General features: G+C 63.4%; 445 protein-coding genes, 5 tRNA genes, 1 other RNA gene and 1 pseudogene (2 of these 452 cut by a window edge). 220 read left to right on the top strand and 232 right to left on the bottom strand.

Annotated features, from left to right (window positions below; translation table 11 throughout):
• The 12 genes from K5607_RS17430 to K5607_RS17380 form a co-directional block, all read right to left on the bottom strand.
• Positions 1–347, bottom strand: the beginning of a protein-coding gene (locus K5607_RS17430; protein ID WP_221047766.1) for a phage integrase. 649 nt of this gene lie to the left of the window's left edge; the window shows 347 of its 996 coding nt (coding positions 1–347); it begins with the start codon at positions 345–347; its stop codon lies beyond the left edge, outside the window.
• A gap of 5 nt (positions 348–352) precedes the next feature.
• Positions 353–1,069 (bottom strand): hypothetical protein, encoded by a 717-nt coding sequence (locus K5607_RS17425; protein ID WP_054772547.1) that lies wholly within the window; start codon positions 1,067–1,069, stop codon positions 353–355.
• The gene (locus K5607_RS17420) at positions 1,066–2,445 is read right to left on the bottom strand and encodes a hypothetical protein (protein WP_221047765.1); all 1,380 of its coding nucleotides are present in this window, start codon (positions 2,443–2,445) and stop codon (positions 1,066–1,068) included. The genes K5607_RS17425 and K5607_RS17420 overlap by 4 nt, the downstream gene beginning before the upstream one ends.
• A gap of 166 nt (positions 2,446–2,611) precedes the next feature.
• On the bottom strand, positions 2,612–3,844 hold the full coding sequence (locus K5607_RS17415; RefSeq protein ID WP_054772543.1) for a zonular occludens toxin domain-containing protein: 1,233 nt from the start codon (positions 3,842–3,844) through the stop codon (positions 2,612–2,614).
• Positions 3,845–3,848: 4 nt separating this feature from the next.
• On the bottom strand, positions 3,849–4,205 hold the full coding sequence (locus tag K5607_RS17410; RefSeq protein WP_221047764.1) for a DUF2523 family protein: 357 nt from the start codon (positions 4,203–4,205) through the stop codon (positions 3,849–3,851).
• 3 nt (positions 4,206–4,208) lie between these two features.
• Positions 4,209–5,606, bottom strand: coding sequence for a hypothetical protein (locus K5607_RS17405; protein WP_176569407.1), 1,398 nt, complete (start codon positions 5,604–5,606; stop codon positions 4,209–4,211).
• A gap of 34 nt (positions 5,607–5,640) precedes the next feature.
• Positions 5,641–5,772, bottom strand: a complete 132-nt coding sequence (locus K5607_RS18230; RefSeq protein ID WP_255210527.1) for a hypothetical protein — start codon at positions 5,770–5,772, stop codon at positions 5,641–5,643.
• A gap of 445 nt (positions 5,773–6,217) precedes the next feature.
• Entirely contained in the window at positions 6,218–6,943 is a 726-nt protein-coding gene (locus K5607_RS17400) for a hypothetical protein (protein WP_221047763.1), read from the bottom strand.
• Positions 6,944–7,366: 423 nt separating this feature from the next.
• Positions 7,367–7,576 carry a hypothetical protein gene (locus tag K5607_RS17395; RefSeq protein ID WP_221047762.1) on the bottom strand — a complete coding sequence of 70 codons (210 nt, stop codon included), beginning with the start codon at positions 7,574–7,576 and terminating at the stop codon, positions 7,367–7,369.
• Between the two features lie 12 nt (positions 7,577–7,588).
• Positions 7,589–7,825: a hypothetical protein gene (locus K5607_RS17390; protein ID WP_054772537.1), complete on the bottom strand. Its 237-nt coding sequence runs from the start codon at positions 7,823–7,825 to the stop codon at positions 7,589–7,591.
• Positions 7,822–8,034, bottom strand: a complete 213-nt coding sequence (locus tag K5607_RS17385; RefSeq protein WP_054772536.1) for a hypothetical protein — start codon at positions 8,032–8,034, stop codon at positions 7,822–7,824. Before K5607_RS17385 ends, K5607_RS17390 begins: the two co-directional genes overlap by 4 nt.
• Before the next feature lie 10 nt (positions 8,035–8,044).
• Positions 8,045–8,269, bottom strand: coding sequence for a hypothetical protein (locus K5607_RS17380; RefSeq protein WP_156302232.1), 225 nt, complete (start codon positions 8,267–8,269; stop codon positions 8,045–8,047).
• A 446-nt stretch (positions 8,270–8,715) separates the two neighbouring features.
• Here K5607_RS17380 and K5607_RS17370 point away from each other — a divergent pair, with 446 nt between their 5' ends.
• The 3 genes from K5607_RS17370 (at position 8,716) to K5607_RS17360 (ending at position 12,196) form a co-directional block, all read left to right on the top strand.
• Positions 8,716–9,228 (top strand): hypothetical protein, encoded by a 513-nt coding sequence (locus K5607_RS17370; protein WP_156302231.1) that lies wholly within the window; start codon positions 8,716–8,718, stop codon positions 9,226–9,228.
• A 465-nt stretch (positions 9,229–9,693) separates the two neighbouring features.
• Positions 9,694–10,077, top strand: a complete 384-nt coding sequence (locus tag K5607_RS17365) for a hypothetical protein (RefSeq protein ID WP_054772534.1) — start codon at positions 9,694–9,696, stop codon at positions 10,075–10,077.
• 412 nt (positions 10,078–10,489) lie between these two features.
• A complete protein-coding gene (locus tag K5607_RS17360; protein WP_054772533.1) occupies positions 10,490–12,196 on the top strand; it encodes an ATP-binding protein in 1,707 nt (568 codons plus the stop codon).
• A gap of 41 nt (positions 12,197–12,237) precedes the next feature.
• Here the strand turns inward: K5607_RS17360 and K5607_RS17355 are convergent, their stop codons facing one another.
• The gene (locus tag K5607_RS17355; RefSeq protein ID WP_054772532.1) at positions 12,238–12,453 is read right to left on the bottom strand and encodes a hypothetical protein; all 216 of its coding nucleotides are present in this window, start codon (positions 12,451–12,453) and stop codon (positions 12,238–12,240) included.
• The gene (locus K5607_RS17350; protein WP_221047761.1) at positions 12,450–14,861 is read right to left on the bottom strand and encodes a Lon protease family protein; all 2,412 of its coding nucleotides are present in this window, start codon (positions 14,859–14,861) and stop codon (positions 12,450–12,452) included. The genes K5607_RS17355 and K5607_RS17350 overlap by 4 nt, the downstream gene beginning before the upstream one ends.
• A 191-nt stretch (positions 14,862–15,052) precedes the next feature.
• On the opposite strand from K5607_RS17350, the gene gap reads away from it, so the two are divergent.
• The 3 genes from gap to K5607_RS17335 all read left to right on the top strand — a co-directional run bounded on the left by gap (position 15,053) and on the right by K5607_RS17335 (position 18,670).
• Positions 15,053–16,066, top strand: coding sequence for a type I glyceraldehyde-3-phosphate dehydrogenase (gene gap, locus K5607_RS17345; RefSeq protein WP_221047760.1), 1,014 nt, complete (start codon positions 15,053–15,055; stop codon positions 16,064–16,066).
• Between the two features lie 22 nt (positions 16,067–16,088).
• On the top strand, positions 16,089–17,552 hold the full coding sequence (gene pyk / locus K5607_RS17340) for a pyruvate kinase (RefSeq protein WP_221047759.1): 1,464 nt from the start codon (positions 16,089–16,091) through the stop codon (positions 17,550–17,552).
• 116 nt (positions 17,553–17,668) lie between these two features.
• The gene (locus K5607_RS17335) at positions 17,669–18,670 is read left to right on the top strand and encodes a class 1 fructose-bisphosphatase (RefSeq protein ID WP_221047758.1); all 1,002 of its coding nucleotides are present in this window, start codon (positions 17,669–17,671) and stop codon (positions 18,668–18,670) included.
• 32 nt (positions 18,671–18,702) lie between these two features.
• Here the strand turns inward: K5607_RS17335 and K5607_RS17330 are convergent, their stop codons facing one another.
• The 5 genes from K5607_RS17330 to K5607_RS17310 form a co-directional block, all read right to left on the bottom strand.
• On the bottom strand, positions 18,703–19,554 hold the full coding sequence (locus K5607_RS17330) for a 23S rRNA (adenine(2030)-N(6))-methyltransferase RlmJ (RefSeq protein WP_221047757.1): 852 nt from the start codon (positions 19,552–19,554) through the stop codon (positions 18,703–18,705).
• Positions 19,555–19,712: 158 nt separating this feature from the next.
• A complete protein-coding gene (locus K5607_RS17325) occupies positions 19,713–19,973 on the bottom strand; it encodes a hypothetical protein (RefSeq protein WP_221047756.1) in 261 nt (86 codons plus the stop codon).
• Between the two features lie 197 nt (positions 19,974–20,170).
• A complete protein-coding gene (locus K5607_RS17320) occupies positions 20,171–20,389 on the bottom strand; it encodes an FmdB family zinc ribbon protein (RefSeq protein ID WP_221047755.1) in 219 nt (72 codons plus the stop codon).
• Between the two features lie 31 nt (positions 20,390–20,420).
• Positions 20,421–21,359 (bottom strand): DNA/RNA non-specific endonuclease, encoded by a 939-nt coding sequence (locus K5607_RS17315; RefSeq protein ID WP_246598915.1) that lies wholly within the window; start codon positions 21,357–21,359, stop codon positions 20,421–20,423.
• A 90-nt stretch (positions 21,360–21,449) separates the two neighbouring features.
• Positions 21,450–22,070 (bottom strand): hypothetical protein, encoded by a 621-nt coding sequence (locus K5607_RS17310; protein WP_054772643.1) that lies wholly within the window; start codon positions 22,068–22,070, stop codon positions 21,450–21,452.
• A gap of 242 nt (positions 22,071–22,312) precedes the next feature.
• Between K5607_RS17310 and K5607_RS17305 the strand changes: the two genes are divergently transcribed.
• Positions 22,313–22,930, top strand: a complete 618-nt coding sequence (locus K5607_RS17305; protein WP_221047754.1) for an HNH endonuclease — start codon at positions 22,313–22,315, stop codon at positions 22,928–22,930.
• On the opposite strand, the gene K5607_RS17300 is transcribed toward K5607_RS17305, so the two are convergent.
• Positions 22,918–23,439 (bottom strand): disulfide bond formation protein B, encoded by a 522-nt coding sequence (locus K5607_RS17300; RefSeq protein ID WP_054772644.1) that lies wholly within the window; start codon positions 23,437–23,439, stop codon positions 22,918–22,920. The two genes, K5607_RS17305 and K5607_RS17300, sit on opposite strands and share 13 nt — an antisense overlap.
• Before the next feature lie 166 nt (positions 23,440–23,605).
• Here K5607_RS17300 and K5607_RS17295 point away from each other — a divergent pair, with 166 nt between their 5' ends.
• From K5607_RS17295 to K5607_RS17285, 3 genes are all read left to right on the top strand, one after another.
• The gene (locus K5607_RS17295) at positions 23,606–24,910 is read left to right on the top strand and encodes an NAD(P)/FAD-dependent oxidoreductase (protein ID WP_221047753.1); all 1,305 of its coding nucleotides are present in this window, start codon (positions 23,606–23,608) and stop codon (positions 24,908–24,910) included.
• A gap of 17 nt (positions 24,911–24,927) precedes the next feature.
• On the top strand, positions 24,928–25,737 hold the full coding sequence (locus K5607_RS17290) for a PP2C family protein-serine/threonine phosphatase (protein ID WP_221047752.1): 810 nt from the start codon (positions 24,928–24,930) through the stop codon (positions 25,735–25,737).
• 247 nt (positions 25,738–25,984) lie between these two features.
• A complete protein-coding gene (locus tag K5607_RS17285) occupies positions 25,985–28,705 on the top strand; it encodes a UPF0182 family protein (protein ID WP_221047751.1) in 2,721 nt (906 codons plus the stop codon).
• Positions 28,706–28,708: 3 nt separating this feature from the next.
• On the opposite strand, the gene K5607_RS17280 is transcribed toward K5607_RS17285, so the two are convergent.
• Both K5607_RS17280 and K5607_RS17275 read right to left on the bottom strand, forming a co-directional pair.
• A complete protein-coding gene (locus tag K5607_RS17280) occupies positions 28,709–31,411 on the bottom strand; it encodes a cation-translocating P-type ATPase (protein ID WP_221047750.1) in 2,703 nt (900 codons plus the stop codon).
• A 318-nt stretch (positions 31,412–31,729) separates the two neighbouring features.
• A complete protein-coding gene (locus K5607_RS17275) occupies positions 31,730–31,912 on the bottom strand; it encodes a hypothetical protein (RefSeq protein ID WP_221047749.1) in 183 nt (60 codons plus the stop codon).
• Between the two features lie 357 nt (positions 31,913–32,269).
• Between K5607_RS17275 and hemW the strand changes: the two genes are divergently transcribed.
• Positions 32,270–33,421, top strand: a complete 1,152-nt coding sequence (gene hemW / locus K5607_RS17270) for a radical SAM family heme chaperone HemW (protein WP_246598914.1) — start codon at positions 32,270–32,272, stop codon at positions 33,419–33,421.
• 272 nt (positions 33,422–33,693) lie between these two features.
• Entirely contained in the window at positions 33,694–34,341 is a 648-nt protein-coding gene (pyrE, locus tag K5607_RS17265; protein ID WP_054772636.1) for an orotate phosphoribosyltransferase, read from the top strand.
• Positions 34,342–34,445: 104 nt separating this feature from the next.
• Here the strand turns inward: pyrE and K5607_RS18225 are convergent, their stop codons facing one another.
• From K5607_RS18225 to K5607_RS17245, 4 genes are all read right to left on the bottom strand, one after another.
• The gene (locus K5607_RS18225; RefSeq protein WP_156302252.1) at positions 34,446–34,856 is read right to left on the bottom strand and encodes a pilin; all 411 of its coding nucleotides are present in this window, start codon (positions 34,854–34,856) and stop codon (positions 34,446–34,448) included.
• 220 nt (positions 34,857–35,076) lie between these two features.
• Positions 35,077–35,481, bottom strand: a complete 405-nt coding sequence (locus K5607_RS17255; protein WP_054772646.1) for a hypothetical protein — start codon at positions 35,479–35,481, stop codon at positions 35,077–35,079.
• 17 nt (positions 35,482–35,498) lie between these two features.
• The gene (locus tag K5607_RS17250; RefSeq protein WP_221047748.1) at positions 35,499–36,572 is read right to left on the bottom strand and encodes a metallophosphoesterase family protein; all 1,074 of its coding nucleotides are present in this window, start codon (positions 36,570–36,572) and stop codon (positions 35,499–35,501) included.
• Between the two features lie 12 nt (positions 36,573–36,584).
• On the bottom strand, positions 36,585–37,694 hold the full coding sequence (locus K5607_RS17245) for a cytochrome-c peroxidase (RefSeq protein ID WP_054772637.1): 1,110 nt from the start codon (positions 37,692–37,694) through the stop codon (positions 36,585–36,587).
• Positions 37,695–37,856: 162 nt separating this feature from the next.
• On the opposite strand from K5607_RS17245, the gene K5607_RS17240 reads away from it, so the two are divergent.
• Positions 37,857–38,429, top strand: a complete 573-nt coding sequence (locus K5607_RS17240; RefSeq protein ID WP_054772638.1) for an RNA polymerase sigma factor — start codon at positions 37,857–37,859, stop codon at positions 38,427–38,429.
• Positions 38,430–38,459: 30 nt separating this feature from the next.
• Positions 38,460–39,437 (top strand): CHAD domain-containing protein, encoded by a 978-nt coding sequence (locus K5607_RS17235; protein ID WP_156302253.1) that lies wholly within the window; start codon positions 38,460–38,462, stop codon positions 39,435–39,437.
• Here the strand turns inward: K5607_RS17235 and K5607_RS17230 are convergent.
• Positions 39,434–39,712: a hypothetical protein gene (locus K5607_RS17230; RefSeq protein WP_156302254.1), complete on the bottom strand. Its 279-nt coding sequence runs from the start codon at positions 39,710–39,712 to the stop codon at positions 39,434–39,436. The genes K5607_RS17235 and K5607_RS17230 overlap by 4 nt on opposite strands.
• Before the next feature lie 149 nt (positions 39,713–39,861).
• Positions 39,862–40,152 carry a hypothetical protein gene (locus K5607_RS17225; protein WP_054772641.1) on the bottom strand — a complete coding sequence of 97 codons (291 nt, stop codon included), beginning with the start codon at positions 40,150–40,152 and terminating at the stop codon, positions 39,862–39,864.
• Positions 40,153–40,547: 395 nt separating this feature from the next.
• Here K5607_RS17225 and K5607_RS17220 point away from each other — a divergent pair, with 395 nt between their 5' ends.
• From K5607_RS17220 to K5607_RS17210, 3 genes are all read left to right on the top strand, one after another.
• Positions 40,548–41,792 carry a dicarboxylate/amino acid:cation symporter gene (locus K5607_RS17220; RefSeq protein ID WP_054772647.1) on the top strand — a complete coding sequence of 415 codons (1,245 nt, stop codon included), beginning with the start codon at positions 40,548–40,550 and terminating at the stop codon, positions 41,790–41,792.
• 4 nt (positions 41,793–41,796) lie between these two features.
• Positions 41,797–42,441, top strand: coding sequence for a class II aldolase/adducin family protein (locus tag K5607_RS17215; RefSeq protein WP_221047747.1), 645 nt, complete (start codon positions 41,797–41,799; stop codon positions 42,439–42,441).
• Between the two features lie 168 nt (positions 42,442–42,609).
• Positions 42,610–43,998, top strand: coding sequence for a high affinity choline transporter 1 (locus K5607_RS17210; RefSeq protein WP_221047746.1), 1,389 nt, complete (start codon positions 42,610–42,612; stop codon positions 43,996–43,998).
• 75 nt (positions 43,999–44,073) lie between these two features.
• Here the strand turns inward: K5607_RS17210 and K5607_RS17205 are convergent, their stop codons facing one another.
• Complete coding sequence (locus tag K5607_RS17205) at positions 44,074–44,322, bottom strand: hypothetical protein (RefSeq protein WP_054773792.1); 249 nt, start codon at positions 44,320–44,322, stop codon at positions 44,074–44,076.
• Between the two features lie 32 nt (positions 44,323–44,354).
• Positions 44,355–44,522, bottom strand: a complete 168-nt coding sequence (locus K5607_RS17200) for a hypothetical protein (RefSeq protein ID WP_221047745.1) — start codon at positions 44,520–44,522, stop codon at positions 44,355–44,357.
• Here K5607_RS17200 and moaC point away from each other — a divergent pair.
• On the top strand, positions 44,505–44,993 hold the full coding sequence (moaC, locus tag K5607_RS17195; protein WP_054773791.1) for a cyclic pyranopterin monophosphate synthase MoaC: 489 nt from the start codon (positions 44,505–44,507) through the stop codon (positions 44,991–44,993). The genes K5607_RS17200 and moaC overlap by 18 nt on opposite strands.
• A gap of 216 nt (positions 44,994–45,209) precedes the next feature.
• Here moaC and K5607_RS17190 read toward each other — a convergent pair whose 3' ends face one another.
• The 7 genes from K5607_RS17190 to K5607_RS17160 form a co-directional block, all read right to left on the bottom strand.
• Positions 45,210–45,467 carry a DUF2442 domain-containing protein gene (locus K5607_RS17190; protein ID WP_082411562.1) on the bottom strand — a complete coding sequence of 86 codons (258 nt, stop codon included), beginning with the start codon at positions 45,465–45,467 and terminating at the stop codon, positions 45,210–45,212.
• Positions 45,464–45,721, bottom strand: coding sequence for a DUF4160 domain-containing protein (locus tag K5607_RS17185; RefSeq protein WP_054773789.1), 258 nt, complete (start codon positions 45,719–45,721; stop codon positions 45,464–45,466). The genes K5607_RS17190 and K5607_RS17185 overlap by 4 nt, the downstream gene beginning before the upstream one ends.
• 313 nt (positions 45,722–46,034) lie before the next feature.
• A complete protein-coding gene (locus K5607_RS17180) occupies positions 46,035–46,304 on the bottom strand; it encodes a hypothetical protein (protein WP_217994998.1) in 270 nt (89 codons plus the stop codon).
• Between the two features lie 76 nt (positions 46,305–46,380).
• Positions 46,381–47,286: a hypothetical protein gene (locus K5607_RS17175; RefSeq protein WP_156302548.1), complete on the bottom strand. Its 906-nt coding sequence runs from the start codon at positions 47,284–47,286 to the stop codon at positions 46,381–46,383.
• 149 nt (positions 47,287–47,435) lie between these two features.
• A complete protein-coding gene (locus K5607_RS17170) occupies positions 47,436–47,954 on the bottom strand; it encodes a GNAT family N-acetyltransferase (RefSeq protein WP_054773787.1) in 519 nt (172 codons plus the stop codon).
• The gene (locus tag K5607_RS17165; protein ID WP_054773786.1) at positions 47,944–48,240 is read right to left on the bottom strand and encodes a type II toxin-antitoxin system TacA family antitoxin; all 297 of its coding nucleotides are present in this window, start codon (positions 48,238–48,240) and stop codon (positions 47,944–47,946) included. Before K5607_RS17165 ends, K5607_RS17170 begins: the two co-directional genes overlap by 11 nt.
• Positions 48,241–48,404: 164 nt before the next feature.
• On the bottom strand, positions 48,405–50,072 hold the full coding sequence (locus K5607_RS17160) for an MFS transporter (RefSeq protein ID WP_221047744.1): 1,668 nt from the start codon (positions 50,070–50,072) through the stop codon (positions 48,405–48,407).
• A 131-nt stretch (positions 50,073–50,203) separates the two neighbouring features.
• Between K5607_RS17160 and K5607_RS17155 the strand changes: the two genes are divergently transcribed.
• A complete protein-coding gene (locus tag K5607_RS17155) occupies positions 50,204–51,112 on the top strand; it encodes a D-hexose-6-phosphate mutarotase (protein WP_221047743.1) in 909 nt (302 codons plus the stop codon).
• 11 nt (positions 51,113–51,123) lie between these two features.
• Here the strand turns inward: K5607_RS17155 and K5607_RS17150 are convergent, their stop codons facing one another.
• Entirely contained in the window at positions 51,124–53,328 is a 2,205-nt protein-coding gene (locus K5607_RS17150; protein ID WP_221047742.1) for a hybrid sensor histidine kinase/response regulator, read from the bottom strand.
• Positions 53,329–53,679: 351 nt separating this feature from the next.
• On the opposite strand from K5607_RS17150, the gene K5607_RS17145 reads away from it, so the two are divergent.
• The 3 genes from K5607_RS17145 (at position 53,680) to K5607_RS17135 (ending at position 58,702) form a co-directional block, all read left to right on the top strand.
• On the top strand, positions 53,680–54,561 hold the full coding sequence (locus K5607_RS17145; protein WP_054773911.1) for a DMT family transporter: 882 nt from the start codon (positions 53,680–53,682) through the stop codon (positions 54,559–54,561).
• Positions 54,562–54,679: 118 nt separating this feature from the next.
• A complete protein-coding gene (locus K5607_RS17140) occupies positions 54,680–57,232 on the top strand; it encodes a TonB-dependent receptor (RefSeq protein ID WP_246598913.1) in 2,553 nt (850 codons plus the stop codon).
• Positions 57,233–57,367: 135 nt separating this feature from the next.
• The gene (locus K5607_RS17135) at positions 57,368–58,702 is read left to right on the top strand and encodes an urease accessory protein UreH domain-containing protein (protein WP_221047741.1); all 1,335 of its coding nucleotides are present in this window, start codon (positions 57,368–57,370) and stop codon (positions 58,700–58,702) included.
• Positions 58,703–58,725: 23 nt separating this feature from the next.
• Here K5607_RS17135 and K5607_RS17130 read toward each other — a convergent pair whose 3' ends face one another.
• The 3 genes from K5607_RS17130 to K5607_RS17120 all read right to left on the bottom strand — a co-directional run bounded on the left by K5607_RS17130 (position 58,726) and on the right by K5607_RS17120 (position 60,807).
• Complete coding sequence (locus tag K5607_RS17130) at positions 58,726–59,793, bottom strand: HD domain-containing phosphohydrolase (RefSeq protein ID WP_221047740.1); 1,068 nt, start codon at positions 59,791–59,793, stop codon at positions 58,726–58,728.
• Positions 59,794–59,902: 109 nt separating this feature from the next.
• The gene (greB, locus tag K5607_RS17125) at positions 59,903–60,412 is read right to left on the bottom strand and encodes a transcription elongation factor GreB (protein WP_054774136.1); all 510 of its coding nucleotides are present in this window, start codon (positions 60,410–60,412) and stop codon (positions 59,903–59,905) included.
• Entirely contained in the window at positions 60,409–60,807 is a 399-nt protein-coding gene (locus K5607_RS17120; protein ID WP_054774135.1) for a group II truncated hemoglobin, read from the bottom strand. The genes greB and K5607_RS17120 overlap by 4 nt, the downstream gene beginning before the upstream one ends.
• A 114-nt stretch (positions 60,808–60,921) precedes the next feature.
• On the opposite strand from K5607_RS17120, the gene gmk reads away from it, so the two are divergent.
• Together gmk and K5607_RS17110 are read left to right on the top strand one after the other, a co-directional pair.
• The gene (gmk, locus tag K5607_RS17115) at positions 60,922–61,536 is read left to right on the top strand and encodes a guanylate kinase (RefSeq protein ID WP_054774134.1); all 615 of its coding nucleotides are present in this window, start codon (positions 60,922–60,924) and stop codon (positions 61,534–61,536) included.
• Between the two features lie 69 nt (positions 61,537–61,605).
• Positions 61,606–62,562, top strand: a complete 957-nt coding sequence (locus tag K5607_RS17110; RefSeq protein WP_054774133.1) for a GGDEF domain-containing protein — start codon at positions 61,606–61,608, stop codon at positions 62,560–62,562.
• Between the two features lie 16 nt (positions 62,563–62,578).
• Here K5607_RS17110 and K5607_RS17105 read toward each other — a convergent pair whose 3' ends face one another.
• The 13 genes from K5607_RS17105 to leuS all read right to left on the bottom strand — a co-directional run bounded on the left by K5607_RS17105 (position 62,579) and on the right by leuS (position 76,900).
• Positions 62,579–64,825: an ATP-binding protein gene (locus K5607_RS17105; protein WP_221047739.1), complete on the bottom strand. Its 2,247-nt coding sequence runs from the start codon at positions 64,823–64,825 to the stop codon at positions 62,579–62,581.
• Positions 64,826–64,840: 15 nt separating this feature from the next.
• Positions 64,841–66,055, bottom strand: a complete 1,215-nt coding sequence (locus K5607_RS17100) for an ABC transporter substrate-binding protein (RefSeq protein ID WP_221047738.1) — start codon at positions 66,053–66,055, stop codon at positions 64,841–64,843.
• The gene (locus K5607_RS17095) at positions 66,043–66,834 is read right to left on the bottom strand and encodes an outer membrane protein OmpK (RefSeq protein ID WP_221047737.1); all 792 of its coding nucleotides are present in this window, start codon (positions 66,832–66,834) and stop codon (positions 66,043–66,045) included. The genes K5607_RS17100 and K5607_RS17095 overlap by 13 nt, the downstream gene beginning before the upstream one ends.
• Positions 66,835–67,077: 243 nt before the next feature.
• Entirely contained in the window at positions 67,078–67,914 is an 837-nt protein-coding gene (locus K5607_RS17090; RefSeq protein ID WP_221047736.1) for a thermonuclease family protein, read from the bottom strand.
• Positions 67,895–68,305 (bottom strand): ribosome silencing factor, encoded by a 411-nt coding sequence (gene rsfS, locus K5607_RS17085; protein WP_425515778.1) that lies wholly within the window; start codon positions 68,303–68,305, stop codon positions 67,895–67,897. Before rsfS ends, K5607_RS17090 begins: the two co-directional genes overlap by 20 nt.
• Positions 68,306–68,327: 22 nt before the next feature.
• Entirely contained in the window at positions 68,328–68,954 is a 627-nt protein-coding gene (gene nadD / locus K5607_RS17080; protein ID WP_221047735.1) for a nicotinate-nucleotide adenylyltransferase, read from the bottom strand.
• A gap of 109 nt (positions 68,955–69,063) precedes the next feature.
• Complete coding sequence (locus tag K5607_RS17075) at positions 69,064–70,395, bottom strand: glutamate-5-semialdehyde dehydrogenase (protein WP_281427717.1); 1,332 nt, start codon at positions 70,393–70,395, stop codon at positions 69,064–69,066.
• Positions 70,396–70,441: 46 nt separating this feature from the next.
• Complete coding sequence (locus tag K5607_RS17070) at positions 70,442–70,810, bottom strand: hypothetical protein (RefSeq protein WP_221047733.1); 369 nt, start codon at positions 70,808–70,810, stop codon at positions 70,442–70,444.
• 237 nt (positions 70,811–71,047) lie between these two features.
• Positions 71,048–71,680: a hypothetical protein gene (locus tag K5607_RS17065; protein WP_221047732.1), complete on the bottom strand. Its 633-nt coding sequence runs from the start codon at positions 71,678–71,680 to the stop codon at positions 71,048–71,050.
• A 108-nt stretch (positions 71,681–71,788) separates the two neighbouring features.
• Positions 71,789–72,184: a hypothetical protein gene (locus K5607_RS17060; RefSeq protein WP_054774658.1), complete on the bottom strand. Its 396-nt coding sequence runs from the start codon at positions 72,182–72,184 to the stop codon at positions 71,789–71,791.
• A 390-nt stretch (positions 72,185–72,574) separates the two neighbouring features.
• Positions 72,575–73,591: a DNA polymerase III subunit delta gene (holA, locus tag K5607_RS17055; RefSeq protein ID WP_221047731.1), complete on the bottom strand. Its 1,017-nt coding sequence runs from the start codon at positions 73,589–73,591 to the stop codon at positions 72,575–72,577.
• A gap of 6 nt (positions 73,592–73,597) precedes the next feature.
• Positions 73,598–74,197, bottom strand: a complete 600-nt coding sequence (locus tag K5607_RS17050; protein ID WP_221047730.1) for an LPS-assembly lipoprotein LptE — start codon at positions 74,195–74,197, stop codon at positions 73,598–73,600.
• A gap of 6 nt (positions 74,198–74,203) precedes the next feature.
• Positions 74,204–76,900: a leucine--tRNA ligase gene (gene leuS, locus K5607_RS17045; RefSeq protein WP_221047729.1), complete on the bottom strand. Its 2,697-nt coding sequence runs from the start codon at positions 76,898–76,900 to the stop codon at positions 74,204–74,206.
• Between the two features lie 278 nt (positions 76,901–77,178).
• On the opposite strand from leuS, the gene hemP reads away from it, so the two are divergent.
• From hemP to K5607_RS17010, 7 genes are all read left to right on the top strand, one after another.
• On the top strand, positions 77,179–77,367 hold the full coding sequence (gene hemP, locus K5607_RS17040) for a hemin uptake protein HemP (protein ID WP_054775107.1): 189 nt from the start codon (positions 77,179–77,181) through the stop codon (positions 77,365–77,367).
• A 114-nt stretch (positions 77,368–77,481) separates the two neighbouring features.
• Positions 77,482–78,261 (top strand): energy transducer TonB, encoded by a 780-nt coding sequence (locus K5607_RS18220; RefSeq protein ID WP_221047728.1) that lies wholly within the window; start codon positions 77,482–77,484, stop codon positions 78,259–78,261.
• A 4-nt stretch (positions 78,262–78,265) separates the two neighbouring features.
• Positions 78,266–79,003, top strand: coding sequence for a MotA/TolQ/ExbB proton channel family protein (locus K5607_RS17030; RefSeq protein ID WP_221047727.1), 738 nt, complete (start codon positions 78,266–78,268; stop codon positions 79,001–79,003).
• Positions 79,003–79,440 carry an ExbD/TolR family protein gene (locus tag K5607_RS17025; protein ID WP_221047726.1) on the top strand — a complete coding sequence of 146 codons (438 nt, stop codon included), beginning with the start codon at positions 79,003–79,005 and terminating at the stop codon, positions 79,438–79,440. Before K5607_RS17030 ends, K5607_RS17025 begins: the two co-directional genes overlap by 1 nt.
• A 160-nt stretch (positions 79,441–79,600) precedes the next feature.
• Entirely contained in the window at positions 79,601–81,769 is a 2,169-nt protein-coding gene (locus tag K5607_RS17020; protein WP_221047725.1) for a TonB-dependent receptor, read from the top strand.
• A gap of 41 nt (positions 81,770–81,810) precedes the next feature.
• Positions 81,811–82,494 carry a PepSY-associated TM helix domain-containing protein gene (locus K5607_RS17015; RefSeq protein WP_221047724.1) on the top strand — a complete coding sequence of 228 codons (684 nt, stop codon included), beginning with the start codon at positions 81,811–81,813 and terminating at the stop codon, positions 82,492–82,494.
• 90 nt (positions 82,495–82,584) lie between these two features.
• Positions 82,585–83,361: a ParA family protein gene (locus K5607_RS17010; protein ID WP_221047723.1), complete on the top strand. Its 777-nt coding sequence runs from the start codon at positions 82,585–82,587 to the stop codon at positions 83,359–83,361.
• Between the two features lie 70 nt (positions 83,362–83,431).
• Here K5607_RS17010 and mmoC read toward each other — a convergent pair whose 3' ends face one another.
• Both mmoC and hcp read right to left on the bottom strand, forming a co-directional pair.
• Positions 83,432–84,463, bottom strand: a complete 1,032-nt coding sequence (mmoC, locus tag K5607_RS17005) for an aromatic/alkene monooxygenase hydroxylase FAD-binding subunit MmoC (RefSeq protein WP_054774095.1) — start codon at positions 84,461–84,463, stop codon at positions 83,432–83,434.
• A 181-nt stretch (positions 84,464–84,644) separates the two neighbouring features.
• Positions 84,645–86,312, bottom strand: a complete 1,668-nt coding sequence (hcp, locus tag K5607_RS17000; RefSeq protein WP_221047722.1) for a hydroxylamine reductase — start codon at positions 86,310–86,312, stop codon at positions 84,645–84,647.
• 131 nt (positions 86,313–86,443) lie between these two features.
• On the opposite strand from hcp, the gene K5607_RS16995 reads away from it, so the two are divergent.
• The gene (locus K5607_RS16995) at positions 86,444–87,139 is read left to right on the top strand and encodes a Crp/Fnr family transcriptional regulator (protein WP_221047721.1); all 696 of its coding nucleotides are present in this window, start codon (positions 86,444–86,446) and stop codon (positions 87,137–87,139) included.
• A 16-nt stretch (positions 87,140–87,155) separates the two neighbouring features.
• Here the strand turns inward: K5607_RS16995 and K5607_RS16990 are convergent, their stop codons facing one another.
• Positions 87,156–87,758, bottom strand: a complete 603-nt coding sequence (locus K5607_RS16990; RefSeq protein ID WP_221047720.1) for a TetR/AcrR family transcriptional regulator — start codon at positions 87,756–87,758, stop codon at positions 87,156–87,158.
• Between the two features lie 102 nt (positions 87,759–87,860).
• Between K5607_RS16990 and K5607_RS16985 the strand changes: the two genes are divergently transcribed.
• Positions 87,861–88,328, top strand: a complete 468-nt coding sequence (locus K5607_RS16985) for a nuclear transport factor 2 family protein (protein ID WP_054774871.1) — start codon at positions 87,861–87,863, stop codon at positions 88,326–88,328.
• A 17-nt stretch (positions 88,329–88,345) separates the two neighbouring features.
• Here the strand turns inward: K5607_RS16985 and K5607_RS16980 are convergent, their stop codons facing one another.
• Positions 88,346–89,056, bottom strand: coding sequence for a DUF7986 domain-containing protein (locus tag K5607_RS16980; RefSeq protein WP_054774870.1), 711 nt, complete (start codon positions 89,054–89,056; stop codon positions 88,346–88,348).
• Between the two features lie 234 nt (positions 89,057–89,290).
• Between K5607_RS16980 and fba the strand changes: the two genes are divergently transcribed.
• The gene (fba, locus tag K5607_RS16975; RefSeq protein WP_221047719.1) at positions 89,291–90,301 is read left to right on the top strand and encodes a class II fructose-bisphosphate aldolase; all 1,011 of its coding nucleotides are present in this window, start codon (positions 89,291–89,293) and stop codon (positions 90,299–90,301) included.
• A gap of 171 nt (positions 90,302–90,472) precedes the next feature.
• On the opposite strand, the gene K5607_RS16970 is transcribed toward fba, so the two are convergent.
• Positions 90,473–91,900: an efflux transporter outer membrane subunit gene (locus tag K5607_RS16970; protein ID WP_221047718.1), complete on the bottom strand. Its 1,428-nt coding sequence runs from the start codon at positions 91,898–91,900 to the stop codon at positions 90,473–90,475.
• Positions 91,890–92,498 carry a TetR/AcrR family transcriptional regulator gene (locus tag K5607_RS16965; RefSeq protein WP_054774906.1) on the bottom strand — a complete coding sequence of 203 codons (609 nt, stop codon included), beginning with the start codon at positions 92,496–92,498 and terminating at the stop codon, positions 91,890–91,892. Before K5607_RS16965 ends, K5607_RS16970 begins: the two co-directional genes overlap by 11 nt.
• Positions 92,499–92,628: 130 nt before the next feature.
• Between K5607_RS16965 and K5607_RS16960 the strand changes: the two genes are divergently transcribed.
• Both K5607_RS16960 and K5607_RS16955 read left to right on the top strand, forming a co-directional pair.
• Positions 92,629–93,609 (top strand): HlyD family secretion protein, encoded by a 981-nt coding sequence (locus tag K5607_RS16960; RefSeq protein ID WP_281427716.1) that lies wholly within the window; start codon positions 92,629–92,631, stop codon positions 93,607–93,609.
• Between the two features lie 6 nt (positions 93,610–93,615).
• Entirely contained in the window at positions 93,616–95,205 is a 1,590-nt protein-coding gene (locus K5607_RS16955; protein ID WP_221047716.1) for a DHA2 family efflux MFS transporter permease subunit, read from the top strand.
• 4 nt (positions 95,206–95,209) lie between these two features.
• Here the strand turns inward: K5607_RS16955 and K5607_RS16950 are convergent, their stop codons facing one another.
• Positions 95,210–95,746, bottom strand: coding sequence for an NUDIX domain-containing protein (locus K5607_RS16950; protein WP_221047715.1), 537 nt, complete (start codon positions 95,744–95,746; stop codon positions 95,210–95,212).
• 169 nt (positions 95,747–95,915) lie between these two features.
• Here K5607_RS16950 and K5607_RS16945 point away from each other — a divergent pair, with 169 nt between their 5' ends.
• From K5607_RS16945 to K5607_RS16885, 13 genes are all read left to right on the top strand, one after another.
• Positions 95,916–96,605 (top strand): rhomboid family intramembrane serine protease, encoded by a 690-nt coding sequence (locus K5607_RS16945; RefSeq protein WP_221047714.1) that lies wholly within the window; start codon positions 95,916–95,918, stop codon positions 96,603–96,605.
• A 2-nt stretch (positions 96,606–96,607) separates the two neighbouring features.
• Positions 96,608–98,104, top strand: a complete 1,497-nt coding sequence (locus K5607_RS16940) for an FAD-linked oxidase C-terminal domain-containing protein (RefSeq protein ID WP_221047713.1) — start codon at positions 96,608–96,610, stop codon at positions 98,102–98,104.
• A 130-nt stretch (positions 98,105–98,234) separates the two neighbouring features.
• Complete coding sequence (glcE, locus tag K5607_RS16935; RefSeq protein WP_221047712.1) at positions 98,235–99,290, top strand: glycolate oxidase subunit GlcE; 1,056 nt, start codon at positions 98,235–98,237, stop codon at positions 99,288–99,290.
• A gap of 72 nt (positions 99,291–99,362) precedes the next feature.
• On the top strand, positions 99,363–99,629 hold the full coding sequence (locus K5607_RS16930; protein WP_054774974.1) for an AbrB/MazE/SpoVT family DNA-binding domain-containing protein: 267 nt from the start codon (positions 99,363–99,365) through the stop codon (positions 99,627–99,629).
• Entirely contained in the window at positions 99,626–100,006 is a 381-nt protein-coding gene (locus tag K5607_RS16925; RefSeq protein WP_221047711.1) for a type II toxin-antitoxin system VapC family toxin, read from the top strand. The genes K5607_RS16930 and K5607_RS16925 overlap by 4 nt, the downstream gene beginning before the upstream one ends.
• Positions 100,007–100,014: 8 nt before the next feature.
• On the top strand, positions 100,015–101,232 hold the full coding sequence (glcF, locus tag K5607_RS16920) for a glycolate oxidase subunit GlcF (protein ID WP_221047710.1): 1,218 nt from the start codon (positions 100,015–100,017) through the stop codon (positions 101,230–101,232).
• A 96-nt stretch (positions 101,233–101,328) separates the two neighbouring features.
• Positions 101,329–102,696: a tRNA (N6-isopentenyl adenosine(37)-C2)-methylthiotransferase MiaB gene (gene miaB, locus K5607_RS16915; RefSeq protein WP_221047709.1), complete on the top strand. Its 1,368-nt coding sequence runs from the start codon at positions 101,329–101,331 to the stop codon at positions 102,694–102,696.
• An 84-nt stretch (positions 102,697–102,780) separates the two neighbouring features.
• Entirely contained in the window at positions 102,781–103,821 is a 1,041-nt protein-coding gene (locus K5607_RS16910) for a PhoH family protein (RefSeq protein ID WP_221047708.1), read from the top strand.
• Entirely contained in the window at positions 103,818–104,264 is a 447-nt protein-coding gene (ybeY, locus tag K5607_RS16905) for an rRNA maturation RNase YbeY (protein ID WP_221047707.1), read from the top strand. The genes K5607_RS16910 and ybeY overlap by 4 nt, the downstream gene beginning before the upstream one ends.
• A gap of 12 nt (positions 104,265–104,276) precedes the next feature.
• Positions 104,277–105,140 carry a CorC family transporter gene (locus tag K5607_RS16900; protein WP_054774072.1) on the top strand — a complete coding sequence of 288 codons (864 nt, stop codon included), beginning with the start codon at positions 104,277–104,279 and terminating at the stop codon, positions 105,138–105,140.
• An 86-nt stretch (positions 105,141–105,226) separates the two neighbouring features.
• A complete protein-coding gene (gene lnt / locus K5607_RS16895; RefSeq protein ID WP_246598912.1) occupies positions 105,227–106,762 on the top strand; it encodes an apolipoprotein N-acyltransferase in 1,536 nt (511 codons plus the stop codon).
• 108 nt (positions 106,763–106,870) lie between these two features.
• The gene (ubiD, locus tag K5607_RS16890) at positions 106,871–108,337 is read left to right on the top strand and encodes a 4-hydroxy-3-polyprenylbenzoate decarboxylase (RefSeq protein ID WP_221047706.1); all 1,467 of its coding nucleotides are present in this window, start codon (positions 106,871–106,873) and stop codon (positions 108,335–108,337) included.
• Positions 108,337–109,407 (top strand): YkgJ family cysteine cluster protein, encoded by a 1,071-nt coding sequence (locus K5607_RS16885; RefSeq protein WP_246598911.1) that lies wholly within the window; start codon positions 108,337–108,339, stop codon positions 109,405–109,407. Before ubiD ends, K5607_RS16885 begins: the two co-directional genes overlap by 1 nt.
• A 96-nt stretch (positions 109,408–109,503) precedes the next feature.
• Here K5607_RS16885 and murI read toward each other — a convergent pair whose 3' ends face one another.
• The 5 genes from murI to yrfG all read right to left on the bottom strand — a co-directional run bounded on the left by murI (position 109,504) and on the right by yrfG (position 114,372).
• On the bottom strand, positions 109,504–110,277 hold the full coding sequence (gene murI / locus K5607_RS16880; RefSeq protein WP_246598910.1) for a glutamate racemase: 774 nt from the start codon (positions 110,275–110,277) through the stop codon (positions 109,504–109,506).
• Between the two features lie 719 nt (positions 110,278–110,996).
• On the bottom strand, positions 110,997–111,419 hold the full coding sequence (locus K5607_RS16875; RefSeq protein WP_221047704.1) for a hypothetical protein: 423 nt from the start codon (positions 111,417–111,419) through the stop codon (positions 110,997–110,999).
• A 371-nt stretch (positions 111,420–111,790) separates the two neighbouring features.
• The gene (gene rho / locus K5607_RS16870) at positions 111,791–113,047 is read right to left on the bottom strand and encodes a transcription termination factor Rho (RefSeq protein WP_054773614.1); all 1,257 of its coding nucleotides are present in this window, start codon (positions 113,045–113,047) and stop codon (positions 111,791–111,793) included.
• A 181-nt stretch (positions 113,048–113,228) separates the two neighbouring features.
• On the bottom strand, positions 113,229–113,555 hold the full coding sequence (trxA, locus tag K5607_RS16865) for a thioredoxin TrxA (RefSeq protein ID WP_054773613.1): 327 nt from the start codon (positions 113,553–113,555) through the stop codon (positions 113,229–113,231).
• Between the two features lie 160 nt (positions 113,556–113,715).
• Entirely contained in the window at positions 113,716–114,372 is a 657-nt protein-coding gene (gene yrfG / locus K5607_RS16860; protein WP_054773612.1) for a GMP/IMP nucleotidase, read from the bottom strand.
• A gap of 74 nt (positions 114,373–114,446) precedes the next feature.
• On the opposite strand from yrfG, the gene cysQ reads away from it, so the two are divergent.
• Complete coding sequence (cysQ, locus tag K5607_RS16855) at positions 114,447–115,259, top strand: 3'(2'),5'-bisphosphate nucleotidase CysQ (protein ID WP_054773611.1); 813 nt, start codon at positions 114,447–114,449, stop codon at positions 115,257–115,259.
• Between the two features lie 4 nt (positions 115,260–115,263).
• On the opposite strand, the gene K5607_RS16850 is transcribed toward cysQ, so the two are convergent.
• A complete protein-coding gene (locus K5607_RS16850; protein WP_221047703.1) occupies positions 115,264–115,488 on the bottom strand; it encodes a YbdD/YjiX family protein in 225 nt (74 codons plus the stop codon).
• A gap of 101 nt (positions 115,489–115,589) precedes the next feature.
• Between K5607_RS16850 and K5607_RS16845 the strand changes: the two genes are divergently transcribed.
• The 8 genes from K5607_RS16845 to recG all read left to right on the top strand — a co-directional run bounded on the left by K5607_RS16845 (position 115,590) and on the right by recG (position 126,144).
• A tRNA-Met gene (locus K5607_RS16845) sits at positions 115,590–115,666 on the top strand.
• Positions 115,667–115,828: 162 nt separating this feature from the next.
• On the top strand, positions 115,829–117,025 hold the full coding sequence (locus K5607_RS16840) for a class I SAM-dependent rRNA methyltransferase (protein WP_054773610.1): 1,197 nt from the start codon (positions 115,829–115,831) through the stop codon (positions 117,023–117,025).
• Positions 117,026–117,142: 117 nt separating this feature from the next.
• On the top strand, positions 117,143–119,491 hold the full coding sequence (locus K5607_RS16835; protein ID WP_221047702.1) for an ATP-binding cassette domain-containing protein: 2,349 nt from the start codon (positions 117,143–117,145) through the stop codon (positions 119,489–119,491).
• 57 nt (positions 119,492–119,548) lie between these two features.
• Positions 119,549–121,126: a serine/threonine protein kinase gene (locus K5607_RS16830; RefSeq protein WP_221047701.1), complete on the top strand. Its 1,578-nt coding sequence runs from the start codon at positions 119,549–119,551 to the stop codon at positions 121,124–121,126.
• 180 nt (positions 121,127–121,306) lie between these two features.
• A complete protein-coding gene (locus K5607_RS16825; RefSeq protein ID WP_246598909.1) occupies positions 121,307–122,443 on the top strand; it encodes a vWA domain-containing protein in 1,137 nt (378 codons plus the stop codon).
• 33 nt (positions 122,444–122,476) lie between these two features.
• Entirely contained in the window at positions 122,477–123,100 is a 624-nt protein-coding gene (locus K5607_RS16820) for a hypothetical protein (RefSeq protein WP_221047699.1), read from the top strand.
• A gap of 59 nt (positions 123,101–123,159) precedes the next feature.
• The gene (locus K5607_RS16815) at positions 123,160–123,858 is read left to right on the top strand and encodes a M48 family metallopeptidase (RefSeq protein ID WP_221047698.1); all 699 of its coding nucleotides are present in this window, start codon (positions 123,160–123,162) and stop codon (positions 123,856–123,858) included.
• A 111-nt stretch (positions 123,859–123,969) separates the two neighbouring features.
• Positions 123,970–126,144 (top strand): ATP-dependent DNA helicase RecG, encoded by a 2,175-nt coding sequence (recG, locus tag K5607_RS16810; protein WP_221047697.1) that lies wholly within the window; start codon positions 123,970–123,972, stop codon positions 126,142–126,144.
• Positions 126,145–126,148: 4 nt separating this feature from the next.
• Here the strand turns inward: recG and K5607_RS16805 are convergent, their stop codons facing one another.
• Positions 126,149–126,535: a response regulator gene (locus K5607_RS16805; RefSeq protein ID WP_054774826.1), complete on the bottom strand. Its 387-nt coding sequence runs from the start codon at positions 126,533–126,535 to the stop codon at positions 126,149–126,151.
• 270 nt (positions 126,536–126,805) lie between these two features.
• Between K5607_RS16805 and rlmH the strand changes: the two genes are divergently transcribed.
• From rlmH to pmbA, 7 genes are all read left to right on the top strand, one after another.
• Positions 126,806–127,273 (top strand): 23S rRNA (pseudouridine(1915)-N(3))-methyltransferase RlmH, encoded by a 468-nt coding sequence (gene rlmH, locus K5607_RS16800; protein WP_221047696.1) that lies wholly within the window; start codon positions 126,806–126,808, stop codon positions 127,271–127,273.
• Between the two features lie 4 nt (positions 127,274–127,277).
• Complete coding sequence (locus tag K5607_RS16795) at positions 127,278–127,931, top strand: Maf family protein (RefSeq protein ID WP_221047695.1); 654 nt, start codon at positions 127,278–127,280, stop codon at positions 127,929–127,931.
• The gene (gene rng, locus K5607_RS16790) at positions 127,928–129,382 is read left to right on the top strand and encodes a ribonuclease G (protein ID WP_054774672.1); all 1,455 of its coding nucleotides are present in this window, start codon (positions 127,928–127,930) and stop codon (positions 129,380–129,382) included. Before K5607_RS16795 ends, rng begins: the two co-directional genes overlap by 4 nt.
• Before the next feature lie 12 nt (positions 129,383–129,394).
• Positions 129,395–133,246 (top strand): YhdP family protein, encoded by a 3,852-nt coding sequence (locus K5607_RS16785; protein WP_221047694.1) that lies wholly within the window; start codon positions 129,395–129,397, stop codon positions 133,244–133,246.
• Positions 133,243–134,097 carry a carbon-nitrogen hydrolase family protein gene (locus K5607_RS16780; RefSeq protein WP_246598908.1) on the top strand — a complete coding sequence of 285 codons (855 nt, stop codon included), beginning with the start codon at positions 133,243–133,245 and terminating at the stop codon, positions 134,095–134,097. The genes K5607_RS16785 and K5607_RS16780 overlap by 4 nt, the downstream gene beginning before the upstream one ends.
• Positions 134,098–134,105: 8 nt before the next feature.
• A complete protein-coding gene (gene tldD / locus K5607_RS16775; RefSeq protein WP_221047693.1) occupies positions 134,106–135,551 on the top strand; it encodes a metalloprotease TldD in 1,446 nt (481 codons plus the stop codon).
• A gap of 77 nt (positions 135,552–135,628) precedes the next feature.
• On the top strand, positions 135,629–136,972 hold the full coding sequence (gene pmbA, locus K5607_RS16770; protein WP_221047692.1) for a metalloprotease PmbA: 1,344 nt from the start codon (positions 135,629–135,631) through the stop codon (positions 136,970–136,972).
• A 164-nt stretch (positions 136,973–137,136) separates the two neighbouring features.
• Here pmbA and K5607_RS18215 read toward each other — a convergent pair whose 3' ends face one another.
• Positions 137,137–137,259: a hypothetical protein gene (locus K5607_RS18215; protein WP_281427714.1), complete on the bottom strand. Its 123-nt coding sequence runs from the start codon at positions 137,257–137,259 to the stop codon at positions 137,137–137,139.
• Between the two features lie 249 nt (positions 137,260–137,508).
• Here K5607_RS18215 and K5607_RS16765 point away from each other — a divergent pair, with 249 nt between their 5' ends.
• Positions 137,509–137,937, top strand: a complete 429-nt coding sequence (locus K5607_RS16765; RefSeq protein ID WP_054773004.1) for a hypothetical protein — start codon at positions 137,509–137,511, stop codon at positions 137,935–137,937.
• 62 nt (positions 137,938–137,999) lie between these two features.
• On the opposite strand, the gene K5607_RS16760 is transcribed toward K5607_RS16765, so the two are convergent.
• The 4 genes from K5607_RS16760 to K5607_RS16750 all read right to left on the bottom strand — a co-directional run bounded on the left by K5607_RS16760 (position 138,000) and on the right by K5607_RS16750 (position 140,870).
• Positions 138,000–138,212: a hypothetical protein gene (locus K5607_RS16760; RefSeq protein WP_221047691.1), complete on the bottom strand. Its 213-nt coding sequence runs from the start codon at positions 138,210–138,212 to the stop codon at positions 138,000–138,002.
• A gap of 184 nt (positions 138,213–138,396) precedes the next feature.
• A complete protein-coding gene (locus K5607_RS18210) occupies positions 138,397–138,525 on the bottom strand; it encodes a hypothetical protein (RefSeq protein ID WP_255210620.1) in 129 nt (42 codons plus the stop codon).
• 263 nt (positions 138,526–138,788) lie between these two features.
• Complete coding sequence (locus K5607_RS16755; RefSeq protein ID WP_221047690.1) at positions 138,789–140,042, bottom strand: AmpG family muropeptide MFS transporter; 1,254 nt, start codon at positions 140,040–140,042, stop codon at positions 138,789–138,791.
• A 57-nt stretch (positions 140,043–140,099) separates the two neighbouring features.
• On the bottom strand, positions 140,100–140,870 hold the full coding sequence (locus tag K5607_RS16750) for an exodeoxyribonuclease III (protein WP_221047689.1): 771 nt from the start codon (positions 140,868–140,870) through the stop codon (positions 140,100–140,102).
• 105 nt (positions 140,871–140,975) lie between these two features.
• Between K5607_RS16750 and rpmE the strand changes: the two genes are divergently transcribed.
• A complete protein-coding gene (gene rpmE / locus K5607_RS16745; protein WP_054773005.1) occupies positions 140,976–141,179 on the top strand; it encodes a 50S ribosomal protein L31 in 204 nt (67 codons plus the stop codon).
• Between the two features lie 161 nt (positions 141,180–141,340).
• Here rpmE and K5607_RS16740 read toward each other — a convergent pair whose 3' ends face one another.
• The gene (locus tag K5607_RS16740; RefSeq protein WP_082411387.1) at positions 141,341–141,937 is read right to left on the bottom strand and encodes a hypothetical protein; all 597 of its coding nucleotides are present in this window, start codon (positions 141,935–141,937) and stop codon (positions 141,341–141,343) included.
• A 17-nt stretch (positions 141,938–141,954) separates the two neighbouring features.
• The gene (locus tag K5607_RS16735; protein WP_221047688.1) at positions 141,955–144,300 is read right to left on the bottom strand and encodes a penicillin-binding protein 1A; all 2,346 of its coding nucleotides are present in this window, start codon (positions 144,298–144,300) and stop codon (positions 141,955–141,957) included.
• A 444-nt stretch (positions 144,301–144,744) separates the two neighbouring features.
• On the opposite strand from K5607_RS16735, the gene K5607_RS16730 reads away from it, so the two are divergent.
• From K5607_RS16730 to dhaK, 10 genes are all read left to right on the top strand, one after another.
• Positions 144,745–145,806: a pilus assembly protein PilM gene (locus K5607_RS16730; RefSeq protein WP_221047687.1), complete on the top strand. Its 1,062-nt coding sequence runs from the start codon at positions 144,745–144,747 to the stop codon at positions 145,804–145,806.
• Positions 145,806–146,372, top strand: coding sequence for a PilN domain-containing protein (locus K5607_RS16725; RefSeq protein WP_054773008.1), 567 nt, complete (start codon positions 145,806–145,808; stop codon positions 146,370–146,372). The genes K5607_RS16730 and K5607_RS16725 overlap by 1 nt, the downstream gene beginning before the upstream one ends.
• A 5-nt stretch (positions 146,373–146,377) precedes the next feature.
• The gene (locus tag K5607_RS16720) at positions 146,378–147,103 is read left to right on the top strand and encodes a type IV pilus inner membrane component PilO (RefSeq protein WP_221047686.1); all 726 of its coding nucleotides are present in this window, start codon (positions 146,378–146,380) and stop codon (positions 147,101–147,103) included.
• 77 nt (positions 147,104–147,180) lie between these two features.
• Positions 147,181–147,630, top strand: a complete 450-nt coding sequence (locus K5607_RS16715; RefSeq protein ID WP_246598907.1) for a pilus assembly protein PilP — start codon at positions 147,181–147,183, stop codon at positions 147,628–147,630.
• A gap of 60 nt (positions 147,631–147,690) precedes the next feature.
• Positions 147,691–149,868 (top strand): type IV pilus secretin PilQ, encoded by a 2,178-nt coding sequence (locus tag K5607_RS16710; protein WP_221047684.1) that lies wholly within the window; start codon positions 147,691–147,693, stop codon positions 149,866–149,868.
• An 80-nt stretch (positions 149,869–149,948) separates the two neighbouring features.
• The gene (gene aroK / locus K5607_RS16705) at positions 149,949–150,515 is read left to right on the top strand and encodes a shikimate kinase AroK (RefSeq protein WP_054773014.1); all 567 of its coding nucleotides are present in this window, start codon (positions 149,949–149,951) and stop codon (positions 150,513–150,515) included.
• Positions 150,487–151,569: a 3-dehydroquinate synthase gene (aroB, locus tag K5607_RS16700; protein ID WP_221047683.1), complete on the top strand. Its 1,083-nt coding sequence runs from the start codon at positions 150,487–150,489 to the stop codon at positions 151,567–151,569. Before aroK ends, aroB begins: the two co-directional genes overlap by 29 nt.
• On the top strand, positions 151,550–153,385 hold the full coding sequence (locus tag K5607_RS16695) for an SPOR domain-containing protein (protein ID WP_221047682.1): 1,836 nt from the start codon (positions 151,550–151,552) through the stop codon (positions 153,383–153,385). Before aroB ends, K5607_RS16695 begins: the two co-directional genes overlap by 20 nt.
• Positions 153,386–153,455: 70 nt before the next feature.
• Positions 153,456–154,526, top strand: a complete 1,071-nt coding sequence (gene hemE, locus K5607_RS16690) for a uroporphyrinogen decarboxylase (RefSeq protein ID WP_221047681.1) — start codon at positions 153,456–153,458, stop codon at positions 154,524–154,526.
• Between the two features lie 37 nt (positions 154,527–154,563).
• Positions 154,564–155,553 carry a dihydroxyacetone kinase subunit DhaK gene (dhaK, locus tag K5607_RS16685; RefSeq protein WP_221047680.1) on the top strand — a complete coding sequence of 330 codons (990 nt, stop codon included), beginning with the start codon at positions 154,564–154,566 and terminating at the stop codon, positions 155,551–155,553.
• Here dhaK and dhaL read toward each other — a convergent pair.
• The 7 genes from dhaL to K5607_RS16655 form a co-directional block, all read right to left on the bottom strand.
• Positions 155,550–156,182: a dihydroxyacetone kinase subunit DhaL gene (gene dhaL, locus K5607_RS16680; RefSeq protein ID WP_221047679.1), complete on the bottom strand. Its 633-nt coding sequence runs from the start codon at positions 156,180–156,182 to the stop codon at positions 155,550–155,552. The two genes, dhaK and dhaL, sit on opposite strands and share 4 nt — an antisense overlap.
• A 160-nt stretch (positions 156,183–156,342) precedes the next feature.
• Positions 156,343–156,996 carry a c-type cytochrome gene (locus K5607_RS16675; protein WP_221047678.1) on the bottom strand — a complete coding sequence of 218 codons (654 nt, stop codon included), beginning with the start codon at positions 156,994–156,996 and terminating at the stop codon, positions 156,343–156,345.
• Between the two features lie 2 nt (positions 156,997–156,998).
• Positions 156,999–158,615 (bottom strand): cbb3-type cytochrome c oxidase subunit I, encoded by a 1,617-nt coding sequence (locus K5607_RS16670; protein WP_221047677.1) that lies wholly within the window; start codon positions 158,613–158,615, stop codon positions 156,999–157,001.
• A 3-nt stretch (positions 158,616–158,618) separates the two neighbouring features.
• On the bottom strand, positions 158,619–159,137 hold the full coding sequence (locus K5607_RS16665) for a cupredoxin domain-containing protein (RefSeq protein ID WP_054774949.1): 519 nt from the start codon (positions 159,135–159,137) through the stop codon (positions 158,619–158,621).
• Positions 159,138–159,145: 8 nt separating this feature from the next.
• Positions 159,146–159,280: a hypothetical protein gene (locus K5607_RS18205; RefSeq protein ID WP_255211178.1), complete on the bottom strand. Its 135-nt coding sequence runs from the start codon at positions 159,278–159,280 to the stop codon at positions 159,146–159,148.
• A gap of 73 nt (positions 159,281–159,353) precedes the next feature.
• Positions 159,354–160,343, bottom strand: coding sequence for a 2Fe-2S iron-sulfur cluster-binding protein (locus K5607_RS16660; protein ID WP_221047676.1), 990 nt, complete (start codon positions 160,341–160,343; stop codon positions 159,354–159,356).
• A 15-nt stretch (positions 160,344–160,358) separates the two neighbouring features.
• Positions 160,359–160,727 (bottom strand): group I truncated hemoglobin, encoded by a 369-nt coding sequence (locus tag K5607_RS16655; protein ID WP_054774011.1) that lies wholly within the window; start codon positions 160,725–160,727, stop codon positions 160,359–160,361.
• Positions 160,728–160,883: 156 nt separating this feature from the next.
• Here K5607_RS16655 and K5607_RS16650 point away from each other — a divergent pair, with 156 nt between their 5' ends.
• Together K5607_RS16650 and K5607_RS16645 are read left to right on the top strand one after the other, a co-directional pair.
• A complete protein-coding gene (locus K5607_RS16650; RefSeq protein ID WP_054774010.1) occupies positions 160,884–161,351 on the top strand; it encodes an Rrf2 family transcriptional regulator in 468 nt (155 codons plus the stop codon).
• Positions 161,348–161,878, top strand: coding sequence for an HPP family protein (locus K5607_RS16645; protein WP_217995023.1), 531 nt, complete (start codon positions 161,348–161,350; stop codon positions 161,876–161,878). The genes K5607_RS16650 and K5607_RS16645 overlap by 4 nt, the downstream gene beginning before the upstream one ends.
• Before the next feature lie 27 nt (positions 161,879–161,905).
• Here the strand turns inward: K5607_RS16645 and K5607_RS16640 are convergent, their stop codons facing one another.
• The 4 genes from K5607_RS16640 to K5607_RS16625 all read right to left on the bottom strand — a co-directional run bounded on the left by K5607_RS16640 (position 161,906) and on the right by K5607_RS16625 (position 163,249).
• Positions 161,906–162,364 carry an EVE domain-containing protein gene (locus tag K5607_RS16640; protein ID WP_054774009.1) on the bottom strand — a complete coding sequence of 153 codons (459 nt, stop codon included), beginning with the start codon at positions 162,362–162,364 and terminating at the stop codon, positions 161,906–161,908.
• 30 nt (positions 162,365–162,394) lie between these two features.
• A non-coding RNA gene (gene ssrS / locus K5607_RS16635) (6S RNA) lies at positions 162,395–162,579 on the bottom strand.
• A gap of 125 nt (positions 162,580–162,704) precedes the next feature.
• Positions 162,705–163,025, bottom strand: coding sequence for a cell division protein ZapA (locus tag K5607_RS16630; RefSeq protein WP_054774008.1), 321 nt, complete (start codon positions 163,023–163,025; stop codon positions 162,705–162,707).
• On the bottom strand, positions 163,022–163,249 hold the full coding sequence (locus K5607_RS16625; protein ID WP_054774007.1) for a TIGR02449 family protein: 228 nt from the start codon (positions 163,247–163,249) through the stop codon (positions 163,022–163,024). The genes K5607_RS16630 and K5607_RS16625 overlap by 4 nt, the downstream gene beginning before the upstream one ends.
• A gap of 96 nt (positions 163,250–163,345) precedes the next feature.
• Between K5607_RS16625 and K5607_RS16620 the strand changes: the two genes are divergently transcribed.
• Genes K5607_RS16620 through ubiH form a run of 3 tightly spaced genes read left to right on the top strand, consistent with a single transcriptional unit; the run spans position 163,346 to position 166,428 of the window.
• Positions 163,346–163,885 (top strand): UPF0149 family protein, encoded by a 540-nt coding sequence (locus K5607_RS16620; protein WP_054774006.1) that lies wholly within the window; start codon positions 163,346–163,348, stop codon positions 163,883–163,885.
• Positions 163,886–163,903: 18 nt separating this feature from the next.
• Positions 163,904–165,214, top strand: coding sequence for a Xaa-Pro aminopeptidase (gene pepP, locus K5607_RS16615; RefSeq protein ID WP_425515777.1), 1,311 nt, complete (start codon positions 163,904–163,906; stop codon positions 165,212–165,214).
• A complete protein-coding gene (gene ubiH / locus K5607_RS16610) occupies positions 165,211–166,428 on the top strand; it encodes a 2-octaprenyl-6-methoxyphenyl hydroxylase (RefSeq protein WP_221047675.1) in 1,218 nt (405 codons plus the stop codon). The genes pepP and ubiH overlap by 4 nt, the downstream gene beginning before the upstream one ends.
• A 9-nt stretch (positions 166,429–166,437) precedes the next feature.
• Here ubiH and K5607_RS16605 read toward each other — a convergent pair whose 3' ends face one another.
• Genes K5607_RS16605 through K5607_RS16585 form a run of 5 tightly spaced genes read right to left on the bottom strand, consistent with a single transcriptional unit; the run spans position 166,438 to position 171,261 of the window.
• Complete coding sequence (locus K5607_RS16605; RefSeq protein WP_246598906.1) at positions 166,438–167,907, bottom strand: DNA recombination protein RmuC; 1,470 nt, start codon at positions 167,905–167,907, stop codon at positions 166,438–166,440.
• Between the two features lie 3 nt (positions 167,908–167,910).
• Positions 167,911–169,191 (bottom strand): glutamate-1-semialdehyde 2,1-aminomutase, encoded by a 1,281-nt coding sequence (hemL, locus tag K5607_RS16600; RefSeq protein WP_221047674.1) that lies wholly within the window; start codon positions 169,189–169,191, stop codon positions 167,911–167,913.
• A 40-nt stretch (positions 169,192–169,231) separates the two neighbouring features.
• A complete protein-coding gene (locus tag K5607_RS16595; protein ID WP_221047673.1) occupies positions 169,232–169,981 on the bottom strand; it encodes an HvfC family RiPP maturation protein in 750 nt (249 codons plus the stop codon).
• A gap of 39 nt (positions 169,982–170,020) precedes the next feature.
• Positions 170,021–170,860, bottom strand: coding sequence for an HvfB family MNIO-type RiPP peptide maturase (locus K5607_RS16590; protein ID WP_221047672.1), 840 nt, complete (start codon positions 170,858–170,860; stop codon positions 170,021–170,023).
• A gap of 44 nt (positions 170,861–170,904) precedes the next feature.
• Positions 170,905–171,261, bottom strand: a complete 357-nt coding sequence (locus tag K5607_RS16585; RefSeq protein WP_221047671.1) for a hypothetical protein — start codon at positions 171,259–171,261, stop codon at positions 170,905–170,907.
• Between the two features lie 155 nt (positions 171,262–171,416).
• Between K5607_RS16585 and K5607_RS16580 the strand changes: the two genes are divergently transcribed.
• From K5607_RS16580 to K5607_RS16570, 3 genes are all read left to right on the top strand, one after another.
• Positions 171,417–173,843, top strand: a complete 2,427-nt coding sequence (locus tag K5607_RS16580; protein ID WP_221047670.1) for a Lon protease family protein — start codon at positions 171,417–171,419, stop codon at positions 173,841–173,843.
• Positions 173,836–174,618 (top strand): hypothetical protein, encoded by a 783-nt coding sequence (locus K5607_RS16575; protein WP_221047669.1) that lies wholly within the window; start codon positions 173,836–173,838, stop codon positions 174,616–174,618. The genes K5607_RS16580 and K5607_RS16575 overlap by 8 nt, the downstream gene beginning before the upstream one ends.
• Positions 174,619–174,747: 129 nt before the next feature.
• Positions 174,748–175,257 (top strand): DUF2628 domain-containing protein, encoded by a 510-nt coding sequence (locus tag K5607_RS16570; protein ID WP_221047668.1) that lies wholly within the window; start codon positions 174,748–174,750, stop codon positions 175,255–175,257.
• A 21-nt stretch (positions 175,258–175,278) separates the two neighbouring features.
• Here K5607_RS16570 and K5607_RS16565 read toward each other — a convergent pair whose 3' ends face one another.
• The 7 genes from K5607_RS16565 to K5607_RS16535 form a co-directional block, all read right to left on the bottom strand.
• The gene (locus tag K5607_RS16565) at positions 175,279–176,025 is read right to left on the bottom strand and encodes a zinc ribbon domain-containing protein (RefSeq protein WP_221047667.1); all 747 of its coding nucleotides are present in this window, start codon (positions 176,023–176,025) and stop codon (positions 175,279–175,281) included.
• A gap of 41 nt (positions 176,026–176,066) precedes the next feature.
• Positions 176,067–176,927: a response regulator gene (locus K5607_RS16560; protein ID WP_054774855.1), complete on the bottom strand. Its 861-nt coding sequence runs from the start codon at positions 176,925–176,927 to the stop codon at positions 176,067–176,069.
• A gap of 142 nt (positions 176,928–177,069) precedes the next feature.
• On the bottom strand, positions 177,070–178,521 hold the full coding sequence (locus K5607_RS16555) for an efflux transporter outer membrane subunit (protein ID WP_246598905.1): 1,452 nt from the start codon (positions 178,519–178,521) through the stop codon (positions 177,070–177,072).
• 53 nt (positions 178,522–178,574) lie between these two features.
• Positions 178,575–179,486 (bottom strand): efflux RND transporter periplasmic adaptor subunit, encoded by a 912-nt coding sequence (locus K5607_RS16550; RefSeq protein ID WP_221047665.1) that lies wholly within the window; start codon positions 179,484–179,486, stop codon positions 178,575–178,577.
• Positions 179,476–180,213 (bottom strand): ABC transporter ATP-binding protein, encoded by a 738-nt coding sequence (locus K5607_RS16545; RefSeq protein ID WP_221047664.1) that lies wholly within the window; start codon positions 180,211–180,213, stop codon positions 179,476–179,478. The genes K5607_RS16550 and K5607_RS16545 overlap by 11 nt, the downstream gene beginning before the upstream one ends.
• Before the next feature lie 5 nt (positions 180,214–180,218).
• On the bottom strand, positions 180,219–181,379 hold the full coding sequence (locus K5607_RS16540; RefSeq protein ID WP_221047663.1) for an ABC transporter permease: 1,161 nt from the start codon (positions 181,377–181,379) through the stop codon (positions 180,219–180,221).
• A gap of 9 nt (positions 181,380–181,388) precedes the next feature.
• Positions 181,389–182,009, bottom strand: a complete 621-nt coding sequence (locus K5607_RS16535; RefSeq protein WP_246598904.1) for a CerR family C-terminal domain-containing protein — start codon at positions 182,007–182,009, stop codon at positions 181,389–181,391.
• Between the two features lie 142 nt (positions 182,010–182,151).
• On the opposite strand from K5607_RS16535, the gene K5607_RS16530 reads away from it, so the two are divergent.
• Positions 182,152–183,264, top strand: coding sequence for a glycosyltransferase family 4 protein (locus tag K5607_RS16530; protein WP_221047661.1), 1,113 nt, complete (start codon positions 182,152–182,154; stop codon positions 183,262–183,264).
• On the opposite strand, the gene K5607_RS16525 is transcribed toward K5607_RS16530, so the two are convergent.
• Positions 183,246–184,364, bottom strand: a complete 1,119-nt coding sequence (locus tag K5607_RS16525) for a glycosyltransferase (RefSeq protein ID WP_221047660.1) — start codon at positions 184,362–184,364, stop codon at positions 183,246–183,248. The genes K5607_RS16530 and K5607_RS16525 overlap by 19 nt on opposite strands.
• Positions 184,365–184,463: 99 nt before the next feature.
• Here K5607_RS16525 and K5607_RS16520 point away from each other — a divergent pair, with 99 nt between their 5' ends.
• The 11 genes and pseudogenes from K5607_RS16520 (at position 184,464) to K5607_RS18130 (ending at position 199,290) form a co-directional block, all read left to right on the top strand.
• Positions 184,464–185,231 (top strand): hypothetical protein, encoded by a 768-nt coding sequence (locus K5607_RS16520; protein WP_221047659.1) that lies wholly within the window; start codon positions 184,464–184,466, stop codon positions 185,229–185,231.
• Positions 185,232–185,406: 175 nt separating this feature from the next.
• Entirely contained in the window at positions 185,407–185,682 is a 276-nt protein-coding gene (locus K5607_RS16515; protein ID WP_221047658.1) for a hypothetical protein, read from the top strand.
• Positions 185,683–185,781: 99 nt separating this feature from the next.
• On the top strand, positions 185,782–187,626 hold the full coding sequence (locus K5607_RS16510) for a thiamine pyrophosphate-binding protein (RefSeq protein WP_221047657.1): 1,845 nt from the start codon (positions 185,782–185,784) through the stop codon (positions 187,624–187,626).
• Between the two features lie 94 nt (positions 187,627–187,720).
• The gene (locus K5607_RS16505) at positions 187,721–188,533 is read left to right on the top strand and encodes a citryl-CoA lyase (RefSeq protein WP_221047656.1); all 813 of its coding nucleotides are present in this window, start codon (positions 187,721–187,723) and stop codon (positions 188,531–188,533) included.
• A gap of 57 nt (positions 188,534–188,590) precedes the next feature.
• Positions 188,591–189,400: a citrate/2-methylcitrate synthase gene (locus K5607_RS16500; protein ID WP_054773586.1), complete on the top strand. Its 810-nt coding sequence runs from the start codon at positions 188,591–188,593 to the stop codon at positions 189,398–189,400.
• Between the two features lie 64 nt (positions 189,401–189,464).
• Positions 189,465–191,621, top strand: a complete 2,157-nt coding sequence (locus K5607_RS16495; protein ID WP_054773587.1) for a TonB-dependent receptor plug domain-containing protein — start codon at positions 189,465–189,467, stop codon at positions 191,619–191,621.
• A gap of 380 nt (positions 191,622–192,001) precedes the next feature.
• Positions 192,002–192,721, top strand: a complete 720-nt coding sequence (locus K5607_RS16490) for a methyltransferase (RefSeq protein ID WP_246598903.1) — start codon at positions 192,002–192,004, stop codon at positions 192,719–192,721.
• A gap of 118 nt (positions 192,722–192,839) precedes the next feature.
• Complete coding sequence (locus K5607_RS16485; RefSeq protein WP_054773589.1) at positions 192,840–193,652, top strand: SDR family NAD(P)-dependent oxidoreductase; 813 nt, start codon at positions 192,840–192,842, stop codon at positions 193,650–193,652.
• A 262-nt stretch (positions 193,653–193,914) separates the two neighbouring features.
• Entirely contained in the window at positions 193,915–194,811 is an 897-nt protein-coding gene (locus K5607_RS16480) for an ABC transporter substrate binding protein (RefSeq protein WP_246598902.1), read from the top strand.
• Between the two features lie 5 nt (positions 194,812–194,816).
• Positions 194,817–198,845, top strand: a pseudogene (locus K5607_RS16475) (response regulator); the annotation flags it as partial.
• A 55-nt stretch (positions 198,846–198,900) separates the two neighbouring features.
• Positions 198,901–199,290, top strand: coding sequence for an EAL domain-containing protein (locus K5607_RS18130; RefSeq protein WP_054774446.1), 390 nt, complete (start codon positions 198,901–198,903; stop codon positions 199,288–199,290).
• Here the strand turns inward: K5607_RS18130 and K5607_RS16470 are convergent.
• The 7 genes from K5607_RS16470 to K5607_RS16445 form a co-directional block, all read right to left on the bottom strand.
• The gene (locus K5607_RS16470; RefSeq protein ID WP_221047654.1) at positions 199,268–200,350 is read right to left on the bottom strand and encodes a hypothetical protein; all 1,083 of its coding nucleotides are present in this window, start codon (positions 200,348–200,350) and stop codon (positions 199,268–199,270) included. The genes K5607_RS18130 and K5607_RS16470 overlap by 23 nt on opposite strands.
• Positions 200,351–200,354: 4 nt before the next feature.
• Positions 200,355–201,197, bottom strand: a complete 843-nt coding sequence (locus tag K5607_RS16465) for a hypothetical protein (protein WP_221047653.1) — start codon at positions 201,195–201,197, stop codon at positions 200,355–200,357.
• Complete coding sequence (locus K5607_RS16460; RefSeq protein ID WP_221047652.1) at positions 201,181–201,522, bottom strand: hypothetical protein; 342 nt, start codon at positions 201,520–201,522, stop codon at positions 201,181–201,183. The genes K5607_RS16465 and K5607_RS16460 overlap by 17 nt, the downstream gene beginning before the upstream one ends.
• Before the next feature lie 55 nt (positions 201,523–201,577).
• Positions 201,578–204,202 carry a magnesium-translocating P-type ATPase gene (gene mgtA, locus K5607_RS16455; protein ID WP_246598901.1) on the bottom strand — a complete coding sequence of 875 codons (2,625 nt, stop codon included), beginning with the start codon at positions 204,200–204,202 and terminating at the stop codon, positions 201,578–201,580.
• Positions 204,203–204,289: 87 nt separating this feature from the next.
• Positions 204,290–205,498 (bottom strand): MFS transporter, encoded by a 1,209-nt coding sequence (locus K5607_RS16450; RefSeq protein WP_221047650.1) that lies wholly within the window; start codon positions 205,496–205,498, stop codon positions 204,290–204,292.
• A 430-nt stretch (positions 205,499–205,928) separates the two neighbouring features.
• A complete protein-coding gene (locus K5607_RS18290; RefSeq protein WP_082411553.1) occupies positions 205,929–206,189 on the bottom strand; it encodes a ParE family toxin-like protein in 261 nt (86 codons plus the stop codon).
• On the bottom strand, positions 206,186–206,389 hold the full coding sequence (locus tag K5607_RS16445) for a hypothetical protein (RefSeq protein ID WP_054773755.1): 204 nt from the start codon (positions 206,387–206,389) through the stop codon (positions 206,186–206,188). Before K5607_RS16445 ends, K5607_RS18290 begins: the two co-directional genes overlap by 4 nt.
• 636 nt (positions 206,390–207,025) lie before the next feature.
• Between K5607_RS16445 and K5607_RS16440 the strand changes: the two genes are divergently transcribed.
• On the top strand, positions 207,026–207,751 hold the full coding sequence (locus K5607_RS16440; RefSeq protein WP_054773756.1) for a hypothetical protein: 726 nt from the start codon (positions 207,026–207,028) through the stop codon (positions 207,749–207,751).
• 4 nt (positions 207,752–207,755) lie between these two features.
• Positions 207,756–208,277, top strand: coding sequence for a hypothetical protein (locus K5607_RS16435; RefSeq protein WP_054773757.1), 522 nt, complete (start codon positions 207,756–207,758; stop codon positions 208,275–208,277).
• A 492-nt stretch (positions 208,278–208,769) separates the two neighbouring features.
• Here the strand turns inward: K5607_RS16435 and nth are convergent, their stop codons facing one another.
• The 10 genes from nth to K5607_RS16385 form a co-directional block, all read right to left on the bottom strand.
• The gene (gene nth / locus K5607_RS16430) at positions 208,770–209,411 is read right to left on the bottom strand and encodes an endonuclease III (protein WP_054773758.1); all 642 of its coding nucleotides are present in this window, start codon (positions 209,409–209,411) and stop codon (positions 208,770–208,772) included.
• Between the two features lie 6 nt (positions 209,412–209,417).
• Positions 209,418–210,104 (bottom strand): electron transport complex subunit E, encoded by a 687-nt coding sequence (locus tag K5607_RS16425; protein ID WP_221047649.1) that lies wholly within the window; start codon positions 210,102–210,104, stop codon positions 209,418–209,420.
• Entirely contained in the window at positions 210,101–210,763 is a 663-nt protein-coding gene (gene rsxG, locus K5607_RS16420; protein WP_082411554.1) for an electron transport complex subunit RsxG, read from the bottom strand. The genes K5607_RS16425 and rsxG overlap by 4 nt, the downstream gene beginning before the upstream one ends.
• A complete protein-coding gene (gene rsxD / locus K5607_RS16415) occupies positions 210,760–211,791 on the bottom strand; it encodes an electron transport complex subunit RsxD (protein ID WP_221047648.1) in 1,032 nt (343 codons plus the stop codon). Before rsxD ends, rsxG begins: the two co-directional genes overlap by 4 nt.
• A gap of 2 nt (positions 211,792–211,793) precedes the next feature.
• Entirely contained in the window at positions 211,794–213,296 is a 1,503-nt protein-coding gene (rsxC, locus tag K5607_RS16410; protein WP_221047647.1) for an electron transport complex subunit RsxC, read from the bottom strand.
• Positions 213,296–213,841 carry an electron transport complex subunit RsxB gene (rsxB, locus tag K5607_RS16405; protein ID WP_221047646.1) on the bottom strand — a complete coding sequence of 182 codons (546 nt, stop codon included), beginning with the start codon at positions 213,839–213,841 and terminating at the stop codon, positions 213,296–213,298. The genes rsxC and rsxB overlap by 1 nt, the downstream gene beginning before the upstream one ends.
• 3 nt (positions 213,842–213,844) lie before the next feature.
• Complete coding sequence (rsxA, locus tag K5607_RS16400; protein WP_221047645.1) at positions 213,845–214,426, bottom strand: electron transport complex subunit RsxA; 582 nt, start codon at positions 214,424–214,426, stop codon at positions 213,845–213,847.
• 107 nt (positions 214,427–214,533) lie between these two features.
• The gene (metG, locus tag K5607_RS16395; RefSeq protein ID WP_054774069.1) at positions 214,534–216,657 is read right to left on the bottom strand and encodes a methionine--tRNA ligase; all 2,124 of its coding nucleotides are present in this window, start codon (positions 216,655–216,657) and stop codon (positions 214,534–214,536) included.
• Between the two features lie 91 nt (positions 216,658–216,748).
• Entirely contained in the window at positions 216,749–217,351 is a 603-nt protein-coding gene (gene smrA / locus K5607_RS16390) for a DNA endonuclease SmrA (RefSeq protein ID WP_246598900.1), read from the bottom strand.
• 62 nt (positions 217,352–217,413) lie between these two features.
• A complete protein-coding gene (locus K5607_RS16385; RefSeq protein ID WP_246599034.1) occupies positions 217,414–217,872 on the bottom strand; it encodes a YbhB/YbcL family Raf kinase inhibitor-like protein in 459 nt (152 codons plus the stop codon).
• A gap of 206 nt (positions 217,873–218,078) precedes the next feature.
• Between K5607_RS16385 and K5607_RS16380 the strand changes: the two genes are divergently transcribed.
• The gene (locus K5607_RS16380; RefSeq protein WP_221047644.1) at positions 218,079–218,924 is read left to right on the top strand and encodes a radical SAM protein; all 846 of its coding nucleotides are present in this window, start codon (positions 218,079–218,081) and stop codon (positions 218,922–218,924) included.
• A 33-nt stretch (positions 218,925–218,957) separates the two neighbouring features.
• Here K5607_RS16380 and K5607_RS16375 read toward each other — a convergent pair whose 3' ends face one another.
• The 3 genes from K5607_RS16375 to K5607_RS16365 are packed head-to-tail and all read right to left on the bottom strand — an operon-like array spanning position 218,958 to position 220,856.
• Entirely contained in the window at positions 218,958–219,566 is a 609-nt protein-coding gene (locus K5607_RS16375) for an NADPH-dependent FMN reductase (protein WP_054774781.1), read from the bottom strand.
• Positions 219,567–219,587: 21 nt separating this feature from the next.
• Positions 219,588–220,454 (bottom strand): pirin family protein, encoded by an 867-nt coding sequence (locus tag K5607_RS16370; protein ID WP_221047643.1) that lies wholly within the window; start codon positions 220,452–220,454, stop codon positions 219,588–219,590.
• A gap of 42 nt (positions 220,455–220,496) precedes the next feature.
• Positions 220,497–220,856 carry a DoxX family protein gene (locus K5607_RS16365; RefSeq protein WP_221047642.1) on the bottom strand — a complete coding sequence of 120 codons (360 nt, stop codon included), beginning with the start codon at positions 220,854–220,856 and terminating at the stop codon, positions 220,497–220,499.
• 124 nt (positions 220,857–220,980) lie between these two features.
• On the opposite strand from K5607_RS16365, the gene K5607_RS16360 reads away from it, so the two are divergent.
• The 4 genes from K5607_RS16360 (at position 220,981) to K5607_RS16345 (ending at position 223,734) form a co-directional block, all read left to right on the top strand.
• A complete protein-coding gene (locus K5607_RS16360; RefSeq protein WP_221047641.1) occupies positions 220,981–221,868 on the top strand; it encodes a LysR family transcriptional regulator in 888 nt (295 codons plus the stop codon).
• A 76-nt stretch (positions 221,869–221,944) separates the two neighbouring features.
• The gene (gene sfsA / locus K5607_RS16355) at positions 221,945–222,652 is read left to right on the top strand and encodes a DNA/RNA nuclease SfsA (RefSeq protein WP_054774277.1); all 708 of its coding nucleotides are present in this window, start codon (positions 221,945–221,947) and stop codon (positions 222,650–222,652) included.
• Positions 222,653–222,747: 95 nt separating this feature from the next.
• Positions 222,748–222,966 (top strand): hypothetical protein, encoded by a 219-nt coding sequence (locus K5607_RS16350; protein ID WP_054774278.1) that lies wholly within the window; start codon positions 222,748–222,750, stop codon positions 222,964–222,966.
• Positions 222,967–222,993: 27 nt separating this feature from the next.
• Positions 222,994–223,734 carry a pteridine reductase gene (locus K5607_RS16345; protein WP_082411670.1) on the top strand — a complete coding sequence of 247 codons (741 nt, stop codon included), beginning with the start codon at positions 222,994–222,996 and terminating at the stop codon, positions 223,732–223,734.
• Here K5607_RS16345 and folK read toward each other — a convergent pair.
• Together folK and folB are read right to left on the bottom strand one after the other, a co-directional pair.
• A complete protein-coding gene (gene folK / locus K5607_RS16340) occupies positions 223,727–224,227 on the bottom strand; it encodes a 2-amino-4-hydroxy-6-hydroxymethyldihydropteridine diphosphokinase (RefSeq protein WP_054774280.1) in 501 nt (166 codons plus the stop codon). The genes K5607_RS16345 and folK overlap by 8 nt on opposite strands.
• The gene (gene folB, locus K5607_RS16335) at positions 224,220–224,585 is read right to left on the bottom strand and encodes a dihydroneopterin aldolase (RefSeq protein ID WP_221047640.1); all 366 of its coding nucleotides are present in this window, start codon (positions 224,583–224,585) and stop codon (positions 224,220–224,222) included. Before folB ends, folK begins: the two co-directional genes overlap by 8 nt.
• 87 nt (positions 224,586–224,672) lie before the next feature.
• Between folB and plsY the strand changes: the two genes are divergently transcribed.
• Complete coding sequence (gene plsY, locus K5607_RS16330) at positions 224,673–225,272, top strand: glycerol-3-phosphate 1-O-acyltransferase PlsY (protein WP_373280458.1); 600 nt, start codon at positions 224,673–224,675, stop codon at positions 225,270–225,272.
• On the opposite strand, the gene tsaD is transcribed toward plsY, so the two are convergent.
• Positions 225,269–226,282: a tRNA (adenosine(37)-N6)-threonylcarbamoyltransferase complex transferase subunit TsaD gene (tsaD, locus tag K5607_RS16325; RefSeq protein WP_221047639.1), complete on the bottom strand. Its 1,014-nt coding sequence runs from the start codon at positions 226,280–226,282 to the stop codon at positions 225,269–225,271. The two genes, plsY and tsaD, sit on opposite strands and share 4 nt — an antisense overlap.
• Before the next feature lie 105 nt (positions 226,283–226,387).
• Between tsaD and rpsU the strand changes: the two genes are divergently transcribed.
• The 5 genes from rpsU to K5607_RS16300 all read left to right on the top strand — a co-directional run bounded on the left by rpsU (position 226,388) and on the right by K5607_RS16300 (position 230,845).
• The gene (gene rpsU, locus K5607_RS16320; protein ID WP_054773227.1) at positions 226,388–226,618 is read left to right on the top strand and encodes a 30S ribosomal protein S21; all 231 of its coding nucleotides are present in this window, start codon (positions 226,388–226,390) and stop codon (positions 226,616–226,618) included.
• Between the two features lie 12 nt (positions 226,619–226,630).
• Positions 226,631–227,092, top strand: coding sequence for a GatB/YqeY domain-containing protein (locus K5607_RS16315; protein ID WP_281427712.1), 462 nt, complete (start codon positions 226,631–226,633; stop codon positions 227,090–227,092).
• A 48-nt stretch (positions 227,093–227,140) separates the two neighbouring features.
• Positions 227,141–228,865, top strand: coding sequence for a DNA primase (gene dnaG, locus K5607_RS16310; protein ID WP_221047638.1), 1,725 nt, complete (start codon positions 227,141–227,143; stop codon positions 228,863–228,865).
• A gap of 88 nt (positions 228,866–228,953) precedes the next feature.
• A complete protein-coding gene (gene rpoD, locus K5607_RS16305) occupies positions 228,954–230,759 on the top strand; it encodes an RNA polymerase sigma factor RpoD (RefSeq protein WP_221047637.1) in 1,806 nt (601 codons plus the stop codon).
• A 9-nt stretch (positions 230,760–230,768) separates the two neighbouring features.
• Positions 230,769–230,845, top strand: a tRNA-Ile gene (locus K5607_RS16300).
• Between the two features lie 308 nt (positions 230,846–231,153).
• Here K5607_RS16300 and K5607_RS16295 read toward each other — a convergent pair.
• A complete protein-coding gene (locus tag K5607_RS16295) occupies positions 231,154–231,324 on the bottom strand; it encodes a hypothetical protein (protein WP_221048978.1) in 171 nt (56 codons plus the stop codon).
• Positions 231,325–231,458: 134 nt separating this feature from the next.
• Between K5607_RS16295 and K5607_RS18285 the strand changes: the two genes are divergently transcribed.
• From K5607_RS18285 to K5607_RS16275, 4 genes are all read left to right on the top strand, one after another.
• The gene (locus K5607_RS18285; RefSeq protein WP_217994903.1) at positions 231,459–231,602 is read left to right on the top strand and encodes a helix-turn-helix domain-containing protein; all 144 of its coding nucleotides are present in this window, start codon (positions 231,459–231,461) and stop codon (positions 231,600–231,602) included.
• A 168-nt stretch (positions 231,603–231,770) separates the two neighbouring features.
• Positions 231,771–232,076, top strand: coding sequence for a hypothetical protein (locus K5607_RS16285; protein WP_221047636.1), 306 nt, complete (start codon positions 231,771–231,773; stop codon positions 232,074–232,076).
• 142 nt (positions 232,077–232,218) lie between these two features.
• Positions 232,219–232,599, top strand: a complete 381-nt coding sequence (locus K5607_RS16280) for a hypothetical protein (RefSeq protein WP_156302356.1) — start codon at positions 232,219–232,221, stop codon at positions 232,597–232,599.
• Between the two features lie 585 nt (positions 232,600–233,184).
• The gene (locus tag K5607_RS16275; RefSeq protein WP_156302357.1) at positions 233,185–236,064 is read left to right on the top strand and encodes an esterase/lipase family protein; all 2,880 of its coding nucleotides are present in this window, start codon (positions 233,185–233,187) and stop codon (positions 236,062–236,064) included.
• Between the two features lie 267 nt (positions 236,065–236,331).
• Here the strand turns inward: K5607_RS16275 and brnA are convergent, their stop codons facing one another.
• The gene (gene brnA / locus K5607_RS16270; RefSeq protein WP_054773229.1) at positions 236,332–236,565 is read right to left on the bottom strand and encodes a type II toxin-antitoxin system BrnA family antitoxin; all 234 of its coding nucleotides are present in this window, start codon (positions 236,563–236,565) and stop codon (positions 236,332–236,334) included.
• Positions 236,546–236,815, bottom strand: a complete 270-nt coding sequence (locus K5607_RS16265; RefSeq protein WP_054773230.1) for a BrnT family toxin — start codon at positions 236,813–236,815, stop codon at positions 236,546–236,548. Before K5607_RS16265 ends, brnA begins: the two co-directional genes overlap by 20 nt.
• 466 nt (positions 236,816–237,281) lie before the next feature.
• Here K5607_RS16265 and K5607_RS16260 point away from each other — a divergent pair, with 466 nt between their 5' ends.
• Positions 237,282–237,605: a DUF5710 domain-containing protein gene (locus K5607_RS16260; RefSeq protein WP_221047635.1), complete on the top strand. Its 324-nt coding sequence runs from the start codon at positions 237,282–237,284 to the stop codon at positions 237,603–237,605.
• 203 nt (positions 237,606–237,808) lie between these two features.
• Positions 237,809–238,435, top strand: a complete 627-nt coding sequence (gene cheD, locus K5607_RS16255; RefSeq protein ID WP_082411644.1) for a chemoreceptor glutamine deamidase CheD — start codon at positions 237,809–237,811, stop codon at positions 238,433–238,435.
• 13 nt (positions 238,436–238,448) lie between these two features.
• On the opposite strand, the gene K5607_RS16250 is transcribed toward cheD, so the two are convergent.
• Positions 238,449–238,928, bottom strand: a complete 480-nt coding sequence (locus tag K5607_RS16250; protein WP_221047634.1) for a hypothetical protein — start codon at positions 238,926–238,928, stop codon at positions 238,449–238,451.
• A 6-nt stretch (positions 238,929–238,934) separates the two neighbouring features.
• Complete coding sequence (xth, locus tag K5607_RS16245; protein WP_221047633.1) at positions 238,935–239,702, bottom strand: exodeoxyribonuclease III; 768 nt, start codon at positions 239,700–239,702, stop codon at positions 238,935–238,937.
• A gap of 81 nt (positions 239,703–239,783) precedes the next feature.
• On the opposite strand from xth, the gene K5607_RS16240 reads away from it, so the two are divergent.
• Complete coding sequence (locus K5607_RS16240) at positions 239,784–240,422, top strand: DUF2238 domain-containing protein (protein WP_054774162.1); 639 nt, start codon at positions 239,784–239,786, stop codon at positions 240,420–240,422.
• Positions 240,419–241,111 carry a ribonuclease T2 family protein gene (locus tag K5607_RS16235; protein WP_054774163.1) on the top strand — a complete coding sequence of 231 codons (693 nt, stop codon included), beginning with the start codon at positions 240,419–240,421 and terminating at the stop codon, positions 241,109–241,111. The genes K5607_RS16240 and K5607_RS16235 overlap by 4 nt, the downstream gene beginning before the upstream one ends.
• Before the next feature lie 41 nt (positions 241,112–241,152).
• Here the strand turns inward: K5607_RS16235 and K5607_RS16230 are convergent, their stop codons facing one another.
• Both K5607_RS16230 and recQ read right to left on the bottom strand, forming a co-directional pair.
• A complete protein-coding gene (locus K5607_RS16230; protein ID WP_246598899.1) occupies positions 241,153–242,913 on the bottom strand; it encodes a cytochrome c peroxidase in 1,761 nt (586 codons plus the stop codon).
• A gap of 69 nt (positions 242,914–242,982) precedes the next feature.
• Positions 242,983–244,818 carry a DNA helicase RecQ gene (recQ, locus tag K5607_RS16225; protein WP_221047631.1) on the bottom strand — a complete coding sequence of 612 codons (1,836 nt, stop codon included), beginning with the start codon at positions 244,816–244,818 and terminating at the stop codon, positions 242,983–242,985.
• A 163-nt stretch (positions 244,819–244,981) separates the two neighbouring features.
• Between recQ and K5607_RS16220 the strand changes: the two genes are divergently transcribed.
• The 3 genes from K5607_RS16220 (at position 244,982) to K5607_RS16210 (ending at position 252,895) form a co-directional block, all read left to right on the top strand.
• The gene (locus K5607_RS16220; protein ID WP_221047630.1) at positions 244,982–247,285 is read left to right on the top strand and encodes a bifunctional diguanylate cyclase/phosphodiesterase; all 2,304 of its coding nucleotides are present in this window, start codon (positions 244,982–244,984) and stop codon (positions 247,283–247,285) included.
• 100 nt (positions 247,286–247,385) lie between these two features.
• A complete protein-coding gene (msbA, locus tag K5607_RS16215) occupies positions 247,386–249,158 on the top strand; it encodes a lipid A export permease/ATP-binding protein MsbA (protein WP_221047629.1) in 1,773 nt (590 codons plus the stop codon).
• A 233-nt stretch (positions 249,159–249,391) separates the two neighbouring features.
• Entirely contained in the window at positions 249,392–252,895 is a 3,504-nt protein-coding gene (locus tag K5607_RS16210) for a PAS domain S-box protein (protein WP_221047628.1), read from the top strand.
• Positions 252,896–252,906: 11 nt separating this feature from the next.
• Here K5607_RS16210 and K5607_RS16205 read toward each other — a convergent pair whose 3' ends face one another.
• The 6 genes from K5607_RS16205 to K5607_RS16180 form a co-directional block, all read right to left on the bottom strand.
• The gene (locus K5607_RS16205; RefSeq protein WP_221047627.1) at positions 252,907–253,740 is read right to left on the bottom strand and encodes a hypothetical protein; all 834 of its coding nucleotides are present in this window, start codon (positions 253,738–253,740) and stop codon (positions 252,907–252,909) included.
• 167 nt (positions 253,741–253,907) lie between these two features.
• Entirely contained in the window at positions 253,908–258,236 is a 4,329-nt protein-coding gene (locus K5607_RS16200; RefSeq protein WP_221047626.1) for a G8 domain-containing protein, read from the bottom strand.
• A gap of 49 nt (positions 258,237–258,285) precedes the next feature.
• Positions 258,286–258,792 (bottom strand): hypothetical protein, encoded by a 507-nt coding sequence (locus K5607_RS16195; protein ID WP_156302360.1) that lies wholly within the window; start codon positions 258,790–258,792, stop codon positions 258,286–258,288.
• A 210-nt stretch (positions 258,793–259,002) separates the two neighbouring features.
• Positions 259,003–259,377: a hypothetical protein gene (locus K5607_RS16190; protein ID WP_162232333.1), complete on the bottom strand. Its 375-nt coding sequence runs from the start codon at positions 259,375–259,377 to the stop codon at positions 259,003–259,005.
• Positions 259,378–259,851: 474 nt separating this feature from the next.
• On the bottom strand, positions 259,852–260,364 hold the full coding sequence (locus K5607_RS16185) for a hypothetical protein (protein ID WP_156302359.1): 513 nt from the start codon (positions 260,362–260,364) through the stop codon (positions 259,852–259,854).
• Positions 260,354–261,283, bottom strand: coding sequence for a hypothetical protein (locus K5607_RS16180; protein WP_156302358.1), 930 nt, complete (start codon positions 261,281–261,283; stop codon positions 260,354–260,356). Before K5607_RS16180 ends, K5607_RS16185 begins: the two co-directional genes overlap by 11 nt.
• Positions 261,284–261,619: 336 nt before the next feature.
• Here K5607_RS16180 and K5607_RS16175 point away from each other — a divergent pair, with 336 nt between their 5' ends.
• The 3 genes from K5607_RS16175 to K5607_RS16165 all read left to right on the top strand — a co-directional run bounded on the left by K5607_RS16175 (position 261,620) and on the right by K5607_RS16165 (position 264,242).
• Positions 261,620–263,518 (top strand): DCC1-like thiol-disulfide oxidoreductase family protein, encoded by a 1,899-nt coding sequence (locus tag K5607_RS16175; RefSeq protein ID WP_054773233.1) that lies wholly within the window; start codon positions 261,620–261,622, stop codon positions 263,516–263,518.
• A gap of 201 nt (positions 263,519–263,719) precedes the next feature.
• Complete coding sequence (locus K5607_RS16170) at positions 263,720–263,890, top strand: hypothetical protein (RefSeq protein ID WP_173586032.1); 171 nt, start codon at positions 263,720–263,722, stop codon at positions 263,888–263,890.
• 61 nt (positions 263,891–263,951) lie between these two features.
• The gene (locus K5607_RS16165; protein WP_054773232.1) at positions 263,952–264,242 is read left to right on the top strand and encodes a sll1863 family stress response protein; all 291 of its coding nucleotides are present in this window, start codon (positions 263,952–263,954) and stop codon (positions 264,240–264,242) included.
• On the opposite strand, the gene cmoB is transcribed toward K5607_RS16165, so the two are convergent.
• Both cmoB and cmoA read right to left on the bottom strand, forming a co-directional pair.
• Positions 264,243–265,220 carry a tRNA 5-methoxyuridine(34)/uridine 5-oxyacetic acid(34) synthase CmoB gene (gene cmoB / locus K5607_RS16160; protein ID WP_221047625.1) on the bottom strand — a complete coding sequence of 326 codons (978 nt, stop codon included), beginning with the start codon at positions 265,218–265,220 and terminating at the stop codon, positions 264,243–264,245.
• Positions 265,217–265,951 carry a carboxy-S-adenosyl-L-methionine synthase CmoA gene (cmoA, locus tag K5607_RS16155; protein ID WP_054774166.1) on the bottom strand — a complete coding sequence of 245 codons (735 nt, stop codon included), beginning with the start codon at positions 265,949–265,951 and terminating at the stop codon, positions 265,217–265,219. The genes cmoB and cmoA overlap by 4 nt, the downstream gene beginning before the upstream one ends.
• Positions 265,952–266,092: 141 nt before the next feature.
• Between cmoA and hemF the strand changes: the two genes are divergently transcribed.
• Positions 266,093–267,007: an oxygen-dependent coproporphyrinogen oxidase gene (gene hemF / locus K5607_RS16150; protein WP_221047624.1), complete on the top strand. Its 915-nt coding sequence runs from the start codon at positions 266,093–266,095 to the stop codon at positions 267,005–267,007.
• Between the two features lie 62 nt (positions 267,008–267,069).
• Here hemF and K5607_RS16145 read toward each other — a convergent pair whose 3' ends face one another.
• On the bottom strand, positions 267,070–267,729 hold the full coding sequence (locus K5607_RS16145; RefSeq protein WP_246598898.1) for an MlaC/ttg2D family ABC transporter substrate-binding protein: 660 nt from the start codon (positions 267,727–267,729) through the stop codon (positions 267,070–267,072).
• A gap of 150 nt (positions 267,730–267,879) precedes the next feature.
• On the opposite strand from K5607_RS16145, the gene hemB reads away from it, so the two are divergent.
• The 3 genes from hemB to aroE are packed head-to-tail and all read left to right on the top strand — an operon-like array spanning position 267,880 to position 270,342.
• Complete coding sequence (gene hemB, locus K5607_RS16140; protein ID WP_221047623.1) at positions 267,880–268,875, top strand: porphobilinogen synthase; 996 nt, start codon at positions 267,880–267,882, stop codon at positions 268,873–268,875.
• Positions 268,876–268,934: 59 nt separating this feature from the next.
• Positions 268,935–269,486, top strand: coding sequence for a hypothetical protein (locus K5607_RS16135; RefSeq protein ID WP_054774165.1), 552 nt, complete (start codon positions 268,935–268,937; stop codon positions 269,484–269,486).
• A 22-nt stretch (positions 269,487–269,508) separates the two neighbouring features.
• Entirely contained in the window at positions 269,509–270,342 is an 834-nt protein-coding gene (aroE, locus tag K5607_RS16130) for a shikimate dehydrogenase (protein ID WP_221047622.1), read from the top strand.
• On the opposite strand, the gene K5607_RS16125 is transcribed toward aroE, so the two are convergent.
• Positions 270,339–270,884 carry a gamma carbonic anhydrase family protein gene (locus K5607_RS16125; protein ID WP_221047621.1) on the bottom strand — a complete coding sequence of 182 codons (546 nt, stop codon included), beginning with the start codon at positions 270,882–270,884 and terminating at the stop codon, positions 270,339–270,341. The two genes, aroE and K5607_RS16125, sit on opposite strands and share 4 nt — an antisense overlap.
• Positions 270,885–271,453: 569 nt before the next feature.
• On the opposite strand from K5607_RS16125, the gene K5607_RS16120 reads away from it, so the two are divergent.
• Positions 271,454–271,717 carry a hypothetical protein gene (locus K5607_RS16120; RefSeq protein ID WP_054774433.1) on the top strand — a complete coding sequence of 88 codons (264 nt, stop codon included), beginning with the start codon at positions 271,454–271,456 and terminating at the stop codon, positions 271,715–271,717.
• Positions 271,718–271,735: 18 nt separating this feature from the next.
• Here the strand turns inward: K5607_RS16120 and K5607_RS16115 are convergent, their stop codons facing one another.
• Together K5607_RS16115 and uvrD are read right to left on the bottom strand one after the other, a co-directional pair.
• Positions 271,736–273,037 (bottom strand): diguanylate cyclase, encoded by a 1,302-nt coding sequence (locus K5607_RS16115; RefSeq protein WP_221047620.1) that lies wholly within the window; start codon positions 273,035–273,037, stop codon positions 271,736–271,738.
• Between the two features lie 82 nt (positions 273,038–273,119).
• On the bottom strand, positions 273,120–275,282 hold the full coding sequence (gene uvrD, locus K5607_RS16110; RefSeq protein WP_221047619.1) for a DNA helicase II: 2,163 nt from the start codon (positions 275,280–275,282) through the stop codon (positions 273,120–273,122).
• 84 nt (positions 275,283–275,366) lie between these two features.
• Here uvrD and K5607_RS16105 point away from each other — a divergent pair, with 84 nt between their 5' ends.
• Positions 275,367–275,615 (top strand): YgaP family membrane protein, encoded by a 249-nt coding sequence (locus K5607_RS16105; RefSeq protein ID WP_054773845.1) that lies wholly within the window; start codon positions 275,367–275,369, stop codon positions 275,613–275,615.
• Positions 275,616–275,696: 81 nt separating this feature from the next.
• On the opposite strand, the gene K5607_RS16100 is transcribed toward K5607_RS16105, so the two are convergent.
• Positions 275,697–276,137, bottom strand: coding sequence for an FxsA family protein (locus K5607_RS16100; RefSeq protein ID WP_221047618.1), 441 nt, complete (start codon positions 276,135–276,137; stop codon positions 275,697–275,699).
• A gap of 55 nt (positions 276,138–276,192) precedes the next feature.
• Between K5607_RS16100 and cutA the strand changes: the two genes are divergently transcribed.
• The 15 genes from cutA to K5607_RS16025 all read left to right on the top strand — a co-directional run bounded on the left by cutA (position 276,193) and on the right by K5607_RS16025 (position 289,311).
• A complete protein-coding gene (cutA, locus tag K5607_RS16095) occupies positions 276,193–276,522 on the top strand; it encodes a divalent-cation tolerance protein CutA (RefSeq protein ID WP_054773843.1) in 330 nt (109 codons plus the stop codon).
• Positions 276,501–278,354, top strand: a complete 1,854-nt coding sequence (locus K5607_RS16090) for a protein-disulfide reductase DsbD (RefSeq protein ID WP_246598897.1) — start codon at positions 276,501–276,503, stop codon at positions 278,352–278,354. The genes cutA and K5607_RS16090 overlap by 22 nt, the downstream gene beginning before the upstream one ends.
• A gap of 3 nt (positions 278,355–278,357) precedes the next feature.
• Positions 278,358–278,936: a TlpA family protein disulfide reductase gene (locus K5607_RS16085; RefSeq protein ID WP_054773839.1), complete on the top strand. Its 579-nt coding sequence runs from the start codon at positions 278,358–278,360 to the stop codon at positions 278,934–278,936.
• 176 nt (positions 278,937–279,112) lie between these two features.
• Positions 279,113–279,571, top strand: a complete 459-nt coding sequence (aroQ, locus tag K5607_RS16080; protein ID WP_054773838.1) for a type II 3-dehydroquinate dehydratase — start codon at positions 279,113–279,115, stop codon at positions 279,569–279,571.
• The gene (accB, locus tag K5607_RS16075) at positions 279,561–280,007 is read left to right on the top strand and encodes an acetyl-CoA carboxylase biotin carboxyl carrier protein (RefSeq protein WP_221047616.1); all 447 of its coding nucleotides are present in this window, start codon (positions 279,561–279,563) and stop codon (positions 280,005–280,007) included. The genes aroQ and accB overlap by 11 nt, the downstream gene beginning before the upstream one ends.
• A gap of 36 nt (positions 280,008–280,043) precedes the next feature.
• Complete coding sequence (accC, locus tag K5607_RS16070) at positions 280,044–281,390, top strand: acetyl-CoA carboxylase biotin carboxylase subunit (RefSeq protein ID WP_221047615.1); 1,347 nt, start codon at positions 280,044–280,046, stop codon at positions 281,388–281,390.
• A gap of 3 nt (positions 281,391–281,393) precedes the next feature.
• The gene (gene prmA / locus K5607_RS16065) at positions 281,394–282,287 is read left to right on the top strand and encodes a 50S ribosomal protein L11 methyltransferase (protein WP_221047614.1); all 894 of its coding nucleotides are present in this window, start codon (positions 281,394–281,396) and stop codon (positions 282,285–282,287) included.
• 6 nt (positions 282,288–282,293) lie between these two features.
• Complete coding sequence (locus K5607_RS16060; RefSeq protein WP_221048965.1) at positions 282,294–283,049, top strand: zinc-ribbon and DUF3426 domain-containing protein; 756 nt, start codon at positions 282,294–282,296, stop codon at positions 283,047–283,049.
• A 138-nt stretch (positions 283,050–283,187) separates the two neighbouring features.
• Complete coding sequence (locus tag K5607_RS16055; protein WP_054774509.1) at positions 283,188–283,805, top strand: c-type cytochrome; 618 nt, start codon at positions 283,188–283,190, stop codon at positions 283,803–283,805.
• Between the two features lie 142 nt (positions 283,806–283,947).
• Entirely contained in the window at positions 283,948–285,588 is a 1,641-nt protein-coding gene (gene pgi / locus K5607_RS16050) for a glucose-6-phosphate isomerase (protein WP_054774510.1), read from the top strand.
• Entirely contained in the window at positions 285,585–286,295 is a 711-nt protein-coding gene (pgl, locus tag K5607_RS16045) for a 6-phosphogluconolactonase (protein WP_221047613.1), read from the top strand. The genes pgi and pgl overlap by 4 nt, the downstream gene beginning before the upstream one ends.
• A 74-nt stretch (positions 286,296–286,369) precedes the next feature.
• Positions 286,370–286,993, top strand: coding sequence for a TetR/AcrR family transcriptional regulator (locus tag K5607_RS16040; protein ID WP_221047612.1), 624 nt, complete (start codon positions 286,370–286,372; stop codon positions 286,991–286,993).
• 17 nt (positions 286,994–287,010) lie between these two features.
• A complete protein-coding gene (locus tag K5607_RS16035) occupies positions 287,011–287,289 on the top strand; it encodes a DUF4242 domain-containing protein (RefSeq protein ID WP_221047611.1) in 279 nt (92 codons plus the stop codon).
• Between the two features lie 36 nt (positions 287,290–287,325).
• Entirely contained in the window at positions 287,326–288,651 is a 1,326-nt protein-coding gene (mtoX, locus tag K5607_RS16030) for a methanethiol oxidase (protein WP_221047610.1), read from the top strand.
• Positions 288,652–288,801: 150 nt separating this feature from the next.
• Positions 288,802–289,311, top strand: a complete 510-nt coding sequence (locus K5607_RS16025; RefSeq protein ID WP_221047609.1) for a chemotaxis protein CheX — start codon at positions 288,802–288,804, stop codon at positions 289,309–289,311.
• Here K5607_RS16025 and bioD read toward each other — a convergent pair.
• From bioD to ppc, 12 genes are all read right to left on the bottom strand, one after another.
• Positions 289,306–289,980, bottom strand: coding sequence for a dethiobiotin synthase (gene bioD, locus K5607_RS16020; protein ID WP_221047608.1), 675 nt, complete (start codon positions 289,978–289,980; stop codon positions 289,306–289,308). The genes K5607_RS16025 and bioD overlap by 6 nt on opposite strands.
• On the bottom strand, positions 289,977–290,735 hold the full coding sequence (locus K5607_RS16015; protein ID WP_221047607.1) for an HAD-IA family hydrolase: 759 nt from the start codon (positions 290,733–290,735) through the stop codon (positions 289,977–289,979). The genes bioD and K5607_RS16015 overlap by 4 nt, the downstream gene beginning before the upstream one ends.
• Positions 290,732–291,871, bottom strand: coding sequence for a 5-(carboxyamino)imidazole ribonucleotide synthase (locus K5607_RS16010; protein ID WP_221047606.1), 1,140 nt, complete (start codon positions 291,869–291,871; stop codon positions 290,732–290,734). The genes K5607_RS16015 and K5607_RS16010 overlap by 4 nt, the downstream gene beginning before the upstream one ends.
• Positions 291,868–292,368, bottom strand: coding sequence for a 5-(carboxyamino)imidazole ribonucleotide mutase (gene purE / locus K5607_RS16005; protein WP_221047605.1), 501 nt, complete (start codon positions 292,366–292,368; stop codon positions 291,868–291,870). The genes K5607_RS16010 and purE overlap by 4 nt, the downstream gene beginning before the upstream one ends.
• 207 nt (positions 292,369–292,575) lie before the next feature.
• Entirely contained in the window at positions 292,576–293,547 is a 972-nt protein-coding gene (locus K5607_RS16000; RefSeq protein WP_221047604.1) for an L-threonylcarbamoyladenylate synthase, read from the bottom strand.
• 173 nt (positions 293,548–293,720) lie between these two features.
• Complete coding sequence (locus K5607_RS15995) at positions 293,721–295,199, bottom strand: patatin-like phospholipase family protein (protein WP_054774677.1); 1,479 nt, start codon at positions 295,197–295,199, stop codon at positions 293,721–293,723.
• A gap of 12 nt (positions 295,200–295,211) precedes the next feature.
• Entirely contained in the window at positions 295,212–295,451 is a 240-nt protein-coding gene (locus K5607_RS15990) for a hypothetical protein (protein WP_221047603.1), read from the bottom strand.
• A 250-nt stretch (positions 295,452–295,701) separates the two neighbouring features.
• Positions 295,702–296,592, bottom strand: a complete 891-nt coding sequence (locus tag K5607_RS15985; protein WP_221047602.1) for a TIGR01459 family HAD-type hydrolase — start codon at positions 296,590–296,592, stop codon at positions 295,702–295,704.
• 150 nt (positions 296,593–296,742) lie between these two features.
• Positions 296,743–298,290 (bottom strand): TolC family protein, encoded by a 1,548-nt coding sequence (locus K5607_RS15980; protein ID WP_246598896.1) that lies wholly within the window; start codon positions 298,288–298,290, stop codon positions 296,743–296,745.
• The gene (locus tag K5607_RS15975) at positions 298,287–299,630 is read right to left on the bottom strand and encodes an HlyD family secretion protein (protein WP_221047601.1); all 1,344 of its coding nucleotides are present in this window, start codon (positions 299,628–299,630) and stop codon (positions 298,287–298,289) included. The genes K5607_RS15980 and K5607_RS15975 overlap by 4 nt, the downstream gene beginning before the upstream one ends.
• Positions 299,623–301,302: an ATP-binding cassette domain-containing protein gene (locus tag K5607_RS15970; RefSeq protein ID WP_221047600.1), complete on the bottom strand. Its 1,680-nt coding sequence runs from the start codon at positions 301,300–301,302 to the stop codon at positions 299,623–299,625. Before K5607_RS15970 ends, K5607_RS15975 begins: the two co-directional genes overlap by 8 nt.
• Positions 301,303–301,333: 31 nt before the next feature.
• Positions 301,334–304,156, bottom strand: coding sequence for a phosphoenolpyruvate carboxylase (gene ppc / locus K5607_RS15965; RefSeq protein WP_221047599.1), 2,823 nt, complete (start codon positions 304,154–304,156; stop codon positions 301,334–301,336).
• A gap of 175 nt (positions 304,157–304,331) precedes the next feature.
• On the opposite strand from ppc, the gene nhaR reads away from it, so the two are divergent.
• Positions 304,332–305,246 carry a transcriptional activator NhaR gene (gene nhaR / locus K5607_RS15960; protein ID WP_054774121.1) on the top strand — a complete coding sequence of 305 codons (915 nt, stop codon included), beginning with the start codon at positions 304,332–304,334 and terminating at the stop codon, positions 305,244–305,246.
• A gap of 38 nt (positions 305,247–305,284) precedes the next feature.
• Here the strand turns inward: nhaR and K5607_RS15955 are convergent, their stop codons facing one another.
• The 16 genes from K5607_RS15955 to K5607_RS15880 form a co-directional block, all read right to left on the bottom strand.
• Positions 305,285–305,752 (bottom strand): FKBP-type peptidyl-prolyl cis-trans isomerase, encoded by a 468-nt coding sequence (locus tag K5607_RS15955; protein WP_054774120.1) that lies wholly within the window; start codon positions 305,750–305,752, stop codon positions 305,285–305,287.
• Positions 305,753–305,894: 142 nt separating this feature from the next.
• Positions 305,895–305,971, bottom strand: a tRNA-Pro gene (locus K5607_RS15950).
• Between the two features lie 32 nt (positions 305,972–306,003).
• Positions 306,004–306,363, bottom strand: a complete 360-nt coding sequence (locus tag K5607_RS15945) for a MerR family transcriptional regulator (protein ID WP_221047598.1) — start codon at positions 306,361–306,363, stop codon at positions 306,004–306,006.
• Positions 306,347–306,643 (bottom strand): integration host factor subunit alpha, encoded by a 297-nt coding sequence (locus K5607_RS15940; protein ID WP_054774119.1) that lies wholly within the window; start codon positions 306,641–306,643, stop codon positions 306,347–306,349. Before K5607_RS15940 ends, K5607_RS15945 begins: the two co-directional genes overlap by 17 nt.
• Positions 306,644–306,648: 5 nt before the next feature.
• A complete protein-coding gene (gene pheT, locus K5607_RS15935) occupies positions 306,649–309,030 on the bottom strand; it encodes a phenylalanine--tRNA ligase subunit beta (RefSeq protein ID WP_221047597.1) in 2,382 nt (793 codons plus the stop codon).
• Positions 309,031–309,058: 28 nt separating this feature from the next.
• Entirely contained in the window at positions 309,059–310,075 is a 1,017-nt protein-coding gene (gene pheS / locus K5607_RS15930; RefSeq protein WP_221047596.1) for a phenylalanine--tRNA ligase subunit alpha, read from the bottom strand.
• Positions 310,076–310,169: 94 nt separating this feature from the next.
• Positions 310,170–310,517 carry a 50S ribosomal protein L20 gene (gene rplT, locus K5607_RS15925; RefSeq protein WP_221047595.1) on the bottom strand — a complete coding sequence of 116 codons (348 nt, stop codon included), beginning with the start codon at positions 310,515–310,517 and terminating at the stop codon, positions 310,170–310,172.
• A 23-nt stretch (positions 310,518–310,540) separates the two neighbouring features.
• Positions 310,541–310,738 (bottom strand): 50S ribosomal protein L35, encoded by a 198-nt coding sequence (gene rpmI, locus K5607_RS15920; protein WP_054773460.1) that lies wholly within the window; start codon positions 310,736–310,738, stop codon positions 310,541–310,543.
• 18 nt (positions 310,739–310,756) lie between these two features.
• Entirely contained in the window at positions 310,757–311,284 is a 528-nt protein-coding gene (gene infC / locus K5607_RS15915; protein ID WP_082411486.1) for a translation initiation factor IF-3, read from the bottom strand.
• Positions 311,285–311,331: 47 nt separating this feature from the next.
• Positions 311,332–313,239: a threonine--tRNA ligase gene (thrS, locus tag K5607_RS15910; protein WP_221047594.1), complete on the bottom strand. Its 1,908-nt coding sequence runs from the start codon at positions 313,237–313,239 to the stop codon at positions 311,332–311,334.
• Between the two features lie 91 nt (positions 313,240–313,330).
• A tRNA-Val gene (locus K5607_RS15905) sits at positions 313,331–313,407 on the bottom strand.
• A 122-nt stretch (positions 313,408–313,529) separates the two neighbouring features.
• Positions 313,530–313,976 (bottom strand): BLUF domain-containing protein, encoded by a 447-nt coding sequence (locus tag K5607_RS15900; protein WP_221047593.1) that lies wholly within the window; start codon positions 313,974–313,976, stop codon positions 313,530–313,532.
• A 727-nt stretch (positions 313,977–314,703) separates the two neighbouring features.
• Entirely contained in the window at positions 314,704–315,243 is a 540-nt protein-coding gene (locus tag K5607_RS15895) for a hypothetical protein (protein WP_221047592.1), read from the bottom strand.
• 494 nt (positions 315,244–315,737) lie between these two features.
• Positions 315,738–317,465: a carbamoyltransferase family protein gene (locus tag K5607_RS15890; RefSeq protein ID WP_221047591.1), complete on the bottom strand. Its 1,728-nt coding sequence runs from the start codon at positions 317,463–317,465 to the stop codon at positions 315,738–315,740.
• 172 nt (positions 317,466–317,637) lie between these two features.
• Positions 317,638–318,315, bottom strand: a complete 678-nt coding sequence (locus tag K5607_RS15885) for an SDR family NAD(P)-dependent oxidoreductase (protein ID WP_221047590.1) — start codon at positions 318,313–318,315, stop codon at positions 317,638–317,640.
• Positions 318,316–318,353: 38 nt separating this feature from the next.
• Positions 318,354–318,935 (bottom strand): beta-class carbonic anhydrase, encoded by a 582-nt coding sequence (locus tag K5607_RS15880; RefSeq protein ID WP_054775006.1) that lies wholly within the window; start codon positions 318,933–318,935, stop codon positions 318,354–318,356.
• A 275-nt stretch (positions 318,936–319,210) separates the two neighbouring features.
• On the opposite strand from K5607_RS15880, the gene K5607_RS15875 reads away from it, so the two are divergent.
• Entirely contained in the window at positions 319,211–320,764 is a 1,554-nt protein-coding gene (locus K5607_RS15875) for a sigma 54-interacting transcriptional regulator (protein ID WP_221047589.1), read from the top strand.
• 98 nt (positions 320,765–320,862) lie between these two features.
• Here K5607_RS15875 and K5607_RS15870 read toward each other — a convergent pair whose 3' ends face one another.
• Entirely contained in the window at positions 320,863–324,087 is a 3,225-nt protein-coding gene (locus K5607_RS15870; protein WP_221047588.1) for a CHASE domain-containing protein, read from the bottom strand.
• Positions 324,088–324,274: 187 nt separating this feature from the next.
• Here K5607_RS15870 and K5607_RS15865 point away from each other — a divergent pair, with 187 nt between their 5' ends.
• Positions 324,275–325,711, top strand: a complete 1,437-nt coding sequence (locus K5607_RS15865) for an ArnT family glycosyltransferase (RefSeq protein ID WP_221047587.1) — start codon at positions 324,275–324,277, stop codon at positions 325,709–325,711.
• Between the two features lie 92 nt (positions 325,712–325,803).
• Positions 325,804–327,141 (top strand): hypothetical protein, encoded by a 1,338-nt coding sequence (locus K5607_RS15860; protein WP_221047586.1) that lies wholly within the window; start codon positions 325,804–325,806, stop codon positions 327,139–327,141.
• A gap of 176 nt (positions 327,142–327,317) precedes the next feature.
• On the opposite strand, the gene K5607_RS15855 is transcribed toward K5607_RS15860, so the two are convergent.
• The 9 genes from K5607_RS15855 to K5607_RS15815 all read right to left on the bottom strand — a co-directional run bounded on the left by K5607_RS15855 (position 327,318) and on the right by K5607_RS15815 (position 336,301).
• Positions 327,318–329,360, bottom strand: a complete 2,043-nt coding sequence (locus K5607_RS15855; RefSeq protein WP_221047585.1) for an ArnT family glycosyltransferase — start codon at positions 329,358–329,360, stop codon at positions 327,318–327,320.
• Positions 329,361–329,364: 4 nt separating this feature from the next.
• Positions 329,365–330,093 (bottom strand): TVP38/TMEM64 family protein, encoded by a 729-nt coding sequence (locus K5607_RS15850; protein ID WP_221047584.1) that lies wholly within the window; start codon positions 330,091–330,093, stop codon positions 329,365–329,367.
• Between the two features lie 77 nt (positions 330,094–330,170).
• Positions 330,171–330,989 (bottom strand): lipopolysaccharide core heptose(I) kinase RfaP, encoded by an 819-nt coding sequence (gene rfaP / locus K5607_RS15845; protein WP_221047583.1) that lies wholly within the window; start codon positions 330,987–330,989, stop codon positions 330,171–330,173.
• A 215-nt stretch (positions 330,990–331,204) separates the two neighbouring features.
• Positions 331,205–332,005, bottom strand: coding sequence for a quinoprotein dehydrogenase-associated SoxYZ-like carrier (locus K5607_RS15840; protein ID WP_054773907.1), 801 nt, complete (start codon positions 332,003–332,005; stop codon positions 331,205–331,207).
• Between the two features lie 56 nt (positions 332,006–332,061).
• Positions 332,062–333,006: a quinoprotein relay system zinc metallohydrolase 2 gene (locus tag K5607_RS15835; protein ID WP_221047582.1), complete on the bottom strand. Its 945-nt coding sequence runs from the start codon at positions 333,004–333,006 to the stop codon at positions 332,062–332,064.
• Positions 333,007–333,127: 121 nt separating this feature from the next.
• Entirely contained in the window at positions 333,128–333,889 is a 762-nt protein-coding gene (locus K5607_RS15830) for a response regulator (RefSeq protein ID WP_054773908.1), read from the bottom strand.
• Between the two features lie 180 nt (positions 333,890–334,069).
• Entirely contained in the window at positions 334,070–334,144 is a 75-nt protein-coding gene (pqqA, locus tag K5607_RS15825) for a pyrroloquinoline quinone precursor peptide PqqA (RefSeq protein ID WP_082411590.1), read from the bottom strand.
• A 160-nt stretch (positions 334,145–334,304) separates the two neighbouring features.
• The gene (locus K5607_RS15820; protein ID WP_054773909.1) at positions 334,305–334,979 is read right to left on the bottom strand and encodes a response regulator; all 675 of its coding nucleotides are present in this window, start codon (positions 334,977–334,979) and stop codon (positions 334,305–334,307) included.
• Positions 334,976–336,301: an ATP-binding protein gene (locus K5607_RS15815; protein ID WP_246598895.1), complete on the bottom strand. Its 1,326-nt coding sequence runs from the start codon at positions 336,299–336,301 to the stop codon at positions 334,976–334,978. The genes K5607_RS15820 and K5607_RS15815 overlap by 4 nt, the downstream gene beginning before the upstream one ends.
• A gap of 253 nt (positions 336,302–336,554) precedes the next feature.
• Here K5607_RS15815 and K5607_RS15810 point away from each other — a divergent pair, with 253 nt between their 5' ends.
• From K5607_RS15810 to K5607_RS15765, 10 genes are all read left to right on the top strand, one after another.
• Positions 336,555–338,360: a methanol/ethanol family PQQ-dependent dehydrogenase gene (locus tag K5607_RS15810; RefSeq protein ID WP_221047581.1), complete on the top strand. Its 1,806-nt coding sequence runs from the start codon at positions 336,555–336,557 to the stop codon at positions 338,358–338,360.
• 234 nt (positions 338,361–338,594) lie between these two features.
• Entirely contained in the window at positions 338,595–339,452 is an 858-nt protein-coding gene (gene moxJ, locus K5607_RS15805) for a methanol oxidation system protein MoxJ (RefSeq protein ID WP_054773954.1), read from the top strand.
• Positions 339,449–339,922 (top strand): cytochrome c(L), periplasmic, encoded by a 474-nt coding sequence (gene moxG, locus K5607_RS15800; RefSeq protein ID WP_221047580.1) that lies wholly within the window; start codon positions 339,449–339,451, stop codon positions 339,920–339,922. The genes moxJ and moxG overlap by 4 nt, the downstream gene beginning before the upstream one ends.
• Before the next feature lie 36 nt (positions 339,923–339,958).
• Positions 339,959–340,249, top strand: coding sequence for a methanol dehydrogenase [cytochrome c] subunit (locus tag K5607_RS15795; protein ID WP_054773955.1), 291 nt, complete (start codon positions 339,959–339,961; stop codon positions 340,247–340,249).
• Positions 340,250–340,543: 294 nt separating this feature from the next.
• Positions 340,544–341,563 (top strand): AAA family ATPase, encoded by a 1,020-nt coding sequence (locus K5607_RS15790; protein ID WP_221047579.1) that lies wholly within the window; start codon positions 340,544–340,546, stop codon positions 341,561–341,563.
• A 2-nt stretch (positions 341,564–341,565) separates the two neighbouring features.
• A complete protein-coding gene (locus K5607_RS15785) occupies positions 341,566–342,405 on the top strand; it encodes a DUF58 domain-containing protein (protein ID WP_246598894.1) in 840 nt (279 codons plus the stop codon).
• A 212-nt stretch (positions 342,406–342,617) separates the two neighbouring features.
• Complete coding sequence (locus K5607_RS15780; protein WP_221047578.1) at positions 342,618–343,481, top strand: nonribosomal peptide synthetase MxaA; 864 nt, start codon at positions 342,618–342,620, stop codon at positions 343,479–343,481.
• Positions 343,478–344,458 (top strand): vWA domain-containing protein, encoded by a 981-nt coding sequence (locus tag K5607_RS15775; RefSeq protein ID WP_221047577.1) that lies wholly within the window; start codon positions 343,478–343,480, stop codon positions 344,456–344,458. Before K5607_RS15780 ends, K5607_RS15775 begins: the two co-directional genes overlap by 4 nt.
• 10 nt (positions 344,459–344,468) lie before the next feature.
• Entirely contained in the window at positions 344,469–345,032 is a 564-nt protein-coding gene (locus K5607_RS15770) for a tetratricopeptide repeat protein (RefSeq protein ID WP_246598893.1), read from the top strand.
• 280 nt (positions 345,033–345,312) lie between these two features.
• On the top strand, positions 345,313–346,263 hold the full coding sequence (locus K5607_RS15765) for a vWA domain-containing protein (protein ID WP_246598892.1): 951 nt from the start codon (positions 345,313–345,315) through the stop codon (positions 346,261–346,263).
• 6 nt (positions 346,264–346,269) lie between these two features.
• Here the strand turns inward: K5607_RS15765 and K5607_RS15760 are convergent, their stop codons facing one another.
• Positions 346,270–346,638, bottom strand: coding sequence for a type II toxin-antitoxin system VapC family toxin (locus K5607_RS15760; protein ID WP_054774319.1), 369 nt, complete (start codon positions 346,636–346,638; stop codon positions 346,270–346,272).
• Positions 346,635–346,832, bottom strand: coding sequence for a type II toxin-antitoxin system VapB family antitoxin (locus tag K5607_RS15755; protein ID WP_054774320.1), 198 nt, complete (start codon positions 346,830–346,832; stop codon positions 346,635–346,637). The genes K5607_RS15760 and K5607_RS15755 overlap by 4 nt, the downstream gene beginning before the upstream one ends.
• Positions 346,833–347,081: 249 nt before the next feature.
• Here K5607_RS15755 and K5607_RS15750 point away from each other — a divergent pair, with 249 nt between their 5' ends.
• From K5607_RS15750 to K5607_RS15735, 4 genes are all read left to right on the top strand, one after another.
• Entirely contained in the window at positions 347,082–347,621 is a 540-nt protein-coding gene (locus K5607_RS15750; RefSeq protein WP_054774322.1) for an SRPBCC family protein, read from the top strand.
• A gap of 16 nt (positions 347,622–347,637) precedes the next feature.
• On the top strand, positions 347,638–347,997 hold the full coding sequence (locus tag K5607_RS15745; protein ID WP_217995070.1) for a hypothetical protein: 360 nt from the start codon (positions 347,638–347,640) through the stop codon (positions 347,995–347,997).
• 97 nt (positions 347,998–348,094) lie between these two features.
• Positions 348,095–349,147 (top strand): AAA family ATPase, encoded by a 1,053-nt coding sequence (locus K5607_RS15740; RefSeq protein WP_221047575.1) that lies wholly within the window; start codon positions 348,095–348,097, stop codon positions 349,145–349,147.
• Positions 349,144–349,986 (top strand): DUF58 domain-containing protein, encoded by an 843-nt coding sequence (locus K5607_RS15735; RefSeq protein WP_221047574.1) that lies wholly within the window; start codon positions 349,144–349,146, stop codon positions 349,984–349,986. Before K5607_RS15740 ends, K5607_RS15735 begins: the two co-directional genes overlap by 4 nt.
• A gap of 63 nt (positions 349,987–350,049) precedes the next feature.
• Here the strand turns inward: K5607_RS15735 and K5607_RS15730 are convergent, their stop codons facing one another.
• Positions 350,050–350,898 (bottom strand): aldo/keto reductase family protein, encoded by an 849-nt coding sequence (locus tag K5607_RS15730; RefSeq protein ID WP_054774289.1) that lies wholly within the window; start codon positions 350,896–350,898, stop codon positions 350,050–350,052.
• Between the two features lie 73 nt (positions 350,899–350,971).
• Positions 350,972–353,152, bottom strand: coding sequence for a hypothetical protein (locus K5607_RS15725; protein WP_221047573.1), 2,181 nt, complete (start codon positions 353,150–353,152; stop codon positions 350,972–350,974).
• A 118-nt stretch (positions 353,153–353,270) separates the two neighbouring features.
• Here K5607_RS15725 and K5607_RS15720 point away from each other — a divergent pair, with 118 nt between their 5' ends.
• The 10 genes from K5607_RS15720 to K5607_RS15675 all read left to right on the top strand — a co-directional run bounded on the left by K5607_RS15720 (position 353,271) and on the right by K5607_RS15675 (position 364,771).
• A complete protein-coding gene (locus tag K5607_RS15720; RefSeq protein ID WP_221047572.1) occupies positions 353,271–354,371 on the top strand; it encodes a hypothetical protein in 1,101 nt (366 codons plus the stop codon).
• Positions 354,368–355,387 carry a vWA domain-containing protein gene (locus K5607_RS15715; RefSeq protein WP_054774875.1) on the top strand — a complete coding sequence of 340 codons (1,020 nt, stop codon included), beginning with the start codon at positions 354,368–354,370 and terminating at the stop codon, positions 355,385–355,387. Before K5607_RS15720 ends, K5607_RS15715 begins: the two co-directional genes overlap by 4 nt.
• A complete protein-coding gene (locus K5607_RS15710; RefSeq protein ID WP_221047571.1) occupies positions 355,375–355,956 on the top strand; it encodes a tetratricopeptide repeat protein in 582 nt (193 codons plus the stop codon). Before K5607_RS15715 ends, K5607_RS15710 begins: the two co-directional genes overlap by 13 nt.
• Positions 355,953–356,849 (top strand): VWA domain-containing protein, encoded by an 897-nt coding sequence (locus tag K5607_RS15705; protein WP_054773466.1) that lies wholly within the window; start codon positions 355,953–355,955, stop codon positions 356,847–356,849. The genes K5607_RS15710 and K5607_RS15705 overlap by 4 nt, the downstream gene beginning before the upstream one ends.
• 462 nt (positions 356,850–357,311) lie before the next feature.
• On the top strand, positions 357,312–359,165 hold the full coding sequence (locus tag K5607_RS15700) for a methanol/ethanol family PQQ-dependent dehydrogenase (protein ID WP_221047570.1): 1,854 nt from the start codon (positions 357,312–357,314) through the stop codon (positions 359,163–359,165).
• A 254-nt stretch (positions 359,166–359,419) separates the two neighbouring features.
• Entirely contained in the window at positions 359,420–360,220 is an 801-nt protein-coding gene (locus K5607_RS15695) for a quinoprotein dehydrogenase-associated putative ABC transporter substrate-binding protein (protein WP_246598891.1), read from the top strand.
• 11 nt (positions 360,221–360,231) lie between these two features.
• Positions 360,232–360,549 (top strand): EthD family reductase, encoded by a 318-nt coding sequence (locus tag K5607_RS15690; RefSeq protein ID WP_054773464.1) that lies wholly within the window; start codon positions 360,232–360,234, stop codon positions 360,547–360,549.
• A gap of 102 nt (positions 360,550–360,651) precedes the next feature.
• Positions 360,652–361,965 (top strand): 30S ribosomal protein S12 methylthiotransferase RimO, encoded by a 1,314-nt coding sequence (gene rimO / locus K5607_RS15685; RefSeq protein ID WP_221047569.1) that lies wholly within the window; start codon positions 360,652–360,654, stop codon positions 361,963–361,965.
• A 92-nt stretch (positions 361,966–362,057) separates the two neighbouring features.
• Positions 362,058–362,567 (top strand): hypothetical protein, encoded by a 510-nt coding sequence (locus tag K5607_RS15680; protein WP_221047568.1) that lies wholly within the window; start codon positions 362,058–362,060, stop codon positions 362,565–362,567.
• A 146-nt stretch (positions 362,568–362,713) separates the two neighbouring features.
• A complete protein-coding gene (locus K5607_RS15675) occupies positions 362,714–364,771 on the top strand; it encodes a carbon starvation CstA family protein (protein ID WP_054773462.1) in 2,058 nt (685 codons plus the stop codon).
• Between the two features lie 55 nt (positions 364,772–364,826).
• Here the strand turns inward: K5607_RS15675 and K5607_RS15670 are convergent, their stop codons facing one another.
• On the bottom strand, positions 364,827–365,147 hold the full coding sequence (locus K5607_RS15670; RefSeq protein WP_221047567.1) for a YMGG-like glycine zipper-containing protein: 321 nt from the start codon (positions 365,145–365,147) through the stop codon (positions 364,827–364,829).
• 227 nt (positions 365,148–365,374) lie between these two features.
• Positions 365,375–365,590: a DUF2905 domain-containing protein gene (locus K5607_RS15665; protein ID WP_054774310.1), complete on the bottom strand. Its 216-nt coding sequence runs from the start codon at positions 365,588–365,590 to the stop codon at positions 365,375–365,377.
• Between the two features lie 116 nt (positions 365,591–365,706).
• On the opposite strand from K5607_RS15665, the gene rpiA reads away from it, so the two are divergent.
• Together rpiA and K5607_RS15655 are read left to right on the top strand one after the other, a co-directional pair.
• Positions 365,707–366,393 carry a ribose-5-phosphate isomerase RpiA gene (rpiA, locus tag K5607_RS15660; protein ID WP_054774311.1) on the top strand — a complete coding sequence of 229 codons (687 nt, stop codon included), beginning with the start codon at positions 365,707–365,709 and terminating at the stop codon, positions 366,391–366,393.
• A 36-nt stretch (positions 366,394–366,429) separates the two neighbouring features.
• Positions 366,430–366,900, top strand: a complete 471-nt coding sequence (locus tag K5607_RS15655; RefSeq protein ID WP_221047566.1) for a peroxiredoxin — start codon at positions 366,430–366,432, stop codon at positions 366,898–366,900.
• Positions 366,901–366,942: 42 nt separating this feature from the next.
• On the opposite strand, the gene K5607_RS15650 is transcribed toward K5607_RS15655, so the two are convergent.
• The 4 genes from K5607_RS15650 to K5607_RS15635 are packed head-to-tail and all read right to left on the bottom strand — an operon-like array spanning position 366,943 to position 370,071.
• Complete coding sequence (locus K5607_RS15650; protein WP_054774312.1) at positions 366,943–367,869, bottom strand: DMT family transporter; 927 nt, start codon at positions 367,867–367,869, stop codon at positions 366,943–366,945.
• Positions 367,870–367,922: 53 nt separating this feature from the next.
• Complete coding sequence (locus K5607_RS15645) at positions 367,923–368,279, bottom strand: exosortase system-associated protein, TIGR04073 family (RefSeq protein WP_221047565.1); 357 nt, start codon at positions 368,277–368,279, stop codon at positions 367,923–367,925.
• Positions 368,280–368,305: 26 nt separating this feature from the next.
• Complete coding sequence (gene ampD / locus K5607_RS15640) at positions 368,306–368,887, bottom strand: 1,6-anhydro-N-acetylmuramyl-L-alanine amidase AmpD (protein ID WP_054774314.1); 582 nt, start codon at positions 368,885–368,887, stop codon at positions 368,306–368,308.
• Positions 368,875–370,071, bottom strand: a complete 1,197-nt coding sequence (locus K5607_RS15635; protein WP_221047564.1) for a cytochrome P450 — start codon at positions 370,069–370,071, stop codon at positions 368,875–368,877. Before K5607_RS15635 ends, ampD begins: the two co-directional genes overlap by 13 nt.
• A gap of 190 nt (positions 370,072–370,261) precedes the next feature.
• Between K5607_RS15635 and K5607_RS15630 the strand changes: the two genes are divergently transcribed.
• The gene (locus K5607_RS15630; RefSeq protein WP_221047563.1) at positions 370,262–371,173 is read left to right on the top strand and encodes a M23 family metallopeptidase; all 912 of its coding nucleotides are present in this window, start codon (positions 370,262–370,264) and stop codon (positions 371,171–371,173) included.
• 100 nt (positions 371,174–371,273) lie between these two features.
• Here the strand turns inward: K5607_RS15630 and rne are convergent, their stop codons facing one another.
• Positions 371,274–373,937 carry a ribonuclease E gene (rne, locus tag K5607_RS15625; protein WP_221047562.1) on the bottom strand — a complete coding sequence of 888 codons (2,664 nt, stop codon included), beginning with the start codon at positions 373,935–373,937 and terminating at the stop codon, positions 371,274–371,276.
• 633 nt (positions 373,938–374,570) lie between these two features.
• Here rne and rluC point away from each other — a divergent pair.
• The 7 genes from rluC to K5607_RS15590 all read left to right on the top strand — a co-directional run bounded on the left by rluC (position 374,571) and on the right by K5607_RS15590 (position 379,224).
• Positions 374,571–375,524: a 23S rRNA pseudouridine(955/2504/2580) synthase RluC gene (rluC, locus tag K5607_RS15620; RefSeq protein WP_221047561.1), complete on the top strand. Its 954-nt coding sequence runs from the start codon at positions 374,571–374,573 to the stop codon at positions 375,522–375,524.
• Positions 375,521–376,171 (top strand): HAD-IA family hydrolase, encoded by a 651-nt coding sequence (locus K5607_RS15615; protein ID WP_054773508.1) that lies wholly within the window; start codon positions 375,521–375,523, stop codon positions 376,169–376,171. Before rluC ends, K5607_RS15615 begins: the two co-directional genes overlap by 4 nt.
• A 20-nt stretch (positions 376,172–376,191) precedes the next feature.
• Positions 376,192–377,169 carry a signal peptide peptidase SppA gene (gene sppA / locus K5607_RS15610; RefSeq protein WP_221047560.1) on the top strand — a complete coding sequence of 326 codons (978 nt, stop codon included), beginning with the start codon at positions 376,192–376,194 and terminating at the stop codon, positions 377,167–377,169.
• A gap of 32 nt (positions 377,170–377,201) precedes the next feature.
• Positions 377,202–377,624, top strand: coding sequence for a surface-adhesin E family protein (locus K5607_RS15605; RefSeq protein ID WP_054773510.1), 423 nt, complete (start codon positions 377,202–377,204; stop codon positions 377,622–377,624).
• A gap of 51 nt (positions 377,625–377,675) precedes the next feature.
• Positions 377,676–378,011, top strand: coding sequence for a hypothetical protein (locus K5607_RS15600; RefSeq protein WP_054773511.1), 336 nt, complete (start codon positions 377,676–377,678; stop codon positions 378,009–378,011).
• Between the two features lie 84 nt (positions 378,012–378,095).
• On the top strand, positions 378,096–378,362 hold the full coding sequence (locus tag K5607_RS15595; RefSeq protein ID WP_054773512.1) for a DUF4404 family protein: 267 nt from the start codon (positions 378,096–378,098) through the stop codon (positions 378,360–378,362).
• A gap of 19 nt (positions 378,363–378,381) precedes the next feature.
• Positions 378,382–379,224: an SDR family oxidoreductase gene (locus tag K5607_RS15590; RefSeq protein WP_221047559.1), complete on the top strand. Its 843-nt coding sequence runs from the start codon at positions 378,382–378,384 to the stop codon at positions 379,222–379,224.
• Positions 379,225–379,271: 47 nt separating this feature from the next.
• Here the strand turns inward: K5607_RS15590 and K5607_RS15585 are convergent, their stop codons facing one another.
• Positions 379,272–380,249 carry a M48 family metallopeptidase gene (locus K5607_RS15585; RefSeq protein WP_082411500.1) on the bottom strand — a complete coding sequence of 326 codons (978 nt, stop codon included), beginning with the start codon at positions 380,247–380,249 and terminating at the stop codon, positions 379,272–379,274.
• Positions 380,250–380,481: 232 nt separating this feature from the next.
• Here K5607_RS15585 and K5607_RS15580 point away from each other — a divergent pair, with 232 nt between their 5' ends.
• Positions 380,482–381,087, top strand: coding sequence for a peroxiredoxin (locus K5607_RS15580; RefSeq protein WP_221047558.1), 606 nt, complete (start codon positions 380,482–380,484; stop codon positions 381,085–381,087).
• A 70-nt stretch (positions 381,088–381,157) separates the two neighbouring features.
• On the opposite strand, the gene K5607_RS15575 is transcribed toward K5607_RS15580, so the two are convergent.
• Entirely contained in the window at positions 381,158–381,457 is a 300-nt protein-coding gene (locus K5607_RS15575; RefSeq protein ID WP_221047557.1) for a hypothetical protein, read from the bottom strand.
• 163 nt (positions 381,458–381,620) lie between these two features.
• On the opposite strand from K5607_RS15575, the gene K5607_RS15570 reads away from it, so the two are divergent.
• The 3 genes from K5607_RS15570 (at position 381,621) to K5607_RS15560 (ending at position 384,176) form a co-directional block, all read left to right on the top strand.
• Positions 381,621–381,696: transfer RNA gene (locus K5607_RS15570), tRNA-Gly, on the top strand.
• A 238-nt stretch (positions 381,697–381,934) separates the two neighbouring features.
• Positions 381,935–383,188, top strand: a complete 1,254-nt coding sequence (locus K5607_RS15565) for a methyl-accepting chemotaxis protein (protein ID WP_156302414.1) — start codon at positions 381,935–381,937, stop codon at positions 383,186–383,188.
• 19 nt (positions 383,189–383,207) lie between these two features.
• Entirely contained in the window at positions 383,208–384,176 is a 969-nt protein-coding gene (locus K5607_RS15560) for a nitrate- and nitrite sensing domain-containing protein (RefSeq protein ID WP_221047556.1), read from the top strand.
• A 30-nt stretch (positions 384,177–384,206) separates the two neighbouring features.
• Here K5607_RS15560 and K5607_RS15555 read toward each other — a convergent pair whose 3' ends face one another.
• From K5607_RS15555 to K5607_RS15535, 5 genes are all read right to left on the bottom strand, one after another.
• Positions 384,207–384,590, bottom strand: coding sequence for a RidA family protein (locus K5607_RS15555; protein WP_221047555.1), 384 nt, complete (start codon positions 384,588–384,590; stop codon positions 384,207–384,209).
• Between the two features lie 11 nt (positions 384,591–384,601).
• Complete coding sequence (locus K5607_RS15550) at positions 384,602–386,782, bottom strand: RelA/SpoT family protein (protein WP_221047554.1); 2,181 nt, start codon at positions 386,780–386,782, stop codon at positions 384,602–384,604.
• 38 nt (positions 386,783–386,820) lie between these two features.
• Positions 386,821–387,081, bottom strand: a complete 261-nt coding sequence (gene rpoZ / locus K5607_RS15545) for a DNA-directed RNA polymerase subunit omega (RefSeq protein WP_082411693.1) — start codon at positions 387,079–387,081, stop codon at positions 386,821–386,823.
• Between the two features lie 123 nt (positions 387,082–387,204).
• Complete coding sequence (locus K5607_RS15540; protein WP_221047553.1) at positions 387,205–388,383, bottom strand: phosphoglycerate kinase; 1,179 nt, start codon at positions 388,381–388,383, stop codon at positions 387,205–387,207.
• A gap of 135 nt (positions 388,384–388,518) precedes the next feature.
• On the bottom strand, positions 388,519–389,061 hold the full coding sequence (locus K5607_RS15535; protein ID WP_246598890.1) for a thioredoxin family protein: 543 nt from the start codon (positions 389,059–389,061) through the stop codon (positions 388,519–388,521).
• A gap of 155 nt (positions 389,062–389,216) precedes the next feature.
• Between K5607_RS15535 and K5607_RS15530 the strand changes: the two genes are divergently transcribed.
• From K5607_RS15530 to K5607_RS15520, 3 genes are read left to right on the top strand one after another with little or no spacing between them, the layout of a single operon-like run.
• A complete protein-coding gene (locus K5607_RS15530) occupies positions 389,217–391,010 on the top strand; it encodes a VWA domain-containing protein (RefSeq protein WP_221047552.1) in 1,794 nt (597 codons plus the stop codon).
• A gap of 38 nt (positions 391,011–391,048) precedes the next feature.
• Positions 391,049–391,762 (top strand): hypothetical protein, encoded by a 714-nt coding sequence (locus tag K5607_RS15525; protein ID WP_054774256.1) that lies wholly within the window; start codon positions 391,049–391,051, stop codon positions 391,760–391,762.
• Position 391,763: 1 nt separating this feature from the next.
• Positions 391,764–392,663, top strand: a complete 900-nt coding sequence (locus K5607_RS15520) for a hypothetical protein (protein ID WP_221047551.1) — start codon at positions 391,764–391,766, stop codon at positions 392,661–392,663.
• Here K5607_RS15520 and ubiB read toward each other — a convergent pair.
• The 10 genes from ubiB to K5607_RS15470 all read right to left on the bottom strand — a co-directional run bounded on the left by ubiB (position 392,658) and on the right by K5607_RS15470 (position 401,808).
• Positions 392,658–394,283 (bottom strand): ubiquinone biosynthesis regulatory protein kinase UbiB, encoded by a 1,626-nt coding sequence (gene ubiB, locus K5607_RS15515; protein WP_221047550.1) that lies wholly within the window; start codon positions 394,281–394,283, stop codon positions 392,658–392,660. The two genes, K5607_RS15520 and ubiB, sit on opposite strands and share 6 nt — an antisense overlap.
• Before the next feature lie 8 nt (positions 394,284–394,291).
• Positions 394,292–394,954 carry a ubiquinone biosynthesis accessory factor UbiJ gene (locus K5607_RS15510; RefSeq protein ID WP_221047549.1) on the bottom strand — a complete coding sequence of 221 codons (663 nt, stop codon included), beginning with the start codon at positions 394,952–394,954 and terminating at the stop codon, positions 394,292–394,294.
• Complete coding sequence (ubiE, locus tag K5607_RS15505; RefSeq protein WP_221047548.1) at positions 394,917–395,666, bottom strand: bifunctional demethylmenaquinone methyltransferase/2-methoxy-6-polyprenyl-1,4-benzoquinol methylase UbiE; 750 nt, start codon at positions 395,664–395,666, stop codon at positions 394,917–394,919. Before ubiE ends, K5607_RS15510 begins: the two co-directional genes overlap by 38 nt.
• Positions 395,663–396,046 carry a gamma-butyrobetaine hydroxylase family protein gene (locus K5607_RS15500; protein WP_054774425.1) on the bottom strand — a complete coding sequence of 128 codons (384 nt, stop codon included), beginning with the start codon at positions 396,044–396,046 and terminating at the stop codon, positions 395,663–395,665. The genes ubiE and K5607_RS15500 overlap by 4 nt, the downstream gene beginning before the upstream one ends.
• Complete coding sequence (gene hslU / locus K5607_RS15495; RefSeq protein WP_054774424.1) at positions 396,043–397,368, bottom strand: ATP-dependent protease ATPase subunit HslU; 1,326 nt, start codon at positions 397,366–397,368, stop codon at positions 396,043–396,045. Before hslU ends, K5607_RS15500 begins: the two co-directional genes overlap by 4 nt.
• Positions 397,365–397,919 carry an ATP-dependent protease subunit HslV gene (gene hslV / locus K5607_RS15490; protein ID WP_221047547.1) on the bottom strand — a complete coding sequence of 185 codons (555 nt, stop codon included), beginning with the start codon at positions 397,917–397,919 and terminating at the stop codon, positions 397,365–397,367. Before hslV ends, hslU begins: the two co-directional genes overlap by 4 nt.
• Positions 397,920–398,021: 102 nt before the next feature.
• A complete protein-coding gene (locus K5607_RS15485) occupies positions 398,022–399,587 on the bottom strand; it encodes a GGDEF domain-containing protein (RefSeq protein ID WP_221047546.1) in 1,566 nt (521 codons plus the stop codon).
• Positions 399,588–399,623: 36 nt separating this feature from the next.
• Complete coding sequence (locus tag K5607_RS15480) at positions 399,624–400,439, bottom strand: endonuclease/exonuclease/phosphatase family protein (protein ID WP_054773926.1); 816 nt, start codon at positions 400,437–400,439, stop codon at positions 399,624–399,626.
• A gap of 7 nt (positions 400,440–400,446) precedes the next feature.
• Positions 400,447–401,076 (bottom strand): thiol:disulfide interchange protein DsbA/DsbL, encoded by a 630-nt coding sequence (locus K5607_RS15475; RefSeq protein ID WP_082411594.1) that lies wholly within the window; start codon positions 401,074–401,076, stop codon positions 400,447–400,449.
• Between the two features lie 132 nt (positions 401,077–401,208).
• Entirely contained in the window at positions 401,209–401,808 is a 600-nt protein-coding gene (locus K5607_RS15470; RefSeq protein WP_246598889.1) for a c-type cytochrome, read from the bottom strand.
• A gap of 166 nt (positions 401,809–401,974) precedes the next feature.
• Here K5607_RS15470 and yihA point away from each other — a divergent pair, with 166 nt between their 5' ends.
• Positions 401,975–402,583, top strand: a complete 609-nt coding sequence (yihA, locus tag K5607_RS15465; RefSeq protein WP_054773927.1) for a ribosome biogenesis GTP-binding protein YihA/YsxC — start codon at positions 401,975–401,977, stop codon at positions 402,581–402,583.
• On the opposite strand, the gene K5607_RS15460 is transcribed toward yihA, so the two are convergent.
• Positions 402,576–403,046, bottom strand: a complete 471-nt coding sequence (locus K5607_RS15460) for a C40 family peptidase (RefSeq protein ID WP_054773928.1) — start codon at positions 403,044–403,046, stop codon at positions 402,576–402,578. The genes yihA and K5607_RS15460 overlap by 8 nt on opposite strands.
• A gap of 174 nt (positions 403,047–403,220) precedes the next feature.
• Here K5607_RS15460 and K5607_RS15455 point away from each other — a divergent pair, with 174 nt between their 5' ends.
• Together K5607_RS15455 and ubiA are read left to right on the top strand one after the other, a co-directional pair.
• Positions 403,221–403,793, top strand: coding sequence for a chorismate--pyruvate lyase family protein (locus K5607_RS15455; RefSeq protein ID WP_246598888.1), 573 nt, complete (start codon positions 403,221–403,223; stop codon positions 403,791–403,793).
• On the top strand, positions 403,793–404,665 hold the full coding sequence (gene ubiA / locus K5607_RS15450) for a 4-hydroxybenzoate octaprenyltransferase (RefSeq protein WP_054775024.1): 873 nt from the start codon (positions 403,793–403,795) through the stop codon (positions 404,663–404,665). Before K5607_RS15455 ends, ubiA begins: the two co-directional genes overlap by 1 nt.
• A 6-nt stretch (positions 404,666–404,671) precedes the next feature.
• Here the strand turns inward: ubiA and K5607_RS15445 are convergent, their stop codons facing one another.
• Together K5607_RS15445 and K5607_RS15440 are read right to left on the bottom strand one after the other, a co-directional pair.
• Positions 404,672–405,157, bottom strand: a complete 486-nt coding sequence (locus K5607_RS15445; RefSeq protein ID WP_221047545.1) for a hypothetical protein — start codon at positions 405,155–405,157, stop codon at positions 404,672–404,674.
• Between the two features lie 370 nt (positions 405,158–405,527).
• Entirely contained in the window at positions 405,528–406,256 is a 729-nt protein-coding gene (locus K5607_RS15440; protein ID WP_221047544.1) for a ComF family protein, read from the bottom strand.
• Between the two features lie 12 nt (positions 406,257–406,268).
• Between K5607_RS15440 and bioB the strand changes: the two genes are divergently transcribed.
• The 8 genes from bioB (at position 406,269) to K5607_RS15400 (ending at position 414,753) form a co-directional block, all read left to right on the top strand.
• Complete coding sequence (gene bioB, locus K5607_RS15435) at positions 406,269–407,288, top strand: biotin synthase BioB (RefSeq protein WP_221047543.1); 1,020 nt, start codon at positions 406,269–406,271, stop codon at positions 407,286–407,288.
• Positions 407,289–407,290: 2 nt separating this feature from the next.
• Positions 407,291–408,448, top strand: a complete 1,158-nt coding sequence (bioF, locus tag K5607_RS15430) for an 8-amino-7-oxononanoate synthase (protein WP_221047542.1) — start codon at positions 407,291–407,293, stop codon at positions 408,446–408,448.
• The gene (gene bioH, locus K5607_RS15425; RefSeq protein ID WP_221047541.1) at positions 408,445–409,221 is read left to right on the top strand and encodes a pimeloyl-ACP methyl ester esterase BioH; all 777 of its coding nucleotides are present in this window, start codon (positions 408,445–408,447) and stop codon (positions 409,219–409,221) included. Before bioF ends, bioH begins: the two co-directional genes overlap by 4 nt.
• Positions 409,208–410,005 carry a malonyl-ACP O-methyltransferase BioC gene (bioC, locus tag K5607_RS15420; RefSeq protein ID WP_221047540.1) on the top strand — a complete coding sequence of 266 codons (798 nt, stop codon included), beginning with the start codon at positions 409,208–409,210 and terminating at the stop codon, positions 410,003–410,005. Before bioH ends, bioC begins: the two co-directional genes overlap by 14 nt.
• Positions 410,006–410,413: 408 nt before the next feature.
• Positions 410,414–411,538 (top strand): cytochrome c oxidase subunit II, encoded by a 1,125-nt coding sequence (coxB, locus tag K5607_RS15415; protein ID WP_054773601.1) that lies wholly within the window; start codon positions 410,414–410,416, stop codon positions 411,536–411,538.
• 22 nt (positions 411,539–411,560) lie between these two features.
• Complete coding sequence (ctaD, locus tag K5607_RS15410) at positions 411,561–413,144, top strand: cytochrome c oxidase subunit I (protein ID WP_221047539.1); 1,584 nt, start codon at positions 411,561–411,563, stop codon at positions 413,142–413,144.
• A 51-nt stretch (positions 413,145–413,195) separates the two neighbouring features.
• Positions 413,196–413,837 (top strand): cytochrome c oxidase assembly protein, encoded by a 642-nt coding sequence (locus tag K5607_RS15405; RefSeq protein WP_343222929.1) that lies wholly within the window; start codon positions 413,196–413,198, stop codon positions 413,835–413,837.
• A 31-nt stretch (positions 413,838–413,868) separates the two neighbouring features.
• Entirely contained in the window at positions 413,869–414,753 is an 885-nt protein-coding gene (locus K5607_RS15400) for a cytochrome c oxidase subunit 3 (protein ID WP_054773603.1), read from the top strand.
• Positions 414,754–414,863: 110 nt separating this feature from the next.
• Here the strand turns inward: K5607_RS15400 and K5607_RS15395 are convergent, their stop codons facing one another.
• Positions 414,864–415,103 carry a twin transmembrane helix small protein gene (locus K5607_RS15395; RefSeq protein ID WP_221047538.1) on the bottom strand — a complete coding sequence of 80 codons (240 nt, stop codon included), beginning with the start codon at positions 415,101–415,103 and terminating at the stop codon, positions 414,864–414,866.
• 86 nt (positions 415,104–415,189) lie between these two features.
• Here K5607_RS15395 and K5607_RS15390 point away from each other — a divergent pair, with 86 nt between their 5' ends.
• From K5607_RS15390 to K5607_RS15355, 8 genes are all read left to right on the top strand, one after another.
• On the top strand, positions 415,190–415,897 hold the full coding sequence (locus tag K5607_RS15390; RefSeq protein WP_221047537.1) for an SURF1 family protein: 708 nt from the start codon (positions 415,190–415,192) through the stop codon (positions 415,895–415,897).
• A gap of 18 nt (positions 415,898–415,915) precedes the next feature.
• Entirely contained in the window at positions 415,916–416,545 is a 630-nt protein-coding gene (locus tag K5607_RS15385) for a hypothetical protein (protein WP_221047536.1), read from the top strand.
• Positions 416,546–416,589: 44 nt separating this feature from the next.
• On the top strand, positions 416,590–418,518 hold the full coding sequence (gene ftsY, locus K5607_RS15380; RefSeq protein WP_221047535.1) for a signal recognition particle-docking protein FtsY: 1,929 nt from the start codon (positions 416,590–416,592) through the stop codon (positions 418,516–418,518).
• A gap of 33 nt (positions 418,519–418,551) precedes the next feature.
• A complete protein-coding gene (ftsE, locus tag K5607_RS15375; protein WP_054773446.1) occupies positions 418,552–419,217 on the top strand; it encodes a cell division ATP-binding protein FtsE in 666 nt (221 codons plus the stop codon).
• Positions 419,214–420,245, top strand: a complete 1,032-nt coding sequence (ftsX, locus tag K5607_RS15370; protein ID WP_246598887.1) for a permease-like cell division protein FtsX — start codon at positions 419,214–419,216, stop codon at positions 420,243–420,245. Before ftsE ends, ftsX begins: the two co-directional genes overlap by 4 nt.
• Before the next feature lie 87 nt (positions 420,246–420,332).
• Complete coding sequence (gene rpoH, locus K5607_RS15365; RefSeq protein WP_221047534.1) at positions 420,333–421,187, top strand: RNA polymerase sigma factor RpoH; 855 nt, start codon at positions 420,333–420,335, stop codon at positions 421,185–421,187.
• 107 nt (positions 421,188–421,294) lie between these two features.
• Positions 421,295–421,774: an FRG domain-containing protein gene (locus K5607_RS15360; RefSeq protein ID WP_221047533.1), complete on the top strand. Its 480-nt coding sequence runs from the start codon at positions 421,295–421,297 to the stop codon at positions 421,772–421,774.
• Positions 421,775–421,893: 119 nt separating this feature from the next.
• Positions 421,894–422,085 carry a hypothetical protein gene (locus K5607_RS15355; RefSeq protein ID WP_156302402.1) on the top strand — a complete coding sequence of 64 codons (192 nt, stop codon included), beginning with the start codon at positions 421,894–421,896 and terminating at the stop codon, positions 422,083–422,085.
• A 491-nt stretch (positions 422,086–422,576) separates the two neighbouring features.
• On the opposite strand, the gene dusB is transcribed toward K5607_RS15355, so the two are convergent.
• The 5 genes from dusB to K5607_RS15330 all read right to left on the bottom strand — a co-directional run bounded on the left by dusB (position 422,577) and on the right by K5607_RS15330 (position 428,870).
• Entirely contained in the window at positions 422,577–423,539 is a 963-nt protein-coding gene (gene dusB, locus K5607_RS15350) for a tRNA dihydrouridine synthase DusB (RefSeq protein WP_221047532.1), read from the bottom strand.
• 137 nt (positions 423,540–423,676) lie between these two features.
• Positions 423,677–425,983: a type I DNA topoisomerase gene (topA, locus tag K5607_RS15345; RefSeq protein WP_221047531.1), complete on the bottom strand. Its 2,307-nt coding sequence runs from the start codon at positions 425,981–425,983 to the stop codon at positions 423,677–423,679.
• Positions 425,984–426,152: 169 nt separating this feature from the next.
• Complete coding sequence (locus tag K5607_RS15340) at positions 426,153–426,617, bottom strand: Smg family protein (RefSeq protein WP_054773444.1); 465 nt, start codon at positions 426,615–426,617, stop codon at positions 426,153–426,155.
• 54 nt (positions 426,618–426,671) lie between these two features.
• Positions 426,672–427,688 carry a DNA-processing protein DprA gene (dprA, locus tag K5607_RS15335; RefSeq protein WP_343222927.1) on the bottom strand — a complete coding sequence of 339 codons (1,017 nt, stop codon included), beginning with the start codon at positions 427,686–427,688 and terminating at the stop codon, positions 426,672–426,674.
• An 87-nt stretch (positions 427,689–427,775) separates the two neighbouring features.
• The gene (locus K5607_RS15330) at positions 427,776–428,870 is read right to left on the bottom strand and encodes a LysM peptidoglycan-binding domain-containing protein (RefSeq protein WP_221047530.1); all 1,095 of its coding nucleotides are present in this window, start codon (positions 428,868–428,870) and stop codon (positions 427,776–427,778) included.
• A gap of 146 nt (positions 428,871–429,016) precedes the next feature.
• Between K5607_RS15330 and def the strand changes: the two genes are divergently transcribed.
• The 9 genes from def (at position 429,017) to K5607_RS15285 (ending at position 438,422) form a co-directional block, all read left to right on the top strand.
• Entirely contained in the window at positions 429,017–429,556 is a 540-nt protein-coding gene (def, locus tag K5607_RS15325) for a peptide deformylase (protein ID WP_221047529.1), read from the top strand.
• A gap of 31 nt (positions 429,557–429,587) precedes the next feature.
• Positions 429,588–430,511, top strand: a complete 924-nt coding sequence (fmt, locus tag K5607_RS15320; protein ID WP_221047528.1) for a methionyl-tRNA formyltransferase — start codon at positions 429,588–429,590, stop codon at positions 430,509–430,511.
• Positions 430,504–431,808 carry a 16S rRNA (cytosine(967)-C(5))-methyltransferase RsmB gene (gene rsmB / locus K5607_RS15315; RefSeq protein WP_221047527.1) on the top strand — a complete coding sequence of 435 codons (1,305 nt, stop codon included), beginning with the start codon at positions 430,504–430,506 and terminating at the stop codon, positions 431,806–431,808. Before fmt ends, rsmB begins: the two co-directional genes overlap by 8 nt.
• Complete coding sequence (locus tag K5607_RS15310) at positions 431,801–432,352, top strand: DUF4390 domain-containing protein (protein WP_221047526.1); 552 nt, start codon at positions 431,801–431,803, stop codon at positions 432,350–432,352. Before rsmB ends, K5607_RS15310 begins: the two co-directional genes overlap by 8 nt.
• Complete coding sequence (locus K5607_RS15305) at positions 432,334–434,568, top strand: sensor histidine kinase (protein ID WP_221047525.1); 2,235 nt, start codon at positions 432,334–432,336, stop codon at positions 434,566–434,568. The genes K5607_RS15310 and K5607_RS15305 overlap by 19 nt, the downstream gene beginning before the upstream one ends.
• The gene (locus K5607_RS15300) at positions 434,565–435,932 is read left to right on the top strand and encodes a sigma-54-dependent transcriptional regulator (protein ID WP_054773872.1); all 1,368 of its coding nucleotides are present in this window, start codon (positions 434,565–434,567) and stop codon (positions 435,930–435,932) included. The genes K5607_RS15305 and K5607_RS15300 overlap by 4 nt, the downstream gene beginning before the upstream one ends.
• Before the next feature lie 34 nt (positions 435,933–435,966).
• Positions 435,967–437,334 (top strand): Trk system potassium transporter TrkA, encoded by a 1,368-nt coding sequence (trkA, locus tag K5607_RS15295; protein WP_221047524.1) that lies wholly within the window; start codon positions 435,967–435,969, stop codon positions 437,332–437,334.
• A 74-nt stretch (positions 437,335–437,408) separates the two neighbouring features.
• Complete coding sequence (locus tag K5607_RS15290) at positions 437,409–437,909, top strand: class I SAM-dependent methyltransferase (protein ID WP_246598886.1); 501 nt, start codon at positions 437,409–437,411, stop codon at positions 437,907–437,909.
• Positions 437,910–438,017: 108 nt separating this feature from the next.
• Positions 438,018–438,422 carry a rhodanese-like domain-containing protein gene (locus K5607_RS15285; RefSeq protein ID WP_054775055.1) on the top strand — a complete coding sequence of 135 codons (405 nt, stop codon included), beginning with the start codon at positions 438,018–438,020 and terminating at the stop codon, positions 438,420–438,422.
• Between the two features lie 16 nt (positions 438,423–438,438).
• Here K5607_RS15285 and K5607_RS15280 read toward each other — a convergent pair whose 3' ends face one another.
• On the bottom strand, positions 438,439–438,903 hold the full coding sequence (locus K5607_RS15280; protein WP_221047523.1) for a hypothetical protein: 465 nt from the start codon (positions 438,901–438,903) through the stop codon (positions 438,439–438,441).
• 221 nt (positions 438,904–439,124) lie between these two features.
• On the opposite strand from K5607_RS15280, the gene K5607_RS15275 reads away from it, so the two are divergent.
• Both K5607_RS15275 and typA read left to right on the top strand, forming a co-directional pair.
• Entirely contained in the window at positions 439,125–440,126 is a 1,002-nt protein-coding gene (locus tag K5607_RS15275) for an AraC-like ligand-binding domain-containing protein (RefSeq protein ID WP_246598885.1), read from the top strand.
• Between the two features lie 132 nt (positions 440,127–440,258).
• On the top strand, positions 440,259–442,076 hold the full coding sequence (gene typA, locus K5607_RS15270; RefSeq protein ID WP_054774217.1) for a translational GTPase TypA: 1,818 nt from the start codon (positions 440,259–440,261) through the stop codon (positions 442,074–442,076).
• Positions 442,077–442,135: 59 nt separating this feature from the next.
• On the opposite strand, the gene K5607_RS15265 is transcribed toward typA, so the two are convergent.
• The 14 genes from K5607_RS15265 to K5607_RS15200 form a co-directional block, all read right to left on the bottom strand.
• Complete coding sequence (locus K5607_RS15265) at positions 442,136–442,510, bottom strand: hypothetical protein (protein WP_054774218.1); 375 nt, start codon at positions 442,508–442,510, stop codon at positions 442,136–442,138.
• A 27-nt stretch (positions 442,511–442,537) separates the two neighbouring features.
• Positions 442,538–443,917, bottom strand: coding sequence for a DegQ family serine endoprotease (locus tag K5607_RS15260; RefSeq protein WP_221047522.1), 1,380 nt, complete (start codon positions 443,915–443,917; stop codon positions 442,538–442,540).
• Positions 443,918–444,224: 307 nt separating this feature from the next.
• Positions 444,225–444,362, bottom strand: coding sequence for a 50S ribosomal protein L33 (rpmG, locus tag K5607_RS15255; protein WP_054775030.1), 138 nt, complete (start codon positions 444,360–444,362; stop codon positions 444,225–444,227).
• Between the two features lie 40 nt (positions 444,363–444,402).
• Positions 444,403–444,639 carry a 50S ribosomal protein L28 gene (gene rpmB / locus K5607_RS15250; protein ID WP_054775031.1) on the bottom strand — a complete coding sequence of 79 codons (237 nt, stop codon included), beginning with the start codon at positions 444,637–444,639 and terminating at the stop codon, positions 444,403–444,405.
• 106 nt (positions 444,640–444,745) lie between these two features.
• Positions 444,746–445,564 (bottom strand): F0F1 ATP synthase subunit gamma, encoded by an 819-nt coding sequence (locus tag K5607_RS15245; protein WP_221047521.1) that lies wholly within the window; start codon positions 445,562–445,564, stop codon positions 444,746–444,748.
• Positions 445,561–447,045, bottom strand: coding sequence for a F0F1 ATP synthase subunit alpha (locus tag K5607_RS15240; protein WP_221047520.1), 1,485 nt, complete (start codon positions 447,043–447,045; stop codon positions 445,561–445,563). The genes K5607_RS15245 and K5607_RS15240 overlap by 4 nt, the downstream gene beginning before the upstream one ends.
• Positions 447,035–447,784, bottom strand: coding sequence for a F0F1 ATP synthase subunit delta (locus K5607_RS15235; RefSeq protein ID WP_221047519.1), 750 nt, complete (start codon positions 447,782–447,784; stop codon positions 447,035–447,037). Before K5607_RS15235 ends, K5607_RS15240 begins: the two co-directional genes overlap by 11 nt.
• Before the next feature lie 11 nt (positions 447,785–447,795).
• Positions 447,796–448,062: an ATP synthase F0 subunit C gene (gene atpE / locus K5607_RS15230; RefSeq protein ID WP_221047518.1), complete on the bottom strand. Its 267-nt coding sequence runs from the start codon at positions 448,060–448,062 to the stop codon at positions 447,796–447,798.
• A gap of 3 nt (positions 448,063–448,065) precedes the next feature.
• Entirely contained in the window at positions 448,066–448,752 is a 687-nt protein-coding gene (locus K5607_RS15225) for a F0F1 ATP synthase subunit A (protein WP_054774484.1), read from the bottom strand.
• Positions 448,753–448,756: 4 nt separating this feature from the next.
• Positions 448,757–449,026, bottom strand: coding sequence for an AtpZ/AtpI family protein (locus K5607_RS15220; RefSeq protein ID WP_054774485.1), 270 nt, complete (start codon positions 449,024–449,026; stop codon positions 448,757–448,759).
• The gene (locus tag K5607_RS15215; RefSeq protein ID WP_054774486.1) at positions 449,023–449,430 is read right to left on the bottom strand and encodes a F0F1 ATP synthase subunit delta/epsilon; all 408 of its coding nucleotides are present in this window, start codon (positions 449,428–449,430) and stop codon (positions 449,023–449,025) included. Before K5607_RS15215 ends, K5607_RS15220 begins: the two co-directional genes overlap by 4 nt.
• Positions 449,431–449,549: 119 nt before the next feature.
• Entirely contained in the window at positions 449,550–450,941 is a 1,392-nt protein-coding gene (gene atpD, locus K5607_RS15210) for a F0F1 ATP synthase subunit beta (RefSeq protein ID WP_054774487.1), read from the bottom strand.
• Between the two features lie 149 nt (positions 450,942–451,090).
• Positions 451,091–451,789 carry a 4'-phosphopantetheinyl transferase family protein gene (locus K5607_RS18200; RefSeq protein ID WP_221047517.1) on the bottom strand — a complete coding sequence of 233 codons (699 nt, stop codon included), beginning with the start codon at positions 451,787–451,789 and terminating at the stop codon, positions 451,091–451,093.
• Positions 451,786–452,018 carry the end of an HDOD domain-containing protein gene (locus K5607_RS15200; protein WP_054775023.1) on the bottom strand. It continues 652 nt past the right edge of the window, so 233 of the gene's 885 nt are visible here — the last part of the coding sequence; its start codon lies beyond the right edge, outside the window; the stop codon is at positions 451,786–451,788. Before K5607_RS15200 ends, K5607_RS18200 begins: the two co-directional genes overlap by 4 nt.

Here is a 452,018-nt window from a genome sequence, read left to right as displayed (position 1 = left end):
CCAGACAGCCGTCTTTCGCGATATTCGGCAAATCGCTGCGAGCCAAAGGTCGAAGCAAGGGGATTCCCCATTGCTTCGGCCATGGCACAAAGCCGGCTGTAGGTGTCCTTGTGGGATTTAAGATTGATCCCGTGGTAGCGATACCAAAGGTCTATCAGTTCTCGAAGCCGACGAGCATCTTTCTTATCCGGCTGCCAATCAGCGGCTTGTTGCACCTGAGCCTTCACCCAAGTTTCCCACTGCTGGGCGTCGCGCCGCGTGGTGACCGTTTTCCGAAAGCGCTTGCCACCCCGGCCAGCCGGTTGAATATCAACCTGCCAACCTCCGCCCGTCTTTTTGATTGCCACCGAAATTAAACCAACTGCGACCGGTGCGCCGGCACCGCCAGGTAAGCCAAGTCGCATCGATGAACCAGGTTAATTGGCCAAGCCAGTTTCCCAGGAACCGCCAGGTCGACCAGCTCACGCCGGCGCGCCAGCTCAGCCAGCTGCTCACGTCCCGCCAGCTCAACCAGCTCACCGCGGCGAGCCAACTCCGCCAGGTCAATCAACGCCTGCGCGAAATAAAGCGGTGTTGTACGACGAGCACGGCTAGAGAGGCGGCACAAATCACGGCCGCCAGGAGAGGAGGAAAAATTAAGGGCAGGAGGAGGGACAGAGCCGACATAGTACAACCACGTACTCTTGGCCGCCGGGTGGCCGTAATGGCCTTGATAAACTTGGCAGGACCAGCCGGGCCGGAAAGGGTCCTTGATCCAGCCTTTACCCTGCTCCGGGGGCAATAGGCCGAATTTAGGCCAAGCAAACGAACCCTCAGGATGCTCGAGGACACCGCCGACGCGTTCCACCGCAGCGAGAGCGGCAGCAAAACAACCGTCATCATCGCCAAGACGACGGCCCTTCTTCATCGCATAAAGCTTGCCCCACGACTCACACGGAGGATGGGCAACGACAGGCGAGTCACCGTCATAGCAACGAGCGTCGCGGGACTTATCCCAAATGTCGACAGGAAACGACGAGTAAACGCCGTCGCGGTCAGCAAACAAGATAGCGATTGCAGGCGTATTCATGCCGCCGCCTTTCCAATAAGCCGCCGCAAACAGAGAGCTTTTTCAACGGTTTCCCGCAGGGCGGGCTCCCCTCCTTTGCCGTTATCGCGGTAGAGCTTTACCAGGTCGTCATAGAAGTCCAGGCGCTTGAGTTGGAGCATGACTTGCCGGGTGTTGTAGCCCCTTCTGGCGCAGACGCTGACGATGTTACCGATGATTTGACCGTAGTTCTTGGCGGCGGGAGCTACGCTGTCTTTCTTGTATTGGCGCGTGAGACGGCGCGCGCTGGGGCCGAAGCTGACGTTCATGCGATCATAGAGGTATTGCCACAAGGGATCTATGTAGGTGCCGTTGGGCGTTTCGTCCAGGCGATTTCTTAGCAGGGCGTAGCGCCACAGGTCGCCCAGGTGGGGCAGCAGATCGGTGAATTTCTTGAGGTCTTGGCCGGCGCTTTCGGCGAATTGGGCAATGACGGAGTGGTGAAAGCGGTATTCGATGCGCCAAACCGGTTTGTCTTTGTCGTATCGACCGAGGCTGTAGGCTTCCCATTCTTTGTCGAAGAAGTCTTTTTTGTCGCTGGCGAGGACTTCTTTGCTTTTGTCGTAGATGGCGGTTTGTAGGCTACTGTGCTTGCCGTAGGTGTAGGATTCGGCGGCTTTTTTGCCGTAGCTGACGGCGACGGTGGAGAGGCCGTCGAATTCTAGGTGGGTGATCCCGTCGTAGTCGCGGACGGCCCGGGCTTTGGTGCGGAAACGCTCTTTGAAGGTGGGGCCGGGTTCCCAGCCTTGCACGTCGGCGGCTAGGTGGATGGCTACGCCGGAGTGTTCCCAATCGCCGCTTTCGAAGAACCAGTTGGCGCAAAGGTCGGCATGCCATTGGACGTTATCGGTGCCGCTTTCGGCGATTCTCTTGGGGCTGACTTCTATCTTGAGGTGGGGGCCGCGTTCTTCGCACATGGTTTCTTCGCTGCGGTAATAGGAACCGAACAGGATGACCATGCCTAGGTCGTTATTCTGGAGTTTGTAACGGTAGCCGGAGGCCATGCCCATTTTGGTGACGTGCCATTGGACCGACAGAGGGCTTTGCTTGTGGCCGCCGAAGACGCGTTCACCGGTTTCCAATAGCTGCCGGATGATTTGTAGACGTTGCGGGTTAACGGTGCCGGAATAGAGCTGTCGGACGGTGTCGATCGAGCAACCGACGACTTCAACGCGGGTCAAGTCGTGCATTTCGGCACCGATGAAGATTTTCCCGTTCGGGTCTCCCTTATCGCCTTTGCTCAGGCTGTCGTAGGAGTGGGTTTCACAAAAGCGGACGCCGTTTTCTATCCGTCGTTCTTTAGGTCTACGACCGGTTTTCTTCGTCGGCACCGGTTCCAAATTTTTTAACTTTTCCACTATTCCTCCTTCAATGTGTCGCTTTGTGCCGATACGGGCTCTTCCGGGGTTACACCTATAGACGTGTTACAGGAACGTCTGCCGCGAAAACATTACGCGCCGCCTAGCGCTGTCGCGCGTTCGTCCTACGTCCTCACTTGCTCCACGCTGCGGCGGCACTGACAAATTAATTACCTGCTACAGGAATGATGGACGCCGCAAACCGAGGCGGAGGCGCGGCCTTGATTTGCGGCTTGTCGCAAACAATGAAGTCGCTGTAGACCTTCTTGTAGGTCAGGCGGACGGCGCAGGGGGCGATTTTTTCGACGCGGTAGCCGGAACGGCCTAAGTCGGCGTCGGAGAGGTCGAACAGTGCGCGGCCGTCTTGGGTGGCTTGGAAGTAGTAGACGTTTTGAAGGCGGCCGTCGCGCATGCCGACGACGTTGCCGACGATATGAAGATTCACCTTGGCATAAGGGTGTTCGGCTACATCAGGTGACGGGCCAGCTTGCCCAGGCTGACGGCTATTCCCAGCCAGAGAAGTAGACGCAGCAGCAGGCGGGACAGTACCCACCGGGCGATTTTGACCAGGATTTGCGCCGGGCGTTTTAGCGGGCGCACCAGGGATAGCAGGAGGCGTCCCTCCCAGGAAAGAAGGCCGTGCACGAGATGATAGAAAGACACCAAAAGCGGCAATAATTCCCACAAAAAGAAGAACTTTAGGGTTTTTCCAAAGCGGCGTGCCGGCGATAGTGTCGGCGAAGGTGCCTGTAGTGGTGGATTCATAAAGCTTCCAGGTGACGGGGGAGATTTTTCGCTGACGAAGGTTCATGAAGTCGCTGGCGGAACGGCCTGAATCTTCGGCCAGGTGGAAGGCTTCCAGGTAACGGCCTTTGATGCCGATGAGCGCTTGGTTTTTGTGCTTGTAGGCCGCTTCGGCGCATTGCCGGATGATCTTGTGCACCTTGTCGATATGGGGCGTGGTGAGCACTAAGTCCCAGCCGAAATGACGGTGCATTTCGAAGGCGGTGAGGATGGAGCTGGGGCGATCATCAGCGCCGCCGTTTAAGTAGCTGTCGGCGTAGTCCAGGGCCTCCAGGTCTTTTTCCCGAAGGTGTGTCGGCCAGATGGTGTTGCATTCGTCGATAAGCAGGAATGCGCCTTTGGGGACCCAGTGCCAGAACGTGGACAGCTTTCTGCGGTTCTCCAAGGCGTCCTGGCATTCGGTGGTTTGCAGGTAGATCAGCTCGAAGGTATCGGGAACACCATCCAGGGCTTCGGCTACCCGTTCACGGGAGGAGAGCCCCCGGACGTTGGTGATGACCACCCTACCCGCTTTGGCCGCGGGTATGAAGTCGTCCATGACGGCACCGGAGGTTTTGTAGCTACCGGGCGGGCCGTGGTGGATTTTGATGGACATGGCGTTACCTCATGCCGGGGATGAAGCGAAGGACAAAGCGAGTGGCCAGGGCCGTCATAATGATGTTGATGCACTCCGGAATACCGAAAAAGCCGGCAACTGATGCAACATCGCCCGGCAGGGAATTCCAGGCGCTGGAGACGAACCCTTTTACATCCAAATCGGCAAGGATCGTGCGGCCAACATCCCAGGCGAACGGGATAACCACCAACAGGAACTTGATGGAGGCGAGCACAAAATATTCCACCAGCTGGGCGAAGGCCCAAGTGGCAAAATCGTAAATTTTTTGGCCGAACCATCCGTCGATTACGCCGAAAATGGCGACACACGAAGTCAACAGCACACCCAAAACGGCTTCCATAAGCTACCCCAGGATAATCAAGGCGGCGGCCACGGATGCCACCAGGAGTAAGGCATAACGAATCAAAACGAGCTTGTCTTCATAGTCAGACAAGCAGAGCCGGACATCACCGTAAGACGTGCTGGCGGAAAAGCACGGAAGGCTGCCGCCGCCGCCCAAAGACGTTGACCCGATCATGGCTTGGGATTCGCTTTTGATATTGGAGATCAACAAGGAAAGTTCACTTTTAGCCGCGGCTACTTGGGCTTCGACGCCTTCAATACCGGGAGGGCTGCCATACGTGCCGGGACTAAAACCGGTGCCGCCCGTGCCGCCGTCTTGCGGGTCGGAACCTGAACCAGTGCCAGTACCGTCCCCCGTGCCCGTTCCTGTGCCTGTACCATCGCCGGTTCCCGTGCCTGTACCCGTTCCGCTGCCATCGCCCGTTCCGGTGCCTGTGCCGGTTCCGCTGCCGTCGCCCGTTCCGGTGCCCGTACCAGTCCCGCTACCGTCACCAGTGGTCGCACCAGGAGGTAAAGGCTGACCGTTGCATGTGCCGTCAGCGCCGACAGTGCCGTTACAGCCGCAAACCTCAACGCCGTTAGAGGCGGTGGTGCAATCCCAACCGGTGCCGGTGCCAGGATCGGGGTTTTGCGTTACATCGACGCAGCCGTTGTTTACGGGGTCATAAACCTGCGTGGACGTGCACGTGACCTTCGGGACGCAGTAATGGTTGATTAAAACCAAGTCGCCTAAACATTCCGGGTCTTTGCAGGTTCCGTCAACATCGTGGAATTGGTCGCCTTCACAATTAGGCGGCCATTCGCATACGCCAGTTGTTACGTTACGAATTTGCCCGGATATTTCGCACGTGTCGGGTACGCACTCGCCGGTTAATGTGTTGCGGCTTTCCCAGGTATTGGGACATGCGTCATATACGCATCCGCCGGTTGTATAGTCGAGGTGTTGATTAGCGCCACAGGTGCGATCATGACAAACGCCGTCGGAGCCGCGATCCTGATAAATCGCACACGCGGGGGCATTAATACAGGACGTGCCGGAAACTGTGCCGCCACCGGGACATAACTTTTCGGTATACGGCCCATACCCCGTATAAGCGCCATGGGTGGCGTTGTTAGAGTCCTTACAGAAAATCTGAAAATTGGACGAACTCTTGGTGCCAATCGAACCTAGAGTCCATGAGTAATGTGCGCATAAATCAGTACCGGCTCCCTCGTAGGTGTCATATTTAGATGACGTGTAGCCCTGATAATACGTGTGCACAACAGCGGGATAACTATCCGCGAACGCTGGGGAGATAATCCCCAGCGTTAGGAAGATGAATGCCAGGCCGGCATAAAACCGGCCTGGGCTTTTCATATCGCGGTAACTCGTATTCCGGCAATGAATGCTAAACACCATGCTGTTCCTATGAGTACCGAGACAAGGGTTCCCATCAGGCCTTTTTCATCAGGCCGATGACGATGGAAACGGCCACCGAGACGGCTACGGCGGCAATGATCAAGCCGGCTACGGTGTTGGCATCGCCGGTTGCGCCAGTGATGGCCGTGGTTGCTGCGTCTACCATGTGAATTACCTCTCTAAAAAGCCCCTGAAAAAGCAAGATCGGCGGCCAGGGGAAAAACCGCCAATTCGTTTAAATTAGCGTCCTCTTCGAACGATATTAATAATCAGGCCCGTACCGGCCCCGGTGACGAATAACAACATTCCCCAGCCGAATGATTCGCGGACAATATTCCAATCCAGTTGAGCGTTGGCTGCCGCCGACCAGTCGGATGAGTCCAGCAAAACGACGTGACCTACGCCGGTTCCGGTGGGATTTTGGAACGGGGCGACATCACACTGATCCACGGGCGCCGAACTAGGAATAGCCAAATTGGTCACATATGGCCCACACGCGCCCACCGAATCACACAACGTAATACGAGCGTTAACGATCTCCCAGCAAGTGGCCGCCTGCCCGGTTAGGGGCAGGAGGGTTAGGATTGCGAGAATTAGGGCGCGGTGCATGGTTAGGCGGGTTTAGCCGGGGCTTCAGGATTTGCCGGTCGAGGGGCTTGAGGCTGTTGCGGTTGGACGCCGAAAAGCTGATGCAGGCGCGTTTGGTCGAGGTAGTTTTCGCCTTCTACGCCATCGACTTTCAAACGTGCCTTGAAGCCGGAGCCGCTTCGCAGGCTGGTGAGCAGCTTGTATTCGCCGGGCAGGCCTTTGGCTTGAAAGGCGGCAAACAAGTCCCATGCGATGGGGATTCGGATGATTTCAAAGCCGAGCTGGTTGGGGTTGCGGCCGCTAGTTTTTTGGCTGATGACGATGTTGCTGTAGCGCCGCCCGTCTTCGGCTTCGAAGCGGCTGGCGGCGATGACCAGTGCGTAGGCGGCACCTTGCAACGGTTGGTCGGGGACTTTGCCGGGGGCTTTGGCGCTAGCCGATATTCCGAAAAGTTCGTTGAGTGTCTCGGCGGTCAGTTTGCCGTCGCCACGTACGCTGACCGCAATTTCGTTGTCGGCTTCCTGGCCTGCTCTTTCGGCTTCCGTGAGCACGTCAAATACGGCTGGAACGCGTTTGTCGCGAAGCTGATCGTACATTTCATAAGGCATTTTGACCTTGCGTATGCCAAGGCCTAGGGCGTCAGGATTTTCGTGGTCGCCGGGTTCGAGCAGGTAGAGGTAGCCGCCGGTTTGGCGTTCGACTTTGTAGCGGTTGGCTCCCAGTACCAAGGCTGTGGTGATTTGTTGCATGTCTTTGTTCCTTTTCATCAGGGGTTTAAACGCCGCCCTTATGGGAGGCCGCTAACCGGGGCGGTACGGTGAGCGGAAATAGCGAAAAAGCTTTTAGTGGGGTGCTTGGGCCGGGGTGGTCGGCGGCGGGGCGGCGACCACTTCCCGGCTGTGCGTTTCTTGAAGACGGTTCGGGACGCGCTTCGCCGCGCGGTGGGCGTTTGGGGACACACGGGGCGGACTGACAAGCCGGGAAGATGGCGTGCGGGCGTGGTTGTTTGGCCTGGAGTCGGGCCGAGCGGGTTGCAGTCGCCAAGGGGAGTCTTTCCGGTGTAGTTTCGGTGCCGGACACGGGGCACCGGGCTTCGCGCGGGGTGGAGGAAGGACGGACGCGCGGGCGTTTTTCGGACGCCGGAAAGACTGCCGTTGGGGACTGGTGCGGATTCACGCGGGGGCCTGCGCTTGTTCGTTGGGCGAGTAGCCGAGCAGAAGAACAAAGTCGGCTTCGCATTCGGGACAAGCGGTATGCGTGGCCGCGCCGGTGAACCATTTGTTGCAGTAGGCGCACTGGCTGCGGCGGGCGTGGGGTTTGGATTGGGGGCCGGTTACGGGGCGGCTTGCCTGTTTTTTGGTGGGGCGCTTGCGAGTAGCCATATCCAACACCTCCTAGGCGGCCAGTTGGTCGTGAATACCGCGATCTTTGCCGGCTTCCATACCGGCGAACCAAGCGTCCATTTCAACGGAGCCTTCGACGTAAGGGCACTTTTGCAGGGTGCCGGCGATCTTGCCGGCCTGTACCCAGTCGTAGCCGGCCTGATGGCCTTGGCGGTAAGGAAGGCTTCGTTGGCACCAGCCCGACGGCCAGTCGTTGATCCAATCGTGGGAGAAGGCCGGCTTTTTCATTTGTAGGTCTCCGCTTCCAGGCATTGCTTGTGAAGTAGCACCAGGTTTACGAGACGGTGCTTGCCAATGAGGACGGTGGGGAGGTAGTTGCGTTCGGTCCAGCCGTCGATGACGCCGATGGACAGGCCGGTGAGTTCGGCGAAGCGTTCGCGGCTCATAATAGGTACCAGGGGCGGAACGGACTGGGATGCTTGCTGTAGTTCGTCCATGGCGCGCCCCTTACGCGACCTGTCTATCAACGGCGGCGCGTTCTTCTTCCATGAAGGCGGCAAGTTCGCCCAAAGTGACGTCCGCTACCGGCTTACCGAGTAGGGCTATCCGTTCGGCAATGCGATAGGAAAACCAAGATGACGTTTCGTGAACGTAGAGAGCGGCGGTTGTTTGCACCAGCTCCCTATGAAGATGGTCGAGATCGAGCGCTTGACCGGTGGCTTGCTTGTCCATAATCTCCCCCTGTTGCGGCACTTTGCGGCGCAATGCCGCCAGTCGAGTACATAGTACTCTTTACCTAGCAGGAAGTCAAGTACTAAGTACTTTTTACACGATGTTAGATCGAATCAAGCAATTAGTAGAAGCGTCAGGGCTGTCGAAGACTGACCTCGAGGAACAAACAGGAATAAGCGCCTACAAGTGGGGAAATCTCTTCACCGGAAAGCAACGCGTAAACGAAGACCATATACAAGCCATAAGGAAGCTTTGGCCTCAGTACACATACTGGATAGTTACAGGAGAAACCCTGCCAGAGTCTGGACAAATCAGCCCGCAAATTGAGGAAAGCAGAAAGAAACTAGGGACGGGTGGCTGATAGCCGCAAAGGTAGTCAGCCGATGGAAGGGAGGGAGTTCCCTAGCGGTCAATGAACGAGCGCAAGAACATAAGGACGGAAAGGAATGCGACCAATAGCCCACCGCGATCATTACAACGAAAGCGGAAACAACTCCTTTTTCAAAGGCGTTTTAAAAATCACCTTAGCCATCGTCCTGGCAGCCATCATCCTATTCATACTGAATATCGGCTTCGCCTTGGGTATGCTCAAAGCCATCGCCGAAACATTCAGCACAAAAACAGCAACCGCACCGCCAATAACATCAGTACCGCCAATAACCAGATTGGCTACCCGCCAGCCTGCCCAAACTTCGCCACCAAGCAACCAAACCGCTGCGACACGGCAGTTAGAACGAGCAGCCGATGAAATAGTAGACAAGACCGCCAAAACCGTTGGCGGCGCAATCGGCAAAACCGCCAACGCCTTCAGCAAAGAAGTCTTAAGGAATACCGTTTTCGGAAGGGCTCAAGCCAATTTAGAACCGCTAGAACCACTTCATCAACCAGTAAAGAAATGCATTAAGCCCAACAACGTAATCGATCAAGAAGTAATCGATTGTATGAAACGGAAAAACTAAAAAGCTTTACCAGAGTAGCAATAACAGCCGCTTGGACCACCAATGCGCCAGCCATCCCCTAAAAAGTGTCAACAAACCGTCAACCGCACTGTAGCCCAACACCGCTTCATAGTGCCGGTCGCGTCTCTAAGGCCTTCTCTTTCCGCACTTTGCGGCACATTGCAGCACGTTGCAACGGTCTCTGACTCCGTCAACCTAGGTTCGAATCCTAGTCCCCCAGCCAATAAAAACAAAGGGTTACGCTTCGGCGTAGCCCTTTTGTTTTTCCAGTTGCCGGTCGATGCGGGCAGCGGGATCGATCTTCCCGGCCTTTTTCGTGGGCGCGACGCATGACGATGGCGGCGCCGCTGGTTAAGCTATGCCGGAGCGGCCGGTCACTGTGAAGCGTTCGGCCGGCGGTGGGAGGAAAGCGCTATCGAGCGAAGCGGGCGCATTCGCATAGGGAATATCAGCCCAGGAAGCGCCATGATCCTGGATGAATGCGACTACACTGGTATAAAAAAAGAGCATCGGTGCATGGACAATCCCAAAAGCCAAGCCGACGCGGGAGAGGAAGCCTACTACTTGGCGACCATTATCCTTGGTTTGTTATGTAAGGAAGACGGAACCCGCGCCCGTCGTTGGATTGATATCTTGGAGCCGGCATGGCGCGCCGCGTCGGAAAAGCCGCTGGCTTGTAACGCGGCCAATCAGGCGCTTGAGCGACTGATGGCGCTTTTGGCGGCCGCCGAAATGGCGTCTCAACCGGTTTCGCCTCCGCCCTCGCCCGGCGACGGGCCGCATCATCATCACCATCCGGAATGGCTGCGCGCGGTGATCGACGGGGGACGTAGAGAAAAGGACCGGTGAGCGGGGCGCGTCATTCGCTGCCGACCAGGACTGGACGGTTCTGAGGGGCTGCGGGAAAACCTAGGGCGGGACGCTGGCTGCCGCAAAAGCCTTCAGCCGATGAAGCGGTGGCGCTGGTAAGCGCAACTCGCTTGAATTGGTCGGACGGTCGCAACGCGCGTGTCATCAAGTCACTCGTCGAATGCCGGTCGGCGTAAATGTCGGTGTTCCTAGCGCCAACTAGCGCTCATTAGGGAAACTTCTTCCCAAAACGCACCATCAAACCAGGTAGACACAGCGCTTCGGGCGGGAGCGAGTCCCCGTGGCTTGCGCCGCGAAACGGCACGCCTTAACCTTAACTTAAGTTGAAGTCGGGAAATTAACAATGAGCGAAGGGATCGTTTCCCTGAATGACGCTCGCAGCAGGCGCCTCTTGTATTTGCTTGGGATCCTGCTGGCGGGCGCCGGCGTGGCGATCTTTATTGCCAACTACCTGTTTTCAGGCGGCGCCGTGCGCCCCGGTTCGATTTTGGCGCTGTTGACGGGGGCAACGACGCTGCTGCTGGTCCGGGCCGGCCGGGTGCGTTTGGCTTCCCTCATCCTCGGCGTAGGGTTGGTGGTTGCCGCTTGGGCGGGCGCCTACGCGACGATGGGGCTCTACAGTGTCAGTTTCGTGGCCGTTCCTCTCGCCACGATGTCGTCCGGCTGGTTGCTGGGACGCAAGCAAGCATTCGGCGTTGCCGCTCTAGGAATCGCCGCGATCGTTTCGATCTATGCCATCCATCAGATGGGGTATTCCTTTGCGGGCGTGCACCCCCTGGAGACAATTCTGGTCGTATTGGTCGCGGCCACCTTGCTGTCTCTGCTGATCGGTTCGGAAACCGCCGTGACTTTCCAGCATCAGTTGCGGGAAATTCAGGACGCCCACGCGGAATTGGGACGCCATCGGGATCAGCTCGAGGCCTTGGTGCTCGCGAGAACCCAGGAGCTGTCCACGGCAAAAGTCCAAGCCGAGAAAGCGAACCTCTACAAGAGCGAGTTCTTGACCTCCATGAGCCACGAGTTGCGTACCCCGCTGAACGCGATTATCGGCTTTACCGAATTGCTGGAACTGGAAGACGGCATGACCGAAAGCCAGCGTCAGGACTTGCGCGAGGTTTCCAAGGCGGGATATCACTTGCTGAGGCTGGTCAACGACATATTGGATTTGAGCAAAATCGAAACCGGCCGGATCGATTTATCCATCGAGCCGGTTGAGCTGGAGCCGTTGGTCGCCGAATGCCGTAGCTTGGTTCAACCGTTGGCCGATGCCCGCCGCATCCAACTGCATATGCAAGTGGACGATCCGTTGGCGGTTCTGGCCGACTCGACTCGTTTGCGCCAAGTGTTGATCAACCTCCTGAGCAATGCCGTCAAATACAACAACGAATCCGGGTTCGTCAGCCTTCGCGCCCGCCGCCTCGATGCCGACGGCGCTGTCCGAATCGCGGTTCGCGACAACGGCATGGGCATTCCTGCCGCCGTGCAACCCCAGATTTTCGAGCCGTTCCAGCGCGGCGCCGCGGAGGGTACGAAAATCGAAGGTACGGGCATCGGCTTGGCCATAACCCGACGGCTGATCCAGCAGATGCATGGCGACATCGGATTCGAGAGCAGCGAAGGAAGCGGCTCGGAATTCTGGATCACCTTGCCGTGGGCCGAAAGCGCCTGTGCGGAGCCAATGGAGGACGGCGCCGAAGTTCCCGAGAGGCCCGCGTCATCGGAAACCGAGCGTGTGGTGCTGTGCGTTGATGACAATCCGACCAACCTGAAACTGATCACGCAAATTTTGCGTAAACGCGAGCGGCTCAAAGTTTTCATGGCGGACACCGCCGAAGCGGGCATAACGCTGGCGAAGGCCCATCGGCCGGACCTGATTTTGCTCGACATCAACATGCCGCGCATGGACGGATACCAAATGCTCGAGCAACTACGCCGGGAGCCGGCCTTGAGTTCGACGCCGGTGGCGGCGGTGACGGCCAGCGCCATGAGAGCGGATATCGAACGGGGCAAGGCGGCCGGTTTCGCCGACTACATCACCAAGCCCCTCGATATGGACGATTTTTTGGGCAAGGTCGACGCTTTGTTGCAGGAGCGCTAGCGGCGCGCGAGCACCGCCCCACTCTTTTTCCGCGGTGCTGCCTATGGCGCCGGGGACTTGCGGCGCAGTTTGCCGGCGGCCAAATAAAGCAACTGGATGGCGGCCGAGCCCAGCAGGAAACCGCCGATGAAGAACTCGGACTCGTGGTGGCCCATGGACTGGGCCAGCCATTTGCCCGCGAGAAAGCCCGTTAGCGCCGACACGGCGATGCGTAGCCGTTTCAGAAACTCGCCCCAACGCGCTTGCTCCACGGTCACTCCGGCGCTCCGTGGCGCGCGCCACCGCGCTTTTTAACCGCCACGCGGGCGATGGTCTCCAGTCGGGCCACCGCCATGCCGTTGACGGTATTTTCAGGGAACAGGCCATGCTGATCGCGCGCGCCGGCGGGCAGGCCGGTGAGCAGTTCCAGGGCTTCGTCCACGCGGGCCACGGCGTAAATGACGAAACGGCCCTGCTCCACGGCCGTGATGACTTCTTCCTTCAGCATCAGGTTGCGCTGGTTGGCTTTGGGGATGATGACGCCTTGGTTGCTGTTCAGACCCCGCGCCTGGCACAGGTGGAAGAAGCCCTCGATTTTTTCGTTGATGCCGCCGACGGCCTGCACTTCGCCCTGCTGGTTGATGGAGCCGGTGACGGCGTAGGTTTGTTTCAGCGGTTGGCGGGTGATGGCGGAAATCAGCGCGCACAGCTCGGCCAGCGCGGCGCTGTCGCCGTCGATATAGCCGTAGGATTGCTCCAGGGCGATGTTGGCGGAGATGGCCAGGGGGAAACGCTGGGCATAGCGGCTGCCCAGGTAGCCGGCCAGGATCATCACCCCTTTGGAGTGGATGGCTTGGCCCAGTTCCGCTTCCCGTTCGATGTCCACCACGCCGCGCGACCCGGGGTAGACGGTGGCGGTGATGCGCGCCGGCATGCCGAAGCTGGTGTCGCCGATGGCCAGCACCGTCAGGCCGTTAATCTGGCCGATGGCCTGCCCTTCAGTGGCGACCAGGATGGTGCTGTCCAGCATGTCGTCGAGCACCTGCCGGCTGATGCGGCCGGTGCGCTGTTCTTTGGCGTGCAGGGCCAGCCGCAAGTGGATGTCGGTGATGGCCGGGTCGTTCCTTTGGCCGCGCAGCAAATCGGCTTCGCTGACCAGCTGGAAAACTTCGCTCAGACGCGCCGACAACTGCTGTTGATGCTCGGCCAAGCGCGAGCTGTATTCCGCCAGCATGGCCATGGCCGCCGCGCTGAGCGGCTGGCCGCCGTCGGCATCGTTGCGGGTTTTCACCAGCCGGGCGAAGTCGCGCAGGGTGTCGTCGTTGCGCGCAATGGCGTCGTCGAAGTCGGCCAGCACGCGGAACAGCTCGCCGAACTCCTCGTCCAGTTCTTGCAGCAAGTAATAGACTTCGCGCGAGCCGACCAGGACCAGTTTGACGTCGAGGGGGATGATTTGCGGGTCCAAGGTCATCAGCCCGCTGGCTTGTTCGCCCGGCGCGGGGGTCTCGATCTTGACGGTGCGGGTTTGCAGGGCGCGTTTCAGCGCCGGCCAGACGTTGGCTTCCGCCAACAGCTTTTCCGCTTCCAGCACCAGGTAGCCGCCGTTGGCGCGGTGCAGCGCGCCGCCGGAAATCAACCGGTAGTGGGTGACCAGCGCGCCCTGGTCGTTGACGTACTCCACCCGGCCGAACAGGTTGCCGTAACACGGATAAGATTCGTATACGGCGGGCGCCCCGTCCTGAGGATCGTGGGCCACCAGCAGCTTGGGCACGTACTGATTGATGAGCAGCTGGCGCTTGGCGTAATCCTCGCGCGGCTCCTGATCCCCGGTCAGTTGCTCGTTGATGACGCGGGACAGGTCGGCGCGCAGGGCGGCCAGATAACCCAGCACTTCCGCTTCGTCGGCATATTTCTCTTCCAAATCGTGCAAGAGCGGCTCTACGGTCAACCGTACGGTGTCTTGATTCAGCTGGCGCAACCGCTCCGTGGTTTCCCGTTTCCATTGGGGCAATTCCGCCAGCGTGTCGGCTAAAAAGTCCTCTAAGGACTGGACGTGGCGGTGGAACGCCGCGCGCTCCCCCTCCGGCAGTTGCGCGAAGCCGGATTCATCCAGGGGTTTGCCGTCTTGCAGCGGGGTGAACGAAACGTTTTCCCCGTCGCGGAAAACGGCGATGTCGTATTCCTGGGCCTTACGCTCCACCGCCGTCAAGGATTGGCTGTAACGCTGGCTGAATTCCCGGTCGATGGCGGTTTTGCGCTGCTGATACGTGGGGTTTTCGAAGGCGGTGGGAAACAAGGCCAGCAGGCTGTCGGCCAAGTTCTCGATGTCCCGTTGCAGCGCCCGTCCCTGGCCCGGCCCCAGCCGCAAGGCCAGCGGTTCGCGCGGTTCGGCGAAGTTGTTGAGGTAGAGCCAGTCGCCCGGCGGCGGCATCTCCTTGCCGACCGCTTCCAAATAGTCCTGCACCAGGGAAAGGCGCCCCGTTCCGGTTTCGCCCATCACGAACACGTTGTAGCCGGGACGTCCCATGGCGACGCCGAAGTGGAGCGCGTCCTGGGCGCGGCGATGGCCGAGAAAGCCGGCAAACGGTTCCAATTCGTCCGTCGTGGTGAAGCCCAGCGAATCCGGCGCAACCGCGGATTTGAGATTAGGCGCGGCGAGTTTCAGGTATTCGGTATCGAGGGGCATGGGGATCGGAAAAGTGTTCGGGGCGACGGCGCTAGGGCAACGGTGGACGAGGGCTAGCTCTATTTGTTATAGTTGGGGACTTCACCTAAATTTCGGTCCGCGCCGGGAGCCTGGATGGTTCGGTGCGTGGCGGGGCACCGTGCTCGGGACGGGGCTGGTCTTAAGTTTGGTTCTTAATTCGGAGAATGTCCATGACCATCAAAGTTGCTATCAACGGCTACGGCCGTATCGGACGTAATATCCTGCGCGCGCTGTACGAAGCGAAGCGCACCAACGACATCACCGTCGTTGCCATCAACGACCTGGGCAACGCCAACACCAACGCCCACCTGACCAAGTACGACACGGTGCACGGCCGCTTCGCCGGCGAAGTGTCGGTGGACGGCGACTACATGGTGGTCAACGGCGACCGCATCCGCGTGTTGGCCGAGCGCGACCCGGCCAAGCTGCCCTGGGGCGAGCTGGGTGTGGACGTGGTGATGGAATGCACCGGCTTCTTCACCTCCAAGGCCAAGGCTTCCGCCCACCTGGCCGGCGGCGCCAAGAAAGTCATCATTTCCGCGCCGGGCGGCAAAGACGTGGACGCCACCATCGTGTACGGCGTTAACCACAAGTCGCTGAAGGCCAGCGACACCGTCATCTCCAACGCCTCCTGCACCACCAACTGCTTGGCGCCGCTGGTCAAGCCGCTGCACGACAAGATCGGCCTGGTACACGGCCTGATGACCACCGTGCACGCCTTCACCAACGACCAGGTGCTGACCGACGTTTACCACGAAGATCTGCGCCGCGCCCGTTCCGCCGTCATGTCCATGATCCCCACCAAGACCGGCGCTGCCGCCGCTGTGGGCCTGGTGCTGCCGGAACTGAACGGCAAGCTGGACGGTTTCGCCGTGCGCGTGCCGACCATCAACGTTTCCCTGGTGGACCTGACCTTCGTCGCCGCTCGCGAAACCAGCGTGGACGAAATCAACGCCATCATGAAGGAAGCTTCCCAGGGCGAGCTGAAAGGCATCCTGAACTACAACGACCAGCCGCTGGTTTCCATGGACTTCAACCATGATCCGGCTTCCAGCACCTACGAAGCCACCCTGACCAAGGTCATGAGCGGCAACCTGGTGAAGGTGCTGTCCTGGTACGACAACGAGTGGGGCTTCTCCAACCGCATGTTGGACACCGCCGTTGCCCTGATGAACGCAAAGTAAGCAAACAGAGAAGCGGGCAAGCATGAGCATTCGCAGAACCAAAATCGTTGCAACTCTGGGGCCGGCCACCAACAACCCGGAATCCCTGGAGCGGATCATCAAGGCCGGTGTGGACGTGGTTCGGCTGAACTTCTCCCACGGCGACGCCGAGGATCACCGCAAGCGGGCTGAAATGGTGCGCGAGATCGCCGCCAAGAATGGCCGCCACGTGGGCATTCTGGTGGACTTGCAGGGGCCGAAGATCCGCATTGCCCGCTTCCGCAACAACAAAGTCGTACTGCAAAGGGGCGCACCCTTCACCTTGGACATCAACCTGCCTTCGGAAGACGGCGACGAAACCCAGGTGGGCATCAGCTATCCGCAGTTGGCTCGCGACGTAAAGCCGGGCGACGTGCTGATGCTGGACGACGGCCGCGTCGAACTGGGCGTGGACCGGGTGGATAACGGCAAGGTGCATTGCCACGTTCGCGTCGGCGGCGACCTGTCCAATAACAAGGGCATCAATCTGCAAGGCGGCGGCCTGTCCGCCGCCGCGTTGACGGAAAAGGACAAGGCGGACATCAAGACGGCGGTGCAAATCGACGCCGACTACGTCGCCGTGTCTTTCCCCCGCTCTGCGGCCGACATCGAGGAAGCTCGCCAATTGCTGCGCGATGCCGGGGCCGCCGATGGCGCCATCGGTATCGTCGCCAAGATCGAGCGGGCCGAAGCCATCGAGATGCCGGTGATCGAGGAAATCATCAAGGCCTCCGACGTCATCATGGTGGCGCGCGGCGACTTGGGTGTGGAAATCGGCGACGCTCGCCTGCCGGGCGTGCAAAAGGATTTGATCAGCCGCGCGCGCGCCTTGCACCGCGTGGTGATCACCGCCACCCAGATGATGGAATCCATGATCCAAAGCCCGCTGCCCACCCGCGCCGAAGTGTGCGACGTGGCCAACGCCGTATTCGACGGCACGGACGCGGTGATGTTGTCGGCGGAAACCGCCAGCGGCCAGTATCCGGACAAGGCGGTGGAAGCCATGCATCGCGTTTGCTTGGAGGCGGAGGCGCATTTCCGTGTGCGCGGTCCGGCTCAGTGGCGTTCGGAAACGGACTTCCAGCACATCGACGAAGCCATCGCCATGGCCACCATGTACGCGGCCAATCACCTCAAGGTGAAGGCCATCGCGTCCTTGACGGTCAGCGGTTCCACGCCGTTGCACATGTCGCGTCCCAGTTCCGGCATCCCGATTTTCGCCCTGACGCCGCATGAAAAGACCTGCACGCGCGTGAGCCTGTTCCGCGGTGTGACGCCTTTGACCTTCCCCATGGAAACCACCGATCACTTCGCCTTGAACCGCGCCGTGATCGACGAGTTCCTGCGCCTCGGCTTGGTCACCAGCGACGACGACCTGGTGATCCTCACCAAGGGCGATCTGGAAGGGGTGCGCGGCGGCACCAACGCCATGAAAATCGTGCGCGTCGGCGACGTGCGCAGCCGCTAAACGACCGCCCCGCCCGGCGGTCGGCATGGACGCCGCCGCGAAAGCCCATGGTTCCCGCCATGGGCTTTCGCGTTTAAGGCCCGATGAAATTCATACGAATTGCAGGAGTCGAACCCATGACCTCCCTCACCCAGTTCCTCATTGAAGAACAGCGCCGGTTTCCCCAAGCCTCCGGCGACTTCACCCTGTTGCTCAACGACGTCGCCGTGGCTTGCAAGGCGATTTCCCGCGCCGTGCGTCGGGGCGGCTTGAGCGGCGTGCTCGGCTCCCAGGGCACGGAAAACGTGCAGGGGGAAGTGCAGGTGCAATTGGATGTCATCACCAACGAGATTTTCGTCAACGCCCTCAACTGGACCGGCCGCTACGCCGCCATGGTGTCCGAGGAAAACGACGAACTCATTCACATTACCGACGGCAATCCCAAGGGCGAATACCTGATCTGCTTCGACCCCCTGGACGGCTCCTCCAATATCAACGTCAACCTGTCGGTGGGAACCATCTTTTCCATCCTGCACTGCCCGCAAGGCGTAGAACACCCGACGGAACAAGACTTTTTACAGCCCGGCACCAGCCAAGTGGCGGCCGGCTTCTGCATCTACGGCCCGGCCACCGTGTTGATGCTGACCACCGGCAACGGCGTCAACGCCTTCACGCTGGATGAGGAAATCGGCGAATTCATCCTCACCCGCCCCAACGTGCGCATTCCGGAAGACACGGCGGAATTCGCCGTCAACATGTCCAACCGCCGCTTCTGGGAGCCCCCCATGCGCCGTTACGTGGACGAATGCGTGCAGGGCAAGGCCGGCGGCCGCGAGAAGGATTTCAATATGCGCTGGCTGGCCTCCATGGTGGCCGAGGTGTACCGCGTTTTAACCCGCGGCGGCCTGTTCGCCTATCCCATGGACGAAAAAATCCGCGACAAAGGCGGTCGCCTGCGCCTGATGTACGAAGCCAATCCCATGGCTTTCATCGTCGAACAGGCCGGCGGCGCCGCGTCCACCGGCTACGAACGCATCATGGAGATCCAGCCAGGCAGCATCCATCAGCGCGTGCCGGTGATTTTGGGGTCCAAGAACGAGGTGGAGCGGCTGGCGGCGTATCACCGCGACGCCAACTAGGGCGTTGTCGGCGAAGCGACGGGGCGCGGGTATCAGCCGCCCGTCTCTTCGGCCAGCCATTCCAGTCTCCAAGCCCCTTGGCCGGATTCCGCGAGAACTTCCCTGAGCTGCGGCAGCAGGCCCTTCAAGTCCTCGTCCAGCTGCCAAGGCGGGTTGATGACGATCATGCCCGTGCCGTACATGCCCAGGTTGCTGGTTTCCGGGCCGACGCAGAGTTCTGCGAGCAAGATTTTCGCGATGCCGCTGTTGCGGAAGCGCCGGTAGAAGGCTTCGGCGACATTTCGGTCGAGTATGGGGAACCACACCGCATACGTGCCTGTGGGCCAGCGCCGGTAGGCTTCAAACAGCGCTTTCAACAACCGTTCCCGTTCGTCCTTCAGCTCGAACGCGGGATCGATCAGCACCAGGCCGCGCCGTTCCCTGGGCGGCAGCAAAGCTTTCAGGGCTTGGTAGCCGTCCTGCTGCAAAACCGTCACTTGCCCATCGCCGTCGAATTCCCGCCGTAGCCATTCGATGTCGGTGCTGTGCAATTCGCACAACGCCATGCGATCGTGCTCGCGCAATAAATGCCGTACCAGTCGGGGCGAGCCTGGGTAGTAGCGTAAATTGCCCTGGCTGTTGAGCGCGGCGACCGTATCCAGGTAAGGCCTGAGCAACGGTGAGTTCCCTGGGCGTTCCCACAGCTTGGCGATGCCTTGCAGGTGCTCGCAATTTTTCTGCGCGGCACCGTTTTGCAAGTCATAGCGTCCGCAGCCGGCATGCGTGTCCAAATAGAAAAAGGGTTTGTCCTTGCGTTTGAGCGCTTGCACCAGCAGGCCGAGGATGGCGTGTTTAAGGACGTCGGCGAAGTTGCCGGCGTGAAAAATGTGTCGGTAGCTCAGCATGTATACCAGCCTATTGTTGGATGTGGCGTGGATGAAGCGGGTTGCGCTGTTGACATGCAAATGCGAACCGTTATCATTTGAGGCAAGAGAAAGCGCAACAAGCGATGTCGAGGAGCGGCCAAATGAAAACGTGCTTCATGCCGGGGAGGCGCCCGGTTTCAATGGCGGGCGATGCCCGCCCCCTGAGAGTGCAAATTTCCGAGGAGCGGATATTTCGGTTGTTGCAGACGGATGTTTTGCACGTTGAAGATTTGCAATGCTTGGATCGGCACTCCCGGGGACTGCTTAAACAATTGTTGTTGCGTTGTTGTTTGACCGTCGAGGGTCATGGCAATGCCTAAGCCGATGGTTGCATTGAGTTCGAACGACAGACTGTGGTTGGATGAAGCGAGGGAATCCGAAGTACCGCTGGCGACCATAGAGGATGCCTTGCGGTTCTTGTTGATTCGCTATACCCGTGCGCCGTCGCGTTGGCTGGCCGAGGCGATCAGGGAATCCCTGGAGGCACTTTTGGCGCATCCGGAATTCCGGCCTCCCTGGCCGGAGCGCTGCGCCTACCGCCAATTGCTGATGCACTGGCGGTCGCGCTGCCTATGCCTGACGAGTTAGCGGCGCATTACTGCGGGCGATGGCAGCCGCAGCCGGAACCGCAGCCGCCGCTGAACTCCGGCGCGGCTTTGCCGCCGCTACCGCCGCCGCCTAGCACCGCGGGGGCGGTCACTTTCTTGCGCACCGCGCCGCCGCATTGCGGGCAAGGCGGAGCCGCGTCGCTGATTTTGTGCATGGCGCTGAAGTCGTGGTTGCAGGCATCGCACCGGTAATCGTAGGTAGGCATGGCGAATCTCGCTTGATTGAGGGTTAGCGAACTAATGGGGGCGTTTGCTGCCGGATTCAAGGCGTTTGTGGCCGCTATAGCGGCTGGGTTGCTGGGATATGGGTTCGAGTTCCCAGGCGTTGATGTCCGAAACGGCTTCGATTTGCCGCGCGACGTCTTCCGGCAGTTGCGGGAAAAAATCCAAGCCGGTCAGCTCTTCTACTTTGTCCACGCTGGTCACGTAACGTTCCAAAGGCTCGTCGCCCCGCACTTGCTGCGGGATGACGAAGGCCAATAGCAACGGCGCCTGGTTGGTTTGCGGCGCGGCATAGATTTTGTAAAAAGCGTCGGGAATCTCCACCCGCCGCGCCGAGGCGAGGCGCTCGATCCGGTCGTCGAAGATGGGCCCGGACAAGACCCACACCATGCCCTGTTGGTGGGCGAAACGGTCCAGCTCGGCTTCTTCCAGGCGCTCCCACAAACGGCGGTTAAGGTCGGGTTTCTGCGGCGACACGTTGGTCATGAGGAAGGTCTCCAGCTGGGCATTGCGGCCGTAAAGCACGGCGATGGCGTGGTTGGGCGCCATGTGGCCGCGATCGTAGCCGCTGTCGCGGTAGTCGCTGTGACTGACGAAGCTCAGGTTGCGCCAATCGGTGCGGAAACTGCCGGGGCGCCGCAAATTGCGGTGGGTGGCGGGGGGCGGCGTGAGCCGGTAACTCACCCATAGCGGATTGCCGCGCAGCTCAGAATATCCCACCAAAAAGTTACGATTGCGCAGGGTGTGGTTCCAGGTCAGCGGTTGCAGCCAGTTTTGGATTTTGGGCTCGCCCAAATAAACCAAGCTTGGGCGAGCCAGCAGCACTTCATAGCCGTACCAGCCGCCCGCAACGACGGCCAACAGCAACAGCAGGGATGGTCGGCGGCGCAAAACAGCCGACAGTGCCGATAGCAACTGCAAAGCGATTGCGGCGGTGATTCGTGATCCAGCCAACGGGGTGCCTATTCGAGAACGTTTAAGCCCATTGAAACGAAGACGGCCCGAGATGGGATACACCTCGGGCCGTGCGGTGTCGAATGGAACTTAATGGGACATGTTGTCCATTTTTCCGGTTTCGCCTTCGCCGCCGCCCATTTTGCTCATGTCGTGGCCGCCGTGACCGCCTTGGCCGATGCCGCCGCCACTGTTGCCCGGACCGCCGGTGGAGCCGCCCGCGCCGGCGCTGACGCCGCGGCTTTGCCGTTGACCGATGGCGCCGATGGACGCCTGTTGGATATTGGCCGGCGTCAACCCGCCCAACTGCATGGCATTGTCCACCACCAGGGTGGAAACGGAGGTGATGTCCATTTTCTCAGCCAGGGATGAGGTCACTACCGCCTTAACGGGAGCGCTGCCGTCAGTCGGCTTGGCGGTCAGTACGATGGGGTACGCTGCCGTGGCCGGTATGGAAATCGTGTACTTGTTGCCGCCGCTCAGTTGGCTGCTGGCAACGGTGGCGCCCTTGGCATCCACAGCCTCGACCATGCCGCTATCGATGGGGCCATTGGCGTCGAGAACGATACCGGTCAGTTTGGCCGATTTCGCCGGGGCTGCCGCGGTTGACGTACCGCCCGCGTTATTGTCGCAACCGACCAGCGCCGCCGCCAGCGCCAGCGCGCACCAGCTCGTGCGTACCAAGGAAAAGCCGCTTTCTCGTTGTTGCATGTTTGTTTTCATGTGACGCTAACCTAAGTTATTGATCCTACCCGCATGCGGTGGGCGTCCCGGGATGCCCGCCCAATTTTATAGCATAGAAACTGGCCGGATGCAGCCGCCGCCGGGGGTGCGTAAAAGCCGTTGTTATTTCCCCGGATTATTTAATAGACTGTGGTAATTCGAACAGATTGTATGTAGGGCTGAGTTGGCGTAATACGGAATTAAAATAATCACCACCGCCGGGAGTACTTATGGAGCTTCGTCAAGTGCAGGTGCTGCGCACCGACGCATCGGGAATGCCGCTGGAATGGATCGGTTATCAAGAAACGGCCAAGCTTTATTATCTAGGCATGGTCGCCTACGCATGCGGTACGCCGCTGCTGACTCTGCGCGGCGGGGTCAACGCCCGCAGCGGCCATCGCAGCGTCGTTGAGCTCAACTCCATCATCGCCACCTACGGCCGCGGCCACCAAGGCAGTTCGCCAAACCAAAATTATGTGCCGCCGCTGAACAATATCGCCCTGTTTCGGCGCGACAATCATTTCTGCATGTATTGCGGGCAACGCTTCAGTCATGGGGATTTATCCCGCGACCATATCACGCCCTTGAGCCAGGGCGGTGCCGACGCCTGGAACAATGTCATTACCGCCTGCAAGCGCTGCAACAACCACAAGGCCGGCCGCACGCCGGAACAGTCCGGCATGCAGTTATTGGCTGTGCCGTTTACGCCGACTTATGCGGAATATATCTATTTACAGGGACGCCGGGTGCTGACCGATCAAATGGAGTTCCTGCGCGCCCATTTTCCGCGCCAAAGCCCATTGCATCAGCGCTTGGGGATTACCGGGCCGGTAATTCAAATGCGATAAATCACATTGCGGTTGGACAGCCGCTTAACGTTCCAACATTGGGCCAGGCTAACAAGGGCGAGCGTTACGAAGCAAACGAAGGTCCATGCCGGCATGCTGAATCCCAACAAGGTCCAGTCGACCTTGGCGCAGTCGCCGGTGCCGCTCAGCATAAATTTCAGCGTTTGCGTGATGGGAAAGTTTTGGAACATGTATTCCAGCCCGGGGCCGCACTCAGGCACTTCTTCGGGCGGCAGGTGTTGCAGCCAGACGTGGCGGCCGGCGATGGCCGCTCCCGTCGCCGCCGCCAGAAAACCGGTTATGCCGTAAATCCGTATGCCCATGGTGCCCGGATCCTGCAGCGTGGCGGCCAGGAACACCGCGCCGGCCACCACCACCGCAATGCGCTGGCTAATGCATAACGGGCAAGGCTCCAACCCCTGCGCGTGCTGGAAGTACAAGGCCGCGCCGATCAGGCCCGCGCAAAACAGAAAGCTGAAAAAGAACCACAATCTTGCGCTGAATTTCATGGGGTAACCGCGTAGTTTCCAAATCGGGGCCAAAGATAGCAAAGTTTGTGCGCCGACAAAAATATTCCGGCGGCGATACGGGCGGCGCGGCGGTTGACGCTTGTCGAGCGGCCGGCGCAGAATCTCACTTCGCGGCCCTAACCACCGGTCGAACGGGAGAGATCAAATGAGTTCTAAGCAACATAACCCCATCCCCAAGATCGTCGTGGTGGGCGGCGGCGCCGGTGGGCTGGAGCTGGTCACCCGGTTGGGCAATAGCTTGGGGCGGCGCGGCGAGGCGGAAATCACCCTGGTGGATTGCAGCAAAACCCACGTATGGAAGCCGCTGCTGCACGAAGTGGCGGCGGGCACGCTGGATTCCCACGAGGACGAGCTGGAGTATCTGGCCCAGGCCAACACCAACCATTTCCGTTTCATCCTCGGCCGCATGCAGGGCCTGGATGGTCAAGCCAAAACCATTCGTTTGGCGCCCATTCTGGACAGTGTCGGCGCCGTGCTGGTGCCGGTGCGCGACGTCCGTTACGACATCCTGGTGATGGCGGTGGGCAGCGTGTGCAACGACTACGGCATCAAGGGCGTGGCCGAGCACTGCATGTTCCTGGACACGACCGAGCAAGCCGAACGCTTCCAGGAGCGCCTTATGGAGGAATACGTGCGCGCCCACGTGACCAAGGGCAAGCTGGAGGTAGTGATTATCGGCGGCGGCGCCACCGGCATCGAACTGGCGGCCCAGCTCCATGAAGTGTCGCATTTGCTCAATACTTACGGCTTGGATCGCGTCAAGCCCGCCGATGTCAAGTTAAGCATCGTGGAGGCCTCGCCCCGCTTGCTGCCGGAGCTGCCGGCCCGGCTGTCCGACGCGACTTTGCGTGAACTGCATAAATTGGGCGTAGACGTATTGCTCAAGCAGCGGGTGGTGGAAGTGAGCCCCGCCGGTGTCAAAACCGATTCGGGGCAGGTCATTCCCGGCCGGATCAAGGTCTGGGCGGCCGGCATCAAGGCGCCGGACTTCATGAAAACCCTGGGATTGGAAACCAACCGGGCCAATCAATTGGTGGTGCGGCCCACGCTGCAAAGCAGCGGCGACGACGGGATTTTCGCCATCGGCGATTGCGCCGCCTGCCCCTGGCCGGAACGCAACGGGCAGGTGCCCCCCCGCGCCCAATCCGCCCACCAGATGGCCGATCTGGTCCACGACAACATCCTGCGGCAACTGAAAGGCCGAGGGCTGAAGGAATACCGCTACCGGGACTACGGCTCTCTGGTGTCCCTGGGCAAGTTCAGCACGGTGGGCAATTTGATGGGCGGCCTCGGCGGCAGCTTGATGATCGAAGGTTTTGTCGCCCGCATGGTTTATCTGTCGCTCTATAAAATGCATCAACTGGCCTTGTTCGGCGTGTTCCGCGTGGGCATGCTGACACTGTCCCACTTTTTCCGCCGCAGCGTTCACCCCAAAATCAAGCTGCATTGACCCCGGAGCGACCCGGCATGGCCGTATCCCACAACCCGCAACTCGACTTTCCGACGGCGGATCCCGACGTCCAGCGCATCAGCCTCAGCGCCGGCATGGCGGCGGAAGTGGCCAGCCTGTGCGATATGGGCTGCGTCCGGCAAAACAACGAGGACCGCGTGGGCGTGTTCAGTTTGCCCAGCGGTGGCGCCTTATTGGTGGTGGCCGACGGCATGGGCGGGCACGCCGCCGGCGAGGTTGCCGCCCAAATGGCGCTGGATGCCATGAACGAGGCTTGCGTGGTCGACTTGGCCGAGCCTTTGCCGACGGCTTTGCGGCTTGCCTTGGCGACGGCCAATCGTCGCATTCTCGATCAGGGGGAGGCCAATCCCGCCCAGCGCGGCATGGGCACCACCGCCACGGCGCTGGCTTTGGCCGGCGAACAGGCTTGGTTTGTCCATGTCGGCGATAGCCGGCTGTATCGCTTGCGCAACGGCCAATTGCAGCAGCTGTCCGAAGACCATAGCCTGGTGGCGGAAATGGTGCGCGGCGGCATGTTGTCGGAGGCCGACGCGGTGGATCACCCCTGTCGCAACGTTATCGTTCGCGCCCTGGGCAGCGACCAAGAGCTTCGTCCGCAGATTTCGGTCGAGCCTTTGTCTGTCCAAATGGAGGACGTGTTCCTGCTGAGCTCCGACGGCCTGCACGATCAGCTGAGCCCCGTCGAGTTGGCGAATTTGCTGGAAGCCCCTCCGTCCATCGCCTGCCTGGCATTGGTCAACTTGGCGCGCGAGCGAGGCGGGCCGGATAATATTTCCGCCGTGGTGTGTCGCGTGGTCGAAGGCTGACCGGGGTCTTGGCGCAAGGCCGCGGTGGGTTGCCGGTTCTTCCTGCGAGGGCCGTTCGCCGCGCCTTGATAACGCGCTTCGCCATGGACAAAGTCCGCGCTCCCGCCGCCCGTTCGCACCGGCCGCCCGGCTTGTAGGATAGTGGCCGACGTATTATCTTAGCTCCTGCCTATTGCCTGCCTTGGCCTGCCGCCGCCGGCGCGGCTCCCGCCTACCACCCGACCGGATTGGACACAACGAGGACATTATGCCCAACTGGAAAAACCTGCTGATCTTCCTGTGCGTTGCCCTTGCCGTTTTGGCCGCGACCGGGTTGATCGCCGGAATCCTGCTCACCCATTTCCTGGTGGACTGGTGGTGGTTCAAGGCGTTGAATTTCGAACCGTATTTCTGGCTGCGGTTCCTCTATCGCTACATTCTGTCCGGCGGCGTTACGCTGTTTTTCTTCCTGATCTTTTTCCTCAATTTCTGGGCGGCATCCCGCTACCTGGGGGTGGACGAAACGGAGTTCGCCCTGCTGGCCCAGTCGCCTGAAGGCAAGGGCTATCTGCGCTTGATGCACCGCTTCCAAAGCGGTTCCATGCAGGTGTATCTGCCTTTGTCCCTGGTGTTGGCGGCGATCATCGCCATGCCGTTTTACCAGCACTGGGAAGATGCGTTGCTGTTTTTCTTCGGCCCCGCCGCCGGGGTGGACGATCCCTTGTTCGGCCACGACGTCGGTTTCCATTTGTTCTCGTATCCCATCTTCAAGCTGATCCAGAACGCTTTGCTGTGGACGTTCATCCTGCTGTCGGGCGCCATGGCCGTGTTGTACTGGGTCGAGCACTACACCATTCCCACCCAGCGCAAGGAGTGGCCGCCCGAGGCGCGCGCCCATCTCACCGGCTTGGTGGTGGTGACCCTGCTGATCCAGTGCTGGGGCTTCATCTTGGAGCGCTACGGCTTGTTGTTCACCAACAAGCACGAACCGGTGTTTTATGGGCCGGGCTTTGTGGAGATGAATTATCAGCTGCCCTTGATTTGGCTCAGCGTGCTGACCTTTCTGGGCGCCTCCCTCAGCGTGGTGTACTTCTTCAACCGGGGGCGCGGCCTGAAAACCGCCGGATTGCTAGGCATCGGTTTCTTGGTGGTGCTGGGTATGCGCCAGCTGGATTTGATCCCGGTGCTGTTGGACAAGTACCTGGTCAAGCCCAATCCGGTGAAAACCGAAGGGCGCTACATGCAGGCCAACATCGACGCCACTCTCGACGCGTTCGGCCTGCGTAACGTGAAATATGTGGATTTCGACCTGGCCTCCGATCTGGAAGCGGAAATCGACCGCATCGGCCCGGCCTTGCAACAGCATTTGTCCAATATCCCGGTGTGGGATGAAGAATTGCTGGAGGACGTGTTCCAGCAATTCCAAGGCATCCGTCCCTACTACAACTTCTCGCCGGTGGATGTGGGCCGTTACCCCATCAATAACCGTTTGCAACAGGTGGACCTGGCGGCGCGCGAAGTGAACATGGATAAGCTGCCCGACGCCGCCAAGAATTGGGAAAACCGCCACTTGCGCTATACCCACGGCTTCGGCGCCGTGGTGATCCCGGCCGCGCAGCGGGGCGAAGAGCCCATGCAGTGGTATTTGAGGGACTTGGAGCAGCAGTCGCCGGTGGGCATGACCATCAAGCGCCCCGACGTCTATTACGGCCAGGAAAATCTCGACTACGCCATCGCGCCCAACAAGCTCAACGCGGTGGATATTTCCGCGTCGGAGCCGGAGTTGAAATCGGACTATCGCGCCAAGGGCGGCGTGCCTTTGTCGTCCTTGTTCCGCAAATTGATTTATGCGGTGTATTACCGCGATGAGAAGTTGTTTTTCTCCTTCAACATCGACGAAAACAGCAAGATTCTCTACCGCCGCAATATCGTGGATCGCATCAAGACGCTGGCGCCGTTCCTGGAGTTGGACAGCGATCCCTATCTAGCCGTGACGCCGAACCGCATGTATTGGATACAGGACGCCTACACGCTGTCGCCCCATTATCCGGCGGCCAAGGCCGTGAGGTTTCCGTTCAAGGTGGGCGCCAGCGCGACGGACATCAAGGAATTCAACTACATCCGCAACTCGGTGAAAGTGGTGGTGGACGCTTATAACGGCACCACCAAGTTTTACATCAGCGATCCGACCGATCCGGTCATTCAAGCCTACCGCAAGGCTTATCCGGGCCTGTTCAAGGATGTCAGCGAGATGCTGCCGCTGTTGCGCGAACAGTTGCGCTATCCGCGCGATTTGTTCGCCTTGCAGATGCAGCTCTATGCCCGTTATCACCAGACCAATCCGGATCAGTTCTATCAGCAGTCGGAGACCTGGGCGTTTGCGCAAAACATCGGCGTCCATCCGCCTCAGCCCATGCGTCCGTATTACCTGACCATCGATGCGCCGGACTGCCCTGAGTTGCAAAAATTCGTGTTGATCAGCCCCATGACGCCGGTCGGCCGCGACAACCTTAGCGTATTGGCCGTGGCGGGGCCCATGGAAAACGAAACTTGCAGCGGGCTGGACTACGCAGGCAAGTTGGTGATCTACAAGTTCCCGCAGAAACAAATCGATGGTCCGGCGCAAATCAGCGCTTTGATCGACCAGGATCCGGTGATTCGCGAGCAGTTCACCTTGTGGGATCAGCGCGGCGCCAGGATCAACCGCGGCCGCACCATCGTGCTGCCCATCGGCCACGCGGTGGTTTACGTGCAGCCGGTATATATCACCGCGTCCAGCACCACCAAGATACCGCAGCTGGCCCGGGTGATCGTTTCCATGGGCACAGAAGTCGTCATGGATCGTAGCCTGGATGCCGCCCTTAAGAAGCTGATGGCGCAGCTGAAAGCGCACGATGGCCGGCCGCAGCCCGCCGCCTTGCCTGTTCCGATCGAAGCCGAGCCGGCGCAGGCTCCGGCGGAGTCGAAAAGCGAACTGCGCTCTTACTGAGCCTTATCGGGACGCGCCCGCCCGCCGGTTGGCGGCGGCGCTTCCCGTCAGGCGCTTCCGCAATTCTTCCAGCGCCACCATGCCCAGCGCGAACGGCGCGGCGAACAGCCAAACCTCCGCGCCGATGGGCGCCGTGCCGAACACGCGGTTGCCCCATGGCGTGTAGCCGATGGCGAGGATCAAGCCGATTTCCAGGGCGATACCCCAGAGGATCAACCGGTTGTCGAGTAGCGGCGCGGCGAATAGGCTGCGGCCGGGCGACTTGCAGATAAACACGTTGGCGATTTGTGCGACGATGATGGCGCCGAGGCAGGCCGTGGTGGCCTGCAAATAGAGCGGCGCGTTGTCCGCCAGGAAGTCGCCGTAACGCCAGCCGCCGCCGTGCAGCACGTAGAAAAACGCTGCCATGGCCGCAACCGCTTCCATTGTCCCCAAATACAGATAGGCGCGCATCAGGATGCGCCAATTGAGCAGCGTGTCCGAGCGTGGCCGGGGCGGGCTGGTCATGGTGGCGGGGTCCGGTTTTTCCGCGCCCAGTCCAAGGGCGGGAATCATGTCGGTGCCCAAGTCCACCGCGAGAATCTGGATGATCGTCAGCGGCAGCGGAATTTTAAGCAGCGCAAAAGCCAGGTAAGGCACCAGCTCCGGGATATTGGAGGTAAGGATGTAGGTGAGAAAGCGGCGGATGTTGTCGAACACCGAGCGCCCTTCCTCGATGGCGGCGACGATGCTGGCGAAGTTGTCGTCCAGCAAGATCATATCGGCCGCTTCCTTGGCTACGTCGGTGCCGGCCACTCCCATGGCGATGCCGATGTCGGCCAATTTCAGGGCCGGCGCGTCGTTGACGCCGTCTCCGGTAACCGCCACCACCTCTTTCTTGCTCTTGAGCGCTTCGACGATGCGCATTTTCTGGTCCGCCGCCACTCGGGCGAAGACGATCTCGGGAGAGTCCAGGGCCAGTTGTAACTGGGTTTTGCTGAGTTTGCGCAAGCGGTCGCCGGTGACGACCACCGGGTGTTCGCCTGTGATCAAGCCGATTTCCCGGCCGATGGCCACCGCCGTGTGGGGATGATCGCCGGTTACCATAATGACCTTGATGCCGGCCGTGCGACATTTTTGCAAGGCGGCCGGCACTTCCGGGCGGGGCGGGTCGAGCAATCCCGCCAAGCCGGCCAGCACCAGCTTTTCTTCCAGATGTTGGCCGCTGTGTTCGCCACCCAATTCCCGCCAGGCAAAGGCCAGTACCCGCAGGCCTTGCGCCGCCAAGGTTTCTTGGGCTTGTTGGAAGCGTTGCCGCTGGTCGTCGTGAAGCGGCTCCAGGCGGCCATCCAGGCTAACCTGGTCGCACAGCGGCAGCACCGTCTCCAGCGCGCCCTTGCAGTACAGCACGGCGCCCTGCGGGGTATGGTGGACGGTGGACAGGCGTTTGCGGTCGGTGTCGAAAGGAATTTCGTTGATCTTCGGATACGCGATGGCCGTTCCCAGGCAGGCTTTGGCCATACCCACCAAGGCGACTTCCATGGGATCGCCCAACCAATGGGTGCGGCCGTTGTCGATGGCTTGCTTCAGGTTATGGCACAGGAGGGCGTCTTCGAAAAAACGGTGATGTTCGCGCGCCAAATCCGGTCGCCGGTGCACGTCGGCCAAGCTGAGGTGTTCGCCGTTCAAATATAGTGCGCGGGCTTCCATGCGGTTTTGCGTGAGGGTGCCGGTTTTGTCGGTGCAGATCACCGTGGCGGCGCCCAGCGTTTCCACCGAAGGCAGGTGGCGTATCAGCGCGTTGCGCTTGGCCATGCGTTGGGTGGCCATGGCCAGGGAGAGGGTCACCGTGGGCAGTAAGCCCTCCGGTACGTTGGCGACGATGATGCCGATGGCGAAAAGGAAGTTGTCCCAGAACGACAGGCCCATGGCTTGGCCGATAACGAAAAACAGCACGCCTAGCCCCAAGGCCAGTCCTGCCACGATGCGGCTGAGGCGAACGATCTCTTTTTGCAGCGGCGACAAAATGTCGCCCGCGGTTTGGGTGAGGTGGGCGATCTTGCCGAATTCGCTGTGCATCCCCGTGGCGAATACCACCGCCGTGCCCTCGCCGGAAACGACGCTGGTGCCGGCTAGCAACACGTTGCGGCTGTGGACGGTTTCGTCTTCGCCGGAAGGCAGGGCATCCCGCGCCTGGGGCAGGGATTCGCCGGTGACGGTGGCGTTGTTGACGCGCAGCGAATAGGCTTCGATCAGCCGGCAGTCGGCCGGCACGTTGTCGCCTTCCTGCAAGGCGATAATGTCCCCGGGCACCAGGTCGGCTGCGGGTATGAGGGCGATCTTGTTTTCGCGTAGCGCCTTGACATACTGCGGCAGCAGTTTCTGCAGGGCTGTCACGGCTTGTTCGGCGCGATATTGCTGCCAGAAGGAAAACAGGCCGTTGACTGCGATGACGCCAAGGATGGCGTATCCCAGGGTAGACATGCCCTGCCCCGGTTGCCGAGATTCGGCAAAAAACGCCAAGCCCGCCGCCAGCCATAAAATCAAGGCGAAAAAGTGGCTGAACTCTTCAATAAAGACCAGCCAAAGCGGCTTGCCGGCGAGTGCTTCCACGCTATTGGGGCCGTATTCGGCCAAACGGCGCAGGGCCTCGGTTTGGTCAAGTCCTGATCGGGAGCTATGGAGGCTGGCGACGGCTTCTTCGGTGCCGACTTGGTGGATTTTCACGGAAGACGCCCTCAGTTTCCATCAACTGTCGGGCAACTATAGCGCATGGCTCGGAAAGCCAAATATCGTGAGATTTTTACGAGGCGGCGATTGGGCTTGCCAGCAAGCCGCGGTGGGGGGAATAAAAATGCCTTGCCGTGCGATAGCGCCTTTTGTTGGTGCCGGATGTACTTATAGTCGTTGTTCTATCTCGACATCCAGGCAGCTACCGCATAGCAAGGCGGAGTAATCAGTTCTCCTCTTATCCCTAAGCTTGATTATTAATTCCTTGGGCCTTGCAAACCGTTCCCACCGGTGAAATCACCGGTGAAGAACTGCTTACTTGTTGGCCATCGTGTGCGCCTTGGCAACTTGCTTATCGACTTCGGCTTTGGATTCAGCGTAGCCGCTGGAGAAGCCGGCGCTTTCCATTTCACGGCTCTTCAGCATCACTACCAGCACGATGGCCAGAGCGATTACGCCGCCGATAATCAACCAAAAGTTGTCTTTTTCTTGTTCCATGTTCTTAACCTCTAGAGATAAGTATCAGTTAACAAAAGTGCGTCAAAGAGCGACGCCTACCAACCCACGCAAAGCCACGAGAGCCTGCGCGACGCCGGGACGGCAAAGTGTGCTCCCGCGTTGTTTTTTTAAACAGTCTGTTTCCTTGTGTCAAGCCTTTTGTCTCTGGACAAGTATTAGTGCTTCATGATTAAGCGTCGCATAAGGTATCGGATACCGTCATGCGGCTAAAGGCATTCCAGGGGCTTTCGCGGTAAACTGGTAAGCCGTTTCGCCCAGGAATCGCCGTTTCGTAATGGAAACATTTTTTCGTTTCGTGCAACGCCGGGCGCTTCTTGCCCGTCGGTCGTGATCGCCGTGGATGACGAGCGCTTGGCGCCTCCCTTAGGGCTATACGTGCATATCCCCTGGTGTGTTCGTAAATGCCCGTATTGCGATTTCAACTCCCACCACGCTACGGACACGTTGCCGGAACGGCGCTACGTTGCCGCGCTTTTGGCCGATTTGGAGTCGGAGCTGGCCGTTTGCGGCCCCAGGCCGGTGCAGACGGTGTTTATCGGCGGAGGAACCCCCAGCCTGTTCGGCGCCGAAGCCATCGCCGATCTGTTGGAAGGCATCGGCCGGCGTATTCCGTTGGCCCAAGATGCCGAAATTACCCTGGAGGCCAATCCCGGCACTGCGGAGGCGGGTAAGTTCGCCGGTTTTCGAGCGGCCGGCGTCAATCGCCTGTCCATCGGCATACAAAGCTTCCAAGATCGTCAGTTGGCGGCGCTGGGCCGGATTCACGACCGCCAGGAGGCCTTGGCCGCCGTTGAAATGGCCAAGACGGCCGGTTTTGTCAATTTCAACCTGGATTTGATGTTCGGCTTGCCCGGCCAGGGCATTGAGGAGGCCGCTGCCGACGTCCGCACCGCCATTGCCCTGGAACCGGCGCAAATTTCCTATTACCAGTTGACCTTGGAGCCGGGAACGCCTTTTGCGAAACACCCGCCGGCGTTGCCCGAGGACGGGTTGTTGTGGAATATCCAACAAACCGGGCAGGCGATGTTGTCGGAAGCCGGCTACCGTCAATACGAAGTGTCCGCTTATGCCAGGGCCGGTTTTCCGTGTCGCCATAATCTCAATTACTGGGAATTCGGCGATTATCTGGGTATCGGCGCCGGCGCCCATGGCAAACTGACTCAAGCGGACGGAACAATCCAGCGGCGCTGGAAGCAACGCCATCCCGCCGTTTACTTGGAAAAAGCCGGCTCCGCGCAAGGCGTGGCCGGCGTAGAAACCGTGGCGGCGGCGCAAAAGCCCTTGGAGTTTTTGATGAATGCTTTGCGTTTGCGTGAGGGATTTGCCGAAGGACTGTTCAGTGAGCGTACCGGCCAGCCCTTGGCGGTTTTGCAGCCCGAGTTGGATCGGTGCTGCGCCGATGGATTATTGCTGTATGAGCACGGCAGGATTCGCTGCAGCGAGCACGGCTGGCAATTTCTCGACTCCGTGCTGGGCAGATTTCTTTAATCGTGCAAATAACGCCTGCGTGGTTATGCACATTGGCGTTCATTTCGCGAGCCGGAGCTCGATTAATGCATCGCAGGATAATGTAACCGATTGTTGTTGCTGGGTTATTTGTGCGCCGCTCGATTTGCGGGGACGCATTCGGTTAACCGGTAATCGCCATGGGCTCGGGGCCCTATCCCGTCGTTGTCCACCAAGTTATCCACAGTTCGTGTGGAAAATCCTCATTGCCGACTTTATCATCCCCTCTTATTTTTCCAGCCAGCGGCACCTCTATGCAGCCATTCCAAAGAGACTTTATCCGGTACGCCATCGATTGCGGCGTTTTGCGCTTCGGCCAGTTCACGCTGAAATCCGGCCGCCTCAGTCCGTATTTCTTCAATAGCGGTTTGTTCGACAGCGGCGCGCGGCTGGGGCGGTTAGGCCGTTTCTATGCCGAGGCCCTGCTCCATTCCGGTCTGGAGTACGATCTGCTGTACGGTCCGGCCTACAAGGGCATACCCCTGGTTTGCGCTACCGCCATCGCATTGGCCGACATGACCGGTAAGGAAGTGCCTTTCGTCTTCAATCGCAAGGAGGCGAAGGATCACGGCGAAGGCGGCAACTTAGTCGGCGCGCCGCTCCAAGGCAAAGCCATCATCGTTGACGACGTGATTACGGCGGGAACTTCGGTAAGGGAGTCTGTGGAAATTATTCGCCACGCTGGCGCTACGCCGGCTGGGGTGTTGATTGCGCTGGATAGGCAGGAGAAGGGCCGCGAAGAAACGTCCGCTATCGCCGAGGTGGAAAAGTCCTACGGGATGCCTGTGAGCTCCATCGTCTCGCTGGAGGGTATTCTGGACTATCTACGTGAACACCCGGGCTACGAAGCGGAGTTGGAAGCAGTGGAAGAGTACCGGCGAAAGTATGCGATAAAACCGTAAATTTATTACGTAGGGAAGGTCTGCAACGGAAAAAAGGGTGGCGCAATTGCGACCACCCTTTTCCTTTATCGAGATCGGGAAGCGCTAGACGGCTTCCGGCCTCATTAGCACGAAGCCGGTTTGATGCCGGCCGGCAAGCTGCTTGCGCAAGACCAAGGATTGGCCGCTGCGGGGGTATACGTCAATGCCGAGGTGGCGCCGATAATTTTTGCGCTGGCCGGGGCGGCATAGGTGAAAGTCGCGACACATGCGGTGGTGTCGCCCGTGATAACGATCGCGCCGTATTTACCGGTTACTACTGCACCAGTCGGGGCGGCACAGGTGCCGTTTGCATCGACGTTTTCAGACAGAGGCGTTTTCAGGCCGTCCAGCAGAGAAAAACCTTCCGATGCTTGCGCCTTTGCAGTGTAATCGCTGTAAGCCGGGATCGCGATGGCTGCCAAGATACCGATAATGGCCACAACGATCATCAGTTCGATCAAGGTGAAGCCCTGTTGTGCTTTTTGCATGTTCATAGTGTTTGTGTCCTGTAGTTGAAAAGTGCAACTGACTGCGCAGTGTTATAAGCGAACATCGTGCCAATGACGAAAAAGACCGTTTTCTCGTGTTTCTGACGCTTTACGGCATGTCTTCCGTTTGATCGGGTGGTAGAAAACTGACGTAAAACGTCACTTTCGGTCTGGACAGGGGCAATCGATGTCGCAATGCGCTGACAGATGCACGCCGTAGGCCTCGTCAATGTTTCCCTGGTTCCAGCTTCACCCCCCGCCGTTCGTAAGCGACGTAGGCCAGGATGGCGGTCATGCGCGGGTCGTCGGCGGTCAGGGGCTGGCCTTCCACGGGGTTGCGGATGCACCAGTTGACCATTTCCCACAGGTTGGCCACCTTGCCCAGTTGCTTTTGGAACTTGGGGTAGGTTTCCGGGTGGGTGTTGGCGGCGTTGGGGTGGCACTGGGCGCACACCACGCCGTTGCTGCCCAGCTCCGGGCTGGTCCACAGGCGGCGGCCTTCCTTGACCGCGGTCTGGAATTCCTGTTCCCAGCGTTTGAGGTCCGTGTCGGCGAACTCGTCGGCCTGGGCGGGGACGGCCAACACCAGGCTCAGCAGGGCGGCGGCGGAAAATACTTGGCGGTTACGCATGGCGATGGTCCTTTGGCTCAATAGTGGGTCTGCGGTGGAATGCGCGCGCTGTCGGGCTGGTAGGCGCTGTCTTCCGGCTGCTTGGTTTTGTCGTTGTAGGCCACTTCGCGGCTGCGGTTTTCGTACAGCGTGTAGCGTAGGTCCACGTTGCCGTTGGCCATGTTGATGAACTGCCAGCCGGTGGCGTCCCGTTCGAAGAAGGGGTCGGCCCGGTTCATGGGCACGGTCAGCTTGGGCAGGTACTGCTCGGCCTGGGCGTAGCTGGCGGGATAGGGCCAGGGCCAGGCGGTGGCCATCACCGAGTGGAAGCTGATGTTGCCGATCTGGTTGTACTGGATCTGGTGCACGTGGCCATAGAGCACGTTGACCTTGGCGAACGGTTTCAGCAATTCCTGCACGGGCTCGGCGTCCTCGGTCCAGAAGTTCCAGCCTTTGTAGATCTTCTGCAGCGGCGAGTGGGAGAACACCACCAGCGGCGTGTTCTTGTCCACTTTCTCCAAATCCTGGCGCAGCCACTCGCGCTGCTTGTCGCCCACCATGAAAGGCGAGCCGTTGGGATTGTCCAGGCCGGCCATTTCCGCCATGCGCTGCTCGGCGGTGGGCCAGCGGTTGAAGGTCCAGTCATCAAAGGTGAGGATGCTGTTCAGCACTACGAAGTGCACGCCCTTGTGGTCGAAGCTGTAGTAGTGCGGGCCGAACAACTGGCTCCAGTACTCGCCCAAGTCCAGGTAGTAGTCGTGCTCGCCCATGACGTGGTGCACCTTGCCGCTGAGGGCGGAGAGCATTTCCGCGCCGTGGTCCAGTTCCGGCTTGCTGCCGAGCTGGGCCAGGTCGCCGCCGAACATGATGAAGTCCGGCTTAGGGTGCAGTAGATTGGTTTCCGCCACGGCGCGGATCAGGCCGCGGTCCCAGTTGCGCACGAACTTGGCCCCGCGGATGTGCTGGATGTGGGAGTCGGAAATGTAGGCGAAAGTGAAGTTCTGGCTTTCGTCGGCGAAGGCCAGTTCCACCAGGCTGATGGGCAGGGCCTGGGCTGCCGCAAGGGCGGTGGCGCCTTTGAGGAAAGCGCGCCGGCTGAGGTTGGTGGTCATGACGGCTGCTCCTTATTTGGCTTTGGCGGCGGTTTGGGCGAATTCCGGACTGGTCAGCGCCTGCATGAAGGCCACCAGATCGTCCATCTGCTGACTGGTGAGATTGAGCGGGCGGATACCGCCGCTGAGGAAGTCGTTCACCCTGTCGCCGGCCTTAGCGATGCCGCCGTTGTTGTAGTGGGTCATCACGTCCTTCAGCGTCTTCAGGCTGCCGTCGTGCATATAGGGCGCGGTCAGGGCGATGTTGCGCAGGGTCGGCGTCTTGAAGCCGCCCAGGTCGTCGAACTGGTCGGTGACGGCAAAGCGGCCCAGTTCCGAGGTTTTCTTGTCGGTGAGCACCGCCACGTCCACGTCTACTCCCTTGGCCTTGGCTTCCAGGAAAGCGCCGGCCAGCTTCGGCACATCGGCCTGCACGGCGGTGATGCCGACGCCGATATTGTGGAAGCGGTTGTCGGTGAACAGGGCCTGGGTTTGTTCTATCACGTGGCAGGACACGCAGCGCCCCTGCCCGACGAACACCTGGAAGCCGCGCACCTGGGCCGGCGTCAGCGCCCTCTCATCATGGCCGTAGTACCAGCGGTCGAAAGGCGAATTGCCGGCGACGACGGTGCGCTCGAAGCTGGCGATGGCCTGGGTGACTTCCTTCATGGTGATGGCTTCGCCGGATTTGCCGAACACGGACTGGAAGGCCGCCGCGTAGTCCGGGTCGTTGCGGACGATTTTCAAGATCGGCCCGTGGTCGGGCAGCGCCATTTCCACCGGGTTGAGGAAAGGATACAGTGCCTGGTCTTCCAGGCTGGGGGAGCGGCCGTCCCAGAACTGGGTTTTCATGTAGGCCGCGTTGATGACCGTGGGCGCGTTGCGGGTGCCGGTGAGTTTGTTGACGCCTTCCGACACGCGCCGCGGGCTGTCGGTGAAGGCTTTGGCATCGTCGTGGCAGTTGGAACAGGCCACGGCGCCTGTTGAACTGAAGCGCTTGTCGTGGAACAGCTTGTCGCCCAGCTTGATCTTCTCCGCGCTCTGCGGATTGTCCGCCGGGATGGGCACCGGCGGCAGCCCCAACGGCTCGGCGTAAACGGCGCCGGCCAGCAGCGCCAAACCCAGCAATGCCAATGCTTTCATATTGCCTCCTTACGCAGTTCTGCAACCGTATACACTGACGTAAACACGGAAAGCCGCCATTTATTCCCGGGCCGGGCAAAAATTTTGTGGGTCGGCGCCCGCCGTCGGTGGAAACAATCGGGGATATACTGAAACCGCTCAGACTGACACCGGGATAGGCTCATGGGCAGCATCACCCCCATCGCACAACAAGCGACGCTGGACCATTCGGACCTGTTGTACCGCTATGCCAGGGCGTTGTCGCGCCATCCCCAGGACGCCGAAGATTTGGTGCAGGAAACCTACTCCCGCGCCTTGCGCGCCGGGATTCCCGACAGGCCGGCGGAGCAGCTGAAGGCTTGGCTGTTGGCGATCTTGCGCAATGCCTGGCTGAATACTTTGCGCCAACGGCGCCGAGGCCCGGAATGGGTGGGGCTGGACAACGATCAAGCGGCCCTCCATCCCACGCCGGAACACGATCCGCAAATGGCGCTGATCGCATCGCTGGAGCGGGATGCGCTGCGGCGGGCGGTGCAAACCCTGCCGCTGACGCAGCGGGAGGTCGTCATGCTGCGCGATTTCGAAGGCTTGAGTTACCGAGAGATCGCCGCAATCCTCGGCTGCCCGGCCGGAACCGTCATGTCGCGCTTGGCCCGCGCCCGCAACCAGCTCAAGGCGCAATTGGAACCGCGGGACGGCCGTCCGGCGCAGCATGAAGTCGGGCACCGGCCCGCCGCGTGTCTCAGCGCTTCCTGACTCAGCTTTTCCCTACGGCCAGAGGTGCGCATGGCGAATTTCCACAGCGGAGGTCAAAAATATCCGGCGCTTTGGCCGGAAGAGCGGGCCGACGGCGCCGCCAAACGCATCCTTCGCCATTTGCTGGAAACGCTGGAGTACAACCAGGCGGAATTGCTAAGCGGCAGGGACGGCGAAAGCCTGCACGACTTTCGCGTGGCGGTGCGCCGCACCCGTTGCGCCTTGGGCCAAATCAAGCAGGTGTTTCCCGCGCCCCGCATTCGCCGTTTTGCCGCCGGCTTCGCCGAACTGGGCCGCATGAGCAGCGCGGCCAGGGATTGGGAGGTGTATTTGCAAGGGCTGGATGCCCAGGCGCAGACCGTGCCCGAACCTTTGCGCGCCGCATTGGAGCCGTTGCGGGCCGAATTGAGCCGCCGCCATCGCCGGGAACTGCGGCATTTGCTGCGGCATTTGCGTTCGGCGGACCACCGCCGCTTCCTGGCCGAATGGCGCGCTTTTTTGGACGCCCCCCTGCCGCGTCGCTCCAGCCTGCTCCATGCGACCCAGCCGGTGCTGGTCGTGGCCGGAGGCCGGATCGAAAAAGTCTATCGGCGGGTATTGAAGGAAGGGGAGGCCATCGAGCCGGATTCGCCGCCGCAAGCCCTGCACGAGCTGCGCAAAACCTGCAAAAAACTGCGTTATCTGCTGGAGTTCTTTCAGGCGCTTTATCCGCCCCGCCGGCTCCAACGGCTGGTGGGCATACTCAAGGCGCTGCAGGAGGAGCTGGGAGCCTACCAGGACAGCCAGGTGCAGGTCGCCGCCCTGCTGGAGCTGGCCGCGACGCATAAGTTGCGGCGCGCCCAGCCCATGACGCTCATGGCCATGGGCGCTTTGCTGCGAGATGTGGATCAGCGCGCCGGCCAAGCCCGCGCCGGCTTTGACCGCCGTTTTGCGCTACTGGCCTCCGCCAAAACCCGCCGGCGCTTCGCCGGCTTGCTGCAAGTGGATAACGCCGCGGAAACCGATTAAGCCGCCAGCACCGGCAGGGCGGTTATCGTTACGCCATGGTCCAGGCAGTAGGCTTTCGCGTTTTCCGTGACGATGAGGTTGCGGCTTTTGATTTCCACTTCGGCATCCTGGTCCACGATGTGAATCGTGTCGGCCGTCAGAGGCGGTTTCTCGCATGCGCCGCATTCGTGGCAGCGCGCGGCGCCGATAATGAGGTGCTTGGTTTGTTGCGCGTGCTTGTCGTGGATTTGCGTGCAGTATCCCTGCGAGTCGAGCGCCAGGGTATCGGAAAACACGACGATTCTTTTTGGCAGCGCGATGGATTGGCGTGCCGGATACTGGAGTTTCTGGGCGGAGATGGCTGTTCCTGTAATACGGTATATAAACATTAATATTTCGGGGTCGTGGTTTTTTTTGGGCGCCGTTCGTCGGCGTTGCTGGTTGATTAGGCGTGGTATTTGGCCGGGCTGTTTTTCGATGGGAATTGTCCGCCGACCGCGGTTTTATATTCATCGAATCCCTTGCCGTGAAACAGCTCGTCCAGGGTGAATCGATTGATGGTCGCCAGTTTCTGTTCGGGGCTGCAATCCCGGCAAGGATGCCGCACCGCTGCGCCTTGGGTCGCGGCGCTTTTGTGCGACAGGCAGTATTTGAGCGTGACCGCCATTTGGGCCGATTCGCAGACGAAAAATCCGGTGTCGAAGCTTGCGGTGATGTGGTTATTATTTGTCGACATACTGGCCGTCCTGGTTGGTAGTAATAGGGGTGGCGCTTTGCGCGATTTATTTCAATGGCGCTGCTTAAAACCGATCGCGCTCGGAAAGTCGAGCAAACATCCTATGCCATGGGCAGGCAAACTCAATGCGGCATTTTGCCGCAGTCATTGTTTATGGGATATGCCGCAGGCGATTGCGCGATATGCCGCAATCGACGTGTTTATATATAGCGAGTGATTATCCGGCCGTGCCTAAATATCGGCTTGTCGTTTCCCGACACGGCTGCGTCGTTGGCCATCGTTCTATCGCGACGGGGCGTCGGGCCAATCGCGGCGCGCCGTTTCCAGGGTCGGGCATGCGCTTAGCCAAGCCGGCAGCCTTGGCGGGGGCGGCATGATACCGCACAATGGCCGCCATGAAACCTAGTCTCAACGTACAAATTCTCGTCGCCGCCGTTTCCGGCGTCCTCCTGGGCTGCTGGTTGGGCGGCCTGCCCGCCGACGGCGCGCTGCGCGCGGGAGGGTTGCTGGCTTGCGATATCGTCGGCGGGGTGTTCGTCGATCTGCTGAAAATGGTGCTGGTTCCGCTGGTGTTCCTCTCCATTGCCGCCGGCGTCGCCAACCTCAGCGCCCACGAGCATATGCACCGCATTTGGCGCGTCACCTTGGCGTTTTTCCTGTTCACTACCGCTTTGTCGGTGGCGGAAGGGCTGCTGGTGAGCAATTGGTTCCGACCCGGCGCCGGGTTGGACGTCTCCCTGTTCCGCGACGCCATGGGGCATTACCAAGGCCAGCAATTGTCCTTGGGCGAGTTCGGCGACAAATTCATCCATTCGCTTTTCATGAATCCGGTCAAAGCCATGGCTCAGGGGGACGTGTTGGCCACGGTGATCTTCGCCCTGTTCGTCGGCGTCGCGTTGGTGGCGTCCGGGGAGCGCGCCGCCGGATTGCTGCGCTTGATGAACGAAGCCTGGGGCTTGGTGATGCTCATCGTCGGCTGGATCATGCGGCTGGCGCCCTTCGGCATCGCCGCCCTGCTGGCGAAACTGGCCGCCAGCCAGGACGCGGCCTTGCTGGTCAGCCTGGGAAAATTCGTGGCGGTGGTGCTGGGCAGCGTGCTGTTCCACGGCTTCGTCGTGCTGCCGGGGATTTTGTATGTGCTCACCGGCGTGACGCCGGCGGCTTTTTTGCGCGGCGGGCGGGAAGCGCTGATCACCGCTTTCGCCACCAGCTCCAGCTCCGCCACCCTGCCCGTGACCCTGGGCTGTACCCAGCACCAATTCAAGGTGGATCCCGGCATCGCCGGCTTCGTTGTGCCCCTGGGCGCCACCGTCAATATGGACGGCACCGCCCTGTATGAGGCCGCCGCCGCCCTGTTCGTCGCCAACCTGGTGGGCGTGGAGCTGAACCTGGCCCAGCAGCTGGTGGTGTTTTTCACCGCCATGCTGGCCGCCATCGGCGCGCCCGGCATCCCCAGCGCCGGCATGGTGACCATGGTGATGGTGCTGCAAGCGGTGGGCCTGCCGGCGGAAGCCATCGCCATCCTGTTGCCCATCGACCGCTTCCTCGACGCTTTCCGCACTATGGTCAACGTGGAGGGCGACATGATCGGCTCCCTGGTGGTGCAGCGCGTTGTGCGGTCTGCGTCCGCTAAAACCTGACGATATGACCGAACAAGAAGGCGTCATCAAATACCGCCTGGATTACCGCGCCGCGCCGGCCGCGGCGGTTCCCGGCTTCGCCGAGCTCAATGCGTGGCGCAGCGTGTTGTTCCGGCTGGGACTCATCGGCCAGGATCCGGCCCGCTACGGCGGCCTGGGCTACGGCAATCTCAGCCTGTTGCTGGACGGCGGCGGTTTTTGCGTTACCGGCACGCAAACCGGCCATTTGCCCCATCTGGCGAAGGAGCAATACGTGCGGGTGCTGCGGGCCGATCCGGCGGGCAATTATTTGCAGGCCGAAGGCCCCGTCCCGCCTTCCTCGGAAGCCCTTACCCACGCCGCCGTCTATGGCGCGTCGCCGACCGCCCGCTGCGTCGCCCACGGCCATAGCCCGGAAATCTGGCGATTGGCGGAGCGGCTGGGCTTGCCCACGGTGGCGGCGGGCATTGCTTATGGCACGCCGGCCATGGCGGAAGCGGTGAGTGCCTTGGTGGCGGCGGATCCTGCGCAAGGCGTCATCGCCATGCTGGGCCACGAGGACGGCCTGCTGGCCTACGGCGCCACGCCGGAGCTGGCCTGCTGGCCGCTGGCGTGCTGCTTGGCGCGGGCGTTGGCTTTCGATTCCCCTCCCCCCACGGGAGAGGGCTAGGGTGAGGGAGTCAACTATGGACTTCCGTCAATGTAAGAAGTCGGCCGCAGCGTCGCACAAGAGGCCGGCCAGCGAAACGGTGTTTGTATTTCCCCTAGCCCCAACCCTCTCCCTGGGGGAGAGGGAGCAGGAGTGCCGCGATTTTCATGGCAAGCGGATAACACAACCATGAGCCCGGTCCTGCTCGGCATCGTCGTCTACGTCGCCGCCCAACTGGCGGTGGGTATCGTTGTCACCCGCCGTATCCGCAACGAATCGGACTACCTGTTGGCCGGCCGCAGCATCGGCTTCGGCTTGGGCACGTTCACCGTCTTCGCCACCTGGTTCGGCGCGGAAACCTGCATCGGCGCCGCCGGGGCCATCTACGAAAACGGCCTGTCCGGCGGCAGCGCCGATCCTTTCGGCTACGCCGTGTGCCTGTTCCTCATGGCCTTGTTGTTCGCCGTGCCGTTGTGGCGGCGCGGTCTCACCACCTTGGCGGACCTGTTCCACAGCCGCTATTCGCCCGGCGTGGAGCGCGCCGTGGTGTTGATGCTGGCCCCCACCTCGGTGATGTGGGGCGGCGCGCAAATCCGCGCCCTGGGCCAAGTGCTGGCGGCGTCTTCCGCGCTGGAAGTGGACATCGCCATCACCGTCGCGGCGGCGGTGGTGATCGCCTACACGGTCTACGGCGGCATGCTGGCCGACGTGATGACCGACTTGATGCAGGGCATCGCCCTCATCATCGGCCTGGGACTGCTGTTTTACGCGGTGGCGCAGGCGGGCGGCGGCTTGCAGGCGTCGCTGGCGTCCATCGAACCGCAACGCCTGCGGCTGTTCGGCGGGCCGGACATGCCCTGGCTGGACGTGGCGGAAAACTGGGCCATCCCCATCTGCGGCTCGGTGTTCGCCCAGGAACTGGTGGCGCGCATCCTCGCCAGCCGTTCGCCGGAGACGGCCCGCGCGGCGTGCCTGGCCGGCGGCTGCCTGTATCTGGCGGTGGGACTGATCCCGGTGTTCATCGGCTTGGTCGGCATCCGCCTCATGCCGGGCTTGGACGAGGCGGAACAACTGTTGCCGCAGCTGGCGCTGAAGCACCTCCCCGCCTTTTCCTACGTATTGTTCGCCGGCGCCATCATCTCGGCGATTTTATCCACCGTGGATGGCGCCCTGCTGGCCGCCGCCGCCTTGGTGTCCCACAACCTCATCGTGCCGCTCCGGCCGACGATGGACGACGCCGGCAAGGTGCGCACCGCCCGCGCCATGGTGTTCGTTTTCGGCTTGGTGGCCTACGGTTTGGCGCTCGGCAGCGACGGCGTCCACACCCTGGTGGAGGAAGCCTCCGCTTTCGGCAGCGCCGGCGTGTTCACGGTGGCTTTGTTCGCCCTCTATACCCGGCGCGTCGGCGATCGCTACAGCGCCTACGCGGCGCTCGCGGCCGGCATGGGCGCCTGGCTGGTCGGGCATTTTTGGCTGGATTTGTCCCACCCCTATTTGATTTCGCTGGGAGCGGCACTGGGGGGGTATTTGCTGACGGCGGCGGCGGAGGCCCGGCTCTGGCCGGCCGAGTCGCGCTGAGGCGGTGGACGAAGGCGCCGGGCAAACAAAAACGCCGGCGCGAGGCCGGCGTTTCTTCGAGCGTCCGCAGCGATCTTACGGATAGAGAACTTTCGGCGTGAAGTAGGCGCCGGGATACTTCGGGTCGGCTTCGCTGGCCTGGGCGCTGTCGCTGGAAGAGGAGGAAGCGGACGAGGAAGAGGCCGCCGAAGGATCCGCTTTCTGCAGAATGGTCGGCTGGAAATCGTAAGCGGGATGCTTGGGATCGTCGCCGGCGAAGGCCGGAGCGGCCAGGATCACCGGTGCCAAAACGGCGCTGAGCGTGATGGTGAGCAATTTCGACATGTCATTGTCTCCTTCTTGAATGGGTAGCTGACTTACGAACCGCGGCAATGCGAAAGCGCATTATCCGCTACTTGAATTTGCCAGCGCGATAGAAAAATGGATTTTTTTTCATCCGCCGAGACGGGTGAGCCGGCACGGCAGCGCTCTATAATGCCGTTTTCCACCAGCAGCACCGCAACGCCATGACCCAACTGACCCATTTTAACGCAGCCGGCGCCGCGCACATGGTGGATGTGGGAGCGAAAAACGCCACCGAGCGCCTCGCCGTGGCCGAAGGCAGCATCGACATGCTGCCGGCCACCCTGGATTTGATCCTGCAAGGCAGCCACAAAAAAGGCGACGTGCTGGGCATCGCCCGCATCGCCGGCATCATGGCCAGCAAGCGCACCGCCGACCTCATTCCCCTCTGTCACCCCATTCCCCTCACCCACGTGGACATCGAACTGACCGCCGAGCCGGCGCAAAACCGCGTCGTCTGCCGCACCACCGCCAAAACCGTGGGCCAGACCGGCGTGGAAATGGAAGCCCTCACCGCCACCCAAGTGGCCCTGCTGACCATCTACGACATGTGCAAAGCCGTGGACCGCGCCATGGTCATCCGCGACGTGCGGCTGCTGGAGAAGGCGGGGGGTAAGTCGGGGCATTGGCGGAGGGATGAGAGCAATCCGTAATCTGACCGCCAATGCCATTGAGTTAAGCCGTCATGCCGGCAGGGTTGCCGGCATCCAGAAGCAGGGATGTAGGCAGCGCCTGCCTTCCGTGGCGCCTGGGTTTCAGTTACGCCGCTGTCCCAGTCAGCTTCACTGCTGCGGCTGTCGGCAATCCCTGCCGGAACGACGAAGTTTTCCCCTAACTTAACGGCACTGTTCCGACACCGGCTTTACTTGCTATGCGCTTTTCTTCCATTGCGGCGGCGAGTGCGTGACGCCCAGCAAGCCGTCGATGGAAATGTCCTCGTCGATCAGCGGCCAATGGATGCCGTATCCCGAAGCCGATACCGTGTAATTTTGGGCTTCCTCTTCGCTGGCATTGTCTAGCGCGGGCGATATGTCGCTCAGGCTTTTGGAGACGAATCGGCCGTCCACCACCATGGACAGCCTCCCTTCCTCGATCTTAACGTTTTCGACTTTGTGGTAAATGCTCACGGTTGTCGCCTCCGTTGGAATTCCTGCCATTGTTCGACAATATACTCGAAATGCTCGAATATGATCTTGCGAATCTGCCGCTTGTCACGCGGTGACATCTTGAAAGCAAACGCTTCCTGAATGTCGAAGCTTTCCACGTCTATCCAGAACTTGCATTCCATGTCGCCATTGATGCAATGGATGTGTATGGGCTCGTTGCCTTCATTCGCGTAGAAAAACAATCTCCATCCAAGAAGAACAAGAACGGTTGGCATTGAATTAGCCCTCATTTAGCCCGCGGAAGACGTGGTGAGTGGTAGCGACCGATCAACCGCGAGCGGTGCGGTTCGCCGACTCACCGCACCCTACGGCCATTGCCATCTATCCTCATCTGAAAGTGATAATGAGGATAATCGATTGATGAGCCATCGTGCCCATCTAAATCATTCTTGGAACAATCAAATGTCCACTCAATATTCTTCCATTTGACTGTGTAAGAGATAATTTTACGATCTGGTATCTCATCTTTTAGATCATTGATGTTTGATAGTAGGCGCTCTTGGTTTGCACACCATCTGACGAATGAGGCTATATTCCCATAGCCATATTTGGCATATATTTTTGGAAAATCTTCTTTTTGAATTTACATTGGCGCAGAAGCCAGTGCAGGCATGGATTGTTCGTGCTTATGGTTTTAAAAGGCTTGTTGCAAAGATAGCAGATGCGATTTTCATATCCCTCTTTAAATGCTTTTGCCTGCCTCTGTTGTTCTTCGTCATTTAGCCTATTCAGCTCCTTGATTTCGTCAGGAGATATGCTTTCGAATATTCTTCTGTATTTTCCCGTATCGGGCTTCACACATGCTCCTTATGAAATCTAACGTGGAAGTGAGCGCCCTGCGCGGCTTTTCGCGCAGGTCCGCTCGACTGCCAGGTTAGCCCTTTCGGTTGATAGACGACTTCCGCTTCTTGAGAAGCTCTTGGATAGCTTTGTCATGCTGAACCACCTGGGCGATGAACTTTACCTTCACCTGTTCCTTGAGAATCTCATTCTTTTGCTTGAGGAAGCCAAGCTCGCCTTTGAACTCGAGAGTCGGCGCTTCGAATGCGCGGCCTTCCGCAAAGACAAAGGGAATGTTGCTTTCTTTGTACTCAGATTCCGGCTTTCGTTTAGATAGCTCGGGAAGCTCGTTAACGGCTTTAGCAATATCCGCGGTCGCTTCCAGTCCAATGGCGGTTCGGAACTGATAGTTTAGATACTGTTCAAGCCCTCTAATTACAGGCTTCTTGAACCAGCCAGCTTCGTAGTAGACGCGGTTTTCATTCTGAATCAGTCTCTCCAGGTCTGCGTCAAGTGCAGTATTCACGGCCTTGAAGAAGTCGCTTTTCGGATTGTCGATTTGCAGTAGTTCACGAACTCGACGTTGAACTTGCTCGGCAGTCTTGTACTGCAAATTGAATTCCGCGTAGAGCCCTACAATCCACTCGTCCAAATTCTTTGCGACCTGTACTTGCCCTGAATTACCGAAGCGTTCGAGTTCCCTGATGTACTTTCGATAAGACTCGATTGCTTCCTGCAACTTCGTATAGCCAGCTTCAAGCTCGTAGGTCGTAAGGGCGTAATCCTTATTAAGCAGCGACTGGAGTTCCGAGTATGCGGAATTGATTTTCTCTAGTTCGGCAGCTCCCTTGTCGTAAAGCTGCTTATGCAACTCACCAATGTATTGCTTCTGTCGATTCTTTTCGTCGACGTATTCCTTCCCCAGGAAGCCTGTAGCAGTCAAAACCGCCGAGACAAGAGCGGTAACGATGTTGCTGCGGAGTTCTTTGCTAATCGGCATGGTTGAAAGGGCTAACAGTTGATTAAACAGAATATGGTATATCGGTGCTATACGAATTCCGTTTAGCACGCCGCACGGGCCACGGCCATTGACGATTATGCGGCACACCCCGCGGAAAGCAACCAGGGAAAACTTTCTCGGATGACGCCTTACTCTCCGCTCCCAAACAACCGCCTAATCGCCGCCATGGGCAGCCAGAGGGGCAACGGCTGGTCGGGCAGGCTGTCGAATTCGTAGCGGGTATAGAAGGCGCGAGCGGTGGGGTGTTTGGCGTCCACCAGCACGGCGAGGACGCCGGCCTGGTCGGCGATGGTCAGGCAGCGGTGTAGGGCATCCATCAGCAGGTCTTCGCCGAGTCCTTGGCCTTGGGCGCGGCGGTCTACGGCGAGCCGCGCCAGTCTTGCTATCGGCAGGGGGAAGCTTGGGAGGCGTTTGGCGGCGGCGGGCGGCAGGTGGGTTTTATCGAGGGCGCCTACGGTGAGGGCGTAGTAGCCGGCCACTACGTCCGGCGCGTCATCCAGCACGGCGACGAAAGTCCTTGCCAGGCCGTGGTCCTGGTTTTGCCTGGCGTATTTGACCAGGTAGTCGTTGAGTTCCGGCTCGCCGCAGTCGAAATCGGCGCGGATGTGGTTCCGCGCCAGGGGCTCAATGCGCCAATCAGCCGGCATCGGCGCCGGCCCGCCGGTTTTTATAGCGCCGGGCGGCGGCTTCCAGTTGCGGGCGGGGCTGTTCCGCCTGGTCCAGGGCGGCGAGAAACGCCTCCCAGTCCTTGACGCTCAGCGTCAGCAGCTCCTGTTCCGCCACCACTTGCCGGGCTTTGTCCGCCGCGGCGGACAGCAAGAAGCCCGACAGGGACATGCCGGAATAGGACGCGGCCCGCGCCAGCAGGGTTTTGACCTCGCCGGACAGGCGCAAGTCGATGCGTTCGTCACGCTGGGAAAGATTGGCGTTCATGGCGGTTGCCTCCTGGGAGGACTATAGCATGTACGGTGCGTGTACGGGTTGCCGGGGTTTGTCGACGCCAGCGGAGGCTGCGAGTTGGTTTGAAGTTCCCTCACCCTAACCCTCTCCCGCAGGAAGAGGGGACCGGAAGGCCGTAGCTGTTTGATCCCCACGTTTCACTGCTCCCCCTCCGCCAACCAAGTCCGCCGGGCGACGAAAATCGCCGCCAGCGGCAGCGCCAACCCAATCACCGTGGTGGCGATGAACAGGTTGCCCAGTTGGCTGTAATCGGCGGGCATGCTGACGGCGCCGGTGGCGGCGTCGCGCACTTCGCGGGTGACGGTGAAGAGGTGGTTGAGGTATTTGCTGCCCAGTTGCGACAGGGATAGGGCCAGGTTGACGAAAGCGGCCATGACGGCGAAATAGGTGGCCTTGAGCTTGGCCGGGGCGGAGTTGGCGATCCAGGCCAGCATGGGGATCATGGATATCTGGCCCAGGGGCGATTCCAGCGCGGTGTCGATGAGGGCGATGAAACGGGCGTCCACCACGCCGCCGGTGTGGGCGGCGGTCCATTCATGGAAACCGTAGTACATGGCGAGATTGGGCAGGAACAGCACGGTGCCGACGATGGTGAGGAAGGCGACGATGTAGGTGATGGGCCGTTCCGCCATGAAGCGGCGGAAGACGAACATGCCGAATAGGGTTAGGGCGCTGGTGAGCAGGGACAGCTTGGACAAAAAACTCTGGTCGAATCCCAGCACGTCGATCATCCACCAGGTGGAGCCAGCGCCGGCCGAGGGCGTGGCGCGGAAGGCGAAAATCACCGCGGCGATGCCGAACAGGGCGTGGCGGGAGCGGGGCGATAAATCCGCCGTGAGCCGCGCCATGAGGAACAGCACGATGACCAGCGAACCGGCGAAGACGATTTCTTCGCTCAAGGGCAGCTTGGACAGGCCCATGGCGACGGAGAACACGCAGAAGCCCAAACCGCCGCCCAATATCCACCAGTTCACTTCCGTGATTTCCTCCGCCGGGCGCGCCAGGCGCCGTTCGATTTCGTCGAACTCCAGGCCTTGGGCGGCCAGCCTCCGCGCCTCGCGGTAGCGCAGGAAAGCGGCCAGCAGCACACCCAGCACGGAGACGACGGGAATGACCAGGGCTAGGTGATAGATGTTCAGGTAGACGGCCGCTTTTTGCGCGGCATCGAGGCTTTCCACGCCGCTGAACAAATAGACGTTGGCCGCCGCCACCAGCAGCGAGCCGCCGATGATGGCGACCCGCCCGAGGGTCTGCATGGTGGTGTGGGCCAGGCGCAGTTGTTCCTCCGACACCGGCTTGCCCTGTTCGTCGTAGCGCGCCACCGCCTCCACCGTCATGGCGTCGGCCACGGTGTCCTGCAGCACGTAGCCGATGGGCGACAGCAGCGCCGCCAGCACGTACCAGGTTTCCGCCGGCAGCACCTCGCGCATTGCCGCCGGGCTGCTCAACAGGCCGGACATGATGAGCAGGCTGGCGGCGATGAGGGCCGCGCCGAGATAAATCAGCCCGGCCTTGTGCCGCCAGATCAGGTCCACCAAGTGGCCCAGGGGCATTTTCAGCGTCCACGGAAGCATGGTCCAGAAGCCCAGCGCGGCGAGGAATTCCGCCGACAGGCCCAGGTATTCCTTGACGAAAAACGCGCCGACGATGCCGGTCAGTCCCGACACCCCCGCCGCCAAGTACACCATCAGCGGCGGCAGGTAGCTGAGCCGCATCTGCCGGCCCAGGTCGAGGATGTTGCGGTCCAGCCAGTAGCGGCAGTGTTCGGCGAAAGTGGGTTGCTGGTTGGGAGCTTGGGGCGACATGGGGTATCCGTGGTGGCCGAAAAATCGAAGGGATTATAGGGCCGGCCGCTGGCCGCCGGGCGCGGCGGTTGGTGGCGCGCCCGGCGGCGATGGTGCAGTATGGCGTGCGTTCAACACAGGAGCCCACACGCATGACCGATATTGCCGCCCTCAATGCCCGCCACGGCGGTGACGGGGCGATCGCTTTCACGCAGGACGCCGGCGGGCTGGTGCTGGCGGAAGTGGCCAACGCTCAGGCTCGCGCCACCCTCGCCTTGCAGGGCGCGCAGTTGACGACCTGGTCGCCGGCGGGCGAGCCGCCGGTGCTGTGGCTGTCGCCCGGCGCGATACTGCGGCCCGGCAAGGCCATACGCGGCGGCGTGCCGCTGTGCTGGCCCTGGTTCGGCGCCCATCCCAGCGAGGCGGCGTTCCCCGCCCACGGTTTCGCCCGGACCGCGTTGTGGGAGGTAGCGGAGACCGGCCGGCGGGCGGACGGGGCGACCTGCATCGCGTTGCGGCTGCCCGCCGTGGCGGAGGCGCGGGCCTGGTGGCCCCATGCTTTCGAGCTGGAATTGCGCGTGACGGTGGGAACGGCGCTGGAGTTGGAGTTGGTGACGCGCAACACCGGCGGCGCAGCCTTCACCGTCGGCACGGCCCTGCACGCCTATTTCGCCGTGAGCGACGTGCGGCGGGTCGCGCTCCACGGCTTGGAAGGCCTGCCCTACTTGGACAAGCTGGACGGCGGCCGGCGCAAGCGCCAATCCGGTCCGCTCACCGTCGCCGCGGAGCTGGACCGCATCTACCTGGACAGCGCCGCCGATTGCGTCATCGACGATCCCGGCCTGGCGCGCCGCATCCGCATCGAAAAGCGCGGCAGCCGCTCCACCGTGGTGTGGAATCCTTGGCGCGACAAGGCGGCCGCTTTGGGGGACATGGGCGGGGACGAAACCTATTTGGGCATGCTCTGCGTGGAAAGCGCCAACGCCGCCGACGACGTGGCGACGGTGGCGCCGGGGGGCGAACACCGCTTGTGGGTGCGCTATGGCGTCGAGCGGGACTGAGCCGCGGCGCGTCAGCCCAGCAGGTAGTCGTCCAGCACCCGTTGCAGTTTGCCGGCTTCCAGCGGCTTGGCGATGTAGTCGTTCATGCCGGCCGCCAGCGCCGCCTGGCGGTCGGTTTCGTATGCGTTGGCGGTGACGGCGATGATGGGCAGCGCTTCGGCGCCGTGGCGCAGGCGGATTCGGCGGGTCGCTTCCAGGCCGTCCATGCGCGGCATTTGAATGTCCATCAGCACGATGTCGTAGGCGGACGGCGCCGCGTTTTCCAACAGCTCCACCGCTTCTTGGCCGTCTTCGGCCGCGTCCACGGCCATGCCCCATTTTTTCAGCAGCGCTTCCGCCACCATGCGGTTGACCGCATTGTCCTCCACCAGCAGCCCCCGCTTGCCGTTGTAACGCGCCTGCGGCGGCGGCGCTGCTGGCGCCGATTCCCGGCGCTCGCCGGCTTGGTCGGCGGGGATCGCCAGCGGCAGGCTGACCAGGAAGGTGCTGCCCTGGTTCAGCTGGCTTTCCACGCGGATTTGGCCGCCCATTTCCTCCACCAGCCGCTTGCTGATGGTCAGCCCCAGGCCGGTGCCGCCGTACTTGCGGGTGGTGGAGCTTTCCGCTTGCACGAACGCGTCGAACAGCTTGTCCAGCTGCTTTTCCGACATGCCGATGCCGGAGTCCCGCACGGTGAGGCCCACGGTGGCCCGGTTCGGCTCCTGCGCCAGCAGGGACACGCGCAACTCCACCCGGCCGGCGGCGGTGAACTTGACGGCGTTGCTGAGCAGGTTGGCCAATATCTGGGCGATGCGGCGTCCGTCGCCCAGCAGCGAGGCGGGAACGGCGGGGTCCAGGTCGTAGTGGAATTCCAGGCCTTTGTTTCGCGCTTGGCTCGCCGCCATGGCGATGGGGGTTTGCAGGTAATCGCTCAGCGTAAAAGGCTCGGACTCCAGCTCCAGCTTGCCGGCTTCGATTTTCGACAGGTCGAGAATGTCGTTGAGGATGCTGAGCAGGTGTCCGCCGGAGCTGCGGATTTGTTCCAAATACCCGCGCATGGCGTCGCTGGGATTTTCCATCAGCGCCACTTCCACCATGCCCAGCACGCCGTTCATGGGCGTCCGGATTTCATGGCTCATGTTGGCGAGGAACTCCGACTTGGCCCGCGTGGCCGTTTGCGCTTCCCGCAGGGCGTGTTCCAGCTGGGCCTGGGTCGCCTTGCGTTCGGTGATGTCGTCGTACGCGCCCACCATACCGATGATGCGGCCGTCGGCTCGGCTAAGGGGCACTTTCGAGGTGGATACGGTGCGCGGCGTGCCGTCGGACCGGATCACGCATTCCTCGAAATTCATCCGCGGTTGGCCGGCGGCGATCACGGCGAGATCGTCGGCGCGGTAGCGCTCGGCTTCCTGGGCCCAGCACAGCTCGTAGTCCGTTTTGCCGATCAGCGCCGCCGTGTCTTTGTACCCGGCATCGATGGCGAAACGCCGGTTGCAGCCCAGGTAGCGAAAATGGCGGTCTTTCCAGAACACGCGCGACGGGATGGCGTCCAGCACGCTTTGCAGCAGGTTGGTGGATTGGCGCAGTTCGCTGGTGATATCGGCCAAGACCATCATCACCACCCCCAGGCCCCACACCAAATGGCCGAGGATGCCGATCAATATCGGCAGCGCCACCGCCTGGCTGGCGGACTGGGGCGTGTCGGCATGCACCGCTCCGCCGCTGAACAGCAGCGACAAGACCATGGCCGCCCCCAGCAGGGAGATGCAGATTCCCACCACTACGTTCACCGTCGAATGCCGCTCGGGTCCCGGCCATAACAAGGTCAAGCCCCCGCCTACGCCGAAAAAGCCCATGGTGCTGCGGACCAGGACGATGCGCGTGCCGAGATCGGGCACGACCAGGGCGTAATAGGAAAAGCTGGCGAGGAACAGGAAAAACGTCGCCAGGATGATGGCGCGGAACGGCCGCACCCGGCGGTAGCGGCAAGCGGCGACCCAGGTGAGGGCCGAGGCGATGGCGAACAGTTCGTTGGAAATAACGATGGAAAAGATGTCCGGCAGCACGCCGCGCCAGGGGAACAAGGTATAGCCCACAGCGATCAAGCCCTGGGACACTCCCCACAAGAACAGCGGCTTGTCGTGCAGCACGAAGCGCCAAGCCAGCAGCATGGCCAGGGATAGCCCGGCGCAGGTGGTGAATGCGACAACGGTGAGTGTGGCGACGTCGAGAACCATGGGCGAGTGTCGTTAGGGCGGCGGCGGCCGTTCCTGCGGTTGGCTGGACTGTTGGCGCGAATCCATAGCTGCGCCATGCAGTATACGGGAAACCGCCACGGTTGCCGCCGCTCGGGGGGCGTTCTTGACGCTCCCGATTTCAGGGCGCAGAATTCGAGCCATGAACGTCACCGCATTCGTCAACGCTTTCCGAGTCCCGCACCTGTGGCATAAGCCGGTGCGACTGGGGGCTTTTGCCTGCGGTGATCCATGAGCGTCGTCTGAGATCGGGCGTTTTTTGGAAAAGGCCGCGGGTTCCCAAGAATCCGCGGCCTTTTTCGTTTTTGTCGGCAAGGAGAAAGGAGAATCGACATGGGCGTGCCATTGGCGTACATCGGCGTGATCTTGCTGTGGGCCACCACGCCGCTGGCCATCAAGTGGAGCGGCGAAGGGCCGGGGTTTTTGTTCGGCGTGACCGGCCGCATGAGCATCGGCGCGGCTTGCTTGTGGCTGGCGCTGGCCCTGCTGCGCAGGCGTCTGCCGTGGCACCGCAAGGCGCGGCTGACCTACATGGCCGTCGCCGTGCAAATTTACGGCTCCATGTTGGCGGTGTACTGGGCTTCCCAGTTCATCCCCTCCGGCTGGATTTCCGTGGTGTTCGGTCTCACGCCGCTGCTGACGGCGCTGATGGCGGCGGCTTGGCTCGGCGAGCGCAGCTTGACCTGGGGCAAGCTGCTGTCCTACGGCATGGGCATCGGCGGCCTGGCGGTGATGTTCGGCACGGCGCTGCAATTCAGCGGCGACGCCGCGTTGGGCATTGCCGGCGTGCTGTTGTCCTCGTTCCTGCAATCGGCCGGCTCGGTGCTGGTCAAGCGGGTGGACGCCCAGCTATCGGCCTGGTTCCAAGTGGCCGGCGGCTTGGCGCTGGCGTTGCCCGCCTACCTTGCCACTTGGGCGATTTTCGACGGCCAATGGCCGGAGTCGCTGCCCCTGAGCAGCGTCGCCGCCATCGTTTACCTGGGGGCGATCGCCACCACGGTGGGGTTCGCCGCGTATTACTACGTGTTGAAAAAACTGCCCGCCACCCGCGTGGCCTTGGTCACGCTGGTGACGCCGGTTCTATCGCTGATGCTGGGACACTGGATCAACCACGAAGCGATCACCCCTCGCGTGGTGGCGGGCACCGCGCTGATTTTGGGCGCCCTGCTGATGCACGGCTTCGCCGGGCGGCGCAGGATCGGCGCCGCGGGTTGAGCGCCCGGCGCGGCTGTTCAGCCGCGCCGTCTTCAGGAAGTTTTCCTATGGCGACGCTGGGGGGCGCTGGCTAAGATGCGAGCCGGTTTGTACCCACGCTGATATGACACGCAACGCAATGAAACTACAAAAACCATTTTTGGCGATTGCCATAACGCTCTCGCTACGGCCGGCAATGGCGGCGGAGCCGAAAAACGATAATGCGATCTCCAACGAATTGGAAACCGTCGAAGTGGTGGAAACCACGCCGCTGGACGGCTTGAATCAAAGCAAGGACAAAATTCCCGCGCCGGTGCAAACCGCGTCAGAACAAGATATCGCCAAAACCAACGCGGTGAATGTCACTGACTTCATGAACCGTTCGATGGGCAGCGTTTATATCAACGACACCCAGGGCAACGGCTTCCAGCCCGACGTCAATTACCGCGGCTTCACCGCCTCCCCCTTGCTGGGCACGCCGCAGGGCTTGTCGGTTTATATGGACGGCGTGCGCCTCAACCAGCCTTTCGGCGATGTGGTCAGCTGGGATCTGATTCCGAAGTCGGCGATCAAGTCCATGTCCATGATGCCGGGATCGAATCCGTTGTTCGGCAGAAATACGCTGGGCGGCGCGTTGTCGATCGAAACCAAGGACGGCAAAAGCAATCCCGGCACGTCGGTGCAGGGGCTGGGCGGCGCGTATGGCCGCCACGCTTTTGAGTTCGAACATGGCGGATTCAACGATAAAGGCCTGAATTGGTTCATCACCGGCAACTATTTCGGCGAGCAGGGCTGGCGGCAAAATTCGCCCAGCACCGTCCGGCAGATATTCGGCAAGGCGGGCTGGGAAGGCGAGCGCAGCGAAATTAAATTCACCACGGCGTTCAACGACAACGGTTTGTACGGCAACGGTTTGCAAGACGTTAGGCTCCTCGAACAGGATTACACGAGCATCTACACCAAGCCGGACATCACCGACAACCGCTCGCTATTCCTGAACCTGGAAGGCAAGCACCAGTTGAACGACAACATCGTGTTGACCGGCAATACCTACTACCGGAATATCAAGACCGGCACATACAACGGCGACGTGAATCAGGGCTCGTTGGACCAGGCGGTCTACAGCCTGACCGCCGCCGAGAAAGCCCTGTTGAGCCGGAACGGGTACGGCTATCCGGCGTACGACATGAACGGCACGAACACCCCCTTCCCCTACCTGAAGTGCGTTGCGCAGGCATTGTCCGGCGCCAACGGCGAGCCCGGCGAGAAATGCAACGGCTTGATAAACCGCACCACAACCCAGCAGCAAAACTGGGGCGCGTCGGGGCAGGCGATCATCAACGACACTTTATTCGGCAAGGAAAACCAGTTTTTATTCGGCGGCAGCTACGACCAAAGCGTGATGAATTTCAAGCAGTCGACGCAGCTGGGCTATTTGAACGCCGATCACAGCATTACGGGATTGCCCAACTACGCGGACGGGGTTACGGGGGGAAATGTCAACGGCGTTCCTTTCGACAATCGGGTCTCCCTGGGCGGCGATACGGTGACCTGGAGTTTCTTCACGTCCGACACCTTGAGTTTGACCAAAGACCTGCATATTACCGCTTCGGGGCGTTACAACTACACCTCGCTCAGCAACAAGGACCAGATCACCGCCGAAGGTGGCGAGTCCTTAACCGGCAAGCACCATTTCGACCGGTTTAATCCCGCCGTGGGCTTGACGTATAACCCGATCAAGGAAATCGGATTCTATGCCGGTTACAACGAGGGCACTCGCGCGCCGACCAGTATCGAACTGGGTTGCGCCAACCCCGACGTGCCTTGCAAACTGCCCAATTCGATGGCCGGCGATCCGCCGTTGAAGCAGGTGATCACGGAAAACTGGGAGGCGGGTTTCCGCGGCCAGTTGCCGGAAAAAATCGATTGGAGCGTGGGATATTTCCATATCGAGAACAAAAACGACCTCATGTTCGTGGCCGATGAGCAGGCGGGCTTCGGTTATTTCAAGAACTTCGGGAAAACCCAGCGCCAAGGCGTCGAAGTCAGCCTGGACCGCAAAGTGGACGACTGGAGCGTCGGCGCCAACTACACCTATTTGGACGCCACCTATCAGTCCAATGAAACGGTGAACGGCAGCGGCAACAGCACCAACGTCAACAGCGTGGCGAATGCCGCCACCCGCACCAACGGCACCGGCGGCGGTTACGAGGGAACCATCGACATCAAGCCCGGCAACAAAATACCGTTGACGCCTTCCCATATGTTTAAGACCTATGTGGATTACCAGTTCGCCAAGGATTGGGGCACCAACGTCAACATTATGGGGTTTTCGCAGTCTTTCGCGAGAGGCAACGAAAACAACGCGCACAAGGCCGACGGGCAGAACTATTTCGGCTCGGGCATCGTGCCGGGGTATGTGGTGGTCAACTACGGGCTGCGTTTCACGCCCAGCGCCGTCAAGGGTCTGACCGTCTTCGGCCAAGTCAACAATATCCTCGACGAGCATTACTACACCGGCGGGCAATTGGGCGCCGCCGCTTTCGACGCCAACGGCAATTTTTCCGCCCCACGCAGCGGCGGCAGCTATAGCGGGGGCGCCGATGGCACGCAATACAGCGTCAAGCAAACCACGTTTTACGCGCCCGGCGCTCCCCGGACTTGGTGGCTGGGCATGCGTTACAGCTTCTGACCGAGCGGTTTGCGACAGGGAGGAATGCGCGCGGCGCGGAAGGCTTAGGCCGTCCGCGCCGCAACGCTTTTGTGGCAAGCGCGAAGGGGGCGGGCTAAGCTTGATTAGTCGTCGCTAATCCAGGGGCGCTGAGCCATGACCACCCGCCTTTCCTTGAAGGTCGCCGGCATGCAGTGCGCCGGTTGCGAGAGCGTCATCGAGGACGCCGTGCGCGCCGTGCCCGGCGTTAGGGCGGTCAAGGCCGACTATGTGGCCGGCTTGGTGTCGGTGGCGCACGACGGCGCTGCCGACTCCGCCGTTCGCGCCGCCATCGCCGGGGCGGGATACGCCTGCGTGGCGCGGCCGGCGAAGCGCGGCGCCGTGCGGTCGGTCTTGCGGGCCGTGCTGGGGGTGTCCGGCTTGCTGGGCATCGCCGCCGGCGCCCTGTGGTTCGCCGACGAAATGCGCTTGGCATCGCTCCACGGCGACTTGAGCCTGGGGTTGCTGCTGGCCGCCGGTTTTCTGAGCGGGTTTCACTGCATCGGCATGTGCGGCGGCTTCGTGCTCGGTTACACCGCGCAAAATGCGCTGAATCGCCGCCGCGGGATTTGGTTGTCCCACCTGAGCTACGGCGTCGGAAAAACCCTCTCCTACACGTTGTTGGGCGCCGCCTTCGGCGCGCTGGGATCGGTGGTGGCTTTCACGCCGGAGCTGCGCGGCATCGCCGCCGTGGCCGCCGGGGCGTTTCTCCTGCTGTTCGGGCTGAACGTGTTGCGGCTGCTTCCCCGCCTTCGCTTGCCCGCGTTCGGCCTGAGCCGGCTGCGGCGCGGCCTGGCCGCGCGGCTGGCGCATCAGTCCAGCCCTTTTTCCATCGGTTTCCTCAACGGCTTCATGATCGCTTGCGGCCCGTTGCAGGCCATGTACGTCATGGCGGCCGGCACCGGCAGCGCTGTGGAGGGAGCCAAGCGGCTGTTCGCCTTCGGCTTGGGGACGTTGCCCTTGCTGATCGGTTTCGGCGTGTTCGCCAGCCTGGTGTCTTCCAGCTTGGCGCGGCGCCTGGTGAAGGTCTCCGGCGTTTTGGTGGCGGTGCTCGGCGTCATCATGCTCAACCGGGGCCTGACCTTGATGGGATCGAGCTACGACGCCGCGGCGCTCAAGGCGCGGGTTTTGGTGATGCTCAAGCCGGCGATGGAAACCCTGGAGGACAGCGCGGTGGAAGCCGGCCACCAGACCATCCACATGGAGGTGACCAAGCAGGGCTACCGGCCGGATACCTTCGTGTTGCGCCAAGGCGTGCCGGTGCGCTGGGTGATCGACGCCAAGGAGCTGACGCCCTGCAACCAGGGCATCGTCGTGCCGCTGCTGAAGCTGGAGTTCACCTTGGCTCCGGGGCGCCAGGTCGTCGAGTTCACGCCCGGCGAGGCGGGGGTGATTCCCTGGAGTTGCTGGATGGGCATGATTCCGGGCACTTTCATCGTGCAGGAGCGTTAACCGTCCGCTCCGCCGCCGGCCCGTCAGTCGCGCAGCTGTTCCATCACCGCCATAATGTCGCCGCGGCGGGCGATGAAAGTTTCCACCACCGCCGGGTCGAAGTGGCTGCCGGCGTTTTCCCGCAAAAAGCCGATGGCTTGTTCCGCCGACCAGGGCTGTTTGTAGGGGCGGGTCGTGGTTAACGCGTCGAACACGTCGGCCACGGCGACGATGCGTCCCTCGACGGGAATGGACTCGCCCTTCAAGCCGCGCGGATAGCCGCTGCCGTCCCATTTTTCATGGTGGTTGGCGGCGATGGAGGCGGCCATTTGGATCAGCAGGGAATCGTGGTCGCCCAGCAGTTCCGCGCCTTTTTGCGTGTGCAGGTCCATGGTGCGCCGCTCTTCCTCGTCGAGCCCGCCGTTCTTGTGCAGGATGCTGTCGGGAATGCCGATTTTGCCGATGTCGTGCAGCGGCGCGGCTTTTTCGATCATGAAGCACAAATCCGGCGGCAGCCCGATGCCTTCGGCCAGCAGGCGGCTGTAGCGCCCGACCCGCGCCACGTGCTGGCCGGTTTCGTTGTCGCGCATTTCGCCCGCCAGCGCCATGCGGTGCACCAGCGTTTCGACCGCCTGGTTGAGTTCCGCGGTGCGGCGCTCCACCTCGGTTTCGAGGTGCTGCGCCAGCGACGCCTGCAGGCGGAAGGCGCGCCGCACGCGCAGCAGGTTTTTCACCCGCAGCACCACTTCCACTTGGTCGAACGGCTTGTTGATGAAATCGTTGGCGCCGGCGAGCAGGGCTTGGTGGCGGATTTCCTGGTCCTGCAAGCCGGTGATGACGACGATGGGGAAGGATATCCGGTCGCCGATGTCCGCCCGCAGCGTCCGCATGACCTCCAGGCCGGTTATGTGCGGCATTTCCACGTCGAGGATCAGCAGGTCGATGGCTTTTTCGTGCTCCCTGAGGTGCGGCAGCAGCTTGCGCGGGTCGGTGAAGCTGTGGATGTCGCTAATGCCTTCCGATTCCACCAGCTTGGAGAGAATCATCACGTTGGTGATGGAGTCGTCGCACAACACGACGTGGGCTTCGGCGAATTCGTTGGCGCTGTTCATACAATGCAACTCCCGTCGATCTTAGGCCGCGGCTGGGTAGTGCGTCCATCCGGGCGATTTGCCGATCTTCCCTTTCCGCGCCAAAGCGTGGCGGGGCATTGGAACTTTACTACAAGCCCTCTTCCTGTTCATAACGAACGTCCACGATGTAATAACGCGCCTCGCCGGCGGGCGTCGCCACCGCGGCTTCGTCGTCCACGGCTTTTTTCATGAGGGCGCGGGCCATGGGCGAGTCCATGCTGATCCAGCCTCGGGCCGGGTCGAGCTCGTCCGGGCCGACGATGCGGTAGGTGACTTCCGCTCCCTTGTCGTCCTCCAGCGTCACCCAGGCGCCGAAAAACACCCGGTCGGGATCGCTGGGCCGTGCGCTGACCACGTGCAAATCCGGCAGGCGTTTTTGCAGGTAGCGGATGCGCCGGTCGATTTCGCGCAGTTCCTTCTTGCGGTAGATGTACTCGGCGTTTTCCGAGCGGTCCCCTTCCGCCGCCGCCTCGCTCAAGGCCTGGGTCACGTCGGCGCGGCGCGTCCACAGCCCCTTTAACTCGTCTTCCAGCGCGCGGTAGCCCTGCGCCGTGATGTAGGCGGATTTTTTCGGCGCGGGCGGGCGGTAACGGCTCATGACGGCTCTTGGTTGACCATGTGCTGGGCGGTTTGCGTCATGGCGGTGTAAAAAGCTTCCCGCAGTTGCGGGTGCATGGGCGTGTCGTCCAGGGCGCGGCGCATGCACAGCAGCCATTGATCCCGCTCGGCCGGGCCGATGGGAAACGGGAAGTGCCGCATGCGCAAGCGCGGATGGCCGTATTCCTCCCAGTACAGATTAGGCCCGCCCAGCCAGCCGGAGAGGAACTTGAACAGCTTTTGCCGGGCGCCGTCCAGGTCGGCGGCGTGCATGGCGCGGATGGGGGCCGCCTCCGGCAGGCTGTCCATGTAGCCGTAGAAGCGCGTGACCAGGTCCAGCAGGTTTTCGGCGCCGCCCATCCATTCGTAGGCGGTGGGCTGCTCGGGTTCGCTCATGGTGGAGAGGTGTCGGTTGCGGGGCGGGCAGTATATAAACCTACACGCCGCCAGGGCAATGGCGGCCGGGTTCCGGTAAAATCGCGCCCATACATCGAACCGTCGAGCAATTCCATGGCCAAAGGCAACCTTTTCGTGATTTCCGCGCCGTCCGGCGCGGGCAAAACCAGCTTGGTGAAGCGGCTGCGCGCCGAAATGGCCGGGCTGGCGGTGTCCGTTTCCCATACCACCCGCGCCCAGCGGCCCGGCGAAGCGGACGGCCAGGATTATTTCTTCGTGGCGAAAGAGGTGTTCGAACGCATGATCGGCGAAGCGGCCTTTTTGGAGCACGCCAAGGTGTTCGACAATTACTACGGCACCGCCCAGTCCTCCGTGGAAGCGGCGTTGGCGCGGGGCGAGGACGTCATCCTGGAAATCGATTGGCAGGGTGCGCGCCAGGTGCGCCATCTGTTGCCGGGCTGCATTTCCGTGTTCATCCTGCCGCCGTCCCTGGAAGCGTTGTCCCAGCGCCTGCAAAACCGCGGCCAGGACAGCGAGGACGTGATCGCCCGGCGCATGAACGACGCCATCGCGGAAATGTCCCATTACGCCGAATACGATTACCTGGTGGTGAACGACGACTTCGAAACCGCCCTGGGCGAGCTGAAAAGCATCGTTACCGCCGTCCGCCTACGCGAAGAGCGCCAGTCGGAAGCCCTCGCCGGCTTGTTGCAAGGCCTGCTGGCCTAGGCGATTCCCGCCGCCGGCCATGGCTGGGCGGCGGTTTCCATAACTCGGCGGTTTATTGAGCATAGGGCGATGGACGTTATCCGGCGTTTTTCCTTGGACGACTTGCCGCTGGAAATGGTGGCGCTATTCGAGGGCGTCGACGCCGCGTCCGTGGAGGACAGCCTGGGCGAATGCGACGTGGTGAGTCTGGCGGCGGGCGAGCTGCTGCTCGCGCCGGGCCAGGAAAACGCCCATTTGTACGTCGTCGTCAAAGGCGGCTTGCGGGTGCACCTGAAGCTGTCCCGCAACAAGGTGCTGGCCATACTCGGGCCGGGGGAGTGCGTCGGCGAGATGTCCGTGCTGGAAAACCTGGAGCCGTCGGCGCTGGTTCGCGCGGAGCAGGACAGCGAACTGCTCGTCATCCCGCGGGACATTCTCTGGTCGCTGATCGGCAAGTCCCACGACGTGGCCATCAACCTGCTCACCGTCATGTGCAGCCGGCTGCGGCGCACCAACCACACGGTTTCCCGCGAAATCGAAAACTGCCGCCAATTCAAGCAGGCCTCGCGCATCGACGCCCTCACCGGCCTGTACAACCGCCGCTGGCTGCGGGAAAGCTTCGAGCGGCTGCTGGAGCGGCAGAACCGCGCCGGCGGCAAGCTGGCCGTGCTGATGACGGACGTCGACCACTTCAAGCAAGTCAACGACGTGCACGGCCATTTGTCCGGCGACCGGGTGCTCAACGAAATCGGCACGGCCCTGCTGGCGCGCCTGCGCCCCAGCGACCTGGCGGTGCGCTACGGTGGCGAGGAAATCCTCGTCATCCTGCCGGACATGGGCAAGACGGAGGCGCTGGAAGTGGCGGAACGGTTGCGCCTGGGCATCAAGGACATGCGCTTCACCGCGTTGAGCGGCGAGGTCTTCTCCCTCACCGCCTCCTTCGGCGTCGCCGAGTCGGCCGGCGGCGAGACCTGCGACCAGTTGCTGCACCGCGCCGACGCGGCGCTGTACCGGGCCAAGCGGCGCCGCGACTGCGTCTGCGATTAGGTTTTCCCCGCCCCCTTCACCCTTTGCGGTTGAGCCAATAGCTCAGCCGTTCGTGCAGCGTCCGCTTGTCGATGGGCTTGGCGAGGTGGTCGTTCATGCCGCACTCCAGGCAGCGTTGCCTTTCTTCCGCCATGGCATGGGCGGTCATGGCGATGATGGGGAGTTCGCGCAGTTGCAGTTCGTTGCGGATGGCGCGGGTGGCGGCGTAACCGTCCATGACGGGCATCTGGATGTCCATCAGCACCAGGTCGTAGCCGTCGGGGAGCCGGCGCAGCCGGTCCACGGCGGCTTCGCCGTCGGCGGCGTGGGTGACGGTCAGGCCGGCTTTCTTCAGCAGGGTTTCGGCGACCAGCTGGTTGACCGGATTGTCCTCCACCAGCAGGATGCGCGCCCCGGCCGGCGGCGCCTCGAGGCGGCTGACGAGGGCGGCGGCGTCGGGGGCGCGGTCGGGGACGAAGCGCAGGGTGCAGGTGAAGGCGCTGCCCGCGCCGGGCCGGCTTTCGCAAGCGATGTCGCCGCCCATGGCTCTCGCTAGTTGCCGGGTGATCGCCAGGCCCAGGCCGGTGCCGCCGAATCGCCGGGTGGTGGAGTCGTCGGCTTGCGTGAACGGCTGGAACAGCCGCTTGATCTGCTCGGCGGTCATGCCGATGCCGCTGTCGGTCACGCTCATTTGCAGCAGCACGCCGCCGCCGGCGTCGTCCACGCGCCGGATGTCCAGGGCGACGTGTCCGGCCGAGGTGAACTTGACGGCGTTGGACAGCAGGTTGGTCAGGACCTGGCGCAGCCGCAGGGCGTCGCCGACCAAGCGGCGCGGCACGTCGTCGGCGACGTCGAAGCGCAGTTCCAGCTTTTTGGCTTCCGCTTTCAGGTAAACCAATTGGCGCACTTCGGCCAGCACCTGGTCTAGGTCGAAAGGCTGCAGCTCCAGCACCAGCTTGCCGGATTCGAATTTGGAGAAATCCAGGATGTCGTTGATGATGCCCAGCAAATTGGCGGCGGCCTGATGGATTTTTTTCAGGTAATCCCGCATCGCCGTCGGGTCCGCTTCCTCCTCGCCCAGTTCGGATAGGCCGAGGATGGCGTTCATGGGCGTGCGTATTTCGTGGGACATGTTGGCCAGGAAGTGGGTTTTGACCAAGGCCGCTTGTTCCGCCGTTTCCTTGGCTTGGCGCAGCTGGGCCTCGGATTCGCGCAGTTCCCGGGTGCGCGCGGCCACTTTGTTCTCCAGCTCGGTTTCCGAGGACTGCACCGCCGTCACCATGCTGTTGAAGGCCTGGGTAAGCTGGGCGACTTCGCCGCCGGACGTGGTCATCGGCACTTCGATGTTGGTGTTGCCGGTGGCGGCGATGTGCTGGGCCGCGTGCGTGAGCCGGGTCAACGGTTCGATCAGGCGCAGCGATATCCGCCGCACGCCGTAGACCACGGCCAAAGCCAGCACCAAGGTGCCCAAGCCGTAACCTTGCAGCAGCGGCGCGAGCTTGTGGCTGAACGGCGAAAGGTCGGCGCCGGCCACCACCGCGATGGGGAACGGCACGGCGTGCGGCTTTTGGCCGAACAAGGGCACGCTGACGGTGTCCCAGCGCGTCGTGGCGGCGTCGGCCCGGCTCGCGCCGATGAGCTCTTCCCCAGTGCCGGCGCGGGCCAGTGCGGCGTGGGCCAGCTCCAGGTCGGCCGGCGCCGGCGCCAGCACGTCGTTCAGATCCAACTGCGTGACGACCACGCCTTCCACGGTTCCGGTATAGGTGAAAGTGACGCCCTGAAACACCGCCCAGGCCACGTGTCCGTCGGGCAGCGCAGCCAGCTCGCTGGCGCTTTGCCCGTTGGCCAGCACTTGCCGGAACAGCGGGGAATCGGCGCGGCAGTCGGACAGCGCGGAGCGGGTGCCCGCCAGTCGTTGGCCGTTGATGTCGCACAAGGCCATGCCGCTGGCGGCGGCGATGGGCAGGTTGTAGTTTTCCAGGAACGGCGCCACGTAAACGTCCCGGCCGCGCGAATCCAGCAGCGCGGTCATGAATACCGGGCTTTTGGACAGTTCCCGCACGGCGTTGTCGACGACGAGGATGGTGTTCTCGATCCGCTCGGCGACGCGCTGGGCTTTGTCCCTTAAGTGATTGTGCAGCTCGGTTCGCTCGATGCAGAACAGGATGGACAGGGAAATGGCCGCCACCAGCACGCCGCTGCCGATGGCGATGCCGGCCGCGTGCAGCGCGAACGCATTGGCGAGGCTACGCTCGCTCCATTGCCGTAGTGCCGCGGGGATCATGCTCGCATGGGGCCTTCAGTGCGCCGCCGGTTTTTTGGGCAGCGGCTCGATGGCGCCGTCCGCGGCATAGCGCGCCATGAACACCGAGTCGGGGGACAGCGCATCGTGGCGTTGGCGCGTGAACGGCTGCTTGAAGCGGCCCAGCAAGCCTTGATACGGCCCCAGGTTTTCCAGGGCGTTGCGGACCGCGGCGCGGTCCGTGCTTTTCGCCCGTTCGATCGCCTGCGCCAGCAGATGGACCAGGTCGTAAGCGTGGGCCACCCCGACCGGCGCGACGACTTTGCGGGGATCGCCGTTGCCGGTGAGCTTTTGCAGGCCGGCCAGCACGCGCTGGGCGACGGGATCGGTTTTGCCGATGAAGGAATAGGTTTGCACCACGGCGAAGTCCACGCTGGACAAGGATGCGCCGGCCTGCTCGAAAAAGTCGCCGCCGGTGACGCCCCAGTGGGAAATCACCGGCAGGCGCTGCTCGACGGGCAGTTGCGCCATTTCCTTGAGCAGGATCACCGCTTCCCGGTCGTTGGCGACGAACACCAAGGCCTCGGCGCCGGCCCGGCGTAGCGTCTGGTAACGTTCGGCGATGCCGGGATCGCCCCAGTCATACCACTGGACGCTGACGATTTCCTGGTGGGTTTCCTGGATGGCGGCGCGTTTCGCGGCTTTGAGGCTGCTGCGCCCCCATTCGGTGTTGGGCGTGAGGATGCCGACCTTGTGCGCGCCTTTCTGCTTGGCGTAGCGCATCATGGCCGCCAAAGCCCAGGCGTCGCGCAGCGACAGGCGGAATACGTAGTTGGGGATATAGCCGTTGTCGGTGATGCCGTCCGCCGCCGCCCAGGGATCCAGCAGCGGCAGCTTGAGCCGGTGGATTTCCGGCAGGGTTTCCACCACCACGGGGCTGTAGCGGGTGCACATCACCGCCACCACGTCCGGGTCCTGCGCCAGCTCGCGCAGGTTGTTGAGGGCGCGGGCCGGCACGGCGCGGTTATCGCGCTCGACGATTTCCAGCGGTCGGCCCAGCACGCCGCCGGCGGCGTTGATTTCGGCGGCGGCGATTTGGGCGCCGGCGCGCACGGCTTGGGCCGAGGTGGAGTTGGGCAGGCCGAATTCGCCGTCCACGGCGATTTTGATGGGGGCGGCGGCGTTGGCGGCGGCGCAGGCCAGCGCCCAGGCCAGGAGGAGACACAGGCGCGACGGGCGATTGCGGCGATTCGCCATGGTTAGAACTTCCATACGATCAATGCTTGCGGCAGGGATTCGCTCAGGCCTTTGATGCCGTATTTGTTGTGCCAATACTGGTATTCGATGCCCACGTAGAGCTTGTCCGGATGGCCCCATTGGTCGCCCACGTCCAGGCGCAACTGCGGTTGCGACAGCACTTGGCGGACATAGCCTTTGTTCTTGCCGGTGATGAAGTCGGTGAAGCCCTCCAAGGTCCACTTGGCGCCGAACGCGGTGAACGGGAATTTCCACACCGGCGTGAACTGCCAGGAAGAGCCCGCGAACACCGGTTCCAGTTGGTCGTGGCGCAGGATGTCCACGGTGAACAGGCTGAAGCCGGGCAGGTTGAGTTCCACCGCGGCCCCGTAAAGGATCACCCGGGGGCCGGATTTGGTGCTGTTGGTGTTCTCGCCCAGGTTGACGCCGGCGGCGATGTCCAGGTCTTTGAGGATGCCGTAATTCAGGTCGGCGCCGCTGAGCTTGGACAGGCTCAGGTAGGTGTAGGCTTCGCCGTACAGGTTGATCTGGCTGGCCTCCCCGCTTTCGGTGATGAGCGTGTCGAGGAAGAAGAAGTTGCGTCCCAGGGCGTAACCGTCGGCGTGGGAGACGGTGAAAATGGAACGGTCCACGTCCCGGCCGTTGCCGGGAAACCGGTAGCCGGAACCGTGCAAATACTGCAGCTCCGTGGACGACCAGTCGAAAGCGCCGGCGTCGTTGCCCCACAGCAGCAGCAAGGCGAGCGACAAGGTGATGCGGCGGATGGCGTGGGGCATGGTTGCGGTGGCTGGCAAGAACGATCCGTTGCGGATGGAACGGGCGTTTCCATGCGCTCCGTCTTCGTCAAATCGTGGCAACCGGGCGAGGCCGCGCGTTCCTGGTGCCGCAGGTGTGGCCGCCGCCCTTATTCCGTGCGCGATAGGCGTTTCCGCGGCCTTTTACATACAGATAAAATAAAGCGCCGGCTACGCAGATAACCAATCACAAAATGTGATTTGACAGGGTGGGGTGGTAGTGGCTTATCGGTCGGCGGCGATTCAGTCCAGTAGGTCCATGCCGCTGGGATGGCGCAGCAAAACCGTGTAGCGCTCCTTGCGCTTGGCCGTCCAGCCCCGTATTTCCAACGTCTTCCCCACCAGGTCCTTCAGCGGCGGAAACAGGCCGAGGTTTTCCTTGGGGACCGTCACGTCCACTTGGTCGCTGAAGATCAAGCGGGCGTAATCGCGGCTGTAGTCCAAGGCGGTGGGGCGGCCGCTCCAGCGTTGCCAGCCGCGGCGGCGTTGTTGCGGCAGCTCGGCGATGGGGCGGACGGCGTAGGCGGCGTCGCCCCAGACGCCCAGACGTTCCCGCCGCGCCTGGCGCTGCGCTTCGGCCAGTTCGTCGGCGTATTTCAGGTTGGGCGGAAAGATACTGACGACGGCAAGGCCCGCTTTCACCAGCGCCAGGTTGAGGTGCTCGCCGTCCTCGCTGAACAAATGGGCCAGCAGGCGGCCGTAGTGGTCCTTGGCTTCGGCGTCGCCTTCCAGGCGGACTTTGCGCCCTTCGATGCGGGATTCCAGCCAGCGCTTGGCGGCGTCGCCGCCGGCTTCGGCGCTAGACGTGGCGCTGTCGATTTCCGGGGTGTTGATGCCTAACAGGCGCACTTTGGCGCCGCTCTCCAGAGTGACGGTATCGCCGTCGTGCACGCTGCGCACCAGGTTGTAGACCGGGCCGCCGCCGTCGATGCCGGCGACGCGCTCGGCGCCGGCCGCCGGCCGGTCGCCGTAGTGGATGTGGCCGGCTTGGTCCTTCCAACGGTAGACGTCGGCCCAGGCCGGCGCGGCGAGCGCCGCCAGCAAGGCCCAGCGGATCAGCCTAGCCGGTCGTCGCCGCATCGTAGTCGGTGCCCCACAGCTTTTCCAGCTGGTACAGCTCGCGGGCCTGCTGCTTCATGATGTGGACGATCACGTCGCCCAGGTCCACCAGCACCCATTCCGAGGCGTCCTGGCCTTCCGAGCCGATGGGCGGCACGCCCTGATGCTTGGCTTTTTCCTCGACGTGGTCGGCGAGGGATTTGACGTGGCGCTCCGAGGTGCCGGTGGCGATGACCATGTAGTCGGTGATGCCGGTTTTGCCGCGCACGTCCAGTACGGTGACGTTCTGCGCTTTGCCGTCGTCCAGGGTGGCCAGCACCAGCTTGAGCACTTCCTCCACCGGCAGGGCCGGCTGGCGGACGGCGCCTTGCTGGGCGCGATGGTGTTGCAGGTTTTCGATCAGGTCTTGCAAGGATTTCTCCAGGGATGGGGCTTCAGGTTGAATACAGGCCGCTGCGGCGCAGGGATTTTAACACCGCGTCCGGCAGCAAATAGCGCGGATCGCGGCCGGATCGCAGCAGTTCGCGGATGCGGGTGGCGGAAATGTCCAGCAGGGGCGTTTCCAGGAAGCAGATGCCGCCGGCCGGGGCGGCGCGCAGTCGGCCGGCTTCGCGGCGGTGGGCTTCCGCCAACAACGCCAGGTCGCCGGCCAACGGGGCGGACGGCCCGGGACGCCGCACCACCGCCAGATGGGCGAAATCCGTCAGCTCCCGCCAGCGGTGCCAGCGCGGCAAGCCGAGGAAAGCGTCCTGCCCCAGGATCAAGCACAGCGGCGCATCGCCCAGCTCGCCGCGCAGGGACGCCAGGGTGTCCACCATGTAGGACGGCCCGTCCCGCTCCAACTCGCGGGTGTCCACGGCGAAGCCCGGCATGTCCGCCACGGCCAGGCGCAGCAATTCCAGGCGCTGCTGCGGGCTGGCCCCCGGCGTGTCCCGGTGCGGCGGCTGGCGGCAGGGAATGAAGCGCACTTCGTCCAACCCCAGCGCTTCCTTCGCCTCCAGGGCGATGCGCAAATGGCCGTAGTGGATGGGGTCGAACGTGCCGCCGAGCAGGCCGATCATTGCGGGGCCTCACCGAAGCCGCATTGCAATACGGCCTTACCAATCGAAGTTTTCAGCTTCAATTGGTAAGGGCGCTGCATGCCGTACATGAATGTATACAGGCATGGCCTCAGGAGCGGATATGCCCATCCCCCAGCACCACGAACTTCTGCGTGGTCAGCCCTTCCAGGCCCACCGGGCCGCGCGCGTGCAGCTTGTCGGTGGAGATGCCGATTTCGGCGCCCAGGCCGTATTCGAAGCCGTCGGCGAAGCGGGTGGAGGCGTTGACCATCACCGAGCTGGAGTCCACTTCCCGCAGGAAGCGGCGGGCGCGGCTGTAGTCCTCGGTGACGATGCTCTCGGTATGGCGCGAGCTGTGGCGGTGGATGTGGTCCATGGCCTCGTCCAGATCCTGCACCACTTTCACGGCCAGGATGGGCGCCAGGTATTCCGTGTCCCAGTCTTCCTCGCCGGCGGCGAGGCAGCCCTCGACGATGGCGCAAGTCTGCGGGCAACCGCGCAGCTCCACGCCTTTTTCCCGGTACTTCTCCGCCAGTTGCGGCAGCAGCATGGGCGCGATGCGGCGGTGCACCAGCAGGGTCTCCATGGCGTTGCACACGCCGTAGCGGTGGCACTTGGCGTTGACCGCCACGGCGATGGCCTTGTCCATGTCGGCGTGGTCGTCGACGTAGACGTGGCAGTTGCCGTCCAGGTGCTTGATGACCGGGATGCGCGCGTCCTTGGCGATGCGCTCGATCAGGCCCTTGCCGCCGCGCGGGATGATGACGTCCACATAGCCTTCCAGGGTGATCAGCTCGCCCACGGCGGCGCGGTCGGTGGTTTCCACCACCAGCACGGCGTCGGCCGGCAACCCGGCTTGTTCCAGGCCGGCGCGCACCACGGCGGCGATGGCCTGGTTGCTGTGGATGGATTCCGAGCCACCGCGCAGGATGCAGGCGTTGCCCGACTTCAGGCACAGGGCCGCCGCGTCCACCGTCACATTGGGCCGTGATTCGTAAATGATGCCGATGACGCCCAGCGGCACGCGCATCTTGCCCACCTGGATGCCGGACGGGCGATAAGCCATATCGGTGATGGCGCCCACCGGGTCCGGCAGGGCGACGATTTCCTTCACGCCGTCGGCCATGGCCTGGATGCGCGCCGGCGTCAGCTCCAGGCGGTCCAGCATGGCGGCGTCCAAGCCGGCGGCGCGGCCGGCTTCCAGATCCTTGGCGTTGGCGGCGCGGATGGCCTCGCTTTGGCCGAGCAATCCGGCGGCGATGGCGTTGAGGGCGGCGTTTTTCTTGGCGGTTTCCGCGCGGCTCATGGCGCGGCCGGCGGCCACGGCGCGTTCGCCCAATTGGCGCATATAGGCGGCGATGTCGGTAGGTGCTTGGCTCATGGGATGTTCGTCCGATGGAAGTAAGGCTGCGCCGCGGCAAGCGGCGAGCGAATGTAGCAAGCGAGGCAGATTACTAGAGCGGACGGGGGATGGCAAAGGGCGCGGGCTAGCGACTTTCCGCCCACGGTGTTGAGAGTCGCCACTGCACCCAAGCGCCCGCCCATACCGCCAGAGGCAATTCAACGAATCCCCAGGCAACCGTGGTCGCCGCGATGGCCGCGGTGACGTAACCGGCCAGCAGCATTCCCCACTGCACCCAAGCCCACACAAGTAGCCATACGCAAAGACCGGACGCGATGCCGGAGCGGGTGGGGTATGAAAACTTAGGCCGGAAAATCCCCGCCAGCCATACGGAAAAAATGCCGAGGAGGAATAGCTTGAGCACGCCTTGCGCGGCAACGGCGGGGCTAGGTTGCGGAAGCGCTAATCGAGCGAATAGCTCGGCCCAATCGTCGGCGAGTATCCATAGGTTCAAGACCGCTTCCCCGGCGACAACCAGTAGTCCCGCGACGAGGCCGCCAACGACAAGAGGAAATGGTTTCATGTGGAATAGGATCGGAGGATTGCAGCCTAATATCCGGCGCGGCTTTGTTGCGCCGAGCCCTTAGCCCGAATTTTTAGCATTGGGCGGAAACACTCGCTGCCGTAGGGTACGCATGGCGTACCTTCAACGGCGATTAAGGTACGCGGTGCGTACCCTACATGGCTGCAATTATCCAATTAAGATGTCTTTCAAAAAAGCAAACTGGTGTAGGCAAATTGTATCAATCCTGGCTCGAAGTAGCTCATCACCACTGTCGTGCTTTCCGAGGCTGAGATAGTAGTTTTTTCCTTCATGCTTAGCGAAAATAAGCCATTCACCAGTGAGAGCCTCGTTGTTTATAAGACGCTCCCAATTGGACGCAGTGGCATCATGTGAAATTTGCGTTACATCAGCTTCCGTGAAATACCTCTCCTCGCCGGAGAGTTTTGCGTCTGCAATCTTTTGATTAACCCACGGAAGACCGAATTTGTCAATGCCTTTGCGGATATTTTGAGCCATGCTCGCTAACCCATCTTCAAGGTAGTGTTGATGCCAGAGCCCTTGAAGTGGTGGGTGCTTAAATTGGGTGGCTGCTTTTAATCCTCTAGCTGCCTCAACGCCCTCCAAAACCCGAATTTGGCTCACGACTTTTGCAGGATGGGGCATTCCAGATTTGGCGGCGGCAAATAGTTCGAGCAAGAGCAAAAAACTATATCTGCCCGAGACAACTGATTCGAGGCCAATTGCTTCAGAGAAAGATAGCAACTCTGAAGTGGCATCACTGCCATCACTGCGAGTTGCTATGAATCGTGGACTAGACATTGCCGGGACGTCCTAACGTAAAGCTAAGCGGGCGCGGCGCGATGACGTTTCCATTCAAAAGCCTTGTCCCCGCGCTCCGCTTGAGCGCCATGTTGGGCATCACGGCGTCTACTTCGGGCCGGTTCCAACAGGGAGGTCTTTCGCTAGTTTCTGTTGCAACTGTCGGTAAACCTCTTGGCTATTCTTGAGCTGATTTGACGTCTTGTTGCTCTCAAGATCATAGATTGCGACCTTTGCGTCCGCAGCAAGCTGCCGGTAGAACTGAGCTGAGTTACCGAAGCCAAGGCCACTATTTAACCCGATGATTAATCCATTGACGATGGCAAACGTGCCTGACAATTTGGAGTCCGACATCCACAGAGCTGCACCTGCACCCAGTGCAACAAATATAAGGCTTAGAATAACCAATCCGGCCCATATCCAATAGTTGGTAATGTGGTGGTCGTAGGCATACTTCTGAATGTCGGCCAGACGAGTAAGCAAGTCAGATATTGTTGAGTCCATATTCTAGTTTCCAGCTGGGTTCAGATTAGATTGGTCGCATGGTAAAGGGTTGTCAGTAACGCAATTGCGATGCCAAACAGTTGATTAAACATAATAGGATTTCTTATGCTAAACGGAATCTGGCATATCGGTGCTATACGGATTCCGTTTAGTATGCTCGTGCAAAGCGGAGTGTACCTATCGGGCAAAATCTTGTCTGTAAGCCCAGGCTTACAAACGCCATTTGCCGACATTGGCCTGATGCCTGTTGCTCGCAAGGTCGGTATGTCGGGCCTTCTTGCAGTGGTGGGGGCTCGGAAGGGCGGGTTTAGGCGAATGCCGTAACTCGACGAAAGCCGCGAAACGGCGGGGTATGCGAGGAAGCTAACACCTCCCTACCGCGGCAGGTTGTTAAAGCCCGGTCGGTACGACGGCGTTGCCGGCCAGGCCTAGGGCCAGGTGGAGCAGGCCGTCCCAGGGATCGTCCGGTTCCATGCCTTTGATGGCGCGGTCGGTGCGGGCGGCCAGTCGCAGCAGGTCGTGCAGGTGGTCGGCGGGCAGCCGGCGCAGGGCGCGCTGCAGCAGGGGTTTGCGTTTGTCGGGGGATTTGTGGCGGCGCAACTGGGCTTCGAAGCCTTCCGGGCCGGCGCCGTGCAGGGCCAGCAGCAGGCGGATGTCGCGGGCCAGGGCCCACAGGATCACCGGGGCGGCTTCGCCTTCGGCTTGCAGGCCGGCCAGCATGCGGACGATGCGCGCCGGCTGGCCGGCCAGCACGGCGTCGGTGAAGCCGAAGATGTCGTAGCGGGCGCGGTCGGCCACCGCTTCCAGGATGTCGTCGCTGCTCAAGCGGCTTGAGCCGTGCAGGGCGTGGAGCTTTTCCACCTCTTGCGCGGCGGCCAGCAGGTTGCCTTCCACCAGGGACGCCAGCAGTTGCACGCCGGCGCGGTCGGCGGCCAGGCCGCGTTTTTGCAGGCGCCGTTCGAGCCAGTCCAGCAGTTGCGGGCCTTCCAGCGGCCAAACCTGCACCACCGCGCCGATTTTGTCCAAATCGGCGAACCAGGCGGCTTTTTGTTCGGCCGGTTTGAGGCGGGGCAGGCTGATCAGCAGCAGGTTGTCGGCGCCGGCCCGCGCTGCGTAACGGGCCAGCGCCGCCGCGCCTTGTTTGTCGGGCGCGCCGTTCAGGCGCAGGTCGAGCACGTTGCGGTCGCCGAACAGGGGGGAGGAGTCCGTGGCTTCCAGCAAGCGGTTCCAGTCGAAGCCGCTGTCGGCGAAGAACACCTCCCGGCCGGTGTAGCCGGCCTGGCGGGCGGCGGCGCGCACGGCGTCGGCGGCTTCCTGGACTTGCAGCGGTTCGTCGCCGCTGATGACGTAGGCCGGCAGCAGGCCTTTGCGCAGGGCGCCGTCCAGTTGTTCCGGCTTCAAGCGCATGGGGCGCTAGTCGGCGTTTTTGGCTTTGGCGTCGGCATCGGCCTTGATGCGGGATTCCGCCGGAGCGGCGGGCGCGGCGGCCGGGGTCGCCGCCGCCGGTTCCGCTTCGGCGGGCGGGTGCCTGCGCAACAAGAACGCCAGACGGCGCACCAGGGTATCGGCCGCTTCTTCCTGCATTTCCAGGCGCATCTGGGTTTCTTCTTCGGTCCTGCCCATGATGAGGAACTGGTCGTTGTATTGCTCGCGGCTGATCTTGAGTTTTTGAGACGGGTCGAGGATCTCGCCTTTGGCGTTCTTTATCTCGTAGGTCACGTTGTAACCCAGGTCGAATTCCCTGGCGATACCGCTGCGGTTGAGGCTGATGGGGCGAATGGTTTGCGCGATGGCGAGTTGTATCACCACGGAGTCGCTCGTGGCGCTGGTCTGCACCGTGGCGCCGGCGCGGCCGAACGCGGTGGTCAGCGCGTTCCATAACGGGTCGCTGGTCGACACGCCGAGGATGGCCACTTTGGTCGACCGCAACGGCGAGTTTTCGTCGCCGCGCAGATGGAAGCCGCAGCCGGCGAGGCAGGCGGCGATCAGGAGCGGGAGTAAGTAGCGAGTCATTGGGGGTTACGCCACGATGTTGACCAATTTGCCCGGCACGACGATGACTTTTTTCGGCGGCTTGCCTTCCAGGTGCTTTTGCACGTTGGCGTCGGCTAGCGCCGCCGCTTCCGCCGTCTCGCGACTGGCGTCCGGGGCCACGCTGATCTTGCCGCGCAGCTTGCCGTTCACCTGCACCACCAACTCGATGCTGTCCTGCACCAGGGCGGATTCGTCCACCGCCGGCCAGGTCGCCACCGCCACGTCTTCGGCGTGGCCCAGCGCCTGCCACAGCTTGCGGCAGATGTGCGGGATGATGGGCGCGAGCATCAGCACCACCAGCTCCAGCGCTTCCTGGCGCAGCGCCCGGCCTTGCTCGCCGGCGTCCTCGAAACGTCCCAGGGCGTTGAGCAGCTCCATGTTGGCGGCGATGGCGGTGTTGTAGGTGAGGCGGCGGGCGTAGTCGTCGGTCACTTTGCGCAGGGTTTCGTGCACCTGGCGGCGCAGGGCTTTTTGGCCTTCGTCCAGGGTGGACGTGTCCAGGGCCGGAGCCGCGCCCGCGCCCGCGCTGACGTGGCCGTGCACCTGTTTCCACAAGCGCTTGAGGAAGCGGAACGCGCCTTCAACGCCGCTGTCGGACCATTCCAGGGACTGGTCCGGCGGCGAGGCGAACATGGTGAACAGCCGTGCGGTGTCGGCGCCGTACTGGTCGATGAGGATTTGCGGGTCGACGCCGTTGTTCTTGGACTTGGACATCTTCTCCGTGCCGCCGATCAAGACCTCCTGGCCGTCGGCTTTGAGCGTGGCGCCCAGCGGCCGGCCGCGCTCGTCGGTTTTCACGTCCACTTCGGCCGGGTTGAAGTACTGCTTCTTGCCGCCGTCCGGTTCGCGGTAGAAAGTCGGCGCCACCACCATGCCCTGGGTGAGCAAATTGGTGAACGGCTCGTTGCAGTCCACCAGGCCGACGTCGCGCATCAGCTTGTGGAAGAAGCGCGAGTACAACAGGTGCAGGATGGCGTGCTCGATGCCGCCGATGTACTGGTCCACCGGCAGCCAATACTTGGCGCGCTCGTCCAGCATGGCGCCGGACTGGTCCGGGCAGGCGTAGCGGGCGTAGTACCAGGACGATTCCACGAAAGTGTCCATGGTGTCGGTTTCCCGCTCCGCCGCGCCGCCGCATTTCGGGCAAGTCGTTTCGTAGAACGACGGCATCTTCTTGATGGGGGAGCCGACGTCGATGGTGACGTCCTCCGGCAGCACCACCGGCAGCTGGTCTTCCGGCACCGGCACGTCGCCGCAATCGGGGCAGTGGATGATGGGAATCGGGCAACCCCAATAGCGCTGGCGGGAGATGCCCCAGTCGCGCAAGCGGAACTGGGTGCGCTTGGCGCCCAGGTTCTTGGCCGCAAGGTCGGACGCGATGGCGTCGAAGGCTTGCTGGAAGTCCAGGCCGTCGTAGGGGCCGGAGTTCACGCAGACCCCCTCTTTGCTGGCGTACCAAGCTTGCCAGTAATCGGTGGTGAACTCCGACTCTAGTTCGGCGGACATGGCTCCAAATTCAAGATCTGCCGGAGAGCGTGCGAGATGTGCCCGCGTAATCGCAGTCGCCTGCTGAACATGCGCGTCACTCCGGTGCGCGTCGATGACTTGCTTGATGGGAAGCTTGTATTTCTGGGCAAATTCGAAATCCCGCTCGTCGTGGGCCGGCACCGCCATCACCGCGCCTTCGCCGTAGCCCCACAGCACGTAGTTGGCCACCCACACCGGCAGCTTCTCGCCGTTCAAGGGATGGATCACGTAGCGGCCGGTGTCCATGCCTTTCTTTTCCATGGTGGCCAGGTCCGCTTCCGCCGTGCCGCCGCGCTTGCATTCTTCGATGAAGGCGGAAAGTTCCTCGTTGCCTTCGGCGGCGGCCAGGGCCAGCGGGTGTTCGGCGGCCACGGCCACATAAGTCGCGCCCATCAGGGTGTCGGGGCGGGTGGTGTAGACCTTCAACACCTCGTCGCTGTCATCGCTATAGGGGAAGTGCACTTCGCAGCCGTAGCTTTTGCCGATCCAGTTGCGCTGCATGGTGCGCACCTGTTCCGGCCAGCCGGGCAGGTTGTCCAATTCGCTCAGCAGTTCCTCGGCGTAGGCGGTGATGCGCATGAAATACATGGGGATGTCGCGCTTTTCCACCAGGGCGCCGGAGCGCCAGCCGCGGCCGTCGATCACCTGTTCGTTGGCCAGCACGGTGCAGTCCACCGGGTCCCAGTTGACCGGGGCAACTTTCTTATAGATGAGGCCTTTCTCGAACAGCTGGGTGAACAGCCACTGTTCCCAGCGGTAGTAATCGGGCTTGCAGGTGGCCAGCTCGCGGCTCCAGTCGATGGCCAGCCCCAGGCTCTGCAACTGGCCGCGCATGGTGTCGATGTTGGAATAGGTCCAGGCGGCCGGCGCCACCTTGTTCTGCATGGCGGCGTTTTCCGCCGGCAGGCCGAAAGCGTCCCAGCCCATGGGCTGCATGACGTTCTTGCCGCGCATGCGCTGGAAGCGGCTGATGACGTCGCCGATGGTGTAGTTGCGCACGTGGCCCATGTGCAGCCGGCCGGACGGATACGGGAACATGGACAGGCAGTAGAACTTTTCCTTGGCCGGATCTTCCACGGCGCGGAATACGCCGCTGCTGTCCCAGGCTTGTTGGGCTTCTTGTTCGACTTGTCGCGGGTGGTAGTGTTGTTCCATGTTCGAAAGCTGTCGCTGGCCGTGCCGCCGGGGCGGACGTTTGGTGATAGTGGATGAACCGCGCGGATACCGGGCAGGGTTCGTGGAATTGCGCCCCGGCTTGGCGCCGCCGGGCGGAGAACGTCGCGCGCTGGGCGCCCGACAGGGCCGGATCGGCCCGATTGCGCCGGATTATAGCGAAACGGCAACCCGTCCGCAGTAGCCATCGTCGGCGCCGATCGGGCGGCGGCCGCATCGCGGGCTTGACCTAGCAAATGAGAACGCTTAGCATTTGCACCATGAGCAACGATAAGCCTACGATAACAATGAAGAGCGGCGAATCGGCCGCCGAACCGCGCAGCGGCTTGCGGCGGCGGCTGAGCAGCGCCGAATTGTTCGGCGGCGCGCGGGAAGTCGTCATCGAACACGGCGGCGACGAGTACCGCCTGCGGGTCACCAGCAACGGCAAGTTGATACTGACCAAATAAGCCGCGCCCGTGCCGGGCCAACGGCACACCCCATAGCCAGCCACCCCGCCTTACGGCCCAGGTAGCAAGCCAACACAACTTGGTTTAACCGCTAACCGACCGTGAGGATGCGCCATGCGATTCCTATGCAATCCCGTTTTGGGTTTTGTCGCCAGCCCGCCGTTGCGCCCGTCGTTTTCCCTGTCGGCCGGGGGCAGGATTTTGTCCGTGCAAAAGCCGGCCGACCCTAGCCGAGCCGTCGAGCGGGGCGCCGGCTTGTTCATCGCCATCGCGCTGCATTTGGGCGCGCTGCTGCTGTGGCAGCGGCAAGCGCCGGAAGCCAAGGCGCCGGACGCCGCCCCGGCGGCCATCATGGCCGCCATCGTCGCGGCGCCGCGGCCGGCCGCAGCCGCGCCGAAAGCCGAGCCGCAACCGGCCCAGCCGCCCAAACCCATCGCCAAGCCGCTGCCGCCGGCGGCCAAAGCCAGCCCGGCGCGCAAGCCCGCGACCCCTCCCCCCGTCGCCATCGCGGGCGGCGACCAAACCGCGCCGGCCCCGTCGGCGGAATCCCAAGCCGCGCCGTCCGTTGCCGCAGCGTCGGCAGCCGCGTCCACCGCCAACGCAGCGCCCTTGTCGCCGCCCCGTTTCGACGCCGACTACCTCAACAATCCGGCGCCCGACTATCCGGAATTCGCCCGTCGCCAGGGTGTGCAAGGCCGCGTCGTGGTGCGGGTGCTGGTGCGTGCCGACGGTTCGGCGGAAAAAGCCGACGTGCGCACCTCCAGCGGCCATGGCGAGCTGGACGAGGCGGCGCTGGACGCCGTGCGGCGCTGGCGTTTCGTGCCGGCGCGGCGCGGCGAGGAGGCGGTGCCGGCCTCGGTGCTGGTGCCTATCGCATTTTCTTTGGAGGGATAACACCATGGAATCTACAGCAAGCGGCGGACTCGCCCACTTCCTCGCCCAGAGCGACGGCTTGGGCCTAAGCCTGTTCGCCATCCTGGCGGCCATGTCGGCCGCCGCCTGGTACTTGATCGCCGCCAAGGGCGTGCAAGCCTGGCTGGCGGGCCACCGCAGCCAAGCCTTCCTGGCCGCTTTCTGGGACTCGCCCTCCCTCGTTGCGGTGGAGCGGCATTTGCAGAGCCAGCCGCCGGCCGAGCCGTTTTCCCGCCTGGCGCAACACGCCATCGCCGCCGCCCGCCACCACGCGCGCCACGGCAGCGGCCGCCTCAACGAAGCCGGCTCGGCGGCGGAGTTCCTCACCCGCGCCATCCGCCGGGCCATCGAGGAGGAAACCGCCCGGCAGGAATGGGGCCTCACCGTGCTGGCCTCGGTCGGCAGCACCGCGCCCTTCGTCGGCTTGTTCGGCACCGTTTGGGGCGTCTACCACGCCTTGGTCAACATCGGCTTGAGCGGCCAGGCCAGCCTGGACAAGATCGCCGGTCCGGTGGGCGAAGCCTTGATCATGACCGGCGCCGGATTGGCGGTGGCGATTCCCGCCGTGCTGGCCTACAACGCCTTCAACCGTTCCAACCGCCTGCTGCTGGCGCGGCTGGACGGCTACGCCCACGACCTGTTCGCCTTTCTCGCCACCGGCAGCCATTTCGCCGCCGACGGGCGGGATGCGCCGACGGCCGACGGCGTCGCGGGAGCCGTGTGATGGCGTTCGGCGGCTTCGACCGGAACGGCGGCGGCAACCGGCCCCTGGGGGAAATCAACATGATCCCCCTCATCGACGTGATGCTGGTGCTGCTGGTGATTTTCATGATTACCGCGCCGCTCATGGAGCACGGCGTGAAGATCGACCTGCCCAAGGCGTCCAGCCAGCCCAACCCGGCCCCGCCGGAGCGCATCGCCCTGTCCATCGCCGCCGACGGCGGCCTGTACTGGAACGGCGAAGCGGTGGAGCGCGCCGCGCTGCGCGAGCGGCTGGCCGCGGCGGCGCAACGGCTGCCGCAGCCGGAGCTGCACCTGCGGGCCGACAAAGCCACGCCCTACCAGGCCGTGGCCGAAGCGCTGGCCGACGCCGCCAACGCCGGGGTGGGCCGCATCGGCTTCGTTTCCGCGCCAGAATCGCCGCCGAATCCGCAACCCTAAGCAAGACGCCGAGGAAATCGGCGCAGGCGGCGCCGTCCCGGCCGATGGCGCCCAGCCGCTGGAAGCCGCCGGCCGGGGCAACGTAAACCATGACGCCACCCAGCGTTCTCCGCCAGGCAGCCGATGACGACCAACCGAGTCCACTCTTAAGGGGAACACCATGTCCAAATACCATTCAATCGATTCGGAACCGACCAAAGCCAAATGGACGCTGGGTGCGTTTTTGCCGTTGGCCGCGGCGTTCAGCGTCGCGTCGTTGGCCGACCCGGCGCCCGCCGAAAGCCAGGAAGTGGTGTTGAAAGACGTCAAAGTCGCCGCCAAGCGAGACAAGAAAGCCAATGTCGTCAAAGGCTACCAGGCGAAAACCAACAGCACGGCGGTGAAGACCGATACCGCCTTGATCGACCTGCCCCAGTCCATCACCGTCATCACCCAGGACCTGATGAAGGATCAGGCCATGAAAAGCATCGCCGACACGATACGCTACGTGCCCGGCGTCGGCATCGCCCAGGGCGAAGGCAACCGGGATACGCCGATTTTCCGCGGCAACAGCTCCACGTCGGACATGTACGTCGACGGCATCCGCGACGACGTGCAATATTTCCGCGACCTGTACAACATCGAACGGGTCGACGTGCTGAAAGGCCCCAACGCCATGGTGTTCGGCCGCGGCGGCTCCGGCGGCTTGATCAACCGCGCCACCAAGCAGGCGGACTGGAACAACGTGCGCGAAATGAACTTCCAGGTGGGCTCGTTCGACAAATGGCGCTTGACCGGGGACTTCGACCAGGCGATCAACGACAGCGTCGCCGTGCGCCTGACCAGCATGTGGGAGGACTCCCGCAGCTACCGCGAGGGGTTCGACTCCGGACGCTGGGGCGTTAACCCGACCTTGGCCTGGAAGCTCAGCGATCAAACCAAGGTCACCCTGGGCTACGAGCACTACCAGGACGACCGAACCGCGGACCGGGGCGTTTCGTCGTTCAACGGCCGGCCGGCCCGCTCCGACGTTTCCACCTTCTTCGGCAGCCCGGACCGCAGCAAGGCCCAAGTGATGGTGGATTCCTTCAACGCCTTGCTGGAGCACGACTTCGGCGGCGGCACCGCGGTGCGCAACCGCACCCGCTACGCCATGTACGACAAGTTCTATCAGAACGTCTATCCGGGCGCGGTCAACGCCGCCGGCAACCAAGTCGCCATTTCGGCCTACAACAACGCCACCCAGCGCGACAATTTCTTCAACCAGACCGACCTGACGTTTTCGTTGGACACCGGGCCTTTCAAGCACAAATTCCTCACCGGCGCGGAATTCGGCCGCCAGGAAACCAGCAACTACCGGGAAACCGGCTACTTCACCGCCGTGGGGCGCAACGCCACCTCGGTCAACGTGCCTTTGGCGTATCCGCGCTACGAGGGGCCCGTCGCGTTCCGGCAAAGCGCCACGGACGCCGACAATCACGGCGTCGCCACAGTCATGGCCGGCTACATGCAGGACCAGGTCGAATTGAACAAGCACTGGCAGGCCATTTTCGGCGTGCGCTACGACCGCTTCGAAATGGATTTCCGCAATCGCCGCGACGGCCAGACGCTCGCCCCCAACGACAACCTGGTGTCGCCGCGCGGCGGCCTGGTGTTCAAGCCGTTCGACGACGCGTTGTCCCTGTACGCCAACTACAGCATCGCCTACGTGCCGCGGGCGGGCGAACAGCTGGGCTCCCTGTCGCTGACCAACGCCGCGCTGAAGCCGGAAGAGTTCAGGAACTACGAGCTGGGCGCGAAATGGGACATCCGCCCCGACCTGTCGGCCACCCTGGCGTTTTTCCAGCTGGACCGCCTCAACGCCCTGGCCACCGATCCCAACAATTCGGCCGTGTCGTTCCTGGTGGACGGCCAGCGCACCCGCGGCATCGAACTGGGGCTGAGCGGCAACATCACCGACGACTGGCGGGTGATCGGCGGTTACGCCTACCAAAACGGCGAAATCACCAAGAGCATGTCCTCCAGCGCCCTGGCCGGCGCCAAGCTGGCCCAGGTGCCGGAGCACAGCTTCTCCCTGTGGAATCGTTACGACATCACCTCGCAATGGGGCGTTGGCCTGGGCGCGATCTACCGCAGTAAGATGTACGCGGCCACCGACAATACCGTCACCCTGCCGGGCTTTGTCCGCTTCGACGCGGCGACCTATTACAAGGTCACCAAAAACGTCCAGCTGCAGGTGAATATCGAAAACCTGCTGGACAAGAAGTATTTCGCCTCCGCCAACAGCAACACCAACATCACGCCGGGCTCGCCCATCGCCGTGACGGCGGGCGTCAACGTGACGTTCTAAGGGGCGGCCGTTGCGGAGAAAAATCCAACCGTTGATGCATCATGCAAATAAAAAATCCTAGCGTTCCGCCGCAGCGCAAATCGGCCGGCGGCTATTTGTTCCTGCCGCAACGGCTGTCCCGCGGCGCTTTCCTCAAGTGGCTGCGCCGCATCCACGCCTGGTGCGGGCTGTGGGGCGCGGTGCTGGGGTTGCTGTTCGGCTTGACCGGCATCCTGCTCAACCACCGCACGGTGTTGCCCATCCACGCCGCGCAGTGGAACCGCAACAGCATCGAGCTGAGCCTGCCGCAACCGGCGCCGGCCGATGCGGACGCCCTCGGCCGCTGGCTGCAGCAGGCGCTGGAGCTCAAGCATCCGCCCCAGCGCGTTCGCGTCGAGCCGGCCAAGCCTTTGCCTTGGGGCGGCGGCAAGCTGACGCAGCCGGCCCGCTGGACGGTGAATTTCGCCGGCCCCGGCTACGGCGTCGAAGCCGAGTACTTCCTCGGCAACGCCACGGTGGGCGTCACCCGCCGCGACGGCAACGCCTTCGCCCTGCTGACCTCGCTGCACACCGGCATGGGCGCCGGGGTGGGCTGGGTGCTGCTGGCGGACAGCATCGCCGGCAGCCTCATCGTGCTGTCCCTCACCGGCACCCTGCTGTGGACGCGGATGCACGGCCGCCGCCTGCTGGCCGCCGGCCTGGCGCTCGGCTCCCTCGGCAGCGGCGTGTGGCTGGCTTTCGGCTAGGCGCCGCCGCCGCCCGCGCCCCATGTCCCCAGGGGAGTTGTGGTAAACTCGCGCAAGCTCCGTTCCACATTTCAGCAAAGAGGCACGTCTATGCGCCGGGTCGTTTTCAATCAAAAAGGTGGCGTCGGAAAATCCACCATCACGTGTAACCTGGCCGCCATCGGCGCCGCCGAAGGCGCCAAGACGCTGGTTATCGACTTGGACGTGCAGGGCAATTCCACCCAGTATTTGCTGGGCGGCAAAGTGGCCGACCCGGACGCCACCATCGCCAATTTCTTCAAGGACACCCTCAGCATCAACCCCTTCGCCAAGGCGCAAGGCAGCGGGCTGGACGCGCTGATCCTGGAAACGCCGTTCGAAAACCTCTACGTGCTGCCCTCCCACGCCGAGCTGGAACCCCTGCAAAGCCGTTTGGAAGGCCGCCACAAAATCTACAAGCTGCGCGAAGCCCTGGACGCCCTGTCCGGCTACGACCGCATCTATATCGACACGCCGCCGGTGCTGAATTTCTACAGCCGTTCCGCTTTGATCGCCGCCGAGCGCTGCCTGATCCCCTTCGATTGCGACGCTTTCTCCCGGGAAGCGCTGTATACCCTGATGGAAGCCTTGGCCGAAGTGAAGGCCGACCACAACCCGCAGCTGGACATCGAAGGCGTGGTGGTCAACCAGTTCCAAAGCCGCGCCCGCCTGCCCCAACAGCTGGTGGACGAGCTGGCCGCCGAAGGCCATCCCATGCTCAACTCGCGCATCTCGCCGTCGGTGAAAGTGCGCGAGTCCCACAGCATGGCGAAGCCGCTGATCTACAGTGAGCCCGGCCATAAGGTGACGGACGAGTTCCGCGCCCTGCACAAGGAACTGCATCCCTAAAAATCGGCCGTTTCGGCCGCGCGGACCATCCCGCCGCCCTCCCCTGGGGAGAGGGCGGCGGCGATAAGCCTCAGCTAGGCAAAAAGCGCTCGCTGAAAATCTGCTCCTCCCCCACGCCCAGCTCCCGCGCCGCCGTTTCGGCGAAATCGATCAGCGCCGGCGGGCCGCACAGGTAGATGTCCGGCGTGGTTTTCGCCTCGGCCAGGTCGCGGCGCAGGGCGTCCACCGGCGTGCCGGCGTATCCCTGCCAGGCGTCGCCGGGCTTCCAGACGCAAATCTCCACGCGCAGCTGCGGCAGCGCCGCTTTGAGCTCTTCCAGTTCGTCCAGGGCGAACAGCTCCTCCTCCCGATTGACGCCGAAAAACAGCCGCGCTTCGTGGGGTTCCTGCCATTCGGCCATGCGCCGCAGCATGGACAGCATGGGGGCGAGGCCCGTGCCGCCGGCGACGAACCAGCGCGGCCTGAGGCCGGTTTCCTCCAGGCCGAACGCGCCCTGCGGGCCGCGCACCATGAGTTTGTCCCCCGTCTTGGCCTGCTCCTTGAGGAAAGTGGAAAAACGGCCGTTGGGTTGCAGGCGGATGAGGAATTCCAGCCGGCCTTCCCAATTGCCGTTGTTGGCCAGGGAATAGGCCCGCTTCAGATCGCCGCCGGGCAGTTCCAGCTCCATGAACTGGCCCGGCTCGAACTGGGCGGCGCGGCTGTCGTCGGCGTCGGGCAACAACTGCAACACCAGCCGCACGGTGTTCTCGCCGATGGCGGCCAGTTCGGCGATTTCCGCTTCCCGGCGGGGAATGGCCTGGAACAGCACGCGGTTGTGGTCGAACGGCGCGGCGATGCTCAGGGCGCTGCGCGGATAGGTGCGGCACATGAGCAGGCTGCCGTGGCCGCCGTCTTTCGGCAGGGCGTCGGGGCTGTGCTCGCCCAGCAGGTAGTCGCCGGCGGTGGCGTGGGCGTGGCAAGCGCCGCAGCCGCCCTGCTTGCACTGGGACGGCAGGATGATGTCCACCGCGGCGGCGGCGTCGATGAGGTTCTGGTCTTCCGCGCAGTCGAAGCGGATCTGCTCGCCGTCGCGGGTGGTGAGTTCGATGGGGTAGGCGGTCATGCCTGGGGTCTCCTGGGAATGCCATTAAGTTAAGACGGCGTTTCCTGCCCCCTCTCCAGCGGGAGAGGGTTGGGGTGAGGGGGAAATAAAAAGCCGCGGCCTTTAAATCCCCTCACCCTAGCCCTCTCCCTGGGGGAGAGGGAACCCGGAGGGGCTTGAATCGGCTTCGGTTATTGAGCGCTCAAGCCGCCTGGCGCATCAGCGCCGCGTCGATGTCGGACTGGGCGTCGGTGATGGGCTGCAGGCCGAACTGGTCCACCAGGGCTTGCACCAGGGCCGGGGTGAGGAAGGCCGGCAGGGTCGGCCCGAGGCGGATGTTGCGTATCCCTAAGGACAGCAGGGTCAGCAGCACGGCGGCGGCTTTCTGCTCGAACCAGGAGACGATCAGGGACAAGGGCAGGTCGTTGACGCCGCATTCGAAAGCGCCGGCCAGGGCGGTGGCGATCTTGATGGCGGAATAGCTGTCGTTGCACTGGCCGATGTCCAAGAGGCGCGGAATGCCGCCGATGTCGCCGAAATCGTGCTGGTTGAAGCGGTACTTGTTGCAGCCCAGGGTGAGGATGACGCTGTCCTGGGGCGCTTTTTCGGCGAACTCCGTGTAGTAGTTGCGGCCCGGTGCGGCGCCGTCGCAGCCGCCGATGAGGAAGAAGTGGCGGATGGCGCCGGCCTTCACCGCGTCGATGACTTTGTCGGCCACGCCCAGCACCGCATCGTGGCCGAAGCCGACGGTGATGGTCTTTTCAGCGACGTCTTCCTTGAAGCCGGGCAGCGCCTTGGCCGCTTCGATGACCGGGGCGAAATTGCCGTCGGCGATGTGGCGCACGCCGGGCCAGCCCACCGGTCCCGCGGTGAAGATGCGCTGGCGGTACTGCGGGCGCGGCTCGATGATGCAGTTGGAGGTCATCAGGATGGCGCCGGGGAAGTCGGCGAATTCGGTCTGCTGGTCCTGCCAAGCGCCGCCGTAGTTGCCGGCCAGGTGCGGATAGGCCTTGAGCTTGGGATAGCCGTGGGCCGGCAGCATTTCGCCGTGGGTGTAGATGTTGATGCCGGTGTCTTTGGTTTGCTCCAGCAGGTTGACCAGGTCTTTCAGGTCGTGGCCGCTGACCAGGATGGCCTTGCCCTTGACCGGCGTCACCCGCACGGCGGACGGTTCGGGCGCGCCGAAAGTGCCGGTGTTGGCGCCGTCCAGCATCTCCATCACTTGCAAGTTGAGCTGGCCCAAGGCCATGGCCCGCTCCAGCAAAGCATTCATGTCGGCCGGGTTGGTGGCGAGGAAGTCCAGGGCGCTTTCCACGCCGGCGTAGACGGCGTCGCTCTCGCCGCCCAGCACGTGGGCGTGGTGGGCGTAGGCGCACACGCCCTTGAGGCCGTAAAGTATCAGCGAGCGCAGGCCGACGATGTCCTCGCCCACCTGTTCCAGACCGGCCTTGATGCCCACTTCGGTGGCTTGCATCAGCAAGCCGTCCATGTCCGCCGCCGGTTGCCAGTCGGCCGCGCCGGTCAGCGTTTCCGGCGTCAGCCCCTGGGCGCGGGCGGCTTCCTCGTAACGCGCCTTGACCCGGTCGCGCACCTGGGCCGCCTGCTGCAGCAGGGTGACGAAGCGGGTGGCGTTGAAGTTGACGTTGGTCAGGGTGGTGAACAGGGCGTACAGCACGAAACCGCCCGCTTCGTTGTCCGGCGCGCCTAGGGCGCGGGCGCGGGCGGCGTACTGGGCAATGCCTTTGGCGGCGTGGACCAGCAGATCCTGCAAGTCGGAAGTGACGGCGTCCTTGCCGCAGTTGCCCTTGGCGGACGAGCAGCCGTCGCCGTTGGCGGAGCGTTGGGTTTGTTCACATTGGTAGCAAAACATCGCGGCAATCTCCTAGTGCGTTGGTGGGGAGTGCGCGCATGTTAGCGAGGGGAGCGGACGGCTTTCCTTGATCCTAATCAAGAAGAGGCGCGATTCGAGTGTGTTAGCTTAGCCGGCGAAAGGAGGCCGCCATGCAGCAAGACAAACCCGCTAAAGACCAGATTCAACAACAGCTCGCCCGCTTGCCCCTGTTCGCCGCCCTGGACGCGGAACAACTGGCCGGCATCACCGCCGGCGTCCACGCCAAGCCGCTGCCCAAGGGCGGCACCTTGTTCCACAAGGGCGATCCCTGCCGCGGCTTTTACGTGGTGCTGTCCGGCCAGATGAAGCTGGCGTTCCGCTCGCCCCAGGGCGACGAGAAAGTGGTGGAAATCATCAGCCCCAACCAAAGCTTCGGCGAAGCGGTGATGTTCCTCGACCGGCCCTACCCGGTTTACGCCGAAGCCTTGATCGACAGCCAATTGGCGCATATTCCCAGCGGCCCCATTTTCGCCATGCTGGAGCGGGACCATTCCTTCGCCCGCAAAATGCTGGCCGGATTGTCCATTCGCCTGCACGGCCTGATCCAGGACGTGGAGGCCTATTCCCTGCATTCCAGCGCCCAGCGGGTCATCGGTTACTTGCTGGAGCAATGCGCCGAGGAGGGCGACGGCCAGGCGGAATTGTCCCTGCCCACTTCCAAGCAGGTGGTCGCTTCGCACCTCAACCTGAAGCCGGAAACTCTGTCGCGCATTTTTCACGATCTGGCCGAAGCCGGCTTGATCACCGTCTCCGGAAAACAAATCACCATCCACGATTTGCGCCGCCTGCGCGAGTTCGGCTTGTAACGGCGCGGGATGCGGCCTAGGCGGAGGGCGCGGCCGCCGTCAACGCCCGTGCGATGCGTTCCAGGCTCGCCAAGGCCGCTTGCGGCGTCCGGCCATGGGACGATTCCAGCTGCGCCTTGACGATGGCGCCGTCCACCGCCACCGCCACGGCGTCCGCGACGGCTTGGCGGTCGGGGGATTCCGGCAGCAGTTCCAGGATGGCGCGCATCATGTCGTCCTTGTGGCGGCGGGAAATGTCGGCCACGTCGGGCAAGACCCCGCCCAGCTCCGCCACGCTGTTGATGAAGGCGCAGCCACGGAAGATCGGGTTTTGGAACCATTCCGCCAGCGCCGGCGCCAGGGGCGCCAGGCCGCCGCCGGGCGTCGCCCCGTGGCGCAGCAACGCCGCGCCGAACCAGTCCATCCAGCGCCGGTGCCGGTATTCCAGGAAAGCCCGGATCAAATCGTTTTTGCTGGGGAAATGCCGGTAGAAAGTCGTCTTGGTCACGCCCGATTCGGCGATGACCCGGTCGATGCCGGTGGCGCGAATGCCGTCGCGGTAGAACAGGTCGTGGGCGGTGAGCAGGATGCGTTCGCGCGCGGAGCGAGTCGCGGAGTCGGCGGGGTCGGAAGCGTTCATGGGGTCATTGTAGACAGCTCTGTCTACGTCCGCTATAGTCCATGACGTAGACAGACTTGTCTACGGCGCGAGCCGCCGTCAAACCTTAGCCGGAGAACGACCATGGAAACCAAACCGCCGCTGCCTCCTTTCACGCCCGAGACCGCCGCGCAAAAAGTGCGCATGGCGGAAGACGCCTGGAATTCCCGCGACCCCGACCGGGTGGCGATGGTCTATACGGAAGACACCCGCTGGCGCAATCGCGGCGAGTTTCCCGTGGGACGGGAGGCCGTGCGCGCTTTCCTGCAACGCAAATGGGCCAAGGAGCTGGACTACCGGCTCATCAAGGAGCTGTGGGCGACATCCGGCAATCGCATCGCCGTGCGCTTCGCCTACGAGTGGCACGACGATTCCGGCCACTGGTTCCGCAGCTACGGCAACGAAAACTGGGAGTTCAACGAGTTCGGCCTGATGCAGCGGCGCTACGCCAGCATCAACGACTTGCCGATCGAGGAAGGGGAAAGGCTGTTCCGTTGGCCTTTGGGGCGCCGTCCCGACGATCACCCCGGCTTGAGCGAACTGGGGCTTTGAGCCGGCGCCGGCCGGTGTCAGCCCACGCGCTCCATGTCGCTGTAAAACACGTTTTCCATGCCGCCGGCGCGGAGCGTCTCCTTGACCACCCGTCCGACGTAAGAGGCTTCCTGGGTGGCCGACATGGCGGGCCGGCGGCCGTCTTCGCCCGCAGGCAGGAATTTTTCGATGATGGGCACGATGCTGCCGGCGAACTCCCCTTCCGACAGGGGAATCAGGGTTCCCGTCGACATGTGGAAGTCCGGCAGCGGCAAGAGCCTGCCGACCAGGATCGTGCCGACCGTGCCGGTTTCCGCGATGCCGAGATCAACCAGCTCCAGGGTGTCGCCGCGCACCAGGTCCAGCAGCACGGCGCCTTGCCGCGGCGTGATGCTTACGATGCGGAACGCCGAAAAACGGGACTGGAGCATGGCTTGCAACAGCGTCATGTCCAAGGAGTCCGCCGCGGGCGGGGATTGCTCGAGAAAGCGTTCGATGACGTTCTTGTTGCCGCGCCGGTAGTGGTACAGGCAATAGTCGTACAGCACTGCGATTTCGTCGTCGTTGTTCAGGATCAACGTACCCGCCTTGAAAAGGCCGAGTTTTTTGCCGAATTCGGGCACCGCGTCCTTGGGCAGCCGTTTGGCGAGCGCCATGTTGAGATCGCGTCCCGCCCGCCGCATGCGTTTGTAGCTATCCAGCCGGCCGTCGTCGGCGGCGGAACGTTTGAAGAAAAAAGGCCATTTCATAACGGAAAACCCTGGTTCAGGACAGTCGGACTGGTTCATCCACGGGACGCGGCGCGCGCCCGCATCGCTCAACCCCGCGCCGCATCGTCGCGCGGGGGCTGCACACTATAAACCACTGGGCCGATAACGGCGTTTCCGGCGGCGTGCCGCCGAATTTCGGCGCCGGCCGTGCCGCAACCTGCCCAGGGGATAGGGTAGGATTTAAAATAACGCCGAAATTAAGGAGGGCCGATCATGGCTTTAGTGTCGTTGCGACAACTTTTAGATTACGCCGCCGAGCAGGGCTTTGCGGTTCCCGCGTTCAACGTGAGCAACATGGAGCAGGTCCAGGCCATCATGCAAGCGGCCGACGCCTGCGACAGCCCGGTGATTATGCAAGGCTCGGCCGGCGCGAATCGCTATGCCGGCGAGGTATTCCTCCGCCACCTGATCCTCGCCGCCGTCGAGCAATACCCGCATATTCCCCTGGTCATGCACCGCGACCACGCGCCCTCGCCGGCCGTGTGCGCGCAAGCCATCCAATCGGGATTCAGCTCGGTGATGATGGACGGTTCGTTGCTGGAGGACATGAAAACGCCCGCTTCCTTCGAATACAACGTGGCGGTGACCCGCACCGTGGTGAACATGGCTCACGCTTGCGGCGTATCCGTCGAAGGCGAAATCGGCTGCCTGGGTTCGCTGGAAAACCGCCAGGATGCCGACCACAGCCGCTTGCTGACCGATCCCGACGAAGCGGTGGAATTCGTCAAGCAAACCCAAGTCGACGCCTTGGCGGTGGCCATCGGCACCAGCCACGGCGCCTATAAGTTCAGCAAGCCGCCCACCGGCGAAGTGCTGGTCATCGACCGTTTGAAGGCTTTGCAGCAACGCTTGCCCAACACCCACTTCGTCATGCACGGCTCCAGCTCGGTGCCGCAGGAGTGGCTGCAAGTCATCAACCAATACGGCGGCGAAATTCCCGAGACCTACGGCGTGCCGGTCGAGGAAATCGTCGAAGGAATCAAATACGGCGTGCGCAAGGTCAACATCGACACCGACCTGCGCATGGCCTCCACCGGTGCCATGCGGCGCTTTTTGGCGCAGCCGGAAAATGCCTCGGAATTGGACGCCCGCAAGACCTATCAAGCGGCCCGAGACGCCATGCAGGCGCTTTGCCGCACGCGCTACGAAGCTTTCGGTTCCGCCGGGCACGCCGGCAAGATCAAGGCGATTCCGTTGAGCGGCATGGCGAAACGTTATCGGTAGACGACGGCCTTGCGCCGCATGGCGGACGGGATCGCGTTTCCGTTCGGCGCCCCGTCGATTGCGGCACGGATCTCCCCGGCGCCGGTTTCTGAACCAACACCGTCCCCGCAAAAAGGGCCGCAGCCAGCCAGGGTACGCATCCCCTGCCGCCGATCGGCGCGGAAGGCGCGCCTAAGTCCCTTCTGGATTATGCGGCGGCGCGGCGTTCGCGCCGCCGCCCAGCGCCTTGTACACGGCGATCAAATTCGTCGACGCTTCCGCTTCCGAACGCGCCAGTTCGATGTCGGCGGCGTAAAGGTCGCGCTGGGCGTCCAGCACGTCCAGGAACGAGGCCACCCCTTCGGTGTAGCGCCGTTGCGCCAGCCGCAGCGATTCGCGCAAATCCGCCGTCGAGAGGGCCAGGGTTTGGCGACGGACTTCTTCCTTGAGGTAGCGGGTCATGGCGGTTTCGGTTTCCCGCAGGGCGTCCAGCACGGCTTTTTCGTAGGCCAAGTAGGCTTCCTGCTGCTTGGCTTCGGCCAGGTCGATGCCGGCGCGGATGCGGCCGAAGTTGAGCAGCGGCTGCATGAAATTGGCGGCGGTGCCGTAGGAGAAGGCGGCCGATTTGAACAGGGATTCGATGTCGGTGTTGCGCAGGCCGAGGAAGGCGGACAGGGACACTTTCGGGAACAGTTCGGCGGTGGCGGCGCCTTGCATGGCGGTGGCGGCGGCGAGGCGGCGCTCGGCGATGCGGATGTCCGGGCGGCGGCCGATGGTTTCCGCCGGCGAGGCGAGTATGTCCCTGCCCTGGGCCACCGGCACGGCGGCCGGCGCTTCCAGCTCGGCCGCCAGGGCGCCGGGTGGCTTGCCCAGCAGCAGTTCCAGCTGCCGCTGGGCGGCGATCAGCTGGGCTTCCAGGGCGGGCAGCCGCGCTTCGGTGCCTTCCGTCTGCGCCCGCGCCCGCACCACGTCGTGGCGAGTGCCGACGCCTTCATTGAAGAGTTTTTCCGTCAGTTTCAGCGTGTGCCGCTGCGCTTCCAGGTTGGCGCGGGTGATGCGCAGCTGGTTCTGCAGGCTACGGTAGTCGATGTAGCCGCGCGCCAAGTCCGCGCTCAGCGTCACCAGCGCTTGGGCGTAGTCCTCCGTGGCCGCGTCCAGCTCGGCGGAGGCCGCCTCCAGGCGGCGTTGCTGGCGGCCGAACAGGTCGATTTCCCACAGGGCGTCGAAGCCCAGTTCGAACAGGTTGAATTTGAGGCCGGGCGCGAAGCCGGGGAATGGGTTTACGTTGCGCTGGGCGTCCGCCGCCACGTCGACCTTGGGGAAGAGTTCCGCGCGGGTGCCGCGGCGTTCGGCGCGCGCCTGGCCGACGCGGGCCAGGGCCATCTTCAGGTCGAGGTTGCCGGTCAAGGCTAGGTCCATCAGCCGGTTCAGCCGGGTGTCGCCGAAACGCTTCCACCAGTCCTTCAAGGATTCCCGCTCGACCGGCCGCAATGCGTCGGCTGCTTGCAGGTCGGCTTGCCAGCGGTCTGGAACGCTGGCCGCGGGTTCCCGGTAATCGGGGCCGACGGTGCAGCCGGCCAGGCCGCACAGCAGCAGCAAGTAGCCGGCTTCAGGCCGCATAACCGTGTCCTTTGAGGAACAGATCGACGGCGGCGTCGACCAGCCGTTCTTTTTCCGCCTCGCTCAAGGCCGGCTGCAACCCCATCAGGCAGCGGAAGTGTTCGTCGCCTTTCAGCATGCTCGTCAGCAGCCGGCTCGAGGTGGCCACGTCGGGGATGCGCAGGGCGCCGCTTTCATGCAGCTCGGTAAGGTAGGACGACAGCCGGTGCAGTATGGGGTCGGCGCTGGCGCGGTAGACCAGCGTTCCCAGGTCGGGAAACTTCGGTTGTTCGGCGACGATCATGCGGTAGAGGCTCAAGGCTTCTTCCGCGTAGACGAGATCGACGAAGGAGCGGGCGACGGCTTTCAGGCCGGACAGCGCATCCGGCTGCTCGGCCTGGGCGCGAGAGAGGGTGCCGAGCAGGGCCTCGCATTGGCCGGCGACCACGGCGGCGAACAGTTCCTGCTTGCCCTTGAAGTGGCTGTAGAGCGTGGGCTTGGACACCGGCGCGGCCTCGGCGATGGCTTCCATGCTGGCGCCGCTGTAGCCGTGGGCGATGAATACGCGCTTGGCCGCGTCCAGTATGGCCGCGCGCTTGGGGGTGGGGACTGTGCTCATGGGATCGCTGGATCGTATCGGGTTGCGCCGAGGGGGCATTGGTGATTAGACTAAACTACACCGTTTAGTAAGGCAACCGAACCCCATGCGTCTTTCCGTGCCTCCCAAGGCCATTCTTGGACTTCTCTCCGTGACCGCCGCTATAGGCGCGGGCGTGGCCTATTGGCTGACGGCCGTGCGTCCCTTCGAGAGCACCGACAACGCCTACCTGAAGGCGCATATGAGCCTGATCAGCCCGAAGGAGAGCGGTTATGTGAAGGAGGTGCTGTTCGAGGACAACCAGCGGGTGCGGCCGGGCGATCTCCTGGTGGTGATCGACGACCACGATTTCCAGGCCAGGGTGGCCCAGGCCGAGGCGCAGGTGCTGGCGGAAACGGCGCGTATCCGCACTTTGGAAACCGACAAGCATTCCCAGGACGCCAAAATTCGCCAGGAAGAGGCCAATATCCGCGCCGCGGACGCCGATCTGGAAAAAGCGGCCAGGGACTTGAAGCGCTTCGGCAATCTGGCGGCGGACGGGGCGGTATCGGCGCAAACCCGCGACGCGGCCGATTCCGCCCATAAGCAGGCCAGCGCCCAGCGGGAGAAAACCCGCTCGGCGCGCCAGGAGGAGGAAAGCCGCTTGGCTTCCCTGGACGCGCAAATCGGCGAGTCCCAAGCCCGCCTGAAGATGGCCGAGGCCGCGTTGGAGCTGGCCCGCATCGACCTGGCCAACACCCGCATCGTCGCGCCCATGGCCGGGGTGTTGGGCAACCGCAGCGTGCAGGTCGGGCAGCTGGTGCAGCCCGGCAGCGTCCTGGCCTATTTGATTCCCGCCGAGGGGGTGTTCGTTGAGGCTAATTTCAAGGAAACCCAGATCGCGCGCATGCAGCCGGGGCAGCCGGTGGATATTCGCGTCGACGCTTATCCCGACAGCCGCTTCGAAGGCGTGGTGGACAGTTTCGCGCCGGCTTCCGGCGCCGAATTCAGCCTGTTGCCGCCGGAAAACGCCAGCGGCAATTTCACCAAAATCGTGCGGCGGGTGCCGGCGAAGATCCTCTTCCGGTCCGGCGCCGACCTGAGCCGCTTGCGGCCCGGGCTGTCGGCGCTGGTCAAAGTTCGCGTGCAGTAGCGCGGCATGGCGGTGGCTTCTCCAACCACAGGCCCCGGCGACGGCGCGGCGGCCGAAAGGCGGCTCACCCCGCAGCAATGGCTGGGATTTTTCGCCATGGTGCTGGGGGTCTTCATGGCGATCTTGGACATCCAAATCGTCGCCAGCTCCCTGGAGCAGATCCAGGCGGGGTTGTCGGCGACGCGGGACGAAATCACTTGGGTGCAGACCGCCTATCTGGTGGCGGAAGTGGTCGTCATTCCCCTGTCCGGCTGGCTGGCGCGGGCCTTTTCCACGCGCATCCTGTTCGTGCTGGCCTGCGGCGGCTTTACCTTGATGAGCTTGTTGTGCGTGCTGGCCTGGAACCTGCCGTCCATGGTGGCGTTCCGCGCCTTCCAGGGCGTGTTCGGCGGCGCGATGATACCGACCGTCATGGCGGTGATTTACACGCTGTTCCCGGCGCGCTTGCAGCCGACCATGACCGTCGTGGTCGGCGTGGTGGTCATGGTCGCGCCCACCGTGGGGCCGGTATTGGGCGGCTATCTCACCGAGGTGGTGTCCTGGAAAGCGCTGTTTCTCATCAACCTGTTGCCGGGGTTGCTGGCCTGTTTGGCGATTTGGCGCTTCGTGCGGGTGGACGAGCCCGACTGGGCGTTGCTGGAGAAGATCGATTTTCTCGGCATCCTCTACATCGTCGCCTTTCTCGGCAGCATGCAGTTCGTGTTGGAGGAGGGCGTGCGCGAACAATGGTTCGAGAGCCGGGAGATAGTGTTTTTCAGCCTGGCCGCCCTGGTCTCCGGCATCGCCATGTTCCATCGGGAACTCACCATCGGCCATCCCATCGTGGATCTGTGGGCTTTCCGCAACCGCAACTTCGCCGTGGGCTGCCTGTTCAGCTTCATACTCGGCATCGGTTCGTTCACGCTGATGTACCTGATGCCGGTGTACCTGGCCAGCGTCAAGGGGCTGAACAGCCTGCAGATTGGCCAGTACGTCATGGTCACCGGCGCGTTCCAGTTCATTTCGGCCTTCGTCGCCGGCCCGCTGGCCCAGCGCCTGGATTCGCGCCTAATCTTGGCCCTGGGGCTGACGGGGTTCGCCACGGGAAGCTGGATGAACGGAAGCCTGTCCCACGAGTCCGGCTACTGGGAGTTCTTCTGGCCGCAAGCGCTGCGGGGCTTTTCCCTCATGTTCTGTTTCCTGCCGATCAATTCCCTGGCCTTGGGCAGCTTGCCGCCGGAGGAGGTGAAAAATGCCAGCGGGCTGTACAACCTGATGCGCAACCTGGGCGGGGCCATCGGTTTGGCGGTGGCCAATACCCTGATGATCCAGTTGAACAAGGAACACTACGCGATGTTGCGCGAATCGGTGACGCCCGGTTCGCCCCAGGCGCAATCCCTGCTGGCCGCCTTGCAGGAACGCTTGGCCGCGGCCGGCCTGCCGAACGGCGAGTCGGCCGCGCTGAAGCAGCTTTATGGCTTGGTGCTGCGGGAAGCCGAGGTGCTCACGCTCAATACCCTGTTCCACATCCTCGGCCTGATTTTTTTCCTGGCGCTGCTGCTGACGCCCTGGGTAAGCAAAACCGCTGCTGCCGCCGACGCCGGCGGCGGGCATTAAGCGGCTAGAGCCGCGCCAGCAGCATGGCGAAGGCGGCGCGTACCGAAGGGAACGATAAGTCGGCGGGATCCACGTCGCGGGGATCCATCAGGCGGAATTCGGCCACATCGTCGTGGGGGCGGATTTTGCTGATGTCGTCGGCCCGGCAGGTGTAGAAGATATCGGTGACTTTGTAGGTCACGCCGGAGAACAGATATTCGTTGGGGGACGAGCCCAGGTAGGCCACGTCCGTGACTTCGATTTGCAGCTCCTCGAAAATTTCCCGCCGCAGGCCTTCGTCCGCCGCCTCGTCGAACTCCACGAAACCGCCGGGCAAATCCAGCTTGCCCTTTTGCGGCTCCTCTCCCCGCACCGCCACGATGATTTTGTCGCCGTGGAAAATGAAGCCGCCCACGGCGGTGGCGCTGTTGATGAAGTAGCGGAAGCCGCAGGCGGGGCAGTTGAGGGAGCGCACTTGGCGGACTTGCAGGCCCTCTTGGCCGCACTGGGGGCAAAAACGGAACAACTGCAGGGGGTCGGTCGGTTTGGCTGGCTGGGTCATGGCGATGGATTGGGTTGATGGCCGGTGTGGCGAAGGAATTTCGCGACGCCACAGTAGTGCAAAACCGTCGCCGCGCCAAGCGTGGCCCAAAGCGCCGCCGCTGTCGTACAATCGGCCGGGCCTTGCCCGAACAGGCCCTCTCCCCTTTCAGCGATAAAGCCGGCCCGCCATGATCCCTTACCGAGACAATATATCCTGCCGGTATACGCCGTGGATGACCTGGACCTTGATCGGGCTCAACACGGCGGTGTTCCTGGGCACCCAGTTTTTGCTGGACGAGCCCCAGCGCAACGTGTTTTTCCAGCTGTACGGCCTGGTGCCCGGCCGCTACACCCACCCGGACTGGGCCGCCCTGGCGGGATTTCCGCCCAACGACTTCAGCCCGTTCCTCGTCAGCCTGTTCGTGCACAGCAGCTGGCTGCATCTGGTGCTGAACATGTGGCTGCTGTGGATTTTCGGCGACAACGTGGAAGACCGCATGGGCGGCGCCCGCTTTGTGGCGTTCTACATTGCCTGCGGCCTGCTGGCCAGCGCCATGCACATCGTTTTCAACGCCAGCTCCGCCATCCCCACGGTGGGCGCCTCGGGCGCCATCGCCGGCATCATGGGGGCGTTCTATTTCCTCTATCCCAACGCCCGCATCGTGCTGTGGTTCCCCATTTTCCTGCTGCCGCTGTTCGCCGAAATCCCCGCCATCGCTTTCGTCGGCCTGTGGGTGATCATCCAGCTCTACAAAGCCACCACCTTCGACCCCATGGCCCAGCCCTATGCCGACGTGGCCTGGTGGGGGCACATAGGCGGCTTCGTGGCGGGCATGCTGCTGCACCGATTGTTCTTGTCGGCGGAACGAAACCGCTGAGCATGGCGCATCGACCCCATCCGTCCGAGCGCGTGCCGCACGGCTGCGACCGCGACCTGTTCCTCGCCGAACTGCACGCCTTCCTGCCGGAGAACTGCGTCCTGCATCGGCAGGAAGACCTGCGCGTGTACGAATGCGACGGCCTGTCCGCCTACACCCGGCTGCCCTGGCTGGCGGTGTTGCCGGAAACCGTGGAGCAGGCGCAAACGCTGTTGCGGCTGTGCCACGCCAACGGCGTGCCGGTGGTGGCGCGCGGCGCCGGCACCGGCCTGGCCGGCGGCGCCCTGCCGTTGGACAACGGCGTGCTGCTGGTGCTGTCCAAGCTCAACCGCATTTTGGCAATCGACCCCGCCAACCGCACCGCCCGCGTCCAGCCCGGCGTGCGCAATCTGGCGATTTCCGAAGCGGCCGCGCCCTTCGGGCTTTACTACGCGCCGGACCCGTCCTCGCAAATCGCCTGCACCATCGGCGGCAACATCGCCGAGAACTCCGGCGGCGTGCACTGCCTGAAATACGGCCTCACCGTGCACAACGTCCAGCAAGTGAAAATGCTGACTATGGACGGCGAATTGCTGACCCTGGGCGGCAGCGGCCTGGACGGCCCAGGCTACGACCTGCCGGCCCTGGCCATGGGCTCGGAAGGCATGCTGGGCGTGGTGGTGGAAGCCACCGTGCGGCTACTGCCCAAACCGCCCGCGGTGCAGACGCTGTTGGCGGCTTTCGCCAGCGAGGAACAGGCCGGCCACGCCGTGGCGGCGGTGATTTCCGCCGGCCTCATCCCCGCCGGGCTGGAAATGATGGACAACCTGTCCATCCGCGCCACCGAGGCCTTCGTCCACGCCGGCTATCCGGTGGAAGCCGGCGCCATCTTGCTGTGCGAGCTGGACGGCACGGAGGAACAGGTTGCGGCGGAAACCGAGCGGGCGCGGCGGATTTTGCAGCAAGCCGGCGCGACGGAAGTGCGGCTGGCCGCCGGTGCCGAACAGCGCCAGCGCTTCTGGGCCGGCCGTAAGTCGGCCTTCCCGGCGGTGGGCCGGCTGTCGCCCGACTATTACTGCATGGACGGCACCATTCCCCGCAAGCGCCTAGCGGAGGTGCTTGGCCGCATCGCCGAGCTTTCCAAGCAATTCGGCCTGCGGGTAGCCAACGTCTTCCACGCCGGCGACGGCAATCTGCACCCGCTGATCTTCTACGACGCCAATCGGCCGGGCGACCTGGACAAGGCGGAAGACCTGGGCGGCCAGATTTTGGAAGCCTGCGTCGCCGCCGGCGGCACCATCACCGGCGAGCACGGCGTCGGCATCGAAAAGATCAACCAGATGTGCGTGCAGTTCGGCAGCGCGGAATTGGAGCAATTTCACGCAGTGAAAGCCGCCTTCGACCCCCAGGGCCTGCTCAACCCCGGCAAAGCCATCCCCACCCTGGCCCGCTGCGCCGAATTCGGCCGCATGCATATACACGGCGGCGAACTGCCCCATAGCGATCTGGAACGATTTTGATGTTGAACAATGCATCGTTCCCACGCTCCCGCGTGGGAACGCCGCCAGGGCCGCTGCGCGGCCTGTGACGCAAAGCGTCACCCGATGCATTCCCACGGAGACCGTGGGAACTATGGAAAAAAACCAGCCCATGAGCAAACAGCAAGACATCAGCGCCGAATTGCAGGCGGCGGTGGAACAGGCCTATCGCCACCACCGGCCCTTGGCGATTCTAGGCTCCGGCAGCAAAGCCTTCCTCGGCCGCCCGCTGGCGGGCGAGGCTTTGCCCGTCGCCGGACACCGCGGCATCCTGCACTACGAGCCCTCCGAACTGGTGCTCACCGCCCGCGCCGGCACGCCCCTGGCGGAAATCGAAGCGGCGTTGGCCCAACACGGCCAGATGCTGGCCTTCGAACCGCCCCACCACGGCCCCGGCGCCACCCTGGGCGGCACCGTCGCCTGCGGCCTTTCGGGGCCGCGCCGGCCCTATAGCGGCTCGGTGCGCGACTTCGTGCTGGGGGTGAAAATCCTCAACGGCAAGGGCGAAATCCTGCGCTTCGGCGGCGAAGTGATGAAAAACGTGGCCGGCTACGACGTCTCCCGCCTCATGGCCGGCGCCCACGGAACCCTGGGCGTGCTGCTGGAAATTTCCCTCAAAGTGCTGCCCCAACCGGAAGCGGAAACCACCCTGCGCCTGTCCATGTCCGCCACCGAGGCCATCGCCGCCATGAACCGCCACGCCGCCGGCCCCTTGCCGTTTTCCGCCATGGCTTGCGATCACGGCGTGCTGCACTTGCGCCTGTCCGGCGCGGCCGAGGCGGTGGCCGCCGCTTGCCGGCAACTGGAGGGAGAAACCATGGACAACGGCTTTTGGGAGAACTTGCGCGAACAGCGCCTGAATTTTTTCCAATCACCCGGCGACCTGTGGCGCTTGTCCCTGGCCCCCGCCACCCCGCCCCTGGACTTGCCCGGTCTATGGCTGTACGACTGGGGCGGCGCGCAACGCTGGCTGAAAACCGATGCTCCCCACGCAACCGTGTTTGCCGCCGCAGCCGCCGCCGGCGGCCACGCCACCCTGTTCCGCCCGCAAGCCCCGGCCGACCAAGTCTTCCAGCCCCTGCCGGAATCTCTCATGGCCCTGCACCGGCGCCTGCAACTAGCCTTCGACCCGGTGGGCGTCCTCAACCCAGGCCGCATCTACCCGTAATGCTTACCGGCATGTGGCACGCAACTGCATGGCGTGCCACAATTGCCATCAAAGTGCCACGAGACTACAGCCATGACAGCCTCTCTGCTTAGCAACGAGATTCAAGTGGGTGCCCAAGGGCGATTGGTCATCCCGGCCGAACTGCGCAAAGCGCTGCACCTGGAAACCGGCGACCGGCTAGTGGCCCGGCTGGTGGGCGAAAGCCTGGTGCTGGAACGCCGCGAAGCCGTCGAGAAGCGCGTACGGGCGCGTTTCGCCCATATTCCGCCAGACGTCAACCTGGCCGAAGAACTTATCGCCGAACGCCGCACCGAAGCTCGCCGGGAAACCTCCGCATGACCGTGGTGCTGGACGCCTCTGCCCTGCTGGCTTGGTTGCATGGCGAAGTGGGCGGCGACAGTGTCGGGACGGTGTTGAACGGTGCCGTCATGTCCGCCGTCAATTGGTCCGAGGTCGTTCAAAAATCCCTGCACAAAGGCGCCAACGTGGAAGGGATGCTGGGCGATATGGTCGAAATGGGGCTCACCGTCGCGCCCTTCACCGCCAGCCAGGCCGACCGAGCGGCCATGCTCTGGCAGCAAACCCAAGCCAGGGGACTGTCGCTTGGCGACCGCGCCTGCCTGGCGCTGGGCCTGGAGCTTGCCGCTCCAGTGTTAACGGCGGACCGCAGCTGGATCGGCCTGGATGCCGGCCTGGACATCCGCTTGATCCGCTAGCCCTTGCCATGCAAACCCATCTCGCCGATTTCATCAAAAACACCCCGCAGGGGGAGGAGGCCGAGGCCATCCTGCGCCGTTGCGTGCACTGCGGTTTCTGCACGGCCGCTTGTCCCACCTACCGCTTGCTGGGTGACGAGCGGGACGGGCCGCGCGGGCGCATTTATCTCATCAAGCAGGTGCTGGAAGGCGAGGCGCCGACGGCTTCCACCCAAATCCGTTTGGACCGCTGCCTCACCTGTCGTTCCTGCGAAACCGCCTGTCCTTCCGGAGTGGCGTACGGCCGCTTGCTGGACATCGGCAGGCAGGTGGTGGAGGAAAAAGTAGGGCGGCCCTGGCTGGACAAATCATTCCGCCTTTTGCTGAGAACCGTGCTGCCTTACCGCCGCCGTTTCGGTGCCGTGTTGGCCCTGGCGCGCGGGCTGAAGCCGGTGTTACCGTCCCGGCTGCAGGCCAAGTTGCCGGCCGCGAGTCCGGCTGGCGCCTGGCCGCCGCTGCGCCATGCCCGCCGCGTCATTTTGCTGCAAGGCTGCGTGCAGCCGGCGCTGGCGCCCGACATCAATCCCGCCACGGCCAGGGTGCTGGACCGGCTGGGCATTTCCGCCGTGGTGGCGCCCGAGGCGGGTTGCTGCGGCGCCTTGAGCCAGCATTTGTCGGCCCAGGACGAAGCGCTGGATTTTGCGCGGCGCAATGTCGACGCCTGGTGGCCCCTGTTGGAAAGCGGCGCCGAAGCCGTGGTGGTCAACGCTTCCGGCTGCGGCGCGATGGTGAAGGAATACGGCCATCTGCTGCGCCGTGATCCGGCCTACGCCGACAAGGCCGCCCGCGTCGGTGCGCTGGCCAAGGACATCGTTGAGGTGCTGGCGGCGGAAAATCTCGACGGCCTGGCCGTCGAGCCGCGTACCGTCGCTTTCCACTCCCCGTGCACCCTGCAGCACGGGCAAAAGCTCAACGGCGTGACGGAAAGCGTGCTGCGCCGGTTGGGTTTCGACCTGGCGCCCGTGGCCGACGCCCATCTGTGCTGCGGCTCGGCCGGCACCTATTCGCTATTGCAGCCGCGGCTGTCGCAACAATTGCTGGAACAGAAGCTGGCGGCCCTGGAGGCCGGACAGCCGGAGTGCATCGCCACCGCCAACATCGGCTGCTTGACCCATCTGCAGTCCGGCGCGGCACGGCCGGTGCGGCATTGGATCGAGCTGCTGGACTCGGCCTGGAATCAGCGCTGAACCCGCACCCTCGGCCGGGCTCTTAGGAGACACTGCGGGAAATCTGTTAAAATGCCCCATCTTCCCGAACTCCGCACGCTTGACCGCGTGCCATCCATGACCCGCAAGCTATTCATCCAAACCTACGGCTGCCAGATGAACGAGTACGATTCCGCCAAGCTGCGGGATTTGCTCGGCGAAACCCATGATCTGGAGCTGACCGACGATCCGGCCCAGGCCGACGTGCTGCTGCTCAACACCTGTTCCGTGCGCGAGCGAGCCCAGGAGAAAGTCTTCTCCGAGCTGGGCCGCTGGCGCGCCTTGAAGGAAAAACGCCCCGGCGTGGTCATCGGCGTCGGCGGCTGCGTCGCCAGCCAGGAAGGGGCTGCCCTGCGCGAGCGGGCGCCTTACGTGGACATGGTGTTCGGCCCGCAAACCCTGCACCGCCTGCCGGCCATGCTGGACGAGGTGAAGGAGCAGCGCCGCGCCGTGGTGGACGTGACTTTCCCGGAAATCGAGAAATTCGATTGCCTGCCGCAGCCGCGCTCGGAAGGGCCGAAAGCCCTTGTGTCGGTGATGGAGGGTTGCAGCAAATACTGCACTTTCTGCGTGGTGCCCTATACGCGCGGTGAGGAAGTGAGCCGGCCGCTGGAAGACGTGATCGCCGAGATCACCGCCCTGGCCAAGCAGGGCGTGCGCGAGGTGAATCTGCTGGGGCAAAACGTCAACGCCTACCGCGGCGCCATGGCGGACGGCGACATCGCCGACTTCGCCCTGCTGCTGCACTACGTGGCGGCGGTGCCGGGTATCGACCGCATCCGCTTCACCACTTCCCACCCCATCGAATTCACCGACGCCCTCATCGAGGCCTTCGGCGAAATCCAGCAGTTGGTGGACCATTTGCACCTGCCGGTGCAAAGCGGCAGCGACCGCATCCTGGCGGCGATGAAGCGCGGCCACCAGCGCGCCGACTACATCGAGACCATCCGCAAGCTGCGGGCGGTGCGTCCCAATATCAGCCTGTCGTCGGATTTCATCATCGGTTTCCCCGGCGAAACCGAAGAAGACTTCGAAGACACCATGAGCCTCATCGAGGAGCTGGGCTACGATCATTCCTACAGCTTCGTCTACAGCCCTCGCCCCGGCACGCCGGCGGCGGATATGCCCGACGACACCCCGGCGGAGGTGAAAAAGGCCCGCTTGGCCCGCTTGCAGGCGCGCATCAACGACATGGCGGCGGCCATTTCCCGCAACATGGTCGGCACGGTGCAGCGGGTGTTGGTGGAAGGCGCTTCGCGCAAGAACGAGCATGAGCTCAGTGGCCGCACCGAAAACAACCGGGTGGTGAATTTCGAAGGCCATCCGCGCCTGGTCGGCCATTTCGTCGACGTGCTCATCACCGACGCCCTGCCCAACTCCCTGCGCGGCCGGTTGGTGGAGTCGTCCGTGGCGGAATTGGTGGATCGGCATGCGGCGGCACTCTAAAACGCATACCGTGAACCGCCCACTACCCTTGTTGTCCGCAGGCCGGGATAAGGCAAAGCCCTTCCCGGCGCTTCCCTCGCATTTATGACCAGCCATCCCAACGCAGTCAATTTAACCCTGGAGCCCGCCGACAACGAGCGGCTCGCCAATTTGTGCGGCCCGCTGGACGAGCATTTGCGCCAGATCGAGCGGCGCCTGGGCGTGGAAATCGCCAGCCGGGGCAACCAGTTCCAGGTGATCGGTTCCAGGGAGTCGGCCAGCGCCGCCGGCAAGGTGCTGGAAGACCTTTACGCCGCCAGCCGCGACGAGGCCATCACGCCGGAACGGGTGCATTTGTCCCTGCAGGAATCCTCCGTGCAGCGCCTCATGGAAAAGGACGAGGCGCAACTGGAAGGCGGCGAGCTGCTGTCCATCCACACCAAGCGCGGCATCATCCGCGCCCGCGGCGCCAACCAGCAGACCTATTTGCGCAATATCCGCCACAACGACATCAATTTCGGCATCGGCCCGGCCGGCACCGGCAAGACCTACCTGGCCGTGGCCTGCGCCGTGGAAGCCCTGGAGCGGGACCGGGTGCGGCGCTTGATCCTGGCCCGCCCGGCGGTGGAAGCGGGCGAGAAGCTGGGCTTTTTGCCGGGCGATATGGCGCAGAAGGTCGATCCCTATTTGCGCCCGCTCTACGACGCCCTGTACGAGATGCTCGGCTTCGAGCGGGTGGCGAAATTGCAGGAGCGCAACGTCATCGAAGTGGCGCCCCTGGCCTTCATGCGCGGCCGCACCTTGAACGACGCCTTCATCATCCTGGACGAAGCGCAGAACACCACCGTCGAGCAGATCAAGATGTTCCTGACGCGGGTGGGCTTCGGCTCCACCGCGGTCATCACCGGCGACATCACCCAGATCGACCTGCCGCGCCACAAGCAATCGGGCCTGCGCCAGGTGGTGGAAGTGCTGCGCAAGGTGGAAGGCATCAGCTTCACCTTTTTCGGCGCCGAGGACGTGGTGCGCCACCCCCTGGTGCAGCGCATCGTCACCGCCTACGAGGCCTACGAGCAAGCCAATCCGCCTTCCCCATACGGCGACCGGGGGCGGGATAAGGACGAATCGGAGCCGCCGCGGCCATGATCGATTTGGAAATACAGCTGGCTTGCGACGGCGCGCAGGTGCCCGGCGAAGCCCGTTTCCGCCAGTGGGCGGAGGCCGCCCTGCAAGACAAGCGCGACGAGGCCGAGCTGGTGATCCGCGTGGTGGACGAGACGGAATCGGCCGAGTTGAACGGCGAATACCGGGGCAAGGATTACCCCACCAATGTGCTGAGCTTTCCTTTCGAAGCCCCACCCGGCGTGCCCTGCAGCCATATCGGCGATCTGGTGATCTGCGCGCCGGTGGTGGAAAGGGAGGCGGCCGAGCAAGACAAGCCGGCCGAGGCCCACTGGGCGCACATGACCGTGCACGGCGTGCTGCACCTGCTAGGCTACGATCATATGGACGATGCGGAGGCCGAGGTCATGGAGGCCGAGGAAATCCGCATCTTGCAGTCTTTGGGATATTCAGACCCTTACGCGTAGGGATCCATCATCATGAGCGACGACCAATCACACAGTAGCGGCGAAACCAAAACCTGGGTGGAACGCTTCGCCCAATACCTGACCGGCGAGCCCAAGGACCGGCAAGACCTCATCGACGTACTGCGCGACGCCCAGAAGCGCCACCTTATCGAGCCCGAAGCCCTCTCCATGATCGAGGGCGTGTTCCAAATGTCGGAGCTGCGGGTGCGCGACATCATGATTCCCCGCGCGCAAATGGTGGTGGTGCCGCAAGACGCGGAATTGGAAACCCTTTACCCCCTCATCATCGAAACCGCCCATTCCCGCTATCCCGTCATCGGCGAAGACCGCGCCGAAGTGGTGGGCGTGCTGCTGGTGAAAGACCTGTTGGCCCACGGCATGAAGAACCCCGGCATCCTCGCCAGCGAGCTGATGCGCCAGGCCCAGTTCGTGCCGGAAAGCAAGCGGCTCAACGTGCTGCTGCGGGAGTTCCGCTCCACCCGCAACCACATGGCCATCGTGGTGGATGAATACGGCAACGCCGCGGGGCTGGTCACCATCGAGGACGTGCTGGAGCAGATCGTCGGCGACATCGTCGACGAATACGATTTCGACAACGAGGACTACATCCTGCGCCGCGGCGAGAACGAGTACACGGTGAAAGCCCTGACGCCGGTGGAGGACTTCAACGAGTATTTCAGCGCCGACCTGTCCGACGAAGAGTTCGACACCATCGGCGGCCTCATCGTCCACCAAGCCGCCCGCGTCCCCAAGCGCGGCGACAAAATCACCCTGGGCCGCTATCGCTTCGAAGTGCTGCGCGCCGACAACCGCCGCTGCCATTTGCTCAAGCTGCGGGTGCTGGACGAGCCGGAAAACGAAGAGGGAAGCGGCTGAAATCGTAGGGCGGAACGCGACAGCGGTTCCGCCGATACAGGCAAGGGTGCGCCCCCTGCCTTCCCGCCGAATTATCGTAACCCCGCGTGCACAACAAAATGCCCTTCCCTACCACGGCCCAGCGCCGCCTCATCGACCTCCTGGCCTTGTCGGCCGGTCTGGCTTTTCCTTTCGCCTTCGCCCCCTACGAACAAAGCTGGCTGGCCGTCGCCGCCCTGGCGGTGCTGTTCGCCGTCTGGCATGGGGCCAGCCCCAAGCGCGCCGCCTGGCGCGGCTATTTGTTCGGCCTGGGCCAGTTCGGTTTCGGCGTGTCGTGGGTCTACGTGTCCATGCACGAATTCGGCGGCGCCAGCCCCTTCGCCGCCGGTTTGCTTACCGCCCTGTTCGTGGCGTTTTTCGCGCTGTACCCGGCTTTGGCCGGCTATCTGAGCCGGCGCTGGAGCACGGCCCGCCCGGCGCTGAACCTGCTGGCCTTGTCGCCGCTGCTGTGGGTGCTGGTCGAATGGTTCCGCGGCTGGTTCCTCACCGGCTTTCCTTGGCTGCAAATCGCCTACAGCCAGGTGTCCAGCCCCCTGGGCAAGCTGGCGCCCTTGGCCGGCGTGTACGGCGTTGGCTGTCTGGCGGCGATGGTGGCGGCGGGACTGGCCGCGTTCGTCTGCCTGCCGGGCACCGGCCGCCGCCTGTGGCCGATTGCCGCCGGCCTGCTGTGCCTAGCGGCCGCCAAGCTGCCCGCCGGCCAGTGGACCGAGCCCGCCGGACCGGCTTTGCCGGTGGCCCTGGTGCAGGGCAATATCGCCCAGCAGCTCAAGTTCGTGCCGGGCCAGCAGTGGCGCATCCTGGAGCGCTACGTGGAGCTGACCGAGGATCATTGGGACGCCAAGGTCATCGTTTGGCCGGAAACCGCCGTGCCGGCTTTTTACCACCAATTGGCCGACACGTTCTTCGCGCGGCTGACCGAAGCCGCCAAATTGCACGAGAGCAGCTTGCTGGTGGGCGTGCCGGTGGGCGACGCCGACGGCGGTCCGCAGTATTACAACGGCTTGGTCAGCATCGGCGGCGACAGGCCGGCCGCCTACCGCAAGCGTCACCTGGTGCCGTTCGGCGAGTTTCTTCCCTTGAAGCCGGTATTGGGCTTCATCCTGGACATACTGCAAATCCCCTTGTCCGACTTCAGCGCCGGCGACGCCCGCCAGCCGTTGTTGCAGGCCGGCGGCTGGCCGTTGATGGCGACGGTTTGCTACGAAGACGCCTTCGGCAACGAGGGCCGCGTCGGATTGCCGGAAGCCGCTTATCTGGTCAACGTCAGCAACGACGCCTGGTTCGGCGACTCCATCGCTCCCCACCAGCACCTGCAAATGGCCCGCATGCGTGCCCTGGAAACCGGCCGCTACATGCTGCGCGCCACCAACACCGGCGTGACGGCGGTGATCGGCCCGGACGGCAAGGTGGTGAAGCAGCTGCCCCAGTTCGAATCGGCCGTGCTCACTGCCGACATCGAACCCCGCTCCGGCGCCACGCCCTATGTGCGCTACGGCGACGGGCCGGTGGTGTGGGTGTTGTTGATCGCGCTGGGGATTTTGCTGGCTGTGAGGCGCCGGGCAGCGCCTGCCAAGGAATTCTAAAGCCCGTTCGCCGCGGCTTTTCCTGGCCGGCTGGGTTATGCTTTGCGCCGGCAAGCTCAGGGCCTTGCCGCATAGATTGCCTCCATCCCTCCATCTCGAAAGCCATCCATGAAATACCGCGACCTGCGCGACTTCATCGCCCAACTGGAAAAGCTGGGCGAGTTGAAACGGGTGTTCCACGAAGTGGACCCCGTGCTGGAAATCACCGAAATCTGCGACCGCACCCTGCGCAAGCAAGGCCCGGCGCTGCTGTTCGAGCGCTGCAAGGGCACGGACGTGCCGCTGCTGGGCAACCTATTCGGCACGCCGCACCGGGTGGCTTTGGGCATGGGCGCGGAATCCGTGGACGCCTTGCGCGAGGTGGGCAAGCTGCTGGCCTTCCTCAAGGAGCCCGATCCGCCCAAGGGCATTTCCGACGCCTTCGACAAGCTGCCGGCCTTCAAGCAGGTGCTGAACATGCCGGTGAAGGAACTGCGCCACGCGCCCTGCCAGGAAGTGATCCTGCAAGGGGACGAGATCGACCTGGGCAACTATCCGATCCAGACCTGCTGGCCGGGCGACGCCGGCCCGCTCATCACCTGGGCGCTGGTCATCACCAAAGGCCCGCACAAGGACCGGCAGAACCTGGGGATCTACCGCCAGCAGGTGATCGGCAAAAATAAAACCATCATGCGCTGGCTGGCCCACCGCGGCGGCGCGCTGGATTTCCGCGAGTGGCAACAGGCCCGTCCCGGCGAGCCGTTCCCGGTGGCGGTGGCCCTGGGCGCCGATCCCGCCACCATCCTGGCGGCGGTGACGCCCATTCCCGATCCTTTGAGCGAATACGCCTTCGCCGGCCTGTTGCGCGGCAGCAAGACCGAGGTGGTGAAGTGCCAGCTCAGCGACTTGCAGGCCCCGGCCGGCGCGGAAATCATCCTGGAAGGTTTCATCTATCCCGATGAGATGGCGCCGGAAGGCCCGTTCGGCGACCACACCGGCTACTACAACGAGGTGGAAAGCTTCCCGGTGTTCACCGTGGAGCGCATCACCCAGCGGGAAAACCCCATCTACCACAGCACCTACACCGGCCGCCCGCCGGACGAGCCGGCCATCCTCGGCGTCGCGCTCAACGAGGTGTTCGTGCCGATCCTGCAGAAGCAGTTCCCGGAAATCGTCGATTTCTACCTGCCGCCGGAAGGCTGCTCCTACCGCATGGCGGTGGTGAGCATGAAGAAGCAGTACCCCGGCCACGCCAAACGGGTCATGCTGGGCGTGTGGTCGTTCCTGCGCCAGTTCATGTACACCAAATTCGTCATCGTCACCGACGACGACGTCAACGTGCGCGACTGGAACGACGTCATCTGGGCCATCACCACCCGCATGGACCCGGCGCGGGACATCACTATCCTGGAAAACACCCCCATCGATTATTTGGACTTCGCCTCGCCGGTGTCGGGCCTGGGCTCCAAAGCCGGCCTGGACGCCACCAACAAGTGGCCCGGGGAAACCCACCGCGAATGGGGCACGCCCATCGCCATGGCGGCGGGCGTGAAACGGCGGGTGGACGAGCTGTGGAGCCAGCTGGGCATCGACTGATGGAGTTCGTGCGCCGTCCCTCCCACCGCTACGAGGATCCCCTGGCGCGGGTGTGGATCGTTTGCGCCGAGCGCATCGGCTTCCGCATCGCCCGCTCGCCGGAGGCCTACGCCTCCACCGACGGCAGCGGCACCGTCTTCATCGGCAGCGACGAAACCCTGGATCCGGACGATTCCCTGGCGCAGATGATCTTCCACGAGCTGTGCCACGCCCTGGTGCAGGGCGAGGACAACGAGCGCAAGCCGGACTGGGGCCTGGACAACACCCGCGTCGGCGGCGATCCGTGGCGGGAGCATGCCTGTCTGCGCTTGCAGGCCTACTTGGCCGATTCCGTCGGCCTGCGGGATTTTTTCGCCCCCACCACCGACTACCGCGTGAGCTTTTGGGACTCGCTGCCGGCCGATCCTTTCTATGCCCCGGTCGAGGCCGGCGGCCGGCGCGAGCGCAGTTGCGTGGCGGGCCGATTGGCCGCCTGGCGGGCGTCCTTGCCGCGCTGGGCCGGTCCGCTGCGGGACGCCCTGGCGGCCAGCGCCGCCATTGCCGCCGCAGTGCCCAGGGAAGCCGGCGGCGAGGGGTTGCCGTCGTTGTGGAGCACCGTCGCCGCGCCGCCGCCGCCGCATCCGGCCGGTCACGCAGCCGTGGCGGCCTATCACGCCGGCCACGGTTGCGCCGATTGCGCCTGGAGCTTTATGGAACGGGCGCACCGCCGCTGCCGCCACGCCCCCAAGGCCCGCCTGGCGGAAGACGCGCCGGCCTGCGCCCGCTGGGAGCCGGCCGCCGAACTGGACTGCCTCACCTGCGGTGCCTGCTGCCGCGAGGCTTACCAGGCGGTGGAAGTGGGGCCGCGCGAAGCGGTGCTGAAACGCCGGCCGGATTGGGTGCTCAAGGACGGGGAGCGCCACAAGCTGCGCCGCGAAGGCGAGCGCTGCGCCGCCCTGGCCGGCGGCCGGGCGGCCACGGAAAGCTACCGCTGCGAGATTTACCCGGACCGTCCCCGCACCTGCCGGGACTTCACCCTGGGCAGCGCCAACTGCCTGGACGCCAGGCGGCGGGTGGGGTTGTCCTTGTAAATAAAGTCGCGCCGTTGCCGATTCCGGGACTTAGGATGCGGTGAGTCGGCGAACCGCATCGATCGCGAACGATGCGGTTCCTATCGTCAACGCGGCCTATGTCCAATCGCCCATGGCCGAGACTTCCGCTTCCTCCTCGCCCACCATGCTTAGGAAAGCGCGCAGGTCCTCCACACGGCCCGACGTATAAAACGCCGTCCGCTGCCGGCCTGCGCCGGCTTCGGCGCGTAGGCCCTGCAAGCGAAATTCCAGCTGCCGGGCGATGGCCGGGGAAGGTTCGATGATGGAAACGCCGGGCCCCGCCACCTCGGCAATCTGCTGCGCCAGGAAGGCGTAATGGGTGCAACCGAGCACGATGGTATCGGCGCCCGTGTCGACGCCGGGCCGGACATAGCTCTCCAGCAGCTCGTAAGTCGACCGGGCGGCAAACTGCCCGCGCTCCACTTGCTCGGCCAATCCCGGACAGGCTTGCAGCATCACGCGGGTCTCGCCGGCGAAGGTCCGGCACAGCCGGGCGACGGACGGGCTTTGGATGGTGTAGGCCGTGGCCAGCACCAACACCGTGCCGGAGCGCGTCATCCGGGTGGCCGGCTTGATGGCCGGCTCCATGGCGACCACGGGCAAGTGATAGGCGGCACGCAGCGACGCCGCCGCCGCCACGCTGACGGTATTGCAGGCCAGCACCACCGCCTTAACCCGCTGATGGGCAAAAAAGCCGAAGATGTCTTGCGCCCGGGCTTCCAGAAAGGCCTGATCCCGGTCGCCATACGGCGCATGGCGGCTGTCGGCGACGTAGACATACGACTCGTCCGGCAAGGCCGCGCGCAGCGCGCGCAAAACGGAAACGCCGCCTACGCCGGAGTCGTACACGCCGATTGGGGATGTGGGACAAGGGTGCACGAAGCGAATACCGCGTGGGTTGGTGTGGAGCTAATGGAACGGGTCCGGCCCGCGCCGTCGGGCGAATGTTATACGTGTTCGCTCCCTGCCTCCAGCGCGTGCGAGTCTACGGCGCGACTTTCGAATGCGGCTAACGAGTTGCGGCGGGCAATCCGAGGGTACGCATCGCGTACCATTCCGCGACACGGACATGCGGAGGTTTCATGAGTGCACCGTTTCGCGTGGCACGGCCGGTGCGATGCATATTGCAGTTCCTTGAATCGTGGTACGCAATGCGTACCCTACCTGGTTGGGACAGATGTTTTCAAGCCAATACCCTGAAGGACCTTGAGGCAGAGTATGTCGGAGCAGCGCCGGATCAATAGCCAATCCCTGCGCGGCGAAATAGCTTGCCAGTTCAATTCTGCGTCTACGAAGTAATGGGGCGCAGGGCAGCTCGCGGTAATCCTTTCGCCGTGCATGCAAATGCTCTCTTCCAGTAATTGCTCGCATATGCCACCAGATACGGTAATCCGGCAATCGCCACCATTGGACCTTCAGCAAACGAAGGCCATGGTCCAAGTTGGGGTGCTTGCGAAGACGTGGCTTCATGGCTCTAACGCTTCGGCTCAGGCGCGCGCACAAGCGCCGCGCCCAGGGCCTGAACGAACAAAAGGTGACGCGCTTTGTGCGTCGCCTGGAGCCGATGGTTAGGCATCTTCGGCCTCTTCATCCACCGGGTACACCGATAAGCACAACGAAAGGCCCAGATTTCCAGCGATTGCGGATAGCTCAGGCGGGAAGGTGAACGATGCGCACCCCGGCGGATGAATCTCGGCGCCAAAGTCCAGTACCACCCCTTCGACACCTGGAAAAGCCATGAGGCCCCTTATATCGTTCTGGTTCTCACGGAGAAACGCTGTAGCTTCTTCAATCTGCTTTCGGAACTCCGAAAACTCCGCACCGCTTGCCAAAAAGCGCACGCCAGAATGCTCATTTGTCTTTTGGTTTGTGGCGCTCTTGGGATAACGCTGTTCACCACTGCGCCAAATAGAATCAGGCGCCATTGATATTTGGCTAAGCAGCGCATCCACATCAACGCCTTTGCCGCCAGCACGGAGTATGCAGCTCATATGTTTGCCTAACAATTGATTAAACAGAATCTGGTATACCGGTACTATACGGATTCCGTTTAGCACGATCCGAAGCCCTGTTATCAAGAAAGGCGCTACGGCGGGTTCGATTGTATGGCGTACCCGTTGTTGCGTCTGTAATCCCTGGCTTACGTGCGTGTAGGCCAGGGATTATGGGACGGAAAAGCGAACTGGGCTTGCGATCGGCGATTTCGTTGGCAGCACGGTCGAAGCCGGTGTTGCGCGCGTGGTATTGAGTCATACACACGCTCTGCATGGCATCGTTCCCACGCTGCAGCGTGGAAACGATGGGGTGCAACAAAAAAGGGCGCCCTGAGGCGCCCTTGATCGTTTCGGGATGGAAGCCCCGCCTACTTCTTCATCATGTTGAAGAATTCGGCATTGGTCTTGGTGTCTTTCAGCTTGCCCAGCAGGAATTCGCTGGCGGCCATTTCGTCCATGGGCTGGAGGATTTTGCGCAGGATCCAGGCTTTTTGCAGTTCGCTTTCTTCCACCAGGTATTCTTCGCGGCGGGTGCCGGAGCGGTTGATGTTGATGGCGGGGTAGACGCGCTTTTCCGCCAGCTTGCGCTCCAGGTGCAACTCCATGTTGCCCGTGCCTTTGAATTCTTCGTAGATCACTTCGTCCATGCGGCTGCCGGTGTCTACCAGGGCGGTGGCGATGATGGTGAGGCTGCCGCCTTCTTCGATGTTGCGGGCGGCGCCGAAGAAGCGCTTGGGGCGTTCCAGGGCGTTGGCGTCCACGCCGCCGGTGAGCACCTTGCCGGAGGACGGCACCACGGTGTTGTAGGCGCGCGCCAGGCGGGTGATGGAGTCCAGCAGGATCACCACGTCGCGCTTGTGTTCCACCAGGCGTTTGGCCTTTTCGATGACCATTTCCGCTACCTGCACGTGGCGGGCCGGCGGTTCGTCGAAGGTGCTGGAGATCACTTCGCCTTTCACGCCGCGCTGCATTTCCGTCACTTCTTCCGGGCGCTCGTCGATGAGCAGCACGATCAGGTATACCTCGGGATTCTTTTCGGCGATGGACTGGGCGATGTTCTGGATGATCATCGTTTTGCCGGCCTTGGGCGGCGAGACGATCAGGCCGCGCTGGCCTTTGCCGATGGGGGCGATGAGGTCGATGACGCGGGCGGTGAGGTCTTCCGAGGAGCCGTTGCCCAGTTCCAGGCCGAAGCGCTGGTTGGCGAAGAGGGGGGTGAGGTTGGAGAAGTTGATCTTGTGCTTGGCGTTTTCCGGCGGCTCGTAGTTGATCTGTTCCACCTTGAGCATGGCGAAATAGCGCTCGTTGTCCTTCGGCGGCCGTATCTTGCCGGAGATGGTGTCGCCGGTGCGCAAGCTGAAGCGGCGAATCTGGCTGGGGGAGACGTAGATGTCGTCGGGGCCGGCCTGGAAGGACATGTCGCCGCCGCGCAAGAAGCCGAAACCGTCGGGGAGGATTTCCAGCACGCCGTCGCCGTAGATGTCGTCGCCGTTCTTGGCCAGCTTTTTGAGGATGGCGAACAGCAGGTCTTGTTTCTTGGCGCGGGCGACGCCTTCGATTTCGAGGGACTCGGCGATCTGGATGAGTTCGGGTACGGGTTTACGCTTGAGATCGGTCAGATTCATGGACGTGGCGGGTGGGGTGATAAAGGGTGATCGTCGTCGGACTCAACCGCCCTATTGGGGATCGGGGGTTGTCCGTTGGGGAGAGTGCGCCGGCTGGGACGCGGGGCTAATCCTGGCTGAAGTGCGGGCGAAATCTAGCACAAGGGAAAAAGCCCGTCCAGCGGGGACGGGCTTTTCCGGGTTACAAATTGCTGTCGATGAAGGCAGCCAACTGGGACTTGCTCATGGCGCCCACTTTGGTGGCGTCCACTTCGCCGTTCTTGAACAGCATCAGCGTCGGGATGCCGCGTACGCCGTAACGGCCGGGCGTGTTGGGGTTTTCGTCGATGTTGAGCTTGGCCACGGTCAAGCGGCCTTCGTAGTCCTTGGCGATTTCGTCCAGGACCGGCGCGATCATTTTGCACGGGCCGCACCATTCAGCCCAATAGTCCACCAGTACCGGACCGCTGGCTTTGAGCACGGCGTCTTCGAAATTGTCGTCGTTTACGTGAACGATAGTTTCACTCACGAGGGTCTCCGGAAGGTTGTTGCAGTGATTGGGGATGGGTTCGACGGATTCTTTGCCGCCCCGCGGAGCGCGGGAGGGGCGAGAGCGCGCTGGGCGCGGACCGCAAAGTTTGCTTGTTGGGTCACATTTCAGCCTATTCCTGGCCGGATTGCAAGCCCATTCAAGCGCGGGGCAACAGGCCGCGCAAATCGTCCACCGCGGCGAATTCGTCGACGACTCGCGGCGCTTGGCGGGAGTCGGGACGGCGGATGGCGTAGAGGTGGCGGATGCCGTAGCGGCGCGCCGAGCGCAGCACCGGCAGGCTGTCGTCGATCATGGCCGTGCGTGCGGGGGCAAACGGCTCCACCGCTTGCAGTTTGCCCCAGAAGGCGTCGTCTTCCTTGGGCACGCCGAAGGCGTGGGAGCTGACGATGGCGTCGAAAAATTCGTGCAAACAGGTTTTTTCCAGTTTGATGCCCAGCGCCTTGGGATGGGCGTTGGTCACCAGCACCAGCCGCTTGCCCCGCCGACGCGCCGCGTCGAGGAAGTCGGTGACGTGGGGCAATACGGCGATCAGGCCGGCGATTTCCGTCTTCAAGCCGGCGACGTCCAGCTCCAGGGCTGCGCTCCAGTAATCCAGGCAATACCATTCGATGCGCCCTTCCATGGCTTTGAAGCGCGGCTCCAGCAGGCGCTTGGCTTCTTCCAAGGGCAGGCCGCGGCTTTCGCTGTAGCGGCGCGGGACGAATTCCTGCCAGAAATGGTTATCGAAATTGAGGTCGAGCAGCGTGCCGTCCATGTCCAAAAACACGCTGTCGATTTGTTCCCAGGGCATCATGGGTGAGAGTATATCCCCAAGCCGCAAGCGCCGCCCGGCGCGCAACCCCATCCACGCACTCCACCGCTGCCGCCATGCCCGACACCGACCTCGCCGCCCTGCTGGAACCCGTCGCCGCCCTGGCGCGACTAGCGGGCGCCGCCATCATGGAAATCTACCGGGGCGATATCCAGGTGGAATACAAAGATGATTGCTCCCCTCTCACCGCCGCCGACATGGCGGCGCACGCTTGCATCGAGCGGGGGTTGGCGGCGTTGACGCCGGACATTCCGCTGTTGTCGGAGGAGTCGAAAGACACGCCGGCCGAGCTACGCCTGGGCTGGTCGACTTACTGGCTGGTGGACCCGTTGGACGGCACCAAGGAGTTCATCAAGCGCAACGGCGAGTTCACCGTCAATATCGCCCTGATCCGCGATCATGCGCCGGTGCTGGGGGTGGTTTACGTGCCTGCGCAAGGGCTGAGCTACCAAGCGGCCCGAGGCTGCGGCGCGTTCAAGCAGGTCAACGGTCAAGCCGCTCAAGCCATCGCGGTGCGCGGCGAGCCGCCCGCCGTGCCGGTGGTGGTGGGCAGCCGTTCCCACGGTGCGGAGCGCCTGGGCGGCTATTTGCAGCGGCTGGGCGAGCACCGCCTGTCCAGCGTCGGCAGCTCCTTGAAGTTCTGCCTGGTGGCCGAAGGCGCGGCGGATTTGTATCCCCGCTTCGGCCCGACCAGCGAATGGGACACGGCCGCCGCCCAGTGCGTGGTGGAGCAGGCCGGCGGCTCGGTGGTGGACCTGCAAGGCCGGCCCTTGCGCTACGGCGCGAAGGAAGGCCTGCTCAATCCCGAGTTCCTGGTTTACGGCTCCAGCCGGCGCGATTGGTTGAGCTATATTTCGGCGCCGGCCTAAGCGGTCAGCAACAACGGCGCACGCCGTTCCACTTGCGTTCCAGTTCGGCGCGGAAAAACGCCCGGCGGCTCAGCGGCTCGCCCCCCTCGCCGGCGTGGCACCGCCGCCAATGATCCAGATAACGTTCGTAGGCGTCGTCGCCACTGACTCTGCGCAGTCCGCGCCAGGCGCAGGCGATAGCGCTTTTCCAGCGGGCGGTTTTGAATAGTTCGGTGATGGCGGCTGGCATGCTGGAGCGATCTCCACGGGGTGGGAATAAAAAATCCGCCGGTCGGCCGACGCCGAAAGGCTTGACAAAAACGACGACTTTAGCTGTAATTTCCCGCTCTTGGCTACGTAGCTCAGTCGGTTAGAGCACAGCATTCATAATGCTGGTGTCGGTGGTTCAAGTCCACCCGTAGCTACCAAATCAAGCAAGGGCTTAGGTTTCCCCACCTAAGCCCTTTTTGTTTGCCTCCGGCGCGTCCCGTCCGAATGCGATTTTTGCGGCGAGTGTGCCAGGATAAGCGTCCGGTGCCCATTTTCCCTGCGCATCCCTTTAGTGCGCCGTCCATCGTTTAGGAATCTCCATGTCCCTCCCCGAACTCTGTTTGAAAAAAGGCGAAGACCGCCGCTTGCGCCACGGCCATTTGTGGATATTCAGCAACGAGGTGGACACGGCCGCCACGCCGCTGGTCGCCTTCAAGCCCGGCGATTTGGCGCAGCTGCTGGACTCCAAGCGCCAGCCTCTGGGCGTGGTCTACGTCAATCCGGCCAGCCTTATCGCGGCCCGCTTGCTGACCCGCGACGGCAATGCCGCCGTCAACAAGGCGTTCCTGGCCAAGCGTTTGAAGGCGGCCCTGCAACTGCGCCAGCGCTGCTATAGCGAGCCCTATTACCGTCTCGTTTACGGCGAAAGCGACGGCTTGCCGGGGCTGGTGGTGGACCGTTACGGCGACGTGCTGGCGGTGCAGGCCAGCACGGCCGGCATGGAGCGCCTGCAGGACGACGTGGTGGCGGCGCTGCAAGACCTGCTGCAACCGCGCGCCGTGGTGCTGAAAAACACTTCCAGCCTGCGCCGCATGGAAGGCTTGGACGATTACACCCGCCTGGCGGCCGGCGAGCTGGACGGCCCGGTGGAAATCGTCGAAAACGGCGCGCGCTTCCGTGTGGACCTGCTGGGCGGCCAGAAAACCGGCTGGTTCTACGACCACCGCGACAACCGCCGCGACCTCGCCGCGCTATGTAAAGGCAAGCGCGTGCTGGACCTGTTCAGCTACAGCGGCGCCTGGGGCTTGGCGGCGGCCGTGCAGGGCGCCAAGGAAGTGGTGTGCGTGGACGCCTCCGCCGCCGCGCTGGAGCTGGTGCGGGAAAACGCCGAGCTCAACGGCGTGGCGGGCAAGGTGCAAACCGTGACGTCCGACGTGTTCGACTACCTGAGACAACTGCGCGAAGCCAAGGAGCGCTTCGATGTGGTGGTGCTGGATCCGCCCGCCCTCATCAAGCGCAAGAAGGACATCAAGGCCGGCACGGAAGCCTATTACCGCCTCAATCAGGCCGCCCTGCAGGTGCTCAACTACGACGGCATCCTCGCCTCGGCTTCCTGTTCCCACCACCTGGAGCCGGCCGCCCTGCGCGACATGCTGCGCTCCTGCGCCCGCCACGTGGACCGTCACGTGCTGATCCTCAAGCAGGGCGGCCACGGCGCCGACCACCCGGTGCATCCGGCCATCCCGGAAACCGAGTACCTGAAATCCTTCCTGTGTCACGCGACGGTTAGCCTGTAACCCCTGGCCGCATGGCCTTCGGCGGGCTGCTGCGGTAAGCTTCTAGCGTCGCCCCACCCGCGGGTGGGGCGTTTCGCCATTCCAGGGAATAAAACAAGAAGCGATAGAGCCGCCGCCATGTCGAATCCTAGCGTCATCGTCCGTTTCGTTTCCATGACCAGCCGCGCCCAGCACAGCCTGGGCCTGCAGGCCGGGCAGCCCGGCGTGGTGGGGAGCGCGGAAGGAGAGTGCCAGTTGCCGGGGGAAGGCGTGTTGCCGCAGCACGCCCGCTTGTTTCTCGACGGCGACGATCCCTTCGTCGAACCGGTGGACAATGCCGTCATCACCCTCAGCGGCGCACCGGTGGACAAGCCGGTCAAGCTCAACGACGGCGATTGGCTGTTGTTGGGCGCCACCGCCTTCCAGGTGCGCATCGTGCGGCCGGCGGCGGCGCCCGATTCGTCCGCCACGGTGATCGTCGCCCAGGCGCCCAAGCCGGAGATAGCCGCCACCGTCATGGTGGGCGGCCAGGCGCCGCTGATGCAGACGCCCGTCGTCGGGCAGGGCCGCGAAGGGCAGCTGGTCGTCGGCCGCATGCCCCAATGCGACCTGATGATCCCTTCTCCCCTCATTTCCCGCCAGCACGCCAAGCTCACCCAGCAACCCGGCGGTTGGACGGTGGAGGATTGCCAGAGCACCAACGGCACTTTCGTCAACGGCCGCCGCTTGGAAGGCAGCGCCGCCATCAAGCCGGGCGATAAGCTGGCGTTCGCCGCTTTCGAGTTCGTGTTCACCGGCGACCGGCTCGATCCCATCGATTCCTCCGGCCGGGTGCGCATCGAAGTGCGCCACCTGACGAAGACCGTGCGCGACAGCGCCACCGGCGCCAACAAAAACCTGCTGGACGACATCAGCCTGGTGATCGAGCCGGGCGAATTCGTGGTGTTGTTCGGCACTTCCGGCTCCGGCAAGTCCACCCTGCTGGACGCCCTCAACGGCCGGCGGCCTGCCACCGGCGGCAGCGTGCTGTACAACGGCACCGATTTATACGCCGCTTTCGACCTGTTCCGTTCCGCCATCGGCTACGTGCCGCAGCAGGACATCGTCCACCGCAAGATCGCCGTGGAGCGGGCCCTGCATTACACGGCGCGCCTGCGCTTGCCGCCGGACACCACGAACCTGGAAATGGACGGTTACGTGGGCCAGGTGTTGGACAAGGTGGGACTGGCGGAAAAAGCCGCCATGGCCATCGACACGCCGGCGCCCTTGAGCGGCGGCCAGCTGAAGCGGGTCAGCCTGGCGGTGGAGCTGGTGGCCAACCCCAACGTGCTGTTCCTCGACGAAGTGACCTCCGGCCTGGACGCCGGCACCGACAAGCGCATGATGGAGCTGTTCCGCGCCCTGGCCGAGGACCAGAAAACCGTGGTGTGCGTCACCCACACCCTGGAAAACATCGAGGCCTGCCATTTGGTGGTGCTGCTGCACCAGGGCAAGCTGGCCTTTTACGGCCCGCCCCAGGCCGTTACCGGCTATTTCGGCATCCACAAGCTGTCGGAAGTGTACGAGCTGCTGGAGAGCCGGCCGGCCGCCGAGTGGGCGGAAAAATTCCACGCCTCCAGCTTTTACGAGACTTACGTGCGCCGCCGCCTGCACCCGGACGGCTCGCAAACCGGCCCCATCACCCAACCGACGGCGCCGCGCCGCCGCTGGTTCGACTGGCTGCAGACCGCCACCTTGATGAGCCGCAACCTGGACCTGATGTTGGCGGACCGGCGCAACCTGCTGATTCTGATCCTGCAAGCGCCCCTCATCGCCCTGGTGATCGGGCTGGTGTTCAAGATCGACGCCGCCTTGGCCCTGCGCGCGGCCAAGGAGAGCCAGATCGGTTTTATCCTGGTGCTGTCCGCCATTTGGTTCGGCTGCCTCAATTCGGCGCGGGAACTGGTGAAGGAGCTGCCCATCTATCTGCGCGAGCGCTCGGTCAACCTGGGGCTGGCGCCTTACATCGTCAGCAAGCTCGTGCCCCTGGCCGGATTGTGCTTGCTGCAATGCGCCATGTTGCTGGGCGTGGTGGCCGCCATGGTGTCCATTCCCGGCGACATGGCGGCGCGTTTCGGCGTGCTGTTCGTTTCTTCCATGGCGGCCACCGCCATGGGCTTGGCGGTGAGCGCCTTCGTCAATTCCAACGACAAAGCCGTGGCCACCGTGCCGATCCTACTCATTCCCCAGGTGATCCTGTCCGGCGCGGTGGTGAAATTGGAAGGCGGCGGCCTGTGGTTCGCCAAGCTCAGCATCATCGCCTACTGGGCCTACGACGCCATGAAAGCGACGTTGAGCGAGGAGGTGCGTTCGGTGCGCGACTTCGCCGGCGAGGCGCTGGTGCCGGTGGCCGGCAGCGTGGCGGGCGATTTGGGCATTGTGGCGGCGCTGGGGACGGTGTTTCTGGCCGCCGCCGTGGCGGGGCTGAAGCTCAAGGACAAAAAGTGACGCCACAGGCGTCGCCATATCAATCGAAAACATGAAGCGCTGTTTGGGAGAGTATCCATGAGCGAAACCGCGGCAGCGGACATTCACGTCTGCTCCAAATGCGAAACCCGCAATACCGAGGCGGAGGCCGCCGCCAACCTCTACCGCTGCATCGGTTGCGGTCAGGATCTGGCCCACGTCGACACGGCGCCTAACGGCGCGGTGCGCGGCATCTTCGGCTGGCTCAAGCAGGAAAACGACCTGATCGGCGACCGCTACCGGGTGAAAACCGTGCTGGGCAAGGGCGGTTTCGGCGCCACCTACCTGGTGGAGGATCAGCGCGTCAACGGCAAGCGCCGGGCGCTCAAGGAAATCCCGGAGCTGCTGTTCGACGAATACGAGGTGTCCTTGCTCAGCAGCCTGGAGCATCCCGCCATTCCCGACATCGCCGATCGCTTCACCGAGGCCGGCATGGTCTACCTGGTGCTCAAGTTCGGCGGCAACCGCACCCTGCAATCGGAATGCCGCCGCATGAACGGCATCCCCTACGCCACGCTCAAGCCCTGGGCGCTGGAGCTGGGCAACGTGTTGAGTTACCTGCACAGCCGCACGCCGCCCATCATCCACCGCGACCTCAAGCCGGAGAACGTGCTGCTGGACGAAGGCGATCGGGTGATGTTGATCGATTTCGGCATCGCCAAGGCGTCCGACAGCGGCATGACCCGCACCCTGGGACGCGCCGCTTCCCACGGCTTCAGTCCGCCGGAGCAGGTGTTGGGCACCGGCACCGACCAGCGCTCCGACATCTACGCCTATGCCGCCACCCTGTATTTCGCCTTGACCGGCAAAACGCCGGCGGCGGCCCACGAGCGGGTGGCGGGAAAGCCCCTGGTGCCGATCGCCGAATTGGTGCAAGGCGTTCCGGCGGCCGTGGACGCGGCCCTGAGCCGCGCGTTGAGCCTGAACATCAACGAGCGCCAAGCCAACATCGAAGAATTGCTGGCGGTATTGGAGGAAAAGCCCCACGCCGCCGTCGAAGCGATGGTGGGCGATCGGACGGTTCGCGTGGGCGATATCGCCTTCGGGCCCGCCATGGGCCGCACCGGCCCCCTGTCCCAGCCCCTCCACAGCGTCCCTTTGGGGCACGGCACGCCGCCGCCGGTCTCCGCTCCCGTGGCCGTCGCGCCGGCCCGCTGGCCCTTGTTGGCCGGCGGGGCGGCGGTGTTGGCTTTGATCATCGGCGGGGCGGCCTACCTGATGCGGGACAAGGGAGCGGAGCCCGCGCCGACAGCCGCCACCGCCGGGCCAGCGCCCGCGGCCCAGCCGCCTGCGGTAGCCACGACGGGCGTCGCGGTGCCGGCGCCGGCGACCGCCGTCGCGCCGGCCATTCCGGCGCCAAGCCCCGCGCCCGCCGCTCCGGCGGGCGGTTCCGAAGCCGACTTGCTAAATTTGCTGCACAAGACGCGCAGCGAGTCGGAGCCGGACAAAACCATCGATCAGCCTCCCAAGCGTACCGAGTCCATCGTTTCAGGCGGCGGAACCCGCGCCTCGTCCGCGTCTTCCCGCAGCGTCGAACCGCGGCCGGCCCCGCCGAAACACGACAGCGACGAAGGCGGCTGGTCCATCACGCCCGGCCAGACGCAAAAAATTCGCTGAATCAGGGGGCGGAGCGCTTTGCGGTGTTGGCTGTTGCGCGTCGAATGGCCCGGGGATGGGCTATATTCTGTCTCGGCGGGTGTGATAAGTTGAATGACGAAAGGCGTCGAGCAAGGCGCTAAACAAAACAATAGCGAGGAAGGAGAAGCGAGTATGTTGCGAAAGTCCAACAGGTGGTCTTTGCGTTCTTTTTGCTTGGGTCTGGCGGCGTTGGCGCTGGCCTATGCTCCCGTGTCCGGAGCGGACGGCTACGGTTTTGCCGCGCCGGGCGGCTACGGCCTGAAGGTTTACCGAACCAACTATGCGCTTTACCCCTACGTGCAGGTGTATTTCCGCACCTTCGACCAGAATCAGCAGCCTTTGGTCAACCTGAACGAATTGAATGTCGGCTTGATGGTCAAGGGTAAATCTTACGATGTTGCCAAGCGGCAGTATGTGATTCAGCCGTTGCGCCAACGCCAGGAAGCCGTGCGCACCGTCCTGGTGCTGGACGCCAGCAAATCGATGGCCGGCGCGCCCTTTAACGCGGCGCTGGAAGCCGCGGTTCGTTACATCGCCGGCAAGCGGCCGCAGGACGAGATCGCCGTGTTGTCCATCCGCGACACCAAGGAAGGCTACGATGTGGTCTCCAACTTCGAAAGAGACGGCAACGCCGTGGTGCGCCGTTTGGCCGATATTCGAGTGGACGGCCAGAAAACCCGCCTTTACGACAGCGTTGCCGCCGCCATGCAATTGTGCGGCATGACCGCGCAGGGATCGGAGGCCTCTTCGGTGAGCGATATCGCCTCTTGTTCCGTCATCGTGTTCTCGGACGGCCGCGATGAAGGCAGCGCCTTGTCGCGCGAGGAACTGAACGGGCGCATCACGAATTTGAAAATACCCGTGCCCATTTATTCCGTGGCCTACTCCAAGACTTCGAAGGAGTACTTCAAAAACCTGGAGTCTTTGTCGAAGAATTCCTTCGGCGTTTATTTCCTGATCGGCGACGCCATCACCCGCATGACGCAGGTCATGGAGCAAATCCAAAATATCCTGCTGAGCGATTACGTGGTGACGTTCCTGTCCTATTTGCCGGTGGACGGCGAGTCCCATGCGCTGAAGTTGGGCGTGGAATATCCGTCCGGCAGCGGCAAATTCAATTATGACGCCAGCAGCTTCGAAGCGATCGAAGCGCCGCCGGTACCCGCTTTGCAAGCCGCCAAAGCGCAATTGTCCAGCGTGCTCCGGCCCTTGCCCGACGGCAATCCGTATTATTCCGCAGCGGCGCCAGCCGCCCCCGTCGCTCCCGTGCCGGCCGGCGTACCGGCGGCCCGGTAGTCAAGACAAACCATAGGAAGAGGAAAATCAGAAATGGCTACGATGAAAAAAACCGCGGTAACTATGGTGCTGTGCACCAGCTTGGTGGCAACCGGTTGCGCCACCACCCAGGAAGGCCAGCAAATGCAGGGCGCGGCCCTGGGCGCCCTGGCCGGCGGATTGACCACCGGCTTGCTCACGGGGAATGTGGGGTACGGCATCGCCGCCGCGGTGGGCGGCGCAGCGTTGGGTTGGGGCGCCGTCAAACTGGTACAGGCGGCCACTACTCAGCAAGTACGTACCGCCGAGCAGGATCAGCAGTTATACGGCTTTACCCCGTCGGCGAATGCGGTGCTGGTGAAAATGAACAAAGCCACGGCGACGCCGGAGAAACTGGCGGCGGGCCAATCGGTGGTGATTTCCAGCGATTACTCTTTGTCCCTGCCGCAAGGGACGGCCAATTCCGACGTGGTGGAGTCCTATTCGTTGAAGAAGGACGGGCAGGTGTTGACCAGCAGCGAGCCGACCCATTCGCAAAAAGCCGCCGGCGGTTATGCGGTAAACGCCACCATCGCCATTCCCAAATCGGCCAAACCAGGCACTTATGTGGTGGAAACCAAAGTGCAATCGGGCACCAGCTACGACGTCAGCCAAGCTGTGTTTGTTGTCGGGAACTGATGATAGCGGCCTATCGTAAGGCGCTCTCGATACGGAAGCGGCAAGCGGAGCGAATCCGCTTGCCGCTTCTTGCGTTGGCGTTGCTGTCGTCTTGCTGCCAGTCCGCATGGGCGTTGTGCGGCGATGAGGTGCTTCGCGCCAAGCAAACCGCGGAGCGTATCGACCAGGAATGGCCGGTGCGTACCGCCGGGGACGCGGTTAGCGCTTACTTGCAAAGCTTGGGGCAGCGTTTGGCGCCAAGCCAGAGTGTTTTGGACATTGGTCGATACGTGACCTACGACTGGCCGGAGCACTGGTTGTTTCGCGCCGTGCGCGACAAGTCGGCGAATGCGTTTTCCATCGGCAATGGCCGTACTTACGTGACCGACGGCGTTATCCTGGCAGCGGAGAACGAAGCGCAGGTGGCGGCGATATTGGCCCACGAGATGGGGCACCAATTGGCGGCGCATTTCTGCGGCGACAGCGATGAAGGCTATGCGCCCAGCCGCATGGTCGGTTCCCTGGCGCAAGCCATGGATGTGCGCAAGGAAATGGAGGCCGACGGCATGGCCTTGGCGATTTTGACCGCTGCCGGTTATCCGGCCAGCGCCATGCTGGATGCCATCGCCAAAATGCCGAGCAACGACCCCAACTCGCAACGCCAGCGCCAGCGGCGCATCCAGGCGTTGCATAACGAACTCCCCAACTACGATGTCTTGCCTGTGCCGCCCTCTTCCGGCGGTTTCGCTCAGGTCAAGGCGCTGTTGCAGCGGCAATAAGATGACGGCGGCGGACCGGGAACGGCGCCGCTCGCTCCATTGAGCTTTCCCGCCCAGGCGTTTTGCGTTACAAAGCAGCCCGTGAACGCAACGGAATCCATGTTTTAGCCCATGAACGAGCGCCCAAGCTGGGAGCAAACGCCGGTCGCGGCGTTGAAAGGCGCCGGGGCGGCCACGGCGGCCAAGCTGGAGAAGCTGGGCATCCGCAGCGTCGGCGATTTGCTGTTCCATCTGCCGTTGCGTTACGAGGACCGCACCCGGGTCACTCCTATCGGCGCGTTGCAGCCCGGGTCGTCCGCCTTGGCTCAGGGGCGGGTGGAGCTGACGGAGCTGGTGCCCAAGGGGCGTCGTTCTCTGGTGTGCCGCATCGGCGACGGCACCGGCCACCTTTATCTGCGCTTTTTCCACTTCACCCAGCGGCAGCGCGAGCAATTGGCGCGCGGCGCGCTGCTGGCTTGTTTCGGCGAGGCGCGCAACGGTTTCTACGGGCTGGAAATGGTTCACCCCGAGTACCATTTCGTCGATGCGCTGACCATGGAGCCGGCCGAGGGCGGTTTGACCGCGGTTTATCCCTTGACCGAAGGCGTGCGCCAGCAGACCTTGCGGCGCCTAACGGCCCAGGCGGTGAATTTGCTCAAGGCGCACGAACTGTCGGACTGGCTGCCCGAGTCTATCCGGCGGGAGCGCCGCTGGCCCGGCCTGAGCGAGGCGCTGATCACCCTGCACTGCCCGCCTTCTGGAACGAGTGATGCTGCGCAAGCGCTCACCCCAGCCCTCTCCCTGGGGAAGAGGGAGCCGGAAGGCGGCTTTCAAGAAGCCTTAGCTGGTCCGCTTCGCGGCGGCTTTCAGGAAGCCATTGAGCGGGCGCGGCAGCGGCTGGCGTTCGAGGAGTTGCTCGCTCACCATTTGAGTCTGACCCAGCTGCGCGGACGCATTAAACGACAGCCGGCGCCGGTGCTTGAGGCGAAGCCGGGCGTGCTGGACCAATTCGCCGCCGCGTTGCCTTTCGCCATGACCGCCGCCCAGCGGCGGGTAATCGGCGAGTTGGGGGAGGATCTGGCTGCCGGCAGCCCCATGCTGCGTTTGGTGCAGGGCGATGTGGGGGCGGGCAAGACGGTGGTGGCGGCTTGCGCGGCGCTGATGGCTTTGAGCGGCGGCTGGCAGGTGGCGTTGATGGCGCCGACGGAATTGCTGGCGGAGCAGCATCTGCGCAGTTTCAGCGCTTGGCTGGAGCCGCTGGGGGTGCGCCTGGTCGGCCTCACGGCCCGACTCAAGGGCGCGGCGCGGCAGGCCGCCTTGGACGATCTGGCGGCCGGCCGTGTCGGCGTGGCCGTGGGCACCCATGCGTTGTTTCAGGAGCACGTGCGCTTCGCCAAGCTGGGCTTGGCGGTGATCGACGAGCAGCATCGCTTCGGCGTGCACCAGCGGCTGGCTTTGCGGGAGAAAGGCGCCCACAACGGCATTACGCCGCATCAGCTCATCATGACCGCCACGCCCATTCCCCGCACCCTAGCCATGTTGGGGTACGCCGACCTGGACGTGTCGGTGATCGACGAGTTGCCGCCGGGCCGCACGCCCGTCACCACCACGGTCATCTCCTCGGCGCGCCGCGACGAGGTGATCGACCGCATCACCCATTGGGCGGAACAGGGGCGCCAGGTCTACTGGGTCTGCACCCTCATCGAAGAGTCGGAAATGTTGCAGTGCGAGGCGGCGGAAGCCACCGCTTCGCGTTTGGCGGAAGCTTTGCCGGCCGTGCGGGTGGCGCTGGTGCACGGACGTATGAAGCCGGCGCAGAAGGATGCGGTCATGCAGGCCTTCAAGAGCGGGGAGGCGGATTTGCTGGTGGCGACCACCGTCATCGAAGTGGGGGTGGACGTGCCCAACGCCAGCCTGATGGTGATCGAAAACGCCGAGCGTCTCGGCTTGGCCCAGTTGCACCAGTTGCGCGGCCGGGTGGGGCGCGGCCCGGGCGAGGCCCATTGCCTGCTCATGTACCAGCCACCGTTGTCGGCCCTGGCGCGCGAGCGGCTGGGTATCCTGCGCGAAACCAACGACGGCTTCCGCATCGCCGAAAAGGACTTGCAACTGCGCGGCCCCGGCGAAGTCTTGGGGACGCGCCAAACCGGCCAGATTCAGTTCCGCATCGCCGATCTGACCCGCGATCAAGCCCTGCTGGATGCGGTGAAAGCGGCGGCGGAAACCGTGCGGCGGGAATGCCCCGAACACGCGCCGTTGTTGATGGCGCGTTGGCTGGGGCAGGCGGAGCGCTACGCCGAGGCGTAAAGGACTAGGTTGCCGCCTGGGCCGACGATTGGAACAAGGCTTCCATGGCGTCCACGTCGATGGGTTTGCTGATTTGGCCGGCTAAGTTCAGCTTGAGGGCGGACGCCAGCTTGCCGACCACGTTCAGCAATTGCCGGTCGCATCCGCTGACCAGGATGATGCGCGCTTTGCATTTCAGCTGGGCCAACTGCCTGAGGATTTCGACGCCATCGATGTTGGGCATGATGAGGTCCAGCACGATAATGGCGGGATCCTGTTCGGCCAGCCGCAGCAGCTGAGCTGGATCGGTGCTGACCATCGGGGCCAGCCCGGCGGTCACGGCGATTTCCGACAGCAAGGTGCACTGGTCGTCGTCGTCGTCGATGATGAGTATGCGCTGACGAGTGTTCATGTCGGCGGGTTCCGCGATGATGGCCCTATGACCGGCTGTTTCGGTGGAGGGCTGTCCGTATCGGTCGCCTCCGGCGCGGCATCGGTTTCGCTGATCTGGCCGCAGTGAAATTCTGACTAATTTAGGCGGAAATGACAAGCCGTTTGCGCCGATAGCGCCAAGCGGCTTGCAAATTCGATGCGATAGGCTCCTTGACGGTGGCTTCCGCTATAATCGCGGCATCATGAAAGGCCTATTGTTGCACCGGTCTGGGCGGGGAGAAAACGGACCGTGCGTATTCATTTAATTGCCGTGGGTACCCGCATGCCTTCTTGGGTCGAGGAAGGGTATGGCGAATACGCCAAGCGCTTGCCGCGGGAGTGCGGCTTGGCGTTGAAGGAAATTCCCATGGCCAAGCGCCAGCGCAACAGCGATATCGCCAGGCTGGTGGCGGACGAGGGCCAGCGCATGCTGGCGGCGATACCCGACGGCAGCCATGTCGTCGCCCTGGACGTGACCGGCAAGCAGCGCGGCACTCCCGAATTGGCGGCGGCGCTGGAGCAATGGCTGGCGGGCGGCCGCGACGTTTGCCTGCTGGTGGGCGGGCCGGACGGCTTGGCGCCGGCCTGCCTGCAACGGGCCCACGAGCGTTGGAGTCTATCGCTCCTTACCCTGCCCCATCCCCTGGTGCGCATCCTGCTGGCCGAGCAGGTTTATCGCGCCTGGAGCATCGTGCAAAACCACCCCTATCATCGCTGACTTCATGTTCGCCAAACCCCTCATCGTGCTCGCTTCCGCTTCGCCGCGCCGCCGCGAATTGCTGGATCAGATCGGCGTGGCCCATCGGGTGGCGGCGGCGGACGTGGACGAAACGCCGTTGCCCGGAGAGGAACCGGAGCATTACGTGCTGCGGCTGGCGGAAGCCAAGTCCTGGCAGGTCTGGCAAACCGCCGGCGACGCGTTGCCGGTGCTGGCTGCCGATACCGCCGTGGTGGTGGACGGCGAAATTCTCGGCAAGCCGCGCGACCGGGAACACGCCCTGGCCATGCTGCGGCGCTTGTCCGGCCGCGGTCATCGGGTGCTGACCGGCGTGTCGCTGCGGGCGCAGCAACATTGGCGGGCGTCGAGCGACACCTCGGTGCGGTTTCGCCCGCTGAGCGATGCCGAGATTTTGGCCTATTGGGATAGCGGCGAGCCTTGCGACAAAGCCGGCGCCTATGCCATCCAGGGCCGCGCGGCGCTGTTCGTGGAGCGCATCGAAGGCAGCTTCTCCGGCGTGGTGGGCCTGCCCTTGTTCGAAAGCGCCGAACTGATGCGCAAAGCCGGTATTCCCTTATTGGGCGGGGCGGCCGCGATCGCCGGTTCATCCCATCTCCCCGTCCGCGAGGACGGGCGCAATATCATGGAGCCGCGATGAGCGACGAAATCCTGGTCAACGTCACGCCGCCGGAAACCCGCGTGGCCATGGTCGAAAACGGCGTGCTGCAGGAGGTGATGATCGAACGCAGCCGCAAGCGCGGCCTGGTGGGCAATATCTACAAGGGCCGCATCTGCCGGGTGCTGCCCGGCATGCAGGCGGCTTTCGTGGACATCGGCCTGGACCGGGCGGCGTTTTTGCACGAGTCCGACTTAAGCGGACGCGAGCGGGAGCGCCTGGGCGGTTCCGGCATCGGCGGCCTGTTCCGCGACAGCCAGGAAGTGGTGGTGCAGGTGGTGAAGGACCCCCTCGGCACCAAGGGCGCGCGCCTGTCCACGGAAATCTCCCTGCCGTCCCGCTTCCAGGTGTACATGCCCTACAACAGCGTGTCCGGCGTGTCCCAGCGCATCGAAAACGAGGAGGAGCGCCAGCGCCTCAAGGCCGGGGCGGAGAGCTTCCAGCTGGAGCACGGCTGCGGCGGCTACATCGCCCGCACCGCCGCCGAGGGGGTGGACGAATTCGCCCTGCGCACCGACATGCTGTTTCTCTACAAACTGTGGGGATCCATCGAGCAGCGCATCAAAGACGCGCCGGCCCCTTCCCTGGTGTACGAGGAACTGCCCCTGGGCATCCGCGTGGTGCGCGACCTGTACCGTACCAAGGTGGAAAAAATCCGCGTGGACTCCCGCGAAACCCACGCCCGTCTGGTCAAATTCGCCAACGAGTTCATCCCCGAGATCACGCCGCTGATCGAGCACTACGCCGGCGAGCGGCCGATATTCGACCTGTACGGCGTGGAGGACGAAATCCAGAAAGCCTTGGAGCGCAAGGTGCAGCTGAAGTCCGGCGGCCACCTGGTGTTCGACCAGACCGAGGCCATGACCACGGTGGACGTCAACACCGGGGCCTACGTGGGCGGCCGCAACCTGGAAGAAACCATTTTCAAGACCAACCTGGAGGCGGCCCAAGCCATTGCCCGGCAGCTGCGGCTGCGCAACCTGGGCGGCATCATCATCATCGACTTCATCGACATGAAGGACGAGGAGCACAAGCGCCAGGTGCTGCAAGCCCTGGAAAAAAGCCTGGAGAAGGATCACGCCAAGAACGCCATCAGCGAGGTGTCGTCCCTGGGACTGGTGCAAATGACCAGGAAACGCACCCGCGAGAGCCTGGAGCACATCCTCTGCGCCCCCTGCCCTTGCTGCAGCGGACGCGGCGTGCTGAAAACGGCGGAAACCGTCTGCCTGGAAATCTTCCGCGAAATCATCCGCGAGGTGCGCCAGTACAACGTGCAGGAACTGATGGTGCTGGCTTCCAACGAAGTGGTGGAGCGCTTGCTGGACGAGGACGCCGACATGGTGTCGGAACTGGAGTCGTTCCTCAAGGTGAGCATCAAGTTCCGCGCCGAAGCCCAGTACAACCAGGAGCTGTACGACATCGTCCTGCTCTAGCCGCACCGCTTCGTGAAAATCGCCCTACACCTCGCCCGCACTACCCGTTTCCTGCTGACGTCCGGCTTATTGCTGACCGCCTTGGGGCTGACGACGGCCCGTTTTTGGTTGTTGCCCCAGGTGGACGCCTATCGCCAGTCACTGCAGGCCAGCTTGTCGCAAAGCCTGGGACAGGCCCTGCGCATCGGCGGGCTCAGCGCCCATATGCGCGGCTTTTCTCCAGAATTGGTGCTGAGCGACGTGGCGGTGGTGGACCCGGCCAGCGGCGCCATCGACGTGTGGCTGGGCCAGTTGCACGTGGGATTGGATTTGCCGGGTTCCCTTTCCAGCGGCGAGCTGCGTACCGGTTGGATCGCCCTGCACGGTTCCGATTTGGCGCTGCGCCGCCGCGCCGACGGCGAGGTCGTGCTGGACGGCGTGCAATCGACGGAAGGCCTGCCGCCCTGGCTGGTCGGCTACGGCCGTTTCGAATTGCAAGCCAGCCGCTTGCGCTGGCGCGACGAGGTCGCTGGCACCGACATGGAGTTCGCCGGCGCCCATTTGTTGATCATCAACGACGGATCCCATCATCGGCTTGCCGCCGACGTTTCCCAGCCGGGCGCCGGGCGCTTGCGCTGGGCGGCAGAGCTGGACGGCGACCTGGAGCACGCGGCGCAGTTGGCCGGCCGGGTATACCTGCAAGGCCAGGGGGTGAAGCCCGAGGCCTGGGATCTGCCGTCCCCGGGCGGCTTCGCCCTGCGCGCCGGCGCGGCGGATTTTCGGCTATGGGCTGATTGGCGCGACGGCGGCCTGCAAGGCATGGCGGGCTGGCTGTCGTTGGCGCAGCCGGTGCTGAGCCACGGTGCCGATGCAACGGGCCTCGCCGGTCTGGAAGGCTGGTTCCGCTGGCGCAGCGTCGGCGGGGGCTGGACGCTGGAGGCCACCCAACTGAGGCCGAACTTGGCCGGCGCGCCGTGGCCGGACAGTCGCATCAGCGTGGCGTACGAATCGGGCCGGTGGCGGGCCGCCGCCGATTACGCCCGGCTCGACGATGTGGCGGCCTTGGCCCATGGGTTGGCGCCCATGCTGCGATTGGACGGGCTGGCGACCCTCGACAGCTTGGGGTTGCGCGGCGAACTACGCGACGTGGCGCTGGCGTATGACGCCGCCGACGACGACGACGGCCAAGCCCGCTATGGCCTGTGCGCCAGCCTCAAAGGTTTCGGCATGAACGCCCATGGGACGCTGCCGGGCATCACCGGTTTGAGCGGCCGATTGTGCGGCAATGACCGGGAGGCGCGGGCGGAAGTGGCCGCCGGCCCCGGCGCGGTGGATTTGACGCAGTGGTTCCGGGCGCCGCTGGAATACACGCGGGCCGAAGGCGGCTTGCTCTGGCGCCGCGACGACGGCGGTTGGGCCTTGTCCGGCGACGGCTGGCGGCTGGAAACGCCGTCGGGGGCGCTGACCAGCCGTTTCCGCTTGGCCATGAAAAAAGACGAGGCCACGCCCGTGCTGGATTGGCAAGCGCGCCTGGAGCGCGGCGACATGAACGGGATTTTCCATTACCTGCCGGTGCACATCATGCCGCCCGCCACGGTGGAATGGTTGGACGCCGCCTTTATGGGCGGGCGGATCCTGGGGGGCGAGGCGCGCTTTCAAGGCCCCTTGGCGGCGTTTCCTTTCCTGGGCGGCGAAGGCTTGTTCCGCGTCGACGTGGACGTGGCCGACGCGCAGCTGCGTTTCGCCGAGGGCTGGCTGCCTTTGACCGGACTCAGCGCCCAGGTGTCCATCGACGGCGACAGCCTGGAGGTGCGCAACGGCCAAGGGATGCTGGGGGAAACTGCGGCCTCGAACGTGTCCGTGCGTATCGATCACATGGCGCCGGACGGGCTGTTGTCGCTGAGCGGCAGGATGCAGGGCGGTTTGCCCCAAGTGCTGGATTATTTCGCCCATACCCCCAGGGCGGCGCTGATCGAGCGGCTGAAGGAGCACACGGAAATGGACGGGCAGGCCACCGTCGATTTGCTGTTGGGGTACGCCTTCAGCGGCGACAGCGACGCGGTGGAGGTGAAGGGCGAGGCGCGCGTCGCCGACGGGCGCTTGAAGGTGGCTGCGGCCAATTTGCAGCTGGACGCTTTGCGGGGCGCGGTGCGCTTCAACGGCAGCCGGGTGCAGTCCGAAGATTTGCACGGTACTTTGCTCGGCGCGCCCGCCGCTCTCACCCTGTCCGGCGACGGCGCCGAATTGCGCATCGGTGTCGGCGGCCAGTCCACCGTGCAGAAACTCCGCGCCTGGCAGCCGGCGGAGGCTTGGGGCCAGCTAAGCGGCAAACTGGACTACAAGGTCGAGCTGGCTTTGCCCCAGGATCTCAAGGGCAGCGGCCGGGGCTTGAGTCTTACCTTCGACGGCGACTTGGCCGAAGCCGCCGTGGATTTGCCGCCGCCTTTCGGCAAGGCGGTCGGCGAGCCCGGGTCGGTGCGGCTGGAGGCCGTTTGGGACGATAAAAACGGGATTGGCTTTTTCGGCGACTACCAGGGGATGGTCAAGCTGAAAGCGCGCTTGTTAAAGGCCGCCGACGGCCGTTGGGATGCGCCGGCCGGCGAGTTGGTCCTGGGCGATGCGCCCCTCGGCGAGCCGCCGGCCGACGGCTGGCGGCTGTCCGGCCGGCTCGGGGTTGTGCCCTTGGATGCCTGGTGGGGGCGCATGGGCGGCAACGCGGGGGCGTTGGCCTACGGCGGAAAAATCCGCCAAGTGGATCTGGCGATCGGTTCCCCCAGCTGGGAAGGGCGGGACTGGGGGGCGTTTTCCTTGAACCTGCGCCGGGTAGCGGACGGTTGGGACGGTTCCCTGGAGTCCGCTGTCGCGACCGGCGCCCTCAGCCTGCCGGCAAGCTGGCCGTCGGGCCGTCCGGTGTCGCTGGATTTGGAACGGCTGGCTCTTCCGAAAATGCCCAAGGAAACCCTCGAGCGGGCCCGCCAAGCCCAAATCGATCCGGCGCAGTTGCCGGCGCTGACGGTGCGCAGCCGGCACGTGTTGTGGCAAGGCCACGATTTGGGGCAGTTGGACTGCGAGGCGGAGCATCGGCCGGAGGGGCTGCGCCTGAAGCAGTGTGCCGTCGTGTCGGATTTGCAGTCGACCAGCCTGGCGGGCGAATGGTGGCGCTCTGATACCAAGGATTTCAGCCGCTTGGATGGTAAAATGAAAATCAAGGACTTAGGCCGGTTGCTGGAGCAACTGGGGTTTGGCGACCAAGTGGTGGAAACGCCGGCTAAGTTGAAGTTCGCCCTGCAATGGCAGGACGCCCCCCAGCGCGTGGCGGCGTCGAAGCTTAACGGCGACCTGTCGGTGAACCTGGGCGGAGGCGCTTTACGCCATGTGGATCCGGGCGTGGGGCGGGCGCTGGGGCTATTCAACATCGAAACCTTAAAACGCCGCTTGCTGCTGGATTTCAGCGACGTGTTCGCCGAAGGCTTGGCCTTCGACGAAGTGCGCGGCCGTTTCAAAATCACCGACGGCAACGCGGAGACCCACAATCTGTTCATCGGTGGGCCGTCGGCGCGAGTGTTCATCAGCGGTAAAACCGATTTGGCCGGCCGCATCTTGGACCAGCTGGTCACCGTGGTGCCGCGCACCAGCCTGGCTTGGCCGATACTCGGCACTTTGGCCGGCGGTCCGGCGGTGGGCGCCGCCGTGTTGCTCGCACAGCAACTGGTGGGCGATCGGCTGGAAGGCATCACCGCCAGCCAGTATTCGGTCAAAGGCGCTTGGGACGATCCGGCCGTGGTGTTGCTGTCGCGCAATACCCCGCTGGAAGTGCTGCAACGGGCCTGGCAGGGCATGAAAGACATATCCGAATTAGCGGAACCAGAGGAAAAAAACGAATGAGCACGAATTCGCCCGGAGCGAAAGCGGCGGGCAAAACGATTTGCGCCGCCATCCAGATGGCATCCAGCCCCAACGTGTCCGCCAATTTGATGGAGGCGGAACGGTTGGTGGCCAAGGCGGCCGAAGCCGGCGCCAAGCTGGTGGCCTTGCCGGAAAACTTCGCATTGATGGGCCAACACGACACCGACAAGCTGGCCCACGCCGAACGGGAAGGCGGCGGTCCCATTCAGGAATCCCTGGCGCGCATGGCGGCCCAGAACGGTGTTTGGGTGGTGGGCGGCACCATGCCCATTGCCGGCGAAGCGCCCAACAAAGTGCGCGCCGCTTGCCTGGTTTTCGACGACCAGGGCAAGCAAGTGGCTCGCTACGACAAGATTCACATGTTCGACGTCAACGTGCCGGGCTCCGAAGAGCAGTACCGCGAGTCGGAAACCATCGAAGCAGGACGGCACCCGCTGGTGCTGGACACCCCTTTCGGCCGCATGGGCGTGGCGATTTGCTACGACTTGCGCTTTCCCGAGCTGTTCCGGCTGATGGCGGCGGAAAGCATGGATTTCCTGGTCGTCCCGGCCGCATTCACGGCGAAAACCGGCGCCGCCCACTGGGAGTTGCTGATCCGCGCGCGGGCGGTGGAAAACCTCTGTTACGTCATCGCGCCCAACCAGGGCGGCTTTCACGTCAACGGTCGGGAAACTTTCGGCCACAGCATGCTGGTGGGGCCGTGGGGCGAGATTTTGGCCTCCTTGCCCACCGGCGCCGGCGTGGTGTGCGGCGAAATCGATTTGGAGCTGATGTCCAGGGTGCGGCGGGCGTTTCCTGCGCTGGAGCATCGCCGTATGCAATGTCGCTAGGCGGAACCATGAAAAACGATACCTTGGCCGTGGCCCGGCGCTTGCTGCTGGAGCCCACCGGCATCGGCGACGACGACGTCTCCCGTTTGATGGGCGAGTTGTTCCGTAGCTCCCTCGATGCGGCGGACATTTATTTCCAGGCCAGCCGCTACGAGTCGTGGCAGCTGGAGGACGGCATCGTCAAGGAAGGCAGCTACAGCATCGAGCGCGGCGCCGGTTTGCGTGCCGTCACCGGCGAAAAAACCGGTTTCGCCTATAGCGACCAGATATTGATGCCGGAATTGCTGGAAGCGGCCCGCTGCGCTCGCGCCATCGCCGCCGGCGGCGGCCAGGGTAGCGTGAAAGTGGCGCACGGGTCCCTGCCGAAGCCGCTTTATCCCATGGCCGATCCGCTGGCCTCCCTAGGCGAGGAAGCCAAAATCGACCTGTTGCGGCGGGTGGACGCGGAAGCGCGGCGCATCGACCCGCGGGTGGAGCAGGTGATCGTCAGCTTGGCCGGCGTGCACGAGGCCATGCTGGTGGTGGATCAGAGCGGCGTCATGCACGGCGACGTGCGGCCCCTGGTGCGCCTGAACGTCAGCGTCATCGTGCAGCACAACGGCCGGCGCGAGCAGGGCAGCGCTGGCGGCGGCGGCCGTTGCGACTACGGGTTCTTCGGCGAGGAGGATCGCGCCCTGGGGTACGCCCGGGAGGCCGTGCGCCAAGCGTTGGTGAACCTGGAAGCCGGCGAGGCGCCGGCGGGCGGCATGACCGTGGTCTTGGGGCCGGGCTGGCCGGGCATTCTGTTGCACGAGGCGATCGGCCACGGCCTGGAGGGCGATTTCAACCGCAAGGGCACTTCGGCGTTCAGCGGCCGGGTCGGCGAGCAAGTGGCTTCGCCGCTGTGCACCGTGGTGGACGACGGGACCTTGCCCGGGCGGCGCGGTTCGTTGACCGTGGACGACGAAGGCACGCCGACCCAGTGCACGACCCTGATCGAGAACGGCGTGCTCAAGGGATACATGCAGGACCGGCTCAACGCCCGCCTGATGGGCGTGGCGCCTACCGGCAACGGCCGGCGCGAGTCCTACGCCCATTTGCCCATGCCGCGCATGACCAATACCTATATGTTGCCGGGCGCGCACGATCCCCAGGAAATACTCGCCTCGGTGAAGCGCGGCCTGTACGCGAAGAATTTCGGCGGAGGCCAGGTCGACATCACCTCCGGCAAGTTCGTGTTTTCCGCCAGCGAGGCCTATCTCATCGAGGACGGCCGCCTCACCCGCCCGCTCAAGGGCGTCACGCTGATCGGCAACGGCCCGGACGTGCTGACCCGCGTCAGCCAGGTGGGCAACGATTTGGCTCTGGACCCCGGCGTCGGCACCTGCGGCAAGGACGGTCAGAGCGTGCCGGTGGGCGTGGGGCAGCCGACCTTGCGGGTGGACGGCTTGACGGTGGGCGGCACCGGCGTTTGAACACAGTCCGTCGCCGTTCCATTGCGTGCGATGGTGTTGAATCTTGTCGCTTAAGGAGCGTATTGCCAGTGGCGGAAATGAACGATAAGCCCGATATGGGCGAGGAACAGGCGCGCCTGCTGGGGCTGGTGGAAGACCTGCTGCGCGAGGCCAAGGCGCAGGGCGCCAGCGGTGCGGAGGCGGCCATTAGCGTGGACCGTGGGCTGTCCGTGTCGGCTCGCTTGGGCGAGGTGGAAACCATCGAGCACCATTGCGACCAGGGGCTGGGGCTGACCGTTTATATCGGGCAGCGCAAAGGGTCCGCCAGCAGCACCGATCTTAGCCCCCAATCCATCCGCGACACGGTGGCGGCGGCCTGCCGCATCGCCCGTTACGCCGCCGAGGACGAATACGCCGGTTTGCCGGAGCCGGAAACGCTGGCAACGGCGTTCCCCGAGCTGGATTTGTATCATCCCTGGGATTTGGATGCCGGCGCGGCGGTGGCGCTGGCCATCGAATGCGAGGATGCCGGCCGCCAGCTCTCGCCGGAAATCAGCAACTCCGATGGCGCCAGCCTGTCCACCCACCAGGGCTTCCGGGTGTTGGGCAACAGCCTGGGATTCCTGCACGGCTACGCCACCAGCCGCCACAGCCTGAGTTGCGCCCTGGTCGGGCAACGGGGCGACGATATGCAGCGGGATTATTGGTATACGTCCGCCCGCGCCGCCGGCGACTTGGAGCCGGCGGCGGCCGTGGGCCGCAAAGCGGCGGAGAGGACGCTGCGGCGGTTGGAAGGTCGGTCGTTGACGACGCGGCAGTGCCCGGTACTGTTTAGCGCCGAGGTGGCGTCAGGCCTGCTGGGGCACTTCATCGGCGCGATTCGCGGCGGCAACTTGTATCGCAAGTCTTCGTTCTTGCTGGATTGTTTGGGTAAACCGGTGTTTCCGCCGTTCGTGCAGCTCCAGGAGCAGCCGCACTTGCCCAGGGCCGTGGGCAGCGCTCCCTACGATAGCGAAGGGGTGGCGACGCGCAGTAAGTATCTGGTTAAGGACGGCGTGTTGTGCAGCTATGTGCTCAGCACCTATTCCGCGCGCAAGCTGGGCATGAAAACCACCGGCAACGCCGGCGGGGTGCATAACTTGGTGATCGAGCCGGGCCGGCTCGATTTGCCCGGCCTGCTGGCGGCCATGGGGACGGGGCTGTTGGTCACGGAGCTCATGGGGCAGGGGGTGAACTTGGTGACCGGCGACTATTCGCGCGGCGCGGCGGGATTTTGGGTGGAAAACGGCGAAATCCAGTACCCCGTGGAGGAGATCACTATCGCCGGCAATCTGCGCGAAATGCTGGCCGGTATCGTGGCCGTGGGTAATGACGTGGACGGCAGGGGCAACACCCGCACCGGCTCTGTGCTGGTCGCCAATATGACGGTTGCCGGCAACTGACCGCCGACGCATGAAAAAGGCCCGGACGATCAACGTCCAGGCCTAACTCGAGAGTATCCCTTTTTTTCTTCTTATTGGAGTGGCCTTCGCGGACGAAGGCCACTGTGTTCCTTAAAGACCGCGCAAAAATAATGCTTTGGCGCACATGAAGTGCGCCATCGCCATTACAGGCTCGGCGAAACAGTGGTGTTGGAGCTCCGCTGTTTGTCACCGTCCGGCGAGTTGCCGCAGCCAACTACACCCAGGGAAACGGCGAGAACGACCAGAACGCTCACGAGCTTTTTCATAAAATCCTCCTCATTTTTTTAACGACAGTTGTTAGTGCTTTAAAGCACAGCATTTTTATAAAAAATAACGGGCGAAAATGCAAGGCATTTCTCCAGTCATTGTCGGGCGGAGTGACTTGCTATCGTCCTGGCCCGAATTGTGCTGAAATAGGCGAAGTTTTGCGGTTGGCGCGGGGTTGGCCGTCGCGTGGCGATTACCGAAGCCGTCGTTGAGCTTGCCGTAGGTATGCTGAGGCGTCGAGGAGCGAGATGAAAAAAATATACAAGTTTGCGCTGTTTGTTTTGTTGGTCGGGTTCTTGTACCTGGTCACGATGAAGGTGGTGATGCCGTTCGTGCTGGACGTTGTCAATTCGGACCTGTTCTTCAAGCAAACCGAGGACGATCCGGTTGGCGAGTTGCATAACAACCGGACTTACACGGGGTTGTTGCATTGCGAGAACAAGCTGCGCGCCGACAACGGCTTGGGCGATGTGACGCGTTCGTCCGCCGCCGAGAGCGAATATAAAGCGTGGGGGTTGGGCGACCACACCTATGTGATCAAGGCGGTGCTCGACGTGCCCGGGCCGGATAAGAGCCTGGCTCGCACCAGTGTCGGCTGCAAGATCAAATATCAGGGCGGAGACGAAGCGGATCCCGCGAACTGGTCGATTATCGGCGTTGGTGCCGCGGTCAATTGAAGGGAGGGTTCTGCGGCCGGTTCGCTGTCTAGCTAGGCTGCGAACCGGCCAAGGGCCGGTGCTTAGTCGATTCGGCGTTTTTTGGTGGTCGATTCGCGCAATACGCCGACGCCCCAGAGGCTCCAGGAGGCGCCTTTGATGATCAGGACGGGGACGGCCGCGGCCTCCAGCCCCCAGGCGGCCACCGCCGCAACGCACAATCCAGACATGCCCCACGCCGCTGCGCCCATCGGGCCGCCGATAATGACGCGGTTGAGTCGGTAGAGTTTTTCCATGGTCATGGCGCGCTTGCTGCGGTGGGTGGTCGGGCGGGGCCGTCGCTAGGGTGCTGCCATCCTAGCAGAGATTCTTTGGGTAACCAAAGGCGGGTGAGGGTTTTTCTGGGGGCGGAAAAAACTAAGGCGGGCAAGCTTCGGCTGAAAGCCGACGCTTGCCCGCCTTGCGAGCCGAAACCAGCTATTAGGTTTTCGGTTCGTCGTCGTTGAATACCCAACGAACGAGGAGGACGGCCAGAGCGATAACTACGATCGCGCCGACGATGCCGCCCGGGGTTTTCAACTTTTCAGTCAGGTCGAGAATTGCACCCATTCGTATCCTACCTTTTTTTCGAGTTAGCCAGTAACTGGGATATCTGAAAACGCAGTCGAGTGGTTATCGAGATCAGAGATGCTCTTGCCGCTCCGTATCAGAGATTCCGTATCATACAGGGTGCGGAATGCATGTCAAGCATGGGCGTGGTGGGCTTCGGCGCAGGGCGTTATCCGGCCCTCCGCAGGGCCTGGAAAGCCGCCGGTCACGGGGCGTCGCGCTAGGCGGTTGCGGCGGCGCGACGGCGGGGCTTCGGCCGGCTTTTATCCTTCGTTTGCGTTCCAGGGCGCCACTTTAAAAAGCAGTAGCATTCCCGGCGCCGCCAGTACGAAGCACAGAAAAAAGAAATCAAGCCATCCGGTTTGCTCTACGATCCAGCCCGTTGTCGCGTTGATGGCGACGCGCGGCACGGCGGCAAGGCTGGAAAACAAGGCGAACTGCGTTGCTGTGTAAAGCGGAGTGGTTGCGCGCGCTATGTAGGCGCTGAATGCCGCCGTGCCCAGCCCTACGCCGAGCGCTTCGACGCTGATTACCGCGGTCAGGGCGACCAGGTCGCGCGGAAATTCCGTCAGAAGCGCAAACCCCAGTATCGATGCCATTTGTAATGCGCCGAATAGCCACAGCGCCTTGTTGATGCCGATTCTTACCATCCAGAGGCCGCCTATCATGGCGCCGATGATGGACGGCCACAGTCCGGCGTTTTTGGCGATGAGGCCGATCTCGGTTTTGCTGAAGCCCATGTCCAGGTAGAACGGCGTGGCGAGCGCCGTGCACATGCTGTCGCCCAGCTTGTAAAGGAAGATGAAGGCGAGCACCAGTCCGGCTTGTTTCCATCCTGCGCGCGTGACGAACTCGCTGAACGGATTGACGACCGCTTCACGCAAGGTTTTGGGGCCGATCCGCGACGATTGCGGCTCTTCCACCAGCAGCGTCATCGCCACGCCCGGCAGCATGAACAGCGCGGTAACGGCGAACACGCTTTGCCAAGGCAGGTGGTCGGCGAGGATGAGGGACAGCGAGCCCGGGATCAATCCGGCGATGCGGTAGGCGTTGACGTGCACCGAGGTGCCGAGTCCTAATTCGAGATCGGGCAATATTTCGCGCCGGTAGGCGTCGAGCACGATGTCTTGGCTTGCGCTGAAAAATGCCACGATCGTCGCGAGGTAGGCGATCGTCCACATGTCCAGCCGCGGCTGCAGCAAGCCGAACGCCGGAATCGACGCCAGCAGCAAAATCTGCGTCAGCAGCATCCAGCCGCGCCGTCGCCCCAACGCCGGCAGCGCATAGCGATCCATCAGCGGAGACCAGACGAATTTCCAGTTGAAAGGGAACTGTACCAGCGCGAATAGGCCGATGGCCTTGAGGTCGACTTGTTCCGAGCGCATCCAGGCGGGCAGCAGGCTGACGAGTATATATAGCGGCAGCCCGGAGCTGAATCCGGTGAAGACGCAGATCAGCATGCGTCGGTTGAGTAGGGATTGGCGCAGCGAGGGAGGTTGTGGCGGTACGGTTTGCATGCCCGCCATTCTGCTTGAAGCGATGTTTAATTCCTAGGGCGGCGGTTGCGCCATGCGTCAAAAGGGATGCGCATAGTCGATAATGAGCGGCGCATGGTCGGAAAAGCGTTCCGCCGTGTAAATGTCCACGGTGGATATGGCGGCGCGTAGGTTCGGGCTGACTACCTGGTAGTCGATGCGCCAGCCCACGTTGTTGGCCCTGGCTTGCCCGCGATTGGACCACCAGGTGTATTGTTCCGGCGCTTGGTTGACGACGCGGAACGCATCCACCCAGCCTTCCGCGAAGCGCTCGTCCATCCACGCTCTTTCCTCCGGTAGAAAACCGGAGTTCTTTTGGTTGCCGCGCCAATTTTTCAAGTCGATGGCTTTGTGGGCGATGTTCCAGTCGCCGCAGACGATGTGCTGGCGGCCGTCGGTCAGGCGGGGGCGAAGAAATTCGGTGAAGCGTTCCATGAAGCCGTATTTGATCGCTTGCCGTTCCTCGCCGGACGATCCCGATGGCACATAGACCGATGCGACGCACAGGTCGTCGAAACGGGCTTCCAGGTAGCGGCCTTCTGCGTCCATGTCTTCCCAGCCGAAGCCGCTGACGACCTGGTCCGGTGCTTTGCGGCTGTATAGGGCGACGCCGCTGTAGCCTTTTTTTAACGCATCGAAATAGGCGCAGTGGTAACCTTCCGGCCAAAATATCCCGTCGGCCAGTTGCGCGGTCTGCGCTTTGGTTTCCTGTATGCAGACGACGTCGGCATTCTGTTGCGCCAGCCATTGGAAAAAGCCTTTTTGCGCGGCCGAGCGTATGCCGTTGGCGTTGAATGTGATCACTCGCATGAAAGTTGAGCCGTGAAGTTTGCGGGGCGGTTGCTAAGGGGCGCGGGGTTGCGTATTATGGCGTGTTTTCTTTTTCGCGCAATTTAGCCTAGGTGGAGTCGCTCAATGAAAGCAGAGATACATCCCGACTACAAGCAGGTTACCGTGACCTGCAGCTGTGGCAACAGCTTCGAAACCGGTTCGACGATCGGCCGTGACTTGAACATCGAAGTATGTTCCTCGTGCCACCCCTTTTACACGGGCAAGCAAAAGGTCATGGATACCGCTGGTCGCGTGGACAAGTTCCGTCGCCGGTACGGCCAGTCCTGATCGCGTGGGTTCAGTGCGCTAACGCTGCGGGCAGGCGGCCAGGATACCGAGCTCCCTGCCGAGCGCGCACTTAAAGCGCAACTTGGCCGGAAAACGCCCGCGGCGGCGATTGGCGGCTTTGCCGCAGCGCTGATTACTTTATACGCCGCTTCCCTTCCCTTCTATTCTCCTTTCGCCAACACCTCCCGCAGCTGCTTCAGCGATAGGCGCGGGGTGTCCTTGCCGCTCATTTTCTGGTGCCGTAGCTCGGGCGGAAAAATCAACAGTTCGACCGATGCGTCGTTGACTAAGAAGGTCAGTTTCGGATAAGTCTTCGCCGACTTGCCGCCTTGCCCGCCGACGTAAGCATCCTGTTCGGAAAACGGAATGCTCGCGTCCAGGAGGCGGTTCATGACCTGCTCGGGCGTGTCGGCGTAGAGCTCCAGCAAGATAGGCGTATGGGCGCTTGCCGTGCCGCTGGCCGCGCCGCCTGTTAGGTGGGGGTCGAACGCTTGCAGGAACTCCATCGCCTCCAGCCCCGTTTTGCGCAATCGCTCGAGGTGCTCGGCGTGCGTGTCCGCGGCGAATAGCCGCGCGTATTCCTGGGCGGCTTGATCAATGGCGTCGTTACGAGGGAAATAGGATTTATCACGCACCCCTAGCCGCTGGGCCGCTTTCTCCTTGGCCCATTGGTAATCATCGATGCTCTCGGTCACCATGAGCCGCGCCGCTTCCTGGGCCAGCAGTTGGCGCACTTGTTCTAACCGGCGATTGTTCATGGCGGACGAGGTTGGGGCTAGAACAGTGTTTCCATCCCCGATTCGGCGGGGCGTTCCGCCGCGGGCTCGCCGCCTGCGCCTGTCGCTTCGGGCGCTTCCGTGCCGGGTAGGGCATCTTGCTGGAACAGTTCGAATATGGCGTCGGGATCGTTCGGGTCGGCCAATAGCCCCGTATCTGGATCGATCTTGGCGCTGACAATGTCCGCCGGTTGCGGGAATTGCTGTTCCGGCTGGCCTTGCAGCGCTTCCCGCATGAAGTCGATCCACATGGGCAGAGCGGCATGGCCTCCTGTTTCGCCCTTGCCCAACGGCAGGGAGGCGTCAAACCCCAGCCAGCTCACGGCGACCATGGCGGGCGTGTAACCATTGAACCAAGCGTCCTTCTGCTCGTTGGTGGTGCCGGTCTTGCCGGCGATGTCGTTGCGCTTGAGTTCCAGGGCTTGGCGTGCCGTGCCGCGCCGGACGACGTCCTGCAGCAGGGAGTTCATCAGGTAATGCACTTGGGGCGAAATGATGCGCGGAGCGTTTTTGCCGTTATTGGCGTTGCCGGACGCGTCGCAGGAAGCGCAGGCCAGCGGGGGCGAAGCCTCGAATAGGCGCGCGCCTTCCTGGGTTTCCACGCGCTCGACAAAATAAGGTTGCACCAGGAATCCGCCGTTGGCGAATACTGCGTAGACTCGCGCCATTTGCAGCGGCGTCGCGCTGCCGCTGCCCAGCACCAAGCTCAGTCCGGCCGGGAGCTGATCCTTCGGTAGGCCGAAACGGGTTGCCGCTTCGATCGCCTTGTCCACGCCCATGTCGTTCAGCAGCCGCACGGAGGCCAGGTTGGTGGAGTGGATCAGCGCTTCCCGCAAGCGGATCGGGCCCAGGAATTTGCCGCTGTAATTGTGCGGCCTCCATTCCGTTTGCAGCCAGGGGTCCACGTATACAAAAGGGGTGTCGCTGAGTAGGCTGGCGGGGGTGTATCCCTGCTCCAGCGCCGCCGTGTAAACGATGGGCTTGAAGCCTGAGCCCGGTTGGCGATGGGCCTGGGTCACCCGGTTGTATTTGCTGTGGAAGAAATCGAAGCCGCCTTGCAGCGCGGTGATGGCGCCGCTCTCGGGCGCCAGTGCCACCAGCGCGCCTTCCACGGTGGGAACCTGCGTGAGCGCCCAGGTGCGCTCATCCACCTTGCGAACCCTCACCACGTCGCCGATTTGCAGGACGTCCTTGGCGCTGCGCGGCGCGGCGCCTATCCGCTCGTCCGGCAACTGCTTATGCGCCCACTTCAGCCCGTCCCAGGGGATGTCGGCCGTGGAGGAGCTGTTCAAGCGGACCTGCGCCGATTTTTCCCCTAGCGTCACGACGACGGCCGGATAGGTGTCGCCGATTTTTTCCAGGGTTTTCAGCTTCTCCAGCATTTGTTCCGTCGTCGGGCGGTCGAGGTGAGCGATCGGGCCGCGATAACCGTGGCGCTCGTCGTATTCGTGCAGCGCCAGTTGCAGGGAGCGCTCGGCGGCGTTTTGCAGGCGGCTGTCGACGGTGGCGTATACCTTGTAGCCGTTGACGTAAGCGTCTTCGCCGTAGAGCTCCACCATTTGGTTGCGAACCATTTCGGCGACGTAGGGGGCGTTCAGTTCGACGGTGCTTGGCGGCGATTCGACGTTGACGGGTTGCGCCAAGGCTGTTTGCAGTTCTTCGTCGCCGATGAAATTCAGGCTGCGCATGCGTTGAAGCACAAAGTTGCGCCTGCCCAACGCTTTTTTCGGCGCGGTGAACGGGTTATACGACGACGGCGCTTTCGGCAGCCCCGCCAGTAAGGCGAACTGGGACACATTCAGTTCTTGCAGCGGCTTGCCAAAATATACCTGCGCAGCCGCGGCGACACCGTAAGCGTGGTGTCCCAAGTAGATCTTGTTGAGATAAAGCTCGAGGATTTCCCGTTTGCCGAGGCCGCGTTCGATTTTGAGCGCAAGGAATATTTCCTTGAACTTGCGTAAAAAGGTTTTTTCGCTGCTCAGGAAGAAATTGCGCGCCACCTGCATGGTGATCGTGCTGCCGCCCTGCCGTTTATGGCCGGTGCGCAGGAATTTAAAGGCGGCGCGGAGCAAGCCCTGGTAATCCACCCCGGGATGGTCGAAAAAGCGGTCGTCTTCGGCCGACAACACCGCCTGGATGAGTTTTTCCGGCGTTTCGTCAATGGATATGGGGGTGCGTTTCTTGTCGCCGAATTGGGCGATGAGTTTGCCGTCGCGGCTGTAGACGCTGAGCGGGATCTGGTACTTGGCCTCGCGCAACGAAGCGATGTCGGGCAATTGAGGCTCGATATGCAGGTATAGCCCGAGCACCGCCAGCAGCGCGGCGATTGCGCCGCAGAGGGACAAAATAAAGCCGCCCAGCAGCCACCTGACTAACCGCGATGGGCGGCGAGGTTTGTTTTTACGGCCGTGGGCTGGTGTGGGCGGTGTCACGGTTAAGGCTTCAGCTTAACGGGATATTTTGCCGGGGCTTGACAAAGGTAGGAGAGAGATCAAATACTTGCGCGACACTGTTAAAGTGTCACGCAAGCTCATGCGACTGATACTATACTACAGCCGCATTACTTGCGCTGGCGGGGTGGGGCAATGGAGCGGCTCCTGCGATTGATCGCGCGGTCTTGGCGCCAAGGCCAGCGCCGGCTTAAGTGGAATTTCCCGCCGCATGGGCCTTGCGCCGCAAACCAAAGCGGCTGCCGGCGGTGCTGAGAAGTCTGTGACGGATTTATTCAGCGTTCCCTGAGCGGGGCGCACAATTTAAAGTCCGCGACGTTTGCGGAAGGAAATCGCCGGATGTTCATGCTCTCACGAAAAAAACCGCCCCTCTTGGGCATAGACATTAGCTCGGCGGCGGTCAAGCTGGTTGAGCTCAGTAAGGCGGGGGGGCGCTATCGCGTGGAAGGTTATGCGGTGGTGCCGCTGCCGCCCGACGCCGTGGTGGATAGGGCGATTGCCAACGTGGAAGTGGTTGGCGCAGCGGTGGAAAGCGCCATCAAACAATCCGGCACCAAGCTCAAGCATGCCGCGGTAGCCGTGGCCGGTTCGTCCGTCATCACCAAGGTGATCGCCATGCCTGCGTCGCTCCACGACGACGAGCTGGAGCAACAAATCCAATTGGAAGCCGATCAATACATTCCTTATTCGTTGGAAGAGGTTAGCCTGGATTTCCAGGTTCTGGGGCCTAGCGAAAAAAACCCGCAGCTGGTCGATGTGTTGCTGGCCGCTTCGCGCAAGGAAAACGTGGAAGACCGGGTTGCGGCTATCGAATTGGCGGGACTGAAAGCGGCCATCGTGGACGTGGAGTCCTACGCCTTGGAAGGCGCGTTTCCGCTGATTGCCGGGCAATTGCCGGAACACGGCGTCGACAAGGTCGTTGCACTGGTCGATATCGGCGCCACGGTCATGACTTTCAACGTTGTGCAAAATGGCGCGACCGTCTACGCCCGCGAACAAGGTTTCGGCGGCAAGCAACTGACCGAGGAAATCCAGCGCCGTTACGGCCTTTCCTATGAGGAGGCCGGCTTGGCGAAAAAGCAGGGCGGATTGCCCGACAGCTATGCCAGCGACGTGTTGGAGCCTTTCAAGCAAGCCTTGGCGCAACAAGTTTCCCGTTCCCTGCAATTCTATATTTCCGCCACCGCGCAGAGAGGCGTGGACTGCATCGTGCTGGCGGGCGGTTGCGCTTCGATCGCCGGGGTGGATCGAACGGTCGCCGAGCAATTAGGGGTGATGACGCTGATTGCCAATCCGTTTATCGATATGTCCTTGTCCAATCGGGTCAAGCCGCAAAACTTGGGGAAAGAAGCGCCGGCTATGATGACCGCATGCGGACTCGCCTTGAGGAGTTTCAGCTGATGGCTCGCATCAATCTGCTGCCCTGGCGTGAAGAACTGCGCAAGCAGCAGCAACAGGAATTTTTTCTCGCCATCGGTGCGGGTGTCGTGGTGGTGTGCGTGGCCATGGGGGTTGTACACGGTTACATCGGGGCGAATATCGATTACCAAGCGCAGCGCAACCAGTTTCTCCAGTCTGAAATTGACGCCTTGAATAAGCAGATCGCGGAAATCAAGGAGTTGGAAGCCAAAAAGAACCGTCTGGTGGCCAAGATGGAGGTGATTCAGCAGTTGCAGGGAAGCCGGCCGGAGGCGGTCCACTTGTTCGACGAATTGGCCAAAACCGTTCCGGATGGCGTCAAGCTGGACGAAGTCACCCAGGGTGGCCGCACCTTGAGCCTGAAGGGCGTGGCCCAGTCCAATGCCCGCGTTTCTGCTTATATGCGCAATCTCGATGGGTCTCCTTGGCTGGAAAATCCGGTTTTGAGCGTTATCGAGACCAAGGGCAGCGCTTCTGGCGACCGCCCCAACCGGTTCGATATGTCGGTTCATCAGACCGCGATCGCCGGTAGCGGGGGCAAGGAGTAATGGTTATGAATCTCGCTGAAATCAACTGGGATATCGAGTATGCCGGCCGCTGGCCTTGGCTGGTGAAAGGGACCGTTATCGCCATTGTCAGCTTATTGGTCGCCGGCGCCTGGTTTTATTTCGACACGCAAACGCAGTTGGACACACTGGACCAAGCGCAACGCAAGGAATCCGAGTTGCGTACCACGTTCGAGGTCAACCACAAAAAGGCCGCGAACCTGGCGGAATACAGGAAGCAGTTGGTGGAGATGGAAAAAATCTTTGGCGATATGTTGCGACAACTGCCGGATAAGACGCAGGTGCCCGAGCTTTTGGTCGACGTGTCGCAAACCGGGTTGGCGGCCGGTCTTGAGTTTGAGCTGTTCAAGCCGCTGAACGAGGTAAAAAAAGACTTCTACGCGGAGCTCCCCATTGATGTTCGGGTGGTGGGGTCGTATGCCAAGTTCGCTTCTTTCGTGAGCGGTTTGGCGGCGTTGCCGCGTATCGTGACCATCCATAACGTGCACATCAAGCGGAGCGGCGCGGGCGGCGGTGCAGGCAAATCCGATAATGCGGCTGCAGGGAAAACCGGCGCCAGCGATGCGTTGATTATGGAAACGCAGGTGAAAACTTACCGTTACCTCGATGAAGGCGAAGAAGCGGCCGCCAATGCCGCCAAAAAGCCCGCGCCCGGCGGCGCCAATAAGCCGGCGCCCGCCGCCGCGGCGGCGAAACCGGCGGGAGGGAAATGATGGCGTTGCATCCGATATCGCGGTGGGGCGTGTTGGCGTTGGCTTGTACGGCGTTGGCCGGTTGCGGGTCGTCGGATTTGTCCGATCTGCAGGCTTACGTCGCGGAAATCAAAAGCCGCCAGAAGGGCACTGTGGCGCCTTTGCCGGAACTTAAACCGGCAACGCCGTTCGTTTTCAATACCGAGGATTTTCGCGACCCCTTCGGCTCGGCCGAGCGGGAGGAGCACCAGGAAACGGCCGGGGGGAACGGCATTCGCCCTGATCTCAATCGGCCCAAGGAAGAATTGGAATCTTATGCATTGGACAGCTTGCGCATGGTGGGCACGCTCGCGAAGGGAAAAGTCCTGTGGGGGTTGATAAAGGCGCCGGATGGGACCATTCATCGCGTACGGTCCGGCAATTATCTAGGTAAGAATTACGGCAAGGTGGTCAGCGTGTCGGCGGATCGGATCGATTTGGTGGAAATCGTTGCCGACGGCGCCAATGCGTGGCGTGAACAACCAGCGTCCATCGCGCTTGCGGAATAGTCGTCGGAGATGCGTATGAACGCTGATAATCAAAGTGTGGATCGCGGGGGAGTCGCCAACATGTGGGTGCGTAAACGGTTCATCGATATGGCCTGCCTGTTTGGGTTGGCGTTGTTTTCCCTGTCGGCCATGAGCGCCGAAGCGTCAAGACTGGAGTCGGTGAATTTCACGACTTTGTCCGGCGACCAGTTGAGGCTGGATTTCACCCTGAGCGGCCCGGTGGCGGAGCCCGCCGTTTTCCACACCGACAATCCCGCGCGCATCGCCTTGGACTTCCCGGCGGTGAGCAATGGCTTGGGCAACAAAGCGATCCCGGTGGACACCGGTGTCGCCCGCAGCGTCAATGCCGTGGAGGCCCAGGGCCGCACTCGCGTGGTGGTCAATCTCTTGTCCATGGCCCGCTACGATGTGGCAACCGAGGGCGGCCATGTGTACCTGACCTTGTACGGCAAAGCGGAGACGCCGAAAGGCCCGGCCGGCAAGGCATCCGCATCTTCTCGGGCCGGCGGCGGCTTTCAGGGGCAGAGCGTCAAAAACGTCGATTTCCAGCGGGGCGAGAAAGGCGAAGGCCGAGTATTGATCGCGCTTTCCGACGCCAATGCGGTGGCGGACATGCGCCGCGAGGGCAATCAGATCGTGGTGTATATCCCCGGCGCTTCGGTGCCGACCGAGTTGGAAAAAAAGCTCGACGTGACCGACTTCGCCACGCCGGTGAAGAACGTAACGATCCAGGGCGAAACCGGGCGAGCCAAAGTTGTGGTGACGCCGGTGAGCGAGGACTACGAGTACTCGTCTTATCAAACGGACAATACGCTGACCATCGAGTTCAGGGCTCTCAGCCGCGCTGAACGCGAAGAGCGCCAGCGCAAGGAAGTCACCTACGGCGGGGAAAAGCTGACGCTGAACTTCCAGGACATTCCCGTGCGACAAGTGTTGCAGATCCTGGCGGATTTCACCGGCTTGAACATGGTGGCCAGCGATACGGTGCAGGGCAACGTCACCTTGCGTCTCAACGACGTGCCGTGGGACCAGGCATTGGACATCGTGCTCAAATCCAAAGGTCTGGCCAAGCGCCAGGACGGCGGCGTGGTGCGCATCGGGCCGGCTGCGGAAGTGCAGAAGCAGGAGCAGGATGAGTTGGCGGCGAATCAGAAAGTGGAGGAGTTGGCGCCGCTGATTACCGAGCTGATCTACGTCAAATACGCGAAAGCGGCGGATATGCTGGCGATCTTGCAAGGCGGCGTAGCCAGCAAGGATACGGCGAAAAACGAGGAATCGACCAAGACGGGCGGTACCGAAACCAATTCCAGCCGGGCGGCGAAGGGCGAAAGCATACTCTCGGAGAGAGGGTCGGTGGCCATGGACGACCGCACCAACACCTTGCTGGTCAAGGATACGGCGCTAAATATCGAGCGGGTTCGTCAGTTGGTGGGCAAATTGGACGTTCCGGTCAGGCAATTGCTGATCGATTCGCGCATCGTCATCGCCAGCGACAATTTCACGCGGAATCTGGGCATGAAATTCACCCAGGTGTCCGGCGGTTCGGGCAGCAGCGCGGCCAATGCCACCGGCGTTACGTACGGCGGCAATCCCTCCGCCGGTTCTTCCCAGGCCATCATGGGGTCGTTGTTCGATCTAGCCGCGGCGGATCCTCGCGCGAAAATCGGTTTCACCGTCCTGCGGGCCGCGGGCTCCTTGCTTGAGTTGGAACTGTCGGCAGGCCAGCTGGAAGGCACGGCAGAAACGCTGTCGAATCCTCGGCTTCTGGCGTCGGACGGCACGAAGTCGTTCATTAAACAGGGTACAGCGATCCCCGTGCAGTCGGGCGGCAGCGCCACAACCGCGCCGACCATCAAGTATGTCGAGGCCGTGCTGTTGCTGGAGGTTACGCCGCACATCGCTCCCGACGAAAACGTGATGCTGGAGCTTAAAATCACCAAAGACGCCGTTGGCGAGCTGGTGACCACTTCCTCCCAGGCCGGCATCACCAACCAATCCCCGGCTATCGACAAGCGGGAGATCCAGACCAACGTTCAGGTCAGGGACGGCGACACCGTGGTATTGGGCGGTGTATACGAAGACGAGAACTCGAAGGATGTGGATGGCGTTCCGTTCCTCTCCGATATCCCTTATCTCGGCAAGGCCTTCCAGCGAGAGGCGACGAAGAACAAAAAGCGCGAGCTTCTGGTATTCGTGACGCCGAAAATCGTGCGGCAAAATCTAGCGCAGACCCCTTAGACGAGCTTGGGGCCCGGGGCGTTTCGCACCCGGGCCTCGGTTCTTAAGCCCTAGAATTCAGGTTAGTTCGCGCGGCCGATATGAAGCAAGTCTGTAATATTTTCTTGATCGGCCCGATGGGGGCCGGCAAGACCACCATTGGCCGCCTACTGGGCAAATGCCTTAAGATGGAGTTTGTCGACAGCGATAGGGAAATCGAGCAACGCACCGGCGTCGATATCCCGATGATCTTCGAATACGAGGGCGAGGCCGGCTTCCGGCGGCGCGAGGCGGACACCATTGCCGATCTGGTGCGGCGGGTTCCCATTATCCTTGCCACGGGAGGGGGTTCCGTTTTGCTGCAGGAAAATCGCGCCGCCTTGGCCGCCAACGGCTTTGTCGTCTACCTGAAATGTTCGGTGGACCGCCAAGTGGAGCGCACGTTCAAGGACAGCCACCGGCCGTTGCTGCAAACCGAGAATCCTCGGCAGCGCTTGGAGCAGCTTATGGCAACGCGCGAGCCGTTGTATCGCTCCGTGGCCGATTGCACCGTGGATACCGGGCGTTATTCCAGCCGCCAAGCAGTGCGGGAAATTCTCAAAGCTTACAATCAAGCCAAGCGCAAAACGGAAAAGCAGGATGAAGACGCTCAACGTCGAGCTGGGTGAGCGCGCTTACCCCATTTATATCGGCAGCGGACTGTTGCAACGGGCCGATTTGCTGACGCGTCACGTGTCTTCCGCCCAGGTGGCCGTGGTGACCAATGACACGGTGGCGCCCCTCTATTTGGATCGCGTGTTGGCCCCTTTTGCCGATCGCGTGGTGGAAACGGTGATTCTGCCCGACGGCGAATCCTATAAAACGCTGGATTCCGCCGGGCGCATTTTCGACGCGCTGCTGGGTAAACGCTTCAGCCGCAACGCCGTGCTGATCGCCCTCGGCGGCGGCGTGATCGGCGACCTCGGCGGCTTTGCCGCCGCCTGTTATCAGCGCGGCATTCCGTTCGTGCAAGTGCCCACCACGTTGTTGTCCCAGGTGGACTCTTCGGTGGGCGGAAAAACCGGCGTCAATCACCCCCTCGGCAAAAACATGATCGGGGCCTTTTACCAGCCCCGGTGCGTGCTCGCCGATACCGATACGCTGGCGACCCTGCCCGATCGAGAGCTGAGCGCGGGACTGGCTGAAGTGATCAAATACGGCCTGATACGCGATCCCGAATTTTTCGCCTGGCTGGAAAGCAATATGGACGCGCTGCTGGCGCGCGACGCGGATGCGTTGGCATACGCCATAGAGCGCTCCTGCCGCAACAAGGCGGAGGTAGTGGCGGCCGACGAAAAAGAAACGGGCGAGCGGGCCACCCTCAATCTGGGGCACACTTTCGGCCACGCCATCGAAACCGGCTGCGGCTACGGCGTTTATTTGCATGGCGAGGCGGTGGCTATCGGCATGTGTCAGGCGGCGGACCTGTCGCGCCGCCTCGGCTGGCTGGCGGCCGCCGACGTGGCGCGTATCGAGGCCTTGTTGCGGCGCGCCAAGTTGCCGACGAAGCCGCCGGAAAACCTTGCCACGGAGCGCTATTTGGAGCTCATGGCGGTGGACAAAAAAAACGTGGACGGCCAAGTGCGTCTGATTTTGCTGGAACAAATCGGCCGTGCCACTTTGCCGCGCGGCATCGGCATGACGCAACTGCGAGCCACTTTGGATGAGTACGGAAAAGCCTGAGGCCTTTTCCGTATTACTGGATCGCCACTCGGACGTCGCCCCGGCCTTGAGTGGCAGCCCGCAGGATGTCGCTACCTATTTGTTGTCACCGGAGCGGGCCCAGCGTTTCGAATTGCTGATGCTGCTAATCTCCAACCTGGGCAAGGTGCTGGTGGTTAGCGGCCCGGACGGCATCGGAAAGAGCACTTTCCTCGGCTTGTTGAAACAGCGCGCCTTCGAGAGTTGGCGCGTGGTGCGCGTCGCCGGCGACGGGCGCTTGCGCCACGGCGACATCCTCACGCAAATCGCCGAGCAGTTGGCCATGGCCAGCGTATCGGAACACGCCCTGGCGGACTATCTGGGACAGTTGGGGCGCCATAAGAACTTGTTGGTTCTGCTGCTGGACGACGCCGGCAAGGTCGCGCCGGGGGTGTTGAGCGCCTTGTGGCAGTTCGCGTCCCAATATCCCGCGTTCCGCCTGGTGCTGGCGCTGCGTCCCGACGAGGCGCACTTGAAGATCGCCACCGACGAATCGGTTTTGGGCGATTGCCACTACATCGACATTCCGGCGCTGACCGCGCCCAGGTGCAAGTCCTACCTCAAGCGTTTAGCCACCCGCCCTCCCCGGCTGTTGTCGATGGAGGATATCACCCCCGCCCGTACCCGTGCCGTGTACCGGGCTAGCCACGGCGTTCCCGGCCGCATCATCCAATTGTTGATCGATGCTCCCGCAGTGCGGGCCAAGGCCAGGCGCCGCCGATGGGCGGCGATCGCCGCGGCGTGCATGGTCGCAGTGGCCGCCGTCGTGGCCTACCTGCAGTTCCGCCGCCCGAGCGAAGACGCGCAGGAAACGGAGGCCTTGGTTCAACCCAAGCCGTTGCCGAAGGCGCCGGCTATCGAGCCGCCGCCGGCTTTCGAGGTTCCCGCCGTGCGACCGTTGTCGTTGCCGCCGGCGCAACTGCCGGAATCCCCCGCTTTGCCAATGCCCGCCGCCCGGCCGGGCATTGTCGATGAACGATCCCCCAATGTCGGTACGGAACCGTTCAAAGAGCCGCGTCCCAGCGTCGTGTCGCAAGTCGCCGCATCAGCCCGACAGGAAACGCCCGCCGCGTCTTCGGCGGCTGACGCTCCGGTGCGGCCGGATGCCGGGATGGGGGCGAAGCCGGTTGATCCCGCGGGCAAGCGGTTGATGTTGGCGCCCGAAGGGTACGGTCCGGCCTTGGCCGGCACCGCCAAAGCGACATCGGGTGATTCCGCGACGCCGAGCGTCGACGCCGCGATGGAGCCGCCGGTCGGCGAGTTGGACGAAGAGCCGGCGGGGGGCGCCAAACCAGTCGTGCCGGTGGCGGAGCCCACCGAGAGTGGCTTAACGGCAGGCAAGCCGCCTCGTCCCACGGAAGCCGGAGCGGCTAAAAAACCGCCGACCAGCGGGGAGGCCAAGCCTTCACCGACCGCCGCCCCTCAGCCCAGCCCAGTCCAGCCCCGTGCGCCGACGGCGAGCCCCGCCCCGGCAGCTGCTGGGCTGGCTATCGCCGGCTTGCGCGACGCCGGCTGGGTGCTGGCCCAATCGCCGCAAGCGTACACCCTGCAGGTCATGGCCGTGCGGGAGGCATCCTCCATCAAAGCGTTGTTGCAGCGTTATCCCGCCATGCAGGGGCAGGTGGCGACCTACGCCAGCCGTCATGGCGCCGCTACGTCCTATCCGGTTTACTACGGCCTATTCGCTACGGAGGCCGACGCCAAGCGCGCGGCGGCGAAATTGCCCGCCGCGCTGGGTAAGCCCTTCGTCAGGCAGATGAAGCAAGTGCAGCAGGAGGCCCGGGCCGCCGCCCGCTAGCCCGCGGCCGATTTGTTCCGCCGCCGCGCGGCGGCTATCATGCATGGTTTTTAGTCGATCCCGATTTGCCATGACTTCCAGCTTACAAAACGACTGTTTCCTGCGCGCCCTGCTGCGCGAACCGGTGGAGCGCACCCCGGTATGGATGATGCGCCAAGCCGGCCGTTACCTGCCCGAATACCGGCGGGTGCGCCAGCAGGCCGGCAGCTTTCTCGACTTGTGCACTACCCCCGAACTGGCTTGCGAAGTCACTATCCAGCCCTTGGATCGTTATCCGCTGGACGCAGCCATTCTGTTTTCCGACATCCTCACCATTCCCCACGCCATGGGCTTGGGGCTGACCTTCGCCGAGGGCGAAGGGCCGCGTTTCGCCCATCCCGTGCGCACGGCGGCGGATATCCAGCGTCTGGCCGTGCCCGATCCCGAAGGCGAGTTGCGTTACGTGATGGACGCGGTGCGCTTGATTCGTAAGACCCTGGCCGGCCGGGTGCCGCTCATCGGCTTCGCCGGCAGTCCCTGGACCTTGGCCTGCTACATGGTGGAAGGCGCCGGCAGCCGCGACTTCGCCAAGGTCAAAGGCTTGATGTACGACCAGCCCCGCCTCATGCACCAGCTGCTGGACGTATTGGCGGATTCCGTCGCGGCCTATCTCAACGCCCAAATCGCCGCCGGCGCCCAGGCCATCATGCTGTTCGACACCTGGGGCGGCGTGCTCAGCGCCGAGGATTACCGCGAGTTTTCCCTGGCCTATGCGGCCAAGGTACGCGCCGCGTTGCCCAAGGAAGCCGACGGCCGGCGCGTCCCAACCGTGCTGTTCACCAAGGGCGGCGGCCAATGGCTGGAAGCGATGGCGGATTCCGGCTACGACGCCCTGGGGGTGGATTGGACCACGCCGTTAAACGAGGCGCGGGCCCGGGTCGGCGGCAAGGTGGCGCTGCAAGGCAATATGGACCCGGTGGCACTGTACGCCTCGCCGGAAACCATCCGCGCCAAGGTGAAAGCTATACTGGAACAGTACGGCCAGGGCAGCGGCCACGTATTCAATTTGGGCCACGGCATCCTGCCGGACGTGGATCCGGCCCACGCCGGCGCCATGATCGCTGCGGTGCACGAATACAGCCCAGCCTTCCATAAGGCCTGAGCCGTCCCGGGCCGGGTCGAAATCACGAGGGGGAACGATGAAGAAATTTCTCAACAGCACCGATACCCTGTTGGAAGAAAGCCTACGCGGCTTCGCCTTGGCTCACGCGGACATCGTCCGCTACTGCGCCGAGCCTCACTACATCGCCCGCATAGCGCCTTCCCGTCCCGGCAAGGTGGCGCTGATTTCCGGCGGCGGTTCCGGCCACGAGCCGTTGCATAGCGGCTTCGTCGGCTTCGGCATGCTGGACGCGGCCTGCCCCGGCCAGGTATTCACCTCCCCCACGCCGGACCAGATGCTGGCCGCGGCCCAGGCGGTGGAGAACGGCGGCGGCGTGCTGTTCATCGTCAAGAACTACGCCGGCGACGTGATGAATTTCGAAATCGCCGGGGAAATGCTGGATTGTTCCCACGACTCGCTGCTGGTGCACGACGACGTGTCCATTCCGGAACACCAGGGCATGGGGCGGCGCGGCATTGCCGGCACCACCATCGTGGAGAAGATCGTCGGCGCGGCGGCGGAAGCCGGCGCCGACCTGGCCGCCTGCAAAGCGCTGGGCGAGAAGGTGGTGCACGCCACCGCCTCCATGGGCGTGGCGCTCACCAGCTGCACCGTGCCGGCCCTGGGCAAGCCCACTTTCGACATCGCCGACAACGAAATGGAAATGGGCGTGGGCATCCACGGCGAGCGGGGCCGCGAGCGCAAGCAGCTGGCCAGCGCCAGCGAAATCGTGGACTACCTGGCGGCCATCATCGACGAGGAGCTGAGGCCGGCGAGAGGCCAGTCCGTGCTGCTGCACGTCAACGGCTTCGGCGGCACGCCTCTGTTGGAACTGAACTTGATCTACGGCCTGGCCTATCAGTACTGGAGCCAGCGCGGCGTGAACGTGGCCCGCTCCCTGGTGGGAAACTACACCACATCGCTGGACATGGCCGGCTGCTCGCTCACCCTGACCTTGCTGGACGAGGAAATGCTCAAGCTGTGGGACGCGCCGGTGCACACGGCCGCCCTGCGCTGGGGCTGCTAGCCGCTGTTCCGCAACACCCCGGCGATAGCGCTTATCATCAACTGGCCGGTGCGGGCGCCGGGGTCCAAGCAGCCCTTGGCCCGCTCGCCCAGGAAAGAGGCGCGGCCCTTGGTGGCCACCAAGTCGCGGGTGGATTCCGCGCCCGCCGCCGCGACTTTCTCGACGTTTTCCAACAGTTGCGGCAAAGGCAAAGAGGCGGCCGAGGCTTCCTGCAAGGCGTTCGCCACGGGAATTAACACGTCGAGCATGGTTTTCTCGCCCAAGCCCGCCTTGCCGCGCTGCTTCATGGCTTCCACCCCCTGAGCGAAGGCCTCGGCCAGGCTCGCCTGGTCCAGCTCCTTGCCTTTCAGCGATTTGCTCATGGCGAGGAACAGCGTGCCGTACAGCGACCCCGAAGCGCCGCCGACGCTGGACATCAGGCTCATGCCGATCTTCTGCAAGGCGGCGGACCAGTCCTCCCCCAGGCTGGCGGCCAACCCGTCGAGAGCCTCCAACCCCCTTTGCAAGTTGGTCACATGATCGCCGTCGCCGATGGCCTGGTCGAGAGCGGTGACTTCCTCCGCGTTGTCGCGGATGACGGCGCCGACGGCGCGGATGAAATCAGGGATAAGCGCAGCGGAAGTCGTCATGGCGTGGCTCGTCTAGGGTGGTGAAAAACGGTGGTCTTCTGGCTGGCTTGGGAAGCCGGCACCGATTCGAAAGCGTCGCGTTTCCCCATGCGCGGATGGGGACGGAGGGCGTTAAACCGGCCTGTCGGGAGCCCGGCTCGAACGCCCCCTCCCTCGGCTATCAGTGGCCTTGCGCAGCGTAATACTCGGCCAACTGGTGAATTTCCTCGTCGCTGAGCGTCGCCGCGATGGCTCTCATGCGCTGGTAAACGTCGTTGTGGCGCTGCCCCTTTTTGTAGGCTTGCAGCGTTGCCGCCAGGTATGCGGGTTTTTGCCCGGCCAGGCGCGGGACATCCTGGGCCTGGCCCTGTCCGCCGCCGCCGTGACAGGCGGCGCAGGCGGGAACCAAGCGCTGCTTGTCGCCCTGGCTCGCCAGGCGCTGGGCGGCTTCGACGGCGCCCTGGGCCGGCGTGGCCGCGGATGCCTCCTGCTTGCCGTACCAGGCGGACAGATCCGCCATGTCCTGCTCGCTCAGGCCCGCCGCCATGGCCTCCATGGTGTCGTTGGCGCGGCTGCGGTCCTTGTAGTCGTGCAACTGGCGGTACAGGTAGGTCGCCAGCTGTCCGGCCAGATGGGGGGCGTCCGGCATGGTGCTGCCGGTGTGGCAGCCGTCGCAGCCTAGATTTTTCGCCAGCTCTTGGCCGTGGCCGGTGTTGCCGGCTTTTACCAGTGCCAGGGTCTCCGGGGTCCAGGCCACGCGGCTGGAGGGTTCGGCTTGCGCCGGCGCGGCCAAGGTTGCCAGCAGGGCCGGGAGTATCAGTAGTCGTTTGTCCATGGCTAGTACCCCCAGGGGCTGGAGTCGAACGTTTTCATGAGGAAGAACTGAGCGATGGGATAGCCGAAGCTAGCCGCCATCAGCAGCAGTATCACCCAATTCCACACGGCGTAGCCGTTGAGCAGCGCCGGGATTTTACCGGGCGGGTGCAGCGGTTCGGCGTAAGCCACCGTATCTTCGCCGGACGCTTCGCCTTGCCAGTGGGCTGAGGCAAGGTTGTAGACGAATAGCAGGGCCGACAGCAGCAACACCAAGCCGCCGGCGATCATGATCGCCTCGTACGCTCCCCACGACTGCACCAGCGGGCTGTCGTATTCCACGCTGGAAATGCGGCGCGGCTGTCCCAGCAAGCCGAGGATATGCCACGGCGTGGTGAGGATGGCCATGCCGCCGAACCAGCTCCACAGCTGCCCCAGCACCAAGCAGGGCTTGCGGAAGGCTTTGCCGGTGAGGCTGGGCCACAGCCGGTAGGCGACGGCGAAATAGAGGGTGACCACGGTGCCGGCGAAGATCAGGTGGAAATGGCCGGGCACCCAGGCGGTGTTGTGCACCATGGCGTTCATGGCGTAGCTGGCGTTGACCAATCCGCCGAACCCGCCCAGCAGCAGCATGAGCAGGGACAGGCCGGCCGCCAGCACCATGGGCTGGTTCCACGGCAGCGCGCCGATCCAGCCGAACAGGCCCTGCCCTCCTCGCGCCCGGCCGGCCATTTCCAGCGAGGCGATGACGGTAAAGGCGGTGATCAGGGTGGGAATGGCGACCACATAGGTGCCGACGCCATGGGCCAGCTTCCAGCCGGAGGCCTGCATGGGGTCCATGTACAGGTGGTGGAAACCGATCGGCAGGCCGAAGACCACGATCAACACGAAAGCCGCCCGCGCCAGCTCCTCGCTGAACAGCTTGCCGCCGGCGGCCAAGGGCACGAAGCTGTATAGGGCGATGTAAGCGGGGATCAACCAGAAATAGACGATGGGGTGCAGCGTCCAGGAGAACAGCGTGCGGGCCAGGCCGACGTCGATGGTGTCCACCAGTCCCAAAGACCAGGGGATCAGCTGGAATACCACTTCCAAGGCTACGCCGACGCTGCTCCACAGCCAGAGGATGGCGTTGCCGGTGGTGGCGAACAGCGGCAAGGGCATGGCGGCGCCGGGGTTGGCCTGTTTCCACGCTCCGGCGGCCATCACCATCAGCACGCACCATACCCAGGAGCCCACCACCAGCAAGGTGGCGCCGATATAAAACAGCGGATGGGCCTGCATGGGCGGGTAAAAAGTGAACAGCACCGAGGCGTTGCCGGTGAGCAGCGGCAGGGCCGCCAGCAGGGTGCCGACGGCGGCCACCCAGAAGCCGGCCCAGGCGGCGCAGCGGTTGAAGCCGGCGCCGTTGTTGGCCGCCGTGTGGTAGCCGAAGCCCATGATGAAGAAGGTGGTGAGAACGAAAGCCATCAACACGCCGTGGGTGCTGACGGAGCCGTAATACAGCGCCGGCGATTTCAGCGCCGGGATCAGGCCGCTGCGCTCCACCACCTGGTAGAAGCCCAGCAGCGAGGCGACGCCGAACGCGCCGAAGGCCACCCACAAGTGGGCCAGGGCCAATTTTTTAATGTCCTTGTCGCACATGGGCTAGTTGCTCCCCTTGGTCGTTGCGGTCGGTTGCCACTGGTCGGCGGCCACCACGGTGATGCGGCTCCACATGTGGTCGTGGCCCATGCCGCAGTATTCGTTGCACAACATGGGGTATTCGCCCGGTTTGGGGAATACGGTGGTGACCTGGGCGACGTAGCCGGGCACGACCATGGTGCCCATATTGGTCATGGGCACGTGCACGCCGTGCAACACGTCCATACTGGCGATGCGGAAAGTGACGGGGCGTCCGGCGGGAACGCTCATTTGCCGCGGGTAGAAGCCGTAACGGCCGGCGACAAGGGTTACCCGAACGCTGCCGTCCGCCTGGCCGACGACGCCGAGCTTGTCCTCGGCGAATTCGCCGCCCAGGTGCAGCTTGGCCGAGTCCACGGTTTCCACGTGGCTGGGCGGGTGGATGTTACGTTCGAAGGCGGTGTAGAAGATGGAGCCGAGAAATACGGCGACCAGGGCTAGCGAGGCGAATAGCCATTTCTTTTCCAGCGGGTTGATATGCATGGCTCACCTCAACTCAGTGCGCCGCGCGGCAGAAACACGCCGAAATAGAGATAGAGCCACGCCAGCGCCATCACCGTGGCGGCGCCGGCCAGCAAGACCAAAGTGCCTATGGGCCAGTCGGTTTTTTCGGGGGGCTCGCGCATGGAATCGTTCTCCTCATTATTCTTTCAAGGAGCGAACCCATGTGTCCCGGACGCTACATGTCCCCCCGGGCAGTCATCCGACCGCCTTGGGCGGGTGTTGCACGAACGTGAACGGGTCCGCGTATATGTCCTGCATGGCCGCGCCGGCGAGAAACGCCTGTTTCTTGGTGCCGTGCACCATTTCCGGATGGCCGCACAAGTATATCCGCCAACCGCGCAGCGCGCCTAAGGATTGTAACGCGATCTCGTGGGCGCGGCCCGACGCCACTTTCGGCAGTTCATGGGGGCGCGACAGGGTGGGCGTGTAGTTGAAGTGCGGGTGCTTTTCCGCCAAGGCGCTCATTTCCTCGAAATAGTAAATGCCGTCTTGATTGGAACTGCCGTGGTAGAGGTGGATGGCGCCGGTGTGGCCCTGGCGCAGGGCGTCGCGGGCGATGCCGTACAGCGGCGCCAGGCCGGAGCCGGTGCCGATCAGCAGCAGCGGCTGGTCGTTGCGGGCCGGCACGTAGAAGCATTGGCCCATGGCTTCGCTGATGGTCAGTTCGGTGTTGGTCTTGAGTTCGTCGTAGATCCAGCCGCTGACCAGGCCGGAGGGGATGCGCCGGACGTGTAGCTCCAGGTAATCGTCTTCGTCCGGAACGCTGGCCAGGGAGTAGCTGCGGGAAACACCGCCGGGGGCGACAATATTGATAAACTGGCCCGCGCGGTATTTGAAGCCGGCCGGCAGGCCGAGGCGAACCCGGGCGATTTCGGCGTTTAGGCGCTCGACGTCGATAACCGGGCTGGTGTAGGTTTTTGCCGCTGCGCCCGGTATGGCGACTTCCAAATCCGTCGTCGGGTGGCACAGGCAGGCGAGAAACTGGCGATCGAATTTTTGCGTATCTTTCAGGCCTTTTTGAGAGTCGGAGGGAGGCGCGCCGTCCACCGCCTGCATGAGGCAGCTTTGGCACGCTCCCGCCCGGCAACCGTAAGAGACGGATTCGCCGTGACGAAGCAAGCAATCCAGGACGGTTTCGTCCCCTTCCGTAACGTAGCTACGGCCTTCGTACGTGATTTGCGGCATACCCGTCTCCGTTTATCAGCGGCCCAATACGGCGTTACGGGTGCTTTCGGCGATCTTCATGATTTCCACCACGAGATAGCCCGGAACCTTAAGTTCCTGCAAGGTTTTCATCAGGTGGTTCAGCACGGCGGTCACGTGGCTGTCGTTCAGGCCGCGGGCAACCAGGGCCGCGTGGGCGGAGGTCAGGTCTTTGCCGGAATAGTTGTTGGGGCCGCCGAAGGCCATGGTCAGGAATGCCTTTTGCTTGGCTGCCTGCTTGTCGAGGTCCACGCCTTCGAAGAAGGGCGCCAGCGTGGTGTCGCCCAGAATTTTGCGGTAAAAAATGTCCACCGCCGCATCTACAGCCGCTTCGCCGCCCAGTTGTTCGTATAAAGATTCAGACATGGTGTACTCCTGATTGCGTTTTTCGATGTGCCATTCTTAGGGGGACTTTGTTAAGATGCATATGAGATACATCTTGTTCCGAAGTGTACAAAGCCCGTGGAGGGCTTGTCAAATAGCGACACGAAATTTTCTTGGACGGAGAAAGAGATTGCTGCGATGCAGTTGACCAAGCACACCGATTACGCCTTGCGCGTCCTAATCTACCTTGCGGAGCAGCCGGAGGCCACCATAGGCCAGATGGCGGAACACTACCAGATTTCCCGCAACCACTTGGTGAAGGTGGTGCACGCGCTGGCGCGCAAGGGCTTTGTCGCGACGACTCGCGGCAAGAACGGCGGCGTCAAGCTGGCGCGGACGGCGGCGCTGATCGGGATCGGCGACGTGGTGCGGGCCATGGAGCCCCATTTCGACGTGGTGGAGTGCTTTAATTTCAAGCGCGCCCACTGCGCCGCCTTGCCGGTGTGCGGCTTGAAGGGGGCCCTGAACCGGGCGGCGGACGAATTTTTGGCGGTATTGGATCAATATACGCTGGCGGACACGATCAAGCCGCGCGACGTGCGCTTGGTTCCGCAGCGGCGGATTGCGGCCTTGAACGAAACGGCTGGTCGGGAGGCGGGGGCTTGATTCGCCGCGCCAAGTCCGTGGCCGTTCACTGGATACGCTCATGGCTGCAAATGGGGTTGAGCTGGCTGGGCGTTTTCCTGGGGATGGCGGCGGTGGGCTATCTGAGCCACTGGCTGGCCTTGCGCGGAATCGAGCAGATGTATTTGATCGGGTCGTTCGGCGCCACGGCTATCCTGCTGTATGGCGCGCCCAGCGTGCCCTACTCCCAGCCGCGCAACTTGCTGGGCGGGCAGATCCTGTCGGCCGTGGTCGGCGTAGCGGTCTATCAAGCCTTGCCGGAGCCTTTGTGGCTGGCGGCGGCCATGGCCGTTTCCTGCTCCATGGCGATTATGCAGCTCACCCGCACCATCCACCCGCCCGGCGGCGCCACGGCGTTGATCGCCGTGCTGGGCGGCGAGCGCATCCACGCTTTGGGATATTGGTACGCCTTGGTGCCGGTAACGGCGGGGGCTTTCGTGATGTTGGCGGTGGCGTTGCTGGTCAACAATTTGCCGCGCAGCCGCCGTTACCCTTTGTCTTGGTTCTAGCGGCGGCGTTTCAGCCGCGGAACCGGCTCATTCCAGCGACAAAATAAACGCCCACTGGTCCGCTGCCACCGGCATGATGGACAGGCGGTTGCCGCGCCGCACCAGGGCCAGGTCGCCCAATTCCGGGCGGTCTTTCAGTTCGGCGAGGGTGATGGTGCGTTTCAGCTTGCGCACTGGCTTTACGTCCACCATGAACCAGCGCGGGTTGGCCGGATCGCTGGCGGGATCGGGATGCTTGCTGTCGGGGTCGAAAGCGGTATGGTCGGGATAACCTTCCCGCGAAATTTCGGCGATGCCGACGATGCCCGGTTCCGCGCAATTGGAGTGGTAGAAAAACACTTGGTCGCCACGCTTCATCTGGTCGCGCAGCATGTTCCGCGCTTGGTAGTTGCGCACGCCGTCCCAGTGTTCGGTTTGGTCGGGGCGCGCCACGAGGTCGTCGTAGCTGAACTCCGACGGTTCGGACTTCATCAGCCAATATTGCATGGGTGGGTGCCGGGGAGAATGGGGGGATAAAGATCCCCCGCTTGCGCCGTAGCGAGTTTTTCCCCTGAACCGGATGGCTCAGGTGGGAACCGTTGAGGTGAATCAGGCTTTCCGCACGGGGCGGACATGCACACCATCACCGCCAGCCGGACTCCCGGGGTTGCAATTTAAGGCTCAGGGGGTAACCCAACCCGCTTCGAACGCCGCAGGGGACGTGCAGTAATTTTACTATGAAAAATCCGCCGGGAGCGGATTTTCATTTACCCATAGGGCGGTGGGCAGGACCGCCCGACGTGACAAATCCGCCGGGAGCGGATTTTCGTTCGCCCGCCCCGAACGCTTATTTGTCGTCGGGCGTGGCGGCGGCCAGGGCGGCGTCGATGCGTTCCTGCATGGCGACGACGCGTTCGGTGATCGCCCGGTTGTTCTGCGGCGGGGGCGGGTTTTGGCTTTGGGCTTGGACGAGTTCGTGGGCGATGTTGAGCGCCGCCATGACGGCAATGCGGTCGAAGCTGCCGATCTGGCTGTTGCTGCGGATATGGCGCATCTTTTCGTCCAGGTGCAGGGCGGCCGTCATCAGGTCGTCCCGCTCCTCTTCCCGGCAGGCGATGTGGAATTCCTTGCCGAGGATGATTACCTTGACGGGTTTCGCTTCGCTCATAGATTTTCCTGGCCCAGGGTGCGCAAGCGTTTCACCATGGCTTCCACCCGGTTGCGGGCCATGGCGGCTTTTTCCACCAGTTGCGCCCGCTCCTGGGTGAGCTGCTCGTTCTGCTCGATCAGCTCCTGGTTCGCGTGTTGCAGGCTGCGGCATAGACGCAGCAGGGCGTCGACTTTTTCGTCCAGGCGGTGCAGTTCGGCTTGCAATTCGTTTTCGGTGGTCACGATGGCTGGCGCGGCGCGTGGCGGTTGGGCTGTGGGCTGAAGAATGCTAGCATAGGTCCTTAAAGATATTAGATTTTTATTGGCGTATCAAAGCAAATGAGCACACATTCCGACTACGAAGCTTTCGACGACTTGGTGGCCGGCAATGCCGCGTTCGCCGACGCCGCGGAATGCCACGGCGCTTTATCCGGCATGTTGTGCGTCAACCGCCGCCTGCGCTTGGAGGAGTGGCTGGCCGAGGTTTTCGGTGCCGCCGGCCACGCCTTGGACGATAAGGGGCTGCACTTATTTAGCGCCCTGTTCGACCAAACCCGCGACGCATTGGAAGCGTTCGAGTTCGATTTCGATTTGTTCCTGCCGGACGAAGACGTGGACCTGCCGGATCGCGCCGAGGCATTGTCCCATTGGTGCAAAGGCTTTTTGCACGGCTTGGGCTCCCTGTCGGAAGGCGTGGCTTGCGGCGAGGACGGCAAGGAAGTGTTGCGCGATATCTACCAGATCGCCCAGTTGCAGTCCGAGGGACTGAGCGACGACGACGAAGATTCCTATATGGAGCTGGCCGAGTACCTGCGCGTCGGCGTGCAATTGCTGCGCACCGAGTTCCAGGCGCCGGTGGACGCCAAGCATCTGCACTAATTTAGCGGTGTTCGTTTCGTGATTACCAAAAAAGAATTCCAGCGCCGTCGGCGCCAGTTGATGCGCATGGTCGGCAAGGGCGGCATCGCCCTGATTCCCAGCGCGCCCGAGTTGAAGCGCAACCGCGACGTGGATTATCCCTTCCGCCAGGACAGCGACTTCTATTACCTCACCGGTTTCAACGAGCCGGAGGCCCTGGCGGTGTTGATTCCCGGCCGCGAGCAGGGCGAATACCTCTTGTTCTGCCGCGAATTCGACCCGCAGAAAGCCCTGTGGACCGGCCGCCACGCCGGCCTGGACGGGGCGCGGGACGATTTCGGCGCCGACGATGCCTTCCCCATGGAGGACCTGGACGAAATCCTGCCGGGCCTGTTGGAAAACCGCGAGCGGGTCTATTACCCCATGGACCGCGGCGGCGATTTGCACGGGCGGTTGCTGGACTGGGTGCACCAGTTGCGCGACAAGGCCCGCAGCGGCGTGACGGCGCCCAGCGAATTCGTTTCGGTGGAGCACTTGCTGCACGACATGCGCTTGTTCAAAAGCCCGGCCGAACTGGCGGTGATGCGCAAGGCCGCCCAGGTGTCGGCCGCCGCCCACGTGCGGGCCATGAAGGCTTGCCGGCCCGGCTTGTTCGAATACCAGATCGAGGCCGAACTGCTGCACGAGTTCACCCTCAACGGCATGCGCTCCCCGGCTTATCCCAGCATCGTCGCCGGCGGCGTCAACGCCTGCGTGCTGCACTACACCGACAACGACGCCAAGCTGCAGGACGGCGACCTGCTGCTCATCGACGCCGGGGCCGAGCACGCCAACTACGCCGCCGACATCACCCGCACCTTCCCGGTCAACGGCCGCTTCAGCGAGCCGCAGCGCGCCTTGTACGAACTGGTGCTGGAGGCCCAGGAAGCGGCCATCGCGCAGATCAAGCCCGGCGCCCACTGGAACGAGCCCCACGACGCCGCGGTGCGCACGCTGACCCGCGGCTTGGTCAAGCTGGGCCTGCTCAAAGGCAAGGTGGACAAGCTCATCAAGGACGAAACCTACAAGCAGTTTTACATGCATCGCACCGGCCACTGGCTGGGCATGGACGTGCACGACGTGGGCGACTACAAGGTCGGCGGCGAGTGGCGCATGTTGGAGCCGGGCATGGTGCTGACGGTGGAGCCGGGGCTGTACGTCGCGCCGGATTGCAAGAAAGTGGACAAGTGTTGGCGCGGCATCGGCATCCGCATCGAGGACGACGTGCTGGTCACCAAGGCCGGCTGCGAAATTCTCACCGGCGGCGCGCCGAAAACCGTGGCGGAAATCGAAAGGGTGATGCAAGCATGACGAATGTGATGGACTGCGATGTCGCCATCGTCGGCGGCGGTTTGGCCGGCGCTTCCCTGGCGGTGGCGCTGCACGGCACGCCCCTCAGGGTGGTGCTGATCGAAGCGGTATCCGACGAGGCGCGCCTGGCCTCCGGCGCCGGCGACCGGGGCATCGCCCTGGCGCAGGGCTCGGCGGAGCTGCTGGATCGGCTCGGCTTGTGGGCCGGCGCGCGCGACAAGGCCACGCCCATTCGCAAGATCCATGTTTCCGACCGCGGCCATTTCGGCAAGGCGCGCATCGACGCCGAGCAGGAAAAGGTCGACGCCCTGGGCTACGTCATCGCCGCCCGCGAACTGGAGCGGCAAGCCATCGCCGCCCTGTCGGATCTCGCCATCGAGCGCATCGTGCCGGGCCGGGTGATCGGCGCCAAGGCCGGGCCCGACAGCATCTGCCTCACCGTGCGCCAGGACGATGCGGAGCGCCATATCAACGCCCGATTGCTGGTGGGCGCCGACGGCGGCGACTCCAGCGTGCGGCGCTTGTTGGAAATCGGCGAGGAGGTCACCGATTACGGCCAGGTGGCCGTCACCGCCACGGTCAAGCCCCAGCGCGACCCGGCCGGCTTGGCGTTCGAGCGCTTCACGCCGGAAGGTCCTCTGGCCCTGCTGCCCACGGAAAACCGCTGCTGCGCCGTGGTGTGGACGCGCAAGCCGGAGCAGGCCGAGTCCCTCATGGCCTTGTCGGACGAGCGCTTCACCGCCGAACTGCAGGCCGCCTTCGGCCAGTGGCTGGGTCGCCTGACGTTGTGCGCGCCGCGCCGCAAGTTTCCCCTCAAGCTGGTGCGGGCGCGTCGCTTGACCGTGCCCCGCGCCGTGCTGATCGGCAATGCCGCCCACCAACTGCACCCTGTCGCCGGCCAAGGTTTCAACCTGGGCTTGCGCGACGCCGCGCGGCTGGCGGAAATGCTCGCCGCGGCGGCGGAAGCCGGCGTCGACGTGGGCGCGCCGGACTTGCTGGAGCGCTTCGCCGTGGAGCGGACCCGCGATCACGACCGCGTCATCGGCTTCACCGACTCCATGGTCAAGTGGTTTTCCACCGAACAGCCGGCTGCGGCCCTGGCGCGCAATATCGGCATGGTGCTGCTGGACCACATACCCGCCGCCAAGCGCTTCCTGGCCCGTCAGGCCATGGGGCGCGGCTGGCGCAGCCCGCGTTTGCCGTTGGGTAAATAAGCCCCGCTTTCAGGCGTCGCCGTCTTCCGCGACGCCTTCCTCCAATCCCGCCCGCTCGGTGATGCTTTTGGGCAGCGGCTTGGAAATCTTCACCCCCAGTTCGGCGAAGCCGGAGGCCTGGCGGATGACGTTGCCCTTGCCGGTGGTCAGCTTGTTCATGGCGTCGTCGTAGGTCTTGTGCACGGTGGCCAGCTGGGTGCCGAGCTTTTCCATGTCCTCGGTGAAGCCGCGCAGCTTGTCGTACAGCTTGGCGGCCTTGTCGGCGATGAGGCGGGCGTTTTCGTTCTGCCGTTCGTAGCGCCAGATGTTGCCGATGGTGCGCAGCGTCGCCAGCAGGGTAGTGGGGGTGACTACCACGATGCCGGCCTCGAAGGCGTCGGAAAACAGCTTTTCGTCGTGCTGGAAAGCCGCCATGAACGCCGCTTCGATGGGCATGAACAGCAGCACGAAGTCCAGCGAGCGCAGGCCGGAAAGGTCGGCGTAGTCCTTGCCGCTCAGGCCTTTGATGTGGGCGCGAACCGCCTGCACGTGCTCGGCTAGGGCCATGTCGCGTTCGGTGGCGTCCTCTGCGTTGGCGTAGCGCTCGTAGGCGGACAGTGACACTTTGGAATCCACCACCACGTCCTTGCCTTCCGGCAGGTGGACGATGACGTCCGGCCGCAGCAAACGCTGCTCGGCGTCGCGGAAAGCGCCCTGGGTGTCGTATTCGATGCCCTTGCGCAGGCCGGACTGCTCCAGCACCCGCTCCAGGATCATTTCGCCCCAGTTGCCCTGGGTTTTGCGGTCGCCCTTCAGCGCCCGGGCCAGGTTGGCCGCTTCCTGGTTGATGCGCTGGGTTTGGTCCTTGAGGCCCTGGATTTCCTGGCGCAGGGACGCCCGGTCCTTGGCGTCGTGTAGGTGCATGTCGTCCACCTTCTTGCGGAAATCGCCGATCTGCTCGCGGAACGGGTTGAGCACGCTGTCCAGCTGGGCGCGGTTCTGTTCGGTGAATTTTTGGCTCTTCTCTTCCAGGATCTTGCCGGCCAGGTTCTCGAACTGGCTCACCAACTGCGCCTCGGCGTTGCGTAGCAGGGCCAGCTTGTCCTCCGTGGCCTTGCGTTCTTCCTCCATGCGGGCCTGTAGCTCCGCCAGGCCGCTGCGGGAGTCGGACAGGGCCTGGGTGAGGGCCTGGATGTCGGCGTCCTTGGTCGTCAGGCGCTGCTCCAGCGCCGGGATGACCTGGCACTGCTGCTCGGCGCGGGCGCGGGCGGCGGCTTCCTGCTTAAGTTCGGCCTGGGCCGACTCCAGCCGCATCTGCACGTCCCGGCCGTGGCGCTCCAGCTCCAGCAATCGGGCGTTGCGTTCCTCGGCCACGGCCAGGCGGGTGGCCAGTTCGGCCGCCCGCTGCGATAACCGCCAGGCGACGAACGCCAGGCCCGCCAGCAGCAGCGCCAAGACCGCTACGGCCAACGGCCAGCCCATGGGCACGGTGGTCGGCACGGCTTAAATGCGCCGGAAGGCTTTTTCGGCCGCGTGGAAGGTGTATTCCAGCGCCGCTTCGTCGTGGGCGGCGGAAACAAAGCCGGCTTCGTAGGCGGAGGGGGCCAGGTAGACGCCCTCTTCCAGCATGGCGTGGAAAAAGGCTTTGAAGCGCTCGGCGTCGCAGGCCAGCACTTCGTCGAAGGAGGTGATTTCCGCCTGGTCGGTGAAGTACAGGCCGAACATGCCGCCGACGCGGGTGGTGGTGAAAGGCACGCCGGCCGCTGCCGCGCAAGCTTCCAGGCCTTCGCACAGGCGACGGCAGGTGTCGGCCAGTTGGTCGTAGAAACCGGGGACGGAAATCAGCTCCAGCGTTTTCAGGCCGGCCGCCATGGCCACCGGATTGCCGGACAGGGTGCCGGCCTGGTAGACGGGGCCCAGCGGGGCGAGTTTTTCCATGACGGCGCGCTTGCCGCCGAAAGCGCCCACCGGCATGCCGCCGCCGATCACCTTGCCCAGGGTGGTCAAATCCGGCGTGACGCCGTACAGGGCTTGGGCGCCGCCCAGGGCGACGCGGAAGCCGGTCATCACTTCGTCGAAGATGAGCACGGCGTCGTGCTTGTCGCATTCTTCCCGTAGGGCTTGCAGGAAGCCGGGAATGGGCGGCACGCAGTTCATATTGCCGGCCACCGGTTCCACGATGACGCAGGCGATGTGGTCGCCCAGCCGGTCAAAACAGTCGCGCACGGCGGCGATGTTGTTGTAGGGCAGGGTCAGGGTGTGTTCGGCCAGGGATGCCGGCACGCCGGGGGAGGACGGCACGCCCAGGGTCAGGGCGCCGGAGCCGGCTTTCACCAGCAGGGAGTCGGAGTGGCCGTGGTAGCAGCCTTCGAATTTGACGATCTTGTCCTGGCCCGTATAGCCCCGCGCCAGGCGGATGGCGCTCATGGTGGCTTCGGTGCCGGAACTGACCATGCGCACCAGGGCCATGGAGGGCACCAGCTCGAAAATCTTCCGCGCCATGGCGGTTTCGATCTGGGTGGGGGCGCCGAAGCTCAGGCCCTTGGCGGCGGTTTCCTGCACCGCGCGGATCACTTCGGGGTGGGCGTGGCCCAGCACCATGGGGCCCCAGGAACCGACGTAGTCGACGTAGCGTTTGCCTTCCACGTCGTAAACGTGGGGGCCGGCGGCCCGTTCGAAAAAGATCGGCGTGCCGCCCACGCCCTTGAAGGCGCGGACCGGCGAGTTGACGCCGCCGGGGATGTAATTTTGCGCTTGGGAAAAGGATTCGGCGGATGTGGTCATGGTGTCGGTGTTGTGTGATGGAAATCGTATGGCCGCCATTTTAGCCTGATGCGGGCCGGCCGATGACCGCCCTTTCCGCCAAGCCCCGCAATATTTCCGCGCCGCCGTGCAGCACCGCTTCCGGATTGGGATTGTTCAATTCCGAGGCGATGCGCCGCAGATAGTCCGCGCCGACCTTGCCCGGTTCGGCTTGCAACAGCTCCAGCAGGCGGTAAGTGACCGGATTGATTTCCAGGAAGCGCACCTGGTCTTCCCGGTTGCGGCAGATCACCAGCAGGGTGGCGTCGGGCGGCTGCTGCTGCGGTTGATTGTCCGGACCGATCAGGTGCACCGGCCAGCGGTAAGCAAGAAACCAGGCCAGCGGCGACAGCGCCAGGGGCTGGCCGATCACGTCGCCGGCCAGGGGGGGCGGCGGCTCGCCCTGGGCGATGGCGACGGCCATTTCCGCCCATTCGTAATGGGCCAGTTCCTGCAGGAACGGCGGATCGTCGTGTTGCCGGTCCCGTTCGTCCCGCAGGAAAGCGAGGAATTCCTCCGGAATGGCGTAGAAATAAGGCGTCCGGCAGCGATGGCGGGCGAAAAAGTCCTGCGCCAGGGCGTGCCAGGCCCCGTCGCCGTAGAGGGAGCGCAGTACGGGAAAGTTGCCGGACAGGAAGCTTTCGACGTTGTTGTAGAACAGCTCGCGGTACATGGCCATGCGGCGCGGCGCCACGTCGTCGGGCGCGGGGTTGCTTTCAGGATCGCGGATGTAGGCGCTGAAACGTTGCTGGGTTTGTATGAGGGAGGGCATGGCGCGCGGCGGCTGGAACGGTGTTGGACGATGGGACGCCTATGCCGCTTGCTTGCGGCGTTGCTGCAAGTCGCGGATGCCGTCCACTTCCGCCAGCAGCTCCGCCAGGGGCGGGATGTTGAAGTCCCGTTCCAGCAAGGTGGGACAGGGGCCGAATCGGTCGAAGGTCCGGTCCAGCAGTCGCCACACCGGGTTGACGATGGGCGCGCCGTGGGTGTCCACCAGGAAGTCTTCCGCTTCCACGTAGTGGCCGGCGATGTGCAGGTAGGCGATGCGCTGGGCCGGCACGGCGTCGAGGAAGGCTGCCGCGTCGTAACGGTGGTTGACGCTGTTGACGTAGACATTGTTCACGTCCAGCAGCAAGTCGCAGTCGGCTTCAGCCAGCACGGCGTTGAGAAAATCGATTTCCGCCATTTCCTGGCCCGGCGCGGCGTAGTAGGAGATGTTCTCCATGGCGATGCGCCGCTCCAGGATGTCCTGCACCCGGCGGATGCGGCCGGCCGTGTAATGCACCGCTTCCTCGGTGAAGGGCAAGGGCATCAGGTCGTATAAATGGCCGGCGTCGTCGCCGCAGTAGCTCAGGTGCTCGCTGTAGAGGGCAATGCGGTGCTCGGCCATGAAGGCCTTGAGCTGCCGCAGGAATACTTCGTCCAGGGGGGCGGGGCCGCCCACGGACAGACATAGGCCGTGGCAAACGAAAGGGCAACGCTCGGTGAGGCTGCGGAACAGTTTGCCCGCCTTGCCGCCGACGTGCATCCAGTTTTCCGGCGCGATTTCGTAAAAGCCCACGTTGGCGGGCGGAGCCGCCGCCAGCTCTTCGATGAAGGCGCGGCGCAGGCCGAGGCCGGCGTTTTGCAGAGGGGATGGCGCGTGCGGCATGAGGGTATCCCGCGCCGGAAGCGCGGGATGGGGTCTGCTGCCGATCAGTGCTTCATCGGCGCGGCGGGCGCCGGAGCGGGAGCGGCGCCGCCGGTAGCCGGCGCAGGGGCCGCGCCCGGTGCGGCCTGTTGGCCGCCTTGCATATTACCGGCGCACTTGCCTTCCATGCCTTTCATGCCGGCCATGTCTTTTTTCGGCTGGCCTTCCTTCATCATGCTGCCGCCGCACTTGCCTTCGCCGCAGGTCATTTCCTTTTGTTCGGCCACTTGCATGTAGCCGGCGGACAAATCCTTCAGGGCGAACGGGTTTTCCTGGGCGTTCACGGCGGTAGCGGACAGGCTGGTGACCACGGCCGCGCCGGCCAGGGCGGCCAAGCCTTTTTTGTCGAACGTATTGCTCATGGGGATGTCTCCGTTGCTGGTAGGCTAGTGTTGGATTTATAGTCGAATGCGCCGGCGGCGGGCGCCGCTGCGCGTCTGCACCGGGTTAATATGCATGAGCGCCAGCCGGCTGGCAAAAGTTTTCCGTTTTCAAACCACTCGAGCAAGCCAAAGCCATGGATCAATCCTTCCCCCCCTTGGAGAGCCGGCAACTATTTACTCCCTGCGACGCCGACCGTCTCGGTTTCGACACCACGGAAGAACTGGCCGATGTCGAGCTGGCCATCGGCCAGGCGCGCGCCCTGGAGGCGATCCGCTTCGGCGTGGAAATCCGCCAGAAAGGCTACAACATCTTCGTGCTGGGGCCGGCCGGCGCCGGCCGCCGCACCGCGGTGGACCAGGCGGTGGCGCGCCAGGCGGAGGGGCAGCCGGTGCCGTCCGACTGGTGCTATCTCAACGATTTTGCCCAGCCGTCCAAGCCCAAGGCGCTGCGCCTGCCGGCCGGCATGGGCTTCGGCTTCCGCCAGGAGGTGGAGAAGCTGGTGGAGGATTTGCGTTCGGCCATTCCCGCCGCTTTCGAAGGGGAGGAATACCGCGCCCGCGCCGAGGAAATCGAGGGCGAGGCGAAGGAGCGCGAAGGCGCCGCGCTGCACGAGTTGCGCCAGGAGGCCCGGCGCAGCCGCATCATGCTGGTGGAAACCCCCACTGGTTTCGCTTTCGCCCCGGTGGACAAAGACGACGACGTGCTCAGCCCTGACGAGTTCAAGAAGCTGTCGGAGGAGGAGCAACGCGAAGTGCGCGACGTGGTGGAAAAACTGCAACAGGCTTTGCAGAAGCTGTTGCGGCAATTTCCCGGCTGGCGCAAGGAGGCCAAGGAAAAAATCCGCGGCCTCAACCGGGAAATCGTCGGCTACGCCGTCAGCCATTTGATCGACGCGGTGAAGCAGCATTTCCTGGAACAGGAGGAGGTGATCGGCTATCTCGAGCAGATGGAGCAGGACATCGTCGAACACGTGGAAGACTTCCTGCCGCGTTCGGACGCGGCCGCCGTGCTGCTGGGCCAGACCCAGCAAGGGAATCCTTTCCAGCGTTACCGGGTGAACCTGCTGGTGCATCACAACGGCGAAAAGAGCGCGCCGGTGGTGCACGAGCCCCTGCCGACCCACGCCAACCTCATCGGCCGGGTGGAATACCACGCCCATATGGGCGCGTTGTTCACCGATTTCACCATGATCAAGGCCGGCGCCCTGCACCGGGCCAACGGCGGCTATCTGATCCTGGACGCCCTGGCGCTGTTGACCCAGCCTTTTGCCTGGGATTGCCTGAAGCGGGCGCTGCAAGCGGGCGAAATCGCCGTGGAAAGCCTGGAGCGGCGGCTCAGCCTCATCAGCACGACGTCGCTGGAGCCGCAGCCGATTCCCTTGGACGTGAAGGTCATCCTGATCGGCGACCGCCGGCTGTATTACCTGTTGACCATGCTGGACCCGGAATTCGCCGATCTGTTCAAGGTGGCGGCGGATTTCGAGGAAACCATCGATCGGAGTGACGACGCTCACGCCTATTACGCCCGCGTCATCGGCAGCTTGGCGCGGCGCGACCAGCTACGTCCGCTGGACAAGCAGGCGGTGGCGCGGGCGGTGGAACACGGCGCGCGGCTGGCGGAGGATGCGGAAAAACTCACCACCCACCAGCGCAGCTTGGCCGACTTGCTGAAAGAAGCCGACCATTGGGCCGGCAAAGCCGAAAGCCGGATCATCGGCCGCGAGCATATCCAGCGCGCCATCGACCAGCAAATTCATCGCGCCGACCGTATCCGCAAGCACATTTACGAAGCCATCGAGCGCGGCATCCTGTTCATCGACACGGCCGGCGCCGCCGTGGGCCAGGTCAACGGCTTGTCGGTGCTGAGCCTGGGAGATTTCAGCTTCGGCCAGCCTTCCCGCATCACCGCCACCACCCGCCTGGGCGCGGGCAAAGTGATCGACATCGAGCGGGAAACGGAGTTGGGCGGTGCCATCCATTCCAAAGGCGTGCTGATCCTGTCCAGCTTCCTGGCGGCGCGGTATGCCCGCGAGCGGGCCTTTTCCGTGGCCGCCAGCCTGGTGTTCGAGCAGTCGTACGGCCAGGTGGAAGGGGATTCCGCTTCCTTGGCGGAGCTGTGCGCCATCATTTCCTCCTTGGCCGAGTTGCCGATCTTCCAGCATTTCGCCGTGACCGGTTCGGTCAACCAACACGGCCGGGTGCAGCCCATCGGCGGCGTCAACCAGAAGATCGAAGGCTTTTTCGACGTATGCGTCGCGCGCGGCCTGGGGGGCGAGCAAGGGGTCATCATTCCCGCTGCCAACGTCAAGCACCTGATGCTGCGCCAGGACGTGGTGGACGCTTGCCGCGACGGCCGATTCTGCGTGTATGCCGTGGACACGGTGGATCAGGCGCTGGCCCTGCTGATGGGGATGCCGGCCGGCGAGCGCGACGACAGCGGCGCCTATCCGGAAAACAGCGTCAACGGCAAGGTGGAGGCGCGCCTGCTGGCGTTCGCCGCCATCCAAAAGGAGCTGGCGCAACCGCCGGCCAAGGACAGCGAGGGCGGCAATCATGGCTGATACGGCCGGCTGGCGTATTTTGGTGGCTTTGGACGCCACCCGGCATAACCCCGCCGCACTGGAAGCCGCCACCCTGCTGGCGGCGCGCACGCGGGCGGAGTTGTTGGCTTTATTCGTGGAGGACCTCGGACTGTTCCATCTGGCGCAGCTGCCTTTCGCCATGGAAACCGGGCGCGGCGGCAAGCCGGGCCGGTCGCTGGACGTGGAGCGGGTGGAGCGGCTGCTGCGCGGCCAGATCGGCCGCTTGCGCCAGGAACTGGAACAGGCGGCGCTGAAGCAACGCATCCGCTTGAGTCAGCGCACCGTGCGCGGCCGCTACTTGTCGGAAGCCTTGGAAGCGGCCGAGGGAACGGATGTGCTGTTTCTTTGTCGAACCGGCGAATCACGGGTGGCGTTGGGCGCCGGCGGCTCGCCGGTCCAACCGCGGGTCATGGGCCGGGCCGCCGTATGGGCGGTGTATGACGCCAGCGCCGCCGCCGGCCGCGCTTTGCGCGTGGCCGGCGAGATTGCCGGCGCGGAAGAGCGCCGGTTGATCGTGTTGTTGCCGACGCAGCGGGAAACCCTGGCGGAAAGCTGGCGGCAACAGGCGCTGGCGAGCGAAGATTTGCACCAAAACGCCAGCCAATTTATAGTCATCGCCCCCGAAAGGTGCGCCGGCGCCTTGGGGGATTTGACGGCGGACCGCTGCCGCTTGTTGGTGGCCGGCCGCGACGACCCGGTTTTGCAAGCAATCCTGACGAGGGATGTGAAATGTCCGGTGGTGCTGGTCTCCTGACCGGCGCTGCAACCATCGGCGGAGGCTTACCCGTGGCCTTTTTAACGACCAAGCCGTGTCGTCCGCGCGGCTGATGTAGAGGGGAGCGCATCGCTCCTACGTGAATAAGACGGGACGGTGAGAAAAGCGATGAATTACCACTACGAAACCGCCATCGGCGATCTCCATACACAAGAGTATTTAAGGCGCTTCGCCCGCTACGACAAGCGCGGCGGCTGGTACGTGCCCAGTTGGAGTTGGCCGGCTTTCCTGTTCATGGGGGTTTGGGCGCTGTATCGCAAGATGTACAGAAATTTTTGGTATTTCGCCGTCATCTTCGGCATTTTCTCCTTTGCCGAAGAGGCTAGCGGCTTCGAAGACCTGTTTCTTCTAACCTGGGTTGTCACGGCGATTTTTTACGGCTTTGCCGGCGATTATTTCTATTACCGCCATATCCGCAAAGTGCTGCAAGAGGCCGAGCCGCTGAGCGCCACCGAGCGCCTGCCGTTTTTGGAAAGCCGGGGCGGCATCAAGCCTTGGGTGCCCTGGGTCTTCGGCTTTTTCGGCGTCATCGGCGCAGCCATCGCCATCAGCATTCCGCTCTACGATTATTTCGACAAGAGCCACCACCGCACCACGCTGTACCAGCCGAAAAACTGAGGTTACGCCCGCTCGGCGGCCTCAACCGGCCGCGTCCAGGCGGCGGTATTGCCGCCGCAGCAGGCAGGCGGCCCAGGCGCCGGCGCACAGCAGCGTGACGATTCCCGCCCAGCGCGTCGCCCTGCCCAGGGTTTGCGCTTGGCGCAGCAGCCCCGTGGAACCCAGCAGGTAAATCCAGTCGTGGTCGCCGTCCTTGCCGGTCAGGCCGGACAGCAGCATCAGCTGCGGATCCAATGCGTCGTAAACGTAAGGCGCCACATCCAACAGACTCGCTCCCAGCAGCCATAGGGCCAGCGCAGCGCCGAAATTGTCCCGGCGTTCGCGGATCAGCGCCACGCCCAGCACCACGGGCATGAGCAACTGGCCCAGGGTGCCGCCCAGATAGGTGACGAATTCGCCGAAGGGGCGGAACAGCACGTGGCCGGCTTCGTGGAACGGCAGGAGGATGTTGTGGACGAAGGAAGCGCCGATGGCGCCGTTGCCGATGTCGAGCCAGGCCAGTTGCCAACCCCAGGCGGCGAAAAACACGAAAGCGGCGGCGCGCGCCCGGAATTCCAGGGGACTCACGCGTTCCGGCGTTTCCAGCAGTCGCCGCGCCAGCCCGGCGGCCCACGCTTTGGGGCGCGACGGCCTTTGCTGCCGCCGTCCGGCCGGAGTCCGCGCCGCGTATTTGGCCAGAACCAAGCCGCAGCCCGGACAGGCCGCGGGCAGGGATTGGTTCTCCGGCAGCGGCGCGTGGCCGCACTTTGGGCAAAGCCGATAGTGCATGGCGGGTCGCTAAAGGCCGTCTTCCGCTGCAAACGGCGGGGTTACAGCGTTCTTACCCGCTCGTCGATGCCTTCCGCCACGATCGCCAGGTAGTCCTTCAGGCGGCCGTAGGCCAGAGGATCGTCCTTGGGCATGTTCTTGGCGACCAGGGTGACGTGGTCGTAGCAGAGCGCACTCTGGCTGCGGTAACTGTACAGGCGTTCGCCGAGTTGCGTGATGGTGTCGAGCAGGCCCTGCTCCATGTCGTTGCATTCGCCCCGGCTGGAGCGGTTGACCACCGTGTCGTCCCGCCGTAGCTGCAGCACGCAGTCCATACCCAGCTCGGCCAGTGCTTCGAATACCAGGTCGGGAATGTCCTCCGGCGTTTTCACCCCGAACAGGCGGCGGAACAGTTGGATGATGAGGCCCATGGCGGCCAGCTCGCCCATGGCGGCCATGGCGACGTAGGTGGCGGTGCTGGCGTGCAGCTGCGCTTGCGCCACGGCGTGCCGCTGCCGCAGCAACAGGTCGATTTTGCGATGCAGGTCTTCCGTGTCGAGGGTCTTGAGCAAAAAATCGCTGGCGCCCGCTTCGTAGGCGGCCAAGCGGTCTTCCACGCTGTCCCGCTCCGCCAGGAAAACGATGGCCGCGTTCCGCGCCCCCTCCAGTTCTTTCAGTCGCTGGGCCAATTCCAGCCCGTCCATATCCGGCAATTGCCTGCCCAGCAGGACGACGTCGAGACTCGGCAGGTCGGGGATGGTCGCCAGCGCTTGGGCGGCGGTGGCGGCGGTGCTGACGGAATAAGCGCGCTCCTGGGAGGCGAGCCGCTGGCCGATATGGGCGCCGTCGGCGTCGATCAGGAATACGTGGCGGTTGGTTACGTCGTTGCCGGGCGACGCCTCCGTGGCGGTGATGGTGGTCATGCGATGGCCCTGCTGGTTCCGGTGGGTTGGCGAACGGGCGGCTGACGCGGCCCTTTGCGCGAGTCGCCGCCATTTTTGTGCATCTTGCCCGCTAAAAATAGGATGCCGATGCCATCGGCACAAATTCATTCGCGGCGGTGCGTCACTCGGCGGTTTTTTCCAGCGCCTGCCAACCGCCGCCTAGGGCTTTGTACAGCGCCACCAGGTCGGCGGCAACCTGGGCTTGGTTTTGCGCCAGTTGGCTTTGCGCCGTGAACAGGCTGCGCTCGGCGTCCAGCACGTCCATGAAGCTGGTCAGCCCTTTGCGGTAGCGCTCCATGGCTAACTGCACGGCGGTGTCGGCGGCTCGGTCCGCCTGTTCCAGCGCCAGGCCGCGGCGGCGGTCTTCGTAGTGGGCGGCCAGGGCGTCCTCCACGTCCTGCAGGGCGTTCAAGACGGCGGACTGGTAAGCGTGCAGCAATTCGTCCCGTTGCGCTTCCTTGGCCTCGATGTTGGCGCGGATGCGGCCCCAATTGAATAAGGGCATGGTGGCGGCGGCGCCCATGGCCCAGCTTTTGCCCACCGGCGTCACCTGCATCAAGTTGGGATTTTGCAGGCCCAGCCAAGAGGTGAGGTTGAATTTGGGATACAGATCGGCGGTGGCGACGCCGATTTGCGCCGTGGCCGAGGCCAGCTTGCGTTCGGCGGCGCGTAGGTCGGGGCGGCGGCGCAGCAGGTCCGAGGGCAAATCGGCCGTCGCGTCGCCGGCGGCCGCGGGCACCGCGCCGGGTTGGGACAATTCCGCCGCCAGGGCGTCCGGCTCCCGTCCCAGCAATACGCCCAAGGCGTGGATGGCCTGCTTGGCGGCCAGCTCGTGGGTGGGCAGTTGCGCGCGGGTGTTGGCGACCACCGATTCCGCCTGGGCCACGTCCAACTCGCTGGCCAGGCCCGCTTGGCTGCGGACGCGGGTCAGCCGCAGCACTTCTTCCTGGGCTTGCAGGTTGTCGCGGCTGATGGCCGCCAGCTGTTGGCTGACGCGCAAATCGATGTAGCTGCGCGCCACGTCCCCGAACAGGGTTACCAGCACGTTGCGGCTGTTTTCCCGCTCCGCTTCCAGGTCGGCTTCCGCCGCCTCCACCCCGCGGCGGATGCCGCCGAACACGTCGATTTCCCAGGCGGCGTCGAAGCCGGCCTGGAAAATATTGCTGATGGTGCGGCCGGCGCCGCCGAAACCGGTGGTCGATGCGCTGGTGCTGCCGGCGGTGTTGGCGCCGGGGCTGCCGCCGAAACTGTTGCGGCGGCGGTTGATGGAGCTGCGCGCCGACAGGCTGGGCAGGCCCGCGGCCACGGCCATGGTGCGTTGCGCGCGGGCAGCGCCGATGCGGTCCAGGGCTTGGCGGTAGTCCAGATTGCCGGCGGCGGCCTGTTCCATGAGTTTTTCCAGCATGGGGTCGCGGAAGGTTTTCCACCACGCCGCTTCGACGGTGCCGGCCGGCGCTTGGCTTTCGTGCCAGCGCTCCGGCAGCGGCGTCCGCGGCGCTTGGTAATCGGGGCCGACGGCGCAGCCGGCGAGCAGGGCGGTTAACGTGTAGGGTACGCACCGCGTGCCGCGCAAGGCCGTAAGGTACGCGGTGCGTACCCTACGCGCCATCGGCCATGGTCTCGGCATCACCGCCCTTCCTCCCCATCGGCCGGCGGCGCTTCGATGTACACGTCCATTTGCTGGCCCACATAGGCCGGCAGCTTGGCCGGGTCGAAGCTGTACAGCGCCTGCAGCACGCGGGTGTCGACCCGTTCGGCGGAGTCGCCGGTGAGGGAGCGCTTGGGCACCACATAGGGTTCCACGTAAGCCAGGGTCAGCTCGGCCTTGAATTTAGGATTGCCGCGCAAATTCGCCATGGCGCGGGCGTCGCGGCGGAATCGCCAGGCGTCGTTTTCGTCGATGTCCACCCGCACGTGCAGCTGGTCCAGGTTGCCCAGCACCATGGGCGGATCGGCTTGGGAGCCTGCGGCGGCGAATTCGCCGGGACGCACATTGGCTTGCAGCACTTCGCCGTCGGCGGGGGCGCGGATCAGGATGCGATCCAGGTCGGTGCGGGCCGCGCCCAGTTGCGCTTCCGCTTGGTCCACCTGGGCCTTGGCGATGGCGACGGCGTTGCGGCGCCGTTCCAGCTCCTCGGTGCTGATGGCGCGCCGGTCGGTGATGGACTGGGCCAGCCGCAGCTGGGTGGACGCGTCGTTCAGTTGGGCGCGGGCGTGGCTGACGGCGGCCTGCGCCAGCGCTTCCTGGGCTAGGTATTGACGGTCGTCCAGCCGGAACAGCAGATCGCCCGCCTTGACCCGGTCGCCCACTTTCACCGCCACTTCGGTTACCACGCCGGACAAGGGCGTGCCGATCTGGATGTTGCGGTTGCGCGCTTCGACGATCCCGGCCCCGGCGATGAACGACGCGAACGGCGCCGCCGGCGGCTGGACTACGGGTTGGGAAGGCGGTTGCGGCTGGTTGCCCTGGACGACGGTGATGATGCCGAACAGGAAGCCGGCCAAGGCCAGGGCGGGGAGCAGGTATTTACGCAACATGGGGGGTATCCTCCCGGCGGGCGTTGGGGGCTTGAGTGGTGACGCTTTCGATGTGACCGTCGTCCATGCGGGCGATGCGGTCGGCGAAGCCGAAAATGCGGGCGTCGTGGGTGACGATGACCAGGGAGCGGTCGTGGGTCATGGCCACTTCCCGCATCAGCGCCATGACCTTGTGGCCGGTTTCGTGATCCAGGGCGCTGGTGGGCTCGTCGCACACCACCAGGCGCGGGTTGTGCACCAGGGCGCGGGCGATGGCGACCCGCTGCTGCTGGCCGCCGGACAGCTGCGCCGGCAGGGATCGGCCCCGCTCGCCCAGTCCGACCCGATTCAGCATTTCGCCGGCTTTTTGCAGGGCCTGGCGGCGCGGCGTGCCGTTGATGATGAGGGGCACGGAGACGTTCTCCGCCGCCGTCAGGGTCGGCAGCAGGTTGAAGGCTTGGAACACGAAGCCGATGTTGCGGGCGCGGTAGTCCAGCTTTTCCTTGTCCTTCATGTGCAGGAAGTCGCGGCCGAAGACCTCGCAACTGCCCGTGTCCTGGTCGAGGATGCCGGCGATGATGGAGATCAGCGTGGTCTTGCCGCAGCCGGACGGTCCCACCAGCATCAGCAGTTCGCCCGGGTGGACTTCCAGGTCCACGCCGCGCAGGGCCGGCACCTGGCTGTCGCCGGTGTCGTAGGTTTTCGCCACGGCTTGGCAGCGCACGGCGGGTTGGGAGGTGGCGTCCATGGGGGTTAGCTCTTGAATACGATGGCCGGTTCCAGCCGGATCACTTTGACGATGCTGAGCAGGGCGGCGAACATGCAGATCAAGGTGACGCCGGAACCGCTGAACAGAAGCAGCTGCCAGGGGAATTTGAACGCCAGGATGGAGTTGCGCATGGCGTAGCCGAAAATGGACGTCAGCCCGACGCCCAAGCCGTAGCCCAGGCTGCCGACCACCGCCGCCTGCAGCAGTATCATCTTCAGCAAGGTGCCGTTGCCGGCGCCCATGGCCTTGAGCACGCCGAAGTGGCGCAGGTTCTCTCGGGTGAAGCTATAGAACGTCTGGCCGGCGATGGCGGCGCCGACGATAAAGCCCAGGGTGACGGAAATGCCGAAGTTGATGGGGATGCCGGTGTTTTTCAGGAAGTAATTGACGGTGATGTCCTTGAATTGATCGCGGGTATAGGCCGCCAAGCCCGTGGCGGCGGTGATGCGCCGGGTCAGCTCGTGCGGGTCGACGCCCGGCTGCGCCTTGACCAGCACGAAGGACAGCAGTTTTCTTTCGCGCGGGGCGAAGCGGGTGGCGCGGGAATACGTGGTGTAAACCACCGGCTGGGATTGGAACGTGCGCGTCGCTTTGGCGATGCCCACCACCACGGCGCGGTGGTCGTTCAGTTCCAGCGTGTCGCCGACTTTCAGCGGCACCGGCTTGCCGCCGGGCACGGCCGGCGGTTTGGCCAGCTTTTCCCGCGCGCCGTCGATGTCGACGATGACGCTGTCGCTGCGGCGCAGATCCTCCACCCGCCCTTCCAGCATCACTGCCGGCCCGCCCACCAGGGTGGCGTCATCCAGTCCCACCACGTTGCAAGTTTGGAACATGCCGTTGGGCAAGCGCGCCTTGAGCAGGCCTTTGTACAGCGGCATGGCCCAGTCCACCCCGGCCACGCCGCGCACGCGGTACAGCTCGGTGTCCTGCAGCGGTTTGATGTCGTCGACGAACTGCACTTTCGGGTCCATCACCCACACGTCCGGCAGGGCCAGGTCGGTGATGAAGCTGTAGGAGCGCGCCATCAGCCCGACGAAAATGGCCGGTTGCTGGGTCATGATGAGGGAGGCGAAGGTCAGGCCCAGCACCATGCCCAGGTATTTGCCCCGGTCGCCCATGAGCATTTGCAGTGCGATGCGGTACATGGCGGACTCCTAGGAGAAGGCGCGCAAGCCGGCCAAGCTGAAAGCCACGATATGCTCGGCGGTGCGCTCGATTTCGTCCGGGCCGGCGATCAGCTCGGGGCAGGCTCGGTCGATGACGGCACGGCCGTGGCGATACATCAGGCATTGTCCCATGATGCTGAGGGCGCAACGGCTACTGATGCTTGGATCGGTGTCCGGCCCCAAGAGTTCGGCGACGATGTCGTGCAGCAGGATGCCGTGGGGAATCAGCGTGGTGGCGACGAAGCCGTCGATGGCCGCGGTCGGTTCGGTGATTTCCCGTGCGATCAGGCGGCCGTGCCAGCCCAGTTGGCTTTGGTCCAGCAAACGCCGCAGAAAGTTGCCGATGTAATGGCGCAAGCGCTCTTCGGCGCTGCCTTCGGCCAGGGCCAAGGGATAGCGGGCGTCCGCTTCGCGGTAGGCGTAGGCCAATGCTTCGCCGTACAGGGCTTCCTTGCCGCGAAAGTGGTAATTGACCGCCGCCACGTTGACCTCGGCGTGGCGGCATATCTCCCGCACCGTGGCCTCGCGGAAGCCTTTTTCGGCGAATACCTGGCCGGCCGCTCGCAGCAGGCGGTCGCGGGTGGGATCGGTGAGGGAATCTTCGGTCAAGGAGAATGCCTTAAACAGCTGTTTGAAACGATGATATGAAACCGTTGTTGGCATGGCAAGCGGATTCGATGGCGCCGGCGTTTTTGCCGACTCCGGCCCAGGCTCGTTACACTGCCCCGATTCTTCATGCGTCAGGGGTTCCATGCCGGCCGATCCGTTGTTTTTCGTGACGCCCGCCTACGGCCGTTCGGCCGGGGGAGGTTTGGGCGTCAGCGCGGAGCGCATCGCCCGGCATTTGGCCGGGGCGTTTTCCCTGCGGGTGGTGACCCTCGCGCCGCAACTGCAACCGTGGACCTACCAGCGCGGCGAAGTCCGCGGTGTCGAGTTGCTGCAGCTGGGGCATACGGGAAATCCGAAGACGTTGCTGCAATTCCTCGCCGACGTGTTGGAGGCGGAAAGCCGGCATGCCGCCAATCCGCGATTCCTCGGCTTTTACTGCAACGAAATGGCCTATGCCGTGACCTTGGCGGCGGCTCGGCATGGCGCCGCGCCGTTGCTGTTCGCCCGCGGCAACGACGTGGATTTGGACGTGTTCGGCGAGTTCGCCTTCCACATCCACCATGCCATGGGCCGGGCCCGGCGGGTGTTCTGCGTCAGCCGGGAAATGGCGGCGAAGGTGCGCGCTTTTTGCCCCGGCGCCAAAGCGTCCTACCTGCCCAACGGCGTGGATACCCACCGTTTCGCCTTCCAGGAAAACGACACGCCCCATGCCCGCCCTGTCGTCGGCTTGTTCGGCGACGTGAAGCAGAAAAAAGGCTTGGAATTGCTGTTGGCCGCTTTGGACTTCTCCCGCTTCGACCTGCGCATCGTCGGCCAGCTGCGCGAGGAAAACCGCAAGCTGCTGCACGGCTTTCTGACCCTGCGCCCGGAGTGCCTGCCCCACGTTGACCTGCATCCCTATACCGACGACGAGGCCATGCTGCGCGAGCACTACCGCCAGGCGGACATCGTCTGTATTCCCTCCCTCCACGAAGGCATGTCCAACGTCATGCTGGAGGCCATGGCTTGCGGCAAGCTGTGCGTGTGTTCGGCGGTGGGCGGCGCCTTGGACGTGGTGCGCGACGGCGACAACGGGTTTCTGTTCGAGCCGCGCTCGGCGCAAAGCCTGGCCCAGGCGCTGGATAAGGCGGCGGATTGCCTGCGGAGCGGCTCGGCCGCCGTGCGCCGCCGGGCGCGGGCCACGGTGGAAGGCGAATTCAGCGCCAAGCGGGAAGGTCGGCGCTGCCGCCGCGCGGTTCAGGCGATGCTTTCGTAAATCGCCAACAGCCGCCGGCTGCATTCGTTCCAGCTGGGGAGATCGTCGAGCGAGTCCCGCACGGCGCGCCGCATGGCGGGCAATTCGGCGCGGCGCCGGTGCAGTTCCTCCAGGGCGCCGCTGAAGCCCTGCAAGCTGTTGGGCGTATAGAGCACGCTGTTGCGCTGGTGCTGGAGCATGGCCCGCACCGCCGCCAAGTCCGGCGCCACCGTCACCAGGCCGTGGGCCAGGTAGTCCATGATCTTCACCGGACAACAGCCCTGCTCGGCGTTGCGCTCGGTTTTCAGCAGCGGCGCCAGGCCGGCGTGATAGTGGCCCAGCTCCCGTTCCAGCCGGCCCCGCTCCAGCGGCGGATGCAGCCGCACTTGGTCTTCCAGGCCGTAGCGGATCAGGCGTTTCTCCGCCCAGCGCAGCCATGCCCGTTGGCCCACGCCGTAAATGTCCAGTTCCCAGCGGCCGCGCAGCGGGGCGAAGGCGCGCAGGGACCACAATATGCCTTGCCAGGGATGCAGCGTGCCCAGGTACACCGCCCGCAGCGGGCCGTCCGTGGCCGGCGAGGGCGTCGGCGCGACGGGGTCGTAGCCGTTGGGGATGACGTTGATGCGGCCGGGGTCGCGCACCCGGTAGCGGCTGAGCAGGCATGTGCGGATTCGTTCCGACGGGCAGACGATGGCGGAGGCGTGGTCCAGGCAGCGTTGCTCCCATTGCCGCAGCACCTCCAGCACTTGCGGGCCGGCGTCGCGGTACAGATAGGGCAGTTCGACGGACGGCAGGCCGTTCACCTCGTACACGCTCGGCAGCCCCGTTTGGCCCGCGAGCAGTCCTTCCCAGGGCGTACGGAAGTGGAACAGCGCCGGGCGGATGTGCCGCAGCCGGTAACGGACGAATTCGCGGAAGGCCAGTCCGCGGCGCAGGTAGTTCTTCTCCCGCAAGGCGGCGGTGATATGTCGCAGGCCGGCTTGAGGCGGCAGGGGCGTGTCGCCCAAGGTCAATAGGGTGAGGTCGTGCCGGCCCATCACCTCCCGGCAATTGGCCAGGATGTGGGTGGAGGCGGCCTTGAAGGAAGGCACCTCGTCGAAACTGGCATAGACTATGCGCATGAAAATGGTCGGCCAAGGACGGACCACGCGGAATATACCGCGGTTCGCCGTTGAAATCGCGGCCTAGCCGCCAAGCTTCGCTTTTGAGGAGGGACCGTCGTGCTGCGCAAGCTGATCAACCGCTTCAATCCCACGCGCCAGTTGCCCCAAGCCATGCGCCGCTATCTGGCCTTGCCCGGTTATCTCTGGTTGGGCTGGGTGGTCGCCTCCGGGCTGATTTTGTTCGTCGGCGCCCAGGTCGAGGCCACCGCGCCCGACGCTGCCCCGCCGGCATCGTCCGCGTCGCCGCCGGTCGCCGACGACGGCGGGCAGCCGTCGGCCGATGCTCCCGCGGCGGAGCTGCTGCCAGCGGTTCCGGCCGACGGGGCGACGATCGGCGTCAGCGGTTCCAGCGCTTTTTCCATACGCCGCAGCGGCGGGCGATGGCTGGTGGACGCGGCGGGCGCGCCGCCCCTGGAACTGGCCGGTGGCGGCGAGGAGTGGCGCATGCTCGACCGGGACGGGGCCACGGTCTATCGGTTGAAAACCAGGACGGCCGAGGAGGGCAAGTTGTACGACGCCGCCGGCGTGTTCCGCTGGCGCGTGAAGTGCGGCGCCGAGGAGGGAGAAGAGGCTTGCAAGCTATACGATGCCGCCGGCGACAAACAGCTGCGGGTGAAAATCAAGGCGGACGGTTTTAATGTGTATGGGGCCGGCGACCGGCGCATCTACCAGGGCAAGCTGAAAAGCGGCCGCTACCAGGTTCGCGACGAGACCGGCGCCGCGGCCCTCGATATCGAAGGCGCGGCCAGTTTGAAAGCGGCCGCCTTGCTGGCGCTACCGCTGGAGGTGCCGGTGCGGGTGCTGTTGTGGGCCCATTCTCCCTGAGTCGATCGGCGCGGTTGTCGCCCACGATGATTTTCAGCGGGCATTAAGGGGTGGGCTGCTGTTATAGTTGCCCCGATCCCCATCAAGGTAGGTTACGATAACCATAGGGATAGTAAGGGCAAGGAAGCGTTCGGGTATATAAGAAAAACGCAAACCCTTATAAAGTCGATCCTCCATGGCTGCAATTCGCCACATCGCTCCGCTTTCGCCGGTTGTTCGAGTCCGCGCCGCAATGGCGCAGGGGCGAAGCCCGGCTGGCGCCGAGCCGACGCCGTTTCGCGGCGGCCGCGATGCGCCCGGCATCTCCCCCGCTAATAAAGCCCCTCGCGGTAAAACGCCGGCCATGGTCGCGCCGATCAGCCCCGCGAAGGCCGGCGGGATTTCCCGCGATTTTTTCCGGCCGGCGCGGGCCATTGCCGCGAGATTCCACTATTGGGGATGCGTCGACTAAATTAACGCTGCCGGCGGCCAACCGCGGCAACAACAACGACCGATGGAACCGCATGAGCGGTAAATACGATTTTTTCGTAAAACGGTGGTAAGGATGAAAATGGATAGCGTAATAGGCAAGCCGCCGCCGGCGGATTTCGATGCCGCTTCGCCCGAGCCGCAAGCGCGTCTAGTCACGCGCTTAGCCGACCTGCTGGTCGATTATCTCCAACAATTGTCGGTGGAATTCGTTTTTGGCGTGCCGGGCGGGGCCATCGAAGAGCTATACAATGCCTTGGCCAGAAGCCAGCGCCGGGGCGGCCCCCGGTCCGTGGTCGCCCGGCACGAAGCCGGCGCCGCTTTCATGGCGGACGGCTATTTCCGCGAGACCGGCAAGCTGGGCGTGTGCTGCGCCACCACAGGTCCCGGCGCCACCAACCTGATTACCGGCGTGGCCTCCGCCTATGAGAACCAGGTTCCCATGCTGGTGATCACGGCGCAGACGGCGTTGTCCCACTTCGGCAAGGATGCGTTTCAAGAGTCGTCCTGTACCGGCGTCAATACGGTGGGGATGTTCCAGTTCTGCACGCGCTACAACACGTTGATTTCCCATCCGGACCAGTTCGAACATAAGCTGGCCAGCGCCGTGATGGCCGCTTTCCGCTCGCCCGCCGGTCCGGTTCATTTGAGCATTCCCAAAGACATACTGGCCGTCCCGGCGCCTAAGGACACTCCTTGTTTCGACTTGGCGGCGTTGCTGACGCAGCCCACTTTGTTCGACGCGGCGGCGACCGACGCGTTATACGGACACCTGACCCAGGCCAGGAAAGTCGTCCTGATGATCGGGTCGGGATGCAAGGACGCCATCGGCAGCGTGTTGGAATTGGCGCTGGCGTTGGGCGCCCAAATCGTCGCCGCGCCGCACGGCAAAGGCTTGATCGATGCGCACCATCCCTTGTTTCGGGGCGTCATCGGGTTCGGCGGGCATGAAAGCGCCAGAATGGCGCTGTTGGATCGGGACGTCGATACGATTCTCGCCATCGGCACCAACTTGGGCGAATGGGCCAGCAATGGCTGGGACTCCGACGCCTTGCTCAATAGCCGGTTGATCCACGTCGACAACAACGAAGAGCACCTGACCCATTCGCCCATGGCGAGAATGCACGTGCGCGGGCACCTGCTGACCGTAGTTCGCTACTTGTTGGAGCGCGTGCGGCAAGACCGGCCTTTCGGGGAGGCCGTCGCCGGCAGAAAAGAGGATGCTGCGCCGTCCGGCGTCGTCACGCCGCTCGCCCTGCCGTTTCAATTGGACGACGAAGCCGCCTATCGCTCCGACGCCACCCCGATAAAGCCCCAGCGGCTGATGCGGGAGCTTGCCAAGCGTTTTCCACTGAAGACCCGGTTTTTAGCGGATACCGGCAACAGCCAAGCGTGGGCCATCCACTATTTGCATCCGCCGGGGCGGCGCGTCACCGGCCAACGGGATTGCTGCGTGGGAAATTTCCGCGCCTATCTCGAGTTCGCCTCCATGGGGTGGGCCATCGGCGCGGCGGTCGGCACGGCGCTGGGCTGCCGCGCGACGCCGGTCGTGTCCATTACCGGCGACGGCAGCCTGCTGATGAGCGGCCAGGAACTGACCGTGGCGGTGCAAGAGAAACTACCGGTTATTTTTGTGGTGCTTAACGACGCGGCCTTGGGCATGGTTAAGCACGGCCAGCGCCTTGCGGGCGCCGAAGCCATCGGATTCGAACTGCCGGAAGTCGATTATGCGGCGATGGCCCAAGCCATGGGCGCCCAGGGCTACACCATTCGTTCGCCGCAAGACTTCGATGCGCTGGACATCGACGCCATGTGCGAGCGTTCCGGGCCCACTTTGTTGGATGTGCATGTCGATCCGGAGGAAGTTCCGCCCATCGCCACGCGCATGAACGTATTGGGGGGATCGGAGCCGGGAGGTGTCGCGTGATCCGGACGCCGGAATATTTCGCCGAATGCCGGCGTGCTTGGCGTTTTCCCATGCGTGTTACGATTTCAGAAAAGAATAATCAGGGCCGCCCCGCATGAACGAATCCCGCGAAGTGATCCATAGCCGAATTTGGGAGGAAACCCCGGAGGCAGACAATCCGTTTGCCGCCGCCGCTTGTTATTGCTCCGGTTACGACGTGTACGGCGACCTGCTGGGCAAAGCGAGCTGGGTCGAATACCTGTATCTGCTGTTCAAGAGGGAAAGGCCCGAACCGTTTCAAGCCGCCCTGCTGGAAACGCTGGCAGTGGCCTTGGCCAACCCGGGGCCGCGCGAGGCCAGCGTCCATGCCGCCATGAGCGGCGGCGTGGGCGGTTCAACCCACGCCTCCTGCCTGATGGCGGCTTTGGCGGTGGGGGCCGGCCAGTACGGCGGCGCCCATGAGGTCGCGCTGGCCGTGGCGTGCTGGCAGGCTTGCGGACAAGACTCGACGAAGTGGCGGGATGCGTTACGGCATCCCGCCCAAGAGGAGCGGGCCGATATCTGGCCCGCCATGGAGCACCCGCCCGGTTTCGATCCGCACGGCGCCAGCTGCGCCACGCCGGTACGCCAGACCCTGGACGCGCTGGCGCGTTGCCATGCCGCCGGCGCGCTGGGCTGGCTGCAAACGCACCGGGAGTCGCTGGAAGCGTCGGCCGGCTGTCCACTAGCCATGAGCGGCGTGGCCGCCGCGGCCATGCACGACCTGGGCTTGGACGCCGACCAGGCGGAGATGCTCTATCTGTTGCTGCGCCTGCCGGGCGCCGCGGTGCATGCCCTGGAGCAGCGCGAATACGGCTGGCGGCGCTTCCCGTTTTTCGCCAACGGGCTACGCCTGACCAACGACCCCGGTCCGGTCGGCGAAATCTGAGACTCGGCATAAAAGACAGGGCTAGAATCCCTGCAAAATTAACGAGGGATTAGGTCTATGCAAGGTCCAACCAAACTGCTGGAAAACGAGGACAACTGGGTTACCGATATGGGAGCGTGGTTTCCGGCCGAGCGGGTGGTATTTCGCGGCAAAGACTTATTTCGCGAGCTGGGCGATTTGCCGTGGATGGGATTGCTGCTCTACGGCATCACCGGACGCGTCCCGGACGAAAAGCAAATCCGTTTGTTCGACGCCATGTGGGTGCTGTGCACCAGCTATCCCGATCCCCGCTTATGGAACAACCGCGTCGCCGCATTGGCGGGAACCGCCAGGAGCACGGCCTTGTTGGCGCTGGGGGCCGCCAACGCCGTTTCCGAGGCGTCCCTCTATGGGCGGAGACCCGGTATCCGAGCCATTGATTTTCTATTGCGTGCCAAGCAGCAACTGGATCAGGGCGTCGATTTGAAACGCGTTGTTGCGCTTGAGTTGGAAAAGCATAAGCGAATATACGGATATGGCAGGCCAGTGACGGATCAAGACGAGCGTATCGTCCCTCTTTTGACGTTTGCGGCAACCTTGGGCTTTTCCGACGGCGTTTATGTCGGCCTCGCCTTTGCCGTCGAAGAGATTCTTTTAGCCCGGCCGAAGCCGCTGCATATGAACATCGCTATTGTGCTCGCGGCGTTAGCGGCGGATCAGGGGCTTACGCCGCATGAGTATTATCGCTTTATGGCGTTAAGTTTCTCAGCCGGCATGACGGCTTGTCATGTCGACGCTATGCAAAAACCTGAAGGAACCCTATTTCCTTTGTCTTGCAAGCGCCTGGCTTATTGTGGTGCGCCGCGACGCGTATGGGAAAGTGTTTGATTTTCTTGAAACGTTGGCCTTAAACGTGGCTGTATAGAAAACAAAGTATGTGGGGAAGTCGTGCATGGCTATCGTAATTCGCATCGTCGCCCTGTTGCTGCTTTGGCCGAGTGGACAGGTTATCGCCGAAGAGTTGAGCGAAGACGAGAAAGCTTTGCTTAAAATCTATGGAAATCAGGAAATGATTAGTATTGCCACGGGAACGAAACAGCCCGTTGGCAAAGCGCCGGCAGTGGCTTCCGTGATTACGGCTGAAGACATTAAAGCTATGGGCGCAACGGATTTGGACGAGGTCCTTGAAACGGTGCCTGGTCTGCATGTTGCAACCAGCACGACGGGTTACAACCCTATCTATACCATTCGCGGCGTTTATTCCAACAATAATCCGCAAGTGTTGGTGCTGATCAACGGCGTTTCCATCTCCAATTTGTTTTTGGGAGATAGGAACCGCGTATGGGGCGGCATGCCGGTGCAGGCTATTTCCCGGATCGAGGTTGTGCGGGGGCCTGGCTCGGCGGTATACGGCGCCGACGCCTTTGCCGGCGTTATCAACATCATCACCAAGAGCAAGCAGGATATCAACGGCACCGAGGTGGGCGGCCGCGTCGGGAGTTTTGATACCTACGACGGCTGGGGGCTGCACGGCGGCGAGTGGGCTGGCTTCGACGTTGCCGCCATAGTGGAGTACCACGATACGCAAGGCCAGAAAGGCATTATTAACGCCGATGCCCAGACGGCTTTCGACCACCAGTTCGGCACGCATGCGTCCCTTGCGCCCGGCCCCGTCAATTTGCAGCGGCAAAACGTCGACGCTCGCCTGGAGCTGTCCCGGGAACACTGGCGTTTTCATGCCGGTTTGCAGAATCGAGGCAACAAGGGCAATGGAGCGGGAATAGCCCAGGCTTTGGATCCCGTCAACCGCTATGCCAGTGATCGTTGGAACGTGGATTTGAACTACGACAATCCCAACTTCGCCGAGGATTGGAACGTCAAAGCGCAGCTGAGTTATTTCGATACTTCGCAAGAAGTCGAACGGGACTTGACGCTGTTTCCGGCCGGCGCCAGGCTGCCCATTGCAGCCAACGGCCAGATTGGTTCTCCTGCTTTAGGTTTGGTTACCTTCCCTCAAGGGTACATTGGTAATCCCGAAGTATTTGAACGTCATGCTAGGTTCAACTCCTCAGCCATTTATACAGGGTTCGCCGATCATTCGGTGCGCAGTGGTGTTGGTTTCAACTATGGGACTTTATATAAAGCTCAAGCAAGCCAGAATTTCGGCCTCGATCCAACAACGGGTTATGCAATCCCTTTGGTTTCCGATTTTTCTTTGGTGAATACCACAGATACTTCGGCAGCTTTCATTCGCACCGCGGATCGAAAAAATTTCTTTGCTTTTTTGCAGGATGAATGGAAGTTTGCCAATGATTGGTCGCTGACTACGGGGGCTCGTTACGATAATTATTCCGACTTTGGTAACACCGTAAATCCTCGCGTGGCCTTGGTTTGGGAAACCCGTTATGATTTGACTACGAAGCTGATGTATGGCAGTGCTTTTCGCGCGCCGTCTTTTGCGGAAATGTATATTATAAATAATCCTGCGCAGTTGGGTAATCCCAGTCTCAAGCCTGAGACCATGGATACTATAGAGTTGGCATTTGATTATCGGCCACGCGATAAGCTGCGGTTGGGGCTTAATATTTTTAATTATTGGTGGAAGGATATTATCCGCTTCGTACCCGATATCGGTGCGCCCTCCTCTACGGCGCAGAATACCGGCGTGCAAACCGGTTACGGTACGGAGTTCGAGGCGGAGTGGCAGGCTGCGGACACCCTGAAGCTTTTGGGCAACTATGCGTTCCAAAAATCCCAGGATGAGGCGCTCAATCACGACGCTGGCTATGCGCCGCATCACCAAGTTTATCTGCGAGCACAGTGGGAAGTCATGCCTAACTGGCATTTCACCCCGCAAGCCAAGTGGATCATCGGCCGGGGCCGTACCGACGGCGACAATCGTCCGGCGGTTGGCGATTACACCTGGGTGGACATGACGTTACGGCGCAAGCAGCTGGCGGAGCATTGGGAAGTGGCGTTTTCCGTGCGTAATTTGTTCGACGTGAATGCGCGCGAGCCGAGCCTTGCCGGAAAAAATGCAGCAGCTATCCCCAACGACCTGCCTTTGGCCGGGAGAAGTTTTTTCGGGGAGGTTCGTTTTAACTTTTAGTCGGCGGCATCCTATTTCTGATTTGAACAACTATTTAACGTAAAAAAATGCATAGCGAGACAGAGCCTAGCTTAAGCGCATTCGACGACCCGCTCAGACCGCGAGTCGACGATAGTATTTTGTGGGGGATAATTTCCGGTATGCTCGGATATCCTGCGTTGGTTGTGGCTCATGACTTAAAGCTCTTCCCTTTGCTGCACTCCAGGCCCAGCACCCTTCCCGAGATATCTTCGGCGCTTAACATTGCCGAGAGGCCGGCTGAGGCGATACTTATTGCTAACTTGGCTCTCGGTATAATTAGGCGGGAGGGCGAGGCTTATATGCTAACTACGCTGGCTGAGGATTATCTTTTAGAGTCTAGTCCAACATATCTTGGCTCCATGCTGGATCTCATCTCGGAAAATGATTTTGTTACTTCCCCTAAAGCTTTGAAGCAAGCGGTGCTAACAAACTCTTCGCAAACGTATGGGGGCGAGGACGTATTTAAGTCTCATGAAGAGCAGGTTGAGCGCGCACAGCGCTTTACTCGAGGAATGCACAGTATCAGCATGACGCCGGCCCTAATTTGGCCGTCTCAGGTGGATCTGTCACAAAACCGATGTCTGCTTGACGTCGGCGGAGGTTCAGGCGCTCATGCCATTGGTGCGCTACGGCGGTGGCAAAATCTTCACGCGATTGTCTTTGATATTGCTCCTGTGTGTGAAGTTGCCGACGAATTTATTAAAAAATATCGGCTTGAAGCACGGATGAGTTCTATTCCTGGCAGCCTTTGGGACTCTCAGTATCCAATCGCAGACGTTCATTTCTATTCGCAAATTTATCATGATTGGCCCATCGAAAAATGTCGATTTTTGACGAGGAAAAGTTTCGATAGCCTTCCCTCCGGTGGGAAAATAATTATTCATGAGGTTCTGTACAATGACGATAAGACGGGGCCGTTTCGGGCTGCATCGGCCAGCGTATCCATGTTGTTGTGGACGGAAGGACGACAGTACTCAGGTAAAGAGTTAACTGACGTTTTGCGTGAGGCGGGTTTTATTAATATTAAGGTGTTGCCGACATCGAATAACTGGAGCGTGATTTGTGGCCAGAAGCCCTGACGTCTTTGCAAGGAATACCCCAGGCGAGAAAGATCGACACATGACGCTTCAAGGCCTGCATTCTTGTGGGAGAAGTGGCTGTTCTTTATTCGCGGGAAGTTATTGAGGAACTGAAGCAATGTTCGAGCGCTCCGCCCTGCAAGTAGCAATAGTTACCGCCAGCAGCAAAGGCATCGGCCGTGCTATCGCCGAGGTCCTGGCCGAACAGGGCTACGCCGTGGTCGTCACCAGCCGCGACGAGCAATATGCTCGTCAAGTGGCGGGCGAGATCGAGGCTCGCGGCGGGCGGGCGCTGGGATTGGCTTTTTCGCTGGAAAACGAAGCGGATTTGGAGCCGTTGGTCGAAAGGACCGTCGACGCTTTCGGCCGTCTGGACGTGCTGGTCAACAACGCGTTGGCGCCCCACGCCACCACGCCGCCGGACAAGCTGTCACGGCAACAAATTCACTCGGCTTTCACCGCCAACATCAACCATACGTTTTTGTTGTCGACCCTGGCTTATCCCCATTTGCAGCGCAGCCGCGGCAGCATCGTCAACATCGCGTCCGTGGTGGTGAACCGGCATTTGCTGGGCCTGCCGATTTACGGCGTGGTGAAGGGGGCGATCGTGCAGATGACCAAGGTATTGGCGGCCGAGTGGGCGCGGGACGGCATTCGGGTCAACGCCATCAACCCTGGATTCATTCGCACCGAGGCGTTCGTTAAATTAGGCCGGGATCAAGCGTTCATCGACCGAAGCTACGACTATTACAAAAATTACCACGCCCTGGAAAAGGTGGGGTATCCCGGCGACGTCGCCGGCGTTGCGGCCTACTTGGTTTCGGCCGCGGCGAATATGATCACCGGTGCGGTTATCGATGTGGACGGCGGCTACAGCATTCGCGGATTGCCGCTTTATAGCGAGGCCAACTCGCCGTCGCCGGGCGTTTAGCCACGGGGGCGAGAATGGCTAATGTTTTCGGCGTGACGACCCTGGGCCGGCGTGTTCGCGATGGAGCAGTCGCCGATGCCGGGAGCGGTTGCTGGAATCGCCGCGAGCAACGGTAACCGCGTTGGGATCACAGGTAAGGACAATCAAGGATGGGACGTGAGCATATGCCGGTTGCCGCAGCGTTAGGACGCCAATGGAGGGCATGTTGAAGGCCGGTTTCGCACGACGGGTCCGCGCTTCGATCGTCCTATGGGCGTTGGCGATGATGGCCGTTCCTCAATGGTCGCAAGCCGATGCGCCATCGGTGGCGGTGCTTTATCCCGAACTGCGCGAACCTTTTCGCGGGGTGTTTCTGGAAATCGTCGAGGGTATCGAAGCCGGCCTGAGAAGCCCGGTCAAATCTTATGCGCTCACGAACGACGACAGCGCCTTGAAATCCCAACTGGCCCAGGAGCGGGTCGAGGTCGCCATTACCTTGGGACGCAGCGGCCTGCTGGCGGCGAGAAAACTGGCGGACACGCTGCCCGTGGTGGTGGGCGCCACGTTTGTTTCGCCGGACGCGGAGAACCGGGGGCTGGCGGGCATTACGCTGGCGCCGGCTCCCGATGCGCTGTTTGACCGGTTGAGAAGGCTGGCGCCGGAAATCAAGCGCGTGTCAGTGGTCTACGACCCGAAGTCGAAGACCTGGGAAATCGAGCAGGCCCGCAAGGCCGCCAGGGAGCGGGGCTTGACCCTCAACGCGCTTCCCGCCGAGGACCTGCGCAGTTCCGCGGCGCTCTACCGCACCGTGTTGGACGAAACGCGGGGCGGCGGCGGCGCGCTTTGGTTGTTGCAGGACGACGCGGCCATGGACGAGCGCGCCTTGTTGCCGCTGATATTGACCGAGGCGTGGGACAATAATCTGGTGGTGTTTTCCAGCAATCCCGACCACGTCAGGAAAGGCGCGCTGTTCTCCTTGTATCCCGACAACGCCGGCATGGGGCGCAGCCTTGCGGCGATGGCGCGCAAGCGGTTGCAGGGCGGCGTGTCCGGCGACACCGATATCGAGCCGCTGAAGGACTTGCTTTTCGCCGTCAATCTCCGCACGGCGGAGCATTTGGGATTGCGTTTTGATAGCCAGGACCGGCGTCAATTCGATCTGGTTTTTCCGGCACCCTGACCATCATGAAGCTATTCCCCCGATTTTCCATGCCCCACTTAAGCTTCCGGCAGCTGCTGGCGATGACGTTCGCCGGGGGCATTTTCTGTCTGACGCTGGTTTCGTCCATCGCCATCTCCAATCTGTCCAGCCGCATCGTGCGCGACAAGTTGATCGAACAAGGCAGACAGGCGACGGAGACTTTCGCCGGCCAGTCGACGCTGGCGTTGTTGTACGCCAGCGCGGATAACGCGAAAGAGCCGGCCAAGGCCATACTCGGCTTCCCTAGCGTGCAGGGCGTCGCCGTGTACGACACCGGCCGCCGATTGCTGTTCGCTCAAGGCGCCAGCGCCGAAGCGAAACCACCGGATGACGCGGCGTGGCCGGATGCGCTGCAACTGGAATTGGAAACCCCCGAGGCTTGGTACTTCGTTGCGCCGGTTTATTCGCACCGGGACGTTAGCGAAGAGGCCCTTCCGTTCGCCAGCGACGCGAAAAGCGCCCAATTGTTGGGTTTTGTGCGTCTGGTCATGGGCAAAGACACGCTGCTGGCCATGGAACGCAGCATTCTGCATACCAACCTGGTGGTGGCCATCGCGTTCGCCAGCGTTTTTCTCTTGATCTTGCTGGGCATCACCAAACGGCTCACCACCCCGTTGCAACAGCTGGCCCAAACCATGGATCGCGCTTCCGCCGGCGAAAAGCGAGTGAGGGCCGATGTCCGGGGGGCGAAAGACATCATCAATATGGAGATCGCCTTCAATACCATGATGGGGGTATTGGAAACGCGGGAGCAGCAACTGGAAAAAGCGCGTGACGCCGCGTTGGAATCGGCCCGCCTCAAGGGTGAATTCGCCGCCAACGTCAGCCACGAGTTGCGCACGCCGCTCAACGCCGTGCTGGGCATGCTGGAATTGCTGCGCGACATGGGGCTGACCGCCAAGCAGGCGGAATACGTGGACGTGGCGCGCGGCGCCGGCGATTCGCTGTTGAAGCTGATCGAGGATATTTTGGACTTTTCCCGCATCGAAGCGGGCATGATGAAGCTGTATCCGTCGGATTTCGTCTTGCACGATTTGCTCGACGACGTCATGGGCCTGCTGGACGGCCAAGCGCGACGCAAGCAATTGGACTTGAGCTACGAGATCGCCGACGACGTGCCGGTGTCCTTGCGCGGCGAGGCTTCCCGGCTGCGCCAAGTTCTGATCAACCTGGTCGGCAACGCCATCAAGTTCACCGAAAAAGGCAGCATCGGCGTTCGCGTCTCGCCCGTGGCGGTAACGGGCAATCGCAGCTTATTGCGTTTCGATGTCGTCGATACCGGTATCGGCATTGCCGCGGACGTGAAAAAAGACATTTTCGAGGCCTTCGTCCAGGCCGACGGTTCGAGCACGCGGCGTTACGAGGGAACCGGCTTGGGGTTGGCCATATGCCGCCAACTGGTGGCTCTGATGGGCGGCGACATCGGCGTGGAAAGCGAGCCCACCGTCGGCAGCCGATTTTGGTTCACCCTGCCCTTCGACCGGCCCATAGGGACGCCGGCGCTTGCCGCGTCGAGCAAGCCCGCGGCCGCCGCACGGATACTGATCGTCACCGGCGACGAAAAAACCAGGCAATTCTTGTCGCAAATGCTGGCCCGCAAGGACATGCCCCATCACACCGTCGAGCAAGGGCCCGACGCCCTGGAGCAATTGCGCGCCGCCGCCGCCAAGGGCGAGGTGTACCGCTTCGTCATCGTCGATCTCGCGGCGTTGGGCGAGTCCGGCCTGGCCTTGGTTCGCGTCATGGCGCAAGACTTGGCCCTGGTTCAGAGCAAGGTCATTTTGTTGGTGGATAGGACCCAGGACAAGATCGACGACTCGGGCTTGTCCAACGTGGCGGGCCGCCTGGAAAAGCCGGTGCGCGCGTCGCAGCTTTACGGGCATCTGCTGTTGCCGGCCGGCAAGGAGATCGTGGCGGCGCCCGCCGCCGCGCAGCCGCCTTCGGCCGCGTATCCGGGGAAAAGGATTCTCGTTGTGGAGGACAACCGCGCCAGCCAGGAGGTCGCCATCGGCATGCTGGAGCGGCTCGGCTGCCGTATCGACGTCGCCGGGACCGGACTGGAAGCCGTGGAGAAAATCGGCCGCTTCGACTACGACTTGGTTTTGATGGACTGCCACATGCCGGTGATGGACGGGTTCGAAGCGACCGGGCGAATTCGCGCGCTGGCGGGAACGGTGGCGCAACCGATCATCGTCGCCATGACGGCCAATACGCAGAAGGGCGACAGCGACCGTTGCCTGGCCGCCGGCATGGACGATTACCTCGCCAAGCCGCTCAAGTTGAGCGCGTTGAAGGACAAGCTCCAGCAGTGGCTGGGGGATCGGCAGGAGAGCCCCGCCGCCGCGACCGGCGATGCGCCGCCGTCGCGCCAAGGCGATGAGCGGAGGCCGCTGGACGAGCAAACCGTGCGGCGTTTGCGCGAGGAGATCGGCGACGGTTTCAGCCGCATGGCGCAGGTGTTTTTCGAAGATACCCCGGATCAGCTCGAAGCCTTGGGCCGCGCGGTCGAGTCCGGGGACGCCTCGGCCTTATGCGACATCGCCCACGGCTTGAAAGGCGCGGCCATGAATTTGGGCGCCAATCGTTTCGGCGACATCGCCAGGCAGTTGGAGTCCTTGGGCCGCAGCGGTACGACCCAGGGCAGCGACGAGCTCCTTGGCTCTTTGTTCGTGGAGTACGAGTGCGTGACCGCCGCATTGCGGCGGGAGGTGGCCCAGGATGCGGAGCGGTTGCTGGGCCAGGCCCATAAGCCCGGCGCACCCTTGGTGCTTATTGCCGATGACGATAGGGCGATGCGCTGCACCCTGCACGATTTGCTGCAAAAAGACGGCTACCGCATCGAGCAGGCCAGCTCGGGGGCCCAGGCGCTGGCTTTGTGCGAGCGGCAAATGCCGGATCTGCTGCTGTTGGACGCGATGATGCCGGAAATGGACGGCTTCACCGTCTGCGCCCGCTTGCGGCAGCGTCCCGAAGCGCTTCAGACTCCTATCATCATCGTCACCTCGCTGGACGACGAGGGCTCCATCGATCAGGCGTTTTCCGCCGGCGCCACCGATTACGTGCCCAAGCCGGTGCATTTCGCCGTGCTGCGGCAGCGTGTGGCGCGCCTTTTGGACGTGAGCCGCGCCGAGGAGCACTTGAACCGCCTGGCATACGGCGATTTGTTGACCGGCCTGCCCAACCGCGCTTTGTTCCTGGAAAAAATCAACACCCTGCTGTCCGGCTCCGAGGAAGGCCGGCAGCAGCAAATGCACGCCATCCTATTTCTCGATCTGGACCGCTTCAAGCTCACCAACGATACGCTGGGGCACGAAATCGGCGACCGGCTGTTGCAGGCCGTTTCCGAGCGCATCCAAAACACCGTGCGGAAAGGCGACCTGGTGGCGCGCTTCGGCGGCGACGAATTCACCTTGCTGCTGGAGAATATCGGCTCGCCGCAAGTGGCGGCCGAGGTGTCGCAGAAAATTTGCCAAGCCATGGCGAAGCCTTTTGTCGTCATGGGCTACGAAACCTATGTGGGCGCCAGCATCGGCATCTCGGTCTACCCGGTGGACGGTTCGGACAGCGTGGTATTGGTCAAGCACGCCGACATCGCCATGTACCGCGCCAAGGAGCGGGGCAATACTTACCGCTTCTACGAAGAAGGCATGGATTTGGCCGTATCGGCCCGCTTGCGGCTGGAAGGCGATCTACGGCGGGCCCTGGAAGGCGAGGAGCTGTTTTTGCATTACCAGCCGCAGTTCGACATCAGGAGCGGCAGGATTATCGGCATGGAGGCGCTGGTGCGCTGGCAACATCCGGAGCGGGGCCTGATTCCGCCGCTGGAGTTCATTCCCCTGGCGGAAGAAACCGGCTTGATCGAGTCCCTCGGCGAGTGGGTGCTGCGTAGCGCCTGCGCGCAGAACAAGGCTTGGCAGCAGGCCGGATTGCCCTGCGTCCCGGTCGCCGTGAACCTGTCCGCGCGCCAATTCGAGGGGGACGACATGGCCGCCGCCATCATGTCGATATTGGAAGAGACCGGTTTGGAGGCGCAATATCTGGAGTTGGAGCTGACGGAAAGCACCGTCCATGCGTTACCCGGAAAAATCCCGCGACATCCTGGTGCAACTGAGGCAGCGCGGCATGCTGGTGTCCATCGACGATTTCGGCACGGGGTATTCCAGTTTGAGCCAGCTGAAATACTTCCCCTTCGACAAGCTGAAAATCGACAAGTCTTTCGTCAACGACGTCATCAGCAATCCGGACGACGCCGCCATTGTGCGGATGATCATCGCCATCGCCACCAGCTTGAACCTCAAGGTGATCGCCGAAGGCGTGGAAACCGCCCAGCAGCTGAGCTACTTGCGGGAGCAGCACTGCCACGAGGTGCAGGGCTACTATTTCAGCAAGCCGGTGGCCGCCGACCAGGCGGCGTTGCTGCTGGAGTCCGACGGCGTTATCGCGGGGCTGTCGAGCTAGCCGCGGCTTTCGCCTCCGCCGCGAAAGCCGACAGCGCCCGTACCGTCTGCAACGTCAGCGCCGTGCCGGGCAGATGCTCGGCGGCCAGCTCCCCTTCGCTTTGGAATTTTTTCTTGTGCGCTACGGTGAGCGCCAAGCGGTCCCGGCCGGCCTGCTGCCGCACGGTGCTGTCGTAGCCGTCCGCCTGTTCCCGCCATTGGCTGGGCAGTTGCATGAAACGCTTGAAGTCCGCTTCGCTCAAGGCCGCCGCCGGCAGCTCCAGCCGGCACAGCTGGGCGATGCGGTGCTTGCTGCCCTTGAACTTGGATTTGCGGACCTTGTACTTGTCGACGCGCCGGTGCAGGGTGCGCAGCACGAAGACCGTGCCGTCGCCCAGCTTGGCTTTGAAATCCAGCAGCACGTCGTCGTAGGCCCTGAAGCGGCGGCCGCGCTTTTCCACCTCGTTGAACGCCACCGTCCACATGGCGTGGAACGGGTTGCAGCCGAGCGAGCATTGCGCGTCCGGCGGCAAATCGCGCAGCAGCGGCTTGAGGGTGCGGTAGAGGTAATCCAGTTCGTCGTTCTCCACGAACACCGCCTTCAGCCGCAGCCAAACGATGCCCCGGCTGAGCAGGAACAGGCCCAGGCTGGACCAAGCCCAGGGCCACAACACTTCCGCCCGCCTCGCCGGCTGTTGCAGCAGGGCGAAAGGATCGGGCGACAGCCCGTTCCACCAGGCCGACAGCATCACTGTCAGCCACACGCCGGCGAAACCCAAGCCGAAAACGCTCAAGGCCTTCACGCCCGGCCCGCGCCGCACGCGCGGATAGGTGGTGAACGCGGCGACCCAGCCCCAGGCCAGCAACAGATAAATGCCGCCCGCCGCGCTGAAGAACAGGAAGTACTGGCCGAACGTCTCGCGCATCAACCAGGGCAAGGTGGCCACCCAATAAACCGCCAAGGCCAGGCCCAGTCCGATGAGGTAGCCGCCGCTGTAGCGGCGCAAGCGCAACGCCTGGTTGCGGAACGCGCGGAACAAGCGCAGCAAACGGACCGGTTCGGTGTTGTAGCGGAAAAACATGGCGTCACTCCTCCAGCAAGGCCAGCGCCCGATGCCAGCGGGGCGCGGTATCCTCGGCGACCGGCCGGAACGGCGCCGCCAGCCACGGCAATACCTGTTCCAAATGGTTCAGCGCCAAACCGAACAGGTCGGCGCGGCGGAACTGGTCGTCGTGGCGCTTGTGTACGGGTAAAAAGCGCAGATCGGCGCCGACGCCCAGCAGTTCGTAAAACGTGTGGTAGCCGGCGCCCACCACCAGCAGCTTGCGCGCCGGCTGGTGGGGGGCCAGCCGGCGCTGGTGGCGCCAGCCCAAGCCGGCGCGCTGCGCCAGCCGGGCGAACAGCTGCAACAAATGCGGCGAGCAGCGCCCTTCCGGGTCCAGCAAGGTGAAGTCGGCGGCGTCGCCGTCCACCGCCACAGGGCCGGCCTCGATCAGATAGCCGGCGTGGGCCGCGTCGTCCAGCTCGCCGCCCCATTCGCAGCGTTGCGCCGGATAAGGCGCGATCACCCGGTCGTAGCAGGTCGTCCCCGGCGCCGGTCCCCGGCCGTAGCGGGCGATCCACGCGCGCCGCTGGAAGCGGCCCAGCAGGCTTGCGTCCAGTTCGCCGCGCCAGCCCGACGGGAAGGTGTCGACCACGATGCGCCGGGGCGGACGGCGACGCAGCGCGTCCAGGTGGGCGTCGGCCAGGCTGTGGGCGTACAGGCGCAGGCCCGGCGACGCGGGCAAATGGCGGTCGGAGCCGGGCCGGACCAGCAATACGGCGTCGCGGCCTGCTTCCAGCCAGCGCTGCTGCAGCAGCCAGCCGCGCCGGGCGTGGCCGTGGCCGCCGCCGATGGCGTAGATCAACGCTTCAGCTGTCGTAGCCATGGCCGTCGCCGGCGTTTTTGTCGAAGTCCGACACCGCGTCGAAGGCGGCGTAGTCTTCTTCGGAGAACGGGTCGGCCAAGTCGGAGGCGCCGGTCGAGAACGTGTCGCCGTAGGATGTGGTGGTGGTGCCGTCACCGCTGTCGCCGGCCTGTCCGGCGTAGCAAGCGGGGCACAGCCAGTCCTGCGCCAAGTGGCGGGCGTGTTCGCTGCACAGGGGAATGCCGCAGCGGCCGCATTGGCCGGCGGCGGCGTTGGCGCAGGGCGTCACGAGGAACACGCCGCGCCGGCAGCCGCAAGGAGTGATGGAAAACGGGGGATTGTCCATGGTCGGGGCCGTTGATCGATTGCGGGGCCGCCGAGCCGGCTTCCCTGCCCTGATATTAGCGTTTCTTGGCCGGATGGCCCAAGGCTTCCATGGACGCCAACTTCGCGCCGCCGTTTTGGGCGTTACGGTAAAAGCGACGTTTGGCCGCTTCCGCCGCCAGCACGTACAGCGCCAGGATCGCCGCCAGCCAGCCCAGCATGACGGGCGGCAGCGGCGCGAAGCCCAGCAGTTGCGCCGCCGGCGCGTAGGCCAGGGCCAGCACCAAGCCCCACACCAGCAGCGTCGCCGCCAGCAGCGGGCGCGACGGTCGGCTGCGGAAGAACGGCTGGCGAGTGCGGATTACCAATACCACCAGAGTGGCGGACAGCACCGATTCCAGGAACCAGCCGGTGCGGAAGGTGGCGGCGTCGGCGCCCAGGTGCAGCAGCACGCCGAAGGTGGCATAGTCGAACACCGAGCTGAGCAAGCCGAACACGATCATGAAGCGGCGGATGAAACCGATGTCCCAGCGCTCCGGCTTCTCCACCAGGGCCGCATCCACCGTATCGGTGGCGATGGCCATTTCCGGGATGTCGGTGAGGAGGTTGGTCAGCAGAATCTGCTTGGGCAGCAGCGGCAGAAACGGCAGGAACAGCGAGGCGCCGGCCATGCTGAACATATTGCCGAAGTTGGCGCTGGTGGCCATGAACACGTATTTGAGGGTGTTGGCGAAAGTGCGGCGGCCTTCGCGCACGCCGTCGATGAGCACCGCCAGCTCGTGTTGCAGCAGCACGAAATGGGCGGCCTCCTTCGCCACGTCCACCGCCGAGTCCACCGATATGCCCACGTCTGCCGCATGCAGGGCGGAAGCGTCGTTGATGCCGTCGCCTAGAAAGCCCACCACGTGGCCGGCCTTGCGCAGGGCGAGGATGATGCGTTCCTTGTGGTTGGGCTCCACCTCGGCGAACACCTGCACCCGGCGTATCTGCACCTTCAGCGCCTCGTCGCTCATGCGGCGGATTTCCGGCCCGGTGAGGATGCGCTCGTGGTTCAACCCGATGCGTTTGGCCAGATTGGCGGCCACCAGGCGGTTGTCGCCGGTGATGACCACCAGGGCCACGCCCAGGCTTTTCAACTCCCGCACGGTGTCGGCGATGCCGGGCTTGGGCGGGTCGTCCAGCACCAGGCAGCCGAGGAAGGTCATGCCTTGCTCCTCTTCGTGGCCGAAGCGGGTGGCGCCGTCTATGGGCTTAATCGCCACGCCCAGCACCCGCAACCCCTGCCCGCTCAGCTCCTGGAAGCGCACTTCGATGGCCGGCCTGGCTTCCTGCAACGGCACGGTTCGGCCGTCCAGCCGCGCCTGGCTGCAGATTTCCAACACCTGGGCCAGGGCGCCCTTGGTCACCAGCCGATGCTCGCCGTTTTCGTCTATCAGCACCGACAGGCGCTTGCGCAGGAAGTCGTAAGGGATTTCGTCCAGCTTGGCGATGCCGGCCAAATTAAAATTCGCCGACATTTTCTCCCCCTCTCCCTCCGGGAGAGGGTTGGGGTGAGGGGAGTAAACCAACTCGCGCAGAGCCAAATCGATAGGATTGGCAAAACCGGTTTCCAGGGCAGCGTTGACGGCGGCGTAGCGCAGCGTTTCCGGGCTGTCGCGGCCGGCGGCGTCCACCGCGCCGTGCACACGCACTTGGCCTTCGGTGAGGGTACCGGTCTTGTCCGAGCACAGCACGTCCATGCTGCCGAAATTCTCGATGGCGGCCAGGCGCTTGACGATGACGCCCGCCTCCGCCATGCGCTTGGCGCCCCGCGCCAGGTTGACGCTGATCACCGCCGGCAACAACTGCGGGGTGAGGCCCACCGCCAGGGCCAGGGAGAACATGAAAGTGTCCACCACCGGTTTGCCCAAGTAGACGTTGAGGGCGAAGATGATCACCAGCATGATGAGGGTGACTTCGGTGAGCAGATAGCCGAAGCGCCGCACGCCCCGTTCGAACTCGGTTTCCGGCGCCTGGCGGGCCAGCCGGCCGGCCACGTGGCCCAGCTCGGTGTCGGCGCCGACATGCACCACCACCGCGCCGGCCTCGCCGCTGACGACGTGGGTGCCCAGGTACAGGCAGTTGCGGCGCCGCGCCAGGGGCGCGTCGGCGGTCACATCGCCGGGGCTCTTTTCCACCGGGTAGGTTTCGCCGGTCAAAGCGGCTTCGTTGACGAACAGGTCTTTCGCCCACAACAGCCGGCAATCGGCCGGCACCACGGCGCCGGCGTTGAGCAGCACCACGTCCCCGGGCACCACGGCCTCCAGCGGCACTTCGGTTTTGCCGCCGTCGCGCAGCACCGTGGCGGTGGTGCGCACCCCGGCCATGAGCTGCTTCACCGCGTGCATGGCGCCGTATTCCTGCCAGAAGCCGAGCAGTCCGGAGAGGGTGACGATGCCGAGGATGATGCCGCCGTCGGTGCGGTCGCCCAGGTAAAAGGACAGCCCGGCGGCAACCATCAGCAGCAGGATGATGGGAGTCTTGAACTGCGCCAGCAGCAGCTTCAGCGGCGCGGCGTCGATGCCGTTGCGCAGGCGGTTCTTGCCCAAGTTGGACAGGCGTTGTTCCGCCTCGGCCGTAGCCAGCCCTTGCGGCGAACTGTCCAGGCGCTGCAGCAGTTGATCCTGCGGGGTTTGCCAAAAAGCCGGTTGCGGAGTGCTCATGCGGCCGTACCTCGCTATCGCCATAGTGTAGGAGGCCGATTGTATGGCCGTTGCCTTGCACGGCCATTAATTTTGTGGAGGTGCAGCCTAAGAGGCGTCGGCCAGCGCCGGAATCAGCCGCCGCAGCCGCCAGTACATGGCCGCATAGACCGCCAGGCCGATCAGCGTGGACAGGGCGCACAGGAGGAACACCGCGTCGTAGCCGAGGGAAGCGTCCAGCAGCGAGGCGGCGAGGTTGGGGCCGACGATCTGCCCCAAGCCCTGCGCGCCGGGCATCAGGGCGGCGAACACGCCCGAGTGGTCGGCGTTGGCCACGGACGACATCTGGAAGATATCGACGAAGGTCCACAGCAGGTTGAAGGACAGGATACTGACGACCACCTTGCCCGCGTCGATGCCGCTGTGCAGCAGGCCCACCGCCAGGGCCATGCTTGCCAGCGTCATCATCAGCGGCCGCGCCAGGCCGAAGCGGTCGCTGATGCGCGTCGCCAGCAAACAGCCGGTGATGCTGGCCAGCGAACCCCATTCCAGCAAGCCCCGCATCAGACCCTCGGCCACACCGGCGTCGTCGGCCGCCAGCTCGATGTAGGTCCAGTAGCCGCCGATGTTGACGTAGGTGAAAAAGATGGCGGCCAGGCCCAGCCAGGGAATATAGGCCGGCACGCGGCGGTGCTCCAAGTGATGGCCGCCGCTGGGCTCGGCCACGTCCAGCTCCGCATCCAGAATGGACTCGTGCGGACGGGCCGGCAGCCAGCGCACGCCCGCCGCCCCGGCCACAAAGCCCCAGATGAACAGCCAATAGATGCCGTTCATGGACAAGGTCGGCAGCACGCGCATTTCCAGCGCCTGGAAAAAGGCAAAGGCGAACAGCATGATGTTATAAGCCCGCGCCGGTCGCGAACTGGCGCCCAGGCTGGACACCGCCACCGCCGTGCACAACCCGCCGCCGATGCCCGCCACGCCCCGCAGCCACAGCGTTGGCTCATATTGCGGATAGGTCATGCACAAGCCATTGGCCACCACCACCAGCGCCGCGCCGACAATCACCAACACGCGTCGATCGGCCCGCCCCAGCAACAGCGCCGCCAGCAAAGCGCCCAACGCCAACCCGCCCAAATCGGCCCCGGCGACCCGTCCAACCTCCACCTTGCTGAACCCCAGCAACTCCATACGCGCCGCACTGATCACCGGCATGGCCACCTGCACCCCGTAGCCGATGAGGGTCAGGTACACGGAGATGAGGATCGAGCGCCAGTCGTCGAAGGGGGTGCGGTGGTGGTGGAGGGTGGTGGGCATTTTGTTGTTTTGCCAGGGAGAAAAGTGGTTTGTGAGTTCGGGGACTGGGGAAAGGTTTTGAGTTTTGAGCGCCTGCGGCGGGGTGTTTGAATGTGGGTTAGCCGCACCCACGGGCGGGTGACTTTTCTTTGCTTGTCCAAAGAAAAGTCACCAAAAGAAAGGACACCCGATTGCCGCGCCGCTACGCGGTGCCCTGCGCTTTTCACTCGGCACATCCATGTGCCGAGCCCTTCGGGCGGCTGCGCCGTGCAAATCGGCTTTCCTGCCGATTTGTCATTTTCGACGGGAGTTGGCCGACAGCACATAGCTGTGCTGACGGCCAACCGGCCGCATCCCTGCGGCCGCCCTCCGGGTTATTCCCGCCGAAAACTCCGGTGCTCAGCGCGGCAAAAGGGACGACGAAAAGTAATCCGGCCCCTCATCCGCCGGGTTAACCAATGAGCCGGTCATAGTCCGCATGGCTGCCGATCCAGAACCATTGGACACCCTCTTCGACGGGAACGCCCAAGGCACGGTAGTGAAGCCCAACACGTACGCTGCGGAATTTGCCGGAACAGATCGGCTTGAACTGTAGGGAAGGATGGGTGGGATTTTGTTTCAGCAAGGCATAGTTTCGCAGGGCAAGCCGCTGAACCTCTGTGGGCAGCGATTCAAAGCAAGCCCAGAACCGGGAGGAAGCAAAATGCCTCAAAGCTCGCGAGCCTTGCCGCCGCGGTATTCGGCCAGGGCTTCATTGGCTAGGGAATCCAACTTCCCGGCCGTTCCGTCTGCCTCGATTTGGGCGTCCCAGCGAGATGCGTCGAACTCCATGAACCAACGGCGGAATTCGGCCAGTTCGGATGGCGGAAGTTGCTGGATGGCTGTTTCAATGGCCTCGACAGTGGCGGACATAACACATGCTCCTTAAGGTCAGTTGCCTAAGGATACCAAAGGCAAAGCATAGCGGTGCTGAACCGCAAGCACGTTCACGAAAGGCGGGCGGTTGAAGGCTATGCCGAGCGCATGGAGGTCGGGTACGGTGGATTAGGCGGTGGCGCTAACCCGCTGGATTGCTGGGGAGCACATTTGATGCCGCTTCGCGGCGGGGTGTTTGAATGTGGGTTAGCCGCACCCACGGGCGTGTTCCTTTTCTTTGCTTGTCCAAAGAAAAGGAACCAAAAGAAAGGACACCCGATTGCCGCGCCGCTGCGCGGTGCCCTCCGCTCCTCATTTTCGTCGGGAGTTGGCCGACAGCACATACCTGTGCTGACGGCCAACCGGCCGCATCCCTGCGGCCGCCCTCCGGGTTATTCCCGCCGAAAACTCCGGTGCTCAGCGCGGCAAACGGGATTGATAAGAAGGCGGGCGGGTTGGTAAGACGACTCGTTTGCTTTTCTGTGAGGGCCTGTGGTTTGTGCTGCGAGGTTAGTAACGAGCTAAACGAAATCTGGTATAACGGTGCAATACGGATTCCATTTAGCACATTTATGCAAGGTTCCGTTTAATCAACTGCTAGGGTTTCTCAGCACCATTTTCAGGAGATCAGGAATGGCAGAAGAATTTAATCTTCCAGGCTCTTCCTTCGAGGAAGTACAGAAGATCATCAAGGGCTACAGCCACGCGCCAGAGAACTCAACCCTTGAGTCCCTATCGAAGCTCATTGGTCTGCATTTGACAATCATTAGTCGGAACAATAAGTTCCTGACGGACATTGGCCTTATCACTGGTGGGATGAAGAAGACTGCAACCGACCTGGGTAAGCGTCTGGGAAGAGCCCTGGATCACAAGCAAGCCGAAGATGGGCGCCGCTACTGGAAGGAAGCAGTCCAGACGAATGAGAAAGTCTCTGGGCTAGTAACTACGGTTCGCATAAAGGGTGGAATGTCGGAGAAGGACTTCTCTGATCATGTGCTATATGTTTCGGGCCAGAAAAACAACGCCGGAAATCGCACCGGTGCTCGATGCGTAGTTGATGTTCTCCTCGCTGCCGGCCTGCTTCAGGAGGCGGATGGCAAGCTTAACGTCGCGATTGCAATTCAAGACCCAGAGATATCCACGCCTGCGACAATAGTCCAACCACTCGTGGACGGACAGATTGCTCCCACCATACAGCCGCCCGTCGCTCCGGTGACAGCCTCGCTGCCACCAATCGCGACGTCAATCACACCGCAGATCGCTATTAATATCCAATTGCATTTGCCAGAAACTGAGAATGCCGAAGTTTACGAAAAGCTTTTCAAGGCGTTGAAGGAACACCTGTTACCTAAGGCGTAGTGGAATGCAGTTCGATGATTGGTTGATCCGAGCCAAAACGGCACAGCGTGCTGCTCACGTCGTTCTTGCGACCCATGAGCAGTCGGCTTCCCGAGTCATCTTGCTAGAGGACCTCGTAAAGAAATTGTCCGTCGCACCCGTGGATGTTCAGGACTACTTTCGTGAAGCGACAACCTGTCTTGAGCAAGGGCTGTACAGGTCGGGAGTAGTCTTGGCATGGGCCGGTCATTTCCATGTTTTCTCTGAAACCTTGTTCTTAAAGCACGAGGCTGAGATTCGGTCAGCGCGGCCAAAATGGATGTTTAAGGACCTTCCCGATCTGAAAGAACAGGTGGCCGAGGCCCACCTCCTCGATGTCGGAAAAGAGGTGAAGTTTATTGGGAAGGCGGTTCTTCGGGTGTTGCAAGGTCAGTTGTCGGTTCGAAATCAATGCGCACACCCGACGCTCTACCGGCCAAGTATGAACTCCGCGATTGGTTACGTAGATGAGATGGTCCGCCAGACTCTCGGGTACATCCAGCCCTAACATCCGCTCGCAGGGGATGTCCTGCAAGCCGGCACCCCTGAAGCGGGCTGTTAGGAACATGCGACCCCCACTTTTACTGTTTTCTCTCCCGTGTTTGGCGCCGGCCTAGCTCGTAGGGTGCGGTGAGTCTGCGAGTCGCACCGTTTGCGATTGATGCGCCTCCTGCGTAGGCACATCCTACCAAAAGCCGGATTCGGGGCGGATTTCGTCGTCCCGTTTGCCGCGCTGAGCACCGGAGTTTTCGGCGGGAATAACCCGTAGGGCGGCCGCAGGGATGCGGCCGGTTGGCCGTCAGCACAGGTATGTGCTGTCGGCCAACTCCCGCCGAAAATGAGGAGCGCAAGGCACCGCGTAGCGGCGCGACAATCGGGTGCCCTTTCTTTTGGTTCCTTTTCTTTGGGCAAACAAAGAAAAGGAACTCGCCCGTGGGTGCGGGAACCCACATTCAAAATCAGCCCGCCGCAGGCGGTCAAATCTCTCCGTAGCCCGAGCTCAGGCTACAGACGCAGACGCCCCATACCAATCACACAAATCACTAACCGGGCAAACCTCGCATTTGGGCTTGCGGGCCACGCAGATGTAGCGGCCGTGCAGGATCAGCCAGTGGTGGGCGTCTTTCTTGTATTCCTTGGGGACGGTGGCTTCCAGCTTTTTTTCCACTTCCAGCACGGTCTTGCCGGGGGCAAGGCCGGTGCGGTTGGCGACGCGGAAGATGTGGGTGTCCACGGCGATGGTGGGGTGGCCGAAGGCGGTGTTGAGGACGACGTTGGCGGTTTTGCGGCCGACGCCGGGCAGGGCTTCCAGGGCTTCGCGGTTCTCCGGCACCTGGCCGCCGTGCTGCTCCAGCAGGAGGCGGCACAGGGCGATGATGTTGCGCGCTTTGCTATTGAAGAGGCCGATGGTTTTGACGTATTCCTTCAGGCCGTCCTCGCCCAGGGCCAGGATGGCTTCTGGCGTGTTGGCGACGGGGAACAGCTGGGCGGTGGCTTTGTTGACGCCTTTGTCCGTGGCTTGGGCGGAGAGCACCACGGCCACCAGCAGCTCGAAGGGGGTGCTGTAGGCGAGTTCCGTGGTGGGGTGGGGATTGGCGGCGGCGAGCCGGGCGAACAGTTCCTTGCGGGCGGCGGGCTTCACGGCCGTTTAGGCTTCGGCGGGCAATTCCACCGGCTTGGCGGCGGGGGCTTTCTTGCGCTTTGCCAGCCAGCCGTCGATGAGGTTCTTGCCGGCGATGATGAAGCCCAGGCCGATGAATGCGCCCGGCGGCAGGATGGCGAGCAGGAAGCCTTCGTAATCCTGGAATAGCACGATGGCCCAGTTCTTGGCGGACTCGCCGAACATCAGCTCGGCGTGGGCGAACACGGTGCCGGTGCCCAAAGCTTCGCGCAGGGCGCCCAGCAGCACCAGGGCGGCGGTGAAGCCCAGGCCCATGAACAGGCCGTCGGCGGCGGACTGCTTGACCGGATTCTTGGCGGCGAAGGCTTCGGCGCGGCCGATGATGGCGCAGTTGGTGACGATGAGCGGGATGAAGATGCCGAGGATCAGGTACAGCTCGTGCAGGAAGGCGTTCATGGTCAGTTCCACCACGGTGACGATGGCGGCGATGACCAGCACGAACACCGGCAGGCGGATTTCGTCGCTGACTTTTTCGCGGATGGCGGAAATGAGGGCGTTGGAGGCGACCAGGGTGGCGGTGGTGGCAAGACCCAGCCCCAGCGCGTTGACCACGGTGTTGCTCACCGCCATGAGCGGACACATGCCCAGCAGGGCGACCAGGGCCTGGTTGTTCTTCCACAGGCCGTCGTAGGCGATCTTGCCGTAGTCGTTCATGGCTGGTTCTCCTTTGCGGAAGGGGCGAACAAGGCGTCGCGGTGGTCGCGGAAATACAGCAGGGTCTTATGCACCGCCTTCACCACGGCGCGCGGGGTGATGGTGGCGCCGGCGAATTGGTCGAAGCGGCCGCCGTCGCGCTTCACTTTCCATTGGGCGTCGCCCGGATTGTCCAGGGAGAGTCCGTCGAAGCCGTGAATCCAGTTGGAGCGGCTTTCCTCGATGGCGTCGCCCAGGCCCGGCGTTTCCTTGTGGCCCACCACGCGCACGCCGGCCAGCGTGCCGTCGGCCTTCACCGCCACCAGCAGCTTGATGGTGCCGTTGTAGCCGTCACCCGCCGCCGTGGACAGCACCGCCGCCAAGGGCTGACCGTCCTTGCGCGCGCGATAGACCGGCACCGGCTGGGCCGTGCCGAGGGCTGCCGGGTCGTCGATTTCGATCTGGTCGGCCAGCAGGTCGTTGTCGTAGCTGCCTGCCGGCACCAGAGCCTGCAGGCTGTGCAGCAGGGCGGCGCGTTCGTTAGCGGCGATGCGGCCGGCGGTCATGGCGTGGAACAGCCCCACGGCGCCCATGCCCAGCAGGGCGAACAAGCCGAGGGTCTTGGCGGCCTTGACGATGGCGGGATCGAACCGCGCCAGCAACGATTCCAGGGCGCTCATGGTTTATGTCCGTAGGTGCGGGGCCGGGTGTAGTAATTGATCATGGGCGCCGCCACGTTCATCAGCAGCACGGAGAAGGCCACGCCGTCGGGATAGCCGCCCCAGGTGCGGATGATGTACACCAGCATGCCGATGAGGGCGCCGTAGACCAGCCGTCCGGTCACGGTGGTGGCGGCGGTGACCGGGTCGGTGGCGATGAAGAACGCGCCCAGCATGGTGGCGCCGCCGAACAGGTGCAGGGTCGGATAGGGGTGGTGGGCCGGGTCCATCAGGAAGAAAAACAGCGAGATGGCCAACAGTCCGCCGAGGAAGCCGAACGGGATGCGCCAGTCGATCACCTTGCGCTTGAGCATCCACACGCCGCCGGCCAAGTAGCCCAGCGCCGCCCACTGCCAGCCGCGCCCGGCCAGCACGCCGAAACGGTTGTCGGTCCAGATGTCGCTCACGCTGCGGCCCATGCCCAACTGGGTTTTCATGGTATCCAGCGGCGTCGCCATGGCCACCGCGTCGGCGTCCACCCCGGCCGGGTATTGGCCGTGGAAGATGATGTCCCAGGCGCCGGTGAGTCCCAGGCTGACGTCGGAGAGCCCCGACGGCGGTAGCCAGGAAGTCATGTGCTTGGGGAAGGAAATCAGCAGTACCACGTACCCCACCATGGCCGGGTTGAACGGGTTGTAACCCAGGCCGCCGTAAAGGTGCTTGGCGATGAGGATGGCGAAGGCCACGCCGGTGACGGTCATCCACCAGGGCGACAGCGCCGGCAGGGACAGGGCCAGCAGCAGGGCGGTGACCACGGCGCTGTAGTCGGTGAGATAGGGCTTCAGCGGCCGGCGGCGCAGGGTAAGCGCCAAGGCTTCCGCCGCCAGGGCGGTGGCCACCGCCAGCACGGCGTTGATGAGGATGCCGGCGCCGAAGAACCACAGCATGGCGAAAGCGCCGGGAATCAGCGCCAGCAGCACTTGCTGCATGATGCGGCTGACGCTGTTGGTCGGCGCGACGTGGGGCGAGGCGGCTACGGCGAAACGCATGGTCAGCTTTGCTCCTTGTCGGTGGGTGCCGAAGCCGTTGCTGCCGCTGCCGCCTGAGCTTGTTCCAAGGCCGCCTTCTTGCGCGCCATGGCCTCGGCTTTTTCGCGCTTTTCCTGTTCCTTGCGGTTCTGGCGCGCTTCGAAGCGCAGGCGGGCGTGTTCGGCTTTGCGCTGTTCGCCTTGCTTGGCGAGGATGCGGCCCTTGGCGGCGCGGAAGTACTGCACCAGGGGAATCTGCGAGGGGCAGACGTAGTCGCAGCAGCCGCATTCGATGCAGTCGAACAGGTTGTAGTTCTGGGCCTTTTTCAGCTGGTCGGTGCGGCTGTGCCAGTAGAGCTGCTGCGGCACCAGGTTGACCGGGCAGGCCTCGGCGCAGGCGCCGCAGCGGATGCAGGGCATGGGTTGCTTTTCGCCGCCCATGGCGGCCAGGTCGGCGACCAGTATGCAGTTGGTGGACTTGATGACCGGCAGTTCGTCGCTGGGCAGGGCCAGGCCCATCATGGGGCCGCCCATGACGAGGCGTTGGGCCTGGGGCGTGTAGCCGCCGCAGAAGGCGGTGAGTTCGGCGATGGGCGTGCCGATGCGCGCCAGCACGTTTTGCGGTTGGGCGATGCCGGGGCCGGTGACGGTGACGATGCGCTCGATCAGCGGCTTGCCTTCCGTCACGGCGGCATAGACCGCCGCTGCCGTGCCGACGTTCTGGCACACCACGCCCACGTCGGCGGGGATGCCGCGCACCGGCACTTCGCGGCCGGTGAGCACCTGGATCAGCTGCTTTTCGCCGCCGGTGGGGTATTTGGACGGCACTTTGACGATTTCCACGTGCTCGTAGCCGTCCCGTATCCGCACCGCTTCCAGGGCCTTGGCCGCTTCCGGCATGTCGGCTTCCACGGCGACGATGCAGCGCTCCACGCCGATGACGCGCATGAGGATGGCGGCGCCGCCCAGCACCCGTTCCGGCCAGCTGCGCAGCAGGCAGTCGTCGCAGGTGATGTAGGGCTCGCATTCGGCGCCGTTGAGCACCAGCAGGTCGATAGCGCGGCCGCCGGTATTGAGTTTGGCCGACGTGGGAAACGCCGCGCCGCCCATGCCGACGATACCGGCGTCCTGGATGCGTTGGCGCAGGGTGGGCACCTTGGAGCGGCGGAAGTCCTTCAGCGAGCGGAAGCGCACGGCGCGGTCCTCGCCGTCGGTGTCGATGACGATGCACACGTCGTCCAGGCCGGACGGGTGGGGAATGGCGCGGCTTTCGATGGCCGTCACCACGCCGGAGCTGGCGGCGTGGATGGGGGCGCTCAAGGGGTGGCTGTCCTGGGCGATGACTTGGCCTTTCAGCACCGTGTCGCCCACCGCCACCAGCGGTTCGGCGTTGCGGCCGCCGCGCTGTTGCAAGGGATAAATCAGCTGTTTCGGTATCGGCGCGACCGCCAAAGGCTGCTCGCTGGACAGCTCTTTGTGGCGGTTGAGGCGCACGCCGCCGTGGAATTCCCAAAATAAGCCAAGCATCACAGCGGCCCGTTTTTCGGTTGCGGCCACTTCCAGGTGGCCAGGGTTTCAGGGATGGGCTTCATGTCGATGCAGTCCACCGGGCAGACCGGCACGCACAGCTCGCAACCGGTGCATTCGGCGGCGATCACCGTGTGCATGTGCTTGGCGGCGCCGAGGATGGCGTCCACAGGGCAGGCCTGGATGCACAGGGTGCAGCCGATGCAGAGGTTTTCGTCGATGACGGCCAGGGCCTTGGGTTTTTCCTCGCCCACCGCGTCGTCCAGGGGTTTGGGCTCCACCCCCATCAATTCGGCCAGCGCCTTGACGCCGTCCTCGCCGCCCGGCGGGCAGCGGTTGATGTCGGCGTCGCCCTTGGCGATGGCTTCCGCGTAAGGCCGGCAGCCGGGGAAGCCGCACTGGCCGCACTGGGTTTGCGGCAGCACCGCGTCGATCTTGTCCACCAGCGGGTCGCCTTCCACCTTGAAGCGGATGGCGGAATAGCCCAGCAGCAGGCCGAAGCCGGCGAACAGGGCGCAAACCAGCAAGAGGCCGACGATGGCCATAGCCTAGCCTTTCACCAGGCCGGCGAAGCCCATGAAGGCCAGCGACATGAGGCCGGCGGTCACCAGGGCGATGGCGTTGCCGCGGAACGGCGCCGGCACTTCGGCGGCGTCCACTCGTTCGCGCACGGAGGCGAACAGCACCAAGACCAAAGTGAAGCCCAGCGACGCGCCGAAGCCGTACAGGGCCGACTGCATGAAATTATGCTGCGACTGGACGTTGAGCAGGGCCACGCCCAGCACCGCGCAGTTGGTGGTAATGAGGGGCAGGTAGATGCCCAATACCTGGTGCAGCACCGGGCTGGTTTTCTGCACCACCAGTTCGGTGAATTGCACCACCACGGCGATGACCACGATGAAAGCGATGGTGCGCAGGTATTCCAGCCCCAGCGGCGCCAGCAGGTAATGGTTGACCACATAGCTGGAGATGGACGACAGCGTCAGCACGAAAGTGGTTGCCATGCCCATGCCCATGGCCGTGTCCAGTTTGCGCGACACCCCCAGGAACGGGCACAGCCCCAGGAATTTCACCAACACGAAGTTGTTGACCAAGATGGTGCTGACGAGGATGAGCAAATACTCTTTCATGGGATGCGGGGCTGAGTCCGGTCTATACCTGAGTGCAATTGTAGGTTTTTAGTCTCTTCGATCCAAGCGGTATTTGGTTATAAGCCTATCCGGCCGGCGATAGGCTTTTACTTCACCTTCATGCCCGGCTGGGCGCCCGAGTCGGGCGACAGCAGGAACAGTCCCGGCGTATTGCCGTCGGTGTCGCTGGCGGCCAGCACCATGCCTTCCGACAGGCCGAACTTCATTTTGCGCGGGGCGAGATTCGCCACCATCACCGTCAATCGGCCCACCAGTTGTTCCGGCGGATAGGCCGACTTGATGCCGGCGAAGACGTTGCGGGTGCTGGTTTCGCCCACGTCCAAGGTGAGGCGGATCAGCTTGTCCGCGCCTTCTACGTGTTCCGCGTTGACGATCTTGGCGATGCGCAGGTCCACTTTGCTGAAGTCGTCGATGCCGATGTGGGCCACCGGGCCTTCCTCGGCTTGCACCGCCTTGTGCTGGTGCTCGGCGTGGCGCGCTTGGGAGGCGGCGCTCGCCGCCGGTTGCAGGGATTGCTTGTTGGCTTCCACCAGGGCTTCCACCTGCTTCGGATCGACACGGGTCATCAGGTGCTTGTAGGGCTGGATCTGCGTGAGCGGCAGGTCGTCCAAATCGCTCCAGGCCAAGCCCTGCTGGAGGCCGAACAGCTCCTGCTCCACCTGCTGCGCCAACCGCGGCAGTACCGGCTTCAGGTACAGGGTGAGCATGGCGAACAAGCGCAGGGCGGCGCTGCACACCACGTGCAAACGGGCGTCGTTGGCCGGGTCTTTTGCGATGGCCCAGGGTTCGGCGGCCGCCACGTATTCGTTGACCAGGTCGGCCAGGCGCATGATTTCGCGCACGGCTTTACCGAAATCCCTTTCTTCGTAATGCTGGGCGATGGCTTGCGCCGATTCCAGCAAGGTGTCATGCAGCTTGCTTTCCGCCGGGCCGTAGCTGTCGATGCCGGCCACGCGGCCGTCGAAGCGCTTGGACACGAAGCCCGCCGTGCGGCTGGCGATGTTGATGTATTTGCCCACCAGGTCGCTGTTGACCCGCAGGACGAAATCCTCCAGGTTCAGGTCGGCGTCTTCCATGCTGCCGTTGAGCTTGCAGGCGTAGTAATAGCGCAGCCACTCGGGATTCAAGCCTTGCTGCAGATAGCTTTCGGCGGTGATGAACGTGCCGCGCGATTTGGACATCTTCTCGCCGTTGACGGTGAGGAAGCCGTGGGCGAAGACTTGCGTCGGCGTGCGGAAGCCGGCGAATTGCAGCATGGCCGGCCAGAACAGCGCGTGGAAATAGAGGATGTCCTTGCCGATGAAGTGGTACAGCTCGGCTTGGGCATCGGCGTTCCAGTAGTCGCCGAATTCCAGCGGCTGGTCCCAGCCTTCGCCGGCCAGGGGCGACGGCGCTTTTTTGTCGCACAGGTTTTGGAAGCTGCCCATATAGCCTATGGGCGCGTCCAGCCAGACGTAGAAATACTTACCCGGCGCATCGGGAATTTCGAAGCCGAAATAGGGCGCGTCGCGGGAAATGTCCCAGTCGGACAGCCCCCCTTCCAGCCATTCGTCCATTTTGTTGGCGGCTTCCGGCTGCAAATGGCCGGCGCGGGTCCAGTCCTTGAGGAAGGCGGCGCATTCGCCCAGCTTGAAGAAGTAGTGTTCCGATTCCTTGCGGACGGGCGCCGCGCCGGACACCGCCGAATAGGGATCGATCAGGTCGGTGGGGGCGTAACTGGCGCCGCAGGCTTCGCAATTGTCGCCGTACTGGTCCTTGGCGTGGCACTTGGGGCATTCGCCCTTGATGAAGCGGTCCGGCAGGAACATTGCCTTGGCCGGATCGTAATACTGTTCGATGGTGCGGGCTTCGATCAGGCTCTTGTCGCGCAGGCGGCGGTAGATTTCCTCGGCCAGCCGGCGGTTCTCGTCGGCGTTGGTGGAATGGAAGTTGTCGAAGGCCACGTGGAAGCCGGCGAAATCCCGTTCGTGCTCCTGCTGCACCCGGGCGATCAGGGCTTCCGGCGTGATGCCTTCCTTCTCGGCGCGCAGCATGATGGGCGTGCCGTGGGTGTCGTCGGCGCAAACGTAGTGGCAGACGTGGCCGCGCATTTTCTGGAAACGCACCCAGATGTCGGTCTGGATGTATTCCAGCAGATGGCCCAGGTGTATGGCGCCGTTGGCGTACGGCAGGGCGCTGGTGACGAGGATTTTGCGCTGCGGCTGGCTCATTGCGGACGGGCTTCCAATATCCACGGGTAAGGCGCGGAATTATTGCACAATTTATGACAGGCTGTCCCTGCCCGCCGCTGTCGCGGGCGGCTCAAGCCACCGGCTTGCCGGAAATCAAGCCCAACCGCAAGCGGGTCAGCTCGCGCCGGTTTTCGCTTTTTTGCAGCATGACATACACGGCGCTGACGCCGCCGTGCCAACGACGCGCCGAGTGGAAAGCGATTACCTCGGGAAACTGCGGCAGCCAGCGCGCCACCTGGCTTTTGATGACGGCCGGCTTGTCGCCCAGGCGGCCGCCGCGGCCGTGCTTGACGAGGGCCAGCCGCACGTCCTGGCGCAGGCAGTCGCGGATGAAGCGGTACAGCTCCCGGCGCGCCTGCTCCGTCCGCAAGGGACGCAGGTCCAGCACCGCCTCGATTTCGTAGCCGCCCTGCTTAAGGTGGCGGAACACGCCGTGCTGCACGCCGTTGCGGCGAAAGCTGAGCGTCGCCTGCGCGTTGATCAATTCGGCATGGCCTTGGGCGAGGAAGTTCTCCTCGTCTTCGTTGCGCCGCCGCAGGAGCGGCGGCGGCGGGGCTTCTCCGTTGCCCAAAGGCCGCGCCGCGCCGTTGCCCGAGCCGCGTATGGGGCGCACGCCGGACATGGCCCGTTGAAACAGGTTGTGGTCTTCCTCGGAAATGCATGCGGGATTCATGGCCTGCCCTCATGGTTTGCCGTTCCTTGCGGCGGAAGATGTGTTCCCGGTTTATGGACAAACTAACGTTTTTGGTAGGTGCCGATCAACTCCGCCCGTCCCAGGATGTGCCCTTGCATGGCTTGTTCCAGCCGCGCCTTGTCCGGCTTGCCCAGGTCCTGCAGCACCGTGTCCAGGGCGTACAGCTTGTGGAAATAACGGTGGCGGCCGATGGGCGGGCACGGGCCGCCGTAGCCGGTGCGTTTCCAGTCGTTGAGCCCTTCCCTTGCGCCGGCCGGTGGCGGCGCGCCTTCCGCCAGGCCGCCGGCGTCGGGCGGGATGTTGTACAGCACCCAATGCACCCAGGTCACAGCCGGCGCCTTGGGATCGGGCGCGTCCGGGTCGTCCACGATCAAGGCCAGGCTTTGCGTGCCTTCCGGCAGATCCGACCACTGCAAGGCGGGAGAGGCGTCCCCGCCCTCGCAGGTGTGGCGGACGGGGATTTCGCTTTGGTGCGAGAAGCTGGGGGAGGACAGGATCATGGGCGATGCTCCTTCGGCGCGGGTGGTGGGAAAAACGGACATTGCCGACAATATAGCGATGGATAACAGGGACTTCACGGCGGCCTCCTTGTTCGGTTCGGCGGGGAGCGTTTACTATTGCGCCTGCTGTCAGGTGAAGTCAAAAGGCTTCCCAAAGCCGCAGCGTAATGGATCACCTAAGGCTTACCATCCCTTTCGAGTCACCCATGCTTACCACCACCAACCATGATCGCTACCGCGTCGGCCTGACCCACGTTTACCCGGTGCTGTCGCGCCGCTCCGGCGGCCTGTCCATCGGCGTCAACCTCAATCCCAACAATGCCTGCAACTGGCGCTGCATTTACTGCCAAGTGCCCAATTTGCAACGGGGGGCGGCGCCGGAGATCGATTTGGCCCTGCTGGAGCGGGAGCTGCAGGGGTTTCTCGACGACGTATTGCGGGGCGACTTTTTCGCAAGCTTCCAGGTGCCCGAGGAGTTGCGCACGGTGCGCGACATCGCCATTTCCGGCAACGGCGAGCCGACCAGCTCGGAACAATTTCCCGAGGTGGTCGACCTGATCGGCCGCGTCGTCGCCAAGGCGGGACTGGCTGCCGGCGGCAAGCTGGTGCTCATCAGCAACGGCAGCCTGGTGCACAAGGCCACGGTGCAGGAAGGCCTGCGGCGCTGGGGCAAGCTCGGCGGCAAGATGTGGTTCAAGGTGGACAGCGCCACCGACGCGGGCCTGGAACGCATCAACAACGCCGGCATTTCCGCCGCCAAGCTGCGGGAGAATTTGGAAACCGCCGCCGGATTGTGCAAAGTCTGGCTGCAAACCTGCATGTTCAGCCTGGACGACGAGCCGCCCACTTTCGGCGAGTGCCAAGCCTATGTGAAATTGCTGACGGACTTGCTGGACAAGAAGGTGCCGATCCAGGGGGTGCAATTGTACGGCCTGGCGCGGGAGTCCCAGCAGCCGGAGGCGCCGCTGTTGTCGGCCCTGCCGTCGGAGTGGCTGGAAAGGCTGGCGGCGGATATCCGCCGCTTGGGGTTGACGGTCAACGTCGCCGAATAGCCGGAGCCCTTTCCCGCCGGACAGGGCGCGCCGCTACATACCGTAGGGAAAGCGGCCGCGGTCCAGCACGCCGCTGTCCCGTACCTGGCGCAACGCCCGGCTGTATTCCGCCAGCACCATCAGGCCGTAATCCAGGCGCTGGCGCACGGCCGCGTCTTCTTCCGAGTGCGCCGTTTCCCCGTTCAGCACCTCGCCCACGTTGCGCACGATCACGTGTTCCGGAATGTAGGTGAGATGGGTGTTCTTGTAGCTGCTCATACGCAGTTCGGCGATGGGATAGGCGCCGCCGCGGGAAGCGGAAACGCCCACCAGCAGGCCGGGCTTGTGGTACAGGCAGCCGTCCGCGGCGTACAGGAAAAAGTTCTTCAGCGCCGCCGGCACCATGCCGCCCCATTCCGGCGCGACGATGACGGCCCCGTCGCATTCCGCCAGCGCCGCGCTGACCGGGTTCCAAGCCTCCGTCAAGCGGGCGTCGCCGCTGCGGATGCCTTCTTCCCACAGGGGCAGGGGCGTCTTGCCCAATTCCAGTAGATAACATTCATGCTCGGCATCGAGCGCCGCGAGGCGCGCCATGGAAAATCGGGACACCTTGCCCGATTGGGAGTCCGGCCGGTGGCTGCCGGATATGACGGCGAATTTCATGGGATTTCTCCAGCTAAGGTTTCAGAAGCGGCCGTTGCGGTAATCGGCGAAGGCTTGCTCCACCTCCGCACGGGTGTTCATCACGAACGGCCCGCCTTGGGCGATGGGTTCCCCCAGCGGCCGGCCCGCGATCAGCAGCAGCCGCGCCTCTTGCTCGGCTCGCAACGCCACGGCGCGCGGTCCGTTGGTCAGCACCGCCAAGGTTCGCGCCGGGACGCGTTGGTCGTCGGGGCCGGCGAAGACTTCGCCGCTGTGGACGAACAAAAAGCCATTGTACTGCGGCGGCAGGTTTTGCCTATGGACGGCGCCGGCCGGCAGGGCGATGTCCAGGATCAGCGGTTCCGTGTCCGGGCACTGCAACGGTCCGCTCACGCCCCGGCTGTCTCCGGCGATGACTTTGACGACGGCGCCCGCGTCGGTTTCGTCTTGGGGGATTTCCTCGGCGGCGATGTCCCGGTACACCGGCTCCGACAGCTTGCGCCGCGCCGGCAGGTTGAGCCACAGCTGAAAGCCGTGCAACAGGCCGTCCCGCTGCTCGGGCATTTCCGAGTGGACGATGCCCCGGCCGGCCCGCATCCACTGCACGCCGCCGGGCCCCAGCAGGCCTTGGTGGCCGGCGTTGTCGCGATGGCGCATCTGCCCGGCCAGCAGATAGGTGATGGTTTCGAAGCCTCGGTGGGGATGGTCGGGAAAGCCGGCGATGTAATCGCCGGGGGAGTCGGAGCGGAACTCGTCCAGCATCAGGAAGGGATCGAGGCGGGTTTGCAGCTCCGCCGTCAACACTCTCGTCAGCTTCACTCCGGCGCCGTCGGTGACGGCCTTGCCGGCCACCAGCCGTTCCACCCGCCGGGATTCCGGCGGGGCGATCGGGGTTGAGTTTGTATGCATGGCTTTCTCCTTAAATTGGATCGTGGCGGCGCCGCGCCGTTTTCAAGAACGGTTCCCCGTTTCGGCCTGCGCGAACAGCAATAGCAAGCCGCCGGCGATGGACAGGTTTTTCAGGAACATGATGAACTGGGTTTTGTCTGCGAAGTCGTGGTGGAACAACAAGGCGGCGACGACGGAAAAAACCGCCAGGGCCAGGGCGGCCCAGCGCGCGCCGTATCCGGTCATCAGCGCCAGGGCGCCGCCGATTTCCAGGGCGATGACGCCCGGCAGCAGGACGCCCGGCACGCCGATAGCCTCCATGTAAGCTTGGGTGCCGGCGTAGCCGCCGATTTTGTTGATGCCGGTGACAAGGAAGATTTGCGCCAACAGGATGCGGGCGGCGATTTGCGTGTATTTGTCCATGGTGTGCTCCTGGGAAGGTTGAGGTGGTCGCGCCCCGGTTGCGGCGCTTGGAGTTCATCATAGGAGTTGCTTATTCGATAAAAAAGCGCAAGATTTCGATGTAATTAATCGAATATTTCGCTTTATGACCTTGCGTTTACCCCATACGACCCTGGAGCAATGGCGGGTGCTGCAAGCCGTGGTGGACTCGGGCGGCTTCGCCCAAGGCGCCGGCGTCCTGCATCGCAGCCAATCGGCGGTCAGCTACACCTTGGCGCGGCTGCAAGCCCAGCTCGGTTTGCCGCTGTTGCAGACGGAGGGCCGGCGGGCGCGCCTAACCGCCACCGGCGCGGCGCTGCTGCAAGAGGCGCAGCCTTTGGTCGAAGGCTTGCTGCGCCTGGAGGAGCGCGCCCGCGCTTTGCAGCAGGGCTGGGAGGCGGTGGTTCGTTTGGCGGTGGACAGCATGTTCCCCACGCCGCGCTTGTTGGCTTGCCTGGCGGCCTTTTCGGCGCAATGCCCGGACACCCAGGTGGAGCTGCGCGAGGTGATCCTGTCCGGCGCCGACGACGCCTTGTTCGGCGGCGAAGCGGACTTGATCATCGGCAGCCGCGTGCCGGAAGGTTTTCTCGGCGACCGCCTGCTGGACGTCGAGTTCGTGGCGGTGGCCCATCCTTCCCACCCGCTGCATCAGCTGGGGCGGGCGCTGACCGCCGAGGATCTGGCCCGCGAGCTGCAAGTGGTGATCCGCGACTCCGGCACCCGCGAGCCGCGCGACGAAGGCTGGTTGGGAGCCAGCCGGCGCTGGACGGTCAGCACGCCGGAAACCGCCGTGGCGCTGCTCTCCAGCGGCTTCGGTTTCGCTTGGCAGGCGCGCCACCGCATCGAGGAGCCGCTGGCGCGAGGCACGCTGCTGCCGTTGAACTTGGCCGCCGGCCAAGTGCGCCACGCTCCGCTTTACCTGGTCCTGCGCGATCCCCAGCTGGCCGGTCCGGCCACCCTGGCCCTGGCGCGGATTTTCCGGACGGCGGCCTGATCGGTCGCGTCCTTGGCCGCGCCGCGCCGCGGTATCATGAGGCGGCTATTTCAAACCGGACGTTCGCCCCCCCCCGATGCAATTCGAGTCTCCCCTAGTTCCAGGCGTGCTCCTACGCCGCTACCAGCGCTTCCTCGCCGACGTGCGGCTGGCCGACGGCAGCACGGTCACCGCACATACCCCCAACACCGGCTCCATGAAGGGCTGCTGCGAGCCGGGCAGCCGGGTGTGGCTGCGCGATAGCGGCAGCGCCACGCGCAAATACCCTTTCTCTTGGGAGCTGGTGGAGGCGGCGCCGGACGTGTTGGTGGGCATCAACACCGGCTTGGCCAACGCTCTGGTGCGGGAAGCCGTCGAGAATGGCGTGGTCCAGGAACTGCAAGGCTACCGCCGCATCCGCCAGGAGGTGCGCTACGGCGAGGAAAACAGCCGTATCGATCTGCTGCTGGAGCGCGACGACGGCGGTTTGTGCTATGTGGAAGTGAAAAACGTCACGTTGGTTGAAGGCGGCATAGCCTTATTCCCCGACGCGGTCAGTAGCCGCGGCGCGAAACACTTGCGGGAATTGGCGGCCATGGTGCGCCAGGGCCATCGGGCGGTGATTTTTTATTGCGTGCAGCGCCGGGACGCCGGCGCGGTGTCGCCGGCGGATGGGATCGATCCTCTGTATGGCCGCACCCTGCGCGAAGCGCTGGCGCAAGGGGTGGAGGCGTTGGCTTATCGGGCCGAGGTTGGAACGGAGGGCATCGCTCTGCGCGAAGTGCTGGCGGTGGTTTGCCCGTGACGGTCTATAATGCGGTGCGGCTCACGCGAAAGCGCTCCGTGCCTTTTGCCGCCGTACCAACATGATCAATTATTTGAGTCCGAGCTGCCCATCCCATGAAATACTTCATCTGCCGTCCTTTGAAAAAATTCACTTCGGAACGGCTGTGCGAGAAAGTGTCGGGGAAATCAGAGGAAGAGATTCCCGCGCAATGCAGGGACTGTAATCCTGAGGAGGCGCAGAGGGAATGGCGCAAATACGAGCCGAATGAGGTGTTCAGCGACGAGCTGTACCAAGAATTCAAGGCTGTTTGGAACGAAGGGGACGCATCGTAACCGGCCCGTCGGCACCGGATAGTCGCGTTGGACCCGCCTCACCGTAGCGCCCTGATCACCGGCGCCGCTCGGCGCATCGGTGCGGCCATCGCCGAGCGCTTGCACGACGCCGGTTATAACGTCGTCGTTCATTGCCGTCGTTCGACCGAAGCCGCGCAGGCCTTATGCGAACGGCTCGACGCTGCGCGCCCCGGCTCCGCCCGCGTTTTATCCATGGACTTGGCCCAGGTGGGCGATCTGGACGATTTCGTTCGGCGGGCGGCGGCGTTTTGGGGCGGCTTGGATGTGTTGGTCAACAACGCGTCGGCTTTTTATCCCACGACGGTCGGCCAAACCAGCGAAACGGAGTGGGACGGGCTGCAAGACGCCAATCTCAAGGCGCCCTACTTTCTCTGCCAGGCGGCCCTGCCGTGGTTGCGGCTGCGCCGGGGCTGCATCGTCAATATCACCGACATCCACGCCATGCGCGGCTTGCCCGGCTACAGCGCCTATTCCGTGAGCAAGGCCGGTTTGGTCGCTTTGACCCAATGTCTGGCGAAAGAGTTGGCGCCGGAACTGCGCGTCAACGCCGTGGCGCCGGGGGCCATCCTGTGGCCGGAGCGGCCTGTGGGCGATGACGAAAAAGCCAGCATCCTCGCCCGCGTGCCTTTGCGGCGTCCGGGCTGCCCCGACGACATCGCCAAGGCCGTGCTGTATTTGGTGCGGGACGCCGACTACGTGACCGGTCAGGTGCTGGCGGTGGACGGCGGGCGGAGTTTGTTCAGCTGAGACGCCGCCAAGCCGGTTCGACGCGCCGCTGCGCCAGGTCGGCTTTGTCGAAGCGTTCCCACAAATCCGCATAACGTTCGCCGCTCAGGGGGTCGCGCAAGTTCGGCGCTATCTCCACCAGCGGTTCCAGCATGAAGGCGTAGCGGACGATCTCGTCGCGGGGCAGCAGGGGCTTGCGATCGGTGCGAACCAGGTCGCCGTACAGGATCAAGTCCAAATCCAGCGTGCGGGGGGCGAATTTCTGGGCGTCGCGGCGGCGGCCGTGGCGGTGTTCCAGCTCGGTTAGGGCGGCGGCCACTTGATCCACTTCCTGATCCGTGTCGAAGCCCACTACCAGGTTGTAGAAAGGGTCGCCGGAAAAGCCCACGGCGGCGGTTTCGTAGACGCTGGATACGTCCAGGGCGCCGAAGCGTTCGGCCAGATCCCGCAAGGCTTGCGGGACGTGGATATCCCGCTCCACGTTGCTGCCGATGCTGACGTAAGCCTTAGGCATGGCAGGATTTGTCGCCCCTTTCGATGATGACGCCCACGTCGCTGGCGCCGCGGATGGCGCCTTTTTTGTTGAGGGTGAGGCGGACCCAGGGCACGCCGAATTCGTTGCGGATGATCTGCGCCAGCTGTTCGGCCATGGTTTCCACCAGGAAGAATTGGCTGTTCTCGACGAAGTCGATGACCCGCTTCGATACGGCCTTGTAGTCCAGGGTGTCTTCGATGGCGTCGGATTGGGCGGCTTTGCGTATGTCGCAAGCCATTTCGAAGTCGAGAATCACCGTCTGGCGGATTTCCCGCTCCCAGTCGTAGATGCCGATGATCGTCTCGATCTGCAGGCCGCGCAGAAATATAATATCCATGGGCGTGTTCGGGGTTGGTCGCAATAGCGGCTTATCATAGGCGAATCGGCTCCTATTAACCAACTTGGCGGGTACGAAATGGCAATGATGTGGCAGTGGGCTTTGGTGCCTTTGGCTTATTTGATGGGGTCCGTGTCCAGCGCCGTGGTGGTGTGCCGGGCCATGGGACTGCCCGACCCCCGCGCCGAAGGCTCGAAAAACCCCGGCGCCACCAACGTGTTGCGTATCGGCGGCAAGAAAGCGGCGGCCATCACGCTGTTTGGCGACGTGTTGAAAGGCGTGTTGCCGGTGGTCTTGGGCAAAGCCTTGGGCGTCGAGCCGATGCTGCTGGCGATGATCGGCCTGGCCGCTTTTCTCGGTCATTTATTCCCGGTTTTTTTCGGCTTCCAGGGCGGCAAGGGCGTCGCTACCGCGGTGGGCGTGCTGGCGGCGTTTTCCTGGCAAGTGGGCCTGGCCCTGCTCGGCACCTGGCTGGCGATGGCGGCCATTTCGCGCATTTCTTCCCTGTCGGCGTTGACCGCTTCGGTGTTGGCGCCCTTCTATGTGTGGTGGCTGAGCGGCGATATGGCCATGACGGCGACGGCCGGCTTGTTGAGCGTGCTGCTGGTGTGGCGCCACAAAGGCAATATCCAGCGCATCCTGTCCGGCACGGAAAGCCGCATCGGCCAGAAGAAAAAGGCGGCTTAAGGCGGCGACAATTCCGTCAGCGGCCAGCGCGCCCGCGCCGCGATGACGGGCGCTTCCCGCTGGCCGGCCAGCAATCGCATGCAGCCGGCGTAGGCGATCATGGCGCCGTTGTCGGTGCAGAATTCGTGGCGGGCAAAGTAGACGTGGCCGCCGCTCTGCCGCGCCAAGCCGCTTAATTTTTCCCGTATCGTCCGATTGGCGCTGACGCCGCCGGCCACCACCAGCCGCTTCATGCCGGTGGCTTGCAGCGCGCGGCGGCACTTGATGGCTAGAGTGTCGGCCACCGCGTCTTCGAAGGCGCGGGCCACGTCGGCCTGGTCTTGCGGGGTGCCGTCGGTGCCTTGCAGTGTCACCATGGTGTGGGTTTTCAGGCCGCTGAAGCTGAACTCCATGCCCTGGCGGTCCACCATGGGGCGGGGAAACTGGAAGCGTGTCGGGTCGCCCTGTTCCGCCAAGCGCGACAAGGCCGGCCCGCCGGGATAGTCCAGCCCCATCAGCTTGGCCGATTTGTCGAAAGCCTCGCCGGCGGCGTCGTCCAAGGACTCCCCCAGCAATTCGTACTGTCCCAGGCCGGTGACCGCGATCAGCTGGGTATGGCCGCCGGAAACCAGCAGGGCGACGAAAGGAAACGCCGGCGGATCCGGCTCCAGCATGGGCGCGAGCAGGTGGCCCTCCATGTGGTGCACGGCCACGGCCGGAACTTTCCAAGCCCAGGCCAGGCTGCGCGCCACCGCCGCCCCGGCCAGCAGCGCGCCGATCAGGCCGGGGCCGGCGGTGTAGGCGACGGCGTCCACGTCCTTGGCTGTAAGGCCGGCGTCGGCCAGGGTCTGGCGAATTAAGGGGATCAGCTTGCGCACGTGGTCGCGGGACGCCAGCTCCGGCACCACCCCGCCGTATTCCGCATGGATGGCGACTTGGCTGTGCAGCCGATGGGCGACGAGGCCCCGTTGGGCATGGTATAGCGCGACGCCGGTTTCGTCGCAGGAGGTTTCGATACCCAGTACGAGCATGGTCTGAAGTTGCTTTGGCGGGGGAGAGGAGTATACTTCAGCGTTTGTATTTCCGCAGGCCCGATTGTCGGGCAGGCTAATGTTGGGAAGTCACCAGGAGTTTCAATGCCTTCGGTCAGAGTCAGAGATAACGAGCCGTTCGAAATCGCCATCCGCCGCTTCAAGCGCGCCTGTGAAAAAGCCGGTGTGCTGTCGGAAATCCGCCGCCGCGAATTCTACGAGAAGCCCACCGCGGAACGTAAGCGCAAGGCTGCCGCCGCCGTGAAGCGTCACCTGAAGAAGCTGTCGCGCGAGCGCTACAACCTGCAGAATCTGCGCAAAGGCCGTCCGTCCTAAGCGGTAGCCGTTGTGAGCGATACTTCTCTCTCTTTCAAGCAGCGTATCCAAGAGGATATGAAGGCTGCCATGAAGGCCGGTGAAAAAGACCGGCTGGGCGTTATTCGCCTGATTTTGGCCGCCATCAAGCAAAGGGAAGTGGACGAGCGCATTGTGCTGGACGACGCGCAGGTGTTGCTGGTGCTGGACAAAATGGCCAAGCAGCGGCGCGAGTCCATCAGCCAATATCGGTCGGCCAACCGCGAGGATTTGGCGGCGGTCGAAGAGGCCGAGTTGACCATCATCCTGGCCTATTTGCCCGCAGCGCTGCCCGACGAAGAAATCGCCGCCATGGTGGGCGCGGCCATCGCGGAAACCGGTGCGGCTGGGCCTGCCGACATGGGCAAGGTGATGGCGGTGCTGAAGCCGAAAATGCAAGGCCGGGCGGATATGTCGGCGGTCAGCGCCATCGTGAAGCAGCGGCTGAGCAGCTGAGGCAACCGCTGTTTCGCGGCATGTCCGGCCGGCAAGGGCTGTTACGGCATGTCGGGTAAAATTCCCCAATCGTTTATCGATGACCTGTTGGCGCGCGTCGACATCGTCGACTTGATCGACGCGCGCGTGCCGCTCAAAAAGTCGGGGGTCAATTACTCGGCGCGCTGCCCGTTCCACAACGAGAAAACCCCCAGCTTCACCGTCAGCCGAGAGAAGCAGTTTTACCACTGCTTTGGTTGCGGCGCCCACGGGACTGCCATCGGCTTTTTGATGGAGCATGACCGCCTGGGGTTTATCGAGGCGGTGGAGGAACTGGCGGCCCGTTGCGGCTTGCAAGTGCCGCGCGACACGGCGCCGTCCGATGACGCCGCGCCGACCCGTGCTATTTACGAATTGCAGCAACAGGCGGCGGGGTATTACGCCGAGCAGCTGCGGCGGCATCCCCAGCGCCAGCGGGCGGTGGATTATCTGAAACAGCGTGGCGTCAGCGGCGACGTAGCCGCCCGTTACGGTTTGGGGTACGCGCCGCCGGGCTGGGACAACTTGATGGCCCGCTTCGACGAGAGCGGCCTGCTCGAAGCCGGGCTGCTGGTGAATCGGGACGATGGCCGCCGCTATGATCGCTTCCGCGACCGCATCATGTTTCCCATTCGCGACCGGCGCGGACGGGTGGTGGGATTCGGCGGGCGGGTATTGGACGGCGGCGAGCCGAAATATTTGAATTCGCCGGAAACGGCGGTGTTTAAAAAACGCCGCGAGGTCTACGGCCTTTACGAATTGTTAAAGGCGCCCGGCAAGCCGCCGTTCATCCTGGTGGTCGAGGGATACATGGATGTCGTGGCGTTGGCCCAATACGGCATTCCCTACGCCGTCGCCGCTTTGGGAACCGCCACCACGCCGGAGCACGTGGAGCTGTTGTTCCGCTATTGCTCGGAAGTGGTGTTTTGTTTCGATGGCGACGCGGCCGGCCATGCCGCGGGATGGCGCGCCCTGGAAGCGGCTTTGCCGCATATGCGCGACGGGCGCCAAGTGCGGTTTTTGCACGTGCCCCAGGGGCACGATCCCGACACCCTGGTGCGGCAAGAAGGCGCTGAAAGTTTCCGCGCTCGTATCGTCGGCGCGACGCCCTTGTCCGACTACTTTTTCGAGCGTTTGCAAACCGGCCTTAATTTGACGGAAATGGAAGGACGGGCCGGCCTGGTGACGCGCGGCCGGGAGATGCTGGGGAAGCTGCCAGACGGCGTGTTTCGGCAAATGATGCAGGCGCGCCTGGCGCAGGTGGGCGGGGTGGCACGGGTCGAATTATCGGCGAAATCGACTACACTTGTCCCTCAAGCCGTCCGTCGCCCGTCGCCCCGCCGAATGGCGCCGTCCGTGGCCAGACGCATGATGGCGCTGGTATTGGCCGAGCCGGGGTTGGCGCGCAGCGTGGATAGCGCGTTGATGAACTGGCTGGCGGCCAGCAACGATGGCGAGTTGTTTTTTTTGCAGCAGCTTCTGGAAATCGCCGGCAGCCATCCCCATATCCAGGCATCGGCGGTAGTCGAAAGGTTTCGCGACACCCCCCACTGGGATTACGCCCAGTCCCTATTGGACGAAGAACGGCCCGAAGGACTTCTGGAGGCGGAGTTCTCCGGCGCATTGGAGCGCTTGCGCGACAAAATGCGCGGCGAACGCTGGGACAGTCTGGTGGCGAAGATGGAAACCCAAGGGCTCAATGCGGCCGAAAAAGCGGAATATCAGGGATTGATGGCCGAACGCCTCTCCCGTTAAGCCGGTTTTTCGCAGGGTAGTCCGGGCGCGTTAGGCGCGATATTGAATTTGGTATTTCTCGAAACTTCACTTTTGACGTAGGTAATCGATGGACCACGAACAGCAACAAGCCCAGCTGAAAGAGCTCATTGCCAAGGGCAAGTCGCAAGGCTATCTGACATATGCCGAGGTCAACGACCATTTGCCCAGCCACATTGTGGACCCGGATCAAATGGAAGACATCATCGGCATGATCAACGACATGGGCATCGAAGTCCATGAAGTTGCGCCGGATACGGACATGATTACCGACGCCGCCGTCGTGGTCGGCGACGACGACGACGCCGCGGAAGTGGCAGCCGCGCTGGCCTCGGTGGATTCCGAGCACGGCCGCACCACCGACCCGGTGCGCATGTACATGCGCGAAATGGGCACGGTCGAACTGCTTACCCGCGAAGGCGAGTTGACCATCGCCAAGCGCATCGAGCAAGGCTTGCTGCAAGCCTCCACGGAATTGGCGCGCTTCCCCGCCGTGATGGACTACTTCATCAAGGCGTTCGATCGCGTCAACGAAGGCGAAACCCGCTTGTCGGATTTGATTTCCGATTTCGTCGACCCGATGCAGGACGAAGTGCTGCCTGAAGAAGTGTTGGCGGTCGATGACGATTCGGAAACTTCGGATATTGCGGAGGCCGATACCGGTCCGGATCCGGAGTTGGTGAAAGAAAAAATCGAGGAACTTAAGAAGCGCCACAAGGCGGTGATCTCCTCCCTCAACAAGAACGGTTACAAGCACGCCAAGACCGACAAGGCTTTTGCCGCCGTTACCGACGCGTTCCTTGAGTTCAAGCGTACGCCGCAGTTCCTGAAGGAACTGACCGACGTGCTGCGCGGGGTTATGGGCAAAATCCGCGAGCAGGAAAGGATCATTCAGGATATCGCCGTCAACCGCTGCCGGATGCCGCGCAAGGACTTCCTCAGCGCCTTCCAAGGCAACGAAACCAACCCCGAGTGGTTGGACGCGCAGTTGGCCAGCGGCAAGGCCTATGCGGAAAAACTGAGCGGTTACGCCGACGACATTCGCCGCGCCCATGCCCGCTTGGCCGCCATCGAAAAAGAGAACTATCTGGCCATCAGCGAAATCCGCGATATTTACCGCCGCATGCTGGTGGCGGAGGAAATGGCGCGCAAGGCCAAGAAGGAAATGATCGAGGCCAACCTGCGTCTGGTGATTTCCATCGCCAAGAAATATACTAATCGCGGCCTGCAATTCCTGGACTTGATCCAGGAAGGCAACATCGGTTTAATGAAAGCGGTGGACAAGTTCGAATACCGCCGCGGCTACAAGTTCTCCACCTATGCGACATGGTGGATACGACAAGCCATCACCCGGTCCATTGCCGACCAGGCGCGCACGATTCGCATCCCGGTGCACATGATCGAAACCATCAACAAGCTCAACCGGATATCCCGGCAGATGCTGCAGGAGATGGGTCGTGAAGCCACGCCGGAAGAGCTGTCGGTGCGCATGGAAATGCCCGAGGACAAAGTCCGCAAGGTGCTGAAGATCGCCAAGGAGCCCATTTCCATGGAAACTCCCATTGGCGATGACGAAGATTCGCATCTGGGCGATTTCATCGAAGACTCCCGGATCATGTCGCCCGTCGAAGCGGCCACCGTGTCCGGCCTGCGGGAAACCACCCAGCAGGTATTGGCCGGCTTGACTTCGCGTGAGGCCAAGGTGCTGCGCATGCGCTTCGGCATCGACATGAACACGGACCACACCTTGGAAGAGGTGGGCAAGCAATTCGACGTGACGCGCGAGCGCATTCGCCAGATCGAAGCGAAAGCCCTGCGCAAACTGCGCCACCCGTCGCGCTCGGAACAGCTGCGCAGCTTCCTGGATGTGGATTAACCCCGTTCCGGGCCCTTAGCTCAGTCGGTTAGAGCAGGGGACTCATAATCCCTTGGTCCAAGGTTCAAGTCCTTGAGGGCCCACCAAAATCAAAGGCTTAGCTTCGGCTAGGCCTTTTTTTTCTCTGACTGTAGCCAAAACGTAGCCACTTTCGGCTATTCGGTCATGTTCCGCACGAAGTGGCGCTTGTTCGTTGGGCGAGTAGCCGAGCAGAAGAACAAAGTCGGCTTCGCATTCGGGACAGGCGGTGTGCGTGGCCTCGCCAGTGAACCATTTGTTGCAGTAGGCGCACTGGCTGCTGCGGGCGTGGGGTTTGGATTGGGGCCGGTTACGGGGCGGCTTGCCTGTTTTTTGGTGGGGCGCTTGTGAGTGCCCATATCCAATACCTCCTTTTTCATTTGTAGGTCTTCGCTTCCAGGCATTGCTTGTGAACTAGCACCAGGTTTACGAGACGGTGCTTGCCGATGAGGACTGTGGGGAGGTAGGTGCGTTCGGTCCAGCCGTCGATGACGCCGATGTAAAGGCCGGTGAGTTCGGCGAAGCGTTCGCGGCGCATGACGGGCACCGAACCATGCTTTGTAGGCTTTGGCTGGCTTGACCTAAAGACGGGCCTCCCATAATCTCCCCTTGTTGGGGCCTGTCTAAATACTGGCATCTAACAGTTAGACGGTCGGCTAATAGTTAGACAGCAATGAAAGAATCCGCCAATTACGGGAAGGACTTGGATACAACCGAACGGAGTTCGAAACCGAGACGGGAATAGCGGCGAAGACGTGGTCCAACGTAGAAAACGGGCTGCAAAAAGCCAACGAAGACCACATCCAAGCAATGGCTAAACGATAGCCACAATACGCCTATTGGCTAACCACAGGCAACACAATCCCCGAGGCTGGACAAATCAGCCCGGAAATTGAGGACAGCAGAAAGAAACTAGGGACGGGTGGCTGATAGCGGCGAAGGTTATCAGCCGTTGGACGGGAGGGAGTTCCCTAAAAATAAACGGAGATTGACATGGACACGCAGAAACTTGGAAGCACCCGAAAGCTGCTGTTAGTAGCAACCGCATCATTCTTTCTTCTCGGATTACGCGCACCCAACGGCGAACTGATACGAGAAGGCGAGCCCGCCGACAAATTACTCATTAACTTGGGACGACCGCTAGCCATAACCAGCGGAGGATTAACTCTGGGCGGAAACACCATTAGCGACGGGCAAACATGGACTTACCGTATCGGGGACATCATTTACCGATTCGCCATAGACGACGGCAAAATCATCTCCGAACGGTGGGACAGAGTTCACGGGGCGCGGCGATAAATAAAGCAAAAACGGTTAGCTGATAGCCAAAAACGCAATCAGCCGAAGGACGAGAGGAAGCCCATAGTGATCGACGATCACCAGATACGGCGCAAGGAGTACAAGGAATGAGAACGACGGAAAAACCTGTCCAGGGGGAGCCATGAGCCTGGACGAACGAGACTACATGATAGAGCGCCACCGCCGCCTCTACGAGCACACGGAAGAAATCCCAAAACGCCTTCGCAGCCTTGACGAGCCCAGCGACAGCGCAAAGCAACTTACGACACGTCTTCGTAAGTTTCGCGAAGGGCACACCTACAATTCCCAAAACGCCAACGCATATAGCACCTATTACCAAGGCCGTAGATCAAAAAAAGCGGTAGTGCCAATAGGTTTGTTTATAGGGGCGATTGCTCTTACCCTTTTCTTTTTTACCCATAAAAGAGGTGAACCAATATTCCCGGCGTTCTCAAACGACTACCGGCCTGCAATAACAAAAGATCAATTACAGGCAGCCGGCATCATGCGACGTGAACACTAGAAAGTTCTGGACGCTTGGTTGAGCAGAGCAACAAGCCGGGCAGATGAGCCAAAAAGCTGAACAAAACAAGAAACGGACACCAGGAAAGATTCGGCAATCGCTCAAAGATTACGAGAGACCCAGAAGGCCCTTGAGCGCTTAAACAGGGAAGCGGAGAGCTTCCTTTCACGGAGATGCAACGATGGGACGACATGACAGGGACCACCAGCAGTACCCACACCACAGCCGGCGGCCCTGGCTGACTACGCCCTCCTACCGCGCCCGACACCTCGCCCCCCTCTTTGCTTTAGAGCACCAGAAAACCCACACATTACCGACTGACTATCAACTTAATACCGTAGTTACCTTAGGGATGTCAGGCACAAGCGCAACAGTGCAAGGGTTTCAGACCATACGCTTTCAGTGCAGTGCGCGTAAAAACCTCGAAACTTATTCAGTTGTCCAAAGAGAACAGATATCGGCCCTTTTGAAACAATGGAGTCTCTTAAATAAGTTACCCACATTGGTTTGTACCGCCAACCGATACTCAACCAACACAGGACTGGAGACCCAGCCTATCTCTATTCGCCAACACGGAGCTTTAGAATGAAAGGCCAGTGGATACAGCAATCTGAAAACGACACAACCGTAATCTTCGTTCATGGAATCCTATCGAGCTCAGAAAAGTGCTGGACACATGAAAATAATACCTACTGGCCCCAATTGCTAAATGAAGAGCCGGATTTGGACGGTATTGGTATTTATACCTTCTCGTATGCCACTGGGATTTTTTCAAAAGAATATCAACTGGGGGACATCGTGGACGCACTGAAAGAGCATCTGCGATTAGATAATGTCCTGGAGAACAACAAGCAACTTATATTTGTCTGCCACAGCATGGGTGGTATCGTTGTTCGGAAATTCATAGTTGATCGACAACTGGACTTAATTGATAAAGCCATCAAGCTCGCTCTGTTTCTCGTTGCATCTCCTTCGCTTGGATCCCAATACGCTAATTGGATCGTATATCTCGCGACAGCTTTTAAGATAAGGCATGCCCAAGCTGAATCGCTTCGGTTTGCAAGAGATAATACTTGGTTAAACGATCTCGATAAAAACTTTCAAAATCTCAAGGAAGGCTCGCTGTTTGATATTAAAGGAAAGGAACTGATTGAGGATAGGTCATTGATCTTGAAGAACTGGATTGGTAAGCCAATTGTTGAGTCTTTTTCTGGGGCAAAGTATTTCGGCGAGCCCGTTAAAATTCCTGACTCAGATCACTCTACCATAGCTAAGCCTTCTGATCGTAATGCCTTCCAACACCGTCTTCTATGTAAGTTTATCAACGAGCAAAAGTCTGGAGCAGTAACAACTACAACACAATCCCATACACTCGGTTCGACTGCCCCTGACACAGTAGGGCGCCATTTTAATAACCGGCTAAACGATGCGTTATCATCATTTTCCTCCCAGCCAACGATTTGGGTTGATCCGGTCTTAGCAAAAGCTCCGGAACATAACTCCGATATGGAAACGGAAGACAGAATACCCATGTCGGACCTGTTAAAAGAACCAAAGTCGACTATCATCAAAGCACCGCCTCAATTTGGCCTGACATGTTTAGCCTATTACTTAATCCAGCAGGCATGGGCTGCCAGTAAATCATCATTATGGCTCTATTTGGACGCCAAAACATTGAAGCCCCATGTGTCAGAAATCGAAAGGGCCGTAAAGCGCGAACTGAACCCCCTTGGTCTAGATACGAAGGATGTTGCATGTGTAATACTAGATTCGTGGAGTAACACCGAACAAGATTCAATCAAGCTTCTTGAAAAAGTGTGTAATCACTTTAAAGATGTGCCCGTCATAGTGATGCAATCACTAGATGGCACAAGTTTTGTCAGTCAGACACCTGATTTGCATGGTCGCGAGTTCAATATTCTCTACCTGTGGTCTCTTTCTAGAGGCGATATCCGGAAGATGGTTGCAAGGTATAACGAAGTGAGGAACGTCGGCAGTGAGGATGCAGTTATAAAGAAAGTTATTTCCGACATGGACGTTCTCAATCTGCATCGCACTCCACTAAATTGCTTAACTTTATTGAAAGTGTCGGAAGTTGACTTTGATGAAAGCCCTGTTAACCGGGCTGAAATGATTAAGCGCGTGCTTTTCTTGCTTTTCAATGTTGATGATATTCCGACGTATAAGGCGCGACCCGATCTCAAGGACTGCGAATATGTTCTTGGCTATTTTTGCGAAACCCTGCTTAGGGAGATGCGCAAGAGCTTTACTAGGGAGTACTTTCTCGAAACACTTCTCAGGTATTGCAAAGCGCGCTTTATCGATTTAGAGGTTCATGTTGTCTTTGATGTTCTTTATGCAAACAATATAATTATTGCGCATAATAATTCGTTTCGTTTTAAATTCACCTATTGGATATATTATTTCGCCGCACAGCGAATGTTTCATGATCAGGCCTTTGCTGATTTTGTATTGGATCATATGAATTATGCCAGATTTCCAGAAATAATTGAGTTTTACACTGGAGTTGACCGAAATCGAGAGGCTGCGTTAAGGCGCTTGACGAAAGATATCCGCGACACCACCGATAAGGTGCAGGAAAAGATCGGAATTCCAGATGGTATGAATCCATACCGTTTTGCGACATGGCGACCATCAACGGCCATGCTAGAGCAGATGCAAAAAGAAATTTGTGATGGTGTACAAGATTCGAATTTGCCGGAGACAATAAAGGATAGTTACCTTGACCGCCAATATGATAAATCGCGCCCCTATAACCAGGAAGTTCGCGACATAATTCAAGCGTACTCCGTAGCCTTCATGATGCAAGCAATGAAGGCCGGCGCGAGGGCGCTTCGAAATAGCGACTATGTGGACCCTGACATCAAACGTGATCTACTCAAGGAAATCATGAGATGCTGGGAACAAGTCTCAAAGGTCCTGATGATTCTATTGCCACTTCTGGCAGAGAGGGGGCATGCAGCTTTCGATGGACAGGGGTTTAACCTGCGAGGGTATTTTGGCGATAACTTCGATGAAAGGTTTAAAACCATATTGCTGGAGATTCCCAATAATATGGTTTTATGGACCCAAGACGACTTGTTCTCACAGAAAATGGGCCCTCTTTTACTCGATCAGTTTAAAAATGAGCCAGATGAGCTAAAAAGACACATATTGTCCATACTGTTGATATATCAAAGGCCTCGTGATTGGCGCGAACAGATGGAAAGGTATATTGAATCGGTTTCACCTAATTCTTTTTATCTTTTAGATGTTTATAGGATTCTGCGGGAGCAATATCGCCATTGCTATGCGCCACGCCGTGTTCTATCTGATATCGAGCATCTTATTAAACTTGCAGCAGCAAAGCACACCTCGGGACGGAAATTGCCTGGACAAAAGCATATGAAGAGACTAACCAAGGATGTGATACCAAAACGAGAGATCGATCAGGATGGCGTCTAAGGCGGTGGTGAGAGGAGACGGATGCAGAGTCACGGGATTTTGGGTTATGCCTTGTTTCTTGTCTTTTTCGAGCAGATCGCGATGTCGCCGGCCGCTACAGTGGCGTGAGGCTTAGGGGCGCTGTCCCTGCTAGGCGCGGCGTATTCGGGGTCAGGTCTTGCTTCTAGTGACGCCACGCTGCCGCGAGGCTTAGGCGCGCTATCCCTGCCGGGAGCGGCCAACATCCTTGTTCGCCTTAGCGGGCATCGACAACCCGTCAGCCGCCAATTAGACCGCCTGCTTGGGATGTTCCAGCTTATCGGCAAGCCATAGCTTGATGAGGGATTGACGGGTTACTCCCAGCTTGCGGGCTTCCTTGTCGAGGGAGTGCACCATCCAGGCGGGGAAATCGACGTTGACGCGCTTGGAGACGAGGCCGGGGCGGCGGGCTTGGGCCAGGTCGAGGAGTTGGGTGACGTCTTCGTCGGCGTCGAAACGCTGGTCAAATTCCGAGGCTTTCATAGATTTCCACTTCCTCTTTTCGGGATCGTCTGACGGAAATCAGGCGAATGTTTTCGCTGCGATAGGTGACGACGGCCGACCAGTGCTTGTTGCCGATCTTGCCGACAACCAGGCAGCGCGGTTCGTCGGTGTCTCGGGCCGGGATTTCGAGTAGGTCGGGATCGTCCCACAGGGCTTGCGCTTCATCGAAGTCGATGCCGTGCTTGGCCCGGTTGGCGTCGCTTTTGTCTTGGTCGTACTCGAAGCCCATAGCGGATTTATGCCCAAGCCGGTATAAAAACGCAACCGTTTTTATACAAAAAGGTGTCGCCGTTACACTGGCACGAGGCTTAGGCTAGCTATCGCTATTCCTGCCAGAAGCGGCCAAGATTCGTGTTCGCCTTGGGCTGGACGCCGTAGTCAAAACGTAGCCACGCCAACTTGCCACGTTCCATAAATCAACACGTTACGAGACTTCGTGTGTGCTTGCGGGCGATTGCAAGGTGTTGATATTAAAAGGTATACTTTTCCCCAGTCGGGCCGCATGATCCCTTGGTCCAAGGTCCAAGGTCCAAGGTCCAAGGTCCAAGGTCCAAGGTCCAAGGTCCAAGGTCCAAGGTCCAAGGTCCAAGCCCTTGAGGGCCCACCATAAAGAACAAAGGCTTAGCTTTTTCGGCTAAGCCTTTTGTTTTTCAAGTGTCCGCTTCCGTTACGACCACCAGTAGGCGTCCCTCTTCATGACTAATGCGAAGTTCTACCTGAACGTTCCGTACGCGGAGAAAGACCAAGCCAAGGCGCTAGGGGCGCGATGGGACGCGTCCCGGAAAAAGTGGTACGTTCCCGCCGGGGTCGATGTCTCCCTCTTCCAGCAATGGGAGCCGGCGGATGTCGCCGGCGACGGCAAGGCGCAGGCCGTTACGGGCACGCCGTCCCGCGGACGCGCCGCGGGCGTTTCGTCCAAAGCGTCGGGCGATTCCGTCGGCGGCGCGGTCGTTGCGCAAACCCAGCCGGCGGACAAGCATTTCGTGCCTTATTGCGGCGAGGCGCCTCCCTGGGATTGAGCGCGACCGGGCCGGCGGTTAAGGGCCATGCTTGTTGTCCCCGTCCCTACTGGATTGGCCCGCAGGCGCGGCGAGGGACTACACTTAAGGCGTACGGCGCTCGGTACGCGGAGCGCGTTTCCTTTCTGACATAGACGCGTGCGGCCCATCCCGCCGTGCTAGCGTTGGCGGCACTTAAACTGAGTCACGGCACCACACCGACCATGCCCGTTTCCAATGTCTTGCTCCCTCCGGCGCTGATCGGTTTCGAGCACATCAAGCGCGGCTGGGACGCCAGGACGCGAAAGTCCACCGCCCACTTGTTGCCTGGGCAGTTTTACGTTACCCGCCACGACGAGGCCATCTACACCACCCTGGGGTCGTGCGTGGCGGCCTGCATCCGCGACCGGGAAACCGGCGTGGGGGGCATGAACCATTTCATGCTGCCCTTCACCCCGGAGATGGCCGAACAGCGCGAGTGGGGGTCCCCCGCCGCCATGTATGGCAACTACGCCATGGAGCATTTGATCAACGAGATCATGAAAAACGGCGGCGCGCGCCGGAACCTGGAGGCCAAGGTGTTCGGCGGCGGACGCATTTTGGCCAATATGACCGACGTCGGGGCCAGAAACGTCGCTTTCGTCCATGACTACCTGGCTGCGGAAGGATTTCGGGTGATTGCCGAGGACGTGGGCAGCGTTTATCCCCGAATCGTTATTTACCACCCCGCCAACGGCGACGTTTTGGTCAAACGTGTGCGCTCACTGCACAATCAAGTCATCGTCGAGCAGGAAACCAAGTACCTCAACACCATCGGCAAGCCGGCCCAGGCGGAAGTCGACTTTTTTTGAGCGGGAGCCCCGCTTAGCGCCGCTTCTTGGCGGGAGGCGCCTTTTTCTTCGGCGCAGCTTTAGCCGGTGGAGCCGATTTTGCCGGCGGAGCGCCGCGGGCGCCGCGCATGGGGAGCGGATGGCCCAGGCCCAGGACGTGATGCTGGCGGCCGTCGCCCTTGATTTCCGTGCGGATGCCGTGTCCCGGGTGCTTGGGCGCGGGTTTGCCCCGGCCGCGACGTGACGGGATGATCAGCGGTTCCTCCGGCATATCGTCGCTGCCCCAGCCTTCCCGCCGGCGTTCGTTTTCCCTTTCTTGCAGCCATTGGCGCCAGGCGGCGGCTCTTTGCTCGAAGTCGGCGTCCGCCGGCAGGCCGGCTTCGACATCGGCTTGTTGCGCGGCGACCGCCTCCGTTTCCAGGTCCAGCCATTCCTGGCTTTCGTCGTGGGCGCCGGCCGGACCGGCAGCCTGGAGGACGGCGATCAGCAGCGCCGCGCGTAGCGCTTTAACCATGGCGTTTTAGTCGTGAAAATCGGCCACCGCCGGGGCGTGGTCGGACGGTCGCTCCCATTTGCGCGGCGTTTTGTCGATGGTGCTGGCGATGCAGCGTTGGGCCAGGTCGGGGCTGGCCAGGATCAAGTCGATGCGCAGGCCGGCGTTGCGGCGGAAGCCGGCCGCGCGGTAGTCCCACCAGGAAAAACTGGCTTCCTCCTGATCGAACAGGCGGAAGCTGTCGGCCAGTCCGATGTCCAATAAGCGCTGAAACGCTTGCCGTTCCGGCGTGGAGCAAAGGATCTTCTCGCGCCAAGCGGCGGGATCGTGCACGTCGCGGTCGTCGGGGGCGATGTTGAAGTCGCCCACCACCGCCAGCCGCGGGTAGCGCGCCGCCTCGGCGGCGACGAAGGCGGCGGCCTTGTCCAGCCAGTCCAGCTTGTAAGCGTATTTGTCGCTGCCCACTTCCGAACCGTTGGGCACATAGAAATTCACCAGGCGCAGCTCGCCGAAGGTGGCGGCCAGCACGCGCCGTTGCGGGTCTTCCAGGCCGGGCAGGTCGGTGACCACGTCGCTGCCGGCGATTTTCGCCAGGATCGCCACGCCGTTATAGGTTTTTTGGCCGCTGAAGAGGCACTGGTAGCCGGCGGCGTTGAGTTCGGCGCTGGGGAACTCGGGGTCGGAGAGCTTGATTTCCTGCACCGCCAGCAAGTCCGGCTGATTTTGCGCCAGCCAGTCCAGCACTTGGGGCAGGCGCACCCGCAGGGAGTTCACATTCCAACTTGCTATGCGCATGGGGTTGTTCGGGATAATGGGGACGGAGTAGCCCATAACTATAAACCGAAACCGGCCCGTGCTGGTGCCCAAGGAGTCCCTATGACGCCGTCGCGCTACGAATTTTTCGCCCTGATTTCCGGCGCGCTCGCCGTGCTGGCGTGGTCGGGAACCGCGCCTTACGACGGGCCCACCTGGTGGCTGGAAGCGGCGCCGGTGCTGATCGCCTTGCCGCTGTTATGGCGGACGCATCGCGCTTTTCCCCTGACGCCGCTGGCGTATCGGCTGATTTTTTTGCACGCCCTGGTGCTGCTGGTGGGCGCCCACTATACCTATGCCCGCGTGCCGCTGGGATTTTGGCTGGAGGATTTATTGGGCCTGTCCCGCAATCCCTACGATCGGATCGGCCATTTCATGCAGGGCTTCGTGCCGGCCGTACTGGCGCGGGAGATCCTGCTGCGCACTTCGCCGTTGGTGCCGGGGCGCTGGCTGGCGTTCCTGGTCGCCTGCGTGTGTTTGTCCATCAGCGCGGCGTACGAGTTCATCGAGTGGTGGACCGCCGTTGCCGTGGGCGCGTCGGCGGAGTATTTTCTCGCCACCCAGGGCGATCCCTGGGACACCCAATGGGACATGCTGATGGCGTTGATCGGCGCCGTGGCGGCGCAGGCGGCGCTGTCCGGCGGCCATGATCGGCAATTGGCTGGAATAAGCGCACACGGAAAACAGGGAGCGAGTAGATGAATCATGTTAAACGCGTCATCGCCGCGGCGGCGTTGTCGGTCCTTTGGGCCGGCTCGGCCGGGGCGGAGCAATATGTGTTCGCGTTGAGCTGGGAGCCGGCGTTTTGCCAAAGCCATCGCAAGACGGCCGAATGTCGGGCCGAGAGCAGCGCTTCGTTCGCGGCCGGCCATTTGACGCTGCACGGCTTGTGGCCGGACGGCGGCGAATATTGCCAAGTGCCGGCGCAACAGCGGCAGGACGATGAGGGGCATCTTTGGGATCGGCTGCCGCCGGTGCAATTGGCCGGGGAAAACCGTTCCAAGCTGGATAAATACATGCCGGGCACGCAATCGCTGCTGGAGCGCCACGAGTGGACCAAGCACGGCAGTTGTTACAGCGCGTCGCCGGACGGCTACTTCGCCAAGGCGGTCGAGCTGGCGACGCAGGTGGACGCCAGCGAGCTCAACCAACGGCTGGCCAATGCCGCCGGCGGATCGGTGGAACGGGATCAGCTGATCGAGGCCGTGCGCCGCGATTTCGGCGACGCCGCCGCGGATTCCCTCAGCCTCATTTGCCAAAAAGGCGCGTTGCAGGAAGTGCGGTTCGTCCTCAACGAACGCATCCGCCGCGGCGGATTGGATCGCGATGCGTTCGCGGGGCGCGGCAAGAAGCTTTGCTCATCGCGGGTAAACGTTACCGCCGCGCCTTGAGGCGTATCGGCACTCACCGTCCCGCCGGCCCGAAGGCCGTTTCAGCGCGGGTCGCCGATTTCGGCGGCCCGGCCGTCCTCCATCAGCTGCGCGGCGTTGCTTCCGGTCAACGCTTGCAGCAACGCCACCAAAGCGTCCATTTCCTCGTCGCTCAAGCCTAACGGTTTGATCGCCGGATCGAGTTCCGCATGCGCCACGCCGCCTCGGTTGTAGAAGGCCGCCACGTCGCGCAGTGTGCTTAACGAACCGTCGTGCATATAGGGCGCGGTCAGGGCGACGTTGCGCAGGGACGGCGTTTTGTATTTCCAGCGGTCGGCCGGGATTTGGGTGATTTCGTAGCGGCCCAAGTCGTTGGGTTTGGTTTCCGATACCGAAGCCAGCCGCCGCGGATCCAGCCGCACGCTCAATCCGGGCGCCAGCCGCACCGGCTGGGCGGGGTCGCCGTGGCTGGTACGGTAGCCGATGCCTGTGTCGTGGAACGCGTGGTCGGTGAACAGCGCCGATTTGTCGTCCAGTCCGTGGCAAGCGGCGCAGCCGGCTTTGCCGGTGAACAGCTCGAAGCCTCGCTTGGCTTGGGGCGTTATGGCGTCGGGTTGGCCGCCGTAGCGCCAACGGTCGAACGGCGAGTCCGCGGCGTTGAGGCTGCGCTGGTAGGCCGCCAAGGCCAGTCCCAGGGTTTCCATGGTCGGGCCGCGGCGAAACACCGTTTGGAAGCGGTCGGCGTAGTCGGGCAGCGCCTGGAGCTTCGCCAATACGTGGCCGATGGAGGGATTGCCCATCTCGTTGGCGGCCAGCAGCGGCCCCCAGGCTTGTTGCTCCAGGGCCGATTCCCGGCCGTCGTGGAACAGGCTGCGCTGGTAGGCGACGTTGAACAGGGTGGGCGCGTTGCGCCGCACGCTGCGGCCTTCGATGCCGACGGAGGTGGCGGTTTCGTTGCTGGTATAGCCCTGTCCCGGCACGTGGCACATGGCGCAGGAGACGGTGTCGTTGAAGGACAGGCGGCGGTCGAAGAACAGCTTGCGGCCCAGGGCGACGGCTTCCGGCGTGAGGGGCGCGTCCAGGTCCAGCGGCGGCGGCTGTAGGCCCTGCGGCGGCCGCTTGGCCCAGCCGAGCAGCGTGGTGGCGGGCAGCGCCTTGCCGCAGAGGGGGGCGGCGCAATCGGAGTTGGTCGCGGGCGGCGTCGACGCCTCTTCCGACAACAACGTCCGAACGTCGTTCACCAGCAGGTCCGCCTGCAGGGTGGACAGGTCGTACATATTGCGCACCCGGCTCCTGCCGTCGATGAGGTAGACGCGCAGCAGGTGGGCGAACGCCTCGGTTTCCCGCCCCTGTTTGTCGCGCAGGCGCTCCGCTGCTTGGCCGTAGGCGTCCAGGATGGGGCGCAAGGCCGTTTCGCCGCTGGTGGTGAGGAAGTGCCAGTCCAGGCCGCGTTTGAGGTGCTCTCCGTAACGGGCCATGGCCGCCGGCGTATCCTGTTGCGGGTTGAAGCTCAGGGTGATTAAGCGCAGCTTGCCCGCCACGTCCGGCTCTTTTCCGAGGCGCTTGCCGACCTGGTGCAGCACCTGGGTCGCCAGCGGGCAGCCCTTGGCGTCGTTGCAGGCGGAATAGATGAAACTGAGCAGGGTGATTTTGCCGTCCAGCAGGCTGCGCAGGCGCAGGGCGCGGCCTTGCTCGTCCAGCACTTCGCCGTCGGCGGCTTGCTTGATGGGCGGCAGGCTGTAGCTGCCAGGCGGCGGCAACGGGTTAGCGGCGGCGTGGCCGGCCGCCAGGATCAGCGCCAAACCGAATATCCAGTATTTCATCGACATGTCCGATCGGGTTGTAAGCGGCCTGGGTTTCGTTGCGACGGGAAGCATGGGGGCGGCGCCGCCCTAGCCGCCCACCCCGTTCGCCACGTCCTCCAACACCTTGAGAAAGGCGTCGCCGTAGCGCGTCAGCTTGGCTTGGCCGACGCCGCTGACTTCGCCCAGCTCGTCCAGGGTTTGCGGGCGATGGTTGAGGATTTCCAGCAGGGTGCTGTCGTGGAAGATCACGTAGGGCGGCACGCCCTGCTCCCTGGCCAACTCCAGCCGCTTGGCTTTCAGCGCCAGCCACAGCGGGTCGTCGCCGGCGCCTTCCGGGCGGGCTTTGCGTTCCTCGCGGGTTTTGCGCACCTTGGGCTGTTCGGCGTCGCGGCGTAGCCACACCGCTTGCTCGCCGCGCAGCACCGGCCGGGCCGCTTCGGTGAGACGCAGGCCGCCGAACGCTTCCATGTCCACGGTCAAGAAACCGCCGGCCACCAGTTGGCGGAACACGCTGCTCCATTGGGATTGGGTCAGGGCTTGGCCGATGCCGTAGGTGCTGAGTTGCTGGTGTTGGAAGCGCTCCACTTGAACGGTGCTTTTGCCCAGCAGCACGTCCACCACATGGCCCACGCCGAAGCGCTGGCCGGTGCGGTAGACGCAGGACAGGGCCATGCGGGCGGCTTCGGTGGCGTCCCAGGTGTCCACCGGTTGCAAACAGTTGTCGCACTGGCCGCAATGGCCCGGGTGATCGTCTTCGCCGAAATAGCGCAGGATGGTCTGGTGGCGGCAGGCGGTGGATTCGCAATAGCCCAGCAGGGCGTCCAGCTTGTGCCGCTCCAGGCGCTTGCGTTCCTCCGGCGCGTCGGTGGAGTCCAGCAGCTGGCGCATGGCGATCACGTCGCCCAGGCCGTAAGCCATCCAGGCGTCGGCGGGCAGGCCGTCGCGGCCGGCGCGGCCGGTTTCCTGGTAATAGCCTTCCATGCTTTTCGGCAAATCCATGTGGGCGACGAAGCGCACGTTGGGCTTGTCGATGCCCATGCCGAACGCCACCGTCGCCACCATCACCACGCCCTCCTCCCGTAGGAAACGACGCTGGTTGGCCTCGCGCACGGCGGCGGGCAGGCCGGCGTGGTACGGCAGAGCGTCCCGCCCTTGTTCGCGCAGCCATTCGGCGGTGTCTTCCACCTTTTTGCGCGATAGGCAGTAAACGATGCCGGCATCCCCGGCGTGCTCGGTCTCCAGGAAGGCCAGCAGCTGGCGGCGGGCGTTGGCTTTTTGCGTCACCCGGTAGCGGATGTTGGGCCGGTCGAAACTGGCGACGAACTGCTCGGCTTGCTCCAGCCCCAGCCGCTCGACGATCTCGCGCCGGGTGGGCGCATCCGCCGTGGCGGTGAGGGCGATGCGCGGCACGTCGGGAAAGCGCTCGTGCAGCACCGTCAACTCGCGGTATTCCGGGCGGAAATCGTGGCCCCATTGCGACACGCAATGGGCCTCGTCGATGGCGAACAGGGCCAGCCCTGCGCCGTCTTGCGCCTGCTCCAGCGTCGCCAGGAAGTTGGGCTTGAGCAGCCGTTCCGGCGCCACGTAGAGGATATCCAAATCGCCCCGCACCAGCCGTCCCTGCACCTCGCGGGCGTCGGCCGGCTCCAGGCTGGAGTTGAGGAAAGCCGCTTTCACGCCCAGTTGCTTGAGGGCATCCACCTGATCCTGCATCAAGGCGATCAGCGGCGATACGACGATGCCGACGCCGCGGCGCAGCAAGGCGGGAATCTGGTAGCACAGGGATTTGCCGCCGCCGGTGGGCATCAGCACCAGGGCGTCGCCGCCGCCGGCGACGTGCTCGACGACTTCCTGCTGGCGGCCGCGGAAGGCCGGATAGCCGAAAACGTTGTGCAAAACCTGCTGGGCGGTGGGAGCGGGCATGGGGCGAAGCGAGCGGAGAATCAGCGGCAAAGTTTACCGCCTTTTGCCGGGCGCCCGCTGAATTTGGCCCCGCAGGGCGGCGCGAGGTGGCGGATTTACCACAAAAAACCCCACGCCCGACTACGCTTTAATGCCTAAGCGATTCACGCAGGAAGCCTCGCCAATGCGTCACGTCAGCGGGAACCGGTTGCCGCGCGCCCATCTCGGTGCATTGCACCTGGAATACCTATTGCCGTGGCTGGCGCTGTTGGCATCCCTCGCCGTCGCCCAGCAACTGTGGCGGGGCGCGCAGGAAAGCGCGCAGCGGGATTTGTGGGTGCGTTTCGATTTTCGCGTGCGGGAGCTGGCCGGGGACGTGGAGCACCGCATGTCCGCCTACGAACACGTGCTGGCCGGCGTGCAGGGGTTGTTCGCCGCTTCGCGCCGGGTGGACCGCGAGGAGTTCCGCGCTTATGTCGCCGCCCTGGACCTGGCGCGCAACTATCCCGGCATCCAGGGCGTGGGATTCGCCCAGGCCGTGCCGGCGCAGCAAAAGACCAGCCACCTCGCCGCCGTCCGGCGGGACGGCTTTCCCGCCTATGCCGTCCGGCCCGAAGGCCAGCGCGACGCCTATGCCCCTCTGGTCTACATCGAGCCGTTTGACGGCCCCAACCTGAACGCCTTCGGCTACGACATCTATTCGGAGCCCATTCGCCGCGCCGCCATGGACGCGGCGCGGGACTCGGACCGTGCCGCCATCACCGGCAAAATTCGGTTGTCCGTGGAAACCGGCCCGCACGCGCAAGCCGGCTTCCAGATGTTGTTGCCGGTATACCAAACCAACGCCCGGCACGACGGTTTGGCGTCCCGCCGCGCCAATTTGCTGGGCTGGATCGTCGGGCTGTTCCGCATGGACGACTTGATGGCCGGGATTTTCGGCGTACATGCTGCCGAGCTCGGAGTCGAAATTTACGACGGCGACAGCCTGGAGGACGCCGCGCTGCTGCACCGCAGCGCCAACCTGGGCCGGGGCGGCGATGCCGCTCGCTTGCACAGCATCCGGCACTTGGAAATCGCCGGACATCCCTGGACGATCAAGGTGTATTCCCAGGGAAATTTCGAAGGCACCCATGACGAGGACAAGCCGACCTTCGTCGCCATTGCCGGCGTCGGCGTCAGCTTGTCCCTGGCGTTGCTCGTTTGGTTCGCCTTGCATTGGAAACAGCAGGCGACGCTGGCGCAGCGTTATGCCACGGCCATACGCACCTCCATCGACGGCTATCTGGTGGCGGACTGCCGAGGCAGGATCGTCGAGGCCAACGCGGCCCTGGCGTACATGACCGGTTACACGGAGCAGGAGTTGCTGGCCTTGGGCATCGCGGACATGGAGGCGCTGGCAACGCCCGAGGAAATCGCCCGGCACTTCGAAAAAATGATGGCGGCCGGCGCCGACCGTTTCCAAACCCGCTGGAAACGCAAGGACGGCGCCCATATCGACGTGGAGGTGAGCGCGACCTATATGCGAACCCGCCACAGCCAGTGCATCTACGCCTTCGTGCAGGACGTCACCGAGCGTTGCTCGCGGGAGGCGGCGCTGCGGCTGGCCGCCACCGTCTACAGCGCCGTGGACGAAGCGGTCATGGTGACGAGCCGGGACAACCGCATCATCGCCGTCAATCCCGCATTCGCGGCCATCACCGGTTATGCGCCGGAAGAGGTGATCGGCAAGAATCCGCACCTGCTGTCCAGCGGCGCCCACCCGCCGGCTTTTTACGACGAGCTCTACGCCACGTTGGCCGCCACCGGCTGCTGGAACGGGGAAATCGTCAATCGCCGCAAGAACGGCGAGTTGTTCAACGAATGGCTGTCCATCAAGCAGGTGCGCGACGACAAAGGCCGGCTCACCCATCACGTGGCGGTGTTTTCCGACATCAGCGAGCGCAAAGCCACGGAGCGGCGCATGCATCACATGGCCCATTACGATGTGCTCACCGACCTGCCCAACCGCACCCTGCTGACCGACCGCATCCAGCAGGCCCTGGCGCAAGCGCGGCGGGAGGAGGCTGCCTTGGCGCTGATGTTCATCGACCTGGACCGCTTCAAACCGGTCAACGATACCCTGGGCCACGCCGTCGGCGATCTGCTGCTGAAGGAAGTCGCCATTCGCTTGCAGGAATGCGTGCGCGAGTCGGATACGGTGTCGCGCTTGGGCGGGGACGAATTCGTCGTGCTGTTGCCCACCCTGGACGTGGCCGCCGATGCCCTGCTGGTGGCGGAAAAAATCCTGCAAGCCCTGGCTGCGCCCTTCGCCCTGGCCGGCCACTACATCCGCATTTCTTCCAGCATCGGCATCGCCGTCTATCCCGAGCACGGCGACGACGAAATCCAATTGCTGAAAAACGCCGACACCGCCATGTATTACGCCAAAAAAAGCGGGCGCAACAACGCCAAGTTCTATCAACCGGAGATGGCGGCCCCCGTCCCGTAGGCGCGGACTGTCCCTGCAAGCCCCCCGACCCGCTCGCCTACCGCCCCCAGCCCCCCTACGGTACAATCCTCGCCGTCCCACACTGCGAAAGCCTCCCCCCTTGAACGACACCAAAGCCCAGCCCCCCAACAGCCTGCAAGCCTATCTGCGGCTGCTGTCCTACGTCCGGCCCTACTGGCTGATTTTCTCGGTGAGCCTGATCGGGTTCGTCATCTACGCCGCCACCCAGCCCGCCTTCACCAAGCTGATGGAAAGCGCCGTGGACTACGTGCAGAACCGCAAGCAGGAAGAGGCCATGTGGATTCCCCTGGCCATGGTGGGCATCATGCTGGTGCGGGGCATCGGTTCGTTCCTGGGCAATTACTACATCGCCAAGGTGGCCAACAACGTGGTGCACACCCTGCGTTGCAGGATTTTCGACCGCTATACGGAACTGCCCACCAGCTACTTCGACGACAACAACTCCGGCCACCTCATTTCCCGCGTCACCTACAACGTCACCCAGGTGACTACCGCCGCCACCGACGCCATCAAAGTGGTGGTGCGGGAAGGCATGACGGTGATCGCCCTGATCGGCTACCTGGCCTACCTCAACTGGCGGCTGTCGCTGATCTTCCTCGCCATCGCGCCGCTCATCGCTTTTGTCGTGTCCCGCGCCAACAAGCGCTTCCGCAAGCAGGCCAAGCGCATTCAAAGCTCCATGGGCGACGTCACCCACATCTCGTCGGAGCTGATTACCGGCCACCGGGTGGTGCGCAGCTTCGGCGGCGAGGACTACGAAAAGCGGCGCTTCCGCGAAGCCAGCCGCGACAACTACCGCCAGTTGCTGAGCATGGTGAAGACCTCCGCCATCAGCACGCCGGTGTTGCAGCTGATCGTCACCAGCGCCCTGGCGGTATTGATCTACCTGGCCCTGCTGATGATGAGCGACGGCAGCGCCGGCCAGTTCGTCGCCTTCATCACCACCGCCATCCTCATCCCCAAGCCCCTGCGCCAGTTGAGCGAGGTCAGCTCCACCATCCAGAAAGGCATCACCGCCGCCGAAAGCATTTTCGAGGTACTGGACGAGGCGCCGGAAGCGGACCACGGCACCCTGGACGTGGAGCGGGCGCGCGGCCGGGTGGAGTTCCGCGGGCTGACTTTCGGCTACCCGGCCAGCCAGCGGCCGGTGCTGGACGACGTGTCTTTCGTCGCCGAACCGGGCCAGACCGTGGCCCTGGTGGGCCATTCCGGCAGCGGCAAGACCACCCTGGTAAACCTGATCCCGCGCTTTTACGACCATCACCAGGGCCAGATCCTGTTGGACGACGTCGACGTCAACCAATATGCCCTGAAGAGCTTGCGCCGCCAGATCGCTTTCGTGACCCAGCACGTCACGTTGTTCAACGACACGGTCGCCGCCAACATCGCCTACGGCACCCTGGGCAACGCGCCGCGGGCAGCCATCGTCGAGGCGGCGCGGCAAGCCAACGCCCTGGAATTCATCGAGCGGCTGCCGGACGGCCTGGACACCCTCATCGGCGAAAACGGCGTCAAGCTGTCCGGCGGCCAACGCCAGCGGCTGGCCATCGCCCGCGCCCTGCTGAAAAACGCGCCGCTGCTGATCCTGGACGAAGCCACTTCGGCCCTGGACACGGAATCGGAGCAGAAAATCCAGCTGGCCCTGGACAAAGCCATGCGCGGCCGCACCACCCTGGTGATCGCCCACCGCCTGTCCACGGTGGAGAACGCCGACCTGATCCTGGTGCTGGACCAAGGCCGCATCGTCGAGCGCGGCGATCACGCCGAACTGCTGGCGCTCGGCGGCATCTACGCCCAATTGCACCGGCGGCAATTCCACGACGCGCCGCGGCCGGTAGCCGAGGACGGGTAATTCCTCGCTTGCGCCGCCGCCGCCCCGCGCCTTTCGTTCGGCGGCTTGTGCGCTGCTCCGCGAAATAGCCTAAGCCAGCCGGTTCCCCCCGAGGCGCAAACTCCACTAAACTGCGCGGTAATTGCCTGTTCACCCGTCGGCGTCCATGCCGGACGGGGGCGGGCGGCAGTTCGAGGCGGCCCATGAAAGGCGATAATAATAAGAAAAACTCTCGGTTTAGGCCGACCAGGCTATTGCCCTGCCTGGTCTTGGCCACCTCCCTGGCGCTCATCTACCAAACTTGGCGGCAAGAGCCATACGCCGCCGGCCAAATGCAGGCTGTCTACAGCGAAGTCGCGTTCGGGCTGTCGTTGACGCTGTTGTGTTGGCTGCTGGTGCGCGGCCGCGAGCGCGCCTTGGTGACGGCTCGGGCATTGAGCGACGAGCTGGCCCGGCGTCAAAACGTGCAAAAGGCCCTGGAGGAAAGCGAGGAACGCTGGAAATTCGCCCTGGAGGGAGCCGGCGACGGCGTGTGGGATTGGCACGTGGCCGACAACAAGGTTTACGCCTCGTCCCGCTGGAAGGAGATGCTGGGCTACGGTCAGGACGAGCTGGGCGACTCTTTGCAGGAGTGGGAGGCGCACATCCATCCCGAAGACTTGGCGCAATGCTACGACGGCATCCGGCGGCATTTGGAGGGGGAAACGCCGATTTACGTCAGCGAACACCGCATGCGTTGCAAGCACGGCGGCTATCGCTGGTTCCTCGACCGGGGCATGATTATCGGCCGCGACGAAAACGGCAAGCCGTTGCGCGTCATCGGCACCCACAGCGACATCACTGAGCGCAAGGCGGCCGAACGCAAGCTGGCGGAAAACGAGGCCCGCTTGCGCGCGGTGCTGGAGACGGCGGTGGATGCGGTGATCGTCATCGACGCCTACGGTCGAATCGCCCTGTTCAATCCCGCCGCCGAACGCATTTTCGGCTATCACGCCGACGAGGTGCTGGGCTGCAACGTCAACCTGTTGATGCCCGAACCCTACCGCAGCGCTCACGACGGCTATTTGCGCCGTTTTATGGAAACCGGCGACGCCAGAATCATCGGCATCGGCCGAGAAGTGGTCGGCCGGCGCAAGGACGGCAGCCAGTTTCCTTTGGATCTCGCGGTCGGCGAAATGACGGTCAACGGCCAGCGGCAGTTCACCGGCATCCTGCGCGACATCAGCGAGCGCAAACAGGCGGAGGCCCTGCTCAAGGAAAGCGAATCCAAGCTGCGGCTGGTGATGGACAACATCGCCGAAGTGTTCTGGATGGCCGATGTGGACAGCGAAAAGACTTTCTACGTCAGCCCCGGTTACGAGCGGGTCTGGCGCCACAGTTGCCAGGAGCTGTACGACAATCCGCATTCCTTTTTCGACGCCGTCCACCCGGACGACCGGGAGCGGGTGCAAGCCAACCTGGCCACGGAAAAAACCGGGCAACCTTTCGAATGCGAATTTCGCATCGTTTGGCCGGACGGCACGGTGCGCTGGATACGGGACCGGGGATTTCCGGTGCCCGCCGACAGCGGCCCGGTCAAGCAATACGTCGGTTTGGCCGAAGACATTACCGAGCTCAAGCGGCGCGAGCAATTGGAGGACGAGCTGCGCATCGCCGACGCCGTTGCGGCGGAACGGGGGCAGGCGGAGGAAAAGCTGCGGCAGCAAAAAGAGCGTTACCAGTTGCTGCTCAACTCTATCGGCAAAGGCATTTTCGGCCTGGACGTTCAAGGCCGCTGCACCTTCTGCAACCCGGCCGGCCTGACGTTGCTCGGCTATCGGCACGAAGCGGACTTGGTGGGCAAAGATATTCATTGCCTGATCCACCATACTCTCGCCGACGGCACGCCCTGCGACAAAGAACGGTGCGAGGTGCGCCAGGCCCTGCTCACCGACGAGATCATCCACGGCGCCGACGACGTTTTCTGGCGCGCCGACGGCAGTTCGTTTTTCGCCGAGTATTGGTCCTATCCGCAATACGAGAACGGCGAGGCGATCGGCGCGGTCGTCACCTTCTCCGACGTCACCCTGCACAAAGAGGCGGAACAGTCCCGGCTGCTGGCGGCCAAGGTGTTCGAGTCCAGCAGTGAAGCCATTCTGGTGACCGACAGCCGCAACGTCATCGTTTCCGTCAATCCCGCCTTCACCGATATCACCGGCTACAGCGCCGCGGAAGCGATCGGCCAAACGCCCCGCATCCTCAAGTCCGGCCGCCACGACGAGGCGTTTTACCGCGAGATGTGGAGCACCCTGCTGAAAAACGGGCACTGGGAGGGGGAGATTTGGGACCGCCGCAAAAACGGCGAGATTTACCCCAAGTGGACCTACATCAACACCATCAAGATCGCCGGCCGGATCGCCAACTTCGTGGCGATTTTTTCCGACATTACCGAGCGCAAGGCCAGCGAGGAGCATATCCAGCGGTTGGCCCATTACGACGTGCTGACCGGCCTACCCAACCGCTTGTTGTTCCACGCTCGGCTGGACCAAGCGCTGGCCAACGCCAAGCGTCACGAAACGCCCCTGGCGCTGATGTTCATCGACCTGGACCGCTTCAAGCACATCAACGACTCCCTGGGACACGCCGTGGGCGACCAGCTGCTGATTTCCGTGGCCCAGCGCTTGCAATCCTGCCTCAGGGAAATCGACACCGTGGCGCGGCTGGGCGGCGACGAGTTCGTGGTGATCCTGGAGGCGGTGGGCGCCCAGGACGCCGCCCGGGTGGCGCAGAAACTCATCGACGAGCTGGCTCCGCCCCACGTCTTCGGCTCGCACAGCCTGGTCAGCACGCCCAGCATCGGCATCACCGTTTACCCCGACCACGGCTTCGATGCGGAAACGCTGATCCGGCATGCCGACGCCGCCATGTACAGCGCCAAGGAAAAAGGCCGTAACCACTACGAATTCTTCACCGAAGAAATGGCCGTCGTCGCCGAAAGCCGCGCCGAGTTGGAGTCGGAGCTGCGCTTGGCGCTGGAAAAAGGGCAATTCCAGCTCTTCTACCAGCCGAAACGGGTGATGGATTCGGGACGCATCACGGGCATGGAAGCGCTGCTGCGCTGGCAACATCCGACCAAGGGGCTGATTTCGCCCGACCGATTCATCCCGGTGGCGGAAGAAACCGGCTTGATCCTGCCCATCGGCGAATGGGTGCTGCAAACCGCCTGCGCGCAAACCAAATCCTGGCAAAGCATGGGGATGGAGCACTTGCGCGTGGCGATCAACGTGTCGGCGCGGCAGCTGCAGGAGCCCAATATTCTGGACCGAGTATCGAGAATTCTGCAGGAGACCGGCTTGGCGCCGGACCGCTTGGAGTTGGAAATCACCGAAAGCCTGCTGATGCGCGATGTCAATCACTCCATCAAAGTGCTGCACGGCTTCAAATCCCTGGGCATTTCCATCGCCGTGGACGATTTCGGCACGGGCTATTCCAGCCTCAGCTACCTGAAACGGCTGCCCATCGACGTGCTGAAAATCGACCAGTCCTTCGTCCGCGACATTTCATCCGATCCGGAGGACCGCGCCATCATCCAGGCCATTATTTCGCTGGCTCACGCCTTGAACTTGGTGGCCGTGGCGGAAGGCGTGGAAACCGAGGAGCAGGAGGCTTTTCTGCTGAGGGAAGATTGCCAAGTGATGCAAGGCTATTTGCTCGGGCGTCCCGTGCCGGCCGAGCAGTTCGAGGCGTTGATCGCGGCGCGGGCGGCCGGCGCGCCGTAGGCGCGGCGGAGTTATCGCTCCGCGCATGCACGAGCGTTGCCGGTAATGTCCGCCTCCCGCAGCACCCGTTGCGCATCCCGCGGCAGCCTCAACGGCGGCAGCGGCAGCGCGGGAAGTATCCGGTAGCAGCCCTGGTTGCCCAGCTTGGGCTCGGAAGCGTAGACCCACGCCTGCGCCACCGGATCGCCCGGCGCTTGGTTGTCCCATTGCCCTTGGAACGAACTGCCCAGCGGCTGGCTGTCGTCGAACGCCAAGGGATAGCTGTACACCGCGCCGCGTTGCGTGCATGTCACCAACCGCACGGAAAAATCGCCGGCCGGCCAAAACCAGCCGGATTGCCGGCGGATGGGGCAACCGCACATCATGGTCACCTTGGCGCGGCAGCTCAATTGCGCTCCCTGCCACTGGGCCGCCACGGCGCTGATGCACAGTCCCGGAATCTCCACCACCAGACCTTCCGGATATTGCGGACCGATGCCGATGTCCACGCCCGGCAGCAGGGTGATGTCGGCCTGAACCACCCGCGCCTGGTCCGGGTGGCTCAAGGGACCCACCGCCAGCAAACGGAACACGGTCGGCTCGGCGATGTCCACGCTCAAGCGCACCCCCACCGTATCGCCGTCCGCCGCGAACGGCGCGCAACGGCTCACCGGCGCCATCAAATCGGCCGGCCCGGCGCTCTGCGGTGTGGCCGCCTCGGTCAAGCCGAACGCCGCCACCCGCTCCGCGGCCGGATCGAGCAGGAACGCCGCCGCGCTGTGGTGATGGGCGTTGGCCGCATCGGCGCCCAGGTATTTCCCGCCGCGGGCGGCGGGACGGATCAGCAGGGTTGTCGTTTGTTTCATCATCTCGTTTTGCTTCGTTTTCGCGCCGCAGCGGAGTCCTTCCGCCAAAGCCAAGCGCCGTGGGTTGGAAGTGGATGGTATTCGTTGCCGTTCACGCATCCGGCGCAATACGGCTACCCCTATTGCGCCTTACCTCATGGTCTTGCAAGCGGCAACCTGGCTTTCCCTCAGTGAGGAGGCGAAAAAGTGACCTGCGGTCCGAAGTCATAGCCGCTGCCTTGGCTCGTCACGGTCACCCCCGTCACCGATCCGTTGGCGATGGTGGCGACGGCCTGAGCCTGCATGCCGCTGGTAGGAGGGCCAATCGTAACCGTCGGCGGCGAGGTGTAACCGCTACCGGGATTGGTGACGATCACCTGCAGCACGATTCCCACCTCCATCACGGCACCTCCCTCAGCCGTCGTCTTACACAGGGAAGGGCCTAGCGGATAGGTGAAGCCTCCGGTTGGCGGATAGGCGCCTCTGGCGTTCACCGGAGACCAAGGCGGATTGGTCACGCAGTGGTAGCGGAAGTTTTCCGTCACCGGGAACGGCGCGCCCGATAGGGGGAGAAAGTCATAGGTGATTTGATTGCCGGCCGGGGGAGGTGTCCCGTCGATCGGCGCCAGGAAGGCCGGCAATGCCGAGCCGTCCGCGGGGGCGGTGGCCGGCACCGGCAGGCCGTTGGGTTGTTGCGCGGGCGTCCCGTAGACCAGTGTGTACTGGTTCCAGGCTTTATAGTCCTTACGCGTTATGGGTTTGGGCGGCGTGGACGCGGGCAATTGGGTCGGCGTCGTGGCCGTTGCGGTCGATAGGTCCACCAGGTAGGCCGCGCAGCCGGTTTCATGGCACACGAACAGATCGTTGCGCTGGGGCGTTCCGCCGCTGACCAGGCAAGAGGCGTCCAGCGCGGCTTGTACGCTGTTCCGATCGCTGAAGGCCTTGATTCCCTGAATCTGCGTCACGTAATCGCTGTATTTGGCGGCGTTGCAGGTGCCGAAGGGCGAATACTGCCTCTGCACCGGCTTGTCCTCGATCATGTAGAAATACAGCAGGCTGTTCGCGGTGTCGTAATAGAAGGTCTGGTTGGCTTTGAACGCCGCGATGTCCGACGGCTTCGGTTTCGCGATCCCCATCAGGGTCTTATAGGGCTGCTCGAAACTGGACCAGCTGGTCGCCGCCGGGATGGTCATCCCGCCGGCATACGGCGACACATTGTTCGCGCGATTTAAGCAATCCGTCCATTTCTGAGCCGCTGTGGCTTGGTTTTGGCTGAAGATGCCGTCGCAAGAATTGCCGGCGCCTCCCGGCCGGTGGTAGTGGGGCGGGTACGAGGAGGAGGAGCCTCCATAGAGTTGCCCGCCCCACTGGCGGCGAATCCGATGGACCTTGATGTTCGACGGCGTCGTCACCGGCTGGTACACCGCGATGCGATTGACGAAAAACTCGCCCGCCTTTTTCACCGCCGGGTCGGTGTAGCTGAAGACGAGCCGATCCTGGAAAGCCGTGGGCGTATAAGGCGGGTTGTGTTCCGTGCCTTGCAGGCCGTAGACCGTATATCCCATGCGGTCCATGACAAACGGTTCGTAGATCGGCAATTGGCCGCGACCGTTAAGAAACAGGCTCGGATAGTCCGCGTCGCCATAGGCCGGCATGTCCCGTTTGATCTCCACGCGAAAGCACGTGGGGATATACGGCGCACTGCTCGAGGGACAGCTTCCCGATCCGCCGTACGGCGCGTTGTGCACCGTTTCGATATTCAGCGTGGCGTACTTGTGCGGACTCATGAGGGAAGTCGCGCGGAAGTCGTTGGGGCCGCGGGAATGGGGCTCGTCCACGGTGAAATCGGTTGCGTAGAAATCCACGCTATTGAGCGAGATCGGGACCACGTTGGGATCGGAATTGCCGCCGCCGTCCACGACCCTCAACCCGCTCAACCGACTGTCCAGGTCGCGAATCACCGTCGTCTTGTCGCCGTCGTTGAAGGGGCCCATGTTGACCGCCTCCGTATACACCTGATGCTTGAAGTCCACGTTGTCCCAAAGGCTGTCGCGGATATATTGCGTCGGCGGAACGGTTTGCGCGTTGGACGTTTGCCAGCCGTTGGCCGCGTCGCCGGCGTAGCCTTGATATTGCGAAGACGGCGCGGCATTGGCGGCCGCCTGGGTCACGATGCCCTCGAGCTGGCCCTGTGTGGCGTAGGTCTGGATATTGGCGATGTCCGTTCGAGTCAGCAGCCGCGCCGCCGGATCGTTCGGATGGAGGCCGGTGGGATCGAAGCGGAAATTGACGAAGCGATTGTGCTCGATCCTGGCCGGGCCGTCGTAATAGCTGTAGCCCTGGATGTTGGTATTGGCGCTGGGATAGTTGCCCCAATCAAGACCGCTCACATCCGTGCATTCCGTTTGCCAGCTGCCGATGGCGCAGCCCGGATACCGCTCCACATTGTTCCTCGTCATGCCGGCGATGACGTTTTGATGGACGAGGCTCCAAAATCCGGGGTAGGTCCCTTCCGGTCCGCCCCCCACCAGCAGGGAGAATCCACGCAGGTTGGTGGCGAATCGATGGTTGTGCAGCGTGGCATACCAGTTACGGAACCAGGCGGCCTTGTTGCGCGAGCGGGTGATCGTATTGTCGGTCAGCAACAGCACAGGGGCGTGTTTCGCCTGGCCGGACAGCATGGGGTAAGGCTGTTGGGTGTTCCCCGTGGTGTCGTCGTTGTCGATCCCGTTGTAACAGCCGTGCACGCGATTGCCCGTGAATTCGGGATAGCCGGCGCCTTTCGCCGATCTCTGCGCCAACAGCCAATAACCTCGGCCTTTGCCTTGGCAACCGGCTACCGAATTGTTGACGAAGGCGTTGCCGAGATTGGTGATCCAAAAACCGCCGGGATGCGTCGAATCCACCGGGTTGCTGTTGGCGCCGGACGCGGAGGTGTCGGGAATATTGTCGATGGTGTACCAATCGGCGGCCCCATGGGCGCCTTGCAGATTGTCGCCGTCCCAATAAGTGCTGCCGTTCTGGCGCGGATAGGAATAGGTGGTATTTGCCGCCATGGTGCCGGCGACGTGGTTGCGGATGAACCGGTTGCCGGTGATGTCGGCGCCGTCCTCCAGGTAAAAGCCTTGGCCGACGGTGCGCACGCAGACGTTGTTGTAGAACTGGGCGCCGCCGCTGCCGTGCACGGTGAAGCACTTGTTGTAGCTGTGATGGATGCTGGCGTCCTGCACCAACACATTGCCGCCGCCGCCAAACAAATGGTGCAGGTGGACCGGGTAGCGGCCGACGAAAGGCTGGCCGAATTTTTCGATTTCCACGCCGACCAGCTGCACGCTGCCCGCGCCTTGCAGGGCCACCAAATGGCCGCCCATGAAATCGGCGTCCGCCACTGAGCTCAGCTTGATGTTGCGCGACAACAAGGCCACTTCCGCCCGCTCGTCGATGCCGTAATTGCGCTCCGGGCCGTCGTAAAAGCTCTTCGCCTGATGGCTCACGTCGATGGCCTTGGCGTCCTTGTCCGGCACGACTTTTTGCGTGGTGTTGGCGGGGAAAAAGCCCGGCGTCGGGGCGTTTCCGCCGTAGTGGTAATGCTTCAACGGCTGGCACAGGGTGAGCCGGCTGACGTTGGCGGGCAAGCCCAGGGTGGCGGCTTGCGGGTCGGGATTGGCGACCGAAGCGACGGCGCAAACCTGCACGATTTCCGTTTGGTGGGAGCTGAAGCTGGTGGTGGCGACGGAAATCCAGTCGTTGGCTTGCCAATCGACCGTGGTGGCCAGCGTCAAAGTGGTGTCCGGATTGCTCGACGGCACCGGGGCGCTGACGTTTTCGCCGTCGTTGTAGGACGCCGGCCCGGCCGGCGCGGCCAGGTAAGTCCAACTGGCGGTGCCGCTGGTGGTATTGATGAAGGCCGGGTTCTTGGCCGGATTGTTGCGGACGCCGTCCGGCGCGGCGGACAAGCCCTTGCCGCCGTAGAGCCGCAGTATGCCGCCGTTGGCGACGGTGATGTCCCTGGCGTTGGATTGGCTGACGATGGCGGAGCTCCCCGTGGCCGTCGTCGCCGCGCTGGCGGAGGCATTGCCGGCCATCACGATGGCGATTTGGCTTGTTACCGGCTTGCCCGCCCCGGCCTGCATGATGCCGCCGTCCTGGATACGGAAGGAACTGGCGTACAGCGTCATGGCCTGATCCTGGATGCTCAGCACGCCGCGCCGGCCGATCACCACCGGCAGCAGAGGGGCGGCGGCGGAAAACGCCGCGGCGTCTTGCGCGCCCACCGTCACGTTGCCGCAGGGCGTCGAAGCATCGACGATCAACGCCTGTACGGACGGATTGGCCTGGCTCGGCTTTTGGCAAGCGCCGTTCTTGAGCGCGTCCGTCAAACTCATGGGGTGAGGCAAAGCGAAGGCCGGGTCGGCGGCCGCGAGAGCCAGTGACAGCATCATCAGCCCCTTGGCGACGGCAAAGCCGATCGGTGTGTACGCGGCGCTGCGATGTTTCCCACGATTGCGGTGATGCATGATGTCCCCTTGGTTATTGTTATTGGTCCACGGTGTGATGGGTTGGGCGTCAATCGCCGCAAGCGGCGATGTCGCTGTCCTTGTCGCAAGGCAAAACCGCTTCCAGCTGCGACAGGCGGGAAACCACCGGCTTGCGGCACACCAGGCTGCTTTCTTTGTCCGGCTCGCCTTGCTGCGCCACGGTAACGCCCTCCTCCTGCACGGCCGGCTTTTCCTCGCCGTCGTAGCTGCTGAACAGGCTGTAACGGAACCCGCCGTTGGCGAACGACACCGCCGTCCGATCCACCTGGAAGCGGAAATAGTGCGCGTAGCGGAATTGCTCCAACGAACCCTCCCTGGCGGCCGGAAACGCCAGCTCGATTTTCCCCGGCCTGCCGAAACGGTATTGCAGATACCCCAGGTTTTTCTCCAACCGCCGGGAACCGCACAGCGACACCTGCTTGCCGCCCTTGCCCACCCCACAGGAAAACAGGATTTGCTCGCCGGATTCGCACAGGGAACCGGCGCCGAAGGCCAGCGCCGGCAGCAGCAGGAAAATCGGTAAAAGCATTTTCATGGGATGGTTTTTAGCCTTTTGGATAGGGAAGCGGTTTTTCTGCACCGCCGAATGCGATTCAGGACTGGGGAGCGTTTTTTCGGTTCCCGCGTTTCGAGCAATCCGACCCGTCGCCAGGCAAAGCCAAAATGTAGGGTGGGTTAGGCGCGCATTATCCCGAATATCTGTGACACAGACGCCTTTCCGCGCGCCGTAACCCACCTGTTGCGGTCAGCAGTTCAAATTCAGACGCTTGTTTCTTATATAAGCCAGCATGCCGAACACCAGAAAACCCAACCCGAAAGCCGACGAAATAAAGTCAAACCGGCCCCTTGTTGCGTATTGATAGATCGCGGCGGAGCAGAAAACTAGGCCAAAAAAGGAATACATCAGCACGGCGGTATGCGGTAGCTTGGACGTAACGCCGATGCTGTAAATCTGCTTGCTCTTATCCATTATGAGATTCAGCTCGCCCACCTCTTTTTCGCACGCTGGAGAACAGGCCAACCCCCTACCTGTATCTATGGAACACTCGACGCATACCGCCTTTTGACAAGCCTTGCAGACGCCGACAGCCGGCGCGGCGTTATGGGAAAAGCAATTCATGTCTAACTATCCTTAATAGTGAGTAGGGTGTGGTGAGCGATAGCGAACCGCATCAAAGCCACCGCGTCCTCGCGGAAACATTCAGGCTTCTTGAATCGCGAACGGTGCGGTTCGCCGACTCACCGGACCCTACGGCCCTACGAGAGGAACTAACACCGTGGAAATCGATAGTCATTCCAGTCGGCATCGAGAGACTTGAGAACCGACTCAGGGCTCTTCAGTTCACCGTCCAAGATGCCTCTTAGGAACGCACCTGTCAGCGAGATGCTCGACGGAAAGCATAGGTAAGGCCGATCTTGAAAGCGAACGTTCAAGCTAACCGGACCCGCCCTTCGCGGAGCTAGACCGGAGTCGCAAAACTACGCGTCAGCACGAGATCTAAGAAAGAACCAAAGGGCGGGGTCCGGTTCAGCATCTTGTTAGGTTTTCTATCTCATGAGAAGCATCAAGTCGTTAGCCAATCGGCTATGAAAATCACTTTCGGTTTTTTGCAATTATATCTCGGTATTGTGAGGCGATAATGAAGCCATTGAGTTGCATGGAAGCTGCAAATATTGATACGCAGAAAAATGAAAATCTCAATGACAAAGCAATATACGAGATCATTGCCTGCATTTCATCTTGGTAGTACGCGAGCTGGTAAACTGCTATTCCTTTTGTGGTTCTTTCCAAGATAACGAGTGCCACAATTAAGCCGCCATTACTGACAACCTCTCGCTTTAGAGATGAGAGTTGGTCTATGACGTTATTTAGTTTATCTCTCGGTACTTCATTTCTAAGCTCAACTAAATCCTTTGAAATGTTATCTACATAGGTAAACATTGCGACAGAAAGAGTGACTAGGAATGTCGCAACCACAAGGAAGGCTGAAAGCATTTCTTCGAATACTTGAGTCGATGCGCCATCAGAGAGCACTAACAAACCAAAGCAAATGCCAAAAGTTATTGCCACTAGAGCAATCAACTTTGCCAATTGCTTAGCGTTCACGGGGCTTGACGACCTCTGCATATACTGTCGCGATCATTTCTGCCTCTGGAGAGCTTATGAGGGAAGGCTCGTCCGCTTCATATAACTGCCTCTGAATGTTCTCAGGCGGAGTTTTTTCTTCTCCAATCGGAAGCGCAATGGTATCTATGTTTTCAGCGCTTGTATGCTTTTTCTTGCCGCCGCGTATGTTCTCGGTTGTTAAAGACCATGATCCCTCGCCTTCTTCGATGTACTCCAAGTAACTTCCTATGGGTTCAGAAGGTACGCGGAGTTTACCCGAATCGTTCTCAAGCTTTACAGCTACTTCGTCCTGCCCAAAAACAGACTTGAGGGCTGCTAGTGCCTCTCTAGCTCGCAGATTTGTCTCAAGAATGTTTGGGGAGATTAGATTTAATTCTAATTTATATATTTTAATATGGTTTGAAATCACTTTCCAAAAATGCTCTACTCTGGTTTTTCCTTCAACAAAAATCCTATGATTATAGTGCGCTAGAATCGGTTCACGTAGCCCGCTTTGTATCGCCCGAATTGTCTGTTCTGGGTTTCCAAATCGCCAGTCTTTTTTAACAAAAATATGTTGTGTTTCAATATCAAATATTGTGATTACTGGAACCCAGTCATCTTCTTCGGTCTCAATGATGTCTCCAGGGATTTTCTTTCCCATGTGGGCCTTTTTTAATTTCGCTATCTTGCCCAGGAAAAAACGAGAGCTAGGAAAGTTAAATCCTCTCGGAGGAATTGCTTCTGAAAATCCGACAAAGCTATATCTGACACCCCTAAGAATAAACTCTCGATCTTGATTGATCGCAACAAGAACCGCTTTTCCTTTTGGGTTTGGCATAGGTTCAACAATGGCTGAATGCTGCTGTTCTTTAATGAGTGAATATCTAAGGACTAAAAACTCTTTTGTATCAACCATGTAGAATTTTTATTCTGGGTCAGAATTTAAGGGTAGGTCCAGAGCCTAACAGTTTATTAAACAGAATCTGGTATATCAGTGCTACACGGAATCCGTATAGCACATTCGGTAACTTTGTTATCAAGAAACAATACGCATGGTGCCTTTGGGCGTGTGCCGGGATTGTAACCGGTCGCTCCGGTACGGTCTGTCGGTCTAGGCTTACAAAACTGTAAGCTCATGCTGACACGCGGCACCGTCAAAATCGCCATCCCGCCCCGCTTCGATTACCATTAGCCCCACAAAAATCAGGGGCGGGCCGTTCGGGCCGCCGAGTCAACCCACACGAAATCCGCCATGCATCAAGCGTTGAAGAATCTGGTCCGCTGGGGCCTTGCCAAGCAGGTGCCCGCTACCGGGCTGGGGCTGTTCCGTATTCTGTTCGGGCTGGTGGCCTTGCAGGAAATCCTGTTCGTCTTCTATTTCCGCCACCTGATTTTCGATCCGCTGCCCTATGTGGATCAGGCCTCGCCGGTGCTGCACCTGCTGTTGTTGGCCTGGGCGGCGGCGGCGTTGGCGTTGACTTTGGGTTATCGCACGCGGCTGGCGGCGGCGGTCGGTTACGCCTTTTGGGTGCTGTTCCCGGCTTTCACGCCCATGTGGCACGATTTCGACGGCGGTTTCGACCAGTTGATGGTGGGCAGCAGCCTGTTGTTGCTGTTTATTCCGGCGGAGCGGGCTTTGTCCCTGGACAATCTGCGGGCGCGCTTGGCGCGGCCGGTGTATGCGCCGGCGGCGGCCGAGCCGGCCACGGTGTCGGTGCTGTGCTATTTGCTGCCGGTGACCATGGCCCTGGCTTGCCTGTATTTCGACGCGGGCGTGCACAAGCTGTCGGCGCAGTTCTGGCGCAACGGCGTGGGCGCTTGGCTGCCGCCCAGCCATCCCTATTACATGAACGGTTGGGACTGGTCCTGGCTGTTGGACAACAAGGTTTTCGAGAAGGGCCTGGGTTACACCATCCTGGCGTTCCAGTTCGTTTTCCCGGCGCTGTTCTGGCACCGCCGCGCCCGTGTGCCGTTGATGGCGCTGGGGGCGACCTTCCACACCGGCATCATCATTACCCTCAACATTTACCCGTTCGGCTTCGCCATGCTGGTGCACTACCTGCTGCTGGTGCCGTTCCGCTGGTGGCGGGCTTTGGGTCGGGCGTACCGGGCGGCGCAGCCGCGCTTGGCGGTGTATTTCGACGAGGCCTGCCCGCTGTGCAACCGCACGGCCATCGTGGTGAACCATTTCGATGTGAAGCGGGCGGTGGAGTTCAAGGGCTTGCAGAGCCACGCCAAGGCTTGCCGCGCCCTGGACGGCATTCCCGAACGGGAGCTGCTCGCCGATCTGTACGCCGTGGACGGCCAAGGCCGGCTTTATCGCGGCCTGGATACCTACATCCGCATCCTGCGGGCCATGGGTTACGCGGCGCCGTTGGGCTGGCTGCTGAGCGTGCCGGGGATTTACCACCTGGCGGCGGCGGTTTACCGGCGGATTGCGGATGGGCGAGCGCGTTGCGATGCCGCTTGCCTGGTTCCCGCCGCGCAGCAGGGCGTCGATCCCTGGCGCTTGTTGGCCGATCGTTACCTGGGCGACGAGGGCCTGCGCGCCCGCCGTCTGGCCAAGTGCCTGATGCTGTTGGCGGTGTTGCAGCTCAACAGCACGGTGCATTACGGCATTTTGTACCGGCTCGGTATCAAGCCGGCCGAGGTGGAGGCGCTGGCGCCGCTGGCGTTGCTGAGCAATTCCCTGCTCACTTTCTCCCACGCCGTGGCGGGCATCACGCCCCATGCGCTGTACATGCACGACCATTTCGAGGGCTTCGAACACATTTTCGCCATCACCTACCGGGACAAGGACGGCAAGGAGCAATGGCTGCCTTTCGTCAACGAGGAGGGCCGCATCGTGGCGCCCAACTGGGGCCGCATCCAGTGCATGTGGGCCAACGTGGCGCTGACGCCCCATTTGAAGGCCGAGCGGCTGGAAAAATTCCTGCGCAAAGTCACCGCCTATTTCGGCCCGCAGGTGGGGCTGGACACCGACGACGCGGTGTTTACCCTCAAGTTTAAGCACGCCACCGTGCCCAACGACTGGCAGCCGGGCCTGCGCAACCGCAACCTGGCCGAGCCCTGGCGCGACATCGGCACGCTGGTGTGGAAAAACGGCATGATGCGCATGGAGCTGCCGGGGGTGGATGTGGAGAAGCTTTGAGCGCTGCCATCTCTGCATAGCGCTACAAAGGCCGGCATTCGAGTTCCCTCTTCCTCCGGGAGAGGGTTAGGGTGAGGGAATATAAAAAGCCGCGGCTATTCCCCCCTTATCCCAACTTCCTCCCTGAGGGAGAAGGGGCCCGGACAGCAAGCGTTGGCTTTTGTCATACTTGCCGCCGGGCCGTTACAGCAGGAGGATCCAATGCACGTCTTCACCCGCGTTTTACTCTGCGTCCTGCTGCTGGCCATCCACTATTTCCTGCTGTTCCTGCCGGTGAGCGAATTGTTCATCGTCTACATCCTGCTGTTCAACCCGCGCTGGTTCCGCAGTTTCCTCGACAAGACCGCGCCGAGGGAAAACAACAACGACTAGCCCCTTCTGCTACTGTTAGGCATGCGGCCCGCGCCGCCATTGACCCTGAGGAGAATGCGCCATGAGCAGCAAACACGCTTTTGTCGAACAGCTGAAAAGCCGGTTGGACGAATGGGACGACGACTTGGCCCAGTTGGAAGCCCAGATGCACGAAGCCGAGGAGGAGCTGAAAATCGCTTTCGAAGAGCGCTTGGCCCTCTTGCGGCAACAGCGCGGCGAAGCGGCGGCCAAGCTGGAGCACTTGCAGCAGGCCGCCGACGAAGCTTGGGAAGATTTGAAAGAAGGCGCGGAAAGCGCCTGGGTCAGCATCCGGGCGGCCATTGACAAGGCGCGGCAGGAGTTCAAAGACTGATTAAGGCTTTTCCGCCAGGAAAACCGCCCGCGTCGGCGCCGGCAGGCCTTCGCAGGTCAGCTCCGGATTGGCGGGGTCGAGGAAGTCGGCCAGGGAATGGAAGCGCATCCAGTCGGTGCTGCGCTGCTCGTCGGTGCTGGTGCGGCATAGGTCAACCAGGCGCACCTCACGGTAGCCGCAGCGCTTCAGCCAGCTTTCCAGGGTGGCGCAAGAAGGGATGAACCAAACGTTGCGCATCTTGGCGTAGCGCCCTTCCGGCACCAGCACTTGGCCCAGACCGCCGTCGATCACCAAGGTCTCCAGCACCAATTCGCCGCCGGGTTTCAGGCAGCCTTTCAACTCCAGCAAGTGGTCCATGGGCGAGCGGCGGTGATAGAGCACGCCCATGGAAAACACCGTGTCGAAGGCTTGCAAATCGGGCGGCACGTCGTCGATGCCCAAGGGCAGCACGTCCACCGGGTAGTCGCCGGCGAAGTGCTTGACGGCCAGGAACTGCATGACGCTGAGCAGGGTGGGGTCGATGCCGATCACCCGCCGCGCCCCCGCTCCCAGCATGCGCCAGCAGTGGTAGCCGCTGCCGCAGCCTACGTCCAGCACCAGGCGCTTGTCGAGCGGCGCGATGTGGTCGGCCAGGCGCTGCCATTTCCAGTCGGAGCGCCATTCCGTGTCGATGGGGATGCCGTGGATGTCGTAGGGTCCCTTGCGCCAGGGATGGAGCTGGCGCAAGGCTTGCTCGATGGCGCTGCGCTGCGCTTCGTCGCAGTCGCCGGGGGCGCCGATGCGCAGGGCGTCGGCGTTGAGGTCCACGGAACTCGCCGCGATGGCGGGCAGACTGTCCAGAACCTCTTGCCAGCGCGGCAGGTCGCCGTGGCCGTCGGCGGTCAGCGCCGCTTGCAGCTGCTCTGGCAGGCTGTCCAGCCAGGGGCGCAGGGCGGCTTCACCGGCCAGGGCCGCGAGCAGCGTAGCGTAGCCGCTCATTTCAGGGCGATCAGGGAAGCGAAGTTGAAGTATTGGAACCACGGCTCGCAACTGGCGAAACCTGCCTGCAACAGGCGGCTGCGGTGTTGCTCCAGGGTTTCCGGCACCAGGACGTTTTCCAGCGCGGTGCGTTTCTGGCTGATTTCCAGTTCCGAATAGCCTTGGGAGCGCTTGAAGGCGTGGTGCATGTCGGTGTGCAAGGCTTGCTGGCGGGGATCGTCGAAGGCCAGCTTCTCGGAGATGATCAATGCGCCGCCGGGCTTCAATCCTTGGTAAATCCGCTCCATCAGCGGCAGGCGTTCGGCGACGGGCAAAAATTGCAGGGTGAAGTTGAGCACCACCAGGGAGGCGTTTTCCACCGGCACCTCGCGGATGTCGGCACACAGCAGTTCCACCGGCACCAGGGCCTGATCCCGCGCCAACAGTTCGCGGCAGCGCTCCACCATGGCCGTGGCATTGTCCACGGCGACGATGCGGCAGCCCGGCTGGCGGATGCCGTGGCGCATGGCCAGGGTGGCCCCGCCCAGGGAGCAGCCCAGGTCGTAGCAAACACTGTCCGGCTGGGCGAAGCGATCCGCCAGCAGGCCAATGGCGGACAGGATGGCGCCGTAGCCGGGCACGGAGCGGCGGATCATGTCGGGGAAAACTTCCGCCACCCGTTCGTCGAAAGCGAAGCCGGCGACGCTGGCGATGGGGTCGGCGTAAAGGGTGTCGCGGGGAGGAATGTTCATGGCGCGGGGCGAGTCTGTGAGCGGCGTATTTTACCGGAAGCGGGGCCGCCTGAGCCGGCTTAGTCCCTTCTTTGCAAGCGGGCGGCTTTGTGTTTTTATACCAACAGGAAATTCGCCACAAAAACTACAAGGTATTGCGCCATGAACGCCCCCGATATCGAAGCCGTCAAAGCCTATCTGCTGCAATTGCAGGACAATATTTGTCGTTCCCTGGAAGGGGAAGAGCCGGAAGCTCGTTTCCTGGAGGAGTTGTGGCAATACGAGGGCGGCGGTGGTGGCCGCACGCGGGTATTATCCGGTGGCCAAACCTTCGAGCAAGGCGGCGTCAATTTTTCCCATGTAATCGGCAAGAACCTGCCCGCCGCCGCCACCCAGCACCGTCCCGAGCTGGCAGGCCGCTCGTTCCAGGCGGTGGGCGTGTCCCTGGTGATCCATCCGCGCAATCCCTACGTGCCCACTTCCCACGCCAATGTGCGCTTTTTCCTGGCGGAAAAGGAAGGGGAGGCGCCGGTGTGGTGGTTCGGCGGCGGCTTCGACCTGACCCCTTATTATCCTTTCGAGGAAGACGTGCTGCACTGGCATAACGCGTCGCGGGACGCCTGCAAGGACTTTGGCGACGATGTCTATCCCCGCTTCAAGCAGTGGTGCGACGAGTATTTCTTCCTCAAGCACCGCAACGAAACCCGCGGCGTGGGCGGCTTGTTCTTCGACGATCTCAACGAGTGGGGCTTCGAGCGCAGCTTCGCCTTCCAGCGCAGCGTGGGCGACCATTACATCCCCGCCTACCTGCCCATCGTGCAGAAACGCAAAAACACACCCTACGGCGAACGGGAGCGGGAATTCCAGCTCTACCGCCGCGGCCGCTACGTGGAATTCAACCTGATTTACGACCGGGGCACCATCTTCGGCCTGCAATCGGGAGGGCGCACCGAGTCCATCCTCATGTCCCTGCCGCCGGTGGCCCATTGGCGCTACAACTGGAAACCGGAACCCGGCACTCCGGAAGCGAACCTCTACGACAACTACCTCAAGCCGCGCAACTGGCTGGGCCTATAAAAAAATCGGGGCGCCTAGGCGCCCCGAATTCTTTTTGCGGAAGCGGCTTTCGCCTGCCGCTATCAGCCTTTGATGGCTTCCTTGGTCGGCTGCTTCAGCGCTGCGCTGTTGCGTTCGGCCAGACGGTTGATGACGCCGTCCAGGCTGCCGCTTTGGGCGATTTCCTGGCCGAAGCTGGTGCGGTAGTTTTGCAACAGGCTGACGCCCTCGATGAGGATGTCGTAGACCTTCCACTCGCCGCCCACGTTGGCCATGCGGTAGTCCACCGCCGTCGGCGCCGCGCCGGGCTGGAGAATTTCGGTTTTCACCACCACCTTGTCTTCTTCCGGCTCCATCTTCAGGGGCAGGTAGCGGATGGTCCAATCGGCGTATTCGGTGAATGCCGTGGCGTAGGTGCGAACCAGCAGCGTTTTGAATTCCTGCCGGAAGCGCTCTTTCTGGGCGTCGTTGGCGGTTTTCCAATACTTGCCCAACACCAGGGCGGATACCCGGTTGAAATCCACGTGCGGGTCGATGGTTTTATCGACGAACTGGGTAGCCTTGAGGAAGTCCTGCTTGTACTCGTCCTGCTGCAGGTTTTTTTGCAGCGTGTCGGAGGTATCCTGGATCACCAACTGCGGTGCCAGCAACTGGTCCGCTTGCGCCGCGGACAGGCTAAGGCCCAGCATCAGGCACAACAGCAACCGCCAGAAAGCGATTGTCAGGGGGCGGTTCAGCTTCATTTCTTGCGTACTCCTGTGGCGAAATTCGTTGCTTTTATCATAACCTGGAGGCATGCGATAAACCACTATCTTGTCGATTGCACCGACTAGGTACAATATGGCCCATGACAACAGCGCCCCAACATTATGCAAGACACCCTAAATAATACCATGAGTTACCCGGCTATTCGCCCGCGCCGCATGCGTCGGGACGCTTTCAGCAGGCGTTTGATGCGGGAAAACGCGCTATCCGCCGACGACTTGATCTATCCCTTGTTCGTGCTGGAGGGCGAGAATCGCCGCGAAGCGGTTGGTTCCATGCCCGGTGTCGAGCGCCTGAGCATCGATTTGCTGCTGCGCGAGGCGGAGGAGGCGCACCGGCTGGGCGTCCCGGCCGTCGCTTTGTTCCCCGTGACTGCGCCGGAGGGCAAAAGCGAGGACGGCCGCGAGGCCTTCAATCCCGACGGCTTGGCGCAACGGGCCGTGCGTGCCTTGAAAAAGGCCCTGCCGGAGTTGGGCGTCATCACCGACGTGGCGTTGGATCCTTTCACCACCCACGGCCAAGACGGTTTGATCGACGCCGACGGCTATGTGCTCAACGATGCCACGGTGGAAGTGCTGGTCAAGCAAGCGCTGTCCCACGCCGAGGCCGGCGCCGACGTGGTCGCGCCCTCGGACATGATGGACGGCCGCGTCGGCGCCATTCGCCGGGCGTTGGAACAGGCCGGCCACGTCAACACGCGCATTCTGGCTTATTCCGCCAAATACGCTTCCAGTTTTTACGGCCCGTTCCGCGATGCGGTGGGGTCCGCCGCCAATTTGGGCGGGGGCAACAAATACAGCTATCAGATGGATCCGGCCAATTCCGACGAAGCCCTGCGGGAAGTGGCGTTGGACATCGCCGAAGGCGCCGACATGGTCATGGTCAAGCCGGGCATGCCCTATTTGGATATCGTCTACCGGGTCAAACAGCAGTACGGCATGCCTACCTTCGTTTATCAGGTCAGCGGCGAATACGCCATGCTGAAGGCCGCTGCGCAGAATGGGTGGCTGGACGAGCGCAAAACGGTGCTGGAGTCTTTGCTGGCCTTCAAGCGCGCCGGCGCCGACGGCGTCTTGACCTATTTCGCCAAGGACGTGGCGCGCTGGCTGCGGGAGCAGCCCTGACCGGCCGACGTCTTAACCGACAATTTCAGCGGAATCCGTAAATTGACGAGGAGGAAACCATGAGCGAACCGGGCAACACGGCCAAGGGCGACGTTCCGCTGGGCGTCGCCGTCGACGAGATCGTATTGATCGTTCTGATCGTCATGTGCCTGCTGGGGGTGGGGTTCACTCACTTCGCGCCGCAGGAGTCCTTCATGTACTGGCTGATCATGATTTTCGTGTTCGGCATCGCCGCCATGATTTCCGCCTGGGGACAAGCCAAGGTAAAGGGCCATGTGCGCGGGCAATTGCTCAAGGACCTCCTGTTCCAGCAATGCCTGCACTGGCTCGGCTCCCTGGTCACCGTGCTGGGCGTGTTCGTCATGCTGCAAGCCGGTCGCATGGGCACGGAAACCGCAGGCTTGGTGATTTTGCTGATTTTGGCCCTTGCCACTTTCCTCGACGGCATCCGCATCGGCTGGCGTTACAGCCTGGCCGGCATCTACCTGGCCATCACGGCGGTGGTGGCCACCGTGGTGAAAAACTTCATGCCCTTGCTCATCGTCGCCGGCGTCATCGTCGTTGCGGGGACGCTGTATTGGGAAAAGCGCCGCCTGGGCCGCTTGCCGTAGCCAACCGATTTCCGCCCCGACTATGAAACAACCCGACCGTTACGCCGTATTCGGCCATCCCATCGGCCACAGTAAGTCGCCGCGCATCCACGGCCTGTTCGCCCGGCAAACCGGCCAGGATTTGGAGTATTCCGCCCTGGACGTGCCGGCGGAAGACTTCGACGGCGCATTGGACGGCTTCCTGCGCCAGGGCGGGCAGGGACTGAATTGCACCATCCCCCTGAAGGAGCTGGCTTGGCGCCGCGCCGACCGTTGCAGCGAGCGCGCCCGGCGCGCCAAGGCGGTCAACACCTTGAAGCGGGAAGCGGACGGCAGCTTGTCCGGCGACAACACCGACGGCGTGGGCTTGGTGCGCGATTTGTGCGGCAATCTCGGCCTGGACTTGGCCGGCAAGCGCGTGCTGCTGCTGGGCGCGGGCGGCGCCAGCCGCGGCATCTTGCAGCCCCTCTTGGCGGAGCGGCCCCACAGCCTGGTGATCGCCAACCGCACGGTGGACAAGGGAGAGCAGCTGGCCGGCGAATTCACCGAGCTGGGAGCGGTGTCCGCCTGCGGATTCGCCGATCTGGCCGGACGGCGGTTCGACATCATTCTCAACGCCACCGCGGCCAGCCTGCAGGGCGACTTGCCGCCCCTGCCGGAAGACATATTGGCGCCGGGCGGCGCTTGCTACGATCTGGCTTACGGCACCAGCCCGACGGCGTTCGTCCTGTGGGGCCGGGCGCATGGGGCGGCGGTCAGCGCCGACGGCCTGGGCATGCTGGTGGAGCAGGCGGCCGAAGCGTTTTTCATCTGGCGCGGCGTGCGGCCCGACACCGCGCCGGTGATTCGCCTGCTGAGCGAGGAGCGGGGGTTTTAAGACGCCGAGCCCTGGTGCTTCAGGTGTTCGTCCTTCAGGTGCACGTAGTGCTGGGCCGAATAGCGCAAAAACTGTTTTTCCTCTTCCTTCAGGGGCCGTGCCTGCCTGGCCGGCGCGCCGACGTATAAATGGCCGCTTTCCAAGCGCTTGCCCGGCGGCACCAGCGCGCCGGCGCCCAGCATCACTTCGTCTTCGATCACCGCGCCGTCCATCACCAAGGCGCCGATGCCGATCAGGCAGTAGTCGCCCACGGTGCAGCCGTGCAGCACGGCTTTGTGGCCGACGGTGACGCCGCGGCCGATTTTCAGCGGATAGCTGCCGTTGGAATAGGGGCTGTGGTGGCTGACGTGCAGCACGCTGCCGTCTTGGATGTTGGTGGCCTCGCCGATGTCGATGCGCTCCACGTCGCCCCGCACCACGGCGGTGGGCCAAATGGACACATGGTTGCCCAAGTGCACGTCGCCGATCACCACGGCGCTGTCGTCCACATAATTCAGCTGACCCAGGCTGGGCCGTTTGTCGCCGAAAGCTCGAATGGTCACGACGGTGTCCTCCTCAATGGCTGTTGGGGCGGTCGCCCCTATGGAAAGAAACTTTTCTCCGGTCGGAACCATTGCGCTGGTTAGCGGTCTGATTCAACGTGCGCCGGGACCGGCGCAAGCCACTCCTCACCATCCCCCTTGGAGTGGCTACCTAAAACCGGCACTCTGCCGGCTTTGCGACTCCGAAGCTCTCTCCCTCTTTAGCTTCGGAGTTTTTTTTGTCCCGCGATTCGCCAAACGCCGGCTGGGGCTTGCCCGCCGCAAATCGCGCGGCATTCTGCCGGATTCGGCGTATAGCGTCCAGGCGACGGGGCAACGCCGCGCCTCGCCAGGCCGATTTCCCCTCGCGCGGGAAACGCGCGGCGCCTTAGGCTCCCCAAGGAAAACATAGCGATGTAATATCGGTCCCACAAAAACTTGGGATATCCGCCATGAGCCCTAACAGTACGACGACACACGCGCCGGCGGCACACGCCGCGCCGCATCCGGCGCCCCACGCGGAACATCACGGCCGCCCATCGGCGGAAGCCGGCGGGCACGGCGAGGGACAGCCACCCACATCGCGATCCATGAGCACCAAGGAATTGCTGATTTTCGTGGTGGCGCTGTTTTTTGTTTGGTCGATCGGGGTGGCCGAGGGTGTCGTCATCCACATCCTCTACCAAATCGGCGGCACGTACACCGCCAGAATCGATGAGTTGGAAAAGAAAATCGAGCAGTGCAAGGCGGCCAGCCAAGCATCGGCTCTGACACCTATGCCGGCGCCAGCGCCAGCGCCCGCTCCAGCCCAAACCAACAGCGGCAGCGCCATCGACAGCGTGAGCGGGCAGTAGTCCGTTTGGGGCGAGGCGCTAGGCCTGCTCCGGCTGCGCAAGCGCCTCCGGCGGGCTCTCCTCCGCCGTCACCACCCGGTTGCGTCCCGCCGCTTTGGCGCGGTACAGGGCTAGGTCGGCGCGTTTGAGCAGCTCCGACGAGTCGTCGGAGTCCTCCGCCAGTTCGGCCACGCCGATGGAAACCGTCACCGGCGGCAGCGCTTCCCCGTCCCGGTTGCTCAGGGGCACGGCGCTTACGGCTTCACGCAGCTTGTCCATGCGCAGAAACGCCTCCTTCGCCCCGGCGCCGGGGATGATGACGGCCAGTTCCTCGCCGCCGTAACGGCAGACGATGTCGCTGGTTCTCACGTTTTCCCTGATCGACCGGCCGACTTGCCGCAGCACTTCATCCCCGGCGTCGTGTCCGTGTTCGTCGTTGAAGCGTTTGAAGTGGTCGATATCGATCATCACCAGCGACAGCGGCGCGTCCACGCGGTGGGCCCGATGAATTTGGCGGGTCAGCGCTTCTTCCATATAACGGCGGTTGAACAGGCCGGTGAGCGCGTCGTGGGTCGCTTGCTCGTACAGTTCGCGGTTGCGGGCCTCGGCGATATCGTGCGCGACCCGCATGCGGCTGACGCGCCGCGAGACGCCGCCGATCGCCAGGATGCCGATCAGCCACATCACGCCGTGGGAAAGGCCGATGTAAAGCACGAGGGTGCCCTCGCCTTCCCGCAGGGGCTCCAAGGGCACAGAGGCGTTGATGCCGCCACGGACGCCGCCCACGGGAATGCGGGTCCAGGCATGGCAGGTCTGGCAGGATTCTTCCATCAGCAAGGGCTTCATCAAGCGCAGGTAGGACTTTCCCGCCAGGGAATAGACCGTGGACACATCGCTGAGATTGCCCGCGTCGAAGCCTTCCAGAGCCTTTCGCTCCCAGGCGTCCGGGGCATTGGCGGGATTTTTCAGTTTCAGCGCGGTCATGTGGCCGTATACGCCGTATTTCTCCGTGAAGCGGCTGTGCACTTCGCGGGTGATGTACGCCGGGTTCATCAGGGTGAGGCGGAGGCCGTCGGTCGTGACGACGTCGCGCTGAGCGACGTCCAGGTAGGGGTTGGGCTGGGTTTCCGGACCGGTGCGCACATACACGCCGCCGTGCGACGAAGCCCAAAGGCGTAGCTCTATGTCCTTGTCGATGAAGGCCTGGGCTTGAATGCGGGCGATGCGCAGCACTTCCCGGTCTTGTTGCAGGATATTGAGGAACAGGGACGCCGCCAGCAGCAGCGTCCACAACAGGCCCATGCTCCAGATCGAGCGTTGGTTGGCGCTAATCGAATTCATTTATCACGCGGCAAAGTTTTTCAGCGGACTGGCCGCTGCGGCTGATTTCATCATCCCCGGGGGCGCTAACCGCGCCAGGCCTTCACGCCGTTTGCAAGTTGGCGTAAGCCAGCATCAACCATTTGGTGCCGGCATCGCGGAAGTTCACCTGCACGCGGGCTTGCGCGCCGTCGCCTTCCACTTGCAGCACCACGCCCTCGCCGAATTTGGCGTGGTTGACGCGCTGGCCCAGTTTCAAGCCGGCGCTGGCGGCGGTTTCCCTGGCGATGTTGGCGGGCGCGGCCGGTTGCGCCAGGGGGCGAGCGCTGGTGCTGCCCATGCGCACTTCCTGCACGTGCTCGGGGGGGATTTCCCGCACGAAACGGGAGGGGTGGGGATAGAGGTCTTTACCGTACCAGCGGCGCTGTTCGGCATGGCTCATCACCAGCCGCTTGCGGGCGCGGGTGACGCCCACGTAGGCCAGACGGCGCTCTTCCTCCAGGCGGGCCGGGTCCTCGAAGGATTGTTGGCTGGGAAACAGCCCTTCTTCCATGCCGACCATGAACACCAGCGGGAATTCCAGGCCCTTGGCCGAATGCAGGGTCATGAGTTGCACGGCGTCGTCGCCGGAGTTGGCTTGGTTGTCGCCGGCCTCCAGCGCCGCATGGGCGAGGAACTGGTCCAGTTCCGCCAGGTTGGGGTCTTCCGGCACGAACTGGCGGCAGGCGCTGATGAGTTCTTCCAGGTTTTCCAGCCGGGTTTCGCCTTGGTCCTTTTCTTTTTTATGGTGCTCGATCAGGCCGCTGCGGTGGATGACGAAATGCGCTTGATCGGCCAAGCGGTCGCCGTGGCAGGCGGCGGCCAGTTCCTCGATCAAGTTCAAAAAGCCCTGTACCGCGTTGCGGGCGCGGCCGGGCAGTTCGCCCCGTTCGCATAGGCCTTGGGCGGCCTGCCACAAACTGCTTTGCTCCTGACGTGCCTGGTCGCGGATCAAGTCCACCGTGCGTTCGCCGATGCCGCGAACCGGCAGGTTGATGACCCGTTCGAAGGAGGGATCGTCGCTGCGGTTGGCGATCAGGCGCAAATAGGCCAGGGCGTTCTTGATTTCGGCGCGCTCGAAGAAGCGCAAGCCGCCGTAGACCCGGTAGGGGATGCCCTGCATCATCAACCGTTCTTCGAAGAGGCGCGACTGGGCGTTGGAGCGGTAGAGGATGGCCGCGTCGCTGCGCCGGCCGCCTTCCGCCACCCACTGGCGGATGCGGTCGATGACGAAATAGGCTTCGTCCTGCTCGTTGAAGGCGGCGTAGAGGGAAATGGGTTCGCCCTTGCCGTCCTCGGTCCACAGGGTCTTGCCCAAGCGGCCTTCGTTGTTGGCGATGAGGGCGTTGGCGGCGGCCAGGATGTTGCCCGTGGAGCGGTAGTTTTGCTCCAGCCGCACCAGGCTGTGGCGCGGGTGGTCTTTCTGGAAGCGCTGGATGTTCTCCACCTTGGCGCCGCGCCAGCCATAGATGGACTGGTCGTCGTCGCCCACCACGAATAGGTTGTTCTGGCCTTCGGTGAGCAAGCGCAGCCAGGCGTACTGGATGGTGTTGGTGTCCTGGAACTCGTCCACCAGCACGTGGCGGAAACGCTCGCGGTAGTGGGCCAAGAGGTCCGGCTGGTCGCGCAGGATTTCGTGGCAGCGCAGCAGCAGCTCGGCGAAATCCACCAGGCCGGCCCGTTGGCAGGCTTCCTCGTAAGCCTGGTAGATGCGCTGCATCTGTTTTTGGAACGGATCGTAGCTGTCGCCCAAATGGCCGGCGCGGCGGCCTTCGTCCTTTTGCGCGTTGATGAACCACAGCGCCTGCTTGGGCGGCCAACGGGAGTCGTCGATTTCCATGGACTTCATCAGGCGCTTGACCAGGCGCAGCTGGTCGTCCGTATCGAGGATCTGGAAGCCTTCGGGCAAGCCGGCTTCGCGCCAGTGGCGGCGCAACAATCGATGGGCCAAACCGTGGAACGTGCCGATCCACAGGCCGGCGGCGGGCAGTTGCAGCAGGCTTTCCACCCGGCTGCGCATTTCGCCGGCGGCTTTGTTGGTGAAGGTCACCGACAGCAGGCTGTGAGGCGATACGCCTTCCACCCGGATCAGCCAGGCGATGCGGTGCACGAGTACGCGTGTCTTGCCGCTGCCCGCGCCGGCCAGAACGAGGGCGGCGCCTTGGGGGGCGGTGACGGCTTCCCGCTGGGCGGGGTTTAAGGAATCGACGAGTTCGGTAATATCCATAAACCCTATCTTATCGGAACAGGCTTGCGCAATTGGGGCTGCGGCTGCACAATCGGGAGGCTAACCCAGCATGAGGAGTAAATTATGGCTTTCGATCTCAAGTCGTTCGACATCAAGAAATTCGACTATAAAAAGATAAAGTATGAAGTCAACGTCGGTAGCCGCGATCAGCAGATCCGCTACGGCGCCGGCTGCGCGGCGTTGTTGATTTCGCTGTTCCTGGGCAACGTGTTTCTGTTGGTCATCGGCTGCGGCCTGGTGGCTTCCGCCTATGTCCGTTGGTGCCCGGCTTATTCCGCCCTGGAGCAGAACACGCTGGACGAGAAAAAATAAAGCCGGCTTCCCCGTCGCGCTTTACTGAAAAATGTTCAGTCTCGCTCCAAGTCCATGGCATAGGGATATGCCATGGCGGGCTTAATCGCCTTCCTTGCGGTATTCCCCTTCGATCACATCGCCTTTCGACGACGGCCGCCATGCGCCGGCCATGGCTTCCTTCAGCCAGCCCCGCGCTAGCACGTAATTCGCCAGCCAGCGGCGGCTTTGCGGCATCAGGCAGACCAAGCCGGCGATGTCGGTGAGGAACCCCGGCGTTAGCAGCAGAATGCCCCCCACCAGCACCAGCGGCCCCTCCACCAGTTCCATGGTGGGCAGCTCGCCGCGCGCCAGGGTATTTTGCAAACGCAGCCAAGTCGCCAGTCCCTCGGTGTGGAACAGATAGGCGCCCCAAACGCCGGTGCCGATCACCAGCAGCACGGTGGGGAACACGCCGATCAGCCCGCCGGCCTGCACCAGCAGGAATATTTCCACCACCGGCACGGACAGCAGGGCGATAAGAGCGATACGGAAGATGTTCATGGCAGGGGCACGCTGGATAGAATAGGCGGATTATACCCTAGCCCGGCATCCTCCCATGACCGACGATTACTACCTGGTGCTCTGTACCTGCCCGGACCGGCCCAGTGCCGACGGCTTGGCCGAAAGCCTGGTGCGCGAGCGTTTGGCCGCCTGCGTCAATATCCTGCCCGGCGTGGAGTCGGTTTACCGCTGGGAGGGAAACGTCGAGCGCGGCGCCGAGCTGCTGCTGCTGATCAAAACTGAAAAGCGGGCCTATGCGGCCCTGCAAGAGCACATTAAGGGACGCCACCCTTACGAGGTGCCGGAAATCATCGCCCTGCCCATCGCGGCGGGAGCCACCGACTATTTGCAATGGGTAAGCGCATGTCTTCGTTTCGAATCCTGATTTTCTTACTGTTAACCGTTTGCGCCGGGCTCGATGCCACGGCCGCCGACGCCGGCGGCGCGCCGTTAAACAAGCTGGGCGACGCGTTCAAAAATCTGGGCTTGGCCGGCGGCGGCCAAAGCGAGTTGCTGCCCGCCGAGCAGGCGTTCCAATTCCTGGCGGAGGTCAAGGACGCCAACACCATCGCCGTGAGCTGGCGCATCGCCGACGGCTACTACCTGTACCGGGAAAAGTTCAAGTTCGAATTGGCCGATAGCCCCGGCGTGCGCCTGGGCGAGATCGTGCCGCCCCATGGCGATCCCAAGGAAGACGAGGCCTTCGGCCGAGTGGAGGTGTTTCACAACCAGGTGGCGTTCGATTTGCCACTGCTGCGCGAAACGCAAGGCCCCGCCACCGTCCACCTTAAAGCCCGTTTCCAGGGCTGCGCCGACCGGGGCGTGTGTTATCCGCCCATGAAACAAGCGCTGACGCTGGAGCTGCCGGCGGTCGGGGCATCGGTCAAGCCGATCGCGCCGGCCGCGCAATCGGAGCAGGATCGCGTCGCCCAGGCGCTGCGCGGCGACTCCTTGTGGCTGACCATCGTCAGCTTCCTCGGTTTCGGCTTGCTGCTGTCCTTCACTCCCTGCTGTTTTCCCATGATTCCGATCCTGTCCGGCCTCATCGTCGGCCACGGCCACCATCTCACCACCCGCCGCGCTTTCAGCCTGTCCCTCATCTATGTGCTGGCCTCGGCTCTTACTTACACCCTGTTCGGCGTGCTGGCCGGATTGTTCGGCGCCAATCTGCAAAATTGGTTCCAGCAGACCTGGGTGCTGGTGATCTTCGCCCTGGTGTTCGTCGGTTTGGCGTTGTCCATGTTCGGTTTTTACGAATTGCAGCTGCCCTCGTCCCTCCAGACGCGCCTGGATCGCGCCAATCGCCATCAAAAAAGCGGTTCGGCGGCAGGCGCCGCGGTCATGGGGTTTCTCTCCACCCTCATCGTCGGGCCCTGCGTGGCGGCGCCCTTGGCCGGCGCGCTGATCTACATCGGCCAGACCGGCGATGCGGTGCTGGGCGGCATCGCATTGTTTTCCATGGGCTTCGGCGCGGGGATTCCGTTGCTGATCATCGGCGCGTCCGCCGGCAAGATGCTGCCGAAGGCCGGCCACTGGATGCACGCCACCAAGGCGGTGTTCGGCGTGGGCTTGCTGGCCGTGGCCGTGTGGCTGCTGGAGCGGGTGCTGCCCTCGGCGCTGAGCATGACCGCCTGGGCATTGCTGCTCATCGTGCCGGCGGTGTTCATGGGCGCGCTGGACCACTTGGACGCGGAGGCTTCCGGCTGGCGCCGCTTGTGGAAGGGCTTGGGCTTGATGATGCTCACTTACGGCATCTTGTTGCTGATCGGCGTCGCTTCCGACAGCCGCGACCCGTTGCAGCCCTTGCGCGTGCTGGCTCCCGGCAACGTCCAGGCGGCGGGGCCGGCCCAACAGGCGCTGCCTTTCCAAAAAGTGACTTCCCCGGCGGAACTGGACCGTAAGCTGGCTGAGGCCAAGGCGCAGGGCCGGCCGGTGATGCTGGATTACTACGCCGACTGGTGCATCTCCTGCAAGGAGATGGACCGGTACACTTTTGCCGATCCCCGCGTGCGGCAGGCTTTGGCCAATGCCGTGCTGTTGCAGGCGGACGTGACGGCCAGCTCGGACGAATCCGACGGCCTGCTCAAGCGCTATGGCCTGATCGGCCCGCCGGCTACCCTGTTCTTCGGCGCGGACGGGCGGGAAAGATCGTCCTTTCGCGTCATCGGCTACATGGACGCCGAGCGCTTTCTGCAACACCTGAAACAGGTGCTATAAGCCGTGCTCGAAGGTATTTTCCGTAAGCTTCGCTTTTCCCGCCACGCGGCGGCTTTACCGGTTTTGGCCGGGCTGCTGGCCCTCGGCGCCGGCGTGTTTTTCCAGCAGCGATTGGCGACGCCGCGCCAGGAAGCGCCGGTCGTTCTCCCTGCGGCGGAGTTGATCGATTTGGACGGCCGTCCGCAGCGGTTGGACGGCTGGCCGGGCAAGCTGGTGCTGGTCAACTTCTGGGCCACGTGGTGCGAGCCCTGCCGCGAGGAGATTCCCGTCCTCAACCGCCTGCAGCAGCAGTACGGAGGCCAGGGGCTGCAAATCGTCGGCATCGCCATCGACGAGCCCGAGGCGGTCGGCCAATTCCAGGCGACCGTGCCTTTGGCCTACCCGTCCCTGTTGGCGCCCGAGCAGGGCATAGCTCTCATGGAGCGCTTGGGCAACCGCTTCGGCGTGCTGCCTTACACGGTGATTTTCGACCGCAACGGCCTGGCGGTGCTGCGCCACCCCGGCGCCATCACCCAAGAAGAAGCCGAAAAGGCCTTGGCGCCGATGCTCGTCGCCGAGCGGGGCGAGGCGCGCGCCAAGTAATCGGCGCCGGGCGGCGGCTCGCGCGAGCCGCATCGGGGCGTTTACGCCTTAAACCGACGCAAACGTCCCAAAAACTGCCTACTTTTGCCCGCAAACTGGACAAGATAACGGCCGTTGGGCAAAATAGCGCCGCAGCGGATTAGACATAACGATAACCACCTGAACGGCTGTAAGGCATGGCGAGCATTCTGGTAATCAACGGCCCCAACCTGAACCTGCTCGGGGTGCGTGAACCCGGTATTTACGGCAGCCAGACCCTGGCCGATATCGAGCGGCATTTGGCCGATTGCGGCGCGAAGCAAGGCGCCGAACTGGCGTTTTTCCAAAGCAACGCCGAGCATGCCCTCATCGACCGCATTCACCAAGCCTTCCGCGATCAAGTGGACTTTATCCTCATCAATCCCGGCGCATACACCCATACCAGCATCGCCATTCGCGACGCATTCCTGGCGACGCGCGTTCCGTTCATCGAGGTGCATCTTTCCAATGTGCACGCCCGTGAACCGTTCCGCCGCCATTCCTACCTGTCCGACATCGCGCTAGGCGTCATTTGCGGCTTCGGCGCGTTCGGATATGAAATCGCCTTGCAGGCGGCCATGAAGAGCATTACTGAGAGAGCACACCATGGACATTAGAAAAATAAAAAAGCTGATCGAACTGATTGAAGAATCCGACATCGCCGAGATCGAAATCCGCGAGGGCGAGGAATCGGTCCGCATCAACCGTTATTCCGCGCAACTGGCACCGGTGGCCATGGCCGCTCCCGTGATGGCCGCGCCGCAGCCGGCGGCGGCCCCCGCTGCGGCAGCCGCCGCGCCGGCCGAGGAAGCGATCAGCGGCCACGCGGTAAAGTCGCCCATGGTGGGCACGTTCTATCGCGCGGCGTCGCCGGACTCCAAGCCGTTCGTGGAAGTGGGCCAGTCGGTGAAGGCCGGCGACACGCTGTGCATCATCGAGGCCATGAAGATCCTCAACCAGATCGAGTCGGACAAGTCCGGCGTGGTCAAGCGCATCCTGGTGGAAAACGGGCAGCCGGTGGAATACAACCAGCCGCTGTTCATCATCGAATAACCGCCCTGCCATCCACTGCCACGGGAACGATTCATCATGCTCGGTAAAGTCGTCATCGCCAATCGGGGCGAGATCGCCCTGCGCATTCTGCGCGCCTGCCGCGAACTGGGGATCAGTGCGGTCGCTGTTCATTCGGAAGCCGATCGGGATTTGAAACACGTGCGCTTGGCGGACGAGTCGGTGTGCATCGGCCCCGCCTCTTCGCGCGACAGCTATCTCAACATCCCCGCCATCATCAGCGCGGCGGAAGTCACCGACGCTGTGGCCATCCATCCCGGCTACGGCTTTTTGTCGGAAAACGCCGACTTTTGCGAGAAAGTCATCCAGAGCGGCTTCATTTTCATCGGCCCCAAGCCGGACACCATCCGCCTGATGGGCGACAAGGTGTCGGCCATCAACGCCATGCGCGCAGCGGGCATTCCCTGCCTGCCCGGCTCCAACGGCGCTCTGGGCGACGACGGCGAGGAAATCATCAAGCTGGGCCGCAAAATCGGCTTCCCTGTCATCATCAAGGCCGCCGGCGGCGGCGGCGGGCGCGGCATGCGCGTGGTGCACACCGAAGCGGCGCTGCTGAACGCCATCGAAATGACCCGCGCCGAGGCCGGCGCCGCGTTCGGCAACAGCATGGTGTACATGGAAAAATTCCTGGAGAACCCGCGCCACATCGAGTTCCAGGTGCTGGCCGACAGCCACGGCAACTGCATCCACCTGGGCGAGCGTGACTGTTCCACCCAGCGCCGCCACCAGAAAGTCATCGAGGAAGCCCCCGCCCCCGGCATCACCGAGGAACAGCGCCGCATGATGGGCCAGCGCTGCGTGGACGCCTGCAAGGAGATCGGCTATCTGGGCGCAGGCACCTTCGAGTTCCTCTACCAGGACGGCGAGTTCTACTTCATCGAAATGAACACCCGCGTGCAGGTGGAGCATCCGGTCACGGAAATGGTCACCGGCGTGGACATCGTCAAGGAGCAGTTGCGCATCGCCGCCGGCGAGAAGCTGTCCTATACGCAAGAGGACATCGTCATGCGCGGCCACGCCATGGAATGCCGCATCAACGCCGAGGACCCGGATACGTTCATGCCGTCTCCCGGCTTGATCGAGCTGTTCCACATGCCCGGCGGTCCCGGCATCCGCGTGGAAACCCACATCTACAGCGGCTACCGCGTGCCGCCCTATTACGACTCCATGATCGGCAAGGTCATCGCCCACGGCGAGACGCGCGAAAGCGCCATCGCCCGCATGCGCACGGCGTTGACGGAGATGGTGGTGGACGGCATCAAGGTGAATATCCCGTTGTTGCTCAACATCCTCCACGACGGGGCTTTCGAAGCCGGCAGCCAGAACATCCATTATCTGGAAACCAAGTTGGGCTTGAAGCACTAACCCATGGCCTGGCAACAAATGGCGGTGGTCACCGACGCCGACGACGCCGACCGGCTTTCCGACTGGTTCAGCGAGCGCGGCGCCGTATCGGTCACGTTCGAGGACGCCGCCGACCAGCCCCTGTACGAACCCAAGCCCGGCGAAACCCCCGTCTGGCAGGCCACCCGCGTGGTGGCCCTGTTCGAGGCCGATTTCGACACCGCCGCCATCAAGGCCGAACTCCAGGCGCTGCTGGGGCCCGGCTATGCCCGGCGCGTCAGCGAGGAACAGGTCGAAGACCGCGCCTGGGAAAGGGCTTGGATGGACCACTTCAAGCCCATGCGCTTCGGCCGCCGCCTGTGGATTTGCCCCAGCACCCTGGAGCTGCCCGAGGAGGCCGTCGGCGGCGTCTGCGTCGACTTGGATCCCGGCCTGGCCTTCGGCACCGGCACTCACGCCACCACGGCCCTTTGCTTGGAGTGGCTGGACGGCGAGGCGCTGTCCGGCAAAACGGTGCTCGATTTCGGCTGCGGCTCGGGCGTGTTGGCTGTGGCGGCGTTGCTGCTGGGGGCCGAGTCGGCCATCGGCGTGGACATCGATCCGCAAGCGCTGCTGGCCAGCCGGGACAACGCCGCCAAAAACGGCGTGGAGAGCCGGTTGACTTGCTTTTATCCCGAACAGCTGCCGGCCGATTTCCGGGCCGACGTGGTGTTGGCCAATATCCTCGCCAATCCCCTGGTGGAGTTGGCGCCGACGCTGGCCGCCCACTGCAAGCCCGGCGGCTCCATCGTGCTGTCGGGCCTCCTGGCCGAACAGGCCGAGCAGGTGAGCGAGGCGTACCGGGCGCTCTTCCGTCTCGATCCGGTCGAGATCAAGGACGGCTGGGCCAGGGTCAGCGGCATCAAACTCACGCTCTAGCCCGCCATGTACATCCGCTGCCCCAAGTGCCATACCCTTTATCGCATCGACGCGAAGGAATTGCGCGGCGGCAGCGGCAATGTGGAGTGCGGCCGTTGCGAAATCATTTTTAGCGCCCTGGACGCGCTGGCGGAAGGTCCCGCGCCGTCGGCCTACGACGATCGCGACGCCGAGGGTGCCGACGCGCCGCTGGTCGGCTTGCGCGCGGAGCCTCGCCGGGCGGCCGAACCGCTCGAGGAAGAGCCGGATCTTTCCGAACACTTTCGTCATTTCGATAGCGGCCGCTCCGTCCGGGACGGTTCGTCGCCTTGGGGCTTCGCCGTTGCGGTCGCCGTGCTGGTTTTGTGTTACCAGGCGCTGTTTTTCGAAAGCGACCGCTGGGCGCAGCAGCAGCCCGGGTTGCGTCCCTGGCTGGAACGAATTTGTCCGCGGCTCGGTTGTCAGGTCAGCGAGTTCCGCGATACCAGCCGAATCGGCGTGGTGGAAAGGGATCTTACGCCGGCCCACAACGGCGTGGACGGCTTGGAATTCCGAGCCGTGTTGGCCAACTACGCCGACCAGCCCCAGCCTTATCCGCGCCTGAAACTCACGCTGAGCCAATATAACGGCGCCCCTATGGCGCAACGCGTATTCAATCCGCAAGACTATTTGCAACCGTCCGCGGCCGGCGGAAAAATGGCGGCGGGCGCCGCCGTGGAAGTCCGTTTGACCATCGCCAATCCCGGCAAAGACGTCGGCGGTTTCAGTTTCGAATTGCTTTAAGGCCGCGTTTCGCGCCGTCGGCAAAGGTTGTCAATTGCCGTCCAGGCGGTAAGATATACATAATTTGGGGTTATTCAGGCAGCCCGCCGCCGGGTATGCATCTCGGCACGATTTATCCGCAATTTTCTGGAGCGCAATATGAAGCACAAGATACTGGGGACTTTGACGGCAGCCGCTCTCGGCTTCGCCGCCGCCCACAACGTTCAAGCCGCCGGCAATGCCGAGGCCGGCAAGGCCAAATTCCACACTTGCGTGGGCTGCCACGGCATTCCCGGCTACAGCAACACTTTTCCCAACTATCACGTGCCCAGTCTCGGCGGCCAGCACGCCGAGTACATCGTTTCCGCCCTCAAGAGCTATGCCGCCAGCGGGCGCAAGCACGGCAGCATGAACGGCAACGCCGGGGGCATCAGCGAGCGGGATATGGAAGACGTGGCCGCTTACGCTTCCGCCTTCAAGGGCAAGCCGCCCGCCGTGTCGGTCAAAGGCGATGTCGCCGCCGGCAAAAAGAATCCCAATCTGGAAGTTTGCGCTTCCTGCCACGGCAGTGACGGCAACAGCAAGGACGGCGGCAACCCGCGCCTGGCCGGCCAGTATGAAAGCTTCCTGATCAAGGCCATGAAGGATTACCAGAGCGGCGCCCGCAAAAATCCCATCATGCAAGGCATGGTGAAGGATTTGACGGACAAGGACATCGCCGACTTGGCCGCCTATTTCGCCAGCCAGAAAAAAGGCCTGACGCCGGTCTCCAACTAAGAGCCGGCCCGGCCCGAAACAAAGCCCGCCCCGCATGGGACGGGCTTTTTTTTAGCTCCGCGCCAGTGTTTGTGCGTCGTCGAGCATGTAGTAGGATTTAACCACGGCCCTGGCCGCCATTTTCGACGGGAGACATAGAATCATGCCGCAAGCTACATCGCTGCCCGCCTGGCACGCACTGCAAGAGCATCACAAAGAGATTTCCCAGCAACACATGCGCGATTGGTTCGAGGCCGATCCGCAGCGTTTCGACAAGTTCTCCCTGCATTTCGAAGACATCCTCTTCGACTATTCCAAGAACCTCATCAACGAAACCACGGTTTCGCTGCTGTTGGACCTGGCCCGCCAAGCCGGCCTGGCGGAAAAAATCGGCGCCATGTATTCCGGGCAAAAAATCAACACCACGGAAAACCGCGCGGTATTGCACATCGCCCTGCGCAACCGCTCCAACCGTCCCATCTATCTGGACGGCCGCGACGTCATGCCCGACGTCAATCGGGTGCTGGAGCAGATGCGCCAGTTCAGCGAGGAAGTGCGTATCGGCATTCGCCGCGGCTATACCGGCAAGCGCATCCGCGACGTGGTCAATATCGGCATCGGCGGTTCGGACTTGGGGCCTTACACGGCGGTGACGGCGCTCACTCCCTACATCAAATCCGATTTCCGGCCGCACTTCGTCTCCAATGTGGACGAGTCGGAATTGCTGGATACCCTGGATCAGTGCGACCAGGAAACGACCCTGTTCCTGGTGGCGTCGAAAACCTTCACCACCCAGGAAACCATGATAAACGCCCACTCGGCGCGCCAATGGTTTCTCGCCAAGGCCCGCGACGAAGGGGCCATCAGCAAGCATTTCGTCGCCATCTCCACCAACGCCAAGCTGGTGCAGGAGTTCGGCATCGACCCGGACAATATGTTCGAATTCTGGGACTGGGTGGGCGGACGTTACTCCCTGTGTTCAGCCATCGGCCTGTCCGTGGCCTTGGCCATCGGCATGGAGCGTTTCGAGAAAATCCTGGACGGCGCCCACGCCGTGGACGAGCACTTCCGCACCGCGCCGTTCGAGCGCAATATCCCGGTGCTCATGGCCCTCCTGGGGATCTGGTACAACAACTTCTTCGGCGCGGAATCCCACGCCGTGTTGCCCTATGACCATCACCTCGCCCATCTGCCCACGTATTTGCAGCAGGCGGACATGGAAAGCAACGGCAAGGGCGTCGATTTGCAAGGCAAGCCCGTGGGGCACCAAACCGGCCCGATCCTGTGGGGCCAACCCGGCGCCAACGGCCAGCACGCGTTTTACCAGCTCATCCATCAAGGCACCAAGCTGATTCCTTGCGATTTCCTGGCCGGCGCGCAAAGCCATCGCCATTTGGGTGCGCACCACCCCACGCTCATGTCCAACTTCTTCGCCCAGCCGGAAGCCCTCATGCGCGGCCGGACGCTGGAGCAGGCTCGCGCCGAATTGAAAAAAGAAGGCTATAGCGGCGAGCAGCTGGAAAAACTGGCCCATGCCAAGACTTTCCCGGGCAACCGCCCCACCAATTCCTTCCTCTACCGCAAGCTCACGCCCCGTACGCTGGGCAGCTTGATCGCGTTGTACGAGCATAAGATCTTCACCCAGGGCGCCATTTGGAACATCAACTCCTACGACCAAATGGGCGTCGAGCTGGGTAAGCAGCTGGCCAACACCATTCAGACGGATATGGCGAAGGACGCCCCCACGACCGGCCACGATTGCTCCACCAACGGCCTCATCAACTACTACAGGCAGTTGCTGTGACCGCGGCGAACGGGGAGGTGATCCGTCTCCCCACGCCCGCGGCGATGGCTGCGGAAGCCGCCGGCCGCATCGCCGCCATCGCCGAGGCGGCGGTGGCCGACCACGGTTATTTCGCTTGGGCCTTGTCCGGCGGCAATACCCCGGTGGCGACTTACCGCATGCTGGCGCAATCGCCTTGGCGCGAGCGGATCGACTGGGGCCGTACCCATGTCTTCTTCGCCGACGAACGCTTCGTGCCTCACGACCACGCCGACAGCAACTACCGCCTCGCCGAGGAAACGCTGCTGAGCCACGTACCGATTCCCGCGCAAAACGTTCACCCTACGCCCATCACCACGCCCGAAGCATCCGCGGAGGCCTACGAACGGAGCGTCCTGGACTTCTTCGCCCCGCAGCCGCCCCGTTTCGATTTGGTGACGCTGGGCATGGGTCCGGACGGCCATACCGCCTCGCTTTTTCCCGGCATGGACGACGTGGGCGGCGGGCTGGTGGCCGCCGTGCACAACAGTCCCAAGCCGCCGCCTTTGCGGCTCACCATGACCTATCGCCTGTTGAACGAGGCCCGCCACGTCCTGTTCCTCGTCTCCGGGGCCGACAAAGCCGCCCTGCTGGAGCAAATCGCCGCCAACGCCGATACCCCGCTGCCGGCGGGCAAGGTCGTCCTGTCGGAGCGGCCGGTGGTTTGGTTGGCTCACCTTAGCGGCTGAATTTCCCCGGCGTCCATCGAGGCTGCGGGAAAAATTCGCTTGCGACAATAGTAGACCGGTCGTATAGTCTCGCCATGGCTAAAACTCCTCCTCGCGAACTGACCCGCGCCAAGCTGTTGGACCAGGGCGTCGCTTTCCTCACGGAATACGGCTACCACGGCAGCGGCTTGCAGGACATCCTGGCGTCGGTGCAGGTGCCGAAAGGCTCGTTTTACTATTACTTCGCCAGCAAGGAGGAGTTCGGCGCGGCGGTGATCGGCCATTACATCGAGCCGTTCATCCTGCTGCTGGACGGCTATTTGCAGCGGCCCGAACTGAGCGGGGCCGAGGCCCTGGACGGCTATTTCCAGGAACTGATCGCCGAGCTGGAACGCCGCCAATTCAAGGGCGGCTGCTTGATCGGCAACCTGAGCGGCGAAATCGGCGACACCAGCGAGCTCTGCCGCCAGGCCTTGAAAACCGCCCTGGGCCGCTACCGCGACAAACTGGCGGAAGGCATCGCCAGGGGCCAGGCGCAGGGCCGGTTTCGCACCGACTTGCCCGCCGCGGCCATGGCCGATTTCCTCGCCGACGCCTGGCAGGGCGCTTTGTTGCGCATGAAGATCGAACAGTCCGTGCAGCCCTTGCGGGATTGCTGCCGGCATTTGTTGCAGGGCTATTTCCGGCCCGCCGAAGACCGTCCGACTACCCACCCCTAACCGGAGGAACCGCCGCCATGCCCAAATACCTCATCGAACGCACCATCCCCGGCGCAGGCCAGCTGGACGCCGCGCAGCTGCAGGCCATTTCGCAGAAATCCTGCTGCGTGCTGCAAGGGCTGGGACCGGCTATCCAGTGGCTGCAAAGCTACGTCACCGACGACAAGGTGTACTGCGTCTACATCGCGCCCAACGAGGAGCTGATCCGCGAGCACGCCAGCCAAGGCGGCTTTCCCGTGGACAGCATCCGCGCCATACGCACCGTCATCGATCCCGCTACGGCGGAATCCGCCTGACCGTTACGTCCGACAACAACAATACCCGGAGGTCTTATGCAATCCCTGCAACGCATCCTGCCCGGCCTCGCCGGCATCGCTTTGGCCCTAGGCCTCAACGCGGCGGCGCAAGCCGACGAAACCTGCGCCTCGCCCTACATGGCGAAAATCACCGGCCAGGAGGACTTCGTCTACGTTTGGACCCTGGGCGTGGAAGGCCTGGGCGACGAGCAGGACAAGCTGGTGACGGTGGACGTCAATCCCAAATCCAAGCAATACGGCAAGGTCATCGCCTCCCTGTCCGTGGGCGGACGCAACGAAGCCCACCACGCCGACTTCACCGACGATCGCCGCTTCCTCTGGGCCGGCGGCTTGGACACCAACAAGATCTTCGTCTTCGACGTGCATTCCGACCCGTCCAAGCCCAAGCTCACGCGCACCATCACCACTTTCGTCGCCGACAGCGGCGGCGTGGTCGGCCCCCACTCTTTCTACGCCCTGCCCGGCCGCATGATGATCACCGGCCTGTCCAACAACAAGGACCACGGCGGCCAGACTGCTCTGGTGGAATACAGCAACGAAGGCGAGTACATCGCCACCCACTGGATGCCCACCGACGCCAACCTGCAAGGCGCGGTCAAAACCGGCCAATACGCCGACGGCTACAACTACGACGTGCGCGCCCTGCCGCGTTTGAACGCGCTGTTCACCTCGTCGTTCACCGGCTGGAACAACTACATGATGGACTTCGGCAAGATGCTGCAAGACCCGCAGGCCATGCAGCGCTTCGGCAACACCGCCGTGGTGTGGGACCTGCAGGCGCGCCAGCCGAAGAAAGTGTTCGACGTGCCCGGCGCGCCCCTGGAGCTGCGCTGCGCCTGGAAGCCGGAGCACAAGTACTGCTTCACCACCACCGCGCTCACCTCGAAGATCTGGCTGATCCACCAGGACGGCAAGGGCGAATGGCAGGCCAAGGCGGTGGCCGATATCGGTAATCCCAAAGACGTGCCGCTGCCGGTGGACATCTCCATCTCCAACGACGACAGCCGGCTGTGGGTGAACACTTTCATGGACGGCAAGACCCGCCTGTTCGACATTTCCGACGCCTTCCACCCCAAGCAGATCTTCGAAAAAACCATCGGCGCCCAGGTGAATATGGTGTCCTCCAGCTGGGACGGCAAGCGCTTGTACTACACTTCCTCCCTGCTGGCCAATTGGGACAAGAAGGGCAAGGACGACGAGCAATACTTGAAACTGTTCCACTGGGACGGCAAGCAGTTGAAACAGCAATTCGCCATCGATTTCACCCAGGAAAAATTGGGGCGGGCGCACCAAATGCGGTTCGGCGCTTATTCGCTGTATAGCAGTTTGGCGATGCGATAGGGAGGCGGGCGCCGGTTTCCGGCGTTGGCCCGCTTGGCGAATGGATCGGTATGAGATGGAGGTATAAGGTTTTGCCCAAGGCGGTGTCCTCGCGTCGGCGCTTTTGTGACAATATCCCCGCGTTGATTAGACAAAACTTGTATTGCATTCATGAATGTCGATTTCATCAATCCGTTTTTGGTATCCCTGACCAACGTGCTGGAGACCATGGCGCATCTACAGCTTCAGCCGGCCAAGCCCAGCTTGAAGAACGACGACAGCGCCCGCGGCGCGGTTTCCGGATTGATCGGCATGGTGGGGCCCCAGTGCAAGGGCTCCATGTCGATTACTTTCGACGCGGATTTGGCTTACGAAATCATGTTCCGCATGGTGGGCGAGCGGCCGAAATCCATGAACGACGAAGTGACCGACATGGTGGGGGAAATCACCAATATGGTGACCGGCGGCGCCAAGCGCATTCTGGCTGAAAAAGGATATGAGTTCGGCATGGCGACGCCGACGGTGGTGACGGGCTTGTCCCACAGGATCATCCACAAGTCGAAAGGGCCGAAATTGATCATGCCGTTCAATTCGCAGTGGGGTAAGGCGCACATCGAAATCAGCTTCGAGTCGCAGGACGCCGCGCCGGCCGCTCCCGCCCCCGACGCGGCGGGCTCATAGGCAGCGGTCGGCCAGGGACGCCAGTTCCGGCCAAGCTGCCGTTTCTTCCCGATACGGTAGGTTTAGCACCGGCCGGCCCAGGCGCGCGCCCAGGTCGGCGGCGTTGTCCATGGCGAGTCCGGCGGCGGCCGGCGCGGTCCGGTTCAGCGCCACGCCGGCCAGCGTCAGGCCGCGCCGGCTGATGGCCTCGACGCAGAGCAACGTGTGGTTGATGCAGCCCAGCCGGTCGGCCGCCACCAGCAGCACCGGCAAACCCAGGGCCACGGCGAGGTCGGCGTTGAGGCCGTCCTCCGCCAGGGGCGAGTAGAAGCCGCCGGCGCCTTCCACCAGCAGAAAATCCCCTTCTTTCACGCCTTCACGGCAGGCCGCGGCCAGGGCGGCGATAGTCAACGGCCGGCCGGCCAGACGCGCGGCCCGGTCGGGGGCGATGGCCGGCTCGAAAGGATAGGGGCAGACGGTTTCTATGGGATCCAAGGCGCCGGCCGCCAGTCGCAGGGCGTCGGCGTCCTGCGGGAACAGCCGGCCGTCCTTGCGGGGGCAGCCCGATTCCGCCGGCTTGCGCGGCCTCACGGTGGCGCCGTGCTGGGTGAGTAATTGGGCCAGCGCCGCGGCGACGCGGGTTTTGCCCACGCCGGTGTCGGTGCCGGTGACGAACAGGCCGCGTTTCATTGGGCCAGCCACCGTTCCAGCAGCGCCGGGCAAACCTGGCCGTAACCATGGGCCGTGCCCCGCAGCAATCGGAACGGCCGCTCCGGTTCGCCCAGGTCGCTCAGCACCGCCGTGGCGGCGGCGAAGTCCTGGCGGCTGGTGTAGCCGTTGACGGTGACGACGGTTTTCAGGCCGGCCGCCGTGGCGGCGCGCAGGCCGGGGTTGGAGTCTTCCACGGCGAGGCAGCAGGCCGCGTCCAGCCCCAGCCTTTCCTGCACCCAGCGGTAAATGTCCGGCGCCGGCTTCTTTTCCGCCACCACGTCCCCGGCGCCGATCACGTCGAATCCGTTCGCGGCGTCTTCGCCCAGGTTGGCTTGCAGCAGGGCGACGACAGACTCCTCCGCCGAAGTGGTGGCGATGGCCAAGCGCACGCTGGCTTGGCGCAACTCCCGCAGCAAGCGCGCCACGCCGGGGCGCAGCGGGATGCCGGGGTGTTGCAGCAGGGCTTTGAAGTGGCGGGTCTTGACGGCATGCACGCTGGCGGCGAAGGCCTGCGGCCCGTCCTGGGCAGCGTCCGGCAGGCCGGCCCGTTGGATGTAGCGCAGGACGCGCTCCTTGCCGCCGCCGGTTTCCAGCAGTTCGCCGTAGGTCGATTCGTCCCACTGCCAGTCCAGGCCCAGTTCGCGGAAAGCGGCGTTGAAGGCGACGCGGTGGCCGTCCCTCTCCGTGTCGGCCAGGGTGCCGTCCACGTCGAAGATGACGGCCTGAAGGCTCACGGGCTGTCCGGCAGCAATTGCGCGCGGATCGCCAGGGCGTCGGTCAGGGCTTCCTCCACGGTTTCGCCCAGCACGGTGTAATGGCCCATCTTGCGGCCGACACGGGCTTCCTGCTTGCCGTACAGGTGCAGCTTGGCGCGGGGATGGCCGAGGATGGTTTCCCAGGGCGGCGGGCCGTCTTCGCGCCACACGTCGCCCAGCAGGTTGACCATCACCGACGGGCGCAGCGGCCGGGTGTCGCCCAGGGGCAGGCCGCACAGGGTGCGCACTTGCTGCTCGAACTGGGAGCAGGAGCAGGCGTCCAGGGTGTAGTGGCCGCTGTTGTGGGGACGGGGAGCGATTTCGTTGACCAGCAGGTGGCCGTCCTTCAGCACGAAGAACTCGACCGCCAGCACGCCGCAGTAATCCAGCCGGGTGCCGATGGCCTGGGCCATGGCGCAGGCTTTTTCCGCCGTGGCCGGGTCGATGCGGGCCGGGGCGATGGAGACGTCCAGGATGCCGTTGCGGTGGCGGTTTTCCGCCGGGGCGTAGGCGGTGGTTTGGCCGTCGGCGCCGCGGCCGATGACTACGGAGATTTCCTTGTCCAAATCCAGGAATTCTTCCAGCACGCAGGGCACGTTGCCGAACCGCTCATAGGCCTCGGCCAGCTCCTCCAGGCTGCGGCCCAGGTGTTGCCCTTTGCCGTCGTAGCCGAAGCGGGCGGTTTTCAGCAGGGCCGGCGAACCGACTTCGGCGAAGGCCGCCGCCAGATCGTCCGCCGTGCGCACCGCCACGGTTTTGGCCGTGCCGAAGCCGTTGTCCCGCAGGAAGTTTTTTTCCAGGATGCGGTCCTGGGTGACGGCGATGGCGCCATGGCCCGGCCGTACGATGCAGCTGCCGCCCAGGTGATCCAGGCTGGAGGCGGGGATGTTCTCGAATTCGGTGGTGACCGCCGCGCACTCGCGGCCCATATAGTCCAGGGCCTCCTGGTCGTCGTAGGGCTGGCACAGGTGCTCGTCGGCGAAGCTGCCGGCCGGGCTGTTGGGATCGGGATCGAGCACGATCACCCGGTAGCCCATGGTGCGGGCCGCCACGGTGAACATGCGGCCCAACTGGCCGCCGCCCAACATGCCTAAGGTTGCGCCGGGCAAAATCATGCCTGTTCCTCCGGCGGCAGGGACATGGCCAGCACCGTGTCGCGCTGCTTGGCGCGGAAGGCGTTGAGGGCCGAGGCCAGCGAGCCGTCGTTGCGCGCCAGCAGCGCCGCGGCGAACAGCCCGGCATTGGCGGCGCCGGCCTCACCAATGGCGAATGTCGCAACGGGTATGCCCTTGGGCATCTGCACGATGGACAACAGGGAGTCCATGCCCTTCAGGTAGGCGGAAGGCACCGGCACGCCTAGCACCGGCACGATGGTCTTGGCGGCGATCATGCCCGGCAAATGGGCGGCACCGCCGGCGCCGGCGATGATGCAGGCCAGGCCGCGTTCCTCGGCGCTTTCCGCGTAGCTGAACAACAGGTCCGGCGTGCGGTGCGCGGACACGACGCGCGTCTCGAACGGCACGCCGAAGCTTTGCAGCTGCTCCGCCGCGTGGCGCATGACGTTCCAGTCGCTCTGACTGCCCATGACGATGCCGACGATTGGATCGGACATTGATTTACCTCGCTTTAAAAAATCGAAATCGGTACTTCTTTCCGCCGCACCGGGGGATGCGGCAATGCTTTCAATTCAGGCCCGCTTATTGTTCCCTCTCCCTTAGGGAGAGGGTTAGGGTGAGGGGAAGTAAAAGGCCGTGACCTTTTTCCCCTCATCCCAGCCTTCTCCCGGAGGGAGAAGGAGCATTAATTATTTGCAGTGTTCCTAGCAACTCGCCCGCCGCATGCGGTCCCTAACCGCCTGCCAAGCCTCCGTTTCCGGCGGCGCTTCCGCCAGCAGCACGTCCAGGCCCATGCGGTCGAAGCGGCGCAGCACGGCGAACAGCCGGCGTGCGTAGTCGTCCGGTTCGGCCGGCATGGGGAAAGGCAGCAGGTCGGGCGTGGCGGCGATGCCGCAGCGTTGCGGATCGATGAACAGGATGGCGGCCCGGCGTCCGGTTTGCGCCAGTTCCTCCGCCCGTTGCCGCAGCTCTTCCGCCGGCCAAACCTCGAACGGCGTTTCCGGCGCGTAATGGGAGGCCAGCATGCCCGGGGCGCGGATGGCGACCGGGGTGCTGGGCGGGGCGATTTCCTCGCCCAGCACTTCCTGCAATTCCGACAGGGCGATGGCGCCGGGCCGCAGCAGCACCGGCCGGTCGCCCGCCAGGCTGAGGATGGTGGATTCCACCCCGACGCGGCAGGGGCCGCCGTCCAGGATCATGTCCACCCGATCGCCCAGTTCGCGCCGCACGTGCCAGGCGCGGGTCGGGCTGACCCGCCCGAAGCGGTTGGCGGACGGCGCGGCGACGCCGCCGCCGAAGGCGCGCAACAAGGCCAGCGCCACCGGATGGGCCGGCACCCGCAGCCCAACGGAGTCCTGCCCGCCGGTGACTTCCAGCGGCGCGCGCCCGCGCTTCAAGATCAGCGTCAAGGGGCCGGGCCAGTAGCGCGCCGCCAGCCGCAACGCCCCTTCGGGCACTTCCCGCGCCCAATATTCCAGGGATTCGGCGCCGGCTGCGTGGACGATGAGCGGATGGTCCGCCGGACGCCCTTTGGCCGCGAAAATGCGCAGCACCGCCTGCGGATTGGAAGCATCCGCGCCCAAGCCGTAAACGGTTTCCGTGGGAATGGCCACCAAGCCGCCGTCCCGCAGGCATTGCGCGGCGGCGGCGATGGTTTCGGGAGTCGGTGTTTTCATCAAAACTGGCCTAGGGCGGGTGGCCCGTTGGGTCGTCGGAACGAGGGAAAGTCGCCGCTATCGGCAGGTTTACCGGAGGCAAGGGGCGGCCCCGCGCCCCTGGAACAACGGACAATTCTACTCCAAGCGGGCTATCCCCTCCATCCCCGGTGGCGCAAGCCTTGGCGGCCTCCTCAAAGCGCTTGGCACGCCTCCTCCATCGTCGCCAGCCGCGGACGCGCGGGATCGCCCAGCAGTCGCAGCAGCCGCTCGAATTCCGGGTCGCTGCCGAGCAATGCGCCGCCGACTTTCAGCAAGGCGTCTATGCGCCGTTTGTCCAATGACCATGTCGTCGAAATCGCTTGGTATTTGCGCCGGCAGTCGGCGTCGACGATGGCGTCGAAATCCACCGAGATCAGGGCGGTATTGTCGGCCAGCGCTTCGAAACGCGCTTTTTTCGCGGGATCGCCAAGCGCCATTTGGCGGAATTCGTCCATGAGCAAATTGCGCAGCTGCGCCGCGGTGCCGGCGGTGGTTCGGTCTATCGGCGCGTTGATCGAGGCGAGCAGCATGTCCAACTCGCCTGGCGTCGCCTGTCGCTGGTCGAGCTCGGATGGGGCGAAGGATCGCGCGTTGACCACGACGAAGATCAGCTTGGTGATCCGCCCGCTGTCGATTCCGCCGAGCAGCGAGCGCTGCGTATCGCGCGTCGCCAGCATGCGCAGCGGCTCGGAGATGCCCAGGTTGTCGGCGATGCCGCCGTCGAGCAAATGGATGTAGCTTTTCGGCGCTTTGCCGTCCTTGCCGAGGGCGTAGGCTTGTTCCACGCGGGCCAGCGACGCGCGCTGGGGATTGTCGTACCAAACGCCGTCCTCCTGCCGCGTGCCGGGCTCGTCGATGCTGTCGGTCACCCAGGGCGGCGGCCAATGGCTTTTCCCTTGGGTGGCGGAACAGGGCGAATAGTTGGTCAGCGTCACCGGCGTCAGGGCGACCGGAAAGGCGGCGGAAGCGGCAACGGCGGTCGCCAGCGGCAGGCTCGAAAGGTCGCTGCAGAGCAGGTCCATTTTGCGCTGGGTGAACGGAAACGGGACGCCCTCCACCATGTCCGCCGCGTTCAGCACGAGGAACGGCAAGCGCTGGCGATCCAGCAACGCCTGGTAAGTGGCGCCGTGGAACAGCCGCTCATCGAGGTAGTCGATCAACAGGTCTATGCGCTCCAGGCCGGGCGCGGCCAGTCGCGCCAAGCCCAGGGGGTTGAGCCCGTCGAAAAGCAGGGCGCGCATGCCGTCGCGGCGTATGAAGTCGTTTTCCAGCTTGTCGAAGCCGGCGGGCCCTTCGAGGGCGAAATAGCCGGCGGCGACGCTGCCGCCCGAGACCGAGGAAATGATGTCGATTTCTTGGGCCAGGGTTGCGCCGTGGGGCAGCGCGATCTCATTGAGCGCCCGGAGCACCGAAAGCGTCAGTGCGGCGGCGCGTGTGCCGCCCCCCGAGGCGGTGACAACGACCAGGGTGTCTTCCAGCCCGGACGGCGGCAGCTTGTTCCAGCGGTAGCCGTGGCTTTCGTCAACGATCTGGGCTTCCTGGTTGCGGGTGGGATAAGAGCAACCGGCCGTAAAAAGCGCTGCCGCGAAGCAAACGCCGCGCAGGACGTCCCGCGCATTGAAAATCCCCATGACCGTCCTCCCTCAGACCGATTCCGGCGGCACGACCGGATCGAGCTCGATTGCCACAGACGTTTGCCGAGCCGTGACGCGGAATTTTTTGCGGAAGTCCACTTTGCCTTGGCTGTCGAGCGTCTCGGCGGTATGGCCGCCGGCGGCGACGGTGAACGTGTCGGTCGATGAGTTTCCCGCCGGGTTCTGGTAGTCGCCGTTAAGATAAATAAGCCGATCCTCCGGCCTCAAAATGCGCAAGCTGGCGAACATGGCTTTCCTCCCTCGATCGATGACGTGCGGCATGGGGTTCATGCCGGCCAATCCTTGTTCGGGCGTCCCCGCCGTTCGCGCGCGGCCGGGGCCGAATTTACCGATGCGGCCCCGTCGGATTTCGCCTCGCCGGCGCCGCAAGCCTCAGTGTATATGTGCTCAGCGGTAAAGCGCCACGGCTATTTTCCGGGCCCGCGGCGCGGGCATCGCGGCGGAATATCCGCAAGCAACCGGACCCGTCGGCCGGCGTTTACCAGGCAAAGCCGGGGATGACCCAGTCGGGCCAAACCCCGTGCTCGCGGGCGATGGCCGATACGCGACGCAGGCGCGCGGCATCGTCCGCCGCGTCGGCGAAATCGGCGCCGTGGATGCCGCCGGTGACGAAGGCCGTCGCCAAGCCCGCCCGGTGGCCGCCCACCACGTCGTGGCCGACGGAATCGCCGACGGCCACGGCCTGGGCCGGGTCGAAATCCGCCAGCACCTGGCCGCAATAGCGGTAGATGGCCTCGTGGGGTTTGCCGATGTAATGCACCGTGCCGCCCAGTTGTTCGTAGCGCCGCGCCAGTTCGCCGGCGCTGAAGGTCAATCCTTGCGGCGAGAAGCGCACCAGGTCGGGATTGGCGCAGATCAGGGGCAATCCGCGGTTGCCGCCGCATTCCAACAGGGGCAGGTAATGTTCCAGAGGCAGGCCGTCGGCCACGCCGGCCAGCAGGATGAAGTCGGCGTCGGCCACGGTCGGCGTTAGCTCCAAGTCGAGTCCCCGCACCAAGCTGTCCGAGCCGTCGCTGCTCAGCAGGAAACAGCGGCGGCCCAGGGACGGCGGGAAAGGCGGCGTGCGCGCAGCCAAGGCGTTGCGGACCACTTCGCCGGATGTGACCACGGCGGTGTAGCAGTCTTCGGGGATGCCCATGGCGCGCAGGCGTGCGACGTTGTCGGCCGCCGGCTTGCCCGAGTTGCTGAGCACCGCCACCTGCTTGCCTTGGGCCATCAGGCGGCGCAGGCAGTCGACGGCGCCGGGGAACGGTTGCCGGCCGTCGTGCAAGACGCCCCATTGATCGACCAGGAAGGTCCGGTAACGGTCAGCGAAGGCGGCGGTTCCCGCGACGAGCCGGGATTCGGTCAATGGCGTTTTATGCATCATTACGTCAGTTCCTGCAGGGAGTCGGTGAATAAGGCGATGCCATGCCTCAGGGCGAGGCGCGGCATCGCCGCGCTGTCGAATGCGGACGGTATATGGCGGCTTTCGGCGTCAAGTGGTTTGGTCCCCGCGCGATGAGTTTGAAAAATGGGTTCAAGGAGGGGTGTGAAGGTCGGTTCCCAATGCCGCCTGATAATCCGCGTGGGCCTTAAACAAGGCGTTGGCGGCGTCCGCTTCCATCAGGGCGGCGTCGCCGCTGGCGATTTCCCGCAGGTTGACGAACAACAGGGTGCTTTCGCCCAGCTCGAAGCGGGTGCGCTCGCCCTCCTCCAAGCGCTTGGCGGCTTGCCGCTGCCGGCCGGCCAGTTCCAGGCGCTGGCGGGCGGCTTCCACGGCCGACAGGGCGTCGCGCACTTCGGCGGCGATGCGGTCGTCCGCCAGCTGTTTCTCCAGCTTGAGCCGTTGCAAGTTGGCGGCGGCGGCCTGGGCACGGCCTCCGGCCACGCGGCGCTGCAAAGGAATGTCGATGTTCAGGCCCAGGTAGAGTTCTTCCCGGTTGAGTTTGTCCTTGCCGGGGCCGATGTCGCGGGCGCCCATGACGGAAAAGTCCACTCCCGGCGCCTGTTGGTTGCGTTGCAGTTCCAGTTCGGTCTCGGTTTGCCGTCCCTGCAAATCCAGTCGCCGCAACTCCGGCCGTTGGGCTTGGGCGGTGGTCAAGGCGTCGGCGAAATCCTTGGACACCACGGGCTCCGCCTCGGGAAATCCTGTCGGCAGCCGGCCGGCGTCCGGCAACTGCGGCTGGCCCTGTTCGTCGCGCCAGTACAGCGACAGCTGGATGGCGGTTTGTTCCAGCAGGCGGCGCGCGGCCACCTGGCGTTCGCGCCGTTCCAGGATGGCGCGCTGGTTGTCGGCGGCCTCGAATTCGGCGATGTCGCCGGCCGCCGCCCGGCGGCGGATGCCGGCGTCGCGTTTTTCGGCGATGTCCAGCATGGCGTCCGCCACCCGCAAGCGGCGGCCGGCCAGCACCCAGTCCCAATAGCGGTGGGCGGCGACCCGGCGCAGTTCGATCAGCGCCTGGTCGTATTCGTGGCCGGCGATCAGCTCGCCCAGCTCGGCCTGCGTCAGGCTGGCGCGGCGGCGGTCGATGGAGCCGTTGCGCCACAGCGGGACGTTGACGCCGACGCGGGCTTCGCCGTCGGTGGCGGTGAGGCTCTTGCCCTCGTATACCGGATAATCGCCCAGGCCGCGCCGCCAGCCGCCGAAGAAGGTGGCGCCCCACAGGCCGGTGGGCTGTTCGACGCTCACGTCGTAATTGCGGTTTTCGTACAAGCCGGCCACGGACCAGCGGTTTTGCGATTTGAGCAAGGTGTCGAAGCCGCCTTCCGCCGCCAGTCTTTCCCCGGCGGCCGCTTCCTTGCGCTGTTCCGCCGCCAGCAGGGCGGGAAAGGCGCGGGTCGCGGCGGCCAGCACTTCGTGCAACGCCAGCGGCACGGCGTCGCCCGCTTCGGCGGTGAGTATCCACGACAGCAAAACGGCTGCGGCGAATGCCTTTCTGGCGGCGTCCCTGGGCGCGCGGGCATCCTGCCCGTCCCCGTCGGAGTGGGCCGCCAGTCGTAAAAGCGGCGCGTAGGGGCGGCACTTGCGGGCAAGATGCCCGCGCTCCCAGGGGAGGTTCATCCACGCATAAGCAGTGCGGTTCATTTGTCTTTGCCCTCCGCTTCGCTTTTGGGAGCATCGGCCTTATCCGGCTTGGCCAGTCCGGGCGGTTCCGGCAGCACCAGCGGCGGAAAGCCGTTGAAAATCCGCCACAGCTCGTAGCCCAGGGTCACCCGTCCCAGCTGCACCCAGCCGTTGGTGCGCACGCCCTGGCGCAGGAAGCGCTCGGCCGGCCAGGGTTGCTCGTCTTCCGGATCCGGCGTGACCAGCAGCCGGAAATGGCCTTTGCCGTCGTCGGTGGCGTCGATGAACGCCACCCGGCCGCCGAAGCTGCCGATGGACAGCTCCGGCCAGCCGCCGAACTGCACCGCCGGATAGCCCTCGAATTGCAATCGCACCCGGCTGTCGGGAACGATGAGCGGCACGTCGTTGCCGTCCATCCACAGCTCCACGGCGCGCTCTTGCGCATCGGGCACCAGGATCGCCAAGGGCTGGCCGGCCTTGACCAATTCCGCGCCGGGGGCGGCCGCCAGGCGCAACACCACGCCGTCGCGGGGCGCCGAGACGGATTGGGTCTGCTGGCGCGCCAATCGGGTTTCCAGCTTGAGCAGGTCGGCGCGCGCGTAGTTCTGGTCCTCCAAGGCCTTGTTGAGTTCCGCCCGGCTTTTTTCCACGGCGGCGGCGGTGTCCGCTTCCAGCTTGCGGCGGTCGGAGGACAAGGCTTCCACTTCGGCAGCGGCGGCGCGCAAGGCGGCTTGGCCCCGCTCGGCGTCGGTGCGCCGCTGCGCCATGTCCAGCTGCGCCAATTCCAGGGTGCGCCGCGAGGCCAGCCCTTCGCCATGCAAGGCGGACTGCCGATCGAGGTTGAGGGCGGCGGTGCGCTGGGCCGCTTGCGCCGCTTGCAGGGCTTGCTCGGCGGCCTTGCGCCTTTCCCCGGCCATGTCCAGCCGCGCCTCGGCGGCGGCCAGGGCCTGGGGCCGGGCGGTTTCGGCCATGCGCAGCTGTTCGCGGAAGGTCTCCACCCGGGCGTCCACCGCGGCTTGGCGCGCCAGCAGGGTTTGCCGCTCGGCTTCCAGGCGCTGCAACAGCTGGGGGTCGTTGTCGGCCAGCTCCGCCAGCACCTCGCCTTGGCGCACCCGGGAGCCTTCCCGCACCAGCCAGCGCGACACACGGCCGTCCACGGTGGCGCTCACCACCTGTTGCCGCTCGACCGGCGCATAGGCCACCACCCGGCCGACGCCGCGCACGTTTTGTTGCCAGGGAACGAAAGCCAGCAGCACCAGCAGGATCAGCAGCAGGGTTCCCAGCCGCCGCGCCAGCCGGTGCGCCCAAGGCGCCGTTTCGGCCGAAGCCAGGCAAGGCAAGGGGGCGCCGAAATCAGCCATGGCCGGCCTCCGTTACGGTCAATCTGCCGCCATCGAGACGGCCGACGCGTCCGCAATGGGCCAGCACGGCCGGGCTGTTGGTGGCTGTCACCAGCGTCCAGGGCGCATCCGGACGCAACAGTTCGGGAATCACCGTTTGCGCCACGCGATTGTCCATGCGGTCCAAGACCCGATGCAGCAGCAACAACCGGGGGCGGCCGGCGATGGCGCGGGCCAGGGTCAGCCGCAAGCCTTGTTCCTGGGTTAACGGACCGGCGTGATGGAACAGCAGGGTGTTGAGGCCGTCGGGCAGGGCAAGCAGCTCTTCCAGCAGTCCCACCGTGCGCAAGGCCGTGTACAGTTCCGGCAAGGGGATGTCCCGGCCCAGGCGCAGGTTGTCCAGCACCGTGCCGTGGACGATTTCCGTATCCCGCACCAGGGCGACGGAACGGCGCAGCTCGTTCAATTTGATTTCGCGCAGATCCTGCCCGTCCAGCCGCACGCTGCCCGCCAGCGGGGAACGCAGCCCGTACAGCAGTTCGAGGACGGCGCCGAGGCCGGCCAAGCGGGCGCCGGTCAGCGCCAGGCGGTCGCCGGGGGCGATGTCCATGTCGATGGGCGCAACCGGCTCCCGGCCTAGGCCTTGCGGCGGCGTCACGCCGCGCAGCTGCACGGCGGCCGGCCCTGCGGCCCGTTCCGGCGCCGCGCCGTCGCCGCGTTCCTGGGGCAGGTCCAGCAAATGGCCGATCTTGTCCATGGCGGCCGCCAGCTCGTAGTAGTTGTCGAGTACCTTGCCCAGCCGGGTGAGGCCGTAAATCATGGCGCCCACCACCAGTTCGGCGGCGATCAACTGGCCCAGGCTGAGCTGGCGTTCGATCACCATCCAGCCGCCCATGCCCAGCAACAGGGTGCCGGCCAGGGCATGCAGCGCCAGGGCGCCGACGTTCTGCCGCATGACGACGCGGAAATGGTTCGCGCAAGCGTCCAGATAGCCCCGCGCCGCCTGGTCGGTGCGCACCGCCAGGTAGGACTCGCCGTCGGCGAATTTGCCCAGCAAGGGGTTGCGGGCCAGCTCTTCCAGCCAGGCGACGGCGGCGTATTTGGCCTTGGATTGGGCAATGGCCGTCTCCACGCCGCCCCGCCCCAGCACCAGCAGGATGAAGGCCAGCGCCCCCAGCAGAAACAAGTCGAAGGCCAGCAGCATGGGGTGGTAGAAAGCCAGCAGGATCATGCCGATGAAGGACTGCAACAGGTAGGCGACCGCTTCCAGCAGCAGCACCGCGCCGGCTTTTTGCACCGTCAGCACGTCGAAGAACCGGTTGACCAGTTCCGGCACGTCGCGGCGGTCGCGGGCGGCGGCGCACACCCCTTGCAAGCGGGCGCCGGCTTCGCCGAGATAACGCACGAACAGCCGCCGTTGCAGCATCTCCACCACGTAGAACTGCACGCCCAGCAGCAGGTTGTTGAGCGACAGGCACACCAGCAGCACCAGGGTCAGCACCACCAGCGGCTGGAGCAAGGCGCCGAAGGCGATGGTGTTGACCAGCGCCTGCACCGCTACCGGCGTGGCTAGGGACATGACGCCGATTCCCACGCTGTAGGCGATCACGGCGCCGATGTCTTCCCGCTCCAAAGCGGCCAGCTCCCGTAGGCGGGCCAGGGGATGGAGCGATGGCGAATGGCTGGTGTCCATGGCTAAACGGTTGCTCTGGGTATACGGCCGATTACCCCGTGTTGCGCATGCCCGCCGCGATGGCGTTGATGCTGCGCAGCAAGGGCTGCATCCAGGGGCTTTCCGCCGGGGCTTCGTCGCCGCCGGCCCGCACCCGCCGCAGCAGCGTGGCCTGCAGATAGTTGAGCGGGCCCAGGTAGGCGTTGCGGCGCTTGAGGGAGGCGGCCAGTTCCGGGTTTTCCGCCAGCAGGCCGTCGGCTTCGGCCACGTCCAGCACCCAGTCCTCGCAGCGCTGGTATTCGGCGGCGATCAGGTCGTGGATGCGCTTGCCGGTGGACGGCTCCGGGCAAAGTCCGGCGTATTCCCGGGCGATTTCCATGTCCGATTTGCTCAAGGCCATTTGGGCGTTGCTGAGCAGGTTGCGGAAAAACGGCCATTCCCGGTACATGGCGCGCAGCCGTTGCAGCCGCTCCGGCTTGCCGGCGCACCAGCTGGCCAGGGCGGAGCCGATGCCGTACCAGGCAGGGAAGGTCTGGCGCGACTGGGCCCAGGAGAACACCCAGGCGATGGCCCGCACCGATTGCTTGGAGCGGTCCTTCTTTTTTCGGTGGGAAGGGCGCGAGCCGATGTTGAGCTGGCCGATTTCGCCTACCGGCGTGGCTTCGTAGAAATAGTCGAGGAAGCCGTCGGTGCGTTCCGTCAGCTCCCGGTAACTGTGTTCGCCGATGCGGGCCAGTTCCGCCATGACCGCCAAGTCTTCCGTCCGGTCCTGCCGCACCGGCTGCACCAGGCTGATGCTGGCCTTGAGCAGGCCGGTGACGCCCATGGTCAGCTCGTAAACGGCGGTCTCCATGTTGTTGTAGCGGTAGAACAGCACTTCGCCTTGCTCGGTGAACTTGATTTGGCCGCGCACCGTGTCGGGCGGCTGGGCGAGGATGGCTTCGTGGGTGGGGCCGCCGCCGCGTCCCACCGTGCCGCCGCGGCCGTGGAACAGGCGGCAGGGGATGCCGCGCGCCTCGGCGATGGCGATGACTTGCCGCTGGGCCTGGTACAAGCCCCAGGTCGAGGCGAGGATGCCGCCGTCCTTGCAGGAATCGGAATAACCCAGCATGACTTCCTGGCGTTCGCTGGAGGCGTCCAGCAGCGCCCGGTAGACCGGCAGGTCCAACAGGGTGGTCAGCACCGATTCGATATGGTTGAGGTCGTCGATGGTTTCGAACAGGGGGCTGACGCCGATATGGCAGTACCAGCCTTCGCCCAGGCGTCCGGCCAGGCCGCTTTGGGCGGCCAGCAGCATGACTTCCATGATGTGGCTGGCGGCGTGGGTCATGGAGATGACGTAGCGGCTGAAGCAGTCGGCGCCGATTTCCCGGCGCATGCGCGCCATGACGCGGAACACCGCCAGGGTTTCGCGGGTGGTGTCGGATAGGGCGGCGGCGTCGTAGTCCAGCCCGCCGGGCAGGGCGATGGCTTGGCTCAGCAAGGCGAGTTTTTGCGTTTCGTCCAGCGCGCGGTAGTCCACGCAGAAATCGGCTTGGTCCGCGCGGAATTTGAGCGCGGCGAGGATTTCCGCCACGGCCTCGCTATGGCGGGTGGATTCTTGCCGCACGTCCAGCTGCATCAAATGGAAGCCGAAGGTCTCCGCCAGGCGGATCAGGTCGCGCAGGCCCAGCTCCGCCACTTCGCCGTCGTTGTGGGCGTATAGCGAGTCGCGGATCAGCAGCAGATCGGCCATGAAAACGGCGGCGTTGGCGTAGGCGTGGCTTTCCCGCGCGTCGGCTTGGCCGGCGAGGCGTCGTTCCGCCTGGGCCAGGGTCCGCTCCATGCGGTATTTCATCAAGGCCAGCTTGTGGCGATAGGGTTCCTGCAGGTAGTGCCTTTCCAGGCCCGTCACCGCTTCGCCCAGCGCTTCGCGGTCGGCCGCCAGGCTGGCGAGGAATGCCTCCGTCGGTTGGCAGAAACCGTAGGAATGGGTGATTTCGCCGCGCAATTCGTCGAGCAAGCGGATGTATTCCTGCAGGATCGTGCAGGTTTGCATGCGCAGGGCCAGCTCGGTGGTTTCCGGCTTGACGTTGGGGTTGCCGTCCCGGTCGCCGCCGATCCAGGAGCCGTAGCGCAGGAAGCTGGGGATGCGGATGTCGCGGGCCGCCGCTTCGCCGTACACGTCGGCCAGGGCGCGTTCGAAGTTGCGGTACAAGCGTGTGGTCGCTTGGAACAGGGAGAGGGGGAAATAAAACAGGCCGGATTCGATTTCGTCCAGCACGCCCATGCTGCGGGACCGGACTTCGTCGGTTTTCCACAGCGCCTGAATTTGCCGATGCAATTTCTCCAGGGCGACTTGGCGGTAATAGCCGCGCACCTGGGGATCGTCCAGCCGCTCGTTGGTGAGGAAGATGTTGCGCAACTGGTTGCGCACGGTGCGGCGCTTGGCTTCCGTGGGGTGGGCGGTCATCACCGGCAGGTACAGCAGTTGCTCGAACAGGGCGGGAAGTTGCTCCGCCGTAACGCCGGACTGCTTGAGGAGCAGCAACGTGTCGTGGAACGAGCCGGGCCAATAGTGGCCGCCCCGTTCGGTTTGCCGGCGGCGCTTGAGCAGGTTGGTGGATTCCTCGGCGATGTGCAGCAGGCTGAAATACAAGCTGAAGGCCCGCACGACGTCGCTGGCGACTTCCGCTTCCAACGGTTCGATGATGTTGAGCAGGGATTGCCGCCGGGCCGCGCCGCCGTCCCGGTGCAGGCCGGTAAAGCCCCGTTGCAGTTGCTCTACGGTGGCGGCGATTTTGGGGGCGGCCTGGGCTTTCAGTACCCGCGCCAGCACCGATCCCAACAGGCGGGTGCTGCGGCGGAGTTCTTTGTCGTCGGCTGTTTTGGTCATCGAAGCCTTGAATTCGTTGGTGGTTGCGTTGCGCCCGTATTCCTCGAACTGCCGGTGTTTGGCCGGGGGCGTCGGCGGGCGATGGATGTGCTGCCAGATTACCGACGGCTATAGCGATAGTAAAATAGAATGTAACTATCGGAAAAATTGAAAATAACTATAAACGAGCGACGCAATGGAGCGGCTGAACTACCAGCATTTGTATTATTTTTGGACCGTCGCCAAGGAGGGCGGTATTTCCCGCGCCTGCGAGACGCTGCATCTGGCGCAGCCCACCGTCAGCGCGCAGTTGGCGGTATTCGAGCAGGCAGTGGGGGAAAAGCTGTTGCGGAAGAACGGACGGCGGTTGGAGCTGACCGACATGGGGCGGGTGGTGTTCCGCTATGCCGACGAGATTTTTTCCCTGGGCCGGGAGCTGACCAATACCCTCAAAGGCCGCGCCGGCGGGCGAGCGCCGCGGCTGCTCGTGGGCATCGCCGACGCCTTGCCCAAGCTGATCGCCTATCGGCTGTTGGAGCCGGTGCTGAACCTGCCCGAGCCGGTGCAGATGGTTTGCCATGAAGACAAGGCCGAGCGCTTGCTGGCGGAAATTTCCCTGCACGGCATGGACCTGGTGTTGTCGGACACTCCGGCCACGCCCAGCGGCGGCTCCCGTGTCTTTACCCATCTGCTGGGCGAGTGCGGCGTGGCGGTGTTCGGCGTTGCGGCGCTGGCCCAGCGTTATGCGCCGCATTTTCCGCGGTCGCTTAACGGCGCGCCGTTTTTGCTGCCGACGCCCAATACGGCGTTAAGGCGCTCCCTGGACCAGTGGTTCGACAGCGCGGGGCTGTGTCCCAATGTCCTGGCTGAAATCGAGGACAGCGCCCTGGTGAAGACCTTCGGGGCTGCCGGTGTGGGGTTGTTCGTGGCGCCCACGGCGGTGGAGGAGGAGATTCGCCAGCGCTACGGCGCGGAAATCGTGGGCCGTGTCGAGGGGGTGCGGGAGCGGTTTTACGCCGTAACCGTTCAGCGCAAGCTGAAGCATCCGGCCGTGGAGGCCATTCTGGAACAGGCGCGGGCGGGGTTGGCGCTGCTGGACGGGATGGAATAGGCCTCGGGCGGCGGAAGCGACGCCCGAGGGGGGGCGGGCTAGCGGTTGACCTTGACCAGGGTCACGTTGAAGATCAGCGCCATATTGGGGCCGATGGCGCGGCCGGTGCCGCCGGCGCCGTAGGCCAGCTCCGCCGGGATGGTGAATTCGTATTCCGCGCCTTCCTTCATCAGCTGCACGCCTTCTTGCCAGCCGGGGATGACGCCGTCGAGGGGAAAGGACACGCCGTTGCCGGCATCGAATTCCGTGCCGTTCACCAGGCTGCCGCGATAGTCGACGGTGACATTGTCCGTGACCGCCGGCTTAATGCCGGTGCCTTCCTTGATGACGCGATACTGCAAGCCGCTGGCGGTGGTGATCACGCCGGGCTGCTTGGCGTTGTTTTCCAGGTAGGCCTGGCTCTGCCGCAGGTTTTCTTCCGGGTCGCCGACGGTGCAGCCGGCCAAGCTGAGCGCGGCGCCGCAGATCAAGGTCAATAAACGCAAGGTTTTCACAGGCTTGTTCATTGTGGTCTTACCGATACGGATCGTTCCGTGGCCGCGCCTGTCGGCCCGGGTGTACGCTTGGACCGAGGAAATGGCTTGGACAGGGAGGGATGGACAATAAAAAAGCCGGTTGGGGTTCCGGCTTTCACTTTGCTACTTGAATTGGTCGGGGCGAAAGGATTTGAACCTTCGACCCCCTGCACCCCATGCAGGTGCGCTACCAGGCTGCGCTACGCCCCGAAAACTTGGAGAATGATACCAGCTTTCTGAATTTATTTCAGCAGTTCGAGGATTTCTTCCAATTCGTCCAACATGTTTTGGATGACTTCGGTCTCCTCGATGACCGCTTGGCGTACGCCTTCGGTGGACAACAGCAGGCGCGCGCCGCCGATGGTGTAGCCTTGTTCGTACAGCAGGCCGCGGATTTGGCGGACCAGCAGCACGTCTTCCCGTTGGTAATAGCGGCGATTGCCGCGCCGCTTGACCGGCTTGAGCTGGTCGAATTCCTGCTCCCAGTAGCGCAGCACGTGGGGTTTGACGCCGCACAGCTCGCTCACTTCGCCGATGGCGAAGTATTTCTTCGCCGGGATTTCCGGCAGTACCGCTCCGTTGCCGTTACTCTGATCCAGCATCGCAACCTACCCTTGCCTTGAGTTTCTGCCCGGCGCGGAAGGTGACCACGCGCCGCGCCGAAATGGGAATTTCCTTGCCGGTCTTGGGATTGCGCCCCGGTCTTTCGCCTTTGTCGCGCAAGCCGAAATTGCCGAAGCCGGAAAGCTTGACCTCGCGGCCGGCTTCCAAGGCGTTTTTGATCTCTTCGAAAAATTGCTCGACGATTTCCTTGGCCTCGCGCTTGTTGAGGCCCAGCTCATCGAAGAGCCTTTCGACCAACTCGGCTTTGGTCACCGTCATTTCAATCAGTCCCTCAGCTTCGCACCGAAATCGCGTTCCAGCTTTGCCAACACGTTGCCGATGGCCGCTTCCACTTTGGCGTCCGTCAAGGTGTCGCGGCTGTCTTGCAAGACCAAGGCCAGCGCCAAGCTCTTGCGGCCCGATTCTACCCCCGGCCCGCAATACACGTCAAAGACCCGCACGTCCTGGATCAGCTCGTCGGCAAGCGACAACACGGCGTCCTGAACCCGGCCGGCTTCCAGGGCCGCATCCACCACCAGGGCCAGGTCGCGGCGCACCGATGGGAAGCGCGACAGGGGGCGGAAGGCGGGCAGGCGCTTGATTTGCGTCTCCGCGAGTTCCAGTTCGAACAGGAATACGCTGGTGGTGAATTCGAAAGCTTTTTCCAGGTGCGGGTGCAACATGCCCAGCCAGCCGATGCGACGGCCTGCCGCATCGACGATGGCGGCGCTCTGGCCGGGGTGCAGGGCCGGATGCTCGGCGGCCTGGAAGCGGAAGCCGCCGCCTAGGCCGGTGAGGGCGAGCAACGCTTCCACGTCGGCTTTCACGTCGAAGAAGTCCACTGCACGGGCTTTTTCGGCCCACTGCTGCGGCCATACCGGTCCCAGGGCCAGTCCGGCCAAGCCGGGCTCCTGGCGGATATCGGCCAAGTCGCCCTGGAATCGCAGTCCCGATTCGAACAAGCGGATGCGGTTTTCCTGGCGGGCGTGGTTGTGTTGCGCCGCTTGCAGCAAACCGGCCCACAGGGTGGTGCGCATCATCGCCATGTCGGCGGAAATGGGATTTTTCAGGGCGATGGGCGTTTCGTTGGGCGCCAGCGCCGCCTGCATGGCGGGGTCGACGAAGCTGTAGGTGATGGCTTCCTGGTAGCCCCGATCCACCAGCAGATCCTTCATGCGGTCGAGCGGCAAGCGGCCTTCCGGCGCGTCCAGCAAGGCGCTGCCCATGACTGGAACGCGGCGCGGCAGTCGGTCGTAGCCGTAGACGCGGCCGATTTCCTCGATCAAATCGGCCTCGATGGCCACGTCGAAACGGAAGCTGGGCGGCGTCACGCGCCAGCCGCCGTCGTTTTCGGCCACATCCATGCGCAAGCGGTTCAGCAGGTCGGTGACCTGGGCTTTTTCCAGGGACAGGCCCAGTATTTTACGGAGCCGATCTTCCCGCAGGACGATGGGCGAACGCGTCGGCACGTGTTCGGCGCTGGTCCGCTCGGTGATCGGCCCGGCGCTGCCGCCGGCCATGGACAGGATCAATGCGGTGGCGCGCTCGATGGCGCGATGTTGCATGGCGGGATCCACGCCGCGCTCGAAGCGGTGGGAGGAGTCGGTGTGCAGGCCGTAGCGGCGCGCTTCGCCCATCATGGCGGCGGGAGCGAAATAGGCGCATTCCAGAAACAGGTCGACGGTGGCGTCGCCGACGGCCGAGTCCTTGCCGCCCATGATGCCGGCCAGGGCCAGCGGACGCTGTTCGTCGGCGATCACCAGGGTGCGTTCGTCCAGCTTGACGGTTAGGTCGTTGAGCAGCAGCAGTTCTTCGTCGTTGCGGGCCTTGCGCACCTGGACGCCGCCTTGCACCTTGGCGGCGTCGAAGGCGTGCAGGGGCTGGCCCATTTCCAGCAACACGTAGTTGGTCACGTCCACCGCCGGCCCCAGGCTACGCAAGCCGGCGCGGCGCAGGCGTTCCGCCAGCCACAGCGGCGTGGCCGCTTTGGGATCGATGCCCTTGATGAGGCGGCCCAGGTAGCGAGGGCATTCGGCCGGGGCGGAGACGGCGACATTCCAGGTTTCGCCATGGCCGACGGCGGCGTCGTTCACTTCCAGGCCGGGCCAGGCGATGCCGTTGAGGGCTGCCACTTCCCGTGCCACGCCTTCCATGCTGAGGCAGTCGGCGCGGTTGGGGGTGAGATCCACTTCGATGATTCGGTCGTCCAAATTGAGGTAGGCGCGGATGTCCTGGCCCACCGGAGCGTCCTGGGGCAGGTCCATGACGCCTTCCGCCTCTTCCGCCATGCCCAGCTCTTTTTCCGAGCACAACATGCCGAAGGAAGGAACGCCGCGCAGCTTGGACGGTTTGATCTTGATGCCGCCGGGCAGCTTGGCGCCGTCCAGGGCCACCGGTACGCGCATGCCGACGTAGACGTTTTGCGCCCCGGTGACGATTTGCAGCGGCGCGTCCTGGCCCACCGCGATTTGGCAGATGCGCAGACGGTCGGCGTCCGGGTGCGGGTCCAGGGACTCGATGGCGCCCACGACGACGTTGCTGAAGTCGCCCGCCACCGATTCCACGGCGTCGACCTCCAGGCCGGCCATGGTCAATTGGCGCACCAAGCCGTCCGTATCCAGCGACGGATTAACCAGTTCTCTCAACCAAACTTCACTGACACGCATATCCGCACCCCAGCGCCAGGCTCTCGCCTTACGCGAATTGTTCCAGGAATTTCAGATTGTTCTCGAAGAACAACCGCAAGTCGTTGATGCCGTAGCGCAGCATGGCCAAGCGATCCACGCCCATGCCGAAGGCGAAGCCGCTATAGCGCTCGTGATCGATGCCGACGTGTTCGAACACGCGCGGATGGATCATGCCGCAGCCGCCCACCTCCAGCCAGCCGGTGTGCTTGCACACGCGGCAGCCGCCGCCGCCGCACATGACGCACTGGATGTCCATTTCCGCCGAAGGCTCGGTGAACGGGAAGTAGGAAGGGCGGAAGCGCACGTCGATGTCTTTTTCGAAAAAGCGCCGCAGAAAGTCGTAGAGCACGCCTTTCAGGTCGGCGAAGCTGACGTCTTCGTCCACCCAGAAACCTTCCAATTGGTGGAACATGGGGGTATGGGTGAGATCCGAATCGCAGCGGTAGACGCGGCCGGGGGCGATGACTTTCAGCGGCGGCTGGCCGTTTTCCATCATGCGGATCTGCACCGACGACGTGTGGGTGCGCAGCAGCAAATGCTCGTCCACGTAGAAAGTGTCGTGCATGGCCCGCGCCGGGTGATGGGCGGGAATATTGAGGGCTTCGAAGTTGTGGTAGTCGTCTTCGATTTCCGGGCCTTCGGCGATTTCGAAACCGACGCTGCCGAACAGCTGGCCGATGCGGCGCAAGGTGAGGGTGACCGGATGCAGGCCGCCGACTTGCTGGCCGCGGCCGGGCAGGGTCACGTCCACCGTTTCGTTGGCCAGGCGCTGGGCGAACTGGGCTTGTTCCAGCGCGTCGCGGCGAGCGTCCAGGGCCTCCTGGAAGCGGTCCTTGGCGGCATTGATGACCTGACCGGCGGCGGGGCGCTGGTCCGGCGGCAACGCGCCCAGGGTTTTCATCTGTTCGGTGAACAGGCCTTTTTTGCCCAAATAACGTGCCTTGACCTGGTCCAACAGAACCAAGGTCTCCGCCGCCGCCGCTTCGCGCAGCGCTTCGTTCAACAGTTCGTCAAGGGAAGCCATTGCCGCCTTTTCCCCGCTCCAAAAAGTTCAGTAGCCGAAAACGACGCGGGGAAGCCGCTTGCGCGACTTCCCCGCTGTGCCGTTTCGCCGTTTATCAACCGGCCGCGATACGGGCCAGTTCCGCGAAACCGTCCTTGTCGAATACGGCCATGTCGGCCAGTACCTTGCGGTCGATTTCGATGGAGGCTTTCTTCAAGCCGTCCATGAAGCGGCTGTAAGACAGGCCGCATTCCCGTGCCGCCGCGTTGATGCGGACGATCCACAGGGCGCGGAACTGACGCTTCTTCTGGCGGCGATCGCGATAAGCGTATTGGCCGGCCTTGATCACCGCCTGCTTGGCAACGCGATATACGCGGCTGCGGGCGCCATAGTAACCTTTGGCCTGCTTCAGCACTTTTTTGTGCCGGGCGCGGGCGGTTACACCACGTTTTACTCTAGCCATTAAGCTTTTCCTCTATCCAGCAATCAACTGTACGGCAGCATCTGGGCGACGCGGGCCACATCGGACTCATGCACCATGTCCGGACCGCGCAGCTGGCGCTTTCTCTTGGTGCTCTTCTTGGTCAGGATGTGGCGCTTGAAAGCGTGTTTGCACTTAAACCCACCCGACCCCGTGCGCTTGAAGCGCTTGGCCGCGCCCCGATTCGATTTCAACTTCGGCATTTCCGCGATCTCCAGTAATTACTTGCCAATCTTTTTCTTGGGCGCCAGCGTCATGATCATCTGCTTGCCCTCCAACTTGGGCAGCTGTTCCACGATCGCCAATTCCTGCAATTCGTTTTCCACACGCTTCAACAATTCCAGCCCCAAATCCTTATGCGACACTTCGCGACCACGGAAGCGCACAGTGACTTTCGCCTTGTCGCCTTCGTTGAGGAAGCGGGTCAGGGCGCGCATCTTGACTTGGTAATCGCCTTCGCCGGTGCCAGGACGGAATTTGATTTCCTTGACCTGGATTTGTTTTTGCTTCTTCTTGGCGGCGTGCTGTTTTTTGCTGAGCTCGAAGCGAAACTTGCCGTAATCCATGATGCGGCAGACCGGCGGATCGGCTGTCGGAGAAATCTCCACCAGATCCAACTCGGCCTCTTCGGCCATGCGCAACGCTTCGGCTGTGGAAACGATGCCTACCTGTTCCCCGTCGGCGCCTATCAGGCGGACGGAAGGTATGTTGATGGCGTCGTTCAGCCGCGGTTCTTTACTAGTAGTGATACGATCATCCTCCGCAACGGCCGGCTCATGGGAGCCAACTATCGGTGTTAATTCTTCGCTTCGATCTCCCGCGCCAGGCGCGCAGCGAATTCCGACACCGGGAAACTGCCCAGGTCGGTGCCTTGTTGGGAACGCACTGCCACGGTGCCGTTTTCCATTTCCCGATCACCGACGACCAGCAAATAAGGAACCCGCTGCATGGAATGCTCGCGGATTTTAAAGCCGATCTTCTCATTTCTCAAGTCCGTTTTGACGCGAAATCCTTGTTTTTCAAGGATTCCCGCCACTTGGGACACGTATTCCGACTGGCGGTCCGTGATATTGGCCACCACCGCCTGGATCGGAGCGAGCCATGTCGGCAGGCTGCCGGCATGGTGTTCGATGAGGATGCCGATGAAGCGCTCGAAGGAGCCGACGATGGCGCGGTGCAGCATCACCGGCGTGCGGCGCGAGCTGTCTTCCGCCACGTATTCGGCGCCGAGGCGGCCGGGCATCATGAAATCCACTTGGATGGTGCCGCACTGCCAGACGCGGCCGATGGCGTCGCGCAGCGAGCATTCGATCTTCGGGCCGTAGAAGGCGCCTTCGCCCGGTTGCAGCTGGTATTCGATATCCTGGGACGCCAATGCCGCCGCCAGGGCGCTTTCCGCTTTGTCCCAAACCTCGTCCGAACCCAAGCGCTTTTCCGGGCGGGTGGACAGCTTGTAGAGAATGTCGGTGAAGCCGAAGTCGACGTATACCTTGCGCAGCAGCTCGATAAAGGCCGCCACCTCGCCCTGCACTTGCTCTTCCGTGCAGAAAATATGGCCGTCGTCCTGGGTGAAGCTGCGCACCCGCATGATGCCGTGCAGCGCGCCGGACGGCTCGTTGCGGTGGCAGGAACCGAATTCGCCGAAGCGGATGGGCAGTTCCCGGTAGCTGTGCAGATGCTGCTTGAATACCTGGATGTGGCCGGGGCAGTTCATGGGCTTGACCGCGTATTCCCGGTTTTCCGAGGCGGTGAAGAACATGTTGTCGTGGAAATTGTCCCAGTGGCCGGAAGCCTTCCACAGGCTCACGTCCAAAATCTGCGGGCAGCGGATCTCCTGGTAGCCGTTCTGCCGGTAGACGCCGCGCATGTGTTGCTCCACCACCTGCCATACCGTCCAGCCCTTGGGGTGCCAGAACACCATGCCGGGGGCTTCTTCCTGGGTGTGGAACAGGTCTTGGACTTTGCCGATCTTGCGGTGGTCGCGGCGTTCGGCCTCTTCCAGGCGGTGCAGGTAGGCGTCCAGGTCTTTTTTGTCGGCCCAGGCGGTACCGTAAATGCGCTGCAGCATTTCGTTGCGCGAGTCGCCGCGCCAATAGGCGCCGGCCACTTTCATCAGCTTGAACGTCTTCAGCTTGCCGGTGTCCGGCACGTGCGGGCCGCGGCACAGGTCGGTGAACTCGCCCTGGCTGTAGAGCGACACGTCCTCGCCGGCGGGAATGGCGCCGATGATCTCCGCCTTGTATTTCTCGCCCAGCCCGAGGAAATAGGCCGCGGCCTCATCGCGCGGCAGCACTTTGCGCTGCACCGCCAGGGCTTGGCCGGCCAGTTCCTGCATCTTCTTCTCGATGGCCGCCAGGTCTTCCGGCGTGAACGGCCGCTCGAAGGAAAAGTCGTAGTAGAAGCCGTCCTCGATCACCGGGCCGATGGTCACCTGGGCCGATGGGAACAGGCTTTTCACCGCCTGCGCCAGCAAATGGGCGGTGGAGTGGCGGATGATTTCCAGCCCGTCGGCGTCCTTGGCCGTCACGATGGCCAGCACTGCGTCCCGCTCGATCAGGGTGGAGGTGTCCACCAGCTTGCCGTCTATCCGGCCGGCCAGCGCCGCTCGCGCCAAGCCCGCGCCGATAGACTCGGCCACCTGCATGACCGTGACCGCTTGGTCGAATTGGCGTTGTGATCCGTCGGGAAGGGTTACGACCGGCATAGTTTTAATCCTGCGAGCTTGAACGTTTACCGCTTCGCATGCCGTAAGGCGGAAAAAACAAAGCATCGCTTATGCGATGCTTTGGGATGTTTGGTAGGCGCGATCGGACTCGAACCAACGACCCCCACCATGTCAAGGTGGTGCTCTAACCAACTGAGCTACGCGCCTGTAAGGCCGGCAATTATATGGCAGTTAACTTCCTGTCGTAAAGCGCTGTTTTCGAAAATATCGCCGTCATCCGATTTGAAGCCGCGGCGGGGCGTCGTTGGCAAGGGGGGAACGCGCCCGGATTAATGATTTACGATGCGCAAAACCTCCGGATCGTTGAGCATGTCCTCCAGCAGCGTTAAGAAGCTGCGGGCATCGGGCTCCACGTTGGCCGTGTAGATGCGGGTGACTGCTTGCAGCGTCTGCGGCCGGAATACCTCAGACTGCGTCAGGTGGAAGGTGTCCATGTTCCAATCCGCCAACTCCCGTTGCGTGATGGGCGCATTGAGCAAGTAGCTGAGGTGGGTATGGCGCGGGTCGGCTTCGATCTTGCGCAGCAGCGCGGACAGGGTTCCCGCTTCGCCCTCCAACACTTGCATGAAGCGGTTGTTGAGGAAAAACAGCACGCCGCTGATGCCGTTTTCGCGGTTGAAACGCTTGGCGACGCGGCGGATGTCGGCCAAATCCGCACCAATGTTTTCCGGTTTTCCGGTGTATTCGCTGATGTAGGCGATCAGACGGAGGGGCATGGCGGCATGGTCTTTCACGTCGGTGGCCAAGCGGGAGTCTAGCGGTTCAACAAGTCTTCCGCGACAAGATACAGCAAGCGCGGGGAGATGGGGGAGTCGGCGAGGCTCATATGGTAGGCGTAACGTTTTGGGGTTGGATCTTCTGTCGTCAGTCCACAAGCTCGCGCCTGCATGCGTAGCTGCCAAAAGGGGATTGTGTGCGCCTACGGCGCGGTTTTTTGAATGCGGGGTCTCGTCCCCGCGGACGAGGTACTTTTCTTTACGAAAACCATCCCTGGTTTTCGCCCTTTGGGCCAGCGTTCCGCTGTTCAAATTCGCTCCAGGCGAATTTGTGCTTGTCCAAAGACCATTTCGTCCGGAACGAAATGGGACGTGCGAAGCACGCCCTCCGGGTGTTGCCCATGGATGGGCAGCATCAAAAGTACCCAAAAGAAACGACACCCCAGCGACGCGCCGCTGCGCGGTCCCCTGCGCTCCTCGCTTGGGCCGGGAGTTGGCCGACAGGCTATCCCTGGCCTGACGCCCAACCCGCCGCTTCCTGCGGCGGCCCTTCGGGTTGTTCCCGCCCCAAGCTCCGGTGCTCGGCGCGTCGCAGGGGATTTTCCGCTCCCGGCTCCCCGTCGCTCTATCCATGATAACCACTCGGGTGGGTTGGGGTGAGTCCGTGAATCCCCAATGATTTGGTGTTGGGCTTCCTGTCGTCGGCCCAATCTACTGCACTGGATTGTTAGCCTTTGAGCGCATTTGCGATTACCCATGCTGCGGCAATTACAACAACCATTTGTGCCAGAACGAGCCAGCCCTCTACTTGTGCCATCCACGCGTTAAGGCGTCCTCCAAATGCGATGTCGCCAGCAAGAATCCTGCGATTTGACCAACGAACCAGGGGGCGCATAGGCCAAAGAGTGGACCGCTCGATTTCATTTAGGACGACGTTCACGTCAAATGTGGTGGTGACTGGAATGGATTCGACTTCCTTGGCCGTTGCAACGCTTCCAGCGATGATGGCACCCAGATACCGCTGTAGAACGTTGAGCATTACGGCGAAAAGAAACAGCTTAGTTGAAACGCCAATAGCGGTCGGAGATATGTATGGGGCAACTTTGTCGACGTTCGCTATGAGCAACCCGATTGCTGCACCAAACCCAGCAACCATCCAGCTAGAAAATGCGGAATGCTCAGTGTTTATGGTTGCTGCCATCACAGCCAATACCTTTCCGGCATAAATGCCCTCGTAGAGTTTGGGCGGAGTACTGGAGTCAGTCATATGGTTGCTCCAAGAAGGCGAGCAGCTATTTAAAGAGAATGTTGTTTACAGTGCTATATGGACGCTGTTTAGCATATGTTATGCCGGAACGGTGTCCTAGAAGGTGGATACACGATCCGTTCGTCTTCCCCTTTTGCCGCGCCGAGCACCGGAGTTTGGGGCGGGAATAACCCGAAGGGCCGCCGCATGGAGGCGGCGGGTTGGGCGTCAGGCCAGGGATGGCCTGTCGGCCAACTCCCGGCCCAAGCTTCGGCGCGCAGGGAGAAGCGGCAATCGGGCGGCGTTTTCTTTGGTTACTTTCTTTTGGCCGCACAAAAGAAAGTAACCCGCCCGTGGGTGCGGCTGACCCACATTCAAATAAACTGCCGCGCAGCGGCACCGATTCCATTCCCACGCAGAGCGTGGGAATGATAAAGCCATGTGCCTCTCACACCCCTCACCCTACCCTCTCCCTGGGGGAGAGGGAATAAACCGCCACCGTGCAGCGGCAGACCCTACCCCTTCCGAATCAACAAATCCTCCATCACCAAATAGGGCAAATCCGAGCCGAAGAACATGTTCAAGGCGTCGGTGGGGCTGCACACCATGGGTTCGCCGCGGCGATTGAGGGAGGTGTTGAGCACCACGGCGTTGCCGGTGTGTTTTTCCAGCTCTTCGATCAAGGCGTAATAACGCGGGTTGGTTTCCTTCGTGACGATTTGCGCCCTCGCCGTGCCGTCCTTGTGGACGACTTCGGGAATGCGGCTCTTCCAGCTTTCCGCCACGTCGAAGGTGAAGGTCATGTAGGGGCTGGGGTGGTCGGTCTGGAGGATTTCCGGCGCGACTCGGTCCAGCATGGACGGGCAGAACGGCCGCCAGCGTTCGCGGTATTTGATCTGGGCGTTGATGAGGTCGGCCACTCCGCGCGAGGCGGGATTGCCGAGGATGCTGCGGCAGCCCAAGGCTCTAGGCCCGAACTCCATGCGGCCCTGGAACCAGGCCACCGGATTGCCTTCGGCCAGCAGCTTGGCGGCTTCCGCCGGGGCGTTCTCCAGCACTTCCCATTGGGGCTTTGCCGGATGCTGCCGGCAGGCCTCTATGCACTGTTCGGTGGTGTAACGCGGGCCGAGGTACACGTGTTCCATGGGGGCGACTTTCTCGCCGGCCTGCACGGCGGCGTAGCTGGCGGCGCCGATGGCGGTGCCGGCATCGGAAGCTGCCGGCTGCACGAACAGTTCCTTCACGCCGGGCAGGGCGATGATGCGCTGGTTGAGCTTGACGTTGAGCGCCACGCCGCCGGCGAAGCAGATTTTGCCGGTTTCGCGGATGATGTCGCCCAGGTAGTGGTCGATGAGCTTGAGCGCGGCGTCTTCCAGCAGGGCCTGGATGGAAGCCGCGTAGTCGATGTAGGGATCGTCGATTTCGTCGCCCTCGCGCATGGGGCCGAGCCAGTCGATCAGTGCCGGGCTGAAGTAGTAGCCCTTGCCGTCCTTCTTGTAGCGGCGCAGGCCGATGCAGTTGACCAGCTGGGTGTTGACGCGCAAATCCTTGCCATCGCATTCCAGCAGGCGCGACAGGTCGAAGCGCTTGGGATCGCCGTAGGGCGCCATGCCCATGACCTTGAATTCGCCATCCAGCATTTCGAAGCCCAGGTATTCGGTGAGGGCGCCGTAGAGGCCGCCGAGGGAATCCGGGTCGTAGAACTCCTTGATCTTGTGGATGCGGCCGTTTTCGCCGTAACCGAAGAAGGTGGTGGCGTATTCGCCCTTGCCGTCGATGCCGAGGATGGCGCAACGCCCTTCGAAGCCGGACAGGTGGTAGGCGCTGCTGGCGTGGGCCAAATGGTGCTCTACCGGCACGAACTTGACGCGCTTGGCGCCGATGCCCAGATCGTCCAGCATGGCCATGACGTTGCGGTGGTTGCGCCAGTAGCGGCGGTTGCCGTTGAACAGGGCGGTGAAGGCGCGGTCCGGCGCATACCAGTGGCGGGCCGCGTAGTGCCAGCGCGCCGGGCTGTTCCACAGGCCGATTTCGGCGTAGGGGAAGGCGACGATGTCCACCTGCTCGGGCTTGATGCCGGCGAACTCCAGGCAGAACTTGGTGGCTTCGACGGGCAGCTTGCCTTTGGCGTGCTTGTCGCGCAGGAAGCGCTCTTCCTCGGCGGCGGCGACCAGCTTGCCGTCCACGAACAAAGCGGCGGAAGCGTCGTGGCTGACGGCGCCGGACAGTCCCAAAACGATCATTGGCTAGTCTTCCCGAAAATCAAATCGGGCTATTGTACCGGCGGGACCAGCGGGGGAGAAATCGCGACGCGCGGCGCGCGTCGCGGAGCCGAAGCCCATGGCGGGCTCCGGCTCGGTTGGGTCGGTGTTGATTCCTTGTCGGCCACCGCGTTCGGAGGGGCGAAAATCCCCATCAAAAACGGATTTCGTGGCTCCATTCGTGGGCGGGTTGGCAATGGGCCGCCCAGCAGCGGTCGACGAGGTCGTGGGGATCCACGCCATCGGGCAATACCGCGCCGTGGTCGGTGCCTTCCAGCACCGCGTCCAGCACATGCAAGCCCAGCGGCTTGAATTCTTTCGCCATGCCCTGCGCCAAGGCGCGCAAGCCGGACTTGGCGATGGCGAACGGGCTGAAGGGCGGCCGTACCGGCGGTTCGGCCGCGGCGCCGGCGAACAGCACGGTGCCGCGCCGATCCGGCAGCATCATTTTGGCCGCTTCGCGCCCCAGGAGGAACGCGCCGTAAACGTTGCGGCGCCACAGTTGCTCCAGCAATTCGCCGGGCGCGTCGAGTAGGGCCGGGTCCACCAAAGCGCTGGTGGTGTAAGCGGCGATTTCCAACGAGCCGGTCGCCGCTGCCCGTTGCAGCAGCTGCGCCACGGCGTCTTCCGAGCTGGCGTTCACCGTCAAGGCGATGACGGTTCCGCCGCTGCGCCGGATGTCTTCCGCCACCCCTTGCAGGATGCCGGCATCGGACGCCGCCAGGTACACGTGCATGCCTTCGGCGGCGAAACGCCGCGCCAAAGCCGAACCGACGGCGCAATCCGGCTCCGCCGCCAGCACTACCGCCGTTTTGGGGGGCTTGCTAGCCACTACTCTCCCTCCTTATCTGTCTATCGATGGAGCGCCTGTTAGAGCGCCCGGCCCGCCTGCATGGCGTCCGCCACTTCCACCAGTTTGCCGGTTTTTACGTCGTAGTAGAAGCCGTAAATGGGAATGTTTTTCGGTACCAGTGCATGGCGGCGAATGCGCTGCACGTCTTCCACGACGCTCAATTCCAGGTTTTTGAAGGTCAGCCAGTTGATGTACTTGCCTTCGTCGCAGCCGGGGCCTTTGCCGGTGTCGTGCCAGCCGCTGGCGTCGATGCTGGCGGTTTCCAGGCTCTTGCTCAGCAAGTCGGACATGATGGCGTTGTCGAACAGCTGCATGCCGCAATCGCTGTGGTGGATGACGAACCATTCGCGGGTGCCGAGCAATTTGTAGGAAATCACCAGGGAACGAATGGCGTCGTCGCTGGCGCGGCCGCCGGCGTTGCGGATGACGTGGGTGTCGCCTTCGGACAGGCCGGCATATTTGGCGGGATCCAGGCGCGCGTCCATGCAGGTCAGAATGGCGAATTGCCGCGCCGGCGGCAGGGCCAGGCTGCCTTTGTTGCCGAAACCGGCGACGTAGGCTTGGTTGGCGGCAAGAACTTCATCGAGAATTTTGCTCATGGTTAACGTGCTCCTACAAACGGTCATTGGATTGATGCGGGCGCTCTGCGGCGCTCGTCCTGCGGCTTGGCTCCCGGCGGTAAAGGGATCGCAAAGCCGGCTTCGCAAAGAGGCAAGATGGGTGCCACCCGTCGCGAGGGCGGCGAAACCCCGGTGGCGCGGCTGTCGCGGCGGCCGCTCGACCGGTTGCTGCGAAGCGCGGCTTCGCGCGATGGAAGTCTGGCTTCGCAACTGCGCTACAATCCCCGCAACGTTCCTCGAGTAGAGAGTAGCTCATGTCCACGCCTTTCAGCGGCATTACGCCCGTGTCGTTCTTGCAAACCTTCGTGCTGGAGTTGATGAACGTTCGCGAACAGGCGGGCCCGGCGGACGCCCAAGTCATCGAACGCATCGGCTGCGCCGCCGGAAAATTTTTCGAAGACAGCTTCCGCGAGGAGTTCGGCAAGCGGGATGCGTTGACGCCGGAGGAGTACGCCGACGCCATACTCGGCTTGAAAAACCACATCGGCGGCAATTTTTCCCTGGCCTCCAGCGCGCCGGGCTGCATTCGCGTGGTGAACACCGCCTGTCCGTTCGGCGACGGCGTCAAAAACGCCCCGGAACTGTGCCACATGACCTCCAGCGTGTTCGGCGGCATCGCCGCCCGCAATTTCGGTTACGCCAAGGTGGTGCTGGAGAAGCGTATCGCCTTGGACCAGGGCGGCTGCGAGGTCTGCGTCTATACCGACCGGGAATCGGCCAAGGACCGGCCCGGCGTGGAGTACCAGGCGGACCGGAAGAGCGATGCCCGCGCCATCGGCGAGCTGCAAGCGGACATCGAGGAACGCATGGGCCGCATCTGGCGCCAATACGGCACCCGCCAAGGCCGCCACGATGCCGGCGCCGGCCCCCTCATCGTCGCCCAGTCGCCGGCCATGCGCCAGGTGTTGCGGGCGGTGGAAACCGTCGCCCCGACGCCGGCCACCGTGCTGATCCAGGGGGAAACCGGCGTCGGCAAGGAGCTCATCGCCCGCGCCATCCACGCCCTGAGCGCACGCCACCTCAAGCCATTCGTCGCGGTCAATTGCGGCGCGATTCCGGAAGGCTTGCTGGAGAGCGCCTTGTTCGGCCACGAAAAAGGCGCGTTCACCGGCGCCGTGGAAGTGCACCAGGGCTATTTCGAACGGGCCGAGGGCGGCACTTTGTTCCTGGACGAAGCGGACAGCCTGTCGCCCGCCGCGCAGACCGGCCTGTTGCGGGTGATCCAGGAGGGCGAGCTGGAACGGGTCGGCGGACGCCGCGCCATCCACGTGGACACGCGCATCGTCGCCGCCACCAACACCGACTTGGAAATGGCGGTGCGGGAGGGCCGTTTCCGCAAGGATTTGTTCTACCGGCTCAACGTCGTGCGGCTGGCGATTCCGCCCTTGGCCGAGCGGCCGGAAGACCTGCCGCAGTTGGTGCAGACCATCCTCAAACGGCTGGCCCAGCGTTACGACCGGCCCACGGCGACGCTGAGCGGCAAGGTCATGGAGCAATTGCGCGGTTATTCCTGGCCGGGCAACGTGCGGGAGCTGGAAAACATCCTGGAACGGGCCGTGTTGTTCGCCGATGGCGGGATGGTGCACCACGTGGAGCTGGACAGCGCGGCGACGCCGCTGGCCGCCGAGAGCGGTAAGGCGGCGCGCCGGCAGGTGATGGCGCAGGCCGAGAGAACCTTGCTGGAACAGGCCTTGCGCCGCTTCCAAGGCAACGTGACGCAAGCGGCCGGCTGGCTGGAGCTTACGCCCCGCGCGGTTTATCTCAAGCTCAAGGAGTACGGGCTGGACGCTTCCCGCTACCGCGCTTAAGGGAAAGTCCTTTCAGCACGCGCCGGAGGTCGCTTAGCGCCGTTGATCGGGCCGGCGCCTCCCGGTGTCGCGGCAAGCGCCGGCTTGATCGGCGCTTCCTAAAGCGGCTTCAGCCAATGGTTCAACAGGCGGGCCAAGTCCTCGCCGCGTATCGGCTTGGCGAGATGATCGTCCATGCCGGCCTCCAGGCATTCGCTCACTTCCTCCAGCAAGGCGTGGGCGGTCATGGCGATGACCGGCAAGCCCGGCCAGCGGCCGTCGGCGCGAATGCGGCGGCTGGCCTCCAGGCCGTCCATCACCGGCATTTGCACGTCCATCAGCACCAGGTCGTAGGGGCGCGCCGCCAACGCTCGCAGCGCTTCTTCGCCGTCGCGGGCGATGTCCGTTTCCACGCCGATCCGGGCCAGCATTTTGACGGCCAGCAGCAGATTGATCTCGTTGTCTTCCACCAGCAATACGCGGCGGCCGCGCAGCGCGTCCTCCTTTTCTTTGGGCATGGGGACGGCCGCGGGCGGATGACGCTCGGGACTGGTGTCCGTGTCTACCCGCACGGTGAAGGTGAAGCGACTGCCGCCGCCGGGGCGGCTGTGGACATCGATTTCGCCGCCCATCAGGCCGACCAGCTGTTGGCTGATCGCCAGCCCCAGCCCGGTCCCGCCGTACCTGCGGGTGGGAGAGGCATCCACCTGGGAAAAGGGCTGAAACAACCGCCCCAGCTCGTCCGGCGGGATGCCGATGCCGGTATCCCGCACGGTGAAGCGCAGCAACGCCCGGTTGTGCGCGTCGTCGATGCGCTCCACGCGCAAGTCGACGCAGCCTTGCTCGGTGAATTTGACCGCGTTGCCGAGCAGGTTGACCAGCACCTGGTTGATGCGTTGGGCATCGCCGAAAAACTGGTTGCCCCGCGTGTCCGCGATTTCCACGGTCAACGCCAGCCCTTTCTCGGCGGCCTTGGGCATCACCAGCGCCGTGGCGCGGTCCACCAGTTCCCGCAGGTTGAAGAGCGCCGAATCGATACGCAGCTCGCCGGCTTCCACTTTGGAAAAATCCAGGATGTCGTTGATGACGACGAGCAGGTTTTCGGCGGCGGTGTGGATGTAGCCGAAATATTCGTGTCCTTCGGACGGTTCGGCCAGTTCCTGCCCCAGCGAGCTGAAACCCAGGATGGCGTTCATGGGCGTGCGGATTTCGTGGCTCATGTTGGCCAGGAACTGGCTTTTCACTCGGCTGGCTTGTTCCGCCGCTTCCTTCGCGGCCAGCATGTCCTCCTGCGCCTGTTTCAGGTCGCCGATATCGATGCCGGAGCCGATATAGCCGGCAAAATCGCCGTTGGCGTCGAAACGCGGCACGCCGCTGTCCAGCACCCAGCGGTATTCGCCGTCGCGGCGGCGCAGGCGGAAAGACTGGCTGAACTGTTCGCGCGCGCCGAAGGCCGCCTCGTACGTCGCCAGGCAGCGGGCCAGATCGTCCGGATGGATGCTTTCGGCCCAGCCTTGGCCCACCGCTTGGGCCAGGGTCAATCCGGTGAATTCGAGCAGGCTTTTGTTGGCGTAACTGCACTGGGCGTCGGCGTCGGCCACCCAGATCATCACGGGCGCCGCGTCCGCCATGGAGCGGAAGCGCGCTTCGCTCTCCCGCAGCGCCGCTTCGGTTTTGGCGCGCTCGACGATTTCCTGGCGGAGGCGATCGTTGTTGCCGGCCAGCTCGTCGGTGCGCATCCGCACCAGGGATTCCACGCGCAAAGTCCTGCTGGTCAGCAGCAGCAACACGCCGCCCAGCAGGCCGGTGAACAGCAGCCCTCCCGCCAGCACATACCAGGCGGCCCAGTTTTGGCCGAAGTCGGCCGCTTTGCCGGACATTTCAAGCCGCCAATGCCGGCCGCCTATGGACAAGATCCTGTGGCGGTATAACTTGGCCTTGCCGTCGAACGCCCCATCCACTTGCAGCGATCCGGCGACGTTCTGGTCGGCATCCGTCAAGCGCAGGGGCAACAGCAGGCGTTGCGGCGACGTGGGCGGCAGGATGGAGTCGAGCATATCGCCCAGGCGCAATACGCCGACGACGAACCCTTCCAGATGGGCTCGCCGCTGCTCCGTATCGGTCACTTCCGCCTTGGGGTTGTAGACCGGCAAGAACAGCAAAACGCCGGGCTGCTGGCGCGGTTTCTTTTCCTCGTCGGGCGAGGAGCGCGCCAGCACGCCGCTGTCCTGCACCAGCTCGATGGGCGCCGTCGCCACCATTTCCCCGCTGTCGCGGGCCTGCTCCAAAGCGGCCCGGCGGGTGGGTTCCGACGCGACGTCGTAACCCAGGGCCGAGCGGTTGGTCGCCAGTATCTCGATATAGGTCACCACCGTGTATTCGTCCCGCGCGCGCGCCGGCGATAATCGTCCCTCGGCGTCTTGCTCGCGCACGGTGAAGTCGGCCACGCCCTCGGCGCGCTGCGCCTCTTCGAACGCCCGGCGTTCCGATGCCGGCAGGCGGACGTTCCAGGACAAGGCTTGCAGCCCGGGTTCGCGGCTCAGTATCGGGTCGGTGAAACGCCGGAACTCCTCGCGTTCCACTTTGTTCGACGCGTCGAACAGGCTGCGCAAGGACCAGACCGCCGAGTTGTAGCGAACGATGCCCGCTTCCGCGTTGTTGAACATCAACTCCGTCGCTTGGGTGAATTCCCGCAGTTGATGTTGCTCTTCCGACTGGCGGGCGTAGGCGAACAGCGCCGTGGCCGTCGCGAAGCTCGCCAGCAGGGGCAGGGCCACCGTTTTGCGCCGCATCCGCCAAGAGGCGTGGGGCGCGCCGAAAAAGATCAGCATCAGGGGGGTGAAAATCAGGCCGCCGATGCTGTCGCCCACCCACCAAGTCGCCCAGTGGGTGGCGAAGTCCTCCCAGGACAGTTGCCCCGCCAGGGACAGCAGGTTGACGCTGAAGGTGGCGTTGACGCAGCTGCCCAGCGGGCCGGCCAAGGCCAGGAGCCACAGCACCTCCCGGTCTTCCAGCAGGGCGCTGGGATAACCCACCCAGCGGCGGATGGCGTATGCGGCCAATCCGGCTTGGCACGCGGCGCCCAAGCCGATGCCCGCCGGCGCCAGCAGCGAAACCAGCGGCGCGGAGGGGTCGAAAGCGGTGACGGCATTGGCCAGGAACGAACCCAGCCAGATTCCCGGCAGCAGACGGTTGCCCCAAACGAGCATCGCCCCCAGGGCGATGCCCGAAGGCGGCCAGACGGCGGAGGCATAACCGGGCGGCACCGCCAGCAACAGGCCGAAGCGGGCGAACAGCCAATAGGCGGCCGCGATGGCGGCGATGGAAATCAAGCGGCGGTGCATGCAAATAAATCGTCTGCGAAAAACCGTAACGACCGACCCGGCGGCCTAAAACGCTGCGCGAAAGTGTATTACCGATACGCCTTAGGGGCGAATTAACTTTGCGCGCGACGCCGTGTCCGCTTCCCGTCCCCGGCGGAGCCGGGGCCGTTATAATGGTCGCCTTCCCCTACGGACGGAAACCCAGCCCGTGACCAGCACGCCCGACCCGTTGTACCGCTATGCCGGCATCGCCACCCTGTTGGCCGGCTTGGGCATCGCGTTGTGGGGCTTGGGCGACATCCCCCTGCTGTCCCTCAACGAAGCGCGCCGCGCCGTGCCGATCCAGGAAATGCTGGCTTCCGGCGATTGGCTGTTGCCGCGCCTCAACGGCCAGCTGTACATCACCAAGCCGCCGCTGTTTTACTGGCTGGGCGCCGCCGTCGCGGCGCTGTCGGGCGGCGCCGGCGAATGGGCCGTGCGCTTGCCTTCCGCCCTGGCCGCCCTGGCTGTGTTATGGGGAGTGTACCGCGTGGCGCTCGATCTGTTCGGCCGTTGGCCGGCCCTGTTCGCGGTGCAGATATTGCTGGCCAACGCCGGTTTCGCCACGTTCGCCCGCCGCGCGGAAATCGAGATGCTGCTCACCGCCCTGTGCAGCCTGTCGCTGCTGGCGGCCCTGGGGTATGTGGCGCAAAACCGGAGCCGGCGCTGGCTGTGGCTGAGTTACGGTTTGCTGGGCTTGGCCTTGCTGACGAAAGGTCCGGTGGCGCTGTTGTTCGTCACCTTGCCGCTGCTGGGCTATGCGCTGTTCCGCCGCGACGCGCGCGCCTGGCAAGCGTTGCGCTGCGTCGAAGGTTGGGCGCTGCTGTTGGCGGTGGGAGCGTCCTGGTACGGCGCGGTGGTGGCCGATTTGGGATTGGACGCCTGGCTGGGGGTGATTCGCGGCGATATGCTGGGCAAAATGCAGGGCGGCGAAGGCGTCAGCGAACCTTTCTACTATTACCTGTTCTGGCTGCTGGGCGATTTCGCCCCCTTCGCCTGCCTGCTGTTCATCGGTCCGGCCAACAGGCTGCGCCACTGGTTGCGACAGCCGGCCACGGCCCTGTTGTTGTGCGCTTTCGTGCTGCCGTTGCTGATGTTTTCCCTGTTCGGCGACAAACACGCCAAATACCTGCTGCCGGCGTATCCTGCCCTGGCGTTGCTGCTGGGGCAGCAGTTGGGCGGGCTGACGGAAGGCGGCGCGCGGCGCTGGCTCAAGATCGGCGGCGTCCTGTTGCCCTTGGGCTGGTGCGCCTATTTCGCCGCGGGCGAAGCGCGGCTGTACGACTATCGTTATGCCGCCTTGCCGGAAATCGCCGAATTCCTGCGCGGCCACCCGGGGGTTCCGGTCTACGGCTATGGCGAGCTGGACATGCGCGTCGTTTATTATCGCGGCGGGCCGATCCCTTTCCTCGCGCCGACCGAGGCGGCGGCCAAGCTGGCCGAAGGCGCTCCGCTGTTGCTGCTGGCGGAACGGGAAAACATCGCGGCCGCCGCCCGGCTGCCGGGGGCGCGGCTGTTGCGGCAGTTCCAGCCTTATTTGAAGCGCGGCAAGAGCGCCGCCGTGTTCGGCGTCGCCGCCAAAGACCAGGCGGCCTTGGCAAGGTGAGGATTATTATTCCCCGATGGAACTCGGCGGCGCGGATGCGGCCTTAACGGCGTAGATTTAAAAAAACAATGACGATTAACAGTGGAGCTTTTATGGAACAGTTTCTGGCGGTTTTGAACGAAGTCGGCGCGATGGCATTGGCGGAACCGCTGAAGGCGGCCTTATTCGGCGGCGGAACCGTGCTCGTGCTGATGTTGTTGATGCTGCTCGGCCACTCGGGCGGCTTGCGGCGATTGCGCAAAGTCCTTGAGGCGGAAAGGAAGAATTTCGCAAAACTCACGGCAGCCGTGGACGGCGGCCAGCAAAAGCTGGAGGAGCTGCAAAACGCGTTGAGCCAGCACCAGGAGCGCGTCGCGCAACTGGAACAGGATAAGCACAGCCAAGCGCGCCGCATCGACGAATTGAGCGAAAAGCTCAGCGCCCAGCAAAACCTCTACAGCCAGCTGGAGCAAAGCCTGGGCAACGCCACGGCGTCCCTCGACGAACAGAGCTCCCGGCTCGACAACCAGCTAACGCAATGCCAGCTCCAGATCAACGCCTCCCTGCAGGCCAACGAGGTGCGCATTGCCGATCTGGGCCAGCAGATCGCACTGATCAAGCAGGGGCAGGCCGCGCTGCAGGAACAACTCCGCTCCCTGCCTTCGCAAAGAGCATCGGCCACGGTCGCCCCGGAACTGGAAGCGCAACTTAAACAAAGCAACGCCCAGGTGGAAAGCCTGCGCGCGCAATTGGCCGGCGTGGAGAGCCAGGTTTCGCAGTTGAACGCCAACGTCGGCGGCGGCGTCGAGGCCGACGTTTCCGCCCCGCCGGCCGCTGTCGCGGCGGAACCCGCCGCGCCTGAAATCGTCGAGACGCCCGCAGCCGCGCCCGTGCCCAGCCAAGCGGCGCCCGAAGCGGAGCCCGCCAAGGCCGCGGCGAAAAAAGGCATGTTCGGTTTGTTCGGCAAAAAGGCCGCCGCGCCCGAAGCCCCCGCCGTCAGCCAGGAAAAACCCGCCGCTCCCCCGGCGGCACCCGTCCCCCAGGCCATGCCCGAACCCGTCGTGAAAGCCGAAGCCGAGCCCGCGCCGGCTAAATCCGACGCCAAAAAAGGCGTGTTCGGCTTATTCGGCAAAAAGCCCGCCGCGCCGGAAGAGGCCCAAGCCAGCCAGGAAAAACCCGCGGTGCCTCAGGCGGCGCCGGCGCCTGCCGCTGAAGTTCCGGCCGCGCCCGAGCCGGCCAAGCCCGAGGCCAAGGGGTTGTTTGACATGTTCGGCAAAAAAGCCCCCGCCGAAAGCCCGGCTGCGCCCGCTCCGGCACCGCAGGCCGCTCCCGCGCCCGCCGAGGCCAAGGACGAAGCGGCCAAAAAAGACTTGTCCTCTTTGATGGCCGAAGATTTGAAAAAGGGTAAGGAGCAGCTGAAAGGGCTGTTCAGGTTCGGCGGTAAGAAATAGCCGGCTCCGTCTTGCAGCGCCTTCCAGGTTTTGAGCCCTGGAAGGTCTTCAAAGTCCAACCTGGAAAAATTCGGCCTCCGTTCCCGCGAGAGAGGAGGCCGGCGCGCCGGTTAAACGGCGGCGGGCGGGCGCGGACGGCTATGCGGGAAATGCGGCGGCGCGTTTTCCGCCGGCGCTTAGGGGATGGGCTGCAGATCCAGTCGGGCGCCTTTGGCTTGCCGGCGCCAGCGGCGCGTTGCGCCGTCCGGGCGGGCGAGCGCAAGGGTGTCGTCGAGGGTCGACAACCGGGCGCGGCTGAAATCGTCCGGCGTCAGCAACAGCGGCCCCCCGTGCTTGCCCGTCGGGCCCAGCAGTCTGTCGCGATCCAGCACCACCAAGCCGTCGCCGGTTTCCGCCCAGCGCGCCAGCGCCTGCCGCAGCAGCCAGCCGCTCAGCGGGTTTTGCGGCAGGTCGTGGGCTTCCAGCCAAAGCAGTTTCCACGGCACTAGCTGTTTTTGCAGCGCGTCGTTGGCCGCCAGCAAATCCGGCAGCAGGCGCTTGGCGCTGCAAGCGCCGTTCACCGCCACTTTCAGCACCGCCGCGTCGGCTCCGCTCCACACCTCCGACGACAGGCAGGCGGTTTGCCGTTGCGCCTGGGGCGACAGGCCTCGCGCCGGGGTGAAGTCGCCGCCGCCGTCGGCGGACAACAGGGGCTGCTGGCTGGCCGTTTCCCCCTGGCCGCTGCGCCACAGCCATTCCTCCCGGCCGCGGTTATGGTTGCGCAACCGGCCCAGGGGGGAGGCGTCGGCGCCCAGCACATAAGCCGCGCCTTCCGTTCGGGCGGAGGTTTTTTGCGCCGGCAGGCCGTAGTAGTAATAGAAACAGGCGTCGTCGAATCCCAGCGCCAAGCCGTTGCTGGCCGCCGTTTGGCGCAGGGCGTCGAAATAGCCGCCTTGCTCGAATTTGAAGCTGCGCAGCGGTTTGAATGCCGCTTCGTTGGCGCCGTAGCCGCCCACCGCCAAGGCGGCGGTCCACAGCAGCGCCGCCCGCAACGGCTGTTCTCCGACCCGGCGCGCGGCAAGCGCGGCGGCCAGGGCCAAGACGGCAAAAACGGGAGTCAGCCAAGACGCGCCGTAGCCGTAGGCCAGGACGGCGGCGGCTGCCGCCAGCAAGCCGCCCAGTCCCAGCCAGCTCCAAGCCAGCCAGCGCCATGCCCGGTTGACGCTGTCCCAGGCCAGATCGCCCAGCCACAGCGCCACCCAGGGCAGCAGCGGCAGCAGGTAATGGGCCTGCTTGGTCTTGAGGACGGTCAGCGCGGCGAAAGCGGCGGCGGCGTTGCCCAGCAGCATGGCTTCCGCCTTGTCGCCGCGCCGTTGCCAAGCGGCGTAAAGCGCCGCGGGCAGGAATAGCCCCAAGGGCAGGGTGCTTTCGAAGATTTGGCCGAAATAGAACCAAACCGGTTGGGGATGGGTGGCCTCGCGGGCGTCGAAGCGCATGGCCAGCTCGCTGCGGAATACCTGCAACGAGTGCGGGTCCAGCCACAGCACGGCGGCATACCAGGCGGCGGCGCCGAGCAGGAACAGCAGCAGCCCCAAGCCGTGCCAACGCGCCTGGTGCTTCAGCTCGCACCGCGCCAGCCATAAGTACGCGGGCCAGGTGAAGAACAGGAAAATCGGCCCTTTCACCATGAAGGCCACGGCGCTCAAGGCGTAGGCCCACAGCAACAGGCCGCGGCGCGGCCGGCGCAGGTTGCCGTACAGGCAGATCGTCACCGCCAGGCAGGCCAAGGCCAGCATACTTTCCGCATCGGCCAGGGTGGCGCGCTGCCAGAAGCCGGGCAGGCAGATCAGCATGAGGGCCGCCAGCCAGCCGGCGGCGGGCGGCTGGCCCAGCCGGGCGGCGCGGCGCCAAGCGAAGCCGCCCAGGGCCAGGGCCGCCGCCAAGGCCGACAAGACGCTGGGCAGGCGCGCCACGGTTTCGGTCACCGCGCCGCTGATGGCGGCCGTTGCCGCGATGGCCCAGTAGTACAGGGGCGGTTTTTCGAAGCGGGGCCGGCCGTTGACGGTGGGCACCAGGAAATCGCCGGAATCGAGCATTTCCCGCGCCACCACGGCGGTGCGGCATTCCGATTGGCGGACGAAGTCGATGTCGCCCAGTCCGGCCAGGGTGACGCCCACCGCCGCGACGGCCAAAAAGGCCAGCGCCAGAACGAGTTTGGGTAAACGGCCGGGTAACGTCACCGTGTCAGCCAGCGGTGGCGCGGGAGCGGGCCAAGGGCGAGCGGCTGGAGAACAGCAGCCACTTGAGGGTGATGCCCAAGGCGCCGAAGCTGAGGGCGGCGAAAGCCATGTAGCGGGCCGCTTGGGCGGCGTCGGCCTGGATCATCCCGGCGCCCAGCAGGGAGGCGGTGACGCCCATGGGCAGGTAGCCTAAAAAGCTGCCGATCCAGAAATCCCGGTGGTTGACCGGCGTCAGGCCCAACAGCAGGTTGTTGTAGAAAGCGGCCATGGGCAGCTGGCGGATCAGCAGCACCGCCAGCACCCCGCGTTGGTGCATCTGGCCGGTGAAGCCGCGCAAGCGCGGGAAATGGTCCAGCGACCAGTCGCGGCCGCTCCAGCGCACGAACAGGAAGGTGGCGTAGGAACCCAGCAGCGTCGCTAGGTGGCTCCAGGCCAGCCCCCAGACGAAGCCGAACGCCAGCCCGCCGAGGGAGCAGATCAGCATGCGCGGCACGCCCGCCGCCGCCAAGACCGCGCCCGCCAGCACATAGGCCAACGGTGCCCAATAACCCAGCGCCGCCAGCTGCGCCACGATCATCTGGCCCTGTTCCAGCCAGGATTTCAGCGGCGTCAGGTACACCAGCAGGCCGCAGCCCAGCAGCAGCGCCAGGGTGAGGCTTTTCATCAGGATGCGGCGGTAGGGGTGTTTGCCGTTGTCGGATGAGTCGTCCGTTGGCATGGCGGAATCGGTCATGGTTGCGTCGTGTTTCCGTGAAAAAGAACGGTGCGGGAGGACTGCGGCGATTGAAGCAGTCGCGGCTTAGCGGGCTATTATCCGCCGCCGGCGCTTGCCGGTAAATTCCTGGCGTTCCAGGATGCGTACAGCTTCTCGGCCCGATGCCGCACGTCGCGCCAAAAACCGGCCTCGTTTTTCAACACCTCCCGCAACGGCCCGTCCCGGTATATGCGCAGGAAACGCAGCAGGTCGCGCCGCGTCAGGCCGATGTCCATGGCGGAGAACCACAGCGCGCCCAGGTCCTTCACCAGCCAGCGGCGCGGCACGCGGCGGCGCATCTGCGCCCGGTGCAGGTCGATGACGGACAGCTTGGGCTTATCTTCCGTGCCGTGTGCATGCCAGAGAAAATGGCAGATGTAGAAATCCCGGTGGTTGACGCCGTGCTCGTGCATGGCTTTGGCCATTTCCGCCACGCGGCGGATGAGGGCGCGTTTGAATTTCACCTCGGGCGGCCGGCTCGGCCAATCCCGGCAAAGGTCTTCCAGGCTGACGGTGTCGGCCAGTTCGTCGGTGATGAGGAAGGACTGGCGCGCGGCGGGATTCCAGCCGCGGCTGCCGAAGCCGGCGGTTTTCATGGTGTCCACGCCCAGTTGTTCCAGGCGCCGGATGGCGCGGCGCTCGTTGTCCGCCCCCAGCACCGGCAGGCGGCCGGAAAACAGGTTCTTGAAGATTTCCTTCCAGCCCACGCCGGTGTGGATCTTGATGAAATAGCCCTTGCCGCCGGCCTCGAAGCGCAGGGTACGGCGTCCCGCCACGTCGCGGAAGCTCTGGCCTTGCCAGTCCAGCCATTGGTCGAAAGACACCGGCCGCCCGAGGGCTGCCGCCAGATAAGGTTCGATATGCAAATTCGGCACGGTGTGGCTTGTCGTTGGCGGGGGTAGGAGGCAATGCCTTTAAATTTCCGGCCCCCTCTCCCTTGCAGGGAGAGGGTAGATTGCAAAGGCCAAGGCTTGTTGATCCCCTCACCCTAGCCCTCTCAGGAAGCCTTAGCTATTCCGCTTCCGCGGCGGCTTTCCCTGGGGGAGAGGGGACCGAATCGTCGGCGCTATGGTAGCGACATTGGGGGTCTTTACAGCTTGACCTGCTCGCTGCTCGTCCACTGGCCGCCTTTCATGTCGTGCACTTCCGCCTTCAACTCGCCCGATTCGCGCGGCACGAAGTAGAAGCGGAAGTTGGGATCGGCGCTGATGGAGATGTCGGTTTCCGCGCTCAGCACCGGCTTGCCGTTGAAGCTGATCTTGATGCGGTCGATGTAGTGGGCCGGCTGCACCATGCGGCTGATCTGGTCCATCTGCATGCCGGTGATGTTGGGATGGCTGATGAGCAACTGCGCCAGGGTCGGCTGGCCCGGTGCCGGCTGGCCGTCCAGGCGGAATTTCATCTTGCCCAGGCGCGCCATGGCGGCTTCCGCGTCGGCGCCGATGGGGGCGGAGCAGCCGCCGCTGGCTTTGACGAACACCTTGTGCATGGTCAGTTTGCCGTCGTTGGTTTCGGCGATGGCGCGCACGTGGCTGTAGGCGTTGATGCGCAGGCGCATGGCCAGGTCCGCTTTGCCGCTGTCCGGCGTGAAGTGGAAGGTGCCGGCCACCGGCGCCGGGTTGGCGTCGATGATGAGGGTGATCGTCTTGATGTAGCGGTCGCCGCTTTGCGGGAACTTGGCGGTGATTTGCACCGGCACCAGGGACGGGTCCTCGGCGCGGTAGGGGGCGGTCAACTCCACCACGGCGTTGGATTCTTCGATGCTCTTGCCGGCGAAATACTTGGACTTGAGGGTGTTGTTCCAAAGGGTTTCGTCGCTGGGGTCGTTGCCGGCGAAGGCGGTGGCGGCGAACAAGCTCAGTAACAGTGCCAGAAAGGTTCGGCGTTGCATGGTATTGGGCTCCGTTGTGCGGGGGTTGCGAATCAGGCCGGTCGGTGGGATTGGACTCAGTCTTCCCATTCCAGTTCGGCGAAGGCGGCGCTGACGTTGCGCTTGTGGTACTGGTCGAACAGCGGCCAGCGGGAGCGGATGCTCTGGCCGACACGGCCGATCGCCTGCTCCAGAGTGCCGCCCTGCTTGATTAAACCACGGATTTCGTCGCGCAGCATTAGCAAATACTGTTTTTCCGGCTCCAGCGCTTGGGGCCAGTCGCGCTGCACCGGGCCGTGGCCGGGGATGGCCAGCTTGACCGGCTGCTTGGCCAAGTCGTCCAGCGCCGCCAGCCAGCCTTTGACGCTGCCGTCCAGGGTGGGCACGTGCTCCACGAACAACAGGTCCGCCAGCCACAAGGTTTGCGTTTTGCTGTCGTAAACCGTCAGGTCGTTGTCGGTGTGGGCGGTGCGCCAGGCGGTCAGCGTCAAGGTGCGGTTGCCCAGGTCCAGTTCCAGCTTGTCCTTCACTTCCAGGGTGGGCGGCACCACCGCGTCGTTGTTCAGCGCCAGCCCCAGGTCGCGGTTGGCGGTGGCTAGGTAATGGGGCGCGCGCAAGGCCATGGCGTGAGCCAGCTTGTGGTGGCCGACGAAAACCACTCCCGGCGCTTTGAACGCGGCATTGCCGAGGATGTGGTCCGGGTGGACGTGGGTGTTGACGACGTAGCGGATGGGCTTGTCGGTGGCCTTATGCACTGCGGCTTTCAGTGCTTCGCCCTGGCCCGGATGGCCGCCGCTGTCGATCACCGCCACCGCCCGGTCGCCGACGATGAAACCGATGTTGGCGATTTCGTCGCGGTTGTGGGCGTCGGGGAAGGCTTGCGCGCCTTGGTGGACGTACACACCGGGGGCCACTTCCGTGACCGCCAAAGGCTCGATCGCCAGCGCGGCCTGGTGCAAGGCCAGCCCCAGCAGCAAGAAAGCGAGTTGCGGGGCAAGGCTGGGCTTGGGTATCGATGCCATGGTGCTTTTCCGGATGTGGTTGGACACGCCCGCCGGCCGGCGGCCTGGCTATGGTAGGAAGAAATCGGCGGCGGAACAATGCGCCGCCGCTATAGGAAACGCTGCTTAATCCGAGCATTCCCTATTGCGGCGGCAGCTCCTTACCGATAGCGACGTAGCGGTACGGCCGGCCTTTTTGGTCGGTGAGCGGCACGATGCTGGTGTCGATCCAATAGAACTCGCCGTTTTTGCGCTGGTGGCAGATGTCGCCGTGCCAGATGCGGCCGCCGGTGACGGTTTGCTGCAGCAGGGCGTAAAACGCCGGCGGATGCTGGGCGGAGCGGAGGTCGGCCACGTTTTTGCCGATCAGCTCGGCGGTGCCGTAGCCGCAGGCGGCGCAAAAGCGGTCGTTGACGTAGCGGATCACGCCTTTGATGTCGGCGATGGCGACCGAGGCGGATTTGTCCAAGGCGTCTTTTTGCTGTTGCAGCAGTTCCATGGACTGTTGCAACTGGCGCTTCAGGTCCAGGCTTTCCAGGGCGCGGATGACGGTGAGCCAGACCATTTCCGGCTGCCAGGGCTTGGCGATGTACTTGTAGATCTGCGCTTCGTTGATGCAGCGGATCAGCGATTCCGAGTCGGAGTAGCCGGTCAGCAGGATGCGCACGGCGTCGGGCTGGAGTTCCAGCGCTTGCTTCAGCACTTCCACGCCGGTCACGCGGGGCATGCGCTGGTCGCAGATGATGAGATCCACCGGGCGGCTGCGGAGCAGAGCGATGGCGTCGTCGCCGCTGTCCGCCGTGAGCACTTCGTAGCGCTTGCGGAAGGCCCGCTTGAGGGCTTCCAGGATCAGCGGCTCGTCGTCCACCAATAGGAGCGTGTGGGTATGTTCTTGGTCTGCCATGGCGAGAAACGAAGCCTACTTGGGAAGTCCGTGTGGCGGGGAGACGGCGTCGGCCGCATCGTCCAGGCGCCAACATAGCAGAATGGGCCGTCTCATCGCCAGCGCGGCTCGCCGTGTGCGGAAACGAAAAGCGGGCCATGTTTCGCAAAACATGGCCCGCTTTCAAACCGGCTTTCGAAATTAGCGATTGTAGATATACATCGTTACTTCGAAGCCGAAACGCTGATCGTTATAGCTCGGTTTTTCCCATTTCATCTCGATGTCTCCGGGGCGATTGGGCTGCCCGCCGTTCGCCGGCAGCGGGACTCATTTTAGGCGGCGCGCTGCGGCGGAGCAAACTTTCGCCGGTGCAATGCTCCCGTTTTTCGCCGGGGTTTTTTCCTGAAGGCGCCCGTTCGCCCCGCCGGCCCGGCGCTTAAGGCGAGGCGGGAGGCCCGAAGGTCGCGGCGTCGTCGACCAAGCCGTGCTGGTAGGCGATGCGGGCCATTTCGGCGCCGGTGTGGATGTCCAGCTTGGATTTGATCGAAGTGCTGTAATTGGACACGGTTTTGTAGCTCAGGCGCATGCGCTCGGCCACCTCGTGGGCGGTAAGCCCCCGCGCCAGCAGGCAGAACACGTCGAATTCCCGCGGCGACAGGCTGTCCAGCGGGCTGTTGCCGGAGCGGGTGATGGCCTGCGCCACCATGCGCTGGGCGATGTGCGGCTCCACGTAGGTGCCGCCGGAGGCGATCTTGTAGATGGCTTGCAGCAAGGTGTCCGGCGCGCAGCTCTTGGTGACGTAGCCCTTGGCGCCGGCTTCCAGCGCCCGCGCGATGTAGACCATCTCGTCGTGCATGCTGAACACCAGCAGCCGCGCGCGCGGATCCTGGCAGCAAATGCGGCGGATGGACGCCAAGCCGCCGATGCCCGGCAAGGTGAGGTCCATGACGATCACGTCCGGCTTGCGGTCCCAATACTGGCTGCAAGCCTCCTCGCCGCAATCCGCTTCGCCGACCACCTCGATGTCCGGCGATTGCGCCAGCAGCAGGCGGTAGCCGGCGCGCACCGCCACGTGATCGTCCACCAACAGCACCCGTATGGTCGGCTTCACTGCAAGCTCCTCGCGCAGGGGATCGATGCCGCCAGCACCGCGCCCGCGCCGGGCCGGCTGTCCACGGTAAAGCGTCCGCCCAGGTTGCACACCCTTTCCCGCATGCCGGGCAGGCCGAAGCCGGCGCAAGGCCGTTCCGGTTCGAAGCCGCGCCCGTCGTCGCGCACTTCCAGTTCGATGGCGTCTCCCCGCCGGCCCAGGCGCACGGCGATGCGCGCCGCGTCGGCGTGTTTGACCGCGTTGGTGACGGCTTCCTGGACGATGCGGAACACCTGGATTTTGGCGTTGCCGGCGCAGTCGTCCACGCCGTCGTCGCCGTGGAATTCCCATTCGATGCCGGGGCAGCGCTGCCGCCAGCCGTCCAACAGATCCTCCAGGGCGGCGGTCAGCCCCAGCTCGTCCAGCAGCGACGGACGCAGGCGCCGCATCATTCCGCGCACCACGTCGAACAAGTGGTCGCAGGTGGCGGTGATGGCGTCCGCCGCCTGGCCGAGGATGCCGTGCGTCACCGGCGGGTGCAGCGATGCGGCCATGGCCTTGATGGCGGCGAGGGATTGGCCCAGTTCGTCGTGCAATTCCTGGGCGATGTGGCGCCGTTCCTCTTCCTGGATCGCCAGGGAATGGCGCGCCAGGGCGCGGTTTTCCTCGCGGGCTTTTTCCAGGGCGTGGGCCATGTAGTTGAATGCCTGGGCGATGCGGGAAAATTCCGGCGCGGAAAAGTCCGGCAGGCGATTGGCGAAGTCGCCTTGCTCGATGCCCTCCAGGCCTTGCCGTATGACGGCAACGCAAGCGAAGGCCCGGCCCAGGATGACGTGCACCAGGGCGTACACCGTTACCGCTAACAGGGTCAGCAATGCCAGGAAGCCGCGTGTTTCTTGCCAGGCTTCGGCGATTTCGGCGCTCGGGTCGGCCTGCACGGCGATGCGGATGGGCTGGCCGGCGACGTTGCGCAGCCGCTTCTCCACCAGCCGCGGCGGCGGCGCCACGGCGCGGGCGAACCAGGCGGGCGCCTGTTCCGCGCGGTCGGCCGCCGCGGGGGAGGGCGGTTGCGGGTGTTCCGTCGCCGGCCCTTCCACTCGGATGCGCAAATGCCGCGTGCCGTCCAATTGCGCCAGCTGGCCCAGCCAGTCCAGGGAAAGTCCCCGGCCGCCGTCCGCCTGCATCAATCCCAACTCCACCAAGCGCAACGCCAGCGTGAGCGACGAGCCCACCTCTTCTTTAACCGCGTGCCGCGCCTGCCGCACCGCCGTCACGCCCCCCGCGCCGACGATCGCCAGCACGGCCAGCAGGATCATCAGATTCAAGCGAAATCGCAGACTCAAACCGCCACCCTCCAGTGAAATGGCGGAATTCTGTCCCACCGCCGCGGCGAATGCCTAGGGAGATATTCCCGTTGTGCGTTTCCCTGGCCGGCCGGGCATTTTTCCCAACGGTTTCGAGACTTTTCGCCGGGTCCGCTTCAGCCGAATTCCGTCACGGCGCAGCCGGCCCCGCCGCCAGAATATCCCCGCTCAAAACGGCGCAACCGCCCGCCAACCAAACCGTGCGGACTACGACGACTTAGGAGGATCATCCATGCAACTACGCAAACTGGCGCACGGCGTCGGCGGCTCCCTGCTGGCCGCCGGCACGTTATTGGCGGCGAATCCGGCTGCGGCCAACCAAGACTTGGACCACATGTCCCAGGACAACCGCAACTGGGTCATGCAGACCAAGGACTACGGCGCCACCCACTTCAGCAAGCTGGACGAAATCAACGCCAGCAACGTCAGCCATCTGAAAGTGGCCTGGACCTTCTCCACCGGCACCCTGCACGGCCACGAGGGCGGCCCGCTGGTGGCGGACGGCATCATGTACGTGCATACGCCGTTCCCCAACAACGTCTACGCCATCGACCTGAACGACACCCGCAAGATCCTCTGGCAGTACAAGCCCAAGCAGAACCCGGCCGCCCGCGCCGTGGCTTGCTGCGACGTGGTCAACCGCGGCGTGGCCTACGTGCCGGCCGGCGAGCACGGCCCGGCGAAGATTTTCCTCAACCAGCTGGACGGCCACGTCGTCGCCCTCAACGCCAAAACCGGCGAGGAAATCTGGAAAATGGAAAACTCCGACATCGCCATGGGCTCGACCCTGACCGGCGCGCCCTTCGTCGCCAAGGACAAGGTGCTGGTGGGCACCGCCGGCGCCGAGCTGGGCGTGCGCGGCTACGTCACCGCCTACAACATCAAGGACGGCAAGCAGGAGTGGCGCGCCTACGCCACCGGCCCGGACGAAGATCTGCTGCTCGATCCCAAATTCAACCAGCACAACCCCCACTACGGCCAGTTCGGCCTGGGCCAGAAAACCTGGGAAGGCGACGCCTGGAAGATCGGCGGCGGCACTAACTGGGGCTGGTACGCCTACGATCCCAAGCTGGACATGGTCTACTACGGCTCCGGCAACCCGGCGCCGTGGAACGAAACCATGCGTCCCGGCGACAACAAATGGACCATGACCATCTGGGGCCGCGACCTTAACACCGGCAAGGCCAAATTCGGCTACCAGAAAACGCCCCACGACGAGTGGGATTACGCCGGCGTCAACTACATGGGCCTGTCCGAGCAGATGGTGGACGGCAAGCTGACGCCGCTGCTGACCCACCCGGACCGCAACGGCATCGTCTACACCCTCAACCGGGAAACCGGCTCCCTGGTCAACGCCTTCAAGATCGACGACACCGTCAACTGGGTGAAGAAGGTGGACCTGAAAACCGGCGTGCCGGTGCGCGACCCGGAATTCAGCACCCACATGGACCACCAGGCCAAGGGCATCTGCCCCTCCGCCATGGGCTACCACAACCAGGGGCTGGAATCCTACGACCCGGACAAGAAGCTGTTCTTCATGGGCGTGAACCACATCTGCATGGACTGGGAACCGTTCATGCTGCCCTACCGCGCCGGCCAGTTCTTCGTCGGCGCCACCTTGAACATGTATCCCGGTCCCAAGGGCGTATTGGGCCAGGTGAAGGCCATGAACTCGGTGAGCGGCGAGATCGAATGGGAAGCGCCGGAGAAGTTCGCCGTGTGGGGCGGCACCCTGGCCACCGCCGGCAACCTGGTGTTCTACGGCACCCTGGACGGCTACATCAAGGCCCGCGACTCGCGCACCGGCGCGCTGAAATGGTCGTTCCAGCTGCCTTCCGGCGTCATCGGCCACCCCATCACCTACGAGCACAAGGGTAAGCAGTACGTCGCCATCTACAGCGGTGTGGGCGGCTGGCCCGGCGTCGGCCTGGTGTTCGACCTGAAAGACCCGACCGCAGGCCTGGGCGCCGTGGGGGCCTTCAAGGAACTGGCCAACTACACCCAGATGGGCGGCGCGTTGTTCGTGTTCTCCCTGTAAGACCTCAACCAAAACGTAAATGTAAAAACGTAGGGTGGGTTAGGTGCGCTTAAAGCGAACCTTCAATTTCAGAAGGCGTTTCCGCGCACCGTAGCCCACCGATTGGCGCCGGCCGATACGTCACCGCCGCTTGGTGGGTTACGACGCGCGGCTAGGCCGGCGTACAAAACGAATGCTTGTTTCGTGCGCGTCTAACCCACCCTACGTCCATTTAAACGACGAGGACACTCTGACATGCGATTGACCCATTTGGCGGCGGCCGCGGCGCTGGCGTTGAGCCAGGCCGCGTCGGCCGCCGAACCCATCAAAATCTGCGCGGCGGAAAACGAGCTGCCTTATTCCAACAAGGACGGCCAGGGCTTCGAAAACAAGCTGGCGGAACTGATCGGCCAGGCGCTGGGCCGGCCGGTGGAAAACGTCTGGTGGAGCGATCCGCGCTACTACGTCCGCGATTTCCTGGACAAAGGCCTGTGCGACGTGGCCCTGGGCGTGGACGCAGGCGATCCGCGCCTGGTCACCACCCAGCCGTATTACCGCTCCGGCTACGTGTTCGTCTACCGCAAGGAGAAGGGCGTGAAGATCGACAGCTGGGATAGCGAAGTCCTCGCTAAAGCCCAGCACATCGCCTTCATGCCGGACACCCCGGCGGAAACCATGCTGCGCAAGATCGGCCGCTACAACGACCAATTCAACTACCTGCACTCCCTGGTGGGCTACAAGGCACGGCGCAACCAATACGTGCGCTTTGATCCGGCCAAGCTGGTGGAGGAAGTCGCCAGCGGCAAGGCCGAAGTGGCGGTGCTGTGGGGACCGGCGGCAGCGCGCTATGTGAAAGCCAGCCAGGTGCCGCTGGCGATGAGCGTGATTCCCGACGACAACACCCGCAGCGACGGCGAAAAAGTCCCTAACCACTACGACACCGCCATGGGCGTGCGCAAAGACGATACGGCGCTGCTGGCGCAGTTGGATCAGGTCATCGCCCAGCGCGGCAAGGACATCCGCGCCCTGCTGCAAGCCGAAGGCATCCCCCTGCTGGCGGGCGATGCCGCCAAAACCGCATCCGTAAACAAGAAAAAGGCTAATAAATCATGAGCAAAACCCTGCACGCGGGCGCCGTCGCCCTGACCATCGCGGCTGTGGCGACGGCGGCCGTGGCCGACATCACCCTGCGCCACGCCATCACCGGCGAAACCCTGGACATGTCTTACGCCAAGGCCGGCGGCGACACGGAAGCTTTCAAGCAATTCATGCGCACCGGCAAAAACCCCTACAACGGCGACAAGGCCGCCGTCGAGAAAGGCCATAGCCTGTACCTGTCCGCCTGCTCCGGCTGCCACGGCCACGAGGCGGAAGGCAAGCTGGGGCCGGGCTTGGCCGACGACTACTGGACCTATCCCCGCAACGCCACCGACGTGGGCCTGTTCGAAACCCTGTTCGGCGGCGCCCAGGGCATGATGGGGCCGCAATACGGCAGCCTCAACACCGACGAAATGCTGCTGGTCATGAGCTGGATACGCCAAGTCTACAAAGGCGACGCCGCCAAGGCCGAGTGGCTGAAGTAAGGGCGTAGGCCCCAACAATCCCTAAGGAGACACGCGATGAAAAACAAGACGATCCTCATGTTGGCCGCCGGTGTCATGGCCTGGGCCATGGCCGGCGCTTCCTTCGCCTACGACGGCACCAAGTGCAAAGCCCCCGGCGACTGCTGGGAGCCCAAGCCCGGCTACCCGGACAAGATCGCCGGCAGCCAATACGACCCCAAGCACGACCCGGCCGAACTCAACAAGCAGCAGGAGTCCATCAAGGCCATGGAGGCGCGCAACAAGAAGCGCTGGGAACACCTGAGCCAGACCGGCAAGTTCGTCTACAAGGTGGAAGACATTAAGTAACCGCCTAATCGTGCCATGTCGTAGGGTGGGTTAGGTGCGCACGAAGCGACGCCTTATGGTTCGCAACCGGCATTTCCGCGCACCGACAAATCCGCCGGGAGCGGATTTGGACGGGCAACGCTCGGCGCGTAGCGCTTACCCCAGGGATGGGGTAATCAAACCCACCAAGCAGCGTTGGCTGCTACGTCACCGCCGCTTGGTGGGTTACGACGCGCATCGAGGCCAGCGGGAACACCGAGCGCCGACTTTATGCGCGTCTAACCCACCCTACATTTTTGTTTTTGTCGAATTCCCATGAACCCCGACCGCCAACTCGCCGACCACCAAAAGCTAGCCTTGCAATTCGAAACCGCCATCGGCCAGGTGGTGTTGGGCCAGCAGCGGGCCATCCGTTTGCTGGCGGTGGCCGTGTTCGCCCGCGGCCATGTGTTGCTGGAAGGCGGCGTCGGCGTGGGCAAGACCACCTTGCTGCGCGCCGTGGCGCGGGGCATCGGCGGGCAGTACGAGCGCATCGAGGGCACCATCGACCTGATGCCCAACGACCTTATCTACTACACCAGCCTGGACGCCAAGGGCAAACCAGCGGTGTCGCCCGGGCCGCTGCTCAAGCACGGCGGCGAGCTGTCCACCTTCTTCTTCAACGAAATCAACCGCGCCCGGCCGCAGGTGCATTCCCTGCTGCTGCGCGTTATGGCGGAGCGCAGCGCCAGCGCCTTCAACCGCGAATTCGCCTTTCCCCATCTGCAAGTGTTCGCCGACCGCAACCGGGTGGAAAAGGAAGAAACTTTCGAACTGCCGGCGGCGGCCCGCGACCGCTTCATGTTGGAAATCGGCGTGGAAGCGCCGCAAGACCCGGCGGTGCTGGAGCAACTGGCCTTCGAGCCGCGCTTTTACGATCCCGACAGTTTGATCCTCTCGGTGCCGCCAGCCCTGCTGCCCTGCCAGGAGCTGAACCGCATCGCCGACCTGATCCAGCGCGGCATCCACGCCAGCGACACCCTGCGCGCCTACGTGCTCAACCTGTGGCGCGCCACCCACCGGCCGCAGGACTTCGGCGTCGTCTTGGACGAGGTGGAGCCCGCAGGCCTCATCGACGCCGGCGCCAGCCCGCGCGGCATGGCCTATCTGATCCGCGCCGCCCGCGTGCACGCCTGGCTGCAAGGCCGCGACAGCGTCATCCCGGAAGACGTGCAAGCGGTGTTCGCCCCGGCCATCGCCCACCGCATTTTCCTCAAGCCGGTGTACGAATACCGCCGCGGCGAACTGGTGCCGCAACTGGTGGAGCGCATCCTCCATAGCGTCGCAGCGCCCTGAGCATGAGCGAATTCCACTACCGCATCCCCTGGCGCTCCGGCAGCCCCCACCCCGGCGTCCACCCCAGCCGCCACGCCGGCGGCGGCCAGCTGTTCCAGCGCCTGGCGAATTTTTCCGATTATCCCGACCCGCGCCGGCTGGACTTGCGCGCCAGCTTGGTCGACCCTTTCGAAAACTACCGGGTGCGCTTGCACCGCCAGCGCGCCGCCATCGACGTGTTCGCCGTGGTCGATTTGTCGGCCTCCATGGCCTACCGCGGCGCGGCCGGCAAAATGGACACGGTGGCCGACTTCGTCGCCGCCCTGGCCCTGTCCGCCCACCGCAGCGGCGACCGCCTGGGCGTGGCCGCCGCGGGGAGCGGCCCCCGGCCGCTGTTCTTCCTGCCGCCCAGCCGCCACCCGGCCGCCGCCCAGCGACTGGCGCAATCCCTGCGCCGCTACCGCCCGCAGGATGCCGACGCCCAAGGCCTGGCGCGGTTGGAGCACTGGCTGCCGGGCCGCCGCGCCCTGGTGTTCCTGCTGTCGGACTTCCATTGGCCGGAAGACCAGGCCCGGCGCATCCTGGCCGGCCTCGCCCGCCACGACGTGGTGCCGGTGGCGCTGTGGGAGCGGGACGAGTCCCTGCCGCAGGCGTCCGGCCTGTCGCGCTTGCGCGACCTGGAAGGCGGCGGCGAGCGCCTGCTGTGGCTGCGCCCGGCCCTGCGCCAACGTCTGGCGGAGGCCTTCGGCCAGCGCCGCCGCCATCTCATCGCCCTGCTGCGCCGGCGCGGCCGTGAACCCCTGTGGCTGGGCGGCGGCTTCGACGCCGACGCTGTCACCCGCTATTTCCACGCCGGACCATGAGATACGTCACTCCTATCGTTCCCACCGTCTCGGTGGGAACGCAGCCCGGGACGCTTCGCGTCCCGTATTTGCCACGCGCTGGCGCCTGTTCTAAATATGTCGGCGCTACCAACACTTCCGCGAAATCAGCCATCGCTTTACCCGCCCCGGCCACGGGACGCAGAGCGTCCCAGGCTGCGTTCCCACGCAGAGCGTGGGAACGATTATCCGCATTGCTCCTGCTGGCCCTGTCTTTGCCGGCCGCCGCCGCGCCGCCGCTCACTGTCCACCTGGAAACGCCGCGCCCCTACGGCTACCTCATCGGCGACACCCTCGCCCTGACCGTCGCGGTCGATGCGCCGATCGGCCTGAAGCTGGACGAGGCGGCTTTGCCCCGTCCCGGCGCCATCAACCGCTGGCTGGAGCTGCGCCGCGTCGAAACCCGGCCGCAAGCCGGCGGCGGCTACCGGATCGCGCTGGAATACCAGACTTTCCACGCGCCGCTGACGGTGAAAACCCTCACCATCCCCGGCCTGCGCCTGAGCTTTGCCGGCGGTGCAACGGCCGATGTGCCGTCCTGGTCCTTCACCGCCACGCCCATCAAGGACTTGGCTGTGTCGTCCGGTGCAGGCCAACCGCCGCTGCGGCCGGATGCGCCTCCCAGCCCCTTGCCGGTGGCCGGCTGGCGCAGCGCCACCTTGGCGTCCGCCGTCGTCGCCCTGGCGGCGCTGTTGTCGCTGGCCTGGCTGCGCGGCTTGCTGCCTTATTGGCATAAGGGCCGCCACTATGCCGCCGCCCTGCGCAGCTTGCGGCGTTTGGCGCGGTTGCCCCAGGACGATGCGGCGCTGCGTGCCGGCTACACCGCCGCGCATCGGGCTTTTAACCAGACCCTGGGGCAGCCCCTGTTCGCCGAAAAGCTGGCGGAGTTTTTCGACGCCAATGAGCGTTACCGGCCGGTGCAGGCGGACATGGAAGCCTTTTTCGCCGCCTCCTACCGCTTGTTCTTCGGCAGCGGCGCGCCATCCGCTGATTACCCCCTGGAACGGCTGGCGGCCCTGTGCCGGCACTGCCTGCAAATCGAGCGGGCAAGGCCATGAACCTGGCGGTGGATCACGCTGCTGTGCTGTGGGGCCTGCCCCTGGCGCTGCTGCCGTTGTGGCGCTCGCCCTTTGCCGTAACGGATTACTCCTGGAACGTGCTGCTGCCGGCGGACGCCGCTTCGCGCTGGATCGACTGGGCGGTGCGGCTGGCCGGCGTGCTCGCCATGGCGGCGCTGCTGCTGGGCATGGCCGGACTGCACCGGCGCGAGTACAGCGTCGAGCGCCTGGGCCGTGGCGCCCACGTGGTGCTATTGCTGGACCGCAGCCGCAGCATGGACGACAGCTTCGCCGGGCGAACCCCCAGTGGAAAAGACGAATCCAAATCCGCCGCCGCCGAGCGCCTGCTCAGCCAGTTCGTGTCCCAGCGCAAGAACGACCTCATCGGCGTGGCCGCCTTCAGCACTTCGCCCTTGTTCGTCCTGCCCCTCACCGACAACCGCGACGCCGTGCTGGCCGCCGTGCGCGCCCTGAAGCTGCCGGCCCTGGCGCAGACCCACGTGGGCAAGGGGCTGGCCATGGCGCTCTCTTACTTCCAAGGCAAAGACCTGACCGGCTCCCGCGTGGTGGTGCTGGTGTCCGACGGCGCCGCCGCCCTGGACGCCGACGGCCAGGCCAAGCTGCGGCGCTGGTTTTTGGAAAACCAGGTGCGGCTCTACTGGGTATTCCTGCGCACCGCCGGCACGCCGGGCCTGTTCGAGCCGCCGGAGACGCCGGCCGACGACAATCCCCAGGTCAGGCCGGAGTATTTCCTGAATCAATTCTTCGCCAGCCTGGGCACGCCCTACCGGGCCTACGAGGCGGAAAACCCCGGCGCCATGGAGCGCGCCATGGCCGACATCGGCCAGTTGGAAAACCTGCCGGTGCGCTACCGGGAAAAAGTGCCGCGCCAGGACTTCGCCGGCGCCTGCTACCTGGCCGCCGCCGTCGCCCTGGCCGCTTTGCTGGGCGCCAAGCGTTGGGAATATCGCCGCTGAGATTTTTGCTATGAACGCCACCACCCAACAACAACTCGCCCTGGCCTTGTGCCTGTTGTCCGCCTTGGCCTCCGCCGTTTCGGCCTGGCAATGGCAAGACCGCGCTGCCGCCAACCGCGACATCGCCGGCCTCATGGCCGGCCGCGATTTGCCCAACCACGTGTCGGTGCAGGCCCCGTTGCCGGTGTCCCTGGCGCGGGCGCTGCTGCTGGCGCGCCAGGACCGTTACGAAGAGGCCTTGGACTTGTTCAACTATCTGGGCGAGCGCGGCGGCGAGGCGTTCCGCGCCCAGGTTTTCTACAACCTGGGCAACCTGCACCTGCGCCGGGCTTTGTCCAAGGCGGAAGCCAGCCAGTTGCAGCAGGCTGTGCCCCTGGCCGAACTGGCCAAGGACGCCTACCGCCGCAGCCTGCGCCTGGACCCGGCGTTTTGGGACGCCAAGTACAACCTGGAAGTGGCCATGCGTTTGCTGCCGGAATTCGACCGCGTCGACAGCCCCGGCGAGGAATCGCAGGAAGAAGAGCCCAAGGGATTGTGGAGCGGCATTCCCGGATTTCCGCGGGGACTGCCGTGATGAGCGTTTCCGTCATCGTTTCTGCGCAAAGCATCATGGCCTCTAAGCGACGGCGGTGCTTCCGGCTCCCTCTCCAGCGGGAGAGGGTTGGGGTGAGGGGGATAAAAAAGCCGCGGCCTTTTAATCCCCTCACCCTGTCCCTCTCCCTAGGGGAGAGGGGACCAAGCAGCAAGCTTAACGTATCGTCGGCGCCCGTTCGCGTCTCGGAGCGCTGCGTATGCCCAGCCTAGGGCGACACCACGGGACGCGGAGCGTCCCGGGCGGCGTTCCCACGCGGAGCGTGGGAACGATAAAGGACCCTGCTTACCTGCTACTGGCCGCCGCCCTGGCGCTGGCCATGGCCGCCTGCCTGCCGCTGTCTTTACAACTGCAACGGCAGGTCTATTCCCATCTGGTGGTGATCGACATCACCCGCAGCATGAACGTGGAGGACTACCGACTGGGCGGCCGGCCGGTGAGCCGGCTGGAGTTCGTCAAGGCGGCCTTGCGCCGCAGCCTGTCGGCCTTGCCGTGCGGTTCGCGTATGGGGCTGGGCGTGTTCACCGACCGCCGCGCCGCCCTGTTGTTCGAGCCCATCGAAGTGTGTTCCGGCTACGCCGCCATCGACGGCGCCCTGGCGCAATTGGATTGGCGCATGGCCTGGGCCGCCGACAGCCGTATCGCCGACAGCCTGCACGACGCCATGGAGCAGTTCCAGCGCCTGGATGCCAGCCTGGTGTTCGTCAGCGACGGCCAGGAAGCGCCGCCGGTCAACCCGCGCTATCGCAAAACCTTCGACGACGTGAAAGGCAAGCTGCGCGGCCTGATCGTCGGCGCGGGCGGCTTGCAGCCGGCGCCCATACCCAAGTTCGACGAGGAGGGCCGGCGCATCGGCTATTACAGCGAGGACGACGTGCCGCAGCGCTCCACTTTCGGCCTGTCGGAGCTGCCCCCGGAGCAGATCGAAGGCTACCACGCCCGCAACGCGCCCTTCGGCAACGCGCCGGCCGGCGGCAGCGAGCACCTGTCCGCTTTACGGGAAAGCTATTTGCAACAACTGGCCGAGGCCGGCGGGCTGGGTTACCGGCGCCTCACCGACGCCGAATCGTTGCAACAGGCCCTGATGCAGCCGCAACTGGCCGGCCGGCAAAGCGCCGCCACCGACCTGCGGCCCTTGCCGGCCGGCTTGGCATTGCTGGCGCTGGTGCTGCTTTACGGCGTGTTGCCGATCGTCGAAGCACAGCGTCCCTGATTTCCGTCAATGGACGGCGGGATAAGCCAAGCCGAGTTCTTCGGCGATGCCGTGCAAGCGTTTGTCCCGCGTGTAAAGCCGGCTGGAATGGAGCGCAGCGGCGGCGAGCAAATGCACGTCGACGTAGCCGATTCCCCGCCCCATGAGCCGCTGCCGTTCGATGAAAAACAGCACTTCCTCCGCCGTGGCCGGGGCCAGTTGCGGCAATGCTTGCAACAAGCCGAGGATTTCCGCGCGGTTGCCCAGGTTGCCGCAAGCCAATTCGCCGATGACCCAGGCGTGGGTGCAAACATGATCGGTATGCAGCAGCGCCGATAGCACGCTGCCGGAACCGCGAAAATGGTCGATCCAGATCGACGTGTCAACCAGGATCACAAGCCGTTCTCGCGCCGGCGGGGAATATCCGCCAACGCCGGTTCCGTCCCGCCCAATTGCGCCAAGCGGCGCGCGCTTTCCCGCTGAATCAGCGCCGTCAGGGCTTCCCGCAACAAGGCGCTGCGCTCCTGCACGCCGCTCAGGGCTTGGGCTTGGGCCAGCAGCGCATCGTCCAGGGTGACCGTGGTTCGCATGATAACTCCTCCGCCGGTTACGGCATCAATATAGTCATCGCATGATGCGGCAACGTATGCCTATATCGCAACAGGAGTTTGTGGTTAAAAAACGAAAACCGATTGAGGCGACTCCGCTTTCATAGGCACGCGGCAAAACTGAAATTCGCAGGAATTTTTCCGCCCCCGTTTACGGAAAATCCCGGCGGCGGCTGTCGCGGCCGGGAGGCGACAATGGCCTTTTCCGATCAAACCTTCGGCGCATCGACCATGAGAAAAACCACCGTCTTGCCAATGCTGGCCGCCTGCCTCGTTTTTGCCATTCCCGCTGACGCCCACGGTCCCACGCCGCAGAAAGTGGACGAGACGGTGGAAATCGCCGCGCCGCCGGAAAAGGTCTGGGCGGTGGTGAAGGATTTCGCCGGCATCGCCCAGTGGAACCCCGCCGTCAGCCGCAGCACCGGCGAAGGCGGCAACAGCCAGGGCGCCCACCGCACCCTGGTTTTCGCCAACGGCGAGCCATTGGCGGAAGATTTGGACTTCTACGACGAAGCCGGCCACGAGTACCGCTACCGGCTGCGCGCGCCCAACGTCAAAGCCCTGCCGGCCAGCTCCTATTCCGCCACCCTGAAGCTGACGCCGGTGGACGGTAAAACCAGCGTGAGTTGGAAAAGCCGCTTGTACCGCGGCGACACCGGCAACTTCCCGCCGGATGAGTTGAACGACGAGGCCGCGGTCAACGCCATGCGTCATTTGGTCCGCACCGGCCTGGACCGCCTGAAGCAGCTGCTGGAAACCGCCGGCCGCTAGCGGGAGAGCCAGCGCTATGCTTCCTCCCAATGTCGTTATGCCGGCCATCCCGCGTTACGTTCCGCTGGCTTTGGCGCTGCTGCTGGCCGCTTGTTCCGACCAGGACGGCACCGGCGCCGCGGACGCCCTGGAGTGGCTGCGCTTGAACGAGTCCCAGTGCGTGGCCAAGGGCGGCCAGTTGCTCGCCGTCCACAACAAGGACGCCCATCGCGCCATCGAGGTTTGGCTGGACCGCTGGTATATGGGGGTGAAAACCGCCGACCGCGGCCATCACCGGCTGGCGCCGGGAACCGCCGATCTGCCGCTGGGCTGCACCGTCAGCGACGGCGCGGAGCAGCGCTGGGAGTTGGTCAAGGCGACGTTCGCGAAAGACTGAGCAACCGGGTCCGTTGGGGCGCATCGACGCTGGCGGCGGCGAAAATTTTATGTAACGATGCTCGGCGCTTTCGAACCCAGACTCGCAACGCCAACCCATGTCTACGTCCAACTCACGCACCACCCCCGCCCACGATCAAGACGCCCTGCTCGCCGACTGGCGCCAGCGGGCCATGAACTTCGAACAGGAAATCGGCAAAGCCATCATCGGCATGAGCCACTCCGTCCGCCAGATCACCCTGGCGATTTTCGCCCGCGGCCACGTGATGCTGGAAGGCGACGTGGGGGTGGGCAAGACCACCTTGCTGCGGGCGGTGGCGCGGGGACTGGGCGGAGCTTACGAGCGCATCGAGGGCACCATCGACCTGATGCCCAACGACCTGGTCTACCACACCTACATCAACGAGCACGGCAAGCCGCAGGTCGATCCCGGCCCCATCCTCAAGCACGGCGAGGAGCTGTCCACCTTCTTCTTCAACGAGGTCAACCGCGCCCGGCCGCAGGTGCATTCGCTGCTGTTGCGCGTCATGGCCGAACGCAGCGTCACGGCGTTCAACAAGGAGCACAGCTTCCCTTACCTGCAGGTATTCGCCGACCGCAACCGGGTGGAGAAGGAAGAAACTTTCGAAATCCCCTCGGCGGCGCGCGACCGCTTCCTGATGGAGCTGCGCATCGAGCCGCCGGAAGACACCGCCCTGCAAAAAGCCCTGATGTTCGACGCCCGCTTCCACGACGTGGACAGCCTGATCGAAACGGTGCAGCCGGGGGTGATCGACTACCGCGCCATCGCCGACTTCGCCCCGGTCATCCAGCGACAAGTCCAGGCCAGCGACACGCTCCAGCAATACGCCTGGGAGCTGTGGCAGGCCACCCGCAAGCCGCGCGATTACGGCGTCAGCCTGGACGGCGTAGACATGGACCAGCTCATCCTGGCCGGCGCCAGCCCGCGAGGCATGAGCATGATGATGCGCGCCGCCCGCGTTTCCGCCTGGCTGGACGGCCGCGACTATCTGGTGCCGGAAGACATCCAGCAGGTGTTCCAGGAAACCACCGCCCACCGCGTGTTCTTCAGTCCGGTTTACGAACTGCGCCGGGAGACGCTGATCGGCGATTTGATGAACGGCATTCTCAAGCAAGTCGCCACGCCTTGATCCCCGAATTTCACTACCGGCTGGACTGGCGCTCGCCCAGCGCCCGTCCCGGCCACCACCGCAGCAACCAGTTCGGCGGCGGCCACGAGTTCTGTGGCCACGCGCCGCTGGTGAACAACCCCGATCCGCGCAACCTGGACGTGCGCGCCACCCTGCACGACCCTTTCGGCCAGCTGATGGTGCGCATTTACCGCCAGCGCAGCACGGTGCCGGTCTACGTGGTGGCCGACCTGTCCGCCTCCTTGGGCTTTCGCGGCGTCGCCGACAAAATGGCGCTGCTGTCCGCCTTCAGCGCCTCCGCTGCTTATTCGGCCTACCGCACCGGCGACCCCTTCGGCTTCATCGCTTGCGACGAAACCGTGCGCAGCGACCTGACCCTGCCGCTGCGCTGGCACAAAGCCGCCGCCCCCGATCTGTCGCAACGATTGGGCGCCTTCGTGCCGCGCGGCAAATCCGCCGACGGCCTGCACCGCGCCGCCCTGCACCTGGGCAAACAGCGCGCCCTGGTGTTCCTGGTGTCCGACTTCCACTTCCCCCTGGAGCGCGCCGCCGACCTCCTGGGCAGCCTGATCCGCCACGACGTGGTGCCGGTGGTGCTGTGGGACAGCGCCGAATACCAGCGCCTGCCCCACTGGGGGCTGGTCGACGTGGAAGACCCGGAAACCGGCGAAAAGCGCCGCCTGCTGATGCGCCCCGGCCTGCGGAAGAAATTCCTGTCCGCCTTCACCCAGCGCCGCGAAGACCTCATCCGCCTGTGCTCCCGCTACGGCCGGGAACCGTTTTTCCTGGTCGACCGCTACGTGGCGGACGATTTGACGGAGTATTTTTTGCGGGGCTAGAGTTTGTGTCGTACGTGGTGAGCCGCAGCGAACCGCATCAATCGCCCGGCCGCGCCGGCGCCCTTAAAGCAACTCCCCCAGCGCCGCGCATTCGGCTTCCGCCAGTTCGAACTCGAAAATCGCCAAGTCTTCGCGCATATGCTGTTCGGAGGTCGTGCCGGTCAGCGGGACGATGCCGGCCTGTGTCAGGTAGCGGAAAAACACCTGAGCGGGGCTGTGGCGGTATTTGTCGGCCGAGGCGCTTACCGTGGGGTGGGCTAAAAGGCCGGGATTGGCGGTCAAGGTCCAAAAGCTTTGATAGACGATGTGGTGCTGCCGGCAGAAGTCGCGCAGTGCCTTGTCGTAGTCGGTGTCGGCGTAGAAACGGTTTTGCAGTACGGCCGGCTTGACGCTCGCCGAATCGTACAAATAACGCAGCGTATCCAGCGCGTAGCAATTGCTGATGCCCAGTTGCTTGCATTGGCCTCGGGAAACCGGCTGCTCCATGGCCTTCCACACTTCCATGAGTTGCTCCCTTTTGCCTAGCGGAGAATGCAGTACCAGGCCGTCGAGATAGTCGGTCTGGAGGTTTTGCAAGGAACGCCGGAAGGACTGCGCCACTTGTTCAGTCAGGCTGGCGGCGGGATCGTAGGGAATCTGTTGGGGATCGTGGCCGTCCAGCGGGGTGAACTTGGTCTGCAAATACAGTTCGTCGCGGCTTATGACGCCGGCGGCGATGGAGGCGGCAATGCCGGCACCGACGCCGGCTTCGTTGTAATGCTTCGGTTGGCAGGCGGTGTCGATGCCGCGAAAGCCGCTGCGTAGGGCCGTTTCCACCAAGGCCGCCGTCCGCTCTTTTTTCCAGGCCGTGCCGTAAATAAGGCGTGGCATCCTGACGTGGCTGGCGGAGAGCAAAAAGGGTTCTGTATTCATGGTTGGCTCCAGGCGAGGCGGAAGGGGGCGGGTTGACGCCTTGCCCATATAGCCGGCAAGGCGTCCCCCGGCCTTACCGCAACGGCGATAAATACACCTTGTCGAAGCCCGCGCGGGCTTTGATCATCCAGTGGGTGGCGTCGAAGCCTTTCGGTTCCTGCTTGACGTAGGCCCTTGCGGATAGCGATAGGGGATAGGCTTGCTCTGCCTTGAGCAAAACGCCGCGGCTGTCGCTGCGTTTGACCAGGGTATAGGTGTCGGGTTTGCGGAATTTTTCGGTGTGCTCCCATACCAGGCCGTTATCCGACTTGGCGTCGCCAAACACCAGCGCCACCCGTCCCTGGTATTCCGCCGGTTCCGGCGCTATCCCGCCCATGCCGAAATCGCTTTTCATGCCCAGCACCACATAGGACGGAGAGTAATCGGCCGTGTTGCCGCCGGCTGGGGGCTGTACCCCCGGAATGCGGTCGCTGTGGTTCATCACCACATTCAACATCAGGTTGCCGCCTTGGCGGACGGGCTGAGCTTCCGGATAACGTATTTTCTTGTCCGTCACCAGGCGGATTTCCTGTACCCATTCGGCCGATTGCCGGCCGGTGACTTTGCCCGCCACCCAGCGCACTTCGCCGCGGGATTCCACGCCGATGGCCAGGGGATTTTCGCTGGCCCCGCCGACGTTGTAGTCGATTTGGATTTGGCCTCGGGACAAGAATTTTAGGGCGGCATCGACGATGTCCGTCTCCGGCAGGGGCTGGACGGTGGTCCAGGCGGTAAAGGACGGGGGCTGGCGCGGGTCGCTGTTGTCGTATTTCATCCAGGGGCCGCTGGTGAGGGCGTAGCAGCCGCCGGCCCGTTCCACGGCGGTGAAGCTGCCGAACACGGCCACGCTGTCCGAGGGTGGTGCATCGGTGGCCATGCCGCTGGCCAGGTCCATGGCCGCCACCGGTATCGTAAAGGGCTTGTCCGGGAGTGGGTTGTCCAGGCTGTATAAGCCTGGCTTCCAGTCGGCCTGCCGGTAACGGAATACCCGCCATTCCCCGGCGAAATGCACTTCGTCGAACACCAGGGTGTTTTGGCTGCTGGTCCACCAGTCGAGGGGCGCGCCTTCCGTTGGGATGGCCGCTTGCTTGAAGGCCGCCAGCGGCAGGGGGGCGGCGCCGCTGGTTTGATAGGGCGAGAAGCGCAATTGTCCGTCGAAGCGGTTGCCCATGCTGATGACCCGCCCGGTCATGCCGTAGCGGCCCAGGTTGACGGCGGCCAGCCAGTCGGCGCGCCGGAAGATTTCGGTCGCTGATTTGGAGAGAAAGTCGGCTTCGCACGCCAGGGGATCGCTGGACGCCAGTACCAGCGATTCCACCGCGTCGTTGAAGGCGTCCAGTTCCTCGGCGAGCTGGTTGGCGAAGGTTTTTTCGTAGTCGGGCGCCGGGACGGGCGGCTGCTCGGCGGTTTGGCAGCCGCGCGCCTGGCATTCGGATTCCAGCACTTCCGCCGCGAACTGGTACATCAAATAGCCTTTGCGCTGTTCGAGCAGCAGGTTGGCCATGACGCCTTCCAGGTACCGATAGCTTTGCATCAGCAGCGGGTCGTTGCCGGAGGTGGTTTTTTGTTTCAACCGGTTGGCGTACAGGCCCAGCAGCGGCGGTTTGCCGCTGACTCCCCGCGCGGTGAGGGTTTTGCCGATGCCGCCCAGCAGCATGTGCATCTTGTGCTCGCGAACCACTTCCCGGGCAAATACCAGCAGGCGTTCGCGGGTGAAGGAGGCGTTGTCGGAGTATAGGGGGACGAACTGATCGCTCCATAAGGCCTGGATTTTGCGCAGGTCGGGCTGAATGGACGATTCGTCCACCACTTCGTCCAGCTTGGCCAGCAGTTCGCGGTTCTGGGACACCAAGTCGTTCAATTGCCCTTGCATGGCTTGCTGGCCTTGCTTGATGTCGGCCAGGTCGTCGCGAATGGCGCTCAATTGGTTAGTGATATTTTCCTTCCAGGCGCTTTCCTTGCCGCCGGAAAAGTCGTGCAGGGCGCTACAGATGAAGGTCCAGCCGTCCCGGTCCTCCTCCGCGCAACGGAAGTCTTTGTAATACTGGCCGGCCACCCATTTTCCCAGCTTTTCCGCGCCGAATAACGCTCCGGAAGCCAACAGCTTGCTGGCGGGGCTGGTTTTGTCGTCGCCCTCCGCCGGCGCGGCGGGCATGGAAATCATCATCGCAAACCATCCGGCCAAAGCCAGACAGGCCATTCCTCTCGTTGTCATAACGGTTCTCCAAAAGCTATTTCCGTATTCCCTGCTTTCGTGCGCGCCCATGGGGCATCGACACAGGCTGTGGATTATAATTCGGCCTCCAACTGGCAACGCCGGCTAGATGCTTTTAATGGCCCATTTCCCTTTGACCCGCCATCTCCGCCCGATCCTGCATGGCGGTTTTTTGATCGCCGCGGCCTGGCTGCTCGTCTGGGCTCCCCCATCGGCCGCTGCCGTCGAACCGGTCGTCGAATTCTTCGCCCCCCGCGATGGCCGCTATGTCATGGGCGATTCCATCGAACACACGGTCGCCGTCACGCTGCCCAGGGGCTATGTGCTGGAGAGCGAGTTCCTGCCCAAGCCCGGCGCCATCAGCGATTGGCTGGACTTGCGGCGGGTCGATTGGGACAAGGAGAATCGGGGTAGCGAAGTCCGCTACCGGGTGCGCGTCGGCTATCGGGTATTCAAAGGCGTGCGCAGCGCCGAGAAGTTGGCGATCCCGCCGCTGCCGCTGCGTTTCCGTGGCGCCAACCTGGTGGAGGCCCAGGCTCCGGAATGGAATTTCGTGCTGAATCCCATCATCCCCCCCAATACCCCGGATAACCAAGTCAAGGTGCGCGACGGCTTGGCCGCTCCCGCCATCGAGCTGGGGCCGCACCGCATGCGGCTGGCGGCGTTGCTGGCCGGGGTCGTCGCCGTGCTGGCGCATTTGGCGCGACGCTACCAGGTGCTGGCGTTGCTGTTCAGAAAGAGAGGGCCGTTCGAGCGCGCCCATCGCCAATTGCTGAAGCTGGCGCGGCGTTCTTCCGATCCGGTCGTTTACCGGCAGGCTTTCCGCGTCCTGCACCGCGCTTTGGACGAAACGGCCGGGCAAACCTTATTGACCGGCCATCTGGAACGGTTTTTCCGCAGCCAGCCGTCCTTCGTCGAGTTGCGCGGCGAACTGGAACTGTTTTTTGCCCGCTCGCAGCGGCTGTTTTTCGCGGTTCCCGCAGCGCCGCCGCCGGCGGATTATCCGTTCGAGCGGCTGGAGGCGCTGTGTCTCCAGTGCGAGTTGCTGGAGAAAGCCTTGCGTCGCAACGGCGCTGAACGTCAGCCACGAACCGGCGTTTATGGTCCCCTCTCCCACCAGGGACAGGGTGAGGGGAGTTTAAAGGCCATGGCTTTTGTCTCCCCCTCACCCCAACCCTCTCCCGCAGGGAGAGGGGGGCGGACGAGGGCGAAGCAATGAATATCGGCTTTCAAGAAGCCTTACTTTTTCCGCTACGCGGCGGCTTTTTGCAACCCTGGTTTTTGTTGCTCGGCCTGACCGCGCTGATTCCGTGGTTCATGGGCAGCCAGCAGCCCGTCGCTTATTCGAGCCTGGCGGTGATCCCTCGCGATGCCTTGTCGACGCTGGTCGATCGCTTGCTGCGTTTCAGCGGGGCGGCGGCGGCTGTCTGCCTCAGCCTGGGGATGGCCGGGCCTTATTTGTCCGAGCGGTGGGTGGAGCGGGTCGGCACCGGCGCCCACATCGTTTTGCTGCTGGATCGCAGCAGCAGCATGAGCGAGAACTTTTCCGGCCGCTATTTGGGCGGCAACGCCAGCGAATCCAAAAGCGCGGTGGCGCGCAAGCTGTTGGCCGAGTTCGTGCAGCGGCGGGAGCACGATTCTTTCGCCATGGTCAACTTTGCCGCCGCGCCGATTTTCGTTCTGCCCTTGACCCAGGACCGCGAGGCTGTGCTGGCCGCCATCCGGGCCATCGGCGATCGGGGCAACGGCATCACCAATATCGCGCCGGGTCTGGCGATGGCCTTGGACTTTTTCGACGGCCAGCCGGTCAGCGGTTCGCGCATCATCCTGCTGGTGTCCGACGGCGCGGCGCGCATCGAGGACACCACCCGCGAGGAAATCCGCCAGCGCTTCCACGATACCCAGGCCAGCCTGTACTGGATTTACCTGCGCAATCCGAAGAGCAACCGATTGGCCGATAAGCCCGCCAACCCGGACGAAAGCACTACGCCGGAATATTTTCTCCACCGCTACTTCCAGGGCATGGGCGTTCCCTATCAGGCCTTCGAGGCGGAAAACCCCGAAGCGGTGCAGCGCGCCATCGCCGAGGTGGAGAAGCAGGGGAACCTGCCGCTGCGCTATTTGGAAAAGCAGCCGCGTCAGGACATATCGGCCCCCTGTTATGCGGCGGCTTTGGCATTGCTGCTGATCGCGCTGGCCGGCAAAGCGGTGGAGGTAAGAGCATGGAACGGCTGAGGCGTTTCAGGGCGGACTTGTTGCAAGCGGCGCGGTCGCCGGCCTTGCCTTGGAGCGTGCTGGCGGTATTGCTGGCGGCCGGCGGCTACCAAGGCTATGCGCTCCACCGCGACGCCGGCTATAACCGGCTGCTGGCCCAGCCGGAACAAATCCAATTGGACGACGACAGCGCACCGCTGCTGGCGTTCGCCAAGGCCCACGAGGCGGAACGGGCCGGCAACCACAGCGAGGCGCAGCGCCTTTACAGCGATATTCTGCGCGAAGGCGACGACGCCTTCCGCGCCGCGGTGCGATACAACCTGGGCAGCGTCTATCTGCGCGAGGCGGCGGCCGTCTGGAACGCCGTCGGCGTTGCGGAATACGTCCGCGTAAGCACTTTGGTGGCGTTGGCCAAGGAAAACCTGCGGGAATCCCTACGGTTGGATCCGGATAACCCGGACGCGCGCTTCAACCTGGAGTATGCCCACCGCATCACGCCGCCTCCCAAGGAGCGGGACAAGGCCGAGTGGCACGGCACCAAGTCCAGCGTGTTCGCCACCTTGCCCGCCATACCGGGAGGCGCGCCGTGAACTGGCGGCTGTGGGGGCTTGCCGTCGCCTGCTTGGCGGCGTTGTCGACCTTGGTCGTGCCGCGCTTTCCGTTGCCGCGCGAGGCGTACCGCTACGTGTTCGTCATCGACATCACGCAGAGCATGAACGCGCAGGATTACCACGTGGAGAACATGCCGACGGATCGGCTGGGCTTCGCCAAGGAATCGATCAAGCAGGCGATCCGGGATTTGCCCTGCGGTTCGGAGGTGGGTCTTGGGCTGTTCACCACGCAAAGCACCCAGTTGCTGTTCGAGCCCATGGAGGTGTGCGAGCACCTGGCGGCCATCGACGAAACCCTCTCCCACGTGGATTGGCGCATGGCCTGGGCGGCCAACAGCCTCATCGCCCAGGGGCTGTTCTCGGCCCTGCGCAATCTGACTGAACGGGATTCCAGCCTGCGCCTGGTGTTTCTCACCGACGGCCAGGACGCCCCGGCGCAAACGTTCAAGCGCGGCTTCGACGGGCGTCCCGGCGAGGTGGCCGGGCTGATCGTCGGCGTCGGCGGCACCCAGCCCACCCTGCTGCCGAAATACGACCGGGAAAATCACATGATCGGCTATTGGGAAAACGCCGACGTGGACGCCGCGGCGGTTTCCGGCGGCGACGGAGAAGAGGGCAAGGGAGACGCGCCGGCCCTGCCGTGGGAAGGCCATTACCAGACTAAGCTGGACGAAACCCGTTTGTTGGAGCTCAGCGCGGCCACCGGTTTGCGCTACCATCGCTTGGTTAGTCCCAAGTTGTTGAGCAAGCAGCTGCAAAGCGCCGATTTCGCCGAATACCGCGTCGGCTTGGCCGATGTTCGCTGGCTGCCGGCGTTGTTGGCGTTGCTGCTTTTGCTCGGCATTCATTGGAGAAGACGGCGCTCGGCTTGAGTTGCCGCCGTGCGGCGGCGATGCTTGCGGCCCAGGTTCGCGGCGGTCGTTCCGCCCAGCGCGTCCCGCGTTGCGTAAGCGCCGGTTTTGCCTGCTAAAAGATGAACCGCCTCGGATAGGGCCGGCTGGACGGTTCCGGTCCCACCCCTTCGTGCCCGCGTCGTTCGGCTGTCAACAGGCGGCGGCGAGCAAGGGCGTGGGTGCTGCGGCGACAGGCGCTGCCGGCCTTTGCTCAGATCGCCAAAGTGCCCTAGCCATGCGGCTTGCAGCGTTTTTTGGCGGCTTGACTTTTAAACCGAAATCCTTCAATTTAATGACACTAGGAGGGTTTATCCGGGAAATCCATCGGAGCCACTTCAGGAAAAGTTCCTGAGAAGAACAACGAACCATCCTTGCACCCAGGTCCATTTGTCATCATCAACCGCTACCGTAATCTGTCCAACAGAATACGAGGAGGAAAACATGAAAAAACCCGTGAAAAGTTGGCTGATTGCAACGACCGTTGCATCGGTGCTGGCCGTCCCCGGTCTCTCCCACGCCAACAAAGAAGTTGAGGCGCTGACGAAAGATCCCAAGAATTTCGCTACGTGGGGCCTCGACTATGCCGGCACCCGTTACAGCACGCTGGATCAAATCAATACCAGCAACGTAAAGAACATGCAGGTCGCCTGGACCTTCTCCACCGGTATGCTGCGCGGCCACGAAGGCGGCCCGCTGGTCGTGGGTGACGTGGTCTTCATTCACACGCCGTATCCGCACCGCGTTTACGCTCTGGATCAGGGCACCCAGTCCGTGATCTGGGAATACACCTACAGCGGTGAGAAAGACACCGACCAGGCCCAGGTCATCAGCGTAATGTGCTGCGACGTGGTTAACCGCGGTCTGGCTTACGGCGACGGCAAAATCCTCCTGGCTCAAGGCGACGCCACCCTGGTGGCCCTGGACGCCAAGACCGGTAAGGTCGTTTGGAAAGTAAAGAACGGTGAGCCGAAAGTCGGCATGACCAGCACCAACGCTCCGCTGGTAGTGAAGGACAAGGTCATCACCGGTATCGCCGGCGGCGAATTCGGTGTGCGCGGCTTCCTGGCCGCCTACAACCTGAAGGACGGCAGCCTGGCGTGGAAGAAGTACAGCATGGGTCCGGACGCCGATGTCGGCTTGAACCCGGAAAAGACCATGACCTGGACCGACGGCAAATTGGCTCCGGTCGGCAAGGACTCCTCCACCAAGACCTGGAAGGGCGACCAGTGGAAACTGGGCGGCGGCACCACCTGGGGCTGGTTCGCTTACGATCCGCAGCTGAACATGGTCTATTACGGTTCCGGCAACCCCGGCACCTGGAACCCGACCCAGCGTCCGGGCGACAACAAGTGGTCCATGTCCCTGTGGGGCCGCGACGCCGACACGGGTGAAGCGAAGTGGGTTTACCAGATGACCCCGCACGACGAATGGGACTACGACGGCATCAACGAAGTGGTGCTGGTCGACCAGAAAGTGAAAGGCCAGGATCGCAAGTTGCTGGTTCACTTCGACCGTAACGGCTTCGGCTACACCCTGGACCGTACCAACGGCGAACTGCTGGTTGCCGAAAAGTACGACAAGGCCGTTAACTGGGCTACCCACGTCGACATGAAGAGCGGCCGTCCGCAGGTGGCAGACAAGTACTCCACCGACAAGAACGGCGCCGACGTGAACACCAAGGGCGTGTGCCCGGCGGCTCTGGGCTCCAAGGACCAGCAGCCGGTGGCGTTCTCGCCGAAGACCGGCCTGTTCTACATCCCCGGTAACCACGTGTGCATGGACTACGAACCGTTCGAAGTCGAATACACCGCTGGCCAGCCGTACGTAGGCGCTACCCTGAGCATGTACCCGGCAGGCGTTGACGCCAAGACCGGCGAAAAGAACGGCTCCCACAACCTGGGCGTGTTCACCGCTTGGGACGCCACCACCGGTAAGATCGTTTGGTCCAAGGACGAACCGTTCTCCGTATGGGCGGGCGCTGTTGCCACCGCCGGCGACCTGGTGTTCTACGGCACCCTGGAAGGCTACGTGAAGGCTGTCGACGCCAAGACCGGCGAAGAACTGTACAAGTTCAAAACCCCGTCCGGCATCATCGGCAACGTCAACACCTGGAGCTACAAAGGCAAGCAGTACGTCGGCGTACTGTCCGGTCTGGGTGGCTGGGCAGGTATCGGTATGGCAGCCGGTCTGGAAGGCGGCAGCGAAGGTTTGGGTGCTGTAGGCGCGTATCGCAGCCTGGGCAACTTCACCAAGCTGGGCGGCACCTTTACCGTGTTCTCCCTGCCGAACAAGTAAGTCTTAAAAAGCCTTGCTTTAAGCGAAGGAAAGCCCCGGCTTCGGCCGGGGCTTTTTTTTTGCGCGCCTATTCTTTGGCGAGGCGGGCTGTGCGCATCCTCCGCGCGCGAGGGTGGTTTTCCTCGCGGCAATGCATGGGGCAAGCCGTGACGCCGGGTCGATTGTTCGGGTATAGTTCGGCTTTCGTCGCAACCCGTTATCGCCCGAGTCCCATGTTCCCTATCGCAAAATATTCAGCCGCCGCACTGCTCCTTTTGTCCGTTTGTTCCGCCCAGGCCGCCGACGCTTTCCGCGTTTGCGCCGATCCCTCCAACCTGCCGTTTTCCGACAAGCAGGGCGACGGGTTCGAAAACCAGATCGCCGGACTTTTCGCCAAGGCCTTGCATCAGCCGCTGGAATACATGTGGTTTCCCCAGCGCATCGGCTTTATCCGCAACACTCTCAAAGCCAAACAGCCGGATAACGACAAGGCGTATTTGTGCGACGTGGTCATGGGGTATCCGGAAGAATTCGACCAAGTCGTCACCACCAAGCCCTATTACCGTTCCACCTATGCGCTGGTCTATGCCAAGCGCGCGCCGGGGTTGGCTAAGCTGAAATCGGCGGCCGATTTGGACGCATTGGACGCCGACAGCCGCGCCAACTTGAAAATCGCCATGTTCGACCAGAGCGCCGGTACCCCGTGGCTCATCAAGCACGGCTTGGCGGACAACGCCATTCCGTATCCGTCCATGAGCGGCGACGCCGAAAAGAACACCGCCGAAATCATCAAGGACGACATGGCCGCCGGCAAAGTGGATTTGGCCGTGTTGTGGGGGCCGATCGCCGCCTACGTCGTATCGCACACGCCCAAAGGCCAGTTCGCCATGCTGCCGCTCCGGTCGGAAGAAGGCATACGCTTCGATTTCGCTATGTCCATGGGGGTACGGCACGGCGACGACGAGAGGAAAAAGCAGTTGGATCAGCTGATCGAAGGGAAGTCCAAGGAGATCAAGGCGATTTTGAAAAGGTTCGGAATTCCGCTCGTGAATAAGGACGGCAGCTTGATCAAGTAGGGGCGCTCGCCGTGATAAAAGTCAGCATGCTTTATCCCAACAAGGAAGGCGGCCGGTTCGATGTGGATTATTACCTGGGCCATCACGTGCCGCTGTCGGTCAGCCGGTTCGGAGCGGCGCTGAAGGGCTATTCGGTGGAGCAAGGCATTAACGCCGGGCTGTCGGGCTCTCGTCCGCCCTATTTGTTCGCCAGCCATTTGCTTTTCGATTCGCTGGAGGCCTTCCATGCCGCCTTCGAGCCCCATGCGGAAGAGCTGATGCTGGACATGCACAACTACACCGACATCGAAATGCTGGTTCAAATCAGCGAGGTGAAGGTATCCGGTTGAGTAGGGCAAGGCCGTCAACGGCAAAGGCGCCGGCCGGCCCGGTTAGCCATGCGCCGCCTGTTGTAGAATAGGCCAATTGCAAAACCCGCCCCGGCTTATTCCATGACCACACCCCGCATCGGTTTCATCAGCCTCGGCTGCCCCAAGGCCTTGGTGGACAGCGAACGCATCCTCACCAAACTGCGCGCCGAAGGCTACGACTTGGTGAACACCTACAAGGACGCCGACCTGGTGGTGGTGAACACCTGCGGTTTCATCGACGCCGCGGTGGAGGAGTCCCTGGACGCCATCGGCGAGGCCATGCGCGAGAACGGCAAGGTGATCGTCACCGGCTGCCTCGGCGCCGCCCGCGAGGACGAAATCCGCGCCCGCCATCCGCAGCTGCTGAAAATCACCGGCGCCCACGCCTACGAGGAGGTGGTTTCGGCGGTGCACGAGCACGTGCCGGCGCCCCACGATCCTTTCACCAGCCTGGTGCCGCCGCAAGGCATCAAGCTGACGCCGCGCCACTACGCCTATCTGAAGATTTCCGAAGGCTGCAACCACCGTTGCACTTTCTGCATCATCCCTTCCCTGCGCGGCGACTTGGTCAGCCGACCCATCGGCGAGGTGATGGAGGAGGCGCAGCGTCTCACCGACGCCGGCGTGAAGGAGCTGTTGGTGGTGTCGCAAGATACCAGCGCCTACGGCGTGGACCTGGGCTACCGCACCGGCTTCTGGGACGGACGGCCCATCAAGACGCGCTTCTACGAACTGGCGAAAGCCCTGGGCGATCTCGGGCCATGGATACGGCTGCACTACGTCTATCCCTATCCCCACGTGGACGAGGTGATTCCGCTGATGGCCGAGGGGAAGGTGCTGCCCTACCTGGACATTCCCTTCCAGCACGCCAGCCCGCGCATCCTGCAAGCCATGAAGCGGCCGGCGGCGGCGGAAAAGGTGCTGGAGCGCATCCACCGCTGGCGCGACATCTGCCCGGACATCGTGCTGCGCAGCACTTTCATTGTCGGTTTCCCCGGCGAGACGGAGGAAGACTTCCAGATGCTGCTGGACTTCCTCGAAGAGGCCCAATTGGATCGGGTGGGCTGTTTCACCTATTCGCCGGTGCAAGGTGCGGTGGCAAACGACCTGCCGGACCAATTGCCGGAATCACTGAAGGAAGAGCGCCTGGCCCGCTTCATGGAAGTGCAGTCGCGCATCAGCACCGCCAAGCTGGAGCAGCGCGTCGGCGGAGTGGAAACGGTGTTGGTGGACGAGGTGGTGGAGGAAGGCGCCGTGGCCCGTAGCCCGGCCGACGCGCCGGACATCGACGGCCTGGTGTTCATCGACGGCGCTACCCACCTCAAGGTGGGCGAATTCGTGGACGTGGAAATCGAAGAAACCGACGAACACGATATGTGGGCGCATTTGATTTGAATGCGCCGGATTGGTGTCCGTTTTAGCACTGTCGCTCGACGCGGAGCGGATACGACAACGGATGCAACAACAAGCAATGGAGGAAGAGAACGATGCGTATGATTCGCTTGGGACTTTGTGCGCTGGCCTTGGCCGGCTGGTGCGCGGCGGCTGCCGCCGGCGGGTATGAAACCCTGAAACCTTTGTTGGTGGACGCGCCGGGCTGGACCGCCGAGGCCGCCGAAGGCGCCAATATGGACATGAACGGCATGAAGATGGTGACCGCTTCCCGCCGCTACCAGAAGGGCGAAACGCAAAGCCTCACCGCGCAGGTGGGCTTGATGCCCGCCGCCATGGCCGCGCCGGTTCAAGCCATGAATCTCAACATGGAAACCGACGAAAGCATCGTGAAAACCGCGACGGTGGACGGCTTCACGGTGCACCACAATCACGAAAAAGCCCAAAACAGCGGCGCCGTCATGGTGTTCCTGGGCGGCGCCAACCAGGCCAGCTCGGCGCTCTTCACCCTGGAATATGACGGTATCAGCGCCCAGGACGCCATGGCCCTGGCCAAGCGCTTCGATTGGAAAAAAATGCAGGCGGCCACGGCGGCGCTGCGTTAACGCGAACCGCATTGTCGGCGAGGGCCGTCGTTTCGGCCTTTGCCTGCCCTCTTGCATACCCACGGTAAGGAACAATGTCGGCGCGGGCGATTTCGCTCCGCGCCCGCATCGGCGTCGCAGCCGGCACACACAGCGGGAGAAAAATAATGAATATCAGGGGTTGGATTACCTGGGCGGCCGTCGCCTTGCTCGGCGCTTCCGCCGTGGGCGGGATCGCCCTCAACCGGGGCGAGAGCATCAACAGCCTGTGGTTCGTCACGGCGGCGGTGTGTGTCTACGCGCTGGGTTATCGCTTCTACAGCGCTTTCGTCGCCGCCAAAGTGCTGGTGTTGGACGCAAGCCGCGCCACGCCGGCGGAACGCTTCAACGACGGCCGGGATTTCATGCCGACGAACAAATGGGTTGTGTTCGGCCACCACTTCGCCGCCATCGCCGGCCCCGGCCCTTTGATCGGGCCGACCCTGGCGGCGCAGTTCGGCTATTTGCCGGGCACCCTCTGGATACTCATCGGCGCGGTACTGGGCGGCTGCGTGCAAGACTTTGTCACGCTGTTCTTTTCGCTACGCCGCGACGGCCGCTCCCTGGGACAGATGGCCCGGGACGAGTTGGGGATCATCGGCGGCACGGCGGCCCTGTTCGGCGTGATGATGATCATGGTGATCCTCATCGCCGTGTTGGGCCTGGTGGTGGTGAACGCCATGAAACATAGTCCGTGGGCCACTTCCACCGTGGCGGCCACCATTCCGATCGCCGTGCTGATCGGCCTGTACATGCGCAATATCCGCCCCGGCAGGGTGTTGGAAGCTACCGCCATCGGCGTGGCCTTGCTGATTTTGTCGGTGGTGAGCGGCGGTTGGATCGACGCAGACCAAACCTTGCGCGGCTGGTTCGATTTCGACGGCCCGCAGCTGGCTTTGATGATCATCGGCTACGGTTTCGCCGCCGCGGTGCTGCCGGTGTGGCTGCTGCTGGCGCCGCGCGACTACCTGTCCACCTTTATGAAGCTGGGCACCATCGCGGCTTTGGCGGTCGCTATCGTCATCCTGCACCCGGAAGTGAAAATGCCGGCGGTGACCCAGTTTATCGACGGCAGCGGCCCCATTTTCGGCGGCAAGCTGTTTCCCTTCGTTTTCATCACCATCGCTTGCGGCGCCATTTCCGGCTTTCACGCGCTGATTTCCTCGGGCACCACGCCCAAGCTGTTGGCCAACGAAGGGGACGCCCGCTTCATCGGCTACGGCGCCATGATGATGGAGTCTTTCGTCGCCGTCATGGCGATGATCGCCGCGACGGTTTTAGAGCCGGGCGTGTATTTCGCTATCAACTCGCCGGCCGGCGTGGTGGGGGCGGACGCTGCCGCGGCCGTCGCCAAGATTTCCGGTTGGGGCTTTCCGGTGACGGTGGAGCAGATGCAATTTCTCGCCAAGGAAATGGGAGAGGCCACCCTGTTCGCCCGCACCGGCGGCGCGCCGTCCCTGGCGGTGGGCATGGCTTCCCTGTTCGCCGCGGCGTTCGGGGATAAGATGCTGTCGCTGTGGTATCACTTCGCCATCATGTTCGAGGCGCTGTTCATCCTGACGACCCTGGACGCCGGCACTCGCGTCGCGCGTTTCATGTTGCAGGACATGCTGGGCAATTGGGTTCCCGCTTTGGGCCGCACGTCCTGGTATCCCGGCGTATTATTCACCTCGGGCCTGGTTGTGGCGGGGTGGGGGTATTTCCTCTACATGGGCACTATCGATCCCCTCGGCGGTATCAACAGCCTGTGGCCCTTGTTCGGCATCGCCAATCAAATGCTGGCGGCCATCGCCTTGTGCGTGGCGACGACGATTTTGGTGAAGTCGGGTAAAACCCGATATTCCTGGGTGACGGGCGCGCCCTTGGCCTGGCTCGTGACCATCACCAGTTGCGCCGCGTGGGAAAAGCTGTTCAGCCCGCAGTTGAATGTGGGCTTCCTGGCCCAGGCGGCCGACCTGGCGGATAAGCTGGCGGCGGGAAAAGGCGACGCGGCCAAGTTGACCCAATTGATTTTCAACAGCTATTTGGATGCCGCCTTGACGGCGTTTTTCTTGGTCGTCACCTGGGTGCTGGTGCTGGACATGCTGCGGGTATGCTACTGCGCGGCGAACGGCAAGGAACATCCTCCCCTCAGCGAAACGCCTCATATCCCCAGCCGCCTGGTGGAGGACTGGGTGAGGGATTAACGGCAGGCCAGGCGCCGCTCGAACCGGAGCGGCGCCGACATGGGGACGCCGGCTTTCAATAGCCCGGGGGCGGCGCCCACGGGGACTGTGCTTGCCGGCGTTGTTCCTCCTGCCGATCCATGTAATAGCCGGCGCCGCCTCCCACCACGGCACCCACGCCGGCGCCGACCAGCGCGCCTTCCGTGCGGTTTTCGGAAGACATCGCGCCGATAGCCGCGCCGCCCAAGGCGCCGATGCCCGCGCCTTTGACCGCATTGCTGAGGCCCGGGCGAGGCCCGCCACCGTAGCCGTTATATCCGTTGTAACCGTAGTAAGGGGTGTCGGCGCAGCCGCTTAAGAAAACGGCGGCGACAACGACGGGGAGTTTGGTTTTCATGGCGGTATATTTCCAGAGAAACGCCCCCCTCATGAACGGCCGCCGCCGATAGGCCGCGGCATTCAACGGTGGGACGGATGGGGTTAAGGACAGGAGCGGTGGTTCATGGATGGCGCAAGGATTTGCGCATGGCGGATGAGCTCGTGGGACACGGCTTTATGATAGGGAGCGGGAGCGGCGAGGGGATGTGAGAGGCGTCACAAACTCCGCGGCCGCCGCGGCGCGCCTCAGCGGCGGAAAAATAGATTGAGGATCAACGTCAGGGCCAGGCTGATGACGATCATGGAGGTGATGGGGATGAAGACGTAGCGGTTTTCTTCCTCGATGCGGATATCCCCCGGCAAACGGCCGAACCAGGAAAACAGGCCCGGCGCGTAGCTTAACGCCAATCCCACGGCCACCATCGCCAGTCCGGCGAGGACGAAAAATTTACCGCTGTTCATGGATATTCTCCCGCTGCCGGCGTCTAATCCTAGTCGCGTTTGAGCATAGCGCGCGGGGCGAAATCCGGTAAGCTGCCGCCTAGCGTCGAATGCGCTGAATCATCACGGAGCAAGCCATGAACGATAAAGAACTTGTCGCGCGCCACGCCGCCAGCTGGGTCGAGGATGGGATGCTGGTGGGACTCGGCACCGGTTCGACCGCCGACTGTTTCATCGGGGAACTGGCGAGACGCCGGAAGGAAGAGGGTTTGCAGGTTACCGCCGTGGCGAGTTCGGTGATCAGCGCCATTAAGGCGCGTGCGCTGGGTTTGCCCTTGGTGGCGCTGGAACAGGTGGCCCGCCTGGACTTGTACGTGGACGGCGCCGACGAAGTGACGCCGGAGCTGACCCTGTTGAAAGGCCGTGGCGCCGACTTGGTGCGCGAGAAGCTGTTGGCGACGGCGGCCGATAGGTTTCTGGTGTTGGTCGATGGGAGTAAGCTGGTGTCGCGTATCGGCGAACGCTTCGCCGTCCCGGTGGAAGTGATGCCTTTCGCTTGGCAAATGGTCAAGCGCCGGCTGGAATCGCTGGGCGGGAGCGGCGATCTGCGCCCGAACGCCGCCAAGGACGGGCTGGCGGTCACTTCCCACGGCAGCCTGGTTCTCGATATGGCGTTCGCTCCGGCGTTGGATGCCGAAACGCTCGACAACCTCCTGTGCCGTACGCCGGGCGTGGTGGAGCACGGCATTTTCCGAGGGTTGGCGAGCGCGGTGTTGGTTGCGGCCGACGGCTTGGTGGAAGAGCGCTGGGCGGCGGTTCGTTAAACCGTTTTTCATTCCTTGAAATCGAAGGAGTACGTTATGTTGCAGAAAAAACAAATCGCGCCGGCGTTCAACGTGTTGAACCAGGACGGCCAGGCGGTCAGTTTGGCCGACTATCGCGGCAAAAAACACGTGGTGCTCTATTTCTATCCCAAGGACGATACGCCGGGATGCACCATCGAAGCCAACCAATTCACCGCCCTGGCCAAGGAGTTCGCCGAGCTGGACACGGTGGTGTTCGGCGTCAGCAAGGACGACTGCGAAAGCCATCGGGCCTTTATCGGCAAGTACGGGTTGGCTGTGCAATTGTTGGCCGATACCTCCGGCGAGTTGTGCGAAAGCTACGGCGTATGGCAGGAGCGGGAAAAAGACGGCGTCAAGAGGATGGCCATCGTTCGTTCCACCTTTATCATCGACAAGGACGGCGTGCTGCAAGAGGTGATTTACGGCGTGACCCCTGACGGCCATGCGCGGGAAATCCTGGAAAAAATCCGGGCCGGATTGCGCTAGGGGCGGCTTGGGGCGCCATCGGTCGGGCCTGGCCAGAAGCCTTCAGCGCTTCGCCACCGTGACCAGGCCCACCCCGGCCATGACCAGCGCCGCGCCGGCCAGCTGCTGCAAGGACACCGGCTCGCCCAACACGGCGTGGCCCAGGCCGATGGTGACCACAGGACCGATGCTGCTGAGCAGGGCTGTGCGGGCGGGGCCGATGCGGCGCAAGCCCTCGCTGAGGAAAATCGACGGCATCACCGTGCCCAGCAGGGCCATCAGCACAATGGGCAGCATGACCGCCTGCGGTTGCTGCAGATCGGACCATGGTTTCGCCTGGGCGAAATGGGTCAGCACGCCCGCCGTGGCGGAGATCATGGCGACGCCGGTGAAACGGCTCACCCCCAGGCGACGGATGTAGCGGCTGCTGCCTAGGATGTACACGGCATAAGTCAGCGCCGCGCCGAATACCAAGGCACCGCCCAGCAAGACTTGCTCTTGCCGGCCCAGGCTCAGGTCGTGGACGAAGGCCAAGCCGATGCCGGCATAGCTGAACGCCAGGGCCGTCCATTGGCGCCGGCTGACCGACTGCCGCAGCACGGCGGCGGAAATCACCAGCACCAGGGTAGGGTAAAGGAACAGGATCAACCGCTCCAGCCCGGCGCTGATGTAAAACAGGCCGTAGAAATCCAGCAAGCTGGAGAGGTAGTAGCCGATCAGGCCCAGGCCGGCCACCGCCAGCCAATCGCGGTTTCGCAGCCGGCTGGGGTGTTCCTCGCCTGGGCGCGGCCAACAGGCCAGTACCAGGAAAAACGGCAGGGCTAGCAGCATGCGCAATGCCAGCACGGTGATGGCGTCCACCCCGTAGGGATAAACCAGCTTGACGAAAATCGCCTTGGCGGAAAACCCCACGGCTGATCCCAGCACGCACAACGGCCCGATCCAGCGGGTTGATCGGCGCTCCCTAGGCTTGTCGGGCTTGGAATGCATGGGAATGTGCGGGAAGGCTGGGGCTGCGGCAATGTCGCAGCCTGGCTAGCGGGTCAGCGGGCGTCGTCCTGGCCGAAAAAGCGGGTTTCCCGATCGGTTAGGTTCCAAGCCAGCGGCGGTTGCGCCAGGGGAGCGCTGGGCAGCGGCAACGTCGCCAGATCGGCCACGCCGATCAGCGCCCGCCCGGCCATGTAGAGCAAGCCTTTGCCCAGTCCGACGGGGACGTAAAGGACGCCGTTGCGGTCGACCTCGTTGACCATGTTCTTGGGGATTTCCATCCAGCCGTAGGCGATATTGCCGGCTCCCCGCAGGGCTTTGTCGGTGACGGCGTCGAGATAGCCCTCCGCTTCGGCGGCGCCGGCCGCGGATAAACAGCCCAGCAACAGCAGCCAGCCATACGGTTTCGCCATCGTTCCATTCCTCGCTGTGAAAATTGTCAGGCGGACCCATTATCCGCCAGTTTTTCCCGCAGCAAGCGCCTAAATCCGGCCCAATCGAAACTGTCGCCCGGATCGGTCTTGCGGCCGGGGGCGATATCGCTGTGGCCGGCGATGCGCTCCTGCGTCAGCGCGGGGTAGCGCCGCAATAGGCATGCCGCCAGCATCGCCAAGGCGGTGTATTGGGGGGCGGTGTAGGGTTCGGTTTCCGTGCCTTCCAGCTCGATGCCGATGGAAAAATCGTTGCACCGCTCGCGGCCTTGGTAGCGGGAAACCCCGGCGTGCCAGGCGCGCTGCTGGAACGGCACGTACTGCGTTACCGAGCCGTCGCGGCGGATCAGCGCGTGGGCCGATACTTTCAGGTGGTGCACGTCGGCGAAATAGGGATGGCCGTTCGCCGGCAGGCTGTTGGTGAACAGTTGATCGATCCAGGGGCCGCCGAATTCCCCCGGCGGCAGGCTGATGCAGTGAACGACGATGAGCGAAATATCCGCCGGGTCGGGACGGGCATCGCAATTGGGCGAGGACACGCGCCGCGCTGCCGCCAACCAGCCGTCGCCGGAAATGTCTACGGGTTCCATGTGGCCCACAGGCTCTCCAGGCCCCGCACCGTGGTGGTGGCGCGCCACACCGGCGCCTCGAGGTTTTCCAGCCGCAAGCCGGGCAGCCGTTGCAGCAAGGCGGCCAGGGCCGTTTCCAGTTCGATGCGCGCCAGGCGCGCGCCCAGGCAATAGTGGGCGCCGCCGCCGAAGGACAGCGGATTGGCGGTGGCGGCGCGGTCGATGCGGAAGCTGTCCGGATCGGGGAAGACTTCCGGGTCGCGGTTGGCGGCGCCCAGGTTGATGTAGACGGTGTCCCCCTTGGCGACCGCTACGCCGTCCACGTCCAGATCCTGCAAAGCCACGCGGGCGGCCAAATGCACCGAGCTGTCGTAGCGCAGCGCCTCGTTGACCGCCTGGGGCAGCAGCGACCAGTCGTCGCGCAGCCGCGCCAGTTGCTCCGGGTGGCGGAACAGGGCCAGCAGGGCGTTGCCGATCATGTTGGCGGTGGTTTCATGGCCGGCCATGAACAATAGCGTGGTATTGGCGATGATTTCCTTTTCGGTGAGGCGGTCCTGGCCTTCTTCCGCCTTGAGCATGAGGGATACCAGTCCATCGCAGGGGCGGCGACGGCGGGAGGCGAGGATGTCGCCGAAATAAGTCGCGAAAGTTGAAGCGGCGGATTCCGCCGCTTTCAGGTCGGCATCGTTCAACGGCGTCAGCTCGAATACTTTCACCAGGGCTTGGCTTTCCTGCTGGAACAGTTGGGCGTCGTCGGCGCGGATGCCCATGAGGGCGCAAATCACCGCCATGGGCAGGGGATAGGCGAAGGCCGCGGCCAAGTCGGCGCGGCCGTCGCGGTAAAAATCGCCGATGAGCCGGTCGGCCGCCGTTTCGGTCAAGCGTCGCAGTTCCGCCGCTTGTTTGACGCCGAAGGCCTTGCTGACCAGGGCGCGCAAGCGGGTGTGCTCGGGCGGGTTCATGAGCAGCAGGAAGCGGTTGACGGTGGCGAACACCGGGTTTTGCGAGCGCTCCGGCCCATAACGCCGCGCCACGCCGGACAAATAATCCTTGCCGAAACGCGCGTCGCGCAAAATGGCGTCCGCGACTCGGTAGCGGGTCGCCAGCCAAAGGCCGGGCATCAGGCTATGCAGCGGGCCGGCTTGGCGCAATTGGCTATAGACGGGATAGGGATCGGCGATAAAGGCGGGGGAGGTGAAATCCATTGGCGACGTGGACGCTATCCGTTTTTTTGCCAATGATACGTCATCCCGCGATTGCTTGGCGCGGCCGGCGCGGTAATTGCCCCAAGGCGGCATTTGACTTTAAATCGTCCGCGCCAACGCCCCTTCGGAGTCCTCTATGCCAGTTGTCAGCGTCCGTTTCCGTCGCGTCGTCCTTGTGTTGGCGGTTGCCATGTCGGCATCCGCCGCCCACGCCAGGAAAATGTACAAATTCCAGGACGACCTGGGGCGTTGGCATTACAGCGACGCCAAGCCCCAGGAGGGAATGGCCAAATCGCTGGAAGTGTCGCAGGTGGCGATGGATCCGGCCACGGCCGTGTCATTGGAGAACCGCGACGCCGAGGGGCGGCGCCAAGTGTTCGCCAGCAATCGCTGGGCCGGTCCGGTGGAGGTGGAGGTGACGCCTTTGGAGGTGGTCAATATGCTCGTCGAGCCGCCTTTGCCCCATCGCTTCGTGCTGGCCGGGGGCGCCGTCGCCGCGCCCATTATCGACATGCGCCTGGCCGATTCCCGCCAAACCGGCACGGTTCGTTACGGCTACCGGTATACGCCGGGCGATCCCTCGGCCCAGCCCGAAGAAAATCATGCCTACCTTCCGCCCATTGCGCCGGGCAGCACTTACGCGATATCGCAGGGATTTTTTGGCGCATTCAGCCACCAAGGCGCGCAAAACCGGTATGCGATCGACATCGCCATGCCGGAAGGGACGCCGGTCCACGCGATGCGGGACGGCGTGGTGATGGCGGTGGAAAACGATTTCTATGAAAGCGGCGTCAAGGACAAGCTGCAATCCCGCGCCAACCACATCCGCATTCTGCACGACGACGGCGGCATGGCGGTTTATGCCCATTTGGCACTGGAGAGCACGCAGGTGTCCCAGGGGCAGAAAGTCGTTGCCGGCCAGCTTATCGCGCATTCGGGCAGGACCGGCTACGCCAGCGGCCCCCACCTGCACGTGGTCATTCAGCGTAACAAAGGCATGGAATTGGAGTCCATGCCGTTCCTGTTCCGCTATCCGGACGGGAGTGTGCGCGAACCGAAGGAGGGGGATGTGTTGCAGGGCGCCGTCGTCGGCCGTCCCTGAGGTTCGACGGCCGTTCCTCGACGGAAACAAAAACTCCCGCGCGAGGCGGGAGCTTCTGTGGGTTAAGGCGCGGAGGGAGGCGCGCGCCGCGCCGGCGAGGCTATTCGCCCCCTTCCGGCGCGGGCGGCTCGCCTGAACCGCCGCCGTTGGAGGGGTCGTTGCCGCCGTCGTTGTTGCCGCGGTTGCCGCCGCCGCGGCGACGGCCTCGCTGGAAGCGATGGCCGCGGCGCGAGCGGCGCGGCGTGGCCGGTTCCCCCGCGGCGGCATCGGCGCCGCCGGCAGCGGTTTCGTCGGCCGCGAGCGGCTGGGCTTCCTGCGCCGCCGGTTCCTCCGCCGGTGGCTGTACTACGGGCGTGGACGGCAGGTTGAGCTCCAGACCCGGCGCGATTTCATAGTGGAAAAGCACCGAAGACACCGCTTCTCCTATGGGGTCGTGGGGCAGCGCGATGGGCAGCGGCGGCAACGGCGGCGGAGGAGGGGGCGGCGGCGGCGGTAGCGGCGCGGCCTTCGATTTCGGTGCGGGGATGCGGTTAGGCCTCGCTTCTGGGCGTTCCGGCCGTGCCGCGGCCGGAGCCGGCGGCGGCACGGGCGCCGCTGACGGTGCGCCATGTGCCGTTTCTACGGCCGTGTCCTCTCCCGCCTTGGCGTCGATCGGTGCGGCCTGGCCGCGCGGCGCGTTGCGCTGGCGCGGTTCCCGGGGCTGGCGGGGCATGCGCGGCTCTCTGGGCGGGCGCTGGGCTTCCGGCCGGGGCGGCATGGGCTCGCGGGGGGTAACGGTCTCGGTTTGGGGTTCCGTCACCGTTGCTGCGGTCACGGCTCCCCCGCTCCTTTCTCCTCTTTCGCCGCCACGGCGGCCGCGGCGGCGGCGATCGCCGCGACGGTCTTCCCGCTGGCGCTGGCCGCGCTCGGCTTCGTCACCGGTAGCGGCAACCGCCGGCCCGCGGGGCGCAGGGGGTTGCGGCGGCGGCGGCAGCGGTCTGGTGCTGCGCGGCGCTTGCGCTCCGGCTTCGGTCGGGGAGGTGTTGTCTTCGCCTTCTTCCCCCACCAGCTTGCGCCAGAAGCGCTTGATCAGGCCGGAGGAAGGCTCCGACTTGACGGCGGCCCGCCCGGGAGCCTGGACCGGCGCCGGGGTCAGCTTGGGCTGCGTTTGCAGCGGGGCCGGCGTGGCGGGCAAAAAGTCCTTTACGGCGGGCTGTTCGGCGCTTTGGCCGATGGCTTGGGCGAAATCGGGCTGACTCGGTTCCAGGGACGCCGCCAACTCGTAGCTGGGCTTTTCCCCTTCCTCGATGCCTGTGCCCTTGATGCGCTGGATGTCGTAATGGGGCGTTTCCAGGTGGCGGCTGGGGATGATGAGCACCCGCACTTTCTGCCGCGCTTCGATCTGTTCGATGACGGAGCGCTTTTCGTTGAGCAGATAGGTGGCCACCTCGATGGGCACCTGGGCGATGATTTTTTCCGTGCCCTTTTTCATCGAATCTTCTTCGATCATGCGCAGGATGGACAGGGACAGGGACCCGACGGTGCGGACCGAGCCCTGGCCCTTGCAGCGCGGGCAGGTGTGCAATGTGGCTTCGCCCAGGGACGGGCGCAGGCGCTGGCGCGACATTTCCAGCAGGCCGAAGCGGGAGATGCGGCCGAGCTGGATGCGGGCGCGGTCCGACTTGACCGCGTCGCGCAGGCGGTTTTCCACGGCGCGCTGGTTTTTCACCGACATCATGTCGATGAAGTCGATGACGAACAATCCGCCCAGGTCGCGCAAGCGCAGCTGGCGGGCGATTTCGTCGGCCGCCTCCAGGTTGGTGTTGAGGGCGGTTTCCTCGATGTCGCCGCCCTTGGTGGCGCGCGCCGAGTTGATGTCGACGGAGGTCAGCGCTTCGGCCGGGTCGATGACGATGGCGCCGCCGGAGGGCAGGGACACTTCACGCCGGTAGGCCATTTCGATCTGGCTCTCGATCTGGTAGCGGCTGAACAGCGGCACCGAGTCGTTATAGGGCTTGGCCTTATGGATGAACTGCGGCATCACCTGCTGCAGGAAGCTGGTGGCCAGACGCAGAGTGGCGGGATTGTCGATGAGGATTTCGTCGATGTCGCCGCGCAAATGGTCGCGCAGGGCGCGGATCACCACGTTGCTTTCCTGGAAAATCAGGAACGGCGCCGGTTTTTCCTCGGCCGAGCGGGCGATGGCTTCCCACAGCTGCAGCAGGTAGTTCAAGTCCCACTGCAGTTCTTCCACCGACTTGCCGCCGCCGGCGGTGCGGATGATGAGCCCCATGCCCTCGGGGATTTCCAGCTGGGCCATCACCTCGCGCATGTCGTTGCGGCTTTCGCCTTCGATGCGGCGCGACACGCCGCCGGCGCGGGGGTTGTTGGGCATCAGCACCAGGTAGCTGCCGGCCAGGCTGATGTAGGTGGTGAGCGCCGCACCCTTGGTGCCGCGTTCCTCCTTTTCGATTTGGACGACGACTTCCTGGCCTTCGCGCAGCAGGCTTTTTATATCGTGACGGTCGAAGCCTTCTTCAGGCGCCTGGGCGTAGTAGCTGGGGGAGATTTCTTTGAACGGCAGGAAGCCGTGGCGTTCCGAGCCGTAGTTGACGAAAGCCGCTTCCAGGCTGGGCTCGATGCGGGTGATGGTGCCTTTGTAGATGTTGGCTTTTTTCTGTTCCTTGGAAGGGATTTCTATGTCGAAGTCATATAGCTTTTGACCGTCGACCAGGGCCACGCGCAGCTCTTCGGGCTGCGTGGCGTTGATCAGCATTCGTTTCATGTGGTTCTGCCCTCGGCGTCCCAGCAAGGCGGTAAGCTGGTTGAGTCAGGGCGGATTTTCCTGGGGCAATCATGTGTCGGCGTTAACCCGGTTGGTTCGGCATCGTCATGTTCCGACAGCTTTGGCGTCGGTCCCGAAAATCCGCGGCTCGCAAATCGAGAATATCGGCGCTGCTCCGAGTTCTCTCCCGGCCGGTGGGCACCCTTTAGATAGGGGATGCCGGGGGCGGGGGGCGGAGCGGCCCTTCGATTCCTTGAGGGACGCATACACCGCTCATCATGGGTTGAGCGGAAAAAACCCGTTTATCCGTCGTCGTATTGGCGGCAGCGCTTTGCGCTGGCCGCCGGTTTCCGACCGGTCATTTCGTTGCGCGGGACCGCGCCGCTGCGCGATCCTTGGATGGAGCCGCCGGGGGTAGTGCCGGCCCCTGGTTATAAGGCCTGCGCCCCTGGGCTGGCGGAGCATTATTATGGGGGGCTTGTTGCCCGCCACTATTCTGGCTCCGAGCGTGCAATATCGGCCGCCCTGTCGGTTTGGCCGGCAATGCGGGCGTAGCTTTCATCCAAACGGCCCAACTATAGCAATCTTCTGAAATATCATCAATTTTCCTGTGCGAACTGCTATTATTGGGCCATGTCTAGCGAGTCCGCCGATACCCCCCGCGTTCAGATTATCCAAATCCCGGCCGAATTCGCCGGACAACGGGTGGACAATTTTCTCTTCACGCGCCTAAAAGGCGTTCCCAAAAGCCGCGTTTACCGTATGTTGCGCTCCGGTGAAGTGCGCATCAACGGCGGCCGCGTGCGCGCCGAGTCGCGCCTGCAGGACGGCGACATGCTGCGGGTGCCGCCGGTGCGGGTGGCGGAACGGGCTGAGGTGGCCCTGCCCACGGCCCTGCTGCAACAGCGCTTGGACGACCGCATCGTGTTCGAGGACGACGCCATGCTGGTGCTGAACAAGCCCAGCGGCATGCCGGTGCACGGCGGCAGCGGCGTCAGTTTCGGCGTCATCGAGGCCCTGCGCCATCTGCGCCCCGAAGCGCGTTTTTTGGAATTGGTGCACCGGCTGGACCGCGACACCTCCGGCCTGCTGCTGGTGGCCAAAAAACGCAGCGCCCTGCGCGTCCTGCACGAACTGTTCCGCGACGACCGGGTGGAAAAGCGCTACTTGGCCTTGTTGGCCGGCGCTTGGGGGCAGAAAAAACTGCTGGTGGATGCCCCCCTGGAGAAAAATGTCGCCCAGGGCGGCGAGCGCATGGTGCGCGTGTCGCGCCAAGGCAAGCCGGCCCAGACCTATTTCCACCGCCAGGAGCTGTTCGCCGACGCCACTTTGGTGGAGGCCAAGCCGGTGACCGGGCGCACCCACCAGATCCGCGTGCACGCCGCCCATCTGGGCCATCCCATCATCGGCGACGAACGCTACGGCCAGGAGGAAACCAATAAGGCGTTTCGCCGCCGGGGGCTCAAGCGCCTGTTTTTGCACGCGGCCAAACTGGTCATCGCCCACCCCGTCAGCGGCGTCGAGCTGCGCTTGCATGCGCCGCTGGAGCCGGAGTTGGACGCTTTTCTGCAACAATTACGTCGATGAAACGGCAATACGACTTGATCGTGTTCGATTGGGACGGCACGCTGATCGACTCCATCGGCTGGATCGTGCATAGCCTGCGTTGCGCCGCTGCCGCTTGCGGCTTGCCCGACCCCGCCGACGAGGACGCCCGCGGCGTGATCGGCCTGAGCCTGAGCGCCGCCATGGGGGCTTTGTTCCCCGGCATATCGCCGGCGGAAGAGGCCGCTTTGGTGCAGGCCTACCAGGAGGCCTATGCCGCCAAGGAGCTGGGCCGCGACCATTTGTTCGACGGCGTGCTGGACATGCTGGACGACCTGCGGGGGCAGGGGTACCGTTTGGCGGTGGCCACCGGCAAAAGCCGTCGGGGCTTGCAGAACGCCTTGAGGGCCACCGCCACCGGCGATTTATTCAGCGTTACCCGCTGCGCCGATGAAACCGCCTCCAAGCCCCATCCGCGCATGTTGCTGGAAATCATGGGGGAAACCGGTTTCGCGGCGGAGCGCACGTTGATGATCGGCGATTCCGTGCACGATATGAAAATGGCCGGCAACGCCCAGGTGGCGGCCGTGGGCGTTGCCTGCGGAGCCAACAGCCGGGAGCAGTTGCTGGAGCATAATCCCTTGTTTTGCCTGTCCACCACCGTTCAGTTGATGGATGTATTGGTCTGAATAAAGAGGTATTAACGACGATGAGCGAAGCCGACAATTCCACAGTCTCCACCGTTTCTCCCACGCCTCCCGCCGCCTGGGAGCGGGACGTGCTCGAAAAAGTGCTGCTGGCCGCCGTGGACGAGCAGCGCCGGGCGCGCCGCTGGAGCAACTTTTTCAAATTGCTGTTGCTGGGGTACTTGCTGGTCGTGTTGCTGCTGGTTTGGCATCCGTTCAAGGATGGCGCCATCGTCGACGGCAAAAACCACACGGCGGTTATCGACATCGCCGGCGTCATTATGGAAGGGGCGGACACCAGCGCCGATCCCATCATCGATGGCTTGCAGGCCGCCGCCAAGGACGAGCACACCAAGGGCATCATCCTGCGCATGAACAGCCCCGGCGGCAGCCCGGTGCAGTCGGCTTACATCTACGACGAAGTGCGCCGCGTCAAAAAAGAGCATCCCGGCCTGCCCATTCACGCGGTGGTGGAGGACATTTGCGCTTCCGGCTGCTACTACATCGCGGCGGCGGCCGATAAGATTTACGTCAATCCTTCCAGCGTCGTCGGTTCCATCGGCGTCATCATGAGCGGCTTCGGTTTCGTGGAAACCCTCAACAAGCTGGGCGTGGAACGGCGCACCATGACGGCCGGCGCCCACAAGGCCATTTTGGATCCCTTTTCCCCGGTCAACCCGGAGGAAAAGCAACACGTGCAGGGCGTCATCGACAACGTGCACCGCTTGTTCATCGACGCGGTCAAGCAAGGGCGCGGGGACCGCTTGAAGGACAATCCCGACCTGTTCTCCGGCCTGTTGTGGTCCGGCGAACAAAGCATACCGCTGGGGTTGACCGACGCCGTCGGCACCACGCGCGGCGTGGCCAAGGAGGTGATCGGTGCGGAGGAGTTGGTAAACTTCACCCCGAGGGATTCCTTGCTCGACCGCTTGGCCCAGCGCATGGGCGCCAGCGCCGGCCGCGCCTTGCACAGCTTGGTCAACGACGTGTCGTTGCGTTAAAACGATCGCCTTTAATCCGGGGACCAACACCGATGCAGCGATTCGCCGCCGCCTCTAGCATAATCTTCACGGCCCTGCTGCTGGCCGTTCCTTCGGCGTGGGCGCGGCCGGTGGATTGGCAGCCGGCGGCCATTTCCGACGACCATACTTCCTGGTTGTTCCTGGACCGGTCCAGCATCGTCCGCAAGGATAAAAAAGTCAGCGTTCGCGTCCTGTTGGAATACGACCAGCCGCAGCCCGGCATGGTGGAAACCAACAACGTGCCGTATCGGCGGGTGCGCAGCCTCATGTCGTTCGACTGCGACGCCAAAACCCTGCTGCTGCTGGAAGAGGAATATCTGGACGGCGAGCAGCAGCTGCTGGGGCAGCTCGACGCTTCCGCCGCCACTTGGGATCCCGTGTTGCCGGAATCGCTCATCGAGCCGGTGTACGACGCGGTTTGCACGAAGAAATAACCACCATCGCCCGTTCGGTGCGCGGGTGCGAATCACACGAGGAGCTGCGCCATGCAACGTAAAATCGCCGTCCTGACCGTATGCTTGTCGCTGACCGCGCCGGCCGTTTGGGCGGACGCCTCGACACCCGCCAAGGGCATACTCGAGCAAACCTACAAAAACACCGTCCAGGCCGGGAAAAATGCCGGCGAAAAAGCCATCCGCCAGGAGGCGGAGCAGCGGTTGGCGCCGGCGCGGGAAAAGCTGGACCAGGCCAAGCAGGCCAAGGACGCTTTGCAACAAGACCGCCAGCAGCTCCAGGACGCCGTCAAGCAACAGAAAAACGCTGTCAAACAGCAGAAGAAACAAATGAAGGACGCCCTGGATTTGCTCAAGGGCGGGCGTTAAGGCCGCCCGAGCAATTCGCCGCTTCCCAGCGCCGCCCAACTAGCATTTAATTCGTCAAACCATTGCCGCGAGTTTATCCACGCCATGAGCCAACAAAAACTGAACGATGTCATCCACGAGCTGAAAAACCAAATCGCCAGCCTGGAAGTGAGCGATGCCCAGGCCAAGCAAAAACTGCAATCCTTGGTGGAGGGGCTGGAAGAGAAGCTGCGTAGCCCGGCCGATGCCGGCCATCACCATGGGTTGGTGGAAGAGGTGCGCGATTCGGTGGAGCATTTCGAAGTGGAGCATCCCCGTATTACCGCCATCCTCAACGACCTGATGATGACCCTGAGCAACATGGGCATCTAAAGCCCGGAGCCCTTGCGCCATGTCCGTTCCGGCACCAGCCGAAAAATCCGTTCTCATCACCGGCTGCTCCAGCGGCATCGGCTATTGCGTCGCCAAGGGCCTGAAGGCGCGCGGCTATCGGGTATTCGCCACGGCGCGCAAGGCCGAGGACGTGGCGCGGCTCAAGGCCGAGGGACTGGAGAGCTGCGTGCTGGACGTGTCCGACTCGGCCTCCATCCGCCAAGCGCTGGCTTGGGTGTTGGAGCAGACCGGCGGCACGCTGTACGCGCTGTTCAACAACGGCGCCTACGGCCAGCCGGGCGCGGTGGAGGATTTGTCCCGGGACGTGCTGCGCCGGCAGTTCGAAACCAACCTGTTCGGCTGGCACGAGTTGACCTGCCTGGTGCTGCCCGTCATGCGGCGGCAGGGGTATGGCCGCATCGTCCAGAACAGTTCGGTGCTGGGCTTCGTCGCCATGAAATACCGAGGGGCGTACAACGCCAGCAAATTCGCCCTGGAAGGCCTGACCGACACCCTGCGGCTGGAGCTGAAAGGCACCGGCATCCACCTGTCCCTGGTGGAGCCCGGGCCCATCCTCAGCAAATTCCGCGACAACGCCTATCAACACTATAAGCAGGGCATCGATCCGACCCACAGCGCCCATCGCTTCGCCTATATGGCCATCGAGGAGCGCTTGCTGAAGGAAGGCCCGGCGGTGCCGTTCACCTTGGGGCCGGAAGCGGTGCTGAAGGCGGTGATCCACGCCTTGGAGGCCAAGCGGCCGAAACTGCGCTATTACGTCACCTTCCCCACCCATTTGTTCGCCTTCCTGCGGCGCATCCTGCCGTTCCGCTGGCTGGACTGGATCGTGGGCAAGGTGTAGCGGTTCGTCCCGCTTTCGATCTTGCCCGGGCGCCCACGCGCACCGATTCAGTCCGGCATCGGATTTTGCGCGGGGACTTCGGCTCCCTCTTCCTGTTGAACTCCCCCGTGCATCGCTTTTGCCGCAGCCGCGCGGTTTTGGAAGTCCTGGTAGGCGGGAATGGCAACAGCGGCCATGATGCCGATAACGGCGATCAGCATCAGTCCGCCTGCGCCGGGCGCGCCGCCCACGCGCGGCACGAACAGGGCGAACAGATAGGCCAGCGGATTGCGCGCCGGCATTTGCGGTTCCCGCCGTTGGGCCAGCTGCAACAGCGCCGACATGCGCTTGCTCAGCCACGGATAGTCCGAGCACAGCTCGTGGAAAGACATCCAGAAGCCGGCATGTTCGCTGGCTTGATGGGCGTATTCGTCCTGCCGCAGGGTTTTCCAGCGTTTGCCGCCCGCTGCCAGGGCGGCCAAGCCGAAACGGGCGTCCTCGGCGCTGCGGCAGCAGGCCAGCCCATGGCGGTCGCACGTACTTTCGCAGGCGCGGGCGTATGCGGCTCCCAGCAGGGGAAGCCAGCTAACCGGCAGCAGCAGCGTTTTCCACATCAAGTGCTTGCGCTTGATGTGGCCCAGCTCGTGGCCGATATAAAAATCCATGGCGTCGGGCCGGTCGTCCAGTGCATCCACCACGTCGGAATACAAGGCGATGTAATGTTTGCCGAGAAAGCGCGTGGCGAAGGCATTGAATATGCCGCCCTCGTGCAGCAAAAACGCCTGGGGCGCTTCCATGTCGAGCTGCTTGGCGCCGCGTTGGATGCGTTCGTGCAAGTCGGGAAATTGCGTCGGACTGATGGCTACCGTGTTGCCCTTGAGGTAGGCGATCAAACCGGACTGGGCAAACAGGTAAAACACAAAACCCGCCAACAGGTAGAGCAGCGCCGTTCCCAGCGTGCCGACGATCAGCGCCAGCCAAATGGGAATCGCCAGCAGCAGCAAAATGGCGAACAGCGTTTTTTCCTTGGGGTAAACCAGGTCCATGTTTCCTCCTCGTTGCCTTCATGGGGTGTCGTCAGGGGCACGCAGACGGCCCCGGACCGCAGTACACCGCGTCGTCGGCTCGCCGTCAAGGCGATGCGCGGCTACCCGTGGCGCCGCCCGAAGGCTACGGTATTTCTGACTGAATTTGTGTACAATTGCGCCGGTGCATCGCGGGCGGCTTTGGGCCGCCCCGCCCGATTCCTTCCCCATTACATTCGTTTAGGAGGTTCTGATGAGCGTACTCGTTGGCAAAGCCGCCCCCGATTTTTGCGCTGCCGCCGTGCTGCCCTGTGGCACCATCGTGGACAGCTACCAGTTCAGCAAGGAAACCGCCGGCAAATACGCCGCCGTGGTGTTCTACCCGCTGGATTTCACCTTCGTCTGCCCGTCCGAACTGATCGCCCTGGATCACCGCGTCGATGAATTGAAGAAGCGCGGCGTGGAAGTGATCGGCGTGTCCGTGGACTCCCAGTTCACCCACAACGCCTGGCGCAACACCCCCATCGACAAGGGCGGCATCGGCCCGTTGAAGTACACCCTGGTGGCCGACGTTTCCCACGCCATCTGCAAAGCCTATGACGTGGAAGTGGAAGGCGCCGCCGTGGCTTACCGCGGTACTTTCCTCATCGACAAGTCCGGCAAAGTGCGCCACCAGGTGGTCAACGACCTGCCGCTGGGCCGCAACATGGACGAGCTGATCCGCATGGTGGACGCCCTGCAGTTCCACGAAGAGCACGGCGAAGTCTGCCCGGCCGGCTGGACCAAGGGTAAAGACGGCATGAAGGCCGATCCGCAAGGCGTGGCCGACTACCTGGCGAAGAACGCTTCCGGCCTGTAATTCAAGCCGTTCGAAGCGAAAAAAAGGCGCTGCTCGGGCAACCGGGCAGCGCCTTTTTCGTAGGGGCGGATCAGCCGGCGTTGTCGCTCTGGCCGGATTTCACTTTCAGCAAGACGAACTGGCGCAGCAGCACCACAACGACGACGCCGACCAAGGTCGGCGCCAAGCGGGCGATGATGGAGGAGCCTTCGCTGGTGATGTGGGGGTTTTTGATCATGGGATTGACCACATAGGTCCACAACCCCATGGGCAGGTAATAGAAAATGGTGCCGGCGATGGCCCAGGAAAACGGTTCTGCGCCTTTGGATTCGGCGGTTCGGTAAAACCAGATGGCAACCAGTATGGCGATGATGCCCCCTAAAATGCGCATGGCCTTCTCCTCTATGGTGAGTGATTCGGTTTTGTTATGGATTTGGAGCGGACGGGGGATTCTATAACCTAACCGGAAGGTTGGGAATACGCGCCCCTCGGCGCTTGCGCGGCGCCGGGCCCGGTGTGGTATGATCGTATACCATCCTTATGGGATAGCCTCCGCGGGTGTAGCTCAGTTGGTAGAGCCCCAGCTTCCCAAGCTGGTTGTCGCGAGTTCGAATCTCGTCGCCCGCTCCATCTTCCTCCGTTTTCGTTTCCGGCCGAGCCCTCGGCGCCCGAAAATCGCGTTTCGCTAGTCCCTATCCCATCGCCGTGATGTTCCGGCGCGCCGGCGTTTGCCGTTCGGCCATGCCCATGGGCTGATGCGCGCATTTAAAGCTATATACAGGATGCCTCTTCAAAACTTAAAATCGCTGTCCTGAATCAAACGCCGAATCATTGCGTTGTGCGCAATGCCGCAATTCAAGGACCTTTCATGGACGCGTTGTTTGCGCCGGGTATCTTCCTGCTGTCTCGTATTTCTTATGGCGCCAGGCACGCCTTGCTCGGATGGCTGTTTCTGATCCAGGCCGGCCTGATGGTTTACGCCTATCAGCGCGAATGGGGCTGGTTGCTGCAAGCCGCCGAAACGGCGAACTTTCCCTCCGCCGGCTCGCTATTGGGCCGCAAGTCCGATTTGCTCCTGTTCGTGGGCTTGTCGTCGTCGGCTTGGTTGTATTTGTCGGCCTGCCACCGCCGCCATACCGCGAATCTGATCGACGCCATGGATCGGGCCGCTCAGGCGCTGGCGCGGGGAGACATGACGGCGGCGGTCGATTTCGCGCAATTCGGTCGGTGCGACGAGTTGGCCGGCTTGGCGAAACGTATTAACGCCGTCGGCACGGAGTTCGGCCGCACCGTGCAAGCGTTGGGCGCTTCCGTCGCCGAGGTTTATAGCGCCGCCCGGGAACTAAGCGCCATGTCCAGCCGCGGCAGCGATGCCACCGATCGGCAAAGCCAGGCCGTCGCCGCCATCGCCGCGGCCATGGAGCAAATGACCACCAGCGTCGGGCAAGTGGCGCTGCAAGCGAAAACCACCCAGTCGATCGCCGCCCAATCCAGCGAGTTTTCCGCGGCGGGTCGGGAAACCGTGCTGAGCAGTGGCCGAAGTATGGAAAAAATCGCCGGGGATATCGACGGTTCCGTGGCGCAGGTGCGCGCCTTGGCGGCGGAATCGGAGCAAATCGGGCGACTGATGCAGATGATCGCCGGCATCGCCGACCAAACCAATTTGCTGGCGTTGAATTCCGCCATCGAAGCGGCCCGCGCCGGTGAGCATGGACGCGGATTTGCCGTGGTGGCGGCCGAGGTGCGCAACCTGGCGTCCCGTACCCACCAAGCCGCCGCCGAAGTGGCGGGAGTCATCGACAGCATTCAAAAGAGCGCGGCGGACGTAGCGCGGCGCATGCAGTCCATCCAGAGGGACGTGGCGATCGGCGTGGACATGTCCGGCGTCGCCGGCGAGCAGCTGGCGCAGGTCCGGCAAGGGGCTGGGGAAACCGAATCCCATATGCGCGAGATCACCCTGGCCATCGACGAGCAGAATCGGGCTTGTAGCGACATTGCCATGCACGCGCAGGACATCAGCCGTATGGCGGCGGACAACCAGCAGATGCTGGAGGAGTCCGAGTCGACGGCCCAATACATGGTTCAGCTGTCCAAAAATATGCTGGCCGTGGTGAGCGGCTGAAGATCGGAGAGGTGGGCCAATGTCGTTGAGCGTCGTGGAAATCGTCTTGCTGCTTACGGTCGGCGGCTGGTTGCTGTTGCGGCATTTCGGCAACCGCTACGAAGACAGCCGCCGCCGCCGGTCCGCCATGGATTACGTGTTGCTGCTGCGCCGTTTGCTGGAACACCTTCCCCAGCACCGCGGCATGGCCAATGCGCTATTGCGCGGCGATGCCTCGTTTCGCGACAAGCTGCAGGCGATGCAGGCCACGGTGAGCCGCGACCTGCGCGAGATCGAACGGCATCCGTCCCATAGCGACACGGCGCGCTGGCGCCGTATCAAGGCCGATTGGGAGACGCTCAGTGCGGGCGTCGCCTCGTTGGAGCCGCAGCAAAGTTTCGCGCGGCACACCCAATTGATCGCCCAGGCCATATTTTTGTTGGACGACGTCGATAAAGCGCACGATCTGGCCGTCGATTTGCGGGACGGCGCGGGCGATTTGCTGATGGCGGCCATAGGCCGGTTGCCCCGCTTGATGGAGGCGGTGGGGCAAGCTCGCGGCATCGGTTCCGGGGCCGCGGCCGAAGGGCGCACGACCACGGCCACGCGGGTCAAGCTGTTGTACCTGGACGACCAAATCGGCACGGTGGCGCAGGCGACTTTCCAAGGTTTGGAAGCGGCGTTGCGCGGCGGGCGGGGCGTGCAAGGAGGATTGGGGCCGGATGCCGTGGGCCAAAGCCGCAAACTCGTCGATGAGTTTCGGGCCATGCTGCAAAACGAGTTGCTCGGCCGGGAGCGTATCCGCATCGCCGCCGGCGACTATTTCGCCGGCGGTACGCGCGTTATCGAAGATGGGCTGGGCTTGTTCGATGCCATGGTGGCTTTGGCCATCGGCCAAGCGGGCCGGTTGGAACTGCAGCGGCGCGCCAGCTATCGGCAGGCGTGGGGCTTTTTTCTGGCGTTCGCCGCGGCCAGCATCGGCGCGGGTCTGTCGTTGGGCGCGGCCTGAGGGCGATCGCGGCGCGCGCTGCGTCGCCGTTTAGTCCAGCGCCATCACCCCGTCCATTTCCACCCCGGCGCCCCGCGGCAGAGCCGCCACGCCGATGGCGGCGCGGGCCGGGTAGGGCTGGGCGAAGTATTCGGCCATGATTTCGTTGACCAACGGGAAGTGGGCCAGGTCGGTGAGGAAAATATTGAGTTTGACCACATCGCCCAAGTCGCCGCCGGCGGCTTCCGCCACGGCTTTGAGGTTGTCGAACACGCGGCGGATTTGCGCCGCCATGTCGCCTTCCACCATGGTCATGGTTTCCGGCACCAGGGGGATCTGGCCCGACAGGTAAACCGTATTGCCTACTTTCACGGCTTGCGAATAGGTGCCGATGGCTTTGGGGGCGAGGTCGGTGTGGATGATTTGTTTGCTCATGGCGGCCTTCGTTAAGTTTTTGCTCGGGAAATCTTCAGCACCACCGGCAGTTTGCGCAGCTCGCGCATAACGCCGGCCAAATGCACCCGGTCCTTGACCGTCAGGGTGATGAAGTCGGTGGAGGTTTGCGCGTCCTGGTTGACCATGGACACGTTTTCGATGTTGCAACCCATGCGCGAAATGGTGGAGGCGACCTCGGCCAGGGTGCCGCGCTTGTTGACCAGCTCCAAGCGGATTTCCGCGGCGAATTCGCCGGCCGCCTGTTTGTCCCATTCGACTTCCAGCCAACTGGTCTGCTTTTTCTTGCGGAACTCCGTGGCGTTGTTGCAATCCAGCTGGTGTACCACGATGCCCTTGCCGGGATTGAAGAAGCCGATGATGGCGTCGCCCGGTATGGGCCGGCAGCAGCGGGCGAGGCTGACCACCATGCCTTCGGTGCCGCGGATGATGAGGGGCGAATAGGCGGCGCGGCTGGAGCCTTCGCCGCGTTCCCGCTCGTTCGGCGTGCCGGCGCGCGGGGCGCCGTCCTGCAACAGTCTTTGCGCCACCAACAAGGGCAGGCGATTGCCCAGGCCGATGTCTTCCAGCAGGGCATCCAGGTTGGGGAGATGGAATACTTTGAGGGCTTCCGCCAGCTTGTCGGCGGAAATGTCGGCCAGCACGGCGTCGTGGCTGCCCAGTTCTTTTTCCAACAGGTGCCGGCCCAGGTCGATGGCTTCCTGTTGTTGGAAGTCCCGCAGGCTGGACCGCACCGCGGAGCGCGCCTTGACGGTCGCCACGCAGTTGAGCCATTGGGGGTTGGGGCGCGCCCAGGTGGAGGTGATGATCTCCACCGTCTGGCCGTTCTGCAGCACGGTCTGCAGCGGCGCCGGGCGGCGGTCGATGCGGCCGGCGGTGCAGTGGTTGCCCACATCGGTGTGCACGGCGTAGGCGAAGTCCACCAGGGTGGAGCCGCGCGGCAGCTTGACGATTTTGCCCTTGGGGGTGAAGACGAACACTTCCTTCTGGAACAGGTCCACCTTGAGATTGTCGAGGAACTCCATGGAGTCGCCGGCGTTCTTCTGGATTTCCAAAAGCTCCCGCAGCCATTCGTGCACCCGCGCTTGTTCGTGCTCGGACTTGTACAGCCAGTGGGCGGCGATGCCCGATTCCGCCACGCCGTGCATTTCCCGGGTGCGGATCTGGATCTCCATGGGCAGGTCGAAGGGGCCGGCCAGCACCGTGTGCAGGGACTGGTAGCCGTTGGCTTTGGGCAGGGCGATGTAGTCCTTGAAGCGGCCCGGTACCGGCTTGTAGAGGTTGTGCACCACGCCCAGGGCGCGGTAGCTGTCGTCCACGCTGTCGGTGATGATGCGGAAGGCGTAAACGTCGAACACATCCTGCATGGTCAAATGCTTGTCACGCATTTTCTCGTACAGGCTGAGCAGGTGTTTTTCGCGTCCCAGCACTTCGCAGTGCAGGCCGCTTTCCTGCAAGCGCGTGTCGATGGCGGCGCGGATTTTCGCCACCACTTCCTTGCGGTGGCCGCGCGCTTTGCGCACCGCCTGGTCCAATACCTTGTAACGCAAGGGGTACAGCGCGGCGAAGCCCAGGTCTTCCAGTTCCAGCCGTACCTGGTTGATGCCCAAGCGGTTGGCCAGGGGGGCGTAAATTTCCAGCGTTTCCCTGGCGATGCGCCGACGGCGTTCCGGCGACATGCCGCCCATGGTGCGCATGTTGTGCAAACGGTCGGCCAGTTTGACCATGATGACCCGCAAGTCCTTGACCATGGCCAGGAACATTTTGCGGACGTTCTCCGCTTGGGCTTCCGCCTTGGTTTTGCCGTCCAGCTGGGTCAGCTTGCTGACGCCGTCCACCAGCTCCGCCACTTCGTTGCCGAACTCTTCCGCCAGTTGCTCCTTGGTGGCGGGGGTGTCTTCGATGACGTCGTGCAGCACGGCGGCCATCAGGCCGTTGTGGTCCATGCGCATGCCGGCCAGGATGATGGCGACGGAGAGGGGGTGGCAGATATAGGGCTCGCCGCTGACGCGGTATTGGCCCTGATGATATTGAGCGCCGAATTGATAGGCTCGATAGATGTCGTCTACCTGTTTCGGTTCCAGGTAGACGGCCGCGGCCTCGCACAGCTGGGCCGCCAGCCTGTCTTCCAGCGGCTCCTCGATCTGCAATGCGGTGGATGCCGCTTCGGTCATGGGAGTATGTTCCGCGTCAACCGGCCGTCGGTTGGGGCTCAGAAGCCGTTGTCGTCGATGATTTCCACGGGCGGCGGCGGCGGGCGGCGCACGATGGGCGGTTCTTTATCGACGGTTTCCTGGTTCACCACGCCGGCGGCGATTTCGCGCAACGCCACCACGGTGGGCTTGTCGGTGCCGGCCGGCACCAGCGGCGTGGCGCCGTGCATGACCTGGCGGGCGCGCTTGGAGGCCAGCAGGATCAGGTGGAAACGGTTATCGACTTTGTCTAAGCAGTCTTCTACGGTTACGCGTGCCATGGACACATCTCCTGTATTCGGTTTGCCGATGAAAACGGCCGGGTGAGGCCCGGCCGTTGGGGATGGGGTTATTCTAACCGATGGAAGCGCCGATTAACTCGGCGCTTCCATGGCCGCAACGGATCAACCGCCGCGCGCTTCCAGCGCTTCCACCGCGGGCAGCTTCTTGCCTTCCAGGAATTCCAGGAAAGCGCCGCCGCCGGTGGAGATATAGGACACCTTGTCGGCGATGTTGTACTTGGCCACCGCCGCCAGGGTGTCGCCGCCGCCGGCGATGGAGAAGGCGGGGGATTCGGCGATGGCCAGGCCCAGCGCCTTGGTGCCTTCGCCGAACTGGTCGAATTCGAACACGCCCACCGGACCGTTCCAGACGATGGTGCCGGCGGTCTTCAACAGCTCGGCGTATTGCTTGGCGGTTTCCGGACCGATGTCGAAGATCATTTCGTCGTCGGCCACTTCGTTCACCTTCTTCACCACGGCAGGCTCGTTGGCGTCGAAATTCTTGCCTACCACCACGTCCACCGGCACGGGGATTTCGCCGCCCTTGGCCTTGGCCGCCGCCATCAGGCGCTGGGCTTCGGCGACCAGGTCTTCCTCATAGAGGGACTTGCCGACGTTGTGGCCGGCCGCCTTGATGAAAGTGTTGGCGATGCCGCCGCCGACGATCAGCTGATCGACGATGGTGGACAGGGAGTCCAGCACGGTCAGCTTGGTGGACACCTTGGAGCCGCCGACGATGGCGACCATGGGGCGGGCCGGGTTGCCCAGGGCCTTGCCCAGGGCGTCCAGCTCGGCCGCCAGCAGCGGGCCGGCGCAGGCTTCCGGGGCGAACTTCGTTACGCCGTGGGTGGAGGCTTCGGCGCGGTGGGCGGTGCCGAAAGCGTCCATTACATACACGTCGCACAGGGCGGCGTATTTCTGCGCGGTTTCGTCGACGTTCTTCTTCTCGCCCTTGGTGAAGCGCACGTTTTCGAACAGCACCACGTCGCCGTCGTTGAGGCTGAAGCCGCCGTCCAGCCAGTCCTTGATCACCGGCACTTCCTTGCCCAGCAGTTTGGACAAGTGGCGCGCCACCGGCTTGGTGGAGTTTTCTTCGCTGTATTCGCCTTCGGTGGGGCGGCCCAGGTGGGAGAACAGCATCACCTTGGCGCCGGCTTCCATGGCATGGCGGATGGTGGGCAGGCTGGCGCGGATGCGGGTGTCGTCCGCCACTTCGCCGTCTTTCAAGGGTACGTTCAAGTCTTCGCGGATCAATACGCGTTTGCCACGCAGATCCAGATCGGTCATTCGCTTGATCGCCACGCAATTACCTCATTTAGCTAGGTATAAAAAAAGTGCACGAGACGCCGGTTTTCGACGTTTCGTAAACCACCGGAAATCTTAGGATCCGCCGACGGATACCGGCAAGCGGCGGATATGCATCGTCGCGACGGGCAATTATGCTTGGCTTTCCCGCCACTTGATGGAGCAGCCCATGCTGGGAATTTGTTGCGCCGGGCCGCGGCCGGTTAGGGCCACCTGCTTCATGGCCTCGAATAAATCGCGGCGCACGCTGTCGGGGGCGGCGTCCTTGCGGCTTTCGTCGAGCCGGCCGCGATATTGCAATTCCAGGTCGGCGTTGTAGCCGAAAAAATCCGGCGTACAAACGGCGCCGTAGGCTTTGGCCACTTGCTGGGACTCATCCAGCAGATAGGGGAACGGAAACCGGAATTGTTCGGCGACGATTTTCATGTTGTCCAGGGAATCCTCCGGATATTCGCTGGGATCGTTGGACATTATCGCCACCGCGCCGACGCCGTAATCTTTCAATTCAAGGGTATCCCGGACGATGCGTTCGCGAATCGCCTTGACATAGGGGCAATGGTTGCAGATGAACATGACCAACAAGCCGTTGGGCCCGCGGCATTGCTCCAGGCTCCAGTTGCGGCCGTCCACCCCGGGCAAGGCGAAGTCCACCGGTTTGCGGCCGAAGTCACACACAGGGGTTTCCATTCTTACCATAAGAGCTTTACACGAGTACGAAAGCGGTGAAATGATACCAACATTTTAGCGGTCCGTCTTAAGCCGGCTGGCGTCGCGCTATATTTTGATCCCTGCAAAACCATAACAGAATGAATACGGATATGGCCTCGATAATGCGATCACTGTTACTGCTGCTTTGCTTCGCCGCCGCCGCCCACGCGGAGGACGCGCCGGCACCCGCCAGCGCCGACGTGCGCATCGTGATCGACGTATCCGGCAGCATGAAAAAGACCGATCCGCTCAATTTGCGGGTGCCGGCGCTCAAATTGCTGGTCAGCCTGTTGCCGGCCGATGCCCAGGCCAGCCTGTGGCTGTTTGCGGACGAGCCCCAGTTGTTGCTGCCTCTGGGGAGGACGGACAAAGCTTGGAAGGCCCAGGCCTTGGCGGGGGCCGATAAAATCCACTCGCGCGGCTTGTTCACCGACATCGAGGCGGCGCTGAACCAAGCCAGCGAAGATTGGAAAACGGCGAGCTCCCTGGCGGGCAAGCGTCACTTGATCATCCTGACGGACGGCATGGTGGACGTTTCCAAGGACAGCAAGCAAAGCGCCGAATCTCGCCAACGGCTCATTGATGAAACCACGCCAAAGCTACAGCAGCTGGGCGTGAAAGTGCACACCATCGCCTTGTCGAACCAGGCGGACATGGAGTTGCTGAAAAAACTGTCCCAGGATACCGGCGGATGGCATGAAGCCATCGAAGCGGCCGAACAGCTGGAGCGGATGTTCGCCAAGGTGGTGGCCAAGACCACCCCCCACGACACGGTGCCGCTGCAAGGCAATAAATTCAACGTCGATCCCAGCATTCAGGAGTTTTCGCTGTTGGTGTTCCTCGGCCAGGGCGCCGAACCCACCAAGCTGGTGCGTCCCGATAAGATGGAAGTCAGCGAAATCATGCTGCAGCCCAATGTGCACTGGCGCCACGAGCAAGGCTACGATCTGATTACCGTAGAGCACCCTCAGCCCGGCGAATGGCAGTTGGTCGCCAAGACCGATCCGGACAACCAAGTGATGGTGGTCACCGATTTGAAACTGGTGGTGAAGGATCTGCCCAATTACGTGACCAAGGGCGATGCGCTGAATATCTCTGCGCACTTTACCGACAAGGAAGGCGATATCACCAAGGACGAGTTTCTCAAGCTGATCAGCCTGCGCGCCAAGGACTCCGTCGGGGGCGCGGAAACGGCGGTAGCGCCGGATGCCGCCAAGCCGGGGTATTTTTCCGCGGCGATCAAGGATCTGACGCCGGGTAAACACACGTTGCTGATTACGGCCGACAGCCAAACCTTCAAGCGCGAAGTGATCCACAACCTGGAAGTGGTGGAGCAATTGGTGTCGTCCCAGGTGACGGTGGACGCAGCCGCCGATCCGCCGCAGTTGACCGTGACCCTGACGGGCAACAAGGACGTGTTGGACATCAAGAGCATGCGCATCATGGCCAAGCTCAGTAATGCCTATGGCCAAAACACCGACGTGATGGTGCCGGGTAGCGAAGGCTCCTGGAAGCTCAAGCTGCCGGTGCCTTCGCCCCAGGAGCTGCTGACCATCAACTTTGCCGTGACGGCAAAGACCTTGCAGGGCAAAGACATCAGGCCCAGCGTGCCCTCGCTGGTGCTCAATACGCAGACTCTTGCCGAGTTGACGGCGCCGCCCGCGGAAAAGGCGCCGCCACCGCCTCCGAAGGAGGAGGCGCATAAAGCCGAGCCGCCTCCCTCGGCGCCCGCCGAAACGCCTAAGCCGGAGGCCGCCAAAAAGCCCAACTGGCTGGTGACCACCATTGCCGCGGGACTGATCAACCTGGTATTGGCGGTGGGCGGCTGGTACGGCTACCGGGTATACAAGAAACGCGTGAGCGCCAAGCAGGCGTCTCTATTGGACGATCTCGCCCCTGCCAATCCCAAGGAATAAGGCGGCGTATAAAATAACCGCGGGATTAAGGGCAATCCATGCTGCAAATCGATTCGTTGACTTTCGTGTTGTTGTCGGAACTGACCATCGGTTTGGTTCTGGGCATCCTCGCTTACCTGATTTGGCTTTTCGGGCGCAAAAGGCGCGAGCGGGCGATCGTGCGGGACTTTATCGAGAGCCTCAAGGAAACGGAGCAGGATCGAATCGAGGAGCTCAAGCAACGCTTGAGGGACACCACGACGGCCAGCGATGAGGTGTTGGCCGTCGTGCTGGACGAGTTCAATTTGCAGGAAAACACCTTGTACAAACAGGTGATCGAGGTTTTCCTGCATCGCAACATGAAAAGCGTAATGGACATCGACACCCGCATTCGCGCCATTACCGAGCCGTTTTGCAAGCTGCTCGCCGACGCCAAGGGTGGCGACGAGGCGGTATTGCGGGATTTGACCAAGGCGCGGCGGCTGATGGAGGAGCAAAACGTCCGCATTACCCGGTTGCGTTTCGAGGCCAACCAGCTGTCCGAGCAGCTCGCCACCGCCTTGGAGACCTTGGACGAGGTGTCCAGCGAATACCAAAAGATGTTTGGTGCGTCGAAAAGCGCGGAAGAGCTGGAGGTTAGCCAGAAAAAAGTTCTCAACATATTTAGACAGGCGGAAATGAGGATCAAGCAAATCACCCTCAATAAAGACGACAGCAGCGCCGCGGCGGAAGCGGAAGCTGAGGCTGAAGCCATCGCGGAGGCGGAGGCTTAGTATGCCCGAGGCCTTACAGTGGCTGTTGCTGGAACTCGGCGTGATGCTGGCGTTGGTGCCCAGCGTCATCGCTTTCATGCAATGGCGCCGCCGCCGCGCTATCGAACGGGCGCTCAGAGCGCTGTCGCAGCAGATAAAGCAGTCCGAGGCGGAGCGTAAGCAAGCGTTGATGGGCGTTTTGGCCAGTGCCCACCACATAACGGACGCGCAAGGCGCGGAAGTGGCGGATCGCTTGATTCGCTCCGAACGCACGTTCTTCCGCCATTGCTTCAATGTGATGCTGTCCCAGGATGCGGACGCCCTGGAGGGATTTAGCCAGAATTTGTATAAGACGCTGGACGATTATCTGCGCAGGTGCGCCGCCGATGCGCCGCGGCCGGCGTCGACGCTGAAGCCGTCGGCTCCGGTTGTCGCCGCTGCCGCTGTTGCCGCCGCCGTTGCCGAGCCCGACGACGTGTTTAACGCTTTAGGCACAGAGCTGACTATGACGCCGGCATTGCCCGCGGCGGCCATGGAGGCGGCCACGGAAGAAGTGGATTGGAACGCCGCCTTTGCCGAGTTGGACGAAGGGGGCGCGAGCGCGGCCGCGGCCGTTCCCGCCGCTTCCCATGATCAGGCGCCCGCCGCTGCTCCCATGGCGGAAACGGTGGTGGCCGCCGGAGAAGACCTCAGCCAGGACGACTTGGACAATCTTTTGAACATGCTGGGCTCCGAGCCGCAGGCGGCGGAGCCGGCCGCCATCAGCGACGACGATATCATGGCTCAATGGGGGGCCGCTCTGGAGCCTTCGGCGGAGGCCGACAAGCCGGCCGAGGCCGATACGTTCGATTTGGGGTGGGACGACGCGTTTCTGGAAGAAACGGTCAGGATCAAACCGGAGGAGCCGACGAAAGACTCATAACCAAGCGGCGGCTAACAACAGCGCGCCGCAGCCGGCCGCCAGCACCGCCGGCAAATCCTCCAGCCTTCCCGCCGCAGCCAGCACCGCGCCGCTCACCAGCAAGGCCGCGCCGCCGATGGCGGCCACGGTGCGGCGCTGGTTGCGGCGCAATTCCTGGCGCAGTTCGTCCACCTGGGGCGAACGCCAGCGCAGGGACAAATCCCCTTCCGCCGCGTCGCGCAGCACCCGGTAAGCCAAGCCCGGCAATTCCGGCGCTTGCGACACCCATTCCGGAAAACGCTCCTTGACCCGCTTCACGGTGGCTCTGGGGCCGATGCGGTCTTTGAACCAGTTTTCCAGGAAAGGCTTGGCGGTTTGCCACAGGTCCAGTTGCGGATAAAGCTGGCGTCCGAGCCCTTCGATGTTGAGCAGGGTTTTCTGCAGCAGCACCAGTTGCGGCTGCACTTCCATGTCGAAGCGGCGCGCCGTTTGGAACAGGCGCAGCAGCAGCTGGCCGTAGGAGATTTCGCTCAACGGCTTTTCGAAGATCGGCTCGCACACGGCGCGGATGGCCGACTCGAACTCTTCCACCCGGGTGTGGGCCGGCACCCAGCCGGATTCCACGTGCATTTCCGCCACCCGCCGGTAATCGCGGTTGAAGAACGCCATGAAGTTTTCCGCCAGGTAGTGCTGGTCGGCCTTGCTGATGGTGCCGACGATACCGAAATCCACGGCGATGTATTGGGCGTTGGGGGCGACGAAAATATTGCCCGGATGCATGTCGGCGTGGAAGAAGTTGTCGCGGAACACCTGGGTGAAAAAGATTTCCACGCCGCGCTCGCCCAGCAGCTTCATGTCCACGCCCTGGCGCCGCAGCTCGGCCACGTCGCCCACCGGCGTGCCGTAGATGCGCTCGATCACCAGCACCCGCCGCCGGGTCAGCGGCCAATGCACTTTCGGCACGTAGAGGATGGGCGAATTGTCGAAGTTGCGTCGCAGTTCGGAGGCGTTGGCCGCTTCGCGCACCAGGTCCAGCTCGTCGAAAATGATTTTCTCGAACTCGGCCACCACTTCCACCGGCCGCAACCGCTTCGCCTCCGGCCAGAAACGCTGGGCCATGCGGGCCAGTTCGTACAACAGCGCCAAGTCCTGGCGGATGGTTTTCTCCACGTCGGGACGCAGCACTTTGACCACCACGTCCTGGCCGTCGTTCAGCTGGGCGGTGTGCACCTGGGCGATGGAGGCGGAGGCCAGCGGGGTGTCGTCGAAACGGCGGAAGGCGGCGGCGATGGGCTGCTGCAGCTCGCTCTCGATGATGCGGCGCGCGTCTTCCACCGGGAAGGCCGGCACCCGGTCCTGTAGTTTGACCAGCTCGTCGGCCACGTCTTCCGGCAGCAGGTCGCGGCGGGTGGACAGGGTCTGGCCGAACTTGACGAAAATAGGCCCCAGATCCTCCAGCGCCAAGCGGATGCGCTCGCCGCGCGGCTTGTGCCGGCCGCCCATCCAGCCGCCGGGCGTGAGGGGGCGCAGGAAGCGCACCGGGCGGAATAGGTGGGTGGCGAGGATCAGGTCGTCCAGGCCGTGGCGGGCCAATACCCAGTGGATACGCAGCATGCGCTGCGCCAGTTTCGGATTCACCATGAGCTGTCTCAGTCGCCGGATAGGGCCGCGCGCAGGCGGGCGGTTCGAGCTTCCAGCCGGTCCACGTCGGCGCGCAAGCGGTCCACGTCGCCGTAGAAGGCGTCGGCTTCCAGGGCGGCGGGCAGGTCGCGGCTTTCTTCCTGGAGGAATTCCGCTAAATTGAGGCGGAAGGTTTTGTGGGCTTCGCTGAGCCAGTGACGGCCAGCGCGGACCATGCCGCCGAGCTGGCTGGCCAGCAAGTCGCCGGTGAGGTGGGAGACATGCTCTTCCCAGTCGATGTCCAGTTTGTCGAACAGGCGTTGGAAGTGGCGGGCGACGTGCATATCGCCGGTAACGGCGACTCGCCCGGCGAACAATTCGCCGTGGGAATCGGCGCTCAAACCCAGCTGGGCGAAGGCCGCCGGGCTGCCGCGCAGGGTCACGTCCACCGGCCCCAGCCACTCCTGCAGTATTTGCACGGAGCCTTCGCCGGGGCACAGGTACAGCGTCCAGTCGAACGGCGTCAGCACCAGGGCGATGGTTTTGCCGTCGAGGGGCGCTATCAGCTTGGCGCTGTCGGGGTCCAGGGACAGATAGGTTCCCAGGGCCGTCTCGACCGCGCCGGCCAGCAGCGCCGGCCAGGCATTGCCGCCCTTAGAACTTGTAGCCGCGATGGATGGCGACGACGCCATGGGTAAGATTGAAGTATTCACAGCGTTCAAAACCGACCGTCTCCATCATCGCTTTGAGTTTTTCCTGATCCGGGTGCATGCGGATGGATTCGGCCAAGTAGCGGTAGCTTTCCGCGTCGTTGGCGATCATCTTGCCCAGCGCCGGCAACAGCTTGAAGGAATAGGCGTCGTAAACCTTTTTGAACGGGCCTTCCGGCGGGTGGGAGAATTCCAGCACGATGAGGCGGCCGCCCGGCTTCAGCACCCGGTACATGGAGGCCAGGGCGGCCTCCTTGTGGGTGACGTTGCGCAGGCCGAAAGCGATGCAGACGCAATCGAAAGTGTTGTCGGGAAACGGGATTTTTTCCGCGTCGATCTGCACGAAGCGCACGCCGCCCACCACGCCTTCGTCCAGCAAGCGGGAGCGGCCCTGGTTGAGCATGGCGGCGTTGATGTCGGACAGCACCACTTGGCCGCTGTCGCCCACCCGTTCGCGGTAGAGCTTGGTCATGTCGCCGGTACCGCCGGCCAAGTCCAGCACTTTGTCGCCGTGGCGCACGTTGCTGAGCTGGATGGCGATGCGCTTCCAGATGCGATGCACGCCCATAGACATGAGGTCGTTCATCAAATCGTACTTGCCGGCCACGGAGTCGAATACGCTCCGCACCAGTTTGGCTTTATCGCCTTCCGGCACCTGGCGGAAGCCGAAATGGGTGGTGTTTTGGTCGTTCATGGGGTGGTCTGGTTTGAATCCGTGGTTTGCTTGCGCGGTTGGCCCGCTTGTTCCAGCATGGCTAGGTATTGGCCCCACAGCGTTTCCTGGTGCTGGCCCAGCTTGTACAGCGTTTCCCAAGTGTAGATGCCGCTGTCGTGGCCGTCGCTGAAAGTGGGTGCGATGGCGTAATTGCCGACCGGGCGCACCGATTGGATGGTAACGTCTTCCTTGCCGGTCTGCAAAACCTCCTGGCCCGGCCCGTGGCCGCGCACTTCGGCCGAGGGCGAGTAGACCCTGAGGTATTCGTAGGGCAGCTCGAAGCGGGCGCCGTCGTCGAAGCGCACTTCCAGCACCCGCGACTGCTGGTGCAGCTTGATTTCCAGAGGCGTGGCGGTCACAGGATGTAACGGCTCAGGTCTTCGTCGCGGGCCAGTTCGGACAGCTGTTCGTCCACGTAGACCTCGTCGATGGTGACGGTTTTGCCGGCGTGGTCGGCCGCGTCGAACGAAGCGCCTTCCAGCAGCCTTTCCAATACGGTGTGCAGGCGGCGCGCGCCGATGTTCTCGGTGCGCTCGTTCACTTCCCAGCTGATTTCGGCGATGCGGGCGATGCCGTCCTCGGTGAAGCGCAAATTAACGCCCTCGGTGGACATCAGCGCTGCGTACTGTTCGGTGAGGGAGGCGCTGGGTTCGGTGAGGATGCTGATGAAATCGTCCACCGACAGGGCTTCCAATTCCACGCGGATGGGGAAGCGGCCTTGCAGTTCCGGGATCAAGTCGGACGGCTTGGTCAGGTGGAAAGCGCCGGAGGCGATGAACAGCACGTGGTCGGTTTTGACGATGCCGTGCTTGGTGGTGACGGAGCTGCCTTCCACCAAAGGCAGCAAGTCGCGCTGCACGCCTTCCCGCGATACTTCCGCGCCGCCGTGGTCGGAACGCTTGCAGATCTTGTCGATCTCGTCGAGGAAGACGATGCCGTTCTGTTCCACGGCGGACAGGGCGCGCAGCTTGATTTCCTCTTCGTTGACCATCTTGGCCGCTTCTTCTTCCTTGAGCTGCTTGAAGGCCTCTTTGACGCGCAGCTTGCGGGTGCGGGTGCGGTTTTGCGCCATGTTCTGGAACAGGCCCTGCAACTGCTGGGACATTTCTTCCATGCCGGGCGGGGCCATGATTTCCACGCCCATGGATACGCCCTGCACCTCGATTTCGATTTCTTTGTCGTCCAACTCGCCGGCGCGCAGCTTCTGCTTGAATTTTTGCCGGGTGGCGGAGTCGGGCGGTTCCGCCTCGCTGCCCCAGGATTCCGCACGGGGCAGCAGCACGTCGAGGATGCGGTTTTCCGCCGCTTCTTCGGCGCGGATGGCCACTTTGGCCATTTCCTCCTGGCGGGTCATCTTCACCGCGATGTCCACCAGGTCGCGGACGATGGATTCCACGTCGCGGCCCACATAGCCCACTTCGGTGAACTTGGTGGCTTCCACCTTGATGAACGGCGCGTTGGCCAGCTTGGCCAGGCGGCGGGCGATTTCGGTCTTGCCGACGCCGGTGGGGCCGATCATGAGGATGTTCTTCGGCGTGATTTCCTCGCGCAGGGCGGCGTCCACCTGCATGCGCCGCCAGCGGTTGCGCAGGGCGATGGCCACGGCGCGCTTGGCGGCGGCCTGGCCGACAATGTGTTTATCCAGTTCGTGGACGATTTCGCGGGGCGTCATGGCGGTCATTCCGGCTCCTTGGCGCAATCCAGTTCTTCGATGGTGACGTTATGGTTGGTGTAGATGCACACGTCGGCGGCGATGCTGAGGGACTTCTCCACGATGGCGCGGGCGGAAAGCTCGGTGTTCTCCAGCAGAGCGCGGGCGGCGGAGTGGGCGAAGGGGCCGCCGGAGCCGATGGCGATCAGGCCGTATTCCGGCTCGATGACGTCGCCGTTGCCGGAAATAATCAGGGACGACTTGGCGTCGGCCACCGCCAGCAGGGCTTCCAGCCGGCGCAGGGCGCGGTCGGTGCGCCAGTCCTTGGCCAGTTCCACGGCGGCGCGGGCCAGGTTGCCGCGGTGCTTTTCCAGCTTGCCTTCGAAGTGCTCGAACAGGGTGAAGGCGTCGGCGGTGGCGCCGGCGAAACCGGCGATGACGCGCTCGTGGTACAGGCGCCGCACTTTGCGGGCATTGCCTTTCATGACGGTGTTGCCCAAGGTGACCTGGCCGTCGCCGCCGATCACCACGCTATCGGCGCGGCGCACACAAACGATGGTGGTGCCGTGAAAAGATTCCACGTGTTAGAGCCTCGCTAAAAATTCGTCGGGAACGAGCTGCATTCTACCCGAAGGCTGCCGAGCCGAAGCCGGCCATGCAAAACGGCGCATTTTACACGATTTTTAGTCGCTCCCGTCCGCCGCCACCTGGCAACGGTCGCGGCCGTCGTTTTTGGCGCGGTAAAGGGCGCGGTCGGCGCGCACGAATACCGTGTCCGGCGTATCGCCGGGCTGAAAACAGGCGATGCCGCAGGAAACGGTGATGGGGATGGGCGTGCCTTCCGAATTGAATCCGCAGTTCTTTACCGCGTTGCGCAGGTTTTCAGCCAAAGCGGCGGCGGTGACGGCTTCGGTGCCGGCCAGCAGCATGACGAATTCTTCGCCGCCGTAGCGGGCGATGAAGTCGCTTTCCCGAATGCCGCTGGCCAGGACGTGGCCGATGATGGCGATGGCCTTGTCGCCGGCGCGGTGGCCGAAACGGTCGTTGATGGCTTTGAAGTGGTCGATATCCCACACCAGCATGCAAAGCGGCCCGCCGAAACGGCGCCAGCGCACGTATTCCTGCTTAATGCGCTCGTCGTAGGCGCCCCGGTTGGGGAGCGCGGTGAGGGAGTCGATCAGGGCCGTGTGATGGGCCACCCGCAATTTGGTGCGCAATTCGCCGGCTTCCAGTTCCATGCTTTGCAAGCGGCTGGTGAGGCCTTGCAGTTGCTGTTCCATTTCCTTGACCCGTTTCGTTTCCCTTTGCCGGTAGCCGCTGATTTGGCGCGCGATGGCGTCCAGGCGGCTGTGCAACAAGCCTTTTAGCTGGGTCAGGTCGGTCGCGCCCTGGGCGCTGCTGCGCAGCTCTTCCATATGGCCGCTGAAGGCGGTGTTCATGGCCTCGCCCTCCCTGGCCACCTCGCTGGTCATAGCCGCCACGCCGTCGGCCTGGATTTCCATTTCGGTGAGTTTGTCGGTGATGTTGGCGAGGAATTCCTCGATTTCCCGCTGTTCCTTCTGGATATTGGTTTTGATGGTCCAGAGGAAGCCTACCAGGTCGTTCAGCACCGCCTCGATGTTGTCCGCGTCCAGCTCCGCCAGCAGCCGTTCTTTGAGGCGTCCGCTGCGTAGCTGTTCGGCGGCGGGGATTTCCAGGTTGTCCAGCAGGGCGATAAGGTTGCGCCGCAAAGTGGCGGCATCGATCTGTTTGCGGTTGCCGCCGAATAATTTGTTCAGGATGCCGGTTTTGGCCGAGGGCTTCGTGTCCTTTTCGCGGGAGTATTCCAGTTGCGACAGGGTGAAAAACAGCGCCTTGGCGTCGGCCAATTGGCCGCTTTCGAAACGTCCCCGCACGCGCCGCAGGTCGGCTTTCTCATCTTCGTCGGTGGCGCAGTATTCGAGGAATTGGAACAGCAAGGCGGCGTCCAGCGGCTTGCCTTGTCGTTCTATCCGGATAATGGACTCGGTGAGTTGATCCAGCTGTTGCAGCAATTTGGCGCTGTGTACGCCTTTGCGCACCAAGTCGCGTATTTGCGTCAGCTGGTTGTCGATGGTGGTGTCCAGGCCTTGGGTGGCCATGGTCAAGCGCACGATGGCCCGGCAGAGAATTTTCTCGTGGGTTTCCCAGTGCCGGCGCTGGGTGTCGATGTCGCTGGATAGCTGGGCGTATTTCGCTTTCCACGCCTGTTCGCCTGTGTCTGTCGCCATGGCTGTCCTCGTTATTTTTTTTATTGCTCGCGTCGGTCAAACCGCTATGGCTACGTTGGCCGGCAGTCCCATGTCCAGCGCGATGGGCAGGTGGTCCGAGCAGGCGAAATCCAGCACCCGCACGTTTTTTACCGGGAGATCCGGTTTAACCAGAATGTAGTCCAGCAGGCGGTGCGGCCGCCAGCTGGGAAACGATTTGACGCCCCGCATCGGGTTGACGAAGCCGCCTTTGTTTTCCAATAGGGTCAATTCTTGGCTGTGCGGCTCGCAGTTCAGGTCTCCCATGAGCACAGCGTAGGGGAGCGGGGCCAACAGTTCGCACAGGAAGTCGATTTGCCGTAGCCGGCCGCGCCGGCTCAACGCCAAGTGGGCCACGCAGACGCAAAATGCGTGCTTGGGGTCGTCGCCGTAGTGCGCCAGTATGGCGCCCCGGCCCGGGAGTCCGGGCAGGGGGAATTCCTCAATCCGCGTGGGTTTGTAACGGCTTAGCAAGCCGTTGCTGTGCAGGGCCAGCCAGCCGACCCGGCGGTTGATCTGATTATGCCAATAAGCGTAGTGGCCGTGCTCCGCCAAATACTGGGTTTGGACGACGAAGCGGCTGCGGGCGCCGCCGCCGTCCACTTCCTGCAGGCCGACGATGTCGAACGGCCGGAGCAGCTGGGCGATACGCGACAGATTGGCGGCGCGAGCCGGGGTGGGCAGCAGGTGCTGCCAGCCGCCGGTCAGGTAGTGGTGGAAGGCGCCGGTGCGTATGCCCGTTTGAATATTGAAGCTGGCAAGGCGCAGGCAGCGGGCGCCGTCGGCGGTGCCGTTCAGCGCCAGTTCGGCGCTGCTTAAAGCGCCTTGCTCCATGTTCACGTTAGTGTTTGGCTCCGGCCCGTTCTTGTTCGATGAGGGAGTTGAGGATGGCGATCAGGTTGGGATAGCTCTTGGCCAGTTTGCCGGTGAGGCGGTATTTGCCGTTGACCACCACCGTGGGCGTGCCGGTGACGCCGTACTCCGGTCCCATGGCTTGGGCCTGGCGCAGTTGCGTATCCACCGCGAAGGAGTGGTAGGCCTTGCGGAAATCCGCGTCCGCCACGCCGTGTTCGGCGAAGAATTTGGCGACGTCGTCTTCCTTCATCAGTTCGCGCTGCTTCTTTTGGATCGCCTCGTAAAAATCCGCGTGCAGCTTCTCCGCTACGCCCAGGGCTTCCGCGGTGAAATAGGCTTTCGCGTGGGCGCCCCAGCGTTCGTTGAAGATGGCCGGCTGGCGGATGAAGTTGACGTCCTTGGGCATCTTCGCCAGCCAAGCGCCGAGATCGGGCTCGAAATCCAAGCAGTGGGGGCAGCCGTACCAGAAGAATTCCCGCACCTCGATTTTGGCGGGATCTGCGGTCGGTTGCGGCGGCGTGATCAGTTCGTAGTCCACGCCGGCTTTGTATTCCTGCGCCACGGCTACCCAGGACCACAGCAACAACGCGGTAAATAAGATTCCCAAGCGTTTCATAACCCACGTTCCCCTTTGTAGAAGTTTGATTGGCCGCGACTCAACGGACGGCGGCATAAAGCCGCCCCGGCTTTCGGCGGCGGCTCGCTCCGCTTCCGCCGGATGCGCGGAAAGCGGTGTCGGCGTACGGGTTTACCGCTTGCCTGGCAAGCCCGCGATGTAATCGGCCAAAGCGTTCACTTCGTCCGTGCTCAGTTTGGCGGCGATGGTGCGAATGACCGCGTTGGCGTCGTTGGCGCGCGCCTGGGTTTTGAAGTCGCCCAGAGTTTTCGCGATATAGGCCGCGTGTTGTCCGGCCAAGGCCGGGTAACGCGCGGGCGCGTTGCCGGAACCGTCCGGGCCGTGGCACGCCGAGCACGCCGGTACGCCGGCCGCGGGGTTGCCCGACAGGTAAAGCCGCTTGCCCAAGGGTGTGTTGACCGGCGGCTCCGAGTGGATTTTTTGCGCCGCGTAGTAGGCCGCTATGTCGGCGATGTCCTGGTCGTTCAATCCCGCCGCAATGGCGTTCATGGTCGGGTCGGCCCGCTTTTGTTCGCGGAAGTCCATCAGCTGTTTGGCCAGGTAGCCGCTGTTTTGGCCGGCGAGTTTGGGGAAAATGGGCGTTTCGCTGTTGCCGGCAGCGCCGTGGCAACCTTCGCACATTTCCGCCTTCAGCCGTCCGTTGGACCCATTGCCCTCCGCCCAAGCCGTGCCGGCCAGCGTCGCCGCCAGCACAAAAAACGCCCATTGCATATTTTTCATCCGTCCCCCGAAAGCCGCCATTGAGTTGCGGCCTATGATAGCAAATCGCCCCAGCGGCGACACTCGCGGCAGCGCGGCGTCGAGCGCGGCCGAATTGTTCCGTGTTCCGCTGGGGTAAACTACACGCCCCTCGCCCAAGCAGCCCACCTATATGAGCATGAAACCCAATCCCGTGTATTACCGCACCGAGTTCTTGAAAAGCGCTCCCAATCCCTGGGACGCTCCGCCCGACGAGGGGCGCGAAGTGGCTTTCGCCGGTCGCTCAAACGCCGGCAAATCCAGCGTCATCAACACGATCACCCAGCGCAAAAACCTGGCCCGCACCAGCAAAACCCCCGGCCGCACCCAATTGCTGAATTTTTTCCAGGTCGACGAAACCAGCCGGCTGGTGGACTTGCCCGGCTACGGTTACGCCAAAGTGCCTATGGATATGCGCAAGGCCTGGGGCAAATCCATGGAGAGTTACTTGTTGCACCGCCAAGCCCTGCAAGGGGTGTTCCTCATCATGGACGTGCGCCATCCGCTCACCGAATTCGACTGGCAAATGGCGGAGTGGTGCGGCAGCGCCGGGTTGGATTTGCACGTGGTGCTGACCAAGGCGGACAAATTGAGCCGGGGCGCGGCCGCCAACACTTTGCTGCAAGTGCGGCGCAGCCTGAAAAACGAGGGGGTGGAGGCCAGCGCGCAGTTGTTTTCCTCCATGGACCGCAACGGCCTGGAAGAAGCCCACGCCATGTTGGATCACTGGTTGCGGCCGCTTACCTAGGACGCCGTACGCCCACCAGCCGAGTCAGCCAATACGGCTGGGCGAGGCTTGAGCGCATCACTTGCCGACCGTTGCGGGGGGCGTGGACAAAGCTGTCTTCGCCTATGTAAAGGCCCACGTGGGAGAACGGTTTGCCTTCGGTGTTGAAAAACAGCAAATCGCCCGGTTGGCGTTGCCCCGTCGATACCTCGGGCAGCTGTTGCGCCATGGATTGCGTGTCTCGAGGCAGGCGCACGCCATGGCGGGCGTAGACGTATTGCACCAGCCCGCTGCAATCGAAGCCTTCTTCCGGCGTTTCTCCGCCGTAACGGTAGGGTTGGCCTTGCAAGCGCAGGGCTTCGGTCACCACGGCCTGGCGATTGCCGATGGACGCGCGCGGCGGCGCGGTGGGCGTGGTGCTGCATCCACCCAGCCATAGGGCGACGCAAATCAGCGGGGCGAGTCGAAGGGGGCTTGAACGCATGGTTTCATTCACCGGAATGCCGCCAGCGGAATTGTGGCGCACAGGACGGATTCATGGAAGACTTCAACATACGCGCTTTGCAAGCGGATTATCAATAAATTTCGGTCCAACGCCTGCCGGGACGCTGCGCTTGCCCTAAGGTAAAATGCCGGCCTTTGCCAACGGGCCCCATCCTTGATCGCCAAAAGCCACCTTTTCCGCCATGAGCCGGCCTGGTTCGACGACCGGTCGGGGTTGTACCGTACCTTGCCTGGCACGGTGCGTTCCTGGCTGTACGAGCCCGGCTCGCTGACCTTGCGCTTGCAGCGAGCCTGCCGAGGCGCGTTCCACGTGGCGGTATTGGGCGAAGGCTGGGCGCTGCCGTTCGTCGGGGAGTCGCGCCTGCTGGGTTTGCCGCCGGCTTCCCGGTGCTTGGTGCGCGAGGTCGCGCTGATGCGGGCGGACGAACCGTTGGTGCTGGCGCGCAGCATTATTCCTGCGACGACGCTGCGTGCGGCCGATCCAGGCTTGTCGAGGCTGGGCAGCCGGCCGTTGGGGGCGGTGTTGTTCGCTTGTCCCCGTTTGCGGCGGCAGCGCTTGCAGTTGGCGCGGGTGCGGGCCGGCGCGTTTCACGGCCCGGCCGCGCCGGCCGCCGCCGTATGGGGGCGGCGTTCGCTGTATTCCATTGCCGCCGGAGAATTGCTGGTGTGCGAGTTTTTTTTGCCCGCGGCCTTGGGGTTGGCGGAGACCATGCAGGAGGGGGATTGATGCGTAATCGGTCGTTAGGCGAGCGCGCCATTTGGTATTGGCGCTTGATGCGCTTCGACAAGCCCATCGGCATTTTGCTGCTGTTGTGGCCGGCCCTGTGGGCCTTGTGGATCGCCGGTAACGGCCGGCCGACTGTCGCCAACGTGGCGGTGTTCGTGCTGGGCGTGGTGTTGATGCGGGCGGCCGGCTGCGTCATCAACGATTACGCCGACCGCGATTTCGATCCCCATGTGGAGCGCACCCGGCAGCGTCCCATCGCCGCCGGGATGGTGCAACCGAAGGAGGCCCTGGTTTTGTTCGTGGCGTTGTGCCTGGTCGCCTTCGCCCTGGTGTTGACGCGCAACCTTATGACCATCGCCCTGTCCGTGGTCGGCGCGTTCTTGGCGGCCACGTATCCTTTTATGAAGCGTTACACCCATTTGCCGCAAGCTTATCTAGGATTGGCTTTCGGCTGGGCTGTGCCCATGGCTTTCGCCGCGGAGACGCAGGCTTTGCCCTTGACGGCTTGGGTGTTGTATCTGGCGACCACGCTGTGGGCGCTGGTTTACGACACCATGTACGCCATGGTGGATCGGGACGACGATTTGAAAATCGGGGTGAGGTCCACCGCCATTTTGTTCGGCGCCTGGGACCGTCAGGTGGTGGGGGCGTTGCAGGTTTGCATGCTGCTGGCCCTCGTTGCCGTGGGCCAGTTGCAGGGACTGGGACTGAGCTACTACTTAGGGTTGGCGGCGGCTGCGGGTTTTTCCGCCTATCAGCAGTGGTTGATTCGGCATCACGAAAAGCCCCGGTGTTTTCAGGCCTTCCTAAACAACCACTGGTACGGCGCCGCCGTGTTTCTAGGTATTTTCCTGGACTATGCCCTAAGGTAGCTTTGGCTAGCCTTTTTTGGTCGGCTTGCGGGCGGCGGCCGGTTTCGCCTTGGGCGCGGCGGGTGCCGGAGCGGCTGCGGGCTTGCTGGCTGCGGCGGGCTTGGCGGGTGCAGCCGGCTTGGCCGGGGCGGCCGGCTTAGGCGCGGCGGCCGGTTTGGGTGCTGCCGCCGGAGCCGCCGCAGCGGGTGCCGGTGCCGTAACGGTGGCGGCGGGCTTGGCCGGGGCTGCGGCAACGCTGGCGGCGGCAGCGGGGGCCGGTTTAGCGGCTTCGGCTGGCTTGGCTGCGGCCGGTGCGGGTTCCCACACGAAGCGGAGCTTGTCGCTGCGCTCGCTTTTGGTGGTGAAGAATATGGTCAGCCAGAGCAAGCCGCCTACCATGACCAGGGACAGGAACAGCGGCGGCCCGAGGGCGATCAGCAGTGCCACGTCCATGACGAGTACGGCGGTGTGTATGGGGTAGTCGACCATCCGGGCCAAGTTGCATTTGATCATGAGCTTTTCTCTCCTCTTCTTCGCATTTCAATGTTATTTGGGCGCAAAGCTGCTTGGGATAAAGACCTGCGCACAGGCTTTCGTACGGCACTACTGATCTTCATTTTTGCATTTTCTGCGATAAGTCAGCGCCTTACAAGGTGAATTCTGCGCCGAGTCGCGGGGGGTTAGCAATAAGCATAAAAACCCTGTGTATTTATTGGTGACGGATGTCCGGCAATTTCCGCCCGATTCGGGGCGGGCCCAGCGACAGGTAGCCCGCGGCGCGGGCCGTCGCGTCCCATGACCACGGCGGCTGTCGGGCGTTGTCGAGGCGAATTACCGGCGTCTCGGGCCGCATCGTCGGTGCGCGGTCAAATGGGCTGCTCTTTTACGCCCTGGCGCAACACCAAATATCGATCCGTTTTACCCCGGCTTGTCTCAAGGCCCGCGCCAGTGCGCCGACGGTGGCGCCGGTGGTGACGATGTCGTCGAGGATGGCGATGTGGTCCGCCTGGATTGCGCCCTTGATATGAAAAGCCCCGCGCAGGTTGCGGCGGCGTTGCAGGGCGGTGAGCCGCGATTGCGGCGGGGTGGTGCGAATCCGGCGGCAGTGTCGAGCGTCCAGGGGAATGCCCAGCCGTTGCGAGAGCAGGCGGGCCAGTTCGAGGGATTGATTGAAGCCGCGCTCGGTGTAGCGTTTGGGATGCAGGGGCACGGGGATGATCAGTTGCGGTCGCTCGGGCAGCGTCTCCAGGCGCGCCGCCAAAAGCTCCCCCAGCAGCCGGGCGCAGGCGTGGCGGTGGCCGAACTTGAGGGCGCGCAACAAGTGCCGCGCCGGTTCTTCATAGTGGAATAAGGCGGTGGCGCTATCGAAAACCGGCGGCTTTTTCTGGCAGCGGCCGCAAAGCGCGTGCGGCGGGGCCGCTTCCGGCAGGGCGGCGGCGCAGCGGGGGCAGGCGTGGCGGCAATAGGGCAAACCGCTCCGGCAACCGGGGCAGAGATCCAGGCCGTCGTGGCCGGGGGCGTCGCACAGGATGCAGGTGGGCGGGTAGAGCCATTGCTGTATAATGCGCGGCCATTCGTCAACCTTAAGCCGTCCTTTCGGTTTACCATCCATGGAGCATCCCGTATGAGTCTCGTCCAGTCCGCGCCGAGTGTAGCCGCCACCGCCGTTGTGCGCCATGATTGGCGCTTGGACGAAATCGAGGCACTGTTCGCCCTGCCGTTCAACGAACTGCTGTTCCAGGCGCAGACCGTGCACCGCCAGCACTTCGACCCGGCCGAGGTGCAGGTGAGCAGCCTGCTCAGCATCAAGACCGGCTCCTGTTCCGAGGATTGCGCCTATTGTCCGCAGAGCGCCCACTACGACACGGGTTTGTCGCGGGAAGGCCTGATGCCGGTGGCCGATGTGGTGGAGGCCGCTTTGCAGGCCAGGGCCCAGGGCGCCAGCCGCTTCTGCATGGGCGCGGCCTGGCGCCAGCCTAAGGACAAGGACATCGCCCAGGTGGCGGAAATGGTGCAGGCGGTGAAAGCCTTGGGCATGGAAACCTGCGTCACCTTGGGCATGCTCAGCGACGGCCAGACTACGGCATTGAAAGACGCCGGTTTGGATTACTACAACCACAATCTGGATACCTCGGAAGAGTTCTATTCCGAAGTCATCACCACTCGCACCTACCAGGACCGCTTGGACACGCTGGAGCGGGTGCGCGAGGCCGGCATGAAGGTATGCTGCGGCGGCATCGTCGGCATGGGCGAGAGCCAGGTGGACCGGGCCAAGCTGCTGCTCAACCTGGCCAATCTGCCGGAACACCCGCACAGCGTGCCCATCAATATGCTGGTGCAGGTGGAAGGCACCCCGCTGCACGGCAAGGAAGCGCTGGACCCGCTGGTGTTCGTGCGCACCATCGCCGTGGCGCGCATTCTCATGCCGCAGTCGCGGGTGCGCTTGTCCGCCGGCCGCACCGACATGAGCGACGAAATGCAGGCCCTGTGCTTCCTGGCGGGCGCCAACTCCATCTTCTACGGCGAAAAGCTGCTCACCACCGGCAATCCCATGGCGGCTAAAGACCGCCAGCTGTTCGACCGGCTGGGCATGCGCATGGCCGGCGTTTGCCTGGAACAGGCCGAAACGGACTGCTGCCACTGACCATGCGCTCCGAACTGGCCGCCGGGCTGGCGGAGCGCGCCGCCCAGGGGCTTTACCGCCGCCGCCGGGTGCTGGAGTCGCCGCAAGGGCCGGTGGTGCGGCGCGACGGGCGTGAGTTCCTCAATTTCTGCGGCAACGATTACCTGGGGTTGGCCAACCATCCCGAGGTGGTGCGTGCTTTCGCCCTGGGCGCCGAGCGCTGGGGCGCGGGCGGCGGCGCTTCCCATCTGGTTTGCGGCCACACGGCGGCCCACCACGCCTTGGAAGAAGAACTGGCCGTATTCGCCGGCCGCGAGCGCGCCTTGCTGTTTTCCAGCGGCTACATGGCCAACCTGGGCGTCATCGCCGCTTTGACCGGGCGCGGAGACAGCGTCTTGGAAGACAAGCTCAACCATGCTTCCCTCATCGACGGCGGGCTGCTGTCCGGCGCGCGCTTCTCCCGTTACGGCCACGCCGACGTTGCGTCCCTGCAAGAAAAGCTGGCCGGCTGCGGCAGCCGCCGCAAGCTGGTGGCCAGCGACGGCGTGTTCAGCATGGACGGCGACGTCGCGCCTTTGCCGCAATTGGCGGCGGCGGCGCGCAGCTATGGCGCCTGGCTGATGGTGGACGACGCCCACGGCCTGGGCGTGTTGGGCGCCAACGGCGGCGGCAGCTTGGAGCATTTGGGGTTGGGACAGGAGGATGCGCCCATCCTCATGGGCACCCTGGGCAAGGCGTTCGGCGTGTGCGGCGCTTTCGTCGCCGGCTGCGAGGAACTGATCGAAACCCTAATCCAGCAGGCGCGAACTTATATTTATACGACGAGCCTGCCGCCGGCTGTGGCCGAGGCGACCCGCGCCAGCTTGAGGTTGGCGCAGTCGGAAGGCTGGCGGCGCGAAAAACTGCGCGCCCTGGTGCGACGTTTCCGCGCCGGCGCCGAGGCGTTGGGTCTTGAATTGATGTCGTCCGATACGCCCATCCAGCCGGTGCTGGTGGGGGCCAACGAGGCGGCGGTGGCGGCCAGCGAGCGCTTGGCGGAGGCCGGCGTTTGGGTCGCGGCCATTCGTCCGCCCACGGTGCCGGCCGGCACGGCGCGTTTGCGCGTTACCTTGTCGGCGGCCCATGACGAAGCCCAGGTGGACCGCTTGCTGGACGCCCTGGCCGAGGCGCTGCGGCCGTGAGCCTGTACAGCGAAACTTTCGGCCAGGGGCCGGATCTCTTGCTGGTGCACGGCTGGTCCATGCACAGCGGCGTTTGGGGCGAATTCGCCCAGCTGCTGGCGTGGGACTTTCGCGTGACGGCGGTGGATTTGCCGGGGCACGGTTATAGCCCGTCTATAGCCGATACTACCTTGGCCGGCTGGGCCGAGGCGGTGTTGGCGGCGGCTCCCCCTCGCGCCCATTGGCTAGGGTGGTCGCTCGGCGCCCACATCGCTTTGCAAGCCGCCGCCGTCCATCCTGAGCGCGTCGAATGTTTGCAGACGATAGGCGGAACCCCATGCTTCGTGCAGCGGCCCGATTGGCCGGCGGCCATGGCGCGGGATGTGTTCGAAGCCTTCAGCCGCGAGGTGGAGCGAGATGGCGCGGCCGCATTGTCGCGCTTTCTGGGGTTGCAAGCGCAGGGGGGTGCGCGCGCTAGGCCGTTGCTGAAGCAAGTGCAGGAATTGCTTCAGCAACGGCCCGCAACGGCGCCCGTTGCGCTAAGGGCGGGGCTGGACATTCTGCGCACGGCGGATTTGCGGCCGGCGCTGGCGCGGCTGGAATGCCCCGTCATGGCGCTGTTGGGCGCTAGCGACGGTTTGGTGCCCGCGGCGATGGGTGAGGCGGCGCGGCGGTTGAATCCGGCGCTGCGCGTCGAAGTGCTGCCGGGGGCGGCCCATTTGCCATTTCTCAGTCATCCGCGGGAGTGCGCCGCTTTGGTCGCCGATTTTTTGCTTGCCCATGACCAAACTTGATTGTTCCTTGCCGGACAAGCGTCAGGTGCGCCTCTCCTTCGGGCGCGCCGCCGCCCGATACGATCAGTACGCCGATTTGCAGCGACGGGCCGGACTGGCGTTGCTGCAACGGCTGGATATCGCGCCGGACGACATTCGCCTGGTGCTGGATGTCGGCAGCGGGACGGGCTATTTCCTGCCGCGTTTAGCGAACCGATTTCCCCGCGCCAGGCTGGTGGCGGTGGATTTGGCGGAGGAAATGCTGGAGGTGGGGCGGGGCCGCCTGGCCGGGGCCCAGGCGGTTTGCGGGGATGCCGAGGCCTTGCCGTTCGCCGCGGGTTGCGCCGACGTGGCTTATTCCAACCTGGCCCTGCAATGGTGCGGTTCGTTGCAACGGCCCTTGACGGAGGTGGCTCGGGTGTTGCGGCCGGGCGGCGTGGTCGCGGTCGGTCTGTTCGGCGCGGATACCCTGGTCGAACTGCGCCAGGCGTGGGCGGCGGTGGATGGGTACCGCCGCGTCAACGAGTTCGTTACGGCCGATGACTTGCGCCAGGTGTTGGAGCGGGCCGGCTTCGCATCCATCGACATTCAAACGCGGCGCGAAGTCGTGGAGTACCCGTCCGTGCGGGAGTTGATGCGCGAATTGAAAGGGTTGGGCGCCCATAACGTCAGCGGCGGGCGTCCGCGTCACATGACCGGCAAGACGGCGCTGGCTCGAATGGAGGCGGCCTACCGTGAGCGGATGGGCGGCGGATCGATACAGGCCACCTACGAAATCCTCGGCGCGCTGGCGTGCCGGACCTAGGCGCGGCACGCCGTCGTTCAATGGACTGTTGAACGGCAGCCGGTTGCAAAGCCTCGGCGCATAAGCTAAATTCTGCAAGAAAAAACCGCCCGGAATCAGGGCGTTTCGATGCCGCTATTCGCCCAGCAATTTTATGGGATTTCGTCCCGAGGGTTCGGCGCGGTATCCTAACTTGGCTTGGAAGGGCGGCTTTGCCGTTCCGGCCTAGGGTCCGAATTCAGTGGCTTTCCCTAATGATGAGGGGCTCCGACCGCCTGGTTTTCATTCCCGCGGTGCTTCAGGAGTACGGTGCGGGACGTTCCCGGTAAAGCTAAAAGCGGGAAGATCGGCGCTTAAGTCAGCGCAAGCGCGGGCCCGTTTCGCCGCAGTGTGTTTAAAGAATTACCTATAAAACTGAGGGAGTGCTCCGTGAACAAAGCAAAGCGATTGCTCGCCGGTATCGCGATATCGGCCTTGGGGGTGGAGGCCGCCCAGGCGGAATACAAGCTGAACCTGGTGCAGGGCGTCACCGAGTCCAGCCATGCCGTTTACGGCCTGCACCAATACATGTTGTGGGTGTGCGTGGTCATCGGCGTGCTGGTGTTCGGCGTGATGTTTTACTCCATCCTCCATCATCGCAAGTCGAAAGGCGCGGTGGCCGCACATTTCCACGAAAACACCACGGTGGAAATCATCTGGACCGTCATTCCCTTCCTGATCTTGATCAGCATCGCCATTCCCGCCACCAACGTGATGCTGGATATGGCGGACACCACCGACTCGGACATGACCATCAAGGTGACGGGTTATCAGTGGAAGTGGCGTTACGAATACCTGGACGACAAGATCGATTTCTTCAGCAGCCTGGACGCCAAGAGCAATGCGGCCCGGCAGAAAGATTCCACGGTCGACCCCGCCTCCGTGGCGCACTACCTGTTGAACGTGGATAACCCTGTGGTGATCCCGGCCGGCAAAAAGGTGCGCTTCCTGTTCACAGCCGCCGACGTGATTCACTCCTGGTGGGTTCCCGACTTCGGCTGGAAGAAAGACGCCATCCCCGGCTTCATCACCGACGGCTGGGTGAAAGTGGACAAGCCTGGGGTTTACCGCGGCCAGTGCACCGAGTTGTGCGGCCGGGACCACGGTTTCATGCCTATCGTGGTTGAGGTGAAGGAGGAAGCCGACTACCGCAAGTGGGTCAATGAGCGGAAGCAACAGAGCTCCCAGACCCAACAGGATGCGAACAAGACCTTTACCAAGGCCGAATTGATGGCCAAGGGCGAAGAAGTTTACAAATCCAGCTGCGCCGGCTGCCATCAGCCCAGCGGCGAAGGCGTCAAGGGTTCTTTCCCCGCCATCAAGAACAGTCCGGTGGCCAAAGGCCCCATCGCCGCCCACACCAAGCTGGTGCTGGAAGGCAAGGGCATGATGCCCGGCTTCCGCGACATGTTGAGCCCTGCGGAAATCGCGGCGGTGGTTACTTATCAGCGCAACGCTTTTGGCAACAACGTGGGCGACCAGTTGCAGCCGAAAGATATCGCAGCTTCCCGTTAATTTTTCGTAAGAGGTCAATAACATGGCAGCGGATACTCATGCGGATGATCACGGCCACCACGGACCCGAAAAGGGCCTGATGCGCTGGATATTCACCACCAATCACAAGGACATCGGTACCCTGTACCTGTTGTTCGCTTTAATCATGTTTTTCGTCGGCGGCGCCATGGCCATGGTCATCCGCGCCGAGTTGTTCGAGCCCGGCATCCAATTCGTCGATCCGGGTTTCTTCAACCAGATGACCACGCTGCACGCGCTGATCATGGTGTTCGGCGCCGTGATGCCGGCCTTCGCGGGCTTGGCCAACTGGATGATCCCCATCATGATCGGCGCGCCGGATATGGCGTTGCCGCGTCTGAACAACTGGAGCTTTTGGCTGCTGCCGTTCGCGGCTTGCATGTTGGCGAGCACCCTGTTCATGGAAGGCGGCGCTCCGGCGGCCGGTTGGACCTTGTATGCGCCTCTGGTGCTGCAGGGCGGCAACCACTTCCCGTTCGTGATTTTCTCGGTGCACTTGCTGGGCGTGTCTTCGATCATGGCGGCGATCAACATCATCGTCACCATTTTCAACATGCGCGCTCCCGGCATGACCTTCATGAAAATGCCGCTGTTCGTGTGGACTTGGTTGATCACCGCGTTCCTGCTGATCGCCGTGATGCCTGTTTTCGCCGGCGCGGTAACCATGCTGCTCACCGACAAGTTCTTCGACACCAGCTTCTTCAGCGCGGCCGGTGGCGGCGACCCGGTGCTGTATCAGCACATTTTCTGGTTCTTCGGTCACCCCGAGGTGTACATCATGATCCTGCCGTCCTTCGGCGTGATCTCCACCATCATCCCGACCTTCGCGCGCAAGCCGTTGTTCGGCTATAGCTCCATGGTGTACGCCACGGCGTCCATCGCCCTGCTGTCCTTCATCGTGTGGGCTCACCACATGTTCACCGTGGGCATGCCGCTGGCGGGCGAGTTGTACTTTATGTACGCCACCATGCTGATCGCGGTGCCGACCGGCGTGAAGGTCTTCAACTGGCTGGCCACCATGTGGAAGGGCGCAATGACCTTCGAAACGCCGATGCTGTTCGCCGTGGGTTTCGTGGTGATGTTCACCCTGGGCGGCTTCACCGGCCTGATGATGGCTGTTGCTCCGGCCGACATGCAGTATCACGATACCTACTTCATCGTGGCGCATTTCCACTACGTACTGGTGCCCGGTGCCGTATACGCCCTGCTGGCCGCCGCCTACTACTGGCTGCCGAAATGGACCGGCCATATGTATGACGAGAAGTTGGGCCAGCTGCACTTCTGGCTGTCGACCATTTCGGTCAACGTGTTGTTCTTCCCGCAGCATTTCGTGGGCCTGGCCGGCATGCCGCGCCGTATCCCCGACTATGCTCTGCAGTTTGCGGAGTTCAACATGATTTCCAGCGTGGGCGCCTTCGTTTTCGGTGCTTCCCAGTTGCTGTTCGCCTACGTGGTGTACAAGTGCATCAAGGGCGGCGAGCCGGCGACCGACGAAGTGTGGGAAGACGCTAAGGAGCACGGCCTGGAGTGGACGCTGTCCTCGCCGCCGCCGTATCACAGCTTCACCACGGCTCCGGAAATCAAATAAGTAATCGCTACAGCGCCTTCTCCCTGATCGAGGGAGAAGGCCGGACTGAGTTTGGATGGATATTCGGAAAAAAAATTTGCTGTTGGGTTTGTTGATCGGCGCGATAGCTTTCGCTTTTTTTGCGGGGTCTATCCTGCTGACGCTGCATTCGAAATGATGGGCGACGCGCGGGAAGCCGCCAATCGGCGCCTGCTGCTGCGTTACTCGTTGATCGCGGCGGCCATGTTTGGTTTCGGCTACGCCTTGGTGCCGTTGTACGATGTGTTGTGCGATATCACCGGGCTGAATGGCAAGACCGCCAAGGAAGCGGCGGTTGAGCAGACGTACCAGGTCGACGCCGAACGGGAACTGGGCATGGAGTTCATCACGTCGGTCAACGAGAAGACTCCGCTCAAATTCCGGGCGGAAACGGCGAAGCTGCGTATCCATCCGGGGCAGTATTACACGGTGATGTTCTATGCGGAAAACACCGCTCCGGGCACCATCGTGGCGCAGGCGGTGCCCAGCGTGGCGCCTGGCTTGGCGGCGGATTATTTGAAGAAGACCGAGTGTTTTTGCTTTGCTAAGCAAACGTTTGAACCAGGCAAGGAAAAGGCCATGCCGGTGCGATTCGTGGTTGATCCGGCTTTGCCGAAGAGCGTCAAGGACATGACCTTGTCTTATACGTTCTTCGATGTAACGGCGAAACAATAGATACAAAATCCACAGAGAATAGGGGATACACATGGCAACACCAGGTTCGTACTACTTGCCGCATAGGGCCAACTGGCCCATCGGCTGTTCCATTGGCTTGACCACCTTGTTGGCGGGTTTCGCCAATTTCCTGAATGGTTCGTCGTCCGGTTCCGCCGTGATGATTATGGGCGCCGTGATCTTGGCTACCTTGCTGTTCTGCTGGTTCACCGAAGTGGTCGGCGAGAGCGAGTCCGGCGCCTATAACCACCAAGTAGATATTTCCTTCCGCTGGGGCATGGCTTGGTTCATCGCTTCGGAAGTCATGTTTTTCGCGGTGTTCTTCGGTTCTTTGTACTATGCGCGAGTGTTGTCCTTGCCCTGGTTGGGCGGCGAAGGCGATGCGACCTTGGGCGGCTTGACCAACGAGTATTTGTGGAAGGGTTTCAAGGCGGTGTGGCCCAGCAACGGTCCGGGTCACGTTGGTGGTCACGCCGACGGCAGCTTCGAATCCATGGGCGCATTCGGTATTCCGCTGCTGAACACCTTGATCCTCCTCAGCTCCGGTGCGACGGTGACGTGGGCGCATCACGGCTTGTTGGCCAACAACCGCGCTCAGCTGATCCAGGGCTTGGCCGCTACCGTCGGCTTGGGCTTTTTGTTCGTCGGCTTCCAGGCCTACGAATACCATCACGCTTACGCCGAGTTGGGGCTGACCTTGGGTACGGGCATCTACGGTTCGACCTTCTTTATGCTCACCGGCTTTCACGGCCTGCACGTCACGATCGGCGCCATCATGCTGACCGTGATGTTGTTTCGTTCCATGCGCGGCCATTTCACGCCGAAGCACCACTTCGCTTTCGAAGCGGCGGCTTGGTATTGGCACTTCGTGGACGTGGTGTGGCTAGGCCTGTTCATCTTCGTTTACATGTTGTAAACGACTCGGTTCGGGGCCAAGGTCCCAAAAGGGCGCTACCTGGGTAGCGCCCTTTTTTATGGGGGGGTATCCTGCCTGGAATGCCGGTGGTCAGGTCAGGTCAGGTCAGGTCAGTGCGCTGGCGCGGCGGGAGCGGCAAGTCCGCCCCTGATGCCGTGGGGCTGGATATAGCCCAGTTGGCTTGCGACGACGAGGCCGAGGAACAGGGCGATGGACAAGCCGATGCGCCACGTCAGTGCGCGGGCTGTACGCTTGTTGCCGCTACGGCCTCCCATCAAGTGGATCAGGGCGGAGCCTAGGCTGCCGATGATTAGAATAAAAACGAGAATGACGACGAATTTGGTGATCATGGCGGGAGCCCTGGTCAAGGGAAAAGCGAGCGGCCACCGCCGAAAAGGCGCGGCGCAATAACGGGTGTGCAGGGGCGAAGTATAGCGTGAAACGATTGGCGGCGGCGGTGCTGGTCCTGGCGGGAGTCGCGCTGTTTATCAATTTGGGGGCGTGGCAATTGCGCCGTGCGGACGAGAAACGTGCGCTGCTGGACGCTCGCGAGCGGCGGGCCGAGCAACCGCCGTTGGCCGCTCTGCCGGGGCAGGGGTGGGAGGACGAGCGTTACCGGCGCATCAGCCTCGCTGGACAATACGACGCCGACCGCCAAGTGTTGCTGGACAACCAAGTTTATAATGCCCGCGCCGGCTACCACGTTTTGACTCCACTGATTCCCAGGGAGGGAGGCTGCGCGGTGTTGGTGAATCGCGGTTGGGTTCCCGCCGGACCGGTACGCAGCGAGTTGCCGACGCTCACCATAACCCAAGCCGATGCCAGGGTCGAAGGCGTCATCGACCATTTCCCGTCGGTGGGCCTGCGGCTGCGGGGGGCGGAGGCGCTAGGCGCCGGTTATCCGCTGGTGGCGCAAGCCTTGGATGCCGCGCGGTTGTCGGAACGCATCGGCTATTGCCTGCAGCCTTATCAAATTCTGCTGGCGGCCCAGGCCGGGGATGGCTATGTGCGGGAGTGGCGGATGCAACACATCGATCCGGACAAAAGCCTGGGCTACGCCTTTCAATGGTTCGCCATGGCGGCGGCATTGGCGGTTTATGCATCCTGGATCGCCTGGCGCCACCGGCCGGGGCGGTCGAATTAGCGAGATATTTGCGAACCAATGAATAATTCCAATCCGGCGAGCGGCAACCTGAGGGGGCGCTTGCTCATCATCGGCGTGGCGGTGCTCACTTTCGGGCCTTTCATTTTGGCTTGGTACATGGCGAAACATCCCGAGTGGGTGGGTTCCACCACCAACTACGGCGAGTTGATCGCTCCCCCGCGTCCGATCGATTTGGCCGATTTGACGGTGGCGCCGAGCATGGGCGACTTTCCCTTGGCCGAGTTGAAACACCGTTGGGTGTTGGCGCAACTGGCCCCCGCCGGCCGCTGCGAGGCCGCCTGCCAAGACGCTTTGCACCGCGGCAAACAGGTATGGCTGCGCTTGAGCAAGGATTTGCCCCGTGTGCGCCGCCTGCTGGTAGTCGACGGCGCCATGGACGCCGCTACCTTGAGCGCGGTGAAGGACGGCGACGATACGCTGATGCTGGCGCAGGCAGCCCCCGGTTTGCGGCAGTCATTGGAGCAAACCGCTTGGCGCCGCGCGCCAGGCGACGCGGCCGATCCCGCCACCACGGTATGGCTGATAGATCCGCACGGCAATCTGATGATGCGCTATTCGCTGGATTACGACCCCCACGGTCTGTTGCGCGACTTGCAGCATCTGTTGAAAATTTCCATCAGCGGCTGATACGCCGCCCACGTCACCTCATTACAAGAAGAAGACCTAGCCCCATGTACCGCAAAATTCTGCTAGCCGCCCTGATCGCCGTCGTCTTTGGCTTGTTGGCGGGCGCTTACGCCGGAGCCACCGGCGCTTACGCCGCCTGCGGCCAATGGCCGATGTGCGACGGCTTGCTGTCGGGCGAGACCGGCAAGTTGTGGGCCGTCCAGGCGCAACGCATCGTGCACCTGGTGGAGCTGTTGCTGACGTTGGCCGCCTTCGCCCTGTCCTTCCGGCAAGCCTCGCCGCTCAAGCCGGGGTTGGCGGTCGCGACGGTGGCAGGCCAGATCGCCCTGGCGGCGACTGCGGCGGCCTACCACTACCATCCCCTGTTGCTGGCCGGCGACCTCTTGCTGTCCCTGGCGGCTTTGTCCTTCATTTACCGCTCATGGCTGGCTGCGGGCATGGACGCCGCCGTCGCCACCTCGCCGGCGGGCATCAAGCCGCGGTTGCTGGTGAGCCTGGCGCTGGTATGGATGATGGCGCAGACCGTCACCGGCGCATGGGAAGCCGCAATCCACGCCGGCACCGCTTGCCCCGAGGTTCCCACCTGCCTGGGCCACTGGTGGCCCGAGGTGGATTACGCGCAAGGCTTCGCCGTCTGGCGCGGTTTGCTGGACGCCGAGCCGGCGACGTTCGCCCTGGCCGAGCAAGTAGCGGTTAACTGGGTGCACCGCATCAGCGGCGTCGGCCTAATCATGTTGCTGACCGGGATCGGCATGGTGCTCAGTTCCGGCCGCTACGGCAAGCGCGCCGGCCGCAACGGCACCATCATCAACGCCCTGGCTTTCGCGCAGCTGGCGACCGCCCTGGCCGGCGTGAAATTCGGCCATCCGCTGGCCGCCACCCTGTTGCACGCCGCCCTGGTCCCGGGCATCTGGCTGCACCTGCTGCGCGCCGCCCATCAGTTGGCCCACGTGCCGACGGCGGAATTCGCCGCGGCGCCGCAAGCGGTCGCAGCGGCCGCGCCCCAGGCCGAGGCGGTGCCGCAGCCGGCTGCCGGGCCGACGGAGGAAGCGCCGTCCTTGTTGCAGCGCCTGCAAAAAGGCCTGCGCAAGACCGGCGGCGGCTTGGCCGGGCTGTTGGCCGGCCTGAGCGGGCCGCGCATTGACGACGGCTTGATCGAAGACATCGAAACCACGTTGCTCATGGCCGACGTGGGCGTGGAAGCCACCCAGATCTTGGTTCGGTCCCTGGCCACCGAGTATCCCAAGGACACGCCGGTGACCGCCGACGGCGTGCGCCGGCTGTTGAAGACGCAAATGCTCGACATGCTGGCGCCCGCCGATCAGCCGCTGGTCGTCGATACCGGCCGCAAGCCGTTCGTGATCCTGGTGGTAGGCGTCAACGGCGTGGGCAAGACCACCACCATCGGCAAGCTGGCGCGGCGCTATACCAGCGAAGGCCACAGCGTCATGCTGGCGGCCGGCGATACCTTCCGCGCCGCCGCCGTGGAACAGTTGCAGACCTGGGGCGAGCGCAACGACATCCAGGTGGTAGCGCAGCATTCCGGCGCAGACTCCGCTTCGGTCATCTTCGACGCCGTGCAATCCGCCCAGGCCAAAGGGGTTGATATACTGATCGCCGACACCGCCGGCCGGCTGCATACCAAGTCCAACTTGATGGAAGAACTGAAGAAGATCAAGCGCATCCTCGGCCGGCTGGACGAAACCGCGCCCCACGAAGTGCTGTTGGTGCTGGACGCCGGCACCGGCCAAAACGCCATCGCCCAGGCGCGCCAGTTCAACGAAGCGGTCGACCTTACCGGCATCGCTGTCACCAAACTGGACGGTACGGCTAAGGGCGGCGTGATCTTCGCCTTGGCGCGCCAGTTCGGCATCCCGATCCGCTACATCGGCGTGGGCGAGGGCATCGACGATTTGCAGGATTTCCATGCCGATACCTTCGTGGACGCGCTGCTCGGGCAGGAAACGGCATAAATGCGTATGAGTTAGGGAGAACCGGACGCCACCATGTTGCAGTTCAATCGCGTGAGCAAGCGCTACTCCGACGCAGGCGAGGTGCTGAACGACGTCAGCTTTACCCTGGAACGGGGAAAAATGGTGTTCCTCACCGGCCATTCCGGCGCCGGCAAGAGCACCATGCTCAAGCTCATCGCCTTGATCGAGCGCAGCACCCGCGGCCAGATCGTGCTGGACGGCAAAAACATCGGCCGGGTCAGCGAGCGCGAGATTCCCTACCTGCGCCGCAAGCTCGGCCTGATCTTCCAGGATTACCGCCTGCTGTACGACCGCACCGTGTTCGACAACGTCGCCTTGCCGTTGATCGTCGCCGGCTACGCCCACCGGGAAGTCGGGCGGCGCGTGCGCGGCGCCTTGGATAAAGTGGGATTGCTCAACAAGGAACGGCGCTATCCCATGGCGCTGTCCGGCGGCGAACAGCAGCGCGTGGGCATCGCCCGCGCCATCGTCAACAAGCCGCCCATGATCCTGGCGGACGAACCCACCGGCAACCTGGATCCTGAGCTGTCGCGGGAAATCATGGGCCTGTTCGCCGAGTTCAACAGCGTCGGCGTCACCGTGATGATCGCCAGCCACGACTTGGCGCTGATCGAGGAAATGGGCTACCCGGTCATGCGGCTTGACCACGGCCGCCTGGTGCAGGGCCCCAACCCGTGAAGCACACCCGCGCCGAACAGCGCATGAGCCAGCAGCGGCGCCAGGAAGTGTCGTCGCTGTACGCCTCCGATCACAAGTCCGCCAACCGCTATTTCGCCAGCCTGGCGCAGAAACTGCGCGGCTACGTGGAAAACCACGGCCACACCTGCTTCTCCAGCCTGGGCCGCCTGTGGCGCACGCCGGTGGCTAGCGCTCTGACCGTCACCGTCATCGCCATCGCCCTGGCCCTGCCGGCCAGCTTCCACGTCATGCTGAAGAATCTCAACCAGCTGGGCGCGGTGCTGGACGACAGCAGCCAGATCTCCCTGTTCCTCAAGCCCAAGCTGACCGACGAGGCCGGCCTGCAATTGGCCGATCGGCTCAAGAGCCATGCCGGCATCGACAGCGTGGCGTTGATTACCAAGGAAGGCGCGTTGCGCGAATTCCGCACCTACAGCGGCTTCGCCGAAGCCCTCGACGCCCTCGGCACCAATCCCTTGCCGGTGGTGATCCAGATCAAGCCCCGCGCCGGCCTGGCCGAATCGGACGAAGTGAAAGCCCTGCTGCAAGACCTGCGCGCCTTGCCGGAAGCCGATTACGTACAGCTGGACATGGAGTGGCTGGAACGGCTGCAAGCCTTGTTGAGCCTTGCCGGCCACGGCGTGACCATGATCAGCATCCTGCTCAGCCTGGCGGTGCTGCTGGTGGTGAGCAACACCATCCGGCTGGAACTGGAGAACCGCAAGGAAGAAATCGTCATCGCCAAGCTGGTGGGGGCCACCAACCATTTCATTCGCCGGCCGTTCCTCTATTGCGGCTTTTGGTACGGCTTCCTCGGCAGCTTCGCCGCCTGGATCTTCGTCACCTTCATGACGCTGATGGTCTACCCCTCCGTGCGGCGCCTGTCGGTGCTGTACGCCCGCGATTTCGACCTGCGCTTCCTGGGCTTTTTCGACACGCTGGAGTTGTTCTTCTGCGCCTCCGTACTCGGCATCGCCGGCGCCTGGCTGGTGTTGGCGCCCCAGTTGCGGCGCATGAATCCCGAATAGCAGGGAACCTTCCAAACCATTAGCACTCAAATGCGGCGAGTGCTAAACTGCTTTGCAAGAGTTTGGTTCGAGGGAGAACAGCTGACTATGACTACCGCATTGGCCCTGCCCGTCAACCTTGCCGTCGATTCCATCGACGCCTACGTCGCCGCCATCGCCCAAGTGCCGCGCTTGGAGGCCGACGAAGAAAAAGCCCTGGCTCACCGCTACCGCGACGAGGGCGACCTGGAAGCCGCGCGCAACCTGGTGGTTTCCAACCTGCGCTTCGTCGTGCACATCGCCCGCGGTTACAACGGTTACGGCCTGCCCTTTAGCGACCTGGTGCAGGAAGGCAATATCGGCCTGATGAAAGCCGTCAAGCGCTACGACCCGGACATGGGCGTGCGCCTGGTTTCGTTCGCCGTGCACTGGATCCGCGCCGAAATCCACGAATACATCATCCAGAACTGGCGCATCGTCAAAGTCGCCACCACCAAGGCCCAGCGCAAGCTGTTCTTCAACCTGCGCAAGGCCAAGAAGCGTCTCGGCTGGCTGACCCAGGACGAAGCCCAAGCCGTGGCCGACGACCTGGGCGTGAAGGTCGAAACCGTGTTCGAAATGGAAAGCCGCATGGAGCACTACGACGTGGCCCTGGAAGGCAACGCCGAAGAGGGCGACAACGATCCGACCGCCCCCATCCACTACCTCAAACACGAAACCGCCGACCCCGCCGCCGAACTGGAAGCCGGCGAATGGGATCGACGCCAGCAACTGCTGCTGCGCGACGCCCTGGACCAGCTGGACGAACGCAGCCGCGAAATCGTCGCCAGCCGCTGGCTGAACGAGGAAAAACTCACCCTGCACCAACTGGCCGACCGCTACAACGTATCGGCCGAACGGATACGGCAGTTGGAGAAGAATGCCATGGATAAGTTACGGAGTCGGTTGTTGGTGGCGATGTAACTTTTGAGTTTTAAATAGAAAGCGGCCTTCGGGCCGCTTTCACGTTTTTAGATGTCGTCAGCGGATTGGACGTTGCGTTACGTACTTATTGTTCGGCGGGGTTTAAGTTGATCGAAAAGAACTTCAATTCGTGGTCGGAGTTCAAAGACTATGTTGAGCAGTTGAAGGCTGGCTCTGCGGAATCGCTATCTGGGCGCGAAGGTTTTGTTTCTCGCTTTCTCTATCGCGGGCAAAGGGATTCAGGATGGGGGCTTGATACAACCTTGAGCCGAGAGTATCCCAAGCTGAATCGCCTGTCGGATTATTATCACCTTATTTCGAAAATAAAGCCTGAGGTAGAGGTTTTTACCAACCACATTTGGCCTAATATAGATGTCGTTGCAATTGAAAGAAGGCTGGAGGCCTATGACAGCCTGCGACTCGATTTTCTGCCGGTTTGTGAGTATCTTATATATTTGCGGCACCATGGTTTTCCATCGCCTTTTCTTGATTGGTCGCGGTCTCTCTATGTCGCCGCATTCTTCGCCTTTCAGAAGGCGGAGGCAGATCGGGTTGCTGTTTTTGTGTCGCAGGTAAAGGTAAGGTAGGTTCGTCTAATGAGCCAAAAATTGTCAGCTTAGGTCCCAATATTCGGACGCACCGACGGCACTTTCTTCAACAAGCCGAGTATACGTCAGCATTGCAGTTCCGAGATGGGGCGTGGCATGTGGCCAAGCATACGGATGTTTTTGGTTATGATTATGAACAGCAAGATCAGCTGTGGAAACTAACGCTTCCAAAAAGCGAAGCTACGAAGGTTCTTCGCCAGCTTGATGATTACAATATCAACGAATTTTCACTGTTTCAGAGTGAAGATGCGCTGCTTTCAACTCTTGCAACACGCCATGTAATCTCTTAGTGGGTTAGGCGATAGCCGTAACCCGCCCTTTCGTGTTTGGGCTTTGGGTTACTTTGTGCGCCTGCGGCGGTTTATTTGAATGTGGGTTAGCCGCACCCACGGGCGGGTTCCTTTTCTTTGCTTGTCCAAAGAAAAGGAACCAAAAGAAAGGACACCCGATTGCCGCGCCGCTAACGCGGTTCCCTGCGCTCCTCGCTTGAGCCGGGAGTTGATCGACAGGCCTTCCGTGGCCTGACGATCAACCGGCCGCATCCGTGCGGCCGCCCTTCGGGTTATTCCCTGCCCAAGCTGCGGTGCTCGGCGCGGCAAACGGGTACGGAAGAGACCCCTCTCCCGCTAGCGGGAGAGGGGCTGGGGAGAGGGGGCTCCGCAAGTAGTCCGGATTTCGCCGCGCTTCGGTGTTGGAGCCGCCCTTCGGTGCGCATCGTAAGCCGCCGCCGTTGCGCATTCGGATAGGCGCGCCGCCGATTGGCGGAATCGCGCGTTCCGCCCTACCTGTCGAAAAACGCTGCCACCGCCGCCAATTGCGCGGCGCAATCCTCCAGCGCGTTCACCCGGCGGCGGAATTCGTCGCCGCCCGGCAAATCCTGCACGTACCAGGCGATGTGTTTGCGCGCCATGCGCACGCCCATGTAGTCGCCGTAGAGGTCGTGCAGGTCTTGCAGATGGGCCAACACGACGGTGCGGATCTCGGCGGTGCTGGGCGGCGGCAAGTGTTCGCCGTCGGCGAGGTAATGGGCGATTTGACGGAATATCCACGGGCGGCCTTGGGCGGCGCGGCCGATCATGAGGGCGTCGGCGCCGGTTTGTCGCAGCACGTCGCGGGCTTTTTCCGGGGTGGCGATGTCGCCGTTGGCGATAACCGGGATGCGCACCGTTTGTTTCACCGCGCCGATCAGGCCGTACTCGGCTTCGCCGCTATAGCCCTGGCAGCGGGTGCGGCCGTGGATGGCGATGGCTTGGATGCCGCAGTCCTCGGCGATGCGGGCGATGCGGGGGACGTTTTTGTGGTCCTTGGCCCAGCCCAAGCGGGTTTTGAGCGTGACCGGCGTGTTCGGCACGGCCTGCACCACCGCTTCCAGGATGCGCGCCACTTGGATTTCGTCCTGCATCAGGGCGGAGCCGGCCGCCAGGTTGCAGACTTTCTTCGCCGGGCAGCCCATGTTGATGTCGATGATGTGGGCGCCTTTCTCCACGTTGTGGCGGGCGGCTTCGGCCAGCATGGCCGGGTCGGCGCCGACGATCTGTACCGAGCGCAGGCCGGTTTCGCCGTCGTAATTGGCGCGGTAGCGGGTTTTGTCGCTGGCGTAGAGGGCGGCGTTGGAGGTGACCATTTCGCTCACCGCCAGGCTCGCTCCCAGCCGCCGGCAGACTTGGCGGAAGGGGCGGTCGGTGATGCCGGCCATGGGGGCGAGGATGAGGTTGCCGTCTAGCGGGTAGGGGCCGATTTGCATGGAGGCAAGAATATAAGGTCGCGGCCTTTTATCTACCCTCACCCCAACCCTCTCCCTGGGGTAGAGGGGGCCGGAGGCGATTTGTGCGAAGGGGGCGGAGCTGTGCGGTAGTCTTGGTTGAAACGAGTGCCGCAAGATCAGGACGCTTCGGGAGCGGCTCCTTCGTAGGGTGTGGCGTAGCCGCACTCTTTCTGCGGGCAGACTTTTTCCGTGCCGCGCCGTTTGGTGGTCTTGATGGTGAGGATCGGCCAGCCGCAGTTGGGGCAGGGTTCTGCGATGGGCGGATTCCAGGCGGCGTAGCTGCACTTGGGGTAGGTGGAGCAGGAATAGAACAGCTTGCCGTAGCGGGACTTGCGCGCCAGCAGCGTGCCGGTCTTGCACTCGGGGCAGGTCACGCCGGTGTCGGCCGGCTTGACCAGGGATTCGATGTGCTTGCACTTGGGATAGGCGCTGCAGCCGATGAACTTGCCGTAGCGGCCGGTCTTGACCACCAGGGGAGAGTCGCATTCGGGGCAGGTGCGGCCTTCCACCACTTCCGGCTTCACCTCTTCCTCGGCGCCGTCGGCGTTGAGGTTGCGGGTGTATTTGCATTCCGGGTAGTTGGTGCAGCCGATGAATCGGCCGTTGCGCCCCAGGCGGATGGACAGCTTGCTGCCGCATTCCGGGCAGGCTTCGTCCATGGCTTCCTGGGTCACGTCCTGGCGCTTGAGGCTTTCGTCCTTGGCGGAAATCAGCGTGGTGAACGGCTGCCAGAACTGCCGCAGCAACGGCACCCATTGTTTCTCGCCGCGCGCCACCGCGTCCAGGTCGTCCTCCAGCAGCGCCGTGAAGTTGTAGTCCACGTACTGGGTGAAATGTTCGGTGAGGAACTTGTTGACGATGCGGCCCACGTCGGTGGGATAGAAGCGCTTGGTTTCCAGCTTGACGTAGTCGCGCTGCTGCAAGGTGGAAATGATGGAGGCATAGGTGGACGGCCGGCCGATGCCGTGTTCTTCCAGGGCCTTCACCAGGCTGGCTTCGGTGTAGCGCGGCGGCGGCTCGGTGAAGTGCTGGCCGGTGATGACGTCCAGCAGCTGCACGTCCTCGCCTTCCTTCATGGGCGGCAGCACGCTTTCCTCGTCGTCGTCGCTGGTGGCCGCATCGTCGCGGCCTTCCAGGTAGACGGCCATGAAGCCGGGATGGGCGATGGTGGAGCCGGTGGCGCGGAACACGTTGCCTTCGCCGCAACTGAGGTCGGCCGCCACCATGTTGATGGTGGCGTGGATCATCTGGCAGGCCACGGTGCGCTTCCAGATCAGCGCGTAGAGCTTGAGCTGGTCGGGGGTCAGATAACCTTTCAGGGTTTCCGGGATGCGCCGGCTGGACGTGGGCCGCACCGCTTCGTGGGCTTCCTGGGCGTTCTTGGACTTGGTCTTGTAGACCCGCGGCGCGTCAGGCACGTTGTCCTTGCCGAAGCGTTCGGCGATCAGCTCGCGCATTTCCGCCACCGCTTCCGCCGCCAGGGCGGTGGAGTCGGTACGCATGTAGGTGATGAGGCCGACCGTTTCGCCGCCGATGTCGATGCCTTCGTACAGCTGCTGCGCCACCGTCATGGTGCGGCGGGTGGTGAAGCCCAGTTTGCGCGCGGCTTCCTGCTGCAGGGTGGAGGTGATGAAGGGCGGCGCGGGGTTGCGCTTGCGCTGCTTCTTTTCCAGCTTGGCCACGCGCAGCTTGCCGCCGGCGGCCTGGAGCAGGGCGTCGCGCACCGTCGTCGCACGGCCTTCGTCGGTGATGCTGAACTGTTCCTGCTTTTCGCCGGCGTAGTGGGTCAGCTTGGCTTTGAATTCCTGGCCGTGGGCCTTGCTGGCGGCGTCCACCGTCCAGTATTCGCGGGTCTGGAACGCTTCGATTTCCAGCTCGCGCTCGACGATCATGCGCAGCGCCGGGCTTTGCACGCGGCCGGCGGATAGGCCGCGGCGGATCTTTTTCCACAGCAGGGGCGACAGGTTGAAGCCCACCAGGTAGTCCAGGGCGCGGCGCGCCTGCTGGGCGTTGATCAGGTCGGTGGACAACGGTTTGGGGTCGGCGATGGCCTCGGTGATGGCGCGCTTGGTGATTTCGTGGAACACCACCCGGTGCACCGGCTTGTCCTTCAGGGCTTTCTTTTCCTGCAAAATCTCGTGGATATGCCAGGAAATGGCTTCGCCTTCGCGGTCAGGGTCGGTCGCCAGATAGAGCACGTCGGCGCTCTTGGCGGCCTTGGCGATGGCCTGCACGTGCTTGCTGTTTTTCTCGATCACCTCGTAGCGCATGGCGAAGTCGTGCTCCGGGTCCACCGCGCCTTCCTTGGGGATCAGGTCGCGAACGTGGCCGTAGGACGCCAGCACGTGGAAATCCTTGCCCAGGTACTTTTCGATGGTCTTGGCCTTGGCGGGCGATTCGACGATGACGAGATTGTTGCTCATGGATACAGGATAGTGGACGAACCGAAAACCAACGTTGCCGCCTTAAGCGCCCGCTGGGTGAAGCCGTCGAGAGAATAGACGAAATTCAATGCTGCTTGTGCCAGCGGCGCGGCGAGTTGCGCCTATTAAGCAGAATCGCCGCCGCCGTTGCAAGCGTGTGTTGGGATGATCAGTGCCAGCGCTGCGGAATATTGCCGTAAACCAGGTCTTCCATACGCGCGAACGCCACTTCTTCGTTGGGCTGGCTGAACAGCACCAGCAGCACCACCCACTTCAAATCGTCCAGGGTGATGTTGTCTTCTTCCAGGGCCATGAGGCGGTCGATGACCAGCTCGCGGTTGGTGGCGCTGAGGATGCCGCACTGTTCCAGGAACAGCAGGTAGCCGCGGCATTCCACATCCAGCCGGGACAGCTCCTCCGTGCTGTAGATGCGGCAGGCGGTGGCGTTGGTATTGACGGTTTGCTGTTCGGCCAGGGATTCCAGCCACGCGAACGCCTTGCTGATTTCCGCCTGGGGAAAGCCGGCCTCCAGCAATTCGTTACGGATCTCGTCGGGATCGGATACGAGGTTCGCATCGTCCTCGATGTAGTTTTCGAACAGGTAGATTAGAACGTCAAATACGTTTTCTTTCATCGATCGGGCTGGCTTCCGTGAGTATGGGGCCGCAAGGCCGGAGTGGATTGGGGCTTACAAGCGGTAGTAACTCCCGCCGGCAGCGGAAGCGATGTGGCCAGACAGCTCCAACATTAATAGCGTGGAAGCCACGGCTTCGGGCGTTTCGCCGCTAAGCGCGACTAAAGTATCCACCGAGGTGGGTTCATAGGCAACAAATTTGAGCAGGCCCAGGTGATCTTCGGCCGGCTGGAGCGTTTCCCCGTCCTGCGCCGGGGCGGCTAAGTCCGGCGCGACGAAGCCGCCCAGTTCCTCCAGTATGTCCGCCACGGTTTCCACCAGCTTCGCTCCCTGGCGGATCAGGGCATTGCAGCCCTTGGCCAGGGGGTTATGAATGGAGCCGGGGATGGCGTAGACCTCGCGCCCTTGCTCCAGCGCTTGCCGGGCGGTGATCAGCGAGCCGCTCTGGGCCGCCGCTTCCACCACCAGCACGCCCAGGCTCAGTCCGCTGATGATGCGGTTGCGGCGTGGGAAATGGCTGGGCAGCACCGGCGTTCCGGGCGGCAATTCCGACACCAGCGCACCCTGTCGGGCGATGTCGTGGGCCAGTTGCCGATGGCGGGCGGGGTATACCCGATCCAGGCCGGTGCCGACCACGGCGATGGTGACGCCGCCGCAGGACAGCGCGCCGCGATGGCTGGCGGCGTCGATTCCCAAGGCCATGCCGCTGGTGATGCCCAAGCCGGTCCGGCTCAGGGCGGCGGCGAAATCCGCGGCGGTGCGCTCCCCGGGCGGCGAGGGGTTGCGGCTGCCCACCACGGCCAACTGCGGTAAGGACAGCAGGGCCGGATCGCCCCGCACGTAGAGCAGCGGCGGCGGGTCGTGGATTTGTTTGAGCAGGGCAGGGTAAAGGTCGTCGTGCAGGGTCAGCACGCGACAGTCGTTGTTCGCCAGCCAATCCAGGTCGGCGTCCACCTGGGTCCAGTCGGGCTGCTGCAAGGCGGCGATGGCGGCGTCGGCCAGGCCCAGGCCGCGCAAGCCGGCGGTCGACTGGCCGAACGCCGCGTCGGGCGACCCCAGCCTTTCCAGCAATTTGAGGAAAGCGACGCTGCCGACGCCCGGCGCCCGCGACAGGGCCAGCCAGTAGCGGAGCGAGTCCTTTTCGATGCCCGTCTTCCCTTAGTTGGGGGTTCGCACCACGTCGCCCAGGCGTAGCTCGCGGCTGGTGTGCATGATCAAGCCGTAGCTGACGCGCTCGAAGCAACGGAAGATCAACAGGCTGCCGGCCGCTTCGTTGGGCAGGTCGGGGGAGTCGAAGGGGATGCCGCTGACCTTGTCCTTGACCGCCTTGCCCCGCGAGTCGATTTCCAGCACGTGGCCGACCTCCAGGCCGTCGCTGCTGCCGCGATCCAGCGCCACCACCGCATATTGGCCGATGCTCGACGCGCCGCCGCGGACTTTGGTCGTGTCGCTGTCGAGGAAGGCGATGATGTGGCCCTTAATTTCCGCCGCCGGGGGGCGCGGTTCGTAACTGGAGGGAATCCGCTCGTCGTCCTGCGGCAGCAGGCGGTCGCCGACTACGGCTTCCCGGGTGGTGTTGGCCAGGGTGAAAATGGCCGGGTCGCCTTCCTGCGTCAGGCGGGCGGTGCCGACGGACATGGCCTCGTAGCCCAGCTCCTCGCCGCTTTCGCCGTCCTTATAGAGCGAGCCTTTGTGGAATACGCCGAAAGTGTCCTGGCTCGAGTCTTCCAGGCCGCGCACGTAGAGCTTGTCTCCGGTGCCGGCAAAGTGGCGGTTGTCGGGAAGCTCCAGCACGTAGGGGGCGTTGTCCAGCTCCTCGTGGGTGACCACTTTGGGCGAGCTGAGAAAGGCGCGCACCAGGTTGAAGGGAATAAGGGGGATTTCCGCGGCCATGTCGCTGGCGCGGACCTTCGGCGACAGCTTCACCTCCGGCAGCGGGTCGCCGGGGCGGCGGGGCGGCGGCGTGCCGTTGCCGCCGTTGAGCTGCAAGCGGGGAACGCCCGCCACGCTGATCAGCGTCAGCACGTCTCCGGGGCGCAGCGGGCGCTCGGCCTTTTTGCCGGTTTCCCAGAGATCCGGCCATTGCCAGGGGTCCTTGAGGAATTTGCCGGCGACGTCCCATAACGTGTCGCCTGCCGTTACGACGTACCGATCGGGATGCTGGGGGTTGAGCACCACCTCTTTTTTGCCCGCCGTCGCCGCCGTGCAGGCGATCAGCGTCAGCAGCCCGATAAAGGTATTGCGAATATTCATGGACATTCTGTTCCTCTAAGACGGCCCCGGACTCCCTGTTCCCGCGGCCTCCGCGGTATTGCCCGGTCTATCGGCCTAGTTCCGTGCCAAGTGTAGAGAAATTCCGATAAAATTGCATGTAAGGCTTACTATAGCGACAGATTGCCATGGCTATTTTGACGATACTCGAATTCCCCGACGAGCGCTTGCGTAAAAAGGCTCTGCCGGTGCCTGAGGTGGACGACGCCGTCCGCCGCTTGCTGGACGACATGCTGGAAACCATGTACGCGGCGCCGGGCGTCGGTTTGGCCGCTCCCCAGGTGAATCACCACAAGCGCGTGGTGGTGATCGATATTTCCGAGGAAAAGAACGAACCCCTGTGTTTGGTCAATCCGGAAATCGTCGCCAAGCACGGCACGGAAGAGTCCGAAGAGGGTTGCTTGTCCGTCCCCGGCATTTTCGAAAAAGTGGAGCGGGCGGAGAAAGTCACCGTGCGCGCCCTCGATCGCGACGGCGAAGCTTTCGAACTGGAAGCGGACGGCCTGTTGGCAGTGTGCATCCAGCACGAGCTGGATCATCTGGACGGCAAGTTGTTCGTGGACTATCTCTCGCCGCTGAAGCGCCACATGGCCCGTAAAAAGCAGCAAAAAAATCGCCAGAAACCGGAGCCCCGCTCCGCCGCGGGCCGCCGCGCGGCGCCCAACTAGGCCGGTATTCCGGCCCTCTTCCTGGAACGCTATGAAGATCATTTTTGCCGGTACGCCGGATTTCGCCGTTCCCACTTTGCAAATGCTGCTGGATAACGGTTATCCGGTTTGCGCCGTTTATACCCAGCCGGATCGTCCCGCCGGGCGCGGCCGCCACGCCGCCGCCAGCCCGGTGAAGCAGTTGGCGCTGCAACACGGCCTGACGGTGATGCAGCCGGCCTCCTTCAAGGAACCCGGCGCGCTGGACGCCCTGCGCGCCTTCGACGCCGACCTGATGGTGGTGGTGGCCTACGGTATGCTGCTGCCGCAAGCGGTGCTGGACATCCCGCGCCTGGGTTGCGTCAACAACCACGCTTCCCTGTTGCCGCGCTGGCGCGGCGCGGCGCCCATCCAGCGGTCGTTGCTGGCCGGCGACAAGGAAACCGGCGTGACCCTTATGCGCATCGAGTTGAAGCTGGACGCAGGCCCCATGCTGCGCAAGGCCGCCGTCGCCATCGGTGCGGACGAGACCGGCGGCGAACTGCACGACCGCTTGGCTCAACTGGGGGCCGAATTGTTGCGCGAGTCGCTGCCCGATTTGCTGGCCGAACGCCTGCCGGGGGAGATCCAGGACGAGTCCTTGGTCACTTACGCGGAAAAGCTCAACAAGCAGGAAGCCCGCATCGACTGGGGCCGGCCGGCGGCGGACATCGAACGCCAGGTACGCGCCTTCAATCCCTGGCCGGTGGCGGAAACGCAGTACCAGGGCCAGCAGTTGCGCATCTGGCGCGCCAAGGCCCTGGCGCTGGCCGCCCACGGCCAGCCCGGTACGGTCAAGGTCGACGGCCGCACCCTGCTGGTGGCCGCCGGCGACGGCGTGCTGCGCCTGGACGAGGTGCAACTGCCCGGCGGCAAGCGCATGGCGGCGGACGCCTTCCTCAACGCCCACAACGTCAGCGGTGTTCGCCTTGGCTGAGCGCGCGCCCAACTCCCGCCTGGCCGCGGCGCGGGTACTGACGCGGGTGGTCGAACAGGGGCAATCCCTCACCGACGCCCTGGCGGCGGAACTGCCCGCCTTGCCCAACGGCCGCGACCGCGCTTTCGTGCAAGCCCTGTGCTTCGGCGTCATGCGCCGCTATTGGCAATTGGACGCCATTCTGGCGCAACTGGTGCGCAAGCCGATCCAAGTGGCCGAAGTGCACATGCTGGCGCTGGCGGGGCTTTACCAGCTGTCCCACATGGCGGTGAAGCCCTACGCGGCGGTGGCGGAAACCGTCGCCGCCGCCGGCCGCCATGCCTGGGCCAAGCCGTTGCTCAACGCCGTATTGCGCAACTACCAGCGCCGCCGAGAAGAGCTGGAGGCCGCCATCGCCGGCGACACGGTGGCGACCACTTCCCATCCCGCCTGGCTCATCGAGCGGTTGCGCGGCGATTGGCCGCAGCAGTGGCAGGCCATCCTGGAAGCCAACAACCAACAGCCGCCCATGGTGCTGCGCGCCAACCGCCGCCGCAACGATCGGGACGCCTATCTGGCGCTGCTGCGGCAACAGGAGCTGGCGGCCGAGGCCGCCGGGCCGGGGCAGGACGCCATCGTGCTGGGGCAGCCGCTGGACGTGGCGCAACTGCCCGGTTTTGCCGACGGCCTGGTGTCGGTGCAGGATGGCGCGGCGCAGCTGGCCGCGCCCCTGCTAGACCCGCAGCCGGGCGACCGGGTGTTGGACGCCTGCGCCGCGCCCGGCGGCAAAACCGCCCATTTGCTCGAATATTGCCCGCAAGCGCTAGTGACCGCCGTCGACGTGGCGCCGGAACGGGTGCAGCGTATCGGCGAAACCTTGCAGCGCCTGAACCTGGCCGCCACGGTGGCGGTGGGCGATGCCGGCCGGCCGCAGGACTGGTGGGACGGCCAGCCGTTCCAACGCATCCTGCTGGATGCGCCCTGTTCGGCCACCGGCGTGATCCGCCGCCACCCCGACATCAAATGGCTGCGGCGGGACAGCGACATCGCTACCCTGGCCGATACCCAGGGCAAGCTGCTCGACGCCCTGTGGCCGCTGCTGGCGCCCGGCGGCGTGCTGCTCTACGCCACCTGTTCCGTGTTGCGGGAAGAAAACGACAGGCAGGTCGGCCGTTTCCTGGAGCGCCGCAACGACGCGGTGGAACTGCCCTTGGCCGGCGCTTGGGGCACGGCGCTGGCCTATGGCCGGCAAATTCTGCCCGGCGAGCAGGGCATGGACGGCTTTTATTACGCCAAACTGGGCAAGCGCGATGGCTAAGGGGCTGCTTGCCCTGGCTTTGTTGTTCAACACCGCCTTGGGTTGGGCGGCAAGCGCAGAATTCACCGTGCTGGACGCGCGGTTGCAGTTGCAAAAGGACGGCTATTCCCTGAGCGCCGACATCGACTACCGCCTGCCTCCCGCCGTGCGGGAGGCCCTCGGCAACAGCGTGCCCATCACCTTGGTGGTGCAGCTGAAGGTCAAGCGCGAGCGCCGCTTGTTGTGGGAAGAAACCGTGCTCAACGAATATGTGCGCTATCGGCTGCGTTATCACGCCTTGAGCAAGCTCTATCAAATCCAGCAGGAAGGCATCGGCGGTTCGCGCAACTTCGCCACCCTGGACGCCGCCGTCCAAGCGCTGGGCAGCATCCGCCAGCTGAGCATCGCGTCCGCCGATCGCTTCATGCTGGGCATTACCTACAAAGCCGGCGTGCGCGCCTACCTGGATTTCGAAGCCCTGCCCCTGCCGCTGCGCTCGGTGGCCTATTTGAACCCGCAGTGGCACCTTGACAGCCCGTGGTACCGATGGAACTTCGCCGAATAGCGCCGCCTTTGGGGCTCGGTGTCGCGGCCGCGTTGGCGGTCATCCTGGGGTCCTTGCACCTCATGACTTCGGCCATGCAGCATTCGTCCCAGCTGAGCGGCTGGTATTCCGCGATGGTGGGCATCAACACCCTCGGCACGTTGCTGCTGTTGGGGCTGGTCGGGGTGAACGGCTATTGGCTGTATAAGCAGCTGCGCCAGCGGGAGGCCGGTTCGCGGTTGACGGCGCGCATGGCGGTGTTGTTCATTCTGCTGACCCTGGCGCCGGCTTCGGTGGTGTTTTACAGCTCCATGCAGTTTTTGCACGAGAGCATCGACAGCTGGTTCGACACGGAAATCGACCGGGCCATGGAGGACGCGTTGGAGCTGGGCCAGGCGGTGCTGGGCGAGCGCACCCGCGCCCTGGTGGAAGCCAGCGAGCAAATCGCCGAGTCCGTCGCCGGCACGCCGGAGGCCATGACCGCGCTGCACTTGGATGAGCTGCGCGAGCAAGCCGGCGCCACCGAGTTGACCCTATTCGGCAAGCAGGCCCGCATCGTCGCCTCCAGCAGCATGCAGCCCGGCTTGATCGTGCCGAGCCTGCCCAACGAAAGCCTGTTGCTCCACTTGAAGGAACACCAGCCTTATGTGGGCATGGAGCCGGTGCCGGACTCGACGGAACCCTGCGTGGAACCCTGCCGCAAAGGCCAGGCCGCCTCCCTGCCGAACCTGCGCGTACGCGTCATTTCCCGGCTCGCCACGCCGGACGCGCTGTATCTGCAGGCCCTGTACAGCATTCCGCCGCGCATCGGCGCTCTGGCGGAATCGGTGGAGGCGGCGTTCGGCCACTATCGGGAAATGAACTACCTGCGGGGCGCACTCAAGCTCACGTTCTCCTTGGGCTTGTCCTTGGTGCTGCTGATGAGCCTGCTGGCCGCCATCTGGGCCGCTTTCATCAGCATCCGCCGCATCGTGGCGCCGGTACGGGAGCTGGCCTTGGCCACCCGCAAGGTGGCGGACGGCGACTACGCCCAGCGCCTGCCGGTGCAGAGCGAGGACGAGCTGGGCTTCCTGGTGGAGTCCTTCAACGAAATGACCCGCCGCATCGCCCTCGCCCACGAAGAGGCCCAGCGTTCCCAGTTGGAAGTGGAGCACCAGCGCGCTTATCTGGAAACCATCCTCTCCAATCTCTCCTCAGGCGTGGTCAGCTTCGACGCCCTGATGCGGGTGCGCACCGCCAATCAGGCCGCCAACAACATCCTCAACGCGGACTTGGGCGCCTGCGCCGGCCATTCGCTGGCCTCCCTGGCGGAAGCCTATCCCAACCTGGCTGGCTGGGTGGAGGCGGTGCAGGCGCGCTTGCAGCACACCAAGTCCGTTTGGCAGGAGGAAATCGCCTTCGTCGGCCCCAATGGCCGCCAGGAACTGTTCTGCCGCGGCACGCCGCTGTTTTCCGCCTGGGGCTATTGGTCCGGCGCGGTGGTGGTGTTCGACGACGTCACCGCGCTGATCCAGGCCCAGCGCACCGCCCTGTGGAGCGAAATGGCCCGGCGCCTGGCCCACGAGATCAAGAACCCGCTGACGCCCATCCAGTTGTCCGCCGAGCGGTTGCGCCACAAGTTGGCGAAGAGCCTCAACGAGGCGGACGCCCAGGTGCTGGAAAAATCCACCCGCACCATCGTGCAGCAGGTGGAGGCCATGAAAACCATGGTCAACGCCTTCAACGACTATGCCCGCCCGTCCAAGGTGCAGCCGGTGGCGCTGGATTTGGCCGAGTTGGTGGAAGAGGTGGCGGCGCTCTATCCCGCCGCTTCCGGCCTGAAAATCGACGTATGCGCCACGGGGCCGCTGCCCCGCGTCAAGGCCGATCCGGTGCACATGCGGCAAGTGCTGCACAACCTCATCAAAAACGCCCAGGAAGCCGGCGGCGGCGACGAGGCCGCCACTCGGGTGGAGATCGCCTTGCGCTCCGTCGAGGATGCGCCCGGCTATTTGGAAATCAGCGTGCGCGACAACGGCCCCGGCATCGCTCCGGAGTACCTGGAGCGGGTATTCGAGCCCTACGTCACCAGCAAGACCAAGGGCACGGGGCTGGGGCTGGCCGTGGTGCGGAAAATCATCGAAGAACACGGCGGCGGCATCCGCATCGACAGCCGGTACAAGGCCGGGGCCGGGTTTATAATTCGCTTGCCGCTGGCGGAGCCCGTCTTGGCGGCGGACAGGAGAGACGAGCAGTGAGCAAACCCTACATCCTGGTGGTGGACGACGAGCCCGATATTCGCCAACTGGTCAGCGAAATCCTGGCCGATGAAGGCTACCAGGTCGACGTGGCGCAAGACGCCGCCGAAGCGCGCCGGCTTTATGCCCGCAAGCCGCCGGATTTGGCCCTTTTGGATATTTGGATGCCGGATACCGACGGCATCACCCTGCTGAAAGAATGGAAGCGCGAAGAAGCCGACGATTTCCCCGTCATCATGATGTCCGGCCACGGCACGGTGGAAACGGCGGTGGAGGCCACCCGCCTGGGCGCCTACGATTTCCTGGAAAAGCCTTTGTCCATGGCCAAGCTGCTGCTGACCGTGGAGCGCGCCCTGGAGGCCTCCCGCCTGCAGCAGGAGAATATCGGCCTCAAGCGGCGCTTGGACACCTGGGTGGAGCCGGTGGGCCGCAGCGCGGTCATGGAGCAGCTGCGCCAGCAGGTGAGGCGCTTGGCCCAGCACGATGCTCACGCGGTGTTCAGCGGCGAGCCGGGCAGCGGCAAAGAAACCTTCGCGCGCTATCTGCACGCGCACAGCGCGCGCCACGACCAGCCGTTCGTCGATGTGGCGGTGGCCGCTCTCACCCCGGAACATTGCCTGGCCGCTTTTTTCGGCAAGGAGGAAAGCGGCGAGATCCAGGCCGGCTTATTGGAACAAGCCCAGGGCGGCGTGTTGTTTCTGGACGAAGTGGCCGATTTGGAGGCCGACACCCAGCTGCGCTTGTTCGGCGCTTTGGAGTCCGGCGCATTCCAAAGGGTCGGCGGCAGCGCGGCCGTTCCCTTGGATGTGCGCGTCATCGCCGCCACCCGCAAGTCCCTGGAGCAGGAAGTGCAGGCCGGCCGTTTTCGCAAGGACCTTTACTATTTGCTCAACGTGGTGAGCCTGGACATACCGCCGTTGCATCAACACCCGGAAGACGTCACCGAGTTGCTGAATTTCTATACGGACTATTTCGTCACCCGGGAAAAACTGGCGTTCCGTCGCTTTCCCGTGGCGGTGCAGAACCTGCTGCGCAACCATCCCTGGCGCGGCAATGTGCGGGAGCTGAAAAACCTGGTGCAGCGCTTGCTGATCCTGGGCAACGGCGAAGAGGTGGGGCTGGACGAGGTGAAGGCGGCCCTCGGCAGCGGCGCGGGACCCGCGGCCTCGCCCGGCTACGCGCTGGAATTGTTCAATCTGCCCCTGAAGGACGCGCGCGACCAATTCGAGAAAGCCTATCTGGAATATCATTTGGACAAGCACGGCGGCAGCATCGCCCGCCTCTCCCAGGCCATCGGCATCGAACGCACCCATTTGTACCGCAAGCTGCATTCCCTGGACATCAAGTTCCGCGAAAAAGGCTGATCCCCATTCCAACAATAAGAACAAACGGACTCTTATGAAAATCATCATCCTCGGCGCCGGCCAGGTCGGTACCAGCGTATTGAGCAGCCTGGCCAGCGAGGCCAACGATATCGTGGTGGTGGACACGCAGCCGCAACTGTTGAGCGATTTGCAGGACCGCTTCGATATCGCCACCATCGCCGGCAATGCGGCCCATCCCACCGTGTTGGAAAAGGCCGGCGCGGCCACCGCCGACCTGCTCATCGCCGTCACTTCCGACGACGAAACCAATATGCTGGCCTGCCAGATCGCCCACATCCTGTTCAAGACGCCGAAAAAGATCGCCCGCATCCGCGCCATCGAATACCAAGGCCGGCCGGAGCTGTTCGGCGCCGAAGGCATCCCCATCGACCTGGTCATCAGCCCCGAGCAGATCGTCACCGAGTTCATCGAGCGCTTGCTGGAATACCCCGGCGCCACCCAGGTGCTGGACTTCGCCAACGGCCGGGTGCGCATGGTGTCGGTGCAGGCGCGGGAAGGCGGCCCGCTGGTGCAGCGCGAGGTCAAGACCCTGCACCAGCACATGCCCAATGTGCACGCCCGCATCGCCGCCATTTTCCGCCAGGGCAAGCCCATCGTGCCGGACGGCAAGACGATCATCGAACCCGGCGACGAAGTGTTTTTCTGCGCCTCCAGCGGCGAAATCGAGGCGGTGATGAGCGAATTGCAGCGCTTGGACAAGCCCTACAAGCGCCTGATGTTCGCCGGCGGCGGCCACATCGGCAAGCGGGTGGCTTTGCGGCTGGAGCACGACTACAGCGTCAAGGTGATCGAGCGGGACACCCGGCGGGCGCACAAGATCGCCGCCGAGCTGACCCATACCATCGTGTTGAACGGCGACGCTTCCGACCGGGATTTGCTGATCGACGAGAACATCGACAATATCGACGTGTTCTGCGCCATCACCAACGACGACAAGGCCAACATCCTTTCCGCCATGCTGGCGAAAAAACTGGGCGCGCGCCGGGTTATGAGCCTGATTACCCGCAGCGCCTATGCCGATTTGGTGGAGACTCACTTGGTTGACTTGGTCATTTCGCCCCAGGAGGCCACCATCAGCGCCCTGCTGCGCTACGTGCGGCGCGGCGACGTGGTGCAGGTGCATTCCCTGCGGCGCGGCGCCTGCGAAGCCATGGAGGCGGTGGCCCACGGCGACTCCCGCACCTCCCGCGTGGTGGGCCAGCGCTTGGACCGCATCAAAATCCCGTCCGGCGTGGTCATGGGCGCCCTGGTGCGCGGCAACGAGGTCATCCAGGTGCATCACGACACGGTCATCGAGGAGGGCGATCACGTCATCATGTTCCTGCTGGAAAAGAAGCTGATCCCCGAAGTGGAAAAACTGTTCGCCGTGGCGGGGGGCTGACGCTGACCGCCGAGCTTGCCGCCAAGTGGGATAAGCACTACACCGCCGCCGCCCCGGTGCCGCCGGCGGCGGTATTGGTCGACAACGCCCACTTGCTGCCGCCCTCCGGCCGTGCCTTGGACTTGGCCTGCGGTTTGGGCGGCAACGCCCTGTTGCTGGCCCGGCTGGGCCTGCGAGTCCACGCTTGGGACATCTCCCCCGTCGCCGTCGAGCGTCTGCGCTTGGCCGCCGCCGAGCCAGGGCTGGCGATCGACGCCGAGGTTCGCGATGCGGAAAACGCGCCCTGGCCGCAGGCGTTTTTCGACGTGATCGTCGTCAGCCGCTTCCTCTGCCGCCCCCTGGCCGGACCCATCGCGGCGGCTCTCAAGCCCGGCGGCTTGTTGTTCTACCAGACTTTCGTTGGTGACAAGGCCGAAGGCATCGGCCCGAGCAATCCGGACTACCTGTTGGAACGCAACGAATTGCTGCGGTTGTTCGCCGGCCTGCGGGTGATCGCCTACCGGGAGGAAGGCCTGGTGGGCGACATGGGTCGGGGTTTCCGCAACGAGGCCATGCTGGTGGCGCAGCAGGCATGATTTATCCATACCTAACCCCAGTGCCGTTCGGTTTAGCTCTCTCCCTCAGGGGAGCGGGCGGCGACGCGGAGCAACGGCATTGGCCCCACAGCCCCTAGGAGCATCGTCATGACCGCTATCAAATCCCTCAAGCCCAAAGAGGCCTACGCCGCCCTGCAAGGCAATCCCGCCGCGCTGCTCATCGACGTGCGCGATACGCTGGAATCCAACTTCGTCGGCCACCCGGTGGGGGCCGTCAATATCCCCTGGAAAGACTGGAGCAACCGCCAGTGGCAGGCCAATCCCAACTTCATCGCCCAAGTGGCCGAACGCGCCCCGAACAAAGCCGCGCCGCTGTTCCTCATGTGCCGCAGCGGCCAACGCTCCCTGGAAGCGGCCAAGGCCCTGCTGGAGGCCGGCTATACGGACCTCACCAACATCGAGGAAGGCTTCGAGGGCGGCCTGGACGAAAACAAGCACCGCAGCACGGTAAGCGGCTGGCGTTGCCACGGTTTGCCGTGGCAGCAGAGCTGATCGGCGGCGGACCCGGTTAGCCGTCCCGGCGGTTGGCGCGGCGCGCGAACGTGGCGAGGAAAATCGCGATCGCCGCCGCGCCGAAGCCGTAGGTGGTGATCGATATGCTCGCCATGCGGTAAAGGTTGAACGACGCGGCCATTAACCCGTCCCCCGGCGCGGCGGTGTCCAGTTCCGGAACGATGGCCGTCAACAGAAACAGGCTCGGATTGGTGAAAGCGCCTATCGCCATGCTCCAGCGCACGTGGGCGGCGAGCGGCGTTTTGGCCGCGTATATGCCAAAAAGCAGGGCGCTCATCAGCAAAAAATCGATATGCGCTTGCAGCAAATGGCTGGTTTTCCCCGGGAAAACCATTTTGACCGGCGCCAGCCCGAGCTTCATGCCGACCAGGCACCAAGCCGATAACAGGGCCGCCAGCAGCCACAAGGCGGCGCTGCGCAACAAAACCGCATTTCCCGCATGGCGCGAATCTTCATTCATCCCAAGTCTCCTCGATTTTTCACAGTTTGGCATCGACGGGCGGGAGCATAATGGTTGCCGCCGTGGCCCGCTGGTTCCCAACGGAACAGGGTTTAGGCTGAAACGGCGGTTTCCCTCTTCGCGCCGGCCCTAGCCGCGGGAGCGGGAGGATCGGCCGGGAAAACCGCGGTTCGGCAAGGCCGGCCTTGCCCGATGGACGGGATGTTTTGGGGAGGAATTCGATGACCGTTTCCGATTCGGCCGAGGCTGCGATGCCGGCGCGTTTGAGGCTTTCCACCGACGACGTTTGCCTGCGCGAGCGAGGCAGCTGGCTGCGGGAGGTGATCGGCCGGGAATACGCCGAAGTGGAGATTTGCCCGCCGGCCGGCGGCGGCCTGTTCAATGAAATGACGATCTATCCCTGGGAGGGGTTGCAGTTGTCGGCAATCCGTTCCAGCGCCATCACCATCGAGCGCTTGGCGAACGAGCCGCGCAACATTCCGCAAGACGCCTATTTCGCCGTGATCCTGCTGTCGGGGCGTTATTCCTTGGAGCAGGACGGCCGCGAGACGTTCCTGCAGCCCGGCGACATGGCCGTTTACGACGCCACCCGGCCCCATCGCATCCGTTGCCCGCGCGATTTCTCCAAGCTCATCGTTTCCATTCCGCGCGCCACGCTGGAAGAACGGGTCGCCGGGATCGCGCGTTGCACCGCGCGACGCATCGCGGGCGGCGAAGGCATCGGCGGCGTGGCGGCCGGGCTCGTGCGTTTGTCGGCGGGCCAAGCCGATCGGTTGAGCCCCGGCGAGTTTTCGGCCTTGGCTACGCCCTGTCTCGACTTGCTGTCTTTGGCGGCCGCGTCGGTGCGGCCGGCGGTGGGCAGCCTGTCCCGAAGCCGGATCAGCCTGCTCAATCGGGCCAAGGCTTTCATCGAGCGGCATTTGTCCGATCCCGGCTTGAACGCCGGCGCCATCGCGGCCGGCGTCGGCGTGTCTCCGCGCTATCTCAATACGCTGTTTCAGGCGGAGCAAACGTCTCTGATGCGTTACGTCTGGCAGCGCCGCGTGGAGCGCTGCCGCACCGATATGCTGGCCGGGACGCATGCGGGCAGGAGCCTGTCGGAAATCGCTTTCCGCTGGGGCTTCAACGACCCCTCGCATTTCAGCCGGCTATTCAGGCGGCGTTTCGGCTGCACCCCGAGGGAATGCCGGGACGGGAACGGGGCTGAGCTCGGGGGCGATTGAATTTGCCCCTTTGAGGAAACAAAGCCAAGCGTTTCTTCGCGGGGCAGGGTAAAATGGAAAATTAACGCCTCCCATCGCCCAACGGCAGCCTTTCGGCGCGGCACGTTGCGGCCCTCACCCTTCAAGCACCCCATGATCGAAAAACTACGCAACATCGCCATCATCGCCCACGTGGACCATGGCAAAACCACCCTGGTGGACAAGCTCCTGCAACAGTCCGGCACCTTCGCTGCCCACGCCAAGGTGGAAGAGCGGGTGATGGACTCCAACGCGCTGGAAAAAGAGCGCGGCATCACCATTCTGGCGAAGAACACCGCCCTGGATTGGAAGGATTACCACATCAACATCGTCGACACCCCCGGCCACGCCGACTTCGGCGGCGAGGTGGAGCGCGTGTTGTCCATGGTGGATTCGGTGTTGCTGCTGGTGGACGCGGTGGACGGCCCCATGCCGCAGACCCGTTTCGTGACGCAGAAGGCGTTCGCCCTGGGTCTGAAGCCCATCGTCGTCATCAACAAGATCGATCGCCCCGGCGCCCGCGCTTCCTGGGTGCTGGACCAGACTTTCGACCTGTTCGACAACCTGGGCGCCACGGAAGAACAGCTGGACTTCCCCGTCGTCTACGCCTCGGCCCTGAACGGCTACGCCGGCGACAACGAGGACGTGCGCGAAGGCAATATGGACTACCTGTTCCAGACCATCGTCGACAAGGTGCAGCCGCCCCAGGTGGACGTGGAAGGCCCGTTCCGCATGCAGATCAGCCAGCTGGATTACAACAGCTATGTGGGCGTGATCGGCATCGGCCGCGTGCAGCGCGGCTCGATCAAGACCAACACGCCGGTGGCGGTCGTCAGCCGCGATGGCAAGCAACGCAACGGCCGCATCCTGCAGGTGCTCGGCTTCAAGGGCCTGGAGCGGGTGGAAGTGCCGGAAGCCAACGCCGGCGACATCATCGCCTTCACCGGCATTGACCCGTTGGAAATCTCCGACACCATCTGCCACCCGGAAAACGTCGAGGCCCTGCCGCCCCTGTCGGTGGACGAACCCACCATCAGCATGACGTTCCAGGTGAACAATTCGCCCTTCGCCGGCAAGGAAGGCAAGTTCGTCACCACCCGCCAGATCCGCGACCGCTTGCAGCGCGAGCTGCTGCACAACGTGGCGCTGCGCGTGGAAGACACCGCCGACCCGGACAAATTCAAAGTGTCCGGCCGCGGCGAACTGCACTTGTCCATCCTCATCGAAAACATGCGTCGCGAGGGTTACGAGCTGGGCGTGTCGCGCCCGGAAGTGATCATCAAGGAAATCGACGGCGAGCTGTGCGAACCCTACGAGTTCGTCACCATCGAGGTGGAAGAACAGCACCAGGGCACCATCATGGAGAAGATGGGCGAGCGCAAGGGCGACCTGCAAAACATGGTGCCGGACGGCAAGGGCCGTGTGCGTTTGGAATACGTCATGCCGTCCCGCGGCCTGATCGGCTTCCAGACCGAATTCCTCACCGCCACCTCCGGCACCGGCCTGCTCTATCATGTGTTCGATCGCTACGGACCGATGAAGAAGGGCGACGTGGGCCAGCGCATCAACGGCGTGCTGATTTCCATGGTCACCGGCAGCGCGGTGGGCTTCGGCCTATTCAACCTGCAGGAGCGCGGCCGCTTGTTCGTCGAGCACGGCACGGAAGTGTATGAAGGCATGATCGTCGGCATCCACTCCCGCGACAACGACCTGGTGGTGAACCCGACCAAGGCCAAGCAGCTCACCAATATGCGCGCTTCCGGCAGCGACGAGGCCATCGTGCTGGTGCCGCCCATCAAGATGACCCTGGAGCAGGCGCTGGAGTTCATCGACGACGACGAGCTGGTGGAAGTGACGCCGAAGAGCATCCGCATCCGCAAGAAGCTGTTGCTGGAGCACGAGCGCAAGAAGGCGTCCCGTTCCGGCGACTAAGCCGCACGGCGTGACACAAAAAAGCCGCTCGAAAGAGCGGCTTTTTATTGGCCGGGATTTCAGTCGTCGTCCGCTTCTTCCGCGTGTTCGCCGTTCAGGCGCCGCCAATAAGGCAGCACCACCACCAGGTACACCGCCAGCAGCACCCAGTTGAAGGTCGAGTGGAAGTGGTTGTGGGCGGCATCCAGGGGTAGGTCCACCGGCGAAAATTCCGGGAACAGGGAGACGAACCATACCAACAGGAACAGGTAAACGCCCCAGCGCTGCATGAACCACAGCGCGGCGTAGGACACCATGGCCGCCAGGCTGATGACCAGCGCGAACAGGGCCGCCTTGTCCGAGTGGAACACGAACAAGGACAGGCCCTGTAGCAGCTTCATGGCGCCGCCGCTGAGCAGCAGCACGCACAGGTAGGTGATGGCTCTAGGGCGCATAAGGCTCCGTAACCATGGCTGCCGTCATCAGCGCTTGCTCCGCAGCACCACGAAGAAGCTGTTGTCGCCCCGTTGCAGGTTGAGCAGCAGCTCGCTGCGTTTTTCCGCCGCAGCGGCCAAGTCGTCCAAGCTTTGCACCGGCCGCTTGTTGGCGGCGACGATCACATCGCCGGGGCGCAGGCCCGCTTGCCAGGCATAGGAAGCGGAGTGGATCTTGCCGACGACGACGCCTTCCACGCCTTCGTTGCCTTGCGTCGGGGCCAGCACGGTGCCGGCTAGGGCGGGATGGATCTTGCCGCCGTCCTCGGACACTTTTTTCGGCTTGGCGATGGTGGCGGTGCGGGTCAGGGTGTCGCCGCGGCGCAGCACCTCGATTTCCACCTTGTCGCCGATCTGCACCATGCCCACGGTGTTGCGCACGTCCATGCTGTTTTTCGCCGTCTTGCCGTTGATGGACAGCAACACGTCGCCTTGCTCCAAGCCGGCCTTGGCGGCGGGCGAATCGGGCTGGACGCGGGTGACCACGGCACCTTGGGTTTGCTGCAGGCCGAAGGCTTGGGCCAGGTCCGGGGTGATGTCCTGCACGGACACGCCCAACAGGCCGCGGCGCACTTCGCCGTGCTTGATGAGCATGTCCATGATGCCGGCCGCCATGTTGACGGGGATGGCGAAGCCGATGCCGACGTTGCCGCCGGTGGGGGCGAGGATGGCGGTGTTGATGCCGATCAGCTCGCCGCGCAGGTTGACCAGGGCGCCGCCGGAGTTGCCGGGGTTGATGGAGGCGTCGGTCTGGATGAAGTCCTCATAACCTTCGATGCCGAGTCCGGAGCGGCCCAGGGCGCTGACGATGCCGGAGGTGACGGTTTGGCCCAGGCCGAAGGGGTTGCCGATGGCCACCACGAAATCGCCCACGCTGAGCTGGTCGGAGTTGGCCAGGGGCAGGGCGGTGAGATCGCTGGCCTCCACCTGGATGACGGCGATGTCGGATTCGGGGTCGCCGCCGATCAGCTTGGCGGCCAGTTGCCGGCCGTTGTGCAGGGTGACGGAGATTTCGTCGGCTTTGTCGATGACGTGGTTGTTGGTGAGGATGTAGCCCTTGTCCGCGTTGACGATGACGCCGGAGCCCAGGCTGGAGCTTTTGCGCTTGAGGGGCTGGTCGGGCAGCTCGAAGAAGTGGCGGAAGAACGGGTCGCGCATCAAGGGATGCTGGGCCACTTCGATTTCCGTTTTGGTGGAAATGTTGACCACCGCCGGCGTGGTGCGCTTCAGCATCGGCGCCAGGCTGGGCAGCGGCGTGCCTTCCACGCTTTCCGGCCATGCCGCGTTCGCCAACGGCGTGGCCAGGGCCAGGGCGGCCGCTAGGCAGAAACAGGTTAAGCGTTTACCGGTAAAAGCTGTGTATCGCATCTAAGAGCCTCGACGATTGGGGCCGCTGACGCCGCTCCCGGCGCGCAAGCGACCGGGCCGTAACGTTTCGGCTGCTGGAACTTAACGCATTATAGGGACGGGTAGGGGCGGAACCAAGGGTGCCGGTTGCTGCAGAGCGGAGGATTGTGCGGAAACGTTACGGCCCGGTGGGCCGCCGTCCGCCCCGGGTGGGGCGGTGCCGCGTGAGGCTTGCGGGTAGCGCCGGGCGCTACCCGGCGTCGCCGTCCTTTGCCATGTCGCGGGCCGTCCTGGCCGCGTCAGCGCGCGTCGAGCCGCGCGCCTGTGACTACTTGATTTTGGCTTCTTTGTACAACACGTGCTGGCGAACCACCGGATCGTACTTCTTGATTTCCATCTTTTCCGGCATGGTGCGTTTGTTTTTGGTCGTGGTGTAGAAGTGACCGGTGCCTGCACTGGACACCAATTGATCTTGTCGCGAGCGCCTTTAGCCATGATGCTGCTCCTTAAACGTTTTCGCCGCGGGCACGGATGCCGGCCAGCACGGATTCGATACCCACCTTGTCGATGGTGCGCAGTCCGGCGTTGCTCACGCGCAGACGTACCCAGCGGTTTTCGCTGGCCACCCAGAAGCGGTGCTCATGCAGATTGGGCAGGAAGCGGCGGCGGGTCTTGTTGTTGGCGTGGGACACGTTGTTGCCCGTCATGGGACGCTTGCCGGTCACCTGGCATACTCTGGACATGGTTCGAACCTCTCGAAGGGAATCGCGGGAAATCGTGCATTTATAAAGCGAAACCGGTTTTAGGTCAAGTGCGAGGCGCGCCGCGTTGCTAGTCCCTATCGTCGAATTAGCGCTGCATGGCGTTCAACAGCAGCACTTCGATTTCTTCGGTGATTTCCTCCTGGCGCAGCGTGCGGCAGCGCCGCGCCAGTTCTTCCCGCCGGTCTTCCAGGCGATGAACCGCCGCTTCCAGGTGCCGTATCCGTTGTTGGCTTTCGGCCAGCAGGGACGCGTAAGCGATGTGATACAGGGCGGCGAGCAAATAGGACTCGCTCAATTCGGCCAGCAGCTGCGGCGCGGGCAGATTCAGCAGGGGCGGATGGCTGCTGCCGGGAGCGGTCGGCGCCAGATCGGCGAAAGGCGGCAGCAGGGTCTGGTTGGCGACTTGGCCGGCGTCCTGATCGTGGAACAGGGCGAAGAGAGCCAGGGGGCCGTTCTTTTGTTGGTCGCTCACGGCGGCCAACAGCTGTTCCAGCACCGGCGTCGCCTCTTCCGCGACGCTGGCGCCGTCGATGGCCGCCAGCAGGCGGGGGTCGCCTTCCATCCGCGCGTATAGCCGCCTGCCCACCGCGATACAGCGGCCTTCCCGGCCGGCGGCGGCATCGAAGGCCTGGCGCAAGGATTCGTTGAACGCGCCGCAAAAGCCCCGCTCTGCGCCGAACAACAGATACACCCGCCGCGCCGGCGGCGCCGACGGCGGCAGGGGGTAATGGCCGAGAAAATCGGCTGCGGCTTTGCGCAGGGTTTGCACCATGGCGCATTGGTTGTCGTGGTAGCGCCCCAGCTTGCGCACTTCCATCAGCGCCAGGTTTTTCATGGCCGCCATGATGTCGCGCACCTCGCTTAAGGTGGCCATGTGCTGTTCGATGGCGTGGCGGTGGGTCATGGCGCCAGGTCGCGCCCCAGCCACTCCGCCGCCGCTTTGCGCCAAGCCTCGCGCGGCGCCGATAGCTTGAGGGCGGCTTCGCAAGCGCCTTGTTGCAGCCGCAGCAGCAGGGGGGCGACTTCCGCCAGCGGTGCGCCGTCCAGCCAGCCTTCGTTGAAGGCCACCAGCCAAGCCATTTGGCATTCGATGGGGATCGGCGCCAGCCGGTCCTGTTTGAGGGCTTCCCGCAATACCTGGCCGCGCTTGATGGCGGTCTCCATGGAGGCTTCCAGCCGGGCGCCGAAGCGGGTGAAGGTTTCCAGCTCCAAAAATTGCAGATAGGCCAGCTTCATGCTGGCCGCCTCGCGCTTGATGGCCGGATCCTGGGCGGCGCCGCCGATGCGCGACACCGATTTGCCGATGTCGATGGCCGGCCGGACGCCGGCGGCGAACAGGTTGCGGTCCAGATAGATCTGGCCGTCGGTGATGGAAATCAGGTTGGTGGGCACGTAGGCGGCGATTTCGCCCTGCTGGGTTTCGACGATGGGCAGCGCCGTCATGCTGCCGCCGCCGTGGGCGGCGTTGAGGCAAGTGGAGCGCTCCAGCAAGCGGGCGTGCACGGAAAAAATGTCGCCGGGATAGGCTTCGCGCCCCGGCGGCCTTTTCAACAGCAGGGACAGCTCGCGGTAATTGCGGGCGTGGGCGGATAGGTCGTCGTACACCACCAGGGTGTCGCGGCCCTGTTCCATCCAGTTTTCGGCGATGGCGCAGCCGGCGAAGGGGGCCAAGTGCTTGAGGCCGGGCAGGGCGGAGGCTTCGGCGACGACGACGGTGGTGTATTCCAGGGCGCCGAAGCGGCGCAGGATGTCGATGGTTTGCACCACCGTCGAGCGCTTCTGGCCGATCAGCACGTAGACGCACCACACGCTCTTGCCGCGCTGGTGGATCACCGTGTCCAGGGCCAAGGCGCTGCGGCCCAGGCCTTCGTCGCCGACGATGAGCTGGCGCTGGCCCTTGCCCATGGGCACCAGGGTGTCGATGGCCTTGATGCCGGTGTACAGCGGGCGCTGCACGAAATCGCGGGCGACGATGGGCGGCGAACGGTTTTCCAGCCGGCGGCGGCCTAGGCGCTCCGGGGCGGGAGCGCCGTCCAGGGGCAGGCCCAGCGGGTCCACCGTCCTGCCCAGCAGGCCGTCGCCCACGGCGATGCTGAGGCTGCGCTGGCTGAGAGAGGCGACCGTGCCGGCCGAAAGCGCGGCGGTTTCGTGCAGCAGCACCGCACCTACCAGGTCTTTGTCCAAGTCGAACACCATGGCACGGCTGCCGTCGTCCAGGGACACCAGGTCGTCCATGGCGGCGGACGGCAGGCCGGCGATCCTGACGATGCCGTCGCCCACCGACACCACCCGCCCCACTTCCCGCACCCGCAGGCCGAGGCGGTAGTCCGCCAGCCACGCCGACTGGCGCGCCAGCGGACCTTGGGCGCGCCGTTCAGTGGCCATCGTGGGTGAATTCGGCGAAGTGCTGGAGCTCGTCGCCCAGGTTGACGTCCAGGTGCCAGGGCGGGGCGGACAAGCGCACGCCGGCCAGCAGGGTATCGTCTTCCCGGTGGGTCAAGCGGCAGGGCGCGCCGGCCAACTGATCCAGGGATTGTTGCAAGCGAGCGCACTGGCCGTCGGACAGGGTGTAGGCGCTGACGACCTCCACCGTGGGCGCCTGTCCGCGCCAGCCGTTGCGCAGTTCGGCTCGGCGTTTTTCCGGCAATTGCTCCAGTTCGGCCACTAGCAGCTCCAGCAGCCGACCGTGCAAGTCCGGCCCGGTGAGGCGCTCCAGCAGCTTCGCGCAGAAGCGGGCGCCCTGGGCCACGGCGGACTCCTCCAGCCGTTGCAGGGTTTCGGCGCGCTGGCGTTCCTCCACGCTGCGGGTTTTTTCCAGCTCGGCCGCCAGCGCGTCTTTCAACGCGGCCATTTGTTTCTGCCGCTCCGCTTCGATTTCCTGGCGCAAGGTCTCGCGGGCCGCCTGCTTTTCCTTGTCCCATTCGGCCAGGCGGTTTTCGTATTGGGTTCGCAGCGCCTGGGCCTGCGCTTGTTTGTCGTCGGCTTCCCGCAGGGTCGCTTCGATGGCGGCGCGGCGCTGGGCGATGATGTCCTGCACCGGCTTGTACAGCAGGCGCTTGAGCAGCCAGACCAGGATGAGGAAATTGACGATTTCCAGGGCGATGGTGGACCAGTCCAATTCCATGGGGGCAACCGTTATTTAACGAGGTATTCCAACAGCGGATTGCGGAACAGCACGATGAGCACGATCACCAGGCAGTAGATCGCCAGGGATTCGATCATGGCCAGGCCGATGAACAGGGTGCGCATGATGGACCGTTCCGCCTCCGGCTGGCGCGCCAGGGCTTCCAGGGCGGCGGCGATGGCGCGGCCCATGGCCAGCGCCGGCAGCATGACGCCGACGGCCAGGCCGGCGATGGCCGCCACGGTGGAAACGGTGACGAATTGGGTCAAGTCGGGCATGGCTTACTCCTTGGATTCCTCGCTCTGATGTTGCGACTGCATGGCCCCGGCCAGATAGATCAAAGCCAATGTGCCGAAAATATACGCCTGCACCAGCGCCTCGACGATATGCAGCATGAGGATGGGGATGGGCGCCAGGAAGCCGGCCACCAACAGCACCAGGGCGGCGGCGATTTCCAGGCTCATGATGTTGCCGAACAGGCGGATCGCCAGGGCGATGGTGCGGGTGATCTCGCCGATGATGTGGAACGGCAGCAGGATGGGGCTGGGCGACAGGTAATGCTTGAGGTATTGCCTGAGCCCCAGGGCGCGGATGCCGAACCAGTGCACCGACAGGAACACCAAAATCGCCAGGGCGGCGGTGGCGGAAATGTCCCGGTTGGGCGAGGAGGCTTCCGGAATCAGGCCCACCAAGTTCGCCACCGCCAGGTAAATCCACAGGGTGGCGACGAAGGGCTGGATGCGCTCGGCGTGGTCGGGCGCCACGGCGCGGATGGCCTCCTCGATGGCGACCACGACGCCCTCCACCGCCGTCTGGCGGTCGCCGGGACCGATGCGCAGATTGCGCGTCAGCAGCCAGGCGGCCAGGGTCAGCGCCGCCATGACCGCCCAGGTTGTCACCACCGTGACGGTGACGTGCAGCGGCCCGACGCTGAACAGTACCTGGGAGCCGAGTTCGTTGGCGGCCATGGCCTTACTCCTGAATCATGCGGTAAACATTGTAACCGCCCACCGCCACTCCCAGCAGGATGCAGCCTACCGTCCAGCGCACCGAATAGCCGGGGCTGAGTCCGTCCAGCCAGTAGCCCAGATAAGCGCCGGCGACGATGGGCAGGCAAAGGGTCAATCCCAGCGAACCGAGGAACACGGTTTGCGCCAACAGGCTGGACCGGTCTTTTTCCGCCCGGCGCATGCGGCGGGTTTGTTGCTCCACCCGTCCGCGCAGGCGCTGCAATGGTTTCATAACCCCCTCCCCTGTTGGCTGATGCGCGCCAAGCGCTTGAGGAACTCGTCCTCCATGCGCCGTAGATTCTGCTTCACGGCGCCCAACTGCGCCTCTTCCGCCAGCAATTCGTCCTGCAAGCGGCGGCTGATGCGTTGGTAATCGTCGTCCACCAAATAGCGGCGCGTGTCCAGGTGCAAGACGCCATCGCACAAATACAACACCGCCCCCGGCACCGCCACATGGCGCCACGGACCTTCCGATTGGCGGTAGCGGGCCAGGCCGAAAGACAGCACCGTCAGAAATCGCGCATGCCCTGCCCAAACGGCAAACGCACCGCTAGCGTCCTGGCCGACGAACGACGCCACCCGCTCCACCGTCTCGCTGTGGAGGGCGTCGCGGAGTTGTAGGGTGTAGGTGTTCATGGTGTGTCGGTGCGTCGCTTCATCGTCGATGGAGAGGGCGTATCTGCGATTGATTTCAAACAATATCCTGCGGGAGCGAGCCGTGCCCGCGACGATTCATTCGCGGGCATGGCTCGCTCCTACAACTTTTCCCGTTTCATGCTGCCCCGCATATAACACTGCTCCTCCGTTAGCTCGTCGTATTGGCCGCTGAGGAAAGCGTCGCAATCGTCCAAGGTTTCCTCCAGCGTCACCGATACGCCTTTGATGCCGCTGTGTTCGGCGGCGACAAAGAAGGGTTGGGTTAAGTACCTTTGCAGCTTGCGGGCGCGCTGGACGATGCGGCGGTCGGCTTCGGACAGTTCTTCCAGGCCCAGCATGGCAATGATGTCTTCCAGTTCCTGATAGCGCGCCAGGTGTTCGCGCACGCCTTGGGCGATGGCGTAGTGGCGCTCGCCCAGCACGTGGCGGTCCATCAGCTTGCTGCTGGAGGCGAGGGGATCGACCGCCGGGTAGATGCCCTTGGCGGCCTGGTTGCGGGACAGGATCACCGTGGTGTCTAGGTGGCCGAGAATGGCGCTGACGGCGGGGTCGGTCATGTCGTCGGCGGGGACGTAGACCGCCTGCACCGAGGTGATGGCGCCGCTGTGGGTGGAGAGGATGCGGTCTTCCAGTTCCGCCACTTCCGTCGCCAGGGTGGGCTGATAGCCGACCGTGGCGGGCATGCGGCCCAGCAGGCTGGAGATTTCGCTGCCGGCTTGGACGAAGCGGAACACGTTGTCCATGACGAACAGCACTTCTTTCCCCAGGGTGTCGCGCAGGTATTCGGCGTAGGTGAGGGCGGACAGTCCCACGCGGAAGCGCACGCCGGGGGATTCGTCCATTTGGCCGAAGATCATCAGGGTCTGCGGCATGACGCCGGCTTTCTGCATTTCGTGCCACAGTTCGTGGCCTTCACGCATGCGCTCGCCCACCCCGGCGAACACCGACACGCCGCTGTGGATGGCCGCTACGGCGTGCATGAACTCCATCACCAGCACGGTCTTGCCCACGCCGGCGCCGCCGAACAGGCCGGTTTTGCCGCCGCGCACGAAGGGGCAAAGCAGGTCGATCACTTTCACGCCGGTGCCCAGCACGCCGTCCAGGGCGATGCTGTCGGACAGGGGCGCGGGCTTGCCGTGGATGGGGCGCTGTTCCTGGGGGGCGATGGGATCGCCGCCGTCGAGGGGGTTGCCGAAAATGTCCAGCAACCGGCCCAGGCAGTCGCCGGCCACCGGCACCCGCAACGGTCCGCCGGTGTCGTAGATCGCCATGCCGCGCCTTAGGCCCGAGGTGTAGTTGAGGGCGATGGCGCGCACGTGGCCCTGGTCCAGGTGTTGGTGCACCTCGAACAAATAGGTTTCCCGGCCTTGCTTGGCGCGGAGGGCGCGATCCAGGGGCGGCAATTGCTCGCAGGCGATGACCGCCACCGGGCCGTGCACCTCGGTGATGGTGCCGATGGAGTCGGGCGGTGCGCTGGGGATTGAGTCCATGGGGGATGCCCGGAAGCGGTTTCCGGCAGCTATGATCGCGCGCCGCGCGGCGGCTTTCAAACTTGAAGCCTTAGTTTTTCCGCTGCGCGGCGGCTTTCAAACTCGAAGCCTTGGTTTTTCCTCTGCGCGGCGTCGGCCGGATGGCGGCGTTAGTGGCGAAATCCCGCCCAGTCCCGCATTTCCACCGCTCCCGGCGGCCCGCCCATGGCGAGGGCCGCGCTATAGCCCGCGCCCGCCGCCAAGTCCAGTACCCGCCAGTCCGCCGTGCGGCCGCATTCGGCCGGCACGGCGGACAACGCGCCGTCGGCGTCGAAAACGATGCGCTCCAGGCCGATGGCGATGCCCTTGCCCACGGCTTTGGCGAACGCTTCCTTGCGCGTCCAGAGGGTGTAGAAGGCGGCCGTGCGTCGTTCCGGCGGCAGCGCTTGCCAGTGGGCGAATTCCTGGGCTGAGAAACAGCGCCGGGCGATGCCGTCCAGGGCGCGCGCCGGGCGGAAAACCTCCACGTCGACGCCCAGGGGGCGGCCGTCGCCCAGGGCGATGAGAGCTAGGCCGTCGGTGTGGGAGACGTTGAAGGAGAGACCGGCCGGCGAGTCGGCCAGATGCGGCTTGCCGTGGTCGTCGGCGATCAGGCGCAGGACGGCCGCGTCGGTCCCCAGCCGCTCGGCCAGCAACCGCCGCAGCGCCGCGCGGCAGACCAGGAAGCGGCGGCGGGCCGAGTCGTTGCGGTATTGGGTGGCACGCCGCCGTTCGGCCGGCTCCAGCTGGGCCAGCAGGTAGCCGTCGTCCGGGGCGTCGAGCAGCGGTAGGCGCCACACGGTCGCCGCCGCGCCCGGGGATCGGATCACGCGGCCGTATCGTCCAGGCTGTCGAGGAGATCGTCCCGCAGGGTAAAGAAGTCGGGCTCGCTGATTCCCAGGTGTCCCAACACGGCGGCATTGTCCCGGTCCCACTCCATGTCCACCATGTCGCCGCGCACCATTTGCCGATGGCGGGTGTGGATATGGTGCGAGGCTTTGTGCGCCGCCAGCAGGGTGAGGGCGCTGTCGGAAATGCGCCGCTGGCTTTGCGCCAAAT

Source organism: Methylogaea oryzae (assembly GCF_019669985.1).
GTDB lineage: Bacteria > Pseudomonadota > Gammaproteobacteria > Methylococcales > Methylococcaceae > Methylogaea > Methylogaea oryzae.
This window is presented reverse-complemented; position numbering and strand designations above follow the sequence as displayed.

Bases quoted from the DNA above. Each gene is read 5' to 3' on its own strand.
- K5607_RS15555 (WP_221047555.1), bottom strand. From the start codon at position 384,590: ATGAGCAAACAAATCATCCACACCGACCTCGCCCCCAAAGCCATCGGC.
- K5607_RS15870 (WP_221047588.1), bottom strand. From the start codon at position 324,087: ATGCACCGCCGCTTGATTTCCATCGCCGCCATCGCGGCCGCCTATTGG.
- K5607_RS15310 (WP_221047526.1), top strand. From the start codon at position 431,801: ATGGCTAAGGGGCTGCTTGCCCTGGCTTTGTTGTTCAACACCGCCTTG.
- K5607_RS16120 (WP_054774433.1), top strand. From the start codon at position 271,454: ATGAGCACCAAGGAATTGCTGATTTTCGTGGTGGCGCTGTTTTTTGTT.
- K5607_RS16165 (WP_054773232.1), top strand. From the start codon at position 263,952: ATGAGCAGCAAACACGCTTTTGTCGAACAGCTGAAAAGCCGGTTGGAC.
- K5607_RS17165 (WP_054773786.1), bottom strand. From the start codon at position 48,240: ATGAACGCCAATCTTTCCCAGCGTGACGAACGCATCGACTTGCGCCTG.
- K5607_RS17225 (WP_054772641.1), bottom strand. From the start codon at position 40,152: ATGTCGACAAATAATAACCACATCACCGCAAGCTTCGACACCGGATTT.
- rpsU (WP_054773227.1), top strand. From the start codon at position 226,388: ATGCCTTCGGTCAGAGTCAGAGATAACGAGCCGTTCGAAATCGCCATC.
- K5607_RS17220 (WP_054772647.1), top strand. From the start codon at position 40,548: ATGAAACCTAGTCTCAACGTACAAATTCTCGTCGCCGCCGTTTCCGGC.
- tsaD (WP_221047639.1), bottom strand. From the start codon at position 226,282: ATGCTCGTACTGGGTATCGAAACCTCCTGCGACGAAACCGGCGTCGCG.
- K5607_RS17145 (WP_054773911.1), top strand. From the start codon at position 53,680: ATGGGCGTGCCATTGGCGTACATCGGCGTGATCTTGCTGTGGGCCACC.
- K5607_RS17010 (WP_221047723.1), top strand. From the start codon at position 82,585: ATGCGCCGGGTCGTTTTCAATCAAAAAGGTGGCGTCGGAAAATCCACC.
- K5607_RS15560 (WP_221047556.1), top strand. From the start codon at position 383,208: ATGTCGTTGAGCGTCGTGGAAATCGTCTTGCTGCTTACGGTCGGCGGC.
- K5607_RS15595 (WP_054773512.1), top strand. From the start codon at position 378,096: ATGAGCCAACAAAAACTGAACGATGTCATCCACGAGCTGAAAAACCAA.
- K5607_RS16885 (WP_246598911.1), top strand. From the start codon at position 108,337: ATGGAGTTCGTGCGCCGTCCCTCCCACCGCTACGAGGATCCCCTGGCG.
- K5607_RS17335 (WP_221047758.1), top strand. From the start codon at position 17,669: ATGACCTCCCTCACCCAGTTCCTCATTGAAGAACAGCGCCGGTTTCCC.
- recG (WP_221047697.1), top strand. From the start codon at position 123,970: ATGAACGAGCGCCCAAGCTGGGAGCAAACGCCGGTCGCGGCGTTGAAA.
- K5607_RS16040 (WP_221047612.1), top strand. From the start codon at position 286,370: ATGGCTAAAACTCCTCCTCGCGAACTGACCCGCGCCAAGCTGTTGGAC.
- K5607_RS16730 (WP_221047687.1), top strand. From the start codon at position 144,745: ATGTTCATGCTCTCACGAAAAAAACCGCCCCTCTTGGGCATAGACATT.
- K5607_RS15860 (WP_221047586.1), top strand. From the start codon at position 325,804: ATGGAACAGTTTCTGGCGGTTTTGAACGAAGTCGGCGCGATGGCATTG.
- cysQ (WP_054773611.1), top strand. From the start codon at position 114,447: ATGCCCGACACCGACCTCGCCGCCCTGCTGGAACCCGTCGCCGCCCTG.
- K5607_RS15750 (WP_054774322.1), top strand. From the start codon at position 347,082: ATGAGAAAAACCACCGTCTTGCCAATGCTGGCCGCCTGCCTCGTTTTT.
- K5607_RS15995 (WP_054774677.1), bottom strand. From the start codon at position 295,199: ATGGGGATTTTCAATGCGCGGGACGTCCTGCGCGGCGTTTGCTTCGCG.
- K5607_RS16435 (WP_054773757.1), top strand. From the start codon at position 207,756: ATGCAGTTCGATGATTGGTTGATCCGAGCCAAAACGGCACAGCGTGCT.
- K5607_RS16360 (WP_221047641.1), top strand. From the start codon at position 220,981: ATGACCTTGCGTTTACCCCATACGACCCTGGAGCAATGGCGGGTGCTG.
- K5607_RS17155 (WP_221047743.1), top strand. From the start codon at position 50,204: ATGACCGATATTGCCGCCCTCAATGCCCGCCACGGCGGTGACGGGGCG.
- aroK (WP_054773014.1), top strand. From the start codon at position 149,949: ATGAAGCAAGTCTGTAATATTTTCTTGATCGGCCCGATGGGGGCCGGC.
- miaB (WP_221047709.1), top strand. From the start codon at position 101,329: ATGACCCGCAAGCTATTCATCCAAACCTACGGCTGCCAGATGAACGAG.
- K5607_RS18210 (WP_255210620.1), bottom strand. From the start codon at position 138,525: ATGGGTGCAATTCTCGACCTGACTGAAAAGTTGAAAACCCCGGGCGGC.
- K5607_RS17250 (WP_221047748.1), bottom strand. From the start codon at position 36,572: ATGACCACCAACCTCAGCCGGCGCGCTTTCCTCAAAGGCGCCACCGCC.
- topA (WP_221047531.1), bottom strand. From the start codon at position 425,983: ATGAGCAACAATCTCGTCATCGTCGAATCGCCCGCCAAGGCCAAGACC.
- K5607_RS16470 (WP_221047654.1), bottom strand. From the start codon at position 200,350: ATGTTTTTCCGCTACAACACCGAACCGGTCCGTTTGCTGCGCTTGTTC.
- rsxB (WP_221047646.1), bottom strand. From the start codon at position 213,841: ATGGCCATCGTCGGCCTCTTGCTGGTTTGCGCCCTGTTCGCCGGCTTC.
- K5607_RS16740 (WP_082411387.1), bottom strand. From the start codon at position 141,937: ATGAACAATCGCCGGTTAGAACAAGTGCGCCAACTGCTGGCCCAGGAA.
- K5607_RS15710 (WP_221047571.1), top strand. From the start codon at position 355,375: ATGGAACGGCTGAGGCGTTTCAGGGCGGACTTGTTGCAAGCGGCGCGG.
- K5607_RS15530 (WP_221047552.1), top strand. From the start codon at position 389,217: ATGCGATCACTGTTACTGCTGCTTTGCTTCGCCGCCGCCGCCCACGCG.
- prmA (WP_221047614.1), top strand. From the start codon at position 281,394: ATGGCCTGGCAACAAATGGCGGTGGTCACCGACGCCGACGACGCCGAC.
- K5607_RS15755 (WP_054774320.1), bottom strand. From the start codon at position 346,832: ATGCGAACCACGGTCACCCTGGACGATGCGCTGCTGGCCCAAGCCCAA.
- fba (WP_221047719.1), top strand. From the start codon at position 89,291: ATGGCTTTAGTGTCGTTGCGACAACTTTTAGATTACGCCGCCGAGCAG.
- K5607_RS16875 (WP_221047704.1), bottom strand. From the start codon at position 111,419: ATGAGCTGCATACTCCGTGCTGGCGGCAAAGGCGTTGATGTGGATGCG.
- K5607_RS16725 (WP_054773008.1), top strand. From the start codon at position 145,806: ATGGCTCGCATCAATCTGCTGCCCTGGCGTGAAGAACTGCGCAAGCAG.
- K5607_RS16055 (WP_054774509.1), top strand. From the start codon at position 283,188: ATGAAGCACAAGATACTGGGGACTTTGACGGCAGCCGCTCTCGGCTTC.
- K5607_RS15970 (WP_221047600.1), bottom strand. From the start codon at position 301,302: ATGGACACCAGCCATTCGCCATCGCTCCATCCCCTGGCCCGCCTACGG.
- K5607_RS16940 (WP_221047713.1), top strand. From the start codon at position 96,608: ATGGCGCATCGACCCCATCCGTCCGAGCGCGTGCCGCACGGCTGCGAC.
- K5607_RS15470 (WP_246598889.1), bottom strand. From the start codon at position 401,808: ATGCAATGGGCGTTTTTTGTGCTGGCGGCGACGCTGGCCGGCACGGCT.
- K5607_RS16145 (WP_246598898.1), bottom strand. From the start codon at position 267,729: ATGAAGCTGAACCGCCCCCTGACAATCGCTTTCTGGCGGTTGCTGTTG.
- K5607_RS17235 (WP_156302253.1), top strand. From the start codon at position 38,460: ATGGCGAATTTCCACAGCGGAGGTCAAAAATATCCGGCGCTTTGGCCG.
- ubiH (WP_221047675.1), top strand. From the start codon at position 165,211: ATGACGAATGTGATGGACTGCGATGTCGCCATCGTCGGCGGCGGTTTG.
- K5607_RS16425 (WP_221047649.1), bottom strand. From the start codon at position 210,104: ATGAACGACTACGGCAAGATCGCCTACGACGGCCTGTGGAAGAACAAC.
- K5607_RS16510 (WP_221047657.1), top strand. From the start codon at position 185,782: ATGGATAGCGTAATAGGCAAGCCGCCGCCGGCGGATTTCGATGCCGCT.
- K5607_RS15680 (WP_221047568.1), top strand. From the start codon at position 362,058: ATGCGTATGATTCGCTTGGGACTTTGTGCGCTGGCCTTGGCCGGCTGG.
- pgi (WP_054774510.1), top strand. From the start codon at position 283,948: ATGCCGCAAGCTACATCGCTGCCCGCCTGGCACGCACTGCAAGAGCAT.
- K5607_RS16200 (WP_221047626.1), bottom strand. From the start codon at position 258,236: ATGCATCACCGCAATCGTGGGAAACATCGCAGCGCCGCGTACACACCG.
- mtoX (WP_221047610.1), top strand. From the start codon at position 287,326: ATGCAATCCCTGCAACGCATCCTGCCCGGCCTCGCCGGCATCGCTTTG.
- K5607_RS17415 (WP_054772543.1), bottom strand. From the start codon at position 3,844: ATGTCCATCAAAATCCACCACGGCCCGCCCGGTAGCTACAAAACCTCC.
- mgtA (WP_246598901.1), bottom strand. From the start codon at position 204,202: ATGAGCACTCCGCAACCGGCTTTTTGGCAAACCCCGCAGGATCAACTG.
- K5607_RS15895 (WP_221047592.1), bottom strand. From the start codon at position 315,243: ATGACTGACTCCAGTACTCCGCCCAAACTCTACGAGGGCATTTATGCC.
- K5607_RS16230 (WP_246598899.1), bottom strand. From the start codon at position 242,913: ATGAAATACTGGATATTCGGTTTGGCGCTGATCCTGGCGGCCGGCCAC.
- sppA (WP_221047560.1), top strand. From the start codon at position 376,192: ATGAGCGAAGCCGACAATTCCACAGTCTCCACCGTTTCTCCCACGCCT.
- K5607_RS17025 (WP_221047726.1), top strand. From the start codon at position 79,003: ATGGCGTTCGGCGGCTTCGACCGGAACGGCGGCGGCAACCGGCCCCTG.
- ampD (WP_054774314.1), bottom strand. From the start codon at position 368,887: ATGGAACCCGTAGACATTTCCGGCGACGGCTGGTTGGCGGCAGCGCGG.
- K5607_RS15665 (WP_054774310.1), bottom strand. From the start codon at position 365,590: ATGAACAGCGGTAAATTTTTCGTCCTCGCCGGACTGGCGATGGTGGCC.
- K5607_RS16525 (WP_221047660.1), bottom strand. From the start codon at position 184,364: ATGCGCATAGTCTATGCCAGTTTCGACGAGGTGCCTTCCTTCAAGGCC.
- K5607_RS17065 (WP_221047732.1), bottom strand. From the start codon at position 71,680: ATGTCTAGTCCACGATTCATAGCAACTCGCAGTGATGGCAGTGATGCC.
- K5607_RS15385 (WP_221047536.1), top strand. From the start codon at position 415,916: ATGAATAATTCCAATCCGGCGAGCGGCAACCTGAGGGGGCGCTTGCTC.
- K5607_RS15835 (WP_221047582.1), bottom strand. From the start codon at position 333,006: ATGGCATCGATACCCAAGCCCAGCCTTGCCCCGCAACTCGCTTTCTTG.
- xth (WP_221047633.1), bottom strand. From the start codon at position 239,702: ATGCGCATAGCAAGTTGGAATGTGAACTCCCTGCGGGTGCGCCTGCCC.
- K5607_RS17305 (WP_221047754.1), top strand. From the start codon at position 22,313: ATGGAGCTTCGTCAAGTGCAGGTGCTGCGCACCGACGCATCGGGAATG.
- K5607_RS16840 (WP_054773610.1), top strand. From the start codon at position 115,829: ATGTCCCTCCCCGAACTCTGTTTGAAAAAAGGCGAAGACCGCCGCTTG.
- K5607_RS15880 (WP_054775006.1), bottom strand. From the start codon at position 318,935: ATGAGCAAAATTCTCGATGAAGTTCTTGCCGCCAACCAAGCCTACGTC.
- K5607_RS17325 (WP_221047756.1), bottom strand. From the start codon at position 19,973: ATGGTCGCCAGCGGTACTTCGGATTCCCTCGCTTCATCCAACCACAGT.
- K5607_RS15520 (WP_221047551.1), top strand. From the start codon at position 391,764: ATGCCCGAGGCCTTACAGTGGCTGTTGCTGGAACTCGGCGTGATGCTG.
- K5607_RS16385 (WP_246599034.1), bottom strand. From the start codon at position 217,872: ATGATCCTGTCCTCCCCCAGCTTCTCGCACCAAAGCGAAATCCCCGTC.
- K5607_RS16375 (WP_054774781.1), bottom strand. From the start codon at position 219,566: ATGAAATTCGCCGTCATATCCGGCAGCCACCGGCCGGACTCCCAATCG.
- K5607_RS17050 (WP_221047730.1), bottom strand. From the start codon at position 74,197: ATGACTCGCTACTTACTCCCGCTCCTGATCGCCGCCTGCCTCGCCGGC.
- K5607_RS17105 (WP_221047739.1), bottom strand. From the start codon at position 64,825: ATGATCCCCGCGGCACTACGGCAATGGAGCGAGCGTAGCCTCGCCAAT.
- K5607_RS16950 (WP_221047715.1), bottom strand. From the start codon at position 95,746: ATGACCCAGCCAGCCAAACCGACCGACCCCCTGCAGTTGTTCCGTTTT.
- K5607_RS17160 (WP_221047744.1), bottom strand. From the start codon at position 50,072: ATGTCGCCCCAAGCTCCCAACCAGCAACCCACTTTCGCCGAACACTGC.
- K5607_RS17275 (WP_221047749.1), bottom strand. From the start codon at position 31,912: ATGGAACAAGAAAAAGACAACTTTTGGTTGATTATCGGCGGCGTAATC.
- K5607_RS16550 (WP_221047665.1), bottom strand. From the start codon at position 179,486: ATGTTGCGTAAATACCTGCTCCCCGCCCTGGCCTTGGCCGGCTTCCTG.
- K5607_RS15480 (WP_054773926.1), bottom strand. From the start codon at position 400,439: ATGGAGCAAGGCGCTTTAAGCAGCGCCGAACTGGCGCTGAACGGCACC.
- K5607_RS15485 (WP_221047546.1), bottom strand. From the start codon at position 399,587: ATGGCGACAGACACAGGCGAACAGGCGTGGAAAGCGAAATACGCCCAG.
- K5607_RS15650 (WP_054774312.1), bottom strand. From the start codon at position 367,869: ATGCATTCCAAGCCCGACAAGCCTAGGGAGCGCCGATCAACCCGCTGG.
- K5607_RS17405 (WP_176569407.1), bottom strand. From the start codon at position 5,606: ATGGTGTTTAGCATTCATTGCCGGAATACGAGTTACCGCGATATGAAA.
- cutA (WP_054773843.1), top strand. From the start codon at position 276,193: ATGACCGACGATTACTACCTGGTGCTCTGTACCTGCCCGGACCGGCCC.
- K5607_RS16565 (WP_221047667.1), bottom strand. From the start codon at position 176,025: ATGCACTATCGGCTTTGCCCAAAGTGCGGCCACGCGCCGCTGCCGGAG.
- K5607_RS16465 (WP_221047653.1), bottom strand. From the start codon at position 201,197: ATGGCTACGACAGCTGAAGCGTTGATCTACGCCATCGGCGGCGGCCAC.
- K5607_RS16350 (WP_054774278.1), top strand. From the start codon at position 222,748: ATGAAATACTTCATCTGCCGTCCTTTGAAAAAATTCACTTCGGAACGG.
- rsxC (WP_221047647.1), bottom strand. From the start codon at position 213,296: ATGCTTGGCTTATTTTGGGAATTCCACGGCGGCGTGCGCCTCAACCGC.
- K5607_RS15775 (WP_221047577.1), top strand. From the start codon at position 343,478: ATGAACCTGGCGGTGGATCACGCTGCTGTGCTGTGGGGCCTGCCCCTG.
- K5607_RS15790 (WP_221047579.1), top strand. From the start codon at position 340,544: ATGAACCCCGACCGCCAACTCGCCGACCACCAAAAGCTAGCCTTGCAA.
- K5607_RS16945 (WP_221047714.1), top strand. From the start codon at position 95,916: ATGATCCCTTACCGAGACAATATATCCTGCCGGTATACGCCGTGGATG.
- K5607_RS15265 (WP_054774218.1), bottom strand. From the start codon at position 442,510: ATGCGCCCTAGAGCCATCACCTACCTGTGCGTGCTGCTGCTCAGCGGC.
- K5607_RS16175 (WP_054773233.1), top strand. From the start codon at position 261,620: ATGCATCAAGCGTTGAAGAATCTGGTCCGCTGGGGCCTTGCCAAGCAG.
- rimO (WP_221047569.1), top strand. From the start codon at position 360,652: ATGACCACACCCCGCATCGGTTTCATCAGCCTCGGCTGCCCCAAGGCC.
- rsxA (WP_221047645.1), bottom strand. From the start codon at position 214,426: ATGAAAGAGTATTTGCTCATCCTCGTCAGCACCATCTTGGTCAACAAC.
- K5607_RS17015 (WP_221047724.1), top strand. From the start codon at position 81,811: ATGCAAATAAAAAATCCTAGCGTTCCGCCGCAGCGCAAATCGGCCGGC.
- K5607_RS15235 (WP_221047519.1), bottom strand. From the start codon at position 447,784: ATGGAATTGGACTGGTCCACCATCGCCCTGGAAATCGTCAATTTCCTC.
- atpD (WP_054774487.1), bottom strand. From the start codon at position 450,941: ATGGACTCAATCCCCAGCGCACCGCCCGACTCCATCGGCACCATCACC.
- plsY (WP_373280458.1), top strand. From the start codon at position 224,673: ATGTGGCAGTGGGCTTTGGTGCCTTTGGCTTATTTGATGGGGTCCGTG.
- holA (WP_221047731.1), bottom strand. From the start codon at position 73,591: ATGCGCTTGAAGCCGGAACAACTGGACGGCGCCCTGCGCAAAGGCCTG.
- K5607_RS16190 (WP_162232333.1), bottom strand. From the start codon at position 259,377: ATGAATTGCTTTTCCCATAACGCCGCGCCGGCTGTCGGCGTCTGCAAG.
- ctaD (WP_221047539.1), top strand. From the start codon at position 411,561: ATGGCAGCGGATACTCATGCGGATGATCACGGCCACCACGGACCCGAA.
- K5607_RS17295 (WP_221047753.1), top strand. From the start codon at position 23,606: ATGAGTTCTAAGCAACATAACCCCATCCCCAAGATCGTCGTGGTGGGC.
- gap (WP_221047760.1), top strand. From the start codon at position 15,053: ATGACCATCAAAGTTGCTATCAACGGCTACGGCCGTATCGGACGTAAT.
- def (WP_221047529.1), top strand. From the start codon at position 429,017: ATGGCTATTTTGACGATACTCGAATTCCCCGACGAGCGCTTGCGTAAA.
- K5607_RS15565 (WP_156302414.1), top strand. From the start codon at position 381,935: ATGGACGCGTTGTTTGCGCCGGGTATCTTCCTGCTGTCTCGTATTTCT.
- tldD (WP_221047693.1), top strand. From the start codon at position 134,106: ATGAAAAACGATACCTTGGCCGTGGCCCGGCGCTTGCTGCTGGAGCCC.
- K5607_RS16670 (WP_221047677.1), bottom strand. From the start codon at position 158,615: ATGTGCGACAAGGACATTAAAAAATTGGCCCTGGCCCACTTGTGGGTG.
- K5607_RS15975 (WP_221047601.1), bottom strand. From the start codon at position 299,630: ATGGCTGATTTCGGCGCCCCCTTGCCTTGCCTGGCTTCGGCCGAAACG.
- purE (WP_221047605.1), bottom strand. From the start codon at position 292,368: ATGTCCGATCCAATCGTCGGCATCGTCATGGGCAGTCAGAGCGACTGG.
- K5607_RS16760 (WP_221047691.1), bottom strand. From the start codon at position 138,212: ATGGAAAAACTCTACCGACTCAACCGCGTCATTATCGGCGGCCCGATG.
- K5607_RS16250 (WP_221047634.1), bottom strand. From the start codon at position 238,928: ATGGTTAAAGCGCTACGCGCGGCGCTGCTGATCGCCGTCCTCCAGGCT.
- K5607_RS17120 (WP_054774135.1), bottom strand. From the start codon at position 60,807: ATGAGCGAACCCGAGCAGCCCACCGCCTACGAATGGATGGGCGGCGCC.
- rng (WP_054774672.1), top strand. From the start codon at position 127,928: ATGAGCGACGAAATCCTGGTCAACGTCACGCCGCCGGAAACCCGCGTG.
- K5607_RS16630 (WP_054774008.1), bottom strand. From the start codon at position 163,025: ATGAGCGAAGCGAAACCCGTCAAGGTAATCATCCTCGGCAAGGAATTC.
- hcp (WP_221047722.1), bottom strand. From the start codon at position 86,312: ATGTTTTGCTACCAATGTGAACAAACCCAACGCTCCGCCAACGGCGAC.
- K5607_RS17110 (WP_054774133.1), top strand. From the start codon at position 61,606: ATGGACGTTATCCGGCGTTTTTCCTTGGACGACTTGCCGCTGGAAATG.
- K5607_RS16460 (WP_221047652.1), bottom strand. From the start codon at position 201,522: ATGGACAATCCCCCGTTTTCCATCACTCCTTGCGGCTGCCGGCGCGGC.
- K5607_RS16115 (WP_221047620.1), bottom strand. From the start codon at position 273,037: ATGAATTCGATTAGCGCCAACCAACGCTCGATCTGGAGCATGGGCCTG.
- K5607_RS17350 (WP_221047761.1), bottom strand. From the start codon at position 14,861: ATGCCCCTCGATACCGAATACCTGAAACTCGCCGCGCCTAATCTCAAA.
- aroE (WP_221047622.1), top strand. From the start codon at position 269,509: ATGAAACAACCCGACCGTTACGCCGTATTCGGCCATCCCATCGGCCAC.
- K5607_RS18230 (WP_255210527.1), bottom strand. From the start codon at position 5,772: ATGGTAGACGCAGCAACCACGGCCATCACTGGCGCAACCGGCGATGCC.
- K5607_RS15260 (WP_221047522.1), bottom strand. From the start codon at position 443,917: ATGCGATACACAGCTTTTACCGGTAAACGCTTAACCTGTTTCTGCCTA.
- recQ (WP_221047631.1), bottom strand. From the start codon at position 244,818: ATGCCCGCTCCCACCGCCCAGCAGGTTTTGCACAACGTTTTCGGCTAT.
- ppc (WP_221047599.1), bottom strand. From the start codon at position 304,156: ATGACCAAAACAGCCGACGACAAAGAACTCCGCCGCAGCACCCGCCTG.
- hemP (WP_054775107.1), top strand. From the start codon at position 77,179: ATGAGCAACGATAAGCCTACGATAACAATGAAGAGCGGCGAATCGGCC.
- K5607_RS17400 (WP_221047763.1), bottom strand. From the start codon at position 6,943: ATGCAACAAATCACCACAGCCTTGGTACTGGGAGCCAACCGCTACAAA.
- K5607_RS15600 (WP_054773511.1), top strand. From the start codon at position 377,676: ATGCAACGTAAAATCGCCGTCCTGACCGTATGCTTGTCGCTGACCGCG.
- K5607_RS16900 (WP_054774072.1), top strand. From the start codon at position 104,277: ATGAGCGACGACCAATCACACAGTAGCGGCGAAACCAAAACCTGGGTG.
- K5607_RS15630 (WP_221047563.1), top strand. From the start codon at position 370,262: ATGTCGGCATCCGCCGCCCACGCCAGGAAAATGTACAAATTCCAGGAC.
- K5607_RS17185 (WP_054773789.1), bottom strand. From the start codon at position 45,721: ATGCCAACCGTTCTTGTTCTTCTTGGATGGAGATTGTTTTTCTACGCG.
- K5607_RS16105 (WP_054773845.1), top strand. From the start codon at position 275,367: ATGGCTTTCGATCTCAAGTCGTTCGACATCAAGAAATTCGACTATAAA.
- bioD (WP_221047608.1), bottom strand. From the start codon at position 289,980: ATGAAACGCGGCCTGTTCGTCACCGGCACCGACACCGGCGTGGGCAAA.
- K5607_RS16530 (WP_221047661.1), top strand. From the start codon at position 182,152: ATGCCGGCCGATCCGTTGTTTTTCGTGACGCCCGCCTACGGCCGTTCG.
- K5607_RS15585 (WP_082411500.1), bottom strand. From the start codon at position 380,249: ATGGACCTGGTTTACCCCAAGGAAAAAACGCTGTTCGCCATTTTGCTG.
- typA (WP_054774217.1), top strand. From the start codon at position 440,259: ATGATCGAAAAACTACGCAACATCGCCATCATCGCCCACGTGGACCAT.
- cmoA (WP_054774166.1), bottom strand. From the start codon at position 265,951: ATGAACATTCCTCCCCGCGACACCCTTTACGCCGACCCCATCGCCAGC.
- K5607_RS15740 (WP_221047575.1), top strand. From the start codon at position 348,095: ATGTCTACGTCCAACTCACGCACCACCCCCGCCCACGATCAAGACGCC.
- K5607_RS15225 (WP_054774484.1), bottom strand. From the start codon at position 448,752: ATGGCCGCCAACGAACTCGGCTCCCAGGTACTGTTCAGCGTCGGGCCG.
- dusB (WP_221047532.1), bottom strand. From the start codon at position 423,539: ATGCAAATCGGCCCCTACCCGCTAGACGGCAACCTCATCCTCGCCCCC.
- K5607_RS15475 (WP_082411594.1), bottom strand. From the start codon at position 401,076: ATGAAACGCTTGGGAATCTTATTTACCGCGTTGTTGCTGTGGTCCTGG.
- K5607_RS15635 (WP_221047564.1), bottom strand. From the start codon at position 370,071: ATGGATTTCACCTCCCCCGCCTTTATCGCCGATCCCTATCCCGTCTAT.
- K5607_RS15240 (WP_221047520.1), bottom strand. From the start codon at position 447,045: ATGGCCACTGAACGGCGCGCCCAAGGTCCGCTGGCGCGCCAGTCGGCG.
- mmoC (WP_054774095.1), bottom strand. From the start codon at position 84,463: ATGACCGCCTACCCCATCGAACTCACCACCCGCGACGGCGAGCAGATC.
- yrfG (WP_054773612.1), bottom strand. From the start codon at position 114,372: ATGATGCCCTGGGAACAAATCGACAGCGTGTTTTTGGACATGGACGGC.
- hslU (WP_054774424.1), bottom strand. From the start codon at position 397,368: ATGACCGCCATGACGCCCCGCGAAATCGTCCACGAACTGGATAAACAC.
- ubiD (WP_221047706.1), top strand. From the start codon at position 106,871: ATGAAATACCGCGACCTGCGCGACTTCATCGCCCAACTGGAAAAGCTG.
- K5607_RS16575 (WP_221047669.1), top strand. From the start codon at position 173,836: ATGGCTGATACGGCCGGCTGGCGTATTTTGGTGGCTTTGGACGCCACC.
- pyrE (WP_054772636.1), top strand. From the start codon at position 33,694: ATGCAGCCATTCCAAAGAGACTTTATCCGGTACGCCATCGATTGCGGC.
- K5607_RS15280 (WP_221047523.1), bottom strand. From the start codon at position 438,903: ATGAATGAAGATTCGCGCCATGCGGGAAATGCGGTTTTGTTGCGCAGC.
- K5607_RS17090 (WP_221047736.1), bottom strand. From the start codon at position 67,914: ATGCGGCGACGACCGGCTAGGCTGATCCGCTGGGCCTTGCTGGCGGCG.
- cheD (WP_082411644.1), top strand. From the start codon at position 237,809: ATGCCCGTTTCCAATGTCTTGCTCCCTCCGGCGCTGATCGGTTTCGAG.
- ubiB (WP_221047550.1), bottom strand. From the start codon at position 394,283: ATGGTGAATCCGAAACTGGCGCAGCGCATGCTGCGTATCCACTGGGTA.
- rluC (WP_221047561.1), top strand. From the start codon at position 374,571: ATGTCTAGCGAGTCCGCCGATACCCCCCGCGTTCAGATTATCCAAATC.
- K5607_RS16280 (WP_156302356.1), top strand. From the start codon at position 232,219: ATGAGCCTGGACGAACGAGACTACATGATAGAGCGCCACCGCCGCCTC.
- K5607_RS17290 (WP_221047752.1), top strand. From the start codon at position 24,928: ATGGCCGTATCCCACAACCCGCAACTCGACTTTCCGACGGCGGATCCC.
- K5607_RS17130 (WP_221047740.1), bottom strand. From the start codon at position 59,793: ATGAACAGCGCCAACGAATTCGCCGAAGCCCACGTCGTGTTGTGCGAC.
- K5607_RS16260 (WP_221047635.1), top strand. From the start codon at position 237,282: ATGACTAATGCGAAGTTCTACCTGAACGTTCCGTACGCGGAGAAAGAC.
- greB (WP_054774136.1), bottom strand. From the start codon at position 60,412: ATGAGCCGTTACCGCCCGCCCGCGCCGAAAAAATCCGCCTACATCACG.
- K5607_RS17300 (WP_054772644.1), bottom strand. From the start codon at position 23,439: ATGAAATTCAGCGCAAGATTGTGGTTCTTTTTCAGCTTTCTGTTTTGC.
- K5607_RS16540 (WP_221047663.1), bottom strand. From the start codon at position 181,379: ATGTACCGCATCGCACTGCAAATGCTCATGGGCGACCGGGGCAAATAC.
- K5607_RS16750 (WP_221047689.1), bottom strand. From the start codon at position 140,870: ATGCGAGTGATCACATTCAACGCCAACGGCATACGCTCGGCCGCGCAA.
- uvrD (WP_221047619.1), bottom strand. From the start codon at position 275,282: ATGGATATTACCGAACTCGTCGATTCCTTAAACCCCGCCCAGCGGGAA.
- K5607_RS15580 (WP_221047558.1), top strand. From the start codon at position 380,482: ATGAGCGTACTCGTTGGCAAAGCCGCCCCCGATTTTTGCGCTGCCGCC.
- rpmI (WP_054773460.1), bottom strand. From the start codon at position 310,738: ATGCCGAAGTTGAAATCGAATCGGGGCGCGGCCAAGCGCTTCAAGCGC.
- K5607_RS16010 (WP_221047606.1), bottom strand. From the start codon at position 291,871: ATGATTTTGCCCGGCGCAACCTTAGGCATGTTGGGCGGCGGCCAGTTG.
- nhaR (WP_054774121.1), top strand. From the start codon at position 304,332: ATGGAGCGGCTGAACTACCAGCATTTGTATTATTTTTGGACCGTCGCC.
- folB (WP_221047640.1), bottom strand. From the start codon at position 224,585: ATGGATATTATATTTCTGCGCGGCCTGCAGATCGAGACGATCATCGGC.
- K5607_RS16665 (WP_054774949.1), bottom strand. From the start codon at position 159,137: ATGCATATCAACCCGCTGGAAAAGAAATGGCTATTCGCCTCGCTAGCC.
- K5607_RS15840 (WP_054773907.1), bottom strand. From the start codon at position 332,005: ATGCAACGCCGAACCTTTCTGGCACTGTTACTGAGCTTGTTCGCCGCC.
- K5607_RS16980 (WP_054774870.1), bottom strand. From the start codon at position 89,056: ATGAAATGGCCTTTTTTCTTCAAACGTTCCGCCGCCGACGACGGCCGG.
- rsxG (WP_082411554.1), bottom strand. From the start codon at position 210,763: ATGAGCGCCCTGGAATCGTTGCTGGCGCGGTTCGATCCCGCCATCGTC.
- metG (WP_054774069.1), bottom strand. From the start codon at position 216,657: ATGAGCCAGCCGCAGCGCAAAATCCTCGTCACCAGCGCCCTGCCGTAC.
- K5607_RS16205 (WP_221047627.1), bottom strand. From the start codon at position 253,740: ATGAAACAAACGACAACCCTGCTGATCCGTCCCGCCGCCCGCGGCGGG.
- hemF (WP_221047624.1), top strand. From the start codon at position 266,093: ATGAACGCCCCCGATATCGAAGCCGTCAAAGCCTATCTGCTGCAATTG.
- K5607_RS16560 (WP_054774855.1), bottom strand. From the start codon at position 176,927: ATGACCACCATCACCGCCACGGAGGCGTCGCCCGGCAACGACGTAACC.
- K5607_RS16830 (WP_221047701.1), top strand. From the start codon at position 119,549: ATGAGCGAAACCGCGGCAGCGGACATTCACGTCTGCTCCAAATGCGAA.
- K5607_RS16450 (WP_221047650.1), bottom strand. From the start codon at position 205,498: ATGCCCACCACCCTCCACCACCACCGCACCCCCTTCGACGACTGGCGC.
- K5607_RS16365 (WP_221047642.1), bottom strand. From the start codon at position 220,856: ATGGACAAATACACGCAAATCGCCGCCCGCATCCTGTTGGCGCAAATC.
- rplT (WP_221047595.1), bottom strand. From the start codon at position 310,517: ATGGCTAGAGTAAAACGTGGTGTAACCGCCCGCGCCCGGCACAAAAAA.
- K5607_RS16765 (WP_054773004.1), top strand. From the start codon at position 137,509: ATGAAAAAAATATACAAGTTTGCGCTGTTTGTTTTGTTGGTCGGGTTC.
- pheS (WP_221047596.1), bottom strand. From the start codon at position 310,075: ATGGCTTCCCTTGACGAACTGTTGAACGAAGCGCTGCGCGAAGCGGCG.
- K5607_RS16495 (WP_054773587.1), top strand. From the start codon at position 189,465: ATGGCTATCGTAATTCGCATCGTCGCCCTGTTGCTGCTTTGGCCGAGT.
- K5607_RS16490 (WP_246598903.1), top strand. From the start codon at position 192,002: ATGCTGGATCTCATCTCGGAAAATGATTTTGTTACTTCCCCTAAAGCT.
- K5607_RS17425 (WP_054772547.1), bottom strand. From the start codon at position 1,069: ATGAATACGCCTGCAATCGCTATCTTGTTTGCTGACCGCGACGGCGTT.
- pheT (WP_221047597.1), bottom strand. From the start codon at position 309,030: ATGCGTGTCAGTGAAGTTTGGTTGAGAGAACTGGTTAATCCGTCGCTG.
- glcF (WP_221047710.1), top strand. From the start codon at position 100,015: ATGCAAACCCATCTCGCCGATTTCATCAAAAACACCCCGCAGGGGGAG.
- K5607_RS16180 (WP_156302358.1), bottom strand. From the start codon at position 261,283: ATGGTTGATACAAAAGAGTTTTTAGTCCTTAGATATTCACTCATTAAA.
- K5607_RS16780 (WP_246598908.1), top strand. From the start codon at position 133,243: ATGAGCACGAATTCGCCCGGAGCGAAAGCGGCGGGCAAAACGATTTGC.
- folK (WP_054774280.1), bottom strand. From the start codon at position 224,227: ATGCCTAAGGCTTACGTCAGCATCGGCAGCAACGTGGAGCGGGATATC.
- ubiA (WP_054775024.1), top strand. From the start codon at position 403,793: ATGCGTAATCGGTCGTTAGGCGAGCGCGCCATTTGGTATTGGCGCTTG.
- K5607_RS16590 (WP_221047672.1), bottom strand. From the start codon at position 170,860: ATGCCGCACGCGCCATCCCCTCTGCAAAACGCCGGCCTCGGCCTGCGC.
- K5607_RS15720 (WP_221047572.1), top strand. From the start codon at position 353,271: ATGGCCCATTTCCCTTTGACCCGCCATCTCCGCCCGATCCTGCATGGC.
- K5607_RS17390 (WP_054772537.1), bottom strand. From the start codon at position 7,825: ATGAAAAAGCCGGCCTTCTCCCACGATTGGATCAACGACTGGCCGTCG.
- pyk (WP_221047759.1), top strand. From the start codon at position 16,089: ATGAGCATTCGCAGAACCAAAATCGTTGCAACTCTGGGGCCGGCCACC.
- K5607_RS15675 (WP_054773462.1), top strand. From the start codon at position 362,714: ATGAATATCAGGGGTTGGATTACCTGGGCGGCCGTCGCCTTGCTCGGC.
- brnA (WP_054773229.1), bottom strand. From the start codon at position 236,565: ATGAAAGCCTCGGAATTTGACCAGCGTTTCGACGCCGACGAAGACGTC.
- hemL (WP_221047674.1), bottom strand. From the start codon at position 169,191: ATGACCACATCCGCCGAATCCTTTTCCCAAGCGCAAAATTACATCCCC.
- K5607_RS16655 (WP_054774011.1), bottom strand. From the start codon at position 160,727: ATGTCTGAATCTTTATACGAACAACTGGGCGGCGAAGCGGCTGTAGAT.
- yihA (WP_054773927.1), top strand. From the start codon at position 401,975: ATGAAACCCAATCCCGTGTATTACCGCACCGAGTTCTTGAAAAGCGCT.
- K5607_RS15715 (WP_054774875.1), top strand. From the start codon at position 354,368: ATGAATATCGGCTTTCAAGAAGCCTTACTTTTTCCGCTACGCGGCGGC.
- ubiE (WP_221047548.1), bottom strand. From the start codon at position 395,666: ATGAACGACCAAAACACCACCCATTTCGGCTTCCGCCAGGTGCCGGAA.
- K5607_RS15590 (WP_221047559.1), top strand. From the start codon at position 378,382: ATGTCCGTTCCGGCACCAGCCGAAAAATCCGTTCTCATCACCGGCTGC.
- K5607_RS15955 (WP_054774120.1), bottom strand. From the start codon at position 305,752: ATGAACAAGCCTGTGAAAACCTTGCGTTTATTGACCTTGATCTGCGGC.
- K5607_RS16955 (WP_221047716.1), top strand. From the start codon at position 93,616: ATGGCGGTGGCTTCTCCAACCACAGGCCCCGGCGACGGCGCGGCGGCC.
- K5607_RS16850 (WP_221047703.1), bottom strand. From the start codon at position 115,488: ATGCCAGCCGCCATCACCGAACTATTCAAAACCGCCCGCTGGAAAAGC.
- K5607_RS16000 (WP_221047604.1), bottom strand. From the start codon at position 293,547: ATGAAAACACCGACTCCCGAAACCATCGCCGCCGCCGCGCAATGCCTG.
- K5607_RS16265 (WP_054773230.1), bottom strand. From the start codon at position 236,815: ATGGGCTTCGAGTACGACCAAGACAAAAGCGACGCCAACCGGGCCAAG.
- bioF (WP_221047542.1), top strand. From the start codon at position 407,291: ATGCGCTCCGAACTGGCCGCCGGGCTGGCGGAGCGCGCCGCCCAGGGG.
- K5607_RS15890 (WP_221047591.1), bottom strand. From the start codon at position 317,465: ATGATCGTTTTGGGACTGTCCGGCGCCGTCAGCCACGACGCTTCCGCC.
- K5607_RS16995 (WP_221047721.1), top strand. From the start codon at position 86,444: ATGCAGCAAGACAAACCCGCTAAAGACCAGATTCAACAACAGCTCGCC.
- K5607_RS15645 (WP_221047565.1), bottom strand. From the start codon at position 368,279: ATGGCGAAACCGTATGGCTGGCTGCTGTTGCTGGGCTGTTTATCCGCG.
- K5607_RS15525 (WP_054774256.1), top strand. From the start codon at position 391,049: ATGCTGCAAATCGATTCGTTGACTTTCGTGTTGTTGTCGGAACTGACC.
- K5607_RS17285 (WP_221047751.1), top strand. From the start codon at position 25,985: ATGCCCAACTGGAAAAACCTGCTGATCTTCCTGTGCGTTGCCCTTGCC.
- K5607_RS16545 (WP_221047664.1), bottom strand. From the start codon at position 180,213: ATGGACGCCACCTCCCAACCCGCCGTGCGCTGCCAAGCCGTGGCGAAA.
- K5607_RS16480 (WP_246598902.1), top strand. From the start codon at position 193,915: ATGATGGCCGTTCCTCAATGGTCGCAAGCCGATGCGCCATCGGTGGCG.
- K5607_RS17170 (WP_054773787.1), bottom strand. From the start codon at position 47,954: ATGCCGGCTGATTGGCGCATTGAGCCCCTGGCGCGGAACCACATCCGC.
- K5607_RS16060 (WP_221048965.1), top strand. From the start codon at position 282,294: ATGTACATCCGCTGCCCCAAGTGCCATACCCTTTATCGCATCGACGCG.
- accB (WP_221047616.1), top strand. From the start codon at position 279,561: ATGGACATTAGAAAAATAAAAAAGCTGATCGAACTGATTGAAGAATCC.
- K5607_RS15215 (WP_054774486.1), bottom strand. From the start codon at position 449,430: ATGAACACCTACACCCTACAACTCCGCGACGCCCTCCACAGCGAGACG.
- nadD (WP_221047735.1), bottom strand. From the start codon at position 68,954: ATGATCGGCCTGCTCGGCGGCACGTTCGACCCCATCCACTACGGCCAT.
- K5607_RS15945 (WP_221047598.1), bottom strand. From the start codon at position 306,363: ATGCTGGATCAGAGTAACGGCAACGGAGCGGTACTGCCGGAAATCCCG.
- K5607_RS15400 (WP_054773603.1), top strand. From the start codon at position 413,869: ATGGCAACACCAGGTTCGTACTACTTGCCGCATAGGGCCAACTGGCCC.
- K5607_RS15245 (WP_221047521.1), bottom strand. From the start codon at position 445,564: ATGACCCACCGCCACGCCATCGAACAGCACATGGCCACCTTAAGCGAG.
- K5607_RS16090 (WP_246598897.1), top strand. From the start codon at position 276,501: ATGTCTTCGTTTCGAATCCTGATTTTCTTACTGTTAACCGTTTGCGCC.
- K5607_RS18215 (WP_281427714.1), bottom strand. From the start codon at position 137,259: ATGAAAAAGCTCGTGAGCGTTCTGGTCGTTCTCGCCGTTTCCCTGGGT.
- K5607_RS16660 (WP_221047676.1), bottom strand. From the start codon at position 160,343: ATGCCGCAAATCACGTACGAAGGCCGTAGCTACGTTACGGAAGGGGAC.
- dhaK (WP_221047680.1), top strand. From the start codon at position 154,564: ATGAAGAAATTTCTCAACAGCACCGATACCCTGTTGGAAGAAAGCCTA.
- ftsE (WP_054773446.1), top strand. From the start codon at position 418,552: ATGTTGCAGTTCAATCGCGTGAGCAAGCGCTACTCCGACGCAGGCGAG.
- K5607_RS17060 (WP_054774658.1), bottom strand. From the start codon at position 72,184: ATGGACTCAACAATATCTGACTTGCTTACTCGTCTGGCCGACATTCAG.
- K5607_RS16640 (WP_054774009.1), bottom strand. From the start codon at position 162,364: ATGCAATATTGGCTGATGAAGTCCGAACCGTCGGAGTTCAGCTACGAC.
- ftsY (WP_221047535.1), top strand. From the start codon at position 416,590: ATGTACCGCAAAATTCTGCTAGCCGCCCTGATCGCCGTCGTCTTTGGC.
- K5607_RS17140 (WP_246598913.1), top strand. From the start codon at position 54,680: ATGAAACTACAAAAACCATTTTTGGCGATTGCCATAACGCTCTCGCTA.
- K5607_RS18220 (WP_221047728.1), top strand. From the start codon at position 77,482: ATGCGATTCCTATGCAATCCCGTTTTGGGTTTTGTCGCCAGCCCGCCG.
- K5607_RS16170 (WP_173586032.1), top strand. From the start codon at position 263,720: ATGCACGTCTTCACCCGCGTTTTACTCTGCGTCCTGCTGCTGGCCATC.
- K5607_RS16925 (WP_221047711.1), top strand. From the start codon at position 99,626: ATGACCGTGGTGCTGGACGCCTCTGCCCTGCTGGCTTGGTTGCATGGC.
- K5607_RS16710 (WP_221047684.1), top strand. From the start codon at position 147,691: ATGTGGGTGCGTAAACGGTTCATCGATATGGCCTGCCTGTTTGGGTTG.
- moaC (WP_054773791.1), top strand. From the start codon at position 44,505: ATGACCCAACTGACCCATTTTAACGCAGCCGGCGCCGCGCACATGGTG.
- K5607_RS16485 (WP_054773589.1), top strand. From the start codon at position 192,840: ATGTTCGAGCGCTCCGCCCTGCAAGTAGCAATAGTTACCGCCAGCAGC.
- K5607_RS15940 (WP_054774119.1), bottom strand. From the start codon at position 306,643: ATGACGGTGACCAAAGCCGAGTTGGTCGAAAGGCTCTTCGATGAGCTG.
- K5607_RS17030 (WP_221047727.1), top strand. From the start codon at position 78,266: ATGGAATCTACAGCAAGCGGCGGACTCGCCCACTTCCTCGCCCAGAGC.
- K5607_RS17410 (WP_221047764.1), bottom strand. From the start codon at position 4,205: ATGGAAGCCGTTTTGGGTGTGCTGTTGACTTCGTGTGTCGCCATTTTC.
- K5607_RS16930 (WP_054774974.1), top strand. From the start codon at position 99,363: ATGACAGCCTCTCTGCTTAGCAACGAGATTCAAGTGGGTGCCCAAGGG.
- accC (WP_221047615.1), top strand. From the start codon at position 280,044: ATGCTCGGTAAAGTCGTCATCGCCAATCGGGGCGAGATCGCCCTGCGC.
- glcE (WP_221047712.1), top strand. From the start codon at position 98,235: ATGAGCAAACAGCAAGACATCAGCGCCGAATTGCAGGCGGCGGTGGAA.
- K5607_RS16505 (WP_221047656.1), top strand. From the start codon at position 187,721: ATGAACGAATCCCGCGAAGTGATCCATAGCCGAATTTGGGAGGAAACC.
- K5607_RS17240 (WP_054772638.1), top strand. From the start codon at position 37,857: ATGGGCAGCATCACCCCCATCGCACAACAAGCGACGCTGGACCATTCG.
- K5607_RS16240 (WP_054774162.1), top strand. From the start codon at position 239,784: ATGACGCCGTCGCGCTACGAATTTTTCGCCCTGATTTCCGGCGCGCTC.
- aroQ (WP_054773838.1), top strand. From the start codon at position 279,113: ATGGCGAGCATTCTGGTAATCAACGGCCCCAACCTGAACCTGCTCGGG.
- K5607_RS17330 (WP_221047757.1), bottom strand. From the start codon at position 19,554: ATGCTGAGCTACCGACACATTTTTCACGCCGGCAACTTCGCCGACGTC.
- K5607_RS15785 (WP_246598894.1), top strand. From the start codon at position 341,566: ATGAGCGAATTCCACTACCGCATCCCCTGGCGCTCCGGCAGCCCCCAC.
- K5607_RS16835 (WP_221047702.1), top strand. From the start codon at position 117,143: ATGTCGAATCCTAGCGTCATCGTCCGTTTCGTTTCCATGACCAGCCGC.
- K5607_RS17320 (WP_221047755.1), bottom strand. From the start codon at position 20,389: ATGCCTACCTACGATTACCGGTGCGATGCCTGCAACCACGACTTCAGC.
- K5607_RS16595 (WP_221047673.1), bottom strand. From the start codon at position 169,981: ATGCCCTCCCTCATACAAACCCAGCAACGTTTCAGCGCCTACATCCGC.
- K5607_RS15510 (WP_221047549.1), bottom strand. From the start codon at position 394,954: ATGGCGTCGTCGCCATCCATCGCGGCTACAAGTTCTAAGGGCGGCAAT.
- K5607_RS15700 (WP_221047570.1), top strand. From the start codon at position 357,312: ATGAAAAAACCCGTGAAAAGTTGGCTGATTGCAACGACCGTTGCATCG.
- K5607_RS15980 (WP_246598896.1), bottom strand. From the start codon at position 298,290: ATGAACCGCACTGCTTATGCGTGGATGAACCTCCCCTGGGAGCGCGGG.
- moxG (WP_221047580.1), top strand. From the start codon at position 339,449: ATGAGCAAAACCCTGCACGCGGGCGCCGTCGCCCTGACCATCGCGGCT.
- dhaL (WP_221047679.1), bottom strand. From the start codon at position 156,182: ATGACGACTTCCGCTGCGCTTATCCCTGATTTCATCCGCGCCGTCGGC.
- K5607_RS16580 (WP_221047670.1), top strand. From the start codon at position 171,417: ATGGATCAATCCTTCCCCCCCTTGGAGAGCCGGCAACTATTTACTCCC.
- rpiA (WP_054774311.1), top strand. From the start codon at position 365,707: ATGAACGATAAAGAACTTGTCGCGCGCCACGCCGCCAGCTGGGTCGAG.
- K5607_RS16820 (WP_221047699.1), top strand. From the start codon at position 122,477: ATGGCTACGATGAAAAAAACCGCGGTAACTATGGTGCTGTGCACCAGC.
- K5607_RS16755 (WP_221047690.1), bottom strand. From the start codon at position 140,042: ATGCAAACCGTACCGCCACAACCTCCCTCGCTGCGCCAATCCCTACTC.
- K5607_RS16285 (WP_221047636.1), top strand. From the start codon at position 231,771: ATGGACACGCAGAAACTTGGAAGCACCCGAAAGCTGCTGTTAGTAGCA.
- hemB (WP_221047623.1), top strand. From the start codon at position 267,880: ATGAGTTACCCGGCTATTCGCCCGCGCCGCATGCGTCGGGACGCTTTC.
- K5607_RS16380 (WP_221047644.1), top strand. From the start codon at position 218,079: ATGCTTACCACCACCAACCATGATCGCTACCGCGTCGGCCTGACCCAC.
- K5607_RS16675 (WP_221047678.1), bottom strand. From the start codon at position 156,996: ATGGACAAACGACTACTGATACTCCCGGCCCTGCTGGCAACCTTGGCC.
- K5607_RS16100 (WP_221047618.1), bottom strand. From the start codon at position 276,137: ATGAACATCTTCCGTATCGCTCTTATCGCCCTGCTGTCCGTGCCGGTG.
- K5607_RS15830 (WP_054773908.1), bottom strand. From the start codon at position 333,889: ATGGCAGACCAAGAACATACCCACACGCTCCTATTGGTGGACGACGAG.
- K5607_RS16195 (WP_156302360.1), bottom strand. From the start codon at position 258,792: ATGAAAATGCTTTTACCGATTTTCCTGCTGCTGCCGGCGCTGGCCTTC.
- K5607_RS16805 (WP_054774826.1), bottom strand. From the start codon at position 126,535: ATGAACACTCGTCAGCGCATACTCATCATCGACGACGACGACGACCAG.
- K5607_RS17385 (WP_054772536.1), bottom strand. From the start codon at position 8,034: ATGGACGAACTACAGCAAGCATCCCAGTCCGTTCCGCCCCTGGTACCT.
- K5607_RS16585 (WP_221047671.1), bottom strand. From the start codon at position 171,261: ATGAGCAATACGTTCGACAAAAAAGGCTTGGCCGCCCTGGCCGGCGCG.
- K5607_RS15850 (WP_221047584.1), bottom strand. From the start codon at position 330,093: ATGACCGATTCCGCCATGCCAACGGACGACTCATCCGACAACGGCAAA.
- K5607_RS15275 (WP_246598885.1), top strand. From the start codon at position 439,125: ATGACCGTTTCCGATTCGGCCGAGGCTGCGATGCCGGCGCGTTTGAGG.
- K5607_RS15445 (WP_221047545.1), bottom strand. From the start codon at position 405,157: ATGATCAAATGCAACTTGGCCCGGATGGTCGACTACCCCATACACACC.
- K5607_RS17255 (WP_054772646.1), bottom strand. From the start codon at position 35,481: ATGCGTAACCGCCAAGTATTTTCCGCCGCCGCCCTGCTGAGCCTGGTG.
- K5607_RS17150 (WP_221047742.1), bottom strand. From the start codon at position 53,328: ATGGTTCTCGACGTCGCCACACTCACCGTTGTCGCATTCACCACCTGC.
- K5607_RS15875 (WP_221047589.1), top strand. From the start codon at position 319,211: ATGTCCACGCCTTTCAGCGGCATTACGCCCGTGTCGTTCTTGCAAACC.
- thrS (WP_221047594.1), bottom strand. From the start codon at position 313,239: ATGCCGGTCGTAACCCTTCCCGACGGATCACAACGCCAATTCGACCAA.
- K5607_RS15550 (WP_221047554.1), bottom strand. From the start codon at position 386,782: ATGACCGAAGCGGCATCCACCGCATTGCAGATCGAGGAGCCGCTGGAA.
- rpmB (WP_054775031.1), bottom strand. From the start codon at position 444,639: ATGTCCAGAGTATGCCAGGTGACCGGCAAGCGTCCCATGACGGGCAAC.
- K5607_RS15395 (WP_221047538.1), bottom strand. From the start codon at position 415,103: ATGATCACCAAATTCGTCGTCATTCTCGTTTTTATTCTAATCATCGGC.
- aroB (WP_221047683.1), top strand. From the start codon at position 150,487: ATGAAGACGCTCAACGTCGAGCTGGGTGAGCGCGCTTACCCCATTTAT.
- K5607_RS16035 (WP_221047611.1), top strand. From the start codon at position 287,011: ATGCCCAAATACCTCATCGAACGCACCATCCCCGGCGCAGGCCAGCTG.
- K5607_RS15985 (WP_221047602.1), bottom strand. From the start codon at position 296,592: ATGATGCATAAAACGCCATTGACCGAATCCCGGCTCGTCGCGGGAACC.
- ybeY (WP_221047707.1), top strand. From the start codon at position 103,818: ATGATCGATTTGGAAATACAGCTGGCTTGCGACGGCGCGCAGGTGCCC.
- K5607_RS15460 (WP_054773928.1), bottom strand. From the start codon at position 403,046: ATGCGTTCAAGCCCCCTTCGACTCGCCCCGCTGATTTGCGTCGCCCTA.
- cmoB (WP_221047625.1), bottom strand. From the start codon at position 265,220: ATGAGCGGCTACGCTACGCTGCTCGCGGCCCTGGCCGGTGAAGCCGCC.
- rpoD (WP_221047637.1), top strand. From the start codon at position 228,954: ATGGACCACGAACAGCAACAAGCCCAGCTGAAAGAGCTCATTGCCAAG.
- K5607_RS16695 (WP_221047682.1), top strand. From the start codon at position 151,550: ATGAGTACGGAAAAGCCTGAGGCCTTTTCCGTATTACTGGATCGCCAC.
- K5607_RS17380 (WP_156302232.1), bottom strand. From the start codon at position 8,269: ATGGACAAGCAAGCCACCGGTCAAGCGCTCGATCTCGACCATCTTCAT.
- K5607_RS15810 (WP_221047581.1), top strand. From the start codon at position 336,555: ATGCAACTACGCAAACTGGCGCACGGCGTCGGCGGCTCCCTGCTGGCC.
- K5607_RS16370 (WP_221047643.1), bottom strand. From the start codon at position 220,454: ATGCATACAAACTCAACCCCGATCGCCCCGCCGGAATCCCGGCGGGTG.
- rpoH (WP_221047534.1), top strand. From the start codon at position 420,333: ATGACTACCGCATTGGCCCTGCCCGTCAACCTTGCCGTCGATTCCATC.
- K5607_RS16515 (WP_221047658.1), top strand. From the start codon at position 185,407: ATGGCTGCAATTCGCCACATCGCTCCGCTTTCGCCGGTTGTTCGAGTC.
- sfsA (WP_054774277.1), top strand. From the start codon at position 221,945: ATGCAATTCGAGTCTCCCCTAGTTCCAGGCGTGCTCCTACGCCGCTAC.
- K5607_RS15795 (WP_054773955.1), top strand. From the start codon at position 339,959: ATGAAAAACAAGACGATCCTCATGTTGGCCGCCGGTGTCATGGCCTGG.
- K5607_RS16135 (WP_054774165.1), top strand. From the start codon at position 268,935: ATGAGCGAACCGGGCAACACGGCCAAGGGCGACGTTCCGCTGGGCGTC.
- bioB (WP_221047543.1), top strand. From the start codon at position 406,269: ATGAGTCTCGTCCAGTCCGCGCCGAGTGTAGCCGCCACCGCCGTTGTG.
- K5607_RS17175 (WP_156302548.1), bottom strand. From the start codon at position 47,286: ATGCCGATTAGCAAAGAACTCCGCAGCAACATCGTTACCGCTCTTGTC.
- rne (WP_221047562.1), bottom strand. From the start codon at position 373,937: ATGAAACGAATGCTGATCAACGCCACGCAGCCCGAAGAGCTGCGCGTG.
- K5607_RS16720 (WP_221047686.1), top strand. From the start codon at position 146,378: ATGAATCTCGCTGAAATCAACTGGGATATCGAGTATGCCGGCCGCTGG.
- K5607_RS15770 (WP_246598893.1), top strand. From the start codon at position 344,469: ATGAACGCCACCACCCAACAACAACTCGCCCTGGCCTTGTGCCTGTTG.
- K5607_RS15745 (WP_217995070.1), top strand. From the start codon at position 347,638: ATGCTTCCTCCCAATGTCGTTATGCCGGCCATCCCGCGTTACGTTCCG.
- K5607_RS16235 (WP_054774163.1), top strand. From the start codon at position 240,419: ATGAATCATGTTAAACGCGTCATCGCCGCGGCGGCGTTGTCGGTCCTT.
- K5607_RS16500 (WP_054773586.1), top strand. From the start codon at position 188,591: ATGCAAGGTCCAACCAAACTGCTGGAAAACGAGGACAACTGGGTTACC.
- K5607_RS17200 (WP_221047745.1), bottom strand. From the start codon at position 44,522: ATGGGTCAGTTGGGTCATGGCGTTGCGGTGCTGCTGGTGGAAAACGGC.
- K5607_RS15615 (WP_054773508.1), top strand. From the start codon at position 375,521: ATGAAACGGCAATACGACTTGATCGTGTTCGATTGGGACGGCACGCTG.
- K5607_RS17210 (WP_221047746.1), top strand. From the start codon at position 42,610: ATGAGCCCGGTCCTGCTCGGCATCGTCGTCTACGTCGCCGCCCAACTG.
- K5607_RS17365 (WP_054772534.1), top strand. From the start codon at position 9,694: ATGATCCTGGATGAATGCGACTACACTGGTATAAAAAAAGAGCATCGG.
- gmk (WP_054774134.1), top strand. From the start codon at position 60,922: ATGGCCAAAGGCAACCTTTTCGTGATTTCCGCGCCGTCCGGCGCGGGC.
- K5607_RS16970 (WP_221047718.1), bottom strand. From the start codon at position 91,900: ATGCGGCCTGAAGCCGGCTACTTGCTGCTGCTGTGCGGCCTGGCCGGC.
- K5607_RS15900 (WP_221047593.1), bottom strand. From the start codon at position 313,976: ATGCCCCTCCGTCTGATCGCCTACATCAGCGAATACACCGGAAAACCG.
- smrA (WP_246598900.1), bottom strand. From the start codon at position 217,351: ATGAATCCCGCATGCATTTCCGAGGAAGACCACAACCTGTTTCAACGG.
- K5607_RS15725 (WP_221047573.1), bottom strand. From the start codon at position 353,152: ATGACAACGAGAGGAATGGCCTGTCTGGCTTTGGCCGGATGGTTTGCG.
- K5607_RS15220 (WP_054774485.1), bottom strand. From the start codon at position 449,026: ATGAAACCATTGCAGCGCCTGCGCGGACGGGTGGAGCAACAAACCCGC.
- K5607_RS15330 (WP_221047530.1), bottom strand. From the start codon at position 428,870: ATGAATATTCGCAATACCTTTATCGGGCTGCTGACGCTGATCGCCTGC.
- K5607_RS15305 (WP_221047525.1), top strand. From the start codon at position 432,334: ATGGAACTTCGCCGAATAGCGCCGCCTTTGGGGCTCGGTGTCGCGGCC.
- pmbA (WP_221047692.1), top strand. From the start codon at position 135,629: ATGAACGATAAGCCCGATATGGGCGAGGAACAGGCGCGCCTGCTGGGG.
- K5607_RS18225 (WP_156302252.1), bottom strand. From the start codon at position 34,856: ATGAACATGCAAAAAGCACAACAGGGCTTCACCTTGATCGAACTGATG.
- K5607_RS17395 (WP_221047762.1), bottom strand. From the start codon at position 7,576: ATGGCTACTCGCAAGCGCCCCACCAAAAAACAGGCAAGCCGCCCCGTA.
- hemE (WP_221047681.1), top strand. From the start codon at position 153,456: ATGACTTCCAGCTTACAAAACGACTGTTTCCTGCGCGCCCTGCTGCGC.
- K5607_RS17135 (WP_221047741.1), top strand. From the start codon at position 57,368: ATGACCACCCGCCTTTCCTTGAAGGTCGCCGGCATGCAGTGCGCCGGT.
- K5607_RS17370 (WP_156302231.1), top strand. From the start codon at position 8,716: ATGCGACCAATAGCCCACCGCGATCATTACAACGAAAGCGGAAACAAC.
- K5607_RS15575 (WP_221047557.1), bottom strand. From the start codon at position 381,457: ATGCGCATTTTAGGGGGCATCATCGCCATACTGGTTGCCATCTGGTTT.
- K5607_RS15655 (WP_221047566.1), top strand. From the start codon at position 366,430: ATGTTGCAGAAAAAACAAATCGCGCCGGCGTTCAACGTGTTGAACCAG.
- K5607_RS17310 (WP_054772643.1), bottom strand. From the start codon at position 22,070: ATGCAACAACGAGAAAGCGGCTTTTCCTTGGTACGCACGAGCTGGTGC.
- K5607_RS16220 (WP_221047630.1), top strand. From the start codon at position 244,982: ATGCGTCACGTCAGCGGGAACCGGTTGCCGCGCGCCCATCTCGGTGCA.
- K5607_RS17205 (WP_054773792.1), bottom strand. From the start codon at position 44,322: ATGTCGAAATTGCTCACCATCACGCTCAGCGCCGTTTTGGCACCGGTG.
- K5607_RS17100 (WP_221047738.1), bottom strand. From the start codon at position 66,055: ATGGAAGTTCTAACCATGGCGAATCGCCGCAATCGCCCGTCGCGCCTG.
- rpoZ (WP_082411693.1), bottom strand. From the start codon at position 387,081: ATGGCACGCGTAACCGTAGAAGACTGCTTAGACAAAGTCGATAACCGT.
- K5607_RS16965 (WP_054774906.1), bottom strand. From the start codon at position 92,498: ATGAGCACAGTCCCCACCCCCAAGCGCGCGGCCATACTGGACGCGGCC.
- K5607_RS15285 (WP_054775055.1), top strand. From the start codon at position 438,018: ATGACCGCTATCAAATCCCTCAAGCCCAAAGAGGCCTACGCCGCCCTG.
- bioC (WP_221047540.1), top strand. From the start codon at position 409,208: ATGACCAAACTTGATTGTTCCTTGCCGGACAAGCGTCAGGTGCGCCTC.
- K5607_RS17020 (WP_221047725.1), top strand. From the start codon at position 79,601: ATGTCCAAATACCATTCAATCGATTCGGAACCGACCAAAGCCAAATGG.
- K5607_RS18205 (WP_255211178.1), bottom strand. From the start codon at position 159,280: ATGCGCGAGCCCCCCGAAAAAACCGACTGGCCCATAGGCACTTTGGTC.
- K5607_RS15990 (WP_221047603.1), bottom strand. From the start codon at position 295,451: ATGTTCGCCAGCTTGCGCATTTTGAGGCCGGAGGATCGGCTTATTTAT.
- trkA (WP_221047524.1), top strand. From the start codon at position 435,967: ATGAAAATCATCATCCTCGGCGCCGGCCAGGTCGGTACCAGCGTATTG.
- K5607_RS17215 (WP_221047747.1), top strand. From the start codon at position 41,797: ATGACCGAACAAGAAGGCGTCATCAAATACCGCCTGGATTACCGCGCC.
- K5607_RS15730 (WP_054774289.1), bottom strand. From the start codon at position 350,898: ATGAATACAGAACCCTTTTTGCTCTCCGCCAGCCACGTCAGGATGCCA.
- K5607_RS15605 (WP_054773510.1), top strand. From the start codon at position 377,202: ATGCAGCGATTCGCCGCCGCCTCTAGCATAATCTTCACGGCCCTGCTG.
- K5607_RS16025 (WP_221047609.1), top strand. From the start codon at position 288,802: ATGAATGTCGATTTCATCAATCCGTTTTTGGTATCCCTGACCAACGTG.
- moxJ (WP_054773954.1), top strand. From the start codon at position 338,595: ATGCGATTGACCCATTTGGCGGCGGCCGCGGCGCTGGCGTTGAGCCAG.
- K5607_RS16620 (WP_054774006.1), top strand. From the start codon at position 163,346: ATGAGCACACATTCCGACTACGAAGCTTTCGACGACTTGGTGGCCGGC.
- K5607_RS15440 (WP_221047544.1), bottom strand. From the start codon at position 406,256: ATGGATGGTAAACCGAAAGGACGGCTTAAGGTTGACGAATGGCCGCGC.
- K5607_RS15340 (WP_054773444.1), bottom strand. From the start codon at position 426,617: ATGAAAGAAAACGTATTTGACGTTCTAATCTACCTGTTCGAAAACTAC.
- K5607_RS16570 (WP_221047668.1), top strand. From the start codon at position 174,748: ATGAATTACCACTACGAAACCGCCATCGGCGATCTCCATACACAAGAG.
- K5607_RS16990 (WP_221047720.1), bottom strand. From the start codon at position 87,758: ATGAACGCTTCCGACCCCGCCGACTCCGCGACTCGCTCCGCGCGCGAA.
- K5607_RS16650 (WP_054774010.1), top strand. From the start codon at position 160,884: ATGCAGTTGACCAAGCACACCGATTACGCCTTGCGCGTCCTAATCTAC.
- rpmE (WP_054773005.1), top strand. From the start codon at position 140,976: ATGAAAGCAGAGATACATCCCGACTACAAGCAGGTTACCGTGACCTGC.
- dnaG (WP_221047638.1), top strand. From the start codon at position 227,141: ATGTCGGGTAAAATTCCCCAATCGTTTATCGATGACCTGTTGGCGCGC.
- K5607_RS16985 (WP_054774871.1), top strand. From the start codon at position 87,861: ATGGAAACCAAACCGCCGCTGCCTCCTTTCACGCCCGAGACCGCCGCG.
- K5607_RS16275 (WP_156302357.1), top strand. From the start codon at position 233,185: ATGAAAGGCCAGTGGATACAGCAATCTGAAAACGACACAACCGTAATC.
- K5607_RS16445 (WP_054773755.1), bottom strand. From the start codon at position 206,389: ATGTCCGCCACTGTCGAGGCCATTGAAACAGCCATCCAGCAACTTCCG.
- K5607_RS18130 (WP_054774446.1), top strand. From the start codon at position 198,901: ATGCGTTACCCGGAAAAATCCCGCGACATCCTGGTGCAACTGAGGCAG.
- atpE (WP_221047518.1), bottom strand. From the start codon at position 448,062: ATGCCCGACTTGACCCAATTCGTCACCGTTTCCACCGTGGCGGCCATC.
- fmt (WP_221047528.1), top strand. From the start codon at position 429,588: ATGAAGATCATTTTTGCCGGTACGCCGGATTTCGCCGTTCCCACTTTG.
- rsxD (WP_221047648.1), bottom strand. From the start codon at position 211,791: ATGCGTTTCGCCGTAGCCGCCTCGCCCCACGTCGCGCCGACCAACAGC.
- K5607_RS16910 (WP_221047708.1), top strand. From the start codon at position 102,781: ATGACCAGCCATCCCAACGCAGTCAATTTAACCCTGGAGCCCGCCGAC.
- K5607_RS16795 (WP_221047695.1), top strand. From the start codon at position 127,278: ATGTTCGCCAAACCCCTCATCGTGCTCGCTTCCGCTTCGCCGCGCCGC.
- leuS (WP_221047729.1), bottom strand. From the start codon at position 76,900: ATGGAACAACACTACCACCCGCGACAAGTCGAACAAGAAGCCCAACAA.
- K5607_RS16440 (WP_054773756.1), top strand. From the start codon at position 207,026: ATGGCAGAAGAATTTAATCTTCCAGGCTCTTCCTTCGAGGAAGTACAG.
- K5607_RS15670 (WP_221047567.1), bottom strand. From the start codon at position 365,147: ATGAAAACCAAACTCCCCGTCGTTGTCGCCGCCGTTTTCTTAAGCGGC.
- K5607_RS17245 (WP_054772637.1), bottom strand. From the start codon at position 37,694: ATGAAAGCATTGGCATTGCTGGGTTTGGCGCTGCTGGCCGGCGCCGTT.
- rho (WP_054773614.1), bottom strand. From the start codon at position 113,047: ATGAATCTGACCGATCTCAAGCGTAAACCCGTACCCGAACTCATCCAG.